Raw genomic sequence first — 367,500 nt, 5'->3', positions numbered from 1 at the left:
GACCATAAGCGCGCTGGAGTTCGCGCCCCATCAGCAGGTTGAACTTCTGATCGGTTCCGCCCAGCTCTACATCTGCACGCAGCGCGACTGAGTCATACCCTTGCACAAGCGGATAAAGAAACTCGTGGATCGCGATCGACTGGTTTGACTTGTATCGCTTATCGAAGTCGTCACGCTCCAGCATCCGCGCCACGGTGTACTGGGAAGACAGACGAATGAAGTCAGCAGGACTCAGCTGATCCATCCAGGTCGAGTTGAAAGCGACCTCGGTCTTCGCCGGATCCAGAATCTTGAAGACCTGAGCCTTATAGGTCTCGGCATAGTCCAGCACCTGCTCGCGAGTCAGGGGTGGGCGCGTGGCGCTCTTACCGCTCGGATCGCCAATCATGCCGGTGAAGTCTCCGATCAGGAAGATCACCTGATGCCCGAGATCCTGGAACTGGCGCAGCTTATTAATGAGCACTGTGTGCCCCAAGTGCAGATCAGGCGCAGTGGGATCGAAACCTGCCTTGATGCGAAGTGGCTGCCCACGTTTGAGCTTGGCGATCAGCTCGGCCTCCACCAGGAGTTCATCTGCGCCACGTTTGATCAGCGCTAGCTGCTCTTCAACCGACTTCATAACCGCCCCGTAATGCCTTATTTCAAAGGGAGACAACCATACAAGATCACCGCCCAAATTCAAGTTCTGACAATGCGGGATCGGCGAATCGCGACGACGCCGGATCACAGGCTTGCCTCAGGGCAGATTTGGTTATATTTTATACAGTTATTTCATCTTCATCATGTGCATTCATCTTTTCCATTTCATCTTTTCAAAGTCAAAATTACCTATGAAAGCCAATCCGCCTAAAGCGCCACCGCTTTATCCGAAGAGTCACCTGCTCGCAGCCAGCGGTATAGCGGCCCTGCTGAGCCTGGCTCTCCTCGTCTTCCCATCCAGCGACGTCGAAGCCAAACGAACCAACCTGACTCTGGAGCTGGACACGCCAGACGATCAGATCAAGCAAGAACAAGACGCTCAAGAACAGACTCAAGCCACAGAGGCGCCTGTAGATTCCCCATTTGCTCAAATCGAAGGGAATGCGGACGAGCCCGTGGAGACGGCGAAGGCCCCGAACGAAACAAAGATCGCAGCCAAGGACACAGTGGCGACAGCCAAGAGCGCTGCTCATCGCGAGGTGGTCGTGTCGAAGGGCGACACGCTGTCTACCCTGTTTGAAAAAGTCGGATTGCCGGCGTCGTCAGTCCATGAAGTCATCGCCAGCGGCAAACAGGCCAAGCTGTTCAGCCAACTGAAGAATGGCCAGGTTCTGCAATTCGAGCTATCCCCTGAAGGCAATCTAAAACAGCTGCACAGCAAGCTCAGCGAAACTGAAAGCATCAGCTTATCCCGCACTGACAAGGGTTACGCCTTCACGCGCGACGTGAGCAAACCCAATGTCCGCACCGCTTACGTCCACGGCATGATCAATAATTCGCTGTCGCAATCTGCCCAGCGCGCCGGGCTCAGCCATACCATGACCATGGAAATGGCAAATATCTTTGGTTATGACGTCGATTTCACTCAGGACATCCGCAAAGGTGACGAGTTTGACGTGATTTACGAGCAGAAGGTGATCAACGGCAAAACCGTAAGCACAGGCAATATCCTGTCGGCGCGCTTTGTAAACCGTGGCAAGACCTATACCGCGGTGCGTTACACCAACAAACAGGGCAATACCAATTACTACACTGCAGACGGCAACAGCATGCGCAAGGCGTTTATCCGTACGCCAGTGGAGTTCGCCCGCATCAGCTCGCTTTTCTCGTCGGGGCGCAAGCATCCGATTCTGAACAAGATTCGCGCACACCAAGGCATCGACTACGCTGCACCTCGTGGTACGCCGATAAAGGCGACAGGCGACGGCAAAGTCATCCTCGCCGGCCGTCGTGGCGGATACGGTAATACTGTCATCATCCAGCATGGCGAAACCTACCGGACGCTCTACGGCCACATGCAGGGCTTTGCCAAAGGTATTCAGTCCGGGTCCAGCGTCAAGCAAGGTCAGGTTATTGGCTATATTGGAACCACCGGCCTGTCCACTGGTCCTCATGTTCATTACGAGTTTCAGGTAAACGGCGTACACGTTGATCCATTGGGCCAGAAGCTGCCGATGGCTGACCCGATCGCCAAGTCCGAAAAACAGCGGTTCATGCAGGAGAGCCAACCCTTGATGGCTCGCATGGACCAGGAAAAGGCCACCATGCTGGCCTCGAGTAAGCGCTGACCCATGACTTTATATGTAGGTGTTATGTCCGGAAGCAGTCTGGACGGACTCGACTTCGCGCTGGTAGAACAGGATGACCGACCACGTCTGCTCGGCACCTACTACATCCCAATGCCTGATGATCTGCGAGCTGAACTACTGGGCCTCTGCTCCAGTGGGCCGGATGAGCTGGCACGCGCGGGTATCGCCGAGCAGAAGTGGGTTCGCCTCGCTGCGCAGGGTGTGTTGGCGTTGCTGGACCAGCAGAATGTATCGGCCGGTGAAGTCCGTGCCATTGGCAGCCACGGCCAGACGATTCGTCATGAGCCTGCGCGTGGGTTCACCATTCAGATCGGTAACCCTGCCCTGCTCGCCGAGCTGACAGGCATTACGGTGGTCAGTGATTTCCGCAAGCGCGACATTGCTGCCGGTGGCCAGGGCGCGCCTCTGGTTCCCGCGTTCCATGAAGCTTTGTTCGACGACAACAAGGACTACCGTGCTGTCCTGAACGTTGGAGGGTTCAGCAACCTCAGCCTGATCGAGATCGATAAACCTGTGTCCGGCTTCGACTCGGGCCCGGGCAACGTATTACTCGATGCCTGGATTCAGGCACAGCGCGGCGTCAGCTATGACCGGGACGGCGCATGGGGCGCAAGCGGAACCGTCGACCATGTGCTGCTGAAGTCCATGCTCAGCGATCAGTTCTTTCAAACCAAAGGCCCGAAGAGCACAGGTCGGGAAGTGTTCAATCTCGGCTGGGTTCATCATCACCTGTTTCAGATGCCAACCCTGCGACCGGAAGACGTACAGGCGACGCTGCTGGAAGTGACAGCGTTGAGCATTACCGAATCACTCCAGTCGGCACAGGCCCAGACCAAAGAACTGTTGGTATGCGGCGGAGGTGCCCATAACAAGGCGCTTATGGATCGATTGGCAGCCCTGTTGCCCAACACAAAGGTGTCGAGTACAGCCGAGTTTGGCGTCGACCCTGACTGGGTCGAAGCAATGGCTTTCGCTTGGCTGGCTCACTGCGCGCTCGAAAGCGTGCCCGCCAACCGTCCGAGCGTGACCGGCGCCAAGGGATTGCGTGTACTGGGCGCGATCTATCCGGCGTAAGCGTCGCCGCCACCACGAAAAACGCCGCGCAAATGCGCGGCGTTTTTTTATCACTGTAAGGTCAGATCGAGAAGGACGATCCGCAGCCGCAGGTAGTAGCAGCGTTGGGGTTCTTGATCACGAAGCGTGAGCCTTCAAGCCCTTCCTGGTAATCCACTTCCGCACCCGCCAGATACTGGAAACTCATGGGGTCAACCACCAGGCTGACGCCCTCACGCTCGACTATGGTGTCATCCTCGGCAACGTCTTCATCAAACGTAAAACCGTATTGGAAGCCAGAGCAACCGCCACCCGTCACGAAGACGCGCAGCTTCAGGCGGTCGTTGCCCTCTTCATCGACCAGAGTCTTCACCTTGTGCGCAGCACCGTGGGTGAATTCCAAAGCCACAGGGGTATAGGATTCGACGCTCATGCTGAAAATCTCCCGGCGTTAAGCCGTCGTAATGCGTAATGACGCGCATTATCCGCTTCTCCTAGAAAATCGGTCAACTATTCTCACGGCAGCCACACCCCTCAAACGATGAACTGCAAATGGCAACATGCTCGCCTGTTAAGGCAGCATGCCTGCGTGAGACAGACCCAAGCGCTCATCCAGCCCGAACATGATGTTCATGTTCTGCACCGCTTGGCCCGACGCGCCTTTAACCAGGTTGTCGATGACCGACAACACTACGACGAGATCGCCATCCTGCGGGCGATGAACTGCCATGCGGCATACATTCGCCCCGCGCACGCTACGTGTCTCAGGGTGGCTCCCTGCTGGCATCACATCGACGAACGGCTCATCGGCGTAGCGCTTCTCAAATAACGCCTGCAGATCAACCGATTTGTCGACTACGGTTGAATACAGCGTCGCGTGAATCCCACGGATCATCGGCGTCAGGTGAGGCACGAACGTCAACCCGACATCCCCGCCCGCCGCACGGCGAAGCCCTTGGGTGATTTCCGGGAGATGGCGATGCCCTTTTACGGCGTAAGCCTTGAAGCTCTCGCTGGTTTCGGAATAAAGCGAACCCACACTGGCGCCGCGGCCTGCACCGCTGACACCCGATTTGCAGTCGGCGATAAGCCGAAGCGGATCAGCAAGGCCCGCTTCCAGCAGTGGCAAGAAACCCAATTGCGTCGCAGTCGGATAGCAACCCGGCACTGCGATCAGGCGCGCGCCCTTAATTTGCTCACGATTGACTTCTGGCAATCCGTATGCCGCTTCGTCGAGCAACTCCGGCGCTCCGTGGGGCTGGTTGTACCACTTGGCCCATTCAACGGGATCCTGCAGACGGAAATCGGCAGACAGGTCGATGACTTTGGTGCCCGCCGCGAGCAATTCGCCAGCCAGCGAATGAGCAACACCGTGAGGCGTGGCAAAGAACACCACATCGCAGGCGCCGAGCACTTTCACGTCCGGCACACTGAAAGCCAGACCGTCGTAGTGACCGCGCAGGTTGGGGTACATATCAGCGACAGGCAGGCCTGCCTCTGAGCGTGAGGTGATCGCCACCACTTCTGCCTGTGGGTGCTGCGCAAGAAGACGTAGCAATTCGACGCCGGTGTAACCCGTACCGCCGACGATACCGACCTTGACCATAATCTGCCCTCAACGAAACCACTGGAAAGCCGGTGATCATATGGGTCGATAGCCTATGGGACAACCGCGAACGTGACGTACGGGCAGCGAAGCCACTACTATTTGGCACCGTGTCCCTGGAAATAAACCAAAATGCTCTATCTCTGGATCAAAGCGCTGCACATCGTCGCGATGGTGTGCTGGTTCGCCGCCCTGTTTTATCTGCCGCGACTGTTCGTCTATCACGCGATGAGCGACGACACCGTTAGCCGAGAGCGCTTCTGCACCATGGAGCGCAAGTTATATCGCGGCATCATGGTTCCCTCCATGATCGCCACCCTGGTGTTCGGTATCTGGCTGGTCGCGCTATCCCCAGGTTTTCTGCAGCAGGGCTGGCTGCATGCCAAGCTCACCCTGGTTGTGCTTTTAATTGGCTATCACCATGTGTGCGGCGCCCAGGTCAAACGCTTCGCGCGAGGAGAGCCGGGACGCAGCCACGTGTTTTATCGCTGGTTCAACGAAGTCCCCGTGTTGATCTTGCTGGCAGTGGTCATTCTGGTGGTGGTTAAACCGTTCTGAAGCCTGATGCTCGGCTCGTATGAACTCAAGACAAGGAAGCCAGCATGGCGGAGCACTTCAAAATCGTTTTCGAGGGCCTACTGCGGCCGGGCGTTGAGCTGGAAACAGCACGCTTGAATCTGGCCCAGCTGTTCAAGACCGACACAACCGGCGTGGACCGGCTGTTCACTGGCAAGCCTGTCACCATCAAGCGTGGCCTGACCAATGACGACGCGCAGCGTTATCTCGCGGCGCTAAACGATGCTGGAGTTGAAGGTCGTATCGAGCCTGAGCTACCCGTGACGCTGAGTCTGGCAGAGGTCGTCGACGACGTTGCTCCTGGCTCGGCTTTTGACCCTGCTGCATCGCCTTACGCCCCTCCACGCGCACCGGTTGGGCAAGACTTTCCGGCGGTGGGCGAACTGAAGGTGTTCTCCGTTCAGGGTCGAATAGGTCGCCTGCGCTACCTGGCTTGGAGCCTTGCGCTGGTGGCAGTCGGTTTATTGGTCGCCGCGCTATGCGTGGGTATCCTCAGCGTTTCGCTCGTAGCGGGCGGTTTGCTCGGAACCGTCGCGCTGGTCGCATTCGTGGTGGTCAGCATCCAGATCGGCGCCCAGCGCCTGCACGACGCCGGGTGGTCGGCCTGGTTACTGCTGCTGAATCTGGTACCGGTCGTGGGCAGCTTCTTCCCGCTGTTGATGATGGCGGTCCCGGGCAATACCGGTCCCAATCGGTACGGCCCGCCACCACCGCCCAACACGCCGCGCGTCAAAATCCTCGCCGTGCTGTGGCTGGTTGTCCTCGCGCTGGTGTTCGTCGCGGCGATGATGGGGGGGATCGAAACGGTTCAGGAGCAAGTAGAGGCGACCACCAGCGAATACGAAGAAGCGCTGCCCTACGACGATGACGCCACCGACCCGGAGCAACTGACGGTACCTGTTGACCCTGCTGATGCCATTGATAATGGTGACTCGCCAGGCGGCACCGACGACCAATAACTATCTGGCAGCCAGGACGCTGCCTCAATACGAGCTGCACACGACTGGAGAATTGCATGACCCGTTACGCCATGGTCACAGGTGCATCGAGCGGTATTGGCCTGGCGATGGCCGAAGCGCTTGCTCGTCGGGGTCGCAACCTTATTCTGGTCGCCAGGCACCGGGAGATGCTGGAAAGCATCGCGATCGAGTTCACCCAGCGCTTCGGCGTCGAGGTGCTGTTTCGCGCCTGTGATCTGGGCGAGCCGCTGCGCCTTTCAGGCTTTCTGCTTGAGCTTGAAGAAGGCGTGCGACACATCGATCTGCTGGTCAATTGCGCAGGCATTGGAAACAGCGGCCCGTTCCTCGCTCAAGAATGGGCGCAAGAGCAGGACCTGCTCGACCTTAACGTACTCGCCCTGACTCGCCTGTGTCACACCGTTGGCAATCTGATGGCGGTGCAAGGCGGCGGGCAGATCCTCAACGTTGCATCAGTCATGAGCTTTCAGCCCGGGCCGTGGATGAGCACCTATGCAGCGAGCAAAGCCTACGTACTGCATTTTTCGGAAGGTCTGCGCGAAGAACTGCACAAAACCGGCGTGAAGATTTCAGTGCTGTGCCCGGGTCCGACGCGCACTGCGTTTTTCCGTTCGGCACAACTGGACGCCGGCAAATTCGTGGATGATAAAACCATGACCGCCGAGGAAGTCGCTTTGTACACCGTACGAGCGCTAGAGAAGAATCGTGCGGTGATCATCCCCGGTTGGCGTAACAGATTGCTGACGCGCCTCCCGCGGTTCTTCAGCCGCTGGATGACCCGCAAACTATGGGCCATGACGCTTAAATCACGCACATCCCTCTGATGTCAGCCGCTGTGATAAACGACTGGGCGTGGCCTTGCACGCTCAGTACACTGCCTTCATCCCCTTAAAATGGAGCAAAACGGCTGTGGATACTTTGTTCACCAAGATCATCAATCGCGAGATTCCGGCGAAAATCATCTTCGAGGATGACCAAGTGCTGGCCTTTCACGACATCGCCCCGCAGGCGCCAGTGCATTTTCTGGTCATTCCCAAAAAACCGATTCGCACCCTCAACGACGTCACTGAAGAAGACAAGGGCCTGTTAGGCCATATCCTCTTTACGGCGCAGCGCTTGGCAAAAGAGCTTGGATGCGAGGACGGTTTCCGCGTGGTCATGAACACCAACGAAAAAGGCGGTCAGACGGTCTATCACATTCACATGCATGTTCTGGGTCAGCGCCAGATGAACTGGCCGCCGGGCTGAGTTCCCGTTTTTCCCATTCGTACAGGCCGAGTGCGTGCCAACCACTTGGCCGGCTGACGCAGGGCACGCCGGATTACACCGTTTGGGTTAAACTGGCCGCCTTGGATTTACCCGGAGGTGCCCATGGCTACCGAACGTCACTATTCCCCTATCGACCGCCTTCTTCTGCAAGCCGACGCTGCGATGAAGACACTACTGCCCGTCAGCGCTCACGCACACCGCCCCTCTCCTGCCGTTATCAAACCTGATGTAAAGATGAATGAGACAGACACTCGTCATGTGGCTGGTCTTATGCGAATCAACCACACGGGTGAGGTGTGCGCACAGGCGCTGTATCAGGGACAGGCGCTTACTGCGAAACTGCCGCAGGTGCGCAAGGCGATGGAGCATGCCGCCGAAGAAGAAATCGACCATCTGGTATGGTGCGAACAACGCATTCATCAGTTGGGCAGCCACACCAGCGTCCTGAACCCGCTGTTCTACGGCGCCTCATTCGGCATCGGCGCCGTGGCTGGCCTGATCAGTGACCGGATCAGCCTGGGTTTCGTGGCCGCAACCGAAGACCAAGTGTGCAAGCACCTCAATGAGCACTTGGAGCAATTGCCGCTCGAAGACGAGAAGTCCCGGGCGATTCTCAAACAGATGCGCGACGACGAAGAGCATCACGCAGAAAGCGCCATCAAGGCCGGTGGGTTTCGCTTCCCGGCGCCAGTCAAGTTTGGCATGAGTCTCATCGCCAAGGTGATGACGAAGACGGCTTATAGAATCTAAGCGCAGCTGAGCGGGGATGGAGGCATTTGCGACACATCATCCGAAAACACTCATATGAAAAAGGCGCCTGAATGGCGCCTTTTTTTGTGCCGGATACTCTTAGACAGGCATGTTACGGCCGTAGAAGATTTCGAGCATTTCGTGCTTCACCCGGCCAGTCACTTGCTCGCGCTGTTCAGCCGACAGGTTGCTGGTGGCATCGCCGAAGAGGTAGTTGTCCAGCTCAAATTGCTTGAGCAGCATTTTGGTGTGGAACAGGTTTTCCTGATACACGTTCACGTCAGTCATCTGGTAGCTGTCGCGGGTGTCATCGGAAAGATAGTTCTGGATCGAGTTGATCTCGTGGTCGATGAAGTGCTTCTTGCCTTCGACGTCACGGGTGAAACCGCGCACGCGATAATCAACGGTCACGATGTCCGACTCGAACTTGTGGATCAGGTAGTTGAGTGCTTTCAACGGGGAAATCACACCGCAGGTCGACACGTCGATGTCCACACGGAAAGTGGCGATACCGTCCACCGGGTGAATTTCGGGATAGGTGTGAACCGTGATGTGGCTTTTGTCCAGGTGCGCAAGGATGGTTTCCGGCAGCGGACCTGGTGATTCTTCGATCTGGCTGTCGGTAGGTGTCACCGGCTGCTCGGAGATCAGAATGGTCACACTGGCGCCTTGAGGATCGTAGTCCTGACGAGCGATGTTCAGGATGTTCGCGCCAATGATGTCGACGACATCAGTGAGAATCCGCGTCAGGCGTTCGGCGTCGTACACACTGTTGATGTACTCGACATAGGCCTGCTGGTCCTGCGGGGTCTCCGCATAGCAGATGTCATAGATGTTGAAGCTCAAGGTCTTGGTCAGGTTATTGAACCCGTGGAGCTTGAGTTTGCTTTTCACCGTTAAAACTCTCTATATGGGTGCGGCGCTGGCCGCGTGATCAAGCATGCCCGTCAACTGAGCCCGGCTCAGCTGCGTAGGACGGTTAACACCTCTTCGCGTTGGCGATTTTGGTTGTCTGGTCGGAGGCGAGCCGGCTATCCGGCAGTCGCGCCCTGAAAAAGGGGCGCATTATGCAGACGTCAGAAGTCGCATGCCATAGCCTGCACCGCTTTTGTGAAAATTGGGCGTTGCTCAGCCCAGTTCGATGATCTCGTAGTCATGGGTGATCTCAACACCGGCGTTGCCCAGCATGATCGACGCCGAGCAGTATTTTTCGGCCGACAATTCGATCGCACGCTTCACCTGGGTTTCCTTGAGACCACGCCCCTTGACCACGAAATGCAGGTGGATTTTGGTGAACACCTTGGGGTCTTCATTAGCCCGCTCGGCTTCCAGAAACGCCTCGCAGCTTTCGATGGGCTGGCGCGCTTTCTTGAGGATGCTGACCACGTCGTAGTTACTGCAACCGCCCAGACCAATCAACACCATTTCCATCGGGCGCACGCCGAGATTACGGCCTCCGCTTTCGGGCGGGCCATCCATAACAACGACGTGGCCGCTGCCGGATTCACCAAGGAACATTGCTTCACCCGCCCACTGAATACGCGCCTTCATTATCCGGACTCCAATGCCTGAAAAAAGGCGGACAGCTTAGCACAGGGCTCTGCCGGCGCCGGGTGTGGGCCGGAGGCCGCTCCGAACGGGAAAATGTAGGAAATCTCTGAAAAAAGACCTATTTGCCGGTCTGGGGCTGCATCAAATGGGAAATACTGCCGATACCTCAGGGAATGCCTCAGGGCGCAGTTTTTTACGGGATATACCGATGCTCGCCATGCCTCCTCCGAACAAGACGAAAGTCGCCGACAAATTGCTACCCCATGCCCAGCGTCGGCGCTGCCTGGCCAAGAGCAATATTCTCTGTGCGGGCGAGCAATCGGACTCGCTTTTTCTAATCATAAAAGGGTCGGTCACCATCCTCATCGAGGATAAGGAAGGCCGCGAGATGATCGTGGCTTACCTCAATAGCGGCGATTTTTTTGGCGAACTGGGACTGTTTGCGGAGACTGCTGTCGCCGCGCAGCGGAGCGCCTGGGTCCGCGCTAAAACAGAATGTGAAGTGGCGGAAATCAGTTACGTCAAATTCCGTGAGCTCAGCCAGCAGGATCCGGAACTGATGTATGCCATCGGCGGGCAGCTCGCCGAGCGGCTGCGTAATACCACACGCAAGGTGGGTGATCTGGCGTTCCTTGACGTCACCGGGCGGGTAGCCCGCAGCCTGCTGGAACTGTGTAAACAGCCTGATGCGATGACCCATCCTGACGGCATGCAGATCAAGATCACGCGTCAAGAGATCGGTCGGATCGTAGGGTGTTCGAGAGAGATGGTTGGCCGCGTGCTCAAGTCGCTCGAAGAACAGAACCTGGTGCATGTCCGCGGCAAAACAATGGTCGTATTTGGCACTCGATAGCGACGCGGCCAATTGTTAACCCTGCTATCGCGCACCGAGTTCCACATGATGCATACGCCAGAAGAGCATGAGCACGCTCAGATCCCGGCCAGCATCCGCCTGTAACGCTCGCTCAGTTGTTCGAGGAAATCAGGCGCGGCAAACAGTTCATGCAAGGCGATATGACTGTCTGCTTCGCAGCGCTGCTCCAGCTCGCAGGTTTCGTTGAACCGGTTGACGGCGTTGACCATCCCGACGCGCTCGTTATCCAGCAGCATCGCAGCGTGCGCAAGCACCACCGGCCGTTTGCCACCCTGAGTCTGGCGCCAGCGTTGAGCGGTCCCGACCATCTTGCGGCCGTTGAGATTGACGTTGAAGCGGCCATCGCAAAAAGCCCCGGCCACTTCGCCCAGCGAGACAGCCCCACCCAACCCACTTAGCACGTCGAGCATGGGCTGGCACAAACGCATGTAGGCATTTTCGATGCGGTCGCGATCAAGATCGGTGTCGGGCTGAACATAGACCAGTGCCACGTTCACGGTTGAGGGTGACTGCGGAACAGGCTCGCCGCCGCTTTCCCTGAGCAGGACCGGCCAGCCAATGTCCCCGAGGGTTTCGCTGGCCTCGCTAAACCCGGGGAGACGACTCAACCGGCGAGGCATGACCAATGCATGGTCAGAGGGGCGCCAAAAGAGCAGCCCATGGTCTGACTCGCCATCGCACACAGAAGCCAGCAGATCCTGCTCAGCCTTTAGGCCAGCCTCAACGCAGGTTTCCAAAAGCTGAAGGGTCATGCTGCCTCCTGATATGACGAGCGATGGTTGTTACGCCGTGGTGCTGCGGCTCAATCCAGCCCCCCGGATTTGATCGCGGCGCCTTTCTCCGGGAAGAACAAGCGCTGCAGCTCCACGCCCGGTTTTTCAGCGCGCATAAACGCTTCGCCCACGAGGAAGGAGTAGACATCATTGATTTCCATCAGCTCGACGTCAGCGCGGTTCAAAATACCGCTCTCGGTGATGACCAGACGATCACGCGGGATACGTGGCAGCAAATCGAGTGTGGTCTCCAGATTGACCTCGAACGTGTGCAAATTGCGGTTGTTAACCCCAACCAGCGGAGTGTCCAGCGTCTTGAGAGCTCGCTCCAGTTCATCGCCATCATGCACTTCGACCAGCACGTCCAGACCAACGTCCTTGGCGACCGAGGCCAGCTCGGCCATCTTCACGTCGTCCAACGCCGAAACGATCAACAGGATGCAATCGGCCCCCAATGCCCGCGCTTCGATGATCTGATAGGGATCAATCATGAAATCCTTGCGGATCACCGGCAATGAAGTCGCTGCGCGGGCCTGCTTCAAATAGTCATCGGCGCCTTGAAAGAAATCGATGTCAGTCAGCACGGACAGGCAGGTGGCGCCGCCCGCTTCATAACTCTTGGCGATCTCGGACGGATGAAAATTCTCACGAATGACACCCTTGCTCGGGGACGCCTTTTTTATCTCAGCGATGACCGCCGGCTGCTTGCGCTTGGCTTGTGCAATCAAGGCGCCGGCAAAACCCCGTGAAACGCCGGCTGCGGTGGCCAGCTTTTCCAAATCGGAAAGACTGACGCTGGCACGACGCGCAGCGACTTCCTCAGCCTTACGGGCCAGAATCTTTTCCAATACCGTCGGTACACTCATCCTTCATTCTCCTGCTTGAATACCGCGGTAAAGGCACCCAGCTCTTCCAGCTTTTCGCGGGCCAGGCCGGTGTGCAATGAGTCGTGAGCCAAAGCAACGCCCTCCTTCAACGACGACGCATGATCAGCCGCGTACAGCGCTGCGCCTGCGTTGAGCACAATCATCTCGGCGGCTTTCTGACCGTGTTCGGTTTTACGCCGACCCAGCGCGTCACGTATTAATTCCAGCGACTGCGCGGGGCTGTCGACCACCAGACCGAACAGGCTCTGGCTTTTCATGCCCAGGTCTTCCGGCTGCACCCAGTATTCGGTCACTTCGCCGTTCTTCAGTTCCGCAACAAACGTAGGTGCAGCGATGCTGAATTCGTCCAGGCCATCCTGGGAGTGGACCACCAGCACGTGCTTGCTGCCCATGCGCAGCAGCACTTCGGCCAATGGTCGGCAGAGTGCCTGACTGAACACGCCCACCACCTGGTGCTTGACGCCCGCAGGGTTGGTCAATGGCCCTAACATGTTGAACAGGGTCCGCAGGCCCAGCTCCTTGCGCGGCCCGGCAGCGTGTTTCATGGCGCCGTGATGAGTTTGCGCAAACATGAAGCCGATGCCGACGCTGTCGATGCAGCGCGCCACCTGCACAGGGGTCAAGCTGAGATAGACGCCAGCGGCTTCCAGCAAATCGGCGCTGCCACTTTTGCCGGAGACTGCCCGGTTGCCGTGCTTGGCCACCGTGCAACCCGCAGCCGCAATCACGAACGCTGCGGCGGTTGATACGTTGAAAATATTCGCTCCATCACCACCGGTGCCGACGATGTCGACCACGCCGTCCAGTGTTTTGAGCTGGACCTGATCCGCCAGCTCGCGCATCACCGACACCGCACCGACGATTTCGTCGATGCTCTCGCTCTTCATACGCATGCCCATCAGAAATGCGCCGATCTGCGCCTGGGTGCACTGGCCCGTCATGATCTCGCGCATGACATCGCGCATTTCATCGGTGCTCAGGTCCAGCTGATTCACAACTCGGCCGAGCGCCGTCTTGATATCCATTGCCATGTCGAATTGCCCTTAACCCTGACGGGTGCCGCCGGTCTGCTTGAGGAAGTTGGCGAACAGCTCGTGGCCCTGCTCGGAAAGAATCGACTCAGGGTGAAATTGAACACCTTCGACGTTTAACGTTTTGTGTCGCAGGCCCATGATTTCGTCGACAGAGCCGTCTTCTGCCTGGGTCCAGGCGGTCACTTCGAGGCAATCCGGGAGCGTCTCGCGCTTGACCACCAACGAGTGGTAGCGGGTAACGGTCAGCGGATGCTTCAAGCCTTCGAACACGCCCTGGTCTTCGTGAGCCAGGTCGCTGGTTTTGCCGTGCATGACCTGACGCGCCCGCACCACGTCGCCGCCGAACGCCTGGCCAATTGATTGATGGCCCAGACAGACGCCCAACACAGGGAGTTTGCCGGCGAAGTGTTTGATCACATCAATGGACACGCCCGCTTCGTTCGGCGTACACGGGCCGGGTGAAACGACGATGCGTTCGGGGTTAAGTGCTTCGATTTCGGCGACGGTCATTTCGTCGTTGCGAATCACTTTGACGTCGGCGCCCAGTTCACCCAGGTACTGCACGACGTTGTAAGTGAAGGAGTCGTAGTTATCGATCATCAGCAGCATGGTGCTTAACCTTTTGAATTACTGACTTCTAGCGTGGCCTTCCGTCTTCTGCCGCAGTTGCACGCAGAGAGCCGCAGGAAGAGGTCCGGCGAGGCACTGCAAAACTGAGGCATCAGGAGGCGTATCAATACAGATCCGGCAAGGCCGGCGGGGGAAATAGTCAGGCGCGCCAACGCCAACGGGCGTGGCCCTTGATAACGCGCATCAAGAAGCTGCTGACAATCGACACAGGAAAGGTCTCGTTCATACGTTGCCGCACAGTAGCGTACCGCCGCAGGGCGCGCAATATCGCAGTACCCGGATAGCCCGGGCCCGCGGCCGATTGGCAGAAGCCGAACGTCCGCAAGATGCAGATTGCAGCCTGAAGGGCGGTACAGAATATTCGCCGTGAATGCCACGGCATCGTGGGCGATTTGTGTCGCGGCTGCTACCTTCTCGTACAGCACTGAAAACAATAAGGGATGCCCCCATGCTCAAAGCAACACTGCGCTGGCCGTTCGCGGCTTGCCTGCTCTCCCTCGCGTGTTCCTCGGCCCTGGCCGCCTCCTCTCCCTATTCAACGATGATCGTGTTCGGTGACAGTCTGGCCGACGCCGGTCAGTTTCCCGATGCGGGCGGGCCACCGGGCTCAACCTTACGCTTCACCAACCGCACCGGCCCGACGTACGTGAACGGCAGCGGCGAAGCATTCAGCCTGAACTCATCGACCTTGCTGGGCGGAAAGCTGGGCGTGGCGCCCGGCGATTTGCAGGCATCGACGTCTCCTGTCCGCGCGGCGCAAGGGCTGGCGGATGGCAACAATTGGGCCGTGGGCGGCGACCGAACGGATCAGATCCTGGCTGCGATCACCACCCGATCTCAGGTTGCCAACACCGATGCTTCGACTGGCGTCACCACCGTGTTTCGGACGCGACCCGGGTATCTGGTTGAAAACAGTTCACGGGCCGATCCCAACGCCCTTTACTACCTGACCGGGGGCGGCAACGACTTTCTGCAGGGCCGGATTTTGAGCCCCGGACAGGCAATCAGCGCGGCGAACAACCTGGCCAACGGCGCGCAAGTCCTGTCCCAGGCCGGAGCGCGCTACATCATGGTCTGGCTGCTGCCTGACATTGGCCGTACCCCTGCCGTGTCCGGCACACCATTGCAGGTACCTTCCACGTTGCTGAGCGGGGTGTTCAACCAGCAGTTGGTCAACCGTCTTGGGCAAATCGATGCCGAAGTCATTCCGCTCAATGTGCCGGGGTTGATACGCGATGTCCTGACCGATCCGGCGCGCTATGGGCTGGCGGCCGATCAGAACCTGGTTGGCACCTGCTTCAACGGCAACAACTGCACCGCCAACAGCGTTTACGGGATTGGCGGCCTGACCCCTGATCCGACCAAACTGCTGTTCAACGATGGCGTTCACCCCACCGTCGCGGGTCAGCGCCTGATCGCCGACTACGGGTATTCGATTCTGTCCGCTCCGTGGGAAATCACACTGCTGCCGGAAATGGCCAACGGTACGTTGCGCGCGCAGCAGGACGAGCTGCGCAGCCAATGGCTGGCGGACTGGGGCAACTGGCAAAACGTCGGCGAGTGGCGGGCCGTAGTCGCCGGTGGCGGTCAGAAAATGGACTTCGACGCTCAAAGCCACTCAGCCAGCGCCGATGGCCATGGCTACAACCTTACCGTCGGCGGGAGCTACCGCTTTGCCGAAGACTGGAGAGCCGGGCTGGTCGCCGGCGCGTACCGACAGACACTTGAAGCCGGCGCGCGCGATTCGGACTACAAGCTCAACAGCTATATTGCGACCGCGTTCGTGCAGTATCAGGCGCAACACTGGTGGGCAGACCTGGCAGCCTCGGGCGGAAAACTCGACTACGACAACCTCAAGCGCAAATTCGCTTTGGGTACCAGCGAAGGCGCGGAGAAAGGCGACACCAACGGCGACCTGTGGGCGCTCAGTGGCCGAGTGGGCTTTGATCTCGCCGAGCCGAGCAGTCGCTGGCATTTCTCGCCGTTCATCAGCGCCGACTATTCCCACGTCAACGTCGATGGCTATTCGGAGAACAGTGCCCGCGCGACGGCGCTCAATTACGACGACCAGACGCGCAAGTCAAAGCGGCTGGGCGCGGGCCTGCAAGGCAAATTCGACGTCACGCCGCAGACCCAAGTGTTCGGCGAAGTGGCCCATGAGCGCGAGTTCGAGACCGACCAACAGGACGTGACCATCGCGCTGAACAGCGTGCCGGGCGTCGATTTCGACCTCAAGGGGTATGAACCGCAACGCAGCTTGAATCGCGCCAGCGTCGGCCTGAGCCAGAAGCTGGCGCCGGACCTGACCCTGCGTGCTGGCTACAACTGGCGCAAGAATGATGACGTCACGCAGCAAGGGGTGAACCTGGCGGTGAGTCTGGATTTTTGAAGCCAGCCGCCGCGGCGGGATGTGTCTTCGGCATAAAAAAAACGGCGCCCTGGGCGCCGTTTCTTTTGAAACAAAACCGTCAGGCTTCGGGCTTTTGCTCGGCCAGGGCGACGGCACGGAACATCGCGCGACGCTTGTTGAGGGTTTCTTCCCATTCCAGGGCCGGGACCGAGTCCGCGACGATGCCGCCACCTGCCTGCACATGCAGCTCACCGTCCTTGATAACGGCCGTGCGGATGGCAATCGCAGTGTCCATGTTGCCGTTCCAGGCCATATAGCCCACAGCCCCGCCGTACACGCCGCGCTTGACCGGCTCGAGTTCGTCGATGATTTCCATCGCGCGAATCTTCGGCGCGCCCGACAACGTCCCCGCCGGCAGGATGGCGCGCAATGCATCCATCGCCGTCAGCCCGCTTTTCAGTTGGCCAGTCACGTTGGAGACGATGTGCATGACGTTTGAATAACGCTCGATGACCATCTTCTCGGTCAGCTTCACTGAGCCAATTTCCGAGACGCGACCGGTGTCGTTGCGCCCCAGATCGATAAGCATCAAGTGCTCGGCGATCTCTTTATCGTCAGACAGCAGATCGACTTCCAGAGCGTAGTCTTCTTCCTCGGTAGCGCCCCGGGGTCGCGTCCCGGCGATCGGGCGCACGGTGATCAGATTGTCCTCAACGCGCACCAGCACTTCGGGCGAGCTGCCCACGACGTGGAAGTCGCCGAAGTTGAAGAAGTACATGTAAGGCGTCGGATTGAAGCAGCGTAGCGCGCGGTACAGATCGATCGGCGCGGCCTTGAAATCAATCGACATACGCTGCGACGGCACAACCTGCATGCAGTCGCCGGCCAGGATGTACTCCTTGATCGTGTCGACGGCTTTCTCGTAATCGGCCTGGGTAAAACTGGAGCGGAAAACCGGGTCGGATGCCTGCGGTCGGGTCAGGTCCAGGCCCCGGCGCGGCGTGATCGGCTGGCGCAGCTTTTCCATCAATGCTTCGAGTTGCGCCAAGCCTGCCTCATACGCTTGAGGCTGCGCCGGGTCGGCGAGGACGATGGCGTGCATCTTGCCCGCGAGGTTGTCGAACACCACGACTGCATCGGAGACCATCAGCAGGATGTCAGGGACGCCAAGCGGGTCTGGATTGGGACAGGCACCAAGCCGTTGTTCGACGTAACGCACGCAGTCATAACCGAAATAACCGACCAGGCCGCCGTTGAAGCGAGGCAATCCAACAATCGTCGGAACGTTATAGCGAGCTTTGAAAGTCTCGACGAAATCCAGCGGATCTTCGGCCTCCAGGCGCTCGATCTCGACACCGTCGTGGGTGACGCTGACTGTATGGCCATGCACGCGCAAGACGGTGCGGCACGGTAAACCGATGATGGAGTAACGCCCCCATTTTTCCCCGCCCTGCACGGATTCGAGCAAGTAGGAGTTGGGCTCGTCAGCGAGCTTCAGGTAGATCGACAGCGGGGTGTCGAAGTCGGCCAGGGTTTCGTAGGCAAGGGGGATGCGGTTGTAGCCTTCAGCAGCCAAACGCAGGAATTCGTCGCGGGTCATATCAGCCTCGTGGTCTGAGGGGAAAACGGTCGGTGTGCAAACGTGCCGGAAGGCCGGGATCAGGTCAGGCGCGCCAACGCCAACGGGCCAGGGCCTTCATGACTTTCATCCAGAGTTTGCGAGTGACCACCACGATGGATTCTCTAAAGGAGGGAGACTTGATGTCGGGCAACGTTATCTCAGCGCCCTGCTCCAGGCAACCGGCAGAACTGCCGGGAATCAGCATGCGCAAATCGCTGATGACCAGCGCCGGGGACTCTTCTTCAATGGGGCGTCCGTGGTTGTAGCCATAACTCAATGCCACACAGGCCACGCCCGCTGCCTTGGCCGCCAGAACGTCGTTGCGCGAGTCACCCACGAACAGCGACTGCGAGCCCGGTACGCCGGCCATTTTCATCACAAAGAACAGCGCTGCCGGGTCTGGCTTTTGCTGCGGCAGCGTATCGCCGCCCACGATCCAGCGAAAGAAGCGGCCGAGTTTGAGATCGTCCAGCAAAGGCGCAACGAAGCGCTCCGGCTTGTTGGTGATCAACGCCATTTCGACGCCCATCTTCTGCAGCCACTTCAGGGTTTCGCGCACGCCGGGGTAGACCTTGGTGAGCGCATGGCTGCCGCTGTAGGCTTCCATGAAAATGGCGAGGGCCGCTTCCGTCGATTCTTCATCCACGGCGGAGTGATCCATGCCGTTCGCCAAAGCGCGGCGTACCAACACGCGTACGCCGTTGCCGATCCAGTCGCGAACCCGCTCGATACCCGCCGGGGGGCGACCGAGCTGAAGAAGCGTTTTGTCCACAGCGGCCGCAAGATCAGGCACCGAATCGACGAGGGTGCCGTCCAGGTCAAACATGATCAACTTGGGCAAACGGCCCGGAAAGAGCTGCTCGAAGCCGCTCATCGGCGGGCCAACGCCAGTTCTTCATGCATTTTTGAAATGACTGCCTGGTAATCAGGCGCGTTGAAAATGGCCGAGCCCGCGACAAAGGTGTCGGCGCCAGCTGCTGCAATTTCCCGGATGTTGTTGACGTTGACGCCGCCGTCGATCTCGAGACGGATATCACGACCGGATGCGTCAATGAGCGCGCGGGCCTCGCGCAGCTTGTTGATCGTGCCGGGAATGAATTTCTGACCGCCAAAGCCAGGGTTGACGCTCATGAGCAGGATCATGTCGACCTTGTCCATGACGTACTCAAGCAGGTTCAGCGGGGTCGCCGGGTTGAACACCAGGCCCGCCTTGCAGCCGCCTTCGCGGATCAGTTGCAGGGAGCGGTCGATGTGCTGGGTCGCTTCCGGGTGGAAGGTGATGTAAGTGGCGCCGGCTTCGATGAAGTCACCGATGATGCGGTCCACCGGGCTGACCATCAGATGAACATCGATGGGCGCGGTGATGCCGTATTTGCGCAACGCGGCGCAGACCATCGGTCCGATCGTCAGGTTAGGGACGTAGTGGTTGTCCATGACGTCGAAGTGGACGATGTCGGCGCCAGCGGCCAGGACGTTGTCGACTTCCTGTCCCAGACGGGCGAAATCGGCGGACAGAATCGAAGGAGCAATAGCGAAGGGCTGCATGACGCACCTTTTTGAGCGAAATCACGGTGGCGCGCATTGTACTCCAAGAGTTGAAACATGCGTTGGGTCGCACGCGCTCAAGCAGAAAGGCTTGAATCAGACGACGTGAACGGCACAAGGCCCGGCACGACATATGTGCGCACCGGGCCGAGGCTTGAGTCAGCGATTCAATTTTTCAAAATCCAGAACCGACACGCCGGGCGATTGCTGAAACCCTCAAACGGTCTCGACCAGCAGACGAGGGCGCGAGCTCAGGGCATAGCGTGCCAGACCAAAGCTCAGCGCAGCGCCGATGATCAGCATGAAGAACGTACCCCACGCCGCTTTGGAGACTTGCTTGGCGGCGACATCCGCCGCTTCACGGGCCTGTTGCTCGGCCTGCGCTTTCAGCTCTGCAACTTTCACAGCTGCTTGCTGATACGCCTGCGCATAGTTATCGACGATCTGCTGCGCTTCGGCTTTGCTCTTGCCAGTGCGAGCGGCCACGATGTTGACCAGCGCATCTTTGTCGGCAGCGTTCAGGGCGGGTTCGCCCGCTTTCTGCACGCGATCAAACCATTGCTTCAACTGGTCGCCCGCCTGGGTTGGATCAGTGGAGGCCTGCTCTGCTGTCTGCTTGGCATCGGCACCCGCTACGTCAGCTTTCTGATCCAGCTTCGAAGGGTCCAACTCTGGCTTGCCGGACTGCTTCAGCGTGGTGTCCAGCTGCGATTTCAGGCTGTCCCAATCCAGGCTGATGCCGTTTTTATCCAGTTGTTGCTTGATGCTCTGACCCACGCCCGGTGCGGCAGCAGCGACGCCATCGGCCGCCATGGAAAGCCCCTTGCCTGCAATGTTGCCGGCAGTGCCTACCAGCGAGCCGGCCAGCGATGCGATGAGCCAGGTGGTGAGCAGCGTGCTGACTGTCCAGCTCAGCAAACCGTGCAGGCCGCCACGGTCCGGCGCTGTGCGACCCGACACCCAGGCACCGGCGGCAATCGCCACCAGGGTACTGATGAACAGCCAGGCGCCGGCGCCCTTGCCGAAGCCGCTCAACGGGTTGCCTTGGGCCATCGGGTCCAGCGCGCCAGCGCCGATCGCCGTGCCCAGCACGCTCAGCACCAGATAGGTGACCAGCGTGATCGCCGCACCGGCAAACACCGACCCCCAAGACACCCGAAATGGAGAAGCGCTGCCCAGTGCGGCAGATGTTGAGTAGGTTGTAGCCATAAGAATTTCCTCTGGTGCAGGGGTACACATGATCGTGCTACCGACATGCGGTGCATATGCACCACCTGCGTTGATAAGGGCGAGCCTGCGAGGGCGGGCTTGCCGCGTCTGATCGGACGTGAAATCAGTTTGATCAGCGCGTGGAAGTCTGTGATGGCGCATTTGCACCGCTTCGTCTGGTGCATTCGCACCGACCTTGGCGAGCGGCGCTGCACTAAGCTGCAGCACTAAGTTTTTGCCGGCCGGTCCGATAGCGTGGAGCGCCCGGCTGAGCGAAGCCCGATCGCATTGAGACGTCAGGAGAACACGCATGTCCGAGGCCATCCTCGCCAGAGAAACCAACCGCCGCCAATTGCAGCAGATCATTTCCGGCCTGTCGGACGGGGTGATGCTGGTAGAGGTCGACCAGACCATCATCTGGGCCAATGAAGCGGCGCTGCTGATGCACGGTGTCGAGGAGATCAGCGAGCTGGGGGCCAACGGCGAGGCCTATCGCGAGAAATTTTCCCTGCGTTATCGCAACAACCATCCGCTGGACGTTGATCAATATCCGATCAGTCGGGTCGCCGCCGGCGAAGTATTCAGCGATGTGCTCATCGAGGTCAGCAGGGTCGGTGAGGAAGAGGAGCGCAGCTGGGTGCATCGCGTTCGCAGCATGGTGCTGGAAGACAGCTCCGGCTCCCCGGAGTCATTGGTGCTGATACTCGCCGACGCGACAGAATGGGCCGGCGCCGAGCAGCGCTTTGAGAAGACCTTCAATGCCAACCCCGCTCCCGCCGTTATCTGCCGGCTGAGCGATCTGCGCTTCATCAAGGTCAATCAAGGCTTTCTGGAAATGACCGGGCATTCGAGGGAAAGCGTCATCGGCCGCTCCGTGTATGAGGTGGACGTGCTGGAAAATGCCGAGCGCAAGGACCTCGCCATCGAGCGCCTGAATCAGGGTGCAACCATCCCGCAGATGCAGGCCGAGCTGAAGCTGCCGGAGGGCGGCACCAAACTGGTCATCGTCGCCGGGCAACCGTTGGACATGAATGAAGAAGACTGCATGCTGTTTTCGTTCACCGACCTGGAACCCAGACGCAAAGCCGAGACTGCCTTGCGCCAGAGCGAAGAACGGTTTGCCAAGGCATTCAGACTGACACCGGTGCCAACGCTGGTATGTACAGCGGAGCGGCAACAGATCGTCGAAGCCAACGAAGCGTTCTTAAACACGTTGGGTTATACGCCCCAGGAACTGATTGGCCGGACCGTCGCAGAACTGGGCTTCATTGAGGATGGCGGGGCGATGGCCGAGCTGTTCAACGTTCTTGAAACCAATGGGCGTGTTGACGGGCTGGACCTGAAAGTCCGCAAGAAAGGCAGCGAGTCGATGGATTGCGTACTGGCCGCTGACACGGTGACGATTCAGGACAGCGCCTGCTACCTCTTCGTGCTGATGGACATCACCGAGCGCAAGCGTTCGGAGCTGGAGCTGGTCGAGGCCATCGAAACGGTGATGCAGGACGCCTCGTGGTTCAGTCAGACGCTGATCGAAAAGCTGGCCAATGCCAAACGGGTCAACACTCGACGTCTGCCCGGCGCTTCGTTCACCGACCTGACCGCTCGCGAGCGGGATGTACTGGGGCTTATCTGTGAAGGGCTGGCGGACAAGGAGATCGCGGCGCGGCTCAACCTGGCGCTCAACACGATTCGCAACCACGTCGCGACGGTGTACTCCAAGCTCGACGTGCACAGCCGGGCGGAAGCGATCGTCTGGGCCAGGGAGCGAAACCTGTTCGCCAGCCAGGGCAAAAGCAAGCGTTGAGTGATGCAAATGCGCCAGTGCGTCTGGTGCAAACTCACCTTCATCGGGCGACGCAACGGCTCTAGTCTGGAGTTGTAGCTGGCCCGTCGGGGCAGCATTAACGTCAAGACCGATGCCACCCTTGGAGGCAAATACATGAAATCCGAACAAGTGAAAGGCGCACTCGAACAAGCCGCCGGCAAAGCGCAAGACGTCTTCGGCAACTCGACCGGCGATGAGCGCACGCAGATGGAAGGCAAGGCGCGTCAGGCGGCCGGTGAGCTGCAGGAACGGTATGGCGATCTGCTGGACGAAGTGTCGACCTTTACCCAGCAACGGCCGCGCACCACATTGATGGTGCTTGCCGGCCTGACGCTGACTGTGGGCTGGTTGCTGGCCCGTCGTCGCGGTTGAGATTGATGGTCTGCGCGCCTGATCAATACGCAGCTCGGTAGATTTTCTCGATGTCGGCAGCGTTCAGCTTCCGCGGATTATTGCGCATCAGGCGCTCGATCTTGCTGGCTTCTTCCGCCATCGCAGGGATGGCGTCTTCGGGCACATTGAAACTGCGCAAGCCAGACGGGATCTCCACCGCGGCGCACAGATCGGCCATGGCTTTCACTGCCAGGTCGGCGGCGTCCCTGTCGCTCAGATGGGCGACGCGGGCGCCCATTGCGTCGGCGATATCGCGCATCCTTTCAACGCAGGCCAGCTTGTTCCACTCCATCACATAAGGCAGCAGCAATGCGTTGCTGACGCCATGCGCAATATTGAACCGTCCTCCCAGTGGATACGCCAGCGCATGAACAGCGCCGACTCCGGCATTGCCGAATGCCATACCGGCCATGAGGCTGGCGGTGGCCATGTCTTCTCGCGCCTGCAGGCTGGAGGGATTGGCGTAGGCCTTGGGCAGCGCCTTGACGATCAACTTGATGGCGCCCAGCGCGATGGCATCGGTGATGGGCGACGCGTTGACCGACAAGTACGCCTCGACGGCATGCACAAGCGCGTCTACCCCACTGGCCGCCGTAACGCTGCGCGGACAAGTCAGTGTCATCAAGGGGCTGACGAGCGCCACGTCCGGTAAAAGATAGTCGCTGACGATGCCCTTCTTGAGTTGAGCCTGCTTGTCCGAAAAGATCGCTACGTTGGTGACCTCCGACCCTGTACCGGCGGTGGTCGGTATGGCGATCAGCGGCGGCCCCTTGCGCTTGACCAGATCGACACCGAACAACTCGCCAAGACTGCCTTCATGGCCTGCGAATGCCGCGACCCCCTTGGCGATGTCAATGGCGCTACCGCCACCCACGCCGATCAGGCCATCATGGCCGCCCTCCCGATAGGCTCGCGTGCAGGCCTCGACGATGGCAATTTCAGGTTCCGGCTCGACCTGATCAAACACGCCATACCGACGGCCGCCCAATTGTGCCAGCGCCAGGTCGACCGTCCCGGACTGGACCAGTATCGCGTCTGTCACGATCAGCGGGTTCTGTACGTTGAGCCGCGTCAGCTCGGCGGATAACTGCTCAATGGCAGCCGCGCCGGTGATCAGCTTGTTGGCGATTTTGAAGGCAGAGATACTCATCGGGCTCGTCCTTTCTTCTGTGTCTGGAGACGTGGCACATACCGCGTGTGGCCAGCGTGCGATGAGTCAAACATAGACCGGATCGAGGGATGCGTCAGTTTTGTGGTGCGGCGGAGGAAGAATGCGCGGTTAACCCACCACTACGTACCGATCGAGAACCCACTGTAGGAGCCGGCTTGCTGGCGAACGCGGTACATGAGTGACGATAAAGTCGCCTGACCCGACGCGTTCGCCAGCAAGCCGGCTCCTACGAATGTTGCGTCACAATCTTTACCCGTGTTCCCAAGTCCACTGTCAGCGGTGATCAATCCACCGCCGTGCGCAGTTTCTCGCTGCGACCGCGCAGCCATTCAAGCACCAGCAACAGCACTACGGAGAAGCCGATAAGCAGCGTCGCCGCAGCGGCAATCGTCGGGCTGAGGTTTTCGCGGATGCCGCTGAACATTTGCCTTGGCAAGGTCGCCTGCCCTGGCCCTGCGAGGAACAGCGTGACCACAACTTCATCGAACGAGGTGGCAAAAGCAAACAGCGCTCCGGAGATTACCCCTGGCGCAATCAGCGGCAGGGTCACGCGACGAAACGCCGTGGTTGGCGAAGCACCCAGGCTGGCCGCCGCACGCACCAGGTTGTAATTGAAGCCCTGCAATGTGGCGGACACGGTAATGATCACGAAGGGCACACCCAAGACCGCGTGTACCAGTATCAGCGAGATATAACTGTTGCCCAGTCCCAGCGGCGCAAAAAACAGGTAGCTCGCCACGCCGACAATCACCACGGGCACCACCATTGGCGAAATCACCAGCGCCATCACCAGCGCCTTGCCGGGGAAGTTGCTGCGGGTCAGACCGATGGCCGCCAATGTACCGAACCCCATCGCCAGCACCGTGGCAGCGGGTGCGACGATCAAACTGTTTTTCAGCGCGCGCATCCACTCGGCCGAACCAAAAAAGTCCTGATACCAGTGCAGCGAAAAGCCCTGCAGCGGATAGACCAGAAAGCTGCCGGAGTTGAACGACAGCGGCACGATCACCAGCACCGGCAGCACCAGAAATAACAGAATCAATCCACACAGGATACGCAGCGTGTAATGCCAGATGCGCTCGATGGGCGAGGAATAAGGGCTCAACATGATCGTTCTCCTCAGCTCAGGCGCAGACGGCTGGCGCCCACCAGCCAGTTATAAATCAGGTATAGCACGACCGTCGCCAGCAGCAGCAAACCGCCCAGCGCCGTCGCCATGCCCCAGTTGATGCTGGTGTTGGTGTAGAACGCGACGAAGTAACTGACCATCTGATCGTTCGGACTGCCGAGCAGCGCCGGGGTGATGTAGTAACCGATGGCAAGGATGAACACCAACAGACAACCCGCGCCCACACCCGCGTAGGTCTGCGGGAAGTACACGCGCCAGAAACTGGCGAACGGGTTGCAGCCCAGCGAGATCGCCGCACGCATGTACGTCGGCGAGATGCCTTTCATCACGCTGTAGATGGGCAAGATCATGAAGGGCAGCATGATATGCACCATCGAGATGTAAACGCCGACCCGGTTAAACACCAGTTCCAGCGGCTTATCGATGATGCCCATCGCCATCAGCGCCCCGTTGATCAGACCGCTCGATTGCAGCAAGACGATCCAGGCGGCGACGCGCACCAGGATGGACGTCCAGAACGGCAGCAAGACCAAAATCATGAGCAAGTTGCTCTGCCGTGCGGGCAGGTTGGCCAGCAGGTAAGCCAGTGGATAGGCCAGCAGCAGGCAAATCACGGTGATCACCAGGCCCATCCAGAACGTACGAGCGAAAATGTCCAGGTATATGGCTTGGTCGGGTGTGGCCGGGGCCACTTCACCAAGGTCATCGATTCGATGGTCGACAGCGGCCAGTAGGTAATAAGGTGTAAAACTTGAGGTATTACGGCGGATAGCCTGCCAGTACGCAGGGTCGCCCCAGCGCTCATCGATGGCTTCCAGCGCTTCCTTGTAAGAGGTCGGCTCTTCCTTGAACGGCATGGCGCGGGCGGTTTTCGCCAGCAGGCTGCGGTAGCCCGCCAGTTCCTGATTCAGGCGTTTGGACAGATCGCCCAGCGTCTGATTCTTGCGTGCCTCGGCCAGATCCTGGCTGGCGGCTTTGTACACTGTCTCAGGTGGCAGCCCCTTTCCGTCCCACTTCGCCACTTCGACCACGGTCAGCGGCATGCCGCCCACCACTTCCGGGTTGCTGACGCTTTTGTAGAGCAACGCCGCAATTGGCACCAGAAACACCAGCAGCAGGAAGATCACCAAGGGCGCGATCAGTGCTTGAGCCTTCCAGCGATTGACGCGCTCGGCACGGGCCAGGCGTTGCTTCAGGGTCGGGCTGGCGCCTTCAGACAGGGGCACGGCGATGGCCATAGTGAACTCCGAAATCTTCTGACAAAGAGCGCGCCCCCTGCCCTGTTTTCAGACAGTTCAGACGACGCACCCGGATCTAACTCACAACGAAGCGCTTATCGGGCAGTGCTCTTATTTGGCGGCCCAAGAGTTGAAGCGCTGCTCCAGGGACTCACCAAAATCGGCCCAGAATTTCACGTCGATCTGCACCTGATCCTTGATGTTCTCGGGAGTGGTCGGCATGTTTTTCAGCGTGTCGGCGCTCAACAGCGGCACGGCCCCAGTGTTGGCCGGGCCGTAAGCGATATTTTCGGAGTAAATCTTTTGCTGCTCGGGCTTGAGCGAGTAGGCGATGAACCTCTTGGCTTCTTCGGCGTTTTTGGCGCCCTTCGGAATGGCCCATGCGTCGAAGTCATACACGCCGCCAGTCCAGACCACTTTGAGGTTGCTCTCTTTCTGCACGGCAGCGATGCGACCGTTATAGGCCGAGCTCATCACGACGTCGCCAGACTGCAGGTATTGCGGCGGCTGTGCGCCCGCTTCCCACCACTGGATGCTTGGCTTGAGCTTGTCGAGCATCTTGAAGGCGCGGTCCTGGCCTTCCTTGGTCGCCAGCACTTTGTAAACGTCTTTAGGCGCAACACCGTCGGCCATCAGCGCGAATTCCAGTGTGTATTTGGCGCCCTTGCGCAGGCCACGCTTGCCCGGGAATTTCTCGGTGTCCCAGAAATCAGCCCAGCCCGTTGGGGCAGATTTCAGCTTGTCGGCGTTGTAGGCCAGCACGGTGGACCACACGAAGAAGCCTACGCCGCACTCAGAGATTGCGCCTTTGACGTAGTTGTCCTTGTTGCCGAGATCGACCGACGCCAGCGACTCGAACATGTCTTCATCACAACCACGGGACAGTTCTGGCGACTCCACTTCCACCAGGTCCCACGTCACGCTCTTGGTGTCGACCATGGCTTTGACCTTGGCCATCTCACCGTTGTATTCGCCCGCAATGATCTTGCCGTTGCCGGCTTTTTCCCACGGCGCATAGAACGCTTTTTCCTGGGCCGCCTTGTTAGCGCCACCGAAGGAAATGACGGTCAGGTCCGCTGCCATGGCTTGCGCCGCGCACATCATCCCGACCGATAAGGCGGTGAGCTTCAATGTCTTGAGCATTATTTTTTCTCTCCACGAACTGTGATGGTTAAGCGTTGGGGGGCGATTGGCTCGCCTCTGGTTTCTTCGGGTGACTTTCTTCGGGTGGCTCTCTTCGGGTGACGCCTATGGCAGGTGAATCAATGCGTATCCAGCAACGGGTCCAGCGCGCGGGCATGCTCGACCTGCCATCCAAGGGGCACGACATCGCCAACGCTGAGCCCCGGATCGAGCTCCGCGATGGGCTGCTTCACGAAGAAGTCGGTTTTACCGGCCACTTCCAGACGCACCCGTACGTGGTCACCCAAGTAGATAAATTCGGCCACGCGCCCCGAAAACCGGTTAACGCAACTCTCGCTGCGGCCGTTGAGGTTCACGCGTTCGGGGCGGATCGACAGCGTCACCGGGCTTCCCGTAGCGCCGACGTTGATGGCCAGGGCTTCGACCTTTTCGCCGCGAGCCAGGCCCACCACGCAACGGTCACCGCTCTGGCTGAGCAAGGTGCCGTTGATACGATTGTTCTCGCCGATAAAGTTGGCAACGAAGGTGTTTTTCGGCTCTTCATAAAGAGTGCGCGGTGGGGCGATCTGCTGGATTTCGCCCTGATGGAACACCGCGACACGGTCTGACATGGTCAGCGCCTCGCCCTGATCGTGGGTGACGTAAACCACGGTTACGCCCAAGCGCTGGTGCAGATGCTTGATTTCCATCTGCATGTGTTCGCGCAGTTGTTTGTCCAGCGCACCGAGCGGCTCATCCATCAGCACCAGCTGAGGCTCAAACACCAGCGCGCGCGCCAGCGCCACACGTTGTTGCTGCCCTCCCGATAACTGGGCGGGATAACGATGGGCGAAGGTACCGAGCTGCACCATGTCGAGGGCACGTTTTACCTTTTCGGCAACGTCAGTCTTGCTCATGCCCCGCACCGACAACGGGAAGGCAAGGTTCTCTGCCACGGTCATGTGCGGGAACAAGGCGTAATTCTGAAACACCATGCCAATGTCGCGCTTGTGTGGAGGCACGTTGTTGATCGAACGGCCAGCCAGCTGGATCTCGCCAGCGGTGGGCGTCTCGAACCCGGCGAGCATCATAAGGCTGGTGGTCTTGCCGGAGCCGGACGGCCCGAGCAGGGTGAGGAATTCGCCTTTGCAGATATCCAGGTTGAGGTCTTTGACGATCAGGGCTTCGCCGTCGTAGCTCTTTTGCACACCACGAAAGCTGACCAGAACATCACTCGCCCCAGCGCCTGATTCGACGTTGCTCATTGCCCGCACCTTTGTTTGATCCACCGTAGGGATCAAGCCTAGATGAGGCTGCAGGCCGCGCAAATCGGGAGCCGGGAGAGAATGACCTAGGTGCGCTGGAAGGTTGGGGGTAGGGATTGCCCTACAGAGGTGGCGGGAATAGGTATGCTGCCTGAAAGTGATCCGGCGCCTGAAGTGGCCTCTTCGCGAGCAAGCTCACTCCTACAGGGGATTACGGTCAGTCTGTAGGGACGCACTTGTCGGCGAAGGGGTTATCGCAGGCGCCGGAGGAGGTCGTTTTCAGACCTCCGATCTCAAACCAGCTTGTGCTCCATCGCATACTTCACCAGCTCGGCCAGCGAAGTGATTTTCAGCTTCTGCATCAGACGCGCCTTGTGGGTGCTGATGGTTTTGCTGCTCAACGCCAGTTGTTGGGCGATGTCGTTGACATTGGCGCCTTGGGCCAGGCGTTCGAACACTGAAAACTCGCGCTCGGACAACAACGAATGCAAGGGCCGGTGGTCGGTGAGCCCGACCTCGAACACCATTCGGTCTGCCAGGTCCGGGTCGATGTATCGCCCTCCTGCGGCCACACGCCGGATCGCCGTCAGCAGCAAGGCCGGATCGCTGTCCTTGGTCGCGTATCCGGCGGCCCCGACCTTCAAGGCACGTGCAGCCATCTGCGCTTCATCGTGCATCGACAGCACCAGGATCGCAGGCGGGTTGTTCAACGCGCGAATCCTGGGAATCGCTTCGAGACCGTTGACGCCCGGCATCGAGATATCCAGAAGTACGACCTCGCAGGGTGTATGGCGTAAGGCGTCCAGCAGCTGCTCGCCATTGCTGGCCTCCCCGACCACTTGAAGGTCCTTCGCCAGGCCGATCAGCTGTTTGATCCCCTCGCGGACAATGGTGTGGTCTTCTGCAACCAATACGCGAATCAATGTACGTGCTCCTCAGCGACCGGTTCCAGCGGAATGTGGATGCGCAAGGTTGTGCCTTCTCCGGGCGAGGTGTCCAGATGCAATTGCCCGCCCATGATCAGCACCCGCTCGCGCATGCCCACCAGGCCGAATGAGACCGGACGCTCGGCGCGCTGATCGAAGCCCTTGCCGTCATCGGCGATGCTCATGCACAGCACGCCGTCGCTGAGCGTCAAATTCAGCTCGACCGTGTGCGCCTCTGCATGGCGCATGACGTTGGTCAGCGACTCCTGAAGAATGCGAAACAACCCGATGGCCGTTGCGTCTGGCAGGCTAGGCAGGTTGTCCGGCACCTGCACCAGACACGGGATCTGGGTACGCGCCTCGAAACGCCGCGCCTGCCATTCGATGGCCGAGGCGATGCCCGCATCAAGAATGGGGGGCCGCAGCGCGGTCGCTACGTCCCTTACCAACTGGAACAACTGCGCGATCAGGCGCTTCATGCTGTTCAACCGGTCGCGAAGGCCGGGGTCAAGATCGGCGTAGGCCAGTTCGCACATCGACGTTTCGAGCTTGAGCACGGTGAGCATCTGGCCCAGCTCGTCATGAACTTCACGGGCGATACGCGCCTTTTCCTCCTCGCGCACAGTCTCCAAATGCGCCGAGAGCTCGCGCAATTGCTCGGCCAGCACCTGCAAGCGTGCCTCGCTTTCCTGCAGCGCGGCCAGCGAACGGCGGCGTTCAGTGACGTCGGTGATGAACACCACCAGGTACTCGGCCTCACGAAAGCGCAAAAAGCTCAACGACACGTCGGCAGGGAGAATGCTGCCATCGGCGCGCACGCAATTGCTTTCAAAGTTCTGCGGCCCTTCGTCGCTGGAGCGCGCGGTTTTCCACAGGTTGAGCCAGCGGTCCATATTCAGGCCAGGCTCGAAATCGATCAGCGGCCGATCCACTACTCCACCCGATGCATAGCCCAACATGGCCTCAGCCGCCTGATTGGCATAACGCACATGGCTGTCCCAGTTGACCCAAAGAATGCCGACGGTGCTCTGATCGATGGAAAACTGCGCCAGGCGCAACGCCTCTTCGCCCGCCAGGCGTTTAGCGATGTCGTCGCGTGCAGCGAGCAGTTGTTGCTCGAGTTGCTGCTGTTGCTTGCGTTGCCAGAACACGATCGCGGCGCTGGCCATGAACAAGACCAACAGCAGCAACGCGATATTTTTCCACAGTCCTGGCGAGCCGCTTGCCTGAGGGTACTTCGGCTGCAGCCACTGCGTGTGCAATTGCTCAAGGTCCCGGGCGGGAATGGCACTTAACGCCTGGCTGATAATGTCGGCGAGCTGCGGCTCATCGCGCCGGGAGGCCACGCGTAGCAACTGCGGGAAACCGATGTCCCCGACCACGGCAAGCCCGGCAAACTCTGCCTCACGGGACAACCGACTGAGCTGCGCTTCATCAATGACGGCGTAGCGCGCCTGCTGGCTAAGCAGCAGCTGCAGCGCCTGACGCTCCAGCGGCACCCCCTGTAGATTGAGATGGGTGTAGTTGCTGCGCAGGTAATCAGCGGTGGGCCCGGGCATGCGCACGGCGACGCGGACCTGGGCATCGAGCTTTTCCAGATCGACGGTGCCGACACCGTCACGCTCGCCGACGATCAGTTGCGGCACTCGCATGTAAGGGTCGGAATACAGCCACATCCGCAGGCCGGCGGGTGTCTGCATCAGGCCCGGCGCAAAATCGATCTGCCCGTCGACGAGGGCTTTTTCGAGCTCGGCCTGATCGGCATAGCTGCGCCACAAAAGCTCGACCTGCAAGGTCTTTTCCATGAGGTTGATGAGGTCGACATTGGCGCCGGACAGCTGCTGGGCGCGACGGTCGAGCTGGGCATAGGGCGCCTGAAGCACAAGCCCGACGCGCAGGTGCCCCCTCTGTGTCAGCCAGTCCCGCTGAACGTTGCTTAACGGGTCCGCCTGGCTGCCCGACGAGGCGGCAAAGGTGGAAGTCGACAGCGCGATGAGCAGCAAACCCATCAAGAGCGCGCACGTATCGCCGATAACCCGAAGGCACATCGCATGGATTTTCAAACCATCGCTTCCATATTCCCCGAACCCCATGCCGATCATGCGCTGTGCCGGCCGCTCGTACAGGAGCACCGATTGCCTGGCCTGACAAATTGCCGTCAACCCATTAGTCTGCCGGAACAGTTTCCGGTCTTTGGAATATCCGATGCCCTACACCTTTCGCGCAATATTTCCTGCGCTGTGCCTGACGCTGATACTACCTTGCTCACAGCTCGTGATGGCCGCGGACCCAGCGCCGGACAAAGACGCAAAACCCGCCGACGCGCCGGTGGAACGGGCGGCTTTGCCGTCGCGCAGTGAGGAAGACACGCTGGCGCTGGAGCGTCAGGTGCCGCCAGTGGAGCAGCAGCAGTTGCAAGCCGGCGATGAGGCGTTTCTGGCGTTATGGAAACCGGCAAACATCGCAGAACCCAAAGGGGCGGTGATTATTGTTCCTGGTGCCGATGAATCAGCGGACTGGCCAAATGCAGTAGGCCCTCTGCGACGTAAGCTGCCGGACGTCGGGTGGTCCAGCCTCAGCCTGAGCATGCCGGACGCTCACAACGACGGGATTTTCGCGCGCGCAGCGGAGGCTCCGGCTACCCCGTCTACGGGTGACAAACCCAAAGATGCAGCCGTAAAAGCGCCCGACCCAGCGGCCGTCGCTGAGGCGGATGCCGCTGCAGCCGCTGAACAGGCCGCGGCTCAGGCAGACCAGGCAAAAGCCAATGCCGAGAAAATTTTCGCCCGGATCGACAGTGCCATTGCGTTCGCCCAACAGAACAAGGCCCGCAGCATTGTCCTCCTTGGCCACGGCAGCGGCGCGTACTGGGCGGCGCGCTACATGAGCGAGCGGCCCTCGCCAGCGGTTCAACGCCTGGTCATGATCACGGCCGTCGATACCGGCAAGGAAGCGCCACCGCTGGTGGACTTGCTGACAACGCTAAAAGTCCCGACGGCCGACTTCGTCAACAAGGACCGCTCCGTCCCGCGCCAGCAAGCCCAGGACCGACTGGACACCAGCAAGCGAAACAAAAATGCACGCTTCACCCAGGTGGCGTTGAGCGCCATTCCAGGCAACCCGGCGATGGAGCAAGATCAGCTGTTCCGCCGTGTTCGAGGCTGGCTGGAAGCTCAGTGACATCGATCCCGCGCTACGTGCCTCGGGTTTGGGCTGTAAAGGCGACAGGCCTGCGCGAGCAGGCCCACCCTCGAAGACTCGGTAATGACGGGGTCAACGAAACCCGCGTCGGTCCCTGATCAACGCATAAGCGTGGTGCAGCTCGCGGGTTTTTTCAGTGGCGTCACGCACCTGAATCTGGTTGGCGCCGCTGCCGGCGATTTTGTCAGGGTGGTGACGGCTGAGCAGTCGACGATAGGCACGTTTGATCTGCGCCGGGTCGGCGTCGGCCTTCACGCCCAGCAACCGCAACGCATCCTGAAATTCGCCGCCACTGCTGGCGGGCGCACCGCGGGACCGTTGTGCGTCTTCGGTCGATGACAATCCTTCGACCTTGTCTGCCCCCCAACCCAGCCACTGCCCCCATTGCACGATCAACCCACGTTCTGCACGCGATGCCTTTCCATCTGCCCATGCCATACGCCAGCAGGCTCGCAACAACCCTTCGGCGGCATGCGGCTGAGGCTTGAGACGCGTCAGGTGCACCCGCAAGTTGTCGCGCCCGTCCTTGCCTCGGTTGAAGGCCTGAATAGCCCGACGCTGAGCCGTCTCGCTGAGGTCCAGCCGGCGCATCTCCACGCGCGCCTGCTGGATATGGGCGTCCAATACACGGCCATCGCTCTTGGCCAAGCGACCCAGCAGTATGAAAATCAGCTCGTCATCGCGGGGCACAGTGCGGCCATTGGCACGCTCGCGCATCTCGGCCCAGCTTCGAAAATTCAGTCGACGATCAAGCGCCTGGCCCAGCAGAGCCCCCAGCATGGCGCCGGGAATGCTGGCGACCAGGTACCCAACGCCACCGCCGACGACCGTGAATGGCCACAGCATCTAGGATTTCACCGACAGCATCTGTTCGACTTCTGCCAGGCGTTCGTGGGTGCCGACATCCACCCACCGCCCGACAAAATGCTCACCGGTAACCAACCCCTTGGCCATGGCGTCGCGCAGCAAGGGCGCCAGCTTGAACGCGCCGTCAGCACAGCCCGCGAAGAGCTGCGGGTGCAGCACCGCGATCCCGCTGTAGGTCAGACGCGGTTGAGCGGCGGTGTCCTGCACCCGACCGTCGATCAGCGCGAAATCGCCATTGGGGTGATGCGGCGGGTTGTCCACCAGCACCAGATGGGCCAGCCCGCTGATTGGCTTGGTCAGGCGACTGAAATCGAAGTCGGTCCAGATATCGCCGTTGACCACCAGAAATGGCTCATCGCCCAACTGCGGTAACGCGCGGTAGATCCCGCCCCCTGTCTCCAGCGGTTCGCCTTCGGCGGAATAACAGACACTGAGCCCCCACTCACGGCCGTCGGCCACATGGGCTTCGATCTGCTGGCCCAACCACGCATGGTTGATGACAACGTCTGCGAAACCCGCCGAGCGGATGGCCCGCAGGTGATATTCAATTAATGGAACACCGCCGGCACGCACCAGCGGTTTGGGCGTGTGCAGAGTCAGCGGGCGCAGGCGCTCGCCTTTGCCTGCCGCCAGAATCATCGCTTTCATGCCGCCCTCTTCAAGACAATCTTCAATTACAGTCCCTTATACGACAGCATCTTTTTTTGCCTGCCCCAGACTGGTCAGCAGGTTACTCAGCTCGACCAGTTCAGGTCGTCGTGCCAACACCGCTTCTATATAAGAGAAGAAGCGCGGCACATCGGCGAGATAGCGTGGTTTGCCATCACGATGGCAAATGCGGGCGAATATACCGATCACCTTCAAGTGCCGCTGCACACCTATCAAATCACTCGCACGATGAAATTCATTGAAATCATCCTGCACCGGGATGCCCGCCGCAGCGGCCTGTTCCCAATACCGCTTAAGCCAGCCGGCTACACGATCTTCCGGCCAGCTCAGGAAAGCATCCTTGAACAGACAGGTGATGTCGTAGGTGACAGGACCATACACGGCGTCCTGGAAATCCAGCACGCCAGGGTTCGGTTCGCTGAGCATCAAATTGCGCGGCATGTAATCACGGTGTACCAAGACCTTAGGCTGGGCCAGCGCGCTGTCGATCAACAGGTCGCTGACCGCTTGCCAGCTGGCCTGCTGCGCCGGGTCGAACTCGACGCCCAGGTGACGCTTGACGTACCACTCCGGAAACAGCTCCAGCTCGCGCCGCAACAGCGCCACGTCATAGCTGGGCAACGGCGCGTCCATCGGCAGTTGCTGGTAGGCAAGCAGCGCATGGATGGCATCGTCGAACAACGCATCGGCGTTCTTCTCGTGGATGACGTCCAGATAGGTCTGACGACCCAAGTCATTCAACAAAAGGAAACCCTGATTCAGGTCTTCGGCATAAATTTTCGGAACATTAATGCCCGAGCTGCTCAATAAATGAGCGATCTCGACGAAGGGTTTGCAGTTTTCCTGGGGAGGCGGCGCGTCCATCACAATAAAAGTTCGGCCCTCACCCTCCCAACGAAAATAGCGTCGGAAGCTGGCGTCGCTACTGGCGGCAGTCAACGTGGCCGGGGGGATCGCCCCCCAGCCTTGCGCCTCAAATAAACTCGGCAGCTGCTCATCGAGCCAAACTTTCAGGTGTTGCAGGCGTACATCTTGATCTGGCATTGCAAGGGTCTCCGACGGCGCTAGCCGTCAAGCGGGTCATGCTTTATTATCCGACATCTTTTTCAGCCCATCGAGAGGCGTGCGGCCCCCCCGCGGGCAGATGGCGCGCAGGAAGCCCGGACTAATAAGATGGCATTGAAATCCCCCGCGTTTCGTAAAAAATTTCCGTTGCTCGTAACCGGCAGTCTGCTGGCGATGCAACCTCTGGCCGTCCCGTACGTGGTTGCCGCCGAACAGTATGACTGCTCGGTGTCTGCAACAGGTGCATGGGATTGCTCTCCGAAAACCAACGCAGCCCAGTTGCCTCCGCGCCCCGTGCACGACGCCAACAGTGTTTCGTCCAACAGCAGCACGGCAGGCGGCGCTCAAACGACCACCACCTCCGATGGCGAAGTCGTGCCCAAAACGATGCTGGTCACCGAGGCCAAAGGCCGTGGCCTGAAATCGCGCAGCGCCGATTACAGCCACCTCGACTGGGTTCCCCGCGAAAAGCTGACCGCAGCCCAATTGGCTGAGACCGGTCCTTACTGCTCGGGTGCGTACATCGAACCGATCCGTCCGGGCATGGACGACAAGACACCCAAGAGCGACGCACCGACTTTCATCGGCGCCAAGGCTTCGCGGTATCAGCAGGAAGAACAGGTCGCGACCCTGGCCGGTGACGTTGTCATGCGTCAGGGCAGCATGCAGGTCGAGGCTGACGAAGCCAGCCTGCATCAGGCCGAAAACCGTGGCGAGCTGAACGGCGATGTCCGTCTGCGCGACAACGGCGCACTGATTGTCGGCGACCACGCCGAAGTCCAGCTCGACACCGGCGAGGCGAAAGTCGACAACGCCGAGTACGTGCTGCACAAGAACAACGTGCGCGGTAATGCGCTGTACGCTCGTCGTGCCGAGAACGCGATCATCCGCTTGAAGGACGGCACGTACACCACATGCGAACCGAACAGCAACGCGTGGACGGTCAAGGGCAACAACATCACCCTGAACCCGGCCACCGGTTTCGGTACGGCCACCAACGCCACCCTGCGCGTCCACGACATTCCTGTCCTGTACACGCCTTACATCTATTTCCCGATCGACGATCGTCGCCAGTCAGGCTTCCTGCCGCCAACTTTCGGCACCAGCAGTGACACCGGCTTCTCGTTGCTCACTCCGTACTACTTCAACCTGGCGCCGAACTACGACGCCACGTTGTACCCGACCTACATGGCCAAGCGCGGCCTGTTGCTGGAAGGCGAGTTCCGTTACCTGACCAAAACCAGCGAAGGTCAGTTCGGTGCGGCCTACCTCAACGACGATGATGACGATCGCAAGCAGCAGTCGGATTACAAAGACACTCGCTGGCTGATCAACTGGCAGGACCGCAGTGGTCTGGATTCTCGCCTGACCAGCAAGATCGACTACACCAAGGTCAGTGATCCGTACTACTTCCGTGACCTGAAGAGTGGTCAGGAAGGGGTATCGAACCAAGATTTCTTGAACCAGCAAGGCGCTCTCTATTACCGCGGAGACAACTACACTGCGACGCTTAACGCTCAGCAGTATCAGCTGACCACCATTACTCAAATTACGCCGTATGCACGTCTTCCACAGCTGACGTTGACCGGTACTCTTCCTTACCATCCGGAAGGTTTTCAATTTGATTACGACACTGAGCTTGTTCGGTTTGATCGAGACTTGAGAACCGGAAACTTCGTTGACGAAGACGGCATCCCATCTCGGCGTCTCGATCAAAACGTCTCGGGGTTGGCTCGCGCCAACGGTGATCGCCTCAACATTGCGCCCTCTATTAGCCTGCCCCTGACAGCAAGCTACGGCTACGTGACGCCCAAGCTCAAGTATGTCTACACCCAGTACGATCTAGATTTAGATGCACAGGGCAAACGCACTCTACTGGCTGATGAGACCTATCACAGCAGCGAAAACCGAGCGGTCCCGATCTTCAACGTGGACAGCGGCCTGTACTTTGATCGCAACACCAACTGGTTCGGCAAGGATTATCGCCAGACCCTGGAGCCACGGCTGTATTACCTTTACGTGCCTGAGAAAGATCAGAACGACATTCCGATCTTCGACAGTGCGGAAACAACTTTCAACTACGCCTCCCTGTTCCGTGACAACCGTTTCGTCGGCTCCGACCGAATTGGCGACGAGAACAAGCTGTCGTTGGGCGTGACCAACCGCTGGATCGAAGAAAACGGCTTTGAACGTCAACGCTTCAGCATTGGCCAAGCCGTGTATTTCGCTGATCGCAAGGTGCAGCTGCCAGGCATCAGTTATGAAGACCGCAAGGACGCCCAGTCCGACGTGTCTCCGTACGCGCTCGAATATGAATACCGCTTTAACCGCGACTGGCGTGCATCGTCCGACTTCAACTGGGACCCGGACAGCCGCAGCACGCGCTCCGGCAGTGCGATGCTCCACTACCAGCCTGAAGACGAGCCTGGCAAGATCATCAACGCCGGGTACCGCTATCGTAATGACCAAGTTCGCTACGATCAAACTACTGGCCGATGGACAGTGGGCGGTGGCAACGCAGTGCTTCCGGACGGATCAGTCATCAAGGACTACTACAAAATCCAGCAACATGATTTTTCGGTTATTTGGCCTGTGGCACCTCAATGGAGCGCTATCGCACGCTGGCAGTTCGATTACAACCGTGATCGCACCCTTGAGGCCTTCGGCGGCTTCGAATACGACAACTGTTGCTGGAAGTTGCGCCTGATCAATCGCTATTGGGTTGACTACGACGAAACGACGCAAGAGGTTGCACAGAACGAAAAAGGCGACCGCGGCGTCTTCCTACAAATCGTGTTGAAGGGACTTGGCGGCGTAGTTGGCCAGAAAGTTGAAAGCTTCCTCGACAAAGGCATCCAAGGTTATCGTGAACGTGAAGACCAAGCTTTCTGATTGTCTGCGCCCGCTGATGCTGGGCGCGCTGCTCATGGGCACCGTGGCGCACGCTGAAGTGCGCACCATCGACAAGGTAGTTGCCATCGTCGACAACGACGTGGTCATGCAAAGCCAACTCGACCAGCGTACCCGTGAAGTTCAGCAAACCATTGCCAAGCGCGGCCAGGGCGTTCCGCCTGCAAGCGCGCTTGAATCTCAGGTTCTGGATCGTCTGATTCTGGAGAACCTGCAGATTCAGATCGGCGAACGCTCCGGCATTCGCATCAGCGATGAAGAGTTGAACCAGGCGGTTGCCACCATTGCTCAGCGCAACAATATGAGCGTTGAGCAGTTCAAGGCCGCTCTGACGCACGACGGGCTGTCCTACACCAGCGCGCGGGAGCAGATTCGCCGGGAAATGATCATCAGCCGTGTGCGTCAGCGCCGCGTCGCCGAGCGCATTCAGGTCTCGGAGCAGGAAGTTAAAAACTTCCTCGCTTCCGACATGGGCAAGGCTCAGTTCTCCGAAGAGTTTCACCTGGCCAACATCTTGATCCCGACGCCGGACAGTGCGACGTCGGATCAAATACAGGCTGCGGCAGCTAAAGCCAAAGACCTCTACGGCAAACTGCAACAGGGTGCGAACTTCGAGCAGATGGCGATTGCGTCGTCGGCCAGTGAAAGTGCTCTGGACGGTGGTGACATGGGCTGGCGGAAAGCTGCTCAGCTGCCGCCTCCGTTCGGCGACATGCTCTCGTCGATGCGTCCAGGTGAGGTCACTCCCCCTGCACGTACTCCAGGCGGCTTCATCATTCTCAAGCTGCTGGAAAAACGCGGCGGCGAAACTCAGACCCAGATGCGCGACGAGGTTCACGTCCGTCACATTCTGATCAAGCCAAGCGAAATCCGCAGTCCAGCCGAGACAAAGCTGCTGGCGCAACGTATCTACGATCGCATCCAGAATGGCGAAGACTTCGGCGAATTGGCGAAGAGCTTCTCTGAAGATCCGGGCTCGGCGCTCAACGGCGGCGACATGAACTGGGTAGACCCACGTTCGCTGGTGCCGGAGTTCCGCGACGTGATGAACGAAACCGCTCAGGGTGTTGTGTCCAAGCCGTTCGAAACTCAATTCGGCTGGCACGTCCTGGAAGTCCTTGGCCGTCGCTCGACGGACAGCACCAGTCAGGCTCGCGAGCAACAGGCGATGACCGTCCTGCGTAACCGCAAATACGACGAAGAGCTGCAAACCTGGCTGCGCCAGATCCGTGATGAAGCCTATGTCGAGATCAAGCTCCCCGGAGCTGACCAGGCTGCCAAGTGAAACCTCAGCGTTTCGCACTGACACCCGGCGAGCCCGCTGGCATTGGTCCTGACCTCTGCCTGCTGCTCGCCGCACAGCCTCAGCCCTACCCCCTGATTGCTATCACCAGCTGCGACCTGCTCACCGAGCGGGCCGCGCAGCTGGGTGTGGCTGTCAGCCTGCTTCCTGTGACCCCTGATGCCTGGCCTGACCTTCCTGCTCCCGCTGGAAGCCTGTACGTGTGGGACACTCCCACCCAAACGTCGGTCAAGGCAGGTCAGCTGGATAAAGCCAACGGTGCTTTCGTACTCGAAACGCTTACCCGGGCGGGCCGCGGCTGCATGGACGGACACTTCGCTGGCATGATTACCGCACCCGTGCACAAGGGCGTGATCAATGACAGCGGGATTGCCTTTTCTGGGCATACCGAATTCCTGGCCGAGCTCACGCACACCGAACAAGTCGTAATGATGCTGGCAACCGGTGATCTGCGGGTTGCACTGGTGACCACTCACCTGCCCCTGCGTGACGTGGCCGATGCGATCACCGTTGAACGGCTTGAACGCGTGACCCGCATTCTGCACGCCGACCTGGCCGGCAAATTCGGCATTGCTCGCCCGCGTATCCTGGTCTGCGGTCTGAATCCGCATGCCGGCGAGAGCGGCCACCTGGGCCGCGAAGAAATCGACATCATCGAACCCACTCTGGAGCGTCTGCGCAGCGAGGGCATGGATTTACGTGGTCCGCTGCCCGCCGATACGCTTTTCACCCCTAAATATCTGGAGCACTGCGACGCAGTGCTGGCGATGTACCACGACCAGGGCCTGCCCGTGCTGAAGTACAAAGGCTTCGGCGCCGCCGTCAATATCACGCTGGGCCTGCCGATCATTCGTACCTCCGTGGATCACGGCACTGCGCTGGATCTGGCAGGCACTGGCAAGATTGACACTGGCAGCCTCAGGGTCGCGCTGGAAACCGCCTACCAGATGGCCGAGACCCATTCATGAATGAGCAATACCAACACAAGGCGCGCAAGCGTTTTGGTCAGAATTTCCTGCATGACGCGGGCGTGATCGACAAGATCCTGCGCTCCATCCGCGCCAAGGCAGAAGACCGCATGCTGGAAATTGGCCCGGGACAAGGCGCCTTGACCGAGGGCCTGCTGGGTAGCGGCGCGCAACTGGACGTCGTTGAGCTGGACAAGGACCTGGTGCCCATCCTGATGCATCAGTTCGGCAGTCAGCCGAATTTCAGCCTGCATCAGGGCGACGCGCTCAAGTTCGACTTCACCAGTCTGAACGCGGCGCCCAACAGCCTGCGCGTCGTCGGCAACCTGCCCTACAACATCTCCACCCCACTGATCTTCCACCTGCTGCAAAACGCTCATCTGATCCGCGACATGCATTTCATGCTGCAGAAAGAAGTAGTCGAGCGTCTGGCGGCGGGTCCGGGTGGCGGTGATTGGGGTCGTCTTTCGATCATGGTGCAATACCACTGCCGGGTCGAGCATCTGTTCAATGTCGGGCCTGGTGCGTTCAACCCGCCACCGAAAGTCGACTCGGCCATCGTGCGACTGGTGCCGCATGAAACCCTGCCCCATCCGGCCAAGGATCACCGGGTGCTGGAGCGCATCGTCCGCGAAGCCTTCAACCAGCGCCGCAAGACCCTGCGCAATACGCTGAAAGCCTTGCTGACCAGCGAGGAAATCACCGAAGCCGGTGTCGACGGGAGCCTGCGTCCTGAACAGCTGGACCTGGCAGCCTTTGTGCGTCTGGCCGACAAACTCAGCGAAAAACCTGCCGAAGCCTGACCTTCCCTGGACATGTCCGGTCAAAGCCTCATCGTCGGTTACCCGTGACTTGTCCTAGACTGACTTACAACCGGGTTACCTCCGGCATTTCCGCTTCCGTTTCCAAGGCCTCTTGCATGTCTGATTCTCGTTACCAGGTCGACGTAAGCGTCGAGACCCGTTTCCTAGCAGAACAATCGCAGCCTGAGCAGAACCGCTTCGCTTTTGCCTACACCATCACCGTGCGCAACACCGGCACCGTGTCAGCCAAGCTGCTGTCGCGTCACTGGGTGATTACCGACGGTGACGGCCAGGTCGAAGAAATTCGCGGTGATGGCGTCGTAGGGCAGCAGCCAGTGATTGCGCCAGGCCAGAGCCACACCTACACCAGCGGCACTGTGATGACCACGAAAGTGGGCAACATGCAGGGCGCCTATCAGATGCTGGCGGATGACGGTCACCGCTTCGACGCCATCATTGCCCCCTTTCGTCTTGCCGTGCCCGGGGCGCTTCACTGATGGCGGTTTACGCCGTGGGCGACCTGCAAGGCTGCCTGGAGCCGTTGAAGTGCCTGCTTGAGCGTGTCGCGTTCGAACCTGGCAAAGACACCCTCTGGCTGGTGGGCGACCTGGTCAACCGTGGCCCGCAGTCGCTGGAAACGCTGCGCTATCTGTATGCGATGCGCGACTCGATCGTGTGCGTGCTTGGCAATCATGACCTGCATCTGCTCGCAGCAGGTCGCAACATCGAACGACTGAAAAAAGGCGACACCCTGGGCGAGATACTCGAAGCGCCGGACGCCGTTGTGTTGCTCGACTGGTTGCGCCAACAAAAACTGATGCATTACGACGCTGATCGGGACATTGCATTGGTGCACGCCGGCATCCCGCCGCAGTGGACCCTGAAAAAGGCGATGCGCTGCGCGGAAGAGGTCGAGGAAGCATTGCGCGATGACAATCGGTTCGAGCCTTTCCTTGATGGCATGTACGGCAACGAACCTGCCAAGTGGGACAAAGACCTGCAAGGCGTCACCCGGCTGCGCGTCATCACCAATTACTTCACGCGCATGCGCTTCTGCACCAGCGACGGCAAGCTCGATCTCAAGAGCAAGGAAGGGCTCGACAGTGCGCCAGCAGGCTACGCGCCGTGGTTTACGCACAAGGAGCGCAAAACCAAAGGGCTGAGTATCATTTTCGGTCACTGGGCGGCCCTTGAAGGTCGATGTGACGAGCCTGGCGTATACGCACTCGATACCGGTTGCGTCTGGGGTGGCGCAATGACGCTGATGAATGTCGACACTCGGGCATTGATCCGGTGCGAATGCGATGAGCGCGGTAATTCAAAGACGCCCGCCCCTGTTATATCAGCAACTGAGCCAACACCGCCGCAGTAACTTTTTCCTACGTTCTCGACCGTTCGAGGACCCAACGGCCCAGGAGCCCGAGCCATGACCGACTTCAAACGCATCTCACCCGAACAAGTCCATGCCCTGCGCGAGAATGGCGCTGTGCTGGTAGACGTGCGCGATGCGCAGACCTATGCCACCCATCACATCCCGGGGTCGCACCACCTCGATAATCATTCCATCGCCGACTTCATCCAGCAGGCTGATCTGGACAAACCGTTGGTCGTACTTTGCTACCACGGCAACTCCAGTCAGAGCGCAGCCGCCTATCTTGCAGGCCAGGGCTTCTCTGAGGTCTACAGCATGGACGGCGGGTTTGAGCTGTGGAAAAACCAATTTCCGTACGAAACCGCTCAAGGCTGAATCGTAAAAATATTTGCCAGGCGCTATCCCGCGTCCTACGCGGGCTCGCGCCCTGATCTGACGAACGGGTACTCCCTGTTCATGTGGATCGCTTCTTTCTGTGCCCGAATCCGAACTACTCTTAGCCTCAGGCCATCCGAATCAGGGGAGAGCCGGTACACCGGCGCGCGGGTCATCGGTCGCTACTTTTATGGTGTTTGGGGGGTAATGGGAGCCGAGTGATCGGCGTCCATCCAGCATCAACTGACGATCCGCCGCCGGCTCCACGTATCGAGCGAGGTGACGTCATGAGTATTTTTAGCCACTTCCAACAACGCTTTGAATCGACACGGCAGGAAGAGCTCTCGCTGCAGGAGTATCTTGAGCTCTGCAAAACCGATCGCAGTGCATACGCGTCCGCGGCAGAACGTTTGCTCATGGCCATCGGCGAGCCTGAATTGTTCGACACGTCGACCAACTCCAGGTTATCCAGGATCTTCTCCAACAAGGTGATTCGGCGCTATCCGGCGTTCGAGGACTTTCACGGCATGGAGGACTGCATCGAGCAAATCGTGTCGTACTTCCGTCATGCCGCGCAGGGCCTGGAAGAGAAAAAGCAGATCCTTTACCTGCTTGGCCCGGTGGGCGGCGGCAAATCGTCCCTGGCCGAAAAACTCAAACAGCTCGTTGAAAAAATACCTTTCTATGCCATCAAGGGCTCCCCGGTTTTCGAATCGCCCCTGGGCCTGTTCAAACCTGGCGAAGACGGGACGATCCTCGAAGAGGACTACGGCATCCCGCGCCGCTATCTGAATACCATCATGTCGCCCTGGGCGACCAAACGTCTGGCAGAGTTTGGCGGAGATATCAGCCAGTTCAAGGTGGTCAAGCTCTACCCTTCCATTCTCAACCAAATTGCCGTCGCCAAGACCGAGCCCGGTGACGAAAACAACCAGGACATATCGGCGCTTGTGGGTAAAGTTGATATCCGCAAGCTTGAAGAGTACCCACAGAACGACGCTGATGCTTACAGCTACTCGGGCGCACTGTGCCGGGCCAACCAAGGCTTGATGGAATTTGTGGAGATGTTCAAGGCGCCCATCAAGGTGCTTCATCCACTACTAACGGCCACTCAGGAAGGCAATTACAACAGTACCGAAGGGCTCGGCGCGATTCCGTTCACCGGCATATTGCTGGCCCACTCCAATGAGTCGGAATGGCACAGTTTCCGTAACAACAAGAACAACGAAGCGTTTATCGACCGGATTTACATCGTCAAAGTACCGTACTGCCTGCGCGTCAGTGACGAGATCAAGATCTACGATAAATTGCTATTCAACAGTTCGCTGGCCAAGGCGCACTGTGCTCCCGACACGCTGAAGATGCTGGCGCAATTTACGGTACTGTCACGTCTTAAGGAGCCGGACAACTCCAACATCTATTCGAAGATGAGGGTGTACGACGGCGAAAACCTCAAAGACACCGATCCTAAAGCCAAATCGATTCAGGAATACCGCGACAGCGCTGGCGTCGACGAGGGCATGAATGGTCTTTCGACCCGATTCGCGTTCAAGATCCTCTCGAAGGTATTCAACTTCGACCCTCACGAAATCGCTGCCAACCCGGTTCACTTGCTGTACGTTCTGGAGCAACAGATCGAACAGGAGCAATTCCAGGCGGAAACCCGCGAGCGCTATTTGCGATTCCTCAAAGAGTATCTGGCGCCGCGCTACATCGAGTTCATCGGCAAAGAAATACAGACTGCCTACCTCGAGTCTTACAGCGAGTACGGCCAGAACATCTTTGATCGCTACGTTTTGTACGCGGACTTCTGGATTCAGGATCAGGAATACCGCGATCCGGAAACGGGCGAGATCCTCAACCGCATCGCGCTGAATGAAGAATTGGAGAAAATCGAAAAACCGGCTGGCATCAGTAACCCGAAAGACTTCCGCAACGAGATCGTCAACTTCGTGCTGCGTGCCCGTGCGAATAACAATGGCAAAAATCCAACCTGGCTGAGCTACGAGAAGCTGCGGGTGGTGATCGAGAAGAAGATGTTCTCCAACACCGAGGACTTGCTGCCCGTCATCAGCTTCAACGCCAAGGCCAGCAAGGAGGACCAGCAAAAACACAACGATTTCGTCACACGAATGGTCGAGCGGGGCTATACCGACAAGCAGGTACGGCTACTTTCTGAATGGTACCTACGGGTCCGGAAATCGCAGTAAGGCAGCTGCAAGCGTCAAGCGACAAGCTGCAAGAAAAAAGCACGTCAAATCTGATATTCAGAGTACTGCTTCGACTTGCAGCTTGAAGCTCACAACTTGAAGCTCCCCGGAGGGGCCTATGAGCTATGTGATCGACCGACGTCTCAATGGCAAGAACAAGAGCACGGTAAATCGGCAGCGCTTTTTGCGTCGTTACCGTGATCACATCAAGAAAGCAGTCGAAGAAGCCGTTAGCCGGCGCTCAATCACCGACATGGAGCACGGTGAGCAGATCAGTATTCCGGGCCGGGATATAGACGAACCGGTTCTGCACCATGGCCGTGGCGGCAAGCAAACGGTTGTGCATCCGGGAAACAAGGAATTCACCACAGGAGAGCACATCGCACGCCCCCAAGGTGGCGGCGGTGGCAAAGGACCAGGCAAAGCGGGCAATTCCGGCGAAGGCATGGATGAGTTTGTGTTTCAGATCACTCAGGAAGAGTTTCTGGAGTTCATGTTCGAAGACCTGGAACTGCCTAATCTGGTCAAACGTAACCTCACGGGCACCGACACGTTCAAGACCGTTCGCGCAGGCATCAGCAACGAAGGCAATCCATCGCGCATCAACATCATTCGAACGCTACGCTCGGCACACGCCCGGCGTATCGCGTTGTCCGGCAGCAGCCGGGCGAAACTCCGACAAGTGCTGGCTGAGCTGGACCGTTTGAAGATTGAAGAGCCCGATAACTTCGGCGACATCCAGGAACTGGAAATCGAAGCTGAAAAACTTCAGGCGCGTATCCGTCGGGTGCCTTACCTCGACACTTTTGACCTCAAATACAATCTATTGGTCAAACAACCCAATCCCAGCTCCAAAGCGGTGATGTTCTGCCTGATGGATGTTTCCGGGTCCATGACCCAGGCAACCAAGGACATCGCCAAACGCTTCTTCATCCTGCTCTATCTATTCCTCAAGCGTAACTACGACAAAATCGAAGTGGTCTTCATCCGGCACCACACCAGCGCGCGGGAAGTCGATGAGGAAGAGTTTTTCTATTCGCGGGAAACCGGCGGCACTATCGTTTCAAGCGCCTTGAAACTCATGCAAGAGATCATGGCCGAGCGTTACCCCACCAACGAATGGAACATCTACGCGGCGCAGGCATCGGACGGCGATAACTGGAACGATGATTCGCCCATCTGCCGCGACATCCTGATCAAACAGATCATGCCTTTCGTGCAGTACTACACCTATGTCGAAATCACGCCGCGCGAACATCAGGCGCTGTGGTTTGAATACGAGCGCATCGGCGAAGCGTTTGCCGACACGTTCGCCCAGCAGCAGCTGGTCTCTGCCGGTGATATCTATCCGGTGTTCCGTGAACTCTTCCAGCGCAGGTTAGTGACATGACCGCTAGAGAGCAGAAGCGCCAACCCCTTTCCACGGGTTCAGAATGGACGTTCGAACTGATCCAGGCCTACGACCGGGAGATCAGTCGCATCGCTGAACGTTACGCGCTGGACACTTACCCCAACCAGATTGAAGTCATCACTGCCGAGCAGATGATGGACGCGTATGCATCCGTTGGCATGCCCTTGGGCTATCACCACTGGTCCTACGGCAAACACTTCCTCAGCACCGAAAAGTCCTATTCCCGGGGTCAGATGGGCCTGGCGTATGAGATCGTCATCAATTCAGATCCGTGTATCGCCTATCTGATGGAAGAGAATACGATCTGTATGCAGGCACTGGTCGTCGCGCACGCCTGCTACGGGCACAACAGCTTCTTCAAGGGCAACTACCTGTTCCGCACCTGGACCGACGCCAGCTCGATCATTGATTACCTTGTTTTTGCCAAGCAATACATCATGCAGTGCGAAGAACGCCATGGCATCGACGCTGTAGAGGACCTGCTGGACTCTTGCCACGCCCTGATGAATTACGGAGTTGACCGATACAAACGGCCCTACCCGATATCGGCGGAAGAAGAGCGCCGGCGCATGGCCGACAGAGAAGAACATCTGCAGAAACAGATCAACGATCTGTGGCGAACCATTCCAAAGAGCGCAAGCAAGAGCGACAAGGAAGACTACTCCCGCTTCCCGGCCGAGCCGCAGGAAAACATTCTCTACTTCATTGAAAAGCACGCGCCGTTACTGGAGCCATGGCAGCGCGAAGTGGTGCGCATCGTGCGCAAGATCGCGCAGTACTTTTATCCCCAACGTCAGACCCAGGTCATGAACGAAGGTTGGGCGACGTTCTGGCACTACACCCTGATAAACGATCTGTACGATGAAGGTCTGGTGACTGACGGCTTCATGCTCGAATTCCTGACATCCCACACCAGCGTGGTCTTTCAGCCGGGGTTCGACAGTCCCTACTACAGCGGCATCAATCCCTACACATTAGGCTTCGCCATGTATCAGGACATTCGGCGGATGTGCGAGCACCCAACCGAAGAGGACTATCACTGGTTCCCCGATCTCGCAGGCACCGACTGGCTCACGGCGGTGAAATTTGCGATGAGTAGCTTCAAGGACGAGAGCTTCATCCTGCAATACTTGTCACCCAAGGTTATCCGCGATCTGAAACTGTTCAGCATTCTGGACGATGACCAGAAGGACGATCTGCTGGTGCCCGCCATCCATGACGAACCCGGCTACAAGATCATTCGTGAAACCCTCGCTGCGCAATACAACCTCGGCAATCGCGAACCCAATGTGCAGATCTACAGCATCGACCGTCGCGGCGATCGCTCGCTGACCCTGCGCCATCAACAACACGACCGCAAACCCTTGGGAGATTCCACGGACGAGGTGTTGAAACATCTGCACCGGCTGTGGGGTTTCGACATCCACCTGGAGACGCTGCAAGGCGATCAGGTCATGAAAGTCCACCACGTGCCACCGAGAAGCGAACACGCTGACAGTGAATATCCCCGGCTGGATATGGCGGTCGTCCACTTATAACCCATGAGTGTTTCAGCCTCCGCGATCGCGACTTAAGGTTTATCCTGTCGCCCTCACGGAGGCTTTTTTATGCAGATTTATAAAGTTGGCGGCGCGGTTCGCGATCGCCTGCTTGGCAAGCCGGTCACCGATGTCGACTGGGTGGTAGTAGGCGCGTCGACCGAGGAAATGCTGGTCAAGGGCTATCGCCCAGTAGGGACGGATTTTCCGGTGTTCCTGCACCCGCTTACCGGCGAGGAATATGCCTTGGCGCGCACCGAGCGCAAGACGGGCAAAGGCTATGGCGGCTTCGTCTTTCACGCTGATCCCGACGTCACGCTAGAGCAGGATCTGATCCGCAGAGACCTGACCATCAATGCGATTGCGGAAGACAAGAATGGCCAATTGACTGACCCTTATCACGGGCAGCAGGATTTGGAAGCAAAGGTTTTGCGTCACGTTTCACCGGCGTTCGCCGAAGATCCCTTACGCGTTCTGCGCGTCGCTCGCTTCGCCGCGCGTTATGCCGCAGACGGTTTCACCATCGCGCCACAGACTCTGGAATTGATGCGCCAATTGAGCGAATCAGGCGAGCTTCAGGCGCTGACTCCCGAGCGCAGCTGGAAGGAAATCTCCCGGGCACTCATGGAAAACGAACCCCAGGTGTTCATCGAGGTGTTACAAGCGTGCGGTGCTCTGACCGTGCTGATGCCTGAGATCGACGCACTGTTCGGCGTGCCACAACCCGAAGCGCACCACCCGGAAATCGACACCGGCGCCCATGTCCTCAGCGTGTTACGTCAATGTGCCGTACACCATCAGCCGCTGAGCGTTCGTTGGGCGTGCTTGCTGCACGACGTAGGAAAAGGGCTCACGCCGCCAGAGGAATGGCCCTCCCACATCGGCCATGAACACACGGGACTCAAAGCGATCAAGGCAGTGAATCTGCGCTTCAAGGTGCCGAGGGACTGTCAGGAACTGGCGTTACTGGTTGGCGAATTTCATACCCATGGCCACCGGGCTCTGGAACTCAAGCCCTCGGCATTACTGGATCTGCTGCAGAGTTTTGACATCTACCGTCGCCCCCAACGGTTCGAGGAGTTCATTGCCGCCTGCGAAATGGACGCACGTGGGCGCAAGGGCTTTGAAGACCGCACCTATCCGCAGGCCGAATACCTGCGCGGCGCTGCCGCAGCGGCGCGCCAGGTTGCAGCCCAACCGCTGCTGGAGAAGGGTTATCAGGGTCTGCAGCTGGGTGAGGCGCTTAAGCGCGAGCGACTGGACACATTGAAGGTGTACAAGGCGTCCTATCAACATTAGGTGAGCGGGTCGCCTGATTGGCAACCCCTGCGCGTCTTGACTGCCCCGTTAAACGGAAGCGAGCAGCGCCGGCGGCGTCAGTGGCTCGCCCCGCCATTCAAAGGCAACCGGCCAAAGCTTCTGATCGATGTTCGCGTCAGCCCACAGCCGGGCGAACGACACACCGGCTTCGGGGTGCAGACGCTGCGGCGCGATCAGGGACAGCGGCCATAATACGAACGCGTTCTTGAGAATTTCGGCGCGCGGCAAGATCAAACCATCGAAGTTGCCGACCTGATCATCGAAGAGCAGCACGTCGATATCCAGCGGCAACCCCTTGCGATCAGGCGCATAACGACCGTTGTCGGCTTCGATGAATTTCAACCGGCGATCCAGCTCCATGAGGGGCAAATTCGTCAGCGCCGAGACCACCAGATTTATAAACGGCCCGCTCTTGATGCCCACAGGATGGCTTTCAAACACCGGAGAGCAGGTCATGTCGAGGAGGAAGTCTGCAAGCGCATCAAGTCCCGCGCCCAAGTTTCGCTCTCGGTCGATGTTGCTGCCCAGCCCCAGAAACACCCGTGTCAGCGGCATCCGCGCTCGATCTCCACGCCAACGCCCTTCGCCGCAGGTACGGCCCCTGGCTTGGTCAACTTGAGGCGCAGCCAGGGAATCCCGAATTCACTCATCAGCACGTGCGCCAGCCGCTCGGCAAAGGTCTCGACCAACTGGAACTGAGAGGCTTCGGCAAATGCCTGGATCCGCGCTGACACGCTCGCGTAGTCGAGCGCCTTGCTCAGGTCATCATCAGCCGCAGCAGGTCGATTGTCCCAGGCAAAGCTCAGGTCCAGACGCAGGCACTGGCGAATGCCACGCTCCCAGTCGTAGGCGCCGATGACGGTATCGACCTCCAGACCCTCAATGAAAACTATGTCCAAGCCTGTCTCTCCGCTGCACGACAAGGGCGCAATGCGCCGTTAGAATCAGGGCAAACTCGCCCGGAATGGTTAGCATGTTTTGGTTACTGGCGGTCCTCGCCTACCTGCTCGGTTCGCTGTCCTTTGCCATCCTGCTTAGCCGCATAACCGGTCGCCCGGACCCGCGCGCCAGTGGTTCGGGTAACGCCGGCGCCACCAACATGCTGCGCCTGGCGGGTAAAAAACTCGCCGTACTGACCCTGATCGGCGATGTTTGCAAGGGGATGATCCCGGTGCTGATCGCCAGTGGACTGGGCCTGGATCCACGCCTGCAGGCCTGGGTCGGACTGTGCGCAGTCCTGGGTCATCTATTCCCACTGTATTTTCGATTTCGTGGCGGCAAGGGCGTGGCCACAGCCGCCGGCATGTTACTCGCCCTGTATCCGCCAGCCGCCCTGCTCGCCGTTGGCGCCTGGCTGCTGACCTTTTACCTGACCCGCACCAGCTCACTGGCATCGCTGATTGCCACGCCTCTGACGCTGCCTCTTCTGGCATGGCAGGAACCCCACGCGTTGCTACCGATGAGTGTGTTGACCTTGCTCATCGTCTGGCGGCATCGGGGGAATCTACGCGACCTGTTTGCCGGGCGCGAACGGCATTTTTGATTGATCGCCCGTAAAAATCTGCAGGGTTGCGGTGCGGCTCGCTGTCAAAGCCCGGGAAGTTGCTCCATCGGCCAGCGCGCCTGCACCGAGATGCTTAGACCTTCCTTCTGCCCGGCCTGCAAACGCTGACACCCGGCAAACGCGATCATGGCGCCGTTGTCAGTACAAAACTCAGGTCGCGCGTAGTAGACGTTCCCGCCCACACCATCGAGCATCTGCTCCAGTGACTGGCGCAACGCTTTGTTCGCGCTCACACCACCGGCGATGACCAGCCGCTTGAGCCCGGTCTGCTTGAGCGCGCGTTTGCACTTGATGGTCAAAGTGTCCACCACCGCCTGCTGGAAGGCCAGCGAGATGTCGCAACGGGTTTGCTCGCTGTCGTCCCCAGCGCTCTGGCATTGCTGCCAGGTGTTGAGCGAGAACGTCTTAAGACCGCTGAAGCTGAAATCCAGCCCCGGGCGATCCGTCATCGGACGCGGAAAAAGGAACCGTCCTGCTATGCCGGATTGCGCCAGGCGCGAGATTTCAGGACCGCCAGGGTAATTCAGGCCCATCATCTTTGCCGTTTTGTCGAAGGCTTCGCCCGCGGCATCGTCCAGCGTCTCGCCGAGCAGCTCATACAAGCCGATGCCATCGACGCGAACGAGCTGGGTGTGACCACCCGATACCAACAAAGCGACGAACGGGAATTGAGGCGGATTCTCTTCCAGCATGGGTGCCAGCAAGTGCCCTTCCATGTGGTGGACGCCCAGTGCCGGGATGTCCCAGGCGAACGCCAATGCCTGGGCGCATGAAGCACCTACCAGCAGCGCGCCGACCAGGCCGGGACCGGCGGTATAAGCGATGGCATCGATCTCGGTCACGGCGCAGTCTGCCTCCGCCAACACCTGACGGATCAAGGGCAGCATGCGTTTTACGTGATCGCGGGAGGCGAGCTCAGGTACCACACCACCATAGAGGCGATGCAGGTCGATCTGGCTGAATAAGGCATCGGCAAGCAGCCCGCGATCGCTGTCGTACAGCGCAACGCCGGTCTCATCGCAGGAAGTTTCCATTCCCAGTACTAGCATGGGGTACGCCTTGTGGGGGCTGAATTCGAAGGCGCGCATAATAGTCGCCGCTCATGCCTGCGACCAGTGCTTTTCGATCAGAGGCTTTGCATTCCGCGAAGCAAGGGGTTAACATCCGCAACCCTTAAAAACCGACGTACTTAGTGCAAGCGTTGCAGTAAGCGTTGACCCCGGTAATGAATGAAGGTAGCTCTGGATGCCAGCCGTCAAAGTTAAAGAGAACGAACCCTTCGACGTAGCTCTGCGTCGTTTCAAGCGCTCCTGCGAAAAAGCCGGTGTTCTGGCTGAAGTTCGTAGCCGCGAATTTTACGAGAAGCCGACTTCTGAGCGTAAGCGTAAGGCAGCAGCTGCTGTTAAGCGTCACGCCAAGAAAGTTCAGCGCGAACAGCGCCGCGCCGTTCGTCTGTATTAATACAGACGTCTGACGCAAGCTTCTGCCTTGCCCGGCCCTCAAAGCCGGGCTGTCGGCAGTTGCAGGTTTAGCCTCAAGCAACACAGACAGAGGCTGTTGACGCCGCAGATGCGACCGAGACAAACCCCGTCGATTTCTTCCAGCCTGATTCAGGCCGCGTTGACCCGTCTACACTGACCAAGCAACCGTCGTTACGGTTTGGATTCGCCACGATTTTCTGGCGGGGCGCCTGATGATGAGAACGCCATGGCCGGACTGATTCCCCAAGGTTTTATTGATGACCTCCTGAACCGCACCGACATCGTCGACGTTGTCAGCTCACGCGTTCAATTAAAAAAAACCGGCAAGAACTTCAGTGCCTGCTGTCCTTTCCATAAAGAGAAGACACCTTCGTTCAGCGTCAGCCCGGACAAACAGTTCTATTACTGCTTCGGCTGTGGCGCGGGTGGCAACGCCCTCGGCTTCATCATGGATCACGACAACCTGGATTTTCCTCAGGCAGTCGAGGACCTGGCCAAAGCCGCCGGCATGGAAGTACCTCGCGAGCAGGGCGTCAAAGGCCAAAAGCCACGACAGCCGACAGACTCGCCGCTCTACCCTTTATTGACAGCCGCCGCCGAGTTTTACCGGGCAGCGCTTAAAAGCCATCCCACGCGCAAGTCTGCCGTGGAGTACCTCAAAGGCCGTGGCCTGTCAGGAGAAATAGCCCGCGACTTCGGGCTGGGTTATGCCCCTCCTGGCTGGGACAACCTCTACAAGCACCTAAGCAGCGATACCCTTCAGCAGAAGGCGATGATCGATGCCGGTTTGCTGATCGAAAATGCCGAAACCGGCAAACGCTACGACCGATTTCGCGACCGTGTGATGTTTCCTATTCGGGACAGTCGCGGCCGCGTCATCGCATTTGGCGGACGGGTGCTGGGTGACGACAAGCCCAAATACCTGAACTCTCCTGAAACCCCGGTGTTTCATAAAGGTCAGGAGTTGTACGGTTTATTCGAGGCTCGCAAATTTAATCGTAACCTGGACGAGATTATCGTCGTCGAAGGCTACATGGACGTCATCGCACTGGCCCAACAAGGCTTGCGCAATGCCGTGGCAACCCTGGGAACAGCCACCAGCGAAGAGCATCTGAAGCGGCTGTTTCGCGTAGTACCCAACGTTTTGTTTTGTTTCGACGGTGACCAGGCAGGCCGAAACGCTGCTTGGCGCGCTCTGGAAGCAACGCTACCAGGGCTGCAGGATGGCCGACGCGCAAGGTTTCTGTTTCTGCCTGAGGGTGAAGACCCTGACACGCTGGTGCGCGCCGAAGGCACCGATGCGTTCAGGGCGAGAATCAACCAGCACGCGCAACCGCTGGCTGATTACTTTTTTGAACAGCTGACGAAAGAAGCCGATCCGCGCTCACTGGAAGGCAAGGCGCACATGGTGACCTTGGCCGCGCCACTGATCGAAAAAGTGCCGGGAGCCAACCTGCGCGAGCTGATGCGCCGGCGCTTGAAAGAGATCACGGGCCTCGACACTGCCGCGGTCAATCAGCTGATGCAGTCCGCCCCCGCGGAAACACAGCCCAGCTACGATCCGGGCTTCGATTACGATGCGGTGCCTGATTACGACGATTACCAGCAACACGACTATCAAGCGCAGCAGGAGTGGACGCCAGGCGCGCCGGGCGGCCAGCAAAAGAAGTGGGATAAAAAGCCGTGGGACAAGGGCAAAAAATGGGACAAGGGCGGCAAGCGTCCCGATTTTGAACCCAGAGGACCACGGACACCTGCGACGGTCGAGCCGCCGGCATTGACGGCCCTTAGGACGTTACTCCATCACCCCGAGCTATCGGCACAAGTTGCCAATGCCAGTACGTTTGCCGATGAAGAGAATGTGTATTCGCAGCTTTTGGTAGCTTTGATCGACGCTACGCAGAAAAATCCGAAGCTGCGGTCGATGCAATTGATAGCCCGCTGGCACGGCACCGAACAAGGGAAGCTGCTGCGTCAGTTGGCAGAAAAGGAATGGCTGATCTCGGCCGATAACCTTGAACAACAGTTTTTCGACACTATAACTAGCTTGTCGGCCCGCCAACGCGAGCGACACCTGGAACAATTGATCAGGAAAGAAAGGCAGTCAGGCCTGAGCGCCGAAGAAAAAGTTCAGCTGCTCAGCCTGTTAAATCGCAATGTTACTGCACAAACCCCGACCTCAACTGGCGTGTGAGGTCCTGGCCGGGTATAATCCCCGGCTTGTTTTTTGCCCGCCAAGACCTTCAGTGGATAGGGTGTTATGTCCGGAAAAGCGCAACAGCAGTCTCGTATCAAAGAGTTGATCACCCTGGGTCGTGAGCAGAAGTATCTGACTTACGCAGAGGTCAACGACCACCTGCCCGAGGATATTTCAGATCCTGAGCAGGTGGAAGACATCATCCGCATGATCAACGACATGGGGATCCCCGTACACGAGAGTGCTCCGGATGCGGACGCCCTTATGTTGGCCGACGCCGACACCGACGAGGCAGCCGCTGAAGAAGCCGCTGCTGCGTTGGCTGCGGTAGAGACCGACATCGGTCGCACGACGGACCCTGTGCGCATGTATATGCGCGAAATGGGTACGGTCGAGCTTCTGACACGTGAAGGCGAAATTGAAATCGCCAAACGTATCGAAGAAGGCATCCGTGAAGTGATGGGCGCGATTGCGCACTTCCCTGGCACGGTTGAGCACATTCTCTCCGAGTACACACGCGTCACCACCGAAGGCGGTCGCCTCTCCGACGTTCTGAGCGGTTATATCGACCCGGACGACGGCATTGCGCCGCCAGCCGAAGTCCCGCCTCCTGTCGACCCTAAAGCCGAAAAGGTTGAAGGCGCTGACGACGACGAGGAAGACTCTGCCGACGACGAGGACGAGGTCGAAACCGGCCCGGACCCGGTCATTGCCGCGCAGCGCTTTGGCGCCGTCTCGGATCAGATGGCAATTGCTATCAAGGCGTTGAAAAAGCATGGTCGCGGCAGCAAGCAGGCGAATGCCGAATTGCTGGCGCTGGCCGAGCTGTTCATGCCTATCAAGCTGGTTCCGAAGCAGTTTGAAGGTCTGGTAGAACGTGTGCGGGGCGCTCTTGAGCGTCTCCGAGCACAGGAACGCGCCATCATGCAGCTGTGTGTTCGTGATGCCCGCATGCCGCGTGCCGACTTCCTTCGCCAGTTCCCGGGCAACGAAGTCGATCAGAGCTGGACCGACGCGCTGGCTAAAGGCAAAAGCAAATACGCAGAAGCGATTGGCCGCCTTCAGCCCGACATCCAGCGTTGCCAGCAGAAGCTGAGTGCACTGGAAGAAGAAACCGGGCTGACCATCCTTGAAATCAAGGACATCAACCGCCGCATGTCGATCGGTGAGGCCAAGGCCCGCCGCGCGAAGAAAGAAATGGTTGAAGCCAACCTGCGCCTGGTGATCTCGATTGCCAAGAAGTACACCAACCGTGGCCTGCAATTCCTCGATCTGATCCAGGAAGGCAACATCGGTCTGATGAAGGCGGTGGACAAGTTCGAATACCGCCGCGGTTACAAGTTCTCGACGTATGCCACCTGGTGGATCCGTCAGGCGATCACTCGCTCGATCGCCGACCAGGCGCGCACCATTCGTATCCCGGTGCACATGATCGAGACGATCAACAAGCTCAACCGTATCTCGCGGCAGATGTTGCAGGAGATGGGTCGCGAGCCGACGCCTGAAGAGCTGGGCGAACGCATGGAAATGCCTGAGGACAAGATCCGCAAGGTACTGAAGATCGCCAAAGAGCCGATCTCCATGGAGACCCCGATCGGCGACGACGAAGACTCGCATCTGGGCGACTTCATCGAAGACTCGACCATGCAGTCGCCGATCGATGTGGCCACGGTAGAGAGTTTGAAGGAAGCGACGCGCGAGGTGCTCTCGGGCCTTACTGCTCGCGAGGCAAAAGTTCTGCGTATGCGTTTCGGGATCGATATGAACACTGACCATACCCTTGAGGAAGTCGGTAAACAGTTCGATGTAACCCGTGAACGAATTCGTCAGATCGAAGCCAAGGCGCTCCGCAAGCTGCGTCACCCGACGCGAAGCGAACACTTGCGTTCGTTCCTCGACGAGTAAGCTGCACGTAAAAAAACCAAAACCCCCGGCATTGCTGGGGGTTTTGCGTTTCAAGGAATAAATTTCCGGCAAAGTGCCATCGTTGAACAGTCCGGCTACACTCGACGAATTGTTAACACTCAATCCTTGAGGCTGCCATGGTTTGGATGCCCACCATTGCTCTCCTGTGCTTTCTCATTCCGACTGCACTGCCCGCCCAGTCGCTGGCTCTCGCTGAAAACATCGGGCAAGGACCGAGTCAGGCCTCGCCCACCGGCATGTATGCCCAAAACGCACCTGCATCTGAGGCAACCGACGGCCCGCCTCCTCCGTTGATCGTCAACCGCTTTGTCGGCGTCGACACCGCGCGCCAAGCCGATCGGCTCATCAATCCGGATGACACGCTAGCCATATCGCCCGCAATCATCCAGACAAGCGAACACAGCAAGCTGTGGCAAGAGTTTCTGCTGATCGGGCTTCCTGGACTGCTGTTCCTCACAACTGTCTTGGCCATCGTGGTGCGAATCAACCGGCGCCTCAGCTCCGAAATCTCCAGGCGCATCGCGCTCGAGCAAGAGCTGCGAAGCAGTGAGTATCACTACCGCGGCATGATCGAGAGCCTTTCGGCTATCGCATGGGAGGCCAATACGCACGACTATTCCTATAACTATGTTTCGCCGCATGCGCAGGACCTGCTGGGCTACCCGCTGCATCAATGGCGCAGACCCGGGTTCTGGCAAAGCATTGTCCATCCGGATGACATTGCCGATGCTCAGGCCTATTGCGATCAGGAAGTAGCCAAAGGCAACGATCACAGCGTTGACTACCGCGTACTGACTGCGGACGGCAGAGTCGTCTGGATTCGAGACATCGTGAGCATGATCGGCTACGGCAGTGAGCCGGTGATGCGCGGGTTGATGATCGACATCAGCGAAGCCAAGCAGACCGAAGAAGCACTGCGCTTGTCGGAGGGCAAGTTTGCATCGGTGTTCGCGCAATGCCCCGACATGCTCGTCATTGCACGCCTTTGCGACGGCTGTCTTCTGGAAGCCAACCCGGCGTTCGTCGAGCAGATCGGCATGAGCCCTCAGGAGGTCGTTGGGCGCGTCCCCTCCGAGCTGAATATCTGGGGCATTCCGGACATTGGCCAGAGTCTGTTGCGACGGCTTCAAAAGGGCAGCATCCGTAATCTGGAAATGCCGTTCCGGCGCAGTGACGGCCGACTCTTCACCGGGCTGCTGTCTGCAGAACCCTTTGACCTGGATTCCACTCCCGCCGTGGTGTTGGTGGTGAGGGACATCACGCCGCTCAAGGAAGCCCAGCAGCAGCTGCAAATGTCTGAAGAAAAGTTCGCCAAGGCCTTCCACTCCTCGCCCGATGGGCTGCTTATCACACGGCAGAGTGACGGCCTGCTGGTGGAGGTGAACGATGGTTTCAGCCGGATCACCGGCTACCACAGCTCACTGTCGCTGGATCGGACTACCCTGGACCTGGGCATCTGGGTAGACCTCAAAGAGCGAGAGGAACTGGTTGAACAATTGAGCCGTGACGGCTTTGTGAAGGACTTCACCAGCCACATCCGTCGCAGGGATGGTCAGATCCGCCTGTGTGAAATCTCCGCGCGCCCGCTGCCGATCGCCGGTGAAGACTGCATGCTGACCATCGCGCGCGACATCACAGACCGCCAGCAGATGCAGGAAAAACTCCAACTGGCGGCGACCGTCTTCGAAAGCACCGCCGAAGGCGTACTGATCACCGACACCCGCCAGCGGATCAATGCGGTCAACCGGGCGTTCAGTGAAATCACCGGCTACAGCGAATTCGAAGCGCTCGGCGAGACGCCCCGGCTTCTGGCGTCCGGCATTCACGACAGCGCTTTCTACGCAGCGATGTGGCACCAGCTCACAGCAGAAGGTCACTGGCAGGGCGAAATCAGCAACAGGCGCAAGAATGGCGAGGTCTACCCGAGCTGGCTGACCATCAGCGCTGTGCGCAACCGCGACAAACTCATCACCCACTTCGTCGCAGTGTTCGCGGATATTTCCAGCTTGAAGCAGGCTCAGGCTCGGCTGGATTACCAGGCGCACCACGACCCGTTGACCGGCTTGCCCAACCGGACACTGTTTGAAAGCCGTTTGCACAGCGCGCTGCTTCATTCAAAGGAGGCCCAAAGCCTGGGCGCTGTCCTGTTTCTGGATCTGGACCGCTTCAAACACATCAACGACAGCCTCGGCCACCCCGTCGGCGATCTGCTGCTGAAGAGCATCGCGCTGCGCTTGAAGGAGAGCCTGCGCGACATCGACACGGTGGCACGACTGGGCGGCGACGAGTTCATCATTCTATTGCCTGGTCTGCAGCATGCGAGTGACGCACAAGCTGTCGCCACCAAACTGCTCAGCAGCTTCGCAGCGCCCTTTCAGGCGGGCGAACACGAGTTCTTCATGAGCACCAGCATTGGCAGTGCGTTGTTCCCTACAGACGGAGCAGATGTCGCGACGCTGATCAAAAATGCTGATGCGGCGATGTATCGATCCAAGGCCAAGGGTCGCAACCGGGTCGAGCACTACACCCGCGACCTGACCGCCCAAGCCAGCGAGCGAATTGCCTTGGAGCATGAGCTGCGTCGCGCCATCGAGCGTGACGAGTTCACCCTCTCCTATCAACCCAAACTCAGCCTGCTGACACAACGACTCGTCGGCGCCGAAGCGCTGTTGCGCTGGTTCCATCCCACCTTTGGCGACGTGCCGCCCGAGCGGTTTATTCCGCTGGCGGAAGAGAACGGGATGATCTTGCAGATTGGCGAGTGGGTGCTCGATAAAGCCTGCCAACAAATGCATGAATGGAATCAGCGGTACGACGTGTTCGGCCCGTTGTCGGTCAACCTGGCAGGGGCCCAGCTGCGCCAACCCAATCTGGTCAACCGCATTGAGCGCCTGCTGCTTCAATACCAGCTGCAACCTGGATGCCTGCAACTGGAGATCACTGAAAACTTCATCATGTCGCAGACCGAAGAAGCGCTTTCGGTCCTGCATCGACTGAAGAAACTTGGGGTTCAACTCGCGATCGACGACTTCGGCACGGGGTATTCTTCGCTGAGTTACCTTAAGCGTTTGCCACTGGACATCCTCAAGATCGATCAGTCGTTCGTACGCGGCCTGCCCGATGATCCCCACGACGCGGCCATCGTGCGCGCGATCATTGCGCTGGGCCGCAGCATGCAGCTCACCGTGATCGCGGAAGGCGTCGAAACCTTCGAGCAGCAGCAATTCCTGGCGGACGAAGGCTGCGAACAGATCCAGGGCTACCTCGTCAGCCTGCCCCTGCGCGCGGATGTATTCAGCGCGACGTTTCTTCGTATGAGCGTTTCAGACTTTTCGGATAGCACAGCGAGTAAACCGTCGTTATAATCCGCGGCCTACTGAGGGCCTATAGCTCAGTTGGTTAGAGCAGGGGACTCATAATCCCTTGGTCCACGGTTCGAGTCCGTGTGGGCCCACCAAATAAAAAGCCGCGCATTGCGCGGCTTTTTTTCGTTCTGGCTCAGCGCAATCCGTGAGTGGCTTGCGCACGCTACCGAGTCAGTCGATCACGACATGCGGCAGGAACCGGCTGCTGTCCTTGGTGATCAGGCTGTCGTCTTCGCGAATGCCGATCCCCGACGCTGTATCACCCACCACCCATGATCCGATCAGCGTGTAGCTGTCGCCGAAACGCGGCAGCGGGGCGAACGCTTGCAGGATGTAGGGTGCGTCGTTGTAGGGGCCATCTTCGAAAATGACCTGGTCGTTCGGCGTCCGAATCTCGATATTGGCGCCCTCCCGAGAGAAGTACGGCTTGCGAACCCAGCCTTTCGGCACCGCAGACTGCGGGTGCTTGTCGACGAAGGACGGGAGCAGATTGGGATGACCTTCGTTGTATTCCCACAGCAAAGGCAGGATGCCTTTATTGGAGACGATGGCCTTCCACGCAGGCTCGATGAATTGCGTATCGCATTGCGGGATGGCCTGACCATGCGGCTCATGGAACACATGTTCCCAGGCGTGCAGCTTGAAAATGCGCTCGATCCAACGGCCCTGGAGATCGACGAATCTGCCTTCGGCGTTGAGGCCAATGTCCTCAATGTCGATATGGCGCGTTTCGATGCCTGCATGCTCGGCCATTTTGCGCAGGAACTCGGTGGTGCCTTTGTCTTCTGTCGAACCTGACATCGATGAGAAGTAAAACGGCCCGCCGTCCCTGATCGCCAGAAACGCCCGGACCAGGTCTTCGGCCATCGAGTTGAATTGTGAAGCGTGCGCGGGCAGAACGCCGCGCTGGATCTGCTCTTCAAGCCAGATGAGCTGAAACGCGCCGGCCTCGTAAGCCGACGTGGGCGTGTCCATGTTCGCTTCCAGCAGCTTGGCGGGGTTCTCGCCGTCGTAGCTGAAGTCGAAACGGCCATAAAGATGTGGGTGGCCTTCCTTCCAGGAAGTGCGGACCAGATCGAAAAACGCCGGAGGGATGGCAAGTCGCGTCAACAGCTCCTCACTCTCGACGACCTTCTCCACGACATCCAGGCACATGGCATGCAGTTCTTGGGTGGGCGCTTCGATATCGCGGGTGATCTGCGCTTCCGTGAACTGGTAATAGGCCCGCTCATCCCAATAGCGTTCGCCGTCGATGGTATGGAAGTCGAACCCCTCACGCTCGGCGGTCTGCCGCCAGTCCGGCCGCTCCTCGATGCTGATCCTTTTCATGGGCAACGTCCTGTGTTATCCGCCGAAGCTTGAGCCACTGCTTTTGCCGCCCCAACCGCTGCGGGCGGTGGCCTGACTGCCGAAACCGCCACGGGACACGGACGATGAAACCGATGAATTACGGCCCAATGTGCTTTTGGAGTACGTACCGGTCGAGCTGCTTCGCGCCTGGCTGGAATTGCCGAAGGTTTTGCCGCGCTCGATCTGGCGAGACAACGTGGAAGTCTGGTAACCGCCGCGCGAGTCGCGTTCCTGGTAAATGGGTTGCGAGTAGTAACGACCACCGCCGCCGGTGAATCCGTTGACCATGTTGCTGACGAGCATTCCCATCAGGAAGCCGTTCACTCCGGAGCCGAAGCCACCGCCTCCGCCGCCCGATTGCTCGGCCTGGGACTTCGCGGCGTCGACCTGGGATTTGGGAAGCTCGCCAGAGAGCTCCAGCTGAAAGCCGCCCAGCTTGGGGGTGAACTTGCCATCGGTGTTCTGCTGGCAGTAATCAGGGACGAAATCCGCTTCACACGAAGCAGCGTCGTCATAGGTCGGGGCGATACGGCGGTGCTCCGCCAGCGCGCTCATGTAGGCGTCCGAGCAAATGTCTACCGGGACTTTCTGATCCACACAGGCCTGGACTGATGGATAGGTTTGCTGCGCAGAAACCTCCACGGTGTCGGACTTGCTGCATGCGCTCAGGGCCAGCGGCAGCGTGCCCGCCAGAACCAGTTTCAGGGAACTACGTCTCATCGATAACTCCTTTCGATCACAAGCGATCAGGTCGACGGCGTCATGCAGGCCGAATTGAGAAAACCGACACTGATCGAGACGCTGGCCGCGTAGATCGCCGCGGCCAGCTCGCCCCGGGTGATGCGCGCGGACAGATCCTTCAAGACCATGCTGGTGGCGGTGAAGGCCAGCAACTGGACGAAAGCGGCGATGACTGCCCAGATGACCACATCCAGAACGCTGATGCTGTAGGCGATCACGTTGCTAGCAGGCAAGGCGAAGCCGATCAGCGCGCCACCCAACGCCACTGCGGCGGCAACATTGCCCTCACGGATCTGGACGAACTCCTTGTGCGGGGTCAGACGTGTGTAAGCCATCTGAAACAACGCGAACAATACGGCGGCCACAATGATGTAGACCAGAAAGCTCAGCACCGACTGGAAGTTGAGGGACATGCGAAGCGCGTCGAGCATTGTTTACTTCCTTTTAAATGACAGTGAAATCTGTGGACTGCAGGGTCACGCCGACAGATGTAGTGAGGGTGACGATACCTTCCTCATCCTCCTCGACAGACAGCAGTAGAAACTCGCGACGGTCCACCAGGCCGGTGTCCCGCGCGTACAACATGCTCAGGTGCTTGATACGGTAGGTACCGTCCGGACTGACAACGTGCTCATCCATTGGCGTGAGCTCGGTCTGGCCCTCTTCGGTGCCCCACTGACGGCCGTACTCCCAGCCGTCGTGCTCGTACACGGGTAGGCCCACTTTGGAGGCAGGCCCCACCAGACGCTTGAGTTCCGCCTCGCTGTTGATCGTCACGGCGCTGCTGTAGCCAAACAGGATGATGTCCTGAACGTCTTCAGCCGAAGGCCCGTTCATCATGACCTGCATCCAGTAATCTTCGTCCTCGAAGTAGAAGCGTACCAGCCGCACGGATTGTCCAAGGTCAACCTGCCCAACCGACCAGACCACTTCCTCGTTGGGGACAATCAACTCTGAATGACCGTCGAGCATCAGCTTCAGAGAGTCGTCGAGGTCCAGCATTCGGCCAGTAGCCAACCCGAATGGATTAAGCAAATTGCTATTGGCAAGTGATTCGGAACCGGCGGGTGGATTGGGTGCCGCAAGGCCTAACGCGCGTTTGATCCAACTCATGATTCAACTCCTTGAAGTCGCGCCGAGGCGATATGGAAAAATGCTGCAACTCAGCTCGCAGGGCCTTTTTCGAGAAGCCGCCGCGAGTGCATCAGCCAAGCCGTCACGATACCGGCAAGCGCGCCACACAGGTGTGACTCAATCGATACGCCAGGCACTGGAACGAAACCGAAGACCAGCCCGCTGTAACCCAGCAGGGTCACCAGGGCAATCGCGAAACTCGCCAGGCTGCGCTGATACCACCCTCGAGCCAGTAGATACGCCCACAACCCGAAAATAAGACCACTGGCCCCCACGTGGATAACCGGTCGGCCGACAACCCAGACCATCAGGCCTCCCAGCACGACAACGAGCACCGCCACACGGATGTAACGTTGAAGCCCCTCGGTCGCCACCAGCCAACTCAGCACCACAAACGGCAGGAGATTGCTCAGCAAGTGACGTACCGAGCCATGCAGGAAAGGCGAGAAAAAGATGCCCTGCAGACCTGAAACGGTTCTCGGCACCAGGCCATGCGACAGCAGGCTGTTGGCGGTCAGCGAGTTAACCACCTGCACCACGATCATCACAGCGGCGAGTGAGAGTATCGTTCGTAGTCCATTTCCGATATTCATCTGCGCGCCCTGAAAATCGAAAAAAGGCAGCCGGTAAAAACCGACTGCCTTTGTTTAACGGTGCTTATTGACCCGCGTTACCGTTCTGGCTCTGCGCTTTCAAACGGGCGAGGACGTCGGCCGCGCCGCCTGTTTTTGCGCCGATGCCGGCATCCTGAAGACGACGCTCAAGGTCACCGCCATTGGCAGCCTCGGCGAGCTCATCCGCCGCTTCAAGCCTTGCGTCCTGCTCATCCTGACGCTGCTTGATGCGTGCCAGCGAACCCACTGCGGTCTCAAGCCGACCATTGGCGCCGCCGGTGGCCGCGGCGGCGTTGATTTGCGCTTTTTGTACGCTGTCTCGAGCCTTGGCCATATCGGTCTGCTGGCGCAGGCCCTTGATCTGGCTCTCAGCCTTAATGACTTGTGCGGTCAGTTTGGCCACATGGACGCCGAACTGGTCGGCTGCAAGTTTTTCCTGATCACGCAGGGCGGTCAGTTCGGCTACTTTTTCAGCACATTCGAGCGCGAGCGCTTCTTCGCCCTTGTTCATTGCTGCGAGCGCTTTCTGCTCCCAGTTGGCGATGTTCTTGTCGTGTTCTTCGACGCGCTGTAGCGAAAGCTTGTGCTTGGCTTTGATCTGAATCAGTTGATTGCGCGCCGCCAGCATGGAGGCGTCGGCGTCACGGATTTCCTGATCCAGGATTCGCAGCGCCTGGGCATCGACGATGGCTTCACCTACTTCGGAAGCTCCACCACGCAGGGCGGTTACCATTTTTTTCCAAAGGCTCATTGATGTGTCTCCCGGTTACTGTGAATCGGATTTGAGGAAATCTTCGTAGGCGTCGGCAGCGTGGATCACGTTTTCTGCCAGCGTGAGCACCTCGTGGACGATGACCGTCAGCGAAGAGGCGGCGCTCAGTGCGCCGAACATGTTGTAGAAGGTTTCGCCGTTTGGCAGGGTCTCGATGCCGATCGACGACAACGGAAAGAGCTCCCGGCTACGCAGTACGGCGTCATTGAAAGCGGCCGGGTCTTTGACTTCAGAGGCGTAAACCAGCACGGAATCGACCAGAATCTGGTCGCCTGCGATGGCGATGATGATCGGCAGGCCGCCAAACTGGTTCATCACCAGGCTCAGACTCGGCTCAGCGCCTTGAATGAGGGTCAGCTCGATGTCCTTGTCTTTAACCACGTCCAGCTCGGCGAACGCCGAATGAAGTGAGTTGATCGTCCAATTGGTATTCTCAGTCATGAATCCCTCCAGTTTGATCCGGTTACCCAAGTAGGGTTGGCGTAACACCTTTTCGATGTCTCTCAGTACTTCCGCGTTTTCAGGAAGCACATACAGTTCTCGCTTTACATACCCGGCCGCCGTCAGCCGAGCGCGCATCTCGCGCATGTAATCGGTTGAAGTTTTCCGAGCCATTGCAGCCTCTGCCAAACATCACATGTGATAGCGATGCACCCTACGCGCAATCATCACCCTGCGCAATCTCTCACATGTGATGTTTTTGTTAAGCCCTATCAGCCAGGTCGCCGCTGCTTTTGGCTGCTTGCCGGATATATTCATCATCCCGATGGTCTGTAACCCCATGAATACAATGTCCCTCCCCTCATGGCTTCGCCGCCTTCTGCGTCCACTGCTGGACCCCTATCGTCGTTACCGGCATGCCCGTTACATCCATGCCGGCCGTATCGTGGTCGGGCTGCTGGTGTCGATTCTCCTGACGACCGGCGTTCATCTGCCCCACGGGGAATGGGCCTCTGTGACGATGCTGATTGTCATTGGAGGGCTGCAGCATCACGGCAACATCGGCAAGAAGTCAGTGGAGCGCGCCTACGGGACATTGATTGGTGCAGCCCTGGGCCTTGCAGTGGTTGCGCAGGAAAGCTACTTGGGCATGCCGTTGCTGACCTACGTAATCATGTCGCTGATCTGCGGCTTCTTCGCCTATCACGCGATCGGCAAGGGCGGTTATACGGCGCTGCTGTCGGCGATCACTTTATTTATCGTGGCAGGCCACGGCGATAACCCGATCACCGACGGGCTGTGGCGCACCGTGGACATCTTGATCGGCATTGCGCTCGCACTGGCTTTCTCGTTCGCCCTGCCGTTGTATGCGGTGTATTCGTGGCGCTATAACCTGGCGAGTGGGCTGCGGGACTGTGCAGTGGCCTACGAGCGGATCGCCAGCGGCCAGTCAATTACCGCCGACGAGCATGTGAAATTGACCGCAAGAATGGGGGCGACGCTGCTCCAGCTGCGCTCGCTGATGCCGTCGGTTTCCAAGGAAGTGAAGATATCAATCGTCGAGCTGGATGCCATTCAAGGCCATTACCGCATGTGCCTGAGCCTGCTTGAAATCCTTTCGAACCTGCGTCCCGCGGATGTCGGCAGCACGGGCGTTACTGCAGAGCAGCGGCGCATTCGCCGCATGCTGATCGGCATGGCCCGCGCGCTGCAGACCGGGGCCACCGAGCGCTTGCAGCGCCCTACGGAAAGCCTGGCCCTCGGGCCTGATGTGCCCACCGCCTCGACGGAATTGCTGGGTTACCAGTTAATGACTCGTCAGTTCACGCACAACTTGGAAAGCCTGCAACAGTGCCTGGCGAAGACAGCACCGGCGTGGAAGATCTGACCACACCGGGGCCCAGGTGCTGCACAGTGAGGATCAGTACACCGGCGGCACAACCATCTCGCGCGGCACGGGTGCGCGCAGGTAGTTAGCATTGTACTCGCGCTCCGGCAGCACCACTTGCGGCGTTTCCGTATCGCCGCGCGGGATCTGTTCCAGCAGGTGATGAATACAGTTCAGGCGCGCCCGCTTCTTGTCATCGGCTTCGACAATCCACCAGGGCGCAACGTCAGTGTGGGAACGGGTGAGCATTTCTTCCTTGGCGCGCGTGTAGTCTTCCCAACGACGACGGGACTCAAGGTCCATCGGTGAGAGCTTCCATTGTTTCAACGGGTCATGGATGCGCATCAGAAAGCGCCGGTATTGCTCGTCATCGGTGATGGAGAACCAGTACTTGATCAGGATGATGCCGGAGCGCACCAGCATTTTTTCGAACTCGGGCACGGTGCGGAAAAACTCTTCGTACTCCTCGTCATTGCAGAAGCCCATGACCCGCTCGACGCCAGCCCGGTTGTACCAACTGCGGTCGAACAGCACCATTTCGCCCGCGGCAGGCAGGTGTCCGACGTAGCGCTGGAAGTACCACTGCGTGCGCTCTCGCTCACTCGGCGCGGTCAGTGCGGCGACCCGGCAAACCCGCGGGTTGAGCCGTTGAGTGATGCGCTTGATTGCACCACCCTTGCCTGCCGCATCACGACCTTCAAACAGCACGACCACTTTGAGCTTCTGGCTGACAACCCAGTCTTGCAGCTTGACCAGTTCACCCTGCAGCCGCAGCAGTTCACGGAAGTACAGGCGGCGATCAATCCCTTTGGGCACCTCCTCTCCCAGATCGGCCAGCAAGCCATCCAGGCGCGCGTCGTCGTATTCCATTTCCAGTTCCTCGTCGAAGCTGTCGAGGATATCGGCCTGGATGTAACGGGCGGTTTCGGAGAAATCCAGAGTCATGACGAGTCTCCCGAGTGCGTTCAAAAGGGTGGGGGGAGAATTTAGGCACGCCAGAGGTGACAGCTGAATGACAAAGCGGTGACAGCACAGAAATGTCCTACGACGAGACCACTCTTTTCGCGGGATCTTAATGACAGCCAGGGCAATACGCGGCCTGGAAGGGTCAGCCGCAGTGATCTCAGGGACGAGATTAAACGCTGACCGTTTCTACGGTGATTTGCGGGTGGGCCTCAAAGGGTGCCACAAGGCTTTCATCGGCTTGGGCGGCAGTGATCAACGTCCACTCGCGCTCAATCGGCGTCCAGTGCTGCTGTCGCGCACGACCAAGCTTGTCGGCGTCAGCCAGGACGAACACCTGAGCCGCGCGCTTGATGATGCATTCCTTCAGATAAGCCTGCTGGTCGCTGGCTTCGCACAAACCGAACTCGGCGACCACACCATCAGCGCCCAAAAATGCCTTATCGACGCTCAGCCGGCTGAGCGTCAATTCCGCAAGCGGGCCCAGTGTGCTCATGCTCGAACCTCTGAGATCGCCACCGATCAGAGTCAGTCGAATGCCCGGCGCATTCGCCAGCGTCATAACGGCCATGAGATTGTTGGTGACCACGTGGACGTTCTGCCGTGACGAAAGATGCAGTGCCAGCGCAGCACACGTCGTTCCGCCATCAAGAAGTACCGTGTCGCCGTCCTCGATGTGCAACGCTGCCGCCTGTGCAATCGCGTTTTTCTGGTCGCGCTGAGTCGATTTGCGCTCCTCAAGCGAGGCCTCGGGCTCGTGTACGCCGATCAACGCCGTAGCGCCGCCGTGCGTACGCACCAGATGCCGCTGCTTGGCCAACATGGTCAGATCGCGACGAACTGTCGCTTCCGACACACCGAGGGCAGCGCTCAGTTGCTCGACGTTGGTGTCACGGGCGCGCACCAGTTCCAGAATGGCGCGGTGACGGTCGTTGGCTTTCATGGGCGGCCTCGTTGCAGAAAGGCCGCTGATCTTACACGACCCGGCCCGCTCACCTCACCCTCGCCGGGTGGCCAGCTCGGCGCCCTGGCGCAATGCTTCAAGCATGCTGCGCTCGTCCGCGATGCCCTTGCCGGCAATGTCGAACGCAGTGCCGTGATCCACCGAAGTGCGGATGACTTCCAGGCCAACGGTGACGTTGACCCCCGCTTCAAGGCCGAGAACCTTGACCGGGCCATGGCCCTGATCGTGATACATCGCCACCACCAGATCGAAATCGCCACGCCCTGCCCGGAAGAACAGCGTGTCCGCAGGCAAAGGACCGGTGACGTCCAGGCCTTTGTCCTGCAGCACCTTGACGGCAGGAATGATCTTCTCTTCCTCCTCGCCATAGCCGAACAGGCCATTTTCGCCTGCATGGGGGTTGATGCCGCACACCCCGATACGAGGACGCTCTATACCCGCCTTGATCAGGGTCGCGTTGCCTCGCTCAATGGTGCGCTGGACCAGACCCGGTTCGATCTTGCGGATAGCATCAATGATGCCCATGTGCGTCGTCACATGAATAACGCGCAGCTGCGGCGCCACCAGCATCATCGAGACTTCATCGACATGGGTAAGGTGCGCCAGCATTTCGGTGTGACCCGGGTATTTATGGCCGCCAGCGTGCAGCGCTTCTTTATTCAGCGGCGCCGTGCAGATGGCGTCGATTTGCCTGGCTTCGGCCAGCTCGACAGCACGGGCGATGAACCGGTAGGCGCCGTCACCAGCGACCGCGGACAGCTGCCCGAACGGCAGATCGGCCGGGATCAGATTCAAATCGATGCAGTCAATCGTGCCCGGCTCGTATTGAGCTTCTGACGCTTCCTTGATGCGGCGAATCTTCGCCGTGCCGTTGACGATGGTGTTGGCCAACTCCAGACGCCCGGCATCGCCGATGACCAAGGGACGGCACTGTTGGTAGACGACGTCGTGGTTCAGGCTTTTGACGATGACTTCCGGGCCGACACCGCTGGCGTCGCCCATGGTGATGCCGATGATTGGCAGATAGTTGCTCATGATGATTTACCTAGTAGCGCAGGATTCGTGACAGTGCCTGCGCCGTACTGCGCAGGCTCGATTGCGTTATTCAGATGCAGCCAGGCCGCATACAGGGCGTGATCCGTGCCGAACGCGCCGGCCTTGGTCACCACGCCGGGACGTCGCCCCGCCAGCGCAGTGATGGGACGCCCGAAGGCAACGCCCGCCTCGACCTCACGCAGAAGCTGCAGGCTGCCAATCCCGACCGCGCAAAGCAGGGCTCGGGCGGTTTCGCCGCCGGTGGCAATGACGCCGCCCACCTGCGCAAAATTTGAACGAACCAGCGCTGCAAGCTCGGTCGAAAGATGGGCACCTTCTGCCGGATCGAAGGCGTCGTCGCGACCGATGCGCAGCAACAGGTCATCGCCCTGATTCAGGCACTGGCCGATGCGTGCTTCCCAGCTTTCCCAGTCGCCATGTTTCTTGCCTTGGCGCAGCACCGCTGGCGGCACCACGACCTCCTCGATGCCAGTGCGCTCTTTAAGCAGCGCACACTGACGCTCCGAAACCGCGGACAGGCTGCCGACCAGCACCAATGTGGGCGCGTATTTCTCGTGTTCGTCGGAACTCCGCTGACTGGCCCCGGAGATGAAGTCGGGCAATAAGGCGATCTCTCGTGCCAGTCCACCCGAGCCTACCCAGAACGTCGCTTCGTTGAGCTGAGTGCTTACGACCGAGAGGATTTTCAGGTCTTCCGTGGTGACCGCATCAACGATCAGCGCCTGCGCCTCACTGCGCGCGACCTCGGCCATGTGCCTGGAGAGCGCGGCCGCATCGCCGCGCAACATCGGCAACGTCAGCCTGGCGACCCGCAGCCCGGCCGCTTGCAGCATTGTGGTCATGTCCGCAGAGCGATCAGCGTGCTCAAGCCTCCACGTCTCGGTGGTTTCCAATGGTTGACCGTTGACCAGAACCTGGCCGCCGAGCGTCGTACGGCCTGTAGCCGGGAAGGCAGGAGCGACGATCGCCAGCCCCGCATGGGCCTGGAGCGCAGCCACCTCGTCAGCCCAGTTGCCACGCAGCGTCGAGTCGATCTTTTTGTACAGTTTTTGTCCGGGAGCAATCAGCGCCTGATAGGCCGCCAATGTCCGTTCCCCTGCCTGAGCACCTGTCAGACGTCGGGTGTCGGTGTCGATGGCGACCACGGGCGCAGCGCCAGTGTCATGAGTCGCATCAAGCGTGACAACGGTGTTATGCCCGGCGCTGGCGAAGGCAATCGCGCAATCCGCCGCACCTGAAAGGTCGTCGGCGATGATCAGCAGTGTCATCGAATAACCTCCCGCTGCGCCGTTGCCTCCGAGTGAGGTTTGGGATGGCGCGTGTTGTAGCGCTTGGCAATGGCTGCCGTAAGAATGGGCGACAAGACCGCCGTCACCACCACACAGGCGGCGACCAGCAGCGTCGCCGAGTTCGCTGCCTCGGTGTAAATCGGGTTGGCTGCCGCAACGAGAGCCGGGACCGCCGCCGCATTGCCCGCCGTGTTGGCCGCCGCCACCCCTGCTACCCCGGTGCCGCCGGAGACTCTGTCGGCGAAGTACAGCGGAATGCCGGTCAAGACGACGACCGCCAGCCCAAGGCCGATGCCCAATAATCCGGCCTGCCAGACCTTGTGCAAATCCAGACTGGCGCCCAGTGCCAGGGCGAAGAACGGAATCATCACCGGAACAGCCTTCGCCAGAAAGTCACGCATCTCACGGTCCAGATTACCCAGCAACATCCCCAGCAACAGTGGAAGGATCGCCCCGACCAGTGTCGGCCACGGAAAGGCTGCCAAGCCTGCGACACCCAGCGTCACCATGGTCAGAAAAGGGCCGGACTCCAGTGACATGACGGAGTACGCACCGACGTCTTCGGAGCGCCCGTATTGACCCATCAACGCTATGTACAACCCGCCGTTGGTGTCGTTCATTGCGGCTACCACGGCCAATGTCGACAGCCCGGCGAAGACGCCTGACGTGATGGGTTGCTCCCCCAGAAAATGGCCCATGATCACACCGATGACGATGGCCGTGCCGACCTTGGTAGCGAACAGCACCCCACCCTTTTTCAGCAGATACGGCGTGGCCTTGATGTCGATACTGGCGCCCATGCACACGTAAAACACCGCCAGTATGGGTAGCGAACCGGTGAACAGCGCGTTGGTAAACGAGCCAAAAAACTTGGGCATGTCGGGCAGAAACGTCGCCACGAGTGAGCCGATGAGCAGCGGCACGATCATCATTCCGCCCGGCACCCGCTCGATAGTACGTTTGATCGGAAATTGAGCCACAGGGAGCACTCCTTATTTTTATAGGGTGAGGCTTCGACAAGCCTGATTGAGCGAAACGATCAAATTCTTGATCACTTTGCTCAAATAAGCTTATTCCATCACCCCAAAATGCGCAAACCAATCAAGAACATGATTGATATGAGCAAAAAACGACCATTCAAGACAGTGCTTTAGGCGTTCTGCCTTTGCGCAGATACGGTCAAACGGCTTGAATATCGCCCCAACGCCAGAGGAATCTCCTAACATGCTCCGCTTGCCGAAGGAGACCCGCCTTGCCCGACACTCGCCCCCCAGCGCTTGATGACATCGACCGTAAACTGATCGCAGCACTGCAAATCAATGCTCGGGAACCCGTAGCCAACCTGGCGCGGCAATTGGGTATTGCGCGCACAACCGTGACCTCTCGGCTGGCGCGGCTGGAGAAAACCCGAGTGATTACCGGATACGGTGTGCGGCTGGGGCAGCGTCTTGCGGATGGCGGTCTGCAGGCTTACGTCGGGATTACCGTTCAGCCTCGTTCGGGAAAGGAAGTGCTGCGCCGGTTGAGCGCGCTCGCTCAGGTACAGCAACTGTGCGCCGTGAGCGGCGAGTTCGATTACGTCGCCTGGCTGCGCACTGAGTCGCCGGAGCAACTGGACCAAATGCTCGACCTGATCGGCAGCGTCGATGGCGTCGAAAAAACCACCACTTCGATCATCCTGAGCAGCAAGATTGATCGCGGACAGCCGTCATAGAAGTCGACTGACCAGACAATCTGACGCACCTCCTCGTCGGATTGTTATTAATTCCTGCATTACGACGACACTTTGCGTCTTATTAACGTCTCCGCTGTTATCTAGACTTGTCCCCTTTCGCGCCTCAGTCGAACAAGGTCAGTCATGAAGAACAATCGCCACCCCGCCGACGGAAAAAAACCGATCACGATTTTCGGCCCGGACTTTCCGTTCGCGTTCGACGACTGGATTGAACACCCGGCGGGCCTGGGCAGTATTCCGACGGAGAATCTGGGCAAAGAGGTCGCCATTGTCGGCGCAGGTATCGCAGGTCTGGTTGCCGCGTATGAGCTGATGAAGCTGGGCCTCAAGCCCGTCGTTTACGAGGCCTCGAAAATGGGCGGGCGTCTGCGCTCTCAGCAGTTCGAAGGCGCTGAAGGCATCATCGCCGAACTGGGGGGCATGCGCTTCCCGGTCTCCTCCACTGCCTTCTATCACTACGTCGACAAGCTCGGCCTGGAATCCAGACCCTTCCCCAACCCATTGACCGCTGCGTCCGGCAGCACAGTAATTGATCTGGAAGGCAGCACTCACTACGCACAGAAATTATCGGATCTGCCTGCGCTGTTTCAGGAAGTGGCTGACGCCTGGGCCGATGCGCTGGAAGAGGGCTCGCAGTTCGCCGACATTCAGCAAGCGATCCGTGATCGCGATGTGCCTCGGCTCAAGGCGCTGTGGAACACGCTGGTACCTCTTTGGGATGACCGCACGTTTTACGATTTCGTCGCCACATCGAAAGCCTTTGCCAAATTGTCGTTCTATCACCGCGAAGTCTTTGGACAGGTGGGCTTTGGTACCGGCGGCTGGGACTCGGACTTCCCCAACTCGATGCTGGAGATCTTCAGGGTCGTCATGACCAATTGCGACGATCATCAGCACCTGATTGTCGGTGGCGTCGGCCAGGTTCCGATGGGCATCTGGCGCCACGCTCCCGAGCGTTGCACGCACTGGCCCGAAGGCACCAGCTTGTCGACGTTGCACCGGGGCGCGCCGCGCACGGGCGTGAAAGGCATAAGCCGCGCCGCCAATGGTCAGTTTGCAGTGACTGACAATCTAGGTGATGTCCGCCATTACGACGCGGTTCTCGCCACCTGCCAGAGCTGGCTGCTGACCACGCAAATCGAGTGCGAGGAGTCGCTGTTCTCGCAGAAGATGTGGATGGCGCTGGACCGCACGCGCTATATGCAGTCGTCCAAGACCTTCGTCATGGTTGATCGTCCCTTCTGGAAGGACAAGGACCCGGAAACCGGTCGCGACCTGATGAGCATGACCCTGACCGATCGCCTGACCCGGGGCACCTACCTGTTCGATAACGGCACCTATTCCAACGGTGTCGAAAAGCCGGGGGTCATTTGCCTGTCGTACTCTTGGATGAGCGACGCGCTGAAGATGCTGCCTCACCCCGTCGAGAAGCGCGTCAGCCTGGCGCTCGGCGCGCTGAAAAAGATTTACCCGAAGGTCGATATCGCCGCGCGCATCATCGGAGACCCGATCACCGTGTCGTGGGAATCGGACCCGCACTTCCTCGGCGCTTTCAAAGGCGCGCTGCCCGGCCACTATCGCTACAACCAGCGGATGTACGCGCACTTCATGCAAAAGGACATGCCAGACGAGCAGCGCGGCATTTTCATTGCCGGTGACGACGTGTCGTGGACGCCCGCGTGGGTGGAAGGCGCTGTGCAGACTTCGCTTAACGCGGTGTGGGGCATCATGACTCACTTTGGTGGCAAGACCCACGCCGAAAACCCGGGGCCTGGCGATGTATTCCACGAGATCGGCCCCATCGTGCTGCCGGAATAAGGAGACCTTTATGCGTGTCGCCCTCTTTCAATGCGTGCCGCTGCCACTGGATGTCAGTGCCAACCTTCGCCGCCTCGAGAAACAAACGGTCGAGGCAGCGGCGCAGGGGGCTGCCTTGCTGGTGTGCCCGGAGATGTTTTTGACCGGGTACAACATCGGCGCACAGGCCGCACGGGATCTGGCCCAAGCCTGTGACGGCCCCGCCGCTGTGAGGATCGCCGAGATTGCGCGAGCGGCGGGAGTGGCGATCCTGTATGGCTACCCCGAGCTCAGCAGTGACGGGCAGGTGTATAACGCGGTGCAGTTGATCGACGCACACGGCGTTCGGCTCTGCAATTACCGTAAGACGCATCTCTATGGCGCGCTGGACAATGCGATGTTCAGTGCGGGTGACGAGCACTTTCCGGTGGTGGAATTCGAAGGCTGGAAGCTGGGATTTCTGATCTGCTACGACGTCGAGTTTCCCGAGAATACGCGTCGTCTGGCCCTGGCCGGCGTGGACCTGATTCTGGTGCCCACTGCGAACATGGCCCCTTACGATTTTGTTGCAGAGGTCACCGTGCGGGCTCGTGCCTTCGAGAACCAGTGCTATCTGGTTTACGCCAATTATTGCGGCAGCGAGGGCGAAATCCACTACTGCGGCTTGAGCAGCATCTGTGCCCCGGACGGCAGACAGATCGGTCTCGCAGGCCAGGATGAGGCGCTGGTGATTGCAGAGCTGGACCGTGAATCGATGGGCGAATCCAAAGCGATCAACACGTATTTCAAGGATCGTCGACCGGGCTTTTACAAGGGTTTGGGCAACAGCTGAGCGGCACGTAACTCATTCGCACGGCAGCCTGACTCCTGCCGTTAAAAGCTGCTGCTTGACCGTGTGCCGCGATCGCTGAGCCACGTCGGGTGACCGAGAGATACGCGCCGCGCCTGAGTATCCGCTAGCATGGCCAATCCATGATCACGCCATGCAAACACCCCATGCCCGATTCCATCGCCCAACGATCCGTGACCCTGCCGAACGGCTTGCGCGTGGTGCTCAGTTCAGTGCCACGGTTGAAGCGTTGCGCCGCCGCAGTGCGCGTGGCGGCGGGCAGTCACGACGTTTCGCCGCGCTGGCCGGGACTGGCGCATTTCCTTGAGCATTTGTTCTTTCTGGGCACCGAGCGATTCCCGGGAAATGAAAACCTGATGGCCTTCGTCCAGCGTCATGGTGGCCAGGTGAATGCCAGCACGCGCGAACGCACCACCGATTTTTTCTTCGAGCTGCCGCGAGCGGTGTTCCGTAACGGCCTGGACCGTTTGTGCGAGATGCTGGTGCGTCCGCGTATGACGATGGCTGACCAGTTGCGCGAGCGAGAGGTCTTGCACGCAGAATTCATCGCGTGGACACGCGACGATTCCGCCCGTGAGCGGCTCAGACTTTTGCAGTCTCTGTCCGCGGCGCATCCCCTGCGCGGCTTTCATGCTGGCAATCGCTACAGCCTGCCGGTTCCGCGCCAGACCTTTCAGCATGCGCTGCAGGATTTCTATCGCCGCTTTTATCAAGCCGGGCAAATCACGCTTAGCCTCGCCGGGCCTCAACCTCTGGATGAGCTTGAGGCGCTGGCGGCAGAGTTCGGCGCCTATTTCGCCAAGGGTGAGAAGGTAGAGCAGCACAAGCCGCCACCGTTGCTTGCCGGAACACCCCGCGCAATTTCCAAAGCCGACCTGCGGCAGATGCACCTGACGTTTGCCTGCGAGGACTTGCCGGGCGGGCATGAGCAAGCGGCTGGGTTTCTGTGTATGTGGATGAATGACGCGCAGGCGGGTGGTCTGGTGGCGGCTTTGCGTGGCCGAGGGTTGATTGAGTCGCTCAAGGCCGAGGCGATCTATGGGTTTGGCGACCAGGCACTGATCGACATAGAACTGGCTCTGAGCACGCCAGACGCTGCAACACACGTCTCGACGCTGGTCTTTGATTGGCTGACTTTTCTCAGGTCGCATTACCGTCATTTGCTCGATGAGCATGCGTTGCTGGAGCAGCGCCGTCTGGCCGTGAGTGACGCGCTGGCGCTGGCCCGGCATTTTAGCGCGGGACTGGATGCGCGCGGTCTTTCGACGGACGCTGTAGAGTCGCTGTTCGACCGGCTCACGCTTCAGACCCTAGTGCGCGCAGAGACCCTATCCTCCGCGCATGCCCCTTCGAATTTCGAGTGGCACCTGCCCGCCCCCAATCCCTTCCTCAAGCAGACAAGGTCCATCGCTGCGCCGAGTTCGCCCCTGACTGCGTTGACATTCAGCGACGCCCTGCCAGCGACTGGAGAAGCTGCGGTATACCTGCGCTGGACGCTGGCCACTTCGCAGCCATTGCTTGCACGAATGCTGGAAGATCGCCTAAAACCGCTGATCCTCCAGGCCGGGCATGCGGGTGTGACGCTGGCATTCGGCAGTTACGGCAACTACTGGCAAGTGAAAGCCTACGGTTTGGCAAAGCCCCTGCCCGCTGTGCTGGAAGCGGCGCTGCGCGTGCTTGGCGCGCCTGAGAGTCGTGATCGGGAACACCGTGGCGCGATGGACAGCGAACCTGCGGCCATTCCGATCCGTCAACTGCTGAAGTCGTTGCCTGATCATTATTTGAACAACCAGAACACCAGACAAGCGATAGGTCTCGAACGTGCCTGGTCTACGGCACGCTGGACCGGTTTAGCTACAGGTCTGGAAGGCTCGGCGCAAAGTGAGGTGTGCAGCGCCGCCCGCCTCATCCATGGCATTGCGGAGCTTCCGCCTGGCACGGCGCCACGCGACACAGGCACGCGGTGGATAACCGAAGCGTCGGATTCTTCCGAAAGTGCGCTGTTGATGTTCTATCCGACGCCGTCAGCTTCACTCGACGATGAAGCTGCATGGCGACTCTTCGCACAGCTGATGCAGGCCCCGTTCTACCAGCGTCTGCGTGTAGAACTGCAATTGGGCTACGCGGTTTTCAGCGGCTTCCGGCAAATTGCCGGCCATGGCGGGCTGCTGTTCGGCGTGCAGTCACCCAGCGCCAGCATCGGACAGATCGTGGCCCATATCGAGACGTTCATTGAGCGCCTGCCAACGCTGATTGCCGAGGCAGACGTACCGGCTCAGTTGAAAACGTTGCGCGCTCAACTTGATCTGGCTGAACTGGAGCACGCACAGGCGGCCGAAATACTCTGGCAGGCGCATTTGGCAGGTCATGGGCGAGGCTACTTCGAGGGCTTGCAACATTCTCTAAAACATCTTGATCACCACGCACTGCTGACAGCCGCTGATCGGCTGGCCCAGTCGGGCCGTATCCGGCTGTGTCTCTCAAACCGCTCTAACCCGCCATAGCCGCAGGCCACAGCAGGCGGATCATTGCCGGTTGCGCAAGGGTCTTTATCGGATATTTCATCATCGACCCTTCGATAATTTTAGTAACATAGCCCCCTAAGCATTTGAACGTCTCCTCGCGCAGGAGCACTAATGAATGTACTCACCCACCGCGGCACTAACCCAGAAGGAGTCAATTATGTGGACTAAACCTGCTTACACTGATCTGCGTATCGGCTTTGAAGTCACCATGTACTTCGCAAGCCGTTGATTGTTACGCGGTGAGAAGCCTCGGTTCGCCGGGGCTTTTTTATTAACGCGATTCTGAATTCAGGGCCGAACCGGCCCGTCGCTATGGGGCTTACATGCACATCCAGATCCTCGGTTCCGCTGCCGGCGGTGGTTTCCCCCAGTGGAACTGCAACTGCGCCAACTGCGCAGGCTTTCGTGACGGCAGTCTGCGAGCGCACGCGCGTACCCAGTCGTCCATCGCGCTGTCGGACGACGGTGTGAACTGGATCTTGTGCAACGCCTCTCCCGACATCCGCGCCCAGCTTCAGGGGTTCGCCCCGATGCAGCCCAATCGCGGCCTGCGCGATACCGGCATCAGCGCGATCATCCTGATGGACAGCCAGATCGACCACACTACCGGCTTGCTCAGCCTGCGCGAAGGCTGCCCGCATCAGGTCTGGTGCACGGACATGGTCCATGAAGACCTCAGCACCGGGTTTCCGCTGTTCAACATGCTCAAACACTGGAACGGCGGGCTGGACTGGAACCGTATCGAACTGGAAGGCAGCTTTATCATCCCGGCCTGCCCGAATCTGCGCTTTACGCCCTTCCCTCTGCGCAGCGCGGCACCACCCTACTCGCCACACCGATTCGATCCGCACCCGGGCGATAACATCGGTCTGATGGTTGAAGACCTGCGCACCGGCGGCAAGCTGTTCTATGCGCCGGGCCTGGGCAAAGTCGATGATGCCCTCATGCAGAAAATGAGCGGCGCCGACTGCCTGCTGGTCGACGGCACGATGTGGGACGACGACGAGATGCAGCGCCGTGGCGTCGGCACCCGCACCGGAACGGAAATGGGCCATCTGGCGCAAAACGGTCCCGGCGGTATGCTCGAAGTGCTGGAGCGGTTACCGCAGCAGCGCAAGGTGCTTATTCACATCAACAACACCAACCCGATTTTGGACGAAGACTCGCCAGAGCGTGCTGAACTGGCCAGGCGCAATGTTGAAGTGGCGTTCGATGGGATGAGCATCGAGCTCTAGAAACGCTAAACAACCCCACTGTGGGGCGAAGTTTGCTCATGAAGCTGCCAGGTCAGCCTGCCGATGCGGCACAGGTAGATGGCTTTAAGTGAGGAGGCTCACCCCACAGGATCTGCGGAAATTCTTGACGAGAACTGCCGACATGAGCGATGCAACGCCGCTGTCCCCCGCTGAATTCGAACAGGCCCTGCGCGCCAAGGGCGCGTACTACCACATCTATCACCCCTTTCATGTGGCGATGTACGAAGGGCGTGCGACCCGCGAGCAGATTCAGGGCTGGGTCGCAAACCGGTTCTACTATCAGGTCAACATTCCGCTGAAGGATGCGGCGATCCTTGCCAACTGTCCTGATCGGGAAATCCGTCGCGAATGGATTCAGCGTCTGCTCGATCATGACGGCGCCCCCGGTGAAGACGGTGGCATTGAAGCGTGGCTGCGTCTGGGCCAGGCCGTGGGCCTTGATCCTGACCAGCTGCGTTCGCAGGAACTCGTCCTGCCCGGGGTACGATTCGCCGTCGATGCCTATGTCAACTTCGCCCGCCGCGCCAATTGGCAGGAAGCGGCGAGCAGTTCGTTGACCGAGCTGTTTGCACCTCAAATTCATCAATCCCGTCTGGACAGCTGGCCGCAGCATTACCCATGGATCGATCCGGCCGGCTACGAGTACTTCCGCACTCGCCTGGGTCAGGCCCGCCGCGACGTGGAGCACGGTCTGGCGATCACGCTGCAGCACTACACCACGCGGGAAGGCCAGCAGCGCATGCTGGAAATCCTGCAGTTCAAGCTCGACATTTTGTGGAGCATGCTGGATGCCATGAGCATGGCGTACGAGCTGAACCGCCCGCCCTATCACAGCGTGACTGACCAACGCGTCTGGCACAAAGGAATCGCCCTATGAGCTTCAATCGTGAACAGGTGCCCAACTGGCGCCGCGGTTACCGTTACCAGTTCGAGCCGGCACAAAATGGCCACGTGCTGCTCTACCCTGAAGGCATGATCAAGCTCAATGAAAGCGCGAGTGAGATTGGTGGCCTGATCGATGGTCAGCGCAGCGTCGGCGCCATCATCGCGTTGCTCGACGAAAAATTTCCCGGCGTTCCCGAGCTCGGCACCGATGTCGAGCAATTCATGGAGGTCGCCCGTGCAGAACTCTGGATCGAATTTGCCTGAGTCATTGAACACCGCAGCCAGCCCGTACATTCCGCCCACGCCTCCGGTCGGGCTGCCGCTGTGGCTGCTCGCCGAGCTGACCTATCGTTGCCCGCTGCAGTGCCCGTATTGCTCCAATCCGCTGGATTTCGCCAAGCAGGGGCAGGAGCTCACCACTGAGCAGTGGTTCAAGGTCATGGCCGAAGCCCGGCAAATGGGCGCGGCGCAGATCGGCTTCTCAGGCGGCGAGCCGCTGGTGCGTCAGGATCTGGCCGAGCTGATCGCCGAGGCACGGCGGCTGGGCTTTTACACCAACTTGATCACCTCCGGCATTGGCCTTACCGAACAGAAGATCATCGATTTCAAGGAAGCAGGGCTGGACCACATCCAGATCAGCTTCCAGGCGAGCGACGAGCAAGTGAACAACATGCTCGCCGGCTCGAAGAAGGCCTTCGCGCAGAAGCTCGAGATGGCCCGTGCCGTGAAAAAGCATGGCTACCCGATGGTCCTCAACTTCGTGACCCACCGGCACAACATCGACAAGATCGACAAGATCATCGAGCTGTGTGTGGCGCTTGAGGCCGATTTTGTCGAGCTGGCGACTTGTCAGTTCTACGGCTGGGCTCACCTGAATCGCGTGGGCTTGCTGCCGACCAAAGACCAGCTCGTGCGTGCCGAGCGCATTACCAACGAGTACCGCGCCAAGCTTGCTGCTGAAAACCACCCGGTAAAGCTCATCTTCGTTACGCCCGATTACTACGAAGAGCGGCCAAAAGCGTGCATGAACGGCTGGGGCAATCTGTTCCTCACAGTGACACCGGACGGTACGGCCCTGCCCTGCCACGGCGCGCGGCAAATGCCGATTCAGTTTCCCAATGTGCGCGATCACACGATGCAGCACATCTGGTACGAGTCATTCGGCTTCAATCGTTTTCGCGGGTACGAGTGGATGCCCGAGCCATGCCGCTCGTGCGACGAGAAGGAAAAAGACTTCGGCGGCTGCCGGTGTCAGGCGTTCATGCTCACCGGCGATGCGAGCAACACAGACCCGGTGTGCAGCAAGTCGCCCCAGCACCACTTGATCACCCAGGCCCGCGATGAAGCCGAGTATGCTAGCCAGACCATCGAGCAACTGGCCTTCCGCAATGAACGAAACTCACGCCTCATCGCCAAGTCCTGACCTTCTCTCTGCCGCCCAGGCCGTGGCGGCAGGCACCGATTTCGCCGAACTCAGCGTCAGCCCTGCGGGCCTTTTCTGGAGTGAATTCCGCCCGCAGGATGCCGCGACGCGCATCTGGCGCTGGCACGAAGGCAAAGCTCAGTGCCTGACACCGGAAGGCTTCAGCGCCCGCAGTCGGGTCTATGAATACGGCGGTGGTTCGTTCTGCCTGACCGACTATGCCGTGGTGTTCGTCAACGAAGCGGACCAGCAAATTTACCTGCAAGCCTTCGACTCTCCTTCACCTCACGCGCTGACCCGGGGCGACAAGCTCTTCGGAGATGTCCGGTATGCGCGCGGGCAGATTCTGGCCGTCGAAGAGGATCACGACACCCATCGGCTGGTCGCGATCGATATCACCGATGGCCGCCGTCATGTGCTGGCCGAGGGCGCCGACTTCTATGCGTCACCGACGGTGAGCCCGGATGGCCAGCGTCTGGTGTGGATCGAATGGTGGCGACCGCATCAGCCCTGGACGTCGACGCGCCTGATGAGCGTCGAGCGTCAGGCCGATCTTGCGTGGGGTCGGCCACGCTGCCTCGCAGGCGGGCTAGGACTGGAATCGTTGCAGCAGCCCCGCTTTGATGAAGCTGGCCGCTTGTACTGCCTCACCGACCGCGCCGGGTTCTGGCAACCTTGGAGTGAAACCCTCGAGGGCTTTGAAGCGCTGCCCGCCGCCCCTGCCGATCATGCCTCGGCGCCTTGGCAACTGGGCGCCGCGACGTGGATGCCGCTAGAGGACGGTGCCTATCTCGCCGCCTGGTTCGAGGATGGGAAAGGTCTGCTGGGCGTGCGTTCGGCGTCGGGCTCGGTGGAGGATTTCACTGGCGATTACAGCCGCTTTAGAAGCCTCGCGGTGGATGCAGACCATATTTACTGCATCGCGGCGTCGCCCGTCAGTCCCTCTGCGGTGGTTGCCATCAGCCGCGCCGACAAGCGGGTCCGCATACTCGCCGGTGGCGTGAGCCCATTGCCGGTGGAGCGCATCAGCCAGCCGCAGACCTTGACGTATCCAAGCGGTTCGAGTGAAGCGCATGGGTATTTCTATCCGGCCATGACGGGCGAAGAAAAGCCGCCGCTGCTGGTGTTTATCCACGGAGGCCCCACCTCTGCCTGTTACCCCGCACTGGACCCGCGTATCCAGTTCTGGACGCAACGCGGCTTTGCCGTCGCAGACCTCAATTATCGCGGCAGCACAGGTTATGGCCGCGCGTATCGCCAGGCGTTGTTCCTGGAATGGGGCGTGGTCGATGTAGAAGATGCGTGCGCGGTGGTGGAGTACCTGGGCAATCAAGGCCTCGTCGATCCCCAGAACGCATTCATCCGCGGCGGCAGTGCCGGCGGATACACCACGCTGTGCGCGTTGGCATTCAAAGACGTGTTCCGCGCCGGCGCAAGCCTGTACGGCGTGAGCGATCCGCTGGCGCTGGCCGAGGCCACCCATAAGTTCGAGGCGGATTACCTGGACTGGCTGATCGGTGACCCCGACCTGGAGATGGTCCGCTATCGGGAGCGCACGCCACTGCTGCATGCCGCTCAGATCAAGGTTCCAGTGATCTTCTTTCAAGGAGAACTGGACGCCGTGGTGGTCCCCGCCCAGACCCGCGACATGCTTAACGCACTGCTGGAAAACGGCATACCGGCCGAAGGGCATTTCTATCCCGAAGAGCGCCACGGTTTCCGCAAGGCGGCCAACCTCGCCCACGCCCTGGAGGCGGAATGGGCGTTTTATCGCAAGGTAATTGATGGGTGATGCCTCAAGCGCTGGGCATGTCAGTAACTGACTCACGCTGCTAACACAGTTCTGTGGGAATGAGCTTGCTCACGAAGAAGGCACTGCAAACTCTGAGGATTAAGTGAGTGTACTGGCGTCTTCGCGAGCAAGCTCGCTCCCCAAGGTTGTGCGTTAACTGCCAAACCAGCGACATCGCACGTGTAAGTGCGCGAACCCGTGATTGACTCATCCATAGACGTGCAGCGCTACCGCGCCGACCAAGACGAGCCCTACCCCGCAGACCTGAATGGCGCAGAGCCGCTCTTTGAAGAACAGGAAGCCAAGCACGGCGGCGATACCGCCTGACAGGGTGCTGATGACGGTGACCACGGAAATCGATCCCACCATCGCGCCATACGAGAACGCAGAGAATCCACCCAAATTCAGCAGGCTTGCGGCCACGAGGGTTACCCCAGCGCGTGCAGACGGCAGCTTCATAGCGTCTTTCGTTCGCAAAATCATCGGCGACAAAACGGCGAGGCCGACCAGATACCCCAGCCAGAGCATCGTGACGGGGCCCAGTGCTGGCAACGCGTAACGGCCTTGCATCCAGAAACTCGACCCGTACAGGAAGGCGGCGCCCAGTGCGTAAACTATTGGTTGGCGGCTGTGCTTTTTCGGCCTGGAATCGTCACCTGACGTCATGCTCGACAAAACAACGCCCAGCACACACAAGGCGATCAACGACACCTGCGTCATCGAGATCTGCTCGCCACTCGCCCACGACAACAGCGTGGTGAATACGCCATACGACGTCACCAGGGGAGCCACAATTGAGGCTTTACCAAGCGCGAACGCTTTGGATAGCGCCAGCGCGCCGCTGACGGTGAAAACCGAGGCCAGCACACCCAAGAGCCACACGTGCGAAGGCGCAGCGAATGATTTGGAGATGAACGTCGGGTAGCACAGCAATATCGCGCACATGATCAGAAAGCCAAGCACCTGACCAATATAAACCGCTCGCTTGACCCCTACCGCGCGGGCATTGAGCCCTACCAGAAAATCTGTGCCGCCCCAGAACAGAGCGGCGAGCAATCCCAAAACAACGTCCATCCCTGAGCTTCCTGATCATAAAGTCCGACGCCGGACTCTATGTCAGCTGACCTGAGACAGGAAGCGCAGTGTTAGTGATTAGGGTTACTTGCGGCTGACGATGATGTAGATCGCGTGGATGATCCCGGGAATGTAGCCTAGCAGGGTCAGCAGAATGTTCAGCCAGAAGGCGCCAGCGAAACCGACTTGCAGGAACACGCCCAGGGGTGGCAGCAGAATAGCGATGATGATGCGGATGATGTCCATGGGTGGAGCTCCTGATTAATGGCCCGTTGGGGGCCGCACAGCTAATCGACCCTGGGCTGCTGCAGGGGTTCCGCCGCGCCAATCATCGAGCGGTTGCCGCACACAGGCGAATGAAACGAAGCGGCTGACACAGGAGCAGTTTTTCAGGACGCAGAAAAAAGAAAACCCCGCCTAAGCGAGGTTTTCCAGACTGTTTCCCATGACTTCCATTTCTTCCCGCCATCCTGGCAGGCAATCCCTTACGTGTCCCTGTTATCTGTTTGCGCATCCTGCGCGACGTCCATGTGAAGTAGATTAAACTTGGATCCACTGAGGCGCTAGAGCCGATTGCCATCACGTCATGTAAGCAAATGCTTACATGGGTTTCGACGCGTCAGAACTGTGACGCCTCCAGCAAGTAAAGGGACTCGCTACCCGCTTTGACAGAGGCCGATAGCGACTGGATACGCGGCAGCAAACGGGCGAAGTAGAAACGTGCGGTGCCGAGTTTACCGGCGTAAAAATCTTCCTGTCCTTCTTTCCCCCACGCTGCCTTTGCCATCATCGCCCACATGTAAGCGTAGGCCGTGTACCCGAAAGCATGCAGATACTCGACAGAGGCAGCGCCGATTTCGTTCGGGTTACTGCGCGCGCGGTCGAGTACCCAGTCGGTAAGCTCATCCAGAGTAGTCAGCGCAGCGGCAAGCGGCTTGATGAACTCAGCTTGCGAGGCGTCAGACGCAGCAATGAACTGACGGACTTCTTCGGAGAAAAGCCGGTAGTGAGCACCGCCGCTGGCAACGACTTTGCGACCCATGAGGTCGAGCGCCTGAATACCGTTGGTGCCCTCGTAAATCTGAGTGATGCGCACATCACGCACCAGCTGCTCCTGACCCCATTCGCGAATGTAGCCGTGCCCACCGAAAATCTGCTGGCCGTGCACGGTGGTATCGAGGCCCATATCGGTAAGAAAGGCTTTGGCCACAGGCGTCAGCAATGCCACCAACGCGTCGGCGCGCTGACGCACTTCAGCGTCTTCGCTGTACTTGGCTGTGTCCAGTTGCATCGCTACGTAGGTGGAGAAAGCGCGCCCACCCTCATTCAGCGCCTTCATGGTCAATAGCATGCGACGCACATCGGGATGGACAATGATCGGGTCAGCGATGGTCTCCCGGGACTGCGCGCCCGTCGGGGCCCTGCTCTGCAGGCGGTCGCGGGCGTATTCGATCGCGTTCTGATACGAACGCTCGCCAGAGGCCAGGCCCTGAATGCCGACGCCCAGACGCTCGTAGTTCATCATGGTGAACATCGCCGCCAGGCCCTTGTTCGGCTCGCCGATCAGGTAGCCTTCAGCCTGATCGAAGTTCATCACGCACGTTGCCGATGCCTGGATGCCCATTTTGTGCTCAATCGAGCCGCAGAACACCGTGTTGCGCGCGCCAAGGCTGCCGTCATCGTTCACCATGATTTTTGGCACGAGGAACAGCGAGATGCCTTTCGGCCCTGCCGGTGCGTCAGGTAGCTTGGCCAGAACCAGGTGAATGATGTTTTCAGTGAGGTCGTGCTCGCCGCCTGTGATGAAGATCTTCGTGCCGCTGATCTTGTAAGAACCGTCGGCCTGTGGCTGCGCCTTGGTACGGATGATGCCGAGGTCTGTGCCGGCGTGAGCCTCGGTCAGACACATCGAACCGGCCCAGACACCGGCGTACATGTTCGGCAGGTATTTGGCCTTCAACGCTTCACTGGCATGCGTGTTGATCGAGACGCAAGCGCCAGAGGTCAACATGGGGTACAACCCGAATGCCAGGCTTGCAGAGTTGACCATCTCTTCGACCTGAGCCGATACCGCCTTGGGCATGCCCATGCCGCCGAATTCCGGATTCCCGCCTACGCCGACCCATCCGCCTTCTGCGTAGGTCTTGTAGGCCTGGATGAAACCCGCAGGCGTGGTCACGACGGTGTCGTTCCAGTGACAGCCTTCTTCATCGGCTGCCCGGCTAAGCGGCGCAACGGATCTGCCAGTGACTTTGCCCGCCTCCTCGAGAATCGCCTCGACGGTCTCGGCGTCCACTGTCTCGGACAGTTCTGGAAGGGTGGCCCAAAGTCTGGAGACTTCGAACACTTCATTGAGGACGAAGCGCATATCGCGCAAAGGCGCTTTGTAGTCAGCCATGGCAAACCTCGTTTGAGCAGCAAAAACTCGTGGGATGAGCATCGCCACAATGATTTTGCAGCGCCGATGCGTCAGTGGAACGAGTGTACCTGAACACCATTTGCGACACATAGGGTCAACGCGTGACTATTTTATCTTATCTGGTCACAACCATAAGCGGCTCAGCCGCTAGGCTGCCCGTGAGCAAAGACCCAAGGGCTTTAAGACAAAAAGGGGAGTGTTTAGCTGGCGGCAGCCATCCGCACCGCGCCACGCTTGCTGGTCTGCGCATGGCTGATGACGCAGTTACGGCCAGCACCTTTGGCAGCGTACAGGGCTTGATCGGCTGCTTTTAAGACTTCATCCGGATTGCGGTGCTCAGGCTGACGCTCGGCCACGCCGATGCTGACAGTCACCGACACCGTTGATGCCTGAGAACCGGCCCGACGTTGGCGCCCTTGCTGGTCATCATTCGGGCGGCTGTCCTGATTGCGCAGGTGAATCTGATAACTGGCGATGGTCTCGCGAATCACCTCAAGGTGCGGCATGCACTCCTCAAGGGTCTTGCCTGCAAAAACGATGGCGAACTCTTCACCGCCGTAACGATAGGCGCGCCCGCCGCCGTTGGTGATCTTCGACAGCTTGCTGGCCACCAGACGCAGCACCTGGTCGCCGACGTCATGGCCATGGGTGTCGTTGAATTTCTTGAAATGATCAACGTCGCTCATCGCCAGCACGTAATTGCGGCCCAGTCGCTGCATCCGTTCGTTCAGAGCACGCCGACCCGGCAAGCCGGTCAGCTCATCACGAAAGGCCATTTGATAAGCCTCGTGCGCCACCGCTGCGGCAATCATCAGCATCACCTGACTGCACATGATGTTAAGGGTGAATGGCAGGATGAATGTCTTGGGCAAGGCCCAGAACAGCCCGAGCAACCCAACCAATTGGGCGGCGTGCAGGGGCCGAGGCTTGTAGATGTATTGGGTCAGCAAAACAGCAAAGGCAATCAAAAACGTCGCGTAGGACAGCTGAATCAGGCTCATCCATTCGCCATGCAGCGCCGGCCAGCGGATGTCGGCCAACCAGGCCAGTACCGCGCTTGGGAAACTCTGTTCCAGCCCCAGCGCGACGCTGCCCACCGCGAGCAAAACGGCTAGTCGCGCAACGAGGTCTTGAAACAAGTGGGTGCGCTCCTCCCAGGCTGCGAACAGTCCAAACATGACCGGCAGCAACAGACAGCACAGATGAAACACCACAGCAGCGTCCTCTCGGACTTTGCCGTTGTCGCGGTAGTAATCGGTCTGGGTGTCGAGCAGGAAATAAGCGATATACACCGTGATCATCAGGAACAGTTCACGCTGACGCTTGTACACGCCGCAATAGGCTCCACCCAGCAACAGTACGAGGGTAGGCAGCACGTTGAACAGTGAAGTGAAAAACACGTTGAGGTCTTTCACGTACGCAGCCGCCAGTCCGGCAACAAGCAGCCCCAGAGAAGGTAGAAAATGACTGAGCCGTGCGGCGGAGGGGCGCAGCAAAAGGACTATCTCCTCACCGTATGATAAGAGGGCCGGGTAAATGGCATTGTGCCTGTATCGGCCGCTTCACGCATAGGATGAGGAGAATTTACGCAGACACAAAAAAGCCGCTTATCCCGAAGGACAAGCGGCTTGAACAAACCGTCTGGAACTCAGTAGGCCAGACCGAAGTGTTCTTCGTTCATGTCCATGAGGTTGCTCGCGCCCGACAACATGGTCGCCACATGGGTACGAGTGCGCGGCAGGATACGCTGGAAGTAGAAGCGTGCCGTTTGCAGCTTGGCGGTGTAGAAAGCTTCTTCGCTGGTGCCCGCCGCCAGTTTCTCGGCTGCTACACGCGCCATGTCGGCCCAGAAGTACGCCAGGCAGGCATAACCGGAGTACATCAGGTAGTCCACCGAAGCGGCGCCGACTTCTTCACGGTCTTTCATGGCAGCCATGCCGACCTTCATGGTCAGTTCGCCCCACTCTTTGTTCAGCGCGGCAAGCGCCGTCACGAACTCACTGACCGCTTCGTTGCCTTCCTGCGACTGGCAGAACTTGTGAACGATCTTGGTGAAGCCCTTGAGCGCCTCACCCTGCGTCATCAGCACTTTACGGCCCAGCAGGTCGAGCGCCTGGATACCGGTGGTGCCTTCGTACAGCATGGCAATGCGGGCATCACGAACGTTCTGCTCCATGCCCCACTCGGCGATGAAGCCGTGGCCGCCGTAGACCTGAACGCCATGGTTGGCGGACTCGAAACCGACTTCGGTCATGAACGCCTTGGCGATCGGCGTCATGAACGCCAACAGGCCATCGGCTTGCTTCTTGGCTTCGGCATCGTCGGTGTACTTGGCGATGTCGACCTGTTTGGCGGTGAAGTACACCATTGCGCGAGTGCCTTCGGCGAAGGCCTTCATGGTCAGCAACATACGACGCACGTCAGGGTGAACGATGATCGGGTCAGCGGCTTTTTCGGGAGCCTTGGGACCGGTCAGCGAACGCATTTGCAGGCGCTCGCGGGCGTATTTCAGGCCACCCTGAAAACCGATCTCGGCATGCGCCAGACCCTGCAGCGCGGTACCCAGGCGGGCGGTGTTCATGAACGTGAACATGCAGTTCAGGCCCTTGTTCGCCGGGCCGATCAGATAGCCGGTGGCGCCGTCGAAGTTCATCACGCAGGTGGCGTTGCCGTGAATCCCCATCTTGTGTTCCAGCGAACCGCAATTAACTGCGTTGCGCTCGCCAACGCTGCCATCGGCAGCCGGCACGAACTTCGGCACGATGAACAGGGAAATCCCTTTAGTACCGGCAGGCGCATCAGGCAGGCGAGCCAGCACGATGTGGACGATGTTATCGGCCATGTCGTGTTCGCCTGCGGAAATGAAGATCTTGGTGCCGGACACTTTGTACGACCCGTCAGCCTGAGGCTCGGCCTTGGTGCGCAACATGCCCAGGTCAGTGCCGCAGTGCGGTTCTGTCAGGCACATGGTGCCGGTCCACTCGCCCGAGACCAGTTTGGTCAGGTAAGCGTCTTGCTGCTCAGGGGTGCCGTGTTCGGAGATGGTGTTCATCGCGCCATGGGACAACCCTGGGTACATGCCCCACGACCAGTTGGCTTCGCCGACCATCTCGCTGACCGCCAGGCCCAGCGATTCGGGCAGACCCTGACCGCCGTGGGCGACGTCGTGGGCCAGGCTCGGCCAGCCGCCTTCAACGAACTGCTTGTACGCTTCCTTGAAGCCGGTCGGGGTTTTCACGCCGGACTCGCTCCAGGTGCAGCCCTCAATGTCACCCACACGGTTCAACGGCGCCAGGACCTGCTCACAAAACTTGGCGCCTTCTTCGAGAATGGCGTCGACCATGTCAGGCGTTGCGTCCTGGCATGCCGGCAGACTCTGATAGTGCGCTTCGTAGCCGAGCAGCTCGTCACGGACGAAGCGAATATCACGCAAGGGGGCCTTGTAGTCAGGCATAGCGATAAACCTCTGCTGGTGAATCCTGGAATTGGATGACCGTGTGGTCACTGTAGGGCGCGGCCCCGGCGCCGACGATTGGGGTTACGCGGCGATCAAACAGGTGTTTGAAACATACGTTTACGCCTATACCTTGTCAAGCGGTGGCACTCACCTTTCATCACCTGCCAGGGCACAAACGCCGGACGTGCGAATACGTCGCCAGTTGGCGTGAACCGGCACATTCGTTAAAAAAGTCTAAGTACGAAACAGCGCTGCGCACGCTTCGGAGGCGCGCGTGAATGACGTGTTATTCAGGAGAAGGGGAACAGTCGCGACGTGCGCCGCAGCGCACGAACGGAGGGCGTCAGGCGAAGGTGTCGATCAGCGTGCCAAGCATTTCGTCGCTGGCTTTTTCGACTCTGGCGCCGGCCTGGACTTGAATCCGGCCTTGGGTCAGCTCAACTACGTTGGTGGCCATGTCGGAGCGTTGCGGACGATCGACAGAACGCAAGCGTTCGAGTTGAAAATCGGAGGATTGGCTGCGGCCCGCCACTTCTGTCGCTGGGCTGGCCAGCTGTGTCGCCGCCTGATCGACACGGTCCTGCCCAACCTGCATGGCGCTAAGGCCGGGGTACACCGTGTTGTTCAATGAGATTTGCATGAGCACCCTCCTCCGTTCATGGCGAACCATTTGATTAAAGCAGCAAGGCAGCCCGATTACTTGCCCAAGCGACTAGTGGCACTGCGCCTTGTGACAGGGCTCACACTCTGAAGGCGGCAAGCGCTCAATCCAGCAATTCGAGATGCAGATGCTCGGCGATCATTTCCGCAGTGGCCTTTTTCAGGTAGGGCACGCGGCCCAGGCACGGCGCTGGCAGTCGCTCTGCAAGCGTGGCGAGATTTTCCTCCAGCCGCGAGGTTTTAGGGTCGATGATATTAGCCACCCAGCCCGCCAATTGCAGGCCATCGTTAGCAATGGCTTCGGCTGACAGCAACGCGTGGCTGATACAGCCCAGCCGCACGCCCACCACTAAAATAACGGGCAGATTAAGTGCAATGGCGAGGTCAGAGAGGTTGGCTCGATCAGCCAGCGGAACACGCCAGCCGCCAGCGCCTTCGATGAGCGTGAAATCTGCCTTTTTCTCGAGGATGTGCTGCATCGGGGCCAGTAATGACTCGACTGTCAGCGCAACACCGGCCTCTCGCGCCGCCAGATGCGGGGCAATGGCGGGCTGGAACGCCACCGGGTTGACCTCGTTGTAGGTCAGTAGAATCGAACACTCTGCGCGCAAGGCAACGGCGTCCGAATTGCGCAACCCTTTGGCTTTGAAGTCGCAGCCGGAGGCGACAGGTTTGCCGGCCGCCGTGCTCAACCCTGACTGCCGCGCCGCGTATAGAAGCCCCGTGGCAATGGTGGTCTTGCCGACATCGGTATCGGTTCCCGTGATGAAATACGCAGCGCTCATCTTGGCGACCATCCGTTCAGATATTTCAAACTGTTGCCTGCTTAACTATAGCGCCCATGCGGCGGGCGCCCATTTTATTGATCAATCTTTAATCAGCGTCAGGTTTCGTCAGAACGGCATACACCACCTGATAAGTGGCTGGCAGGCCTTGCTCCTGGCGAAAGGCTTCGTATGCGTCCATCAGCGCCTTAATGCGGGCACGGCCGGTCAGGCCTCCCGGTCTGCCCGGGTTGATATTGTGCGCGCCGAGTGCCTTGAGCTCATGGGTCAGGCTGCGCACATCCGGGTAGTGCAACACATGCGGCCGCACCTCCAGCCTGCTGATGGCCAACCCGCTGGCAGCGCACAGACGCTGATAATCGTCGCGCTCGCGAAAGCGATTGACGTGAACCAGGCCGTCCACCGCCTGCCAGCTGTCGCGCAGCTCGAACAGCGTCCCTGCGCAAAGGCTGGCAAACACAAACACACCGCCCGGCTTCAGCACGCGCCCCGCCTCGCTCAGCACCGCAGCGAAATCCGGGCACCATTGCACCGCAAGGCTGGAGAACATCAGATCGACACTCGCGTCGCGCAGCGGCAGGTTCTCCGCGTCGCCGGCCACGTAATGCGCGGCCCCGCCCAGCGGCCGTGCATAGCGCAGCATGCCTTCAGCGAGATCCAGCGCGACGCCTTCGCTCTGCGGGAAATTCTGTGCCAGCACGCGGCTGAAACAGCCCGTGCCGCTGCCCAGGTCCAGCCAGCGGGAGGGCACCAGATCGGGCAGCCGTGATATCAGCGCGGTGCCGACGGCACGCTGCAGATCGGCCACGCTGTCATAGCTGGACGCAGCCCTGGAGAAGGAAGCCGCCACCTGACGCTTGTCCGGGAGCAGGTGCTGATCAGACGCTTGTTGCTGTTTGACGGCCTTGAGCACCGCGCAGTGGGAAAGATCAGTCATCACCGGACTCGTGTAAAAACGCATGAACTGCAGCGGCCACGCCGTGCGGATTTTCCAGAATAAAGGCATGGCTGGCCTGCTCGATCACACCGACTTCAATATCCGGTTGCAGGCTGAGCAGATCCGCCGACGCCTCCGCTGGCACCAGTGCATCAAGGCCGCCGAACAAGTGCAGTTGCGGACCGCGGAACGCCTGCAGCGCTTTGCGAGTGTCCATCTGCTCCAGCAGTTTCAAACCTTCGATCAAACCGGCGCTTGTGCCGTGCGGCGCGCAGGCTTTGAGCTGCCTCGACAGCGCGCGGGGTTCTTCGGCGCCCTGCACGCATAGCAGACTGAAGCGCTTGAGTGTTGCATCCAGATCGGATTTACAGCCGCCGATGAACGCATCGAAATCCGTTTGCGCCATTGCGTTGGGCCATTCGCTGCGCGCCACGAAGCAGACGTTGCTGGCGAATGTCGCCAGACCGCAGCAGCGCTCGCCCCGGCGCGCCGCCAACTCAGCGGCCAGCATGCCACCCAGGGACCAGCCACCGAGCCAGACATTGGCGGGCAACGTCGAATCAAGCTCATCGAGCCAGTCGTCGAGGTCATCGTTATCCATGTCCGGCAGCGGTTCGATCTCGACGTGCAGGTGTTCGTCCAACCCTCGCAGGGCTGCCGCCAACGGCTCCAGGGGAGAGACGCCCAGGCCCCAGCCCGGCAACAGGATCAAACGATCACGCATGGTTGTGCTCCGAGGGTTCATCCACGCCCAGCAGCGGGTAACACTGCTCCAGTGCCTGCAACAATAGCTGCACCTGCGCTTCGCTGTGGGCAGCGGACAGCGTGACGCGCAGACGAGCACTGCCTGCCGGCACCGTGGGTGGGCGAATGGCCGTGACCATAAGCCCGCGATCCCGGAGCATTTGCGACAACCGCAACGCGCGGCCGCTGTCACCGATCAAAATGGGCTGGATAGGCGTGAAGCTGTCCATCAACTGCAAACCGATGGCTTGCGCGCCCGCGCGGAACTGCCGGATCAGGGCGGTGAGGTGCTCACGTCGCCAGTGTTCAGTACGCAGCAGTTCGAGGCTTTTCAGCGTCGCGCAGGCCAGCGCCGGCGGTTGGCTGGTGGTGTAAATGTAGGGACGAGCAAACTGGATCAGGGTTTCGATCAGCTCTTCGCTGCCGGCAACGAACGCGCCCGCCGTGCCGAATGATTTACCCAGTGTGCCAATCAGCACCGGCACCTCGTCGATACCCAGACCGAAGTGCTCGACAATGCCCCCACCATTGGCACCCAGCGGGCCAAAACCGTGAGCATCGTCGACCATCAGCCATGCGCCTTTGGCCTTTGCAGCCTTTGCCAGAGCGGGGAGATCAGCGATGTCGCCGTCCATGCTGAACACGCCGTCGGTCGCCACCAGGGTGTCACCGACTGCTTTGTCCAACCGACTGGCGAGGCTGTCGCTGTCGTTGTGCAAGTAACGGGAAAACCGCGCGCCGCTGAGCAGCCCCGCGTCCAGCAGCGAGGCATGATTAAGGCGATCTTCGAGCACGGTGTCACCCTGCCCGACCAATGCGGTCACCGTGCCAAGATTGGCCATGTAACCATTGGAAAACAGCAGCGCGCGGGGCCGCCCGGTGAACTCGGCCAGCGCTTCTTCCAGCGCGTGATGGGGCGTGCTGTGGCCGATCACCAAATGCGAAGCGCCGCCACCGACGCCCCAGCGCTCAGCCCCTGCCTGCCAGGCGGCCACCACCTCGGGGTGATTCGCCAGGCCCATGTAATCGTTGTTGCAGAATGCCAGCAGCGGTTGGCCGTCAACGATCACTTCGGGGCCCTGCGGGCTCTGCAGCAACGGCCGCTGACGGTAAAGGTGCTCGGCACGACGGGCAGCGAGACGTGCGTTCAGATCAAAAGACATGCAGGCCTCGGGTCAAGCCATTGATGAAGAATCAAACAGCAGCGTCGTAAAACATCTCGCTGCTCTTTTGCTCGATCAAGGCCTGTTCGATGGCCGCTTGATGCACCTCGTCCGAATGCTCCTCGCGAGCCTCAGGCTGGATGCCTAGCCGGGAGAACAGCAGCATGTCCTTGTCGGATTGCGGGTTAGCGGTGGTCAGCAGTTTGTCGCCATAGAAAATCGAATTGGCGCCGGCGAAGAATGCCAGTGCCTGCATTTGATCATTCATGGCTTCGCGGCCTGCGGACAGGCGCACGTGGGACTGAGGCATCAGGATGCGGGCCACGGCGAGCATGCGGATGAAGTCGAACGGGTCGATGTCTTCGGCGTTTTCCAGCGGCGTGCCGGCCACTTTCACCAGCATGTTGATCGGTACCGACTCCGGGTGCTCCGGGAGGTTGGCGAGCTGAATCAGCAAATTGGCGCGGTCGTCCAGGGACTCACCCATGCCCAGAATGCCGCCAGAACAGATCTTCATCCCGGAATCACGCACATACGCCAGCGTCTGCAGGCGGTCGCTGTAGGTGCGCGTGGTTATGATGCTGGTGTAGAAATCAGGCGAGGTATCGAGGTTGTGGTTGTAGTAATCCAGACCTGCCGCAGCGAGGGCCTGCGTTTGGTCCTGGTCCAGCTTGCCGAGGGTCATGCAGGTTTCCAGGCCCAGCGCTTTAACGCCTTTGACCATTTCCAGCACGTAGGGCATGTCTTTGGCGGAGGGGTGCTTCCACGCCGCGCCCATGCAGAAGCGGGTGGAGCCGATGGCCTTGGCGCGGGCGGCCTCCTCCAGCACTTGCTGGACCTGCATCAGCTTCTCTTTTTCCAGACCGGTGTTGTAGTGGCCCGATTGCGGGCAGTACTTGCAGTCTTCCGGGCAGGCGCCGGTTTTGATCGACAGCAAGGTCGAGACTTGCACACGGTTGGCGTCGAAGTGAGCGCGGTGCACGGTTTGCGCCTGAAACAGCAGGTCATTGAATGGCTGTGTGAAGAGTGCCTTGACCTCGGCTAGATTCCAGTCGTGACGCAAATTGGCAGTAAGGCTGGCGCTCATGGGCGGCTCCCTTGATGTTTTTCTGGACGATGACCCGGGCGGCTTCGCCTGACGACAAAACCGGAAAAGCCCACAGGCGCAACACGGATGTTCGGCATATTTAAGGAAGCACCATGCGCTGTCAACCATATAACGGGCACGAGGTTTACATCTGGTTAAAAAGCGTACAAACCTGCTTGTTGTGCGACGAGACGACCGATTCCATACATCCCATCTGCATGGCCTGTGAACAGGAGCTGCCCTGGCTGATCGACCAATGCGACCGTTGCGCGCTGCCCATGCCAATGGCCGGCCTGACCTGCGGCGCATGTAACCGACACCCGCCTGCTTTCAACGAGGTGGTTGCCCCCTGGCTTTACGACTTCCCGGTCGACGCTTTAGTCACACGCTTCAAACACCAGGGCAAGTGGCCGCTGGGCCGTCTGCTCGCCGACCTTTTGAGCGAAACATTGCAGCACCGCTTTCTGGAAGGCCTGCGCCAGCCCGATTGCCTGATCCCGGTACCGCTCGCCAGGAAACGATTGCGCCAGCGCGGCTTCAATCAGGCGGCTATGTTGGCCAAATGGCTTGGGGCAAGGCTGGGGCTGGCGGTTGATGAGCGCGTGTTACGGCGCATCAAGGAAACGCCCTCGCAACAGGGGCTGGATGCGAAAGCCAGAAAACGCAATTTGTCGTCGGCCTTCGCCTTGACCGATGCAGCGCCGATCATCGGCAAGCACCTGGCGCTGATCGACGACGTACTCACCACCGGCTCTACCGCCCAGGCACTGGCCGAGTTGTTGATCAAGGCGGGCGCACGGTCGGTTGACGTGTATTGCCTGGCGAGAACGCCCAAGCCTGGGGACTAAGACCCGCCCATGATCTTGCAGCGACGCCGATCACATATAGGAGTGAACGTGGTTTCCAGAGGACTTGGGGTTATCAAGGCGAACACGAAAGGCATCGCCCGATCTCATCGGCCATGGCTTAAACTCCGGCGTCATCACTCTCAGCGCATCCGCCCCCTATGTCACTGCCGCCTTCTCTCACCCAGCACATGGTCCGTCGGCCGCACCGCATTGCGCTGTTGCAGCACATTGCCGAGCAGGGTTCGATCACTCGTGCGGCGAAAAGCGCCGGGCTGAGTTACAAGGCCACATGGGACGCCATCGATGAGCTGAACAATCTGGCGCAAAAGCCGTTGGTTGAGCGCAGCGTCGGCGGTCGTGGGGGCGGCGGTGCCAAGTTGTCGCTGGAGGGCGAGCGCGTACTGCGGCTTTATCAACGCCTGCAGGCGCTGCAAACCCAGTTGCTGGAAACCGTGGAGGAGTCAACCGACCTGGCGCTGATCAGCCGGTTGATGTTGCGCACCAGTGCGCGCAATCAGTTGCATGGGCAAGTCAGCCGGATCCGATCCCAGGGCCGCAACGACACGATCACCTTGCAACTCGCGGGCGGCGTTTCCATCGACGCGCAAATTACCCATGACAGCACCTTGCGGTTGGGGCTGGAGATTGGCACGGACGTGTTCGCCCTGATCAAGGCGGGCTGGCTTGAGGTGCTGGCGGCGGATCAGCCTGAAACAATCGGACACAATTGTCTCAGTGGAACGATAGAAGAAATTCTCGACGCCGAGAATGGCCCGAGTGAGGTCAGGATTATCCTTCCCAGTCATCAAATCCTCTGCGCGCTGGCTGCGAGGGAGCGGCTGCAAGCCTTGAAACTCAAAGTCGGCGGGGTTGTGAAGGTTCAGTTTGCGCCGTCCAACATTCTCGTCGGCACTCCGTTGTAGTCAGCGGCTGGATCAGTCGCGGCGACAGGCCCATCATCGGACCGACACAATACTGTCATCCGCACTGCATAGGGTTTTGCCCTAAACCGCAGGGAGCCCGTGATGACGCTATTAAAAGATAACCAAGCCACCGACCTCGAAAACATGGTCGGCCTCACCCGCCGCGGGTTCATCAGCGCCGGCGCCCTGTGCGGCGCTGCGATGTTTCTGGGCGGCAACCTGCTCAGCCGCAGCGTAATGGCCGCAAGCGTCAGCGCTGCCAACAGTGCGCTGCTCGGCTTCGACAGCATCCCTTCCTCCACCGCCGACGGCATCGCCCTGCCGCCGGGCTATCGCTCCTCGGTCCTGATCAGTTGGGGCCAGCCGCTGCACGCCAACGGCCCGGCGTTCGACCCCAGCGGCAATGGCACGGCGAAGATGCAGGAGTTGCAGTTCGGCGACAACAATGACGGCATGAGCCTCTTCACCTTCCCCGGCGACAAGCCAGAGACGGCCGGCCGCGCGCTGATGGCAATCAACAACGAGTACACCAATTACCGCTACCTGTTTGATCACGGTAAGGATCCGCAGTCCGCCGAAGACGTGCACAAGGCTCAGGCCAGCGAGGGCGTTTCGGTCATTGAGGTCAAGCGCGACGGGCAGCAATGGACCTTCGTACAAGGTTCAAAGTACAACCGGCGCATTCACGGCAACACGCCGATTCACCTCAGTGGCCCGGCCGCAGGGCACGAATGGCTGAAAACCGCCGCTGACAAAATGGGCAAGAACGTGCTCGGTACTTTCCAGAACTGCGCCAACGGCAAGACGCCGTGGGGCACGTACTTGACCTGCGAAGAGAACTTTACCGACTGCTTCGGCAGCAGCGATCCGGCCCAGACCTTTGATGCCGCGACCAAGCGTTATGGCGTCACAGCCGCCAGTAAAGAAGTGAACTGGCACCTGCACGATCCGCGCTTCGACGTCGCCAAAAACCCCAACGAACCCAATCGCCATGGCTGGGTGGTCGAGATCGATCCGTTCGACCCCAAATCCACACCGGTCAAACGCACTGCGCTGGGCCGCTTCAAGCACGAAAACGCCGCGCTGACCGAAACCAAAGACGGACGCGTCGTGGTGTACATGGGCGACGACGAGCGCGGCGAGTTCATCTATAAATTCATCAGCCGCGACAAGGTCGACCATCAGAATCCCAAGGCCAACCGCGACATCCTCGACCACGGCACGCTGTACGTTGCGCAGTTCGATGGCGGCGACAGCAACCCTGATCGCCCCAAAGGCCAGGGCAGATGGATTGAGCTGACCCATGGCAAAAACGGCATCGACGCCGCCAGCGGATTTGCCAGCCAGGCTGAAGTGTTGATCCATGCCCGATTGGCGGCGAGCCAAGTCAAGGCGACGCGCATGGACCGGCCTGAATGGATTGTCGTCAGCCCGAAGGACGGTCAGGTGTATTGCACGCTGACCAACAACATTAAGCGCGGTGATGAAGGGCAGCCCGTCGGAGGGCCGAATCCGCGCGCGAAAAATCAGTACGGGCAGATTCTGCGCTGGCAGGAAACAGGGTCAGACGCGGCGGCGATGGATTTTGCGTGGGACCTGTTCGTCGTCGCAGGCAACCCGGGCGTACATGCCGGAACACCGCAGGGCGGTTCGAGCAATATCAACGCGCAAAATATGTTCAACAGCCCCGACGGGCTGGGCTTCGATATGGCCGGGCGGCTGTGGATCCTGACCGATGGCGACTCCACCAACGCAGGTGATTTCGCGGGCATGGGCAACAACCAGATGCTGTGCGCGGACCCTGCCAGCGGCGAAATCAGACGGTTCATGGTGGGGCCAGTCGGCTGTGAGGTCACCGGCATCAGCTTAGCGCCCGATCAGAAAGCGCTGTTCGTAGGCATTCAACACCCCGGCGAAAATGGCGGCTCGACCTTCCCCGAACACCTGCCCAACGGCAAGCCGAGGTCTTCGGTGATGGTGATCACGCGGGAAGACGGCGGGGTCATCGGCGCCTAGCAGAGGGCTTGCGCATCCCGCAAAGGACTCTCTCGGCGGGATGGGCATTCCACTGAATCAACGGCAACGGGTGTAACGCGCTGTGTCAGGTGTAACACGCCTGAGTTACCATGACTGGCCCGACGCGGCAGCCTGCCGCGCGCAGGAGTTAGCATGGCCCACCCGTTCGCAACACTTACACCTGACCTGGTGCTGGACGCCGTCGAGAGCATCGGCTTCGTCACCGACGCCCGCATCCTCGCGCTGAACAGCTACGAGAACCGCGTTTACCAGGTCGGTATCGACGAACAGCAGCCGCTGATTGCCAAGTTTTACCGGCCTGATCGCTGGACCAACGAAGCCATCCTCGAAGAACACAGTTTTACCGCCGAACTCGCCGATGTCGAAATCCCGGTGGTGGCACCCATGGTGCATAACGGGCAAACCCTGTTCGAGCACGCCGGCTTTCGTTTCACCCTCTTTCCCCGTCGCGGCGGCCGTGCCCCAGAGCCCGGCAACCTCGATCAGCTCTACCGTCTCGGCCAGCTGCTGGGCCGCATCCATGCCGTCGGCGCCACCCGCCCGTTCGAGCATCGCGAAGCCCTTGGCGTGAATAACTTCGGCCACGCTTCGCTCAACTACCTGCTCGACAACAACGTCATCCCGCGCAGCCTGCTGCCTGCGTACGAGTCCGTCGCCAAAGACTTGCTCAAGCGCGTGGAAGACGTCTACGCCGCTACGCCGCACCAGAACATCCGTATGCACGGCGATTGCCATCCCGGCAACATGATGACCCGGGACGAAATCTTCCACATCGTCGATCTCGACGACTGCCGCATGGGCCCTGCGGTCCAGGACGTCTGGATGATGCTGGCGGGGGATCGTCAGGACTGCCTGAGTCAATTGTCGGAACTGATGGACGGCTACAACGAATTTCACGACTTCGACCCACGCGAGCTGGCGCTGATCGAACCGCTGCGCGCACTGCGCCTGTTGCATTACAGCGCATGGCTGGCGCGTCGCTGGGACGATCCCGCGTTTCCGCACAGCTTTTCCTGGTTTGGTACCGAGCGGTATTGGGGCGATCAAGTGCTGGCGCTGCGCGAACAGTTGTCTGCGCTGAACGAGGAACCGCTGAAGCTGTTTTAACACCGACGAACCCCTTGCAGGAGCGCGCTTGCCCGCGAATGAATCGCTCCCGGGCCTGCCATGCCATTGATCCAACGCGATCGCGGGCGAGCGCGCTCCTACAAAACCTCCACCACCGCCTCACAACAAAAACTTGCCGAAGGACCACCCATGCAAGCTGCCAACCCGCGCCGCGGGTACATTCTGGGCCTGAGCGCCTACATCATCTGGGGACTGTTTCCGATCTACTTCAAGGTGCTTGCCAGCGTTCCTTCGCTGGAAATCATCGTCAATCGTGCCATCTGGTCAGCGATTTTCGGCTCGCTGCTGTTACTGGTCTGGAAGCATCCCGGCTGGTGGCAGGAACTGCGCGACAACCCCGGGCGTCTGGCCATTCTCGCCTGCAGCGGCTCGCTGATCGCCGCCAACTGGCTGATCTACGTGTGGGCCGTCAACAACAACCACATGGTCGAAGCCAGCCTGGGTTATTTCATCAACCCACTGATCAACGTCATGCTTGGCATGGTGCTGCTGCGCGAAAGGCTGCGCCCACTGCAATGGGTGGCGGTGATGCTGGCGTTGATCGGCGTGCTGCAACAGGTCTGGCAAGTCGGCAGCCTGCCGTGGGTCTCACTGGCCCTGGCGTTTACGTTCGGTTTCTACGGCCTGATTCGCAAAAAGGCGCCCGTGGCCGCGTTGCCCGGGCTGGTGGTGGAGACCTGGATTCTGGTGCCACTGGCCGTGGGCTGGTTGCTGTTCAACCCGCTCGCCCACAGCGCGCAGCCCGAATTCTGGACCACCACCCAAGCGCTCTGGCTGGCGGCAGCGGGTCCGGTCACCCTCGTACCTCTGGTGTGCTTCAACGCTGCGGCGCGCCACCTGCCTTACGCGACGCTGGGTTTCCTGCAATACATCGCGCCAACGCTCGTGCTGGCATTGGCGGTCATCCTGTACGACGAACACATGCCATCGGCCACGCTCGTAACCTTCGCCTTCATCTGGTCCGGGTTGGTCATCTACAGCGTTGATGCCTGGCGCTCGCTGCGTAAACGCGCTCAAGGCTGATCAGACCTGCAGCAGGCGCGGCAGGGTGGCCTGCTGCAGGTATTGGCTGATCTGACCGACGCTTTACTCTTCGCCGGAGAGATGCAGTTCCACCATCAAGTCATCGGCCAGCGTTTCCAGGCGCTGCTGCAAGGTGTCCAGCGAGAGCTCTAACGGCAACCCCAGCACAGCATGGGCACGGAACAATGTCTCGCTGCTCATCGGCGCAGGCTCGACGCTGGTCACCAGTTGCTCAAGATTCACGCCCTGCTCGGTGAGCACCCGTGTGACGTCGCGAACGATCCCGGGGCGGTCGTTGCCCACCAATTCCATGGTGATTGGCTTCCACTCGGGGGAAGCCTCGGGCGCAACCTCGGCAAACAGCACACGGATGCCTCGCGCCGCCAGGGCCTCCAGGGCGCTGCGCAGTGGCTGATGCGCATCGGCCGGGGCGCTGACCCGCAGAATCCCGGCAAACTGGCCGGCCATATGGGACATACGGCTTTCCAGCCAATTGCCACCGTGTTCTGCAATACAGGCTGCCAGTTGCTCGACGACGCCTGGTTTGTCCGGCGCCGATACCGTGACGATAAGATGATCCACAAACGACTCCTTTATTGGCATGCACGGAGACCTGTCTGATTTAACGTTCAGGTCCGGTGACAGCGAGTATAGGCACGCTAGCCGTATCGCCGCTCCGAAAGCGCCTCCTGATTTATTGTGTACGATCTGCATAATTCTCTGGAACAATCTGTAAGTTCTTTGAGAACATCTTGATCGGCTGCTGGCCGGACCTTGCAGTCCGGCCACTGAGGGCAGCGTTCAGTCTGGATTTTCACGTCACAACTCATGATGTAGTATCGCGCCGCGTTCACTACATAAATGTCGGACCGATGCCTTGACTGACGTCCTGCCCGGTCGCCACCTGTATTAAACGCTTCATTTCAGGTGTCCGCCGCCCTGCCCAGCCGCCCAAGGGGCATGATCTGGAGGGGTACACAGCGACGTCGATGGCTTTAACAATAAGAGCGCTGGCGATTACAGCGCAGATAGCTGAGCAGAGTGAGGCAAGTAATGACTGAACACGTTCAAGTCGGTGGCCTTCAGGTCGCCAAAGTCCTGCTGGATTTCGTCAACAACGAAGCCATCCCCGGCACTGGTATCGACCCGGCTGCATTCTGGGCCGGCGCCGATGCGCTCATCCATGAGCTCGCGCCGAAGAACAAAGCCCTGCTCGCCAAACGAGATGATTTCCAGGCCCGCATTGATGCCTGGCATCAAGCCCACGCAGGCAACGCCCACGACGCAGCGGCCTACAAGGCGTTCCTGCTCGATATTGGCTATTTGCTGCCGGAAGCAGCGGACTTTCAGATCACCACGAAAAACGTCGATGAAGAAATCGCACGCATGGCCGGCCCGCAATTGGTGGTGCCGGTGATGAACGCGCGCTTTGCCCTGAACGCTTCGAACGCCCGCTGGGGCTCGCTGTACGACGCGCTGTATGGCACCGACGCGATCAGCGAAGCCGGCGGCGCGGAAAAAGGCAAAGGCTACAACCGAGCCCGTGGCGACAAGGTCATCGCGTTCGCCCGAGGGTTTCTGGATGAAGCCATCCCCTTGGCGGCGGGCTCCCATGTTGACTCGACCGCTTACAAGCTGGTTGAGGGCAAGCTGGTCGTTGGCCTCAAAGGCGGCAGCAATACCGGTTTGCGCGATGATGCGCAGCTCATCGGCTTCCAGGGGGACGCGTCGGCGCCGAGCGCACTACTGTTCAAGCACAACGGCCTGCACTTCGACATTCAGATCGATCCAGCGAGCCCGGTCGGCCAGACTGATCCTGCCGGCGTCAAAGACGTGCTCATGGAGGCTGCGCTGACGACCATCATGGATTGCGAAGACTCGATCGCCGCCGTCGACGCTGATGACAAAGTGGTCGTGTACCGCAACTGGCTGGGGCTGATGAAGGGTGATCTCGCCGAGAACGTTGCCAAGGCCGGCACTACGTTCACCCGCACCATGAACGCCGACCGCGTGTACAGCTCGCCCGCCGGGGAGCCGGTGACGCTGCATGGCCGCTCCCTGTTGTTCGTGCGCAATGTGGGTCATCTGATGACCATCGATGCGATTCTCGACAATCAGGGCAACGAAGTGCCGGAAGGCATTCTCGACGGCCTGCTGACCAGCCTTGCCGCCATTCACAACCTCAACGGCAATACGTCCCGCGCCAACAGCCGCACCGGCTCGGTTTACATCGTCAAACCGAAGATGCATGGCCCCGAGGAAGTCGCGTTCACCAACGAGTTGTTCGGGCGCATCGAAGACGTGCTGAGCCTGCCGCGCAACACGCTGAAGGTCGGCATCATGGACGAGGAGCGTCGCACCACCATCAACCTCAAGGCGTGCATCCAGGCGGCAAGCGAGCGGGTGGTGTTTATCAACACCGGCTTTCTCGACCGCACCGGCGACGAGATCCACACGTCAATGGAAGCCGGCCCGGTCGTGCGCAAGGCGCAGATGAAGGCCGAGAAGTGGATTGCTGCCTACGAGAATTCCAACGTCGACATCGGCCTGAAATGCGGGCTGCAAGGCCGTGCCCAGATCGGCAAGGGCATGTGGGCCATGCCTGATCTCATGGCCGCGATGCTCGAACAGAAAATCGCCCACCCGCTGGCTGGCGCCAACACCGCCTGGGTGCCATCGCCCACTGCCGCCGCGCTGCATGCCCTGCACTACCATAAGGTGGACGTGTTCGCACGCCAGGCCGAACTCGCCCAGCGCACCGCCGCATCGGTCGACGACATTCTGAGCATTCCGCTGGCGCCGAACACCGACTGGACGGCGGAGGAGATTCAGAACGAGCTGGATAACAACTCGCAGGGCATCCTCGGCTATGTGGTGCGCTGGATTGACCAGGGTGTCGGCTGCTCGAAGGTGCCGGACATCAACGATGTCGGTCTGATGGAGGACCGCGCCACGCTGCGCATCTCGAGCCAGCACATCGCTAACTGGCTGCGACATGGCGTGGTCAGCGAGCAGCAGGTGATGGAAAGTCTCAAGCGCATGGCGCCTGTGGTAGACCGTCAGAACGCCGGCGACGCGCTGTATCGCCCGCTCGCGCCGGACTTCGACAGCAACATTGCGTTTCAGGCAGCGGTCGAGCTGGTAATCGAAGGCACCCGCCAACCCAACGGCTACACCGAACCGGTCCTGCACCGCCGCCGTCGGGAATACAAGGCTAAAAACGGAGCCTAAAAAAGGCGCGTAAGTCGTGCCCATAGAACAGGCGGTGTTGCCACCAGGCACACCGCCTTTTCATTGCCTGCGCATTGTAGGAGCGCGCTTGCCCGCGAAAGCATTTCATAGGCGAAATCATCGTCGCTGAAACACCGCCATCGCGGGCAAGCGCGCTCCTACAGTTGATCGGGTTCTACAGTCGATCCGTTTGTACAGTCGATTGCGGTCGGATGAAGTCGACCCGGTTCTATAGCCTCTCAACACGGCGATGGACATACCCACAAAAGGCGGTGTTCCATCAGGCACACCGCCTTTCTCATTGCCTGCGCATTGTAGGAGCGCGCTTGCCCGCGAAAGCATTTCATAGGCGAAATCATCGTCGCTGAAACACCGCCATCGCGGGCAAGCGCGCTCCTACAGTTGATCGGGTTCCACAGTCGACCCGGCTCCATAGCCCCTCAACGCGGCGGGCGCCGTATCCACCAAAAAAGGCGGTGTTCCATCAGGCACACCGCCTTTCTCATTGCCTGCGCATTGTAGGAGCGCGCTTGCCCGCGAAAGCATTTCATAGGCGAAATCACCATCGCTGAAACACCGCAATCGCGGGCAAGCGCGCTCCTACAGTTGTTCGGGTTCCACAGTCGACCCGGCTCCATAGCCCCTCAACGCGGCGGGCGCCGTATCCACCAAAAAAGGCGGTGTTCCATCAGGCACACCGCCTTTTCATTGCCTGCGCATTGTAGGAGCGCGCTTGCCCGCGAAAGCATTTCATCAGGCGCAATTACCGGCGCTGAAACACCGCAATCGCGGGCAAGCGCGCTGCTGCAGTTGATCGGGAACGACGAGTTACGCCATCCCCAGTTCGCGTTTCACCAGCCGCAAGAGCTGCTTGGTGTTGATCGGCTTGAGCAGAAAGTCCACCACGCTCAGGTGCATGGCGTCGATCGCGTCACGTACGTTCGCATCGCCCGACACGATAATGATTGGCAGCTCCGCGCGGTCCGATTCACGCACTCGACGGATCAAGTCCAGGCCGTCGCACGGCGCCATTCGCAGATCCGTGATCAGCAGCGCAATGGAAGGTCGGGTCTGCAGCAAATGCATGGCGCTGGTACCGCCGGCGGCGGTGATGCAGCTGATGTCATTGAGACTGAGAATTTCGGCCAGAACTTCCCGAGCATCCTTGTCGTCGTCGACGATCAACACCCGTTGTGGCGATTGTGACGGAGGCGCGAGCATCACCTCATTGAGGGCTTCGCGCTCTTCATCACTTAAAATACTGTGATCGAACATACCCGTCTCATCTTCCTGTCGACTCCAATTCTGACAGCGCAAGCGATTGATACGCTGCACATCCTTTCGGCTTCATGCCGGGCCTTTGGGCCACGCGCGAATTGCATCGCTGCGGTTTTACACCTTCGTTCGATGCCAGCCAATGCCTTTGCAGTCACCTAAGACTTACGTCCAATGGGCACTGCCCGATAAGCGGTCGACCATGGAGCCTATAAAAACAAGCGGTATCGGTCATGAGCAAAGCGGACGCTTTTACCCAGGCAGGCAAAACAGCCGTTCTGCAGAACATTCACGGCACGATGCAGTTCCTGCAGAAATTCCCGCCGTTCAACCAGATGGAAAGCGCTCATCTGGCCTACCTTGTCGAGCAATGTCAGCTGCGTTTCTACGCTACAGACGAGAGCATCATCAAGCCTAGCGATGGGCCAGTAGAACATTTCTACATCGTCAAACAAGGGCGCGTAGTCGGCGAGCGTCCACATTCTGCAAAACGCGGCACAGAGACCACCTTTGAAATCACCACGGGCGAGTGCTTTCCGCTGGCCGCACTGCTCGGCGAACGTGCCACGCGCACCGAGCATCTGGCTGCCGAAGACACCTTCTGCCTGCAACTGAACAAGCACGCCTTCATCAAGCTGTTCGCGCTTTCCAGCGAGTTCCGCGACTTTGCCCTGCGCGGGGTCAGCAGCCTGCTCGATCAAGTGAATCAGCAAGTAAAGCAGAAGGCGGTGGAAACCCTCGGCACGCAGTATTCACTCAATACCCGCCTGGGCGAGTTGGCAATGCGTCACCCGGTGACGTGCTCGCCCGATACGCCATTGCGCGAAGCGGTCCGGCAGATGGACGAGCAGCAAGTGGGCAGCATTGTCATCGTGGATGAGGCCAAAGCGCCGCTGGGCATCTTCACCCTGCGCGACTTGCGTCAGGTCGTGGCGAACGTCGATGCCGACTTTGGCCAGCCCATCGAACGCAGCATGATCCCCTCTCCTTTTTACCTGAGCCCGGACGCCAGTGCGTTTGACGCCGCGATTGCGATGACCCAGCGCCACATCGCTCATGTTTGCCTGGTCAAGGACCAGCGCCTGTGCGGCGTGGTCTCGGAGCGCGATCTGTTCTCCCTGCAACGGGTCGACCTGGTGCATCTGGCGCGTACCATTCGCAGTGCGTCGCGCATAGACGCCCTGACCAACCTGCGCGGCGACATTGTCCAGCTCGTGGACCGCATGCTTGCCCACGGTGCTTCGTCCACGCAAATTACCCAGATCATCACTCTGCTCAACGACCATATGGTCTGCCGTGTCATCGAGCTGACGCTGGAAGAAAAAGGCGACCCCGGCGTGCCGTTCAGCTGGCTGTGCTTTGGCAGCGAAGGCCGACGCGAGCAGACCCTCTACACCGATCAGGACAACGGCATCCTGTTCGAAGCGCAGGACGCTGCCGAAGCTGCCGAGATTCGGGGTCGGCTGCTGCCCATCGCCGAGCGCATCAACCACAGCCTGGCCGCGTGCGGGTTCGCCCTGTGCAAGGGCGGGATCATGGCGAGCAATCCGCAGCTGTGCCTGTCGCGCGTCGAATGGGCGCGGCGGTTCGGCGCGTTCATACGCGAAGCCACGCCGGAGAACCTGCTGTCGTCCTCTATCTATTTCGATCTGCGCGCGGTCTGGGGCGATGAAAGCGGCGCAGACCAATTGCGTCACAGCATTCTTGCGCAGGTGGCGGACAATGCCTTGTTTCAGCGCCTGATGGCTGACAACGCATTGCGCCAGCGCCCGCCCGTCGGGCGTTTCAAGGATTTCGTGGTGGCGCGCAAAGGCACCGAAAAGGACACCCTGGATCTGAAAACCCAAGGGCTCACGCCGTTCGTTGACGGTGCGCGGTTACTCGCTTTAGCCAACGGCGTCGAGGCAAACAATACGCTTGAGCGATTGCGGCAACTGGTTGCCAGAGAGGTGATCGACCCGCTGGACGGGGCTGCATACGAAGAGGCCTACCACTTCATTCAGCAAACCCGCATGCAGCAACACCAGCAGCAGAGTCGGCAAAACCTGCCTTACTCCAATCGCATAGACCCGGATGTGCTCAACCATCTGGACCGGCGCATTTTGCGTGAGTCATTCCGCCAGGCGCAGCGGCTGCAGACCAGCCTCACTCTGCGCTACCAATTCTAAGCGACTGATGATGAATTTGTTCCGCTGGCTCAATCCCTCCAAACGCAACGTGGCGCCAGAACTGACGACTGAGCAGCAGCTGCGCCTGCGCGCCTTGTCCGGGCCCGGCGTACTGGATCAGCGAACGCTGCGCCAGCAACGCTGGGTGGTGGTTGATGTCGAGACCAGCGGCTTGAACCTGGACCGTGATGAGGTGCTGTCGATCGGCGCCGTGGTCATCGAAGACGGCGCCATCGACTTTAGCCAGCAGTTCGAACGCACACTGATGCGCACCGACCACAAGCTCAGCCCAAGCGTGCTGATTCATGGTCTGGGACCAAGCGCGATTGCGGCCGGCAGCGAACCCGTGGACGCCCTGCTCGATTTCATGACCTTTGTCGGCGACAGCCCGCTGCTGGCTTTTCACGCTGCGTTCGACGAGCACATGCTGGGCCGCGCATTAAAGGAAAGCCTGGGCCATCGCCTGCTGCATCCGTTTCTGGACGTCGCTCATATCGCTCCCTTTATCTGCCCGAACGCAAATTTGCGGCAGGCCGGGCTGGACGACTGGACGCGGTTCTTCGGCCTGCATGCTGAAGAGCGCCATCACGCCAGCGCCGATGCACTGGTGACCGCCGAGCTCGCGCTGATCCTCTTCAGCCACGCCAGGCGGGTGGGAATCGAAAGCCCCGCTCAACTGGAGCAGGGCCTGGCGAAGTGGCGACGACAGCAGCAAGTGCATTCGTTCTAGCAGCGTTGGCCGGGCGCCGACAGGACAGTTGCCTTGGGATGACAACCTGCGTGGTTGCTTCTTACATCAGCCGTTGAGCCTGTTCCTACAAGCGGCAATTGCCAGCATTCAGCCACTCTGACACAATCGCGAACAATTCTCGTTAGCCCCTCTGTTCTCTCCGGTGTGCTTGTGTCGTCACTTCAAAGCCCTCAGCAGCAGCTCGTCGGAACGCTCTATCGCGACCACCGCGGCTGGCTGCTGGGTTGGCTCAAACGCAACGTTGCCTGCCCTCATCGCGCCGAAGACCTCAGCCAGGACACGTTCATGCGCCTGCTGGGCCGCGCACAGCTGGCCGAACCGCGCGAGCCAAGGGCCTTCCTCGTCTCGATCGCCAAGGGCCTGTTGTTTGATCACTTCCGTCGCGCAGCCCTGGAACAGGCGTATCTGGACGAGCTGATGCTTATCCCCGAGAGCGAACAGCCTTCGGTGGAAGAGCAGCAACTGATTCTTGAAGACCTTAAAACCATCGACTGCCTGCTGGGCAAGCTTTCCAGCAAGGCGCGAGCGGCGTTCCTGTACAACCGCCTCGACGGCATGAGTCACGCAGAGATCGCGGCGAAGCTCGGTGTCTCGGTACCTCGCGTGCGCCAGTACCTCGCACAAGGGATGCGCCAGTGCTACATCGCCCTGTACGGCGAGCCGACATGAGCCGTATTTCCACCCGCCCTGTTTCTTCACACGTGCTGGACGCCGCCATCGCCTGGCAACTGTGTCTGGACTGCGGCCGGGGCAGCGAAGCCGAGCGCGAAGAGTTTGCCAAGTGGTACGCCGCCAGCGACGAACATGCCCGCGCGTGGCTGCAATTGGGCATGGTAGACCAGCGTTTCGCCGCCACCACCGGTCCGGCGCGCTCGGCGCTTTTGCGTTCCCGCGACGGCATGGGCTCACGTCTTCGCAAACTGGGTCGCGGGGTGGCGAGCGCTGCGTTGGGGTTGGGCCTGACGCTGTTTCTGGGGGATCGCCTATTGCCCGTCGATTACTGGCTGGCGGACCTGCGCACTGCCACCGGCGAGCAGCGCACCATTCGGCTGTCGGACAACACCCTGATTCGGCTCAACACCCACAGCGCGCTGGATGTGAAGTTCGATGACAAGCAGCGCAGGGTCGTACTGCAAGAAGGGGAAATCTTCGTGGAAACCGGCAGCCACGACGATCGGCGCCCGTTCATCGTCGAAACCGAAGACGGACAAATGCGCGCGCTGGGTACCCGCTTTCTGGTCAAACGTCAGGCCGACGGCACGCTGCTGAGCGTGTTGCAATCTGCTGTTGCCGCGCATCCTCAGGCCTCAAACCATGAAAAGGTATTGAACGAGGGCCAACAGATGCTGATTCATCGCAACAGCCTCGGGCCGATGGTTGCCCTCACGCCCGGCACCGGTGCCTGGATGCGCGGCATGCTGGTGGTCGACAACGCTCGATTGAGTGACGTGATTGCCGAGCTTGCCCGCTATCGCCAAGGCCATCTGGGCGTGGCAAAGGACGTTGCTGACCTGCGGATCACCGGCAGCTTCCCGCTGACCAATACCGACCTGGCACTGAAGGCACTGACGCCTACGCTGCCGGTGCAGATCGAAGCGCGAACGCAATGGTGGGTGACGGTGGTGGGCAGCGATAAAAAACCGTCCACTGCACTGTGAATCAAGGCGCGCCAGGAGCCGGGTTTTACAGAGCAACGAGCTGGTTAGCTGCCGAACGGGTCAGGCCCGCCAGCTACTTTGCGGATGACACACCGCATTCGCGGGCAAGCGCGCTCCTACACCGGTTCTTCGGGGCGCATCAGATACGGTCTTGAGGTCGCTGATAAATCGAGGCCGGATACGGTCTGTAGGAACCGGCTTGCTGACGAACGCGTTAATTCCGCTGGTTACTGCGTTGGATGACACACCGCCTTCGCGGGCAAGCGCGCTCCTACACCCTCAAGGCCGGATACGGTCTGTAGGAGCCGGCTTGCTGGCGAACGCGTTAGTTTCGCTGGTTACTGCGTTGGATGACACACCGCCTTCGCGGGCAAGCGCGCTCCTACACCCTCGAGGCCGGATACGGTCTGTAGGAGCCGGCTTGCTGGCGAACGCGTCGGCTCGCTCGACACAAACGCTGGGGCCCGTGAGTGCCCAAGTGATCATTGAAGCGGCAACACCGAATTATTTTCGCCCCGCCCTATCACTTTCCCAATCTCGTTCGGCACATAGGCATTGAGAACCATTCCCGTCGAGGTGCCGTTCATGTCCCGCACGCTTCAAACCCTTTTGCGACCGAGCCTGCTGGCGGTCGCCGTCGCCATTGCCGCACCGATGTTCAGCGCGCCGCTCATGGCTGCCTCGCCAGCGTCCAGCGTCCGTGCGTACAACCTGCCGGCCGCGCCGCTGGCCGCCACGCTGACGCAGATCGCAAGCCAGGCGGGCCTGGCGTTGTCGCTGGATCCCGCGCTCGCGGCGGGGCGGACCTCGGCGCCGGTGCAAGGACAGTTCGACGCGCCGGGGGCGATGGGGCAAGCACTGCGTGGCACCGGCCTGCAGCTGAACCTGACCACAGCGGGCACCTACACCCTCGTTGCAGCGCCCGAAGGGGCGATGGCCCTGCCGGCTACCAGTATTCAAGGCAGTCAGGAAAGTCTTGAAAGCGCATGGGGTCCGGTAGAAGGGTATGCGGCGAGTCGCACCGCAGCGGGCACCAAAACCGATACGGCACTGGTTGAAGCGCCTCGTTCGATCTCGGTCGCTACACGTCAGCAGATGCAGGATCGCGCAGTACAGAACCTCGACGATGCCGTTCGCTACATGCCAGGTGTGGTTGCCAGCAGTTACGGCAGCGATAGCCGTGCCGAATGGTTAAAGGTTCGCGGCTTCGAACCTACCCAGTTCCTGGACGGCTTACCGCTGCCAAAGGGTGCTTACGTCATGCCCAAAATGGAAACCTGGGACTTGGAGCGTGTAGCCCTTCTGCGCGGCCCGGCTTCGTCGGTTTATGGCCAGACGCCTCCAGGCGGCCTGCTCGACATGGTCAGCCGTCGCCCGGAGGCCGAGGCGAGCCACGAAGTTCAGGTTCAGGTTGGCACCTACAACCGCAAACAGATCAGCTTCGACAGCACCGGAAAAATCGACGACGCCGACAATTTTGAATACCGCGTCAGCGGGGTCGTGCGTGACAGCGGCACTTCGGTCGACCACATTGATGACAAGCGCTACAACATCGCACCCAGCCTGACATGGAACATCGACCCGGACACCAAGCTGACTCTCCTCAGTCAGTTCAACCGAGACGATACCGGCATCACCAGCCAGTTCCTGCCGATCCAGGGCACCAAATATCCATCGGCCGTGGGCCGTGTGAAATACCACGAGAACCTGGGTGATCCGGACTGGGAGTTCTACGACAAGACCTATTACGCGCTGGGCTACGCCTTCGAGCATCGTCTGAATGACGTCTGGCAGTTCAAGCAAAACGTGCGCTACACCAAAAGCGACTTGTCCTTCCAGGGGATCACGGCCGGTGGTTTCTTCGGCTCGGTGAGCGACGACGGCACTGTCGCTCGCGGCGCCAACGTTGTGAATGAAGACATCTCCCAGTTCGCGCTGGACAACAACCTGCAAGCCGACTTCGACACCGGGGCGGTCAAGCACACGCTGCTGCTGGGCCTCGACTACCAGCGCCTCAATCACAACTACAAATGGCAATACGGCAACGCGCCGACCAGCAACATCGCCAACCCGATTTACGGCCAGGATTTCAGCAACGTCAGCTACAGCGCGTTCCAGGACTACAACCAGAAAACCCAGGACGTTGGCTTATACATTCAGGACCAGCTGGCCCTGGATAACTGGCGCCTGACGCTGGGAGGCCGTCAGGATTTGCTCAAGACTGAATCGAAGTTCTACAACAGTGATCAGTCCGACGACCGCACGGACAGTGCATTTACTGGCAACGCGGCGCTGAGCTACGTCTTCGAGTCCGGCTTCACGCCCTACATCTCCTACGCCGAGTCGTTCCAGGCCGAGCAAGGCGGCGCCAATGGCGTCGCGTTTCAGCCGGGGACAGGCAAGCAATACGAAGTGGGTCTCAAGTACCAGCCGCCGGGCAGCAACATCATCTTCACGGCGGCCGCTTACGACCTGACACGTCGCGACATCGTGCTCAGCGACACCCTTGGCGTGCAGCGTCCACTGGGTGAGGCAAAGGTGCGCGGGTTCGAGCTGGAAGCGGTCGGCAACGTCACCGACAACCTGAAAGTGACCGCGTCCTACACGTATGCCAACAGCAAGATGACGAAAGTCACCGACCCGTTGGACAAGAACCGTCCGCTGCCACTCACCCCGGAAAACCAGGCCGCCATCTGGGGCGACTACACGTGGCATACCGGGCTGCTCGACGGCTTCGGGCTGGGCTTTGGCGCGCGCTACATCGGCGAGACCGACAACATTGCAATAGGAAGTTACGGTTTCGTCGCCGATTCCAACTACGGCCACAGCAACGCCTACACCGTGTACGACGCTGCAGTTCATTACGACCTCGGCCGTATGAACAACGCGTTCAAGGGCGTGAGCGTGTCGGTCAACGCCAACAACGTCTTCGACAAGGAATATATTTCCACTTGCGACGGGTTCTATTGCTACTACGGCGACCGTCGGACGGTGCTCGCGAGCGTAGACTACAAATGGTAATGCTTTAAACTCTCATTACCCAAAGCCAGGGCCGCCTTCAAAAAGCGGCCTTTGTTGTGTTCGCTCACCTTGGATTCCAACATGAAGAGCCAAACCATCCGCCGCTGGTCCTTTATCCACACATGGACCAGCCTGATTTGCACGGCATTCCTGCTGATGCTGGCGATCACCGGCTTGCCGCTGATCTTCAGTCACGAAATCGCCCACCTCACCGGCGACGCTCCGGAATTCAAGGAAATGCCCGCCGACACCCCGCATCTGGACCTGGAGCAACTGGTTCGGTCCGCCGAAGCCCATCGCCCCGGCGACGTGATGCAGTATTTCGGCTGGGACGACGATGACCCCAATGGGGTTTACGCGATCATGGGCAAAACCGCTGGCGGCGACCCCAATGAGTCGCACAGCTTCATGATCGACGCGCGCACGGGCGAGGCAATGGAAACGCCAAACGCCAATGGCGGGTTCATGATGATCATGTTGCGCCTGCACGTGGACATGTACGCAGGCCTGCCGGGCAAGTTGTTATTGGCGTTCATGGGCCTTCTGTTCGTGATGGCGATTGTCTCTGGCATCGTGCTGTATGCGCCCTTCATGCGGCGTCTGGACTTCGCCACCGTGCGTCCAAATAAATCGACGCGGGTGCGCTGGCTCGATCTGCACAACTTGATCGGCGTCGTCACGCTGACCTGGGCCATCGTCGTCGGCCTGACCGGCGTGCTTAACGCCTGCGCTGACCTCGTCATTGCACAATGGCGTACCGACGCGCTGATGACGATGATCGCGCCTTACAAGGACGCCGCGCCTCTGGCCGAGCGTGGCGCAGCGAGCCGCCTGATCGAAATCTCCAAAGCCACGGTGCCGGGTGCCGAGCCCGCGTTCATCGCCTTTCCCGGTTCGCGTTTTTCCAGTGAGCACCACTACGCCGTGTTCATGAAAGGCGACACCCACTTGACCTCGCACCTGCTCACCCCCGTGCTGATTGACGCGCAAGACCTGCATGTCACCGCGACCCTGAGCCGTCCGTGGTACATGGACGCGCTACTGCTGTCCCAGCCGCTGCACTTCGGCGACTACGGCGGCATGCCGATGAAAGTTCTCTGGGCTGCGCTGGATGTGTTGACGATCATCGTGCTCGGCAGTGGCTTGTACCTGTGGTGGGTCCGGCGTCGCGCCACCGTTGCTGCGGCAAAGAGCATCGCAGTCGAGGCGGAAGCGGCATGACCCGGCACAAGAAGCATTCGGCGTTCTGGAAGACCTTCGGCACGCCCGGCTGGATCGCCCTGCTGACGGCAGTCGGCCTTTTCGCCGCGCTACTGGGCGACGGTGCGTGGGATGTCCTCGCCTGGGTGAGCATGGCCATTCCGACCTGGTACAGCTGCAAGGGATTGATGGCGCGCAAGCGGATTTGATTCACCGCCCCACCCGCGTCTACATGATTTACGTCGAACCGTACCCAATGACCCGGTTTGCTTTGAGGATGGCAGGGGCGCGCATCTTCGGTGACACATCGCACCCTGCCTGACATCCCGCGTTATAAGACGAACAAGCCTGTAAGAAGCTTCCCTCAAAACACCAGCAAGCGTCCTACACGCTCCGACTCACAAGCTGGCCTGTCCCCACGAGTCACCCTCCCGATAATCGATATTCCGCCCTGGCAGGGCATCCACAATATCCATCGGGAACACCTAACATGGCGGTCGACGACTTTGAACGTACCCAACATGTCGGCCATTACCGTGTCGTGTTTACGCTTATTCACTTCACCGTGCAGCCGGACGATGCCGCATCGTTGAGAACGATCAACCTGCCGGAAATAGCTAGGGGTCATTTTGAGCTCATCCGGCTGATTGAGGAAACCTACAGGCGAATGCTTGCACAGGAGCGGCCTTGCCGGATGGTGCTCCCGGTGTCACAAGCAGTGAGCCGAAACTCAGCAGACCTGCTTAACGACCAGAGGGCTACGATAGGAACCCTGGTGGGCTCCATCGGAGGAAAACTTGCGGCACCGTTAGGGAGCATCACGGAAAAAATCGCTGGAGCAACATCCGCCTCGGCGGCCAAAAACAGGTTGCCGACCTTTCATTCAGGGGACGTCATCGTCGGTATTGACGCCCAGGTGTCAGGTGGCATCGGTCCTCAACGCTCGTCAGCATCCTTGATCCTGAAAGCGAACGGCGGCCGCTGATGGGAACAGGTCTGTCCCTGGCAATTATGTGTTTTGTAATCTGGGGTATACGTCGAATCACCGTCCCAAGACTCTATCAATTCCTGACTGGCCTGGCGCTGATAGTCTTCTACTTCAAGTACGTCATCTCATGGATTGTTGCCATGGAAGAAATGCGAGGTGCTTACTTCCTGGATTACGAAACGCTGTTATTTGGCATTTTCTATCTCGGCGTAGACCTGGTGATATACAGCTGGTGGCGGGATGAGGAGCCAAAGTAGCGAATCGGATGCCTCACCAATCCACCAGCTGTCCCACGTTCCTCGTAGCGCGGGACAACACCTTCCGCCAGTCAAGTCATCACATGACTTCCCGCAATTCACTAGTCCAGCAAGCCTGCGTTCTGCCCCCGAACTCACGAACCCATCGCCATTGGATCACCCAAAACCCAGCACCGCCGGTGACAATTCCGTTACATATAGAAATACAATGGCGATTTATGGGTATTCCCATTGACAACAAAACGTGCCTTTGACTAAATCCAGTCGTACGACGACGTATAACGATCGCCGCTAAATAAAAACAATACCCAGAGTGGACTCGATGAAAATCAAAGGCATCCGTTGGTGGATGGTCGCGCTGATAACCGGCGGCCTGATCGTCAACTATCTCGCACGCAACACCCTCTCCGTCGCCGCTCCTACCATGATGAGCGAGCTGAACATTTCCACCGAACAGTACTCGCACGTCGTCATCGCGTGGCAGATGGGTTATGCCTTCATGCAGCCGGTTGCCGGGTACGTGATCGATGCCATCGGGACCAAAATCGGCTTTGCATTGTTTGCCATCGCCTGGTCTGTGGCCTGCGCATCGGCGGCCATGGCTACCGGTTGGCAGAGTCTGGCGTTTCTGCGCAGCTTGCTGGGCATCACTGAAGCGGCAGGGTTTCCGGCGGCTATCAAGGCGACCACCGAGTGGTTCCCGGCCAAAGAGCGTTCGGTCGCTATTGGCTGGTTCAACATCGGCTCATCGATTGGGGCGTTGCTGGCCCCTCCTCTTGTGGTCTGGGCCATCCTGCACAGCGGCTGGCAGATCGCATTCATCATTGTTGGCGGGTTGGGGCTGCTGTGGAGCGCCGGTTGGCTGTTCTTCTACAAGCACCCGCGCAATCAGCGTCTGCTGGGCGATGAAGAGCGCGACTACATCCTTGCCGGTCAGGAATCGCACCTCAAGGACGCGCCGACCAAAAAAGCCAGCTGGAAGAAGATCGTAGGTACTCGCAATTTTTATGCGATCGCTTCGGCCCGCATGCTCTCCGAGCCGGCCTGGCAGACGTTCAATGCCTGGATTCCGCTTTACCTGATGACCGAACGCCACATGAACATCAAGGAAATCGCGATGTTTGCCTGGCTGCCCTTCCTCGCTGCCGACATCGGCTGCGTGCTGGGCGGATACCTGAGCCCGTTCTTCTACAAGCACTTCAATGTGTCGCTGCTGACGTCGCGCAAAATGGTGATGGTGCTGGGCTCGCTGTGCATGATCGGCCCTGGCTGCATCGGTCTGGTGGACAGCCCCTATGTCGCCATTGCGCTGCTGTGCGCCGGCGGCTTCGCGCATCAGACCCTGTCGGGCGCCTTGTATGCGATCACCTCGGACTCCTTCGGCAAGAACGAAGTAGGCACCGCGACCGGTCTGGGTGGCATGTTCGGGTTTTTGGGCGCGGCCTTGTTTACGCTGGTGCTGGGCATCATGGTCACCAAGGTGGGTTACAGCCCGCTGTTTGTGGCGCTTGCAGCGTTTGACCTGATCGCGGCCGTGATCATCTGGTTCGTGGCCAAGCCGCTGCTGACCGGCACGCCGACCGAGCAATCCGGCGACGCGCCAACAGCGTCGGCTGAGGTCGTTCCGGCCGCCTGACCATTGGATGTCGGGCCGGTGAAAGTCGGCCCGACATGACATCGGCATGTTGCACAGCGTACTGGCCCTGACTAGTCTGGAGGGCCAGGCCGATCAGAGGAATGTCCATGTCTGCGCCCAGCATGACTTTGTACTACAACGCCGCTTCGCCCTTCGCACGCAAAGTGCTGGTTCTGCTCCGCGAGACAAGCCAGGTAGACCGAATCACGCTCAAGGCCGTTGCGCTCACGCCTGTCAGCCCCGATGCCGAAGTTTGCGCCAACAACCCGAGCGGGAAGATTCCGGCGCTGCGTCTGGCTGACGACAACGTGATCCATGACAGCCGCGTGATCCTGGAATACCTCGATCAACAGCATGTCGGTAACCCGCTCATCCCCAAAGAAGGCTCGGCCCGCTGGCGCCGGCTGACGCTTGCATCACTGGCCGATGCGGTGACTGACGCCGCGCTGCTGATTCGGTATGAGACGTTTCTGCGCCCTGCGGAGAAGCACTGGACTGAATGGCTGGATGGGCAACGGGAGAAGATAGCTCGCTCCCTCGCCTATTTTGAGAATGAGGCCGTGACAGAGCTGAGCTCGCACTTTGACGTGGCGGCCATTAGCGTGGCCTGTGCTTTGGGTTACCTGGACTTCCGCCAACCCGACCTGGGCTGGCGCAGCACCTACCCGCGGCTGGCGAGCTGGTATTACGAGGTGAGCCAGCGGCCTTCCATGGTGGAGACTCAGCCTACCGTGTAGCAACGCTGGGCGGTGGCTTTCCCGAACGCGGAGGCCAGCCCGCACAGGCAGCGCTGATCCATCATGTTCGCCAGCAAGCCGGCTCCTACGGATTCATTGCAGCCGTGGCATACGGATGGCCGGTTCCTGCGGATTCATTGCAGCCGTGGCATCTGCGGAGGGCCGGCTCCTGCGGATTCATTGCGGCCGTGGCATCTACGGATGGCCGGCTCCTACGGATTCATTGCAGCCGCGGCATCTGCGCAGGACCGGCTCCTGCGGATTCATTGCAGCCGTGGCGTCTGCACACAACGAAGGATAATCGCAGGAGGGCGCTCGCTCATTCAGCGCTTATCAGCAGTCTGGCTTGTCTGCGGTGTAGCGGCGTGCCGGGTTCACCGCAGCGCCGAATTCGCGCAGGGCCTTGGCGCCAATCAACAACGGATAATTGAAGTGGCTGCGGTCGACGAGATTGACCTCGACCGTGCGCTTCACGTTGCCCAGACACAGCTCAAGATCAACGACCGGGCGTTTGGTGGGATCGGCGGGTTCTTCGTCATCGTCGCCTTCAGAACGGCCCTTGATCCGGCTGATGCGCGAAACCTTGTGCTCGTACACCTTGCCATCGGCGTCTTTGGTCGCCAGACGGAAGCGCACCCAGTCGTCGCCATCGCGCTTGAACAGTTCGATGTCTTTGGCCGACAGCGAAGCGGTCAACGCGCCGGTGTCCATTTTGGCCTTGAACGTCTCGCCGATTTCCGAGACCTCGATGTATTCGTAACGGCCGTACAGCGTCGGTTCGGCAGCCATGACAGGCAATGCCAACACAGACAGAAGCGCCAGAAGGGATTTCACGTCACAGATTCCTCTTAATGGATAGGCACGGGCGTATGCCCGGTTTAGACCGCAACTCTGCCGTTGGTTCGCGCCAGGGCAGCGGTACCGAATGCCTGTCGGTCAGTTGCAAGGCTAGCGTGCATGACGTGAAACATTCGTCAGTGTTGCCTGGGTTTTGCGCCGCCGGCCCAGCCTGCTTATCATTGCGCGCCACCCTGTCCACCGCGAGTGCCTTATGCGTCACCTGCTCACCGGAACCGCCGTCACGCTGCTGCTTTTGCTCAATACTTTGGTGCTGATCGGGCCGCTGACGGTGTTTGCGCTGCTCAAACTGGTGTTTCAGAGCGAGATGCGCGACCGCTGCTCGGCGGCAGTGATGTGGATCGCCGAAACGTGGTGTGAGATCAACAAACTGATTTTCCAGCGCTGCCTGCCTACCCAGTGGGAAATCCGCGGCGACGAGGGACTGCGCGGAGACACTTCTTATCTGGTCATCGGCAACCACCAATCGTGGGTCGACATTCCGGCGCTGGTGCAGGCGCTGAATCGCCGCACGCCCTTTTTCAAATTCTTTCTCAAAAAAGAGCTGGTCTGGGTGCCCTTCCTGGGACTGGCCTGGTGGGCGCTGGACTACCCCTTCATGAAGCGCTACAGCAAAGCGTTTCTGGCGAAGCATCCCGAGCTCAAGGGCAAGGATCTGGACATCACCCGGGAGGCGTGCGAGCTGTTCAAGCGCCAGCCGGTGACGGTGGTGAATTATCTGGAGGGCACCCGTTTTACCCCAGCCAAGAAGACCGGGCAGGCCTCGCCCTATCAGTACTTACTCAAGCCCAAGGCAGGCGGCGTTGCGTTTGTGCTGGCGGCGATGGGTGAGCAACTGGATGCGGTGCTTGATGTCACGGTTGTCTATCCGAGCGCACGTATTCCTGGATTTTGGGACTTGATCTCGGGGCAGGTCCCGCGCGTGATCGTCGATATCAAGACCCGTGAACTGGACCCTGAGCTGTGGCAGGGGGATTACGAAAATGATCCGATTTTCCGTATTTACGTGCAGGAATGGGTCAACCGGCTGTGGCTGGAGAAAGACGCACGGATCGCCGAGTTACGGCGCGAGCGCCTCACTGCAGACACAGAGCAAGCACGCGGCGACTAGATCACTTGGCACCCCAAACGCCACTCAGTGCCTGCAGCGCTGACCCGCCCGCGCCCTGCTGACCGAGGTATTGCAGGATCACCGGCACAAACTGACTCACCATGCTGCTGTTCATGCCCAGCGCGCTGAAGGCCTTGTTGACGTCACCCATGCTCTGCACGTTGCCAAGGGCGCTGTCGAGGGCGGAGTTGCTGCTGCCAGATTTACCCAATAACCCGCCCAAATTGCCAAGGCTGCCCAGCGCCGAGTTGCCGGCCAACTGGTCAAGGCCCGGTACCGACTTGCTCAACTGGGAATAGTCATTGCCGGCCAGTTTGTTCTTCGCCAGCCCCAACAATGCACCTGTACCGCCAACAGCCTGCTCAGGCGTCACGTTCAGCTGCGTGCCCAGCGTATTCAGCAGCCCGGCGGCCTCAGGGGCTGCGGTTGCCTTTTGTTGACCGCCGGTGGCGTTGGCCACCGCATTGGCCGCCTCATTCAGATTGAAAGCGAAGACGGGTGTTGCTGCCAATGCCATCAGGCTCGCCAGCGCGACACCGCGTACGTGTTTAAGTGAAACATTCATCGCAACAACCTCATGTGTCAGGAGACCGGCCATGGCCGGGTGAACACGCGTTGGACCGCCCCTCCAAGGGAAGTTCCACCTGGGCGGGTACCACCGGGCGCTCGGGCGCTGCGGTTTGTACCCGGTCGCAGCGAGCCGCGCCTGCAACCATTCGAGCCTTTCCTGGGCCCTCATGGCTGGCTGACGTAAAACAATCGCTGCGGCTCGAAGGTCCGCGCCAGGCGCTGATTGGCAGCTGTCGAGCCCGCCTGCAAGAGCCGATGGCGCATGAACGCCTTATCAAAATGCTCACCGTTGTGAAGCTTCTCGCGCAGGCTGATCAGCCGAGTGGCGCCTTGACGGTCATCGGTACGATAAAGCGGTTCGCTGAAGAGGCGCACGCTAGAAACCGGGTGGCCGTTCTCAGTCAGCAGATTAACCTGAGTAATGATCGCGAAACCGGAAAGCCACGGTGACCAGAGCCGGGAGACGTCCCCCGCAAAACATTCACCCCGAGTGAAGTCAGCCTCACAATCGGCAAGCTCACGATAGGTTGGCGCAATCCGCACGTGTTGCCGGTATGCGGCACGATAGGCGGCTTGGCATAGCGGCGGCGCAACCCCGGCCCACGCACACGCGTCAGGGTTTTCGTAAAACACTTCCGTCAATGCCCACCCCGGCGAAACGTGCTCGAGCTGAGCGCTGGAGAGGATCGTTGGCAGCATGATCAGCGGTGCGCCGACAAACAAATGGAGGGACGTTCTGAGCAACCGGATACGCATGCATGACCCACGGCCTGAAAAAACGGGCCGGACAAATAGCACGGGTAAGAGGCGGCTGAAACAAGCAGGAACCGATCTCAAAGGGTACTTGGGCAGTTTCAGAAACGCCCTACATCTGTCGGATCAGAGCCCTACGCCGGGCATAAAAAAGCGACCCGAAGGTCGCCTTTTGTCAGCATCAGAAGATCAAGCCGCGCTGAACAACTTGTGCGGGTCGATGACGAATTTCTTCGGCACGCCGGCATCGAACTCGCCGTAACCACGAGGCGCGTCGTCGAGGCTGATGACCTCCACGCCCACCACATCGGCGATGTTGATGCGGTCCCACATGATCGCCTGCATCAATTGGCGGTTGTACTTCATGACTGGCGTCTGGCCAGTGTGGAAGCTGTGGGATTTCGCCCAGCCCAGACCGAAACGAATGCTCAGCGCGCCGACTTTGGCAGCGGCATCGACCGCGCCCGGGTCTTCGGTCACGTAAAGCCCAGGGATGCCGATCTTGCCGGCCACACGAACCACGCCCATCAGCGAATTAAGTACTGTGGCCGGTGCCTCGGCCTTGGCGCCCGCATGGCCATGGCCGCGCGCTTCAAACCCCACCGCATCGACGGCGCAGTCCACTTCAGGCTCGCCCAACAGGTCGGCGATCTGCTCGTGCAGCGGCGTGTCCTTGGACAGGTCGGCAATCTCGAAACCTTGTGCCTTGGCATGGGCCAGGCGCACCGGATTAACGTCGCCGACGATGACCACTGCGGCGCCGAGCAAGCGTGCCGATGCAGCAGCGGCAAGGCCCACCGGACCGGCGCCAGCGATGTACACCGAGCTGCCCGGACCCACACCGGCAGTGACTGCACCGTGATACCCCGTCGGGAGGATGTCCGACAGGCAAGTCAGGTCGCGGATCTTCGACATCGCCTTGTCGCGATCCGGCAGCTTGAGCAGGTTGAAGTCGGCATAAGGCACCAGCACGTACTCGGCCTGGCCGCCGGTCCAGTCGCCCATGTCGACGTAACCGTAAGCACCGCCGGCACGGGCCGGGTTAACCGTCAGGCAGACGCCGGTGTGTTGCTCTTTGCACGAGCGGCAACGGCCGCAGGCAACGTTGAACGGCACGGACACCAGGTCGCCGATCTGCAGGTTTTCGACGTCACTGCCGCGCTCAATCACTTCACCGGTGATTTCGTGTCCTAGAACCAGGCCGACCTGAGCCGTCGTCCGGCCACGCACCATGTGCTGATCGGAACCACAAATGTTGGTGGAAACCACGCGCAAGATCACCCCGTGCTCGATCTTCTTGCCGCGCGGGTCCTGCATCTTCGGATAGTCGATCTTCTGTACTTCGACCTTGCCTGAGCCGAGATACACCACACCACGATTACCAGACATACATGTCACCTCTTTATTTGTTGTTGTAGAAGAGAGTGGATCGGGTTTCGAGCGGCAAGCTACAAGCCGCAAGAAGTGTGCACGCCGCCTTTTCTTGCGGCTTGAAGCTTGAAGCTTGCAACTACCCCCTACAGTACGACCGTCCTGTTGGCATTGAGAAACACGCGTCGCTCGATGTGATATCCCACAGCACGCGCCAGGGTCAGGCCTTCAATGTCGCGGCCCTTGGCGATCAGGTCTTCGGGATAGTGACTGTGGTCCACGGCTTCGACGCCCTGGGCGATGATCGGGCCTTCGTCCAGGTCGTTGTTGATGTAATGCGCTGTCGCGCCGACCAGTTTCACGCCCTTGTTGTAGGCCTGATGGTAAGGCTTGGCACCTTTGAAACCCGGGAGCAGCGAGTGGTGGATGTTGATTGCCTTGCCATCCAGCTTGCGGCACAACTCCGGCGACAGCACCTGCATGTAGCGGGCGAGCACCACCAACTCGGCGCCGGTGTCTTCAATGACCTTCATCACCCTGGCTTCCTGCGCCGGTTTGTCGTTGGGGTCCAGAGGGAAATGGTAGTAGGGAATGTCGTGCCAGCGCGCCAGCGGTTCGAGGTCCGGATGGTTGGAGACGACCGCGACGACGTCCATGGACAGCTGATTGATGCGCTGGCGGTAGAGCAGGTCATTGAGGCAGTGATCGGCCTTGGAGACCATGATCACCACTTTGGGGCGATAGTTGGGGGCAGTGAGTTCGAAGATCATGCCAAACGACTCGCCACGTTCGGCCAGGCCTGCACGAAATGACGCTTCGTCGAACCCGTCTGGCTGACGAAACTCGACCCGTATGAAGAAACGGCTGGACAGCCGGTCATCGAACGAATGGTGCTCGGTGACGTAGCAGCCCTGCTCGAACAGATAACGCGTCACCGCATCCACCGTGCCTAGCACGCTGGGGCAGTCGGCAGTCAAAATCCATGTGTCGGGGGCGCGGCTCATAGGTATTCCTTTGATCGTTCCCACGCTCTGCGTGGGAATGCAGTTCAGGACGCTCCGCGTCTCTCACCAAGTGACGCGGAGCGTCAGGGGTGGCGTTCCCACGCCGAGCGTGGGAACGATCAGTACTTAGCGAGCAAGCTCGCTCCCATAGGTCGTCGGCAATCCGGAGTCAGGCAGCGATGCTCAAACCGTATTCGGCGCTCGCGTCCTGCAGCCACATCCACCAGTAATCGGCGAAGCTGCGGCGGATAACGAGTTCCCAGGTGTCCTCGCCGGTTCGGCGAATCACCAGTTGCGATTTGGCAAACACGGTGCCGATGGCTTTGCCCACCGGGAAGTTGTTCGGGTGCACGTCGTAGCTGGTGGATTTCATCAGCACTTCACGAACGTTAGGCCCGGTCAGCTCAAGCAACGATTGACCGCCGCTGACGTTCACAACGGCGATGTGCAAACCGGCTAGCGCGTCACGCAGCTTCTGCTCCGCGGCAAGCTCTTCGCCGGTCGGTACGATCAGCAGCCACTCATCAGGGCCCAGCCATTGAATCGAGCTGTCGCCACTGGTTACCAGCGCGAGCGCACCCGGCAGCTCCATGCCCAATGCTTTGTGCACGCCCGCAGCGAACGCCGGATCATGACCATCGCCACGCAGGGTGAGGTGGCCGAGCAGTTTTTTCTCGCGCAGCACGACGCCCGGATTGCTGCGACCTTTGCCAATCAAGCTCTGAAGGTCAGCATGAAACAGCGGCGATTCGGCTTTGACATCGGTCGCTGGACGCTGCTGGTAAACGTTGGCTGTGGTCATAGAGCACCTGTGTTGAATTCTGTTGTTTCAGTCATCGCGGACCGCGTTCCGGGTCGGGCATGGAGCGCAGCCTGTAGGAGCCGGCTTGCTGGCGAACCGATCAGGCGGCGGGGGTGTTCAGCAATACCCCGCTCGCCCGTCCCGTCACTCCACGTTCTGCTGCTCGCCCTTCGGATCGAAAAACACCGACGACACGATTTCGGCCTCGATCACCGAGCCATCCGCCAACGGTGCGAACACCCGCTCACCCATGCGCTTGAGCCCGCCCTTCACCACACCCATGGCGAACGAATAACCCAGCGAGTTAGCTGCATAGCTGGATGTCACGTGCCCAACCATCTTCATCGGAATCGACTGCTTGGGGTCGAACACCAACTGCGCGCCTTCCGGCAGCCATTTATTCGGGTCAACCGGCTTGAGTCCGACCAGCTGCTTGCGATCTTCACGCACGCAGTCCTCACGGTTCATGCCGCGCTGGCCGATCCATGAAAACGGTTTGGTACGGCCGACGCACCAGCCCATGTTCAAGTCATCCGGGGTCATCGAGCCGTCAGTGTCCTGGCCGACGATGATGAAGCCCTTCTCGGCACGCAATACGTGCATGGTCTCGGTTCCGTAAGGCGTGAGGTTATACGCTTTGCCCGCTTCCGCGATTTTCTCGAGAACACCCATGGCGTAGTCAGCCTGGATGTTTACTTCGTAGGAAAGCTCACCGGTGAAGGAAATCCGGAACACGCGAGCCGGCACGCCAGCGACCAGGCCTTCTTTCCAGGTCATGAACGGAAACGCATCCCGGCCCAGATCGATGTCGGTCACTTCGCTGAGCAGCTTGCGGCTGTTGGGACCCGACAGCGTCAGGGTCGCGTAGTGATCGGTGACGGACGTGAAGTACACCTTCAGGTCCGGCCATTCGGTCTGCTGGTAAATCTCCAGCCACTGCAGCACCCGAGCAGCGCCGCCGGTTGTGGTGGTCATGATGAAATGGTTGTCGGCGATGCACGCGGTCACGCCATCGTCGAAGACCATGCCGTCTTCCTTGCACATCAGGCCGTAACGCGCTTTCCCCACGTCCAGCTTGGTCCAGGCGTTGGTGTAGATGCGGTTTAGAAACTCCCGCGCATCCGGACCTTGAATGTCGATCTTGCCCAGCGTCGAGGCATCCAGCAGGCCTACGCTATCGCGAACGGCTTTGCACTCGCGGCGCACGGCAGCGTGGATATCTTCGCCAGCTTTGGGGAAGTACCAAGGACGCTTCCACTGACCGACGTCTTCGAACTCAGCGCCGTTTTTCACGTGCCAGGCATGCAGCGCGGTGAAGCGCACCGGCTCGAAAATGTGCCCGCAATGCCGTCCGGCAATGGCGCCAAACGTGACCGGCGTGTAATTCGGGCGGAACATGGTGGTGCCCATTTCCGGTATTGAAACGTTCAGCGAGCGGGCTGCAATCGCCAGGCCGTTGACGTTGCCCAGCTTGCCCTGATCGGTACCAAAGCCCAGCGCGGTGTAGCGTTTGACGTGCTCGACCGATTCGAAACCTTCGCGCGTTGCCAACTCGATGGCTGCGGCGGTGACGTCATTCTGCAGGTCGACGAATTGCTTGGGCGCCCGCGCGGTGCCCTTCTCGTGCGGCACTTGAAACAACGCCAGCGTCGGTTCCTCAACGCGGCTCAGCGCCTTTGGCAACACGCCTTCAACGGGTTGGAAACCGGCCTCGCTGGCCGCACGAACGCCGCCCTCGAAACCGTCGGCCAACGAATCGCCCAGTGCATAGACGCCGTTTACACCCCCCACGCACACCCGTTTTTGCGGCGCCTCCCCCGGCACGAAACCGAGAATGTCTTCGCGCCATACCGGCTTACCACCCAAATGCGAGGCCAGGTGGACGATCGGGCTGTAACCGCCGGAGCTTGCGACAAGATCGCAATCCAGCCATTCGCCAGGACTGGCGACCTTGTGGGCTTTGACGTCGATGGCCGCCACGCGGGCGCCGCTGACGCGTTTGTTGCCCCGGGCTTCGACCACAGCGCTGCCGGTAAGAATACGGATGCCTTTGGCGCGGGCCTCCTCAACCAGCGCGCCACGCGGGTTATGACGCGCATCGGCGACAGCTACCACCTGAAGGCCGGCGTCGAGCCAGTCCAGCGCCACGCGGTAGGCGTAATCATTGTTGGTCGACAGGACCAGTTTCTTCCCGGGCGCCACGCCATAGCGGCGCACATAGGTGGAGACGGCCCCCGCCAGCATGTTGCCCGGCACGTCGTTGTTGCCATAAACCAAAGGACGCTCATGGGTGCCGGTCGCAAGGACCACACGCTTGGCGCGAACACGGTGCATGCGCTGACGCACTTGACCAATCGGGGCGCGGTCGCCCAGATGATCGGTCAGCCGCTCGTGAATGGTCAGGAAATTATGGTCGTGGTAACCGTTGACGGTCGCACGCGGCAGCAAGGTGACATTGGCCAGCCCTTCCAACTCGGCAACCACCGTCGCCACCCAATCCGCAGCTGGCTTGCCGTCCAGGCTTTCACGGCTGTCCAAAAGACTACCGCCGAACTCTTCCTGCTCATCCGCCACGATGACACGCGCACCACTGCGCCCTGCCGCCAGTGCCGCCGCGAGGCCAGCAGGGCCCGCGCCGACCACCAGGACGTCGCAGTGCTGATTGAAGTTGTCGTAGGTGTCTGGATCCAGCTCCGTCGGCGAGCGACCCAGGCCCGCTGCCTTGCGAATGTACTTCTCGTAGGTCATCCAGAACGACTGGGGGTACATGAAGGTTTTGTAGTAGAAACCCGGCGGCATCAGCTTGCCGCCGACCTTGCCGAGAATGCCCATCATGTCGGTGTTGACGCTCGGCCAGCCATTGGTGCTGGTGGCGACAAGGCCCGCGTACAACGCCTGTTGCGTGGCGCGCACGTTGGGGATCTGCGTGGCTTCGGTTGCGCCGATCTGCAGCACGGCATTCGGTTCTTCGGAACCTGCCGCGAAGATGCCCCGAGGGCGAGAGTATTTGAAGCTGCGGCCAATGATGTCGACGCCGTTGGCGAGCAAGGCCGCCGCCAGCGTGTCACCTTCGAAACCCTGGTAGCTCTGACCGTTGAAATTAAAATTCAGGGCCTTGCTGCGATCAATGCGGCCACCATTGGGCAGGCGATTGGACTGGCTCATGCCTGATCTCCCTTTCTGATCGCAGGCGATGGGTTAACGAACTGCGGCTGCACGCCGATTCGGTAGGTTTCGAGAATCTCGTAGGTCACGGTGTCTCGCGTGGTGTTGAAGTACTGCCGGCAGCCCGCCGCGTGAATCCACAACTCATGGTGCAGACCGCGTGGGTTGTCGCGAAAGAACATGTAGTCGCCCCACTCCTCGTCAGTGCAGGCAGCCGGGTCCAGCGGACGCGCGATGTGAGCCTGACCGGAGACGTGGAATTCCTCTTCGGAGCGCAGTTCGCCACAGTGAGGACAGAAGATATGCAGCATGGGAAAAGTCCTCTGTTAGTGGGCTACGGCCGCAGCGCCGTGTTCATCGATCAATGCGCCGTTGTGGAACCGGTCGATTGAGAAAGGTTTGGCCAGCGGGTGCATTTCGCCCTTGGCCAGGCTTGCCGCAAATACGTTGCCTGAGCCCGGCGTGGCCTTGAAGCCACCTGTGCCCCAGCCGCAGTTGAAGAACATGTTCGCCACAGGCGTTTTGGAGATGATCGGGCAGGCGTCCGGCGTGGTGTCGACGATGCCGCCCCATTGACGGTTCATGCGCACCCGCGACAGCACCGGAAACATTTCGACGATGGCCTGAATGGTGTGCTCAATCACGGGATAGGAACCGCGCTGACCGTAGCCGAGCCAGCTGTCGATACCCGCACCGATCACCAGGTCGCCTTTGTCCGACTGGCTGATATAGCCGTGTACGGCGTTGGACATGATCACGCTGTCGATAATCGGCTTGATCGGCTCGGACACCAGTGCTTGCAGCGGGTGGGATTCCACCGGCAGGCGGAAGCCGGCGAGCTTGGCCATGTGGCCGGAGTTGCCCGCAGTGACTACACCGACGCGCTTGGCGCCGATGAATCCCTTGTTGGTTTCAACGCCAATGCACACGCCGTTTTCCTTGCGGAAGCCGGTCACTTCGGTCTGCTGAATCAAATCCACGCCCAACGCATCGGCGGCGCGAGCAAAGCCCCAGGCCACGGCGTCGTGGCGCGCGACACCGCCGCGACGTTGCACGGTGGCGCCAATGATCGGGTAACGGGTGTTTTTCGAGCAGTCGAGGTATGGAATCTCGTCGGCCACCTGCTGGCTGTTAAGCAACTCGCCATCTACGCCGTTGAGGCGGTTGGCGCTGACGCGGCGCTCGGAGTCACGCATGTCCTGCAGGGTGTGGCACAGGTTGTAAACGCCGCGCTGGGAAAACATGACGTTGTAGTTGAGGTCCTGAGACAGGCCTTCCCATAACTTCATCGCGTGCTCGTAAAGATGCGCGGACTCGTCCCACAAGTAGTTGGAACGCACGATGGTTGTGTTACGTGCCGTATTGCCACCGCCCAACCAGCCTTTTTCGACCACGGCGACGTTGGTGATGCCGTGCTCTTTGGCCAGGTAATAGGCCGTCGCCAGGCCGTGGCCGCCGCCGCCCACAATGACCACGTCATAGACTTTTTTGGGGGTCGGCGTGCGCCACATGCGCTGCCAGTTTTCGTGATGGCTGAGGGAGTGTTTGAAGAGGCCGAAGCCCGAGTAATGCTGCATGGTGCGACTCCTGACTCAGCGGTAAACCGGGAAATCGGCGCACAGCGCGGCGACTTGGTCGGCAACGTTGGCCTCGACATCGGCGTCACCGAGGTTGTCGAGGATGTCGCAGATCCAGCCTGCCAGCGTGATGCATTGAGTAACTTTGAAGCCGCGGGTGGTCACCGCCGGAGTGCCGATGCGCAGCCCCGAGGTCACGAACGGCGATTGCGGATCGTTTGGTACGGCATTTTTGTTGACGGTAATGTGCGCGCGGCCCAGCGCTGCGTCCGCATCCTTGCCAGTCAGGCCCTGACGAATCAGGCTGACCAAAAACAGGTGGTTATCCGTCCCGCCCGAGACCACGTCGTAGCCGCGATCAATAAATACCTGCGCCATCGCCTGAGCGTTGTCGATGACCTGCTGTTGATAAGCTTTGAAACCGGGCTCCATGGCTTCTTTGAAGCACACCGCCTTGCCGGCGATCACGTGCATCAGCGGGCCACCCTGAGCGCCCGGGAACACGGCGGAATTAAGCTTCTTCTCGATCTCTTCGTTGGCCTTGGCCAGGATCAGGCCGCCACGTGGGCCACGCAGGGTTTTGTGAGTGGTGGTGGTCACTACGTCGGCGTATGGCAGCGGGTTGGGGTACAGGCCCGCGGCGACCAGACCGGCCACGTGGGCCATGTCGACGAACAGCAGCGCACCGACTTTGTCGGCGATCTGACGAAAGCGTGGGAAATCCAGAGTCTTGGAGTAGGCCGAAAACCCGGCGACGATCATCTTCGGTTTGTGCTCAACGGCCAGTCGCTCGACTTCGTCGTAGTCGATCAGCCCGGTGGCGACGTCGATGCCGTACTGCACGGCGTTGTACAGCTTGCCCGACGAAGACACCTTGGCGCCGTGGGTCAAGTGGCCGCCGTGGGCCAGGCTCATGCCGAGCAAGGTATCGCCTGCCTGCAGCAGCGCCAGATAAACCGCGCTGTTGGCCGATGACCCGGAGTGCGGTTGAACGTTGGCGTAATCTGCGCCGAACAGCAGCTTGGCGCGATCGATCGCCAGTTGTTCAACCTTGTCGACGTGCTCGCAGCCGCCGTAGTAACGCTTGCCGGGATAGCCCTCGGCATACTTGTTGGTCAGGCCGCTGCCTTGCGCCTGCATGACGCGCTTGCTGGTGTAGTTCTCGGAGGCGATCAGCTCGATATGGTCTTCCTGACGTTGCTCCTCGGCATTCATCGCCGCCAACAGTGCATCGTCATAACCTTGAATCTGGTCTTGCTTGCTGAACATCGCGGTTCTCCCAGCGGCGGCGCGGCGCCTGAATGATCGACAGAGCTTTGAACTGCCCTTTGAACCGATGTTAGGGCTGACGCAGACAGCCCAGATGCCTGCGCACGCCACGCAATGGTGCGTTTACGACATGGTTTGGCGGGGAGGGATAAATGAGCGGTTGCCGCTGCGCTTTGCAGGCATGGGTAGCGCGGTGTCAGGCTGTTTTAGCCGTCTGAATTGACGCCTTCGCGGGCAAGCGCGCTCCTACACGAAAGCGCAATGCACATGAAAATCCCCGGACGGGGCCGGGGATCTGGGTGACTCGATGTCGCGATCAGACAGCCTTGGCAGGCAACAGCCCATCCGCCCTGAACATCCCGCGAATGCCCCGCACGGCCTGACGAATCCGATCCTGATTCTCGATCAGCGCGAAGCGCACGTGGTCGTCGCCATACTCACCAAAACCGACACCCGGTGAAACGCAGACTTTGGCTTCGGCCAGCAGCTTTTTGGCGAACTCCAGCGAACCCAAATGCGCGTAAGCCTCGGGAATCTTGGCCCAGACGTACATCGACGCTTTCGGGTTTTCGACCATCCAGCCCAACTCATGCAGGCCTTTGACGAGCACATTGCGGCGCTGACGGTATTGCTCGGCGATGTCGAGCACGCATTGCTGGTCGCCTTCCAACGCTGCGATGGCCGCGACTTGCAGCGGCGTGAACGTGCCGTAGTCGTGATAGCTCTTGATGCGAGCCAGCGCGTTGACCAATTCGGGATTGCCGACCATGAAGCCGATGCGCCAGCCCGCCATGTTGTAGCTCTTGGACAGGGTGAAAAACTCCACCGCAATGTCCTTGGCGCCGGGCACCTGCATGATCGAAGGGGCTTTCCAGCCGTCATAGACGATGTCGGCGTAGGCCAGGTCGTGCACCACCAGGACGTCGTACTGTTTGGCGAGCGCTACGACGCGCTCAAAGAAGTCGAGTTCGACGCATTGGGCGGTCGGGTTGGACGGGAAACCGAGGATCATCATCTTGGGTTTCGGGATCGAGCCACGGATGGCCTTTTCCAGCTCGGCGAAGAAGTCCACGCCTGGCACCAATGGAACGGACCGCACCTGGGCGCCAGCGATGACAGCCCCGTAGATGTGAATCGGGTAGCTGGGGTTCGGCACCAGAACGGTGTCGCCCTGGTCCAGCGTGGCGAGCATCAGATGCGCTAGGCCCTCTTTGGAGCCGATGGTGACGATGGCCTCATCTTCGGGGTCGATGTCGACATCGTAGCGTTTCTTGTACCAACTGGAGATCGCCCGACGCAGACGCGGGATGCCACGCGAAGTCGAGTAGCCGTGAGTGTCTTCACGTTGGGCGACGGTGACCAGTTTCTCGACAATGTGAGGTGGCGTTGCCCCGTCGGGGTTGCCCATGCTCAAGTCGATGATGTCCTCACCACGGCGGCGAGCGGCCATCTTCAGCTCGGCGGTGATATTGAACACATAAGGGGGGAGTCGATCGATGCGCGCAAAGCGGCGCGGCGAACCTTGGTCTGCCATGGAAACCTCTCAAGACGTAAGCGCCCGGAACCGTCCGAGCGACGCTGGCCACTGCGGTGGCCTGAGGCGGAAGATACGGGCGGGGATGGCGGCTTGTCTAGAGCGATACTGCGAAATTGAGGGTGCACACACGGGCCTATTCCCGGCTAAAGCCGGTCCCACTGAATCACCGCGATTAAATAGTGGGACTGGCTTTAGCCGGGAAGGCGTCGGAGGTCACAACACAAAGCCCAGGGCGAACACGCTGCGTACATGTCCTCCAAATCACCGTCATTCGATGACCTGCCGCAGCCCGAACAACACCAAAAAATGCACCGGATAAATCAAGTAGGCCCACCGACGCATCGGCCACACACCGAACGCGGGGCGGCAGCGCAAAACGGCTAATCCAACAAGCGGGGCCAGTAAGCAAGCCACCAACGCTCCGATGGAAATCGGATCGCCCCACAGCATACCGTCGATAATCTTCGGCCATTCGTTGCTCAATAAACAGACGATTCCCGGCACAATCGCCAGCCATATCGAAGTGCGCAGCACGAGCACAAACGCCAGAGGCAGCAAAACCCCATACATGCCGAACATCAACTGCGGCCCAAACAGAACACCAATCGCCAAGGCAGCGATACCCAGCACTCTCGCCGGCCAGGCGCTGCTCAAGCCACCCTGCGCCACCAGCAAACCCAGCGCCAACGTTGGCAAGACATTGAGCGTGGTGACCTCTTCGGCCATATACAGCCGATAAGGAAGCTCCGCGATCACCGAAAACAGCGCCAGCCACGCCAGATATTTCCAGCGGATCGGCCGGGCAGCGCTTGTGCGGGTGCGCACGACATTTACCGCAATCGCCAGGCAAAACCACGGGAACGCCAGGCGGCCCGGGACGTATAACCAGTCAGCATCCCAGCCGACATAGCGCAGGTGATCCATCACCATGCTCAGCATTGCCAGCCACTTGAGCAGGTCCAGCGCGCGATCTCGCTCAGGTGCGGTTGCGGTTTTCAGTTCGGTCATGTGCCCTCGTTGTCTGGCTGAAATTTCTGACGCAAGAATGCATGACCAAACCGCTCAATCTTGGTTACAGTCGCAGCCTTCGATTACAGGGAAGCGGCCATGTCAGACCAAAGCCAGCAGTTTGCCAGCGACAACTATTCGGGAATTTGCCCGGAAGCGTGGGCGGCCATGGAGCAAGCCAACCACGGCCACCAGCGTGCCTACGGCGACGACCAGTGGACAGCGCGCGCGGCCGATCAATTCCGTCAGTTGTTCGAAACCGACTGCGAGGTGTTTTTTGCCTTCAACGGCACGGCGGCCAATTCCCTGGCACTCTCCTCGCTTTGCCAGAGCTACCACAGCGTCATCTGCTCCGAAACGGCCCACGTCGAAACGGACGAATGCGGCGCGCCGGAGTTCTTTTCCAACGGCTCCAAACTGCTCACCGCACGCAGCGAGAATGGCAAGCTGACCCCCGCTTCCATTCGCGAAGTCGCGCTCAAACGCGCTGACATTCACTATCCAAAACCCCGCGTGGTCACACTGACCCAAGCCACGGAAGTGGGGAGCGTCTATCAGCCGCAAGAGCTGAAAGCTATCAGCGACACCTGCAAAGAGCTGGGACTGAACCTGCACATGGACGGTGCCCGTTTCGCCAATGCGTGCGCATTTCTCGGCTGCTCGCCAGCCGAGCTGACCTGGAAAGCCGGCGTCGATGTGTTGTGCTTTGGCGGGACCAAAAACGGCATGGCGGTGGGTGAGGCGATTCTGTTTTTCAACCACAAGCTCGCCGAAGACTTTGACTACCGCTGCAAACAGGCCGGTCAACTCGCCTCGAAGATGCGATTCCTGTCTGCGCCGTGGGTAGGTTTGCTGGAAAACGACGCCTGGCTCAAGCACGCACGCCACGCCAACAGCTGCGCTCAACTGCTGGCTGAGCTGGTGAGGGGTATTCCCGGCGTGGAATTGATGTTCCCGGTGCAGGCCAACGGCGTTTTCCTGCAATTGTCCGAAGCGGCCATTGCCGCGCTAACGGCGAGAGGCTGGCGGTTTTACACCTTCATCGGCAGCGGCGGCGCTCGTTTCATGTGCTCGTGGGACACAGAAGAATCCCGCGTGCGGGAGCTGGCAGCGGATATCCGGTTGGTAATGGGGAGCTGAGTCTGTCTGGGGATTGCAGCCATTGTAGGAGCGCGCTTGCCCGCGAAAAATTGGACGACCACCGGGGATGTGGTGGTGGACTGAACCGGCTATTCGCGGGCAAGCGCGCTCCTACACGTTGGAACTTGGATTCGACAGCAGGGCCGCGTTCACTCCCACACAGACGGCGTTTGCTGCGCGACAGAGCGGCGTTTAGACGAGGCAAGTCGCCCTCGGATGATGCCTGTCGGCAGATCCTGCCTTAATCCTCACCTGGCGCCGGCGATGGAAATCAGCCCTGCGCAATCACCTTTTCAATCACCTCAACCGTCGCGCTGACCTTGTCTTCATAACGGCTCAGTGCCTGGGCGTGCTGCTGCTTGAGTTCGATCTGCCTGGAACACAGGTTCAACGCAGCCAGCACCAGAAGCCGATCGCCGATCAGCGTCGGGTAGCTGCGTTTGGTTTCGAACAACGCTGATTTGAGCATGGCGACCGCGTCCATCAAGGTCTGCTCCTGTCCGGCGGGCGCCTTGATCGTGTAGTCGTTACCAAGGATGGAAATAACCTTGGCGCCGTCCTGATCAGTGATCATGCGTCAACCGCACTGACGCTGGTAGCGCGGTCAACCAGCGCTTGAATACGCGCCGCCGTTGCGCCCTGCTTCTCTTCCTGCTCCATCAGACTCAACTGCAGACTGTCGTTGTCATCCCTGGCTTGCTTCAACGCATCGTTGAGCTGCGCGTTCGTGTTCTGCAGTTCCTGATTGTGCTGTACCAGGTCACTGACGAGCTTTTCCAACTGGCTTAGGGATGCTTCCAACATTTTGATATCTCAGGCAAATTTCAAAGGGCGCGTACGATAAAGAAAAGTCACTTTAGCTACCAGTGAAATCAGGGCAATTACGCCACTACACCGACCAACAAGCACTTCTACTGCTTCTATTCCGCAAAACGCATAACGGCCCTGATTGACTGCGTTTTTGCGATCTTGTTCCGGCTGTTCGTCAGATCAATGGCTGCGACATAAGCGCACAGCGAAGACAGGCGGCTTCAAGTCCCGATGGGGGCGTCCGATAACCCGTGCATCTCTGTCGCTTTTATCTTTCGCCTCGCATGGATCGCGGCCTTCCTGGAACCGTAATGTCCCTACGTAATTTGAATATCGCGCCCCGCGCCTTCTTGGGCTTTTCCGTCATTGGTCTGTTGATGCTGATTCTGGGCGTCTTCGCTTTGTCGCAGATGAACAAGATCAACAACGCCAATGAAGTCATGGCCACCAACAGCATGCCGAGCATCAAGGCGCTGGATAAGCTGACCGAAGGCAGCATTCGCCTGCGAGTGCTCTCCTATCGCCTGATGCTCAACCGCGAACCTGAAACGCTGCAGAAAACCACCGAGCTGCTGGCCATGCGCAACAAGCAGATCGACGACGCCCGTGCGATTTACGTCAAGCTGATCTCTGCGCCGGAAGAACAGTCTGCCTACGATCAGTACGTGCAGCTGCTCAATGACTACCGCCAGCTCGAAAGCCGCATGAAGTCGCTGAGCCAGGCCAACGACATGACCGAGCTGACCCGCTTGCTCAGCGCCGATCTGCAGATCAATTCGGACCAGATGAACGTGGCGCTCGGCAAGCTGGTGGAGATGAATACCCAGCAGCTCAATCAGGCCAGTGCAGATGCCAGCAAGCAGTACTCATCGGCATTCACCATGGTCGTCACGCTGCTGATCATTGCTACCGTGCTGACGCTGCTGTTCGCCTGGTTGCTGACCAAGAGCATCACCCAGCCCATCGATTCTGCGCTGAAGGCCGCCGAGGACATTGCCGAAGGCGACCTGACGCGCACCATCACAGTGGACGGTACCGACGAAGCGGGCCGTTTGCTGGCGGCCATGCTGAAGATGCAGTCCAAGCTGCGTGACACCCTGCAGCGCATTTCCGGTTCGGCGACTCAGCTGGCTTCTGCCGCCGAAGAGCTGAACGCCGTCACCGACGAAAGCGCGCGGGGCCTTTCCCAGCAGAACAACGAAATCGAACAGGCGGCCACCGCAGTCAACCAGATGACCAGCGCCGTGGAAGAAGTCGCGCGCAACGCGGTCAGCACTTCGGAAGCGTCGAAAAACGCCACCACGTCCGCCAGCGATGGCCGCGACCTGGTACAGGAAACCGTCAGCGCGATCGAGCGCATGAGTAACGATGTGCAAAGCACGTCCACGCTCATCGGCAACCTGGCAGACGAGTCCCGTGACATCGGCAAAGTGCTGGATGTCATTCGCGGCCTGGCCGACCAGACCAACCTGCTCGCCCTTAACGCCGCCATCGAAGCCGCCCGCGCGGGTGAGGCTGGCCGTGGTTTTGCCGTGGTCGCCGACGAAGTCCGTGCCCTCGCCCATCGCACTCAGCAGTCGACCAGCGAAATCGAACGCATGATCGGCAGCATCCAGGGCGGTACCGAGCAAGCCGTGAATTCCATGCGCAGCAGCACCGAACGCGCCGAATCCACGCTGAACATCGCCAAAGGCGCTGGCCTTGCGCTGGACACCATTAACAGCGCAGTCGTGGAAATCAACGAACGTAATCTGGTGATCGCCAGTGCTGCCGAAGAGCAGGCGCAGGTCGCGCGCGAAGTGGACCGTAATCTGGTGAACATCCGCGACCTCTCGACTCAATCGGCGACCGGTGCCAATCAGACCAGCGCTGCGAGTAACGAGCTGTCGCGCCTGGCCGTGGATCTGAACGGGATGGTTGCGCGCTTCAAGGTGTAAGCAACCCGTCGATCACAGTGTAGGAGCGCGCTTGCCCGCGAAAAAAACAACGCGGTCTCTCAGGTAGACCGCGTCATCGTTCATCGCGGGCAAGCGCGCTCCTACACAGCTCGATCAATACTCAATCCGCACATCTCCCTTTGGCACGCTGCAGCAGGCCAGGATGTAGCCTTCATCGACGTCGTCGTCAGTAATCCCGCCGTTGTGTTCCATCTCGACCTCCCCGCTCAGCTTCATCACCTTGCAGGTGCCGCAGATGCCCATACCGCATGCCTTGGGAATCATCAGGCCGAGCTTGGCGGCTGCAGCGTGGACGGTTTCGCCTGGCGCGACGCGAATACTCTTGCCGGTGTCGGTGAATTCCACCTGATGCAGGTCAGCGACATCCACATCGGGCGCATCAGCCGCCTGCTCGGCCTGTTCGACTGCGTCGGCGCGAGCCTCCGGAGGCGTCGCGCCAAATGACTCTTCATGGTACTGAGCCATGTTGAAGCCGTTGGCTTCAAGCAACCTTTTGACGGCGCTCATGTAAGGCGTCGGCCCGCAGCAGAACACCTCGCGCTCCATGAAATCCGGCGCCATCAGTTCAAGCATCTTCTGGTTCAGATAGCCCCGGTATCCTGCCCACGGCTCGCCCAACCCGTGCTTCTCACAGACGATGTGCAGCGAGAAGTTGTTGATGCGCGATGCCATCTGTTCCAGTTCGCGGTGGTAGATGATGTCTTTGGGCGAGCGCGAGCTGTGGACAAAGACCATGTCCACGTTGGCGTTGGTGTCGTAATACCAGCGCGCCATGGACATGACCGGCGTGATGCCGACGCCGCCGCTGAGGTAGAGGATTTTCGGATTCGGAAAGTCGATGGCATTGAACAGGCCCACCGGCCCGTGCACTGCCAGCTCCTGCCCTTCATGCAGCGTGTCGTGCAGCCAGTTTGAAACTTTGCCGCCAGGCACTCGCTTGATGGTGATCGAGAAACTGTACGGCACCGAGGGCGAACTGGAGATGGTGTACGAGCGCATGATCGGCACGCCGTCGATCTCCAGCTCCAGCGTCACAAACTGGCCGGGCTTGAAGAAGAACAGTATTGGCTGGTCAGCCATGAAGCAGAACGTGCGCACGTCCCAGGTTTCCTGGATCACTTTGACGACCCGCACCAGGTGCCGACCATTGGCCCACGTCTGGGTGTTGACCGGGCTCAGGAAACTCTGGGACATGCTCATTCTCCACGGCCGACGGTCGGCCTCTCATGGTGGCGATTCTGCGTAACGCAGGATCCGCCTATTTACCTATCAGCGACATTCACATACTTATGGCGACCAGCCCCGGTCTATAGGGGCTGCGCCGTCGGAAACGGATTCGGCCATGTCGCCCATGGACAAGATTCACGTCGCGCCCGGCTCCACACTCGCCATCAGTTCGTTACAGATTCTTTAGCTATCCGCGTACACATCAGTCACCACCGCCGTTTCGCGCGCATGGTCACACACCCAACGTATCAGCCACATTGGTAGGCTGCGCAACGCGCGGCCTGAGGACTTGAAAGATGGACGTCACCGCAACTCTGAGCTTGGGCGATCCGCTGGAACCTGCGCGCAAGGCGACTGCCGAGATGCTGCAAACACGCGAGCGCACTTACTCGCTGCCGCAGCCTTTCTACAGCGATGAGCGGCTGTTTGAAATCGACATGCAGGAAATCTTTCAGAAAGAGTGGCTGATCGCAGGCATGACCTGTGAGGTGCCGGCCAAAGGCAATTTCCTCACGCTTCAGATCGGCAAGAACCCGATTCTGGTGGTGCGGGCACCGGACGGTTCGATCAACGCCTTCCATAACGTCTGCCGCCACCGTGGCTCGCGCCTGTGTACGAAGGAGAAAGGCAAGGTCGCCAAGCTCGTGTGCCCTTATCACCAATGGACGTACGAGCTCGACGGTCGCCTGCTGTATGCGGGAACCGAGATGGGCGCGGACTTCGACATGAAGCAGTTCGGCCTCAAGCCGGTGCATTGCAAGGTGGCGGGCGGTTACATCTTCATCAGCATGGCGAGCAACCCTCCCGCCATTGACGCGTTCCTGCAGACGCTGAATCACTACATGGAACCCTACGACATGGAGAACACCAAGGTGGCGGTGCAAACCACCCTGGTCGAAAAAGCCAACTGGAAGCTCGTTCTGGAAAACAACCGCGAGTGCTACCACTGCAACGCTTCGCACCCCGAGTTACTGAATACTTTGCTGGAGTGGGACGACGTTACCGACCCACGTGCCGACCAGGCCTTCAAGGACCACGTCGCTGCCTCTGCCGCAGCCTGGGAAGCCGAGAAGATCCCGTTTGCCCACGCAAGTTTTGGCTTGCGTAACCGTATCGTGCGCATGCCGCTGCTCAAAGGCACCGTATCGATGACGATGGACGGCAAGCCCGGCAGCAAGAAACTGATGGGGCGCATTCAGAACCCGGATCTGGGCTCGATGCGTATCCTGCACTTGCCGCATTCGTGGAACCACTGCATGGGTGATCACGTGATCGTATTCACCGTGTGGCCCGTCAGTGCGCAGGAAACCCTGGTCACCACCAAGTGGCTGGTGCACAAGGACGCTGTCGAGGGTGTGGATTACGACGTCGCTCGCCTGCGCGAAGTCTGGGACGCCACCAATGATCAGGACCGTCGGCTGGCCGAAGAAAACCAGCGCGGCATCAACTCTGTCGCGTATCAGCCAGGGCCGTATTCAAAAACCTATGAATTCGGGGTGGTTAACTTCATCGACTGGTACAGCGCCAAGCTGCTGGAGAACATGGGCGCCGAACCTGCTTCGTATTTGAAAGGCGTGGCGGTTAATCACGAATAAGGTTTCACCTGGCTTAGGCAGCACATCACTGCGGGCAACCGCGCCCCATAGGCATACGACCTGTAGGAGCGCGCTTGCCCGCGATGCTTTTTGTCCTGTGTATAAATTAGGGAGCACTGATACCGAACCATCGTAGATCGCGTATCGCCCGATAAAGCGCGGGTAGCTGGTTAAGAAATGACCAGCCGGACCATCGGCCCGGTTTCAGTGGAGCTGCCAGGTACACGAACACGTTATCCACAGAACAACCAACAGCCTATGTGCGTAACTCTGCACGACCCTTGTGGAAAACTCGATACATGACTGTTCTTGAGCGTAAAGGCTTAACCGCGGACCATTGCCCGCACGATTGATCATATTTTGATCATATGTCTGAAAGCCTTTTGGAACGAGGCCTGTAGAGGATCACGAACATCTTATCCACATGTGCGCACACAGAGATTGTGGGTAAGAAAAATGCACGCGTGCTCAGCCCTGTGGAAAAACCTGCAGCGAATCAGGGAGATAGCTGATCAAATATTAGCCACGGCGCCAGAAGCACCGCAATTGAAGGGCTACAGCAATGGCTGAACAGTTTATCCACAGGCGGATCAACAGCGATTGTGGGTAATACACGAATCCAGCAACCGAATCGGACGCGTCTGACATTCATACCCTTTCGAGAGCGGTAGACTGCCGCCCATCATCGATTCGGAGTGATCAGAAATGACAGTACCGGTACGTTTCTCTGAGCGGGTTGTCCTTCGGGCCAACGCTCAGCTGATACAACAACGCGGGCGACCCACCAGCCTTCCAAGGGAGCTGCTGGGTATCGTGACCTACAGACCCAGAACGGTTGAAGAGATCAAAAGCGCATTTGCCTGCGCCTACGCAAAAATGCAACGGACCTGATGACCATGTCCAAAGCAGGCTACAACTATATCTATAAGGAGCTGGTGGCGGACGAGAGCGACATTCTGGGCAAGCTGGCCTACTCGAGCTACAAGCGGCAGAAAATCGAGTACATTCAGGCGTTTATTGCGAAGCATGGAGATGAGCCGAAGGATTCCGATTTATCGGCTTTCCATGACATCAGCAACAACGCTTCTCAGCTGGATGTTTACAGAAGCCAAGCGGCCCAGCTGGCTGTAAGTTTTCTGGAAACGTCACTTGCAAATGAAGCCAAAGAGCTTGAGGAGCTGTACCTGGCCAGAGCGAATAACGAAATTCGATCGTTCAGGCCCGGATTCTGGTCGGGCGTGTCTCAAAGCGTCATTGGTTCAGGCTGTTTTATCCTGCTGGTCGGATGCCTGGTGTTTTTCACCTGGAGCCTCAAACAAGGACCGCGACAGGTCATCGAACAAGTCTTCGACGTAGCGATCATTGATTCGCCATCGGCGGAGCAAGCGGTAGAAAGCCGGCCGCCAGACCAATCGCTTCCAGCTGAAAAAGGCGCCACTTAGGGCGCCTTTTCCAATGCTGAAAAGCATTCAACGCACCACGCCCTCCTCCACCAGCAGTTTCAAAATAGCCGCCGCCCCTTCTTGCGCACTGACGCCCTTGAGTACCTGGCCGCCGCCTCCGCTCGCCTTGGCCGTCGCGGCCTTCATACGGTCGGCACCGCTCTTGGCCTTGATCACCTTCAGGCGCTTGGGTCTGGGCTTGGCGGGGCTGAGTTGGGCGCTTGTGGATATCTCGTCAATGACGACTTCAATGTCCTCCACATCGAGCAGACCGCGTTGCGCCGGACCGAATGCGCTCTGACGCGGCTTGGGGGCGGCGTTATCCACAGTGGCGAGCAAAGGTAATCGCACTTTCAGTCGGCGGCGTTGACCACGGGGCAACGCCTGAAGCACCAGGGCGCTGCCATTGCTGATGCTTTCGACCTCGGCCAAACCGACAACCAACGGCCAGCCAAGTTTTTCGGCCAGCAGATAAGGGAGCATTCCAGAGCCCTCACCGGTTTCAGCCTGGCTGCCCGTCAGCACCAACTGTACCCCGGCCTCGCGGATGTAGTCCGCGAGCCCAGGCAATGCGTCGGCACCTGTTGGCTGCGAAAGCACATGAAGTTCGTCCAGGCCCATCCCCAAGTAACCGCGCAACGCTGGCTCATCGGCATCCCCTGCGTGCAACACATGCAAGTTATCCCCAGCCAGTTGCAAACCAAGCTCGACCGCGCGCGCATCCTGCTCGGCGCGTCTAGGTCGTCCGGAGGTGGGATGAGCGCCAACTGACACCAGGGTGATCACGTGCAACGCGCTTTTATCCACAGACCCATCGGTGTCAGGCCGCATCTCGTTTCGCCCCATTTCGGTAGTGCTCGACCGCTTCGATGAGCGCTTCGAGGATGGCAGAGCTCTCGCCGATGACCGACAAGTCAGCCCGCTTGATCATGTCGCAGGTCGGGTCAACATTGACGGCCACAACTTTGTCGCAGGTACCGATACCCTGCAGATGCTGGATCGCCCCGGAAATACCTACTGCCACGTAAACGCGCGCGGTTACCCACGTGCCAGAGGCGCCGACCTGCCGATCCCGAGTCATGAAGCCATCATCCACCGCCACCCGGGATGCGCCTTCGGTCGCCCCCAGCGCAACAGCGGTTCGATGAAACAGCGACCAGTCCTTGACTCCGTTGCCGCCTGAGAAAATGAACTCCGCTTCCGACATGGGGATAAGTGCGGGATCAACCGCCACAGCCCCCAAATCCTCAATACGCGTCAGGCTACGCGGAGCGGCTGTGGATAACTCGACCGGCAACGCTTCATGCCGCGTTTCGCTGACAGGCTCTGCACACTCGGCGGCTGCCAGGATCAGGCGCGACAGCGGACGCGACAAGTCTTCAGTGCCCGCGCCAGCACGCCCAATGCACGTATCGCCCGACACCTGCCACACACGGGTCGACGGGCGCTCGCCCAGACTGGCCGCAAACCGCCGACCCAGTTCGCCTCCGCCATTTCGGCTGTCGGGCAGCAGCCAGTGACGCGGGGCAAACTGGTTATCCACAGTACGCAACCCTTGAATACGTTGTTCCGGTGAGTAACCCGCGAACTCGTTGCCTTGCATAACCAACAGCCGATCAACGCCGGCGATGTCGAAGGCAATCTCCTTGTGCTCGCCAAACACCACCGCCAGCACCGCGCCCTCGCCGCCCGCCATCTTGTGAGCCAGACCCAGCATGTCACGGTCGTGACTGTTCAAGCGGCCGCCAACCATGTCAGGCACGACGGCAATGTAAAAGGACGGCTCGGTCACTCGATGCAGGGGTAGCTGCACGTCAACCGACACCGAACGTTTGGCCATGCCGCCCTGCTGGGCACCGCTTCGATCAATTCGCTTGATCCCGTTTGGGCCGATAAAGCCCGCGCCATGCACGTTCTTGCGCATTACGCCGTTAGGCCCCATCCAGCTGGCTTGTGTCGGTTGCATGGCGGCGTGCAGAGGATGCAGCCGGTTGCGTGCGATCCATTCGGCATGGGGGTCGCGGCGGATGATGTCGCTCATCAGTGCGCCTCCGCAGGTTCACGTCGAGCCGCTGCCGGTTTTGCAGGCGCGGGTTGATCAAGCAGTGCGTCAGCGACCAGTTCGGCGATGTCTTTGATCATCGGCCGAGGCTCGACCACGCCTTCAAGCATGGCGGTGCATTGTGGACAACCCACTGCGACCAATTCAGCGCCGGTTTCGCGGATGTCTTCCATGCGCATGTCGGGGATGCGCTGCCTGCCGGGGATGTCAGTGATCGGCGCACCGCCACCGCCACCGCAGCAACGTGAACGAAAGCCCGACCGGGCCATTTCCTTGACCTCAATGCCGAGCGCACGCAGTACGTCTCGCGGCGCCTGGTATTCACCGTTGTAACGTCCCAGATAGCACGGGTCGTGGTAAGTCACACTGGAGCCTTTGTGCTGGCCCAGGTTGAGCGCGCCGCCACCAATCAGTTCGGCCATGTAGGTGCTGTGGTGCTGCACCAGGTAGTGACCATCGAACGCACCGTATTCATTTTTCAGGACGTGAAAACTGTGCGGGTCGCAGGTGACGATGCGTTTGAAATCGTACTGCGCCAGCGTCTTGATGTTGCGCCGGGCGAGCATCTGGAATGTTGCTTCATCGCCCAGACGACGCGCGACATCACCGCTGTCGCGCTCTTCGAGACCCAGCACGGCAAAGTCGACCCTGGCGGCTTTGAGCACTTTGACGAAGGCGCGCAGGGTGCGCTGATTGCGCATATCGAAGGCGCCGTCACCCACCCAGAACAGCACGTCGACGGTTTTTCTGTCGCTCATCACGTCCAGGCTCAGGTCAGCTGCCCAGTTCATGCGCCCACCGGGTGCAAAGCCGCCGGGGTTGTCCGTGGCGATCAGGTTTTCCAGCACCTCGGCGCCTTTATTGGGAGTGGCGCCTTTTTCCAGCGTCAGATACCTGCGCATGTCGACGATGGCGTCCACGTGCTCGATCATCATCGGGCACTCTTCTACGCAGGCGCGGCAGGTGGTGCAGGACCACAAGGTTTCCGCATCGACCAGCCCGTTGACGATCGGTTGATGCGGGTTGCCGCCGTGCTCGCCAATGGGCTTGCCCTTGCCGTCCAGCGACGGGTATGGGCTACCGGCGAAAGAGGCGTCGGTGCCGCCCGCCAGACCCACCACCATGTCCTGAATCAGCTTCTTCGGGTTCAGCGGCTGACCCGCAGCAAACGCTGGACAGGCCGCTTCGCACTTGCCGCATTGCACGCAGGCGTCGAAACCGAGCAGCTGGTTCCAGGTGAAGTCCTTGGGTTTTTCCACGCCCAACGGTGCGGTCTTGTCAGTGAGATCCAGAGGCTTGAGCCCGGTCGAGCGACCGCCGCCGAAACGCTCGGGTCGACGGTGCCAGGCCAAATGCAGCGCGCCGGCAAAGGCATGCTTCATCGGCCCTCCCCACGTGATGCCAAGGAATAGCTCGCAAATGCCCCAGAGCACGCCAATGCCCAAGATGATTGCCAGCAGCCAGCCGCCAAAGTTGTCCGGAAGAATGCCCGCGACCGGCAAGGTAACAATGAAAAACGAGCCCGAGAACGCCAGCAAGCTTTTGGGCAGGCGCATCCACGGCCCTTTTGACAGGCGGCTTGGCGGCTGGCGGCGACGCAGATACATGAAGATTGCGCCCACAAACATCACAGCCGACATCAGCAAAAGCGCATAACCAAGGACACGGTTATGCAGGCCGAACCCGTGGACGAGAATCGCCAGTACGATCGACGCAACGGCGCCGCCTGCGGTGGCCACATGGGTGTTGGCGATGTACTTGTCGCGCGCGACAACGTGGTGCAGATCCACCATATAGCGCTTGGGCATCGCCAGCAGGCCGCCAAACAGGTCGACTTTCGCCGCACGCCCGTTGCGCCACATGGCCGCACGCCTGAAGGCGCCGAGGACGGCGAGCCCCAAGGCAGCGAAGATCAGGACAGGAAGAAGGGTGTTGAGCATGATGGCTCCTACAGGTGTACCGAATCTTTCTTTGTAGGAGCGCGCTTGCCCGCGATTCAGGCAGTGCGGTTTCTCAGGCAGACCGCGTCATCGTTCATCGCGGGCAAGCGCGCTCCTACAGAATCACCATCAAAAATCTTTGCACAGCCGCAACGCGTCATAGATCGCCGCGTGGGTATTGCGCTGCGCCACGCAGTCACCGATACGAAACAGCAGATACCCGTCTCCCGGCTGACTCAACGACGGCTGCGGCTGGATCGCAAAAAGGGCGTCGATGTCGATCTGGCCCTTGTTGCGCGAGCCTTCCTTCATCCCGTAATACAGCGCTTCATCCGGGCGCACGCCGTTCTCGATCACGACCTGGTCAACTACCCGCTCCTCTTTGGCACCGGTGTATTCGTTCTCCAGCACCGCGACCAGCTTGTCACCCTCGCGATAGACCTTTTCCAGCATCAGGTCGCCGGTCATGACCACTTCCTTGGGGTACATGCTGCGGTAGTAGGTCGGGAACGACGTACCGCCGATGGCGACCCCCGGCTTGATGTCGTCGGTGACGATCTCCACCTGGCTGCCCTTGTCGGCCAGGAAATCCGCCACCGACATGCCGGTGAATTCGCAGATGGTGTCGTACACCAGCACGTTCTTGCCCGGCGCAACTTTGCCGTCCAGCACGTCCCAACTGCTGACAATCAACCCTTCGGCCGCGCCCCAGTGCTCGTTCTGTTCCACGAATGGGTGGCCGCCCACTGCCAGCACCACGACGTCCGGACGCAAGTCCATGATGGTCGCGATGTCTGCCGCCGTGCCCAGTCGCAGATCAACCCTCAGTCGCGCCAACTCCAGTTGGTACCAGCGCGTAATGCCGGCAATCTGATCGCGCTGCGGTGCTTTCGACGCGGTGGTGATCTGTCCGCCAATGGCCTCTTTTTTCTCGAACAGCGTCACGTCATGGCCGCGCTCGGCAGAGACGCGCGCGGCTTCCATCCCCGCAGGTCCCGCACCCACGATCACCACCTTGCGTTTCACGCCCGTGGTTTTTTCGATGATGTGCGGCACACCCATGTATTCACGAGACGTGGCGGCGTTCTGGATGCACAGCACGTCCAGGCCCTGATATTGACGGTCGATGCAGTAGTTGGCACCGACGCACTGACGGATCTGATCGACCTGACCCATTTTGATCTTGGTGATCAGGTGCGGGTCGGCGATGTGCGCACGGGTCATGCCGACCATGTCGACGTAGCCGCCTTCGAGAATGCGCGTCGCCTGATTCGGGTCCTTGATGTTCTGCGCGTGCAAGACTGGCGCCTTGACCACTTCCTTGATGCCAGCCGCCAGGTGCAGAAACGGCTCCGGTGGATAACTCATGTTCGGGATAACGTTGGCAAGGGTGTTGTGCGTGTCGCAGCCCGAGCCCACCACCCCGATGAAGTCGATCATCCCGGTCTGGTCGTAGTACCTGGCGATTTCCTTCATGTCTTCGTGGCTGAGGCCGTCCGGGTGAAACTCGTCGCCGCACAGGCGCAGGCCCACGCAAAAGTCGGGGCCGACTTCCTTGCGCACCGCCTTGATCACTTCCAGCCCGAAACGCATGCGGTTCTCGAAACTGCCGCCCCATTCATCGGTGCGCTTGTTGACCCGCGGGCTCCAGAACTGGTCGATCATGTGCTGGTGCACCGCCGACAGCTCGACGCCGTCCAGCCCACCGGCCTTCGCGCGTGCCGCGGCGCTGGCGTAGTTACCGATCACCCGCCAGATTTCCTCCGGCTCAATGGTTTTGCAGGTCGCGCGGTGTACCGGCTCACGAATCCCCGACGGCGACATCAATGTCGGCCAGTGATCGCCGTCCCAGCGGGAGCGCCGACCCATGTGGGTAATCTGGATCATGATCTTGGCGCCGTGCTTGTGCATGGCGTCGGCGAGGTTCTGGAAGTGCGGGATGATCTTGTCGGTCGCCAGGTTGACGGACTTCCACCACCCTTGCGGACTGTCGATCGCGACGCTGGACGAGCCGCCGCAAATGGCCAGACCGATGCCGCCCTTGGCTTTCTCCTCGTAGTACTTCACGTAACGGTCTGTGGTCATGCCGCCGTCGGTGGCGTAGACCTCTGCGTGAGCGGTACTCAGTACGCGGTTGCGAATGGTGAGCTTGCCGATTTGAATCGGTTGAAACATCGCTTCGAAAGCCATGACGGAAACCTCGACTTACAACGGCTTGACGACAAACAGGCCGTCGTCGTGACCTTCTTCCGAACCGCTGTAGACCTGTTCGGCCACAGTACGAACGGCGCTGCCTTTGGCGGCAAGAATCTGGTCCATCGCACCGGCGAACCAGCCGGTGAACATGTAATCGACCTTGCGCCCCACCTTGCCGTACACGTACACAAAGCAGGAGTGCTCCAGCCTGATGCTGGCGGTGCCTTTGTCCAGGTCGATGTCTTGAATCTTGAACAGGCCCCACCCGCGCTGGGACAGGCGGTTCATGTAATGCTCAAACACCGCGACGCCTTCAATCCCGTGACACTCGGCTTCCTTCTCGCACCAGTGCCAGGCGGATTTATAGCCGGCTTTGTAGAGGATCTCGGCGTACGCCTCGGCGCCCAGCACTTCTTCGATGCCCATGTGGTTATTGACGAAGAAATGGCGCGGCACGTACAGCATCGGCAGGGCGTCGGAGGTCCAGACGCCGGTCTCGCTGTCGACTTCGATGGGCAATTGCGGGGCGATCTTGGCCATGGAAACTTAACTCCGGAAAATTCGGTTGGATGTCTTCTGCCCGCAGGCAGAAGAGAAATTCAGTGCGCGATAGGTGCGATGAGGCTTATTCGCCCCAGACATCGCCCAGGATGCGAACCCAGTTTTCGCCCATGATCTTGCGCACCACGCGTTCGGAATGGCCGCGCTTGAGCAGGGTTTCGGTGAGGTTCGGGAATTCGCCGACGGTGCGGATGCCCAGCGGGTTGATGATCTTGCCGAAGTTGGTCAGACGACGGGCGTAGCCCTTGTCATGGGTCAGGTATTCAAAAAACTCCTGACCGTGACCCTGAGTGAAGTCGGTGCCAATGCCGATGGCGTCTTCGCCAACAATGTTCATCACGTATTCAATGGCTTCGGCGTAATCGTCGATGGTCGAATCGATACCCTTGGCCAGGAACGGCGCGAACATGGTCACGCCGACAAACCCGCCGTGGTCGGCGATGAATTTCAGCTCGGCGTCGGATTTGTTGCGCGGGTGCTCTTTAAGGCCTGAAGGCAGGCAGTGAGAGTAGGTGACAGGCTTCTTCGATTCGAGGATGACTTCCTCGGAGGTCTTGGAGCCTACGTGGGAAAGGTCGCACATGACGCCGACGCGGTTCATTTCCGCGACGATTTCACGGCCGAAACCCGACAGCCCGCCGTCACGCTCGTAGCAGCCCGTGCCCACCAGATTCTGGGTGTTGTAGCACATCTGCACGATGCCCACGCCCAGCTGTTTGAAGATCTCGACGTAGCCGATCTGGTCCTCGTAAGCATGGGCATTCTGGAAGCCGAACAGGATGCCGGTCTTGCCCAGCTCCTTGGCCTTGCGGATGTCGGCGGTGTTACGCACCTGGATCACTAGGTCACTGTTCTCACGAATCAGCTTCTGGCTGGTGGCGATGCTGTTGACGGTCTGTTGGAAACCTTCCCACACCGACACCGTACAGTTGGCCATGGTCAGGCCGCCTTTGCGCATGTCCTCGAACAGCTCACGGTTCCATTTGGCAATGATCAGCCCGTCAATGACGATGCTGTCGGCGTGTAATTCGGCTGGGCTCATCAGGCGGTCCCCTGGGGTTCTTTAATGGCCGGAAGGTCTGCCGGCGCTTTGGGGTCAGCATATGCCTGAGGGTCGGAGGAGCCGGGTGCAAAAACGACAGGGGAATTGCCGAAAGCGTCAAGAAACGACAAAGGCGGAGCGTGGTCTTTTGATCACCTTATTTGATACCTGTTCTTTGCCCCGCGCTTGGGCGAGAATCCATTTCATCTCTGACTCGGAAAGTCCCAATGAAAACCATTTTTCTGGCTCTGGCTTTATTCGCGACAGGCGCACATGCAGCGGCAAACCCGGACGCTACCCCGTGTGACGGTGTGGACGAGGACAAGCAGACGCTTGAGTGCTCGGTCTACAGCCGCGACTCGGCGGAAAAGTTGTTGAAAGAGAATTTCCAGAACGTGCTGGCCCGGGTAGACGTTCAGTTCGGCGCCAACAAGGTGCAAGCGAAGGAATTCACCGACAAGCTGACCGTCGCCCAGGAAGCCTGGAAAAAATTGCGTGATGCCGACTGCGCCGTCGAGGTGTTCCCCGCCAAGCCAGGCACCAAGGAATTCAACATCGGCCAGAACGACTGCCTGGCCCGGACCAGCGACGAGCGTTCCGAGTATCTGGACAGCATCGCGCAGTCTGAATAAGCGTTGAATGCGCTACCCTGACGCCCTTCTCGAGCACAAGGTATGCACATGAACATCTGCGGCATAGAAATCAAAGGCAGCGAGGCCATCTTCGCTGTCGCCACTCGCGCATCCGGCGCGCTTGAACACCTTCCGTTACCGACCAAAAAGATCGCCCTCGAAGACGATGACGAGGCTCCCAACGTGAAGGCGTTCGCCGCCCAGGTTGCCGCTTTCGTGCGCGATAACGGCATCACTCATGTCGCGATCAAAAAGCGCAGCAAGAAAGGCGAGTTTGCCGGCGGCCCGACGACGTTCAAGATTGAGACCATCTTCCAGTTGCTGGAAGACTGCGACGTCGTGCTTCTGTCACCGCAAACTATCAATGCGCAAATGAAAAAGCACAACTTTGAACTGCCGACAGCGCTGAACAAGTATCAGCACGAGGCGTACAAGGCGGCGTGTTCGGCGCTGATGAAGACCAAGTAGAAAGGTCTGCACCCAATCGCTTGCTCGGTGGTGGACCGGGGTTAAAACCGACTGTAGGACCGGCTTTAGCCGGGAAGGCGTCAGGCGCCACCACCTTAAACTGAGGGTGCTCAACCGGACCTATTCCCGGCTGAAGCCGGTCCTACTGAACGAGCCGGAGCCTGAAGAAGAAGCCGGAAGCAGCACGCCGCGCCATTTATACCGAATTATAGTCGCGACCATAATTCACAATAATTGAGCATCAAACAGCCTTCACCTCACGCGTGCGCCCGCGGTCCTCCCTCGGGCACACCACAAACCTTGCCCGGTAGCTGCGAGTGAAATACGAGGGTGACTCAAACCCGCACGCGATACTGACCTCCAGCACGCTCATGTCGCTTTGCCGCAGCAACTGCCTGGCTTTTTCCAGTCGCAGCCCGAGGTAGAAGTTGCTTGGGGTATCGTTGAGGTGCAGGCGAAACAGCCGTTCCAGCTGGCGACGGGTTACCTGAATCCCTTCCGCCAGCGCCAAGGTGCTCAGCGGCGGCTCAGTGTGCTGCTCCATGACGCCGATCACCTGAACCAGTTTCTTGTTATTGATGCCATAACGCGTCGCGATCTGCATGCGCTGGTGGTCTTTGCGCTGACGAATGCGGCCGAGCACGAACTGCTCGGAGACCTTGATCGCCATGTCCGGCCCGTGCGCTTGCCCGATCAAGTCGAGCATCATGTCGATCGAAGCAGTGCCGCCCGCCGAGGTGATGCGGCGCCGGTCGATTTCGAACAGCTCTTGGGTGGCTTGCAGTCGGGGAAAGGTCTCTTTGAATGCGTCCAGCGCTTCCCAGTGCAGGGTGAGTCGATAGCCTTCCAGCAAACCCGCCTGGGCGAGGACAAAACTGCCGGTGTCGATCGCACCCAGAACCACCCCTTCCAGATCGATCCGACGCAGCCAGTGCTCCAGCGTCGGCGTGTAGGACTTGAGCGGATCAACGCTGCCCATAACCCATAACGTCGCGCCCCTCTTCAAAGGTTCCAGCGCCGCATCGGCGTTGACCGACATGCCGTTACTGGCGATTACCGGACCGCCGTCACTGCTCAGGATGTGCCAGCGAAACAGCTCTCCGCCGAACCGATTGGCCACGCGCAGTGGCTCCAGCGCCGAGACGAAGCCCATCATCGAGAAGCCGGGCATGAGCAGGAAGTAGAAGTCCTGAGACATTGTCGTGAGATTCCTTGAGAGCAACATGACATACACCGGTTCCACAACGCGGGCAACCGCACAGGTCGCTGCTGTGCAAGACCTTGTCGCCGCTGTGCGTTTTGGCGCGTCTGGCCCTGCGTAGCTTTGCACCTCAAAAGCGGGCCGCAATGCTCGCCTCACTGTCCGGCCTGCAAGGAACCCCCCAGCCATGAATCACGACGTCATCATCACGTGCGCACTGACCGGTGCCGGCGACACGACCGGCAAAAGCCATCTGGTCCCGATCACGCCCAAGCAGATCGCAGCAGCCGCGGTCGAGGCAGCGAAGGCCGGGGCAACGGTCGTGCATTGTCACGTGCGTGATCCAGCGACCGGCAAGTTCAGCCGTGACGTCGAGCTCTACCGCGAAACCATGGACCGCATCCGTGAGGCCGACATCGACATCATCGTCAACCTCACGGCAGGCATGGGCGGCGATCTGGAAATCGGTCCAGGCGAGCGCCCCACCGACTTCGGCCCCGGGACTGATCTGGTAGGGCCATGGACCCGGCTTGCGCACGTTGAAGCGCTGCTGCCGGAGATCTGCACGCTGGACTGCGGTACCCTCAATTTCGGCGACGGCGACACGATCTATGTCTCCACACCCGCACAGCTACGCGCCGGCGCCAGGCGAATCCAGGAGCTTGGGGTGAAAGCCGAGCTGGAGATTTTCGACACGGGCCATCTCTGGTTCGCCAAACAAATGATGAAAGAAGGCTTGCTGGACAACCCGCTGTTTCAGCTGTGCCTGGGCATTCCGTGGGGCGCACCCGCAGATACCACCACGATGAAGGCCATGGTCGATAACTTGCCAGCCGATGCGGTGTGGGCCGCTTTCGGCATTGGCCGCATGCAAATGCCGATGGCCGCCCAGGCAGTACTGCTGGGCGGCAACGTGCGGGTCGGCCTGGAGGACAACATCTGGCTTGATAAAGGTGTACTTGCCAGCAACGGCGCACTGGTTGAGCGCGCCAGCGAGATCCTCAGCCGCCTGGGTGCCCGGGTTCTGACTCCTGCCGAAGGCCGCCTGAAGATGGGCCTTAAAAAGCGTTTTTGATCCCCAGGCAAATCCCGCACGGGCGTCGACACTTTTCGAGTAACCGATATGACCTTCATCACTACCATCAAAACCTTCGCAGCCTTGGGCAGCGGTGTCATTGGCAGCGGTTGGGTGGCGCGCGCGCTGGCTCATGGCCTGGATGTCGTGGCCTGGGACCCGGCGCCGGGAGCAGAAGCGGCCCTGCGCAAACGCGTCGCCAACGCCTGGCCTGCGCTTGAGCAAAAGGGCCTGGCTGCAGGCGCATCGCAAGAACGGCTGCGTTTCGTTGACTCCATTGAGGAATGCGTTCGCGACGCCGACTTCATCCAGGAGAGCGCCCCGGAACGCCTTGAGTTGAAGCTCGACCTGCACAGCAAGATCAGCGCCGCCGCCAAGCCAGACGCGATCATTGGTTCCAGCACGTCCGGGCTGTTGCCGTCAGAGTTCTACGAAAGCGCCACTCACCCGGAACGCTGCGTGGTGGGGCACCCGTTCAACCCGGTTTACCTGCTGCCGCTGGTGGAAGTCGTCGGCGGCAAGAACACTGCACCCGAAGCGGTGCAGGCAGCGATCAAGGTCTATGAGTCTCTGGGCATGCGTCCGCTGCACGTGCGCAAAGAGGTCCCCGGCTTCATCGCAGACCGCTTGCTCGAAGCGCTGTGGCGCGAGGCGTTGCATCTGGTGAACGATGGTGTGGCGACCACCGGCGAAATCGATGACGCGATTCGCTTCGGAGCGGGCCTGCGGTGGTCGTTCATGGGCACGTTCCTGACGTACACGCTGGCGGGCGGCGACGCGGGCATGCGTCATTTCATGGCCCAGTTCGGTCCGGCGCTGCAATTACCCTGGACCTACCTGCCCGCACCGGAGCTGACTGCGAAGCTGATCGACGACGTGGTTGACGGCACCTCGGCTCAGTTGGGCAACCACAGCATCGCAGCGCTGGAACGCTATCGTGATGACTGTCTGCTGGCAGTGCTGGAAGCGGTGAAAACCACCAAGGCCAGGCATGGAATGGCATTTGAGGATTGACTGAAGCGTTGTATCGCCTCAACCGGCCTCATCGCGGGCAAGCGCGCTCCTACAAATGGTCGGGAAAATGCGAATTTTTCCGTTCACTTAAGACCTGTGGGAGTGAGCTTGCTCACGAATAGTTCCATTCAGCCCACCTGATCTCAGCTCGAGAAAACCCATGCCTGCGCTCATCACTTACCAAACCCCGGTTCTCGCCGATTGGGTCGACTACAACGGCCACCTGCGGGACGCTTTTTACTTGCTGATCTTCAGTTACGCCACCGACGGATTCATGGAGCGCATCGGCCTGGCCAGTGATGATCGCGATGCAAGCGGTCACTCGCTGTTCACGCTGGAGGCGCACATCAATTACTTGCACGAGGTAAAACTCGGCGAGGACGTGCAAGTGCGCACGCAAATCCTCGGACACGACCGCAAACGGGTGCAGCTGTATCACTCGCTGTTCAAAGCGGGATCCGATGAAGTGCTGGCGGCGAGTGAGCAAATGCTGCTGCACGTGGATCTGGCCGCAGGGCCGAAATCGGCGCCGTTTGGCGACCAGTCTCTGGAAGCGATGCGATTGCTGGTTCGGGCTCAGCATGACCAACAGGCACCGGCGTTCGTTGGACGGGTCATCGGGCTGCCCAAGTAAGCCTCGTCTGTAACGACCCGATTTTCAGCCAAAAAGAAGCCCGCATCGCTGCGGGCTTTTTCGTACAGCCAATTGATCAGAAAACGATCAATTAACTTTGGCGTTCAGTTCGCCTTTGGCATAACGCTCGAACATCTTCTCCAGAGAGATCGGCTTGATCTTGGAGGCGTTGCCAGCAGTGCCGAACGCTTCATAACGGGCGATGCACACATCGCGCATGGCCGAGACGGTTTTCGCCAGGTATTTACGCGGGTCGAACTCGCTCGGGTTTTTTGCCATGAACTCGCGAATGGCGCCGGTGGAGGCCAGACGCAGGTCGGTGTCGATGTTGACCTTGCGTACGCCGTGCTTGATGCCTTCAACGATCTCTTCGACCGGCACGCCGTAGGTTTCTTTGATGTCGCCGCCGAACTCGTTGATGATCTTCAGCCATTCCTGTGGGACGGAAGAAGAGCCGTGCATCACCAGGTGGGTGTTCGGAATGCGTTTGTGGATCTCTTTGATACGTTCGATTGCCAGGATGTCGCCAGTAGGCGGCTTGGTGAACTTGTAAGCGCCGTGGCTGGTACCGATGGCGATGGCCAAAGCATCGACCTGGGTTTTCTTGACGAAATCGGCCGCTTCTTCAGGATCGGTCAGCATCTGGCTGTGATCCAGCATGCCTTCTGCACCCACGCCGTCTTCTTCGCCAGCCATGCCGGTTTCCAGCGAGCCCAGAACACCCAGCTCACCCTCGACCGAGACACCGCAGGCGTGCGCCATTGCGACGGTTTCCTGAGTGACGCGAACGTTGTACTCGTAGTCTGCCGGGCTCTTGCCGTCTTCGCGCAGCGAGCCGTCCATCATCACCGAGCTGAAGCCCAGCTGGATGGAGCGCTGGCAAATGGCAGGACTGGTGCCGTGGTCCTGGTGCATGACCACCGGAATGTGCGGAAACTCTTCGATTGCCGCCAGGATCAAGTGGCGCAGGAACGGCGCGCCTGCGTATTTGCGCGCGCCGGCCGAGGCCTGAACGATCACCGGAGAATCGGTCTTGTCGGCCGCTTCCATAATGGCGCGCATTTGTTCCAGGTTGTTCACGTTGAATGCAGGTACGCCGTAGCCGAATTCGGCTGCGTGGTCCAACATCTGGCGCATGCTGATAAGTGCCATTGTCTGTCTCTCTCCCGGTGGGGTCGTTAATCGTGCGTGCCGTAATGGCGGCTATTCAAATTATAGGGGCGGATTTCTCGAATGCCGCCCGGTACTGCCTCGACTGAATTGCTCTGGCGTTTATTGCGCCTTGCAACCACGGCCGATCAAATCGTTGGTAGCGTCCCAATACACCAGGCCTTCGGTGCCTTTGTTGTCGAACGCCAGTACGCCGTTGCTGTAGAGCGCGCCGGAAGCTCCGGGAGCTGCCTGTAGCCGGAATACCTGCTCGCTCTGATTGAGGCGAACATCAACCTCTTTCTGCGCGGCGTCGACGTATTTCCAGTAAATCTCGGCCTTGCTGTCGCAGACCCAATGGGTCCAGGGCGTTGCCGGCTCTGGAGCCTTCATCATGCTGGCGCAACCGCTCAGCGCCGTCAGTGCGGCAAGGGCTATCAAGCCTTTCATTACGACTCCTGATCCCCTGCCTGATGGATGTTGATCACGGCAGGGGCAATTCTGTTCCTGTATTCCGGCACACCGTCATCTGACAATCAGTGACAGGGGACTGGCCCAACGGCTGGCATGAAGTCGTACTTTTCCCACACTTCAGGCCCGCCACGCTTGTACACGATCGGAACGGTCTCAGCCTGCCAGCCCGCCTGATAGCAGCTGACCTGAAGCAACCCCGGCGCCGTACCGGGCGTCGCTTCGGCTTCAGGCTTGCCCGCGCAGCCGACCAGCAAACCCGCCATGATCAATAGCGGTAACGGCTTGACCATTTCACTCCCCTTCACCTTGGCCGGTCAGGCCTTGGCGCGTTGTTCCAGCACTTCCACGGCAGGCAAGACCTTGCCCTCGACGAATTCGAGGAATGCGCCGCCGCCCGTAGAGATGTAGGAGATCTGGTCGCCTACACCGTATTTATCAATGGCCGCCAGCGTGTCGCCGCCACCCGCAATAGAGAACGCAGAGCTTTCAGCAATGGCCTTGGCCAGCGTCTTGGTGCCCTCACCGAATTGATCGAACTCGAAGACACCCACCGGGCCATTCCACAGAATGGTTTTGGAAGATTTCAGGAGTTCGGCGAATTGCGCAGCGGTCTGAGGACCGATGTCGAGGATCATGTCATCAGCAGCTACATCGGCGATCAGTTTGACAGTCGCCTCGGCATCGGCCGCGAACTGCTTGGCAACTACCACGTCCACCGGCAACGGCACGCTGACCTTGGCGGCGATGGCTTTGGCCGTTTCCAGCAGATCCGGCTCATACAAAGACTTTCCGACCGGGTGCCCTGCAGCCGCCAGGAACGTGTTGGCGATGCCGCCGCCGACAATCAGTTGGTTGCATTTTTCGCTGAGGCTGTTGAGCACGTCCAGCTTGGTAGAGACTTTCGAGCCGGCGACGATGGCGGCCATCGGCTGAGCCGGATTGCCAAGCGCCTTGCCCAGCGCGTCCAGTTCGGCTGCCAGCAGAGGGCCGGCAGCGGCGACTTTGGCGAACTTGGCAACGCCGTGGGTCGAACCTTCGGCACGGTGGGCTGTACCGAAAGCATCCATCACGAACACATCACACAGAGCGGCGTATTTCTGAGCCAGCTCGTCAGCGTTCTTTTTCTCGCCCTTGTTGAAGCGCACGTTCTCAAACAGCACGATCTCGCCCGGTTTGACGTCGACACCGTCCAGGTATTGCTCAACCAACGGCACTTCGCGGCCCAGCGCCTTGCTGAGGTACTCAGCGACAGGCTTGAGGCTGTTTTCAGCCGAAAACTCGCCTTCGGTTGGCCGACCCAGGTGTGAGCACACCATGACGGCGGCGCCCTTCTCCAGCGCCAGCTTGATGGTCGGCAGCGATGCAAGAATGCGTGCGTCGCTGGTGACCACACCGTCCTTGACCGGAACGTTGAGGTCTTCGCGGATCAGTACACGCTTACCTTGCAGATCGAGGTCGGTCATCTTCAACACGGTCATGAGGCGTTCCCTGTTTTTACTATTGTTTATGGATGGTGTGCAGGTAGTGATCAGCGACATCCAGCATGCGATTGGCAAAACCCCACTCGTTGTCGAACCAGGCCAGGACGCTTACCAGCCTTGGCCCGGAAACCCGAGTCTGACTGGCATCGATGATCGCCGAGTGAGGGTCGTGGTTGAAATCGCAACTGGCATGCGGCAATTCGGTATACGCCAGCAGCCCCTTGAGCGGGCCACGGGTGGCGGCCTCGCGCAGGATGCGGTTGATTTCCACGGCATCGGTATCACGTGCAACCTGCAGCGTGATGTCGAGGCACGAAACATTCACCGTCGGCACACGAACTGCTTTGGCCTGAATTCGGCCGGCAAGTTCCGGAAGCAACCGTTCGATACCGCGCGCCAGACCAGTGGACACCGGGATGATCGACTGAAAGGCCGAACGGGTGCGGCGCAGGTCTTCATGGTGATAAGCATCGATCACCGGCTGGTCGTTCATTGCCGAGTGAATGGTCGTAATGGTCACGTATTCGAGACCCAGCTCACGGTTCAGCAGATCGAGCAACGGAACACTGCAGTTGGTGGTGCACGATGCGGCGGAAACCAGCCGCTCTTCGCCCGTCAGCTCTGCCTGGTTGATGCCGTAAACGATCGTGGCGTCCACGTCGGCTTCGCTGGCCATGGGTTGAGAGAACAACACCCTGGGGGCACGCGCCGATAGAAAGCGCTCGCCTTCGATGCGCGTGTTGTAGACACCAGAGCACTCCAGAACCAGATCGACACCGAGCGAGCCCCAGTCGATGCCCTCCGGCGTGGCGCTGCGGAAGACTTTGATGACGTGATCGTTGATATGCAGAAAATCGCCTTCGACCCGCACTTCGCCGGGGAACCGGCCATGTGTGGAGTCAAAGCGCGTGAGATATTCGAGGCTGGCCATGTCGGCCAGATCGTTGATTGCCACCACTTCAAAACCGGCCTTCGCACCCCGTTCGCACAGCGCGCGCAGCACGCAGCGGCCGATACGACCGTAACCATTGAGGGCGACTTTATAAGGGCGTGGCTGAGGCATGGGGTTCTCGCAGGCATTCATCAGAACCTGCAGGAGCGCGCTTGCCCGCGATCGAAGTCTGTCAGCCCAATGTCGGCCGTCTGACAGAATGCATTCGCGGGCAGGCGCGCTCCTGCAAGGGAGGAGCGCGTTGCTGTTTTAGTCTTCCAGCAGCTCTTCAGCCGTGGAGAGGACGTTTTCCAGCGTGAAGCCGAACTCTTCGAACAGCAGGTTGGCAGGTGCCGACTCGCCGAAGGTGGTCATGCCGATAACGCGACCTTCCAGGCCCACGTATTTGTACCAGTAGTCGGCATGAGCGGCTTCGATCGCGATACGCGCGCTGACTTCCAGTGGCAGCACCGACTGCTTGTACTCCGCGCTCTGGGTTTCGAAAACGCTGGTGCATGGCATGGAAACCACGCGCACGTTCTTGCCGTCTGCGGTCAGCTTGTCGAATGCCTGAACAGCCAGACCGACTTCCGAGCCCGTGGCGATCAGGATCAGATCCGGTTCGCCATTGCAGTCGCGCAGCACGTAGCCACCGCGGTTGATGTTTTCCAGCTGCTCGGCATCACGCGCCTGATGTTGCAGGTTCTGGCGAGAGAAGATCAGCGCCGACGGACCATCGTCACGCTCAATGGCGTGTTTCCAGGCGATCGCAGACTCAACGGCATCAGCCGGGCGCCAGCAGTCAAGGTTCGGCGTGGTACGCAGGCTGGTCAGTTGCTCGATTGGCTGGTGAGTCGGGCCGTCTTCGCCCAGACCGATCGAGTCGTGGGTGAATACATAGATGATGCGTTTCTTCATCAGCGAGGACATGCGCACCGCGTTACGGGCGTATTCCATGAAGATGAGGAAAGTAGCGCCGTACGGGACGAAACCGCCGTGCAGAGCGATACCGTTCATGATTGCGCCCATGCCGAACTCGCGAACGCCATAGTGCAGGTAGTTGCCGGTGGCGTCTTCGCCGGTGATGCTGCGGCAACCTTTCCAGATGGTCAGGTTGGAACCTGCCAGGTCAGCGGAGCCGCCGAGGAATTCAGGCAGCAGCGGACCGAAGGCGCTCAAGGCGTTCTGGCTGGCTTTACGGCTGGCGATGGTTTCGCCCTTGGCATTCACTTCAGCCACGTACGCGGCGGACTTTTCAGCGAAGTCAGCCGGCAGTTCACCGCTCATGCGGCGAATCAACTCGTTGGCTTCGGTAGGGAAGGCAGCCGAGTAGGCAGCGAAACGCTGATCCCATTCGGCTTCAACAGCCAGGCCTTTTTCCTTGCCGTTCCACTCGCTGTAGATGTCGGCGGGAATCTCGAAAGGGCCGTGGGTCCACTTCAACGCAGCGCGAGTCAGGGCGATTTCCTCAGTACCCAGCGGGGCACCGTGGCAGTCTTCCTTGCCCTGCTTGTTCGGCGAGCCAAAACCGATGGTGGTCTTGCAGCAGATCAGCGTCGGCTTGTCGCTCTTGTGAGCGGTGTCGATGGCGGTTTTGATTTCGTCGGCGTCATGGCCGTCGACATTGCGGATGACCAACCAGCCGTAGGATTCGAAGCGCTTTGGCGTGTCGTCGGTGAACCAGCCCTCGACTTCGCCGTCGATGGAGATGCCGTTGTCGTCGTAGAACGCAACCAGCTTGTTCAGGCGCAGCGTACCCGCCAGCGAAGCCACCTCGTGGGAGATGCCTTCCATCATGCAGCCGTCACCCATGAACACGTAGGTGTGGTGGTCGACGATGTTGTGGCCTGGACGGTTGAATTGTGCAGCGAGGGTTTTCTCGGCGACTGCAAAGCCGACGGCGTTGGCGAAACCCTGACCCAGCGGGCCGGTGGTGGTTTCAACGCCAGGGGTGTAGCCGTACTCAGGGTGACCCGGGGTGCGGCTGTGCAGCTGACGGAAGTTTTTCAGGTCGTCGATGGACAGGTCGTAACCGGTCAGGTGCAGCAACGAATAGATCAGCATCGAGCCGTGGCCGTTGGACAGGATGAAACGGTCGCGGTCGGCGAACATCGGGTTGGCCGGGTTGTGCTTCAAATAATCGCGCCAAAGCACCTCAGCGATATCCGCCATGCCCATCGGGGCACCCGGGTGGCCGCTATTGGCCTTTTGCACGGCATCCATGCTGAGGGCACGAATGGCATTGGCTCGCTCACGACGGCTGGGCATCGCTGATCTCCTGGGGCAGATAAAAGTGGGACCGGAAAAAGGCGGCCATTTTCCCTCAGGCACCCTCCGGGGGCAATGACAGATCACGCGCCATCGGTTATTTCCTCGCGGACTGACGCGTTTTCGTACAACCCGCGTAAAGTGTGAGCTTAAACGGCAGAATCACGGCGCCGGACCGCCGCCACTGATCGAGCAATATCAAAACTTTTTGATATTGCCCTTGCGACCGGGCAGGTCGATAACTAGACTGCTTGCCTTATGAATCTACGCGTGCCTGCCATTAGCCATGATGAATGCGACGAGTTGGCTGCCTTGTGCAAAGCCGGCGGCGATCCGCTGCGGCTGAATGTCCTGCGCGCGCTGTCGAACGACTCCTTCGGCGTGCTGGAGCTGGCGCAGATTTTCGCCATCGGCCAGTCCGGCATGAGCCATCATTTGAAGGTGCTGGCACAGGCCGACCTGGTCGCGACGCGGCGTGAAGGCAATGCGATCTTTTACCGACGCGCCCTGCCCCACGCCGAGCATACCGGCGGCAAGCTGCATGCGGCGATGCTGGAAGAAGCCGACAACTTGCGTCTGCCTGACGATGTCCGGATGCGCATCGGACTGGTGCACCGTCAACGTGCGAATGCCAGTCAGGACTTTTTCGCGCGCACGGCAGAGAAATTTCGTGCCCAGCAGGACCTGATCGCAGGGCTGCCGCAATACCGCGACAGCCTGCTGTCGTTGCTCGACAAGTTGAGCTTTCCTGCTGGCGCAACCGCAATAGAAGTGGGCCCTGGCGATGGCGGTTTTCTGCCTGATCTGTCACGCCGTTTCCGGCATGTTACAGGTCTGGACAACAGCCCGGAGATGCTCGATCTGGCGCGCAAGATCTGCACGCAAAAAGCGCTTGGTAATGTTGAGCTGAAACTGGCCGATGCATTGGCCGATGCTGAAATTTCCGGCGATTGTGTGGTCTTGAATATGGTGCTGCACCATTTCGCCGCGCCCGCCGAGGCACTTAAACAATTGGCCAACCTGTTGCAACCGGGCGGTAGCCTGCTGGTGACAGAGTTGTGCAGCCATAACCAGAGCTGGGCGAAGGAAGCCTGTGGCGATCTCTGGTTGGGCTTCGAACAGGAAGATCTGGCCCGTTGGGCCATCGCTGCGGGGCTGGTCCCCGGGGAAAGCCTGTACATAGGCTTACGTAATGGTTTCCAGATTCAGGTCCGCCATTTTCAGCGACCGGCTGGCGACACTCACCATCGGTAATAATCAGGAAAACCGTCGAGATGAGCGAATACTCCCTTTTCACCTCCGAGTCCGTGTCCGAAGGACATCCGGATAAAATCGCCGACCAGATTTCCGATGCGGTGCTGGACGCCATCATTGCTCAGGACAAGCAGGCTCGCGTTGCCGTGGAAACCCTGGTCAAGACCGGTGTGGCCATCGTCGCCGGCGAAGTCACCACCAGCGCGTGGGTTGATCTGGAGCAGATCGTTCGTGACGTGATCTGCGAGATCGGCTACACCAGCTCCGACGTCGGCTTCGACGGCGCGACCTGCAGCGTGATGAACATCATTGGCAAGCAGTCTCCTGATATCAACCAGGGTGTTGACCGCGCGAAACCTGAAGATCAGGGCGCTGGCGACCAAGGCCTGATGTTCGGCTATGCCAGCAACGAAACCGCCGAGCTGATGCCTGCGCCAATCGCGTTCTCGCACCAACTGGTCCACCGTCAGGCCGAAGCCCGCAAGTCCGGCCTGCTGCCATGGCTGCGCCCGGATGCAAAATCCCAGGTCACTTGCCGCTATGAAAACGGCATCGTGGTGGGTATCGACGCTGTTGTTCTGTCGACTCAGCACAACCCTGAAGTCGCCTACAACGACCTGCGCGAAGGCGTGATGGAGCTGATCGTCAAGCACGTGCTGCCGGCCGAATTGCTGCACAAAGACACCCAGTTCCACATCAACCCGACCGGCCAGTTCATCATCGGCGGCCCGGTGGGCGACTGCGGCCTGACCGGTCGCAAGATCATCGTCGACAGCTACGGCGGCATGGCCCGTCACGGCGGCGGCGCGTTCTCCGGTAAAGACCCATCGAAGGTTGACCGCTCGGCAGCGTACGCTGGCCGTTACGTCGCCAAGAACATCGTTGCGGCCGGCCTGGCCGAGCGCTGCGAGATTCAGGTCTCCTACGCCATCGGCGTTGCCCAGCCTACGTCGATCTCGTTGAACACCTTCGGCACCGGCAAGATCAGCGACGACAAAATCGTCAAGCTGGTCCGCGAGCACTTTGACCTGCGCCCTTACGCGATCACCACCATGCTCGACCTGCTGCACCCGATGTATCAGGACACCGCAGCCTACGGCCACTTCGGCCGCACGCCGCAAACCAAGACCGTGGGCGACGACACCTTCACCACGTTCACTTGGGAAAAAACCGACCGTGCGGATGCATTGCGCGCTGCTGCCGGGTTGTAATACGCCTTAAGTTTGAGGCGTCTCCAAAAGCCCCTGACGACTTCGGTTGTCAGGGGCTTTTTGGTTTCTGGCTTCGGACTTGTCGTTATTTCCGCATGACGTTTTATGCCCTCGGCGAAACCATCAGCCCGTCCTATCAGAAGTCTGATCGCCAAGGCTCGCTAACGCACAGCCGCCTTGCGGCTATTTGGAAAACAACTCCTTGAGGTCTGCAAAGGCTTAAATAGAAACCGCAATAAATATAATCGCAAAAAGATCTAATCAGTAACTTGTTGAAAGTTATGATCTTGCACTTGACCCAAGCACTCTGCAGACGCGTATCCACCTATACTGGCCTAAGATTGAAATAGCTCACTTATTGGGATTGAGGTCCTAGCGTAGCAAGGGACCTTAGCCGCAACTTGCCAACTGCAAAGCAGTAACGCGCACCTTGCACTTAAAGCTATTAACGATCAGTCATGAGCCAGGGAAAGCACCGAGAATTTTTGCCTGAACAAGACAACTTAACTTAGGATATCAAAATCATGACAACAAGCACTCACAACGGCGCCGTTAACTTTCACAGCTACATCGAAAGCGGCGTCGATCCCCGGACGGGTACATTTTCCGCGAACATACTGCTAGGCACTCTTTTAGAACCTGATTTCGATGTACGACTATGCTACTCACCCTTGAATCAAAAAGACTTCGGGTTTGGACACGGATGGCGCATTCCCGTGACTATCTACAACACTGAAAGTAAACTACTCTCTCTTAGTGACGGAAGAATGTACGAAGTTGAAGAAAACGAAAGCGCGCTTACGCTAAAGGATAATACCGGAGACATCCATGCTGTGAAGGTGATGCAACCGGACGGGGTAAAGATCACTTACCGCGACACAGGGATAGTCGAGTGGTTATATAAGAAGAGCGATTGGTATGCCTGCACCGCGCGTACGTCTCCCAGTGGCGAGGCAATGTATTTCAAATGGCATGTGGAAGAATATGGCGAATTCCCAAAAATCATGCTGAGGGAAATCTTCAAATCCTCAACGACATTCGACACAGTTGATGATAACGAAATAGAAAAAAACGTGCTGCTTAGAATTAACCAAGATTCTATTGATTTCTTTTCTTCTGAAATACAAACCTCAGAGATATCGATTGCTTTATGGCCTTCAGAAGATGAGGAGCGTTATTTCGCACTTACGCTTACCGAAAATCAACTCACTCAGATGAACAACTTATCATTTGCGCCAGCACTGCGGTGGGAGTTTGACTACGACGCAAGTCTTTCACCCATAAGACTTCATAAGATTACATCACCACTGGGAAAAGTTGAAACCGTTGTCTATTCCAATACCTTAGATGTAAACGGACACAACCGCGTCGCGAAGCAAAACACATACGGTGCCGGCACGCCGAGTGAACATGATGCGGCCGAATCGCCGTCTTGGACAGATTGTTACGGCTACCACCTTGACCGACCGCATCTGATTTGTATAAAAAAGCGTGGCCCGCTAAACTTCAATGATTATAACGTGAATAACAGACTAGAATGCACGGCATTAATTTATGAGAAAAAACGCTTCCACGAAGTATCAAAAATTGAGTTTACTGAAACTGTGCACGCCCCGATAGATGAAGCCAAGCTTTTTTGTGGACGATTGGAAAATCATGCACCAGGAGTATTGAAGCGAACCGACACCATCTACTCCATTTCTTGCTATGCTCTGCCTGCATACGAAATTACTCGCATCATGAATGATACCTCGCATCATTCACCTATACTGACAAAAGAATATACTTGGGATAGTTATGGGCGATTAATCAGCAAATCCGACGACAGTGAATCGGCCTCCGACGAATACACCTACCTCAATGACAATGGCACCGAGAATGCATTGCTAGCGCTTCACGTACACATCGGCATGGATTCGACGACTACAGATAACTACACTTACAACATGCTATCTGCAGCGGCCTACGGGTTGAAGTCGATTCCAAGATTGCAATCAAATTTTCTGCAAGCCATGAGCAGGGTAACTACTGACACACCCTTTGTCGAATTATCAACATGTGAGTATTTTGATAAGCCTGGAACGTTTCTCCATGGAAAATTAAAGCAACAACAAACTTACCTGCTGGAAAAGGGTGCGGCAGTCAAAGACACCGCCCCCGTTCAGACAACGACTCATCGATACTCTTTGGAAGGCGGAAAGCAGACCATCGAATCCACAATCACCGGCTTTGATAAAGCTGTCGCGACAATCGCAATTGTCAAATCGATCTACACAGGCTTGACACTGAGAGAGAAAGACATTGATGGAAATGTCTCCGATTACAGCTGGGATCCATTGTCTAGGCTGACAAAAATTGTCAATAACCCAACTACGCCCTATAGATCGGAAGAAACATTTACACATGGCATTATCGACACCAAGAACAGCTACGCTAATGTCTTTGGAAGCGAACAGCCCTCAGCCTGCTTTAGAGGATATATCATTCAGCGAGACAGTACGGGGCGGAAAATACTGACTGGGCACGACCCGCACAACCACGAGGTTCAGACATGGGTATTCCATGAGACAGAATCCGGAATAGAGGAAATCCCCCAATGGGTCCTGACAGAGGAAAAAATATACGATTTAGCGCATAGAGTAATTAAGCATACACTGATTGAAACTGACGACCTGACCACACGACGCGCTGAGTATAAGACCGTCTATCTGACGCCTTATTCCTACTGGACCTATCACGAGCGGGCTCCCAAGAAATACGATGTTGTTCATACGCTTATTAGTGAATGCTACAACACTCGCATCACCACCTACATCGATTCAGATGTTCTGGTAATTCCTGAGAGCGAAACCACGATGATAACAAAGCTAGAACATTCCGACCTTACAGCGAATATCAAATCGAAAAAATTTCATGGAATCGATACTTGGGACTCAAGCGCAACTTACGCAATTCCAAACCTCAACTTTAAACCCGGAAAAAATAAATGCTGGTCCTGCTTAGAACAGCTTGACGCACGGGGCAATGTGATTGAAAAGCGCATTTATACTATGGACGTCGCAGCGGAGGATGGGCACAGCTTCTCCTCGAAATTAGTTCCAGTTATGTACTCATCTAAAACCTATGAATATAACCAGCAAAATACCGTAATCTCCTTCCAAGATGAATACAACAATCTGACGGCCTTTAAACGCGACATTCATAATCGGCCATCCCTCATTACTCGCCCAGACGCCAGCACGCTTGAATATGCCTATGCCAGGCACAGCGATAAATCATTGATCACCCAGCTCCGTGTGGCTTCGGCTGGTACAACAGTTTCCTTGGGCACACAGGTGTTCGACGGAATTGACCGACTCAAGGAATTCGAGAGCGGGGGACGTAAACAAACCTTTGAGTACTCTGCGGATGGGCAAGCGCCAACAAAGATAATAAAACCCGACGGTAAACATTTGCAGTACGATGTCATTAGGGAATTCGGTGGTGCCATCAGATCCATAAAAGCAGAGGGTATCGAACACAGCTTCGAGTACCTCTCGGATACGGGACTTCTCAGGGGATACAGTGATCAAAGCGGTTATAAGTCAGTCTTGGCGTATGACAGCCACAGAAACGTCATCAAGGAAGATATCATCCAGCTTACCGACCAACCTAATAGAACCCTGTCTAAAAAGTTTTCGCCCACCGGTAAATGCACAGCCTTCACCGATGCTGCAACCAGGCAGCAGATCGTGACATACACCAACGGAAAAATCGCCACCGCAGAAGACTCGGACAGCAAGATCAGTAACGAGTACGGTGCATTCGACAAAATCATCAAACAAACGGCGACTGATAAACCAACCAAAAAAACGCTTATCACGTATTTTGCGTATGACATACTGGGCAATGAAACCTCCCGTACGATCAAGACCTCAGGAAAGACAGACAATCTGGTTATCAGTCAGACACTGCGCAAAAACAACCAATTGGCAACTCGCACAGTGATGGAGGGTAAGAAAACGCTCAGAGACGAAACGTTCAGTTATAACAACGTAGATATGCTTACCGACTATACATGCGTAGGAGACGACCTGCCTCTGGATGGCTATGATAAGCCGATCTCCAGGCTTGAGCTTACTTATGACGCTTTCGCTAACGTGACGCAGTGCGCCACTCATTTTGGCGGTGCTAAGGACACTGCGACCTTTTTCTATGAAAATGCCGAAGACCCGTGCCAATTGACGCGGATATCGCACACTCACGGCGACTATCCGAAGCTGATTGCACTTAGCTACGACGCCAACGGGTGCATGACCAAAAATGAAAAAGGTCAGACACTAACTTACGATGCACTCAATCGCTTGGCCAGTTTGAAGGATGGTCAGGACACTTACCACTATCACTATGACCCGCAAGGCAAGCTCACCTCGCGGACCAAATTGAAGATCCGCAGCGAATGGTATTACCAGCCAGGTGGGGAATATCCGCTGCTCAGCAACCTGATCATAGGGGACACCCATACGCGGGTTACTCGTATGGCCGAGCAGGTTACGGCAATCGTGACAGGAGTCACTGTACAGCTCATTGGCATAGACAGAATGAACTCGCCCGTGATTGTGCTGGAGGGTGACGGTAGCAGCAACACTCAAAAGTACTCCCCTTCAGGTCATCCGAATTCTGCACTGGTTGTGGGGCAATCAGGTGAACTGTATGACGAAGTCGGTGGCTTCTACCATCTGGGCGAGCGGCAATACAGTCCGCGCCTACTTCGCTTCACAACCCCTGACAGCTGGAGCCCTTTCGGGGAGGCAGGGCCCAATTGTTATACCTATTTGGACCCGGTGAATTGCCGGGACCCCGAAGGCCACCTTTCAGGGTGGGCCTGGTTTGGTATTGCGATGGGTGTGCTGGCGATCGTGCTGGGCGTTGTCACATTGGGCGCGAGCATCGCCGCGATGGCCGCTTTCGGGGCGACGTATGCTGCTGCATTCGCCGCTATTGGGGCCATTTCGACCATTGCGTCCGGCGCTGTAGGGATCGCTGCTGCTGCGGTGTCGGAGAGCGACCCTGCGCTTTCCAACACCCTGGAGTGGGTATCATTTGGCCTGGCGGTTGTGGGCCTGGCGTTCGGCATGGGTGCAGGGTTTGCTCCCGGCGCATCGAGAATGGCGATGAGGGGCGTCAGGGCCGCTGCGCCGAAACTTGGTAGGGCAGCCCGCTATGCTGTGCAAGCCCGAGTTGTGGAAGGCTTGGAGATGAAGCCAATCAGCTCAGTCATTTCTCGCTCCGGCGTGGAGATGGAAATGAAGTTCATCGGAGGGTCCAAATACGCCTTTAGCACCGCTTCCAGCGTTACCAGTGGTCTCCAGAGCGCGATGAGCGGCGTGTTCATTGAGACGCTTGCTAGAATTGCAGCCCAGCCTGCGGTCCGGATGGTAGGCACAACGATGGGGATGATGTCACTTTTGGGGCTTGGCATCGGAGCGAAGCAGCATGGGCAGAGACAAATGGCACGTTGACCGGCGTTAACACAATCCCGCGAACCGATAGGTCAAACGTGATTAACCCAATGACCTGCCGGTTCGCGGCCTGTGCGCTTCATCAGAATCTGCGATCAAGCTGGCTTGAGACGAATCTTGCGGCAGTCAGTCGTGACCTCTAAGGCATGGCTCCAAGTGTTACCCCGTCATCTGCACCGGCTCAAGACAAACCCGGTAACCAACAATGGTTTAGAACCACCGCCTACAACCGCTAGCCTTCCTTGCTCACCCCAAGCAAGGACGCTCCGATGCTGTTTTTCCTCCGCCTGCTCGCCTGCGCCGTTTTCGCCTTTTACTCGGTTAGCGCCACCGCCCAATCCTGCCCCGACTGGCCGCCCGCAAAAGCCCGAAGCGAGATCCTTGCGCTGCAAAACCAACTCGCCCAATGGGACGACAGTTACCATCGCCAAGGTGTCTCGCTGGTGGCAGACGAGCTTTACGATCAGTCCGCTCAGCGCTACGCCGAACTGCGCAAATGCTTCGCCGAAGCCACCGTCGCGACTGCTCATCCGCTGCAAACGGCTCGTGGCCCGGTCGCACACCCTATTCCTCACACCGGCCTTACCAAACTGCCAAACGAGGCAGACGTTCAGTCTTGGCTAAAAGGCCGAAGCGACGTCTGGATCCAGCCCAAGGTAGACGGTGTGGCCGTCACGTTGGTCTATGCAGACGGCAAGCTGGTCAGCGTGATCAGCCGGGGCGATGGGGTTTCGGGGCAGGACTGGACCGGACATGCGCTGCAAATCGAGGCGATCCCTCGCCATCTGCCTTGGGAAAAGGATGTGGTGCTGCAAGGTGAGCTGTACTGGAAGCTGACAGACCATGTGCAGGCTGACGCAGGCAGTCTGAACGCTCGCAGCAAAGTGGCGGGCTTGCTGGCACGGCATGCCATTAGCGCCGAAGAAGGCGCGCAGGTAGGCCTGTTCGTGTGGGACTGGCCGGAAGGTCCTTCGGACATGAACGAGCGGCTGGCAGGGCTCAGGGCCTTAGGCTTCGAGGACAGTGTTCGTTTTAGCGAGCCATTGCAGGGCTTCGCTCAGGCAAAGAACTGGCGAGAGCATTGGTATCGAGCACCGCTGCCCTTCGCGACTGACGGCGTGGTCATCCGCCAGGGCGAGCGGCCTTCCGCCGAACATTGGCAGGCAAAAGCGCCCTACTGGATCGCCGCCTGGAAATACCCGTTCGCCAAGGCGTTGGCTGAGGTGCGCAAGGTTCAGTTCAACATCGGACGCAGCGGCAAAATCACTCCCGTGCTGCACATCGAGCCCGTGCGCCTGGATGACCGCAATATTGCGCGAATCAGCGTTGGCTCACTGAAGCGCTGGCAGGACATGGATATCAGGCCCGGTGACCAGGTGGCGCTCAGCCTCGCAGGCCTGACGATTCCGCGACTGGACGCCGTGGTGTCGCGTAGCGTTGAGCGGGTACCGCTAAATGTCCCGCAGCCCGGGCAATATCACTCACTCAGTTGCTGGCAGCCAGTCGATGGCTGCGAAAGTCAGTTTCTTGAGCGGCTGAAATGGCTGAGCGGCAAGAAGGGGTTAGCGCTTGGCGGTGTAGGACCGGGCACCTGGGACACGTTGATCAGGTCTGGGCACATCAACGGTTTATTGGACTGGATGAACCTCGACAGTGCACAGCTTGCTAACATTCCGGGGCTGGGAGAGCGCAGCAGCGCTAAACTGCTGGCAAGTTTTCAGGCCGCCCGTGAAAAGCCATTTGCTGTCTGGCTCAAAGCCATCGGATTGCCGCCCGCTACGGGTGTTGATCTGGGTGAGTCTTGGGCGCCGCTCGCCTCGCGAAGCATCGTGGAATGGCAGGCTGAACCCGGCATCGGTTCGGGACGTGCGAAGCAATTACACGCGTTCTTTCAAGACCCGCAGGTGCAAGCGTTAACCAGGCAATTGCGGGACAAAGGCATCAACGGTTTTTAGTGTTCAGGGCCGCATGATTGTGTAGAGCGTGCGGCCATGTGTATTCGAGGAGTATTCATGAAATTTCTGTCATCCCTTTTCGCAATCGCCGCGTGTGGGCTTCTGGCGGCGCCTGTATTCGCCGCGGAGCAAGCACCGCAATTGTCCGGCTGCGCCGCGAAGCGCCAAGACATCACCACGCAAATCGAAAACGCCAAGGCCGCCGGTAACGCCAGTCAGCAGGCCGGGCTGGAAAAAGCACTTAGTGAAATGAACGCCAATTGCACTGACGCTGACCTGCTCAAACAGCAGGAACAGAAAGTACTGGACGCCAAACGCGAAGTCAGCCGCCGCCAGGCCGACTTGAACAAGGCCATGAGCAAGGGCGATCCCGAGAAGATCGACAAACGCAAAGACAAGCTCGCCGAGTCCCGCAAAGAATTGCAGGACGAGCAAGAGAAGCTTGAGAAAGTGCAGCCCGACGAGGATGACGACTGAGGTTGTCTGCAGCCCTTTATCTTTTTCTGCCTGAGTGACCGGGCTCTCTCGCGGCTAGATCTGAGGTGTCAGCACTACGGTCGAGGGATCAGACTGAAACGCCAAACAGTGCGATGACCAGCCCGAGGCCAATCGCCCATGCCAGCGAGCGCAAGGCGGCAAGATCCGCCAGGTAGAAAATGATGTAGAGCAGCCGGCTCGTCACGAACAAGACGGCGAGTACGTCGATGGTCACAAGCTGCGCAACGCCCGCAACGTGGGCAATGATGACGCCGGCTGCGAATCCTGGAATCGCTTCGAAGCTGTTTTGCTGCGCGGCGTGGGCGCGACGGGGCAGGCCTTCAAGGTTGTCGAGGAAGTCGCGCGGGTTGTGATTCTGCCGGGCGCCAAACTGTCCGCTGCTGAATTTCGCAATCGAGGTGCAGAGCAGCGGCAACAGGATCACGACCAACACACACCAAAACGCTACGGTCATATCTGCATCCTTTCTTCAGGGTTTGAGCTTCATGAGAAGCATAGTGGCCAATTCAATGCACAGCTAAGAGCCGCAGCCAGCCGAAAGGTTCTTTCAGTCCTGCATGCCCTTTGTAGGACCGGCTTTAGCCGGAAAGGCGTTACCCATCACCCCGCAATTTCGCGGCGCACATGCGGGCCTCTTCCCGGCTAAAGCCAGTCCTACTAAACATCGCATTCAATCAGTTAAACGAGCGTAACTCCGCATCGATTGTTCGTCGTTACTGCCACGGCCAGTCCGATTGGCTAAGATGCCAGCCACGCAGCCGATCACGGCTGTATGTCGTTGCCCAGGAGCCTGCATGTCCAGCGAAGATGACGCCACCCTCAGTGGCGCAGCGCCGATGATTCCCGATCAGCGCCGGGAGTTGATGCTGCGTCAGTTGCGCAAGCATCAGGTGCTCAGCGTGCATCAGCTCATGGAAATGTTCGATTGCTCACACATGACGGTCCGCCGCGATATCGCGTTGCTTGAGCAAAGTGGACGCGCCTATTCAGTGACCGGAGGCGTGCGTATCGCCAGTCAGGTGCATAGCGAACCGAGCCATCAGTCCAAGGCGGTGGTGGAGCTTCCGCACAAGCAGGCAATGGCGAAACTGGCCGCCGGCCTGCTGCACCCCGAAATGACCGTCTACCTGGACGCCGGCACCAGTACGCTGGAAATCGTGCCCTATATCGCAGCGCTGGCGGGCATGACAGTGGTGACCAACGATTTTGGCGTGGTCAATGCCCTTGCCGACGCCACCCATGTGGATGTGATTCACACCGGCGGGCTGCTCGATCACCCAAACCGGTCCTGCGTGGGGGGCCTGGCAGCGGCAACGCTGCGGCAGCTGGCAACCGACGTTGCATTCATGTCCACCAGCTCATGGGATTTCCAGCGCGGCACCACGACACCTTCTGCTCTCAAGGTTGAGGTCAAACAGGCGGCGATGCAGGCAGCCTCGCGCAGCGTGCTGCTGACGACCAGTTCGAAATACGGCACGTTTGGCATGTACAAGGTCGCGGGCCTGGAGCAGTTCGACACGATCATCAGTGACGAGCACCTAGCCCAGGGTGCAGCGGACAGCATCCGGGCGCTGGGGGTCGAGCTGATGTTGGCATCGGTGGATCAGCCACGCTAATCGGCGCTGACCTCAATCTGATGACTCAATTTGTAGTAGCCGACCTGCTGGCGAATGCGTTGGGCCAGACGCCCCTCCCCTGAACAATAAACACGGTTCGCGAGCAAGCCGGCTCCTACAGACCCGTTCTGCTCATTCCAGATGGGCACGTTGTTAAGACCCCGGCAGTGCGCCGGGGTTTTTTTTGCCCAAAAAACCGAATGTTAAATTTTGTTAACCAAAAATAGCACTTCACATTATCCGATCACAGGTTCACTATCTTTAACAGATCAGAACAAACACCGTTCGAGTGCTGATGAACGTCGGCGCTCACCCGAGGAGAGATTCATGGATAACAAGAATGTCGGCGTCATTGGTTTGGGCGCGATGGGATTGGGTATCGCACGATCGCTGCTGCGCAGTGGCTTCAACGTTCACGCCTGTGACGTCCGCGCAGCCGTTACACAGCAATTCGCCGGCGAAGGTGGCGTTGCCTGTGAATCTCCCGCCGCAATGGCTGCGGCCTGCGACGTCATCATCACCGTCGTGGTTAACGCCGAGCAAACTGAAACCGTGCTGTTCGGTGACAACGGCGCAGTCGCCGCTCTACGCCCAGGCAGCCTCGTGATCGGTTGCGCCACGGTGGCACCCACCTTTGCCATCGAACTTGGTCAGCGTCTGACTGAGAAAGGCCTGCTCTACCTCGACGCCCCCATTTCTGGTGGTGCTGCCAAGGCAGCCGCGGGTGAGATGACCATGATGACGTCCGGCCCGGCTGACTCCTACACCAAGGCAGACGCGATCCTCAACGGCATGGCCGGCAAGGTTTACCGCCTGGGCGACGTTCACGGTCTGGGCTCAAAAGTCAAAATCATCAATCAGCTGCTGGCCGGCGTGCACATTGCGGCAAGTGCCGAAGCCATGGCGCTGGGCCTGCGTGAAGGCGTGGACGCCGACGCGCTTTACGAAGTCATCACCAACAGCGCCGGCAATTCGTGGATGTTCGAAAACCGCGTGCCGCACATCCTCAAAGCGGACTACACACCGTTGTCGGCCGTGGACATTTTCGTCAAGGACCTGGGCCTAGTGCTGGATACCGCGCGAGCCAGCAAATTCCCGCTGCCGCTGTCGTCCACTGCCCACCAGATGTTCATGCAAGCCTCCACCGCAGGCTTTGGTCGCGAAGATGACTCAGCCGTGATCAAAATTTTCCCGGGCATCGAACTGCCGACCGCCAAGCCTGAAAACAACTGAGATGACGCTGATGAGTATTACGACTCCGCGCCCTCTGCTGGGCTGCATCGCCGATGATTTCACCGGCGCGACCGATCTGGCCAACATGCTGGTACGCGGCGGCATGCGCACCGTGCAAAGCATCGGGATCCCGAGCGCCGACAGCCTGGCTGACCTCGATGCCGACGCCATCGTCATCGCGCTGAAATCACGCACAACCCCGGCCAACGAAGCCGTAGAGGAATCTCTGGCTGCGCTGCAGTGGCTGCGCGATCGCGGCTGCGAGCAGATATTTTTCAAATACTGCTCCACGTTCGACTCAACCGCCAAAGGCAACATCGGACAGGTCAGCGAAGCGCTGCTGAAAGCACTCGATAGCGACTTCACGTTGGCCTGCCCGGCGTTCCCGGAAAACGGGCGCACGATCTTTCGCGGCCACCTGTTCGTTCAGGACCAGCTGCTCAACGAATGCGGCATGCAAAACCACCCGCTAACGCCGATGACCGACGCCAATCTGGTGCGTGTGCTGCAATCGCAAACGGTGCAGAAAGTCGGCCTGTTGCGGTATGACAGCATCGCCAAGGGCGTCGATGGCGTGCGTGCGCGTATCAAGGCGTTGCGTGCTGAAGGGGTGGTCATGGCGATTGCCGACGCCTTGTCGGACGCTGACTTGTACACCCTTGGCGAAGCCTGCGCCGAGCTGCCACTGCTGACCGGTGGATCGGGTCTGGCGCTTGGCTTGCCCGGTAACTTCCGCAAGGCCGGAAAGTTGCGCGACATTGATGCCGCTCAGTTGCAGCAGGTTGAGGGCGGCGAAGCGGTTCTGGCTGGCAGCGCGTCGGTCGCCACCAATGGGCAAGTGGCCGCATGGCTTGAGGCCAATCGCCCTGCCCTGCGCATTGACCCTTTGGCGCTGGCTGATGGCAAGCCGGTGGTGGCAGACGCGTTGGCGTTTGCCCGTGACGCTGGGCAAACCGTTCTGATTTATGCCACCAGCAGCCCGGAAGAAGTCAAAGCGGTGCAGCAAAAACTTGGCGTAGAACGTGCCGGGGCGTTGGTCGAGGATGCGCTCGGACAAATAGCCCGCGGCTTGCTGGACGCTGGCGTCACGCGCTTTGTCGTCGCGGGTGGGGAAACCTCAGGTGCCGTGGTTCAGGCCCTGGGCGTGAGCCTGCTCAAGATCGGCGCGCAAATCGACCCCGGTGTCCCAGCAACCATCAGCAGCGGCGACAAGCCTCTCGCGCTGGCGCTGAAATCCGGAAACTTCGGTGGCCGCGACTTTTTCGACAAAGCCCTCAAGCAACTGGCGGGAGGTGCCCGATGAGCAACGTGACGAGCAGTTCAGTGAGCGCCGAGAACGATCAGCGTGAAGAAATCTGCCACATCGGCCGCTTGCTCTTCGGGCGCGGCTACACCGTCGGCAGCGCTGGCAACATCAGTGCCCGCCTTGATGATGGCTGGCTGATCACACCGACCGACGCTTGCCTGGGCCGACTCGATCCGGCGGCCATCGCCAAGGTCAATCTGGCCGGTGAGTGGGTGTCGGGAGACAAGCCGTCCAAGACCTTGGCCCTCCATCGCCAGGTCTACGACCGCAATCCCGGTGTAGGCGGCGTGGTGCATACCCATTCCACGCATCTGGTCGCCCTGACGTTGGCAGGTGTCTGGAAACCTGACGACATCCTTCCGCCCATCACACCTTACCAAGTGATGAAGGTCGGGCACATTCCGTTGATTGCGTATGAGCGCCCTGGCTCCCCGAACGTGGCCGCCCAGGTCGCGAAACTGGCCAACAGCGTGCGCGGCGTGATGCTTGAACGACTCGGCCCGGTGATATGGGAAAGCTCGGTTGCCAAGGCTTCCTATGCGCTGGAAGAACTGGAGGAGACGGCCCGCCTCTGGCTGATGAGCAACCCCAAACCCGCGCCGCTGGATGCAGCGGCGCTGGAAGAACTGCGCCAGACGTTCGGCGTGAACTGGTAACCCCAACGGCGTTTTGACCGAATACCGGATTCCCGGTATTCGGCGGACCGGCCTCGCCGGAAAACAATAACAACGGGACACAACATGACTCCTCTATTTCTGATGATGGTCGCCGGGGCCGGCATTGCGCTGCTGCTGCTATTGGTCCTGAAATACAAGTTCCAGCCGTTCGTGGCGCTGATGCTGGTCAGTATCATCGTGGCATTGGTGGCTGGCGTTAAGCCGGCCGACCTGGTCGCGACCATCGAAGGCGGCATGGGCAAAACCCTTGGCCACATTGCGATCATCATCGCGTTGGGCGCCATGATCGGCCGCATCATTGAGCTGTCTGGCGGCGCCGAAGCACTGGCCAAGACACTGATCAACCGCTTCGGCAATCGGCGCACGCCTTTGGCGCTCACCGTGGCGGGCTTCATGGTCGGCATTCCGGTGTTCTTCGAGGTGGGTGTGATCATCCTCATGCCGCTGGCCTACGGGGTTGCCCGTGCTGCACGCAAGCCGTTGTTGGTTTATGCGTTACCCATGTGCGCCGCGTTGCTGTCGGTACACGCCTTTCTGCCGCCGCACCCGGGAGCCGTTGCTGCGGCCGGTCAACTGGGTGCAGACCTTGGCCGCGTGCTGATGTTCGGGCTGCCGATGGTGGGGATTCTGTGCTTGATCGGCTACCTGATCGCCGGGCGCATGACCCGCAGGGTGTACCCGATGACCGACGATATCCGCAGCGAAGTGTACGGCCCGCACGTCACCAACGAAGACCTCGTGGCGTGGGCGAACAACGACTATTCGCGCGCCACTGAAACGACACACACCAAAGAGCTGGGCGCCGAAGAAAACGCCAGCAGTCTGGCCGCACGGTTGCCCAAAGCACCTGCACCGGGCGCAGGCATCATCATCGCGCTGATCCTGCTGCCGATCATCCTCATCCTGTTGGGCACGCTGGCGACCACGCTGTTGCCGGCCGACTCAACGTTGCGCAGCGTACTGACCGTTCTCGGCGCGCCACTGGTTGCGTTGCTCATCGACACGCTGTTGTGCGCCTGGCTGCTGGGCTCGCGGCGTGGCTGGAGTCGCAGCCAAGTGTCCGACGTCGTGGGCTCCGCGTTGCCGGGCGTAGCAATGGTTATCCTGATCGCCGGCGCCGGTGGCGTGTTTGGCAAAGTGCTGGTCGACACCGGAATCGGCGCGGTGGTCTCCGAAGCGCTGCGCAACACAGGGCTGCCGGTACTCGCTCTGGGCTTTCTGTTGACGCTGTTGTTGCGCGCCGTACAGGGCTCGACCACAGTGGCGCTGGTAACCACGGCCGGTATTCTCAGCCCGCTGATCGCGACCCTGAACCTGAGTGCCAACCACATGGCCCTGCTCTGCCTGGCCATGGGCGGTGGCGGTTTGGCGATGTCGCACATCAATGACGCCGGTTACTGGATGTTCACCAAACTGGCCGGCCTGAATGTCGCCGATGGCCTGCGCACCTGGACTTTTCTGGTGACTGTTCTGGGCACGCTGGGCTTTCTGATGACACTGCTGCTCTGGCCATTCGTTTAACGGGATTATTGGGAGATAACCATGCCTCGCTTCGCTGCCAACCTCAGCATGATGTATCCGCAACACGACTTCCTGGCGCGTTTCTCTGCTGCGGCGAGTGACGGTTTCAAGGGCGTGGAATACCTGTTTCCGTACGATTTCAAGGCTGAGGACATCAAGCTGCGCCTGGACGACTTCGGCCTGACCCAGGCGCTGTTCAATGCCCCGCCTGGCGACTTCAGCAAGGGTGAACGCGGCATCGCTTCGCTGGCCGGTCGCGAGCGCGAATTTCGCGACGGCTTCCAGAAAGCGCTGGACTATGCGGCGGTACTGGGCAACGACCGTATTCACGTGATGGCCGGGCTGCTGCCCAGTGAAGACCTGCGCCAGCAGCACCACGCCGTGTATCTGGAGAACCTGAGCTATGCCGCACAGCAAGCGGCCAAGGTCGGAATCACCGTATTGATCGAGCCGATCAATACGCGTGACATCCCGGGCTTCTTTCTCAACCGTCAGGACCAGGGCCAGGCCGTTCGCAAAGAAGTCGGCGCTGACAACCTGTTGGTGCAATTTGACTGCTATCACTGCCAGATCGTGGAAGGCGACGTGACCAGCAAACTGCGTCGCGACTTCGCCGGCGTCGGTCACATCCAGATCGCCGGCGTGCCAGACCGGCATGAGCCGAGCATCGGAGAAGTGAACTACCCGTGGCTGTTCGAAGAGATTGACCGCCTCGGCTACTCCGGCTGGGTAGGCTGCGAGTACCGGCCGAAGGGCGATACCAGTGAAGGATTGCAGTGGCTGCGGGATTGGCGCGCACTCCATCCGGAGTGAGCCTAGATTCAACCTGTAGGACCCGGCTTGCTGGCGAAGACATCGGCACAGTCAGCATCGTTGGCGCTGGACCGACACGTTCGCGGGCAAGCGCGCGCCTACAGACGGCTTTACCCCATCACTCGTTGATCAATTCTTCCTTGAACTGATCTTTCACGTAGGTGATTTCTGTCTTGCCGTGGGGTGCAGGCAAGCCGTCCTCGCCCAGATTAACGAAGACCATCTTCTCAACGGTGAGGATGCTCTTGCGGGTGATCTTGTTGCGCACTTGGCAGGTCAGCGTGATGGAAGTGCGACCAAACTCGGTCGCCGTGATGCCCAGCTCGATGATGTCTCCCTGGCGCGAGGCGCTAACGAAATTGATCTCCGAGATGTACTTGGTGACGACGCGCTGGTTGCCCAGCTGAACAATCGCGTAGATCGCCGCCTCTTCGTCGATCCAGCGCAGCAGGCTGCCGCCGAACAGCGTGCCGTTGGGGTTGAGGTCTTCAGGTTTTACCCATTTGCGCGTGTGAAAGTTCATGGGGGCTCCGGGGTGTCTGGGAGACGATGGTGGGTGTGCCCCAGCTTCAAGCTTCAAGCCTGAAGCTGCAAGTTAAAAGCAGGTCCGCTGTTGTATACCGCCTGCCGCTTGCAGCTTGCCACTTGCAGCTCAAAGAAAGATAATCCCCACCGCTTCAAAAAACGGTCATCACACCTTGTTACCGTTTTCCCGCCACCTGTCCGAGGGGCGCTGCAGCAGGTCAGACCTGTCAGGCTCGGATGGGGCGTTGTTTGATCAGGCTCTCGCCGATCAAGCTTTAAACGCACAACGGCGCCCATTCGCATACTACGAATGGAGAACTCTTGATGAGTGCTGTACTGACGCCCACCGAATTCAACGACTACAAAGTTGCCGACATTTCCCTGGCTGCCTGGGGCCGTCGCGAAACCATCATTGCCGAATCCGAAATGCCTGCCCTGATGGGCCTGCGTCGCAAGTACGCCGGCGAGCAACCGCTCAAGGGCGCGAAGATTCTTGGCTGCATCCACATGACCATTCAGACTGCCGTGCTGATCGAAACCCTCGTTGCACTGGGCGCCGAAGTTCGCTGGTCGTCCTGCAACATCTTCTCGACTCAGGATCAGGCCGCTGCCGCTATCGCTGCAGCCGGTATTCCGGTATTCGCCTGGAAAGGCGAGACCGAAGCCGAGTACGAGTGGTGCCTTGAGCAGACCATCCTCAAGGACGGTCAGCCATGGGACGCCAACATGATCCTCGACGACGGCGGCGACCTGACCGAGCTGCTGCACAAGAAGTACCCGGCCATCCTCGACCGCGTCCACGGCGTTACCGAAGAAACCACCACTGGCGTTCACCGCCTGCTGGACATGCTGGCCAAGGGCGAACTGAAGATTCCTGCGATCAACGTCAACGACTCGGTTACCAAGAGCAAGAACGACAATAAGTACGGTTGCCGTCACAGCCTGAACGACGCCATCAAGCGCGGCACTGACCACCTGTTGTCCGGCAAGCAAGCGCTGGTCATCGGCTACGGTGACGTGGGCAAGGGTTCGGCTCAGTCGCTGCGTCAGGAAGGCATGATCGTCAAGGTCACCGAAGTTGACCCGATCTGCGCCATGCAGGCATGCATGGACGGTTACGAGCTGGTTTCGCCGTTCATCAATGGCGAAAACGACGGCACCGAAGCTAGCATCGACAAGGCGCTGTTGGGCAAGATCGACCTGATCGTCACCACCACCGGTAACGTCAACGTCTGCGACGCGAACATGCTTAAAGCCCTGAAGAAGCGCGCTGTGGTCTGCAACATTGGTCACTTCGACAATGAAATCGACACCGCTTTCATGCGCAAAAACTGGGCATGGGAAGAAGTGAAGCCGCAAGTGCACAAGATTCACCGCACCGGCACTGGCGCGTTCGATCCACAGAACGACGACTACCTGATCCTGCTGGCCGAAGGCCGTCTGGTGAACCTGGGCAACGCCACGGGTCACCCAAGCCGCATCATGGACGGCTCGTTCGCCAACCAGGTGTTGGCGCAGATCTTCCTCTTCGGCCAGAAGTACGCCGACCTGAGCCCTGCCCAGAAAGCCGAGCGTCTGACCGTTGAAGTGCTGCCCAAGAAGCTGGACGAAGAAGTGGCTCTGGAAATGGTGCGTGGCTTTGGCGGCGTTGTGACCAAGCTGACCAAGACCCAGGCCGACTACATCGGCGTGACCGTTGAAGGTCCATTCAAGCCGCACGCTTATCGCTACTGATATGTCTGCGGAGCGTGCTCGGCATTCGGGCACGCTGCTCCCGCACGAACGGCCGTAACTTGTAGGAGCCGGCTTGCTGGCGAAAGCGTCAGGTCAGACACTTTGATGTCAGCCAAGCTGCCGTTTTCGCCAGCAAGCCGGCTCCTACAGGGTTCGCGTCAGGCTTTTGAGCTTCCAAGGTTATGACCATGTCCCAAGACCGTAGCTACAGCTTCGAATTCTTCCCGACGAAGACCGACGCTGGTCATGAAAAATTGCTGGCCACGGCGCGTACGCTGGCCAGTTACAACCCTGAATTCTTCTCCTGCACCTATGGTGCCGGCGGCTCCACCCGCGACCGCACGATCAACACCGTGCTGCAGCTGGAAAAAGAAGTACACGTTCCGGCGGCTCCGCACCTCTCCTGTGTCGGGGACAGCAAAGCCGATTTGCGCAGCTTGCTTACCCAGTATCGCGAGGCGGGCATCAAACGTATTGTGGCGCTGCGCGGTGACCTGCCTTCCGGCATGGGCATGGCCAGCGGTGAGCTGCGTTATGCCAATGACCTGGTGACCTTCATCCGTGAAGAAACCGGTGATCACTTTCATATCGAAGTCGCTGCCTACCCTGAAATGCACCCTCAGGCGCGCAACTTTGAAGACGATCTGAAAAACTTCGTGCGCAAGGCCAATGCTGGGGCCAACAGCGCCATCACCCAGTATTTCTTCAACGCCGACAGCTACTTTCACTTCGTCGAGCGCGTGCAGAAGCTGGGCGTAGAGATCCCGATCGTTCCAGGGATCATGCCGATTACCAACTACAGCAAACTGGCGCGTTTCTCTGACGCGTGCGGTGCGGAGATCCCGCGCTGGGTTCGCAAGCAGCTGGAAGCGTACGGCGATGACAGCGCGAGCATTCAGGCTTTTGGCGAACAGGTCATCACTGAAATGTGCGAGCGCCTGTTGCATGGCGGCGCGCCTGGCCTGCATTTCTACACGCTGAATCAGGCTGAACCGAGCCTGGCTGTCTGGAACAATCTGAAGCTCTCTGCCCAAACGGCATGAGCCAGATGTACTGAACGGTGATGCCGGGATGGACAGGTTTTGTCAGACCAAGCCTGTCCATCCGGTCCTTCAGCTGCGCAATCGTTTCCAGTTGAGAATCATTGCTTTTATTTAGTCAGCTCGCGTCGTACCCTCGCGCGCATGTCGCCTATTTTCCACATATCCGTCGCAGCCCTTCTGGCCTGCCTCAGCTTCAGCGCTGTGGGCGAGAAACTGCGAATCGTGACCGAGCCCTGGTCGCCCTACGTCATCGTGGACAAAAATCAGGCATCCGGACTGGATTACGACACCACCGCGATCGTATTCCAACGCCTGGGCATCGACGTTGAATGGCAGTTCCTGCCGTGGAAGCGCTGCTTGATGATGTTGCACGACGGGGAAGCCGACGGGGTTCTCGACATTTTCAAGGACGAGGAACAGACGGATTTGTTGTACCCGAGCGAGCCGCTTTCAAGCATCGACTGGGTATTGTTTCAAGCCAATGCCAGGCCGCACGCGGTCACGGGCGTGCAAGACCTGCAGGGGTTGACCGTCGGCGTGTCGCCTGGGTACAGATACAGTGCGGCTTTTGACAGCTCGACCTTGTTCATCCGAGAACCGGCGCCCAGCCATGAAGCAAATTTCGGCAAGCTGGTTCGTGGTCGCATCGACTTGATGGTGACTGACCGCTTGCTGGGTCAGCAGATGATCGAGCGACTCAAGCTGGGAGATCAGGTCAGCGAACTGCCCTTCACCATTAACCATCGAGGGCAGTATCTTGCCTTGCGTCGCAACGCCGGCATGGATCTACTGGCACAGCGGTTTAGCGCCGAGTTGAAGAGGTTCAAGCGCGAACCCGCTTACGCGAAGCTGGTGGCCAGGTACACGGGTGAGGCGCACGTCGGCCTTCCTGCAGACGCTGGCAAGGGAACCGATAAAACCGTTGAGCAGCAGGAAAGCAGCGCGTTGTGATTGCTCTGTTATACTCCGGCGTCCCCGCCAGGCTTTCGCCCGGATGCCCGGTCTCTCAGAAGACTTCTCGACACCGTCAGCAGCGCACTTTTAGCGCCCCTGCTTCGAGTTGAACTTACAGACCTCCACAGGACCGGACGCCGTTGCACTCTCCACGGACTGTGCAATTAACGCAGCAGGGCCAAGCGCAGTCACTGTACGTGCAGCACCTTCCAGCCTGCGCCTGGAAGATCATCCCTATTTGGGCCTCATGGGCCCCAACTTAAGACAGGATTACTCATGTCCTTTGCTTCCCTCGGTCTCTCCGAGGCTTTAGTCAGCGCCATCGAGGCTGCTGGCTACACCCAGCCTACTCCGGTGCAACAGCGGGCCATTCCCGCCGTGTTGCAAGGCCGCGATCTGATGGTCGCCGCTCAGACAGGTACTGGTAAAACCGGTGGTTTCGCCCTCCCGATTCTGGAGCGGTTGTTTCCCGACGGTCATCCGGACAAATCCCAGCGTCACGGCCCGCGCCAACCGCGTGTACTGGTCCTGACCCCAACGCGTGAACTGGCCGCTCAGGTTCACGACAGCTTCAAGCTCTACGCCAAGAACCTCAAATTCGTCAGCACCTGCATTTTCGGCGGTGTGGGCATGAACCCGCAGGTTCAAGCCATGGCACGCGGCGTTGACGTACTGGTTGCCTGCCCGGGTCGTTTGCTCGATCTGGCCGGCCAGGGCAGCGTCGACTTGTCCCACGTCGAAATCCTCGTGCTGGACGAAGCCGACCGCATGCTCGACATGGGCTTCGTTCACGACGTGAAGAAAGTCCTCGCTCGCCTGCCGTCCAAGCGCCAGAACCTGCTGTTCTCGGCGACGTTCTCATCCGACATCACAGCACTCGCCGGCAAGCTGCTGCATAACCCGGAACGCATCGAAGTCACGCCACCGAACACCACGGTCGAGCGTATCGAGCAACGTGTGTTCCGTCTGCCGGCCAACCACAAGCGCTCGCTGCTGGCGCACCTGATCACTCAGGGCGCGTGGGAACAAGTGCTGGTATTTACCCGCACCAAGCATGGCGCCAATCGCCTGGCTGAATACCTGGACAAACACGGCCTGAGCGCTGTGGCCATTCACGGTAACAAGAGCCAGAACGCGCGCACCAAGGCGCTGGCTGACTTCAAGGCCGGCACCGTTCGCATCATGGTCGCCACAGACATCGCCGCCCGCGGTCTGGACATCGATCAGTTGCCTCACGTGGTCAACTTCGAGCTGCCCAACGTCGACGAGGACTACGTTCACCGCATCGGTCGTACCGGTCGCGCTGGCCGTAGCGGCGAGGCGATCTCGCTGGTAGCGCCAGACGAAGAGAAGCTGCTGAAAAGCATCGAACGCATGACCAAGCAGAAGATTGCCGATGGCGATCTGATGGGCTTCGACATCACGGCCGTTGAAGCCGAGAAGCCGGAAGTTCGCGAGCGTCCGGATGTGCGTAACCCGCGCAATGCCCGTGGCCCGCGTGGCGATGGTCCGAACGGCGGCGGCGGTGGTGGCGGTCGCAAGGACAAAGGCAAAGACAAAGGCAAGGAGAAGCCGGCAGCTGCGGCCGCATCCGGCGAACGCCCGGCGCGTCCGGCACGTCCGCAAAAGCCTCGTCAGGGCACAGCGTCGAGCGAGTCCCGTCAGGCGCAGCCGGCAGCGTCCAATGCGAACCGCGCACCCGACGAGTTCCTGGATGACGAAGTGGACAACTTCGGCAACCGGGCCGACTACGTCAGCCCTTATCAGAACAAGAACCAGAGTCGCGGCCGCCGTCCGGGCGCTCCGGCCACGGGTGCAGCACCTGCACCTCGCGGTCAGGCGCCGGGCCGCAGCGCTCCGCGCAGTGGTTCGGGTACCGGCGCATCGGCCGGAACCGGTACTGCCGCAGGCGCTCCGGCAAAACGCAGCGGGCCTCGCAACGGTTCTGGCCGTGACGGCCAGGCTCGTCGCGACGAGCAGCCACGCGCTCGTCGTCCGGCGCGTGAGGATCAGCCTGCACGCCAGGAACCTGCGGTTCGCGGCCCTCGCGACGGTCAGCCGGCACCAAAGATCATGCACAAAGAGTCGAAGTCCGATCGCTTCCCTTCGGCTGAACAACTTGATCAGTTGCCGAGCCGCCCCCGCGGTGAAAAACCAGCCCTGCTGACCCGCAACCGCGAAGGTTAAGCAGCGACGGCAGTTTTGCAACCACTAAAAAGCCCCGACTGGTTCGGGGCTTTTTTGTGTCTGCCTGGAGGCCGCCTGCGCCAGTAGGACTGGCTTTAGCCGGGAAGACGTCAATCGTCTCACTGCACAATTGATGGCGGATGCACCGGCCTCTTCCCGGCTGAAGCCGGTCCCACTGATACAAAAACGCCGACCCAAGGGTCGGCGCTTTAATACCACAACTACTCGTCTTACTTGGCTTTGACGCCTTCGAAAACGATGTCCAGGTCCATGGTGTCGGACTGTGGGCCCAAGTCCATCATCTTGCCGAAATCAGAACGCTTGATAGACGTGGTGCCTTCGAAGCCGGCACGGTAGCCGCCCCACGGATCCTTGCCTTCACCCAGGAAGGTAGTCTTGACGGTGACCGGCTTGGTCACGCCGTGCAGGGTCAGGTCGCCAATCACGTCAGCCGTGGTTTTGCCGTCGGCGTTCTTGCCAACGTTGGTGATCTTGGTAGAAACGAACTTGGCGTCAGGATAGGTCGCGACGTCGAGGAAGTCTTTGCTGCTGATGTGCTTGTCGCGCTCGGCGTGGTTGGTGAAGACGCTGGCGGTTTTGACATCAATGTTGATCTTGCTGTCTTCAGGCTTGGCAGCGTCGAAGCTGAACGTACCGGTCCAGTCCTTGAAGGTGCCGTAGATGAAGCTGTAGCCCAGGTGGCTGATCTTGAAGTTTATGAAGGCGTGCTGGCCTTCCTTGTCGATGGTGTAATCAGCGGCCATTGCCTGACCGGCCGACAACAGGGCAGTACCAAGAGCCAGTGCAGCCAGTGTCTTTTTCAACATACGTCATCTTCCTTTCTAGTTGATTGGGTATCAGGCCTTGCGGCCAAGCATACGGACAAGCGTGGCATCACGATCAACGAAGTGATGCTTCAAAGCGGCCAGCCCATGAAGCCCGGCGAAAATCACCAGAGTCCAGGCCAGATACAAGTGCACAGTGCCCGCCACGTCCGCCTGGTCTGGCAGTCCGCTGATCAATGCGGGCACTTCGAACAATCCAAACACCGGAATCCCGACACCGTCTGCGGTGGAAATCAGGTAACCGGCAAACATCACCAAAAACAGGTCCAGGTACAGGAAAGCGTGCCCCAGTTTCGCGGCCGTTTTCACAAATCGGCTGTGGGCTGCAGGCGCTGCCGGCGGCGGGCTGACGAAGCGCCAGATCACCCGGATCAGCATGAACAGGAACAACGTGATACCGATGCTCTTGTGCAGGTCCGGGCCAGCTTTGCGCCACGTGTCGTAATAGCCGAGCCCAACCATCCACAACCCTAGCGCAAACATGCCAAACACGGTCAGCGCGACACCCCAGTGTAGAACGATGCTGACCCAGCCATAGCGGGAAGAAGAGTTGCGTAGCTGCATGCCAAATATCCTGTGAGGGCCGAGGCAAAGACTATCGCTTTACCTATCGAAAGAAAGCGCAAAATTTTGCTTTGGAATATCAGGAAATCCGATTGAAATCTCCTGACATATTTTCGTCCGGAAAAGATTAACCCAGCGTTACCCCCGTCCAGACGAAAAAAAGGCGCGGTATCAAGCCGCGCCTTTCTTAAACCCTCACCGATCAGTTTTTGCTGTCGGCTGCGGGTGCTGATGCTGCCGGTGTTGCCGCTTTGTCAGCCGGAGGCTTGGCTGGCGCTTTTTTCGCGGCATCGGTTTTTGCCGGGGCCTTGTGAGTGGCGGCCGGTTTGGCCGGAGCCTTTTTAACGGGCTCCTTCTTCGCCGGTTCTTTGTTGGCCGGTGCCTTCTTGGCAGGCTCCGTCACCGCAGGTTTGGCCGGTTCAACTACTGGTGCCGGCGGTGGAGTCACTGGCGCAGGGGCCGGTGCTGGAGCAGGTGCGACTTCCGGGGCTTTCTCCGCAGGTTTTGGCTCAGGCTTGGAGCCACCGAACAGGTTGGTAAAGAAGCCGCCGATGCCGCCGCTGCTTTCCTTAACGGGTTCAGGTGCTTTCGGCGGCGGTGCCTTGACCGGCTCGTAGGACTTGCCTTCGGAAAGGCCCTGCACCTGAGTGGCCGCGCGCTGACCAGAGCGCAATGCGCCTTCCAGTGTGCCCGGATACAAGGTGTCGGTGTGCTCGCCGGCAAAGGCTACACGCTGCAGCGGTCTTTCCCACAAACGCCAGTACTTGCTGATCTGGCCCGGGCCGAACGCCAGGTACGCGCCGCCACTTGATGGGTCGATGCTGGAGCGACGCAGCTCATAGCCGGTAAACGCGCCGCGTGCCTGTGGATAAAACGCCTGCATACGGATCAGCACTTGGTCAACGAGTTGCTTGTCACCGAACGCCTGCATGATGCGAGCGTTGTCGCCCGCCAGGTTGATCACTACGTTGGCACCGCCCTTGAGGGCTGGCTCGATCCACAACATGCCCAGACCGGTGTTGCTGTAGATTTCCCCGGACATGCGCGCCTTGCTGTCCCAGACCGGAGTCTTGAACTTGAGCATGATCTGGTCATGCCAGCCATAGTTGGTGCTCTTGATCGCGCCCAGACGCTGGGCGTCCAGTGCAGGCGTCATCTGGATCTTGCTCAGCGCGCGCAAAGGCACCGCCATCACCACGTACTCGGCCTCGTAACCCACCGAACCCACTTTGACGGTCACACCGTCTTTGTCCTGGTTGACGGCCGACACTGGCGAGTTGGTCTTGATGACTTTCAGTTGTTTGACGAACTCCTCGGCCAATACGGCACTGCCACCCGGCAGGCGTGCGGCACGACGGTCGCGGTCATCGACGTCGCGATTGACCCGCGATTGCTGTGCGAGATACAGCAGCGACAAGCGCGAAGGCTCGTCATAGCGCGTACGAATCTGCTGGTTGATCAGCTGGCGCGCGGTCGGAGGCAAACTCAGACGGTCCAGCCAGTTTGAGACAGTAATCTGGTCCAGCGCGAACAGCGTGCTGTTGGCCGCCGGGTTGTTCGGGTCGGTAATCGAGCGGGCCATGTCGTCCAGCGCCGCTTCGTAACGCTTGATGGCGTCGGCCGTTGCTGGCTGTTTGGTCGCAAGGTCCGCGCCGGTGAAGTATTCACCTTCGATCAGGTAACTGGGGGTACGCACGAATTCCGGCGCGGGCACCGCTTTGATCTTGAAGCGATTAATGTACTGATTGAGCAGCGGCTGAGCCTTGGCATTGCCGATCCACTCGCTGCCGGCCAACCCGGAACGGCCGCCGACGGCGGGTTTGGCTTCCAGCAGGGTCACTTGCCAGCCCTTGCTCTGCAGCTCGTAGGCTGCGGTAAGCCCCGCCAGACCACCGCCCACGACAATCGCCGTATGCGGTTTATCCACGGCAAGCGCTGACGCACTGACCATCCCAACCATCACCAGCGCACAGGCGCGCAGCCAACCAGAAAGCATTCAGCGAACTCCGGAGAAAAACGGGGGGAATTGTCGGATTTTATTGTCCGATTTTTCGAAGAGCGCGAAGGATACGCCAGCCGCGAAACACCCGCCAGCACTGTCGCTGGCCATGATTTACGCGTACACAATGACCGAAACAACGCGCCAAAGGTTGTCCCGCCAGCATGCATTGCATAGGCTTGCGCGATTGTTTGCCCTCGCGTCACGCGAGCCGCTATGTGGAGAAGAGTAATGGGCCTTAACGACCAGTGGATGCAACGCGACCTGAAGGTCCTTTGGCACCCCTGCACTCAGATGAAAGACCACGAGACATTGCCGCTGATACCGATCAAGCGCGGCGAAGGGGTCTGGCTGGAGGACTTTGAAGGCAAGCGTTACCTGGATGCGGTGAGCTCGTGGTGGGTCAACGTATTCGGCCATGCCAACCCGCGCATCAATCAGCGCATCAAGGACCAGGTGGATCAGCTGGAACATGTGATTCTGGCCGGTTTCAGCCATCAGCCGGTCATTGAGCTGTCGGAACGGCTGGTGGCGATGACGCCTGAAGGCCTGACCCGTTGCTTCTATGCCGACAACGGCTCTTCCTGCATCGAAGTCGCGCTGAAAATGAGCTTTCATTACTGGCTCAACCGGGGCAAACCGGACAAAAAACGCTTTGTCACCCTGACTAACAGCTACCACGGCGAGACCATGGCGGCGATGGCGGTAGGCGATGTGCCGCTGTTCACCGAGACTTACAAAGCGCTCCTGCTGGACACCATCAAGGTGCCGAGCCCGGACTGCTATCACCGGCCCGAAGGGGTGAGCTGGGAAGACCACACCCGCACGATGTTCGCAGTGATGGAGCAGACCCTGGCCGAGCATCACGACAGCGTCGCGGCGGTGATCATCGAGCCGCTGATCCAGGGCGCAGGCGGCATGCGCATGTATGACCCGATCTACCTCAAGCTGCTGCGCGAAGCCTGTGATCGGTATGGCGTGCACCTCATTCACGATGAGATCGCGGTCGGTTTCGGCCGGACCGGCACTATGTTTGCCTGTGAGCAAGCCGGCATTCGCCCGGATTTCCTTTGCCTGTCCAAAGCGTTGACGGGCGGCTACCTGCCGCTGGCGGCGTGCATCACAACCGATGACGTGTACGACGCCTTTTACGATGACTACCCGACCCTGCGCGCGTTCCTGCATTCCCACAGCTACACCGGCAACCCGCTGGCGTGCGCGGCAGCGTTGGCGACGCTCGACATCTTCGAGCAGGACAACGTCATCGAAAACAACAAGGTGCTCGCCCAGCGCATGAAGACTGCCACGGCGCATCTGGTCGATCACCCGAACGTCGCCGAAGTGCGGCAGACCGGTATGGCGATCGCCATCGAAATGGTGCAGGACAAGGCCAGCAAGACGTCGTACCCATGGCAGGAACGGCGGGGGCTCAAGGTGTTCGAGCACGCACTGACCCGAGGCGCATTGCTGCGTCCGTTGGGCAGCGTGGTGTATTTCCTGCCGCCGTACGTGATCACGCCGGAGCAGATCGACTTCCTGGCGCAGGTGGCGACCGAGGGCATCGACATCGCCACGCGCAGCAGCGTGAGCGTGGCAGTGCGAGAGAATTTTCATCCGGATTTTCGTGATCCGGGGTAGCCCTTTACGACCTGCCGTGACTTCCGCACCATGATGGCGATTACACTTTAGGAGCCGGCTTGCTGGCGAACGCGGTGTGTCATTCAACAGAAATGAACATGACCCAACGCGTTCGCCAGCAAGCCGGCTCCTACAAAGTGAGTTCGCGATACCTCTTCAAAGAGAAACAACCATGAGACTGTCCCGCTTTTTCGTTGATGCCACCCTCAGCATTGGGGAACACGAATTGCCTGAGGCCCAGGCCCATTACATCAGCCGCGTGTTGCGCATGTCTGAAGGTGATGCCGTGCAGCTGTTCGATGGCTCGGGCCTTGAGTTTCGCGCCACGCTGGTGGAGGTCGGGAAAAAACAGGTCCGTGTGCAGGTGACGGAAAGCTTTGCCGGACAACCGGAATCGCCGCTGCAGATCCAGCTCGGCCAAGGCCTTTCTCGGGGCGAGCGTATGGACTGGGCCATTCAGAAAGCCACCGAACTGGGCGTGACGCAGCTGACCCCGATCATCAGCGAGCGCTGCGAAGTGCGCCTCAAGGATGAGCGAGCAGAAAAGCGCCAGGCGCACTGGCAGCAGATCGCGATCAGCGCGTGCGAACAGTGCGGTCGCTCGGTGGTGCCGGTCATCAATGCGCCCGTGACGCTGGCCGATTGGCTCAAGCAAACCGACGCGGACCTCAAGCTGGTGCTACACCCGGTGGCTGCGCCACTGAGCAGCCATGAAAAGCCCGGCAGCCTGGCGTTCCTGATCGGCCCGGAAGGTGGGCTGAATGACGCAGAAGTGGCACAGGCGCAAGAAGCCGGTTTTCACGCCGCCCGCCTCGGCCCGCGCGTGCTGCGCACCGAAACCGCGCCGGTGGTTGCGCTGAGTATCGCGCAGCAGCTATGGGGCGATTTCCAGTAAGGGAAAACGTAGACCGAACGGTAGGAGCCGGCTTGCTGGCGAATGCGGCGTGTCATCCAATACAGGGTCCGACCACCTGCCGGGTTCGCCAGCAAGCCGGCTCCTACAGGTTTGTGTCGCGCGTAATTCCCGGCGCGGAATCACCGTTTTGGCACGCTCCGGAAATCTACTCCGGCAACTCCGTCGCCCGCCGCCGTGCCTTCGCAGGGTCAGGTCGGGCGCAGGGCAGAAACTCTCCGCGCCCCGCTTCACCCAGCGCATTGCCATCCCACACCCGTTCCCCCCTGGCAAAGGTCATTGCAGGCCACGCAGTCAGACGCATACCCTCATAAGGTGTGTAGTCAACATTGTGATGAAGCTTCTCGTTGGTCAGTTCTATATCCAGATTCTCATCCCAAATGACCAGATCCGCATCCGACCCAATGGCGATGCTGCCTTTGCGTGGGTACAAGCCATAGAGACGCGCTGCATTGGTGGCAGTCAACGCGACAAACGCCTGCGGACTGATCCGTCCTTTGCGCACGCCCTCTGACCAAAGCAGCGCCATGCGCGTCTCGATGCCCGGAATGCCATTGGCCACTTCGGAAAACGGTGCAGCGTCGCCATGCGCGCGCTTGCCGTCGGTACCGGCGTAGCGAAAAGGCGCGTGATCCGATGAGAACACTTCAAAGGAGCCATTCTGCAGGCCATCCCAGACCACTTGCTGGTTGCCGGCGTCTCTTGGCGGCGGGCTGCAGATGCACTTGGCGCCCTCGAAACTGTCGTCGCAGCCCAGCGAATCCGCCGTCAGAAACAGATACTGCGGACAGGTTTCACCATAGACCTTCAGCCCGTGGCTTTGCGCCCAGCGGATTTGCTCGATCGCCTCGCGCCCGGACACATGGACTATGAGAATCGGCACATCCACCAACTCGGCCAGTGCAATGGCGCGGTGTGTGGCCTCGCGCTCGACGAGCATGGGACGTGACGTGGCGTGATAACGCGGCGCACTGTGGCCAGCAGCCAGCAACCGCTCGGTCAGCCAGGCGATGCAGTCGCTGTTTTCAGCATGCAGCATCACCATGGCGCCTTCGGCTCTGGCCACCGACAGGGTTTCCAGAATCTCCCGGTCATTGAGCTTCAATGCGTCGTAGGTCATGTAGATCTTGAAGGACGTATAACCCTCGGCAATCAGCTCGGGAAGCTCTCGGCGCAGGACGTCCTCGGTAGGGTCGGTGACGATGAGGTGAAAGGCGTAATCGATCAGTGCCCGACCGTCCGCGCGCCGATGGTAATCCTCCACCGCCGCACGCAGGGTTTGGCCTTTCTGCTGGCAGGCAAAGGGAATCACCGTTGTGGTCCCGCCGCATGCCGCCGAGCGGGTGCCGCTTTCGAAGTCATCGGCCATGATTGACCCGTCACCTGTCGGCTGGTCCAGGTGAACATGGCTGTCGATGCCACCCGGGGTGACGGTCCGCCCCTGCGCATCGACCTCCTGCGCCGCACCTTGCAGGCCAAGGCCCAGCGCAACGATACGACCGTCGCGGATGCCGATGTCGCACAGGAAGCCGTCCGCAGCCGTGACCACGTTGGCATTGCGGATGATCAGATCGAAAGCCTGCATGTCGTTTACTCCGTCAGCCACGGGCGAGCCAGGCCTTGGCGATTTCTTCGCGCGTGGTAAACCAGACGCCTTCGCGTGCCTGCGCGTGCTCGATGAAATGCTTGATTGCGCGGACCCGGCCCGGACGGCCGACCATGCGCGGGTGCAGCCCGATGGACATCATTCGCAGGCCATCAGCAGACTCTTCGTACAGCACATCGAAGCTTTCCTTCATGTATTCGAGGAAATCGGATGCCTGGGACAAGCCCGGGGAGTTCCAGTAGCGGAAATCGTTGACGTCGCTGGTGTAGGGCACCACCAGATGCTGCTTGCCTTCGACGTCGACGAAGTACGGCACGTCATCGTTGTAGGCGTCAGAGTCGTAAAGGAAACCACCCTCCTCTGCCACCAGTCGGCGCGTATGAACACTGGCGCCATAACGGCAGTACCAGCCCACCGGCCGTTTCCCACAGGTGCGCTCGAATGACTCGATCGCGAGCCGAATGTGCTCGCGCTCCTCTGCCTCGGTCAGGCGAAATACCTCTTCCCAGCGGTAACCGTGGCTGCAGATCTCATGACCCAGTTCGACCGCCGCTCTGGCGACGTCCGGGTTCTGCTCGAAGGCCACCGCGCACGCATGAAAGGTGGCGGGGACATTGGCGTGTTGCAGGATGTCGAGGATGCGCCAGATGCCGACGCGTGCGCCGTATTCGTACATCGACTCCATCGCCAGATTGCGCACACCGTCAGGAAACTGATAGCTGCCCCATTCGGTCATGCTCTCCTGATCAGGATCACCCATGGCCAGCGAACGCTCGGAGCCTTCCTCGTAGTTGATGACAAAGTTGATGGCCAGCCGCGCACCGTTGGGCCAGGTGCCTTGGGGACGCTGCCGGCCGTAGCCGACCAGATCTCGAATGGGTAACGCCATAAAAGCCTACTCCTGCAAACGTTCGAACAGTCGGCAGACCGCCAAGCCAGAGGCTCAGCAGTCGATGGTTTTCAATGCATCGTGGTCGGGCCCGTCAAGGGTCTGGCCAGTTCGGAAAGCCAGGCCCATGGCCAGGGTTTGAGCAATGCAAAACGCTGCGGTGAGCGAGCGAAAGCCCAGCAGCTCGGCGTCGTTGACCTCGATCATCACCGACGCGGTCTGTCCGATGGGGCTGAGGATGCTGTCAGTAATCGCCACAATGGGCGTTCCTGCAGCCACCGCCTGCTCGCAGGCCTCGATGGTTTCCTGTGCGTACGGTGGAAAACTCACCGCCACCAGCACGTCGTCGCTGTGCAGCGCCCCCACTTGTTCCCGCAGGCTGCCGCCCAGACCGCTGATATGCACGGCACGACGACCGACACGGCTGAGCGCGTAGCTCAAATAAGAGGCCATAGGGAAGGAGCGACGCATGCCGATCACAAACGTGGTCCGGGCTTGTTCCAGCAGTTCGATGGCCTGCTCGATGGCTTGGACCTGCTCGCCCTCAGCCAGATGCTCAAGGGACACGATGTTGGCGCGGCTGAAGGCAGAGAGCATGGCACCCACATCCGTGGGGTCGTCCAGCAACTGCTCACCCCGATAATGCCGGATGCGTTCTTTGAAGCTGCCCTGCCCGGCCTGCTGCAACGGCTGCTTGAACAAGCGCTGCAGATCGCTGAACCCACCAAAGCCCAGCGCCTGCGCCAGCCGAATGAATGCCGAAGACGGGATCCCGGAGATCTTCGCCAGCGCGGCGACGGTATTCAGTGCCACGTCGTGCGGATGCTCGTTCAGGTAATGCGCCGCGTCACGTTGCCGTGCGGTCAGGCGTTCCTGATGTTCGACGATGGCTGAACGCAGCTCGGCCAGGGTTTGGGGTACAGGCATAGAAAGGCTCGATAAAAGTCAGGATGGACGCAGTTCTTTGATCGCCTGGGCCAGGTGCTCCACCAGACGATTCAATTCATCGACGGTGTTGTAGTGCGCGATCGACACACGAACCACGCCGCCATAAGGGGTCAGGCCCAGTTGTTCGATCAGGCGTCGGGCGTAGAAGTCACCAAAGCGAATACCCATGCGGTGGTTATCGACGCGGCGCACGATGGCTTCCGACTGAATCCCCTCGACCACGAAGCTGATGGTCGGCACGCGATCACCCTCCGTCACTCGGGACTTTCCGATGATCCGTACGCCGGGGGTCTCACGCAGAAACGCCAGCAGGGTTTCGGCCAACAGGTCTTCCTGCGCTTCAAAGGCATCGAACGCAGCCTGCATCAGTTGGCGTTCGCTGCCACTGGCGCCAAGGCGTTTGCCGATGTCGATCAGGTAATCGTTGATGCCGATACAGCCGTAGGAAAGCTCGTAATTGAGATTGCCCGGCTGAAGCTTGTAGGGGATGACCTCCTTGCCGATGAAAAAATGATTGAGGCTTGGCAGCTCCAGCAACGCCTCGCGCTTGCCCCACATCACCGCGAAATGCGGGCCGAATGTCTTGTAGAAACTGAACACGTAGTAGTCGGCGCCACTGGCTTGCACATCGACCAGCCGGTGCGGCGCGTAGGCCACGGCGTCGACGCACAACTGGCCGCCGACTGCGTGCACCCGACGCGCGACTTCGGCCACCGGGTTGACGCTGCCCAGGATGTTCGACGCGTGAGTCATGGCCACAAAGCGCGTCTTCTCGTTCAGCAGCGCATCCAGGTCGCCAAGCTCCAGCTCCAGGCTCTGCGCATCGACTGGCCAGACACGTAACGTCGCGCCGCGCTCTTCGCACAGACGCACCCACGGCCCGATATTGGCTTCGTGATCGCAGTTGGTGACGATGATTTCGTCGCCGGTCTGGATCGACGGAGCGATGGCGCGGCAGAGGATTTGCAGCAGGTGGGTGGTCGAGCCGCCCATCACGCACTCTTCCGGATACCGCGCGTTGATGAACTGCGCGACCGATTTGCGCGCCTCCATGACCCGCTCGCCAGCGGCTACCGACTCGCTGTAGGACGCGCCCAGTTGCACGGCGCTGTTGAGCAGGTAATCGGTGATGCGCTCGGCGACCGGCTTGAGCACCGCCGAGCCGCCGGCGTTGTCCAGGTAGGCATAGCCGCTGCTGAGGGCGGGAAACTGACTGCGTACGTAATCGATGTCCAAGGCATTCAAGGCATGAGCTCCTGAGTCTGATCAGTGGTGCAGGATGGCCTGCAAAAACGCACGGGTTCTCGGCTCTTGAGGGGCCGTGAAGAAATCATGCGGGTTGTTCTGTTCGATGATTCGGCCGTTTTCCATGAAGATCACCCGGTCGGCGACCTTGCGCGCGAAGCCCATCTCGTGGGTGACAACGACCATGGTGACGCCGGAGCGGGCAAGATTCTGCATGACGTCCAGTACTTCGCCGACCATCTCGGGGTCGAGCGCCGAGGTGGGTTCGTCGAAAAGGATGACTCGCGGTTCCATCGCCATGGTCCGGGCAATGGCGACGCGCTGCTGCTGACCGCCGGACAACTGGCTCGGGTATTTCGCCGCGTGGGCGCCCATGCCGACTTTCTCCAGCAGCAGGCGGGCGCGCTCGTTGGCGTCACGGCGCGACATGCCGCGCACCCGCACTGGCGCCAACGCAACATTGGCAAGCACGGTGAGGTGCGGGTATAGATTGAAATTCTGAAAGACCATGCCGACTTCGCAACGGATGCCCGCCAGTTTCGGCCCGGTTTCAACGCGCTGACTGCCCACGCGAATGTCGCCCTGCTGGTATTCCTCAAGCAGGTTGATGCAGCGAATCAACGTGGATTTGCCGGAGCCCGACGGCCCGAGAATCACAACCACTTCGCCTTGATCGACGGTCAGGTTGATGTCGGTAAGCGCCTGGAAGGGCCCGTAAAATTTAGCCACGCCTTCCATCTCGATGACAGTGCTCATGCGCTTTTCCTCCCGGCGCCGTTACGACGTTCGATCCAGCTCACCAGTTGCACCAAGGGCAGGAGCAGCAACAGGTACATGACCGCCGCGCCTACCAAGGGTGTCGGGTTGGCGGCCAGCGCCTGTGCCTGAGTGGCCTGTTTGAGCAGATCGGGCATTGCCACTACGGACGCCAGTGCGGTGTCTTTCATGACGTTGATGCAGTTGCTGGTCATGGGCGGCATGACGATGCGCATGGCCTGCGGCAGGATGATGTCGCGCATGGTGTTGAAGGAACTCATGCCCTGGGAGGCCGAGGCTTCAAATTGCCCGCGCGGAATCGCCTCGATGCCGGAGCGGAAAATCTCGGCTGAGTACGCGCAGGACACCAGCGACAGTGCGGCAGTGGCCGCTGCGAACGACGACAGGCGAATGCCCACGAACGGCAGCGCGTAATAGATCAGCACCAGCAGCACCAGCAGCGGAATAGAGCGCAACACGTCGATGTAGACCCGCGCCAGGAACCGCACCGGCGCATAGCCATACAACCTCAGCATTGCCAGCACCAGCCCGCCCACCAGGCCGAGAATGATGCTGACCACGCCGAGCATCACCGTCACGCCCAGACCGCGGAGCATCAGTGGCAGCGCATCGACAAACACGCTCCAGTTGAAGAACGTTTCTAACAACTCCATTGCGATTCCTTGGTGGCGAACGGCGGCGGGTGCGGGGTGGCTGAGCTGGCTGGGTGATCAGCTGTTACTTGAGGACGTCGACCACCTTGACGGTGCTGGACTGCGGATCAGCGTCGGCACCGAACCACTTCTTGTGCAGGTCGGCGATCACGCCTTCCTTCTTCATGGTGCTGATGATGTCGTTGACCTGACCGGCTGATGCCCAGCCCTTGGCGTGCATCAACGAGTACTTCTCACCGGTAGGAATTGTCGCGACGACTTTGTACTGAGGTTTGTCCTTGATGTAGTACAGGACTGCCGGAATGTCGCTGATATAACCGTCCATACGGCCGGACGCGAGATCAAGCATCGCGGGGGACAGCCCTTCGTAGCGCGAGACTTCCTTGAATTTGTATTCAGCCTGGTGAGTGTTCACCCACATGTCGCCGGTCGAGCCGGTGTCAACGCCGACGACCTTGCCGTCCATGTCTTTCAGCCCGGTGATGCCGGATTTCGCCAATACGGAAAGGGACTGGTCGCTGTCGTAATACGGCTGGGCGAAGCCGACGGATTCAAGGCGCTTGGGCGTGATGGTGATCGAGGAGATGGCGATGTCGGCGCGCTTGGACTGCACGGCACTGAACAGGCCGTTGAAAGGAATATTGATGAATTCCACTGTCTTGCCAGCGCGTTTGGCGACTTCCTTCACTACATCGACTTCAAAGCCGACAATGTCGCCCTTGGCGTCTTGAAACTCCCACGGCACGTTGCCCACATTGGCGCCGACGGTCCAGTCTGCGGCCCAGGTGGAAGCGGAAAAGGCGGTTGCCACGGCCATGCTCAAGAGTACTTTCACATTCATGTCTTGCTCCCCGATTGATCAGTCAGTTCAAGAAGGCCGCCTTACCACGAGAGGGGGCGTTTCGAGGATCAGACTAGGATGACGAATCAAATAATTCAACAAATAAAATAAATGAATTAAATGCTTCAATCGGGTGCGAGTGTTTCCCGCATTGGTGCATGTGGGAAAGCACGGAAGGTTGTGGGGTGAACAGAAAATGATCAGCCAGCTCTGTGATGCAACGCACCGAAGCGGAGCATGGTCAGCCCAGCCTTTCGGCAGTCGGCCTGGGTTAAATGGGCTAGCTGCGTCAGACCTGAATCCGTTGGAGCCGGCTTGCTGGCGAACCGGTTTCAACATCCACCATCACCGTGGCTGGGCTGCCGTACCGCTTTCTTCATCCACCATCACCGTGGCTGGGCTGACGCATTCGCCAGCGAGCCGGCTCCTACAGGTGATCTTGCGCCAAATGCACGATCGGCGTGATGCCACGATATTGGGCTCATGTCAGACGCATTACCTGCCCCATACCCCGACCCGTAGGAGCCGGCTTGCTGGCGAACCGCGCAGGGATTGCGCGCGCGCCGTTGGAGTCTGGCGCGCTCCCACACGTTCTCAGTCGAATCAAGACGCAATGGCTGGCGCGGAATCCGTAGCGGCGCCTTTGGCAGTCTGACCTTTGAGTCTCAGAGCACGTAGCGCGTGATCGCGACGAAATGCAGCAGGCTGCCTGCGATAACGAACAGGTGCCAGATGCCATGGAAATGCCGGACGCGGGTGTCGAACGCGAAAAAGATAATGCCCACGGTGTAGAACACGCCGCCCAACGCCAGCCACACAAACCCGGTCATGCCCAGCGCGGCCATCAGGGGTTTTACCGCAACCAGCACGATCCAGCCCATGACGGCGTAAATGACGATGGACATCACCCGGGCTTCGGAACGGGGTTTGATTTCCTGCAATATCCCAATGATCGCCAGTGCCCAGACGATGCCGAACAAGGTCCAGCCCCAGGGGCCATGCAGCGTCACGAGGCAAAATGGTGTGTAGCTGCCGGCGATGAGCAGATAGATCGAAAAATGATCAACCTTCTGCATGAGCACTTTGGCGCGGCCGCGCACGCTGTGGTAAACCGTCGAGGCGCTGTACAACAGCACCAGCGCCACGCCGTACACCGCAACGCTGATGATCTTCCAGATATCACCCGTCATCGTCGCGACGACGAGCATCCAGATCGCACCGATCGTCGCCAGAATCGCCCCGACCAGATGGGTCCAGGCGTTGAATTTTTCTCCGTAATACATCCGAGAACTGCCTCTCTGTATGGCCCAACACCCGCCTAGGGTCCTGCTTATGGCCTGAGATGACAACGCATTGTGTCGGCGATGAGCGAATTTAATGCAGTCACTCGCCCATCACTTCGGCACAATCGGGCGCTCGTAAAACAAGAACCGCCGCAGGCCAACACCATGCAGATCGACGAAGAGCTCACACTCAAAAAGCTGGAAATCTTTCTGGCGTTCATGCGAACCGGCAATCTGGCTCGGGCGGCGGCGGAGCTGCAGACAAGTACGGTCAGCGTGCACCGGGCAATTCATTCACTGGAAAGCGCCCTGCGTTGTCCGCTGTTCAAGCACGAGGGTCGCAACCTCACGCCCTTGGAAGGCGCTTATGTGCTGGAGGAAAGGGCGCAGAAACTGGTGCAGGACGTGCTCAGCACCATCGAGCAGACCCGGCAGGCGGCCGGTTTCTCAGCGGCGCGTTTCAAGCTCGGTGCGCTGTATTCACTGACGGTGAAAACCGTGCCGCAGTTGATCATGGGCCTGAAAATCCGGCGCAGCGAGCTCAACATCGATCTGATTCTGGGCTCCAACATCGACCTCTTCTACAAACTGAAAAACATGGAAGTGGACGCCGCGCTGGTGTCGCTCAACGAAAGCGTGAGCGACCCGGACTGTGATCAGCTGCCGTTGTTTTCCGATGACATCTTTCTTGCCACGCCGGCCGACTCACCGTTCGCCCAACAGAGCGAGGTGGACCTGAGCGACCTCCGCGAGATGACCTTCATCACGTTGACCCAAGGCTTCGCCACCCATCGTGACGGCGCGCAGGTGTTTCAGCAGGCGGGGTTCGAACCGAAGATAGCGATGCAGGTAAACGACATTTTCACGCTGCTGAGCATGGTCAGCTCTGGCGTGGGTTACGCCCTGTTGCCGGGGCGTATCGCCGCCGTGTATGAAAATCGCGTCCGCCTGGTGCCGCTGCAGCCGAGGTACCGGATGCAGCAGCATATCGGCCTGGTCTTCCTGAAGGCGCGAGAGCGAGACCCCAACCTGCTGGCGTTGCTCGCGGAGTGCCGGATGTACTCGAACCGGCTGGCCCAGGCCTGAGCCGCCTCCACCTGTAGAGGCGCGCTGGCCCGCGAGGAGGCCAGTGCAACCGACGCATTTCCCTCGTCCGGACTCAAGCATTCGCGGGCAAGCGCGCCTCTACAGGTTTTGCGGCGGACAATCGTCCGGGCTGGCCTTAAGGAATTGCGCTGAAAACATGCTGCACTTGGTCTCAGCCGAGAATGCCGCGCACGATGAAATACAACAACGACGGTCCGAGCAAGCAACCGAGCCCTGTGTGAAACGTCGCCGTCAGCGCGCCATACGGCACCAGTCGACGATCCGTCGCGGCCAGACCTGCCGTCACGCCGCTGACAGTCCCGGCCAGACCACCGAAAACCATCGCCGAGCGTGGGTTATCCAGCCCCATCCAGCGGGCCGCCATCGGGGTTCCGACCATCACCAGGATGGCCTTGATCAAACCTGTGGCGATGGACAGCGCCATCACGTCCGACGTAGCCCCCAACGCCGCGCCCGTCACCGGCCCGACGATGTAAGTCACCGCACCCGCGCCAATGGTGGTGATGCTGACGGCATCGCGGTAGCCAAACGCATAAGCCACGCAGCAACCGACGATAAACGGCAGCAACGTGCCGAGCAGCAGCGAGAACGCGCCAACCCAGCCGGCCTTTTTCGCTTCGGTCGCCTGCACTTCGAAGGCCGTGGCGACGATGGCGAAATCACGCAGCATCGACCCGCCCATCAACCCAATCCCGGAGAACAGCGCCAAGTCCGCCAGCCCTTTCTGCCCGCCGGTCATCGTGCCGCCCACCCACGCCAGGACAAGGCCAATGACGATCGCGATGGCCGAACCATGAATGCGCCCAAAAGTCAGTCGCTTTGACAGAACAACCGAAATCCACATCACCACACCGACCACCGCAAACGCGGTCACAAGGCCCTGGCTGATCAAGTCTTTCTGAATGAGCTCCCACATCTCAGCGGCCTCCTGCTGGCGAAACAGTTGGCGCGATCACCGGCAGCGGATGTGCGAGTTCGTCCTCTTTGGGCAATGGCTCGCCTTTATTGATGCGGCTAATGACCGCGATCGTGCAGCCACAAACCACCACCGACACCACCGCCGCGATGACCGCGATCGGCCCGCCTTTAAGCGCCGTGACAACGTTTTGCTGCGCAGCCATGGCCACGACGACCGGGATGTACATGGCACCCCAGAAGCCGACGCCCATTTCGCAGCCCTCGCTCATGCCGCCGCGCTTTTGCATGAACAGGCGCGCACAGATCAGCAGGATCATCGCGATCCCGACGCCGCCCACGTTGGATTTGACGCCCAGCAGAGCACCGAGCAAGTCACCAAGGATCACCCCGGCGAGGGTGCAGATTGCGAGTAACGCAACGCCGTAAATCACCATTGTTTTTATCCTCAAATTGCATCGTCGAAGTTGTTGTTTTTGTGTTCCTTCGAAAGCAGCTGTCGGTTTATGGGTGGCGGCGTTCCTCCTCTCGCGACAGTGCGCTGAGCGTGTCCAGACGGGCGCCCTGATAGGCAACGGCCGTGCCCTGTTCAAAAACGCGGCGCGCCAGGCCGGTGAGTACGATGCCCGGCGGCAGCTCGATTTGAAGCCGCGCGCCGCGCTCGTACGCGGTTTGCACCGTGCTGCGCCAGTCGACGACTCGGCACATGTTGAACGCCAGATCGTCGCGTACCTTGTCGGCGCTGAGCATCGGCCGCGCCGTGCTGCCGCTGAGGTACTTCAGTGTCGGTGCGCTCAGGGAAACGCTGGCAAACGCATCGGCAAGCGTGCGTGCAGGTTCTGCCAGCAACTCGCAATGGGACGGCACGCTGACCGCCAGTCGCTTGGCCGCTGCGGCGCCCTGCTCTTTCGCGAGCGCAGCGACAGCCGCCATGGCTTCGTCGCGCCCGGCAACCACAAACTGGTTATCAGCGTTGATGTTGGCCAGATAGACCGGGCTCTCATCGCTGTGAATTCGAGCGATCAGCGACTCGACCGCGGGTTGGTCGAGCCCGATCAGCGCAGTCATGCCGTAGCCCTGTGGATAAGCGCTTTGCATCAGCTCGCCCCGCAGCGCGACCAGCCGTACGGCATCGGAGAAACCCAGCGCCCCTGCGATGACCGCTGCGGGATAAGCGCCAATTGACAAACCCGCGACCATGTCAGGGGTGCTTCCATCGGCCAGCAACACCCGCGCGCACGCCACGCCGGCGATCAAAAGACACAACTGAACGGCGCGGGTAGATTGCAGGGCAGCAGCGGTGTCGAGGGTCAAGGCATCTTCATTCAACACAGCGCTCGCCTCTGCCAGGCACTGCGCAACCAAGGGATGATCCGGCAACCCGTGGAGCATGCCCGGCTGTTGCGCGCCCTGACCGGGAAACGCCCAGAAGCTGCTCATGCCGCGCACACCTGCGCCAGCCAAGGGTTATCCACAAGCCGTGCGCCGTCTTCGGTTTTGAGCAGCACCTGGCGTGACGGTCCTGCCCACTCGCGCAGCGCCACTGCACCCAACGGAGTCTGCAGCTGAAGGTCGATGCGGCACACCGCGCCAGCCAACTGCTCGACCAAACGCGCGGCGTGCTGCCGGTCCATAAAATTCGGGGTGCGCAGGATAAGATCGAGGTCGCTGCCTGCATGCAACACTGGGACGCCACTGGCCAGTTCAAAGCCGGCACTGCCCGCCACGCCCCATGGCAGGCCGAGCGCTTCCATCAGTGGACGGACTTGCTGCAAGGCGCGCAAGGCCGGCCAGTCGGCGTCAGGCGTCATGGTGTTCAACGCTTCAGGCCGCACGCGCCGTTGCACCTCGTCGAGTTTCATATGAGTGGCGTAGCGCTGATCCCGCGAGAGACCCCGCACGCCCACCGCCACCAAGCCTGCCGCGACACGGGCGCGGCGCACCACCACCGGATGACCCAGGCCAACGACCTCGAACGCCCAGGCTGGTGCGTCGACCGGCAACGCAGACGCCGGCAAGCCCCACAACAAATCGTGGGGCAGCAGCGACTCGACAGTGCTCATTACCACTGCGCCCGCAGCAGTTCGCGGACCTTGGCGGACGCCGCACGGTTCGGCGCACCCAGGCGTGAGCTCAGATCATTGGCGCCGGCCAGCGTGTCTTTGATCGCTGCAATCAGGCAGTCCTGAACGCGATTGAGATCCGACGCTGTGGGTTGTTCAATTTGCTCGACGGACAAGGTTTCCCACAGCAAACCGAGGCTGGCGTAGCTATCAATGTCGTAAGCCATTGGCGGCACGCTGGCAGCGAGTTTTTCCAGTTCTTCGACGCTGCGCAGAGTCACCCGCGCCGCTGACGCCTTGCCCATTGCATGAACCATCACGCCCGGATCGCGCAGGGCAATCAACCGATTGGCCTGATAGCCATGGGCGAGGAAAGCCCCGGACATTGCTTTGCCGACTAACAGACCGATCACCGGATGACCGGCCAGGCGCGCCCGAGCATAAGCGTCAACGGCGCCGGCCAGTGCTTGATGAATGCCCAGCGCTTCTTCCCTGCGGCCATAGGCCTGACTGGGTACGTCGATGATCGCGACGAGCGTGCGTTTGCTGCCACTGTCCCGATCCAGCTCGATGGCGCCGTCCACAGCCTGTGCCAGCCCCCATCCTTCGAGCAGGCCCACCTCGCCGCTCTGCGCGCGGGGAAAGCGGTTGGCAGCGTCGGCAACCGCTGCAACGAAACGTGCCGGACGATCACCGAGCGTTCCGTCGGCGGCTTTGACCGACGCCGGGAGTCCAGTGACTTCAGAGGCGTTGGCGGCCAGCGCATTGAACCAGTTCAAGCCACGAAGTGAATAAGTGCTCATGAGCGATCTCCCTGGTACACGCTGCGCACGGTCGCGGGTTCTATCTGGCGAGCAGTGTCCACTTGCGACAGACGTTCGAGAAACCAGGCGTATCGACTGCTGCGCTCCAACTCGGGTTTACCCTTGTGCAGCAAGGTCCGCACCTGTTGCTGAATGGCGCTGATGTCATCAGCGACAAAAGCATCCACCAGGCCGCTGGCGAAACGTTGCTCACCTCCGGTCAGGCTCCAGATAAACGGCCGGTCACGTGAGTCGTACTCTTCAATGCCGGCTTCCTGCTCGATGACCTGCGGGCCGTTCAAGCCCAGACGCGCTTCCTGAGTGACCACCAGATAGCTGCACAACCCCGCCGCGATCGACATCCCGCCGAAACAACCCACGCTGCCGGCCACGACGCAGATCACCGGTTGATAACGACGCAGATCAACAATGGCGGCGTGAATGTCGGCAATCGCGGCCAGACCGAGATTGGCTTCCTGCAAGCGGACGCCGCCGGTTTCCAGCAGCAGAATCGCGGAAGTTGGGACGCCATTGCGGTTGTCTTCGGCGGCCAGTTCGAGTGCGCCGGCCATTTTTGCGCCGCCAACCTCACCCATGCTGCCGCCTTGAAAACCGCCTTCAATAGCGCAGATCACTACCGATTTTCCATTAACCGTGCCTTTGGCGATGACCACCCCATCGTCGGCCTGTGGCACCACACCTTGCTTGGCCAGCCAAGGGGAGACCAGACGCTCGAAGGGGTCGATCAGCTCACGAAAACTGCCGGCATCCAGCAGTGCACGAGCGCGTTGCCGGGCGCCGAGTTCGACGAAACTGTGTTTCTTCAGCAGCTGTGCGCTGTCAGTCATGACCGACCTCCTCGAACCCTTGCTCCAGGCGCAGTCGGACCACCCCTGGTGTGGCGCCGAAGTCGTGAATGTCGATGCTCAGTGCGGGAGGCGTTTGCCCCTCGAACATGCGCTGAAACAGGTTTTCCCAGCGCGCCGAACTGCCGTTGACCGACGTCACCACCTGAATCGTCAGCTTGCCCGGCAGGCCCGGTTCAAGGAGCACCTCCAGATCGCCGGAGCCCACGCAACCCACCAGCGCACGGTTCAAAGGCGGCTGCCCGGCTGGAAATTCAAAAGACAGGGTTTCCATGATCAGATATTCCTCATCACATCGCCGAGCGCAGGCTCAAGGCTATCGATAAACAGGCAAGCGGCCAGCAAATCGGCCGCGCCACCGGGTGAGGCATTCAGGCTCAACAAGCGTTGATCGAGCTGGTTCAGCGCGCGTCGCCCGCCCAGGGTTGCGCTGCCGCCTGCGGCCAGCACCTGCTGCGCGCCGTTGTGCATGGCGTGCAGACCTTCTTCACCCGCCCGATGCAACACACAGGTGTCGGTCAGCGTGCTCATGATCGCCAGCAGGGCATCCAGTCGTGCGTTCTGTTCGCCATGCCCGGCGGCGCGACTGCGTGCGAGCTGCGGCAACCCGGCCTGGGTCACGGCAGGAAAGCCCATCTGCGCTTGCTCCCGCGCACCTTTCGCGCCGTACTTTTGCGTAACGGCTCGGCCATGACTGAGGGTGACGGGCTGATGACGATCGCTGATCGACGCCAGATGCGCTGCACGCTGGCACAGCCCGGCAGACGAAAGATCATCAGGATTCAGCGCCGCCGCGGTGACCAGCAAACCCAGCGCCCAGATTGCCCCGCGATGGGTGTTGACCCCGTGAGTGGTGCGCAGCATCGCTGCTTCGCCTTCGCGACCAAAGCGCCCAATGGTTTCACGCAGCTGCGGGTTGACGTCGCCAATGGAAGTGGCAGCATCGGCCATCTCCTTGAACGCAGGCCACAACGACAACGCTGAGGCGTGCATCAGGCCCAAATGAAGATCGGTGTGGGCGCCGCTGCTGCGGCGATCCACCAGCGCCGGTTTCGGTGAAAGATCGGCTTCATCAATCAGTGCGTCGACTGCCAGATCAGCCAGTCGGTCCGACAGCAACGCCGATCCGGCGGGGGCGCTGAGTGCGACATCGAATTTATGCGCGCGCATCACCAGCTCCTGAATTTTGGCGGAGGGCTGTAGAGGCCACCGGACCACTCCACCAGCTCGGCGACGCTCTTGGCTGCGAGCAGTTCACGACTGGCGTCGGTCCTGCGAATGCCCAGATCTTCGGGCAGTGCGATCAGGCCTTCGCGGCGCATGCGAGCGGTGTCTTTAGGGTTATGCCGCATGCCGATGGAGGTCACTCCCGCGACAGCAGCGATCATCGCCTGACGCTCCTCCAGGCTGCGCGCTTTGTACAGGTACGCGATGCCTTCTTCGGTCAGCAGATGGGTCACGTCGTCGCCGTAGATCATGATCGGCGCCAGCGGCATGCCGCTCTTTTTCGCGACTTCCACGGCGTCGAGGGTTTCGACGAAGGTCGGTTTGCCGCCTTCCTGGAAGGTCTCGACCATTTGCACGACAAGCTTTTTACCGCGCTCAAGATAGGCATCAGGTCCGTCGCCGCTTTGCTGGCGCATGTCCAGCCAGGCCGGGGTGGCATGACGTCGGCCGCGCGGGTCGTGGCCCATGTTTGGCGCACCACCGAAGCCGGCAAGTCGCCCGCGCGTGACGGTAGAGGAATGGCCATCGCCGTCGACTTGCAGCGTGGCACCGATGAACAGATCCACGGCGTACTGCCCGGCCAACTGGCACATCATCCGGTTGGAGCGCATCGAGCCGTCGTGTCCGGTGAAGAACACGTCTGGCCTCGCGGCAATGTAATTCTCCATGCCCAATTCAGTGCCGAAGCAGTGCACGCTTTCGACCCAGCCGCTTTCGATGGCAGGAATGAGTGTCGGATGCGGATTCAGCGTCCAGTTTCGGCAGATTTTGCCCTTGAGGCCCAGCGACTCGCCGTAGGTCGGCAGGATCAGCTCGATGGCCGCGGTATTGAAGCCGATGCCGTGATTGAGCGACTGAACGTTGTGTTTCTCGTAGATCCCGCGAATCGCCATCATCGCCATCAACACGTGCACCGGCTTGATGTGGCGCGGGTCGCGAGTGAACAACGGCTCAATGTAAAACGGCTTATCCGCCACGACCACGAAGTCCACCCACGACGCCGGGATGTCCACGCGTGGCAGGTCGCTCACGTCGTCCACCAACTGGTTGACCTGGACAATGACGATGCCATCGCTGAACGCAGCGGGTTCGATCAACGCGGGTGTGTCTTCGGTACTGGCGCCGGTGTAGATGTTGCCGGCTCGGTCGGCCATGAAGCCGGCCGAGAGCACCACGTTGGGAATGAGGTCGACCAGCAACCGGGAGTAAAGCTCGATGTAGGTATGAATCGCGCCGATTTCCAGCAGTCCGTCTTCCAGCAACTGACTGATGCGCAGGCTCTGCGTGCCGGCGAAAGAAAAGTCCAGCTTGCGGGCGATGCCGCGTTCGAACAGATCCAGATGCTCGGCACGGCCGACGCTGGGCATGATCATGTGCAGATCGTGGAGCTTGCCGGGATCTGCCTTGACCAGCGAGCGTGAGAGGAAATCAGCCTGCTTCTGGTTGTTGCCTTCAAGCACCACGCGATCACCCGGTGCGATCAACGCCTCAAGCGCGGCAACAATCTTGTCGGTGGGCAGTACAACGCCATCGGCGAAGGAACGCACCAGGTCGAGCCGTCGCAGCTTTTCAGTGCGACGACGCGACCAGCGCGGGTCAAGTTTGGTTGTTGTGGTCATGCTGACTCCACGAGTTCGCTGTCGTGGGTCAGATTAGGAGGGCTTCCGGTGAAGCATCAATCAAGCAGACGGGGCAATCGTTACGCTGAGAGTAACGATCACGCAGGCCAGTTGATTTGATAGCGCGTGCTGCGCCCTCCGCCCGGGAGTTTGAGTAGGCAGCTTTTTTCCACAAGGTCATGAAGATGCCGGGTGGCGGTGGCTTACTGACTTTGGCGACTGCCTGGTATTGAGCGGCGCTGATGCCACCGGTAAAACCCGCGTCGGGCTTCTCCGACAACAGGTCGCCATTCAATAACCGATTGAGCACCTTGGTCTGTTCGGGAGATAGCCCGTCATCCCGATGGGCTTGCCAGAATCCAGCCTTCGCCAGCACTCGCTCGATACGCTGTATGGCCAGCTCAAGCGTGTGGAGCAGGGTCTGTAAAAACCAGACGAGCCACTCGGTGATGTTCAGTTCGCCACGCTGGGTCCGTTCCAGAATTCGGTAGTAGTCCTGACGGCGGAAGAGGATGCTCGCGGACATGGCGTAAAAGCGTATGGCCTGATGTTCGCCTTGGGCCATGGCCAGATCCGTGATTACACGGGCCAGGCGTCCGTTGCCATCGTCGAAGGGGTGCAGCGTCACGAGCCACAAATGCGCGATGCCCGCGCGGATCAGCGGGTCGAGGGTGGGATCGGCGCGACTGCTGTTGAACCAGTAAAAAAAGCCATCAAGCTTTTGCTCCAGGCCTTCGCGAGCAGGGGCCTCGAAATGCACCACGGGCCGGTCGATACGACCCGACACGACCTGCATGGGCTCAGGCCGTCTAAGCATCCCGACCCGGATGGGGTAAGCCGTCAGGCCGCTCGGCTCAGGGAGCAACAACCGATGCCAGTGCATCAGCCGTTCAAACGTCAGCGGCGCGTCGTGTTGCTGGATGGCATCGAGCATCAGCTCCGCCAGACCTTCACTGCGCGCAGTCACGCGTTCATCGCAGTCGAGCCCGAGCCGCTTTGCCAGAGAAGAACGCACCGACCCCACGTTCAGCTGTTCACCTTCGATGGCCGATGAGGTAATGACGTTCTGCAGCAACGCATCCAGCTCGCGCTCGACATTCGCGTCAGTCCCTGACGCCCCAATCATCCCCAGCAATTGGCCCTGGGTGCGCGTACAGGCGCGCAAGAGAGGTGAAATGGCATCTACATCCCAGGAAAATGACGGCCATTTAGGGCGCTGCCAGATCCAGATTCTTGATTGTTTCACGGGACGCCTCGGAGGGGTGTGAGCCGATTAGCAATCCCATTCGGCTCACGGGATGAGCCGAATATGCGGGTTATTCGGCTCATCGTCCAGAAGGGATTGGGGAGCAAAGCGATATACATGTACCGCAATCAACCTGAGTCAACTGATTAAACTGCCTGCTTCACAAAACGGAGGTGCGAACCCCAATGTCGCAAGTACCTGAATTGCCTTTTTCGACCCAGACTCCTACCTTGGAAAGCGATATTTACGCTTTTCGAGCCCATGGAGATCACATGTCATCGACGGCCCTGTCATTCCAAGCCGATCAAGAAACGGTGCAAACACTGGATCAGTTGGCCAGCGCCACTGGGCGTGATCGGCAATACCACCTCCAGCAGGCGTTGAGCCGTTACCTGGAATCCGAGATGCGCCAGATAAGGGATATTTCTGACGGCATTGCGGATGCCGAAGCAGGAAATCTTACTGACATCGAATCTGTGCGAGCTGGATGGGTGAAGCGTGCTGACAATAGCCCTGACTGACAAGGCTCAGAGTGATCTAGAGGGCATACATGAATATTACGCGACGATATGCGGCTCGGTAGTCGCCAACCGAATCGTGATTGACGTGCTTGGTGAGTTGGAGTCATTGAGGACGTTTAGTGGGCTGGGCCGGCGATCGGAATTCCCGGGCGTCAGGGAGCTGGTGTTAGGTCGATACCCGTATGCGGCGCCGTATCGGGTAAAGGGGGATCAGGTGCAGGTCTTGAGGGTTCTGCATCACAGCATGGATCGATGACAGCGCGCCGCTCATGTGGGAGCGAGCTTGCTCGCGAATAGGCCGGGACGGCCGCCAAATCTTCAGCGGCTGAAATGCGGTCTTCGTGAGCAAGTAAAGCGCCACCCCGGCCACTCCCACGGGCGCTGTATCTGGCGCAAGCCGGTGTGACAGTTGAGCAAGGGAAAATCTCTTACAGATTCGGCGTCATCTGCACCAGCCCCGCATCCACCAACCACTCCTCCAGCGCCACAAGGTCCGGGATATTCGCAACGGTGTCGCCTACCTGCACCGCAGCCAGTTCCAGCTCGGTCAGCGGCACGTCGACGTAGCTGAGTTGGCTGTCGAGTTTGCAGGAGCGCGGAATGCCCTGTGTCAGCAAGGCAATGAATTTCAGGTCCGGCCGGCCGCCAAGGGCGTTGAGGACGACGATGCGTGCACGTCCGCCCACGCGGGCGCGGCTGCCACAGGCGGCTTCGAAGCTGAGCAGCGGCAAGCTGCGATGCCGCCAATTGATTGGTCCCAGGTACCACTTGGGTGCCGAGGGATCAGCAACGCTGTCCTGGTAGTCAATCAGTTCGGCGACCGCGACGTTGGGCAACAACAGATGCCGGTCGCTGAGCGGGATGAGTAACCCGGTCAGGCTGGTCAGGCGTGCGGTCTGCGTGTTGGTATCAGACATGCGCGTGGCTCCAGCGGGCAATGCTTTCAAGCAAAGCGGCTTCCTGATAAGGCTTGCTCATGTACTCGTTCACGCCCAGGGCCATGGCATGGTCACGGTGCTTCTGACCTGATCGCGAGGTAATCATGATGATCGGCAAATGCTTCAGCGCCTCATCGCTGCGCAGTTTAGTGACGACCTCGAAGCCGTCCATGCGCGGCATCTCGATGTCCAGCAGCATCACGTCAGGGGTGTGCTCCTGCAGGAGGGCCAGGGCATCAATTCCATCCTTGGCCGTCAACACGCTCATGCCGTTGCGCTCCAGCAAGCGCCCGGTCACCTTGCGTACCGTCACGGAGTCATCCACCACCATGACCAGCAGTGGCCGCGCCTGTTCGGGTTCGACGTAACGCACCGGCACCTGACCGGCAAACTGCAATGCAAGCAAATTGGCGTGGAAGCGGCGGATATGCGCAAACAGGTCGAGAATGAGCACCACGCGGCCATCACCCAGAATGGTCGCGCCCGCGATCCCCGGAATAGCGGAAAACTGCGGACCGAGGTTTTTGACTACGATTTCCCGCGAGCCGGCGAGCGCGTCTACCTGCACCGCAATCCATTGATCATGGACGTGAACGAGCAGAACCGGCAGTGGTTGGGTCTGGGCCTGACCACTCAGTTTCGGTGGCTGACCATTGTTAAGCAGCTCCCCCAGATAGCGCAGTTCGTAGGTTCGCCCGCTGTACTCGTAACGCGGCGGCGTGGATCGGTAGCAGGCTTCCAGCTCGCCGGGCATCACGCGCACGATGCCTTCGATACTGTTCAACGGCACGGCGTATTGCTCCTCGCCACACTGCACCATCAACGCACGGTTGACCGACACCGAGAACGGCAAGCGGATACGGAAACGCGCGCCCTCTCCCGCCGTTGAATCGATCACCATCGAACCACCCAGGTCTTTGACCTCGGCATGCACAACGTCCATACCGACGCCGCGGCCGGAAATCTGCGTGATGTTCTCGGCGGTGGAAAACCCTGCCCGCAGAATGAATTGAAGAATGTCGTGTTCGCTCAGCTCGGCGTCCGGACTGATCATGCCGCGCTTGATCGCCTTGCGCCGCACGGCCTCGAAGTCAACACCCGCGCCGTCGTCGCGCATCTCGATGACGATATCGCCACCTTCATGGGCCAGGCTCAGTGTGATATGCCCCCACTCGGGCTTACCGGCGGCCAGGCGCTCTTCGACACTTTCCAGGCCGTGATCAATGGCGTTGCGCAGCATATGCTCCAGCGGCGCGACCATGCGTTCGAGCACGTTGCGGTCCATCTCACCTTCAGCATTGACGACGTCAAACTTGACCTTTTTGTCCAACTCGCCTGACACCTGGCGGACGATTCGACGCAGCCGCGGCACCATGCGCTCGAAGGGCACCATGCGCGTGCGCATCAGGCTTTCCTGGAGGTCGGTGTTCACGCGCGCCTGTTGCAGCAACAGGGTCTCGGCCTCGTGGGCACGGGTGTCGAGGGTTTCCTTGAGGTCCATCAGGTCGGATGCGGATTCAAACAGCGCACGCGAAAGCTGTTGCAGTTGTGAATGGCGGTCCATTTCCAGCGGATCGAAAGTTTCGTAACCATGCCGGTCAACGTGATGATCGCGGCTGAGGATGCGGCCCTGGGTTTCGATGTCGAGCCGGCGCAGTTGGTCGCGCATCCGCTCGATGGTCGTCTCCATCTCGGCCAGCGTGGTCTGAGCGTCACTGACCTGCTGCTCGACGCGGCCTCGGAATATCGACGTCTCGCCCGCCAGGTTCGCCAGATCTTCCAGCTGCTCGGCCGGCACCTTGATCATCTCCGGACCGGTGCGCTCGCCTTCCGCCTCGGCCGGCATGCCCGACGGATCGGCCGCAGGGGCTTGCACCGGTGTCGGCGGCTGGGGTTTTTCGACGGTTTCACGGGCCGCACCGAATGAGGTGTAGTGACCGATGCTCTCGATCAACAGCGCCGGATTGGGCAGTGGCTCGTAGCCGCGAACGGCATCCACCATGTCGGCCAGCATGTCATGGCCGCTCTGCAGCAGGCCATTGAGCAGCGCGCTGTTTCTTAACGCTCCCGCCGAAAAGCCTTCGTACAAGGCTTCCAGCTCGTGGGCGAGATCGCCAATGGGGGCGATTTCCACCATGCGCGCGCCGCCCTTGAGCGTGTGCAAGTCGCGCAGCAGGTTTTGGACTTCCAGCATGTTCTGCGGGTCAGCCTGCCAGCGCACCAGCGCTGCGCTGCTGCTCTCGATAATGTCGTCGGCTTCTTCGAGAAAGATTTCCAGCAGCTGCGGATCACGCTCGTCCAGCGAGTGAATCATCGAACTGACATTGCGCGTGGCGCCGTCATTGGGAAGCAAGTAGCAATTGCGCTGGCGGAATTCGCGGATTTTTTCGATCAACGAGGCTGGGCTGCTCAACACCGAATGATGCTGCAACTGCTCAAGCATCAGCGACAGATGATCGTGACTGTGCACCAGCAGATCGGCCAGTTGGGGCGAGTAACCACAGCGCCGGTCAAGCAGCCCTTCGTAGAGCGATTCCAGCTCGTGGCCGAGGTCGCCCACCGGCCCGATTTCGGCCATGCGCGCGCCGCCTTTGAGGGTGTGCAGGTCACGCTGCAAGGATGATAAAGGCAAGGGGTTGTCTGGATCGTCGAGCCAGCGCTGCAGGGCAGGGCCGGCGATGTCGAGAATGTCCACCGCCTCTTCCAGAAAGATGTCGACGATCTCCTGATCAAAATCATCGCTGGCCGGCTGAACAGGCTGAGCGTTGTGCTCCGTGACCTCTTCCAGCTCAGTGATGCTGATCGCGCGCCCGCCTTCGCTTTTGATCAAACCCAGAGCGCCGGGGTCAAGCGCCTCGTCGAGTAACGCGCGCAGGGCCCTCACCCGCTCGGGACAAGACTGCACGTCCTGCCCGGCGGCGACCTGATCAAGCATGCTGATCAGCGCCTCATGGGCGCTCTCGGCTTCATCGAAAAACCGCTCGCTGACCACAAGGCTGCTTTCCTCGACTGCGCCATACAGGTCAAGCAGCGCTTCACAGAGCTCGTCGACCTGGGGCAGCCCGGCCATATGCGCGCCGTGCCCGAGCGTGGTCAGCTCGTCGAGCAGCGCGTTCAGTTCCTGACGCTGGCCAGGGTGCTGGCGCCAGTCTTTGAGCAACGTATCGGCATCCAGCAGGATGTCCATGCCTTCAGCCAGAAAGCTGGCGATGAGCTGCGGATCACGCCGCGTACGCAGGCCATTGCTGTCGGCACTCAACGCATCGGCCATGCCTTGATCGATCAGTTGGTGCGCCTGTTCAATCAGCGCGGCGGCGCCTTCGATCGGCATCAGCGGGTCGACAGTGAGCTGGGCCAGCCCTTTTATGAACAGGGGCTCGGCAGCACGCAACAGATCGATTTCAGGCTGGCCGACCGCAATCAGGTTGGCCTTGTACTCGCGCACCAATTGATCCAGCGGGCTGGCCAACTCGGCAATCGGCAGGACGCCCGCCATGTATGCGCTTCCTTTGAGCGTATGCAGCGCACGCAACAAGTCGTCGCTGAAGATCGGCGCAGCGGCATCCTGCGCCGCGTCCAGATAACGGCCTACGGTATTCAGATGAGTCCGGGCTTCCTGACGGAATATCTCAAGCAGCTGAGGATCGAACCCTGCTTCGTCATCGGGCCGGCGCGCTGACTCGATTTCGCCTGCCTGACCCTGCGCCAGGGCATGAGCCTGTGCCGCGAGCTGGTCAACATCGTCACGCTGACGTTGATTGTCTTCGGCAAAATCGCGAATCACCTCCGGCAGCAACGCCCGTACGTCCGCGAGCAGCTGTTGAACCCGTGCATCAGACTCGACGCTGCCCTCCAGCACCCGGTTCAGCAGGTTTTCGACCGACCATGCCAGTTCGCCGAGAATCAGTGCGCGGACCATCCGGCCGCTGCCCTTGAGTGTATGAAACGCACGGCGGATCTCGCTCAGCGCCGATAGATTGCCGGGGTCGGCGTGCCAGCGCGGGACATACTCGCCCAATGCTTCGAGCATCTCGTCAGTCTCTTCAAGGAAGACCTCCCGCAGCTCCTCGTCTATCGCCTGCTCGCCCTTGGGCGGCGGCAGCAAGCTCGTCGGCATATTTCGCGCCGGCGGGTTTACTGCGGACAACGGGCTGGCCAACACCTGCGCGATGGTCTGGCTCGGACTTACCAGCGCCTGGCGCTCGTGCAGCGCCTGAAGCTCTTGCTCACTGATGACTTCTTCGAGCACCGGCACCTCCAGCGCCTCGGGGGCCGGGGAGTAACCCAGCCTGGCGAGGCTTTCCTGGGCCAGATCCAGCACGTGCTCGCCGGGCGCTTCGGGGTCTTCGCCCATGCGCTCAAGGTAGTACTCGACACCAATGATCACGTCGGCCAGATGATCGAGATGCGAAGTCGCCGGTCTCGCATCGTCAACCAGCAAGTGCTCGATGATGTACTCGTTACAGCCCGCCAGCAGCCCGGAAGCCCGGGTCAGCGGGATCATCGCCAAGGCGCCACGCACTTGCACCAACTGCTCGGACAGCGGCTGCAGGCGGGCACGGTCCAGTTCACCGTCGACATAATCATCGATCACGTCCTTGGCCTGTTGCAGGACGATGCGCGCTTCCTTGATAACCAGCTGATGAATCTGGCTAAGGTCGGTAGTCGGCAGACGGCTTTCTTCAGGGCTGCTTTGGTTGACGGTTCCGGCCATGCCGGCGAGGGTCGACTCGACGTAAAGCAGCGCACCCGCGACGTCCAGCAACGTGGCGTCGTCGGGCGCGCGCTGCCCCTGGGCCATGCCCTGCACTACGCTCATTTGATCGATGATGACTTTGCGCGGCTGGCCAAATCCCAGCACCGCCAGGGTGTCGGCTATCTGCCGCAACGGAGGCAAGAGTGCTGTCAGCTCGCTGACATGCTGGCGATTTCCTCGCACGAACACATCGAGCCGCTCCTTGGTGCGCACCAGCTCATCGCACAAGGCGACGATGACAGAGCGCATGGCATCGCGATCGGGCCCGGCCATGCGTGCGCGCTCTTCAGCCACCATAGCGCTGTGGGGCAAGGCATCGCCCAGCGCGTATTGGTCCTTCAACGCTGTCATTTTTTGCGCTTCGCTGTCGGACTTGGCGATGTAAAACAGCAGGCTTTTCAGAAGCTCGTCGGGTGCCGGCTGGTTGATCCCTTCAATGCCTTGCTCCAGCAGACGCTTGAGCTCCTTGTCGGCATCCTTGAACAGACTGCGCAGCGCCGGGCTGTTGGCGAAGTTCCCTGCGGCCATGGTCTCGACCAGCGCCGAAGCAATGCGCCAGAGCGGCTCAAGCGGCGCGTCCTCGCATACCGTCTCAAGCCGGGCGAAAACCTTGCTCATGTAGCCCAACTGGGTCTGCACGTCCTGATCACGAAGCAACCCGACCAGCGCAGTTTGCAATGTCTGTCGCAGCTTGCGCAGCTTTGCAGGCAGCTCCGGGCTGTCACGCTCCGCCAATGCTTCAGCATCAAGGGGGGCAACGCTGAGCAATTGCGGTGAAAACAGGCTGGTTTCCGAGAGCAGGCTTTCGCCCCGGGCGCTGCGCAAATCGTTGAGCAGCGGCAGCACCACCAGCGGCAGATCCCGGCGGGCCGAATGCACACGCTCCAGATAGACCGGCAACTGGGTCATGGCCTGACCCAACAGTTTGATCGCTTCGTTTTCCTGGGCGACATGGCCCTGCTTGAGAGCCAGCGCCAGCTGTTCGATTTCCTCGGCAAACAGCGCAGCCCCGTAGAACTCAATCATCTGCAGGCTGCCATGAACCTGGTGAATGAGGTCCAGGCACGCGTCCATCGCCGCCATGTCATCAGGCCTGGCGGCGAACGTGTCCAGCGCCTCGCGCGCGCCGGTGAGGGTTTCGGCTATTTCGCCCTTGACCCACTCCAGGGCCACGTAATCGTGACGGTCAGCCATGGTGACTCCGATTGCCTGTGCCTTGATGCTGCATCGCTTGCATTAACCGGGTTATCAATTGGGTTATCAATGGGGCCATCGAAGCGACAATCAACGCCGCGAGGTCGGCAGCGTGAACCCGGATACGGAGCGCCGCATCTCGCTCGCCATCTTGGCCAGATTGCCCATGCTTCGGGCAGTGGCCGCAGTGCCGGACGTGGTCTGCGTGGTCGTCTGCTGGATCACCAGCATGGTCGATGATATTTGCTGACCCAATGCGGCCTGCTGCTGCGCTGCATTGGTGATGCTTTCGACCAACGCGGCGAGGATCCTGGAAACACCCTCGATCTCCTCCAGGGCGACACCGGCATCCTGCGCCAGTCGCGCACCCCGCACCACTTCGGCGGTGGTCTGCTCCATGGAAATCACGGCTTCGTTGGTGTCGTTCTGGATCGCGCGTACCAGCGTCTCGATCTGCTTGGTCGCCGAAGACGAGCGCTCGGCCAGCCGCTGCACTTCATCGGCCACCACCGCGAACCCGCGCCCGGCATCGCCCGCCATTGAGGCCTGAATCGCGGCGTTGAGGGCAAGGATATTGGTTTGATCGGCAATGTCATCGATCAGACTGACAATGTCGCCGATCTCTTGGGAGGACTCGCCCAGGCGCTTGATACGCTTTGACGTGTCCTGAATCTGCTCACGGATGTTGTCCATACCAGTGATCGTGTTATGCACCACCTCGTTGCCCTTATTGGCAATCGTCACGGAGCGCTCGGCGACCGCCACCGACTCGGAGGCATTGGCCGAGACTTGCTCGACGGACGTCGCCATCTCATTGATGGCATTGGAGGCCGCCGCAATCTGCAACGCTTGATGCTCCGATGCCGCCGCCAGCTGGGTGGCCGTGGTTTGCGTGTCTTTCACGGCCCCAAACACCTGCTCGGCGGTGAGGTTGATGGTCGAAACCAGCTCTCGCAGCTGATCAATGGAGTAGTTGATCGAGTCGGCAATGGCGCCGGTGAAGTCCTCGGTGACCGAAGCGGCAACAGTGAGATCGCCGTCCGCCAAGTCTTCGATTTCGTCAAGCAAGCGCATGATCGCGTTCTGATTACGCTCGTTCTTTTCGGCGGTTTCGCGCAACTGGCGATTGGTCTCGCGCACCATGACCAGACCAATGAGGATGATCGACGCCAACGCCAGCAGGCCGAGGATATAGCCACCGTAACTGTAGGCCGTGCGCCCGCCAGCCATGTGCTCGAAACTGTTGGCCAGCACCGAAGCTTCATCGAGAAGCGTCTGCGAGAGGCTGAAGATGCTGCCCGCTGCTTCACGGACTTCCAGCAGCTCAGGCGACGTTTCAAGGATTTCGTCGACGGAGCCCGACACGAACTGGAACAACTCGGAAATTTCGCCCAGCCGTGCGCGGGCATCGCGGTCCTCGACCTGATCGATTTTCAGCGCTGCGTTGCCTTCCAGCATGCCGTTGAGCACACGGCCGAACTGGCTGGCATCGCGGCCGAACGCATCGGCCGCCTGAACCGCCGTTTCGTCCCCGGACAAGACCGTGTTTACCGCGCCCAGTATCCGCTCGGCCAATAGCGACTGACGCTGGGCAAGCGCCACCTGGCTGGCGGGCGCACGGGTTTGCAGCAGAATATCAACGACCTTTTCGGACTCGACCTGCAACTGCGGGATGGTCTGCGCGAGTGTCGCCGCGACTTGGTGCAGCGAAAGCACCGTCTGCTCCCGCGCGAGAATGACGTCAGTGCTTTTGCGCAGGTTTTCCCAATCGGTCTGCACCGCTTTCAGTTCGTCGCCTACGGCAGCAGGTGCGGCAGGCAGGCCGGTGCTCTTGTCGCCCTTCTTTAAATACTGCCAGCGCGTGTCGAAGTCATTTCGCGCCTCACCCAGCAATTTGAACGCCGCCGCTTTGCCGGCTGCCGCTTCGGTGGCGTTTTTGGCGATGCGTTGCGACAGCACGCGCAACTCACCGGCATGGCCTATGTATTGTTTGTCGTAGTTGGACTGTGTGCTGAGGTACGCAAAATTGACGAACAACAGCATGATGAAAACGATCAGGCAGATGAACAGCACAACGATTTGTGATCGGCTGCGCGCGCCTTCCAGTGACTTGCCGCGATTACTCATTGCTCAGGGCTCCGCCTGATGTTCGATTTAGGGGGAGCCGCCGGGAACATGATGGTTGGAACATGCACCCTCCATTGTATGAGCCGGCTTGCTGGCGAACCCGCCGTGTCAGGCAACGCATCTGCAATTGACCCACCGCATTCGCCAGCAAGCCGGCTCCTACAGGGCTCGGGCAGGGGTAAGTGCCACGCGTGTATGCGAGCGCGCTCGGGCAGTGGTAAGTGCCACGCGTGTGAGCGGGCGTGCTCGTGCAGTCGTAAATGCCAAGCGTATGAGCGGGTCTGCGCGTGCGAGAGCTGCGGCTCGCTGGCTCAGTAGTTGCGCCCCGCATCAGAGCGCCACGTCCATAAAGTCAGGTGACTGCACCAGCGCTCTGGGGCTGAACACTTGCCAGGCTTGTTCGCGCACGAATCGGCCCTGAACATAAGGCGCGACGTCAGGCTCGCTGTCGTGACCCGTCTCAGGCATCAGGCTTCGCTCGCTGAAATGCTGCATGCCGAGCACTTCATCCACCAACAAGCCGACGAACGTGCCCTGAAAGTCGATGACCAGCACACGGCGTTGTTTGCGCGTGAGAGAGGCTTCGTGGCCAAAAAAGGCGCCCAAATCCATTACCGGCAGCAAGCGTCCACGCAGATTGGCAATGCCCCGGACCCAGGCTTTGGCGCCCGGCAATGCTGCACAACGCGGCTCGTGAAGAATTTCGTCGACTTCGCCCATGGGCGCTACGTAATAGCGCTCACCCATGCGAAAGCCGATGCCGCTCCAGCCTTGTTGCCGGGTTTCCTGCAACGGCAGGCCGGCAGCCAGTGAGCGGCAGCGCTGGTCGATATCAAGCAGCAACTGGAAGGCGGTTTGTGAACGGGACATGAGCGTTAGCCGGGGGTCAGCCCGCGAGCACCGCGTTCAGGGTTTTCATGAGCGTTTCTTCGTCCACCGGCTTGGTCAGGTAATCCCGCGCGCCCTGGCGCTTGCCCCAGACCTTGTCGGTTTCCTGATCTTTGGTGGTGATCATGATCACCGGGATCATGTTGGTATCAGCGTCTTTGGTCAGCTGACGGGTCGCCTGAAAGCCGTTCAGGCCAGGCATGACGATGTCCATCAACACCGCATCGGGCTTTTCCTGGCGGGCCAGCGCAACGCCGTCCGCACCGTTCTCCGCCTTGAGAACCTCGTGGCCGTGTTTCTCCAGCATGCCCGTCAGCTTGTACATTTCGGTCGGCGAATCATCGACGATCAGAATTCGAGCCATGGTGCTTCCCCATAGAAACAGCCGTCCCGCCAACTGGGGGCCGGCATCAAGATAGTTGTTGTTCTACTGCAACGAACCCGGGCACATGGGCCTTGATTGCACTGAGCAGCTCTTCCTTGCTAAACGGTTTGGTCAAAAACTGATCGGAACCGACGATGCGCCCTTTGGCTTTATCGAACAGTCCATCCCTCGAGGACAACATGATCACGGGCGTGGATTTGAAAGCCCGATTATTTTTGATCAACGCGCAGGTCTGATACCCGTCGAGCCTGGGCATCATGATGTCGACGAAAATGATTCTGGGATGATGGTCGGCAATCTTCGCCAGCGCGTCGAAACCGTCGATGGCGGTGATCACTTCACAGCCGACGTTTTTCAGCAATGTCTCGGCGGTACGACGAATCGTGCGGGAGTCGTCGATGACCATTACTTTCAATGGGGCTGAATGCTGTTCCATATCTGCTCTACCATCGCCGCGGCGAATCAGATGGGTTGCCTTCTGCCGGGCATCTGGTTTGGGATCGGGGTCATCGGACGTGCCAAGGCAGCGCTGGCGCAACGCCGGATGCCGAGCCTTTTTAGCACACTCTCCACGGTCAATCCATAAAGCCTTGCCCCTTGACCCGAAGCCGGCGCAGCGCCACCCTGACGCCTATTTTCGGCCTGTCGTGGCCATCACCGAGCAGAGGATATTACCCATGAGCATTCGCCTGGGAATCGTCATGGACCCCATCGAGCGCATCTCCTATAAAAAGGACAGCTCGCTGGCCATGCTCCTGGCGGCCCAAGCCCGCGGCTGGTCGTTGTTCTATATGGAACAGCACGATCTGTATCAGGACGCTGGCCAGGCCCGCGCCCGCATGAAACCGCTGAAAGTCTTCGCCGACCCTGCCCACTGGTTTGAACTTGAAGCTGAAGTCGACAGCAGCCTGGACGACCTCGACGTAATCCTGATGCGCAAGGATCCGCCGTTCGACATGGAGTTCGTGTACGCCACCTACTTGCTCGAGCAAGCCGAGCGCGCCGGCGTGCTGGTGGTCAACAAGCCGCAGAGCCTGCGTGACTGCAACGAGAAGCTGTTCGCGACGCTGTTCCCGCAGTGCACGCCGCCCACGCTGGTCAGTCGTCGCGCGGACATCCTGCGAGAGTTCGCGGCCAAGCACGGCGATGTCATTCTCAAACCTCTGGACGGCATGGGCGGCGCATCGATTTTCCGTCACCGCGTCGGCGACCCGAACCTTTCGGTCATCCTGGAAACCCTGACCAAGCACGGCCACGAGCAGATCATGGCGCAAGCGTATCTGCCGGCCATCAAAGACGGCGACAAGCGCATCCTGATGGTTGACGGCGAGCCTGTGCCCTATTGCCTGGCGCGCATTCCGGCCGCCGGTGAAACACGAGGCAACCTGGCCGCTGGCGGGCGAGGCGAGGCGCGCCCCTTGAGCGACCGCGATCGCTGGATCGCTGCCGAGATCGGCCCGACGCTGCGTGAAAAGGGCTTGTTGTTTGTGGGACTGGACGTCATCGGTGAGCACCTGACCGAAATCAACGTCACCAGCCCGACGTGCATCCGTGAAATCGACAACGCGTTCGGGACGGACATCGGCGGGATGTTGATGGACGTGATCGAGAAGAAGCTGCAGGCCCGCGCCTGAGCATCATCCGGCACCGGCGTAATGCTGTTGCCGGCCCTTATTCTGTAGGCGCGCGCTTGCCCGCGAACGCGGTCGGTCAGCTCTGTAGTCGATAGCTGACACACCGCAATCGCGGGCAAGCGCGCTCCTGCAAGCGGGTTGTGTCGTCGTGCAATAGAGCAGGATCGGCACTCCCACTAATCGGCCCGCCCACATCAAACGCCAAGCAAGCGACGACATTGCGTTATCATGCGCGGCCTGAATTTCTGCGTTAGGTGGGTCTGTAATGCTGGCACGTGTGCTGCCGGAGCGTGGATGAACGCTGCGGCCGACGATGATCTCCCCATGTCCCTGACCCGCACCGGCGTGCGCCCGGCCGATCGCCTCGGTTTTACTCTGATGATCGCCGCGCTCGTGCATCTGGCGGTCATCCTCGGCGTGGGTTTCACCTACGTCAAACCCGAGAAAATCAGCCAGACCCTCGAAATCACACTGGCGCCATTCAAGAGCGATACAAAGCCCAAGGATGCTGATTTTCTGGCCCAGCAAAACCAGGAAGGCAGCGGCTCCCTCGACAAGAAAGCGGTGCCCAAAATCACCGAAATCGCACCGTACCAAGACAACCAGATCAACAAAGTCACTCCACCGCCTGCTGCCAAACCAGTGGTGAAGCAGGAGGCGCCCAAGATCGCTGTGGCCACCAAAGCCCCTTCTACGCAAAAGACCGTCGCCAAGCGCGAAGAGGTCAAACCTGAAGAACAGAAGAAAGTCGCGCCGACCATCGACAGCACCCAGTTGAACAGCGAAATCGCCAGCCTTGAAGCCGAGCTCGCCGATGAACAGCAGGCCTACGCCAAGCGACCGAAAATCCACCGTCTGAGCGCCGCTTCGACCATGCGCGACAAGGGCGCCTGGTACAAGGAGGACTGGCGCAAGAAAATCGAGCGCATCGGCAACCTCAATTACCCTGATGAAGCCCGACGCAAACAGGTTTACGGCAGCTTGCGCATGATGGTGTCCATCAATCGGGACGGTTCGCTGTACGAAGTGCTGATTCTGGAATCATCCGGTCAACCGTTGCTGGATCAGGCAGCACAGAAAATTGTTCGGCTGGCAGCTCCTTTTGCGCCATTTACCGGTGACCTGGCAGACATCGACCGCCTCGAGATCATCCGCACGTGGAAGTTTGCGCGCGGGGACAAACTGTCGAGTAACTGATCCTGCACCTCAGTCCCGGGCGCCCTGCTCGCCGGGGCGATTTGCGTCAGCGCCGACGCAACAACAATATGAAACCTGACCTGCGTCGCGATTTATCCGCCCGCTTGTAGGTTCTGCCAGTTGTCACAACAGCACCGCGACGCCACACTAGGGCTCATGAAAAACGTCTCTGCGTCTTACCTCAAACACCAGTTTCTGATCGCCATGCCGCACATGCACGATGAGAACTTCGCTCAGACCTTGACCTACATCGTCGAGCACAATGCCAATGGCGCCATGGGGCTGGTCATCAATCGACCGCAAAGCCTGTCGCTGGCAGACATCCTTGAACAGCTTCGCCCCGAATTGCCGCCGCCCGAGCGGTGCAAGCACATCGCTGTGCACCTCGGTGGCCCGGTGCAAACCGATCGCGGCTTTGTTCTGCACCCTTCCGGTCAGGTGTTCCAGGCCACTGTGGACCTCGGGGGCATTTCGCTGTCGACCTCCCAGGACGTTCTGTTTTCCATCGCAGACGGGTACGGCCCTGATCAAAACCTGATCACCCTCGGCTATGCCGGTTGGGACGCGGGCCAGCTTGAAGCCGAATTTGCCGCCAATGCCTGGCTCAACTGCGCCTTTGATCCGGCGATTCTCTTTGAAGTCGAGAGTGAACAGCGTCTCGACGCTGCAGCGGCCAAATTGGGGATCAACCTCAACTTGCTCACCAGCCAGGCGGGACACGCCTGATGGCCGCACTGCGCCTCTTGCTGGGATTCGATTACGGCACTAAACAGATCGGCGTGGCCGTCGGCCAGGTCATCACCGGCCAGGCCCGCGAGCTGTGCACACTCAAAGCCCAGAACGGCGTCCCGGACTGGGACAAGGTTCAGGCGCTGATCACTGAATGGAAACCCGACGCCATCGTCGTCGGGCTACCGCTGAATATGGACGGTACGCCCAGCGAGATGAGCGCACGCGCCGAGAAGTTTTCGCGCAAGCTCAACGGCCGCTTCAACCTGCCGGTGTATACCCACGACGAACGATTGACCACATTCGAAGCGAAAGGCGAACGTGCCTCCCGCGGCGGCCAGAACGGCAGCTATCGGGATAACCCGGTGGACGCCATTGCCGCAGCGCTTCTGCTGCAAAGCTGGCTTGAAGCCAATACCGCGCTGTTCAATAGCTGATCGACCCAGACTGCAACACATTCGAGTTCTACCCCGCACGCTCGCGCAGCGCACGTCGGGGCACCTGAAGGAGCAACCATGAGCCTGCCAAATCCCGCCGAACTGATCCGCCAGATGGCGACTGATCTCACTGCGCACCTGAACAAACGCGGTATCCAGGAGCCTCGCTTCATTGGTATTCGTACGGGCGGCGTGTGGGTGGCGCAGGCGCTGCTTGAGACCCTGAACAGTCAATCGCCGCTGGGAACACTGGACGTCTCTTTTTACCGAGACGATTTCAGCCAGAACGGCCTGCACCCGCAAGTGCGCCCTTCAGAACTGCCTTTCGAAATTGAAGGCCAGCACCTGGTGCTGATCGATGACGTGCTCATGAGCGGACGCACCATTCGCGCCGCGCTCAACGAACTGTTCGACTATGGCCGTCCGGCCAGCGTAACGCTGGTGTCACTGCTGGATCTGGACGCCGCAGACCTGCCGATTCGGCCGAACGTGACCGGTGCGACCCTGTCACTGGCGCCGAACCAGCGGGTCAAGCTGTCCGGCCCGGCGCCGCTGACGCTTGAGCTGCAAGACCTCTCCACCGATTCCGCCGCCCTCTAAGAGTCCTTTGCGATGACGCCTCTCGACGCCAAGCGCCCGCTGCAACTGAATCATCAGGGCCAGCTGCAACACTTCCTATCGCTCGACGGTTTGCCCCGCGAGCTGCTCACTGAAATCCTCGACACCGCCGACTCGTTTCTTGAAGTCGGCGCGCGAGCGGTGAAAAAAGTCCCGTTGCTGCGTGGCAAAACCGTGTGCAACGTGTTCTTTGAAAACTCGACACGCACCCGCACCACGTTCGAGCTGGCTGCGCAAAGGCTGTCGGCGGACGTCATTACCCTGAACGTATCGACCTCCTCGACCAGCAAGGGCGAGACGCTGTTCGATACGCTGCGCAACCTTGAGGCCATGGCCGCCGACATGTTCGTCGTGCGTCATGGCGACTCCGGAGCCGCGCACTTCATCGCTGAACACGTCAGCCCCCAGGTCGCGATCATCAACGGTGGCGACGGCCGCCACGCTCACCCGACCCAGGGCATGCTGGACATGCTGACCATCCGCCGCCACAAGGGCAATTTCGAAAACCTTTCGGTGGCGATCGTGGGCGACATCCTGCACTCCCGAGTAGCGCGCTCCAACATGATTGCGCTCAAAGCGCTGGGCTGCCCCGACATCCGCGTGGTGGCGCCGAAAACCCTTCTGCCGGTCGGCGTCGAGCAATATGGGGTCAAGGTTTACACCGACTTGAACGAAGGCCTGAAGGACGTCGACGTGGTCATCATGCTGCGCCTGCAGCGCGAGCGCATGTCGGGCGGCCTGCTGCCGAGCGAGGGGGAGTTTTACCGGCTGTTCGGCCTGACCACCGCACGACTGGCCGGTGCCAAGCCCGACGCCATCGTGATGCACCCGGGTCCCATCAACCGGGGCGTGGAGATCGAATCGGCAGTGGCCGACGGGGCCCATTCGGTGATTCTCAACCAGGTGACTTATGGCATTGCGGTGCGCATGGCCGTCCTGTCCATGGCCATGAGTGGCCAAACCGCACAACGTCAGTTCGAGCAGGAGATCGCCCAGTGAAGTTCAGTATCCTCGGCGCGCGCGTCATCGACCCTGCCAGCGGTCTGGATCAAGTTATCGACGTCCATCTTGAAGCAGGCAAGGTGCTAGCCCTCGGCGCGGCACCTGCCGGATTCAGCCCGACGGAAACTATCGATGCCAGCGGATTGATCGCCGCGCCTGGCCTGGTCGATCTCAATGTGTCCCTGCGCGAGCCGGGGTACAGCCGCAAAGGCAATATCGCCAGCGAAACCCGCGCCGCAGCGGCAGGCGGTGTCACCAGCCTCTGCTGCCCGCCCCGTACCAAACCGGTGCTCGACACGTCTGCTGTGGCTGAGCTGATTCTGGACCGTGCCCGCGAGGCAGGCCACAGCAAGGTGTTCCCGATTGGGGCGCTGAGCAAGGGCCTGGAAGGCGAGCAATTGGCCGAGCTTATCGCCCTGCGCGATGCTGGCTGCGTAGCGTTCACCAATGGTCTGGTAAATTTTCGCAGCAACCGCACGCTGTGCCGTGCCCTTGAATACGCGGCAACATTCGACCTGACCGTGATTTTCAGTTCGCAGGATCACGACCTCGCCGAAGGCGGGTTGGCCCATGACGGTCCCACTGCTGCCTTCCTCGGTCTGCCAGGTATTCCGGAAACCGCCGAGACGGTGGCCTTGGCGCGAGACCTGTTGCTGGTTGAGCAAAGCGGTGTGCGCGCGCACTTCACTCAATTGACCAGCGCGCGCGGTGTGACGCTGATCGCTCAGGCTCAGGCACGCGGTCTGCCAGTGACAGCGGATGTCGCGCTGTATCAGCTGATCCTGACCGACGAGGCGCTGACAGGCTTCTCCAGCCTGTATCACGTGCAGCCGCCGCTGCGAACCCGCGCCGACCGCGACGCGCTGCGTGAAGCGGTGAAATCAGGCGTGGTACAAGCGATCTCCAGCCACCATCAGCCGCACGAGCGCGACGCGAAGCTGGCACCATTTGGCGCCACCGAGCCAGGCATCAGCAGCGTGGAGTTGTTGCTGCCACTGGCAATGACGCTGGTCGAAGACGGCCTGCTGGACCTGCCGACGCTGCTGGCGCGCCTCAGTGCAGGTCCCGCCGCTGCGCTGCGCCTGCCCGCCGGCACGCTGACTGCGGGTTCGCCTGCAGACCTGGTGCTGTTTGATCCGGCGGCTTCCACCGTCGCTGGGGAGAAATGGCTGTCCAGAGGCGAGAACTGCCCTTTCCTGGGCCATTGCTTGCCGAGCGCAGTGAGATACACATTTGTGGATGGCCGGGTCAGCTACAACGGTTAAGCGGGATTCAGCTTTTGCAGCGTCTGACCCGACGCATTCGCCAGCAAGCCGGCTCCTACAGTGAAAACGTGTGCATTCTGTAGGTCCGGCTCCAACAGCGAAAACGTGCATTCTGTAGGTCCGGCTCCAACAGCGAAAACGTGCATTCAGCAGGCCCGGTTCACAGTGAAAAATGTGTGCATTGAGTAGGCCGGGCTCGTAGCGTGAAAGCCCTCCCACCCAGCTGTTTCGCCGTCCGAGCCACATCGCTGCGGGATGACGGCCCAACGGGCCAGGCGGTTCAACGGGTCAGGCGGTCCACGAACTGGCGTCCAACATCCCTGAGGTTCCAGTCGTCGCCCGTTGAAGAAACCAAATCCGTAGGAGCCGGCTTGCTGGCGAAACGCGATGGATCAGACACAGCTAATGTGCATGCCCCCCGCGTTCGCCAGCAAGCCGGCTCCTACAGGTTCTTGCGTAGCGCACTACATGTAGGAGCGCGCTTGCCCGCGAAAAATCTACAACGCGTATAGGTGACGCTGACACCCCGCCCCGCCCCGCCCCGCATGCTGCGTGCTGCGTGCTGCGTGCTGCGTGCTGCGTACGATGCCGATCACATGTCCGGCACGCTCATTTACCGACGGCCGTTCTTCACCGATATCTGATCATTGAGAGTCCAGAAGTCGTACAGCACGCCAATCAGCGCCAAGCCGCCTGTCAGCAGGTAAATGATCCCGGTGATCCATTTGCCCTGATACATCCGGTGCACACCGAACACACCCAGAAAGGTCAGCAGGATCCAGGCAAGGCTGTAATCGGTCGAGCCGGCGTTGAATCGCAGGTCAGCCTCTCGATCCATCGCTGGAATCAGAAACAGGTCGATCAGCCAGCCAATGCCCAACAGGCCGAGCGTGAAAAACCAAATCGTCCCCGTGACCGGCTTGCCGTAATAGAAACGGTGAGCACCGGTAAATCCCACAATCCAGAGCAAATACCCCATCACCTTGCTGTGGGTATCGGGGCGTTGAACATCGTGTTGATAGGTGTTCATGAAGGACCTCATCTGCGGCAATAGAAAAAAATATGCGTAAGTTTTGTGACTTTGGTGATGCCGTCCGACGTATGGCTTGAACCTCCTTTCAATCCTGCAACCCCTTGTTCTGCAAGGTCATCAGCACGGTCAAATGACAGTTTGATGGGCGCAACTGACCTCAGGGACAGTAAATTGTTCGACAAGTGGCCTCGGGATTTCGCAAAAAGCTGTTATAAAGTTGCGCGCTGACCAACAAGAGCCCTGCCTAATGCGTCCATTTTTCAAGACATGGCTAACTATTTGCCTATTTATGCCACTGGCCGCCCACGCCACCAATCGTGAGCAAACGCTACCACCGAGCTTCACAGGTTTCACCGCCAGGTCCGAGTCGCCGGAATCCGTTTCACGGAATATCGCTGCCCAACGTGCTGCCATGGCTGCACTGGAACAGACGGCTACTCCACTCGCGACCTCCGGCAAACGAGCGAAAGTCGCTCAGGGAAAATCACGCGGCTCCCGCAAGATTTCGCAGAACACCGTCGCCCTGGCCAATCCGGCACAGATGGGTACCAAGCAGAGCAGCACGGTCGTCAATCGGGCTGTTAATGTCATCGGTACACCTTATCGTTGGGGCGGCACCAGCCCGACAAAAGGGTTCGACTGCAGCGGACTGGTTAAATATGCCTTCAACGACGTGAGCGAAGTCGATTTGCCGCGCACGTCCAACGCCATGGCCGAAGGTCACGGGCAAAAGGTCGACCGCAAGGATTTGAAGCCAGGCGATTTGTTGTTCTTCAACATCAAAAGCCGCCAGGTGAATCACGTTGCGATTTATCTGGGTAACGATCGATTCGTCCACGCACCACGCCGTGGCAAATCGGTGACCATCGATACGCTGAAGAAACCGTACTGGGACAGCCATTACGTGGTTGCCAAGCGCGTGCTGCCAAAACAGCCGCCGAGCCAGAAAGGCACCGTGCGCATCGCCCAGCGTTAAACCCGTTGCGGCTACTGCAGGAAAGCGCTTGCCCGCGATTGCAATCTGTCAGTTGAACCTGCTTGGCTGACCCACCGCAATCGCGAGCAAGCGCGCTCCTGCAAAGCTTTGCTCGTTGATCGTCGTGAGTTGCCCTTTAGAAGTTGTCGGGTGTCTTCGCCTTTTCCCGCGCGCTCTCGCGTGTGATCAGCCCCTTGCTGATCAAGTCCTTCAGGCACATGTCCAGTGTCTGCATCCCCAGCGCTCCCCCGGTTTGAATCGACGAGTACATCTGCGCCACCTTGTCCTCGCGGATCAGGTTTCGGATGGCCGACGTGCCGATCATGATCTCGTGGGCCGCAACCCGCCCTCCGCCGACCTTTTTCAATAGCGCCTGAGAGACGATGGCGTGAAGCGATTCGGAGAGCATCGAGCGGATCATCGACTTCTCCTGGGCCGGGAACACATCCACGATACGGTCGATGCTTTTGGCAGCGGACGTCGTGTGCAACGTGCCAAACACCAGGTGACCGGTTTCGGCCGCGGTGAGGGCCAGGCGAATGGTCTCCAGGTCCCGCAGCTCACCCACCAGAATGACATCCGGGTCTTCACGCAGCGCTGATCGCAATGCTTCGGCAAAGCCGTGGGTGTCCCGGTGAACTTCACGCTGGTTGATCAGGCTTTTCTTGGACTCGTGAACGAATTCGATTGGGTCTTCGATGGTGAGAATGTGGTGATGCTTGTTGCTGTTCAGGTAATCGACCATGGCGGCGAGGGTGGTGGACTTGCCCGAACCCGTCGGGCCCGTGACCAGAACCAGACCACGGGGCACATCGGTAATCTTGCGAAACACTTCGCCCATGCCCAGCTCTTCCATGCTCAGAACCTTCGACGGAATGGTCCGGAACACGGCACCTGCACCGCGATTCTGATTGAAAGCGTTGACCCTGAAGCGCGCAACACCCGGCACCTCGAAGGAAAAGTCTGTCTCCAGGTCTTCCTCAAAGTCCTTGCGCTGCTTGTCGTTCATGATGTCGTAGATCAGCGCCTGAACTTCTTTCTGGTCCAGTGCCGGCAGGTTAATCCGCCGCACATCACCATCGACCCGAATCATCGGTGGCAGGCCGGCAGAGAGATGCAAGTCCGACGCGCCTTGCTTGGCACTGAAGGCCAGCAGCTCGGTAATATCCATACAGCTCCTCATCACATAGAATGCCGCAGACCTTAGCCCTGCTGGCGCAAATCAATGTCCACGATAGCAGAGAACATTTCAACGCTCGGCGAGCGAATTCGCGACGCAGCGCAGGCCGTTCAGCGCGATCCGGCGTCCATTGGCCTGTTGGCGGTGAGCAAGACCAAGCCGGCGAGCGATCTGCGTGAAGCCTACGACGCAGGCCTGCGCGATTTTGGTGAAAACTACCTTCAGGAGGCCCTCGGCAAACAGGCCGAGCTGGCTGACCTGCCTCTGATCTGGCATTTCATCGGCCCCATCCAGTCCAATAAAACTCGCGCCATCGCCGAGAACTTTGATTGGGTGCATTCGGTGGATCGGCTGAAAATCGCACAACGACTGTCTGAACAGCGTCCGCCCGCACTACCGCCGCTGAACATCTGCATTCAGGTCAACGTCAGTGGCGAAGCCAGCAAATCCGGCTGCAGCCCTGAAGACCTGCCAGCACTCGCCCAAGCCATCAACGCGCTGCCCAACCTTACGTTGCGCGGCTTGATGGCCATTCCAGAACCCACCGATGACCGCGACGAACAGAATGCTTCGTTCGCCGCGGTCAGCACGTTGCAGGCGCAGCTCGGCCTGCCGCTGGACACGCTCTCCATGGGCATGAGCCACGACCTGGAGGCCGCGATCGCACAGGGCGCGACCTGGGTGCGGATCGGCACGGCCCTCTTTGGCGCCCGCAACTATGGGCAGCCCTAACCCTTGCCCCACAGGAAACCGTTCATGAGCAAAACCCGTATCGCGTTCATCGGCGCCGGCAACATGGCAGCCAGCCTGATTGGCGGCATGCGCGCCCAAGGCGTCGAGGCTGACCTGATTCGCGCCAGTGACCCCGGCGCAGAAACCCGCGAGCGCGTGGCGCTGGAGCATGGCATCAAGGTGGTCGCCGACAACGCAGAGGCGATTGAGGGCGCCGATGTGGTGCTGCTCGCGGTCAAGCCGCAAATGATGAAAACCGTGTGCGAAGCACTGAAGCCGGCACTCAAGCCTCATCAATTGATCGTCTCCATCGCTGCCGGTATCACCTGCGCCAGCATGCGTGCATGGCTGGGCGAGCAACCTTTGGTGCGCTGCATGCCGAACACGCCCGCGCTGCTGCGCCAGGGTGTCAGTGGGCTGTATGCCACAGCCGAGGTAACCCAGGCACAGCGCGAACAGGCCGAGACGTTGCTGTCCGCCGTCGGCATTGCGCTGTGGGTTGAACAGGAAGCCCATATCGATGCGGTGACAGCCGTGTCGGGCAGCGGCCCGGCGTATTTCTTTCTGCTCATTGAAGCCATGACAGCGGCAGGCGTGAAGCTTGGGCTGCCGGCGGAGGTGGCCAGCAAACTCACGCTGCAAACCGCCTTGGGCGCGGCCCTCATGGCCACTGGCAGCGACGTCGATGCTGCCGAACTGCGTCGTCGTGTGACCTCGCCTGCAGGCACCACCGAAGCAGCCATAAAATCATTTCAGGCTGACGGGTTTGAAGCCATCGTGGAGAAAGCGCTGGGCGCCGCCGCGCATCGCTCCGCCGAACTCGCCAAACAGCTGGGCAAATAAGGAGCCATTCATGCATGCACTCACCGGCGCTACGATCTTCGTCATCCAGACGCTCATCAGCCTGTACCTGACCATCGTCCTGTTGCGCTTTGTGCTGCAACTGGTCAAAGCCAACTTCTACAACCCGCTTTGCCAGTTTGCAGTGCGTGCGACCCAGCCGTTGCTCAAGCCGATCCGTCGGATCGTCCCGAGCGTCTTCGGCCTGGACACGTCCTCGCTGCTGCTGGCCATCATCATCCAGGCGCTGTTGATGGCCTTCGTGCTGATGATGACCTACGGCACCATTGGGGATGTCCCGCACTTGTTGATGTGGTCAATCATCGGCATCACGTCGCTGCTGCTGAAGATTTTCTGGGTGGCAATGATCATCATGGTCATCGTGTCGTGGATTGCACCCGGCAGCCACAACCCGGCGGCCGAGCTTGCCTATCAGATCAGCGAGCCGATTCTGGCGCCATTCCGCCGCATCATCCCGAACCTGGGAGGCCTGGATATCTCGCCGATCTTCGCGTTCCTGGCCATTCAGGTGCTGCAGTCTTACGTCATGCCTGAGCTGGCCGCCTATGCCGGCATGCCGCAGGAGCTGTGGCGGCTGATTTAAACGCTGCACCTTGCCCCTGTTGACGTCACCGTCAGGTTAATAGCCTGGCGTGGAACAGGTGTAGGAGCGCGCTTGCCCGCGAAAGCGTCGGAACATCCCACACGGTCATGTCCGATCTACCGCAATCGCGGGCAAGCGCGCCTCTATACAGAAGCGGTCCGGACCCGATCGCCAAGTAATGGCGGGACTTTGTTGCCGCACCCCACCGCGATCTTTAGACTTACGCCTCATTTCAGCGAGAGCAGGGTCGATGTCCACGGTCTTTCCCAAAGATTCTGTCGGTCTAGTCACGCCGCAAACGGCTCACTTCAGTGACCCGCTGGCCCTGGCCTGCGGACGTTCGCTGCCTGCCTACGACCTCGTTTACGAAACCTACGGTCAACTGAACGCCGCGAAAAGCAATGCGGTGCTGATCTGCCATGCGCTTTCGGGTCACCACCATGCCGCCGGCTACCACAGCGAAGAAGACCGCAAGCCAGGGTGGTGGGACAGTTGCATCGGCCCCGGCAAGCCCATCGACACGAACACGTTCTTCGTCGTGAGCCTGAATAATTTAGGCGGCTGTAATGGCTCCACCGGCCCCAGCAGCATCAACCCGGAAACCGGCAGGCCGTTCGGCGCAGACTTTCCGGTGCTGACCGTCGAAGACTGGGTCCACAGCCAGGCGCGTCTGGCCGACCGGCTGGGTGTCGATCAGTGGGCCGCCATTGTCGGCGGCAGCCTGGGCGGCATGCAGGCGCTGCAATGGACGATTACCTATCCCGAGCGCGTGCGTCATTGCCTGGCGATTGCGTCGGCGCCCAAGCTGTCGGCGCAGAACATCGCCTTTAACGAAGTCGCACGTCAGGCGATCCTCACCGATCCGGAATTCCACGGCGGCTCGTTTCAGGAACACGGGGTAATCCCCAAGCGCGGCCTGATGCTGGCCCGCATGGTCGGGCACATCACTTACCTCTCGGATGACTCGATGGGTGAGAAATTCGGCCGCGGCCTGAAGAATGAAAACCTCAACTACGACTTTCACAGCGTCGAGTTTCAAGTCGAGAGCTACCTGCGTTATCAAGGCGAGGAATTCTCGGGGCGTTTCGACGCCAATACCTACCTGCTGATGACAAAGGCGCTGGACTACTTCGACCCGGCAGCCAACTTCAACGACGATCTTGCCGCCACGTTCGCCAACGTCAGCGCGAGGTTCTGTGTGATGTCGTTTACCACCGATTGGCGCTTCTCCCCCGCCCGTTCACGCGAGCTGGTCGACGCGCTGATGGCTGCCAAAAAAGACGTCTGTTATCTGGAGATCGATGCGCCTCAGGGCCACGATGCGTTCCTGATGCCGATTCCGCGCTATTTGCAGGCGTTCTCCAGCTACATGAATCGAATTCCACTCTGAGGACACCATGAGAGCCGACCTGGAAATCATCCAAGACTGGATACCGGCAGGCAGCCGTGTGCTCGACCTCGGCTGTGGCGACGGCGAATTGCTCGCCTGGCTGCAGCAGCACAAGCAAGTCACCGGTTACGGGCTGGAAAACGACGCAGATAACATTGCGCGTTGCGTCGCGCGTGGCGTGAACGTCATCGAGCAGGATCTGGATAAAGGCCTGGGCAACTTCGCCAGCAACAGCTTCGACGTGGTGGTCATGACCCAGGCCCTGCAGGCCGTGCATTACCCCGACCGAATTCTTGACGAAATGCTGCGCGTGGGCCGCCAGTGCATTATCACGTTCCCGAACTTCGGCCACTGGCGTTGCCGCTGGTACCTGGCAAGCAAGGGACGCATGCCGGTTTCCGAATTTTTGCCTTACACGTGGTACAACACGCCCAACATCCACTTCTGCACCTTCGAGGATTTCGAAGAACTGTGTCGCGGTCGCTCGGCGAAGGTCATTGATCGTCTCGCGGTGGACCAACAGCATCGGCACGGTTGGGCCAGCAAGTTGTGGCCTAATCTGTTGGGAGAAATCGGCATTTACCGAGTCAGCAGCCCAGGTTTGCAGGACCATCAGATCGCCGTCTGAGTGCATGCCGCAAGAAGGCCCCAGCAAGAATGATCATCGCTCGTCCAGCGTCAACGGCCCCGCTCCAGAACTGACGGGCACCTGCGATGCCACGGGCTCAGCTTCAATCAGCAGATTCACGCAGCGACTTTCACGGACTTATCATGAACCTCACCCAGCTCGTACTGGCCAGCCATAACGCCGGCAAACTCAAAGAACTTCAGGCCATGCTCGGCGCCAACGTTCAGCTGCGCTCCATCGGTGAATTCAGCAGCGTTGAGCCCGAGGAAACCGGGCTGTCGTTCGTCGAGAACGCTATTCTCAAGGCGCGTAATGCTGCGCGCATTTCAGGTCTGCCGGCGCTGGCGGACGACTCGGGGCTGGCCGTGGATTACCTCGGCGGCGCGCCCGGCATCTATTCGGCGCGTTACGCCGATGGCCAGGGCGATGCGGCGAACAATGCCAAATTGCTGGACGCCCTCAAGGACGTTCCCGCTGACGAACGCAGCGCCCAGTTCGTGTGCGTTCTGGCACTGGTGCGTCACGCCGACGACCCGCTGCCGATTCTCTGCGAAGGCCTGTGGCATGGGCGCATCCTCACCGCCGCCAGCGGCGAGCACGGCTTCGGTTACGATCCGCTGTTCTGGGTGCCAGAGCGCGACTGCTCCAGCGCCGAACTCACTCCCGCCGACAAGAACCAGATCAGTCACCGCGCTCGCGCCATGGCCCTCCTGCTTCAGCGTCTGGGGTTGAGCGCGGATCAACAATGACTCAGGACGCCACCACCCGGCCGCTGATTCTCGGCGCGGCCGGTTTCTCCTCGGAGCAACCGCGTGCGCCACTTGCCGAGCTTGCGCCGCTGTCGCTGTACATCCACATTCCGTGGTGCGTACGCAAATGCCCGTATTGCGATTTCAATTCCCATACGGCAAGCCCGGTATTGCCCGAGCAGGAATACATTGACGCGCTGCTGGCCGATCTCGATCAGGATCTGCCCCACGTTTATGGACGAGAACTCAGCACGATTTTCTTCGGTGGCGGCACGCCCAGCCTGTTCAGCGCCAACGCGCTAGGTCGCCTGTTGCGTGGGGTGGAGCAACGCATCCGCTTTGCCCCGGACATCGAGATAACGCTGGAGGCCAACCCGGGCACCTTCGAGCAGGAGAAATTCAGCGCCTACCGAAGCCTGGGCATCAATCGGCTGTCCATCGGCATTCAGAGTTTCCAGGAAGCCAAACTCAAGGCGCTGGGGCGTATTCATAATGGCGATGAGGCTGTGCGCGCTGCGGGCATGGCGCGTCAGGCAGGGTTCGATAACTTCAATCTGGACCTGATGCATGGCCTGCCGGACCAGTCGCAAGACGATGCGCTGAGCGACCTGCGTCAGGCGATCGCCCTCGCACCCACGCACCTGTCCTGGTATCAGCTGACACTTGAGCCAAACACAGTGTTCTGGAATCAGCCGCCCGTGCTGCCGGAAGACGACATTCTTTGGGATATCCAAGAGGCCGGTCAGACACTGCTTCGGGAAAACGGCTACGCCCAGTACGAAGTGTCCGCTTATGCACAGGCGGGACGCGAAGCCCGGCACAACCTGAATTACTGGAGCTTTGGTGATTTCATCGGGATTGGCGCCGGCGCCCATGGCAAGCTCAGCCACCCGGATGGGCGCATCATTCGCACCTGGAAAACCCGGCTACCGAAGGACTACCTCAATCCTGCGAAGGCATTCCAGGCAGGGGAAAAACTGTTGCCTCTGGATGAAATGCCCTTCGAATTCCTGATGAACGCGTTGCGCCTGACAAAAGGCGTGGACGCTGCGTTATTTCAGCGCCGCACCGGTCTAAGCGTCGATTCGCTGGCCAGCGCCCGTCTTGAGGCGGAACAACGCGGCTTGCTGGAGACCGATTCGTCAAGGCTGGTGGCGACCGCTCGAGGCCAGTTATTCCTCAACGACCTGCTGCAGCACTTTCTCCTGTAACGCTCACACTAAGGACACTGAATGGATTTTGTACTCGAACTGCTGGCCACCGTCTCGCGCTGGAGTCGCAGCAATTTGTCGGAAATCGCCCTGGCGTTGGTGGGCTGCCTGCTGATTCTGTTCGGAACCGACATCAAGGGGTGGATCGAGGGCCGTATCGGCAGCTTCGCCGGCGCATTGCGCATTCCCATCATGGCGCTGCTATGCACCATCGGCAGTGGCGCTGCGTTGATCTATGCGACGCCGTGGGTAGTCCGCGGGCTGAGCCAGTTCAACAACTACAGCCTGGCGCCCGTCCTGGTGGTAGTGCTGGTGTTGATTGGGGTTGTGGCAGACCGCAAGTAGTAGATCGAGGCATGAACCGCACCTGCGAGTGAGGGCCTGGCGGCACAGGGGCGGCCCGCAATTACGCAAAAACGCCCTGCTCGCGATGCGAGAAGGGCGCTCTTCAAGAATCACACTTCGCTGTAGCCAAGTGCGATCAATCCATCAGCGAATGCTCTGGATGCTGCCTTTGTTGCCGGTCACTTTCACGTTCACCTTTTTGAAGATGAAGTAGTCGTTGACGGTCACTTCGTAACGCGGCGCAACGATCAAATCCGATCCGGACGACTTCACGGCTTTGAATGCTGCAGCCGCTTTGGTGGACGAGATAGGGTCCGGCAGAGGAAGGCCGATGCCGCCACCGCCGCTCGCGCCGCCATAGGTCACGCCGTCGGCAAACTGCGTGTCGCCACCGATGTTCAGCCAGCCAAACAGGACATTGGTAGAGGACTCGCCGCTGATGGCTTCACCGACCTTCACGTCAGCCTTCAGATCAGTCTTCACGTCGCCGGACAGCGAAGCGCTTGGCTGGCTGACGTTGTAGCTGACGCAGCCGCTGGTGGTCGCAATCAGCGTGGCGATCGCAGCCATTTGCCAAAACTTGTTCATCTTCATTCCTCGTCATCAATATTGATATATGCAACGGCGGGGACTATGAAGATCGATATTGAAATTGGATGTCGGACGATTCCGAAGACTTTGTAGCCTTGGTAGGAAGAACTGGAAAGGTGGGTCAGACAAGAGGAGTAGCAGCTGCATTTTGCTGCAAAAGATCAGGAGCAGCCGCAATTCGGGCTGCTCCTGATCAGAAAGTGATCAGGCAAGCTTCTCGAACTTCAGATCCCAGACCCCGTGACCGAGGCGCTCGCCACGTCGCTCGAACTTGGTGATCGGACGTTCCGCAGGACGCGGAACGCACTTGCCGTCTTCGGCCAGATTGCGATAACCCGGCGCGACATTCATCACTTCCAGCATGTACTCGGCATAGGGTTCCCAGTCGGTTGCCATGTGCAGCACGCCGCCCGGCTTGAGCTTGGTGCGCACCAGTTCGGCGAATTCGGCCTGGACGATCCGACGCTTGTGATGACGCGCCTTGTGCCACGGGTCCGGGAAGAACAGCATCAAGCGGTCGAGGCTGTTGTCCGCGACGCAACGGTTAAGCACTTCGATGGCATCGCAGTCGTAGACGCGCAGGTTGGTGAGACCCTGCGTGATAACGCCGTTGAGCAAGGCGCCGACGCCAGGACGATGCACTTCGACGCCGATGAAATCGTGCTCTGGCGAGGCGGCTGCCATCTCCAGCAAGGAGTGGCCCATGCCGAACCCGATCTCAAGGGTGCGCGGAGCCGAGCGTCCGAATACCTGATCGAAGTCCACAGGGGCGTCAGCCAGCGGCAGCACGAAAAGGGGCTTGCCCTGATCCAGACCGCGCTGCTGGCCTTCGGTCATGCGACCAGCGCGCATCACGAAGCTCTTGATACGCCGGTGATGGCTGTCATCGCCTGTGGCTTCGGCGTTTTCGTCATTCATCACTTCGTCGTCGGGAAGCGGGTCGGGCGTGTGCGAATCAGTCATCAACGGGCTCTTACTTGATCAGACCATCCAGCGGCGAGGATGCGCTGGCATAGAGTTTCTTGGGCATACGGCCGGCCAGATAAGCCATGCGGCCGGCCAGAATCGCGTGTTTCATGGCCTCGGCCATCAAAACCGGTTGTTGGGCGTGGGCGATGGCCGAGTTCATCAGCACCGCTTCGCAGCCCAGTTCCATGGCGATGGTGGCGTCGGAAGCAGTGCCGACGCCGGCATCCACCAGGACGGGGACTTTCGACTCCTCAAGGATGATCTGCAGGTTGTACGGATTGCAGATCCCCAGCCCGGTGCCAATCAGCCCTGCGAGCGGCATGACCGCGCAACAGCCGATTTCGGCGAGCTGGCGGGCAATGATCGGGTCGTCGCTGGTGTACACCATGACGTCGAAGCCGTCCTTGACCAGCGTCTCGGCTGCTTTGAGGGTTTCGATGACATTGGGGAACAGAGTCTTCTGGTCCGCGAGGACTTCAAGCTTGACCAGGTTGTGGCCGTCGAGCAGTTCACGGGCCAGGCGGCATGTGCGCACGGCTTCGATGGCGTCGTAGCACCCGGCGGTGTTCGGCAGAATGGTGTAACGGTCGGGTGGCAGTACGTCGAGCAGGTTCGGTTCGGCCGGGTTCTGGCCCAGATTGGTCCGGCGCACGGCAACGGTGACGATCTCGGCGCCCGAGGCCTCGATAGCGAGGCGAGTCTGTTCCATGTCTCTGTACTTGCCAGTGCCGACCAGCAGGCGCGACTGGAAAGTACGACCGGCCACGGTGAACGGCTTGTCGCTGCGAACATTGCTCATCGGGAATCCTCTTTACGGTTGAGGGGCTTGCAGTGTGTGCGTGTCAGGCCGTTGGCGGTTGCGATCTAGCCGCCGCCGATGGCGTGCACCACTTCGACCTGGTCGCCCTCGGTCAGCGTCGTGGAGACATGCTGGCTGCGCGGGACGATGTCCATATTGAGCTCGACGGCGACCCGGCGCCCGGTCAGATCCAGACGTGTCAGCAATGCCGAGACGGTCTCGCCGTCGGGCACCTCAAAGGATTCACCGTTCAACTGAATGCGCATGCGATTGGCAGCCATCATTTTAGGGGGGAGCATTCTAGCCCGATCAGCCGGTATGACCAAGGCAAAGCCACGCCATTCGTCTCAGGCGCGGCCGATGCCCAGGCTGTGATGCCTGGACGTTGCACGGGGGCTATCAGAGCGTGTCGAGGCCCAGCCGCCAGGCTGTCCAGCCGAGAATGGCCCAGCCGATCAGGAAAAACAGGCCGCCAAAAGGAGTGATGATTCCCAGCTTGCTCGCACCGGTCAGCGTCATGAGATAGAGGCTACCGGAAAACAGGATGATGCCCAGCGTGAACGCTATGCCTGCGTAGGTAACGAGACGGCCCTGAATCTGCATCGCCAGCAGCGCAACCCCGAATATCGCCAGTGCATGAATGAGCTGATAAAGCACGCCCGTGTGGAAGACTGCCAGATACTCGGGAGTCAGACGGTTTTTCAACCCATGGGCCGCGAAGGCGCCCAGGGCGACCCCGGTAAAGCCAAAGAACGCGGACAGCATCAGAAAGGTTCGTAACATGTACAACTCCAGGCAGGTTCGATGACGCGTGGTCTGTATAATGGCCCGCTCAACCGGTTCGGCAAAGCCCTCTCTATGCTGCAGTTATTACTTCGACGTGTCGCCAAAGGCCTGCTCTGGTTCGCAGCGACGAGTGTCGTGCTGGTTCTGATTTTTCGCTGGGTCCCTCCTCCGTTTACCGCACTGATGGTCGAGCGCAAAATTGAATCCTGGTTCAACGGCCAGCCGATCGACCTGCAGCGCGACTGGCAATCGTGGGACAACCTCTCCGACGATCTAAAGCTCGCCGTCATTGCCGGCGAAGACCAAAAGTTCGCCGAGCATTGGGGCTTCGATATTGACGCCATACAGGCAGCACTGGTTCACAACGAGCAGGGCGGCTCGCTGCGCGGGGCCAGCACGTTGAGCCAGCAGGTGTCCAAAAACCTCTTTTTATGGTCAGGCCGCAGCTACTTCCGAAAGGGCCTTGAAGCCTGGTTCACCGCGCTGATTGAAGTGTTCTGGTCCAAGCAGCGCATCCTTGAGGTGTACCTCAACAGTGTGGAATGGGACGACGGCGTTTTCGGCGCACAGGCCGCCGCGCAGCACCACTTTCACGTTAACGCCTCTCAGCTTTCGAACCAGCAAGCCAGCTATCTGGCCGCCGTTCTGCCCAATCCTCGTGAATGGAGCGCCAGCCACCCGAGCAGTTACGTGTCGCGCCGGGCGGGCTGGATCCGTCAGCAGATGCGCCAGTTGGGCGGGGATGAGTATTTGACGGGGCTGAACCACAGTCGCAGGTGGTAGCTGAAAATCCGGTCGGGTGCCGACTCGCTGTAAAAGCGCCTCGCCCGGGAACGCTTCATACGGCCCGTCACCTACTTAACTGACGCACCCCAATCCTTGTAGGAGCCGGCTTTCTGGCGAACACATCCGCTCAGGCATCCGCAGTGAATGCCAGATCAGGTTCGCCAGCAAGCCGGCTCCTACAGATAGCATCTGGTGCTGCCAGGTTTAGCGCCGCACCACAAACAAAAACGCCCCGATCATCTCGGGGCGTTTTGCGTTTCGTCGCAGCAATCAGGCAGCGATTGAGAGCTTCAGCTTGTTCATCGCACTCTTTTCGAGTTGGCGAATCCGCTCTGCGGATACGTTGTACTTCTCGGCGAGATCGTGCAGCGTCGCTTTTTCCTCGGCCAGCCAGCGCTGGTAAAGAATGTCGCGACTACGGTCGTCGAGCACGTTCAACGCTTCGTGCAGGTTAGCCGTCGAGCTATCGGTCCAGTCGGAATCTTCCAGCTGACGCGCCGGATCGTAACGATGGTCTTCCAGATAATTGGCTGGCGACTGGAACGCGCTGTCGTCGTCGGCTTCGGCCGCCGGGTCAAACGCCATGTCGTGGCCAGTCAAGCGGCTTTCCATCTCACGCACTTCGCGAGGTTCGACGCCAAGGCTTTCCGCGACGCGATGCACTTCCTCGTTGTTCAGCCACGCAAGGCGCTTTTTCTGGCTGCGCAGGTTGAAGAACAGCTTGCGCTGGGCCTTGGTGGTCGCGACCTTCACGATGCGCCAGTTGCGCAGAATGAACTCGTGAATTTCGGCCTTGATCCAGTGCACTGCAAAGGAGACCAGACGAACACCCATTTCAGGGTTGAAGCGTTTAACGGCCTTCATGAGGCCGACGTTACCTTCCTGGATCAGGTCAGCCTGAGCCAGTCCATAACCGGAATAACTGCGTGCGATATGCACGACAAATCGCAGGTGGGCGAGCACCATCTGCCGAGCCGCCCCTAAATCCTGCTCGTAATAGAGACTCTCGGCCAGTTCACGCTCCTGCTCAGGCGTCAGCAATGGAATGCTGTTTACCGTGTGCACATAGGCTTCCAGGTTTGCACCCGGAACCAAGGCATACGCAGGTTGCAAAGAAGTGGTCATACGAAAAAACCTCCGACACATGACTCGTGCAGTTCAGCACTGCGAAATTGACCGGGAACCGCTAGACAAGTTCCCTTAGCTGAAAAGTCAATAGGTGAAACAAAATTTACCCAGACACATGACAATTAAAACAACTCAACGTTAACGAGGTGCCAACTCTCTCAAATGGCGAGCGACCGCAATCCACGCACCGATATACCCCAAGAGCACTGCGCCTAGCAAGAGCGACAGACCATCGGATACCGGCACCCCGGCCAAGGCAAAATTACTGCCGTACAACCCGGCCAGCCTGACGACCGCTTCGTTAAGCCAGTCCAGCCCAAACGCCAATACGCCCCACGACAGCACGCCTGCGCCCAAGCCGTAAAGCGCACCCATATAAAGGAAAGGCCGGCGCACGTAGCTGTCTGTGCCGCCTACCAACTTGATGACCTCGATCTCGGTGCGACGGTTCTCAATGTGCAGACGAATGGTGTTGCCGATGACCAACAGCAGAGCCGCGACCAGCAACACGGTCAACCCAAACACAAAGCGATCGCCAAGCTTGAGGATGGCAGCCAGGCGTTCGACCCAGACCAGATCGAGCTGGGCCTGCTGGACCTTGGGCAACTCGGCCAGACGCGTACGTAATGCTTCCAGCGCAGCTTTGTCAACTTCGAGCGGGGTCACCAGCACGACGCCGGGCAACGGATTTTCAGGCAGCTCTTTAAGCGCCTCACCCAACCCTGACTGTTTCTGGAATTCGTTCAGCGCCTCGTCGCGGCTGATGTACTCGGCATCAGCCACGCCTGGCATTTCCTTGATCTGGCGGACCAGACCTTCGCCTTCACCGGGCGACGCTTCCAGCTGCAAATAAAGGGAAATCTGTGCCGCGCGCTGCCACGACCCGCCGAGACGTTCGACATTGCTCAGCAGCAACGACAAGCCCATGGGCAAGCTCAAGGCAATGGCCATGACCAGACAAGTGAAGAAGCTGCCGATGGGTTGCTTGCCCAAGCGTCGCAGGCTATCCAGCAGACTGGAGCGATGGGCTTCCACCCAAGCGTTGAACAACGCGCCGAAACTCGGGCCGTCGTCGTCATCGTGCTTCTTTTTCTTCTGCGGTGCGGGGTCCGAAGCCTTCGGTGCAACGCGCTCGGAAACCTTTGGGCTGCGAGTGGCACTCATACGCCAGCCTCCCCGTCGCCGATCAGGCGGCCACGTTGTAGCGTCAGCATGCGATGGCGCATCCGTGCGATCAGCGCCAGGTCGTGACTCGCGATCAGCACGCTGGTGCCCAATCGGTTGATATCTTCGAACACGCCCATGATCTCCGCCGCCAAACGTGGGTCGAGGTTGCCCGTTGGTTCGTCTGCCAGCAGCAAGGCCGGACGGTGAACGATGGCGCGCGCGATGCCGACGCGTTGTTGCTGGCCGGTGGACAAGTCGCCCGGGTACAGCTCGGCTTTGTCAGACAGGGCAACACGCTCAAGCGCCGAATCGACGCGCTTGACCACCTCGGTCTTGGACAAGCCAAGAATCTGCAGCGGCAACGCGACGTTGTTAAACACTGTGCGATCAAAGAGCAACTGGTGGTTCTGGAAGACGACACCAATCTGCCGGCGCAAAAACGGGATCTGCGCGGTGCTGATCTGACCCAGGTCCTGACCCGCCAGCAAGAGCTTGCCGGTGGTCGGGCGCTCCATGGCCAGCAGCAGGCGCAGCAAGGTGCTTTTGCCTGCGCCGGAGTGACCGGTCACAAACAGAAATTCGCCACGACGTACTCGAAAGCTCAGCTCGTGCAGCCCGACGTGTCCGTTCGGATAGCGTTTACCGACCTGTTCGAAACGAATCATGGGCGCTCCCGCTCGGCAAATAGGGCTTGAACGAAGGGTTCAGCTTCGAAGGTTCGCAAATCGTCGATGCCTTCACCCACGCCGATGTAGCGAATCGGCAGACCAAACTGCTTGGCCAGAGCGAAGATAACGCCGCCCTTGGCCGTACCGTCGAGCTTGGTCAGCGCAAGGCCGGTCAACTGGACAGTCTGGTTGAACTGCTTGGCCTGATTGATCGCGTTCTGGCCCGTACCGGCGTCCAGAACCAGAAGGACTTCATGGGGCGCGTCGGCGTCGAGCTTGCCGATCACACGCCGTACCTTTTTCAGCTCTTCCATCAGATTATCTTTGGTATGCAGACGACCTGCGGTGTCAGCGATCAGCACATCGATGCCTCGCGCTTTCGCGGCCTGCACGGCGTCGAAAATCACGGAAGCGGAGTCTGCACCGGTGTGCTGCGCGATGACCGGGATCTTGTTGCGCTCGCCCCACACTTGCAGCTGTTCAACGGCGGCGGCGCGGAAGGTGTCGCCTGCAGCCAGCATGACTTTCTTGCCTTCGAGCTGCAGTTTTTTCGCGAGTTTGCCGATGGTGGTGGTCTTGCCGGCACCATTCACACCGACGACCAGAATCACAAAGGGCCTGTGCGCTGAGTCGATGACCAGCGGCGCCTCGACCGGCTTCAGCATTTCAGTCAGCTCGTTTTGCAGCGATGCGTACAGCGCGTCGCTGTCGGTGAGCTGCTTGCGCGCGACCTTTTGGGTCAAGTTGCGCACGATCGCCGAGGTAGCCTCTACACCCACATCGGCAGTCAGTAGCCGGGTTTCCAGCTCATCGAGCATATCGTCGTCGATAGCTTTTTTGCCGAGGAACAGGCTCGCCATCCCTTCGCCAAGGCTGGCGCTGGTCTTGGACAAACCCTGCTTGAGCCGCGCGAAAAAGCCCGGCTGCTTGGGTTCAGCGGCTGCAGGCACTGCCGGCACCGGCGCTATCTGGGTTTCCTGGGCTGGAAACGCCGGTGCGACTACGGCTGCAGGCGTTACCGGCAAGGGCGGTATCACCGATCGCAAGTCGTTGCCGGAGACCGGGTCAGGCAATGCGACCGGCGTCGGTTCAATGGACGGGGGAACGTCAAAGGAGGTGGTGTCAACCACGGCAGGTTGCGCCGGCGCCGGACTCATCACACCAACGCCGGATTCCACGTTGGATTGGGTGTGTGCCGGGATTGCCGGTGTTACATGGGGCTCGCGCTCGTCGGTGAAGGCAACCGGCTCTTCGGCGACGGGCAGTTGAAGCCATGGCGCTTCAGTGGCCGCAGGTGCCTCACTTGCGGCAGGCACTGGTGAGGGCTGCGATACGGGCTGTGGCGCAGGTTGCGGCGCGCGCTCTACCGGGATGACCGGGGCGTCATGCTGCTCGACAACTGCCGAAACCTGCTCGGGCTCGGCTTGCGGCGCTGGCGCGGGGGCATTCTGAGGCGGCTCGGGCGTGGCTTCCTGCGGCTTTTTGCGCAGCCATCCGAACAGGCCTTTCTTCTCGCCAGCCGGGGCTGGGGTCTTCTTGTCGTCGTTGGAACCAAACATGGAGGACGGCTATCTCACGGTAACGACGCGCCAGAGCGGCGCCTCTGATAAATTCTGTATGCGAAACAGACTGCTTTTATGTCCGCTTGTTCATAGGTCGCATTGCTTCATGGCTCGTTCATTACAGAGCCGTTGTAACGACAGTCACGGCCACGTCCTACAGGGCCCGTTTACGGATCGGACGTCTTAACCGTAGTCGCGGAACAAACTGGCCGCTATCCTAACACCCCCGCGCCCGCTGACGCTAAGCAGGCCGTCTCCAAGGTTCAAATCACGAATGAATGCTCTTGCCCGCCGTGCCGCAGGCCTGCTGCTCGGCACAATCTGTTTGCCTTTAGCCGCCCTGGCTGCCGACCCACAACCCACCACCGAATTCACGCTGGATAACGGCCTGAAGGTGGTCGTGCGTGAAGATCACCGCGCCCCCGTTGTGGTGTCGCAGGTCTGGTACAAGGTCGGCTCCAGCTACGAGACGCCCGGCCAGACGGGGCTGTCCCATGCCCTGGAGCACATGATGTTCAAGGGCAGCTCCAAGGCCGGGCCGGGTGAAGCGTCGCTGATCCTGCGTGACCTGGGCGCTGAGGAGAACGCCTTCACCAGCGATGACTACACCGCGTACTACCAGGTTTTGGCACGTGACCGTCTGGCAGTAGCCTTTGAGCTGGAAGCCGACCGCATGGCCACCCTGCGCCTGCCGCCTGAGGAGTTCGCGCGGGAAATCGAGGTCATCAAAGAAGAGCGCCGCCTGCGCACCGACGACAAGCCAAACGCCAAAGCCTACGAGCGTTTCAAGGCCATCGCCTATCCTGCCAGCGGTTACCACACCCCGACCATCGGCTGGATGGCCGACCTTGACCGCATGAAGGTCGAAGAACTTCGCCACTGGTACGAATCCTGGTACGTGCCAAACAACGCCACGCTGGTAGTGGTCGGCGATGTCAAGCCCGACGAAGTGAAAGCGCTGGCCGAACGATTCTTCGGTCCTGTGCCGCGTCGCGCTGTGCCACCCTCCAAAAAGCCGCTGGAGCTCGCCGAGCCGGGCCTTCGCCAGATCACCGTGCATGTCGCCACGCAGATGCCGAGCCTCATGTACGGTTTCAACGTGCCGAGCCTGGCCACCGCCACTGACCCTCAATCGGTCAATGCCCTGCGTCTGATTTCCGCTTTGCTCGACGGCGGCTACAGCGCGCGCATCCCGACGCGGCTAGAGCGCGGCGAGGAGCTGGTCACCGGCGCCTCCTCCGATTACGACGCTTACACGCGCGGCGACAGCCTGTTCACCATCAGCGCCACACCCAATCAGCAAAAAAAGAAAACCCTGGCCGACGCAGAAGCCGGTATCTGGCGCCTGCTCGACGAATTGAAAAACAAACCGCCCACCAAAGAAGAACTTGAGCGCGTTCGGGCTCAGGTAATTGCCGCATTGGTGTACGAGCGCGATTCGATCACCAGCCAGGCGAGCACCATCGGCGAACTGGAAACGGTCGGTCTGTCCTGGAAGCTCATCGATCAGGAGCTGGCGGCGCTGCAAAGCGTGACCCCGGAAGACATCCAGAAAGCCGCACGTACCTATTTCACTCGCGAGCGCCTCGCCGTTGCGCATGTTTTGCCTGAGGAGAAAGCCCAATGACCCGGCGCAACGAGTTCAGCATTGCCCGAACGCGGGCTCGCACTCTGGTAATCGCGATTGCTTTCGGCCTGTCTGGCGCTGCGCACGTCATGGCAGACACGCCCGTCGAAGCACCGAAAGCCATCGACAAAGCCGCCAATACCCTTGAATCGCTCAAAGAGCTGGACAGCAAGGCGCCCGCCCGGCGCTCGCTGAATATTCAGTCGTGGAATACGGCCGAGGGCGCGCGGGTACTGTTTGTCGAGGCCCATGAGCTGCCGATGTTCGACATGCGTCTGTTGTTTGCCGCAGGCAGCAGCCAGGACGGCGCCACGCCGGGCATCGCTCTCGTCACCAACGCGATGCTCAACGAAGGGGTCAAAGGCAAAAATGTCAGCGCGATTGCTGAAGGTTTTGAAGGACTGGGCGCTGACTTTGGCAACGGCTCCTACCGCGACATGGCGATTGCCTCACTGCGCAGCCTGAGCGCGGCAGACAAACGCGAGCCGGCTTTGAAACTGTTCGCGGACGTCGTCGGCAAACCTACCTTTCCGGCGGACTCGCTCGCACGAATCAAAAACCAGTTATTGGCCAGCTTCGAATATCAAAAGCAAAACCCGGGCAAACTCGCGGGCGATGAGCTGTTCAAGCGGTTGTACGGCGATCATCCCTACGCACACCCGAGCATGGGGACTGCCAAGAGCATTGCGCCTCTGACGCTGGCTCAGCTGAAAGCCTTCCACGCCAAGGCTTACACCGCCGGCAATGCTGTCATTGCATTGGTGGGTGACCTGAACCGCACAGAAGCCGAAGCGGTCGCAGCCCAGGTGTCTGCCGCGCTGCCGAAAGGTCCGGCGCTGGCTAAAACCGTTGCGCCGACCGAACCCAAGGCTGGTGAAACGCATATCGAGTTTCCGTCCAAGCAGACGCACTTGATGCTGGCTGAACTGGGGATCACCCGAGCCGATCCCGATTACGCAGCGTTGTCGCTGGGCAACTCGATCCTCGGCGGTGGTGGCTTCGGCAGCCGCCTGATGACCGAAGTGCGGGAGAAGCGTGGCCTGACATACGGCGTATCGTCAGGCTTCACGCCGATGCAGGCGCAGGGTCCGTTCATGATCAGCCTGCAGACCCGCGCCGAACTGAGCGAAAACACCCTCAAGCTGGTCAAGGACATTACCCGTGACTTCCTTGCCAACGGCCCAACGCAAAAAGAACTGGACGACGCCAAGCGCGAACTGGCGGGCAGTTTTCCGTTGGCGACCGCAAGCAATGCGGCCATCGTCGGCCAACTGGGCGCCGTGGGTTTCTATAACTTGCCGCTGACCTACCTCGAAGATTTCATGACGCAGTCCCAGGACATCACGGTCGAACAGATCAAGACCGTAATGAACAAGCATCTGGACGCTGACAAGCTGGTGATCGTGACCGCAGGGCCGACTGTCCCGCAGAAGCCGCTGCCGCCCCCTACTGACAAACCTGCCGAGCAACCGCTTGGCGTTCCGGAGCACTGATGACCTCGACTTCCAAGCCGCCGCGTATTCACAAAGGGCACAAAATCCACACGGGCCTGGGCCAACTGCGAATCATCGGCGGCGAATGGCGCAGTCGGCGTCTGAGTTTCCCCGACGCGCCCGGTTTGCGCCCAACCCCGGATCGCGTGCGTGAAACCCTGTTCAACTGGCTGGCGCCGTACATCGAAGGCGCACGCGTCCTCGATCCGTTCGCCGGCAGCGGCGCGCTGTACCTTGAAGCCTTGTCGCGCGGCGCCAGCATGGGCCTGGCGCTGGACACCAACTCGATGGCGATCTCAAGTCTTCGCGAGCACCTCGGCACGCTGCGCTGCACGGTTGGCAAAACCGCGACCGGCGATGCCCTGCGCCATCTGGAAACGCAGCCCGCCGAGCAATTCGACGTGGTCTTTCTTGACCCTCCTTTCCACCAGGACCTGCTGATGCCAGCGTGTACGTTGCTGGAAGATCGCAATTGGCTGGCCGACAACGCGTGGATCTACACCGAAAGCGAAACCGCGCCCTCCAGCCTGGGAATGCCGGCCAACTGGCGGCTGCACCGCGAGAAGAAAGCCGGGCAGGTGCATTACGCGCTGTGGGAGCGAAGTGTTGCCGCAAGCTGATCCAGCCAGGTTTGTACCGGCTTTCGGGCTGGGCAATCCGCATTTGCAAACCCTGTGGGGACCGCTCTGGCGCAAGACCACCCACCTTGACCGCAGGCGCGAGCGTATGTGGCTGCAAGACGGGGATTTTCTGGACATGGACTGGCACGGTCCCCACGACGCCACTGTGCCGGTTGTACTGGTGTTGCACGGCCTGACCGGCTCATCCAACTCCCCGTATGTCGCCGGGCTGCAGCACGCCATGCAAAAGCAGGGTTGGGCAAGCGTGGCGCTTAACTGGCGCGGCTGCTCCGGGGAGCCGAACCTTCTACCTCGCAGTTATCACTCCGGCGCCAGCGAAGACCTCGCTGCCGTGATTGACCATTTACGTACGGCCAGACCGCTGGCACCGCTCTACGCCGTCGGTTACTCCCTGGGTGGCAATATCTTGCTAAAACACCTCGGAGAGACCGGGCTCGACAGCCATTTGCAAGGCGCCGTCGCGGTCTCTGTGCCATTTCGTCTGGACGAGTGCGCAGACCGGATCGGGCTGGGGTTCTCCAGGGTGTACCAGCGTCATTTCATGCGCGAAATGGTCGGGTACATCAAGGACAAGCAACGCCGCTTCCAGCACGAAGGGCTGAGCGACGGCCTGGCGGAGCTGGCAGCCCTGGGTTCGCTGAAAGACATGCGCACCTTCTGGGATTTTGACGGACGAGTGACCGCGCCGCTCAATGGGTTCCTGGATGCGCAGGACTACTACAAGCGCGCCTCCAGCCGCTACTTCCTCGGCGCTATCCGGACACCCACTCTGTTGATCCAGTCGCTGGATGATCCGTTTGTGTTCAAGCACAGCTTGCCGGAGCTTTCGGAGTTGTCCCACTGCACCGAGTTCGACCTGCAGAAAAAGGGCGGCCATGTTGGCTTCGTCGGCGGCACGATCAAAACGCCCACTTATTACCTGGAACAGCGCATCCCTGCATGGCTAAACGCTGCACACGGCGCGCAACCGGCGCCGCAGCTCTGAGTCATTGAGCCACTGCGAATAGTGTTGCCGAGCGCAGACCTGCACGATCGTTCAAGACACCCAAGCGCCACGCACTTAACATCGGGGCATAAGGAGAACAATCATGTCCCGACATCACCTGTTCATGCGCGGCGTACGTGACAGCGTACCCATGCTCGTTGGCATCGCGCCATTTGGCGTTATCTTCGGCACCCTGGCCGGCGTGGGCGGGTTGTCGCTGTGGCAAGCGGTCGGGATGTCGATGTTCGTCTACGCCGGATCGGCACAGTTCGTCGTCATCAGCCTGATGGGCGCCGGGGCCGGTGCAGTGGTGATTCTGCTGACGACGCTGGTGGTCAACCTGCGGCATGTGTTGTACAGCGCCACCTTGCAGCCCCATGTCCAGGCTTTACCACAGCGTTGGCGGTTGCTGCTGGCGTTCTGGCTGACCGATGAAACCTTCGCCATCGTGCAACGCCATTATCTGGTCCACGGCCGTACGCCATTGGCGCATTGGTACTGGTTGGGTGTGGCGAGCCCGCTGTATGCCTGCTGGGTGGGCAGCTCGTTGGTGGGCGTGCTATTCGGTCAAGCCTTCCCGAACATGGCGAGCTGGGGCCTTGAGTTCGCCATGCTCGCAACTTTCATCGGCATCGTGGTGCCCCTGCTGCGCAACCAACCTCAGATTGCCGCTGCTCTGGCTGCCGGCGTGGTTGCGCTGCTGACGTGGTCATGGCCGTACAAATTGGGGCTCATGGCCGCGGCATTCAGCGGTATCGCAGCGGGGGTATTCATGGAGAAACGAACAAAGCCGATGCTGGGTGACGCGGCGTCGAAAGAGGCACGCCCATGACGTACTGGTGGCTGATTCTGGGCATGGCGGCCATTACTTTTCTGATGCGCTACAGCCTGTTCGCCTGGCCAAACCTGCGCTTCCCTCCACTCGTGCGCCAAGGGCTGCACTACGTCCCCACTGCGGTGCTGACAGCCATCGTGATCCCCGGCATGTTGCTGCCGGATGGCGAGCACTGGCAGCTTTCCCTGACCAACGCTTATTTGCTGGCGGGGGTGGTCGCGATCGGGATCGCAGCGCTGAGCCGCAACCTTCTGGCCACCATCGGTGGCGGCTTGCTTGTGTTCTTTTTGCTGCGCTGGGCGATGGGGCAGACTTAGCCAGTGTTCGCCTGCCCGACCGCGAGCTCAGTCACCCGTGGCGATCTCGCGCTGCGGGTCATTGATCCACTCGCTCCAGGACCCCGCATAAAGCGCGCCCAGCGGGTACCCGGCGAGGCATAGCGCAAACAGGTTGTGGCACGCTGTCACGCCGGAACCGCAATAAGCGACCAGTTGCTCTGCCGACCGACTTTCAAGCAGTTCGGCGAACCGCTCCTTGAGTTGGTCTGCCGACAGAAAGCGGCCATCCGGCCCAAGGTTATCGGTGAAGGCCGCACATTGAGCGCCAGGAATATGCCCGGCTACCGGGTCAATCGGCTCCACCTCACCCCGAAAGCGCGCACGTGCACGGGCATCGATCAACGTCATGGCAGGGTCGCCCAGGCGGCCGTGTACCTCCTCCGCCGTCAACACCATTGAGTCATCCGGCGCGCCTTCGAATGTGCCCTGAAGATGCTGTGGCGGGTCGAGGCTGAGCGGCAAGCCCGCCGCATGCCAGGCCTTGAGTCCGCCGTCGAGTACGTACACGCCTTCGCGCTTGCCCAGCCATGCCAGCAGCCACCATGCCCGTGCGGCGTAAGCCCCCGGACCATCGTCGTACAGCACGATGTCGCTCTGATTGTTCACGCCCCAGAACCGCAAGCGCTCGATCAACGTCTGCGGGTCCGGCAGCGGGTGGCGACCGGTGATGCCTTTGCTGACTGCCCCGCTAAGGTCATTGAGCAGGTCAGCGAAAGACGATCCCTCAATGTGGCCCTCTGCGTAGCTGCGCTGGCCGTAGTCCAAATCATCCAGTGACGAACGACAATCCAGGATCACAAGCCCGGGTTGCGTCAGGCGTTCCGCCAACTGTTGAGGGCTGATAAGTTGCGCGATGGACATAACGGGCTCCTGCAGGCAGTAAAAGGTGCGATATGACAGTCGATTCCGAGACGGTGGCCGGGTTCAGCCGGGATTCTCCAGCGCCTTGGCCAATGGCACGTAAAACTCCGCGCACAGGGCATGCACGGCTTCCCGGGCCTGAGGCGTGACGTACGCCAGTTCCAGCATCAACACCTGGTAGACACCGCGACGATTGGCCTCCTCGTTCAGGTGAGTGGGGTTTTCCCGCGTCGTGCTCAAAAAACGCACCCATGACGTCAGGATAATCCACGCATTGAGCGTGAGAGATTCGATCTGGACCTTGTCCATGTCGAGAATACGGGCGTCGACAAAGCCGCTGTAAATCGACATCGCCTTGATCAGGCAGTGCTGGGAAAAGCGCCGGTAACGCACCGCCAGCTCTGCATCGGCTTCGAGCAAATGCTCAAGATCACGGTGTAGAAAACGGTAGCGCCACATGCTGTCCAGAATCGCCATGAGGTAATGACGCTTGTCTTCGACGTTTGGTAAACGGCCCTTGGGCGGGTGCAGAAAGCTGTCGACCAGTGTTGCGTATTCGGTGAACAACTCGGCGATGATCGCTTGCTTGTTGGGGAAGTGGTAATAAAGATTCCCGGAAGAAATCTCCATGTGCGCGGCAATGTGATTGGTGCTGACGCTGCGCTCGCCCTGCTGATTGAACAGCTCAAGGCTGCTGTGGACGATGCGTTCTCGGGTCTTGATGCGTACGGTTTTGATGCGCGGCGCCATGTTCAACTCGAACGTCGAAACGTAACAGGATTGTGCCGGATCTTAACGCAAGCGTCGGACCGGTTGCAGACTTCATCGCTCCACGGCAGTCGCGAGCCTGAATTTGACCACCGTCGCAACCCCCACGCCGAGCAAGCCAGCCGCCAGCGTATTGACCAATATCACCCCGCGCAGCCCGATGGGCGCCGTAAAAGCCCCGACCAGCAGCCCGGCCAGTGGCTGCGAAAGGTTGTTCAACAGCGTGATGACGCCAACCGTCTTGCCGAAGTCGCGGGCCGGGATGATCCGCTGGCGGATGCTGCGCATGTACACGTTGAACATTTTGTCGAAGCCCACGATCAGCAGGAACCCCACAACGTAAACCTCGGAACATGCGCTGGTGGCGGTGATAAACGCGCCCAGCAACAAGGCAATGTAGGACATCGAACCGAGTAGTTTCAGCGACAGGCTGACCCGGGCGAGGAGGTACAAAATAGCGATCGTCAACAACGCACCGGTCGCTTGCAGGCCTGCGTAGAAGTCCTTGGTTTCGCCGAATGAGCCAATCACCATCGCTGCCGAACTGGCCAGAGTGACACCCACGATCAGGTTGACCCCGACGGCCAGCACGATGATTTTCTTCAACTCCGCCAGCCGGAAGATGTGCCCAAAGGCAACTTTTAGTGGCTGCGTCCAGCGCCCCGGGTGCTGCTCAAAGCGTTGGAGGGTGACCTCGCTTTTGTATTGCCAGACTCGCATCGTCAGATCCGCTGCGACGAAAACCAGCGCAACACCTAGAACCACGCCCCACCAAGGGATCACTTCCAGCGCCAGCGCCGCCAACACGGGGCCGAGCACTAGCCCGGTCTGGTCGGCGATCTGGGAGTACGAGAGCGTCTTGCCATAGTGATAATCCGGGAAAATATGAGGCATCACCACCTCCCTGGCCATGATGCCCTGGGTAGTCAGAATGCCGCAGACCGCCGACAGCAGGATCAACCAGTAAATCCCGCCGAATGCTCCATACAGAGCCATCGCGACCAGGCAAATCACAGCCCTGTAGAGCTGGCTGATCTGCAGCAACCGAATGGGTGGGTACTTATCGCAAAGCACCCCGCATACAGGGAATGCAAGAAAGCGCGGCAGGGTTTCGGCAAAGAACGCCAGACCCGCCAGGGACGCGCTTTGCGTGGTCTGAAAAACGACCAGCGGCACCAGAAACAGCAGAACCTGATCCGCGAGACGGGAGAAAAAAAGGGATAGGAAAAACGCCAGATAATCCGTGCGCATTGAGACTCCGTGTCAGGTGCCGTGGGGCGGCGACGATGCTTGTCCGGACAGTCTGCCGCGCAGCTGTGCGCCAGCGCAAGGAGGCGAAATGCATCACAGCGCTTGCTCCCCGTCTTGGCCGTCTCAGCCCGCTGCGATACCATCCAGTCCCCAACGAACTCCGACCAGGACGACGCGATGAACCGAGTGTTGTACCCAGGCACCTTTGACCCGATCACCAAGGGTCACGGCGATCTGGTCGAGCGCGCCTCGCGCCTGTTCGATCAAGTAGTGATCGCCGTTGCCGCAAGCCCCAAGAAAAACCCACTGTTCCCGCTGGAGCAACGTGTGGCGCTCGCCCGCGAAGCGACCAAACACTTGCCCAATGTCGAGGTGGTCGGCTTTTCGACGCTGCTGGCGCACTTCGCCCAGGAGCAAAACGCCAACATTCTGCTGCGTGGCTTGAGGGCGGTTTCGGATTTCGAGTACGAATTCCAGCTGGCCAACATGAACAAGCAATTGGCCCCGGACGTCGAAAGTCTTTTTCTCACGCCGTCCGAACGCTACTCGTTCATTTCATCTACGCTGGTCAGGGAAATCGCAGCACTGGGCGGGGATATCACCAAGTTCGTACATCCTGCCGTGGCCCAGGCGCTGAGCGAACGCTTCAAAGGCTGAGGCCTTGCGTCGAGTCATGGTGCATACCGAGCGCTAATGCGGCACAATTCGCCGCATTCGTTTTGATATGCCCCGGTGTCGACCGAGGCAGGAGTATCCATGTCCCTGATCATCACCGACGATTGCATCAATTGCGACGTCTGCGAACCCGAGTGCCCGAACGAAGCGATTTCACAGGGCGAAGATATCTACGTGATCAACCCCAACCTGTGCACCGAGTGCGTAGGTCACTATGACGAACCACAGTGCCAGCAAGTCTGCCCTGTGGATTGCATCCCGCTGGATGAAAACCACGTGGAAAGCAAAGACCAGCTCATGGCCAAGTACAACTTGATTACCAGCAAGGCATAACCCGGACGCATTCCCTGTCGGCATACGTGCTTTCGCCGAAGACACTGGCCTAAACCGCCTGTTGATTGAGCGAGAGACGCATGATTTCAATGCTGGAACGGATACCTGCTTTGTCAGGCGCAGCGGTTTTGCTGTGCGTTTTTTCGGCTCACGCCAGCCCTGATCGTCCAGATCAGGCCGCCATCGCCAGCCCGCACCCTATCGCAACGGCCGCTGGCCAGGAAATCCTGGTCGACGGCGGCAATGCGTTCGATGCGGCTATCGCCATCAGCGCCACACTGGCTGTCGTCGAGCCTTATGGTTCAGGGCTCGGCGGTGGCGGGTTTTTCTTGCTGCGTCAATCGGGTGAGCCCGTCCAGTATCAATTTCTGGATGCTCGCGAAAAAGCCCCGCTCAAGTCCAAACCAAAGATGTTTCATCGCAAGGGGATCGTGCAGCCGGACCTTTCCCTGAATGGCCCTCTGGCGGCCGCTATTCCAGGCCTGCCCGCCGCGCTGGTCGAGCTTGCCGAACGCTACGGTCGCTTACCGCTTTCGATTTCACTGGCCCCGGCGATCCGTGTGGCTTATCGCGGCTTCAAGGTGGACAGCGTTTATCGAGAGCGCGCCAATTGGCGATTGTTTGCACTGCGCAATAACAAGGAAAGCGCGCGTCTGTTCCTGCGTAACAACGAGGTGCCGAATCTGGGCGAGGTCATCACCCAACCGGAGCTGGCGCAGACCCTTGAGCGCCTCGGTGATAAAGGCCGGGCAGGATTTTACAGCGGGTTGGTGGCTCAGGCGCTGGTCAGCGGGGTGCGACGCGCCGGCGGCATCTGGAACTACCACGACTTCGAAGAGTACGAGGTTGTCACTCGTGCGCCCCTGCGTTTTCAGATGGCCGATCAACGCGAACTGATCAGCGCACCTCCGCCCTCCGCCGGTGGAATTGCACTGGCGCAAAGCCTGTCCATGCTGCAGCAATTGCCGTGGCGTGAGTCGCAAAACATCCAGCGTGCTCACTATGTCATCGAGGCGCTGCGCCGCGCGTACCGTGACCGCGTGCTGCTGGGTGATCCGGACTTCGTGCCCAACCCGGTGGCTCAGGTCCTCGCCACCGATTATCTACTGCAATTGACCACCAGTATCGACCCGCACCGTGCCACGCCCAATAACATACTGCCGCCAGCGCCCCGCTGGCGTGAAGGCGAGAACACCAGCCATTTCGCCGTCCTTGATACGGAGGGCAATGCGGTGACCGCAACACTTTCGCTCAACCTGCCGTTTGGATCGGCCTTCACCGTGCCCGGCACGGGGGTCATTTTGAACGATGAAATGGACGATTTCGCCATTGATCCCAAAGGCCAGGGCGGCGCAGCGTTCACCAGTATTCACCCCAATGCCCTCGAGCCCGGCAAACGACCTCTGTCGAGCATGAGCCCAAGCTTCATCGAAAGTCCTCGCAGCCTTGCGGCATTCGGCACGCCCGGTGGCAGTCGTATTCCCAGCATGGTTTTGCTGTCGATGCTGAAATATCTCGACGATCAACCGATCAGCAGCTGGACCTCAACGCCGCGATATCACCATCAGTACACGCCGGATGTGGTGGAATACGAGCCGGGAACATTTACCGAGCAAGAGCTGATCGACCTGCGTGAGCGCGGCTATGCCCTCAAGGAAACAGCCCGGGATTTCGGCAATCAGCAGGTGCTGATGTGGCACAAAAACAACGCCCGGGTCGAAGCGGCCAGTGACCCTCGCGGCATCGGCGTCTCAACCACTTTCAAACCCGATGCTGCGCTGAAGATGATGCGCAGCTGCGCTGATCAGTCCTGTTTGCCGTAACCATCACCCGTGCAGCCAAGGCAGCGGACGAAAGCTGCTTTGCCCGGATCGACAACCAGCGCCTTGCCGGTGCGACCGATGTTGCCTCCAGCGGCAGTAAAGGGCAGTGCAACCACGAACAGACCGGCGCCGATCACGGTTGCAACGATCAGGATCGGACGAGCAATGAGAAGGTCACCGATCATTGCGTAAGCGGGTGGATTCTGGATTTCGTAGACAGGATCGCCACTGCCGGCCCCGTCGATCTGGGCCAGCGCGGGCGTCATTTGCAGGCCGAAAAGCAGCGCCAGCGTGGCAGCAAGAATGCGAAACGGGCTCATGGCGTGGTCCTTCAGGCTAAAGCGAAATGGTGCTGTTCACTATAAACAGGGCTTGGGCTTACGCAAGGGGGTGCGTGCCCCGATCACGGCACGCACTCCGTAGGAGGCCTCGTAAAAGCCGCGGTGAAACCGCTACGATCAGCCACAACCTCCGCAAAGGCCGGCGCTTACTTCTGGCACTTGGGGCAGTAAACACTGGCCCGCTGGCCCAACTTTGCCTCGCGTAGCGTGGTCCCGCATACTTTGCACGGCTGTCCGCCACGCCCATAGGCGAACAGCTCCTGCTGAAAGTATCCGGGCTGACCGTCACCGCCGATGAAATCGCGCAGCGTCGTGCCGCCACGTTCGATGGCCGCTGCCAGGATTCGCTTGATTTCGATCGCCAGCTTTATATAGCGCACCTTTGCGACGCTTCCGGCGGCGCGACGCGGATCAATGCCCGCGGCGAACAGCGCCTCGGTCGCATAGATATTGCCGACACCGACAACGATTGCGTTGTCCATGATGAATGGCTTGACCGCCATGGCCCGGCCACGCGACAGCTCGAACAGGCGCAGGCCGTCAAAGACTTCCGTCAGTGGTTCCGGGCCCAACCGCGCCAGCAGCTCGTGATTGAGCGGATCGAGACTCCACAGCATCGCACCGAACCGGCGAGGGTCGGTATAGCGCAGGGCCATGCCGGACTCCAGCTCGATGTCTACGTGCTCATGCTTGAGTGGCGGCAGGCCGGCATCGACCAGCCGCAAGTTGCCGGACATGCCCAGGTGAGCGATCAAGGTGCCCACTTCAGCCTGGATCAGCAGGTATTTGGCGCGCCTTTCGACAGCCACGATCTTTTGCCCTGACAGGCGCACGTCGAGGTCTTCAGGGATCGGCCAGCGCAGACGGCGATCACGCACGATCACTCGGCTCACGCGCTGGCCTACCAAATGGGGCGCAATGCCCCGACGGGTTGTTTCGACTTCAGGTAATTCAGGCATGCGGCAGCTCGATGTAGGGTCAGGCGCAGACGCGCGGCGTCAGTGTGCGCTCAGCTCGCGGATACTTTCCTTGAGGTATTCGAAGTCATAGTCGGACAAGCCGACGTAGTCCAGAATCAGATGCCCAATGCTGTCCCACTCATGGTCGACAGGATGGTTGCCGAGCACCTGATGGGACTGGCACACGTGTTCGGCCATCTTGAGAACCGCCAGCAGGTTCTTCAGTGGCGCGTTTCGACCCGAGTCGTCCTGAAAAATCGCCAGCGCATTATGGTGGTTGGCGATCGCGTTACTGACATGTTCCGGCAATCGCCAGGATTTGGCAGTGAAGTACCCGACGACGGCATGATTGGTATTGAGCAAACGGTTTTCGGTGTCGACCACGCGGCACTCGGCCGTTGCGTTGGCATAGGCTTCTTCCAGCACGCTCATGTAATCAGGAAAGCGCTTGATCATCAGCGGCACGCCGCAGTCATGAAACAGCCCCAACGCGTAGGACTCATCGACCGTCTGTGAACCGATGCGTTTGGCCAGCGTCAGGCTGGTCATCGCGACGTCCTGGGCCGTGTCCCAGAAGCGGTTGAGCACGACGATGGTTTCGTCGCTCATTTCGCCCTTGATTGACTGGGCGTTGATCAGGTTGATAACCGAGCGACTGCCAAGCAGGTTCACTGCGCGCTGGATGGAGGCGATCTTGTTGCTCAGGCCGTAATGGGGAGAGTTGACGAGTTTCAGCAGCGCGCCGGAGAGCCCGGGATCCTGGGAGATCAGTCGTGCGATTTCACCCAGGTCGGGGTCGGGCATGTACTGCTCCATCTGCAAATCCACCATGATTTGCGGCTGGGGCGGCACGCTGATGCCTTGTAACGCCTGCTGGATCTGCTCGGACGTAAGCTCTTGGGACATAAGTTCACACTCAGGGTCAGGGCACGATTCTAACCCCTTGCGCCCATGCTTCGACAACCGGGCAAGGATTCAGCGGATCCGACGGACAGCCAGACGGTCATCGAGCCGAGTGCGCCCGGCAGCAGCTTCACGCGCTATACTCCCGCTCTTTTTTCCGGAGCGACGTCATGTCCCTGCCTAGCTTGCGCCTCAAGCCCAACGCCGATCGCCGCCTGCGTGCCGGTCATTTGTGGGTCTACAGCAACGAAATCGACGTAGCTGCCACTCCACTCAACGGCTTCGCTCCGGGCACCCAAGCCATTTTGGAAACCGCCGGTGGCAAGCCTTTGGGCATCGTCGCCATGAGCCCGCAGAACCTGATTTGCGCACGCTTGCTGTCCCGCGACATCAAGTTGCCACTCGACAAGTCGTTGCTCGTTCATCGCCTGAACGTGTGCCTGTCGTTGCGCGAGCGTCTGTTCGACAAGCCGTTCTACCGCCTGGTTTACGGCGACTCGGACCTGCTGCCGGGTCTGGTTGTTGATCGTTTCGGCGACATTCTGGTCGTGCAACTGGCGTCAGCCACCATGGAACAGCACAAGGACGACGTGCTCGCCGCCCTGATTCAGGTGACCAAGCCGAGCGGCATCCTGCTCAAGAACGACTCCGCTGCACGGGACGCTGAAGGCCTGAACCGTTACGTTGAAACCGCGTTTGGCGTGGTGCCGGAATGGGTTGCGCTGGAAGAGAATGGCGTGAAGTTCGAAGCGCCGGTGATGGAGGGTCAGAAGACTGGCTGGTTCTACGATCACCGCATGAACCGTGCGCGTCTGGCGCCGTATGCCAAGGGCAAGCGGGTGCTGGACCTGTTCAGTTACATTGGCGGCTGGGGCATCCAGGCCGGTGCGTTCGGCGCCAGCGAAGTCTTCTGCGTCGATGCGTCAGCGTTTGCACTGGACGGTGTGGAGCGTAATGCGGCGCTCAACGGCTTCGCAGAGAAAGTCACCTGCATCGAAGGTGATGTCTTTGAAGCGCTCAAGGAACTGAAAGCAGCTGAAGAGCGGTTCGACGTGATCATCGCCGACCCGCCCGCGTTCATCAAACGCAAGAAGGACATGAAGAATGGCGAGGGCGCCTACCGCCGCTTGAACGAGCAAGCCATGCGCCTGCTCAGCAAAGACGGCATTCTGGTCAGCGCATCCTGCTCAATGCACCTGCCGGAAGACGACCTGCAGAACATCCTCCTCACCAGCGCCCGTCATCTGGACCGCAACATCCAGCTGCTCGAGCGCGGCGGCCAAGGCCCGGACCACCCGGTGCATCCTGCTATCCCTGAGACGCGCTACATCAAAAGCATCACCTGCCGGTTGCTGCCTAACAGTTGATGTATTGCCTGGCCTGACGCCTTCGCGGGCAAGCGCGCTCCTACACCGGACCGCGCAAGCCCGTCCGGGTTGTAGGCGATCTCGCTATTGCAACCGGCGTAATGCCGCGACGTCAGGCGCACCCGGGGGTTGCTTTGGCCTGTGTTGGTCCGCTGGACCCGTCGGCTGCGTCGACCTACATTGGCCAGTTGAACCCATTGGCCGCGTCGGCCACGTTGGGGCGTTGAACGGTTGAGCGTTGAGCGTTAAGCGTTGGCGTTGGCGTTGGCGTTGGCGTTGGCGTTGGGCGTTGGGCGTTGACGATGATATTGGCACGTCACGCGGTCCACTGTAGGAGCGCGCTTGCCCGCGAAAATTCTCGAAAGCCACCGCTGCCCCCAATCAGACCGAGAGCCGACCGCTGCCACTTCTCACCATTCCCTCCCGCCCTCACAGGTGTAGAATCAGCGCTATTCATCGCCAGTCATCCCCGGCGGGTTTATGAGCTCAGGCTGGGCGTACGGTGATCCCGTGTCGTTCGGTTTCTTCGCTGCATCCGGTCACTGCCTCTTGCACACGACGTCACTAGAAGCTCACTCCCTTCCTTACTAGCCGATTAGCCGGAGTGCTCCAATGCCTGATTACCGTTCGAAAACGTCCACCCACGGCCGCAATATGGCCGGCGCGCGCGCCTTGTGGCGTGCCACGGGCATGAAGGACGAAGATTTCAAAAAACCGATCATCGCCATCGCCAACTCGTTTACCCAGTTCGTGCCAGGCCACGTCCACCTCAAGGACCTCGGCCAACTGGTCGCGCGCGAGATCGAACGAGCTGGCGGCGTGGCCAAGGAATTCAACACCATTGCCGTGGATGACGGCATCGCCATGGGCCATGACGGCATGCTGTATTCGCTGCCCAGCCGCGAGATCATTGCCGACTCGGTCGAGTACATGGTCAATGCCCACTGTGCCGACGCCATTGTCTGTATCTCCAACTGCGACAAGATCACCCCCGGTATGTTGATGGCTGCGTTGCGCCTGAACATCCCGGTGATCTTCGTTTCCGGTGGCCCGATGGAAGCCGGCAAGACCAAGCTCGCCAGCCATGGTCTGGACCTGGTCGACGCCATGGTCATCGCTGCGGACTCCACCGCCTCGGACGAGAAAGTCGCCGAATACGAGCGCAGTGCATGCCCGACATGTGGCTCGTGCTCGGGGATGTTTACCGCCAACTCGATGAACTGCCTCACCGAAGCCCTGGGCCTTGCACTGCCAGGCAACGGTTCCACGCTGGCGACCCACTCTGACCGCGAGCAGCTGTTCCTGCAGGCCGGCCGCACCATCGTAGACCTGTGCAAAACCTACTACCGCGACAACGACGACTCGGTTCTGCCGCGCAATATCGCCAACTTCAAGGCGTTCGAAAACGCGATGACCCTCGACATCGCCATGGGCGGTTCGACCAACACCATCCTGCACTTGCTGGCTGCCGCCCAGGAAGCCGAGATCCCGTTCGACTTGCGCGACATCGACCGCCTGTCACGCCGCGTACCGCAACTGTGCAAAGTCGCGCCGAACATCCAGAAGTACCACATGGAAGACGTTCACCGCGCCGGCGGTATCTTCAGCATTCTGGGCTCGCTGGCCCGTGGCGGTTTGCTGCACACGGATTTGCCGACCGTGCACAGCAAGTCGATGGAAGAAGCCATCGCCAAGTGGGACATCACCCAGACGGACGACGAAGCGGTTCACCACTTCTTCAAGGCTGGCCCTGCAGGTATCCCGACGCAAACGGCCTTTAGTCAGTCGACCCGCTGGGAAACGCTGGACGACGATCGCGAGAACGGCTGCATCCGCAGTGTCGAGCATGCTTACTCACAGGAAGGCGGCCTGGCCGTGTTGTACGGCAACATCGCACTCGACGGCTGCGTGGTGAAAACCGCCGGCGTCGACGAGTCGATTCACGTGTTCGAAGGCAACGCCAAGATTTTCGAAAGTCAGGACAGCGCCGTGCGCGGCATTCTGGCTGACGAAGTGAAGGCCGGCGACATCGTGATCATTCGTTACGAAGGCCCGAAAGGCGGCCCGGGGATGCAGGAAATGCTGTACCCGACGTCTTACCTGAAGTCCAAAGGCCTGGGCAAAGCGTGCGCGCTGCTGACCGATGGGCGCTTCTCGGGCGGGACCTCTGGCCTTTCCATTGGCCACGCCTCTCCTGAAGCAGCGGCGGGCGGTGCAATCGGTCTGGTTCGTGACGGCGACAAGGTGCTGATCGACATTCCCAATCGCTCGATCAACCTGATGATCGACGACGCGGAAATGGCTGAACGTCGCGCCGAGCAGGAAAAGAAAGGCTGGAAGCCGGTTGAGTCACGCCCTCGCAAAGTGACCACCGCCCTCAAGGCCTATGCCCTGTTGGCCACCAGCGCCGACAAGGGAGCGGTGCGTGACAAGGCGATGCTCGACAAGCTGATGCCGTAAGCATCCTTGCGTAGCTGAAAACACCCCGCATGCCGGGGTGTTTTTTTGTCCCGATTTCGTCGGGCTGCGCACCAGATGAGCGTATTTATGAGCCGATGGCTACCGTGATCGCACTCAGCAGAAGGCAGAGACTGGCGACCAACGTCAAACGCAAACGCATGGGTAAATACCAGGCGGGCAACGTCGCGGCTTTCACCAGGCGCCGATCCTGCCAGTAGTGCGCGACGAAGCCCAAAATCAACAGCAGAAGCCCCAAAGGCGCCGGCAAGAGCAAAGCGGGCCAGGCGATCAGGGCCGGTATCACGCTCCAGATAAACCGCTCGCGACACTGATCCGCATGCAGGTCCTGAAGGGTCATGGCGAACCCCCAATGCAGTGCGCCCACAAAGCTCAGGATCACGGCGCCGTAAGCGACCAGCGCTTGCGTCAGGAAAGGCCGATATTGGGCTGAAAACAGGATCAGCAACAGCAGGCCAACGAACGGCAGCAGACCACCGTAGCCCAGCAGGGCGACGTACCTTGGCGGCGAAGACAGCGACGACGCTTTCATTTGAGTCCCTTTCAGTCATTTACGTGAAAGACTATGGCTCAAAAGCGCATTCCTGTTTAGCTTCTCTTCGCTCGGCCGGAAAAAGGGCCACATCCTGTAACCCACTGATCAAGGCCTGATCCATAGCCGCTGAGACCGCCCTCATGAATACGTTGATCTACTGGTTCCGTCAGGACCTCAGGCTTGCCGACAATCCTGCCTTCAGCCATGCATGTGAGCTTGCCACCACGCTCCTGCCGGTTTACTGCACACCCGTGGCAACTACAACGCCATGGGCATTCGAGCGTATCGGTGCCCACCGCCAGTATTTCGAGCAGACTGCGGTCAGCGCACTGGCCGGGCAGTTGAGCGCACGGGGCAGCGCGCTGATGCAGATCGAGGGCGAGTCCGTTGCAGGCATTGTCGCGCTCGCCCACGACTTGGGTATCGATACGATCATTTGCGAACACATCGCAGCGCCGGAAGAGGATGCACAGGTGCAAGCCCTCCGCGCGGCAGGACTGACCGTGGAAGATCACTGGCAGTCGACACTGTTTACGCTGGATGAACTCCCGATGGCGGTCGAGGAGCTGCCTGACGTATTCAGCAGCTTTCGACGTCTTGTGGAAAAAGCTCACGCCTCGCCGCGCACTGTCATACCGGCCCCGACCACTATTCCAGCGCTGCCCAATGGCGTGAGCATTGACTCGACCACGCTGCAACCGCCTGCGCCTCTGGACTCACGCTCGGCATTTCCTTATCAGAACCAGGCGTTTCACGGCGGCGAGCACGCGGCCATCGAGCACCTGCAGCAGTATTTCAGCCGGGGGCTGGCGAACAGCTACAAAGCCACGCGCAACACCTTGAGCGCTGTGGACGACTCCACCAAGTTTTCGCCCTGGCTTGCGCGTGGTTCGCTTTCAGCGCCGCAGATCGATCAGGCATTGAAGGCTTTCGAGGCCGAACACGGCGCCAACGACAGCACGTACTGGATCTATTTCGAGTTGTTGTGGCGTGATTACTTTCGCTTGCTGCACCTGAAATACGGTCGCCTGCTGTACCGCGCCAGCGGCCTGAAGGGCAGCAGCGAACCGGGCCACAACCCACAGGGGTTTGCGCGCTGGTGTCGGGGTGAGACCGGAGAGGCGTTGATTGACGCCGGTATGCGGGAATTAGCGGCGACCGGGTACCTGTCCAACCGAATGCGCCAGATCGTCGCCAGTTACCTGATTTTCGACCTGAAGGGCGACTGGCGCGCCGGGGCCGCGTGGTTCGAGGCGCAGCTGGTCGATTACGACGTCTACAGCAATCAGGGCAACTGGCTGTACATCGCTGGCTACGGAACCGACCCCAGGGGCGGTCGACGCTTCAATACCGCGAAACAGGCCGCCGAACATGATACCGACGGTGCGTATCGCACGTTATGGGCCTGACCCTGCGCGGCACGGCAACCCCCGTGCCGCGTGATGGGACGGCTTACTGAATCTCTTCCGGTTTGACGATCACCCAGTTTTTGTCTGCCGTTACCGGCAGGCCCTCTTTGGCCTGAGCCTCGGCGTTGGTTTTCATCATGCCGCTGAGCTGGGTCATGTACTTGTCCTTGCGATTGACCCACAGGTGAACGCCGCCCTTGCTGACGTCGACACTGTGAAAAAGCATATAGCCATCGCTGGAAGGTGTATCGCCGCCCACCAGAACCGGTTTTTTCCACTGATCGATATAGGTGAGAATCGCGGCCTGCTTGCCTGCCATCCAGGTCGCCGGCGTCCACAGGTAAGGCGTCAGCTCAAGCCCGAGGTTGGCTTTCTCATCGTATTTGCCCGCAGTGATCTGCTTGCGTGCAGTGGTCAGCTCACCCGTCTGACGGTTCTTCAGCAGCGTGGTCACACCGATGACGTTCTGCGGCTTCACGTTGTAGCCGTACTTGGGATCGGCGGCGACCATGCGCACCAGTTCCTCCGACGCCGCCGTCATCACATACACCTCGATGCCGTTCTCCATCAGCTTGTTGTACAGCTCGGCCTGGCCGGTGAAGACCTTGGGCGGCTGCACTTCGATGGTCTTGACCACGTCGCCTTCGTAATACGTGCTCGGCACCGGCTTGCCCGATGCCATCAACTCGTCGACATACCCTTTGAGCTCCTGGAGGGTAAAGCCGGAGAACACCTGCGCAACCCATGGGTAACAGACCATGTCGTCGATTTCACAGAGCCGGTAGTAGTAGCTGAACAGGCTTTCCTTATGGTCAGCGGTGTCCTTGAACGGGATGAGCTTGAGAGAGGGATCGAGCGAATCGCGGGTGATCAGCCCTTTGTTTTCCATGAACGGCAGCAGAGACTCTTCCAGGTCGTAGCGGTAGCTGGTGTTGTCCATGTCGAAAACGGCGAAGTTACCTTTGTTGGCATTGGCCGCAATCATCGCGTTGAGCTGCTTGGCCGCAGGCGCGGGCCAGTGGGTCAGCTCGGTGGCAGACACTTGAGTGGCACAGCACAGATAAATCGCAGCGGCCAGCAATGTTGGCGCAAGTTTCATAGTAGGTCCGCTCCCCGGTTGTTGGTTCGAAGAAGGACCGTAGCAAAAAGCCGTTACAAGTTTGATGCGTCAGCGACCGCGTCCGTTCCGAGGGCGTCACTGGAATCGCCATTCGCGCCAGATGACGTAAAAACGACGTTTTTGTGACAGGGCTGACCATTTGCACATCGGTAGGAGCCGGCTTGCTGGCGAACCCGCCGTTTCAGGCAACTTGATGGATGGCAGATTCCACGCATTCGCGGGCAAGCGCGCTCCTACAGTTGACCGCGTTCCTCTGTAGGAGTGAGCTTGCTTGCGATAGCGATCGCGATATCAGATTCGCTCCCAAACCTCGAAACTGTAGGCAGGCTTATCGGCGAGCGCAGGGTTCTCTGTGTTCGACACCAGCGTCCACTGCCCCTCGTCAAACTCCGGAAACCACGCATCGCCTTCGGGACTCAGCGCCACGCGGGTGAGGTACAGGCGGTCAGCGCGCTCGAGGGCTTGGCCATAAAGTTGTGCGCCGCCGATCAGCATCACTTCGCTGACCCCTTGCTGGCGCGCCCACTCCTCAGCGCGATGCACTGCCGCGTCCAGAGAGGTAAAGACTTCGGCGCCTTCAAGCTGCAAATCCTGCTGGCGTGTGACCACCAGATTCAACCGGCCCGGCAACGGACGGCCCAGGGAATCCCAGGTCTTGCGACCCATGATGATCGGCTTGCCGAGGGTGGTTGCTTTGAAATACTTGAAGTCCCCTGGCAAGTGCCAAGGCATGGAATTGTCGATGCCGATGACCCGGTTTTCAGCGAGTGCGGCGATCAGGCTCAGAGGGAGATGTTTTTTCATGCCGGCGAGGATATCAGACCACCCTGCCCCAGCACATTCGCTTGCCGCGCGGTCCAAGGACCAAACCCGCTCGCTGCCCGACGGCAGCCACACCGGTTATGCTGACCTACGATTTTACCGACGAGACGCCGCGTGACTGCACTGACTCCCCTTGACGAACTCTGGCTGACCGAAGCCGTACGCCTGCGCGAAGAACACGCGGGCGTGCTCGACGATGAAGAAGCCAACCGCCGTGCGCGTGCAAGCGGCGGCGACCTGCAAACCCGGATCAAACACCGTGCCCTGTGGCTTGCCGAACGTGACGGCATGCGCAAGGCACTGCATCACTGGAAACAAGGCGCGCGCCTGGCGTTGATCGGGCTGGCGGTGTTCGCGGTGTTCAGCGGCGCCGGACTGGCTTTCGCCGCATTGGGCGACGGACAGGCGCCCGTCAATGTGTTCTGGGCCTTAGGCAGTTTGCTCGGCCTCAATCTGATCTTGCTGATGAGCTGGATAAGCGGCGTGCTTTTCGCCGGCAAAAGCACGGCCGGCCTTGGTCGACTCTGGCTGTGGCTCAGCGAGAAGCTGGCGCGCGATGCACAGGCGGCACAACTGGCCCCCGCGCTGATTCTGCTGTTGCAGCGCAAGCGCCTGAATCGCTGGTTGTTGGGCACGTGCGTCAATGGTCTCTGGCTGCTGGCCTTGCTCAGCGCTTTGACGATCATGGTTTTACTGATGGCCACCCGGCGCTACGGCTTCGTCTGGGAAACCACCATTCTAGGCAGTGACACTTTTGTCAGCCTGACCCGAGGCCTGGGAGCGATTCCTTCGTTGCTGGGCTTCAGCGTGCCGACCGAGGCCATGATTCGCGCCAGCGGCGACAGTGCGCTGTCTATCGAAAACGCGCGTCAGGCATGGGCAGGATGGTTGGTCGGCGTGCTCATGGTTTTCGGCATCCTGCCGCGCCTGATCCTGACCGTGCTGTGCTATGTGCGTTGGCATGTCGGCTGCCGTGCATTGGCCCTTGATCTGAACCACCCCGGCTATGTCGAGTTACGCGAGCGTCTGATGCCAAGCAGCGAACGGCTGGGCATCAATGATGCTGCCCCGGCGCAGCTTCACGCGGTGCAGACCGGTCCGGCGGCAAGTCAGAGTCAAGGCGCGCTGCTGCTCGCCATCGAACTGGATAATCAACAGCCCTGGCCGCCCGCGCTTCCTGAAAACGTGACCGACGCTGGCGTTCTCGACTCGCGCGAATCGCGGCGCACGCTGCTCGACCAGCTGACACGCTTCCCGCCTGCCCGCCTTGTCATCGCGTGCGACCCGCGTCGCTCCCCGGACCGCGGCAGCCTGGCATTGATCGCAGAGTTGGCGCGTTGCGCGACAGCGACGCGCATCTGGCTACTGCCTGCGCCCGCGGGACAAATACTGGACGCCGACCGAGTGGATGACTGGCACAGTGGGTTGCAGCAGCTCGAACTGAACTGGACCGACAGCGCGCCATTGACCTGGCTGGAGAGCGGACATGACTGACAAGGACACTGTTCGCCCCCTGAAACTGGCCGTGGTCGGCCATACCAACGTCGGCAAGACTTCACTGCTGCGCACGCTGACACGCGATGTCGGCTTTGGTGAAGTCTCCCACCGCCCGAGCACCACGCGACACGTTGAAGGCGCACGCTTGTCGGTTGACGGCGAGGCACTGCTGGAGCTGTACGATACGCCAGGGCTTGAGGACGCCATCGCTCTGCTCGATTACCTTGAACGCCTGGACAGGCCCGGCGAACGGCTCGACGGTCCGGCGCGGCTTGGGCGCTTTCTTGAGGGGAGCGAAGCGCGCCAGCGTTTTGAGCAGGAAGCAAAAGTGCTTCGCCAGTTGCTCGCGTCGGACGCTGGGTTGTACGTCATCGACGCGCGCGAGCCGGTGTTGGCCAAGTATCGCGACGAACTGGCCGTACTCGCCAGCTGCGGCAAGCCTCTGCTGCCGGTGCTTAACTTCGTCACCAGCCCGCAACAGCGCGAACCGGACTGGCGGGAAGCCCTGGCTCGTCTGGGCCTGCACGCATTGGTGCGGTTCGACAGCGTTGCGCCACCGGAAGACGGCGAGCGCCGTTTGTATGAAAGCCTTGCTCTGTTGCTGGAAACCTCACGGGGGCGGCTTGAGCGTCTTATTGCCGTTCAGCAGGCCCAGCGTGAAGCCCGGCGGCTGAGCGCGGCAAGGCTGATCGCCGAGCTGTTGCTGGACTGCGCCGCCTGTCGCAGAAGCGTCACCACCGAGAATGGCCTGGTCGAGGCCGCCATTGCTGATCTGCGCAAAGCCGTGCGGCAGCGGGAGCAGCGTTGCGTCGAGTCGCTGCTCAAGCTTTACGGGTTTCGTCGTGAAGACGCCTCAGCCAGCGACCTGCCACTGCTGGATGGGCGCTGGGGCGACGACCTGTTCAACCCTGAAACCCTTAAGCTGCTCGGCGTTCGAGTGGGCGGCGGCATTGCTGCGGGGGCGGCGGCTGGCGCAGGCGTTGACCTGCTGGTCGGCGGCATCACCTTGGGCGCAGCGGCATTGGTCGGCGCAATTGCCGGCGGCGCCCTGCAAACGGCGCGCAGCTATGGCGGCCGGCTGATGGGCAAACTCAAGGGCCAACGCGAACTGACCGTTGACGACGCAGTGCTGAGATTACTGGCTCTGCGCCAGCGGCTGCTGCTGCAAGCGCTCGAAGTGCGTGGGCATGCCGCCATGGAGAGCATCAAGCTGACCGCTCCACAGGACAAGACCTGGCGCGAAGGCAAACTGCCGGAGGCGCTGCATAAAGCCAGGGCACACCCGCAATGGTCATCCTTGAACCCGGGCGCAAAGCTCAACCAGACGGAGCGTCAGGAGCAAATCGAGGCGCTGGCAAACACCGTGCTCATCTGAACAAACGTCATCACAGATCGCCCAAGTAACAGCCGACAGTCGCATCGCTTGTTTTTGCGGTAGGGGAAACGCGCGCGGACCGGTATGATCGCGCGCCCGATACACCCGGAAGCACAGACCCATGAAACCCACCTTGATCGCCGCTGCAGAACTCGACCGCATCGAGACCTGGCAGAAATACTCCAGCTACATGTGCGGAGGCTGCATCTCCAGTTGCTGCACGCTGCCGGTTGAAGTGAAGATCAAGGACCTGATCCGCATTGGCATCGTTGACGAGTTCGAGCAGGGGGACAATCCCAAGAACATCGCCAAGCGCCTGCAGAAGGAAGGGGTCGTCGAGCGCTTCAATCAGAAGTCCGGGATTTTTACCTTGCAGCGCATGAGCAACAACGACTGCCTGTATCTGGACCGTAAAAGCCGCCTGTGCACCATCTACGACAAGCGCCCTGACACTTGCCGCAACCACCCGAAAATCGGCCCACGCCCTGGTTACTGCGCGTACAAGCCGAAGGAAGTCGTGCGCGAGAGCACAGGTACTCTGAACTCAAACTCCGGCCGGGTGCCGTTGAAGTTCTAAGACCCCTGCAGAGTTCGCGTACGCCTTCCCGGCTGAAGCCGGTCCTACCAAAGGCGCGTGGACCTCAGTGGGACCGGCTTTAGCCGGGAAGGGGCCGGATTGAGGGACATCGCCCTCACAGCATCGACACCGGCCGAAGCAAAACTCAGACAAACAAAAACGCCCCCGGCCTTACGACCGGGGGCGTTTTCGTTCAGCCGGGGCTAGTTACGCCTTGGCTTTCTTGGCAGCGCGGGTACGCTCGCCTTCGTCCAGAATCTTCTTGCGAAGACGGATCGACTTAGGCGTCACTTCACACAGCTCGTCGTCCTGGATGAATTCCAGAGCCTGTTCCAGGGTGAAGCGAACAGGTGGAACCAGAGCGATGGTCTCGTCTTTACCCGAAGCACGCATGTTGTCGAGCTTCTTGCCTTTGGTTGGGTTCACGCCCATGTCGTTGTCGCGGCTGTTGAGGCCGACGATCTGACCGTTGTAGATCTCCTGACCGTGCTCGACGAACAGCTTGCCGCGCGCCTGCAGGGTTTCCAGGGAGTAGGTCAGTGCCTTGCCGGTTTCAACCGAAACCAGAACGCCGTTCTGACGGCCAGACATGTCACCGGACTTCATGGTGTCGTAACGATCGAAGATCGAAGTCAGGATGCCAGCACCGTTGGTCAGGGTCAGGAACTGGTTACGGAAACCGATCAGACCGCGAGCAGGGATGTTGTACTCCAAACGAACACGGCCTTTGCCATCCGGCACCATGTTGGTCAGGTCGCCCTTACGCAGGCCCATCTCTTCCATGACCTTGCCCTGGGATTCTTCAGGGGTGTCGATGGTTACGTTTTCAAACGGTTCCTGCTTCACGCCGTCAACCTGACGGATGATGACCTCAGGACGGCCGACGCCCATTTCGAAGCCTTCGCGACGCATGGTTTCGATCAGTACCGACAAGTGCAGCTCACCACGGCCCGAGACCTTGAACTTGTCAGCCGAGTCGCCTTCTTCAACGCGCAGAGCAACGTTGTACAGCAGCTCTTTGTCCAGACGCTCCTTGATGTTACGGGAGGTCACGAACTTGCCTTCTTTACCGCAGAATGGCGAATCGTTGACCTGGAAGGTCATCGAAACGGTTGGCTCGTCAACGGTCAGCGGCTTCATCGCTTCGACCGCGTCCGGGTGGCACAGGGTGTCGGAGATGAACAGCGAATCCATACCGCTGATGCAAACGATGTCGCCAGCGGCTGCTTCTTCGACGTCGATGCGGTGCAGACCGTGGTGACCCATCAGCTTCAGGATACGGCCGTTGCGCTTCTTGCCATCGGCACCGATCGCGACAACCGGGGTGTTCGGCTTGACGCGACCACGGGCGATACGACCAACACCAATGACGCCCAGGAAGCTGTTGTAGTCCAGTGCCGAGATTTGCATCTGGAACGGACCGTCACGGTCAACCTTTGGCGCAGGGACGTTGTCGACGATCGACTGATACAGCGGCGTCATGTCTTCAGCCATGTCGGTGTGATCCAGACCGGCAATGCCGTTCAGGGCCGAGGCGTAGACGACTTTGAAATCCAGCTGCTCTTCGGTAGCACCCAGGTTGTCGAACAGGTCGAAGATCTGGTCCAGAACCCAATCCGGACGAGCGCCTGGACGGTCAACCTTGTTGATGCAGACGATTGGACGCAGGCCGGCTTCAAAAGCCTTCTTGGTCACGAAGCGGGTTTGCGGCATAGGGCCGTCTTGAGCGTCAACCAGCAGCAGAACGGAGTCAACCATCGACATCACGCGCTCTACTTCACCACCGAAGTCGGCGTGGCCAGGGGTGTCAACGATGTTGATGTGGTAGCCATTCCAGTTGATCGCGGTGTTCTTCGCGAGAATGGTAATACCGCGTTCTTTCTCCTGGTCGTTGGAGTCCATCACGCGTTCGTCGTTGAGCTCGTTGCGCTCAAGGGTGCCGGACTGGCGCAGAAGCTTGTCGACGAGGGTAGTTTTACCGTGGTCAACGTGAGCAATGATGGCGATGTTGCGTAGATTTTCGATCACTTGTGTATCTCGATCAGAGGATTCGGTCAGCTGACTAGTGTAGGCAGCTATGAACGGTGGAGCCGGCGAAAGCCGTTACGGCTGACGACTGGTGTCGGGGGGCCGGTGACGCAAGCCACAGGCAAACAGCCCCGGGCACTTAGCTCGGTCGATAAACGCGCACATTGGCATGCCCCTCACTGAGCAGATGATGAGCATGCAGGCGACTCATGACGCCTTTGTCGCAATAGAGCAGGTACTGGCGCGTGTCATCCAGTTCCTTGAAACGGCTGTTCAATGCAAAGAACGGCAGCGTTTGTACTTCGATACCAGCCAGGTCCAGCGGGTGGTCGTCAGCGTCATCCGGGTGGCGGATGTCGATAACCACTTGCCCTGCCAGCGCCTGGCCGACTTCTTCAACCTGAACGTCCTGGCCCAGTTCTTCGATCACACGATCGATCGGCACCAGACGAGCGTTTTCAAGCGCACGCTCAAGCACAGCCATGTCGAACGCTTTTTCTTCGTGTTCAACCCGGTTGCGCTTGGCTGCAGTCTTGGGGTTAACCGAGATCACGCCGCAGTATTCGGGCATATGCCGGGCAAAATCGCCTGTGCCGATCTGGTCGGCCAGGTCAATAATGTCCTGCTTGTGACTGGCAATCAGCGGTCGCAAGACCAGCTTCTCCGTTACGCAGTCGATGACCGACAGATTGGGCAGCGTCTGGCTGGAAACCTGGGAGATCGCCTCACCCGTCACCAGTGCATCAATCTCCAGCCTGTCGGCAATGTTGGTCGCGGCGCGCAACATCATACGCTTCAATACTACGCCCATATGACTGTTATCGACTTTTCCGAGAATTTCTCCCAGAACTTCCTCGAACGGTACGCTGACGAACAGCACGCGCTGGGAGCTGCCGTACTTCTTCCAGATGAAGTGCGCGACTTCCATCACGCCCAGCTCGTGGGCGCGGCCGCCCAGATTGAAGAAGCAGAAATGGCTCATCAAGCCGCGGCGCATGATCTGATAAGCCGCGACGGTGGAGTCGAAACCGCCTGACATGAGGATCAGGGTCTGTTCAAGCGATCCCAGCGGATAACCGCCGATACCGTTGTGCTGGCTGTGGATCACGAACAGGCGCTGGTCACGGATTTCGATCCGGACTTCGACTTCCGGCGCCTTGAGCGAAATGCCTGCCGCGTTGCATTCCCGACGCAGCTTGCTGCCGACGTATTTCTCGACGTCCATGGAGCTGAAGTCGTGGTGACCAGCCCGCTTGCAGCGCACCCCGAATATTTTGCCGGGGATCGCGTCACCGAAGTGCAGCTTGCACTTATCGTAAATGTCCTCCATGTCGCCCAGCGGATGCTGGTCGACTTGCAGGAAATGCGTGATGCCGGGCATGCAGCTCAGACGCTCGGTCATCTCGCGCAAAACTTTGGCATCCTCGACCCTGGTTTCGACCTCAAGGTTGTCCCACACGCCATCCACCACCAACGCCGGGTCCAGATCTCGGAGCACCGTACGGATGTTCTTGGCCAGCTGTTTGATGAAACGCTTACGCACAGGCCGGCTTTTGATAGTGATTTCTGGGAAGACTTTGACGATTAATTTCATGAAAACAGCGCGCTAGGTCCCGGTCGAAAAAGGGGGGCGCGGATTATAGCGGAAATTGCTCAAGGTTTAACCAGTTATCGTATAGCCGGTCATCAGCGCACCAAAACGGAACTGTATACAATCTTTCAGCACCATAACGGTGCGTACTTTTTCATTTATGCGACGCTTAGCGCCCGATATGACGCCAATTTGAGCCTGAAACCCAACACAGGGCACTGGCATGCAAATTGCTCCCTTGTGAGGCAGGTTGCCTTGGTCGAGTATCGCGGCCGGCATCACCAAAATTAAGGGGCCAACCACTACCCAGGCCCTAATCCACCCCGGAGGACAGCATGTCGAAGTCGGTTCAACTCATCAAAGATCATGACGTTAAGTGGATTGATCTGCGCTTCACGGACACCAAAGGCACTCAGCACCACGTGACCATGCCGGCCCGCGATGCGCTGGAAGACGACTTCTTCGAAGTCGGCAAAATGTTCGACGGCTCCTCCATCTCGGGCTGGAAAGGCATCGAAGCCTCCGACATGATCCTGCTGCCGGACGACGAAACAGCCGTTCTCGATCCGTTCACCGAAGAGCCTACGCTGATTCTGGTTTGCGACATCATCGAACCTTCGACTATGCAGGGTTACGATCGCGACCCACGCGCCATCGCTCACCGCGCCGAGGAATACCTGAAGTCGACCGGTATCGGTGACACGGTATTCGCAGGCCCTGAGCCGGAATTCTTCATCTTCGACGAAGTGAAATTCAAATCCGACATCTCCGGCTCCATGTTCAAGATCTACTCCGAACAGGGTTCCTGGATGTCCGACGCGGACATCGAAGGCGGTAACAAGGGCCACCGTCCAGGCATCAAAGGCGGCTACTTCCCGGTTCCACCGTTCGACCACGACCACGAAATCCGCACCGCAATGTGCAACGCGCTGGAAGAAATGGGCCAGGTCGTCGAAGTTCACCACCACGAAGTGGCAACCGCTGGCCAGAACGAAATCGGCGTGAAATTCAACACGCTGGTCAAGAAGGCTGACGAAGTTCAAACCCTGAAGTACGTCGTGCACAACGTTGCAGACGCTTACGGCCGCACCGCTACCTTCATGCCGAAGCCTCTGTACGGCGATAACGGTTCGGGTATGCACGTTCACATGTCCATCTCCAAAGATGGCAAGAACACCTTTGCTGGCGAAGGCTATGCCGGCCTGTCCGATACCGCTCTGTACTTCATCGGCGGCATCATCAAGCACGGCAAGGCGCTGAACGGCTTCACCAACCCGGCGACCAACTCCTACAAGCGTCTGGTTCCAGGTTTCGAAGCGCCGGTCATGCTGGCCTACTCCGCACGTAACCGTTCTGCTTCGATCCGTATTCCTTACGTCAACAGCCCTAAAGGTCGTCGTATCGAAGCACGCTTCCCGGACCCGGCTGCCAACCCGTACCTGGCGTTCGCTGCACTGTTGATGGCTGGCCTGGACGGCATCCAGAACAAGATCCACCCTGGCGATGCTGCTGACAAAAACCTGTATGACCTGCCGCCAGAAGAGGCGAAAGAGATTCCACAAGTGTGCGGCAGCCTGAAAGAAGCCCTGGAAGAGCTGGATAAAGGTCGTGCGTTCCTGACCAAAGGCGGCGTGTTCAGCGACGATTTCATCGACGCTTACATCGCTCTGAAATCTGAAGAAGAGATCAAAGTGCGTACCTTCGTACACCCACTGGAATACGAGCTGTACTACAGCTGCTGATCCAGTCGCGCCGGCGAGAGCCGCGCGAACAAGAGGCCTCCTTCGGGAGGCCTTTTTGCAAAATGTGGAAAACTATTTCGGATCAGATAGCCGAACCTCGTCGGTACTCAAACGGGACGTTGATCCATCTTCGAAATAAGAGCCATGGCATTCATCACTGGATTCCGTCTCCACATGAACCATGTGGCTATCGAGGGGGGAGACAACCTCTACCAAACCTTACATTTTTGCGGAATCCCATTCGCACGCCTTTAACCGTGCCACAGTGGTGCCGCTGCTTTCATGCCTATCAATTTCCCCGTTCAAGTCCAGTTGAATATGAACCTCAAACCAGCCGGGCGTGATACTCACACAGTGCCTTCGTCCTCCTGTATTTTTCCACCAGTTGAACTCCATAAAATAATCATCGCCCGGGAACAAGTGTCCCACATCATACGCTACACCCCCAGGTTTCATCCCACCCTTATAAATCTCGTCCTGAACATTCCATATATACCTAATCTCTCCTTCACCTTCGGCAGGATACCTAACCGTAACCGATGGCCAAATAGCCTTAAAAATCAGATTGCCAAAAAATAAAATCAGCAACGCGTAAAAAAATAATCTGAATTTCTTTTTAGGTTTGCTCACATTTATGCACCTGTGCTCCATCCCCCCAAAAAGTTGGCTCAAAGGCCAAAACTTCATCCATAATCAAACCGGCCGTTAATCCACCTTCCCAATACTCTCCAGCCAGCTTAATTCCAATGCTGATGGAGACTCTATCAGCGACATCATCCCACGACCGCAACGAAGTCCGAGGGGTGGCTGTAGCATGAGGCCCCGGAAGCTCCCATTCGTTCCTAGGCTTGCTCCACACCTCTTTTACTTTCCTTAGAGTGTCTGAGGCTATCTGCTCAAGGCCGGCACCATCTAATAACGCACTTTCGGAAATCCCACCTATAGTCCCTACATACCCATAATGGATGTTCGACCATATATCGTAGTAATAGTCGTACTCACCGTGCTTATGCCAAAAACCTCCGAAATTTTTACGGATTATCGGCTTATGATCCCATGGCCGATTCTGCCCCACCCGCTCGGTCCACAATGCAAATGCCTCAGCTTTTTTCGCTAGCTCGATGGCATTGAAGTTAGGCACATGCCCCATCGTCAGATAAAACGGCTGTTCAAAGTATTTTTTGGTCTCTTCTACCGCATCATAACTATTCAACTTCCTCATCTTCAAAACCGAAGGATGGCGAATATTGCGATTCATCTCATCGGCAATGTAACCGGCAAGTTCATGCATACGATCAGGATGAGGACAGGTTGCCGTCACGAGCACTGGTGCGATCGGTAAGGCCGGAGGTTGCCGGGTTGCAAACGGCGACGTCGGCGACGTCGAGGATGATGATGTGAAAGGCACCTGCGGTGTGCGCGCCGTAGCAACTCCAGGTGAGCGCATTGAGGCCGTAGCGCTTTCATAGGTGGAGCTATCTATCGAGTTCAGCAGCCTGGACCTGCATGGACACCCACTGAAACTGTCGAGCGTGCCGGCAACTCGTCGTCCGTGATAGGTAAAATTATCAATACCGCCAGTAACTTCGTATGTGTTGCCGTCCTTGCCGCAGCTTACGGGGTCACCTTCACAGATGCGCTCGTGCCCGTTGACCGTAAAGATAGTTGAACCCGCCAGAATTTGTCCGCCGCACGAGGTTTTGTCACCTCGCACAAGATAATACCCTTTCATATCCACTTCTCCACTGGTGGCTTATACGTTCTTCCGATCTGGGGGCGCTGGGTTAAAAAGGGTCAGCTCGCCCACGGTAGATCTCGCATCTCTGCTGGCAACACGAGACGTGAATGCAGCCTGACCCGATTGATTGTCATCCTTAATGAACAGCCGAAGCGTCCAACTATCTGACCAACCCCGTCAGATAACGCTGATATGAAGCGAGGGTTTTTCTGGCAGATGCAGTTAGCATCCGAGTAGGTGAATGGAGGTCAAATTAGCGGATGGCGACTGGTTGGTCTGTAGGACGAATCTGATTTTTGGTTGACTGGGCAGGCGTCTTTCGGGATGCTTTTTTCCGAGTGCGCATTGTTCAGTCGCTATCAACATGTACCGCACCCATCAACGCCGCTCCCGGCAATCTTGCGTTAGGGCTCGGCGTTTTGATGCGCGGACACCCGTAACACCACGCTCTGCAAGCCGAAGTGTTAAACAGTGGGTACTCGATCGCTCGTGAGGACGTAAGCATGCTTAAAAAGCTCAAACTCGCTGTTCTGGCCTGCGGCTTGGTGTCCGCCGGCGTTCAGGCTGCTCCTGCGCAGCAGCCCCCGGTGCAACTTCAGCCGCTCGTTGCGGCCATGGAGAAAAGGCTGGAAATCGCCAATGACGTCGCGCGCAGCAAATGGCACAGCGGCAAGCCGGTGCAGGACAGTGAGCGCGAGCGTCAGGTGATCCAGAATGCGGAATCACGGGCGGGTGAATTCAAGCTGGGTGCCGACGATGTGCGGGAGTTCATGACCGCACAGATGGAAGCCAACAAGATGGTGCAATACGCGCGCATCAAGCAGTGGCGCGAAAGCGGCCACTCCCCCGAGGAGCCCGAATCCAGTCTCACCGATGGCATCCGGGGTCGGCTGGATACGCTGCTGCCGGTGTTGATGCACAGTTACTCGGCGTTTCAGCCTTACCGCAGCGATACCGGGTGCCCGGATTGGGTGCAGTCGGAAATTCAACGACAGGCCAACGATCCGGTCATCGTGACCGCGCTGCAGCGAGCAGCAGTCGACCTCTGCCGGACGACGCCAAACCAGTAAGCAGACGCGGAGCTCCGCTTCTCAACTGACACCGTCGCTCAGTATTCCTCTATGCTGATCCGGTGCCGCGCCATGCATTGAGCGCAGCACCATTGTTGGTTGTCCTGATCGCTGCCTGGAGTGTTCATGCGTCAATGTCTCGCCCTTATGCTGCTGGTATTCGCACTGCCTGCTGCCGCGCAGATCTACAAATACACGGATGCCTCCGGGAATACTGCGTACAGCAATCAGCCGCCTAACGGCACCAAAGCCGAAACAGTCGAGCTGCCGCCACTTAACAGCGTAGAGACTGTCGTCCCCGCGCCAGCCCCGCCCCTGCCAGCGGCCCAGAGCCAGAGCCAGAGCCAGAGCCAGCAAAGCGCTACGGCTTATCAAGTGCTTGCGCTGAAAGACCTGCCTGAGGAAGAAGCCCTTCGCGCCAACAACGGCTCGTTTACCGTGGGCGTGGCGATCGAACCGCGCTTGCAGCCCGGACACCTGCTGCAATTGGTCGTGGATGGCGCGCCCTACGGACAGCCGACCAATGTTCCGCGGCTGCAGGTCCTGGAGCTTGACCGGGGAGAACACAGTTTTGCGGTGCAGGTACTGGCAAACCAGCGCTCCATCCAGCAAAGCGAGACGGTGAATCTGACAGTGCAGCGGGTCCATGCCGGACGACCTTAAACGCTTTTGCCGGTCCGTCGTTGCCCTGTGCGCGTTGATCAGCCTGAGCCAGACGGCCGTCGCAGAGGTTTATACCTACGTTGATGCAAACGGCAATCGAGTGTTCACCGATCAGCCCCACCGCAACGCAAAGAAGGTCGACATTGCGCCGACCAACAGGGTTGAGCAGCCTGCGAATAAGGCGAATCGGGTCTCACGAGTCAAGGCGGCGCCGAGCCCGATCTTCCGCTATCAGCTTCTGCGCATACTGGCCCCCGAGCCCGATAGCACTGTCCGTGACATCCAGGGCAACCTGAATGTCACCGTCACCAATGAACCCGAGCTTCAACCCGGCCATGTCTACCGGTTGCTGCTCGATGGCCAACTCTACGCAGCGCCAACGCGCAGCCCGGTTTTTCCGCTCACCAATATTGATCGCGGCACCCATCAACTTTCGGTCGAGATCGTTGACCAGACAGGGCGAGTACTTGAGCGCACACCCAACCAGCCCTTTCATCTGGTTCGCATCTCGCTGTCGCAGAAACGCCTCGCCCAACCCTGCAAGAACGATGATTACGGCGTGCGACCTGAATGCCCCATCAAAGACAAACCAGAAGAAGAATCGAGCTTTTTTCCCTTTTTTCGATGATGTGGCCAAGCTAGCAAAGCCCCATAATGGTGCATAAGCTGAACGAACTTTCGTTTGATCAGCCCATTTTGGTTCGGGGCCAAGCCATTCATGCACTGTCGCCGCGCCTGCCGTTCAAAAAACGCCCGCATTTCCCCGGACAACGCTTCTTTTCGGAGCCTTGGTTTGGTTTTTGCATTTTGTAATCAATACGCGGACACATCATACGTTTCAGCGGCTTCATAACGCTGGCAAAAGACCAATCAGAGCCTGCACCGGCGGCGCCGCCGACGTGCATTGAGCCATAAGAGGTCACCGGGATTCATGACTATCAGCGATGCGTTGCATCGGTTGTTACTCGACAACCTGACCACTGCCACGATTCTGCTCAACTCGGACCTGCGTCTGGAGTACATGAATCCTGCTGCTGAAATGCTGCTGGCCATCAGTGGTCAGCGCAGCCACGGGCAATTCATCAGCGAGTTGTTCACTGAGTCGGCTGAAGCGCTCAGTTCGTTGCGCCAGGCAGTGGAGCAGGCTCATCCCTTCACAAAACGAGAGGCGATGCTGACGGCGCTGACCGGCCAGACGCTGACGGTCGACTACGCCGTCACGCCGATTCTCTCCCAGGCTGAAACCATGCTCCTGCTGGAGGTTCATCCCCGTGATCGTTTGCTGCGCATCACCAAGGAGGAGGCGCAACTGTCCAAGCAGGAAACCACCAAAATGCTGGTGCGCGGCCTGGCTCACGAAATAAAGAATCCCCTCGGCGGGATTCGCGGCGCCGCGCAGTTGCTTGCGCGGGAACTGCCGGAAGAAAGTCTCAAGGATTACACCAACGTCATCATTGAAGAGGCAGACCGGCTGCGCAATCTGGTCGATCGCATGCTGGGCTCCAACAAGCTGCCACTGCTGGCAATGACCAACGTCCATGAGGTCCTCGAGCGTGTATGCAGCCTGGTAGAAGCCGAGAGTCAGGGATGCATTACCATCGTGCGCGACTACGACCCGAGCATTCCGGACGTGTTGATCGACCGCGAACAGATGATTCAGGCGGTGCTTAACATCGTACGCAACGCGATGCAGGCCATCAGCAGCCAGAATGAGCTGCGCCTGGGCCGGATCAGTCTGCGCACCCGCGCCATGCGTCAGTTTACGATTGGCCATGTGCGCCATCGGCTGGTCAGCAAAATCGAGATCATCGACAACGGCCCCGGCATCCCGCCGGAGCTGCAGGAAACCATTTTTTATCCCATGGTCAGCGGCCGCCCGGATGGCACCGGGCTGGGCCTCGCCATTACCCAGAACATCATCAGTCAGCACCAGGGGCTGATCGAGTGTGATAGCCATCCTGGCCATACAACATTCTCGATCTTCCTGCCGCTGGAACAAGGAGCAGCGTCGACATGAGCCGTAGTGAAACTGTCTGGATCGTCGATGACGACCGTTCCATCCGCTGGGTGTTGGAGAAAGCCCTGCAGCAAGAGGGCATGACCACTCAGAGTTTCGACAGCGCCGATGGCGTGATGAGCCGACTGGCGCGCCAGCAGCCGGATGTGATCATTTCAGACATCCGCATGCCCGGCGCGAGCGGCCTGGACTTGCTCGCGCGTATCCGCGAACAGCATCCGCGTCTGCCAGTCATCATCATGACGGCGCACTCGGACCTGGACAGCGCAGTGGCGTCCTATCAGGGCGGCGCGTTCGAATATTTGCCCAAGCCGTTTGATGTCGACGAAGCCGTCTCACTGGTCAAACGCGCCAATCAGCACGCGCAGGAACAGCAAGGCCTTGATATCCCGCCAACGCTGACCCGCACGCCGGAAATCATCGGCGAAGCGCCGGCCATGCAGGAGGTGTTCCGCGCTATTGGCCGTTTGAGCCACTCCAACATCACCGTGTTGATCAATGGTGAATCAGGGACCGGTAAGGAGCTGGTTGCCCACGCCCTGCACCGCCACAGCCCGCGCTCCGCGTCTCCGTTCATCGCGCTGAACATGGCGGCGATTCCGAAGGACCTGATGGAGTCCGAGCTGTTCGGTCACGAAAAAGGTGCATTTACCGGTGCTGCAAACCTGCGTCGTGGCCGCTTCGAGCAAGCAGACGGCGGCACCCTGTTCCTTGATGAAATCGGTGACATGCCCGCCGATACCCAGACCCGGCTGCTTCGCGTGCTGGCCGACGGCGAGTTCTACCGGGTAGGCGGGCATATCCCCGTCAAAGTCGACGTGCGGATCATTGCCGCTACTCACCAGAACCTGGAAACACTGGTGCAGGCCGGCAAGTTTCGCGAGGACTTGTTCCACCGCTTGAACGTCATCCGCATTCATATCCCGCGCATGTCCGACAGACGCGAAGACATCCCGACGCTGGCACGACACTTCCTCAGCCGCGCTGCGCAGGAATTGGCGGTTGAGCCGAAGCTGCTGAAGTCGGAAACCGAGGAATACCTCAAGCACCTGCCTTGGCCCGGCAACGTGCGTCAGCTGGAAAACACCTGCCGCTGGATCACTGTGATGGCGTCGGGTCGCGAAGTGCACGTCAGCGACCTGCCTCCAGAACTGCTGAGCCTGCCGCAGGACGCGGCGCCGGTGACGAACTGGGAACAAGCGCTGCGACAGTGGGCCGATCAGGCGCTGGCCCGCGGGCAGTCGAGCCTGCTGGACAGCGCAGTGCCGACGTTCGAGCGGATCATGATCGAAACTGCCCTGAAACACACCGCTGGTCGCCGTCGCGACGCCGCCGTGCTACTGGGCTGGGGCCGCAACACCTTGACCCGCAAGATCAAGGAACTGGGGATGAAGATCGACGGGGGCGATGACGACGAGGGTGAAGAAGCCTGAACAGCCTCAGCTCCTCATACTGACCGGACCGGTTAGGCGCAATGTAGGGGCCGGCTTGCTGGCGAACACGACATGTCAGGCGATGCTTCCATCACTGAGCCGTATGTTCGCCAGCAAACCTTCCCCCACAGCACTTATTGTTACTCAGCCGAAGACGGCTTCTCCCACAGGTTGATCCCGCCTTCCACCGCGAACCGATCGATCTCAGCCAGTTCTTCCTGACTGAATTCCAGATTGTCGAGCGCGCCGACGTTCTCGATGATCTGCTCCGGGCGGCTTGCACCGATCAACGCGGACGTGACGCGCGGATCACGCAGCGTCCACGCCAGCGCCATCTGCGCCAGGCTCTGGCCACGGCGCTTGGCAATTTCGTTCAGGGCTCGCACGTGCTCGATGTTCTGCTCCGACAAATGCGCAGCCTGTAGCGAGCCGCCGCCTGGGCGGTTAACCCGCGCATCCTTTGGAATGCCGTTCAGGTATTTGTCCGAGAGCAGACCCTGTGCCAGGGCGGTAAACGCGATAACGCCTGAACCCAACTCGTCGGTAGTGTCCAGCAGGTCTTTTTCTACCCAGCGATTGAGCAGGTTGTAGGCCGGCTGATGGATCAGCAGCGGCACTTTCCACTCCTTCAACAGGGCTGCCATTTCCCGGGTCTTGGCGCCCGAATAGGAAGAGATCCCGATGTACAGCGCCTTGCCTTGCTGCACGGCGGTGGCCAGAGCACTCGCGGTTTCTTCCAGCGGGGTGTCCGGGTCAAAACGGTGGGAATAGAAAATATCCACGTATTCCAGACCCATGCGCTGCAAGCTCTGGTCGAGGCTGGCGAGCACATATTTGCGCGAACCTCCGCCCTGACCATACGGCCCCGGCCACATGTCCCAGCCTGCTTTGCTGGAGATGATCAACTCGTCGCGATACTGCTTGAAGTCTTCCTTCAAGAGACGCCCGAAGTTGATTTCGGCACTGCCGTAGGGCGGACCGTAATTGTTGGCGAGGTCGAAGTGGTTGATGCCCAGGTCGAACGCCGTGCGCAACATGGCGCGTTGAGTGTCGATCGGCGTGCTGTCGCCAAAGTTGTGCCACAACCCCATGGAAAGCGCTGGCAACACCAGGCCGCTTCGGCCCACGCGGCGATAGGGAATGCGTTCATAACGATTTTCGGCGGCGATGTAAGTCATCCAGTCCTCTCTTTCTTGTATGAGTGTCAGGGAACACAGCGAACCTGCGAGATTACTCGGATTTCCCGATGGCGCGGGGGTTCAAGATAAAGGACGGTTGCCCGGTCTGCGAACTCCCACGGCCAGGCATCGTGAGGTATTGGTGGCTGTGGTCAAACAACGAAATCCGTTGCGGGTTGTTTATGCGCTCGCCCGGGCATGTGAAGCTGGTCCCACTTCAACATTGGAGGCTCACCATGACGCAATCAGATAATCAAGTCGCTCGTCCTGTTGCCATCATCACCGGCGCCTCGCGTGGCATCGGTGCGCAAATCGCCCGGCGCCTGAGCGGCGACGGCTTTGCGGTAGTGATTAATTTCGCCAGCAGTGCGGGCGAGGCTGATGCGCTTGCAGCAGAGCTGAATGCTGCCGGCGGGCATGCCATCGCCATCAAAGCTGATATCGCCAGGAGCGACGAGGTCCGTTATCTCTTTGAGCAAACCGAAGCGCAGCTGGGAAACGTCGACGTGCTGGTCAATAACGCAGGCGTCATGAAGGCCCTGCCGCTGGCTGAGACGAGTGATGAGCAGTTCGATCTGGCATTCAACATCAACGCACGCGGCACCTTCAACACGCTGCGCGAGGCCGGTGCCCGGATGAAGGATGGCGGACGCATCATCAACTTTTCCACCACTGCGTTGGCGCTGAACTTGCCGGGGTACGCGATCTATAACGCGACAAAAGCGGCCGTCGAGGCCTTTACCCACGTGTTTGCCAAGGAGCTGCGTGGCCGCAATATCACGGTGAACGCCGTTGCACCGGGGCCCGTCGCCACGGAACTGTTCATGCACGGCAAAAGCGAAGAGCAAATCCAGCACTTCGCCAACATGCCCCCGTTGCAGCGCCTCGGGCAACCGGAAGACATTGCCAGTGTGGTGTCCTTTCTGGCCGGCCCCGATTCAGGCTGGGTGAATGGGCAAGTGCTGCGGGCCAACGGTGGCTTGGCGTAGGAGCGATGCTGTAGAAACGCACTTGCCCGCAAAACGAGTCTGGTCAGTAACACTGAGGTTTACTGACCAGACGCTTTCGCGGGCAAGCGTCGTTCTACTTGAAACGCGTTGGCTTAGCGCACCAAGTGCAGGAACTGCATGTGCCGTTCGTACTGGTCGAGGATGTCATTGATCACCTGTTCCTTGGTGTAGCCCACCAAGTCGTAGTCCTGACTGCCTTCGCTCAGATGCACTTCGGCGCGGTAGTAGCGGCGATTGTTCAGTTGCTTCGAGCCCATGCCGCCACGCGCGAAGGACGGCGTGAAGTAGCCGCGCATCGTCGCCTGGTACACAAACGGCCGCTCTTCACCGTGACCAATTTCCAGACCCACCGTGTGATTGGCCGGGTCAGGCTGTGTCACCACGGTCAGGCCCTTCTCGACGAACACCGCCGTGACCTCTTCAATCGCTGGTCGGACGGTTTGATCCAGGAAGCGATAGACCTCGTCGCGCGAAGGAAATGCCACTGCCTGAGTCAGCCGCTGACGCCAGCCGCCACGTCGGGATCCGGACACCGGAGCCAGTGAATACAGCTGGGCGATCTTGCGCTGGGATTCCATGTAGAACGCCTTGTGCAGCCCCCACATCATCAGCAGCAGGATCAGCGAAAAGGGCAACGAGGTCAGCACGACCGCAGACTTCAACGCATCAATGCTGCCCGAGAACAGCAAACCGCTGGTGATGAGTGCAGTCATCACGCCCCAGAACACCCGCAGCCATTTCGGGCCGTCTTCGTCGGGATTGCCCCCCTTGGCGGACAGCGTCGAGAGCACGACGGTGCCGGAGTCGGCAGAGGTGACGAAGAACACGAAACTGATAAACACCGTGACAGCAATTACAGTTCGGCTCCACGGGTACGTTTGCAGCATAAGGTACAGGGTCATCGAAGGGTCTTCGATGGCTGACTGGCCCAACGCAGCCATGCCGTGGTTGAGCACCAGATCAATCGCGCTGTTACCAAAGATCGACATCCACGCCAGGGTGAAGCCCAAGGGGATCAGCAGCACGCCGAAGACGAACTCACGGATGGTGCGGCCGCGTGAAATACGCGCGATGAAGAGGCCGACAAAAGGCGACCAGGCAATCCACCATGCCCAGTAAAAGACCGTCCAGCCGCCGAGCCAGTCGCTCGGGCCGTCATACGCATACACGTCAAAACTCTTGACCGGCAGGGCGCCGAGGTAATCACCAATGTTCTGCACCAGCGTGTTGAGCAGGTGTTGTGTTGGCCCTGCGAACAGCACAAACAGCAGCAGCGCGCAGGCCAGCAGCATGTTGATGTCAGACATCACACGCACGCCCTTGTCGACGCCGGCGATGGCCACCAGGATTGCCGCCCCCATCATGAGGGTAATCAGACCCACTTGAATCCAGTGGGTATGCGGCACGTTGAACAGGTAATCCAGCCCGGAATTTAGGTGCAGCACGCCGAAGCCCATGTCGGCGCCGAGCCCGAAGATGGTGGCGATGATGCCAAAACCGTCAACGGCGTAGCCGATTGGCCCGTTGATGCGCTTGCCAATCAAGGGGTACAGCGCCGAACGCAGCGCCAGCGGAAGATTGTGACGATAGGCGAAGTACGCCAGCGCCATGCCGACGAAGGCGAACACGCCCCAGCCGTGCAGGCCCCAATGCAGGAACAGCAGCTGCATGGCCTGGCGCGCCGATTGGGTGGTACCGCCCTCACCCTGCGGCGGCTGCAGCATGTGGGTCAGCGGCTCGGACACACAGAAGAAAAACAGCGTGATACTGATCCCCGCCGCGAACAGCATCCCTGCCCACGACAGGTAGCTGAATTCGGGCTCATCGTGGTCGGCGCCGAGCTTGATCTTGCCGTAACCAGACATCGCGGTGATTACCACGAAGAGCAAATACAACGTCATCGCCAGCATGTAGTACCAGCCAACCGTGTTGGCGGCCCAGTTCTGCGCAGCGAGTAGCCAGGCGCCCGAGGCTTCGGGGAAGCCGATCACGACCAGTCCGAAAATCAGGATAAAGCTGGCAGCGAAGTAAAAAACAGGGCCATTCATGCGAACGGACGTGCTGGTTGGTGCACTTGAATTACTCATGTGAACCCCGCCGCGCGGCGAGAGGAACGATCATGCAATGGGTATGCGGCAAAGGTAGGCCTCCTGAGATAAGCGGGCAGCGAACCACCGATTTAACTTGATTGAACGTTCAATTAAAACACGGATAGGTGCCGAGAGACTAATCCACGGTGGCGTGAAGCCCATCGAGGCGAGGGTAGGACGGATGACGAAAGCCTTTCGTTCCGTGGGCCAGGGAGGGATTTGATAGCGTTGAAAAACTATAGGAGCCGGCTCGCTGGCGAACCCGTCGCGTCAGGCAATTCTTCGCACCCGACACAGCACGTTTGCCAGCAAGCCGGCTCCCAAAAATCGAAACCCGCAAGGGTCAGTGACTGCGGCTCACCGCTTACTTGGGGCAGCCATCATCATGCTGCAGGCTCGCCTGATTGACGTTGCTGCCCGGTGGCACACCCCGCGTCAACCAGACGTTACCGCCAATGGTTGAGCCTTTGCCGATGGTAATGCGGCCCAGAATGGTGGCACCGGCGTAGATCACCACGTCGTCCTCCACAATCGGGTGGCGGGCATGGCCTTTGAGCAATTGCCCGTCCTCATCGGACGGGAAGCGTTTGGCGCCCAGGGTGACGGCCTGGTAGATGCGCACTCGCTCGCCGATGATCGCCGTTTCGCCAATCACCACGCCGGTCCCGTGATCGATAAAGAAACTCGGGCCGATCCGGGCGCCAGGATGGATGTCAATGCCAGTAGCGGAATGGGCCAGTTCGGCACTGATGCGCGCCAGCAGCGGTAATCCGTTGTGATACAGATGGTGGGCCAGACGATGGTGAATCACCGCCAGAATGCCTGGGTAGCACAGCAGGACCTCGTCAACGCTGCGCGCGGCAGGATCGCCGTGATAGGCCGCCAGCACGTCGGTGTCGAGGATGCGGCGAATGGTCGGCAGCGCGCTCGCAAAGTCCTGGATCAACCGCTCGGCATGCACATCGGCGCAGCTGGCGTCTTGACCTTGCTGCCGTGCGGCGTAACGCAACTCGAGCCGCGCCTGCGCCAGCAATGAGTTCAAGGCCACGTCGAGGGTATGCCCGACATAAAAGTCTTCGCTCTCTTCACGCAGGTCTACCGGGCCCAGCCGCATCGGGAACAGTGCACCGGACAGCGCGTCGAGGATGTCGCGCATCGCTTCGCGTGAAGGCAGCTCGCGGCCGCCCTTCTCTCCGCTGATTCGCCCGTTGCTGGTGCGCCAGTCATCACGTGCCGCGCGCAGCTCATCCACAATCCGCTGCAGTTGCCAGTGGCCGGTCACGCCTTCGGCGCAGGACTCCGGGGACAGGTCGGGAATAGTGCTCACGCAGGTTTCTCCTCAATTCAACGGCGAGTCAGGCTGGGTTGGCCGTAGTGGATTCACTCTACGACATCCGTTGGCAGCAAAAAAATAACTATTTTCGAAGGGCTTTTGTGTAAGGCATGGGCGCCGACAGGATGTTGCCCTGTAGGAAACGTCTGCCTATAGTCCTGCGACTTACTCGCAGACCTGTCGACGCCATCATGATCAAACAACAGCTTGCCCGTTTTAATCGTCTGGAACTGCTTGGCGGTCCGACGCCTCTGGAGAAGCTTGAACGCCTGTCAGCCTGGGCAGGTCGCGATGTTTACGTTAAGCGTGACGACATCACACCTCTGGCGTTGGGCGGCAACAAGCTGCGCAAGCTCGAATACCTCGCCGCCGATGCCCTGGCGCAAGGCTGCGATACGCTGATCACCGCCGGTGCGATTCAGTCCAATCACGTGCGCCAGACTGCTGCGTTGGCGGCAAGGCTCGGTTTGGGCTGTGTCGCGTTACTGGAGAACCCGATCGCGACAACCGACAGCAATTATCTGAGCAACGGCAACCGCCTGTTGCTGGACTTGTTCGACGCCAAAGTCGAATTGGTCGAGAACCTCGACAATGCAGATGAACAATTGCAGGCCCTGGCCAGTCGACTGCGCGTAAGTGGCAAGAAGCCCTACCTGGTGCCGATTGGCGGTTCGAATGCGCTCGGTGCGCTGGGATACGTACGCGCCGGTTTTGAGCTTGCGGAGCAGATCAGGCTAACCGACGTGTCTTTCGCAGCCGTGGTGCTGGCGTCCGGAAGCGCCGGCACCCACAGCGGGCTGGGATTGGCGCTGGCGGAAGAGCTGCCCGACCTGCCGGTGATCGGCGTCACGGTATCGCGACCGGAAGAGACCCAGGCCCCGAAAGTGCAGGGTTTGGCAGAGCAAACCGCGCAGCTGCTGGGTGAGTCACTTCCCGCCGCTTTCAACGTGCAGCTGTGGGATGAGTACTACGGCCCCCGTTACGGCGAACCCAATGCCGGCACCCTGGCTGCAATCCGGCTGGTGGCCAGTCAGGAAGGGCTGTTACTCGACCCGGTGTACACAGGCAAGGCCATGGCCGGGCTGCTGGACGGCATTGGACGACAGCGCTTTGAAGACGGGCCGATCATTTTTCTACACACCGGCGGCGCGCCCGCCTTGTTCGCTTACCCGGACGTGTTTTCCCAAGGCTGATCCTGAACTCAGGCGAACACCCATCACGGAAATGGCTGCATATTCGATAAAACGCTAAGAATGCAGTTTTTTATTATTTATGTTCATCGCGCTGGGGTTTTATGATCGCCGCCAGCCGGCGGGCAGGGCCTCGCAGGCGACTGAAAAAGCTGGATAAACGCGCAGTGTCAACGTAGCTTCGTCGGGACTGATATTGGCCTGACATTACAATTAAACAGGGGATTTTCATGAACATGTCTGCAATCCGCCGCACCTTCCTATTGTCTGCATTCAGCCTGGTGCTTGGCACAGGTCTGGTTACCCAGGCGGTCGCTGGCGATCAGTTGGCGACCATCAAAAAGAACGGAACGCTGAACGTCGGCCTGGAAGGCACTTATCCACCGTTCAGCTTCGTGGGTGAGGACGGCAAGCTGACTGGTTTTGAAGTCGAGTTCTCTGAAGCACTGGCGAAAGAGCTGGGGGTCAAGGTCAAGCTGCAAGCCACGCCGTGGGCTGGCATTCTGGCTGCACTGGACTCCAAGCGTCTGGATGTCGTGGTCAACCAAGTCACGATTTCTGACGAGCGCAAGAAGAAGTACGACTTCTCTGAACCCTACACCGTGTCTGGCATTCAAGCGCTGGTGCAGACCAAGGACGTCGGCACGATCAAGACGGCTGCCGATCTGAAAGGCAAAAAAGTCGGCGTCGGTCTGGGCACCAACTATGAAGAGTGGCTGAAGGCCAACGTGCCGGATGCGATCGTCAAGACCTATGACGATGATCCGACCAAGTATCAGGACCTGCGAGTAGGCCGTATCGATGCCATCCTCGTCGACCGCCTGGCAGCACTGGAACTGGTCGCCAAGACCAAAGACAAGCTGGCTGTATCCGGCGAACCGTTCTCTCGTCAGGAGTCTGGCATCGCGCTGCGCAAAGGTGAGCCCGAACTGCTGGATGCGATCAATAAAGCCATCGACAAGCTGCGCGCCGACGGCACCCTCGCCAAACTGTCGGACAAGTACTTCAAGGCTGACGTGACCAAATGATCCCGGAGAGCCTTCAGCTCGCGCTGGACTCCGCGCCCTTCCTGCTAAAGGGCGCGTACTACACAGTGGGCTTGAGCCTGGGGTCGATGTTTTTCGGATTGGTGCTGGGTTTCGGCCTGGCGCTGATGCGTCTGTCGAAGATCTGGGTTATCCGCGCCGTCGCCAGGGTTTATGTATCGTTCTTCCGTGGCACGCCGCTTCTCGTTCAGCTGTTCATGATCTATTACGGATTGCCGGACCTGGGGATCGAACTGGATGCGATCACCGCAGCGCTGATTGGCCTGTCGCTGAACATGGCGGCGTATGCCTGTGAAATCCTGCGGGCGGCAATCAGTTCGGTGGACAAAGGGCAATGGGAAGCTGCGGCAAGCATCGGGATGACACGCGCCCAGACCATGCGTCGCGCCATCCTTCCGCAAGCCGCGCGCACGGCCTTGCCGCCACTGGGCAACAGCTTCATCTCGCTGGTCAAGGACACCGCCATGGCCGCGACCATTCAGGTCCCGGAAGTGTTCCGCCAAGCGCAGCTGATTTCCTCGCGCACGCTGGAAATCTTCACCATGTACCTCACCGTTGCGGTGATCTATTGGGTGCTGTGCAGCATTCTGGCGCATTTTCAAAATCGCCTGGAAGCACGGGCCAACCGCCACGATGTGGAGTCCTGAGGCATGATCACGGTTGAAAAACTGACCAAGCAGTTCAAAGGCAACGAGGTACTTAAGGGCATTGACTTGAAGGTCGAGCCTGGCGAAGTAGTAGCGATCATCGGCCCCAGCGGTTCGGGCAAGACCACGTTGCTGCGTTGCCTCAATCTGCTGGAGGTGCCCACCAGCGGCAGCATCATCGTTGGCGATATCAAGGTCGATCTGAGCCGCTCGCTGAGCCAGCAACAGAGCCTGATCCGGCAGTTGCGTCAGCACGTCGGGTTTGTCTTCCAGAACTTCAATCTGTTCCCTCATCGCACCGCGCTGGAAAACGTCATCGAAGGCCCGACCGTGGTCAAAAAGATGCCACGCGAGCAAGCCGTCGAGCTGGGCCGCGCGCTGCTGGCCAAGGTCGGGCTGGCCGGCAAGGAAGACGCTTATCCGCGTCGTCTGTCCGGTGGCCAGCAACAGCGTGTGGCCATCGCCCGGGCACTGGCCATGGAGCCGGAGGTGATTCTGTTCGATGAGCCGACGTCCGCGCTAGACCCCGAGCTGGTGGGCGAGGTGCTCAATACCATCCACGCGCTGGCGCTGGAGAAACGCACGATGGTGATCGTGACGCACGAGATGAGTTTCGCGCGGGATGTCGCCGACCGAGTGATCTTCATCGACAAGGGCGTCATCGTTGAGCAGGGAGACGCGAAGGCGCTATTCGCCAACCCCAAGGAAGAACGTACCAGGCAGTTTCTTGAGCGCAGCAGGAACTAGTCCGACATCTAATGTGTTCAAAACGGCGCCAACAGGCGCCGTTTTCTTTGGCTTTAATATTTGGAAAAGCGTTCATCAGGCAAAGTTTCTGTTGTTTTCCTGCCGGCTCGCAGGGCCCACTTATCGGTTCTCCTTATATGAAGTGGCCACGGGTTGCGCATGGGTCCCGGGCGTTGAATGACTTTTTTCGGCCGACAAATAGCCCTATCCCTGTCCGACCTGCTTTGACCTCACAACGGGGTCGATGTGCATGGAGCGCGAGCAGAACCGTCGCCGCCTCCATGACTTCGGCAAACAGAAATTTCTACGTAGGAAAGTTCTGTATTTACCGCACACAGTATCTAAAAAGTTATTGCTCATTGACACAAACACTGCAACACAATTAGCTGAAAACGTCCTCGATTATTAAGCCAGCCAAAACATCAACTCCCCCTTTGCGACCATTTGTAATGTTTGCCATGCCTGTGTATCCCGGCGTGTACTAGTGCCAGTCGCTTTCGTGTAGTCAGTGCGACCCATTAATTACCTGTTACGCCTTAACCCAGGCTCACTTTCAAAGAGTACTTAAAGATGATCCATACCCCCGTCATTACCCCGTCATTCAAGTTGATAGCGCCGTATTTGCCGCAATCGAACAAGCACGGGATTGGCGCCTCGGCAGCCGCGGATCTGCGTGTGCATATCGATCCTTACCCAGAGATGGACAGCGGCGACTTGATTGAATTGTTCTGGGGAGGTTGTTATGCCGCGTCAAAGCTTTTATCGGAATCCGACATTGGTCATACATCTGTCCTACATGTACCGGAAAGTTTTCTTCGAAGTGGGAAGGTAAAAACTTACTACCGAGTTACAAAAATTGGCAGTACACCCATCAAATCTCCCGGCACCAAGCTGTGGGTCAAACTGGAGACTCCCGGCGGTCAATTGGTCAGTGGCGAAGTTGATGAAAATCAGGGCCTCGCCCCGGTGGCTTTCGAGGAAGCAGTCATCAGCAATGGCCTGACCGCGCGGCACTTCGATGAAGGCGTTCGAATCACCCTCGACATCTACCCGCACATGGATGCGCACGACGAAATCACGTTGCGCTGGGGCGATGTTCGGCTGGATCTGCCGGCGCTGACGCAGCAAGACGTCGACAAGCCTGTCGTTGTCCAGGTGCCGGCGGAGCTGGTACGGGAGGCAGGCGACGATCCGCACCTGGAGGTGAGTTATTGCGTCATCGATCGGGTCGGCAATAACTCGCGCTGGGCACCCGTGCGTTTAATCAAAGTCTCTCTCAACGACCCTTCGCAGGCAGAAGCTTGATCGGTATTGCAGAAGGCTTTCGCGGCGTGACCACGACGCGCCGCGACTCCCGTGATCCAACACCGTGAGGCAACTCACAACTCTGTAGACAAAAGGAAACCTCCCACACGATCCCCAACTGCGTCCTACAACACCAGGCCTTACCCCAAGAAGGCGGCCTGCTAGCCTCCGGTGAAATCCTTCATGAGGTGTTGGCCATGTCCTGCAGACGTATCGTCAAGTACATGATGCTGGGAGTGGCGTTCGGCTCATGCCTGACCTACACGCAAAGCACAGCTCTGGCAAACGAAGTCAACGTTTCGCCTTCTATGCTTATTCCTAAATGTTTGTTTATTTAATTTTTATACACGCTTAGGGTATATGCACCGGACCACCGGACCGTCGTCATTTTCTTCGCCGCCACAGCGGTATTGATTCGAGGTTCGAATGGTCAAGCACAACGATCCCGGTGCTCGCGCTCGTGAAGGTCACCACCATGACTGATCTGAACGCCCCTGCCCTCCAGCACACCCTGGACGTGGCGCCTCCCCTGCTTCCTGCAAAGATACTGCGCAACGACGCCGATGCCATCGCGGCTGCCCACGAACTGGCTGCTATCGTTCGGCCCACTGCCGCCGTGCGAGATCGTGAACGGCAGTTGCCATGGTCGGAAATCGAGCAATTTACCCGCTGTGGCCTGGGCAGTATGACGGTGCCGCGTGCGTATGGCGGCCCGCAAGTGTCATTCGTGACGGTGGCGGAAGTCTTCGCCATTCTTTCGGCGGCCGATCCCGCAGTAGGGCAAATTCCGCAGAATCACTTCGGCATCCTTTATTCGTTGATCGGCAGCGCCACTGAAGCGCAAAAAAAAACCCTGTTCACGAGCATTCTCAACGGTGCACGCATCGGCAACGGAGGGCCTGAGCGTGGCGCCAAAAACACCCTTGATGTGAGAACACGCCTGACCGCTGCGGGTGATCAGTTTCTACTCGATGGCCGCAAGTTTTACTCCACCGGCGCGCTGTTCGCGCACTGGGTTGCGGTCAAGGCCATCAATGACGAAGGCAAGCAAGTACTGGTGTTTGTGCCTCGCGGCACACCGGGTCTGCAGGTCATTGATGACTGGTCCGGTTTTGGTCAGCGCACCACCGCCAGCGGCAGCGTGCTGCTGAACAATGTGCGCGTGAGCGGTGAGCTGGTTGTGGATAACTGGAAGCTGGGCTTGGCGCCGAACATTCAGGGCGCCGTCTCGCAGCTGATTCAGGCGGCCATCGATGCGGGCATCGCCCGGGAAGCTATCGACGAAACCATTCGCTTTGTACGCGAGCGTTCGCGGCCTTGGATCGACGCCCATGTCGAGCGCGCCAGCGACGATCCTTATGTGATCGCCGACATCGGCAAATTGAAGCTCGAACTGCACGCCGCCGAAGCGTTGCTGCGCAAGGCCGGGCGCGTGCTGGATGAAGTTGCCGCCGCGCCCATCGACGAACAGTCCGCAGCGCGCGCGTCCATTGTGGTGGCTGAAGCCAAAGTGCTGACCACACACAGCGCTCTGCAGGCCAGCGAAAAGCTCTTCGAGCTGTCTGGCAGCCGGGCGACGCTGGCTGAATTCAACCTCGACCGTCATTGGCGCAACGCACGGGTTCACACCCTCCACGATCCAGTGCGCTGGAAAACCCACGCCGTCGGCGCCTGGCATCTGAACGGCACCCTGCCTGCCCGTCATTCCTGGATATAACCAGACAACTGGAAGCACACCTATGAGCCTTCAAACCTTGCCGCGTGAGACGCAGGCGAACGCCGTGACCGCGATCATTCGCGATGACACCGAAGCGCTGCGGGTCGCTCGCACGCTGGCCGTTGATTTCAAGCATCAGAGCGCCGCCCGAGATCGCGAGCGACGCCTGCCCCATCAGGAGCTGGAAGCATTTACCCGCTCCGGCCTGTGGGGTATCAGCGTGCCAAAAGCCTTTGGCGGCGCCGGCGTATCCAATGTCACTCTGGCCGAAGTCATCCGCCTCATCTCCGAGGCAGACGCCTCGCTGGGGCAGATTCCGCAAAACCACTTCTACGCGCTCGAAGTGCTGCGTGTGAACGGCAACCCGGCGCAGCAGGCACGCCTTTACGCGGAGGTCCTCGCCGGTCAGCGCTTTGGCAATGCCCTGGCGGAGCTGGGCACCAAAACCGCCCACGACCGTACCACCCGCCTGAGCCGCGACAGCAGCGGCAACGGCTGGCGCATCAGCGGCCGTAAGTTCTACGCCACCGGTGCCCTTTATGCCCAGCGCATACCCACCTCGGTGGTGGATGACCATGGCGTGCAGCAGTTGGCATTCGTGCCGGCGAACGCCGCCGGGCTGAGCGTGATCGACGACTGGAGCGGCTTCGGTCAGCGCACCACGGGCAGCGGCTCGGTGGTTTTCGATAACGTGTATGTCGAGGCCGATGACGTGGTGCCTTTCCAGACTGCGTTCGAGCGCCCTACCACTGTCGGCCCGCTGGCGCAGATTCTCCACGCGGCCATCGACACCGGCATCGCCCGCGCTGCCTTTGAAGACGCTTTGCATTTCGTGCGAACCCGCACGCGTCCCTGGATCGATTCAGGCATTGAAAAAGCAGTCGATGACCCGCTGACGCTGCACAGCTTTGGCAAACTGGGCATTCGTTTGCATGCCGCTGAAGCCTTGCTGGAACGCTCCGGGGAGTTTTTGGACAAAGCGCAAGCGGACACCACGCCGGAGAGCCTGGCGCAAGCCTCGATTGCGGTCGCAGAAGCACGGGCAATCAGCACCGAGATTTCACTCGAAGCCGGCAGCACGTTATTTGAGCTGGCCGGTGCTCAGGCAACGCTGGCCGAGCACGGTCTGGACCGTCACTGGCGTAATGCCCGCGTACATACGCTGCACGACCCCGTGCGCTGGAAGTACCACGCCATCGGCAATCACTACCTCAATGACGTCAACCCGCCGCGTCGGGGGACCATTTGATGGGCAAGAAGAAGATTTTGCTCAATGCGTTCAACATGAACTGCGTGGGCCACATCAATCACGGTTTCTGGACCCATCCCAGGGACACCTCGACCCAGTACAAAACCCTCGATTACTGGACGAATCTGGCGCAGCTGCTGGAGCGCGGGCTGTTTGACGGCTTGTTCATCGCCGACATTGTCGGGGTCTACGACATCTATCAGAACTCGGTAGATGTCACGCTGAAGGAGTCGATCCAGTTACCGGTCAATGACCCGCTGCTACTGGTGTCGGCCATGGCCGCCGTCACCAAAAACCTCGGCTTCGGACTGACCGCCAACCTTACGTACGAAGCGCCATACCTGTTCGCCCGGCGTATGTCGACGCTGGATCACCTGACCCGAGGGCGAGTGGGCTGGAACATCGTGACCGGGTATCTCGACAGCGCCGCACGCGCGATGGGCCTGACCGGGCAGATCGAACACGACCGTCGCTACGATCAGGCTGACGAGTACCTAGAGGTTTTGTACAAACTGTGGGAAGGCAGCTGGGAAGATGACGCGGTGATCGAAGACCGGCAGGCACGCATCTACGCGCAACCGGACAAGGTCCACTACGTGCGGCACAGCGGCGAGTTTTATCAGGTGGAGGGTTACCACTTGTGCGAGCCCTCGCCACAGCGAACGCCGGTGTTGTTTCAGGCCGGCAGTTCCGAGCGAGGTTTGCGGTTTGCCGGCAGCAACGCCGAGTGCGTGTTCATCAGTGCGCAGAATAAAACCGCGACGCGCGAGCAGGTCGACAAGGTCCGCGCCAGTGCCGTTGCTGCCGGGCGCAACCCCCATGACATCAAGGTATTCATGGGGCTCAACGTCATCGTCGGCGCCACCGAAGAGGCTGCAAGGGCCAAGCATGCCGAGTACCTGACCTACGCCAGTGCCGAAGCAGGACTCGCGCATTTCGCGGCGTCCACCGGCATCGACTTTGCCGAGTACGCGCTGGATGAGCCGATCCAGCACGTCAAAGGCAACGCCATTCAGTCAGCCACGAAAATCCTCAAGAGCAACGACTGGACCCGCCAGAAATTGCTCGATCAGCACGCCTTGGGTGGCCGTTACATCACGCTGATCGGCTCGCCCGAACAGGTCGCCGATGAGCTGGAATCCTGGATCGCCGAAACCGGCCTCGACGGCTTCAACCTGACCCGCATCGTCACCCCGGAAAGCTACGAGGACTTCATCGACCTGGTGATCCCGGAACTGCAACGGCGCGGTTCCTACAAGACCGCCTACGAGCACGGCACGTTGCGCGAGAAGTTGTTTGAAGAAGGCAACGCGCGACTGCCGGAACGGCATGCGGGCGCTGGCTTCAGAACACTCACCCCAGCGCAGGCCTGAGGGAGCTCGAACTCCGTGGGAGCGAGCTTGCTCGCGAATACAGCTTTACAGACACCCAAGCGTACAAACCAGACTACTGAACCGGATTACCCCCCATGACCAAGACCCTCCTCACCCTTGCGCTGTCCCTGGGGCTGTTTGCCGGCGTCACTCACGCTGCCGATCAGCCGCTCAAGGTTGGCACCACTGCCGCCTTTGCCATTCCGCTGGAAGCCGCTGTCGCCGAAGCTGACAAACAAGGCCTCAAGGTCGAGCTGGTGGAGTTCACCGACTGGATCGCGCCTAACGTCAGCCTCAACGCGGGCGACATTGACGTGAACTACTTCCAGCACATTCCGTTTCTGGAGAACGCCAAGGCAGCATCCGGCTTCGACCTGGTTCCGTACGCCCCGGGCATCATCAATAACGTGGGGCTGTATTCCAAGAAGTACAAAAGCTTCGATGAGTTGCCGACCGGCGCTACCGTGGCGATCGCCAACGACCCTATCAACAGCGGACGCGGCTTGCAGCTGCTGGCCAAGGCCGGGCTAATCAACCTTAAACCGGGGGTGGGTTACAAGGCCACCGAAGACGACATCACGGCCAACCCGAAGAAGATCAAGCTGATCCAGGTAGAAGCCGTGCAATTGGTCCGCGCGTATGACGATGCCGACTTGGTGCAAGGCTATCCGGCCTACATTCGGCTGTCGAAGACCTTCGACGCGGGCTCTGCGATCCTTTTTGACGGCCTCGACCACCCCGAGTATGTGATTCAGTTTGTCATCAGGCCGGACCACAAAGACGACCCGCGCCTGGCGAGGTTCATCGATATCTATCAACACTCGCCTGTGGTGCGCGCCTCGCTGGATAAGGTCAACGGCACGCTGTATCAGGTCGGCTGGAAGAACTGATCATGAGTGCAACCGCGCAACGCCTCCTATCTCCGCACGGCGCGATCGCGCACCCTGAACGGTTGGGCCAGCCCTCGGAGCTGCACCCCGAGAAGCAGCATGCACACGTGCGCTTCATCGATCTGGGCAAGACCTATGAGGGCCAGCAGGGGCCGGTGCCAGCGCTTCAGGGTATCAACCTGGACATCCGCCGCGGTGAGGTATTCGGCATCATCGGCCGCAGCGGTGCGGGCAAGTCTTCGCTGATCCGCACGATCAACCGCCTGGAAAAGCCCAGCAGCGGACGCGTGCTGATCGATCAGGTCGACATCGGCGCATTCAACGAGGACACCCTGGTGGACCTGCGCCGACGCATCGGCATGATCTTCCAGCATTTCAACCTGATGTCGGCCAAAACGGTGTGGCAGAACGTCGAGCTGCCGCTGAAGGTAGCAGGCGTGCCGAAGGATCAACGGCAGCGCAAAGTCGCGGAACTGCTGGAGTTGGTGGGGCTGCAAGGCAAGCACAAGGCCTATCCGGCGCAACTGTCCGGCGGCCAGAAGCAGCGGGTCGGCATCGCCCGGGCACTGGTGCATGATCCAGCCATTTTATTGTGCGACGAGGCCACCTCTGCGCTTGACCCGGAAACCACACAATCCATTCTTGGCCTGCTGCGCGAGATCAACCAGCGCCTGGGCCTGACGATTGTTCTGATTACCCATGAGATGGCGGTGATCCGCGAAATCTGTGATCGGGTGGTGGTGCTGGAAAAAGGTGAAGTCGTCGAGCAAGGCCCTGTATGGCAGGTGTTTGGCAATCCACAGCACGCGGTGAGCAGAACGCTGTTGGCACCTTTGCAGCATGCCCTGCCGGCAGACGTGCAGGCGCGCTTGCAGCAGCACCCTTCGGCAGATCATGCCAGCGTTGTTCTCGATTTGCAGTTCACAGGAAGCAACGGCACGGAGCCTGATCTTTCAGCGTTGTTCAACGCCCTCGGTGGGCGAGTGAGCCTGTTGCACGGCGGCGTCGAACGTATCCAGGGACGCGCGTTGGGTCATTTGTTGCTGGCGGTGAGTCATTCGCCGTTGTCGGCTGACGAATTGATCAGCCGGGCTCGTCAATATGCGCAGCAGGCGGAGGTATTGGGTTATGTGGCTTGATCGGCTCTGGCAGGGCGTTATCGACACCTTTTTGATGGTCGGCGTGTCATCGCTGATCGCGCTGATTCTCGGTATCCCGTTGGCGGTAATTCTGGTCACCAGTGGCAAGGGGGGCATTTTCGAAGCGCCCAACGTGAACCGGGTGCTGGGTGCATTCGTGAACATCTTCCGTTCGGTGCCGTTCCTGATTCTGATGGTCGCGTTGATCCCTTTCACGCGACTGATTGTCGGGACGACCTACGGTGTCTGGGCGGCGGTGGTACCGCTGACCATCGCGTCGACGCCGTTCTTCGCGCGTATTGCAGAAGTGAGCCTTCGCGAAGTGGATCACGGGCTGATCGAAGCAGCACAAGCCATGGGTTGCCGCCGCTGGCACATCGTCTGGCACGTGCTGCTGCCCGAAGCGCTGCCGGGCATCGTCGGCGGATTTACCATCACCCTCGTGACGATGATCAATTCGTCGGCCATGGCCGGTGCCATTGGGGCGGGAGGATTGGGGGATATTGCTTATCGGTATGGGTATCAGCGGTTCGACACACAAGTGATGCTGACCGTAATCGTACTGCTGGTGATATTGGTGGCAGTGATTCAGCTGGGAGGGGATCGGCTGGCGTTGCGGCTGAACAAGCGCTGATCAAAGCGCGCCATCCCTGCGGGACCGGGTTTAGCCGGGAAAGCGGCAGGCGTCACTGCAAAATTGATGGCGCTGCCACTGACCCCTTCCCGGCTGAAGCCGGTCCTACCAGGGGATGGCGTCCCAAACCCGCGTCCAATGCAAATCAACTGTAGGAGCAATCGGAGGTTACGACGGTCGCGAAAGCGGTGGGTCTGTGACCTGGATGTTGGCCGACACGACGCATTCGCGAGCAAGGTGGAGCGCCACCCCGTCACTCCTACAGGTTCGGGCCGATGTTTAAAGGCAATTCCCTTCGTGGCTGGAAGGCTGGCAGTATTGGTCTGGCGAACATGGACCTATGTGCATACGAGGCGAGAAATGCAAAGCAAAGCTGATCGGGCGCAACTCACTCAAGAGGTGATTGAGCTTTTTGTGTCGATCATTGGCTTTATCCCACGAAACAACATCACGCCTACCACGAATTTCGTGCGCGATTTTCACATCATCGACGACGATCTCACCTGTTTCATGATGCAGGTGAAGTGGCGATACAAACTGAAGCCGACACCTGAAGACTGGGCACGGATCGAAACTATCGACGAGGTGATCGATTTGATCCTTGCTGGCAATTGATCAAACCTTGAGCGGAGGTATATTGGCGGCCTTCTCTGATCAGACGACCGCCTCATGAAACTCGACCCAACCGACCTCGCCCAGATCACGGCCACCACCCTGGGCAACTACAACGACGTCGCTGAAGATTTTCGCGAAGGCACGCGCGATCACGACGTCAGCCAGAACATCAACGCGCTGCTGCGCAACATCACCGCGCCGGCGCCGTTTCAGATTCTGGATTTTGGCTGCGGGCCAGGGCGGGATCTGCGCACGTTTACGGCCTTGGGCCACATTGCTACCGGTCTGGACGGCTCCGAACGCTTCGCCGAGATGGCGCGCGCTGACAGCGGTTGCGAGGTCTTTCATCAGAACTTCCTTGAGCTGGCCCTCCCTGTCGCACGTTTCGACGGCATCTTCGCCAACGCCTCGCTGTTTCATGTGCCTCGCCAGGAGTTGCCGCGGGTGTTGGGCGAATTGCGTGCCGCGTTGAAACCCGGGGGCGTGCTGTTCAGCTCCAATCCGCGCGGCGGTAACGAGGAAGGCTGGAAAGGTGAGCGCTACGGTTCGTTCCATGATCTGCAATCATGGGGCGCCCTGGTGACCGAAGCCGGGTTCGCTGAGGTCGAGCACTATTACCGGCCTGAGGGACTGCCGAGGGATCAGCAACCGTGGCTGGCGAGTGTGTGGCGCAAGGCGTAAGGCTTTTCACGGGTTCCACATAACATGACTTCTGCAAGCCCTAGCCTGCCAGGCGAACCAGAATGTCTCCGGCCCGCCTCATCACTTATTGAGCAGGCGTGGGGTTTTCGTCCCGACGGCCAGGATCATCTTCTTCAACCTTGCTCTGCTTATCCCGCTCAGCCTTTTGACGCTCTTCCTCGCTGGGCTCCTTGATTTTGTACCAGGCGACATACAGCGCCGGCAGGAACAGCAACGTCAGCAAGGTCGCGATGATGATGCCGCCGATCATTGCGTACGCCATAGGCCCCCAGAACACTTCGCGGGCGATGGGGATCATGCCCAGGCTTGCGGCCGCGGCGGTCAACAGGATTGGCCGACGACGGTGTTCGGTGGCTTCTGCCACCGCATCCCAGGGCAGATAACCCGCCGACTCGTATTCGTCGATCTGGGTCACCAGGATCACCGAGTTGCGGATGATGATGCCGATCAGCGCAAGGATGCCAAGGATCGCCACGAAGCCCATTGGCGTTCCGGTTGGCACCAGCGCCAACACCACGCCAATCAACCCCAGCGGCGCCACACTGGCGACGATGAACATCTTTTGCACGCTGTGCAGCTGGATCATCAGGAACGTCGCCATGAGGAAGATCATCAATGGCACAACCTTGGCGATCGGACCCTGCGCCTTGCCGCTCTCTTCCACCGTACCGCCCGTGGCAATTTTGTAGCCCACGGGCAGACCGGCGGCGAACTTATCGATCTCCGGCTTGAGCTCCTTGACCAAGTCGGTCGGCTGCATCTCGTCGCGCACAGCGGCTTTAAGCGTGATCGTGGGTTTACGATCACGGCGCCACACCAGCGGCTGCTCCAATTCATAGCGCACGTTGGCGAAGGCCAGCAGCGGAATCGACGTGCCCTGCGGCGTAACGATTTGGAGATTCTGCAGGGTTTCGGGCGAACCGCGTTCTGAGTCCACCGCACGCCCCACGACGTTAATCAGGTAGATGTCATCGCGCACCTGGGTCACAGAGGAGCCGGTCACGATGCTGTTCATCAGTTGCGCAACGTCTTCGGATGACAGGCCTAGCTGCCGCGCTTTGTCCTGATTGATGTCGATGCGCAGGACTTTGCCCGGCTCGTTCCAGTCGTAGATCATTTCGCCAATGTGCTGGTTCTTGTCCAGCAGCGTGGCAAGTTCGATAGCGTGCTGACGCACTTCATCAATGTTGTCGCCGCTGACCCGGTACTGGATCGGGCGCCCTACCGGTGGTCCCATTTCCAGCGCCTGAACGTAGGTGCCGATACCGACGAAGTCATCACGCAGACGCTTCTTCAGGCGCTCGGTCAACGCGCCGCGCTCTTCCAGCCCCTTGCTGACAATGACCAGCTGCGCGTAGTACGGGTTTTCCAGCTGTTGATCGAGCGGCAGGTAGAACCGCACCGCGCCTTCGCCGATGTAGGTACTCCAGCTGACGATGTCGGGATCGTCCTTGAGGGTCGCCTCAAGCTTGTCCACCGCGCGGCGCGTCTCGTTGATCGAGGCGTTCTGCGGCAGGTTGAGGTCAACCAGAATCTCGGGGCGGTCGGATGACGGGAAGAACTGATTTTGCACGAACCGCATGCAAAACAGAGACGTCGCGAATAGCAGAATGGTGATGATAATCGTCAGCCAGCGGTGACGCATGGCCCAGAACATCGAGCCGTTAAACGCCCGCGCAATGCGGCCGGGCTTGGCGTTCTCATCATGCTTTTTCACGTTTTCGCTGAGGATGTGCACGCCAATCACCGGGGCGAACAGCACCGCAACCACCCACGACACCAGCATGGCAACGGCGATGACCGCGAACAGCGTGAAGGTGTACTCCCCCGCCGAACTCGCGTTGAGGCCAATCGGCACGAAACCCGCCACCGTCACCAGCGTGCCGGTCAGCATCGGGAATGCCGTCGAGGTGTAGGCGTAGGTCGCGGCCTGGGCTTTGGTGTCGCCCTTTTCAAGCCGCGACACCATCATCTCCACCGTAATCATTGCGTCATCGACCAGCAGGCCGAGAGCGATGATCAAGGCGCCCAGCGAAATACGCTGCATGGTGATGCCGCTGTACTCCATGAAAACGAAGACCATCGCCAGCACCAGCGGGATCGAGCAGGCAACCACCAGCCCGGCGCGCATCCCTAGGCTGATGAAGCTGACGATCAGCACGATCACAACCGCCTCGAACAGCGCACTGGTAAAACCGCCCACGGCCTTCTCGACCACCTGTGCCTGATCGGAAACGACATGCACGCCCACGCCGATAGGCAGATCCGCGGTCGCCGCGTTCATCCGTTCATGCAGCTGTTTGCCGAATTCCTGGACGTTGCCACCCTTCTTCATGGCAATGGCCAGGCCGATGGCAGGCTTTCCATCGAAACGGAACAACGGCTTGGGCGGGTCGACGTAACCCCGGGTGATTTCGGCGATGTCACTCAAGCGATAGAAGCGATCGTTGAGACGCAGGTTGACGTTGGCCAAGTCTTTTTCTGAGGCGAACTGACCGGAAGTGCGCACCGAGATACGCTCCGGACCGGCCTCGATCACCCCGGCCGGCGTGACGGCGTTTTGCGATTGCAGACTCTGCACGACCTGACGTTGATCAAGGCCCAGCGCCGCCAGCTTGCGGGTGGAGAAATTCAGGTACAGCACTTCGTCCTGCTCACCGATCATTTCGACCTTGCCCAGCCCGGGCACGTCGCGGATCTGCACACGGACCTCTTCCACGTAATCGCGCAGCTGACGCAGTGTCAGGCCGTCCGAGGTGAAGGCGTAAATCGAACCGTAAACGTCCCCGAACTCGTCGTTAAAGGCCGGCCCCTGCAGGCCTTGAGGGAATTGCCCGCGGATGTCGTCGATCTTCTTGCGCACCTGATACCAGATGTCCGGAATTGCACCGGCGCTGGTGGTGTCGCGCAGGTAAACGAAAACCGTGGATTCGCCCGGTCGGGTGTAGCTTTTTACGTAGTCGAGGGAGTCGAGCTCTTCAAGCTTCTTCTCGATGCGGTCGGTGACCTGCTCTAGGGTCTCGTCCACGGTGGCGCCCGGCCAGCGAGTCTGTATGACCATGGTCTTGATAGTGAACGAAGGGTCTTCCTCGCGTCCCAGGTTCATGTAGGAAAACACGCCCATCAGCAGGCCGACGAACATCAGGTACCACACGAAAGACTGATGCTTGATCGCCCAATCGGAGAGGTTGAACGTCCCTTTCATCGCGGGCTTTCCTTATCGACTTTGATTTTCTGCCCCGGCTTGAGGCTGTTGACGCCCGCAGTGACGACGCGATCACCGTTGTTAACGCCGTCGGCCAGTACCACTGACCCGTTGCTGCGACTGATCACATTGACCGGGCGCGGCGAGACCGTCTGATTTTGCATGTCGATGATCCAGATCTGGGTCTTGCCATCGACTTCCTGCACTGCCGTGGCAGGCACCTCGATACGCGGCTTGACTGTGGAGCTGAGCGTGACGCTGATCGCGGTGCCCAAACGGAACGCCGCTGGCGTATCCGCCAGGGTCAAACGCGCGCGGCGGGTGCGGGTCGAACTTTCGGCCTGGGGCTCCAGTTCGCGAATGGTTGCGGTCGTGTTGATCTGCGGCTCAAGCTGGCTGGCAACAGTGAACACCACATCGCTGGGCAGTTGATCGCCCAGTTGCGACGGCAGGTCGATCACCGCCTCCTTGATGTCCGGGCGCGCAAGCGTCACCACCTGCTCACCGGCACTCACCACCTGCCCGGCCTCGACCTTCCACTCGGTGACGACGGCATCGTGGTCCGCGCGCAGCTCGCTGTAGCTCAGCTGATCCTTGGCCTGCTGCACAGCGGCCTTGGCCTGATCGTAGGAAGACTGGGAGGTCTTGAGGTCAGTCACCGCCACGTCCAGCGCAGCCTGGGCGCCAACCCCCCTGTCGAACAATTCCTGCTGGCGCCGGGCGTTGGCCTGGGCGTTGATGAGCTGCGCTTCGACACGCGCAAGGTCGCCTTGGGTCGAGCGCACCTGGTTTTGCTGATCGGTGGGGTCAAGCACGGCGAGCATGTCGCCCTTTTTCACTTGCGCGCCGACATCGACGTTGCGCTGCGCAATACGACCCGACACGCGGAAACCGAGGGTGCTTTCATAGCGCGCGGCAATGTTGCCGGCAAAACGACCCAGGCTCTCTTGCGCCTGGGGCTTCACCTCAATGAACAAGACCGGTCGAATCGGCTCGGGGGCGGGTTCTTCCTTACTGCAGGCGGTCAACAGCAGGCTTGCCAGCACTACCCCCGACAAACGCTTCATTGCGACGCTCCCGTTGGCTTCTGCGAGAGATCGGCATAAACGTCGGCGAGCTCCACTTGCATGTCCGGGTGCAGCAGCTGATTACCGGCAACGACCACTTTTTCACCATTTTTCAAACCATCGACGATGATGACTTTGCCTGTGAGATAACGCCCCACGGTCACGCCGCGCAGGCTGACTTTGTTGTCGGCGTTGACGACCCACACCGCAGGTTTGCCAAGCTGATCGCCCAGGCCTTTGGTCAGCGCCGACCATGGCAGCTCGACGCTGGTTTTGGCCGGAACGCTCAGGGCCGCGCTGACCACAGAGCCGAGGTCCATGCCTGGCGGCAGCGAAGTGAGGGCTATCTTGACTTGCAGCGTACCGGTCTGTGCCGACACGGCGGGGGTGACTTCGCGCACCTTGCCGGTGGCCTTGACGTTGGGATTGTCCAGCAGCGTGACGTCCACCGGCTGATCGGTGGGCGGGTTGACGAACAGTGATTCATAGACATTGAACACGGCGTCGCGCTCGCCATCCCGGGCGAGGCCGAAGATCGGCGCGGTCGCCTGTACGACTTGGCCAACCTCTGCCTGGCGCGCAGTAATGATGCCCGGCGCATCAGCGATCAAAGACGTGTAACTCAACTGCTCGCGGGCATTGGCCAGTTGCGCCTGGGCGGCTTTGAGCGAGCTCTGGCTGCCGCGCAGCTGGGCCTGCGCGGAATCGTATTCACTGCGGCTGGTGTAGCCCTTGGGCAAGAGCTTCTCCTGACGCACGAATGCGGCGGAGGTTTGCTTGACCCGCGCCTGCTCTGCGGCAACGGCCGCGACGGCTGAGTCGACGTTGGTCTGCAGGTCCTTGGGGTCGAGCTTGGCCAGTACTTGCCTGGCCGACACCCGATCGCCGACATCCACCATCCGTTGGATGATTTTCCCGCCCACGCGGAATGAAAGCTGCGTTTGCACCCGCGCCTGGATGTCGCCGGTCAGCGCAACATCGGCTGCGAAATCGGCGGTCTTTACCTCTTGCGCCTGCACACGGGCACGCACAGGCTCCTGCGGCTTTTCCTTGCCACAGCCGGCAAGAACAGTCAGGCACAGGCCGATAAAGAAAACGGTCGGTCGACCACGAAAAACAGGGGGTTGGGCGGGCATGCAAGCTCCTTGTGCCAATGCCGTGACGACACCGCGCCGCTGGACGCCGTTGCGATGTGCTCATGCGACTGTGAGCTTACATCAGGGTTCCTTGTGAGGTCAGAACTCTGCCTGAGCAATCTACGCCAGAGCGCGCTGGCACGCGATGAGAGGGTGGTGTTGGACAAAGCGCAGCGCTGCCAGATGGACCGGTCCAGCAGCACTGCCTGAAGCACTGAAGTGCCTCACCCATAAAACCCTTGCCTGTACACCAACTGTGTCGTTCTACCGACCAACAGCGTTACTACGCCCTTATGAACATTGGCTTGATCTCCCTTAACGATTAATCAGGGTCGATAATGACGCAGGAAACCTTCCCTGTTAAACCGTTATCGTATTTCGACCTCACAGGCACCATGCCAGGAATACCGGGGTTGTTATTGCCGTCAAAAAGTCCGTATATATAAGCATGACTCAGTGGCTGAGTCGTAATCCTGTATATATAAAAATCATCACCTTCCAAATCACCCGCATCGCAGTGTTTATCGTAAAAAGCAACCGTTCCCTTGATCCCGTTTGAGATTGAAAAGTACTGTACCTTATCGTTATCACACCCAGAGCTGCCCCCAAAGTCGACCCTCGTTTCACCGCTCGTGCTCACGGTAATGGTGCAGACTTCGGAGATCGGCGGGTCGAACACCCCACTCTGTTTGTAAAACAACCCCACTTGAAATGCCGCGTTTGACTCCGCTTTTGTCTTATATTCTGGTGGGAGCTTATTCATCGAACTTTCCGCCAGCGCGTATAAAGTAGTTGTCAACGCCACTACCGTCAACGCCGATAAAGTGACCCGCTTTGTTTTGCTCATGATAGGAATTCCTTTCCTTTGGCCGTCAGCGACCTGAACGTTGTTTTAACGCTTACTGGATTAACCGCATTCACAGTAAAACCTAGAAGGTGTTAATAAACAATGAAAAAGAGACTGTGATAAAGATTGATTTGAAATGAGCATCGTCAATATTATCGCAAAGCAGCGTGGGTCAAATCAGTCAGCAGGAACGCACTCTGATTTGCGACGAATATGAGTTTGTTAAATCAAATGGCTGACACATCGCATTCGCCGGGAACCGGCAGCGGAATCTGTATACTCGGTGGATCAGGGAGAAATCAGTAGGGGCTTCCTGCCGCTTCGCGCCAGATCGCGGGGCAAGCCACACTCCTACAGCTAATAGGCCAGACCGCTCCTGACGTATATCCGTTTGGCCCCAGCACCCAGCTTCTAGGTAGACGCAAATCTCCTGTAGGAGCAATCGGAGGTTACGACGGTCGCGAAGGGGGTGTCACTGACACACTGCCTCCTGTATCGGGCTGACTGAGGCTGGGCGTTGAGCATTGCGGATCAACTCCCCGCGCCACCGTGGGCTTCTTCAAAGAAGAAATCCTTCCAGCTGTCGGCCTTGTTCTTCAGCACGCCGAGTTCATGCAATTTTTCGGCGTAGATAAACGTACGCTGAGGCACAACGGTGAAGTCGATTTCAGGATCGGAGACGATCTTCTCCACCAGCGGCAACGGCAGCTTGGACTTCTCTACCTCAATGTAGGTCTTGGCCGCGGCAGGCTTGTCGGCCTTGATGATTTTCTCGGCCTCGGCCAGCGCGTCGTAAAACGCCTTGTAGGTCTTGGGGTTCTCGTCGTGGAATTTCTGAGTGGTGTACAGCACGTTGAACGTCGCCTGGCCCCCGAGCACGTCATACGAGCTCAGCACTTTATGCACGTTGGGGTTTTCCAGCTCCTGATACTGAAACGGCGGGCTGGAGAAGTGCGCGCTGATTTCAGAGCCGCCGGCGATCAGCGCCGAGGTCGCATCCGGGTGCGGCAGGCTGACCGAGATGTTGTCGAACTTCTTGAAGTTGTCGTTCCCGAACAGTTTCGCGGTCTCGATCTGCAACGTGCGCGACTGGAAACCCACCCCGGCTGCGGGAACTGCAATGCGGTCCTTATCGGTGAAGTCGTTGAGGGTCTTCACGTCAGGTTTGTTGCTGAGCAGGTAGTTGGGCATCGAGCCCAGCGAGGCGATGGCCTTGACGTTCTGCTTGCCCTTGGTCCTGTCCCAGATCGTCAGCATGGGCGGCACGCCCGCAGACACCACATCCAGCGCGCCAGCCAACAGCGCTTCGTTCATGGCCGTGGCGCCGGAAATGCTGTTCCAGTCGACCTTGATGTCCAGGCCCTGCTCTTTGCCATGCTTCTCGATCAGCTTTTGCTGCTGAACAACGTCCAGAATCAGATAGCCGATACCGAACTGCTGGGCGATGCTGATCTTGCCCTCGGCCTGGGCACCGCCACTCAACAAGGCGCCAGCGAGGCCCAGGGCAGCTGCGATGGCGGTGAGTTTCGGGCGTTTGAAGGGTCCAGCGGTCAGTGACAAATCCATACATTCCTCGCGATAAAGGCAAAAGCGTCGAAGGCCTCGTAGCCACTAGCTGTCACGAGGCGCCATTTTGTTCGGTGACTCGGATCAGCGCTGCATGCCCCATCGCTTGACGGTCAGGCGTTCCACATTGCTGAACAGCAGATTTTCCACGAGCAGCCCGATGATGATCACCGCCGCCAGGCCCGCGAAGACCTTGTCGGTGTACAGCTCATTGCGGTTCTGAAAGATGTACCAGCCCAGGCCGCCCTTGCCGGAAGAGGCGCCAAACACCAGCTCGGCGGCGATCAGAGTCCGCCAGGCGAATGCCCAGCCGATTTTCAGGCCTGCGAGAATCGAAGGCAGTGCGGCAGGGATGAGGATGTACCAGACAAACCGCAGGCCCTTGAGACCGTAATTGCGCCCGGCCATGCGCTGGGTTTCAGAGACGCCAAGAAACCCCGCATACGTATTGAGCGCCAGCGCCCAGAGCACCGAGTGCACCAGCACGAAGATCAGGCTGTTTTCGCCCAGGCCAAACCACAACAGGGACAAAGGCAGCAACGCGATGGCGGGCAGGGGGTTGAACATGGCCGTTAGCGTGCCGAGCAAGTCGCGGCCCAACTGCGTGGAGACGGCCAGTGTGGTGAGGCCAAACGCCAGGACAATGCCGATCAGGTAACCCTTGACCAACACCGTCAGGGATATCCAGACCTTGGCGGGCAACTCGCCGGTGGCGATGCCATCGATGAACGCCTGGGCGGTTTGCAGGAAACTCGGCAGCAGCAAATCGTTGCCCTGAATGCGCGCGGCGATTTCCCAGATGATCGCCAGCGCAACGAGGATCACGGCCTTGCGCACCCAGCTGACTTGCCATATGCGGTGAGCGAGGGGGATGTCCCGGGCCAGGTCTTCCTGGGTGAAAGGCTCCAGCGCGACTTCGTATTCTTCCCGGATGGGGGGTGAAAGGCTCATGGGTATGTCTCTTAAGTCGACGCTCCCTGTAGGAGCCGGCTTGCTGGCGAACGCGTCGGGTCCGACACCTTTTCGATGAATGACGGATGGGTTCGCCAGCAAGCCGGCTCCTACAGAGATATGTCCAATTCGTGCGGCCGGCAGTGGATGCCGTCGGCAGCGCTGTTAATAGGCAATGCGAACGTCTTGAAACCGAAGATCAGGCTCGACCGCCGGCGCTTCGCCTTCGTCGAACAACAGCCGGTGGATTCGCTGCGCAGACGCCTGAAACTCGACGCCCCCGAGGCTTTTCAAGTTGTATTGATGGCTGTTGATCTCGGCACGCACACGCCCGGGGTGTGGCGACAGCAACAGAATCCGGTTACCCACCACCAGTGCTTCCTCAATGGAGTGCGTCACGAACAGCAGCGTAAAGCGCACCTCTTCCCACAACTCCAGAAGCTCTTCCTGCATCTTGCGGCGGGTCAATGCATCAAGCGCGGCAAACGGTTCGTCCATCAACAGAATTTTGGGCTGCATCGCCAGCGCTCTGGCGATCGCCACGCGCGCCTTCATGCCACCCGACAAAGTATGCGGATAGGCATCGGCGAAGGCACTCAAGCCGACTTTCACCAGGTAATGCCGTGCACGCTCCTCGGCCTCACGACGCTTGAGCGTGCGCGAGGCCAGCAGTGGAAACATGACGTTCTGAATCACCGTCTTCCATGGCGGCAGTTGATCAAACTCCTGAAACACCACGATTCGGTCCGGCCCCGGCTCCTTCACCCGTTGGCCGGCCAGACGAATCTGACCTTCACTGGGCTGGATGAACCCGGCCACGGCCTTGAGCAGCGTAGATTTGCCGCAACCTGAAGGGCCGAGCAGGACAAATCGATCGGCCGGATCGATTTCAAAGCTGACTTGATGAGTGGCCCGCACCACGCGTTCCGGCGTGCGGTATTCAAGGCTGACGCCCTGTACTTGCAACAGCGCTTCAGCGGTAGGCTGATTGGCCTGTTGCGCGTTCAAGTGATCGCTAGCCGTGTGGCTTTGCAGAGCAGCGTTCATGCAGCGGAGCTCCTTGGCAGGGCAGCCGGAATTATCAGGTGAACCCGGGCGATGATCCCGGCGCGGTGCGTATCAGAAAGGCGCATCGCCCTGGATAGTGGTGCGGTGCAGACGACGGCGCAGGTGATCGGGCGTGCCGCCGGCGAGATGGATCAGGGAGCGGTTGTCCCAGAACACCATGTCGTTTTCCTGCCACTTGTGGCGGTAGACGCCTTCCGGGCGAACGCTGTGGGCATACAGCTCGGTGAGAATGGCCTGGCTCTCGTCTTCTGGCAGGCCGACGATATGAGTGGTGAACCCCTCACTGACGAACAACGCCTTGCGGCCGTTCTCCGGGTGAGTGCGCACGATCGGATGGCTGACCACGGCGACCTGCGCCAGTTGCTCGGCGCTGAGCGTGGGACGCCAGTTTTCGGCGTTGCGGCCATGGCTATAGCGAGCCGTGTAACTGTGCACGGCATTGCGCCCTTCAACCGCTTTGCGCAGATGCTCGGGCAGCGTGTCCCATGCCAGATGCATGTCGGCGAACAAGGTGTCGCCGCCCTCGCTTGGCAGCTCCTGGGCGTAGAGCATGGACCCAAGGCTTGGCAGCTCTTTGTAGGACAAGTCCGAATGCCAATACTTACCGGCATCGCCCAGCCCGACAGGCTGACCGTTTTCCACGATATTGGAGACGATCAGAATCTCTGGATGATTGGCGAGCAAGAACTGCTTCAGCACGTGGATCTGCAGCACGCCGAACCGGCGACTGAAATCGATCTGCTGCTGCGGGGTGATGCGCTGATCACGGAAAACCACCACGTGGTAATCCAGGTGCGCTTGGTGGACGCGGGCAAAATCGGCGTCGTCGAGCGGGCGGGACAGATCCAGACCGACGATTTCCGCGCCCACCTTTTCGGCGAATGGACGCACATCGAACTGCTGGCCGGGAGCTTGCGCGGACGAAGCGTGGGAGGCTGCTGGCATGAGAACTCCGACTCCATAAAAGCCTGACCACGAAGGCGTAGCCAGAAAGCATCTGTAAGGAGGGAGAACTTTAAAGCTATAAGAAGCGAAGTTTAAATATCGTTACAGCATATGCATAGCGCCGAAAGACCTAGGCACCCGCGTCCGCCCTCAGCCGTTCTGCGTGCAGCGGCTTGCGCCAGGCGGCTTGCCGAATCCGTAAGCCGAAACGAAAAACGCGCTGGCCCGCCGAGCCCTGGTGCCGATGACTGTTGGTCAGGGCAGGAGGGAAACGGCAAGCCAGCGCGTTTCAAGTCTGAGCGCGTGGCAAGCAAGCGTTCAGAGGATTATCAGAACGCCGGCAGTACCGCGCCGTCGTACTTCTTGTTGATGAAGTCTTTGACCTGCTGGCTGGTCAGCGCTTTGGACAGCTTCTCGATTGCGTCGGTGTGAGCGTTATCGGTGCGAGTCACCAGATAGTTCACGTACGGCGAGTCGGAGCCTTCGAGAATCAGCGCATCCTTTTTAGGGCTGAGCTTGGCTTCCAGCGCGTAGTTGGTGTTGATCAGATCCAGGTCAACCTGATCCAGCGCGCGCGGCAGCAAGGCCGACTCAAGCTCGCGGAACTTCAGTTTTTTCGGATTGGTAGCAATGTCCTTTGGTGTCGACAAGGCATTGGTCGGGTCTTTCAGGGTGATCAGGCCGTTTTTCTGCAGCAACAGCAGGGCGCGACCGGCATTGCTGCCTTCGTTAGGGATGGCAACGGTGGCGCCTTCAGGAATCTGGTCGATGGATTTCCACTTTTTCGAGTAGCCGCCGAACGGTTCGACGTGTACGCCCACGCCGGTCACCAAGGTTGCACCCTTGCCCTTGTTGAAGCCATCCAGGTAAGGCTTGGTCTGGAAGTAGTTGGCGTCAAGACGCTTCTCGTTCAGTTGCACGTTGGGCTGCACGTAGTCAGTGAAGACCTTGATCTGCAGGTCAACGCCTTCTTTGGCCAGTTCCGGCTTGATCAGCTCAAGGATTTCAGCGTGCGGAACAGCGGTGGCGCCCACCACAAGCTTTTCGGCAGCCTGGGCTGCGCTGATGCCGAGGGAGAGAGCAGCTGCCAGTGCGGTGAACAAAAACGTCTTCTTCATGCGATGTCCTTAGAGAAATCGGGTCGCCTCGTGGGCAACTTTGTTTTCGGTCTGCCGCAGGATCGACCCCGGGCAGGGTGGCGGCTGATGCGGACAGTACCGAGATTATTTATTCCGAGACAATACTTTTTAGTCGGATGGTTATGCTTTTTTGATCTCAATAGGCGTTTTGCCACTTCACAACGGTGGGCAGGGACAAGCGCTAGCGGGCCGGCAGATTCAAATGCTCCGGCAGGATTTCCACACCGCTGCTGACCAGTAACGCAAAGTGGATGACGTTCTCCAGCTCACGCGTGTTACCTGGCCAGTAATGCGCTTCGAGCACGCGCTGTGCGTCTTCGCTGATCAGGGGCACCTGAAAATCGAAACGCTGGCTGTAGATGCCCAGGAAATACTCGGCCAGGGGCAGGATATTGCCGGGCTGTTCGCGAAGTGCCGGCAGGTCGAGGCGGCCTTCATTCAAGTAGCGGTACAACCGCTCATGGAATTTACCGGCGGCGACTGCCAGACGCAGATCGATGCTGGTCGCCGCGACCAGCCTGACGTCGACCGGGCTCGGCTGCGTGGCGCCCACGCGGGTCACTTCATGGTTTTCCAGCGCTGCCAGCAATTTGTTCTGGATTGTCATGGGCAGATCGGCGATTTCATCCAGGTACAACGTGCCGCCGGTGGCCGAGCCAAACCAGCCGGCCCGACTGCTCGCCGAGCCGCTGTGCGCACCCGCGGCATAGCCGAAGAGCTCCGCCTCTGCGTAGGTCGAGCTGATCGCACCGCAGTTGACCGACACGAACAAACCGGAGCGATCACTGCCGCGATGAATATGACGCGCCAGCAATTCCTTGCCGGTGCCGGACTCGCCGCGAATCAACACGGGTAAGTCCAAGGGCGCCAAAAGCTCCATCTCTTCGCGCAACTGCCGCGACCTTGGGTCAATGAACACCAATGCCTTGGCGCGGATGCTCAAAGGGCTTTTTTCAGCGTCAGGGAAGGTCAGCAAGGGATTGTTCGAGATGTCGGAAAGGCTCATGGCAGGCTCCCGCCCCGGCCATTGGATGACCCGAGCGTTTAAAAAAAGGCCGCAGCGCCTCTCGGTTCACTGCGGCGAAAATGATCGTGAGAAAAGCCGGCTCATGCGCAATTGCAGGTGCGCGTGCTGTGCTCATGCGCGGCGGCGGGTGAGTTGCTCGATTCGTCCTTGCAGTCGGTACAGGTAAGCGAATCCCTGCTCCCAACGCTGGTGGCCGGACTTCACATTGATGTGGCCAGCGCCGCTGAGAATGCCGATCTCGGCGCCCCAGTTGCGGGCCATTTCCATAGCGCGCAATGCGCTGACGGCAGAGTCATTGTCGGAGCTGACCACTTGCGTCGGAAACGGCAGCAAGTGCTCTGGGATTGGCGAAAAATTGCGGATGGCAGGCGGGCAATTCGGCCGTTCGACGTCAGCGGGAGCGACCAGCAATGCCCCACGCACCTGGCGAAGGCTGTCCAGCGGTGCCAACTGCGCCCAATGCGCGACGGCCACGCATCCCAGGCTGTGAGCGATGAGAATCACCGGTGTGCTCTCGGAAGCAATGGCGCGTTGGAGCTCTCCGATCCAGTCCTCTCGGCGAGGCTTGAGCCAGTCGGCCTGCTCAACCCGTACGCTGTTGGGCAAGCTGTTCTGCCAGTGAGTTTGCCAATGGTCATCGGCAGATCCTTGCCAGCCTGGCACGATCAGGTAACGGATCGATTCGTTCTGCATGGCCTTCGCCTCCTGCATGTTGCGTTCATGGGGCGAGTATAGGGATGGGATATATATTCGAAAAAGAATAAGACGCTATTTATTAATAGCTTGAAAATATATGAATGCCCATGACTCGGCAAAAAAGAGGGCCACCCCCTGCCTTAAAGGGGTGACCCTGATAATCACGCTGTCTGCCCCCGGCTCGCCAGGGATGAGCAGAGCTTACGGCGCAGTTGTTACAGAATTTTTATCCGCCGACGTTTTCCTGCGAGCAGTGCGACAAGCCGGTTTCGCGGGCAAGCCGGCTATAGGGTGGCCGGGAATGGTCTCACCATCAGGCGCAGAACCTGTAGGAGCGCGCTTGCCCGCGAAGACGTCGGTACGAACCACACACTTATGCCAGATTCACGCCTTTTCGCGGGCAAGCGCGCTCCTACAGGTGCTCAGCGTCTGGCTTGGGAAGAGTGATGCCGCCGGCAAATCTGCGCAGCTGCTGCGCTCACCACATCAATACAGCCGGACACCATCTGCAGGAGCGCGCTTGCCCGCGAAGACGACGGTACGACCGACACATCTATGCCGGTTTGACGCCTTTTCGCGGGCAAGCGCGCTCCTACATTTGCTCAGCGCCTGGCTTGGGAAGAGTGCTGCCGCCCGCAAATCTGCGCAGCTGCCGCGCTCACCGCGTCAATACAGCCGGACACCATCTGTAGGAGCGCGCTTGCCCGCGAAGACGTCGGTACGACCGACACATCTATGCCGGTTTGACGCCTTTTCGCGGGCAAGCGCGCTCCTCAGGTGCTCAGCGCCTGGCTTGGGAAGAGTGCTGCCGCCCGCAAATCTGCGCAGCTGCCGCGCTCACCGCGTCAATACAGCCGGACACCATCTGTGGAGCGCGCTTGCCCGCGAAGACGTCGGTACGAACGACACATTTACGCCGGATTCACGCCTTTTCGCGGGCAAGCGCGCTCCTACAGGTGCTCAGCGCCTGGTTTGGATGGAACGTCGCGGTTTCCCGCGCGCGCTACATCTGCGCAGCCGCCAAGAGGCCATGTGCGGCAGGCGTCGATGAGGCGAGGTCAACTGCGCACGGGGTCCGGCATGGCTGCTCTTTCCTGCCGCCGTTCAAATCGGTTGGCCCGGCCGAATGTGCCAAAATCATTGAAGCGCACACCCATCTCGGCCATTACTTTGTGCGCAACAGGCGCCGTCATCTGGCGAATGTAAAACGGCTCTTTTACTACGAAGTGATGAATGCCGTGGGTGCTGCCAAAGTTGAAACAGAACGCCTGCATGGGCCACATCCACCATGGATTGAGCACCTGGGTCTGCTGCATCACATTGCCCGGCTCGAGGTCACCGTAGTAATGCATGTTTGAACTGACGAAATGCAGGCAGAACGTGCGCAACACGTTCGGCCCAACGAGCACCACGACCGCGACATCGATGACCTGCATCACCGCCAGCGTGTTCGCCGACCAATCAATCGAGCTGCCCGATAACGCAGCAATTCCGTTCGCGGCATGAAACCCCAGAAACACGTACCACGCGCCCCAGTTGAGCAGCGCCAGCGGCGCGTAGACCCGCAGAGTCCGCCTGAGAATGCTGAATTTATGCGCGAATGTTTTCGCTCGCAGCATGCGGATCACCGAGGACATGACGTTATCACCAACCATCAGCAATCGCGCCAGCCCCCACGGCTCACCGTTGGTGATGGCCCGCTCCTCCAGGTCGGCTTCGGTGCCGGAGACTTTGTGATGGTTGAGGTGCAGGTGCCGACGGATCCAGGGGTTGATGGTGCTCGGCCGTGCCATCCAGACCAGCGCCAGCATGAGGTTATGCGGCACGCGGCGTTTGCGGAAATACATGCTGTGGATCAGGTCATGTTCCAGTTCGTGGGTCAGCGACGCGAAGAACGCATTGAGCAGCACACAGACCCACCACGCCATATGACCCTGAAGATAGAGCGTTGCGCTGCCGACCATGCCCGCCAATGCGAACAGCAGAATGCCGGCGCCGATAGCGTCCTGGTGCTGCAGCACCGGGTAGCGCTCGCGCAGTGAGGCACCATGGGCTGAAACCACCGCACGAATGTGCGCCGATCGTTGTTGTGCATTCAGTCCGGCAGCACTTGCAGAAGTGTCGTGCATGCTTCCATTCTCCGGTTTCAGGGTAAAAAGCGTGACGCCACTGTGCCGCTTCGGGCAGATCCCCGCCTGACCTGGAACGCCAATCTGTAGACCGGAAGCGCCAACGTGTATGTCTGAGCCGAGCATCCTCGCCAGTTGGACCCGCGCCCTGCGCAAGCAGCTCGACGCCCTCGGCCTCGATAGCCTCGCGCTGAGCCGCGCTGCGGGCCTGGATCCGCAATTGATGGATGATCCCAACGCTCGCTACCCGGTAACCGTCACGACACGTTTCTGGGAACTGGCTGTGCAGGCCAGTGGCGATCCGGCGCTGGGCCTGAGGGTGTCACGTTTCGTCAGCCCGACGACCTTTCATGCGCTCGGTTACGCGCTGGTCGCCAGCGGCTCGTTGCGGGAAGTGTTCGAGCGCATTGTGCGTTATCACCCGGTGGTGAGCGATGCGCTGGTCATGAGCTTCGAGCGGGTCGAGGATCGGTACGAGTTCCGCTTCCGCGTACCCGATGGCAGTCCTATGCCGGCCAATGAAGCCATGGACGCCTTCGCTGCGATCTACGTTCGCACATGCCGCAACCGGCTGGGACGTCATTACGCGCCGCTGGCTGTGCATCTGATGCGCCCGCAGCCTGAAGACCCGCAGCCCTGGCATGACGTGTTTCGCGCCCCGCTGTTCTTCGCCGCGACGGAGAACCTGTTGAGTTTTGCCTGTGATGACTTTGACAGCCATCTTGACGACGCCAACCCGGAGCTGGCCCGGCACAACGAGACCGTTCTCAACCGTACCCTGGAGCAACTCAGCGCGTTGACCTGGGAGCGAAAAGTGCGGGACGCCATCGAGCGTCAACTGCCGGACGGCGAACCCTCCGCCGAGCGCATCGCTCACGCGCTGCACTTGAGTTTGCGCAGCCTGCAGCGTCACTTGGCCGATGAAGGTTGCCGCTACGATTTGCTGCTCAATCAGTGCCGACAGAATCTGGCGCTGCAGCACATGCGTGACCCCGCCAGTTCACTCACCGAAGTCGCGTACCTGCTCGGATTCGCCGACACCAGCAGTTTCAGTCGCGCGTTCAAGCGGTGGACTGGCATGACGCCCAGCCAGTATCGCGAAGGCCTGAACCGCTGAGCGACGGATGTGCTTCATGCCTCCGCGCCAGTCAAGCGATGAAGTGCTGCGTCGCGGAGCCAGTCGGTGTCGAGTATGTCGATGCGATCGTGATCGCGACGGACGATCTGGCGCTCCTCGAAATACGTCAACACTCGCTCCACAACCTCACTGGTCAGACCGAGGCAACGGGTGGAGGCCATATCGCCCCGCATGACGCTGCGCAGAGAGCCATCCACGCCGCCGTAGGCTTCGGCGAGCATCAGCAGCCTAAACGCCACGCGTTCCTGGGTAGGCAACAGGGTGATGTCCTGGACAGCGGGCACTTCGATGCCGAGTTTGCTGCCCAGCAGTATCCGGAAATGGCGCCACAGCGTCGGATGCTCGGCCAGCAATTGCTTGAGCGGAGCGTCCGCCATGTGCAGCACGATCACTGCGTCCTGGGCGATTACGTCGTGCGTGGCGGGGAGGTCATCAAATAACGAGGCTTCGCCGAACCAGTAAGGCCGATAATCTTCTGCGTGGGGTGAGCGAGCCAGCTGTGGCCTGCCGGGATTGATCCGCAGCGAACCGGTGAGCAACGCGTATAGCCCCGGTGCTGGCTCACCGCGCAGGAAAATTGATTTGCCGGGCGTCACCCGCCGCTGCCGCATGCCGGTCAGCAAGCTATCCTGCAAAAGCGCAGGAAGATCACGGAACCAGCGGTCGTTGATCAGCCATGAGTGCCATTGGGCTCCATTCGTCATGTGAATCTCCTTTTGATGGCCAGCCTTTTGTTGCAGGCTGAGTCGCTCAGCGTTTCAGCTCGAAAAAACCAGCGGCATGATCCCTGTATCCATAGAGGAATAACAATGAAAAACCTCGTCGATCATCTCAGCCAGTACGCGGCGTACCACCGCGACACCCGCAACATCGTCACCCATTTTGTGGGTATTCCCTTGATCGTGATCGCAGTCGCCGTGCTGCTCTCTCGCCCCGGTTGGACCAGTTGGGCGCTGGGCGGGCTTTGGGTGTCTCCCGCGCTGCTGGTGAGCCTGGCGGCGACTTTTTTCTACCTGCGTCTGGACGTATTTTTTGGTGTGCTGATGGGGGCTTTGCTAGCACTATGCCTCTGGCTCGGCGCTAATCTGGCGCAGCAGACCCTCTTGATCTGGCTCAGCGCCGGGGTCGGGTTGTTCGTGCTCGGTTGGGTGATCCAGTTTGTGGGCCATTATTACGAAGGCCGCAAGCCGGCGTTCGTCGACGACATCACAGGCCTGATCATCGGCCCGTTGTTTGTCGTCGCAGAAGCGGCTTTTTTGCTGGGGATGAGAAAGAAGCTGCAGCACGCCATCGAAGCGCGAGTCGGCAAAACGCACCGGCGGGACATGAAAAAGGCTGCGATCTGAAGCAGCCCGACTCGTAAAAGGTATCGCTCAGTCTCTGGCGAACGACAGGCCTGTAGGAGCGCGCTTGCCCGCGAAGACGGCATTCCAGCCGCCGAATATGTATCGGCTGCTCCAGCCCTCTCGGGCAACAGCACACCTGTAGGAGCGCGCTTGCCCGCGAAGACGGTATTCCAGCCGCCGAAGATGTATCGGCTGCTCCAGCCCTCTCGGGCAACAGCACACCTGTAGGAGCGCGCTTGCCCGCGAAGACGGCATTCCAGCCGCTGAAGATGTATCGGCTGTACCGGCCTCTTCGCGGGCAAGCGCGCTCCTACAGTGCTCGAAGCAAGCGGCAGCGTTTGGCGTCGTAGTCATGCAGCGCCAGGCGGCGTTTGGTGTCAACGCCCCCAGCGTCAGGCAGCAGCGTTGGCGTCAAAGTCAGCAGCGTCAAGCGGAGCAGGCCAGGCTTAAATGCCCTCCACCTTTTGCCAGACCTTTGGCTTGAAGAACAGCGTCTCGCCCCGGGCCAGCCCGGTCAGGCTGTCGTGGTCCTTGACCACTTCGGCCTCGATCAGCTCCGGCTGACCTTCCACCTTCAGCGTGACGCGGGTGGTCGCACCCAAAGGCCGGATGTCGCGGACTTCGGCTGCGTGATGCCCTTCCACCTCGTGCCGTGACAGCGAGACCTCATGCGGCCTAAACAGCACATGGTTGTCTTCACCCAGGTGCAGACGGTTCGAATCGCCGAGGAAGTGATACACAAAATCGCTGGCCGGGTTCTCGTAAACGTCTCCCGGTGAGCCAATTTGTTCGATGACCCCCTTGTTCATCACCACGATGCGGTCAGCGACCTCCATCGCCTCTTCCTGATCGTGAGTGACGAAGACCGAGGTCAGGTTGATGTCTTCGTGCAACCGCGCCAGCCAGCGACGCAGCTCCTTGCGCACCTTGGCGTCCAGCGCACCAAATGGCTCGTCCAGCAGCAACACCTTGGGCTCTACCGCCAACGCGCGCGCCAGGGCAATCCGCTGGCGCTGACCGCCCGACAATTGCTCCGGGTAGCGATCGGATAGCCAGTCCAGTTGCACCATGTTCAGCAGCTCATGGACTTTGACTGCAATCTGGCTCTCGCTCGGACGGAGGCTTTTCGGCTTCATGCGCAGGCCAAAAGCGACGTTGTCGAACACCGTCATGTGCCGGAACAGTGCGTAGTGCTGAAACACGAAACCCACGTTGCGATCGCGGACGTCGTGCCCCGAGACATCTTCACCATGGAACACGATGCTGCCCTGGTCCGGCGTTTCCAGCCCGGCGATGATGCGCAGCAGGGTAGTCTTGCCGCAGCCGGACGGGCCCAGCAGCGCAACGAGCTCGCCACTCTGGATGTCCAGACTGATGCCGTCGAGGGCCTTGAAGGCGTTGAAATTCTTGCTGACGTTACGGACTTCGATCGACATGAATTATTCCTCCGCCGCGTTTTTGCGCAGACGGCTAATGCGCGCTTCGCTCCACTGCTTGAGCAGCAGGATGAACAGCGCAAGGATCAATAACAGGCTCGCCACGGCAAATGCAGCCACGTGGTTGTACTCGTTGTAGAGAATCTCGACATGCAGCGGCAGGGTGTTGGTCACGCCGCGAATGTGGCCGGACACCACCGATACCGCGCCGAACTCACCCATGGCCCGCGCAGTACATAGCACCACGCCATAGATCAGGCCCCATTTGATGTTGGGGACGGTCACGTGCCAGAACATTTGCCAGCCATTGGCGCCCAGCAGGCGCGCCGCCTCTTCTTCCTGCGTGCCCTGCTCCTGCATCAGCGGGATCAGCTCGCGGGCCACGAACGGCACCGTCACGAAGATGGTCGCCAGCACGATGCCCGGCAGGGCGAAGACGATCTGAATGTCGTGGTCCTGCAGCCAGGGGCCGAACACACCACGGGCGCCGAACATCAACACGTAGATCAAACCGGCAATCACCGGGGAAACCGAAAACGGCAGGTCAATCAAGGTGACCAGAATGGCTTTGCCACGGAATGAGTATTTGCTCACACACCAGGCCGCCGCGACGCCGAAGACCACGTTAAGCGGGACGGAAATCAGCACCGCGAACACGGTGAGCTTGAGTGCCGACAACGCATCGGGCTCAAGGATGGCCGAGAAGAATCCGCCGAGGCCGTTACTCAAGCCCTGGCCGATGACCACTACTAACGGAAGCAACAGAAACAACGCGAAGACCAGCCAGCCAAGGCCGATCAGAATGCGCCGCGAAACCGCGCTGCCACGACGGGCAGCATTGGCGGAGGACGCAGCAATGAGCGATGAACCAGACATACGTGCGCCTCCTCAGTTAGGGGTTTCGATGCGTCGTTGCAGCAGATTGATCAGCAGCAACAGTACGAACGACACCAACAGCATCATCACGCCAATCGCTGTGGCGCCGGTGTAGTCGTACTGATCGAGCTTGACCATGATCAGCAACGGCAGGATTTCCGTCTTCATCGGCATGTTGCCGGCGATGAAGATCACCGAGCCGTACTCACCTACACCGCGAGCAAAGGCCAGCGCGAAGCCGGTCAGCCAGGCAGGCAACAAGGCCGGTACGAGAATGTGACGGAACACCTGAATAGGTCTGGCACCGAGGCAGGCGGCGGCTTCTTCGACTTCGCGGGGGATGTCCGCCAGCACCGGCTGGACCGTGCGCACCACGAAAGGCAGGGTGACAAAGGTCAGGGCCAGCGTGATGCCGAAGGGGGTATAGGCGATTTTGATGCCCATGTCAGCGGCGAACTGGCCGATGAAACCGTTCGGTGTGTACAGCGCAGTCAGTGCGATACCGGCGACGGCGGTGGGCAAGGCAAATGGCAGATCGATCATTGCGTCGATGATCTTTCGCCCGGGGAAGGTGTAACGCACCAGCACCCAGGCGAGCAAGGTACCGATGATGCCGTTGATGACGGCGGCACAAAACGCCGTGCCGAAGCTCAGTTGAAGGGCGGCAAGCACGCGAGGCGCCGTGACGATATTCCAGAACTGGACCGCACTGAGTTGTGAGGCGTGGATGAACATGACCGCAAGCGGTATCAGCACAATCAGGCTGAGGTACACCAATGTGTAACCCAGCGTCAGCCCGAAGCCGGGTATGACGGGGGATATGCGTCGAGACATAAAAGTCCTTGGTTAACACACGTTACCCGGAGCAAGTCCGGGTCCATTTATTGCGCTGGCGCTGCGCGGAAATCTATCAGAAACAGCACCCGATGCCAGTGATCCACCTGTAGGAACGCGCTTGCCCGCGATTAGCCATCTGCGTGCGCCAAATGCACCGACTGACACCGCGCCTTCGCGGGCAAGCGCGCTCGTACCGGGTTCAGCGATTACTGCGCAATGTAGATCTGGTCGAACACGCCGCCGTCGTCGAAGAACTTGGGCTGAGCGGATTTCCAGCCGCCGAAGTCCTTATCGATGGTCAGCAGGTTCAGCTCGGGAAACTGTTTCTGGTACTTGGCAGCGATTTCCTTGTCACGCGGCCGGTAGAAGTTTTTCGCCGCGATCTCCTGGCCTTCCTTGCTGTACAGGTGCTTGAGGTATTCGGTGGCGATCTCGGTATTGCCGTGCTTCTCGGCGTTTTTCTCGACCACGGCCACGGGGGGTTCGGCGAGGATCGACAGGGAGGGCACCACGATGTCGAACTTGTCCGCGCCGCCGTCTTCTTTCAACGCCAGGAACGCTTCGTTCTCCCAGGCCAGCAACACGTCACCCTGGCCATTGTTGACGAAGGTGATGGTCGACCCGCGCGCACCGGTGTCCAGCACCGGAACGTGCTTGAACAGCTTGCCGATGTAATCCTTGGCCTTGGCTTCATCGCCGCCATTGGACTTCAGGCCATAGCCGTAAGCGGCCAGAAAATTCCAGCGAGCGCCGCCAGAGGTTTTCGGGTTAGGGGTAATGACCGACACACCGTCCTTGATCAGGTCGCCCCAGTCATGGATGCCTTTGGGGTTGCCCTTGCGCACCAGGAACACGATGGTCGAGGTGTAGGGAGTGCTGGCGTCCGGCAGTTTGGTTTGCCAGTCCGCAGGAAGGGTCTTGCCCAACTTGGCGATTTCGTCGATGTCGCCTGCAAGCGCCAACGTCACGACGTCGGCCGGCGAACCGTCGATCACCGAGCGACCCTGCTTGCCCGAGCCACCGTGGGACTGGTTGATTTTGACAGTGTCGCCCGGGTGGGATTTTTTCCAGAAGATGATGAATTCGGCGTTGTAGTCCTGGTACAGCTCGCGCGTCGGGTCGTACGACACGTTGAGCAGCGTGAAGTCCTTGGCGACGGCTGAACCGGCAAATACTGCACTGGCCAGAGCGGCCAGCGCATAACGACGAATGGACATGAATCAAGCTCCTGAACAAAGGTGTTGTTGGCTTTTTTTAGTTTTGGGTCGCGGTGGTCATCGGGCAGGCCGCCCGTCGTCAGCTCTGCTTGTTGCCAGGGTTCTGCAGACGGAATTTTTCCTTGCGCTCGATCTGCACCACCTGTGCGTTGTGCACGGTGATCTCGACCGCACCAAAACGCAGGTCCCGCAACGCGCTTTGAATTTCACGCAAAATGCTTGCTTCGTCCTGGCCGTCAACGCTACGCAGGGATGCGCTCATGCTCGTGCTCCTTGAAAGATGTGCCCGCAGCGTGGGCGGCCGCTGCTTGTGGCGTAAGCGCAATCTTAGAGACGCAGAGATATTCTTAAAAAGACTATTTAAGAATGCAGATATAACCAAAAGGTATTTGAGTTTGGTGTGCGCAGGCAACCATGGATCTCTAGGCGCTGGCTTGCTGGCGAACCGGATCTATCAGCCGTCGTCGATGTGCCTGAACCAACGCATTCGCCAGCAAGCCGGCTCCTACAGTTTTGCGTTCACCCCAACCCCAGTGTGACGCCGACAGGTTGGGGTTCGCGCCAGCCCCGGCATGACGCCGGTGGTTTGGGGTTCGCGCCAGCCCCGTGTGACGCCGATCTCCTGTAGGAGCGCGCTTGCCCGCGATGCAGACGCTGCGGTTTATCAGAATCACCGCACTATCGTTTTCCGGGAATGGCCCCCCCCGCAGAAGCTTCGCGTGGCGGCTGTTGCCTCACCCAGATACAAACATCGGCGCATGCTGCCAGTTGATTCGCCCGGCAGGCATCGGCCGCCCGAACCAGTAGCCCTGACCCAGTTCACAGTCGTGATCGAGGAGAAACTGTGCCTGATTGGCTTGCTCGATACCTTCTGCCAGGACGCGCATGCCCATCGCCCGCGCCAGGGCGATAATCGCGTTCACGATCGCAATATCGTCCTCGTCATACGGGAGGCCGGCGACAAAGCCCTGATCGATCTTCAGCTTCTGCACGGGCATGCGCTTGAGCCGCAGCAAGGATGAATACCCCGTCCCGAAATCATCAATGGAAAGCTTCAGCCCTAACCCACGTAGCCGGTGCATCTGTTCGATGGCTTGATCCGGGTCGTCCATGATCGCGCTCTCGGTGACTTCCAGTTCCAGAAACTCGGGCGCCAGGCCCGTTTGCTCCAATACCTTGGCCACCCGCCGATCAAGGTCACCGCGGCCAAACAACCGACTGGAAACGTTGACCGCGACGAACGAGATGTCCACACCTTGCGCCAGCCACTCCCCCATCTGCCGACAGGCTTCGGTCAACACCCAGTTGTCGATGTCAGCAATCAGCCCGCTCTGCTCGGCGATGGGAATGAACTCACCAGGCGCCACCATGCCACGCAATGGATGCTGCCAACGCACCAGGGCTTCAACCCCCTCGATGCAGCGGCTTTGAAGGCTGTGGATCGGCTGGTAAAACACCCGCAGCTCGTTTTGCTCCACTGCCTGACGCAGCTCGGCCGCCAATTCGACGCGAAGCTGGGCGTGAGCGGTCAACTCGGCCGTGTACATCGCGTAGCTTTCCCGGCCCTGATGCTTGGCCTGTGACAGCGCGGCATCCGCATTACGCAGCAATTGTTCAGCGGTCAGCGCGTCGTGAGGAAAGATACTGATGCCAACGCTGGCCGTCAGAAAAAGCGATTGCCCGCTGACCTGAAACGGCTCACGTAGAGCCTCAAGAATGCCTTGCGCCAGTTCCGCAGACTGGGCGACCTGCTGGGCATTTTCGAGCAGAATCGCGAACTCGTCCCCTCCAAGGCGGGCCAGCGTCACCCCCTTCTCCAAGTGGCAGGCAAGGCGTTCGGCAGCCGCTTTCAGCACTTCGTCACCGGCGTTGTGACCGAGGCTTTCATTGATGTGCTTGAAGTGGTCAAGGTCCACGAGCAGCAGCGCCAGGCTGCGTTTACTGCGACGTGCGTAGGTATGCGCCTGCTCGGTACGGTCGGTGAACAGCAACCGGTTGGGCAAGCCGGTCAGCGCATCATAATGAGCCAGGTGAGCCAGCTCGCGCTCTGAATGCTTGATCGACGAGATGTCGGAAAACACCGCAACGAATTGAGTGATTTCTCCGCGCTCGTCGCGGATCGGACGAATGCTTTGCCATTGCGGATAGATCTCTCCGCTCTTGCGCCGATTCCATATCTCGCCGCTCCACTGCCCGGCGCTGATGATGGTTTTGAACATCCGTTCATAAAACTCGGGCCCGTGGCGTCCTGATTTGAACGTGCTCGGGCGCAGGCCCAGTACCTCGTCCTGCTGGTAGCCCGTGATCTCGCTGAAGGCGCGATTGACGTGCACGATCACACCCGAGGCGTCGGTGACGAGCACGCCTTCCAGCGTCGTGTCGAACACCGCAGCCGCCAGACGCAGGCGCTGCATATCCTCATCTCTGCGCGCCAGCTCGGTGATGCCCATGAACCCCAACAGCCGCGAGCGGGCCAGAAAGATCAGGACCGCACTGAGGGCCAGCCAGACATAGCCCCCGACTTGTTGCGCCCGCGCCAGCACGGTCGGGTCCTCGATCAGTCGCGGCAGTAGGTAGTCCCTGGTCGCCAACCACACAATCGACACAAGCCCGTACAACGTTGCGGTGCGTAGCGCATCCCGGGTAATGCTCGACATAAATAGAAACGACCTTGCGAAAGTCAGAAATTATAGAACAAGAAACATCTTGCGACGCTTATGTAAAAGAGCGGCTGGTTTTATCTGTGGGCTAAGTGATAATGCGCGCTTCTGTCTCAGGGTCTGCTCAGGCGGATCCGTACATCGCACGCGTTACAACCGAGGGCAACTCAGCCTATGTGGAACAACGGTCTGCTCGACCTTTCCGTCTGGCAATTGGTCGCAGTCACCCTGGCGATGACTCATGTCACCATCGTCGGCGTCACGGTCTATCTTCATCGTTACTCAGCTCACCGCTCCCTGGAACTCAACGCCGGGCTCAAGCACTTCTTCCGTTTCTGGCTGTGGCTCACCACCGCACAGAACACCCGCGAGTGGACCGCCATTCACCGCAAGCATCACGCGAAATGCGAAACCGTCGATGACCCTCATAGCCCGGTCATCAAAGGCCTGTCAACCGTGCTGCGCAAGGGCGCGGAGTTGTACCGCGCCGAAGCGGAGAACCCCGAAACGCTGCGTATTTACGGCAAAAACTGCCCTGAAGACTGGATCGAGCGCAACCTGTATTCGCGTTATCCCCTGCTGGGTGTGGCGATCATGGGCGTGATTGACCTGGCGCTCTTCGGCGTGATCGGCATCACCGTCTGGGCCATTCAGATGATGTGGATTCCAGTGTGGGCCGCGGGCGTGGTCAATGGCCTCGGTCATGCGGTGGGCTATCGCAACTTCGAGTGCCGCGACGCGGCGACCAATCTGGTGCCGTGGGGCATTCTGATCGGCGGCGAAGAGCTTCATAACAACCATCACACCTACCCCAACTCTGCCAAGCTCTCGGTCAAGCGCTGGGAGTTCGACATGGGCTGGGCGTGGATCAAAGTGTTCAGCTGGCTGCGACTGGCTAAGGTGCAGCGTGTCGCACCGATCGCCCACCGCGTGGAAGGCAAGGGTCACCTGGATATGGACACGGCCATGGCCATTCTGAACAACCGGTTCCAGATCATGGCTCAGTACCGCAAGCTGGTGATCGCACCGCTGGTGGCTCAGGAACTGGCGAAAGCGGATGCCTCGGTGCGCCATCAGTTCCACCGCGCCAAACGGTTGCTCTCCCGCGAGCCCAGCCTGCTGGAAGACAAGCATCAAGCGCGGATCCAGACCATGCTCGAGCACAGTCATGCCTTGAAGGTCATCTACGAAAAGCGTTTGGCGCTGCAGCAGATCTGGGCGAAGACCAGCAGCAACGGTCATGACATGCTGGCGGCCATCAAGGAATGGGTCCACGAGGCGGAAGCCAGCGGGATTCAATCGCTGCGAGACTTCGCCGATCAGCTGAAAACGTACTCCCTGCGGCCTCAGCACGCTTGATGCCGTTGATCGGCGCCCATTCGTCTGAATGGGCCCGATCGGAACTTAGTGCCATTACTCCTATCTCATTAGCACCTTCGCACTATGCTGTGTGACATGTTGTGGCGTGCGCCGCACCTTATCTTGAGATGCAGTGCTCATGGACAACCAGAATCCCCGCGTTGAGACCCCCGCCGCAGCAGAGACCCTTCTGGCGCTGATGCACGCCCAGGCCGAAGTGGCACGTCTGAGCGAGCGAGAGCAGCTGTTCAGCTCCCTGCTGGTCAGCGTGAACGCCGTGTTGTGGGCGTTTGACTGGCAGACGCAGCGCATGATTTACGTCAGCCCCGCCTACGAACGCATTTTCGGCCGCTCGGCCGGCCTGTTGCTCGCCGATTACAACGAGTGGCGCGACAGCATCTACCCCGACGATCTCGACTACGCCGAGCGCAGCCTTACCGAAGTGCTCGAGAAGGGCTCAATCGAAGACCGTGAGTACCGCATCATCCGCGCAGACGGTCAGGTGCGTTGGCTCAGCGACAAGTGCTTCGTCAGCCATCAGGCCGAGCACAGCCAGCGTTTGATCGTGGTCGGCATTGCCGAGGACATCACCGAGAAGAAGCATCTCGAAGACGAGCTGCAGCGTCTGGCTACCACCGACGTGCTGACCCAGAGCAGCAACCGTCGGCATTTCTTCGAATGCGCCCAGCGCGAGTTCGAACAAGCCCGACTGCAGGGCACGCCAATGGCATTTCTGCTCTTGGACGTGGATGACTTCAAACTGGTCAACGACACCTACGGTCACCAGGAAGGCGATCTGGTGCTGCAGCGGATTGCCGAATGCGGACGCAAGACACTGCGCCGCGGGGATTTGTTCGGGCGTATCGGTGGCGAAGAGTTTGCTGCGGTGTTTCCGGGCTGTGCGCCAGAGATGGCCCAGCAGATCGCCGAGCGGTTGCAGCGGGAAATCCAGCGCCTGAGCTTTCAGTGCAACGACAAGACTTTCGGGATCACCGCAAGCCAGGGGCTGACCAACCTCGGTGAGCAGGATCAAAGCCTGGAAGCACTCTATGCGCGCTCGGATGCCGCGATGTATCAGGCCAAACGGCAGGGCAAGAACCAGATCGTACTGGTCTGAAGCTGGTCTCTCAGCTCAGCTTCGCCGATTCTTTCAAGCCACTGTCCTGCGCCGCATCCCTTCCAGATCCGACTCGCTGATCTTCAACAGCCGCGCCGATTTGCTTTTCGCCAGTGCTTCCAGCGGGTCTTCGAGCCCAAGCAAGCCCATCTGCCCGGCGACATTCATTGCCAATACCTCACGTGTGAAAACGCCGGTGTTGTACTGATACACCGCTGCGATCAGCTCACGCAGCTCCAGCGGCAGCCGCCAGCGCGTCCGCAGCGCCGATCCGAACGAGGCCGAATACTGCGCCAGCGCTCGGCGAATGGTTGCTTCATCCAGTGTGCCGCCCGCATGCAGCCAGTCCTGCAGACAGCGCACCACCGTCAGATCGCCCAATCCTCTCAGCAAACCCGCGCAATAGCAGCGCTCGTGGTCCAGCTCCAGTTTGCGGGCCAACGTACGGGCGCACTCAGCGGTGCGTTGCGACACCTCCCAGATTTCGGTGGCGTGCAACAGCAGGGTGGCGTCAGTAAGGACGGCACCACGCTTCAGCGCGATCCCCTGAATCAAGTTAACGCTTTGAGGGGCACCGAGCACGGCGAGCGCCCTGCCCAGATTCTGCACAGGCTTGCCTTGGTGTTGCGTCGCGCTGCTCGCGGCTGCGATCAACAGCGCAGTGATATGTGGGTCCTTGGCCAAAGCCTGCTCCAGCAGCTTGAGATCAACGCCCGACGCCCCGCGACTGCCTGCCACCGCCGCAGCGACGTCCACGAACAGCGGCCCGCCGTCGGCCATTTCCCGGCGCTTATCAAGAAAGGCATCAAGGCCAACGCCCGCTTCAAGCGCGGGGACGGCGCAGGCGACCTGCGCGCCATCCTGCAGCAGCAAGGTCTCCAGCCGCTGGCGCAGACTTTCCATGTTCAAGGGTTTGGTCAGGTAGGCAGTGGGCGCCAACTGCACAGCCTCCCGGACGCTGGCGCTGTCGTTGCGACTGCTCAGCAGAATGAACCGAACCGGCGGCTGGCGGCGCAATTGCCGCAGTGTTCGAAGCAGGCTCAAACCATCGATACCGGGCAGCTCGCGTGACGCGATCACCAGGTCAGGGATGTACCCGCGCATGATTTCGACAGCCTCCCTGCCGTTCGCACAGATATCCAATTGCGCGTCGCAACGCACGTTCAGGACCAATTCGTTGAGCATCTCACGCGCCCAAGGGTCCGATTCAGCGATCAATACGCGGGGTACGGTGAGTGCCTCTACCACGGTCATCATGACTCTCCGGCAACTGTCCACTTACCTTAGTCAAAGACTGAGGACTGAGACAGGCAGAAAGAAAGTTTTATGGATCCAGAAACGAAAAAACCTGCCGAAGCAGGTTTTCTCAGACGAAACGGTTACGTTTTGATCAAACGTCCCGCGGGCTCATCGGTACAGCGTCAGGCGATTTCAGCGAAACATTCTTCGATGATCTTCAGGCCTTTGTCCAGCTGCTCGTCCGGCGAGGTCAGCGGGACCAGCACGCGCAACACGTTGCCGTAGGTGCCGCAGGACAGCAGGATCAGCCCCTTGTCACGCGCCTTGGCAATCACTTGCGCGACCGCTGCAGCGTTTGGCTTGTGGGTATCGCCATTCTCGAAGCATTCGACGGCGATCATTGCGCCCAGCGCACGAACTTCACCGATGACCGGGTACTTGGCCTGGATGGCGCGCAAGCCCGTAACCAGACGCTCGCCAACGGCTTTGCAGCGGTCGAGCAGGTGCTCTTCCTCAAACACTTCCATTACCGCCAGTGCAGCAGCGCAAGCGATCGGGCTACCGGCATAGGTGCCGCCCAGACCGCCAGGCGCGATGGCGTCCATGTATTCAGCCTTGCCACACACGCCTGCGAGCGGGAAACCACCGGCGATGGATTTGGCGAACGTGGTCAGGTCAGCCGAAACGCCCATTTGCTCCATGGCGAAGAAGGTGCCCGTACGGCCAGCACCGGTTTGCACTTCATCGGCGATCAGCAGGATGCCGTGCTTGTCGCACAGCTCACGCAGACGCGCCATGAACGCTTTGGGTGCGACGTAGAAACCGCCCTCGCCCTGCACCGGCTCGATGATGATCGCGGCGATGTCTTTAGGCTCGGCGTCGTTCTTGAAGATGCGCTCGATGCTGGCGATCGAGTCATCCACGCTCACACCGTGCAGCTCGTTCGGGTAGATGGCGCGGAAGATACCGCCTGGCATCAGGCCCATGCCGGCCGAGTACGGCACGACTTTACCGGTCAGACCAAGGGTCATCATGGTGCGACCGTGGTAGGCGCCAGTGAAGGCAATCACACCGGCGCGACCGGTGGCGGCACGGGCAATCTTCACGGCGTTTTCAACCGCTTCGGAGCCAGTGGTTACCAGAAAGGTTTTCTTGTCGAAGTCACCCGGCACCTTGGCGTTGATCTTCTCGCACAGCTCAACGTAAGGCTCGTAAGCCAGCACCTGGAAGCAAGTGTGCGTCAGCTTGGTGAGTTGCTCCTGGACCGCTGCGACGATTTTCGGGTGCAGGTGACCGGTGTTCAGTACCGCAATCCCGCCGGCGAAGTCGATGAACTCGTTGCCTTCAACGTCGGTGACGGTAGCGTTCTTCGCGGAGTCGGCGAAGATCGGGTGGATTTGACCAACGCCGCGGGGGATAGCAGCTTCGCGGCGTTTCATCAGGGATGCGTTGGTTTTGCTCATCATTTCCTCATTCGCCGCTCATCGGGCGGCGCGGTTCAAGGATCAAGCGGCGGGGGTCAACAACGACAGCATACGATGATCGACTGTCGCGGCCTCCCGGCCACCAAATAGGTTGGTGCCACTCAAACCTGCGGCACGGCGCTCTCGCGTACCGCAGGCTGTCGAACATTCACTTAACTCTGTCGTGCAGCGACTTCAGACGCTGAGGCAAAGGTATTTGATTTCCAGATAATCTTCGATGCCGTATTTGGAGCCTTCACGGCCCAGACCCGACGCCTTGACGCCACCGAACGGTGCCACTTCGTTGGAAATCAGGCCGGTGTTGATGCCCACCATGCCGTATTCCAGCGCTTCCGCCACGCGGAAGACGCGGCTCAGGTTCTGGGCGTAGAAATACGACGCCAACCCAAACTCGGTGTCGTTGGCCATGGCGATCACTTCGTCTTCGTCTTTGAAGCGGAACAGAGGCGCCAGCGGGCCAAATGTCTCTTCCTTCGCCACGGCTGCGTTTTTCGGCACGTTGACCAGAATAGTCGGTTCGAAGAAGTTACCTTCCAGGCTGTTGCCACCGCTCAGCACCTTCGCGCCTTTGCTCAGCGCGTCGGCGATGTGCTCCTTGACCTTGGCCACCGCCTTTTCATCAATCAACGGGCCGGTGGTGGTGCCTTCGGTCAGACCATCACCGACTTTAAGCTTGGCAACGGCGACCTGCAGCTTCTCGGCGAAGGCGTCGTATACCGCGTCCTGCACGTAGATGCGGTTGGCACACACGCACGTCTGGCCGTTGTTGCGGTACTTGGAGATGATCGCGCCTTCAACGGCCTTGTCCAGATCGGCGTCGTCGAACACGATAAAGGGCGCATTGCCGCCCAGCTCCAGCGAGACTTTCTTAATGTCGTGGGCGCATTCGGCCATCAACTGGCGACCGATCTCGGTCGAGCCGGTGAACGACAGCTTGCGCACGATCGGGTTGCTGGTCAGCTCGCTGCCGATGTCACCGGCGCTGCCGGTCACCACGCTGAACACGCCAGCCGGAATGCCAGCACGCTCGGCCAGCTCAGCCAGCGCCAATGCCGAGTAAGGCGTTTGCGAAGCGGGCTTGAGCACCATGGTGCAGCCTGCCGCCAGCGCTGGGCCGGCTTTACGGGTGATCATCGCCGCAGGGAAATTCCACGGCGTGATGGCCGCGGTCACGCCGATCGGCTGCTTGAGCACGATCAGACGCTTGTCAGGCTGGTGGCCCGGAATGACGTCGCCGTAGACGCGCTTGGCTTCTTCGGAAAACCACTCAATAAAGGATGCGGCGTAGGCGATTTCACCTTTGGCCTCAGCCAGTGGCTTGCCCTGCTCCAGGGTCATCAACCGGCCGAGGTCATCCTGGTTTTCAATCATCAGCTCGAACCAGCGACGCAGCTTGGCGCCACGCTCTTTGGCGGTCAGTGCACGCCAGGCGGGTAATGCCTTGTTGGCCGCTTCGATGGCGCGGCGGGTTTCAGCGGCGCCCATCTTGGGCACGGTGCCAAGGATCTCGTTGGTCGACGGGTTGTTGACCTTGATGGTCTGACCGCCGTCGGCATCCGCCCACGCGCCATTGATGTACGCCTGTTGGCGGAACAACTTCGAGTCTTTGAGCTGCATGTCGGCCTCCTGAACAGCACCGCGCACGGCGGAGCGAACGATTATGAGTGCGGGCGTCTCGAGCGAGATCGCCGCCGGGGAATCTGCCGCCGAGCCCTTGGGGTTTGCAATAAAAGCAGGCTGGGCGTTTGAAATCTCAAACGAATCCTAGGGACTACAGGGTTAAAGGACAATAGTGCGTTCGAAAAAAAGAACGCCTGGGGTTCGGGCGGTGTGGAAATCGGACAAGCGTAGCTGCGCAAGGGCGTAAATGTTCGTGAGCGAAGGAGCTGGTTATCGGAGGAGGTCCGCCGATTTGCGATCATTGGATCGCCAGCATGGACGCACGCAGGCCAGATGAGTATTATGGCGCCCGCGTTGCACCTGTAGCTCAGCTGGATAGAGTACTGCCCTCCGAAGGCAGGGGTCATGGGTTCGAATCCCGTCAGGTGCACCATCATTTTTTTCGCCTCGCTAAATGCGATCCGAAAGCCGCTACAACAAAAAACCCGCCCAATGTGCGGGTTTTTTGTTGTTTACTTTTCGAGCGCTGTTCAAGACTCCAGGCTCAGCCCTTATGCCAGCAACGACCTGCGCTAAGCGGGAAGTACAGCCGAAACCAAGGGGCCATTCTCAGTCCTGCGTTAAGAGACCTGGCTCTTCCCGGCTAAAGCCAGTCCCACTAAACGTATCCCGTCTGAATCGAAGATAGCGGTGACGCTCACCACCCTCTCGCTCACTCCTCCACCTCCCCCGCCCCGATCAGTACATACGCCTGATCCAGCCAAGCCGAATGCTCTTTGCCATCACTTCCCGTGAATTGCGCTCGTACCCAGCCGCCCGTTCCAATGCCTTTCACGCTCACCAGGGTGTCAGGCGCAAGCGATGCGAGTTTGTCGGTACAGGCTGGATGAGGCGCCTGGTAGACCCACGCTTTGTTGCCGATGATTTTGCCCTGCAGCGCCGGGTCGAAGTTCTCAAGCTCACGTCTGGCGGACTGCTTTACTGCCTCGCAATTGACAGGCGGCGCCACCGCTCCGCTGACAAGCTCAACCTGCTGCAGCAGGACCTGGGTGTGGTGATAGCCGGACACAGCGCCAAACAAGGTGCCTTTGAGCACAACGGGCTGATCCAGGTACGGCCGCAAGGTGTCGAAGTCGGGAGCGCCAAGCACCAGTTGCACTAACGTCTGGCCGTCTTCGACGCTGACATCTGCCCCGTTTTCACTGCCGTCCATGCACAAAGGTTCGGCCAGTGAGAGATAGAAACCCACTTGGGGCTCATCGCCCGTAACGACGTCTTCAAAACTCGGCGGGCCGGGGAATACCTGACGCGTCAGCGTGCCACTCAGCGTCGTTTCAGCGGGCTCGTATTGATGGCACGGCGTGGCGTGGGCCAGCGCGACTGGCACCACGCAAATGAGCAATACCCACAAAGGGCGTAGACGGGGGAAGAGATCCATGTGGGCGTTATCCGAAAACCGATAAGGGCGATGGGCATTAGGTTAGATAAATGTGAGTGAGTTCGTCAGGTGCTTTAGCGCCTTGTCATGCCAGCCACACCAAACTTCCACCTTCGCGGTGCCATTCAAAGGCCATCTTTATGGCTAAAGCTGCGCGAGCAGGCGCCGATACTTTCTGCCTGGACCTCACTTTTTCCCCGGACAGCTTCACAGCAGTCCCGCATGGAGCATCTTCGGCATGATCGTCGGAATAGATCTCGGCACCACCAACAGTCTGGTGGCCGTCTGGCGCGATGGCGCGACGCAATTGGTCAGCAATGCATTGGGTGATCTGTTGACCCCCAGTGTTGTCGGGCTGGACGATGAAGGTCACGTACTGGTGGGCAAAGCTGCGCGTGAACGTCTTCAGACCCATCCGGGCAAGACGACGGCATTGTTCAAGCGGCACATGGGCAGTGCGCATGAAGTGAAGCTGGGCGCGCGTAAATACCGTCCGGAAGAACTCTCGGCGCTGGTGCTGAAAAGCCTGAAAGCCGACGTTGAGCGTGCGTTCGGCGAACCGGTGACGGAAGCGGTGATCAGCGTGCCGGCGTATTTCAGCGACGCGCAACGCAAGGCCACCAAAGTGGCTGGCGAGTTGGCGGGGCTCAAGGTCGAGAAGTTGATCAACGAGCCAACGGCCGCCGCGCTGGCCTACGGGCTTCATCAAAAGGAAGGCGAGACTTCATTTCTGGTCTTCGACCTGGGTGGCGGCACCTTCGACGTGTCGATTCTTGAGCTGTTCGACGGTGTGATGGAAGTACGCGCCAGCGCGGGGGATAACTTCCTCGGCGGCGAAGATTTCGACAACGTGCTGCTTGAGCACTTTGTGGCGTTACACAAACAGGAACCCCAATTCCCCCCAGCGGCAACGGTGATGCAAACGCTTCGTCGCGAGGCGGAGCGCGTGCGCAAAGCGCTGGGGCAGCAAGCGAGTGCGGATTTCGTGCTGCGGCATGCCGACCACGAATGGCGTAAACCGGTGACTCAGGACAAGCTGGTCGAGCTGTATGCACCGCTGCTCGAACGTCTGCGCGCGCCGATCGAGCGCGCACTGAGGGATGCGCGCATTCGTGTCGCGGACCTCGATGAAATCCTCCTGGTGGGCGGCACCACGCGCATGCCGCTGATTCGCAAACTGACCGCCAGCCTGTTTGGCCGCTTCCCTTCCCTCACGCTCAACCCCGACGAAGTGGTAGCGCAGGGCGCGGCGATCCAGGCCGGCCTCAAAGCCCGGGACTCGGCGCTTGAAGAAGTGGTGCTGACCGATGTCTGCCCGTACACCCTCGGGATCGAAACCACGCAGCGCATTGGCGAGCATTTCGAAAGCGGTCACTACCTGCCGATCATCGAACGCAACACGGTCGTGCCGGTAAGTCGGGTGAGGACGGTCAACACCCTCAGCGACCACCAACAATCCGTCATCGTGAGAATCTTTCAGGGCGAAAGCCGCAAGGTGAAGGACAACGTGGCGTTGGGCGAACTCGACATCAAGGTGCCGCGCCGTCCGGCTGGAGAGGTCGAACTGGAGGTGCGATTTACTTACGACAATAACGGCATTCTGGAAGCCGACGTGCGCATCCCGATGACAGGTGAAGCACACACGCTGGTGATCGAAAACAACCCTGGCGTGCTGACGCCTGTCGAGATTAAGGAGCGGCTGAAGGCGCTTGAGTCGTTGAAGACTCATCCCCGCGAACAGCAAGTCAACACGCACATGACTGCGAAGCTTGAGCGGCTTTATCAGGAGTACCTGGGCGAGGCCCGGGAGCTGGTCGGTGCCTGGGCCAGTCAGTTTCAGCACGTGCTCGACACGCAGGATGAGCGGCAGATCAGCGAAGTGCGGAATAAGCTCACCGAGCAACTTGAACGCTTCGAGCGAGGGGACTGGTAAGCGCCATGAACCCTTGGACTTTGCTGGGCCTAAACGACGACGCCGATGAGCGCGCCGTCAAACGTCAATATGCAAAACTGCTGAAGGTCACCCGGCCGGATGACGATCCGGAAGCTTTTCAGCGCCTGCGGGAAGCCTACGAAAGGGTGCTCGACTGGGCTCGGAATCGTGCTGACGAAGATGACCCATATCCGCCTACGGTCGCCGAAGGACCGGCAATGGAGCGTTCGCTCAAGACGGCGATGCCTGCGCACAGCCCCAGCGATATCGTTCAGCCGGCACAGGACGCTGATACCTTTGCGCGGCAGGCTGCACGTCAGCTGGTTGAGCAGACCACCGCGCAAAACCTCACGCATCAACATCGACTTGCCGTGGAACAGGGCTGCGACTTGCTCTTCCAGCGACGCTTGCTGGACCGATGTCTGGAGGTCGATTCGTCTGACTGCGATCTGCTCAAAGCCGCTATCCAGGAGCTGCAATGGCTGACGCCGTGGCAGTCGTTGCGAATCAGCGCGGACCGGGAAATCCAGCTGACTCAACGATTGCTGGACAACGAAGGCGTGTCCCTTGAACTCGCGCTGACTGAAAGCAAAGAGCGTCAATTTCTCGCGGCCCTTCAGGAACTGACTCAGCAACCCTGGCTGGCCTCCCTTGAACGCCGCGATCAGTTGCAGCGCTGGGTGATGTTTTTCCTTCACAACCATAAAGGCTGGTCAGCTGCGTTGTTCGACAGAGTCTGCGAGCTGTTTGGATGGGATGACCGCAAGGGGGTGTTTCCCGAACCTGAGTTCATCTGGCGGCACTTGGTGGAGCGATGCGAAAAGTACGCCTATATCGAACATTGGCAGCGCTTGCTGGCAGGCGGCAAGACTGACAGCGTTGAAGAGAAGGCGGCGCGGCTAGTGCTCCAGCCGGGTCGCAAAGTCGATCGACTGCGACTGGCGCGGTACTGCAACGCGGATGTCTGGATCGCCTGCGAGCGTCTGTGCTCGACGATCAACCATCGCTATCCCGAAATGCTCGAGGCGTTTCCCGAGGCGGATCTGCAGAGTTGGCGGACCTTACGAGTCGAGCCGATGAATGCGGCTGTCTGGACATGGATCGGCTGGATGCTTTTTACCGCTCTGTTCATGATCCCGAACGAAATGATGAAAGGCCCGCTCGACGGCGTAAAGGCAGCGGTGATGCTGCTGATGTATCCATTATTCATGACCGGGTTGTGCCTGTTCGCCATGCGCGTCTGGCGCCCGGTTTGTCTGGCCATAGAAGAGGCCGATGAATGGATCAGCGATCTGTTGCTTCCGGAGTGGCTGCACTGGCCCGCTTCACAAGCGTTGCTGGTCCGACATGGGGTGCCGTTGGTGCTGATTGGAGTGATCCTTCATTCCCAGGGGCCAGCCGCGCAGCTGTGCTATTCGCTGCTGATGGTGGCGTGGGTATTTCTATCGCCGTACCGCCACCCGCAGGTCTACGCCCCAATCCGGGAGGCGGTAAAAACATTCCTCCACGTCAATGCGCGCAAAATCTTTTTGTCGATCGTTGTCATCGCGGCCTTCGCAATCTACGCCAGCCTTAACCCGCCAATCACAAAGCCGGCGCCTGCCCATCACTCCGAACAAACAGCGCAAGCGCTGCCCGGCCAGCTCGATTGCAGCAGCGAGCAGGCCATGGAGTTGATGGACAAGGAATGCAGAAACGCAGTGCTGCCGGAGCGCTGCGCGGATTACTCGCGGGAGCAGAAGATCAGCCAGTGCTGGCGTCTTCGAACCCGATTGCAACGTGAGCTGGGCATTCAGGCGACTCAAGGTCAATAGCACAGCCAGCAGGCGCTCGAGCGAGTGAAGCGCCTGCCAGATGCTCTGGCACGCGGATTTCGACGCTGGCTGATTTGGGTGGATATGGGCCAGCCGGGGAACAATGCGCAGCGAGGGGGTTCACACCTCATGCCTTTGAACCGTCTTGCTGGTGACCTTTTTTATGGAACAGTTACTCCCGCAGGCCTGGCTGAACGCCCTGCCGTTGCCGTGGCTCAACACCCTCGTGGCTGCCGCCGTGGCCATAGGCATCGCGCTGTTGGGCCGCTGGATCGCGCTGATTTTGCTGCGACGGGTGGCCAAATCATTCGTTTTCGCCCAACAGCTCCTTCACCGCGCCGAGCCGCCCACCTTGTGGCTGATCCCGTTGCTGGCACTGCAAACGGTATGGACCTCCGCGCCGGACGATCTGCCGTTGATCAACGGCGTCAGGCACCTGAACGGCATGCTGGTGGTGGCCGGGTTTACCTGGCTGGCGCTGAGCTCGGTGAAGGCCATTGGCGAAGCGGTCGCGATCCGAAACCCGCTGGACATCGAAGACAACCTGCAGGCGCGCCGGATCCAGACCCAGGTGCGGGTGCTGGTGCGTTGCCTGAACGTACTGGTGTTGCTGTTCGGTACAGGCCTGATCCTGATGAGCTTTCCACCCGTACGCCAGATCGGCACGAGCCTGCTGGCATCGGCTGGGCTCGCTGGCCTGGCGGCCGGTTTCGCCGCCAAACCGGTGCTGGGCAATTTGATCGCAGGCCTGCAGATCGCCATATCACAGCCCATTCGCCTGGATGACGTGGTGATTGTCGAAGGTGAGTGGGGGCGCATCGAAGAGATCAGCGGCACCTACGTGGTGCTGAAGATCTGGGATGAGCGGCGGATGGTGATTCCGCTGCAGTACTTCATCGAGAAGCCATTCCAGAACTGGACGCGAAGCACGTCTAGCCTGATTGGCTCGGTATTTCTGTGGGTGGATTACGCGTTGCCACTGGAGGAACTGCGAGAAGAAGCGGAGCGCATCTGTAAGGAAATTCCCCACCTGTGGGATGGCCGAGTCTGCGTGCTGCAGGTCACCGACACCACCGCAAAGGCGATGCAGTTGCGGGTGCTGTTGAGTTCGGCGGATTCTTCCCGCAGCTGGGACGCGCGGTGCCACATGCGCGAACGCCTGATCAGTTTCGTCGCCCGCCAATACCCGGAGTGCCTGCCGCAATTGCGCGCCGAGATGTCCTCACGCACCGTCCAGCCAGAACGCGAAGGCCACGAAGCCCCGACCGAAATCGCGCGTCAGCCGCCAGTGTGAAGACCGGTTACCCGGCGACTTGAGCAGTCGCCGGGCCTGCAATCACTGCCCGCCGTTGAACATCACGAATTTGCCCATCATGGCCGCTGCAAATTGCTGCGCCGACATCTTCACGCCGTTGAAATTAACCACGTCATTGGCGTATTGCAGGCTGGACACGATGTTGTCGCCCTCGACCTTGCCCAGCTGCAACATGACCGCCATACCGCCGACCGACTCTGCGGCGGCGTCGGCTTGTTGCGCGATGGCTGCGGGGTCGGTGAGGCCCGCGGATTTGGCGCGCAGAGCAGCCAAGTCTTTAATCATCGGTTTAGAGAGCACCAGCTTGGCGTTCAGTTGCGTTAGCAACTGCTTGAGCAACTCAGCTCCCGGCTGATCCAGCGCCGACGGGTTACCCAGGTCCATCGACAGGTTGAACTGGCTCTCGCCGCTCGCCGTTTTCAGCGACAGCTTTTCCAGCTCGATATGCGGTTTTGCCGCCAGCAATTTACTGACTTCGGCCTGCACCAATGCCTGATCGGCAGGGCTCAAATGCGGCGTGTAAGTCTCGCCAACGGCAGCGGCGGCCTGGGCCTGTGGCTGGACTTTTTCCTGATAGAGCTTCATCAGCGCCTGGGTCGAGGCGATGTCGAAGTTACCGAACTTCCAGAGCATCTGCATGGCGCCGATGTTGTTGCCGTCGAAGCTGACGTTGCCGATGTCATACGTCACCTGAGCATTCAGGTTGCCTTCCACTTCCTGAAGCAGACTGGTGTTGACGAAATCCTTGAGCTGAACGGCCGGCTGGCCGGCTGCCTGGAACTCGGCGGAGGCGATCTTTGCGTCGGTATGCCCCAGGTAGAAACCTGACTGGCCTTTAGTGCCGCCGGTGTTGAAGGTGAAGTCTTTGAGCGTGAGATGCACCGGGCCCTCTTCGGACGTCGCAGTGACGTCGACGCTGCCCAGCACACCATTGGCTTCAAGCTTCTGTCCGTCGCCTGAGCCGGAAGCGTTCAGGGTGAAGCCCGAAAACTTGAACGCACCGGTCTGATCATTGAACTCAAACGGCAGTAGATCCACGCGGCCCAGTGCAGCTCGGTCGTAGCCCATGCTGAAATGGCCGGTCAGCGGCGGCTGGCCGTTGGTCATGGCAAACCACTTTTCCGAGAAAGCGTTCTTCTCGATTTGCATGTTGCTGGCCGCCATCACGGGCACCAGTTGCAACGACTTCACGCGGCTCCACGGCAATGGCCCGTGCTCGATGTTGTCGACAAACAGCAACTCCACCGGCTTGCCGTCATTGAATTTGGGGTCCTGGACGTTCAGTTTGTAGTGCGCAGTGCTGGTGAAAAAGTGCCGGTCCAGCGACAGCAGTTCAACGCTCGCCTTGCCTTCATGCCCGACGAACGCGGCTTGAAGTTGCTGATTGCCTTGCTGGATGGCATCACCCAGCGCGCCTTCCAGCCGTTTACCGGTGTACCAGGCGCCTGCAGTGACCAGGACGCCGGCAACCACAATGACGCCTATGGCGATGTTGACTGATTTTTTCATGTGTCGACTCGAAGATGTCCGTTCTTGAAGAGAGGTCTTGCCTTCCTTGACCCCTGAGGGTTTCGGCGCCACACGAAGCGGCCGAGCAGCACATGCGCTGTCGAGAGCCCGGCGAGATTAGCACTTGGCGAGTGCGTTTTGCAGCCGTTGCGCCTAGCCATGGCAATCGCCTAAGCGTTAGGCTGGACGCCAATTTGCTAACGGGATCGATGAAATGAGCGAAGCGCAAAAGCCCAAGGGACCGGTCAAGGCGGTGATCTTCGACATGGACGGCCTGCTGCTGGACACCGAAGGCATTTACACCGAGGTGACCGACACGATCGCCAAGTGGCACGGCAAGACGTTCGACTGGGCTGTTAAACAGCACTCCATTGGCCGCGGTTCGCAGGATTTTGCCGAGTACGTGATCCGTGCCCTTGAGCTGCCGATGTCACCCGAGGAGTTCCTCACCGTCCGCCAACCGATGCTTGATGAGCGTTTTCCGGATGCCAAACCGATGCGTGGCGCCGAGGCCTTGGTGCGTCATCTGGCCAGGCACAACATTCCGATTGCGGTGGGCACCAGTTCCTCCCTGCATTACTTCCATGTGAAGACGAGCAATCACCGCACCTGGTTTGAGCTGTTTAAAGACGTTGTGACGGCAGACCATGCCGAGGTCACGGCCGCCAAGCCTGCGCCGGATATCTTCCTGGCGGCTGCACGCAGCCTGGGAGTGGACCCGAAGGATTGTCTGGTGTTTGAGGACTCCCCTTTCGGGGTGACCGCTGCCAAGACCGCAGGCATGTACGCGGTGGCTGTGCCGGATCCCCACATGCCGGTCGAGCAGTATGCACACGCCGATCTGGTGCTGGGCTCGCTGACCGAGTTTCCCCTGGAAGATTGGGGTTTGCCGGGATTCGCTCGCTGATCAAATACGTGCAATGAAATTGCCAGCGCTCGGCTAACGACTATAGAATGCGATCAATTCTTAATTACATCCGGCAACACTTCCGGACGGTCGCAAATGGTCTCTATGTCGTCAGCCGATCGAGCGCTCAATCAGCATGTCCAGAGTCTGTACTGTGAACACCACGGCTGGCTGCACCGCTGGCTGGATCGCAAGTTGGGCAACACCAGCGATGCCGCCGACCTGGCGCACGACACCTTTGTTCGGCTGCTGACACGCCAATCGGCCACAAGCTTTGGCGCCGAACCGCGCGCGCTGCTGACGCATATCGCCAAGGGGCTGGTGATTGATCGGTGGCGCCGACAGGATGTAGAACGCGCTTACCTCGATACCATCGCGCACCTGCCTGAGCCTGAGGTGCCCTCCCCTGAAATCCGCTGGCTGATCCTCGAAGCGCTTTACCGCATCGATGCGATGTTGAGCGCAATGCCTGACAAGGCACGCAGGGCGTTTCTGATGTCGCAGCTCGACGGCATGACGTATTCACAGATCGCCGAGGCGCTGGATGTGTCGCTGATCACCGTCAAGCGATACATGCGCGACGCCTTTCTGGCTTGCCTGAGCGTGGCGTGATGACTCAACCCATCGACCCTGAAATCCTCGGCGAGGCAGCGGACTGGCTGGTGCAGCTGCAGTCGGGTACCGCCACCGACGAAGACCGCCGCGCGATTCAGGTGTGGCGCGACCGGAGCGCGCAGCATGCGCAAGCGTGGCAACGCGCCGAGGCGATCATCGGGGATTTCCGCTCCGTACCCGGCTCCATCGCCAGCGATACGATCCGACGCATCGGCCGCAATACTGGCATCAGTCGACGTCAGGCGCTCAATCGTATCGGCTTGCTGTTGCTGGCCGGGCCTGCGGTCTGGCTGGCGCAGCGTGAACTGCCCTGGCAGCAATGGATGGCCGAACAGCGCACCGCGATTGGTGAGCAGAAAACCCTGACGCTTCCCGACGGCACTCACCTGCTGATCAACACGAACAGTTCGCTGAACATCGCGTTCAACACAAATGAGCGCCGGATCAACCTCATCAGCGGCGAAGTGCTGATCACTACGGCGAGGGATCCCTCACCCACACACCGTCCTTTCACCGTCCACACGCGCGATGGCATTGCCCGGGCGCTGGGCACCCGGTTTAGCGTACGGGTCGATGCTCCGCTAACAAGGTTGGCGGTTCTTGAGGGAGCTGTAGAGATTCGCGCGGCCGAGCAGTCGGCGCCGGTGATTGTGAGGGCGGGCGAGCAGAGCGGGTTCAGCTCGACCCTTATCGGGCCCGTTGAGGCGCTGGATCCAGCTAGCCTGACATGGGAAAACGGAATGATGGTCGCCAAACAGATGCGTCTGGCGGATCTACTGGCTGAGCTGGGCCGCTATCGGCCGGGCGTGTTGCGCTGCCATTCTTCGGTGGCAGACCTGAAGGTCTCGGGTGCCTTTTCTCTGCGTGACACTGACGCCAGCTTGCGCCTGTTGCAGGACACACTACCTGTCAGCATCAGCAGCCTCACGCGGTATTGGGTGGCGGTCGAGCCTGTCAGCTGAAGGTCCTCGGAGCGCTACCAAAAAAATTGATACTTTTTTCAACGTCGTTCGGTAAGCAGAAGAACCCTTACATTCCTCTGCGTCGACAGGACTGCCGAATGCCCCTCAGCCCGCACCCGCTTTCACGAAGAATCGGCTCCAATATCAAAGCGATGAGCCTGGCTGTGGCCCTGACGGGCATGCTGCCCAGTCACATGCTGCTCGCGGCCGATCTCACTCAGCCCAGCGGCATGCGCAGCTATGCCATAGGGCCGGGTGCTTTATCAGACGCGCTTGCGCAGTTTGCCGCCATGGCGGGCGTGCAATTGTCGTTCGATTCCGGCTTGCTTGACGGTCGCAACAGCAGTGGTCTGCACGGCGAATACTCGATCTCGGCAGGGTTCGCCGAACTGCTCAAGGGCAGCGGTTACACCGTGGCGAGCGCTGGTTCCAACGGGTACACAGTGGTGGCCCAACCGAATGCCGGCGGTGCCATGGAGTTGGGCGCGACCATGATCGAAGGTGACCAGGTCGTCCAAGGCGATGCCTACGCAGGTGGCCAGGTCGCACGGTCAGCCAGGCTCGGCGTGCTAGGCACTCAGGAAATCAAGGACGTCCCATTTAGCGTGGTCAGCTACACCGCGAAGACGATTGCCGATCAGCAGGCGAGAACGCTGGGCGACGTGCTGCTCAATGACGCCTCGGTGCGTCAGTCAGCCGGCTTTGGTAACTTTTCCCAAGTGTTCACCATTCGCGGCCTGCCGCTGCAAACTGACGACATCGCCTTTAACGGCATGTACGGCGTGTTGCCACGGCAAATCATCACCACTGAAGCGGTGGAGCGGGTTGAGCTGTTCAAAGGGCCTAACGCATTCGTCAACGGCGTTTCGCCACAAGGCAGCGGCATTGGCGGCAGCGTCAACATCGTACCCAAACGCGCAAAAGACGTGAGTACGCGCAGCATCAGCCTGGACTACACCAGCGACAGCCAGGCCGGCGGCCATCTCGATCTGGGCGAGCGCTTCGGCGAAGACAACCGGTTCGGCGCCCGCATCAATCTCGCTGAGCATGGCGGCGACACGGCGATTGACGACGAAACCAAACGTTCGCAACTGATTGCCGTGGCGCTGGACTACCGCGGCGATCGGCTGCGTCTGTCGACCGATTTCGGCTATCAGAAAGAACGCATCAATCAGGGTCGCTCCGTGGTGTATCCCAACGGTACCTCGGTGCCCCATGTGCCGTCAGCCAAGGACAATTACGCTCAGGACTGGACGTGGTCGCAACTCGAAGACACCTACGGGATGCTCAATGGCGAGTATGACTTGAACGACAACTGGACGGCTTATGCCGGCATGGGTGCGAAGCATACGCGGGAGAACGGCGTTTATTCCTCGCTGTACGTCAGCAACCAGACCGGCGCCGCACGTACCGGCTTCTTGTACTCGCCACACGACGAGGACAATAAAAGTGCTATTGCAGGCTTGAACGGGCACTTCACGACCGGGCCGATCACGCACCAGATGAACTTCGGCCTCTCGGGTATCTGGGGTGAGCAACGCTCGTCGTACGAGGCAATTCTGGTTGCCAACCGCCAGCCCAATAATCTTTACAACCCCGTGCAAGTTCCTCGACCGTCCACGACCTACTTCGGCAGCGATATTTATGATCCGCGAATCGTCGGGAAAAACCGGGTCAAGAGTGCAGCCATGTCCGACACCTTGGGGTTTGTCGATGACCGCGTGCTGCTGACCCTGGGCGTGCGACGTCAGACCATCGAAGTCGATGCCTGGAACACGGCATCTGGCGTGCGCAACGCCAACTACGATGAATCCATCACCACGCCGGTCTACGGTTTGGTGATCAAACCATGGGAACACGTTTCGTTTTATGCGAACCGAATCGAGGGGCTGGCCCAAGGCCCGACCGCGCCCTCGGGCGGCGTTACAAACATCGGTGAGGTGTTTCCCCCGCGGCGCAGCAAGCAAACCGAAGCCGGGGTAAAGCTGGATTGGGACAGCTACGGCGCGACGTTCGGCGTCTACAGAATCGAGCAGCCCAACAGCGCCACGACATTCAGGCCCGGCAGTACGTTGGGCACGTTCAGCGTCGACGGCGAGCAGATCAACAAAGGCGTCGAGCTGAATCTGTTTGGCGAGCCTGTCGAGGGCTTGCGCTTGCTGGCAGGTGCGACATGGATGGACACGGAGCTGAAGAAAACCTCCAACGGCCTGACCGATGGCAATCGCGCCGCCGGCGTGCCGCGATTCCAGTACAACCTGGGCGCCGACTGGGATATTCCGGGCCTGAAAGGCGCGGCGCTGAGCGGCCGAATGCTAAGAACCGGCGGCGAGTACATCAACGCCGAAAACACCCTGAGCATCCCGGCATGGACCCGCTTTGACCTGGGCGCACGCTACGGTTTCAAGGCCGACGACAAATACATCACGCTGCGCGCCAATGTCGAAAACGTCGCTAACAAAGCCTATTGGGCATCGGCTTCGACCGCCAATAACTACCTGACGCAGGGCGAGCCCAGAACGCTCAAGGTGTCGGCGACGGTGGATTTCTAGGCAAAATCCTCATCCTGATCAGTAGGAAAGCGCTGGAACAACGTCAGCTGCTTACGCTCAAATCCACCCCCAGCGCCCTCGCGAAGGCCTTGACCAGCGGGCTTCGTGGGGCGTTGTGCCTGAGGATCAAATTAACGGGCGTGCGCAGAACGATCAGGTCGGGACGCAGTGCCCGAAGCTGACCGTCGCGCACCAAATTGCGCGTGTAATGCTCGGGAAGGAACCCGATGAAGCGCCCGGTGAGGATCATCATCGCGACCGCTTCGACTTGAGAAGCCGAGGCGCATTGGCTGTCGTAATTGATGAAGCTCGCCTTGTCCCGGTGAATAGCGTAGCGATGATTAACAATCTCGAATGCACGCAGGCTGTCGATGCTCAGGGCGCTGTCCGCGACCTCAAACAGCGGATGCCCCATTGCGCAATAGGCGTAAGAAGTCTCTTCATACAGTTCGAAATAATCAAACTCCTCGCGTCGCTGATACACCGGCACAATGCCTAGACTCATCCGCCCTTCTACCATTCCCCGTTCCACTTCATCCAGCTGAGAGGCTTGAAGGCGCAATCTGACTTTGGGCGCTTCATCGTGCATTGCTCTAAGCGCGGCAATGAGCGGCGAACTTTGATCGGACAAGGTGTTATCGATCACGCCAATGCTGAGGTCGCCAATCAACTCGTTCTGCGCCGAACTAATCCGATCGCGAAAACTGTCGACCGACGCAAAAAGTTCGATGGCCGCCTGGTAGACGAGCTTGCCTTCTTCAGTCAGGTGAAACCCCTCACGACCGCGCGTGCAGAGGCGCATGCCGATCCGGATTTCAAGGTCCGAAATCTGTTTGCTGATGGCAGCGAGTCCGACATTCAGCTCATTCTGGGCGGCACTGAAACCGCCCGCCTCGACCACGGCCTGAAATACCCGCAGCAGCTTGAAGTCCATTCCGCTAAGGGTCAGCGGCGGGCGAATTCCCGGTTTCGGCGGCACGTTTCCAGAACTGGAAAGTGGAGTTTCCATAATGCTTATTGACCTCACCTATTGAATTCAACAGGCTCTGACTCACAACAAAACATGCCCGATCAACAATAATGAACACAGAAAAAGCTGATTGGCAACCTTGCGCATCGCGCACAATTCCTCGACCAAATGTCCATGAAAATATAAATAAGCTGACACTTTGATCAGATCTTTCAGTGCGGAGTTACTGCCGATTGAGGGCCTTTGGATACCGCGCTGAAGACGCCGTCATCGCAAAAATGATTGGGGACGCGTGGCACATTCAGGCAGGCCTGGTCTGCATAAGGCTTTGGAGAAACACATGAATCAGAATCAGGCAGAGCAGCTGCAAGCCGAGCGCAGGAAAAGCGAGAACACATTTGACATTACCCAATACGAACATGTGCCCCGCCGCTATTACGGACGCATATTCTTTGCAACGCTGATCATCGTTGCCCTCGCAGGGCTCGCGCGCGCCTTTGCCAATGGGCAGATCGAATGGAGCTACATCGGCCAGTTTCTGACGTCCGAAGCCATTCTATGGGGGCTGCTCAATACCATCGTCATGTCGATTCTGGCGATGATCCTTGGGGTGATCATCGGCGTGATCACCGCAATCATGCGCATGTCCGCCAACCCGATTTTGCGGTACGTAGCGATTACCTATACCTGGCTGTTCCGCGGCACGCCGCTGATTTTGCAATTGCTGTTGTGGTTCAACCTGGCGCTCATTTTCCCTGTCATCGGGATTCCCGGCGTCATGGAAATCGATACCGTTAGCCTCATGACGCCCTTTGTTGCCGCGCTGCTGGGCCTGAGCATCAACCAGGGCGCCTATACCGCCGAGGTGGTGCGCGCAGGCTTGCTGTCTGTAGATACCGGGCAATACGAAGCTGCCAAGTCCATCGGCATGCCGCGTTTGCAGGCGCTGCGTCGAGTGATTTTGCCTCAGGCCATGCGCGTGATTATTCCGCCCGTGGGCAACGAATTCATCAGCATGGTGAAAATGACCAGTCTGGCCAGCGTGATCCAGTACTCCGAATTGCTGCATAACGCGCAGAACATCTACTACGCCAACGCTCGCGTCATGGAGCTGTTGATCGTCGCCGGGATCTGGTACCTGGCGGTGGTCACCGTCCTGTCGTTTGGCCAAAGCCGACTGGAGCTGCGCTTTGCTCGCGGCGCCGGCAAGCGTTCGTAAGTCAGGCCCAGGAGACTCACCATGAGAAGCATCGTCAAAGCCGTCGGCCTGAACAAATACTACGACCAGTTCCACGCCCTCAAAGACGTCAGCATTGAGGTCGAACAGGGTGAGGTTCTGTGCATCATTGGGCCTTCGGGCTCGGGCAAAAGCACGTTGTTGCGCTGCGTCAATCAGCTCGAAAAGATCGACAAGGGCGGCTTGTGGGTGGACGGCGAACTGGTGGGTTACCGCATCGTCGGCAACAAGCTGCATGAGCTCACGGATGCTCAGATCGCCCGGCAGCGTCTTAGTACGGGCATGGTTTTTCAGCGCTTCAATCTTTTCCCGCACATGACCGCGCTGCAAAATGTGATTGAGGGCCCAATCCAGGTCCTGAAGCGTTCCCCCAAGGAAGCCACCGAGGAGGCCACCGAATTGCTCGCTCGTGTCGGTCTGGCCGATAAACGCCATGCGTATCCGGTCGAGCTTTCGGGCGGTCAGCAGCAGAGAGTAGCGATCGCGCGCGCATTGGCGATGCGGCCCAAGCTGATGCTGTTCGATGAGCCCACCTCCGCCCTGGACCCAGAGCTGGTGGGTGAAGTGTTGTCAGTCATGCGTGACCTGGCGCACAGCGGCATGACCATGATTGTGGTCACCCATGAGCTGGGGTTTGCTCGCGAAGTTTCCAACCGGATGGTGTTCATGGACGGCGGCCAGATTGTGGAGGCCGGCACCCCGGAAGACATTCTAATAAGCCCACAAAATCCAAGAACCCAAAGCTTCATTTCTGCCGTTCGCACTTAAACCAGAACAAACGAGAACGACCATGAAAAAGATCTTCATCCCCAGTTTGCTTGTCGGCATGTTGGCGTCTGCGTCGGTGTTTGCCGCGCCCCCTGCCAGCCTCAAGGACAAAGGTGAAATCACCGCCGCCATCGTGCCCAACTATCCGCCCATGGATTTCAAAGACACCAGCACCAACACCTTGACCGGGCTCGACGTGGACTTGGGCAACGCCTTGGCCGAGCGCCTCGGTGTGAAAATCAAATGGCAGGAAACAGCGTTCGAGCAGATGGTCAGCGGTCTGGTGACCAAACGTTTCGATATCATTCTGTCGGGCATGACTGACACCGCCGAGCGGCAGAAGACGGTGACATTCATTGATTACTTCGCCAGCGGCCCACAGCTCTACACGCTGACTAAAAATGCTGACTTGAGTGAGCCTGCCGATCTGTGCGGCAAGAAAGTCGGCACCAGCCGCCGTACCACCTGGCCTGCGGAAATTTCAGCGTGGAGCAAGGAAAACTGCGAAGCGAAGGGTAAGCCGGCGATCATCGTCAGCGGCTCGGAAGGCTCTGCTGACGCCCGGGCACAACTGCGCCAGGGTCGCCTTGATGCAGCCATGCAGGGCAGCGAAACTCTCCCCTATCTGATGGCACAGGAGAAGGACACCTATAAGCCGCTTGGCGAAGCCATCTCCAAACAATTCACCGGCCTGGGCGTCAGCAAGAACAATCCCGAGCTCGCGACGGCCATTGCCGAGGCGATCCAGACCATGGTTGACGATGGCACCTACGGCAAAATCCTCAAGAAATGGGACCTTGAACAAGGCGCCGTGACCAAAGTGGGGATGAATCAAGGCCGGTAAGCGGTTCATGGCAAGTCACGGACGAAGCTTCAGCATGGCTTCTGCAGGAGCGCCATCGCACTCGCTCCTGCAGAGAAGCGCTGACATAAAGGAACCCCAGAGTGACCACTTATTCCCTCGTGATCCGTCGCCTGATGATCTGCTCGCTGACCATCGTCATGAGCCGGGCAATGACCAGTCCGTTGCTGACGCTGTTTTTGAGCAGCCGGCTGGAGCTCAACCAGCAAGACGTCGGGTTGTTGATGGGCATCGCGGTCTTCATCGCCACACTGCTGGGGTTGTACGGCGGCTACATCATCGACCGGCTGGAGAAGCGCAAGCTGCTGATCCTGGCGATGCTCTCAAGCGCTGTCGGATTTTCGCTGCTGACGTTTGCTCACAATGTTTACCTGACGACCCTGACGCTGGTGATCACCGAAACCGCTTCGGCGCTCTTTCTGATCGGCTCCAAAGCCATCATCAGCGAGAACCTGCCTGTCGGGCAGCGTGCAAAGGTGTTTTCGCTGCGCTACACCCTGACCAACATTGGCTACGCAACGGGGCCGATGCTGGGCGTGGTGATTGCCGGGCACCTGCCGGTGGCGCCTTTTTTCATCGCCAGCGCCATTGCGTTCTGTAGTCTGTTTCTGATGGTCGGCATTCCGCGCACTGCTGCCGATCCGCACCACGTTCCGCGCAGCTTCTTCGACACGCTGGTCACGCTGAAGAACGATCGCACGCTGATTCTGTTCACGGGTGGCAGCTTGCTCAGCACCGTCGTGCACGGGCGGTATACGTTGTACCTGTCCCAATTTCTTTTGGTAACGCATACCCCTGAACAGGCGCTGAGAATCCTTTCTGCGGTGCTGGCCTGTAACGCAGTGACCGTGATCCTGATGCAATATCAGATCGGTCGATTCCTCAAGCGCGAGCAGCTCCCGTACTGGATCTGCCTGGGAACGGCATTGTTCGCGATCGGGCTGATCGGCTTCGGCTTCGCCACAACAACCTTGGCCTGGTGTGCTGCAATGTTCGTCTTCACGCTGGGCGAGATGATCATCTATCCCGCCGAATACCTGTTCGTCGACACCATTGCGCCCGAGCGCTTGCGTGGCAGCTATCTGGGTGCGCAGAACCTGGCGGCATTCGGCGGTGCATTGAGCCCGGTAATCTGCGGGTATCTACTGATCAACAGCCCCGCGCCGACGATGTTCTATGTCCTCGCGTGCCTCACGGCGGTCGGCGGCACTCTGTGCTTTCTGGCGGGGCGCCACGCCAGGCTCAGCCACGCTGATGTCGCCCTTTGACCGTAATCGGCCTCGCCCGCAGCTCAGTTGATTTGTCACTTTTCAAACCCCGCCCAAACAGGTGAGTATGTCCGGCCTAGAGCCGCCGGTCTGAACGGTCTTTATGAGCCCCCTTGCAAGGCTGTCGCAGACTGTCCTGATTTCCACTTCTCCGACGAAAAGGATATCGAGTAATGAAATACCGCACCCTTGGCCAATCCGGCCTCCAGGTATCAACCCTGACACTGGGCTCGATGATGTTCGGCGTACAGACGAGCACTGAAGAATCCCTGCGCATCATCGACAAGGCCTGGGATGAAGGCGTCAACTTCATCGACACTGCCAACGTCTATAACGCCGGACGGTCGGAAGAGATCGTGGGCGAAGCCATCGCCAAGCGCCGCAGCGAATGGGTCCTCGCCACCAAAGTCGGCAGCAGCTCGGGCAACACTGCCCCAAATTCCAGCGGACTCAACCGCAAGCACATTTTCAACGAGATCGAATCCAGCCTGCGTCGGCTCGACACCGACTACATCGATATCCATTACCTGCATAAAGAAGATCACAACACGCCGCTTGAAGTGACCGTGTCTGCCATCGGCGACTTGATACGCGAGGGCAAGATCCGCTATTGGGGCGTCTCCAATTTCCGCGGGTGGCGTATCGCTGAGGTGGTCAGCGTCGCTCAGCGTCTGGGTGTGGACAAGCCGGTGATCAGTCAGCCGCTGTACAACATCGTCAATCGCCAGGCCGAGCTGGAGCAGATCACTGCTGCGAAGTTCTACGGCTTGGGTGTCGTCCCCTACAGCCCGCTGGCCCGCGGCGTGCTCAGCGGCAAGTATGCCCCCGATGTGACACCGGACAGCAGCACCCGCGCCGGGCGTCAGGACAAACGCATCCTTGAAACCGAGTGGCGCAGTGAGTCGTTGCACATCGCCCAGAAATTACAGGCGTACACCCAGGCCAAAGGCGTCGGCCTGGTGGAATTCGCAATCGCATGGGTGCTGAATAACCAGGCAGTGACGTCAGCGATTGTCGGCCCTCGCACCGAGGAGCAATGGGACAGCTACACCAAAGCGCTCAGCGTAAGCATTACCGCGGAAGACGAGGCGTTCGTTGACTCGCTCGTGACCCCGGGACATGCATCCACGCCAGGCTTCAACGATGTGCAGCATTTTGTGACTGGCCGCTATATCTGAGGCCGTCCTGTCGCGGTGCCAGCCCTGAATCCACCTTGTATCAAGGTCAATATGCGCTGGCGCCGCTTAAAGACTCGCCCGATTGATGGCACCACCCGAGCGGCCAATCCCTTGTAGAATGCCGCCCCGGAGCGACTCCGCCAACTTGTATCAAAGTTTGACAAGCTTGGTGGCGGTCTCTAGTGTTTCATTGGATCCAATAACTGGTCGGCCTGAGAAGATCAAGCATGCGCAGGACTGAGAAAGAGCAATTTCTGCGGGAAACGCTGGGTGATGAGCAGCCGCCTGCGCACCAGGCGCGCGCAATCATCGAAGAAAAACTGCGCAGCGCCATTCTTGATGGTCGTCTTCCGGCGGGCATTGCCCTGCGTCAACAAGAGCTGGCGACGCTTTTCGGTGTCAGCCGCATGCCCGTTCGCGAAGCGCTGCGGCAACTGGAAGCGCAGTCACTGTTGCGCGTCGAAACCCATAAAGGCGCGGTCGTCGCTCCGTTGATCAACGAGGACGCTACAGACGCCTATGCGCTACGCATCCTGTTGGAGTCCGAAGCCTTACGCCAGTCGATCCCGCTGCTAACGCCCGACGACATCAACACCGCGCGCGGCTACATCGAAAAGCTCGAGGTTGAGACTGATTACACCGTTATGGGCACGCTCAACCGCCTTTTCCACATGACGCTGTATTCAAAGGCGCATAACACGCGCCTGCTCAAGCTGGTCGAGGACGGTTTGAATGAGGAAGAGCGCTTTTTGCGTTTCAACCTTGAGCACATGAATCTGGGCAAGGTGTCCCAGAATGACCATCTTGAGCTGCTGGAGATGGCTGCCGCCGGCAATGTGGAAGCGACGATAGAGGCGCTGGCTCATCACTTGAATCGCGGTGTTGAAGCCATCAACGCTTACCTGACCGCTCGCAAGGCAGAAGACGCAAAACCGGCACCTGGATTAAAGAAACGCGCCCTCGCTCACTGAGGGGTCATGACTGTCTTTAACCTTACTTGCTGCCCCTGGGGCACCGCTCGTAAAGCACAAGGGATCAATCCACGCCGTTCATCACGGCGTATGCGCCGAAGGACCCGGCTCCACGGTTATGACGCCTTGAACAAGGCACGGGGAAGCTGAGTGCACGCTGAAAAAAACAAATGGCTGATGGTGGTCAACTCTGGGCAACCGGTCAGAACTCGCCTGATCTGCTTTCCTCACGTAGGAGGCGATCCGGAGCATTTTCGCGACTGGGCGGAAAGCCTCGCCGATCACATTGAATTGGTTACCCTGCGCCTGCCAGGGCACGGCAGCCGGCTCAAGGAAACGCCCTACGATCAGTGGGCGCCCCTGCTGCATGACACCTTCCTCGCGTTAAAGCCTTTCCTTACCGAACCCCATGCGTTTTACGGCCACAGCTTTGGCGGAAGAGTTGCGTACGAAATGGCCAGGCTTGCCCAGCACCATTATCCGAGCCTGACGCGTCACCTCTTCATCTCCGGCTGCCGAAGCCCTGACAGCCAACAGCCCTGGCCCTACCTTCACACGCTGCCGCAGGATGATTTTATTCAAGCGCTGATCAGGCTGAGTGTGCTCCCGAACACTTTCTTGCAGGACAAACAACGGCTGAAACAGCTGGAGCCTGTCGTGCGTAGCGATGTGAAGCTTTCCGAAATCTGGTCACACTGCGCAGACGAAGGTCTGGACATCCCACTGACCGGCCTCTACGGCAGCGATGATCCGGTTGCCACTGCCGCCAGCATGATGAGATGGCGAGAGTTCACGCGCCGGGAATTCGAACTGATTGAGGTGCGCGGTACCCACGATTTTCTCAGGTCGCAGCGCGACCGCTTGCTGCATATCATCAATACCCACCTCGGCCTGCTGGGCAGCTGACAACAGCGCCGCCCCTGCGCCTGCATCGCCTTGCGCCATTCCTCCTGTTTATTCCCCTTCTAAGACTAAAAGCCCGCCCGCGCGCCCTCCGGGTCGCCACTGATGCGCCTATGGTGAATCTTCACAGTCGCTGACGCGTTGACGCGCCGCGTTCAGGCAAACTCGAACGACGAATCGGTCTGCAGCTGATTCCAGGAAGGCGGTTCTCATGGAGCGTTAAAAGGAGCAATGCCCTGAGCGGAGACATTGAGTCAGCGACTTAATGTCGCTCACCCCAAAACCCCTAAAACTGTATTAGCCCGTTAAAGCGCAACGCTGGACGAGGCACTCGTTCATTAACTTCAATTCTGGCTCCAATTAGCTGGAAGGGTTGCGCTCGAACTAATAAAACTTTAATGACAAGTTTTATCGTCTTCGCTTGCGCGCAGTTTATCCAAACTTAAAATAGTTTAAAAAGTATTTGCGAAACCATTTGAAACTGTTCTAACGTTTTCTGGCCGGTATCACTTATTGGGCAAATGCACCGCAAATGCTTACCGGCACCAGCATGTGATATCCCGACATGCTGTTCGGACCTGCACACTCAAATGCTTAATCAATGAGCGTCACAGCACTTCGCTGCCATTCATTAATGGGCGGGTTATTGCCGGGCTGTGTAACTGGATATTCACCCGTAAGTTCTCGTAATGACGAAGACGTGTCTGCGACGCATGAACCTAATCAAGGAAGTTAAATGACGACTCTCGAATTGCAATTAGCGGCCAAAAAAGAAGAACTCAGCGCACACCCTGTTTTCTGCGAAATCGATTCATTGCGCGCACTTCAGCGATTTATGGAAGTGCATGTGTTTGCCGTCTGGGACTTCATGTCACTGACCAAGCGTTTACAACAGGAACTTACGTGCATCAGGCTCCCCTGGCTACCGCCACGGGACCCGAAGGCTGCACGGCTGATCAATGAAATCGTGTTGGGTGAGGAATCAGATGATCGGCCGGGACAGGACCGTGGGCACTACAGCCACTTCGAACTGTACCTGGACGCCATGCGGGAGATCGGCGCAAGCACGGCGCGCATCGAGCGCTTCGTTGAGTTGCAGCGCGACGGCATCCACTACCAGACAGCGCTCGACAGCGCTGGAGCAAGCAGAGCGGCCGCTCACTTCGTCCGTGACACCCTAGATGTCGCACTCAACGCGCCGGCGCATTGCGTGGCCGCTGCGTTTCTGCACGGTCGAGAAAGCGTTATCCCTCAGATGTTTCAGCGGATTCTCGATGACTGGGGCATCACTGCCGACAAGGCCCCAACCTTTCGCTACTACCTTGAGCGCCACATCGAAGTGGACTCAGAAGACCACGGTCCCGCTGCAGAGTCTTTGCTGACCAGATTGGTTGCTGGCAACGAACAACATCAACGCGAAGTCTACGCCGCCGCCATTGCAGCAGTGGAAAGCCGCATAGCGCTGTGGGACGCCCTGCGACTGACCATGCGCGAGCCTGCGCGGGAAGTCAGTGCATGAACTGGCTCTGCCTCTTTAGCCGAATCAATCTTCACACAAGGACGCAATCATGAAAGCCGAAGACTATCTGTCCTTCGTCGATGCCTGGGAAGGCCGGGCGACGATCCGTACCCGCCCGCGCCGCATGGTCGAAAACGACGAAAAACTGATTTATCCGCTCAGCCGCCAGCCGCTGGTGCTTAGCGAGACCTTCACCCGCGAATGTGCTCATTTACGCGATTTCGCTCTGGTGCAGAGCCTGTACAAGTTCATCAACGACGTCGTGATTTTCGAAACTGAAATCGTCGATAAAACCGCGCGAAGCATCGCCAAAGACAATTTTGCGATCCGTTTCCCCTTCGCCTGCCGCTATGACGCCATGACGGTGGTCGTCGATGAGGATTACCACGCGCTGGTCGCGATGGACTTCATGCAGCAAACCATCGCACTGACCGGTATCCAGCCGATTCAATTACCTCAGGAGATTGAGCTTAGCCGGGCTATTCCCGCAGCTTTGGCGCTGGCACCCGATCATCTGCGCAGCGCCGTCGAGCTCATCTGCGTGGCGATCGCCGAGAATACCGTCACCAACGACGTCGCGGCCTTCGCGCGAGACGACACAGTAAAGCAGTCCATCAAGGGGCTTATGGCGGACCACTTGCTTGACGAGGGCCGGCATTCGGGGTTTTGGGCGCGTTTGGTGAAGATCTACTGGCACACAGCGGCGGCTAGCGACCAGCAACTGATCGCGCAGATTCTGCCGGTGTTCATCGCTCAGTACCTTACCAACGACATCCAGAAGTCCTTTGACTTTGTCTTGATCGACAGCCTGCCGGTTGACGAGTCCGTTAAGCAATCGCTGAGGGCTGAAACGCATGCGATGTGCTTCCCGATCAATCGCCACCATCCGCTGGTGGGCAACGTCATGCGCTTCTTCACCAACAGCTCGATGCTAAACAGCCTCTGCGTACAAGAAGCTCTTGCCGAATATCTGCCGGCAGGAGGTCTTCAATGAAACGCCTGGAGATTGTGCTTGTTGGTCATAGCCAGGCAATCAGTGAAGTGGGAACCGAGCTGGAGACCCATGGGCATCTGATTCATACGCTGCGGGATGCGGAGGCCGTCAAGCGAAGTGTCTTGAAAGGCGCGATGCTTCTTATTGAGGACGGCACGCTGGACCTGAGCCTCGCCCCGGCAGGCGCTTATGGGCTATCAGCTCATCTCGGCCTGCGCTTGGGACTCACATCGGAGGGCGACCTGGTGCTGCCGCAGCTGGAGGTCCTGTGTTGGTTCGGGCCGGCCACCACACGACGCTTGGTCGCGCGCAGGGCCGTTGCCGCTGTGCACTCCGGCAATGGCCGCGTTTTGCGTGATGCTGCAGTTGCAACGCTGGTGGACGCGGTTGCGATGCTGGTCAGCCAGCTCTCTCGTGATTCCGAGGATTTGACACAAGCCCAACACGTCGGCGCATCAGGCAGCGAGCACGAGGAAAGTCTGCTGCGACTGGATCGACTTGCCTTTGAGCATTGCTTCAACTTCACGACTGCACCGGGTCTGTTGAGCATTGCAGAGCAGCCACTGATCGCTCGGCTGGACCATAGCTTTGTGAGGTTCGCCGATCGCACTGCGCTGAATATCGACGGCAAAGGCATCAGCTATGACGCACTGCGCACCCACAGCGTCGCTATCCAGCTGCAATTTCCAACCCTGATTCAGCTCGCAGCGGGTAAGCCGGTAGTCATCGGTATCTGCATGCCGAAATCTGCTGCTCTTTTCGCCGGCATCCTCGCCATTCTCGGCAGTGGCGCGGTGTATCTGCCGCTGGATCCCAGCCAACCGTTGCAACGTCAGCAGTACATCCTTGAAAACGCAGGGGCCACATTGCTACTGCACGATGGCAGTCATCCGCTTGCCGGTGTTGTGCTGCCGGGGCTGGACATCAGCAGTATTGTCATCGAGCCGACCAGCCAGTCATTGATGCTTCATTGTCCAGACATCAATACGGCCTGCATGGCGCTTTATACCTCGGGCACAACAGGGCACCCAAAGGGAGTGATGCTCAGCCAACGTAACCTCAGCCACTTCACCGCCTGGTACGCGCATTACGTCGAGCTCTCTGAGCACAGTCGGGTGCTGCAGTTCTCGACGCTGAGCTTTGACTCGTCGGTCATCGATATATTTCCCACGCTGCTCAGCGGAGCCGAGCTGGTGGTGGCGAATGAGGACCAGCGTCGCGATCCGCTCCTGCTGTCCGAACTGCTGGGAGAGAACCTCAGCCATGCGTTTCTGCCGCCGGCCTTGTTAAGCATCCTGCCAATGGATAGGCCAATAAGGCTCAAACACCTATGTACCGGGGGCGACGTCTGCGAGCCTTTTGTCATTGACCGCCTGGCAGCGCAATGTCACTTCCATAATCTGTACGGCCCTACTGAAGCAACGGTGTTGATAACCGCTGGCCAGTTTCAACCCGGCGGGAGCAATCGTTGTCTGGGTCGCCCTATCGCTAACAGTGAGGTGTTGATCCTCGACGAAAATATGCAGCCTGTTGCGGACCAGATGCCCGGAGAAATATACATCGTCGGGCCTGGGGTATGTCTGGGTTATGTCAACAACTCTTCGCTTACGGACGAGCGTTACGCGCATGTCGCGCTTGGAGATGGCAAGAGCACGCGCGCTTATCGAACTGGCGATATCGGCAAATGGACAACGGAGGGCATCGAGCTCTCCGGGCGACTGGATAATCAAGTCAAGATCCGCGGTTTCAGGGTTGAGCCTGAGGAGATCGAGCACTGCCTCCGCGACAGTCAGCTCTACCGCCAAGTCGCAGTGGTGATCGATGAGCAGCGGCGCATCCTGGCCTTTGCTGCTCAGCCGCAGGAGGCGGAGCCTGACACTGCGCGGCGACTGCTCAAGGCTCACGTTGACGCCAGGTTGCCCGATTACATGCGGCCAACGGCGTACATGGAGCTGAGCAGCATGCCGTTTGCAAGCAACGGGAAGGTCGATCGCAAGGCCCTTCTGCAATTGCCCGTGACGTTATTGGAACCCGCTCATCGGCGTCTGCCTGAAACAGAGAATGAGCGTTTACTTCTTGAGCTTTGGGCGAACCTGCTGGAGCTTGCCCCTGGTGATATCTCTACAGACGAGAGCTTCTTCAATCTGGGTGGCCACTCCATTCTGTTGTCGCAGATGCTCCTCGGGATTCGAGAGCGGTTCGGCCGCACCGTTCCCATCAACCGTTTCATCGAGGCCCCGACCTTAACCAATCTGGCTTCGTTGCTGGACAGCGAAGGTACAGCCTCATGGAGCGTCAGCGCTCAGGCGTTCAACGATGCTGCCGTGACGCTCGAACTCCCAGCGCTGCCTGTTGACCGACTGGGCGATGTGCATAAAGTCATCGTCACTGGCGCTAACGGTTTCCTTGGTGTGCACATCGTGGAAGCTTTGTTGAATTGGGGGGCAACTGAGGTGGCGTGCCTGGTGCGTGAAGGAGGCGGATTCACGGCACAGGATCGCTTCGTCCAGGCGCTACATGAAAACCGACTTGAGCATCTGGATTTGGCGCGGGTTCGCGTCTACGCCGCCGACATCACTCAGCCACAACTGGGGTTGACCAGTCAGGTCTATGAGCGCCTGGATAAAGACTTTGGTGCATTGATACATAACGCTGCCAACGTCAATCACGTTCAGGACTACGAGACTCTCGCCAAAGACAATGTGGCGCCGATTTTTGAATGCCTGAACTTGTGCGAAGGGCGTAGCAAAAAAATCTTCAATTTCGTCTCGACGCTCTCTGCCTGCAGCGCCGTCGGGATAGACGGTAGCGTCCTGGAAGCACCAGCCGCCAAGACTCCGCCGATCTACATCAAGAATGGTTACAACCTCTCCAAGTGGGTCGCCGAGAGCATCCTGCAGCAAGCCTGTGAGCGGGGCGCGTGGGTGAATATCTATCGCCCCGGCAACATCGCATTCAACAGCTCCACCGGCGTCTGCCAGCCACACAAAAACCGCCTGATGCTAATGCTAAAAGGGTCGATCCAGCTGGGTCAGGTCCCGGGCTTTGCCATGAACTTCGACCTGATGCCGGTGGATTTTCTCGCCCGCTTCATAGGATTTCATGCCAGTCGCTACCAACCGGCGCACGCCGTTTTCAACCTCCACAATCCCGAGCCGTTGAGCTGGAGCAACTACGTCAGCGCATTTCGAGACGCTGGTAGGTGTTTCGAGACGGTGAGTGTCAGCGAATGGCAAGCCCAGTTGAGCAGGGTGGACAGTGATAACGCCTTATTTGGCGTACTGGGCTTCTATCTCGACGGGTTTGAGGAGGACATCGGCGATATCTCGATGATTGCGCACCAAAACGCCCTGGCAGGCATTCAGCGGATGGGTGAGTCCTACCCACTCAAAACACCAGCGCTGCTGCGTAAGGGCTGCGAGTACCTGAAGGAAATCGACTTCATTTGATGTGCTTGTGCCTGAAACCTGATGCAAGAACCCCTTAAACTACGGAGAACACCATGAATGCTATCAGTAAGACCAACCAGCTCAGCCCTGACACGTTGATCACCAATCCAGTAGGTGAACGGGTCATATCAACAGTATCGGTCGACGCACCCGCGAGTGACGTATGGCAGGTTGTAGGCGACTTCGGAGGCTTTGCCCAATTCATTCCTGCACTCGCCAGCATTGAGGTGGTAGGTAATGGCCCAGGCTCGGTACGTTACAAGAAATTCAAGGAAGGTGGCCACGTCGTTGTGGAGCAACTTAACTCACGCAATGATCACAACATGACGATGACTTGGACGACTCTCCACAACAGTCTGGGGATCGGCAAGCTTTGGGCATCAATGGCAGTCGAGCCTCAAGACCGCGGAGGTTGTAACGCAACCTGGACCATCATGGCTGAACCGGCTAATGGGAGCCCGATGAGCGCTGACGAGTTCAAGAGCTTCTTGCAGGGTTTTGCCGATGATGCAATGGCCAACGTAGCATCGCTATTTCGACAGCACGCATGAGGGTGTGAATGCCGGCCATTTACACATCTGTGGTTAGGCTAAACGACAAAACCCCATCTGCGTGAGCAGATGGGGTTTTGGAATTTGATCTTGACGATGACCTACTCTCACATGGGGAAACCCCACACTACCATCGGCGATGCACCGTTTCACTGCTGAGTTCGGGATGGGATCAGGTGGTTCCAGCACTCTATGGTCGTCAAGAAATTCTGTTGCCGACTCGTTACGAACATCAGTAACGCACCAGCGAAAATGTATGACCTTCACTTAAAACAAAACCCCATCTGCGTAAGCAGATGGGGTTCTGGAATTTAATCTTGACGATGACCTACTCTCACATGGGGAAACCCCACACTACCATCGGCGATGCATCGTTTCACTGCTGAGTTCGGGATGGGATCAGGTGGTTCCAACGCTCTATGGTCGTCAAGAAATTCGGGTACCGACTCGTCCTCTCGAACGCTTCGGCAAATCGGGTATGTGATCAGGTGTCTGTCTGTGTGGTCGCAAACTTTCGTCTTCATGCGTCTTCACACACCGCAATCTGCTGTCTGTCTGCAGATTGCTTGGGTGTTATATGGTCAAGCCTCACGGGCAATTAGTATTGGTTAGCTCAACGCCTCACAGCGCTTACACACCCAACCTATCAACGTCGTAGTCTTCGACGGCCCTTCAGGGAACTCAAGGTTCCAGTGAGATCTCATCTTGAGGCAAGTTTCCCGCTTAGATGCTTTCAGCGGTTATCTTTTCCGAACATAGCTACCCGGCAATGCCACTGGCGTGACAACCGGAACACCAGAGGTTCGTCCACTCCGGTCCTCTCGTACTAGGAGCAGCCCCTCTCAAATCTCAAACGTCCACGGCAGATAGGGACCGAACTGTCTCACGACGTTCTAAACCCAGCTCGCGTACCACTTTAAATGGCGAACAGCCATACCCTTGGGACCGGCTTCAGCCCCAGGATGTGATGAGCCGACATCGAGGTGCCAAACACCGCCGTCGATATGAACTCTTGGGCGGTATCAGCCTGTTATCCCCGGAGTACCTTTTATCCGTTGAGCGATGGCCCTTCCATACAGAACCACCGGATCACTAAGACCTACTTTCGTACCTGCTCGACGTGTCTGTCTCGCAGTCAAGCGCGCTTTTGCCTTTATACTCTACGACCGATTTCCGACCGGTCTGAGCGCACCTTCGTACTCCTCCGTTACTCTTTAGGAGGAGACCGCCCCAGTCAAACTACCCACCATACACTGTCCTCGATCCGGATAACGGACCTGAGTTAGAACCTCAAAGTTGCCAGGGTGGTATTTCAAGGTTGGCTCCACGCAGACTGGCGTCCACGCTTCAAAGCCTCCCACCTATCCTACACAAGCAAATTCAAAGTCCAGTGCAAAGCTATAGTAAAGGTTCACGGGGTCTTTCCGTCTAGCCGCGGATACACTGCATCTTCACAGCGATTTCAATTTCACTGAGTCTCGGGTGGAGACAGCGCCGCCATCGTTACGCCATTCGTGCAGGTCGGAACTTACCCGACAAGGAATTTCGCTACCTTAGGACCGTTATAGTTACGGCCGCCGTTTACCGGGGCTTCGATCAAGAGCTTCGCGTTAGCTAACCCCATCAATTAACCTTCCGGCACCGGGCAGGCGTCACACCCTATACGTCCACTTTCGTGTTTGCAGAGTGCTGTGTTTTTAATAAACAGTCGCAGCGGCCTGGTATCTTCGACCGGCATGAGCTTACGGAGCAAGTCCTTCACCCTCACCGGCGCACCTTCTCCCGAAGTTACGGTGCCATTTTGCCTAGTTCCTTCACCCGAGTTCTCTCAAGCGCCTTGGTATTCTCTACCCAACCACCTGTGTCGGTTTGGGGTACGGTTCCTGGTTACCTGAAGCTTAGAAGCTTTTCTTGGAAGCATGGCATCAACCACTTCGTGTTCTAAAAGAACACTCGTCATCAGCTCTCGGCCTTGAAACCCCGGATTTACCTAAGATTTCAGCCTACCACCTTAAACCTGGACAACCAACGCCAGGCTGGCCTAGCCTTCTCCGTCCCTCCATCGCAATAACCAGAAGTACAGGAATATTAACCTGTTTTCCATCGACTACGCTTTTCAGCCTCGCCTTAGGGACCGACTAACCCTGCGTCGATTAACGTTGCGCAGGAAACCTTGGTCTTTCGGCGTGGGTGTTTTTCACACCCATTGTCGTTACTCATGTCAGCATTCGCACTTCTGATACCTCCAGCAAGCTTCTCAACTCACCTTCACAGGCTTACAGAACGCTCCTCTACCGCATCACTTGCGTGATACCCGTAGCTTCGGTGCATGGTTTGAGCCCCGTTACATCTTCCGCGCAGGCCGACTCGACTAGTGAGCTATTACGCTTTCTTTAAAGGGTGGCTGCTTCTAAGCCAACCTCCTAGCTGTCTAAGCCTTCCCACATCGTTTCCCACTTAACCATGACTTTGGGACCTTAGCTGACGGTCTGGGTTGTTTCCCTTTTCACGACGGACGTTAGCACCCGCCGTGTGTCTCCCATGCTCGGCACTTGTAGGTATTCGGAGTTTGCATCGGTTTGGTAAGTCGGGATGACCCCCTAGCCGAAACAGTGCTCTACCCCCTACAGTGATACATGAGGCGCTACCTAAATAGCTTTCGAGGAGAACCAGCTATCTCCGAGCTTGATTAGCCTTTCACTCCGATCCACAGGTCATCCGCTAACTTTTCAACGGTAGTCGGTTCGGTCCTCCAGTCAGTGTTACCTAACCTTCAACCTGCCCATGGATAGATCGCCCGGTTTCGGGTCTATTCCCAGCGACTAGACGCCCTATTAAGACTCGCTTTCGCTACGCCTCCCCTATTCGGTTAAGCTCGCCACTGAAAATAAGTCGCTGACCCATTATACAAAAGGTACGCAGTCACCCAACAAAGTGGGCTCCCACTGCTTGTACGCATACGGTTTCAGGATCTATTTCACTCCGCTCTCCGCGGTTCTTTTCGCCTTTCCCTCACGGTACTGGTTCACTATCGGTCAGTCAGTAGTATTTAGCCTTGGAGGATGGTCCCCCCATGTTCAGACAAGGTTTCTCGTGCCCCGTCCTACTCGATTTCATTGACAAGAGATTTTCGCGTACAGGGCTATCACCCACTATGGCCGCACTTTCCAGAGCGTTCCGCTAATCTCAAATCAACTTAAGGGCTGGTCCCCGTTCGCGTCGCCACTACTAAGGGAATCTCGGTTGATTTCTTTTCCTCAGGGTACTTAGATGTTTCAGTTCCCCTGGTTCGCTCCATACACCTATGTATTCAGTGTAAGGTAACTGTCTTATGACAGCTGGGTTCCCCCATTCAGACATCTCCGGATCACAGTCTGTTTGCCGACTCCCCGAAGCTTTTCGCAGGCTACCACGTCTTTCATCGCCTCTGACTGCCAAGGCATCCACCGTATGCGCTTCTTCACTTGACCATATAACCCCAAGCAATCTGGTTATACTGTGAAGACGACATTCGCCGAAAGTTTGCATTTCACAAACTTTACCTTAGCCTGGACACGCACCAGTGGAAAGAGGTGCCCCAGTCTATATTTCAATCACATACCCAAATTTTTAAAGAACGATCTAATCAAAAGACTAGAAATCAAACACTCCATCATCCATCGGATGGAGCGCTCATTTCTAAGCTTTCAGCAGTCAGAAGCAGTTATGGTGGAGCCAAACGGGATCGAACCGTTGACCTCCTGCGTGCAAGGCAGGCGCTCTCCCAGCTGAGCTATGGCCCCATAACAAAATTGGTGGGGTCTGGGCAGATTCGAACTGCCGACCTCCACCCTTATCAGGGGTGCGCTCTAACCAACTGAGCTACAGACCCAATTTCGAGCTTGTAACTGTTAGCGTGAGCTATCAGCTTGGAGCTTAAAGCTGCTTCTATCGTCTTCTTCAATGAATCAAGCAATTCGTGTGGGAACTTGCGAAGAAGCTGAGTCTTCGATTAAGGAGGTGATCCAGCCGCAGGTTCCCCTACGGCTACCTTGTTACGACTTCACCCCAGTCATGAATCACACCGTGGTAACCGTCCTCCCGAAGGTTAGACTAGCTACTTCTGGTGCAACCCACTCCCATGGGTGTGACGGGCGGTGTGTACAAGGCCCGGGAACGTATTCACCGCGACATTCTGATTCGCGATTACTAGCGATTCCGACTTCACGCAGTCGAGTTGCAGACTGCGATCCGGACTACGATCGGTTTTCTGGGATTAGCTCCACCTCGCGGCTTGGCAACCCTCTTGTACCGACCATTGTAGCACGTGTGTAGCCCAGGCCGTAAGGGCCATGATGACTTGACGTCATCCCCACCTTCCTCCGGTTTGTCACCCGGCAGTCTCCTTAGAGTGCCCACCTTAACGTGCTGGTAACTAAGGACAAGGGTTGCGCTCGTTACGGGACTTAACCCAACATCTCACGACACGAGCTGACGACAGCCATGCAGCACCTGTCTCAATGTTCCCGAAGGCACCAATCCATCTCTGGAAAGTTCATTGGATGTCAAGGCCTGGTAAGGTTCTTCGCGTTGCTTCGAATTAAACCACAATGCTCCACCGCTTGTGCGGGCCCCCCGTCAATTCATTTGAGTTTTAACCTTGCGGCCGTACTCCCCAGGCGGTCAACTTAATGCGTTAGCTGCGCCCACTAAAAGCTCAAGGCTTCCCAACGGCTAGTTGACATCGTTTACGGCGTGGACTACCAGGGTATCTAATCCTGTTTGCTCCCCACGCTTTCGCACCTCAGTGTCAGTATGAGCCCAGGTGGTCGCCTTCGCCACTGGTGTTCCCTTCCTATATCTACGCATTTCACCGCTACACAGGAAATTCCACCACCCTCTGCCCTACTCTAGCTTGCCAGTTTTGGATGCAGTTCCCAGGTTGAGCCCGGGGATTTCACATTCAACTTAACAAACCACCCTACGCGCGCTTTACGCCCAGTAATTCCGATTAACGCTTGCACCCTCTGTATTACCGCGGCTGCTGGCACAGAGTTAGCCGGTGCTTATTCTGTCGGTAACGTCAAAACAGCGAAGTATTAATTAGCTGCCCTTCCTCCCAACTTAAAGTGCTTTACAATCCGAAGACCTTCTTCACACACGCGGCATGGCTGGATCAGGCTTTCGCCCATTGTCCAATATTCCCCACTGCTGCCTCCCGTAGGAGTCTGGACCGTGTCTCAGTTCCAGTGTGACTGATCATCCTCTCAGACCAGTTACGGATCGTCGCCTTGGTGAGCCATTACCTCACCAACTAGCTAATCCGACCTAGGCTCATCTGATAGCGCAAGGCCCGAAGGTCCCCTGCTTTCTCCCGTAGGACGTATGCGGTATTAGCGTCCCTTTCGAGACGTTGTCCCCCACTACCAGGCAGATTCCTAGGCATTACTCACCCGTCCGCCGCTGAATCAGGGAGCAAGCTCCCTTCATCCGCTCGACTTGCATGTGTTAGGCCTGCCGCCAGCGTTCAATCTGAGCCATGATCAAACTCTTCAGTTCAATACTGCAATTAGGTTTTGAGAAAACCTTATAAACTTGGCTCAGCAATCGTTGGTTAAACCATGATTTCTCGTGGAGTAACTTGCGATGCTGATAATCTTGCGACTTCAGTCTTACAGCACAAGCACCCACACGAATTGCTTGATTCAGTTGTTAAAGAGCGGGTGGTTAAGATCTTTCGTCTCAACCGAGGCGCGCATTCTACAGCGTCTCTTGTATCTGTCAAGCGGTTATTTTAAGAAGTTTTCAAAGTTTCCTTATCAACTTCAACCACTTGCGCTTCGTTCGACTTGGCGTCTCACGTCAGCGGGAGGCGAATTCTACAGCGTTACAACCTGCTGTCAACTGCCTTTTTCACCGCTGTCGATTCAAGCATCTGAACCGAAGCATTCCTCGCTGCTTACTTCGTCCAACCCTTTGATTACCAAGGAGTTTTCCGTTTCGTCTGCGCCGGAAGTGGGGCGAATTATAGACAGATCCAGAGGAGCGTCAACACCTAATTTGAACTTTTTGTGAAAAAGGTAAAACTTCAGGAGAATCAGCAATTTCCTTCTGTTTATATAGGCTCCCGGACAGCCTCCTGTTAAAGGACGCCAGCCTCACGTAGAGCATTCACTTCGGAACTGGACAATCCCAACACGCCGGCAAGCACTTCCAACGTATGCTCCCCCAGCAACGGCGGCGCATAGCGGTATTCAACGGGGGTGGCGGACAGGCGAATCGGACTTGCAACCTGAGGCACCGTACCACCCAATGAGTGAGGCAACTCAACTTGCAGGCCGCGCGACAGAACCTGCGGGTCAGCAAACACTTCGGCAACATCATTGATAGGCCCGCAAGGCACGCCCGCTCGCTCCAACGCCGTTACCCATTCTGCGGTGGTCTTGAATACTGTGGCCTGTCGGATGAGTGGAATCAGCTCCGCACGATGGGCAACACGAGCCTTGTTACTCGCGAAG

General features: G+C 59.4%; 315 protein-coding genes, 4 tRNA genes, 4 rRNA genes, 6 pseudogenes and 1 riboswitch (1 of these 330 only partly in view). Of the genes and pseudogenes, 162 read left to right on the top strand and 167 right to left on the bottom strand.

The window, feature by feature from the left end:
• A protein-coding gene (tyrS, locus tag LT42_RS24430; protein ID WP_037019224.1) for a tyrosine--tRNA ligase crosses the window boundary here: on the bottom strand, window positions 1-619 show its 5' portion. The gene continues 581 nt to the left of window position 1, outside the view; 619 of the gene's 1,200 nt are visible here — the first part of the coding sequence; it begins with the start codon at window positions 617-619; the stop codon falls past the left edge of the window.
• 211 nt (window positions 620-830) lie between these two features.
• Here tyrS and LT42_RS24425 point away from each other — a divergent pair, with 211 nt between their 5' ends.
• Together LT42_RS24425 and LT42_RS24420 are read left to right on the top strand one after the other, a co-directional pair.
• Entirely contained in the window at window positions 831-2,267 is a 1,437-nt protein-coding gene (locus LT42_RS24425) for a peptidoglycan DD-metalloendopeptidase family protein (RefSeq protein WP_037019221.1), read from the top strand.
• 3 nt (window positions 2,268-2,270) lie between these two features.
• Window positions 2,271-3,362: an anhydro-N-acetylmuramic acid kinase gene (locus tag LT42_RS24420; protein ID WP_037019219.1), complete on the top strand. Its 1,092-nt coding sequence runs from the start codon at window positions 2,271-2,273 to the stop codon at window positions 3,360-3,362.
• A gap of 61 nt (window positions 3,363-3,423) precedes the next feature.
• On the opposite strand, the gene erpA is transcribed toward LT42_RS24420, so the two are convergent.
• Together erpA and argC are read right to left on the bottom strand one after the other, a co-directional pair.
• Window positions 3,424-3,774 (bottom strand): iron-sulfur cluster insertion protein ErpA, encoded by a 351-nt coding sequence (erpA, locus tag LT42_RS24415; protein WP_037019217.1) that lies wholly within the window; start codon window positions 3,772-3,774, stop codon window positions 3,424-3,426.
• Window positions 3,775-3,912: 138 nt separating this feature from the next.
• Window positions 3,913-4,947, bottom strand: coding sequence for an N-acetyl-gamma-glutamyl-phosphate reductase (argC, locus tag LT42_RS24410; RefSeq protein ID WP_037019215.1), 1,035 nt, complete (start codon window positions 4,945-4,947; stop codon window positions 3,913-3,915).
• 132 nt (window positions 4,948-5,079) lie between these two features.
• On the opposite strand from argC, the gene hemJ reads away from it, so the two are divergent.
• The 5 genes from hemJ (at window position 5,080) to coq7 (ending at window position 8,519) form a co-directional block, all read left to right on the top strand.
• On the top strand, window positions 5,080-5,505 hold the full coding sequence (gene hemJ / locus LT42_RS24405) for a protoporphyrinogen oxidase HemJ (protein ID WP_037019213.1): 426 nt from the start codon (window positions 5,080-5,082) through the stop codon (window positions 5,503-5,505).
• Window positions 5,506-5,549: 44 nt separating this feature from the next.
• Window positions 5,550-6,482, top strand: a complete 933-nt coding sequence (locus LT42_RS24400; protein ID WP_037019211.1) for a DUF805 domain-containing protein — start codon at window positions 5,550-5,552, stop codon at window positions 6,480-6,482.
• A 56-nt stretch (window positions 6,483-6,538) separates the two neighbouring features.
• The gene (locus LT42_RS24395) at window positions 6,539-7,324 is read left to right on the top strand and encodes an SDR family NAD(P)-dependent oxidoreductase (protein ID WP_037019209.1); all 786 of its coding nucleotides are present in this window, start codon (window positions 6,539-6,541) and stop codon (window positions 7,322-7,324) included.
• Window positions 7,325-7,409: 85 nt separating this feature from the next.
• Window positions 7,410-7,748 carry a histidine triad nucleotide-binding protein gene (locus tag LT42_RS24390; RefSeq protein ID WP_037019207.1) on the top strand — a complete coding sequence of 113 codons (339 nt, stop codon included), beginning with the start codon at window positions 7,410-7,412 and terminating at the stop codon, window positions 7,746-7,748.
• 123 nt (window positions 7,749-7,871) lie between these two features.
• Window positions 7,872-8,519 carry a 2-polyprenyl-3-methyl-6-methoxy-1,4-benzoquinone monooxygenase gene (coq7, locus tag LT42_RS24385; RefSeq protein ID WP_037019205.1) on the top strand — a complete coding sequence of 216 codons (648 nt, stop codon included), beginning with the start codon at window positions 7,872-7,874 and terminating at the stop codon, window positions 8,517-8,519.
• Window positions 8,520-8,618: 99 nt separating this feature from the next.
• Here coq7 and speD read toward each other — a convergent pair whose 3' ends face one another.
• Both speD and LT42_RS24375 read right to left on the bottom strand, forming a co-directional pair.
• Window positions 8,619-9,413 carry an adenosylmethionine decarboxylase gene (speD, locus tag LT42_RS24380; RefSeq protein ID WP_037019204.1) on the bottom strand — a complete coding sequence of 265 codons (795 nt, stop codon included), beginning with the start codon at window positions 9,411-9,413 and terminating at the stop codon, window positions 8,619-8,621.
• Window positions 9,414-9,647: 234 nt separating this feature from the next.
• Window positions 9,648-10,070 (bottom strand): OsmC family protein, encoded by a 423-nt coding sequence (locus LT42_RS24375; protein WP_037019202.1) that lies wholly within the window; start codon window positions 10,068-10,070, stop codon window positions 9,648-9,650.
• A gap of 208 nt (window positions 10,071-10,278) precedes the next feature.
• Between LT42_RS24375 and crp the strand changes: the two genes are divergently transcribed.
• The gene (gene crp / locus LT42_RS24370) at window positions 10,279-10,923 is read left to right on the top strand and encodes a cAMP-activated global transcriptional regulator CRP (protein ID WP_037019200.1); all 645 of its coding nucleotides are present in this window, start codon (window positions 10,279-10,281) and stop codon (window positions 10,921-10,923) included.
• Between the two features lie 77 nt (window positions 10,924-11,000).
• On the opposite strand, the gene LT42_RS24365 is transcribed toward crp, so the two are convergent.
• The 4 genes from LT42_RS24365 to LT42_RS24350 are packed head-to-tail and all read right to left on the bottom strand — an operon-like array spanning window position 11,001 to window position 14,247.
• Window positions 11,001-11,696 carry a lipoate--protein ligase family protein gene (locus LT42_RS24365; RefSeq protein WP_037019199.1) on the bottom strand — a complete coding sequence of 232 codons (696 nt, stop codon included), beginning with the start codon at window positions 11,694-11,696 and terminating at the stop codon, window positions 11,001-11,003.
• A 50-nt stretch (window positions 11,697-11,746) separates the two neighbouring features.
• Window positions 11,747-12,583, bottom strand: coding sequence for an indole-3-glycerol phosphate synthase TrpC (gene trpC / locus LT42_RS24360; protein ID WP_037019196.1), 837 nt, complete (start codon window positions 12,581-12,583; stop codon window positions 11,747-11,749).
• A complete protein-coding gene (trpD, locus tag LT42_RS24355) occupies window positions 12,580-13,629 on the bottom strand; it encodes an anthranilate phosphoribosyltransferase (protein ID WP_037019310.1) in 1,050 nt (349 codons plus the stop codon). Before trpD ends, trpC begins: the two co-directional genes overlap by 4 nt.
• Before the next feature lie 18 nt (window positions 13,630-13,647).
• Entirely contained in the window at window positions 13,648-14,247 is a 600-nt protein-coding gene (locus tag LT42_RS24350) for an aminodeoxychorismate/anthranilate synthase component II (protein ID WP_037019194.1), read from the bottom strand.
• 469 nt (window positions 14,248-14,716) lie between these two features.
• On the opposite strand from LT42_RS24350, the gene estP reads away from it, so the two are divergent.
• Complete coding sequence (estP, locus tag LT42_RS24345) at window positions 14,717-16,657, top strand: esterase EstP (RefSeq protein ID WP_037019186.1); 1,941 nt, start codon at window positions 14,717-14,719, stop codon at window positions 16,655-16,657.
• Between the two features lie 79 nt (window positions 16,658-16,736).
• On the opposite strand, the gene trpE is transcribed toward estP, so the two are convergent.
• The 4 genes from trpE to LT42_RS24325 form a co-directional block, all read right to left on the bottom strand.
• Window positions 16,737-18,218: an anthranilate synthase component I gene (trpE, locus tag LT42_RS24340; protein ID WP_037019184.1), complete on the bottom strand. Its 1,482-nt coding sequence runs from the start codon at window positions 18,216-18,218 to the stop codon at window positions 16,737-16,739.
• Between the two features lie 64 nt (window positions 18,219-18,282).
• On the bottom strand, window positions 18,283-19,113 hold the full coding sequence (locus LT42_RS24335) for a phosphoglycolate phosphatase (protein WP_037019182.1): 831 nt from the start codon (window positions 19,111-19,113) through the stop codon (window positions 18,283-18,285).
• Window positions 19,110-19,784 (bottom strand): ribulose-phosphate 3-epimerase, encoded by a 675-nt coding sequence (rpe, locus tag LT42_RS24330; RefSeq protein WP_037019180.1) that lies wholly within the window; start codon window positions 19,782-19,784, stop codon window positions 19,110-19,112. Before rpe ends, LT42_RS24335 begins: the two co-directional genes overlap by 4 nt.
• Before the next feature lie 216 nt (window positions 19,785-20,000).
• The gene (locus LT42_RS24325) at window positions 20,001-20,993 is read right to left on the bottom strand and encodes a hypothetical protein (RefSeq protein ID WP_037019178.1); all 993 of its coding nucleotides are present in this window, start codon (window positions 20,991-20,993) and stop codon (window positions 20,001-20,003) included.
• Window positions 20,994-21,303: 310 nt separating this feature from the next.
• On the opposite strand from LT42_RS24325, the gene LT42_RS24315 reads away from it, so the two are divergent.
• Both LT42_RS24315 and LT42_RS24310 read left to right on the top strand, forming a co-directional pair.
• Entirely contained in the window at window positions 21,304-22,797 is a 1,494-nt protein-coding gene (locus LT42_RS24315; protein WP_037019174.1) for a helix-turn-helix transcriptional regulator, read from the top strand.
• A 135-nt stretch (window positions 22,798-22,932) separates the two neighbouring features.
• Window positions 22,933-23,190 (top strand): CsbD family protein, encoded by a 258-nt coding sequence (locus LT42_RS24310; RefSeq protein WP_037019172.1) that lies wholly within the window; start codon window positions 22,933-22,935, stop codon window positions 23,188-23,190.
• Between the two features lie 22 nt (window positions 23,191-23,212).
• Here the strand turns inward: LT42_RS24310 and LT42_RS24305 are convergent, their stop codons facing one another.
• The 7 genes from LT42_RS24305 to LT42_RS24275 form a co-directional block, all read right to left on the bottom strand.
• The gene (locus LT42_RS24305; RefSeq protein ID WP_037019171.1) at window positions 23,213-24,361 is read right to left on the bottom strand and encodes an iron-containing alcohol dehydrogenase; all 1,149 of its coding nucleotides are present in this window, start codon (window positions 24,359-24,361) and stop codon (window positions 23,213-23,215) included.
• A 304-nt stretch (window positions 24,362-24,665) separates the two neighbouring features.
• A complete protein-coding gene (locus LT42_RS24300; RefSeq protein ID WP_037019169.1) occupies window positions 24,666-25,490 on the bottom strand; it encodes an ABC transporter permease in 825 nt (274 codons plus the stop codon).
• 11 nt (window positions 25,491-25,501) lie between these two features.
• Window positions 25,502-26,749 (bottom strand): ABC transporter permease, encoded by a 1,248-nt coding sequence (locus tag LT42_RS24295; protein ID WP_037019167.1) that lies wholly within the window; start codon window positions 26,747-26,749, stop codon window positions 25,502-25,504.
• Between the two features lie 111 nt (window positions 26,750-26,860).
• Entirely contained in the window at window positions 26,861-27,892 is a 1,032-nt protein-coding gene (locus LT42_RS24290) for a polyamine ABC transporter substrate-binding protein (protein ID WP_037019165.1), read from the bottom strand.
• A gap of 119 nt (window positions 27,893-28,011) precedes the next feature.
• On the bottom strand, window positions 28,012-29,136 hold the full coding sequence (locus LT42_RS24285) for an ABC transporter ATP-binding protein (RefSeq protein ID WP_037019164.1): 1,125 nt from the start codon (window positions 29,134-29,136) through the stop codon (window positions 28,012-28,014).
• Between the two features lie 293 nt (window positions 29,137-29,429).
• Window positions 29,430-30,059, bottom strand: coding sequence for a response regulator (locus LT42_RS24280; protein WP_037019163.1), 630 nt, complete (start codon window positions 30,057-30,059; stop codon window positions 29,430-29,432).
• The gene (locus tag LT42_RS24275; protein WP_052075397.1) at window positions 30,056-32,110 is read right to left on the bottom strand and encodes a PAS domain-containing sensor histidine kinase; all 2,055 of its coding nucleotides are present in this window, start codon (window positions 32,108-32,110) and stop codon (window positions 30,056-30,058) included. The genes LT42_RS24280 and LT42_RS24275 overlap by 4 nt, the downstream gene beginning before the upstream one ends.
• Window positions 32,111-32,267: 157 nt before the next feature.
• Here LT42_RS24275 and LT42_RS24270 point away from each other — a divergent pair, with 157 nt between their 5' ends.
• Window positions 32,268-33,242, top strand: a complete 975-nt coding sequence (locus LT42_RS24270; RefSeq protein WP_037019162.1) for an alpha/beta hydrolase family protein — start codon at window positions 32,268-32,270, stop codon at window positions 33,240-33,242.
• Window positions 33,243-33,335: 93 nt separating this feature from the next.
• Here the strand turns inward: LT42_RS24270 and LT42_RS24265 are convergent, their stop codons facing one another.
• From LT42_RS24265 to LT42_RS24255, 3 genes are read right to left on the bottom strand one after another with little or no spacing between them, the layout of a single operon-like run.
• The gene (locus tag LT42_RS24265; RefSeq protein ID WP_037019161.1) at window positions 33,336-34,109 is read right to left on the bottom strand and encodes a DnaJ domain-containing protein; all 774 of its coding nucleotides are present in this window, start codon (window positions 34,107-34,109) and stop codon (window positions 33,336-33,338) included.
• Window positions 34,110-34,778, bottom strand: a complete 669-nt coding sequence (gene murU, locus LT42_RS24260) for an N-acetylmuramate alpha-1-phosphate uridylyltransferase MurU (protein ID WP_037019160.1) — start codon at window positions 34,776-34,778, stop codon at window positions 34,110-34,112.
• 36 nt (window positions 34,779-34,814) lie between these two features.
• Window positions 34,815-35,843, bottom strand: coding sequence for an aminoglycoside phosphotransferase family protein (locus tag LT42_RS24255; RefSeq protein ID WP_037019159.1), 1,029 nt, complete (start codon window positions 35,841-35,843; stop codon window positions 34,815-34,817).
• A gap of 129 nt (window positions 35,844-35,972) precedes the next feature.
• Between LT42_RS24255 and LT42_RS24250 the strand changes: the two genes are divergently transcribed.
• The 11 genes from LT42_RS24250 (at window position 35,973) to LT42_RS24200 (ending at window position 50,053) form a co-directional block, all read left to right on the top strand.
• Complete coding sequence (locus LT42_RS24250; protein ID WP_037019158.1) at window positions 35,973-38,756, top strand: LPS-assembly protein LptD; 2,784 nt, start codon at window positions 35,973-35,975, stop codon at window positions 38,754-38,756.
• Complete coding sequence (locus tag LT42_RS24245; protein WP_037019306.1) at window positions 38,737-40,059, top strand: peptidylprolyl isomerase; 1,323 nt, start codon at window positions 38,737-38,739, stop codon at window positions 40,057-40,059. The genes LT42_RS24250 and LT42_RS24245 overlap by 20 nt, the downstream gene beginning before the upstream one ends.
• Window positions 40,056-41,045, top strand: coding sequence for a 4-hydroxythreonine-4-phosphate dehydrogenase PdxA (gene pdxA, locus LT42_RS24240; RefSeq protein WP_037019157.1), 990 nt, complete (start codon window positions 40,056-40,058; stop codon window positions 41,043-41,045). The genes LT42_RS24245 and pdxA (LT42_RS24240) overlap by 4 nt, the downstream gene beginning before the upstream one ends.
• Window positions 41,042-41,848 (top strand): 16S rRNA (adenine(1518)-N(6)/adenine(1519)-N(6))-dimethyltransferase RsmA, encoded by an 807-nt coding sequence (gene rsmA / locus LT42_RS24235; RefSeq protein ID WP_037019154.1) that lies wholly within the window; start codon window positions 41,042-41,044, stop codon window positions 41,846-41,848. Before pdxA (LT42_RS24240) ends, rsmA begins: the two co-directional genes overlap by 4 nt.
• 116 nt (window positions 41,849-41,964) lie before the next feature.
• Window positions 41,965-42,345 (top strand): Co2+/Mg2+ efflux protein ApaG, encoded by a 381-nt coding sequence (gene apaG, locus LT42_RS24230; RefSeq protein WP_037019153.1) that lies wholly within the window; start codon window positions 41,965-41,967, stop codon window positions 42,343-42,345.
• Window positions 42,345-43,220, top strand: coding sequence for a symmetrical bis(5'-nucleosyl)-tetraphosphatase (locus LT42_RS24225; RefSeq protein ID WP_037019151.1), 876 nt, complete (start codon window positions 42,345-42,347; stop codon window positions 43,218-43,220). Before apaG ends, LT42_RS24225 begins: the two co-directional genes overlap by 1 nt.
• A gap of 54 nt (window positions 43,221-43,274) precedes the next feature.
• Entirely contained in the window at window positions 43,275-43,595 is a 321-nt protein-coding gene (glpE, locus tag LT42_RS24220) for a thiosulfate sulfurtransferase GlpE (RefSeq protein WP_037019149.1), read from the top strand.
• A gap of 287 nt (window positions 43,596-43,882) precedes the next feature.
• Window positions 43,883-45,805, top strand: coding sequence for a PrkA family serine protein kinase (locus LT42_RS24215; RefSeq protein ID WP_037019147.1), 1,923 nt, complete (start codon window positions 43,883-43,885; stop codon window positions 45,803-45,805).
• 118 nt (window positions 45,806-45,923) lie between these two features.
• On the top strand, window positions 45,924-47,195 hold the full coding sequence (locus LT42_RS24210) for a YeaH/YhbH family protein (protein WP_037019145.1): 1,272 nt from the start codon (window positions 45,924-45,926) through the stop codon (window positions 47,193-47,195).
• Window positions 47,192-48,754 (top strand): SpoVR family protein, encoded by a 1,563-nt coding sequence (locus tag LT42_RS24205; protein WP_037019143.1) that lies wholly within the window; start codon window positions 47,192-47,194, stop codon window positions 48,752-48,754. The genes LT42_RS24210 and LT42_RS24205 overlap by 4 nt, the downstream gene beginning before the upstream one ends.
• A gap of 69 nt (window positions 48,755-48,823) precedes the next feature.
• A complete protein-coding gene (locus LT42_RS24200) occupies window positions 48,824-50,053 on the top strand; it encodes a multifunctional CCA addition/repair protein (RefSeq protein ID WP_037019141.1) in 1,230 nt (409 codons plus the stop codon).
• Between the two features lie 48 nt (window positions 50,054-50,101).
• Here the strand turns inward: LT42_RS24200 and folK are convergent, their stop codons facing one another.
• Both folK and folB read right to left on the bottom strand, forming a co-directional pair.
• Window positions 50,102-50,629, bottom strand: a complete 528-nt coding sequence (gene folK, locus LT42_RS24195) for a 2-amino-4-hydroxy-6-hydroxymethyldihydropteridine diphosphokinase (RefSeq protein ID WP_037019134.1) — start codon at window positions 50,627-50,629, stop codon at window positions 50,102-50,104.
• Complete coding sequence (gene folB, locus LT42_RS24190; RefSeq protein WP_037019132.1) at window positions 50,620-50,973, bottom strand: dihydroneopterin aldolase; 354 nt, start codon at window positions 50,971-50,973, stop codon at window positions 50,620-50,622. Before folB ends, folK begins: the two co-directional genes overlap by 10 nt.
• 74 nt (window positions 50,974-51,047) lie before the next feature.
• Between folB and plsY the strand changes: the two genes are divergently transcribed.
• Window positions 51,048-51,617, top strand: coding sequence for a glycerol-3-phosphate 1-O-acyltransferase PlsY (gene plsY, locus LT42_RS24185; protein WP_037019130.1), 570 nt, complete (start codon window positions 51,048-51,050; stop codon window positions 51,615-51,617).
• 44 nt (window positions 51,618-51,661) lie between these two features.
• Here the strand turns inward: plsY and tsaD are convergent, their stop codons facing one another.
• Complete coding sequence (tsaD, locus tag LT42_RS24180; protein ID WP_037019304.1) at window positions 51,662-52,687, bottom strand: tRNA (adenosine(37)-N6)-threonylcarbamoyltransferase complex transferase subunit TsaD; 1,026 nt, start codon at window positions 52,685-52,687, stop codon at window positions 51,662-51,664.
• A 196-nt stretch (window positions 52,688-52,883) separates the two neighbouring features.
• On the opposite strand from tsaD, the gene rpsU reads away from it, so the two are divergent.
• From rpsU to LT42_RS24155, 5 genes and pseudogenes are all read left to right on the top strand, one after another.
• Window positions 52,884-53,099, top strand: coding sequence for a 30S ribosomal protein S21 (rpsU, locus tag LT42_RS24175; RefSeq protein WP_002551877.1), 216 nt, complete (start codon window positions 52,884-52,886; stop codon window positions 53,097-53,099).
• A 246-nt stretch (window positions 53,100-53,345) separates the two neighbouring features.
• On the top strand, window positions 53,346-55,313 hold the full coding sequence (gene dnaG, locus LT42_RS24170; RefSeq protein WP_037019128.1) for a DNA primase: 1,968 nt from the start codon (window positions 53,346-53,348) through the stop codon (window positions 55,311-55,313).
• A 66-nt stretch (window positions 55,314-55,379) separates the two neighbouring features.
• Window positions 55,380-57,221 (top strand): RNA polymerase sigma factor RpoD, encoded by a 1,842-nt coding sequence (gene rpoD / locus LT42_RS24165; RefSeq protein WP_037019126.1) that lies wholly within the window; start codon window positions 55,380-55,382, stop codon window positions 57,219-57,221.
• Between the two features lie 443 nt (window positions 57,222-57,664).
• Window positions 57,665-60,607 (top strand): annotated as a pseudogene (locus LT42_RS24160) (sensor domain-containing protein); the annotation flags it as partial.
• Between the two features lie 15 nt (window positions 60,608-60,622).
• A tRNA-Ile gene (locus LT42_RS24155) sits at window positions 60,623-60,699 on the top strand.
• 79 nt (window positions 60,700-60,778) lie between these two features.
• On the opposite strand, the gene LT42_RS24150 is transcribed toward LT42_RS24155, so the two are convergent.
• From LT42_RS24150 to LT42_RS24120, 7 genes are all read right to left on the bottom strand, one after another.
• Window positions 60,779-61,936 carry a glutathionylspermidine synthase family protein gene (locus tag LT42_RS24150; protein WP_037019124.1) on the bottom strand — a complete coding sequence of 386 codons (1,158 nt, stop codon included), beginning with the start codon at window positions 61,934-61,936 and terminating at the stop codon, window positions 60,779-60,781.
• A gap of 15 nt (window positions 61,937-61,951) precedes the next feature.
• The gene (locus LT42_RS24145) at window positions 61,952-62,677 is read right to left on the bottom strand and encodes a DUF1190 domain-containing protein (protein ID WP_037019122.1); all 726 of its coding nucleotides are present in this window, start codon (window positions 62,675-62,677) and stop codon (window positions 61,952-61,954) included.
• A 26-nt stretch (window positions 62,678-62,703) separates the two neighbouring features.
• Window positions 62,704-63,129, bottom strand: coding sequence for a DUF350 domain-containing protein (locus LT42_RS24140; RefSeq protein ID WP_037019121.1), 426 nt, complete (start codon window positions 63,127-63,129; stop codon window positions 62,704-62,706).
• Between the two features lie 13 nt (window positions 63,130-63,142).
• Window positions 63,143-63,811, bottom strand: a complete 669-nt coding sequence (locus tag LT42_RS24135) for a DUF2491 family protein (RefSeq protein ID WP_037019119.1) — start codon at window positions 63,809-63,811, stop codon at window positions 63,143-63,145.
• 50 nt (window positions 63,812-63,861) lie between these two features.
• A complete protein-coding gene (locus LT42_RS24130; RefSeq protein WP_037019117.1) occupies window positions 63,862-64,425 on the bottom strand; it encodes a rhomboid family intramembrane serine protease in 564 nt (187 codons plus the stop codon).
• Window positions 64,426-64,489: 64 nt separating this feature from the next.
• Window positions 64,490-65,197: a PspA/IM30 family protein gene (locus tag LT42_RS24125; protein ID WP_037019115.1), complete on the bottom strand. Its 708-nt coding sequence runs from the start codon at window positions 65,195-65,197 to the stop codon at window positions 64,490-64,492.
• Between the two features lie 15 nt (window positions 65,198-65,212).
• On the bottom strand, window positions 65,213-65,833 hold the full coding sequence (locus tag LT42_RS24120) for a YjfI family protein (RefSeq protein ID WP_052075393.1): 621 nt from the start codon (window positions 65,831-65,833) through the stop codon (window positions 65,213-65,215).
• Between the two features lie 175 nt (window positions 65,834-66,008).
• On the opposite strand from LT42_RS24120, the gene LT42_RS24115 reads away from it, so the two are divergent.
• Window positions 66,009-67,046, top strand: coding sequence for an FUSC family protein (locus LT42_RS24115; protein WP_081955455.1), 1,038 nt, complete (start codon window positions 66,009-66,011; stop codon window positions 67,044-67,046).
• Window positions 67,047-67,079: 33 nt separating this feature from the next.
• On the opposite strand, the gene ppk2 is transcribed toward LT42_RS24115, so the two are convergent.
• From ppk2 to LT42_RS24090, 5 genes are all read right to left on the bottom strand, one after another.
• A complete protein-coding gene (gene ppk2 / locus LT42_RS24110) occupies window positions 67,080-67,991 on the bottom strand; it encodes a polyphosphate kinase 2 (RefSeq protein WP_037019111.1) in 912 nt (303 codons plus the stop codon).
• Between the two features lie 190 nt (window positions 67,992-68,181).
• Window positions 68,182-68,952, bottom strand: coding sequence for a DeoR/GlpR family DNA-binding transcription regulator (locus LT42_RS24105; protein WP_037019110.1), 771 nt, complete (start codon window positions 68,950-68,952; stop codon window positions 68,182-68,184).
• 54 nt (window positions 68,953-69,006) lie between these two features.
• On the bottom strand, window positions 69,007-70,008 hold the full coding sequence (gene pdxA / locus LT42_RS24100) for a 4-hydroxythreonine-4-phosphate dehydrogenase PdxA (RefSeq protein WP_037019108.1): 1,002 nt from the start codon (window positions 70,006-70,008) through the stop codon (window positions 69,007-69,009).
• Window positions 70,005-71,297 (bottom strand): four-carbon acid sugar kinase family protein, encoded by a 1,293-nt coding sequence (locus LT42_RS24095; protein WP_037019106.1) that lies wholly within the window; start codon window positions 71,295-71,297, stop codon window positions 70,005-70,007. Before LT42_RS24095 ends, pdxA (LT42_RS24100) begins: the two co-directional genes overlap by 4 nt.
• Window positions 71,294-72,298 carry a 2-keto-3-deoxygluconate permease gene (locus tag LT42_RS24090; protein WP_052075392.1) on the bottom strand — a complete coding sequence of 335 codons (1,005 nt, stop codon included), beginning with the start codon at window positions 72,296-72,298 and terminating at the stop codon, window positions 71,294-71,296. The genes LT42_RS24095 and LT42_RS24090 overlap by 4 nt, the downstream gene beginning before the upstream one ends.
• A gap of 272 nt (window positions 72,299-72,570) precedes the next feature.
• On the opposite strand from LT42_RS24090, the gene LT42_RS24085 reads away from it, so the two are divergent.
• The 10 genes from LT42_RS24085 to LT42_RS24040 all read left to right on the top strand — a co-directional run bounded on the left by LT42_RS24085 (window position 72,571) and on the right by LT42_RS24040 (window position 83,581).
• Window positions 72,571-73,032 carry an Lrp/AsnC family transcriptional regulator gene (locus LT42_RS24085; RefSeq protein WP_037019104.1) on the top strand — a complete coding sequence of 154 codons (462 nt, stop codon included), beginning with the start codon at window positions 72,571-72,573 and terminating at the stop codon, window positions 73,030-73,032.
• Between the two features lie 144 nt (window positions 73,033-73,176).
• Entirely contained in the window at window positions 73,177-74,871 is a 1,695-nt protein-coding gene (locus LT42_RS24080; RefSeq protein ID WP_037019102.1) for a flavin monoamine oxidase family protein, read from the top strand.
• 10 nt (window positions 74,872-74,881) lie between these two features.
• Entirely contained in the window at window positions 74,882-75,682 is an 801-nt protein-coding gene (locus tag LT42_RS24075; RefSeq protein ID WP_037019099.1) for a carbon-nitrogen hydrolase family protein, read from the top strand.
• Between the two features lie 164 nt (window positions 75,683-75,846).
• On the top strand, window positions 75,847-78,204 hold the full coding sequence (gene pqqF, locus LT42_RS24070; RefSeq protein ID WP_037019097.1) for a pyrroloquinoline quinone biosynthesis protein PqqF: 2,358 nt from the start codon (window positions 75,847-75,849) through the stop codon (window positions 78,202-78,204).
• Between the two features lie 178 nt (window positions 78,205-78,382).
• Window positions 78,383-78,454, top strand: a complete 72-nt coding sequence (gene pqqA, locus LT42_RS24065; RefSeq protein ID WP_008365141.1) for a pyrroloquinoline quinone precursor peptide PqqA — start codon at window positions 78,383-78,385, stop codon at window positions 78,452-78,454.
• A 94-nt stretch (window positions 78,455-78,548) separates the two neighbouring features.
• Window positions 78,549-79,460: a pyrroloquinoline quinone biosynthesis protein PqqB gene (pqqB, locus tag LT42_RS24060; RefSeq protein ID WP_037019096.1), complete on the top strand. Its 912-nt coding sequence runs from the start codon at window positions 78,549-78,551 to the stop codon at window positions 79,458-79,460.
• 142 nt (window positions 79,461-79,602) lie between these two features.
• A complete protein-coding gene (gene pqqC / locus LT42_RS24055; RefSeq protein WP_037019094.1) occupies window positions 79,603-80,358 on the top strand; it encodes a pyrroloquinoline-quinone synthase PqqC in 756 nt (251 codons plus the stop codon).
• A complete protein-coding gene (gene pqqD / locus LT42_RS24050) occupies window positions 80,355-80,630 on the top strand; it encodes a pyrroloquinoline quinone biosynthesis peptide chaperone PqqD (RefSeq protein ID WP_037019092.1) in 276 nt (91 codons plus the stop codon). Before pqqC ends, pqqD begins: the two co-directional genes overlap by 4 nt.
• Window positions 80,602-81,789, top strand: coding sequence for a pyrroloquinoline quinone biosynthesis protein PqqE (pqqE, locus tag LT42_RS24045; RefSeq protein WP_162835425.1), 1,188 nt, complete (start codon window positions 80,602-80,604; stop codon window positions 81,787-81,789). The genes pqqD and pqqE overlap by 29 nt, the downstream gene beginning before the upstream one ends.
• On the top strand, window positions 81,755-83,581 hold the full coding sequence (locus tag LT42_RS24040) for a S9 family peptidase (RefSeq protein WP_037019090.1): 1,827 nt from the start codon (window positions 81,755-81,757) through the stop codon (window positions 83,579-83,581). Before pqqE ends, LT42_RS24040 begins: the two co-directional genes overlap by 35 nt.
• 207 nt (window positions 83,582-83,788) lie before the next feature.
• Here the strand turns inward: LT42_RS24040 and LT42_RS24035 are convergent, their stop codons facing one another.
• The 11 genes from LT42_RS24035 to bioB form a co-directional block, all read right to left on the bottom strand.
• Window positions 83,789-84,655: a DMT family transporter gene (locus LT42_RS24035; RefSeq protein ID WP_208855927.1), complete on the bottom strand. Its 867-nt coding sequence runs from the start codon at window positions 84,653-84,655 to the stop codon at window positions 83,789-83,791.
• An 84-nt stretch (window positions 84,656-84,739) separates the two neighbouring features.
• The gene (locus tag LT42_RS25025; RefSeq protein WP_037019089.1) at window positions 84,740-84,901 is read right to left on the bottom strand and encodes a YqaE/Pmp3 family membrane protein; all 162 of its coding nucleotides are present in this window, start codon (window positions 84,899-84,901) and stop codon (window positions 84,740-84,742) included.
• 373 nt (window positions 84,902-85,274) lie between these two features.
• Window positions 85,275-87,053, bottom strand: a complete 1,779-nt coding sequence (locus LT42_RS24025) for an acyl-CoA dehydrogenase C-terminal domain-containing protein (RefSeq protein WP_037019083.1) — start codon at window positions 87,051-87,053, stop codon at window positions 85,275-85,277.
• A gap of 221 nt (window positions 87,054-87,274) precedes the next feature.
• Window positions 87,275-88,570 carry a GGDEF domain-containing protein gene (locus LT42_RS24020; RefSeq protein WP_037019081.1) on the bottom strand — a complete coding sequence of 432 codons (1,296 nt, stop codon included), beginning with the start codon at window positions 88,568-88,570 and terminating at the stop codon, window positions 87,275-87,277.
• A 152-nt stretch (window positions 88,571-88,722) separates the two neighbouring features.
• On the bottom strand, window positions 88,723-90,528 hold the full coding sequence (locus tag LT42_RS24015; RefSeq protein WP_037019079.1) for a phenylacyl-CoA dehydrogenase: 1,806 nt from the start codon (window positions 90,526-90,528) through the stop codon (window positions 88,723-88,725).
• A 346-nt stretch (window positions 90,529-90,874) separates the two neighbouring features.
• Window positions 90,875-91,171: a hypothetical protein gene (locus LT42_RS24010; RefSeq protein WP_037019078.1), complete on the bottom strand. Its 297-nt coding sequence runs from the start codon at window positions 91,169-91,171 to the stop codon at window positions 90,875-90,877.
• A gap of 124 nt (window positions 91,172-91,295) precedes the next feature.
• Complete coding sequence (gene bioD, locus LT42_RS24005; protein WP_037019293.1) at window positions 91,296-91,976, bottom strand: dethiobiotin synthase; 681 nt, start codon at window positions 91,974-91,976, stop codon at window positions 91,296-91,298.
• An 88-nt stretch (window positions 91,977-92,064) separates the two neighbouring features.
• Window positions 92,065-92,913, bottom strand: a complete 849-nt coding sequence (bioC, locus tag LT42_RS24000) for a malonyl-ACP O-methyltransferase BioC (protein ID WP_081955453.1) — start codon at window positions 92,911-92,913, stop codon at window positions 92,065-92,067.
• On the bottom strand, window positions 92,906-93,637 hold the full coding sequence (locus LT42_RS23995; protein WP_037019076.1) for an alpha/beta fold hydrolase: 732 nt from the start codon (window positions 93,635-93,637) through the stop codon (window positions 92,906-92,908). Before LT42_RS23995 ends, bioC begins: the two co-directional genes overlap by 8 nt.
• On the bottom strand, window positions 93,630-94,820 hold the full coding sequence (gene bioF / locus LT42_RS23990; RefSeq protein WP_037019074.1) for an 8-amino-7-oxononanoate synthase: 1,191 nt from the start codon (window positions 94,818-94,820) through the stop codon (window positions 93,630-93,632). The genes LT42_RS23995 and bioF overlap by 8 nt, the downstream gene beginning before the upstream one ends.
• A gap of 31 nt (window positions 94,821-94,851) precedes the next feature.
• The gene (gene bioB, locus LT42_RS23985) at window positions 94,852-95,907 is read right to left on the bottom strand and encodes a biotin synthase BioB (protein ID WP_037019073.1); all 1,056 of its coding nucleotides are present in this window, start codon (window positions 95,905-95,907) and stop codon (window positions 94,852-94,854) included.
• Between the two features lie 113 nt (window positions 95,908-96,020).
• Between bioB and LT42_RS23980 the strand changes: the two genes are divergently transcribed.
• The 5 genes from LT42_RS23980 (at window position 96,021) to rarD (ending at window position 101,866) form a co-directional block, all read left to right on the top strand.
• Entirely contained in the window at window positions 96,021-96,755 is a 735-nt protein-coding gene (locus LT42_RS23980) for a ComF family protein (protein WP_037019072.1), read from the top strand.
• 158 nt (window positions 96,756-96,913) lie between these two features.
• Window positions 96,914-97,678 carry a TOBE domain-containing protein gene (locus LT42_RS23975; protein ID WP_037019071.1) on the top strand — a complete coding sequence of 255 codons (765 nt, stop codon included), beginning with the start codon at window positions 96,914-96,916 and terminating at the stop codon, window positions 97,676-97,678.
• Window positions 97,679-97,780: 102 nt separating this feature from the next.
• On the top strand, window positions 97,781-99,694 hold the full coding sequence (locus LT42_RS23970) for a PhoX family protein (protein WP_037019070.1): 1,914 nt from the start codon (window positions 97,781-97,783) through the stop codon (window positions 99,692-99,694).
• A 153-nt stretch (window positions 99,695-99,847) separates the two neighbouring features.
• A complete protein-coding gene (locus tag LT42_RS23965) occupies window positions 99,848-100,822 on the top strand; it encodes a serine/threonine protein kinase (RefSeq protein ID WP_037019068.1) in 975 nt (324 codons plus the stop codon).
• A 150-nt stretch (window positions 100,823-100,972) separates the two neighbouring features.
• Complete coding sequence (rarD, locus tag LT42_RS23960; RefSeq protein WP_037019066.1) at window positions 100,973-101,866, top strand: EamA family transporter RarD; 894 nt, start codon at window positions 100,973-100,975, stop codon at window positions 101,864-101,866.
• A 63-nt stretch (window positions 101,867-101,929) separates the two neighbouring features.
• Here the strand turns inward: rarD and LT42_RS23955 are convergent, their stop codons facing one another.
• The gene (locus LT42_RS23955; protein WP_037019064.1) at window positions 101,930-102,448 is read right to left on the bottom strand and encodes a glycine cleavage system transcriptional repressor; all 519 of its coding nucleotides are present in this window, start codon (window positions 102,446-102,448) and stop codon (window positions 101,930-101,932) included.
• A gap of 471 nt (window positions 102,449-102,919) precedes the next feature.
• Between LT42_RS23955 and LT42_RS23950 the strand changes: the two genes are divergently transcribed.
• The gene (locus LT42_RS23950) at window positions 102,920-105,097 is read left to right on the top strand and encodes a malate synthase G (RefSeq protein ID WP_037019062.1); all 2,178 of its coding nucleotides are present in this window, start codon (window positions 102,920-102,922) and stop codon (window positions 105,095-105,097) included.
• A gap of 828 nt (window positions 105,098-105,925) precedes the next feature.
• Here the strand turns inward: LT42_RS23950 and LT42_RS23945 are convergent.
• Complete coding sequence (locus LT42_RS23945; RefSeq protein ID WP_037019052.1) at window positions 105,926-106,372, bottom strand: response regulator; 447 nt, start codon at window positions 106,370-106,372, stop codon at window positions 105,926-105,928.
• A 233-nt stretch (window positions 106,373-106,605) separates the two neighbouring features.
• Between LT42_RS23945 and LT42_RS23940 the strand changes: the two genes are divergently transcribed.
• The 10 genes from LT42_RS23940 to LT42_RS23890 all read left to right on the top strand — a co-directional run bounded on the left by LT42_RS23940 (window position 106,606) and on the right by LT42_RS23890 (window position 118,788).
• Window positions 106,606-108,540: a putative nucleotidyltransferase substrate binding domain-containing protein gene (locus tag LT42_RS23940; RefSeq protein ID WP_037019050.1), complete on the top strand. Its 1,935-nt coding sequence runs from the start codon at window positions 106,606-106,608 to the stop codon at window positions 108,538-108,540.
• A 10-nt stretch (window positions 108,541-108,550) separates the two neighbouring features.
• Entirely contained in the window at window positions 108,551-109,270 is a 720-nt protein-coding gene (locus LT42_RS23935; protein WP_037019048.1) for a 3'-5' exonuclease, read from the top strand.
• Window positions 109,271-109,441: 171 nt separating this feature from the next.
• Complete coding sequence (locus LT42_RS23930; RefSeq protein WP_037019047.1) at window positions 109,442-109,960, top strand: RNA polymerase sigma factor; 519 nt, start codon at window positions 109,442-109,444, stop codon at window positions 109,958-109,960.
• Complete coding sequence (locus tag LT42_RS23925) at window positions 109,957-110,949, top strand: FecR domain-containing protein (RefSeq protein WP_037019045.1); 993 nt, start codon at window positions 109,957-109,959, stop codon at window positions 110,947-110,949. The genes LT42_RS23930 and LT42_RS23925 overlap by 4 nt, the downstream gene beginning before the upstream one ends.
• Window positions 110,950-111,534: 585 nt before the next feature.
• Window positions 111,535-113,970: a TonB-dependent siderophore receptor gene (locus tag LT42_RS23920; protein WP_037019042.1), complete on the top strand. Its 2,436-nt coding sequence runs from the start codon at window positions 111,535-111,537 to the stop codon at window positions 113,968-113,970.
• An 81-nt stretch (window positions 113,971-114,051) separates the two neighbouring features.
• Window positions 114,052-115,191, top strand: coding sequence for a PepSY-associated TM helix domain-containing protein (locus tag LT42_RS23915; RefSeq protein ID WP_037019040.1), 1,140 nt, complete (start codon window positions 114,052-114,054; stop codon window positions 115,189-115,191).
• Window positions 115,188-115,379, top strand: a complete 192-nt coding sequence (locus LT42_RS23910) for a hypothetical protein (protein ID WP_037019038.1) — start codon at window positions 115,188-115,190, stop codon at window positions 115,377-115,379. Before LT42_RS23915 ends, LT42_RS23910 begins: the two co-directional genes overlap by 4 nt.
• A gap of 281 nt (window positions 115,380-115,660) precedes the next feature.
• Window positions 115,661-116,155 carry a hypothetical protein gene (locus tag LT42_RS23905; RefSeq protein WP_037019035.1) on the top strand — a complete coding sequence of 165 codons (495 nt, stop codon included), beginning with the start codon at window positions 115,661-115,663 and terminating at the stop codon, window positions 116,153-116,155.
• A 582-nt stretch (window positions 116,156-116,737) separates the two neighbouring features.
• On the top strand, window positions 116,738-118,051 hold the full coding sequence (locus LT42_RS23895) for an MFS transporter (RefSeq protein ID WP_037019031.1): 1,314 nt from the start codon (window positions 116,738-116,740) through the stop codon (window positions 118,049-118,051).
• 107 nt (window positions 118,052-118,158) lie between these two features.
• Complete coding sequence (locus tag LT42_RS23890) at window positions 118,159-118,788, top strand: glutathione S-transferase family protein (protein WP_037019028.1); 630 nt, start codon at window positions 118,159-118,161, stop codon at window positions 118,786-118,788.
• A 333-nt stretch (window positions 118,789-119,121) separates the two neighbouring features.
• On the opposite strand, the gene rloA2 is transcribed toward LT42_RS23890, so the two are convergent.
• The gene (gene rloA2, locus LT42_RS23885; protein WP_037019026.1) at window positions 119,122-119,622 is read right to left on the bottom strand and encodes a retropepsin-like aspartic peptidase RloA2; all 501 of its coding nucleotides are present in this window, start codon (window positions 119,620-119,622) and stop codon (window positions 119,122-119,124) included.
• A gap of 217 nt (window positions 119,623-119,839) precedes the next feature.
• Here rloA2 and LT42_RS23880 point away from each other — a divergent pair, with 217 nt between their 5' ends.
• Window positions 119,840-120,757, top strand: coding sequence for an acyltransferase (locus LT42_RS23880; protein WP_037019024.1), 918 nt, complete (start codon window positions 119,840-119,842; stop codon window positions 120,755-120,757).
• A 1-nt stretch (window position 120,758) separates the two neighbouring features.
• Here LT42_RS23880 and LT42_RS23875 read toward each other — a convergent pair whose 3' ends face one another.
• The 11 genes from LT42_RS23875 to LT42_RS23825 all read right to left on the bottom strand — a co-directional run bounded on the left by LT42_RS23875 (window position 120,759) and on the right by LT42_RS23825 (window position 133,813).
• Window positions 120,759-121,322, bottom strand: coding sequence for a DUF2780 domain-containing protein (locus tag LT42_RS23875; protein WP_037019022.1), 564 nt, complete (start codon window positions 121,320-121,322; stop codon window positions 120,759-120,761).
• Between the two features lie 170 nt (window positions 121,323-121,492).
• A complete protein-coding gene (locus tag LT42_RS23870) occupies window positions 121,493-122,083 on the bottom strand; it encodes a DUF1190 domain-containing protein (RefSeq protein WP_081955452.1) in 591 nt (196 codons plus the stop codon).
• 186 nt (window positions 122,084-122,269) lie between these two features.
• Complete coding sequence (gene fdhA, locus LT42_RS23865; protein ID WP_037019018.1) at window positions 122,270-123,469, bottom strand: formaldehyde dehydrogenase, glutathione-independent; 1,200 nt, start codon at window positions 123,467-123,469, stop codon at window positions 122,270-122,272.
• A gap of 128 nt (window positions 123,470-123,597) precedes the next feature.
• A complete protein-coding gene (gene purU / locus LT42_RS23860) occupies window positions 123,598-124,455 on the bottom strand; it encodes a formyltetrahydrofolate deformylase (RefSeq protein WP_037019016.1) in 858 nt (285 codons plus the stop codon).
• A 169-nt stretch (window positions 124,456-124,624) separates the two neighbouring features.
• Window positions 124,625-125,257 (bottom strand): sarcosine oxidase subunit gamma, encoded by a 633-nt coding sequence (locus LT42_RS23855; protein ID WP_037019014.1) that lies wholly within the window; start codon window positions 125,255-125,257, stop codon window positions 124,625-124,627.
• Window positions 125,258-125,401: 144 nt separating this feature from the next.
• Window positions 125,402-128,422, bottom strand: a complete 3,021-nt coding sequence (locus tag LT42_RS23850) for a sarcosine oxidase subunit alpha (protein ID WP_037019012.1) — start codon at window positions 128,420-128,422, stop codon at window positions 125,402-125,404.
• Window positions 128,419-128,733 carry a sarcosine oxidase subunit delta gene (locus LT42_RS23845; RefSeq protein WP_037019009.1) on the bottom strand — a complete coding sequence of 105 codons (315 nt, stop codon included), beginning with the start codon at window positions 128,731-128,733 and terminating at the stop codon, window positions 128,419-128,421. The genes LT42_RS23850 and LT42_RS23845 overlap by 4 nt, the downstream gene beginning before the upstream one ends.
• Window positions 128,734-128,748: 15 nt before the next feature.
• Complete coding sequence (locus LT42_RS23840; RefSeq protein ID WP_037019006.1) at window positions 128,749-129,999, bottom strand: sarcosine oxidase subunit beta family protein; 1,251 nt, start codon at window positions 129,997-129,999, stop codon at window positions 128,749-128,751.
• A 15-nt stretch (window positions 130,000-130,014) separates the two neighbouring features.
• Entirely contained in the window at window positions 130,015-131,268 is a 1,254-nt protein-coding gene (gene glyA / locus LT42_RS23835) for a serine hydroxymethyltransferase (RefSeq protein WP_037019004.1), read from the bottom strand.
• Between the two features lie 316 nt (window positions 131,269-131,584).
• Window positions 131,585-132,802 carry an alanine transaminase gene (alaC, locus tag LT42_RS23830; protein ID WP_037019002.1) on the bottom strand — a complete coding sequence of 406 codons (1,218 nt, stop codon included), beginning with the start codon at window positions 132,800-132,802 and terminating at the stop codon, window positions 131,585-131,587.
• Window positions 132,803-133,072: 270 nt separating this feature from the next.
• Window positions 133,073-133,813 carry a TraX family protein gene (locus LT42_RS23825; protein WP_037019001.1) on the bottom strand — a complete coding sequence of 247 codons (741 nt, stop codon included), beginning with the start codon at window positions 133,811-133,813 and terminating at the stop codon, window positions 133,073-133,075.
• A 99-nt stretch (window positions 133,814-133,912) separates the two neighbouring features.
• Here LT42_RS23825 and LT42_RS23820 point away from each other — a divergent pair, with 99 nt between their 5' ends.
• Window positions 133,913-134,953, top strand: a complete 1,041-nt coding sequence (locus tag LT42_RS23820) for a threonine aldolase family protein (protein WP_037018999.1) — start codon at window positions 133,913-133,915, stop codon at window positions 134,951-134,953.
• Between the two features lie 271 nt (window positions 134,954-135,224).
• On the opposite strand, the gene LT42_RS23815 is transcribed toward LT42_RS23820, so the two are convergent.
• Window positions 135,225-135,527, bottom strand: coding sequence for a cell division protein ZapA (locus LT42_RS23815; protein ID WP_037018997.1), 303 nt, complete (start codon window positions 135,525-135,527; stop codon window positions 135,225-135,227).
• Window positions 135,524-135,757 (bottom strand): hypothetical protein, encoded by a 234-nt coding sequence (locus LT42_RS23810; RefSeq protein WP_037018996.1) that lies wholly within the window; start codon window positions 135,755-135,757, stop codon window positions 135,524-135,526. The genes LT42_RS23815 and LT42_RS23810 overlap by 4 nt, the downstream gene beginning before the upstream one ends.
• 290 nt (window positions 135,758-136,047) lie before the next feature.
• Here LT42_RS23810 and LT42_RS26630 point away from each other — a divergent pair.
• Window positions 136,048-136,845, top strand: a pseudogene (locus LT42_RS26630) (MCP four helix bundle domain-containing protein); the annotation flags it as partial.
• A complete protein-coding gene (locus LT42_RS26625; RefSeq protein ID WP_414705595.1) occupies window positions 136,828-137,700 on the top strand; it encodes a methyl-accepting chemotaxis protein in 873 nt (290 codons plus the stop codon). The pseudogene LT42_RS26630 and the gene LT42_RS26625, both read left to right, overlap by 18 nt.
• A 114-nt stretch (window positions 137,701-137,814) precedes the next feature.
• Here LT42_RS26625 and gbcB read toward each other — a convergent pair whose 3' ends face one another.
• Complete coding sequence (gene gbcB, locus LT42_RS23800; RefSeq protein ID WP_037018991.1) at window positions 137,815-138,915, bottom strand: glycine-betaine demethylase subunit GbcB; 1,101 nt, start codon at window positions 138,913-138,915, stop codon at window positions 137,815-137,817.
• Between the two features lie 329 nt (window positions 138,916-139,244).
• Here gbcB and gbcA point away from each other — a divergent pair, with 329 nt between their 5' ends.
• Both gbcA and LT42_RS23790 read left to right on the top strand, forming a co-directional pair.
• Window positions 139,245-140,543, top strand: a complete 1,299-nt coding sequence (gbcA, locus tag LT42_RS23795; protein ID WP_037018989.1) for a glycine-betaine demethylase subunit GbcA — start codon at window positions 139,245-139,247, stop codon at window positions 140,541-140,543.
• An 896-nt stretch (window positions 140,544-141,439) separates the two neighbouring features.
• Complete coding sequence (locus LT42_RS23790; protein ID WP_052075396.1) at window positions 141,440-141,985, top strand: hypothetical protein; 546 nt, start codon at window positions 141,440-141,442, stop codon at window positions 141,983-141,985.
• A 27-nt stretch (window positions 141,986-142,012) separates the two neighbouring features.
• Here LT42_RS23790 and etfB read toward each other — a convergent pair whose 3' ends face one another.
• The 6 genes from etfB to LT42_RS23760 all read right to left on the bottom strand — a co-directional run bounded on the left by etfB (window position 142,013) and on the right by LT42_RS23760 (window position 149,786).
• Window positions 142,013-142,816 (bottom strand): electron transfer flavoprotein subunit beta, encoded by an 804-nt coding sequence (gene etfB / locus LT42_RS23785; protein ID WP_052075389.1) that lies wholly within the window; start codon window positions 142,814-142,816, stop codon window positions 142,013-142,015.
• The gene (gene etfA / locus LT42_RS23780) at window positions 142,806-144,026 is read right to left on the bottom strand and encodes an electron transfer flavoprotein subunit alpha (RefSeq protein ID WP_037018987.1); all 1,221 of its coding nucleotides are present in this window, start codon (window positions 144,024-144,026) and stop codon (window positions 142,806-142,808) included. The genes etfB and etfA overlap by 11 nt, the downstream gene beginning before the upstream one ends.
• The gene (gene dgcB, locus LT42_RS23775) at window positions 144,026-145,987 is read right to left on the bottom strand and encodes a dimethylglycine demethylation protein DgcB (protein ID WP_037018985.1); all 1,962 of its coding nucleotides are present in this window, start codon (window positions 145,985-145,987) and stop codon (window positions 144,026-144,028) included. The genes etfA and dgcB overlap by 1 nt, the downstream gene beginning before the upstream one ends.
• Window positions 145,988-146,116: 129 nt before the next feature.
• Window positions 146,117-148,177, bottom strand: a complete 2,061-nt coding sequence (gene dgcA / locus LT42_RS23770; protein WP_037018983.1) for a dimethylglycine demethylation protein DgcA — start codon at window positions 148,175-148,177, stop codon at window positions 146,117-146,119.
• Window positions 148,178-148,192: 15 nt separating this feature from the next.
• Window positions 148,193-148,723: a DUF5943 domain-containing protein gene (locus LT42_RS23765; RefSeq protein WP_037018981.1), complete on the bottom strand. Its 531-nt coding sequence runs from the start codon at window positions 148,721-148,723 to the stop codon at window positions 148,193-148,195.
• Between the two features lie 85 nt (window positions 148,724-148,808).
• Window positions 148,809-149,786, bottom strand: a complete 978-nt coding sequence (locus LT42_RS23760) for a dipeptidase (RefSeq protein WP_037018979.1) — start codon at window positions 149,784-149,786, stop codon at window positions 148,809-148,811.
• 227 nt (window positions 149,787-150,013) lie between these two features.
• Here LT42_RS23760 and LT42_RS23755 point away from each other — a divergent pair, with 227 nt between their 5' ends.
• Together LT42_RS23755 and LT42_RS23750 are read left to right on the top strand one after the other, a co-directional pair.
• Window positions 150,014-150,418, top strand: a complete 405-nt coding sequence (locus LT42_RS23755) for a lysozyme inhibitor LprI family protein (RefSeq protein ID WP_037018977.1) — start codon at window positions 150,014-150,016, stop codon at window positions 150,416-150,418.
• Window positions 150,419-150,466: 48 nt separating this feature from the next.
• Complete coding sequence (locus LT42_RS23750) at window positions 150,467-150,886, top strand: DUF3010 family protein (protein WP_037019285.1); 420 nt, start codon at window positions 150,467-150,469, stop codon at window positions 150,884-150,886.
• A gap of 241 nt (window positions 150,887-151,127) precedes the next feature.
• Here LT42_RS23750 and LT42_RS23745 read toward each other — a convergent pair whose 3' ends face one another.
• Window positions 151,128-152,084 (bottom strand): GlxA family transcriptional regulator, encoded by a 957-nt coding sequence (locus LT42_RS23745; protein WP_037018975.1) that lies wholly within the window; start codon window positions 152,082-152,084, stop codon window positions 151,128-151,130.
• 190 nt (window positions 152,085-152,274) lie between these two features.
• Here LT42_RS23745 and cdhC point away from each other — a divergent pair, with 190 nt between their 5' ends.
• From cdhC to LT42_RS23730, 3 genes are all read left to right on the top strand, one after another.
• A complete protein-coding gene (gene cdhC, locus LT42_RS23740) occupies window positions 152,275-153,162 on the top strand; it encodes a 3-dehydrocarnitine:acetyl-CoA trimethylamine transferase CdhC (protein ID WP_037018973.1) in 888 nt (295 codons plus the stop codon).
• Between the two features lie 48 nt (window positions 153,163-153,210).
• Window positions 153,211-154,176 (top strand): L-carnitine dehydrogenase, encoded by a 966-nt coding sequence (locus LT42_RS23735; protein WP_037018971.1) that lies wholly within the window; start codon window positions 153,211-153,213, stop codon window positions 154,174-154,176.
• A 160-nt stretch (window positions 154,177-154,336) separates the two neighbouring features.
• Complete coding sequence (locus LT42_RS23730) at window positions 154,337-154,810, top strand: thioesterase family protein (RefSeq protein ID WP_037018969.1); 474 nt, start codon at window positions 154,337-154,339, stop codon at window positions 154,808-154,810.
• An 87-nt stretch (window positions 154,811-154,897) separates the two neighbouring features.
• On the opposite strand, the gene fba is transcribed toward LT42_RS23730, so the two are convergent.
• From fba to tkt, 6 genes are all read right to left on the bottom strand, one after another.
• Entirely contained in the window at window positions 154,898-155,962 is a 1,065-nt protein-coding gene (gene fba, locus LT42_RS23725) for a class II fructose-bisphosphate aldolase (RefSeq protein WP_037018967.1), read from the bottom strand.
• Window positions 155,963-156,082: 120 nt separating this feature from the next.
• A complete protein-coding gene (locus LT42_RS23720; RefSeq protein WP_037018966.1) occupies window positions 156,083-156,409 on the bottom strand; it encodes an MliC family protein in 327 nt (108 codons plus the stop codon).
• 86 nt (window positions 156,410-156,495) lie between these two features.
• A complete protein-coding gene (locus tag LT42_RS23715; RefSeq protein WP_037018965.1) occupies window positions 156,496-156,723 on the bottom strand; it encodes a hypothetical protein in 228 nt (75 codons plus the stop codon).
• Window positions 156,724-156,747: 24 nt separating this feature from the next.
• Window positions 156,748-157,911, bottom strand: coding sequence for a phosphoglycerate kinase (locus LT42_RS23710; RefSeq protein WP_037018964.1), 1,164 nt, complete (start codon window positions 157,909-157,911; stop codon window positions 156,748-156,750).
• Window positions 157,912-157,930: 19 nt separating this feature from the next.
• Entirely contained in the window at window positions 157,931-158,977 is a 1,047-nt protein-coding gene (gene epd / locus LT42_RS23705; RefSeq protein ID WP_037019283.1) for an erythrose-4-phosphate dehydrogenase, read from the bottom strand.
• 138 nt (window positions 158,978-159,115) lie between these two features.
• Window positions 159,116-161,113, bottom strand: coding sequence for a transketolase (gene tkt / locus LT42_RS23700; RefSeq protein WP_037018962.1), 1,998 nt, complete (start codon window positions 161,111-161,113; stop codon window positions 159,116-159,118).
• A gap of 258 nt (window positions 161,114-161,371) precedes the next feature.
• Here tkt and LT42_RS23695 point away from each other — a divergent pair, with 258 nt between their 5' ends.
• The 5 genes from LT42_RS23695 to LT42_RS23675 all read left to right on the top strand — a co-directional run bounded on the left by LT42_RS23695 (window position 161,372) and on the right by LT42_RS23675 (window position 171,511).
• Window positions 161,372-162,367, top strand: coding sequence for an ArsR/SmtB family transcription factor (locus LT42_RS23695; RefSeq protein ID WP_037018960.1), 996 nt, complete (start codon window positions 161,372-161,374; stop codon window positions 162,365-162,367).
• A 20-nt stretch (window positions 162,368-162,387) separates the two neighbouring features.
• Window positions 162,388-163,578, top strand: coding sequence for a methionine adenosyltransferase (gene metK, locus LT42_RS23690; RefSeq protein ID WP_037018958.1), 1,191 nt, complete (start codon window positions 162,388-162,390; stop codon window positions 163,576-163,578).
• Window positions 163,579-164,102: 524 nt separating this feature from the next.
• The gene (locus LT42_RS23685; protein WP_037018956.1) at window positions 164,103-169,079 is read left to right on the top strand and encodes an RHS repeat domain-containing protein; all 4,977 of its coding nucleotides are present in this window, start codon (window positions 164,103-164,105) and stop codon (window positions 169,077-169,079) included.
• A gap of 269 nt (window positions 169,080-169,348) precedes the next feature.
• Window positions 169,349-171,034: an NAD-dependent DNA ligase LigB gene (gene ligB, locus LT42_RS23680; protein WP_037018954.1), complete on the top strand. Its 1,686-nt coding sequence runs from the start codon at window positions 169,349-169,351 to the stop codon at window positions 171,032-171,034.
• Between the two features lie 57 nt (window positions 171,035-171,091).
• A complete protein-coding gene (locus LT42_RS23675) occupies window positions 171,092-171,511 on the top strand; it encodes a DUF1090 domain-containing protein (protein WP_037018952.1) in 420 nt (139 codons plus the stop codon).
• A gap of 88 nt (window positions 171,512-171,599) precedes the next feature.
• Here the strand turns inward: LT42_RS23675 and LT42_RS23670 are convergent, their stop codons facing one another.
• Complete coding sequence (locus LT42_RS23670) at window positions 171,600-171,986, bottom strand: MAPEG family protein (protein ID WP_037018950.1); 387 nt, start codon at window positions 171,984-171,986, stop codon at window positions 171,600-171,602.
• Window positions 171,987-172,326: 340 nt separating this feature from the next.
• Between LT42_RS23670 and LT42_RS23665 the strand changes: the two genes are divergently transcribed.
• The 6 genes from LT42_RS23665 to otnI all read left to right on the top strand — a co-directional run bounded on the left by LT42_RS23665 (window position 172,327) and on the right by otnI (window position 178,698).
• Complete coding sequence (locus tag LT42_RS23665) at window positions 172,327-173,148, top strand: DeoR/GlpR family DNA-binding transcription regulator (RefSeq protein ID WP_037018947.1); 822 nt, start codon at window positions 172,327-172,329, stop codon at window positions 173,146-173,148.
• Between the two features lie 210 nt (window positions 173,149-173,358).
• Complete coding sequence (ltnD, locus tag LT42_RS23660; RefSeq protein ID WP_276209565.1) at window positions 173,359-174,381, top strand: L-threonate dehydrogenase; 1,023 nt, start codon at window positions 173,359-173,361, stop codon at window positions 174,379-174,381.
• A gap of 10 nt (window positions 174,382-174,391) precedes the next feature.
• Window positions 174,392-175,684, top strand: coding sequence for a 3-oxo-tetronate kinase (gene otnK / locus LT42_RS23655; RefSeq protein ID WP_037019281.1), 1,293 nt, complete (start codon window positions 174,392-174,394; stop codon window positions 175,682-175,684).
• A 20-nt stretch (window positions 175,685-175,704) separates the two neighbouring features.
• The gene (otnC, locus tag LT42_RS23650; RefSeq protein WP_037019279.1) at window positions 175,705-176,343 is read left to right on the top strand and encodes a 3-oxo-tetronate 4-phosphate decarboxylase; all 639 of its coding nucleotides are present in this window, start codon (window positions 175,705-175,707) and stop codon (window positions 176,341-176,343) included.
• A gap of 84 nt (window positions 176,344-176,427) precedes the next feature.
• A complete protein-coding gene (locus LT42_RS23645) occupies window positions 176,428-177,885 on the top strand; it encodes a GntT/GntP/DsdX family permease (protein WP_037018942.1) in 1,458 nt (485 codons plus the stop codon).
• Window positions 177,886-177,906: 21 nt separating this feature from the next.
• On the top strand, window positions 177,907-178,698 hold the full coding sequence (gene otnI / locus LT42_RS23640) for a 2-oxo-tetronate isomerase (protein ID WP_037018939.1): 792 nt from the start codon (window positions 177,907-177,909) through the stop codon (window positions 178,696-178,698).
• 118 nt (window positions 178,699-178,816) lie between these two features.
• Here otnI and LT42_RS23635 read toward each other — a convergent pair whose 3' ends face one another.
• Window positions 178,817-179,221: an acyl-CoA thioesterase gene (locus LT42_RS23635; protein WP_037018937.1), complete on the bottom strand. Its 405-nt coding sequence runs from the start codon at window positions 179,219-179,221 to the stop codon at window positions 178,817-178,819.
• Window positions 179,222-179,417: 196 nt separating this feature from the next.
• A riboswitch (S-adenosyl-L-homocysteine riboswitch) is annotated at window positions 179,418-179,525 on the top strand.
• 22 nt (window positions 179,526-179,547) lie between these two features.
• On the opposite strand from LT42_RS23635, the gene ahcY reads away from it, so the two are divergent.
• From ahcY to LT42_RS23615, 4 genes are all read left to right on the top strand, one after another.
• On the top strand, window positions 179,548-180,957 hold the full coding sequence (ahcY, locus tag LT42_RS23630) for an adenosylhomocysteinase (RefSeq protein WP_037018935.1): 1,410 nt from the start codon (window positions 179,548-179,550) through the stop codon (window positions 180,955-180,957).
• 188 nt (window positions 180,958-181,145) lie between these two features.
• Window positions 181,146-182,000 (top strand): methylenetetrahydrofolate reductase [NAD(P)H], encoded by an 855-nt coding sequence (gene metF, locus LT42_RS23625; protein ID WP_037019277.1) that lies wholly within the window; start codon window positions 181,146-181,148, stop codon window positions 181,998-182,000.
• Between the two features lie 141 nt (window positions 182,001-182,141).
• Complete coding sequence (locus LT42_RS23620) at window positions 182,142-182,951, top strand: substrate-binding periplasmic protein (protein WP_037018933.1); 810 nt, start codon at window positions 182,142-182,144, stop codon at window positions 182,949-182,951.
• Window positions 182,952-183,230: 279 nt separating this feature from the next.
• On the top strand, window positions 183,231-185,141 hold the full coding sequence (locus LT42_RS23615) for an RNA helicase RhlE2 (RefSeq protein ID WP_037018931.1): 1,911 nt from the start codon (window positions 183,231-183,233) through the stop codon (window positions 185,139-185,141).
• A gap of 230 nt (window positions 185,142-185,371) precedes the next feature.
• On the opposite strand, the gene LT42_RS23610 is transcribed toward LT42_RS23615, so the two are convergent.
• The 3 genes from LT42_RS23610 to LT42_RS23600 all read right to left on the bottom strand — a co-directional run bounded on the left by LT42_RS23610 (window position 185,372) and on the right by LT42_RS23600 (window position 188,546).
• On the bottom strand, window positions 185,372-185,968 hold the full coding sequence (locus tag LT42_RS23610) for a YceI family protein (RefSeq protein WP_037018930.1): 597 nt from the start codon (window positions 185,966-185,968) through the stop codon (window positions 185,372-185,374).
• Between the two features lie 30 nt (window positions 185,969-185,998).
• Window positions 185,999-186,550 carry a cytochrome b gene (locus LT42_RS23605; protein WP_037018928.1) on the bottom strand — a complete coding sequence of 184 codons (552 nt, stop codon included), beginning with the start codon at window positions 186,548-186,550 and terminating at the stop codon, window positions 185,999-186,001.
• 202 nt (window positions 186,551-186,752) lie between these two features.
• Window positions 186,753-188,546 carry a flavin monoamine oxidase family protein gene (locus LT42_RS23600; protein ID WP_037018926.1) on the bottom strand — a complete coding sequence of 598 codons (1,794 nt, stop codon included), beginning with the start codon at window positions 188,544-188,546 and terminating at the stop codon, window positions 186,753-186,755.
• Between the two features lie 234 nt (window positions 188,547-188,780).
• Between LT42_RS23600 and LT42_RS23595 the strand changes: the two genes are divergently transcribed.
• The gene (locus tag LT42_RS23595; RefSeq protein WP_037018924.1) at window positions 188,781-190,187 is read left to right on the top strand and encodes an adenosylmethionine--8-amino-7-oxononanoate transaminase; all 1,407 of its coding nucleotides are present in this window, start codon (window positions 188,781-188,783) and stop codon (window positions 190,185-190,187) included.
• Window positions 190,188-190,359: 172 nt separating this feature from the next.
• Window positions 190,360-191,082: a 16S rRNA (uracil(1498)-N(3))-methyltransferase gene (locus LT42_RS23590; protein ID WP_037018922.1), complete on the top strand. Its 723-nt coding sequence runs from the start codon at window positions 190,360-190,362 to the stop codon at window positions 191,080-191,082.
• Between the two features lie 166 nt (window positions 191,083-191,248).
• On the opposite strand, the gene hydA is transcribed toward LT42_RS23590, so the two are convergent.
• From hydA to trhA, 8 genes are all read right to left on the bottom strand, one after another.
• Window positions 191,249-192,685, bottom strand: a complete 1,437-nt coding sequence (gene hydA, locus LT42_RS23585; protein ID WP_037018920.1) for a dihydropyrimidinase — start codon at window positions 192,683-192,685, stop codon at window positions 191,249-191,251.
• Window positions 192,686-192,698: 13 nt separating this feature from the next.
• A complete protein-coding gene (locus tag LT42_RS23580; protein WP_037018918.1) occupies window positions 192,699-193,595 on the bottom strand; it encodes an allantoinase PuuE in 897 nt (298 codons plus the stop codon).
• Window positions 193,596-193,649: 54 nt separating this feature from the next.
• Window positions 193,650-194,522 (bottom strand): MurR/RpiR family transcriptional regulator, encoded by an 873-nt coding sequence (locus LT42_RS23575; RefSeq protein ID WP_037018916.1) that lies wholly within the window; start codon window positions 194,520-194,522, stop codon window positions 193,650-193,652.
• An 18-nt stretch (window positions 194,523-194,540) separates the two neighbouring features.
• Window positions 194,541-195,788, bottom strand: coding sequence for a cysteine desulfurase-like protein (locus LT42_RS23570; RefSeq protein WP_037018915.1), 1,248 nt, complete (start codon window positions 195,786-195,788; stop codon window positions 194,541-194,543).
• 21 nt (window positions 195,789-195,809) lie between these two features.
• Window positions 195,810-196,544, bottom strand: coding sequence for an amino acid ABC transporter ATP-binding protein (locus tag LT42_RS23565; RefSeq protein ID WP_037018914.1), 735 nt, complete (start codon window positions 196,542-196,544; stop codon window positions 195,810-195,812).
• Window positions 196,541-197,218 carry an amino acid ABC transporter permease gene (locus tag LT42_RS23560; RefSeq protein WP_037018913.1) on the bottom strand — a complete coding sequence of 226 codons (678 nt, stop codon included), beginning with the start codon at window positions 197,216-197,218 and terminating at the stop codon, window positions 196,541-196,543. Before LT42_RS23560 ends, LT42_RS23565 begins: the two co-directional genes overlap by 4 nt.
• Before the next feature lie 64 nt (window positions 197,219-197,282).
• Entirely contained in the window at window positions 197,283-198,059 is a 777-nt protein-coding gene (locus LT42_RS23555) for a transporter substrate-binding domain-containing protein (RefSeq protein ID WP_037018911.1), read from the bottom strand.
• Between the two features lie 665 nt (window positions 198,060-198,724).
• On the bottom strand, window positions 198,725-199,342 hold the full coding sequence (gene trhA, locus LT42_RS23550) for a PAQR family membrane homeostasis protein TrhA (protein WP_037018909.1): 618 nt from the start codon (window positions 199,340-199,342) through the stop codon (window positions 198,725-198,727).
• Window positions 199,343-199,507: 165 nt separating this feature from the next.
• On the opposite strand from trhA, the gene LT42_RS23545 reads away from it, so the two are divergent.
• Window positions 199,508-200,428: a LysR family transcriptional regulator gene (locus tag LT42_RS23545; RefSeq protein ID WP_037018907.1), complete on the top strand. Its 921-nt coding sequence runs from the start codon at window positions 199,508-199,510 to the stop codon at window positions 200,426-200,428.
• A gap of 172 nt (window positions 200,429-200,600) precedes the next feature.
• On the opposite strand, the gene madM is transcribed toward LT42_RS23545, so the two are convergent.
• From madM to LT42_RS23495, 10 genes and pseudogenes are all read right to left on the bottom strand, one after another.
• Window positions 200,601-201,365: a malonate transporter subunit MadM gene (madM, locus tag LT42_RS23540; RefSeq protein ID WP_037018905.1), complete on the bottom strand. Its 765-nt coding sequence runs from the start codon at window positions 201,363-201,365 to the stop codon at window positions 200,601-200,603.
• A 1-nt stretch (window position 201,366) separates the two neighbouring features.
• On the bottom strand, window positions 201,367-201,801 hold the full coding sequence (gene madL / locus LT42_RS23535; RefSeq protein ID WP_037018903.1) for a malonate transporter subunit MadL: 435 nt from the start codon (window positions 201,799-201,801) through the stop codon (window positions 201,367-201,369).
• 67 nt (window positions 201,802-201,868) lie between these two features.
• Entirely contained in the window at window positions 201,869-202,804 is a 936-nt protein-coding gene (mdcH, locus tag LT42_RS23530; RefSeq protein ID WP_037018901.1) for a malonate decarboxylase subunit epsilon, read from the bottom strand.
• Window positions 202,801-203,433 carry a malonate decarboxylase holo-ACP synthase gene (locus LT42_RS23525; RefSeq protein WP_037018899.1) on the bottom strand — a complete coding sequence of 211 codons (633 nt, stop codon included), beginning with the start codon at window positions 203,431-203,433 and terminating at the stop codon, window positions 202,801-202,803. Before LT42_RS23525 ends, mdcH begins: the two co-directional genes overlap by 4 nt.
• Window positions 203,427-204,230: a biotin-independent malonate decarboxylase subunit gamma gene (mdcE, locus tag LT42_RS23520; RefSeq protein WP_037018895.1), complete on the bottom strand. Its 804-nt coding sequence runs from the start codon at window positions 204,228-204,230 to the stop codon at window positions 203,427-203,429. The genes LT42_RS23525 and mdcE overlap by 7 nt, the downstream gene beginning before the upstream one ends.
• A complete protein-coding gene (locus tag LT42_RS23515; RefSeq protein WP_037018893.1) occupies window positions 204,227-205,078 on the bottom strand; it encodes a biotin-independent malonate decarboxylase subunit beta in 852 nt (283 codons plus the stop codon). Before LT42_RS23515 ends, mdcE begins: the two co-directional genes overlap by 4 nt.
• The gene (locus tag LT42_RS23510) at window positions 205,071-205,370 is read right to left on the bottom strand and encodes a malonate decarboxylase subunit delta (RefSeq protein WP_037018891.1); all 300 of its coding nucleotides are present in this window, start codon (window positions 205,368-205,370) and stop codon (window positions 205,071-205,073) included. The genes LT42_RS23515 and LT42_RS23510 overlap by 8 nt, the downstream gene beginning before the upstream one ends.
• Before the next feature lie 2 nt (window positions 205,371-205,372).
• Window positions 205,373-206,266, bottom strand: a complete 894-nt coding sequence (locus tag LT42_RS23505; RefSeq protein ID WP_052075388.1) for a triphosphoribosyl-dephospho-CoA synthase — start codon at window positions 206,264-206,266, stop codon at window positions 205,373-205,375.
• Entirely contained in the window at window positions 206,266-207,942 is a 1,677-nt protein-coding gene (mdcA, locus tag LT42_RS23500) for a malonate decarboxylase subunit alpha (protein WP_037018889.1), read from the bottom strand. Before mdcA ends, LT42_RS23505 begins: the two co-directional genes overlap by 1 nt.
• 98 nt (window positions 207,943-208,040) lie before the next feature.
• Window positions 208,041-209,173: pseudogene (locus LT42_RS23495) on the bottom strand (Fic family protein).
• A gap of 200 nt (window positions 209,174-209,373) precedes the next feature.
• Between LT42_RS23495 and LT42_RS23490 the strand changes: the two are divergent.
• Both LT42_RS23490 and LT42_RS23485 read left to right on the top strand, forming a co-directional pair.
• A complete protein-coding gene (locus LT42_RS23490; RefSeq protein ID WP_420806918.1) occupies window positions 209,374-209,709 on the top strand; it encodes a CopG family ribbon-helix-helix protein in 336 nt (111 codons plus the stop codon).
• Entirely contained in the window at window positions 209,687-209,965 is a 279-nt protein-coding gene (locus tag LT42_RS23485) for a type II toxin-antitoxin system RelE/ParE family toxin (RefSeq protein ID WP_037018885.1), read from the top strand. The genes LT42_RS23490 and LT42_RS23485 overlap by 23 nt, the downstream gene beginning before the upstream one ends.
• A gap of 172 nt (window positions 209,966-210,137) precedes the next feature.
• Here LT42_RS23485 and LT42_RS23480 read toward each other — a convergent pair whose 3' ends face one another.
• From LT42_RS23480 to pilG, 6 genes are all read right to left on the bottom strand, one after another.
• The gene (locus tag LT42_RS23480; protein WP_037018883.1) at window positions 210,138-210,626 is read right to left on the bottom strand and encodes a chemotaxis protein CheW; all 489 of its coding nucleotides are present in this window, start codon (window positions 210,624-210,626) and stop codon (window positions 210,138-210,140) included.
• A complete protein-coding gene (locus LT42_RS23475) occupies window positions 210,619-216,597 on the bottom strand; it encodes an Hpt domain-containing protein (protein WP_037018881.1) in 5,979 nt (1,992 codons plus the stop codon). The genes LT42_RS23480 and LT42_RS23475 overlap by 8 nt, the downstream gene beginning before the upstream one ends.
• A gap of 90 nt (window positions 216,598-216,687) precedes the next feature.
• Window positions 216,688-218,724 carry a methyl-accepting chemotaxis protein gene (locus LT42_RS23470; protein WP_037018879.1) on the bottom strand — a complete coding sequence of 679 codons (2,037 nt, stop codon included), beginning with the start codon at window positions 218,722-218,724 and terminating at the stop codon, window positions 216,688-216,690.
• Between the two features lie 330 nt (window positions 218,725-219,054).
• Window positions 219,055-219,594, bottom strand: a complete 540-nt coding sequence (locus LT42_RS23465; protein WP_037018877.1) for a chemotaxis protein CheW — start codon at window positions 219,592-219,594, stop codon at window positions 219,055-219,057.
• 16 nt (window positions 219,595-219,610) lie between these two features.
• Entirely contained in the window at window positions 219,611-219,976 is a 366-nt protein-coding gene (pilH, locus tag LT42_RS23460; protein ID WP_002551739.1) for a twitching motility response regulator PilH, read from the bottom strand.
• 46 nt (window positions 219,977-220,022) lie between these two features.
• On the bottom strand, window positions 220,023-220,433 hold the full coding sequence (gene pilG / locus LT42_RS23455) for a twitching motility response regulator PilG (protein WP_037018874.1): 411 nt from the start codon (window positions 220,431-220,433) through the stop codon (window positions 220,023-220,025).
• A 241-nt stretch (window positions 220,434-220,674) separates the two neighbouring features.
• On the opposite strand from pilG, the gene gshB reads away from it, so the two are divergent.
• From gshB to LT42_RS23420, 7 genes are all read left to right on the top strand, one after another.
• The gene (gene gshB, locus LT42_RS23450; RefSeq protein WP_037018872.1) at window positions 220,675-221,631 is read left to right on the top strand and encodes a glutathione synthase; all 957 of its coding nucleotides are present in this window, start codon (window positions 220,675-220,677) and stop codon (window positions 221,629-221,631) included.
• Window positions 221,632-221,925: 294 nt separating this feature from the next.
• Window positions 221,926-222,828 (top strand): energy transducer TonB, encoded by a 903-nt coding sequence (locus LT42_RS23445; RefSeq protein WP_037018870.1) that lies wholly within the window; start codon window positions 221,926-221,928, stop codon window positions 222,826-222,828.
• Window positions 222,829-222,984: 156 nt separating this feature from the next.
• Complete coding sequence (locus LT42_RS23440) at window positions 222,985-223,554, top strand: YqgE/AlgH family protein (RefSeq protein WP_037018868.1); 570 nt, start codon at window positions 222,985-222,987, stop codon at window positions 223,552-223,554.
• Window positions 223,554-223,994: a Holliday junction resolvase RuvX gene (gene ruvX, locus LT42_RS23435; RefSeq protein WP_037018866.1), complete on the top strand. Its 441-nt coding sequence runs from the start codon at window positions 223,554-223,556 to the stop codon at window positions 223,992-223,994. The genes LT42_RS23440 and ruvX overlap by 1 nt, the downstream gene beginning before the upstream one ends.
• A gap of 78 nt (window positions 223,995-224,072) precedes the next feature.
• On the top strand, window positions 224,073-224,594 hold the full coding sequence (gene pyrR / locus LT42_RS23430) for a bifunctional pyr operon transcriptional regulator/uracil phosphoribosyltransferase PyrR (RefSeq protein WP_037018864.1): 522 nt from the start codon (window positions 224,073-224,075) through the stop codon (window positions 224,592-224,594).
• Window positions 224,595-224,606: 12 nt separating this feature from the next.
• Complete coding sequence (locus LT42_RS23425) at window positions 224,607-225,611, top strand: aspartate carbamoyltransferase catalytic subunit (RefSeq protein ID WP_037018862.1); 1,005 nt, start codon at window positions 224,607-224,609, stop codon at window positions 225,609-225,611.
• The gene (locus LT42_RS23420) at window positions 225,608-226,879 is read left to right on the top strand and encodes a dihydroorotase (RefSeq protein WP_037018860.1); all 1,272 of its coding nucleotides are present in this window, start codon (window positions 225,608-225,610) and stop codon (window positions 226,877-226,879) included. The genes LT42_RS23425 and LT42_RS23420 overlap by 4 nt, the downstream gene beginning before the upstream one ends.
• 613 nt (window positions 226,880-227,492) lie before the next feature.
• On the opposite strand, the gene LT42_RS23415 is transcribed toward LT42_RS23420, so the two are convergent.
• Window positions 227,493-227,909: an NINE protein gene (locus LT42_RS23415; RefSeq protein WP_037018858.1), complete on the bottom strand. Its 417-nt coding sequence runs from the start codon at window positions 227,907-227,909 to the stop codon at window positions 227,493-227,495.
• Between the two features lie 250 nt (window positions 227,910-228,159).
• Between LT42_RS23415 and LT42_RS23410 the strand changes: the two genes are divergently transcribed.
• Complete coding sequence (locus tag LT42_RS23410; protein WP_037018856.1) at window positions 228,160-228,888, top strand: C40 family peptidase; 729 nt, start codon at window positions 228,160-228,162, stop codon at window positions 228,886-228,888.
• A gap of 136 nt (window positions 228,889-229,024) precedes the next feature.
• On the opposite strand, the gene LT42_RS23405 is transcribed toward LT42_RS23410, so the two are convergent.
• Window positions 229,025-230,059 (bottom strand): type IV pilus twitching motility protein PilT, encoded by a 1,035-nt coding sequence (locus LT42_RS23405; protein WP_037018854.1) that lies wholly within the window; start codon window positions 230,057-230,059, stop codon window positions 229,025-229,027.
• 54 nt (window positions 230,060-230,113) lie between these two features.
• Between LT42_RS23405 and LT42_RS23400 the strand changes: the two genes are divergently transcribed.
• From LT42_RS23400 to LT42_RS23365, 8 genes are all read left to right on the top strand, one after another.
• Window positions 230,114-230,800 carry a YggS family pyridoxal phosphate-dependent enzyme gene (locus tag LT42_RS23400; protein WP_037018852.1) on the top strand — a complete coding sequence of 229 codons (687 nt, stop codon included), beginning with the start codon at window positions 230,114-230,116 and terminating at the stop codon, window positions 230,798-230,800.
• Window positions 230,801-230,824: 24 nt separating this feature from the next.
• On the top strand, window positions 230,825-231,643 hold the full coding sequence (gene proC, locus LT42_RS23395; RefSeq protein WP_037018850.1) for a pyrroline-5-carboxylate reductase: 819 nt from the start codon (window positions 230,825-230,827) through the stop codon (window positions 231,641-231,643).
• Between the two features lie 10 nt (window positions 231,644-231,653).
• Entirely contained in the window at window positions 231,654-232,244 is a 591-nt protein-coding gene (locus tag LT42_RS23390; protein ID WP_037018848.1) for a YggT family protein, read from the top strand.
• Between the two features lie 250 nt (window positions 232,245-232,494).
• Window positions 232,495-233,634, top strand: a complete 1,140-nt coding sequence (gene metX, locus LT42_RS23385) for a homoserine O-succinyltransferase MetX (protein WP_037018846.1) — start codon at window positions 232,495-232,497, stop codon at window positions 233,632-233,634.
• Window positions 233,635-233,641: 7 nt separating this feature from the next.
• Window positions 233,642-234,262 (top strand): methionine biosynthesis protein MetW, encoded by a 621-nt coding sequence (gene metW, locus LT42_RS23380; RefSeq protein ID WP_037018844.1) that lies wholly within the window; start codon window positions 233,642-233,644, stop codon window positions 234,260-234,262.
• 140 nt (window positions 234,263-234,402) lie between these two features.
• The gene (rdgB, locus tag LT42_RS23375) at window positions 234,403-235,011 is read left to right on the top strand and encodes an RdgB/HAM1 family non-canonical purine NTP pyrophosphatase (protein ID WP_037019273.1); all 609 of its coding nucleotides are present in this window, start codon (window positions 234,403-234,405) and stop codon (window positions 235,009-235,011) included.
• Complete coding sequence (hemW, locus tag LT42_RS23370) at window positions 235,008-236,222, top strand: radical SAM family heme chaperone HemW (protein WP_037018842.1); 1,215 nt, start codon at window positions 235,008-235,010, stop codon at window positions 236,220-236,222. The genes rdgB and hemW overlap by 4 nt, the downstream gene beginning before the upstream one ends.
• A gap of 21 nt (window positions 236,223-236,243) precedes the next feature.
• Complete coding sequence (locus tag LT42_RS23365; RefSeq protein ID WP_037018839.1) at window positions 236,244-236,567, top strand: DUF3392 domain-containing protein; 324 nt, start codon at window positions 236,244-236,246, stop codon at window positions 236,565-236,567.
• A gap of 144 nt (window positions 236,568-236,711) precedes the next feature.
• Here LT42_RS23365 and LT42_RS23360 read toward each other — a convergent pair whose 3' ends face one another.
• The 5 genes from LT42_RS23360 to LT42_RS23340 form a co-directional block, all read right to left on the bottom strand.
• Window positions 236,712-237,155 (bottom strand): hypothetical protein, encoded by a 444-nt coding sequence (locus LT42_RS23360; RefSeq protein WP_037019270.1) that lies wholly within the window; start codon window positions 237,153-237,155, stop codon window positions 236,712-236,714.
• Between the two features lie 207 nt (window positions 237,156-237,362).
• Window positions 237,363-238,076, bottom strand: a complete 714-nt coding sequence (gene trmB, locus LT42_RS23355; protein ID WP_037019267.1) for a tRNA (guanosine(46)-N7)-methyltransferase TrmB — start codon at window positions 238,074-238,076, stop codon at window positions 237,363-237,365.
• A gap of 55 nt (window positions 238,077-238,131) precedes the next feature.
• Window positions 238,132-238,926 (bottom strand): thiazole synthase, encoded by a 795-nt coding sequence (locus LT42_RS23350; RefSeq protein ID WP_037018837.1) that lies wholly within the window; start codon window positions 238,924-238,926, stop codon window positions 238,132-238,134.
• A 65-nt stretch (window positions 238,927-238,991) separates the two neighbouring features.
• Window positions 238,992-239,207 carry a sulfur carrier protein ThiS gene (gene thiS / locus LT42_RS23345; RefSeq protein ID WP_338050502.1) on the bottom strand — a complete coding sequence of 72 codons (216 nt, stop codon included), beginning with the start codon at window positions 239,205-239,207 and terminating at the stop codon, window positions 238,992-238,994.
• A gap of 118 nt (window positions 239,208-239,325) precedes the next feature.
• Window positions 239,326-239,709 (bottom strand): DUF423 domain-containing protein, encoded by a 384-nt coding sequence (locus LT42_RS23340; RefSeq protein ID WP_037018835.1) that lies wholly within the window; start codon window positions 239,707-239,709, stop codon window positions 239,326-239,328.
• Between the two features lie 75 nt (window positions 239,710-239,784).
• Between LT42_RS23340 and mtgA the strand changes: the two genes are divergently transcribed.
• Complete coding sequence (mtgA, locus tag LT42_RS23335; protein WP_037019261.1) at window positions 239,785-240,495, top strand: monofunctional biosynthetic peptidoglycan transglycosylase; 711 nt, start codon at window positions 239,785-239,787, stop codon at window positions 240,493-240,495.
• A 273-nt stretch (window positions 240,496-240,768) separates the two neighbouring features.
• On the opposite strand, the gene rpoH is transcribed toward mtgA, so the two are convergent.
• The 4 genes and pseudogenes from rpoH to ftsY all read right to left on the bottom strand — a co-directional run.
• Entirely contained in the window at window positions 240,769-241,623 is an 855-nt protein-coding gene (rpoH, locus tag LT42_RS23330; RefSeq protein WP_037018833.1) for an RNA polymerase sigma factor RpoH, read from the bottom strand.
• A 141-nt stretch (window positions 241,624-241,764) separates the two neighbouring features.
• On the bottom strand, window positions 241,765-242,790 hold the full coding sequence (gene ftsX, locus LT42_RS23325; protein ID WP_037018831.1) for a permease-like cell division protein FtsX: 1,026 nt from the start codon (window positions 242,788-242,790) through the stop codon (window positions 241,765-241,767).
• On the bottom strand, window positions 242,787-243,458 hold the full coding sequence (gene ftsE, locus LT42_RS23320) for a cell division ATP-binding protein FtsE (RefSeq protein ID WP_037018829.1): 672 nt from the start codon (window positions 243,456-243,458) through the stop codon (window positions 242,787-242,789). Before ftsE ends, ftsX begins: the two co-directional genes overlap by 4 nt.
• Window positions 243,455-244,744 (bottom strand): annotated as a pseudogene (gene ftsY, locus LT42_RS23315) (signal recognition particle-docking protein FtsY); the annotation flags it as partial. The pseudogene ftsY and the gene ftsE, both read right to left, overlap by 4 nt.
• A 553-nt stretch (window positions 244,745-245,297) precedes the next feature.
• Here ftsY and LT42_RS23310 point away from each other — a divergent pair.
• The 6 genes and pseudogenes from LT42_RS23310 to LT42_RS23285 all read left to right on the top strand — a co-directional run bounded on the left by LT42_RS23310 (window position 245,298) and on the right by LT42_RS23285 (window position 250,921).
• Window positions 245,298-246,650 carry a M16 family metallopeptidase gene (locus LT42_RS23310; RefSeq protein ID WP_037018825.1) on the top strand — a complete coding sequence of 451 codons (1,353 nt, stop codon included), beginning with the start codon at window positions 245,298-245,300 and terminating at the stop codon, window positions 246,648-246,650.
• Between the two features lie 116 nt (window positions 246,651-246,766).
• Window positions 246,767-248,143, top strand: a pseudogene (locus LT42_RS23305) (M16 family metallopeptidase); the annotation flags it as partial.
• Entirely contained in the window at window positions 248,143-248,763 is a 621-nt protein-coding gene (gene rsmD, locus LT42_RS23300) for a 16S rRNA (guanine(966)-N(2))-methyltransferase RsmD (protein ID WP_037018821.1), read from the top strand. The pseudogene LT42_RS23305 and the gene rsmD, both read left to right, overlap by 1 nt.
• Window positions 248,750-249,769, top strand: a complete 1,020-nt coding sequence (locus LT42_RS23295; protein ID WP_037018819.1) for a hydrolase — start codon at window positions 248,750-248,752, stop codon at window positions 249,767-249,769. Before rsmD ends, LT42_RS23295 begins: the two co-directional genes overlap by 14 nt.
• Window positions 249,770-249,872: 103 nt before the next feature.
• Window positions 249,873-250,601 (top strand): AzlC family ABC transporter permease, encoded by a 729-nt coding sequence (locus tag LT42_RS23290; RefSeq protein WP_037018817.1) that lies wholly within the window; start codon window positions 249,873-249,875, stop codon window positions 250,599-250,601.
• Window positions 250,598-250,921, top strand: coding sequence for an AzlD domain-containing protein (locus LT42_RS23285; protein WP_037018814.1), 324 nt, complete (start codon window positions 250,598-250,600; stop codon window positions 250,919-250,921). The genes LT42_RS23290 and LT42_RS23285 overlap by 4 nt, the downstream gene beginning before the upstream one ends.
• A gap of 27 nt (window positions 250,922-250,948) precedes the next feature.
• Here LT42_RS23285 and LT42_RS23280 read toward each other — a convergent pair whose 3' ends face one another.
• The 3 genes from LT42_RS23280 to LT42_RS23270 all read right to left on the bottom strand — a co-directional run bounded on the left by LT42_RS23280 (window position 250,949) and on the right by LT42_RS23270 (window position 253,822).
• Window positions 250,949-251,803, bottom strand: a complete 855-nt coding sequence (locus tag LT42_RS23280) for a sulfurtransferase (RefSeq protein WP_037018811.1) — start codon at window positions 251,801-251,803, stop codon at window positions 250,949-250,951.
• 63 nt (window positions 251,804-251,866) lie between these two features.
• Entirely contained in the window at window positions 251,867-252,553 is a 687-nt protein-coding gene (locus LT42_RS23275; protein ID WP_037018809.1) for a TetR/AcrR family transcriptional regulator, read from the bottom strand.
• 72 nt (window positions 252,554-252,625) lie between these two features.
• Window positions 252,626-253,822 (bottom strand): MFS transporter, encoded by a 1,197-nt coding sequence (locus LT42_RS23270; RefSeq protein ID WP_037018807.1) that lies wholly within the window; start codon window positions 253,820-253,822, stop codon window positions 252,626-252,628.
• A 177-nt stretch (window positions 253,823-253,999) separates the two neighbouring features.
• Between LT42_RS23270 and coaD the strand changes: the two genes are divergently transcribed.
• The 3 genes from coaD (at window position 254,000) to ggt (ending at window position 256,653) form a co-directional block, all read left to right on the top strand.
• Entirely contained in the window at window positions 254,000-254,479 is a 480-nt protein-coding gene (gene coaD, locus LT42_RS23265; RefSeq protein WP_037018805.1) for a pantetheine-phosphate adenylyltransferase, read from the top strand.
• A gap of 99 nt (window positions 254,480-254,578) precedes the next feature.
• The gene (locus LT42_RS23260; RefSeq protein ID WP_037018802.1) at window positions 254,579-254,830 is read left to right on the top strand and encodes a YfhL family 4Fe-4S dicluster ferredoxin; all 252 of its coding nucleotides are present in this window, start codon (window positions 254,579-254,581) and stop codon (window positions 254,828-254,830) included.
• 80 nt (window positions 254,831-254,910) lie between these two features.
• On the top strand, window positions 254,911-256,653 hold the full coding sequence (gene ggt, locus LT42_RS23255; protein ID WP_052075387.1) for a gamma-glutamyltransferase: 1,743 nt from the start codon (window positions 254,911-254,913) through the stop codon (window positions 256,651-256,653).
• Here the strand turns inward: ggt and LT42_RS23250 are convergent.
• The 3 genes from LT42_RS23250 to LT42_RS23240 form a co-directional block, all read right to left on the bottom strand.
• Entirely contained in the window at window positions 256,635-256,973 is a 339-nt protein-coding gene (locus LT42_RS23250) for a hypothetical protein (RefSeq protein ID WP_037018799.1), read from the bottom strand. The two genes, ggt and LT42_RS23250, sit on opposite strands and share 19 nt — an antisense overlap.
• Before the next feature lie 167 nt (window positions 256,974-257,140).
• Window positions 257,141-257,953, bottom strand: a complete 813-nt coding sequence (gene mutM / locus LT42_RS23245) for a bifunctional DNA-formamidopyrimidine glycosylase/DNA-(apurinic or apyrimidinic site) lyase (RefSeq protein ID WP_037018797.1) — start codon at window positions 257,951-257,953, stop codon at window positions 257,141-257,143.
• A 39-nt stretch (window positions 257,954-257,992) separates the two neighbouring features.
• Window positions 257,993-258,805 carry an HDOD domain-containing protein gene (locus tag LT42_RS23240; protein WP_162835426.1) on the bottom strand — a complete coding sequence of 271 codons (813 nt, stop codon included), beginning with the start codon at window positions 258,803-258,805 and terminating at the stop codon, window positions 257,993-257,995.
• Between the two features lie 221 nt (window positions 258,806-259,026).
• On the opposite strand from LT42_RS23240, the gene LT42_RS23235 reads away from it, so the two are divergent.
• Together LT42_RS23235 and ilvD are read left to right on the top strand one after the other, a co-directional pair.
• Window positions 259,027-260,223 carry a class I SAM-dependent rRNA methyltransferase gene (locus tag LT42_RS23235; protein WP_037018792.1) on the top strand — a complete coding sequence of 399 codons (1,197 nt, stop codon included), beginning with the start codon at window positions 259,027-259,029 and terminating at the stop codon, window positions 260,221-260,223.
• A gap of 612 nt (window positions 260,224-260,835) precedes the next feature.
• Complete coding sequence (ilvD, locus tag LT42_RS23230) at window positions 260,836-262,683, top strand: dihydroxy-acid dehydratase (RefSeq protein ID WP_037018789.1); 1,848 nt, start codon at window positions 260,836-260,838, stop codon at window positions 262,681-262,683.
• 85 nt (window positions 262,684-262,768) lie between these two features.
• Here ilvD and LT42_RS23225 read toward each other — a convergent pair whose 3' ends face one another.
• Window positions 262,769-263,233 carry a DUF3429 domain-containing protein gene (locus LT42_RS23225; RefSeq protein WP_037018787.1) on the bottom strand — a complete coding sequence of 155 codons (465 nt, stop codon included), beginning with the start codon at window positions 263,231-263,233 and terminating at the stop codon, window positions 262,769-262,771.
• 143 nt (window positions 263,234-263,376) lie between these two features.
• Between LT42_RS23225 and LT42_RS23220 the strand changes: the two genes are divergently transcribed.
• Entirely contained in the window at window positions 263,377-264,645 is a 1,269-nt protein-coding gene (locus tag LT42_RS23220) for a DASH family cryptochrome (RefSeq protein ID WP_037018784.1), read from the top strand.
• A 43-nt stretch (window positions 264,646-264,688) separates the two neighbouring features.
• Here the strand turns inward: LT42_RS23220 and LT42_RS23215 are convergent, their stop codons facing one another.
• Window positions 264,689-265,744 (bottom strand): HAD family hydrolase, encoded by a 1,056-nt coding sequence (locus LT42_RS23215; RefSeq protein WP_037018781.1) that lies wholly within the window; start codon window positions 265,742-265,744, stop codon window positions 264,689-264,691.
• A 312-nt stretch (window positions 265,745-266,056) separates the two neighbouring features.
• Window positions 266,057-266,569, bottom strand: coding sequence for a dihydrofolate reductase (locus tag LT42_RS23210; protein WP_037018778.1), 513 nt, complete (start codon window positions 266,567-266,569; stop codon window positions 266,057-266,059).
• Window positions 266,570-266,701: 132 nt separating this feature from the next.
• On the opposite strand from LT42_RS23210, the gene LT42_RS23205 reads away from it, so the two are divergent.
• The 3 genes from LT42_RS23205 to LT42_RS23195 all read left to right on the top strand — a co-directional run bounded on the left by LT42_RS23205 (window position 266,702) and on the right by LT42_RS23195 (window position 270,036).
• Complete coding sequence (locus LT42_RS23205; protein ID WP_037018776.1) at window positions 266,702-268,081, top strand: DUF2868 domain-containing protein; 1,380 nt, start codon at window positions 266,702-266,704, stop codon at window positions 268,079-268,081.
• Complete coding sequence (locus tag LT42_RS23200) at window positions 268,074-269,459, top strand: GTPase/DUF3482 domain-containing protein (RefSeq protein WP_037018773.1); 1,386 nt, start codon at window positions 268,074-268,076, stop codon at window positions 269,457-269,459. The genes LT42_RS23205 and LT42_RS23200 overlap by 8 nt, the downstream gene beginning before the upstream one ends.
• Window positions 269,460-269,580: 121 nt before the next feature.
• A complete protein-coding gene (locus LT42_RS23195; protein WP_037018771.1) occupies window positions 269,581-270,036 on the top strand; it encodes a YkgJ family cysteine cluster protein in 456 nt (151 codons plus the stop codon).
• A gap of 207 nt (window positions 270,037-270,243) precedes the next feature.
• Here LT42_RS23195 and typA read toward each other — a convergent pair whose 3' ends face one another.
• Together typA and thiI are read right to left on the bottom strand one after the other, a co-directional pair.
• Window positions 270,244-272,064 carry a translational GTPase TypA gene (gene typA, locus LT42_RS23190; RefSeq protein ID WP_037018768.1) on the bottom strand — a complete coding sequence of 607 codons (1,821 nt, stop codon included), beginning with the start codon at window positions 272,062-272,064 and terminating at the stop codon, window positions 270,244-270,246.
• 139 nt (window positions 272,065-272,203) lie between these two features.
• Window positions 272,204-273,658 carry a tRNA uracil 4-sulfurtransferase ThiI gene (gene thiI, locus LT42_RS23185; RefSeq protein WP_037018765.1) on the bottom strand — a complete coding sequence of 485 codons (1,455 nt, stop codon included), beginning with the start codon at window positions 273,656-273,658 and terminating at the stop codon, window positions 272,204-272,206.
• Between the two features lie 332 nt (window positions 273,659-273,990).
• Here thiI and glnA point away from each other — a divergent pair, with 332 nt between their 5' ends.
• Window positions 273,991-275,397: a glutamate--ammonia ligase gene (gene glnA / locus LT42_RS23180; RefSeq protein ID WP_037018763.1), complete on the top strand. Its 1,407-nt coding sequence runs from the start codon at window positions 273,991-273,993 to the stop codon at window positions 275,395-275,397.
• Between the two features lie 219 nt (window positions 275,398-275,616).
• Here glnA and LT42_RS23175 read toward each other — a convergent pair whose 3' ends face one another.
• Window positions 275,617-276,027: a hypothetical protein gene (locus LT42_RS23175; protein ID WP_276209564.1), complete on the bottom strand. Its 411-nt coding sequence runs from the start codon at window positions 276,025-276,027 to the stop codon at window positions 275,617-275,619.
• On the bottom strand, window positions 276,014-277,129 hold the full coding sequence (locus LT42_RS25495; RefSeq protein WP_081955451.1) for a polymorphic toxin type 44 domain-containing protein: 1,116 nt from the start codon (window positions 277,127-277,129) through the stop codon (window positions 276,014-276,016). The genes LT42_RS23175 and LT42_RS25495 overlap by 14 nt, the downstream gene beginning before the upstream one ends.
• Window positions 277,130-277,638: 509 nt before the next feature.
• On the opposite strand from LT42_RS25495, the gene LT42_RS23165 reads away from it, so the two are divergent.
• The 5 genes from LT42_RS23165 (at window position 277,639) to ntrC (ending at window position 282,318) form a co-directional block, all read left to right on the top strand.
• The gene (locus LT42_RS23165; RefSeq protein ID WP_037018760.1) at window positions 277,639-278,205 is read left to right on the top strand and encodes a chorismate mutase; all 567 of its coding nucleotides are present in this window, start codon (window positions 277,639-277,641) and stop codon (window positions 278,203-278,205) included.
• Between the two features lie 126 nt (window positions 278,206-278,331).
• Window positions 278,332-278,868 (top strand): DUF4124 domain-containing protein, encoded by a 537-nt coding sequence (locus LT42_RS23160; RefSeq protein WP_052075385.1) that lies wholly within the window; start codon window positions 278,332-278,334, stop codon window positions 278,866-278,868.
• Entirely contained in the window at window positions 278,852-279,496 is a 645-nt protein-coding gene (locus tag LT42_RS23155; protein WP_052075384.1) for a DUF4124 domain-containing protein, read from the top strand. Before LT42_RS23160 ends, LT42_RS23155 begins: the two co-directional genes overlap by 17 nt.
• Before the next feature lie 303 nt (window positions 279,497-279,799).
• Window positions 279,800-280,885: a nitrogen regulation protein NR(II) gene (glnL, locus tag LT42_RS23150; RefSeq protein ID WP_037018753.1), complete on the top strand. Its 1,086-nt coding sequence runs from the start codon at window positions 279,800-279,802 to the stop codon at window positions 280,883-280,885.
• Entirely contained in the window at window positions 280,882-282,318 is a 1,437-nt protein-coding gene (gene ntrC, locus LT42_RS23145; RefSeq protein WP_037018751.1) for a nitrogen regulation protein NR(I), read from the top strand. Before glnL ends, ntrC begins: the two co-directional genes overlap by 4 nt.
• A gap of 140 nt (window positions 282,319-282,458) precedes the next feature.
• Here ntrC and mgrA read toward each other — a convergent pair whose 3' ends face one another.
• Window positions 282,459-283,496 (bottom strand): L-glyceraldehyde 3-phosphate reductase, encoded by a 1,038-nt coding sequence (gene mgrA, locus LT42_RS23140; RefSeq protein ID WP_037018749.1) that lies wholly within the window; start codon window positions 283,494-283,496, stop codon window positions 282,459-282,461.
• 236 nt (window positions 283,497-283,732) lie between these two features.
• Between mgrA and LT42_RS23135 the strand changes: the two genes are divergently transcribed.
• Window positions 283,733-284,485 carry an SDR family oxidoreductase gene (locus LT42_RS23135; protein ID WP_037018746.1) on the top strand — a complete coding sequence of 251 codons (753 nt, stop codon included), beginning with the start codon at window positions 283,733-283,735 and terminating at the stop codon, window positions 284,483-284,485.
• Between the two features lie 113 nt (window positions 284,486-284,598).
• Here LT42_RS23135 and betT read toward each other — a convergent pair whose 3' ends face one another.
• Window positions 284,599-286,593 (bottom strand): choline transporter BetT, encoded by a 1,995-nt coding sequence (gene betT / locus LT42_RS23130; protein WP_037018743.1) that lies wholly within the window; start codon window positions 286,591-286,593, stop codon window positions 284,599-284,601.
• Window positions 286,594-286,960: 367 nt separating this feature from the next.
• The gene (epsC, locus tag LT42_RS23125) at window positions 286,961-287,905 is read right to left on the bottom strand and encodes a serine O-acetyltransferase EpsC (protein ID WP_037019249.1); all 945 of its coding nucleotides are present in this window, start codon (window positions 287,903-287,905) and stop codon (window positions 286,961-286,963) included.
• Window positions 287,906-288,120: 215 nt separating this feature from the next.
• Here epsC and LT42_RS23120 point away from each other — a divergent pair, with 215 nt between their 5' ends.
• The 13 genes from LT42_RS23120 to LT42_RS23060 all read left to right on the top strand — a co-directional run bounded on the left by LT42_RS23120 (window position 288,121) and on the right by LT42_RS23060 (window position 301,162).
• On the top strand, window positions 288,121-289,122 hold the full coding sequence (locus LT42_RS23120) for a D-cysteine desulfhydrase (RefSeq protein WP_037018741.1): 1,002 nt from the start codon (window positions 288,121-288,123) through the stop codon (window positions 289,120-289,122).
• A 227-nt stretch (window positions 289,123-289,349) separates the two neighbouring features.
• Window positions 289,350-290,147 (top strand): cystine ABC transporter substrate-binding protein, encoded by a 798-nt coding sequence (gene tcyJ, locus LT42_RS23115; protein WP_037018739.1) that lies wholly within the window; start codon window positions 289,350-289,352, stop codon window positions 290,145-290,147.
• On the top strand, window positions 290,144-290,812 hold the full coding sequence (gene tcyL, locus LT42_RS23110) for a cystine ABC transporter permease (RefSeq protein WP_037018737.1): 669 nt from the start codon (window positions 290,144-290,146) through the stop codon (window positions 290,810-290,812). Before tcyJ ends, tcyL begins: the two co-directional genes overlap by 4 nt.
• Window positions 290,813-290,815: 3 nt before the next feature.
• Window positions 290,816-291,559 carry an L-cystine ABC transporter ATP-binding protein TcyN gene (tcyN, locus tag LT42_RS23105; RefSeq protein ID WP_037018735.1) on the top strand — a complete coding sequence of 248 codons (744 nt, stop codon included), beginning with the start codon at window positions 290,816-290,818 and terminating at the stop codon, window positions 291,557-291,559.
• Between the two features lie 570 nt (window positions 291,560-292,129).
• Window positions 292,130-292,864, top strand: coding sequence for a hypothetical protein (locus tag LT42_RS23100; protein WP_037018733.1), 735 nt, complete (start codon window positions 292,130-292,132; stop codon window positions 292,862-292,864).
• A 475-nt stretch (window positions 292,865-293,339) separates the two neighbouring features.
• A complete protein-coding gene (locus tag LT42_RS23095) occupies window positions 293,340-294,581 on the top strand; it encodes an SfnB family sulfur acquisition oxidoreductase (protein ID WP_037019246.1) in 1,242 nt (413 codons plus the stop codon).
• Window positions 294,582-294,618: 37 nt separating this feature from the next.
• A complete protein-coding gene (locus tag LT42_RS23090) occupies window positions 294,619-295,830 on the top strand; it encodes an SfnB family sulfur acquisition oxidoreductase (RefSeq protein ID WP_420806919.1) in 1,212 nt (403 codons plus the stop codon).
• Window positions 295,830-297,203 (top strand): LLM class flavin-dependent oxidoreductase, encoded by a 1,374-nt coding sequence (locus LT42_RS23085; RefSeq protein WP_037018728.1) that lies wholly within the window; start codon window positions 295,830-295,832, stop codon window positions 297,201-297,203. The genes LT42_RS23090 and LT42_RS23085 overlap by 1 nt, the downstream gene beginning before the upstream one ends.
• A 95-nt stretch (window positions 297,204-297,298) precedes the next feature.
• Window positions 297,299-298,093, top strand: a complete 795-nt coding sequence (locus LT42_RS23080) for a MetQ/NlpA family ABC transporter substrate-binding protein (RefSeq protein WP_037018726.1) — start codon at window positions 297,299-297,301, stop codon at window positions 298,091-298,093.
• 2 nt (window positions 298,094-298,095) lie between these two features.
• A complete protein-coding gene (locus LT42_RS23075) occupies window positions 298,096-299,232 on the top strand; it encodes a methionine ABC transporter ATP-binding protein (protein ID WP_037018724.1) in 1,137 nt (378 codons plus the stop codon).
• Window positions 299,222-299,866, top strand: coding sequence for a methionine ABC transporter permease (locus LT42_RS23070; RefSeq protein WP_037018721.1), 645 nt, complete (start codon window positions 299,222-299,224; stop codon window positions 299,864-299,866). Before LT42_RS23075 ends, LT42_RS23070 begins: the two co-directional genes overlap by 11 nt.
• Before the next feature lie 360 nt (window positions 299,867-300,226).
• On the top strand, window positions 300,227-300,481 hold the full coding sequence (locus LT42_RS23065) for a hypothetical protein (protein ID WP_037018719.1): 255 nt from the start codon (window positions 300,227-300,229) through the stop codon (window positions 300,479-300,481).
• A gap of 54 nt (window positions 300,482-300,535) precedes the next feature.
• Window positions 300,536-301,162: a class I SAM-dependent methyltransferase gene (locus LT42_RS23060; protein ID WP_037018717.1), complete on the top strand. Its 627-nt coding sequence runs from the start codon at window positions 300,536-300,538 to the stop codon at window positions 301,160-301,162.
• Window positions 301,163-301,247: 85 nt separating this feature from the next.
• On the opposite strand, the gene LT42_RS23055 is transcribed toward LT42_RS23060, so the two are convergent.
• From LT42_RS23055 to LT42_RS23000, 12 genes and pseudogenes are all read right to left on the bottom strand, one after another.
• Window positions 301,248-304,388 carry an efflux RND transporter permease subunit gene (locus LT42_RS23055; protein WP_052075383.1) on the bottom strand — a complete coding sequence of 1,047 codons (3,141 nt, stop codon included), beginning with the start codon at window positions 304,386-304,388 and terminating at the stop codon, window positions 301,248-301,250.
• A complete protein-coding gene (locus LT42_RS23050; protein WP_037018715.1) occupies window positions 304,385-305,455 on the bottom strand; it encodes an efflux RND transporter periplasmic adaptor subunit in 1,071 nt (356 codons plus the stop codon). Before LT42_RS23050 ends, LT42_RS23055 begins: the two co-directional genes overlap by 4 nt.
• Window positions 305,452-306,591: an efflux RND transporter periplasmic adaptor subunit gene (locus tag LT42_RS23045; protein ID WP_052075382.1), complete on the bottom strand. Its 1,140-nt coding sequence runs from the start codon at window positions 306,589-306,591 to the stop codon at window positions 305,452-305,454. Before LT42_RS23045 ends, LT42_RS23050 begins: the two co-directional genes overlap by 4 nt.
• Window positions 306,592-306,913: 322 nt before the next feature.
• Window positions 306,914-307,438: a hypothetical protein gene (locus tag LT42_RS23040; protein ID WP_037018711.1), complete on the bottom strand. Its 525-nt coding sequence runs from the start codon at window positions 307,436-307,438 to the stop codon at window positions 306,914-306,916.
• Between the two features lie 531 nt (window positions 307,439-307,969).
• Window positions 307,970-309,004 (bottom strand): ABC transporter substrate-binding protein, encoded by a 1,035-nt coding sequence (locus LT42_RS23035; protein ID WP_037018709.1) that lies wholly within the window; start codon window positions 309,002-309,004, stop codon window positions 307,970-307,972.
• A gap of 84 nt (window positions 309,005-309,088) precedes the next feature.
• The gene (locus tag LT42_RS23030; RefSeq protein WP_037018706.1) at window positions 309,089-309,955 is read right to left on the bottom strand and encodes an ABC transporter permease; all 867 of its coding nucleotides are present in this window, start codon (window positions 309,953-309,955) and stop codon (window positions 309,089-309,091) included.
• Window positions 309,956-310,120: 165 nt separating this feature from the next.
• A complete protein-coding gene (locus tag LT42_RS23025) occupies window positions 310,121-311,002 on the bottom strand; it encodes an ABC transporter ATP-binding protein (protein ID WP_037018704.1) in 882 nt (293 codons plus the stop codon).
• A gap of 72 nt (window positions 311,003-311,074) precedes the next feature.
• On the bottom strand, window positions 311,075-311,968 hold the full coding sequence (locus LT42_RS23020; RefSeq protein ID WP_037018702.1) for a TauD/TfdA dioxygenase family protein: 894 nt from the start codon (window positions 311,966-311,968) through the stop codon (window positions 311,075-311,077).
• 329 nt (window positions 311,969-312,297) lie between these two features.
• A complete protein-coding gene (locus tag LT42_RS23015) occupies window positions 312,298-313,086 on the bottom strand; it encodes a MetQ/NlpA family ABC transporter substrate-binding protein (RefSeq protein WP_037018700.1) in 789 nt (262 codons plus the stop codon).
• Between the two features lie 211 nt (window positions 313,087-313,297).
• Window positions 313,298-314,113 (bottom strand): annotated as a pseudogene (locus LT42_RS23010) (sigma 54-interacting transcriptional regulator); the annotation flags it as partial.
• Window positions 314,114-314,245: 132 nt separating this feature from the next.
• The gene (locus LT42_RS23005; protein ID WP_037019237.1) at window positions 314,246-314,827 is read right to left on the bottom strand and encodes an alpha/beta hydrolase; all 582 of its coding nucleotides are present in this window, start codon (window positions 314,825-314,827) and stop codon (window positions 314,246-314,248) included.
• A gap of 1,061 nt (window positions 314,828-315,888) precedes the next feature.
• The gene (locus LT42_RS23000; RefSeq protein ID WP_037018697.1) at window positions 315,889-316,959 is read right to left on the bottom strand and encodes a fatty acid desaturase; all 1,071 of its coding nucleotides are present in this window, start codon (window positions 316,957-316,959) and stop codon (window positions 315,889-315,891) included.
• A gap of 109 nt (window positions 316,960-317,068) precedes the next feature.
• Here LT42_RS23000 and LT42_RS22995 point away from each other — a divergent pair, with 109 nt between their 5' ends.
• A complete protein-coding gene (locus LT42_RS22995; protein ID WP_037018695.1) occupies window positions 317,069-318,076 on the top strand; it encodes an AraC family transcriptional regulator in 1,008 nt (335 codons plus the stop codon).
• Between the two features lie 14 nt (window positions 318,077-318,090).
• On the opposite strand, the gene LT42_RS22990 is transcribed toward LT42_RS22995, so the two are convergent.
• Complete coding sequence (locus LT42_RS22990) at window positions 318,091-318,801, bottom strand: Crp/Fnr family transcriptional regulator (RefSeq protein WP_037018692.1); 711 nt, start codon at window positions 318,799-318,801, stop codon at window positions 318,091-318,093.
• 105 nt (window positions 318,802-318,906) lie between these two features.
• On the opposite strand from LT42_RS22990, the gene LT42_RS22985 reads away from it, so the two are divergent.
• On the top strand, window positions 318,907-319,443 hold the full coding sequence (locus tag LT42_RS22985) for an Mpo1 family 2-hydroxy fatty acid dioxygenase (RefSeq protein WP_037018690.1): 537 nt from the start codon (window positions 318,907-318,909) through the stop codon (window positions 319,441-319,443).
• A gap of 446 nt (window positions 319,444-319,889) precedes the next feature.
• On the opposite strand, the gene LT42_RS22980 is transcribed toward LT42_RS22985, so the two are convergent.
• The 6 genes from LT42_RS22980 to dibA form a co-directional block, all read right to left on the bottom strand.
• Window positions 319,890-320,879, bottom strand: a complete 990-nt coding sequence (locus LT42_RS22980) for a sulfate/molybdate ABC transporter ATP-binding protein (RefSeq protein WP_037018687.1) — start codon at window positions 320,877-320,879, stop codon at window positions 319,890-319,892.
• A gap of 3 nt (window positions 320,880-320,882) precedes the next feature.
• On the bottom strand, window positions 320,883-321,755 hold the full coding sequence (gene cysW / locus LT42_RS22975; RefSeq protein ID WP_037018684.1) for a sulfate ABC transporter permease subunit CysW: 873 nt from the start codon (window positions 321,753-321,755) through the stop codon (window positions 320,883-320,885).
• Window positions 321,756-321,767: 12 nt separating this feature from the next.
• Window positions 321,768-322,589: a sulfate ABC transporter permease subunit CysT gene (gene cysT / locus LT42_RS22970; protein WP_037018681.1), complete on the bottom strand. Its 822-nt coding sequence runs from the start codon at window positions 322,587-322,589 to the stop codon at window positions 321,768-321,770.
• A gap of 209 nt (window positions 322,590-322,798) precedes the next feature.
• On the bottom strand, window positions 322,799-323,809 hold the full coding sequence (locus LT42_RS22965; RefSeq protein ID WP_037018678.1) for a sulfate ABC transporter substrate-binding protein: 1,011 nt from the start codon (window positions 323,807-323,809) through the stop codon (window positions 322,799-322,801).
• 79 nt (window positions 323,810-323,888) lie between these two features.
• Window positions 323,889-324,071, bottom strand: coding sequence for a sulfur starvation response protein OscA (gene oscA, locus LT42_RS22960; protein WP_037018675.1), 183 nt, complete (start codon window positions 324,069-324,071; stop codon window positions 323,889-323,891).
• Between the two features lie 472 nt (window positions 324,072-324,543).
• Window positions 324,544-326,466: a phosphodiesterase DibA gene (dibA, locus tag LT42_RS22955; protein ID WP_037018674.1), complete on the bottom strand. Its 1,923-nt coding sequence runs from the start codon at window positions 326,464-326,466 to the stop codon at window positions 324,544-324,546.
• A 177-nt stretch (window positions 326,467-326,643) separates the two neighbouring features.
• Here dibA and desA point away from each other — a divergent pair, with 177 nt between their 5' ends.
• Window positions 326,644-327,828, top strand: coding sequence for a delta-9 fatty acid desaturase DesA (desA, locus tag LT42_RS22950; protein WP_037018672.1), 1,185 nt, complete (start codon window positions 326,644-326,646; stop codon window positions 327,826-327,828).
• A 139-nt stretch (window positions 327,829-327,967) separates the two neighbouring features.
• Window positions 327,968-328,945: a GGDEF domain-containing protein gene (locus LT42_RS22945; protein WP_052075381.1), complete on the top strand. Its 978-nt coding sequence runs from the start codon at window positions 327,968-327,970 to the stop codon at window positions 328,943-328,945.
• Window positions 328,946-328,978: 33 nt separating this feature from the next.
• Here LT42_RS22945 and LT42_RS22940 read toward each other — a convergent pair whose 3' ends face one another.
• The 3 genes from LT42_RS22940 to gabD all read right to left on the bottom strand — a co-directional run bounded on the left by LT42_RS22940 (window position 328,979) and on the right by gabD (window position 333,285).
• Window positions 328,979-330,202, bottom strand: a complete 1,224-nt coding sequence (locus LT42_RS22940; RefSeq protein WP_081955449.1) for an HDOD domain-containing protein — start codon at window positions 330,200-330,202, stop codon at window positions 328,979-328,981.
• A 164-nt stretch (window positions 330,203-330,366) separates the two neighbouring features.
• Window positions 330,367-331,647 carry a 4-aminobutyrate--2-oxoglutarate transaminase gene (gene gabT / locus LT42_RS22935; protein WP_037018669.1) on the bottom strand — a complete coding sequence of 427 codons (1,281 nt, stop codon included), beginning with the start codon at window positions 331,645-331,647 and terminating at the stop codon, window positions 330,367-330,369.
• A gap of 195 nt (window positions 331,648-331,842) precedes the next feature.
• Entirely contained in the window at window positions 331,843-333,285 is a 1,443-nt protein-coding gene (gene gabD / locus LT42_RS22930) for an NADP-dependent succinate-semialdehyde dehydrogenase (protein ID WP_037018667.1), read from the bottom strand.
• A 359-nt stretch (window positions 333,286-333,644) separates the two neighbouring features.
• On the opposite strand from gabD, the gene LT42_RS22925 reads away from it, so the two are divergent.
• Window positions 333,645-333,721, top strand: a tRNA-Arg gene (locus LT42_RS22925).
• 279 nt (window positions 333,722-334,000) lie between these two features.
• Here LT42_RS22925 and LT42_RS22920 read toward each other — a convergent pair.
• A complete protein-coding gene (locus LT42_RS22920) occupies window positions 334,001-334,726 on the bottom strand; it encodes a DUF4431 domain-containing protein (protein WP_081955448.1) in 726 nt (241 codons plus the stop codon).
• A gap of 238 nt (window positions 334,727-334,964) precedes the next feature.
• On the opposite strand from LT42_RS22920, the gene LT42_RS22915 reads away from it, so the two are divergent.
• The 3 genes from LT42_RS22915 (at window position 334,965) to LT42_RS22905 (ending at window position 339,767) form a co-directional block, all read left to right on the top strand.
• Window positions 334,965-336,659, top strand: a complete 1,695-nt coding sequence (locus tag LT42_RS22915) for a molecular chaperone HscC (RefSeq protein ID WP_037018662.1) — start codon at window positions 334,965-334,967, stop codon at window positions 336,657-336,659.
• A 5-nt stretch (window positions 336,660-336,664) separates the two neighbouring features.
• Window positions 336,665-338,473 (top strand): J domain-containing protein, encoded by a 1,809-nt coding sequence (locus LT42_RS22910; protein ID WP_052075379.1) that lies wholly within the window; start codon window positions 336,665-336,667, stop codon window positions 338,471-338,473.
• 163 nt (window positions 338,474-338,636) lie between these two features.
• Window positions 338,637-339,767 carry a mechanosensitive ion channel family protein gene (locus LT42_RS22905; RefSeq protein WP_037018659.1) on the top strand — a complete coding sequence of 377 codons (1,131 nt, stop codon included), beginning with the start codon at window positions 338,637-338,639 and terminating at the stop codon, window positions 339,765-339,767.
• Window positions 339,768-339,809: 42 nt separating this feature from the next.
• Here LT42_RS22905 and LT42_RS22900 read toward each other — a convergent pair whose 3' ends face one another.
• The gene (locus LT42_RS22900; protein WP_037018657.1) at window positions 339,810-341,297 is read right to left on the bottom strand and encodes a YdgA family protein; all 1,488 of its coding nucleotides are present in this window, start codon (window positions 341,295-341,297) and stop codon (window positions 339,810-339,812) included.
• 214 nt (window positions 341,298-341,511) lie between these two features.
• Here LT42_RS22900 and LT42_RS22895 point away from each other — a divergent pair, with 214 nt between their 5' ends.
• The 4 genes from LT42_RS22895 (at window position 341,512) to LT42_RS22880 (ending at window position 346,333) form a co-directional block, all read left to right on the top strand.
• Window positions 341,512-342,204: an HAD-IA family hydrolase gene (locus tag LT42_RS22895; RefSeq protein WP_037018656.1), complete on the top strand. Its 693-nt coding sequence runs from the start codon at window positions 341,512-341,514 to the stop codon at window positions 342,202-342,204.
• Between the two features lie 105 nt (window positions 342,205-342,309).
• Window positions 342,310-342,816: a sigma-70 family RNA polymerase sigma factor gene (locus LT42_RS22890; RefSeq protein ID WP_037019228.1), complete on the top strand. Its 507-nt coding sequence runs from the start codon at window positions 342,310-342,312 to the stop codon at window positions 342,814-342,816.
• Entirely contained in the window at window positions 342,816-343,781 is a 966-nt protein-coding gene (locus tag LT42_RS22885; RefSeq protein WP_037018652.1) for a FecR domain-containing protein, read from the top strand. Before LT42_RS22890 ends, LT42_RS22885 begins: the two co-directional genes overlap by 1 nt.
• 98 nt (window positions 343,782-343,879) lie before the next feature.
• Window positions 343,880-346,333 (top strand): TonB-dependent receptor, encoded by a 2,454-nt coding sequence (locus LT42_RS22880; RefSeq protein WP_052075378.1) that lies wholly within the window; start codon window positions 343,880-343,882, stop codon window positions 346,331-346,333.
• 43 nt (window positions 346,334-346,376) lie between these two features.
• Here LT42_RS22880 and LT42_RS22875 read toward each other — a convergent pair whose 3' ends face one another.
• Window positions 346,377-347,342, bottom strand: a complete 966-nt coding sequence (locus LT42_RS22875) for a LysR family transcriptional regulator (protein WP_037018649.1) — start codon at window positions 347,340-347,342, stop codon at window positions 346,377-346,379.
• Between the two features lie 301 nt (window positions 347,343-347,643).
• On the opposite strand from LT42_RS22875, the gene LT42_RS22870 reads away from it, so the two are divergent.
• The 11 genes from LT42_RS22870 (at window position 347,644) to LT42_RS22820 (ending at window position 361,003) form a co-directional block, all read left to right on the top strand.
• The gene (locus LT42_RS22870) at window positions 347,644-348,522 is read left to right on the top strand and encodes an amino acid ABC transporter permease (protein WP_037018647.1); all 879 of its coding nucleotides are present in this window, start codon (window positions 347,644-347,646) and stop codon (window positions 348,520-348,522) included.
• A 21-nt stretch (window positions 348,523-348,543) separates the two neighbouring features.
• The gene (locus tag LT42_RS22865; protein WP_037018644.1) at window positions 348,544-349,308 is read left to right on the top strand and encodes an amino acid ABC transporter ATP-binding protein; all 765 of its coding nucleotides are present in this window, start codon (window positions 348,544-348,546) and stop codon (window positions 349,306-349,308) included.
• 22 nt (window positions 349,309-349,330) lie between these two features.
• Window positions 349,331-350,152: an ABC transporter substrate-binding protein gene (locus LT42_RS22860; protein ID WP_037018641.1), complete on the top strand. Its 822-nt coding sequence runs from the start codon at window positions 349,331-349,333 to the stop codon at window positions 350,150-350,152.
• 101 nt (window positions 350,153-350,253) lie between these two features.
• Complete coding sequence (locus LT42_RS22855; protein WP_037018639.1) at window positions 350,254-351,438, top strand: MFS transporter; 1,185 nt, start codon at window positions 350,254-350,256, stop codon at window positions 351,436-351,438.
• 173 nt (window positions 351,439-351,611) lie between these two features.
• Window positions 351,612-352,616, top strand: a complete 1,005-nt coding sequence (locus LT42_RS22850; protein ID WP_037018636.1) for an aldo/keto reductase — start codon at window positions 351,612-351,614, stop codon at window positions 352,614-352,616.
• A gap of 227 nt (window positions 352,617-352,843) precedes the next feature.
• A complete protein-coding gene (locus tag LT42_RS22845) occupies window positions 352,844-353,587 on the top strand; it encodes a GntR family transcriptional regulator (RefSeq protein ID WP_037018634.1) in 744 nt (247 codons plus the stop codon).
• 150 nt (window positions 353,588-353,737) lie between these two features.
• Window positions 353,738-354,493 (top strand): thioesterase II family protein, encoded by a 756-nt coding sequence (locus LT42_RS22840; RefSeq protein WP_037018631.1) that lies wholly within the window; start codon window positions 353,738-353,740, stop codon window positions 354,491-354,493.
• Window positions 354,494-355,226: 733 nt separating this feature from the next.
• Window positions 355,227-356,009 (top strand): DUF3050 domain-containing protein, encoded by a 783-nt coding sequence (locus LT42_RS22835; protein ID WP_037018627.1) that lies wholly within the window; start codon window positions 355,227-355,229, stop codon window positions 356,007-356,009.
• A gap of 49 nt (window positions 356,010-356,058) precedes the next feature.
• Window positions 356,059-357,003 carry a diiron oxygenase gene (locus tag LT42_RS22830; protein ID WP_037018625.1) on the top strand — a complete coding sequence of 315 codons (945 nt, stop codon included), beginning with the start codon at window positions 356,059-356,061 and terminating at the stop codon, window positions 357,001-357,003.
• Window positions 357,000-360,452, top strand: coding sequence for a non-ribosomal peptide synthetase (locus LT42_RS22825; RefSeq protein WP_037018623.1), 3,453 nt, complete (start codon window positions 357,000-357,002; stop codon window positions 360,450-360,452). Before LT42_RS22830 ends, LT42_RS22825 begins: the two co-directional genes overlap by 4 nt.
• A 53-nt stretch (window positions 360,453-360,505) precedes the next feature.
• Window positions 360,506-361,003: an SRPBCC family protein gene (locus tag LT42_RS22820; protein WP_037018621.1), complete on the top strand. Its 498-nt coding sequence runs from the start codon at window positions 360,506-360,508 to the stop codon at window positions 361,001-361,003.
• Between the two features lie 88 nt (window positions 361,004-361,091).
• Here the strand turns inward: LT42_RS22820 and rrf (LT42_RS22815) are convergent.
• The 7 genes from rrf (LT42_RS22815) to LT42_RS22785 all read right to left on the bottom strand — a co-directional run.
• Window positions 361,092-361,207, bottom strand: a 5S ribosomal RNA gene (gene rrf / locus LT42_RS22815).
• A gap of 111 nt (window positions 361,208-361,318) precedes the next feature.
• A 5S ribosomal RNA gene (gene rrf / locus LT42_RS22810) occupies window positions 361,319-361,434 on the bottom strand.
• A 146-nt stretch (window positions 361,435-361,580) separates the two neighbouring features.
• A 23S ribosomal RNA gene (locus tag LT42_RS22805) occupies window positions 361,581-364,473 on the bottom strand.
• Window positions 364,474-364,709: 236 nt separating this feature from the next.
• Window positions 364,710-364,785: transfer RNA gene (locus LT42_RS22800), tRNA-Ala, on the bottom strand.
• Window positions 364,786-364,799: 14 nt separating this feature from the next.
• Window positions 364,800-364,874 (bottom strand) — tRNA-Ile (locus LT42_RS22795).
• A gap of 121 nt (window positions 364,875-364,995) precedes the next feature.
• Window positions 364,996-366,541, bottom strand: a 16S ribosomal RNA gene (locus tag LT42_RS22790).
• The 16S, 23S and 5S rRNA genes sit together here with 2 tRNA genes alongside, the layout of an rRNA operon.
• 583 nt (window positions 366,542-367,124) lie before the next feature.
• Window positions 367,125-367,500: CoA transferase (locus tag LT42_RS22785; RefSeq protein ID WP_037018619.1), on the bottom strand; the 376-nt coding region annotated here is incomplete at its 5' end.

It is taken from the genome of Pseudomonas lutea (assembly GCF_000759445.1).
GTDB classification, from domain to species: Bacteria; Pseudomonadota; Gammaproteobacteria; order Pseudomonadales; family Pseudomonadaceae; genus Aquipseudomonas; species Aquipseudomonas lutea.
This window is presented reverse-complemented; position numbering and strand designations above follow the sequence as displayed.

Bases quoted from the DNA above. Each gene is read 5' to 3' on its own strand.
- LT42_RS24425 (WP_037019221.1), top strand. From the start codon at position 831: ATGAAAGCCAATCCGCCTAAAGCGCCACCGCTTTATCCGAAGAGTCAC.
- LT42_RS24420 (WP_037019219.1), top strand. From the start codon at position 2,271: ATGACTTTATATGTAGGTGTTATGTCCGGAAGCAGTCTGGACGGACTC.
- erpA (WP_037019217.1), bottom strand. From the start codon at position 3,774: ATGAGCGTCGAATCCTATACCCCTGTGGCTTTGGAATTCACCCACGGT.
- argC (WP_037019215.1), bottom strand. From the start codon at position 4,947: ATGGTCAAGGTCGGTATCGTCGGCGGTACGGGTTACACCGGCGTCGAA.
- hemJ (WP_037019213.1), top strand. From the start codon at position 5,080: ATGCTCTATCTCTGGATCAAAGCGCTGCACATCGTCGCGATGGTGTGC.
- LT42_RS24400 (WP_037019211.1), top strand. From the start codon at position 5,550: ATGGCGGAGCACTTCAAAATCGTTTTCGAGGGCCTACTGCGGCCGGGC.
- LT42_RS24395 (WP_037019209.1), top strand. From the start codon at position 6,539: ATGACCCGTTACGCCATGGTCACAGGTGCATCGAGCGGTATTGGCCTG.
- coq7 (WP_037019205.1), top strand. From the start codon at position 7,872: ATGGCTACCGAACGTCACTATTCCCCTATCGACCGCCTTCTTCTGCAA.
- LT42_RS24375 (WP_037019202.1), bottom strand. From the start codon at position 10,070: ATGAAGGCGCGTATTCAGTGGGCGGGTGAAGCAATGTTCCTTGGTGAA.
- crp (WP_037019200.1), top strand. From the start codon at position 10,279: ATGCTCGCCATGCCTCCTCCGAACAAGACGAAAGTCGCCGACAAATTG.
- LT42_RS24365 (WP_037019199.1), bottom strand. From the start codon at position 11,696: ATGACCCTTCAGCTTTTGGAAACCTGCGTTGAGGCTGGCCTAAAGGCT.
- trpC (WP_037019196.1), bottom strand. From the start codon at position 12,583: ATGAGTGTACCGACGGTATTGGAAAAGATTCTGGCCCGTAAGGCTGAG.
- trpD (WP_037019310.1), bottom strand. From the start codon at position 13,629: ATGGATATCAAGACGGCGCTCGGCCGAGTTGTGAATCAGCTGGACCTG.
- LT42_RS24350 (WP_037019194.1), bottom strand. From the start codon at position 14,247: ATGCTGCTGATGATCGATAACTACGACTCCTTCACTTACAACGTCGTG.
- estP (WP_037019186.1), top strand. From the start codon at position 14,717: ATGCTCAAAGCAACACTGCGCTGGCCGTTCGCGGCTTGCCTGCTCTCC.
- trpE (WP_037019184.1), bottom strand. From the start codon at position 18,218: ATGACCCGCGACGAATTCCTGCGTTTGGCTGCTGAAGGCTACAACCGC.
- LT42_RS24335 (WP_037019182.1), bottom strand. From the start codon at position 19,113: ATGAGCGGCTTCGAGCAGCTCTTTCCGGGCCGTTTGCCCAAGTTGATC.
- rpe (WP_037019180.1), bottom strand. From the start codon at position 19,784: ATGCAGCCCTTCGCTATTGCTCCTTCGATTCTGTCCGCCGATTTCGCC.
- LT42_RS24325 (WP_037019178.1), bottom strand. From the start codon at position 20,993: ATGGCTACAACCTACTCAACATCTGCCGCACTGGGCAGCGCTTCTCCA.
- LT42_RS24315 (WP_037019174.1), top strand. From the start codon at position 21,304: ATGTCCGAGGCCATCCTCGCCAGAGAAACCAACCGCCGCCAATTGCAG.
- LT42_RS24310 (WP_037019172.1), top strand. From the start codon at position 22,933: ATGAAATCCGAACAAGTGAAAGGCGCACTCGAACAAGCCGCCGGCAAA.
- LT42_RS24305 (WP_037019171.1), bottom strand. From the start codon at position 24,361: ATGAGTATCTCTGCCTTCAAAATCGCCAACAAGCTGATCACCGGCGCG.
- LT42_RS24300 (WP_037019169.1), bottom strand. From the start codon at position 25,490: ATGTTGAGCCCTTATTCCTCGCCCATCGAGCGCATCTGGCATTACACG.
- LT42_RS24295 (WP_037019167.1), bottom strand. From the start codon at position 26,749: ATGGCCATCGCCGTGCCCCTGTCTGAAGGCGCCAGCCCGACCCTGAAG.
- LT42_RS24290 (WP_037019165.1), bottom strand. From the start codon at position 27,892: ATGCTCAAGACATTGAAGCTCACCGCCTTATCGGTCGGGATGATGTGC.
- LT42_RS24285 (WP_037019164.1), bottom strand. From the start codon at position 29,136: ATGAGCAACGTCGAATCAGGCGCTGGGGCGAGTGATGTTCTGGTCAGC.
- LT42_RS24275 (WP_052075397.1), bottom strand. From the start codon at position 32,110: ATGTGCCTTCGGGTTATCGGCGATACGTGCGCGCTCTTGATGGGTTTG.
- LT42_RS24270 (WP_037019162.1), top strand. From the start codon at position 32,268: ATGCCCTACACCTTTCGCGCAATATTTCCTGCGCTGTGCCTGACGCTG.
- LT42_RS24265 (WP_037019161.1), bottom strand. From the start codon at position 34,109: ATGCTGTGGCCATTCACGGTCGTCGGCGGTGGCGTTGGGTACCTGGTC.
- murU (WP_037019160.1), bottom strand. From the start codon at position 34,778: ATGAAAGCGATGATTCTGGCGGCAGGCAAAGGCGAGCGCCTGCGCCCG.
- LT42_RS24255 (WP_037019159.1), bottom strand. From the start codon at position 35,843: ATGCCAGATCAAGATGTACGCCTGCAACACCTGAAAGTTTGGCTCGAT.
- LT42_RS24250 (WP_037019158.1), top strand. From the start codon at position 35,973: ATGGCATTGAAATCCCCCGCGTTTCGTAAAAAATTTCCGTTGCTCGTA.
- rsmA (WP_037019154.1), top strand. From the start codon at position 41,042: ATGAATGAGCAATACCAACACAAGGCGCGCAAGCGTTTTGGTCAGAAT.
- apaG (WP_037019153.1), top strand. From the start codon at position 41,965: ATGTCTGATTCTCGTTACCAGGTCGACGTAAGCGTCGAGACCCGTTTC.
- LT42_RS24225 (WP_037019151.1), top strand. From the start codon at position 42,345: ATGGCGGTTTACGCCGTGGGCGACCTGCAAGGCTGCCTGGAGCCGTTG.
- glpE (WP_037019149.1), top strand. From the start codon at position 43,275: ATGACCGACTTCAAACGCATCTCACCCGAACAAGTCCATGCCCTGCGC.
- LT42_RS24215 (WP_037019147.1), top strand. From the start codon at position 43,883: ATGAGTATTTTTAGCCACTTCCAACAACGCTTTGAATCGACACGGCAG.
- LT42_RS24210 (WP_037019145.1), top strand. From the start codon at position 45,924: ATGAGCTATGTGATCGACCGACGTCTCAATGGCAAGAACAAGAGCACG.
- LT42_RS24205 (WP_037019143.1), top strand. From the start codon at position 47,192: ATGACCGCTAGAGAGCAGAAGCGCCAACCCCTTTCCACGGGTTCAGAA.
- LT42_RS24200 (WP_037019141.1), top strand. From the start codon at position 48,824: ATGCAGATTTATAAAGTTGGCGGCGCGGTTCGCGATCGCCTGCTTGGC.
- folK (WP_037019134.1), bottom strand. From the start codon at position 50,629: ATGCCGCTGACACGGGTGTTTCTGGGGCTGGGCAGCAACATCGACCGA.
- plsY (WP_037019130.1), top strand. From the start codon at position 51,048: ATGTTTTGGTTACTGGCGGTCCTCGCCTACCTGCTCGGTTCGCTGTCC.
- tsaD (WP_037019304.1), bottom strand. From the start codon at position 52,687: ATGCTAGTACTGGGAATGGAAACTTCCTGCGATGAGACCGGCGTTGCG.
- rpsU (WP_002551877.1), top strand. From the start codon at position 52,884: ATGCCAGCCGTCAAAGTTAAAGAGAACGAACCCTTCGACGTAGCTCTG.
- dnaG (WP_037019128.1), top strand. From the start codon at position 53,346: ATGGCCGGACTGATTCCCCAAGGTTTTATTGATGACCTCCTGAACCGC.
- rpoD (WP_037019126.1), top strand. From the start codon at position 55,380: ATGTCCGGAAAAGCGCAACAGCAGTCTCGTATCAAAGAGTTGATCACC.
- LT42_RS24150 (WP_037019124.1), bottom strand. From the start codon at position 61,936: ATGAAAAGGATCAGCATCGAGGAGCGGCCGGACTGGCGGCAGACCGCC.
- LT42_RS24145 (WP_037019122.1), bottom strand. From the start codon at position 62,677: ATGAGACGTAGTTCCCTGAAACTGGTTCTGGCGGGCACGCTGCCGCTG.
- LT42_RS24140 (WP_037019121.1), bottom strand. From the start codon at position 63,129: ATGCTCGACGCGCTTCGCATGTCCCTCAACTTCCAGTCGGTGCTGAGC.
- LT42_RS24135 (WP_037019119.1), bottom strand. From the start codon at position 63,811: ATGAGTTGGATCAAACGCGCGTTAGGCCTTGCGGCACCCAATCCACCC.
- LT42_RS24130 (WP_037019117.1), bottom strand. From the start codon at position 64,425: ATGAATATCGGAAATGGACTACGAACGATACTCTCACTCGCCGCTGTG.
- LT42_RS24125 (WP_037019115.1), bottom strand. From the start codon at position 65,197: ATGAGCCTTTGGAAAAAAATGGTAACCGCCCTGCGTGGTGGAGCTTCC.
- LT42_RS24120 (WP_052075393.1), bottom strand. From the start codon at position 65,833: ATGGCTCGGAAAACTTCAACCGATTACATGCGCGAGATGCGCGCTCGG.
- LT42_RS24115 (WP_081955455.1), top strand. From the start codon at position 66,009: ATGTCCCTCCCCTCATGGCTTCGCCGCCTTCTGCGTCCACTGCTGGAC.
- ppk2 (WP_037019111.1), bottom strand. From the start codon at position 67,991: ATGACTCTGGATTTCTCCGAAACCGCCCGTTACATCCAGGCCGATATC.
- LT42_RS24105 (WP_037019110.1), bottom strand. From the start codon at position 68,952: ATGAAAGCCAACGACCGTCACCGCGCCATTCTGGAACTGGTGCGCGCC.
- pdxA (WP_037019108.1), bottom strand. From the start codon at position 70,008: ATGAGCAACTATCTGCCAATCATCGGCATCACCATGGGCGACGCCAGC.
- LT42_RS24095 (WP_037019106.1), bottom strand. From the start codon at position 71,297: ATGACACTGCTGATCATCGCCGACGACCTTTCAGGTGCGGCGGATTGC.
- LT42_RS24080 (WP_037019102.1), top strand. From the start codon at position 73,177: ATGAAGAACAATCGCCACCCCGCCGACGGAAAAAAACCGATCACGATT.
- LT42_RS24075 (WP_037019099.1), top strand. From the start codon at position 74,882: ATGCGTGTCGCCCTCTTTCAATGCGTGCCGCTGCCACTGGATGTCAGT.
- pqqF (WP_037019097.1), top strand. From the start codon at position 75,847: ATGCCCGATTCCATCGCCCAACGATCCGTGACCCTGCCGAACGGCTTG.
- pqqB (WP_037019096.1), top strand. From the start codon at position 78,549: ATGCACATCCAGATCCTCGGTTCCGCTGCCGGCGGTGGTTTCCCCCAG.
- pqqC (WP_037019094.1), top strand. From the start codon at position 79,603: ATGAGCGATGCAACGCCGCTGTCCCCCGCTGAATTCGAACAGGCCCTG.
- pqqD (WP_037019092.1), top strand. From the start codon at position 80,355: ATGAGCTTCAATCGTGAACAGGTGCCCAACTGGCGCCGCGGTTACCGT.
- LT42_RS24040 (WP_037019090.1), top strand. From the start codon at position 81,755: ATGAACGAAACTCACGCCTCATCGCCAAGTCCTGACCTTCTCTCTGCC.
- LT42_RS24035 (WP_208855927.1), bottom strand. From the start codon at position 84,655: ATGGACGTTGTTTTGGGATTGCTCGCCGCTCTGTTCTGGGGCGGCACA.
- LT42_RS25025 (WP_037019089.1), bottom strand. From the start codon at position 84,901: ATGGACATCATCCGCATCATCATCGCTATTCTGCTGCCACCCCTGGGC.
- LT42_RS24025 (WP_037019083.1), bottom strand. From the start codon at position 87,053: ATGGCTGACTACAAAGCGCCTTTGCGCGATATGCGCTTCGTCCTCAAT.
- LT42_RS24015 (WP_037019079.1), bottom strand. From the start codon at position 90,528: ATGCCTGACTACAAGGCCCCCTTGCGTGATATTCGCTTCGTCCGTGAC.
- LT42_RS24010 (WP_037019078.1), bottom strand. From the start codon at position 91,171: ATGCAAATCTCATTGAACAACACGGTGTACCCCGGCCTTAGCGCCATG.
- bioD (WP_037019293.1), bottom strand. From the start codon at position 91,976: ATGAGCGCTGCGTATTTCATCACGGGAACCGATACCGATGTCGGCAAG.
- bioC (WP_081955453.1), bottom strand. From the start codon at position 92,913: ATGACTGATCTTTCCCACTGCGCGGTGCTCAAGGCCGTCAAACAGCAA.
- LT42_RS23995 (WP_037019076.1), bottom strand. From the start codon at position 93,637: ATGCGTGATCGTTTGATCCTGTTGCCGGGCTGGGGCCTGGGCGTCTCT.
- bioF (WP_037019074.1), bottom strand. From the start codon at position 94,820: ATGTCTTTTGATCTGAACGCACGTCTCGCTGCCCGTCGTGCCGAGCAC.
- bioB (WP_037019073.1), bottom strand. From the start codon at position 95,907: ATGAGCGCCAGCCTTACTGCCAATTTGCGTCACGACTGGAATCTAGCC.
- LT42_RS23980 (WP_037019072.1), top strand. From the start codon at position 96,021: ATGCGCTGTCAACCATATAACGGGCACGAGGTTTACATCTGGTTAAAA.
- LT42_RS23975 (WP_037019071.1), top strand. From the start codon at position 96,914: ATGTCACTGCCGCCTTCTCTCACCCAGCACATGGTCCGTCGGCCGCAC.
- LT42_RS23970 (WP_037019070.1), top strand. From the start codon at position 97,781: ATGACGCTATTAAAAGATAACCAAGCCACCGACCTCGAAAACATGGTC.
- LT42_RS23965 (WP_037019068.1), top strand. From the start codon at position 99,848: ATGGCCCACCCGTTCGCAACACTTACACCTGACCTGGTGCTGGACGCC.
- rarD (WP_037019066.1), top strand. From the start codon at position 100,973: ATGCAAGCTGCCAACCCGCGCCGCGGGTACATTCTGGGCCTGAGCGCC.
- LT42_RS23950 (WP_037019062.1), top strand. From the start codon at position 102,920: ATGACTGAACACGTTCAAGTCGGTGGCCTTCAGGTCGCCAAAGTCCTG.
- LT42_RS23945 (WP_037019052.1), bottom strand. From the start codon at position 106,372: ATGTTCGATCACAGTATTTTAAGTGATGAAGAGCGCGAAGCCCTCAAT.
- LT42_RS23940 (WP_037019050.1), top strand. From the start codon at position 106,606: ATGAGCAAAGCGGACGCTTTTACCCAGGCAGGCAAAACAGCCGTTCTG.
- LT42_RS23935 (WP_037019048.1), top strand. From the start codon at position 108,551: ATGAATTTGTTCCGCTGGCTCAATCCCTCCAAACGCAACGTGGCGCCA.
- LT42_RS23925 (WP_037019045.1), top strand. From the start codon at position 109,957: ATGAGCCGTATTTCCACCCGCCCTGTTTCTTCACACGTGCTGGACGCC.
- LT42_RS23920 (WP_037019042.1), top strand. From the start codon at position 111,535: ATGTCCCGCACGCTTCAAACCCTTTTGCGACCGAGCCTGCTGGCGGTC.
- LT42_RS23915 (WP_037019040.1), top strand. From the start codon at position 114,052: ATGAAGAGCCAAACCATCCGCCGCTGGTCCTTTATCCACACATGGACC.
- LT42_RS23910 (WP_037019038.1), top strand. From the start codon at position 115,188: ATGACCCGGCACAAGAAGCATTCGGCGTTCTGGAAGACCTTCGGCACG.
- LT42_RS23905 (WP_037019035.1), top strand. From the start codon at position 115,661: ATGGCGGTCGACGACTTTGAACGTACCCAACATGTCGGCCATTACCGT.
- LT42_RS23895 (WP_037019031.1), top strand. From the start codon at position 116,738: ATGAAAATCAAAGGCATCCGTTGGTGGATGGTCGCGCTGATAACCGGC.
- LT42_RS23890 (WP_037019028.1), top strand. From the start codon at position 118,159: ATGTCTGCGCCCAGCATGACTTTGTACTACAACGCCGCTTCGCCCTTC.
- LT42_RS23880 (WP_037019024.1), top strand. From the start codon at position 119,840: ATGCGTCACCTGCTCACCGGAACCGCCGTCACGCTGCTGCTTTTGCTC.
- LT42_RS23875 (WP_037019022.1), bottom strand. From the start codon at position 121,322: ATGAATGTTTCACTTAAACACGTACGCGGTGTCGCGCTGGCGAGCCTG.
- LT42_RS23870 (WP_081955452.1), bottom strand. From the start codon at position 122,083: ATGCGTATCCGGTTGCTCAGAACGTCCCTCCATTTGTTTGTCGGCGCA.
- fdhA (WP_037019018.1), bottom strand. From the start codon at position 123,469: ATGTCTGGTAATCGTGGTGTGGTGTATCTCGGCTCAGGCAAGGTCGAA.
- purU (WP_037019016.1), bottom strand. From the start codon at position 124,455: ATGAGCCGCGCCCCCGACACATGGATTTTGACTGCCGACTGCCCCAGC.
- LT42_RS23855 (WP_037019014.1), bottom strand. From the start codon at position 125,257: ATGACCACAGCCAACGTTTACCAGCAGCGTCCAGCGACCGATGTCAAA.
- LT42_RS23850 (WP_037019012.1), bottom strand. From the start codon at position 128,422: ATGAGCCAGTCCAATCGCCTGCCCAATGGTGGCCGCATTGATCGCAGC.
- LT42_RS23845 (WP_037019009.1), bottom strand. From the start codon at position 128,733: ATGCTGCATATCTTCTGTCCTCACTGTGGCGAACTGCGCTCCGAAGAG.
- LT42_RS23840 (WP_037019006.1), bottom strand. From the start codon at position 129,999: ATGCAGCATTACTCGGGCTTCGGCCTCTTCAAACACTCCCTCAGCCAT.
- glyA (WP_037019004.1), bottom strand. From the start codon at position 131,268: ATGTTCAGCAAGCAAGACCAGATTCAAGGTTATGACGATGCACTGTTG.
- alaC (WP_037019002.1), bottom strand. From the start codon at position 132,802: ATGGCAGACCAAGGTTCGCCGCGCCGCTTTGCGCGCATCGATCGACTC.
- LT42_RS23825 (WP_037019001.1), bottom strand. From the start codon at position 133,813: ATGACCGAACTGAAAACCGCAACCGCACCTGAGCGAGATCGCGCGCTG.
- LT42_RS23820 (WP_037018999.1), top strand. From the start codon at position 133,913: ATGTCAGACCAAAGCCAGCAGTTTGCCAGCGACAACTATTCGGGAATT.
- LT42_RS23815 (WP_037018997.1), bottom strand. From the start codon at position 135,527: ATGATCACTGATCAGGACGGCGCCAAGGTTATTTCCATCCTTGGTAAC.
- LT42_RS23810 (WP_037018996.1), bottom strand. From the start codon at position 135,757: ATGTTGGAAGCATCCCTAAGCCAGTTGGAAAAGCTCGTCAGTGACCTG.
- LT42_RS26625 (WP_414705595.1), top strand. From the start codon at position 136,828: ATGCTGAAGATGCAGTCCAAGCTGCGTGACACCCTGCAGCGCATTTCC.
- gbcB (WP_037018991.1), bottom strand. From the start codon at position 138,915: ATGTCCCAGAGTTTCCTGAGCCCGGTCAACACCCAGACGTGGGCCAAT.
- gbcA (WP_037018989.1), top strand. From the start codon at position 139,245: ATGGACGTCACCGCAACTCTGAGCTTGGGCGATCCGCTGGAACCTGCG.
- LT42_RS23790 (WP_052075396.1), top strand. From the start codon at position 141,440: ATGTCCAAAGCAGGCTACAACTATATCTATAAGGAGCTGGTGGCGGAC.
- etfB (WP_052075389.1), bottom strand. From the start codon at position 142,816: ATGCGGCCTGACACCGATGGGTCTGTGGATAAAAGCGCGTTGCACGTG.
- etfA (WP_037018987.1), bottom strand. From the start codon at position 144,026: ATGAGCGACATCATCCGCCGCGACCCCCATGCCGAATGGATCGCACGC.
- dgcB (WP_037018985.1), bottom strand. From the start codon at position 145,987: ATGCTCAACACCCTTCTTCCTGTCCTGATCTTCGCTGCCTTGGGGCTC.
- dgcA (WP_037018983.1), bottom strand. From the start codon at position 148,177: ATGGCTTTCGAAGCGATGTTTCAACCGATTCAAATCGGCAAGCTCACC.
- LT42_RS23765 (WP_037018981.1), bottom strand. From the start codon at position 148,723: ATGGCCAAGATCGCCCCGCAATTGCCCATCGAAGTCGACAGCGAGACC.
- LT42_RS23760 (WP_037018979.1), bottom strand. From the start codon at position 149,786: ATGAGCCCAGCCGAATTACACGCCGACAGCATCGTCATTGACGGGCTG.
- LT42_RS23755 (WP_037018977.1), top strand. From the start codon at position 150,014: ATGAAAACCATTTTTCTGGCTCTGGCTTTATTCGCGACAGGCGCACAT.
- LT42_RS23750 (WP_037019285.1), top strand. From the start codon at position 150,467: ATGAACATCTGCGGCATAGAAATCAAAGGCAGCGAGGCCATCTTCGCT.
- LT42_RS23745 (WP_037018975.1), bottom strand. From the start codon at position 152,084: ATGTCTCAGGACTTCTACTTCCTGCTCATGCCCGGCTTCTCGATGATG.
- cdhC (WP_037018973.1), top strand. From the start codon at position 152,275: ATGAATCACGACGTCATCATCACGTGCGCACTGACCGGTGCCGGCGAC.
- LT42_RS23735 (WP_037018971.1), top strand. From the start codon at position 153,211: ATGACCTTCATCACTACCATCAAAACCTTCGCAGCCTTGGGCAGCGGT.
- LT42_RS23730 (WP_037018969.1), top strand. From the start codon at position 154,337: ATGCCTGCGCTCATCACTTACCAAACCCCGGTTCTCGCCGATTGGGTC.
- fba (WP_037018967.1), bottom strand. From the start codon at position 155,962: ATGGCACTTATCAGCATGCGCCAGATGTTGGACCACGCAGCCGAATTC.
- LT42_RS23720 (WP_037018966.1), bottom strand. From the start codon at position 156,409: ATGAAAGGCTTGATAGCCCTTGCCGCACTGACGGCGCTGAGCGGTTGC.
- LT42_RS23715 (WP_037018965.1), bottom strand. From the start codon at position 156,723: ATGGTCAAGCCGTTACCGCTATTGATCATGGCGGGTTTGCTGGTCGGC.
- LT42_RS23710 (WP_037018964.1), bottom strand. From the start codon at position 157,911: ATGACCGTGTTGAAGATGACCGACCTCGATCTGCAAGGTAAGCGTGTA.
- epd (WP_037019283.1), bottom strand. From the start codon at position 158,977: ATGCCTCAGCCACGCCCTTATAAAGTCGCCCTCAATGGTTACGGTCGT.
- tkt (WP_037018962.1), bottom strand. From the start codon at position 161,113: ATGCCCAGCCGTCGTGAGCGAGCCAATGCCATTCGTGCCCTCAGCATG.
- LT42_RS23695 (WP_037018960.1), top strand. From the start codon at position 161,372: ATGAATCTACGCGTGCCTGCCATTAGCCATGATGAATGCGACGAGTTG.
- metK (WP_037018958.1), top strand. From the start codon at position 162,388: ATGAGCGAATACTCCCTTTTCACCTCCGAGTCCGTGTCCGAAGGACAT.
- LT42_RS23685 (WP_037018956.1), top strand. From the start codon at position 164,103: ATGACAACAAGCACTCACAACGGCGCCGTTAACTTTCACAGCTACATC.
- ligB (WP_037018954.1), top strand. From the start codon at position 169,349: ATGCTGTTTTTCCTCCGCCTGCTCGCCTGCGCCGTTTTCGCCTTTTAC.
- LT42_RS23675 (WP_037018952.1), top strand. From the start codon at position 171,092: ATGAAATTTCTGTCATCCCTTTTCGCAATCGCCGCGTGTGGGCTTCTG.
- LT42_RS23670 (WP_037018950.1), bottom strand. From the start codon at position 171,986: ATGACCGTAGCGTTTTGGTGTGTGTTGGTCGTGATCCTGTTGCCGCTG.
- LT42_RS23665 (WP_037018947.1), top strand. From the start codon at position 172,327: ATGTCCAGCGAAGATGACGCCACCCTCAGTGGCGCAGCGCCGATGATT.
- otnK (WP_037019281.1), top strand. From the start codon at position 174,392: ATGAGTATTACGACTCCGCGCCCTCTGCTGGGCTGCATCGCCGATGAT.
- LT42_RS23645 (WP_037018942.1), top strand. From the start codon at position 176,428: ATGACTCCTCTATTTCTGATGATGGTCGCCGGGGCCGGCATTGCGCTG.
- otnI (WP_037018939.1), top strand. From the start codon at position 177,907: ATGCCTCGCTTCGCTGCCAACCTCAGCATGATGTATCCGCAACACGAC.
- LT42_RS23635 (WP_037018937.1), bottom strand. From the start codon at position 179,221: ATGAACTTTCACACGCGCAAATGGGTAAAACCTGAAGACCTCAACCCC.
- ahcY (WP_037018935.1), top strand. From the start codon at position 179,548: ATGAGTGCTGTACTGACGCCCACCGAATTCAACGACTACAAAGTTGCC.
- metF (WP_037019277.1), top strand. From the start codon at position 181,146: ATGTCCCAAGACCGTAGCTACAGCTTCGAATTCTTCCCGACGAAGACC.
- LT42_RS23620 (WP_037018933.1), top strand. From the start codon at position 182,142: ATGTCGCCTATTTTCCACATATCCGTCGCAGCCCTTCTGGCCTGCCTC.
- LT42_RS23615 (WP_037018931.1), top strand. From the start codon at position 183,231: ATGTCCTTTGCTTCCCTCGGTCTCTCCGAGGCTTTAGTCAGCGCCATC.
- LT42_RS23610 (WP_037018930.1), bottom strand. From the start codon at position 185,968: ATGTTGAAAAAGACACTGGCTGCACTGGCTCTTGGTACTGCCCTGTTG.
- LT42_RS23605 (WP_037018928.1), bottom strand. From the start codon at position 186,550: ATGCAGCTACGCAACTCTTCTTCCCGCTATGGCTGGGTCAGCATCGTT.
- LT42_RS23600 (WP_037018926.1), bottom strand. From the start codon at position 188,546: ATGCTTTCTGGTTGGCTGCGCGCCTGTGCGCTGGTGATGGTTGGGATG.
- LT42_RS23595 (WP_037018924.1), top strand. From the start codon at position 188,781: ATGGGCCTTAACGACCAGTGGATGCAACGCGACCTGAAGGTCCTTTGG.
- LT42_RS23590 (WP_037018922.1), top strand. From the start codon at position 190,360: ATGAGACTGTCCCGCTTTTTCGTTGATGCCACCCTCAGCATTGGGGAA.
- hydA (WP_037018920.1), bottom strand. From the start codon at position 192,685: ATGCAGGCTTTCGATCTGATCATCCGCAATGCCAACGTGGTCACGGCT.
- LT42_RS23580 (WP_037018918.1), bottom strand. From the start codon at position 193,595: ATGGCGTTACCCATTCGAGATCTGGTCGGCTACGGCCGGCAGCGTCCC.
- LT42_RS23575 (WP_037018916.1), bottom strand. From the start codon at position 194,522: ATGCCTGTACCCCAAACCCTGGCCGAGCTGCGTTCAGCCATCGTCGAA.
- LT42_RS23565 (WP_037018914.1), bottom strand. From the start codon at position 196,544: ATGAGCACTGTCATCGAGATGGAAGGCGTGGCTAAATTTTACGGGCCC.
- LT42_RS23560 (WP_037018913.1), bottom strand. From the start codon at position 197,218: ATGGAGTTGTTAGAAACGTTCTTCAACTGGAGCGTGTTTGTCGATGCG.
- LT42_RS23555 (WP_037018911.1), bottom strand. From the start codon at position 198,059: ATGAATGTGAAAGTACTCTTGAGCATGGCCGTGGCAACCGCCTTTTCC.
- trhA (WP_037018909.1), bottom strand. From the start codon at position 199,342: ATGTATTACGGAGAAAAATTCAACGCCTGGACCCATCTGGTCGGGGCG.
- LT42_RS23545 (WP_037018907.1), top strand. From the start codon at position 199,508: ATGCAGATCGACGAAGAGCTCACACTCAAAAAGCTGGAAATCTTTCTG.
- madM (WP_037018905.1), bottom strand. From the start codon at position 201,365: ATGTGGGAGCTCATTCAGAAAGACTTGATCAGCCAGGGCCTTGTGACC.
- madL (WP_037018903.1), bottom strand. From the start codon at position 201,801: ATGGTGATTTACGGCGTTGCGTTACTCGCAATCTGCACCCTCGCCGGG.
- mdcH (WP_037018901.1), bottom strand. From the start codon at position 202,804: ATGAGCAGCTTCTGGGCGTTTCCCGGTCAGGGCGCGCAACAGCCGGGC.
- mdcE (WP_037018895.1), bottom strand. From the start codon at position 204,230: ATGAGCACTTATTCACTTCGTGGCTTGAACTGGTTCAATGCGCTGGCC.
- LT42_RS23515 (WP_037018893.1), bottom strand. From the start codon at position 205,078: ATGACTGACAGCGCACAGCTGCTGAAGAAACACAGTTTCGTCGAACTC.
- LT42_RS23510 (WP_037018891.1), bottom strand. From the start codon at position 205,370: ATGGAAACCCTGTCTTTTGAATTTCCAGCCGGGCAGCCGCCTTTGAAC.
- LT42_RS23505 (WP_052075388.1), bottom strand. From the start codon at position 206,266: ATGCGCGCGCATAAATTCGATGTCGCACTCAGCGCCCCCGCCGGATCG.
- mdcA (WP_037018889.1), bottom strand. From the start codon at position 207,942: ATGACCACAACAACCAAACTTGACCCGCGCTGGTCGCGTCGTCGCACT.
- LT42_RS23490 (WP_420806918.1), top strand. From the start codon at position 209,374: ATGTCGCAAGTACCTGAATTGCCTTTTTCGACCCAGACTCCTACCTTG.
- LT42_RS23480 (WP_037018883.1), bottom strand. From the start codon at position 210,626: ATGTCTGATACCAACACGCAGACCGCACGCCTGACCAGCCTGACCGGG.
- LT42_RS23475 (WP_037018881.1), bottom strand. From the start codon at position 216,597: ATGGCTGACCGTCACGATTACGTGGCCCTGGAGTGGGTCAAGGGCGAA.
- LT42_RS23470 (WP_037018879.1), bottom strand. From the start codon at position 218,724: ATGAGTAATCGCGGCAAGTCACTGGAAGGCGCGCGCAGCCGATCACAA.
- LT42_RS23465 (WP_037018877.1), bottom strand. From the start codon at position 219,594: ATGTCCCGTTCACAAACCGCCTTCCAGTTGCTGCTTGATATCGACCAG.
- pilH (WP_002551739.1), bottom strand. From the start codon at position 219,976: ATGGCTCGAATTCTGATCGTCGATGATTCGCCGACCGAAATGTACAAG.
- pilG (WP_037018874.1), bottom strand. From the start codon at position 220,433: ATGGAACAGCATTCAGCCCCATTGAAAGTAATGGTCATCGACGACTCC.
- gshB (WP_037018872.1), top strand. From the start codon at position 220,675: ATGAGCATTCGCCTGGGAATCGTCATGGACCCCATCGAGCGCATCTCC.
- LT42_RS23445 (WP_037018870.1), top strand. From the start codon at position 221,926: ATGAACGCTGCGGCCGACGATGATCTCCCCATGTCCCTGACCCGCACC.
- LT42_RS23440 (WP_037018868.1), top strand. From the start codon at position 222,985: ATGAAAAACGTCTCTGCGTCTTACCTCAAACACCAGTTTCTGATCGCC.
- ruvX (WP_037018866.1), top strand. From the start codon at position 223,554: ATGGCCGCACTGCGCCTCTTGCTGGGATTCGATTACGGCACTAAACAG.
- pyrR (WP_037018864.1), top strand. From the start codon at position 224,073: ATGAGCCTGCCAAATCCCGCCGAACTGATCCGCCAGATGGCGACTGAT.
- LT42_RS23425 (WP_037018862.1), top strand. From the start codon at position 224,607: ATGACGCCTCTCGACGCCAAGCGCCCGCTGCAACTGAATCATCAGGGC.
- LT42_RS23415 (WP_037018858.1), bottom strand. From the start codon at position 227,909: ATGAACACCTATCAACACGATGTTCAACGCCCCGATACCCACAGCAAG.
- LT42_RS23410 (WP_037018856.1), top strand. From the start codon at position 228,160: ATGCGTCCATTTTTCAAGACATGGCTAACTATTTGCCTATTTATGCCA.
- LT42_RS23405 (WP_037018854.1), bottom strand. From the start codon at position 230,059: ATGGATATTACCGAGCTGCTGGCCTTCAGTGCCAAGCAAGGCGCGTCG.
- LT42_RS23400 (WP_037018852.1), top strand. From the start codon at position 230,114: ATGTCCACGATAGCAGAGAACATTTCAACGCTCGGCGAGCGAATTCGC.
- proC (WP_037018850.1), top strand. From the start codon at position 230,825: ATGAGCAAAACCCGTATCGCGTTCATCGGCGCCGGCAACATGGCAGCC.
- LT42_RS23390 (WP_037018848.1), top strand. From the start codon at position 231,654: ATGCATGCACTCACCGGCGCTACGATCTTCGTCATCCAGACGCTCATC.
- metX (WP_037018846.1), top strand. From the start codon at position 232,495: ATGTCCACGGTCTTTCCCAAAGATTCTGTCGGTCTAGTCACGCCGCAA.
- metW (WP_037018844.1), top strand. From the start codon at position 233,642: ATGAGAGCCGACCTGGAAATCATCCAAGACTGGATACCGGCAGGCAGC.
- hemW (WP_037018842.1), top strand. From the start codon at position 235,008: ATGACTCAGGACGCCACCACCCGGCCGCTGATTCTCGGCGCGGCCGGT.
- LT42_RS23365 (WP_037018839.1), top strand. From the start codon at position 236,244: ATGGATTTTGTACTCGAACTGCTGGCCACCGTCTCGCGCTGGAGTCGC.
- LT42_RS23360 (WP_037019270.1), bottom strand. From the start codon at position 237,155: ATGAACAAGTTTTGGCAAATGGCTGCGATCGCCACGCTGATTGCGACC.
- trmB (WP_037019267.1), bottom strand. From the start codon at position 238,076: ATGAATGACGAAAACGCCGAAGCCACAGGCGATGACAGCCATCACCGG.
- LT42_RS23350 (WP_037018837.1), bottom strand. From the start codon at position 238,926: ATGAGCAATGTTCGCAGCGACAAGCCGTTCACCGTGGCCGGTCGTACT.
- thiS (WP_338050502.1), bottom strand. From the start codon at position 239,207: ATGGCTGCCAATCGCATGCGCATTCAGTTGAACGGTGAATCCTTTGAG.
- LT42_RS23340 (WP_037018835.1), bottom strand. From the start codon at position 239,709: ATGTTACGAACCTTTCTGATGCTGTCCGCGTTCTTTGGCTTTACCGGG.
- mtgA (WP_037019261.1), top strand. From the start codon at position 239,785: ATGCTGCAGTTATTACTTCGACGTGTCGCCAAAGGCCTGCTCTGGTTC.
- rpoH (WP_037018833.1), bottom strand. From the start codon at position 241,623: ATGACCACTTCTTTGCAACCTGCGTATGCCTTGGTTCCGGGTGCAAAC.
- ftsX (WP_037018831.1), bottom strand. From the start codon at position 242,790: ATGAGTGCCACTCGCAGCCCAAAGGTTTCCGAGCGCGTTGCACCGAAG.
- ftsE (WP_037018829.1), bottom strand. From the start codon at position 243,458: ATGATTCGTTTCGAACAGGTCGGTAAACGCTATCCGAACGGACACGTC.
- LT42_RS23310 (WP_037018825.1), top strand. From the start codon at position 245,298: ATGAATGCTCTTGCCCGCCGTGCCGCAGGCCTGCTGCTCGGCACAATC.
- rsmD (WP_037018821.1), top strand. From the start codon at position 248,143: ATGACCTCGACTTCCAAGCCGCCGCGTATTCACAAAGGGCACAAAATC.
- LT42_RS23290 (WP_037018817.1), top strand. From the start codon at position 249,873: ATGTCCCGACATCACCTGTTCATGCGCGGCGTACGTGACAGCGTACCC.
- LT42_RS23285 (WP_037018814.1), top strand. From the start codon at position 250,598: ATGACGTACTGGTGGCTGATTCTGGGCATGGCGGCCATTACTTTTCTG.
- LT42_RS23280 (WP_037018811.1), bottom strand. From the start codon at position 251,803: ATGTCCATCGCGCAACTTATCAGCCCTCAACAGTTGGCGGAACGCCTG.
- LT42_RS23275 (WP_037018809.1), bottom strand. From the start codon at position 252,553: ATGGCGCCGCGCATCAAAACCGTACGCATCAAGACCCGAGAACGCATC.
- LT42_RS23270 (WP_037018807.1), bottom strand. From the start codon at position 253,822: ATGCGCACGGATTATCTGGCGTTTTTCCTATCCCTTTTTTTCTCCCGT.
- coaD (WP_037018805.1), top strand. From the start codon at position 254,000: ATGAACCGAGTGTTGTACCCAGGCACCTTTGACCCGATCACCAAGGGT.
- LT42_RS23260 (WP_037018802.1), top strand. From the start codon at position 254,579: ATGTCCCTGATCATCACCGACGATTGCATCAATTGCGACGTCTGCGAA.
- ggt (WP_052075387.1), top strand. From the start codon at position 254,911: ATGATTTCAATGCTGGAACGGATACCTGCTTTGTCAGGCGCAGCGGTT.
- LT42_RS23250 (WP_037018799.1), bottom strand. From the start codon at position 256,973: ATGAGCCCGTTTCGCATTCTTGCTGCCACGCTGGCGCTGCTTTTCGGC.
- mutM (WP_037018797.1), bottom strand. From the start codon at position 257,953: ATGCCTGAATTACCTGAAGTCGAAACAACCCGTCGGGGCATTGCGCCC.
- LT42_RS23235 (WP_037018792.1), top strand. From the start codon at position 259,027: ATGTCCCTGCCTAGCTTGCGCCTCAAGCCCAACGCCGATCGCCGCCTG.
- ilvD (WP_037018789.1), top strand. From the start codon at position 260,836: ATGCCTGATTACCGTTCGAAAACGTCCACCCACGGCCGCAATATGGCC.
- LT42_RS23225 (WP_037018787.1), bottom strand. From the start codon at position 263,233: ATGAAAGCGTCGTCGCTGTCTTCGCCGCCAAGGTACGTCGCCCTGCTG.
- LT42_RS23220 (WP_037018784.1), top strand. From the start codon at position 263,377: ATGAATACGTTGATCTACTGGTTCCGTCAGGACCTCAGGCTTGCCGAC.
- LT42_RS23215 (WP_037018781.1), bottom strand. From the start codon at position 265,744: ATGAAACTTGCGCCAACATTGCTGGCCGCTGCGATTTATCTGTGCTGT.
- LT42_RS23210 (WP_037018778.1), bottom strand. From the start codon at position 266,569: ATGAAAAAACATCTCCCTCTGAGCCTGATCGCCGCACTCGCTGAAAAC.
- LT42_RS23200 (WP_037018773.1), top strand. From the start codon at position 268,074: ATGACTGACAAGGACACTGTTCGCCCCCTGAAACTGGCCGTGGTCGGC.
- LT42_RS23195 (WP_037018771.1), top strand. From the start codon at position 269,581: ATGAAACCCACCTTGATCGCCGCTGCAGAACTCGACCGCATCGAGACC.
- thiI (WP_037018765.1), bottom strand. From the start codon at position 273,658: ATGAAATTAATCGTCAAAGTCTTCCCAGAAATCACTATCAAAAGCCGG.
- glnA (WP_037018763.1), top strand. From the start codon at position 273,991: ATGTCGAAGTCGGTTCAACTCATCAAAGATCATGACGTTAAGTGGATT.
- LT42_RS25495 (WP_081955451.1), bottom strand. From the start codon at position 277,129: ATGAAAGGGTATTATCTTGTGCGAGGTGACAAAACCTCGTGCGGCGGA.
- LT42_RS23165 (WP_037018760.1), top strand. From the start codon at position 277,639: ATGCTTAAAAAGCTCAAACTCGCTGTTCTGGCCTGCGGCTTGGTGTCC.
- LT42_RS23160 (WP_052075385.1), top strand. From the start codon at position 278,332: ATGCGTCAATGTCTCGCCCTTATGCTGCTGGTATTCGCACTGCCTGCT.
- LT42_RS23155 (WP_052075384.1), top strand. From the start codon at position 278,852: ATGCCGGACGACCTTAAACGCTTTTGCCGGTCCGTCGTTGCCCTGTGC.
- glnL (WP_037018753.1), top strand. From the start codon at position 279,800: ATGACTATCAGCGATGCGTTGCATCGGTTGTTACTCGACAACCTGACC.
- ntrC (WP_037018751.1), top strand. From the start codon at position 280,882: ATGAGCCGTAGTGAAACTGTCTGGATCGTCGATGACGACCGTTCCATC.
- mgrA (WP_037018749.1), bottom strand. From the start codon at position 283,496: ATGACTTACATCGCCGCCGAAAATCGTTATGAACGCATTCCCTATCGC.
- LT42_RS23135 (WP_037018746.1), top strand. From the start codon at position 283,733: ATGACGCAATCAGATAATCAAGTCGCTCGTCCTGTTGCCATCATCACC.
- betT (WP_037018743.1), bottom strand. From the start codon at position 286,593: ATGAGTAATTCAAGTGCACCAACCAGCACGTCCGTTCGCATGAATGGC.
- LT42_RS23120 (WP_037018741.1), top strand. From the start codon at position 288,121: ATGATCAAACAACAGCTTGCCCGTTTTAATCGTCTGGAACTGCTTGGC.
- tcyJ (WP_037018739.1), top strand. From the start codon at position 289,350: ATGAACATGTCTGCAATCCGCCGCACCTTCCTATTGTCTGCATTCAGC.
- tcyL (WP_037018737.1), top strand. From the start codon at position 290,144: ATGATCCCGGAGAGCCTTCAGCTCGCGCTGGACTCCGCGCCCTTCCTG.
- tcyN (WP_037018735.1), top strand. From the start codon at position 290,816: ATGATCACGGTTGAAAAACTGACCAAGCAGTTCAAAGGCAACGAGGTA.
- LT42_RS23100 (WP_037018733.1), top strand. From the start codon at position 292,130: ATGATCCATACCCCCGTCATTACCCCGTCATTCAAGTTGATAGCGCCG.
- LT42_RS23095 (WP_037019246.1), top strand. From the start codon at position 293,340: ATGACTGATCTGAACGCCCCTGCCCTCCAGCACACCCTGGACGTGGCG.
- LT42_RS23085 (WP_037018728.1), top strand. From the start codon at position 295,830: ATGGGCAAGAAGAAGATTTTGCTCAATGCGTTCAACATGAACTGCGTG.
- LT42_RS23080 (WP_037018726.1), top strand. From the start codon at position 297,299: ATGACCAAGACCCTCCTCACCCTTGCGCTGTCCCTGGGGCTGTTTGCC.
- LT42_RS23075 (WP_037018724.1), top strand. From the start codon at position 298,096: ATGAGTGCAACCGCGCAACGCCTCCTATCTCCGCACGGCGCGATCGCG.
- LT42_RS23070 (WP_037018721.1), top strand. From the start codon at position 299,222: ATGTGGCTTGATCGGCTCTGGCAGGGCGTTATCGACACCTTTTTGATG.
- LT42_RS23065 (WP_037018719.1), top strand. From the start codon at position 300,227: ATGCAAAGCAAAGCTGATCGGGCGCAACTCACTCAAGAGGTGATTGAG.
- LT42_RS23060 (WP_037018717.1), top strand. From the start codon at position 300,536: ATGAAACTCGACCCAACCGACCTCGCCCAGATCACGGCCACCACCCTG.
- LT42_RS23055 (WP_052075383.1), bottom strand. From the start codon at position 304,388: ATGAAAGGGACGTTCAACCTCTCCGATTGGGCGATCAAGCATCAGTCT.
- LT42_RS23050 (WP_037018715.1), bottom strand. From the start codon at position 305,455: ATGAAGCGTTTGTCGGGGGTAGTGCTGGCAAGCCTGCTGTTGACCGCC.
- LT42_RS23045 (WP_052075382.1), bottom strand. From the start codon at position 306,591: ATGCCCGCCCAACCCCCTGTTTTTCGTGGTCGACCGACCGTTTTCTTT.
- LT42_RS23040 (WP_037018711.1), bottom strand. From the start codon at position 307,438: ATGAGCAAAACAAAGCGGGTCACTTTATCGGCGTTGACGGTAGTGGCG.
- LT42_RS23035 (WP_037018709.1), bottom strand. From the start codon at position 309,004: ATGGATTTGTCACTGACCGCTGGACCCTTCAAACGCCCGAAACTCACC.
- LT42_RS23030 (WP_037018706.1), bottom strand. From the start codon at position 309,955: ATGAGCCTTTCACCCCCCATCCGGGAAGAATACGAAGTCGCGCTGGAG.
- LT42_RS23025 (WP_037018704.1), bottom strand. From the start codon at position 311,002: ATGAACGCTGCTCTGCAAAGCCACACGGCTAGCGATCACTTGAACGCG.
- LT42_RS23020 (WP_037018702.1), bottom strand. From the start codon at position 311,968: ATGCCAGCAGCCTCCCACGCTTCGTCCGCGCAAGCTCCCGGCCAGCAG.
- LT42_RS23015 (WP_037018700.1), bottom strand. From the start codon at position 313,086: ATGAAGAAGACGTTTTTGTTCACCGCACTGGCAGCTGCTCTCTCCCTC.
- LT42_RS23005 (WP_037019237.1), bottom strand. From the start codon at position 314,827: ATGCAGAACGAATCGATCCGTTACCTGATCGTGCCAGGCTGGCAAGGA.
- LT42_RS23000 (WP_037018697.1), bottom strand. From the start codon at position 316,959: ATGCACGACACTTCTGCAAGTGCTGCCGGACTGAATGCACAACAACGA.
- LT42_RS22995 (WP_037018695.1), top strand. From the start codon at position 317,069: ATGTCTGAGCCGAGCATCCTCGCCAGTTGGACCCGCGCCCTGCGCAAG.
- LT42_RS22990 (WP_037018692.1), bottom strand. From the start codon at position 318,801: ATGACGAATGGAGCCCAATGGCACTCATGGCTGATCAACGACCGCTGG.
- LT42_RS22985 (WP_037018690.1), top strand. From the start codon at position 318,907: ATGAAAAACCTCGTCGATCATCTCAGCCAGTACGCGGCGTACCACCGC.
- LT42_RS22980 (WP_037018687.1), bottom strand. From the start codon at position 320,879: ATGTCGATCGAAGTCCGTAACGTCAGCAAGAATTTCAACGCCTTCAAG.
- cysW (WP_037018684.1), bottom strand. From the start codon at position 321,755: ATGTCTGGTTCATCGCTCATTGCTGCGTCCTCCGCCAATGCTGCCCGT.
- cysT (WP_037018681.1), bottom strand. From the start codon at position 322,589: ATGTCTCGACGCATATCCCCCGTCATACCCGGCTTCGGGCTGACGCTG.
- LT42_RS22965 (WP_037018678.1), bottom strand. From the start codon at position 323,809: ATGTCCATTCGTCGTTATGCGCTGGCCGCTCTGGCCAGTGCAGTATTT.
- oscA (WP_037018675.1), bottom strand. From the start codon at position 324,071: ATGAGCGCATCCCTGCGTAGCGTTGACGGCCAGGACGAAGCAAGCATT.
- dibA (WP_037018674.1), bottom strand. From the start codon at position 326,466: ATGTCGAGCATTACCCGGGATGCGCTACGCACCGCAACGTTGTACGGG.
- desA (WP_037018672.1), top strand. From the start codon at position 326,644: ATGTGGAACAACGGTCTGCTCGACCTTTCCGTCTGGCAATTGGTCGCA.
- LT42_RS22945 (WP_052075381.1), top strand. From the start codon at position 327,968: ATGGACAACCAGAATCCCCGCGTTGAGACCCCCGCCGCAGCAGAGACC.
- LT42_RS22940 (WP_081955449.1), bottom strand. From the start codon at position 330,202: ATGATGACCGTGGTAGAGGCACTCACCGTACCCCGCGTATTGATCGCT.
- gabT (WP_037018669.1), bottom strand. From the start codon at position 331,647: ATGAGCAAAACCAACGCATCCCTGATGAAACGCCGCGAAGCTGCTATC.
- gabD (WP_037018667.1), bottom strand. From the start codon at position 333,285: ATGCAGCTCAAAGACTCGAAGTTGTTCCGCCAACAGGCGTACATCAAT.
- LT42_RS22920 (WP_081955448.1), bottom strand. From the start codon at position 334,726: ATGGATCTCTTCCCCCGTCTACGCCCTTTGTGGGTATTGCTCATTTGC.
- LT42_RS22915 (WP_037018662.1), top strand. From the start codon at position 334,965: ATGATCGTCGGAATAGATCTCGGCACCACCAACAGTCTGGTGGCCGTC.
- LT42_RS22910 (WP_052075379.1), top strand. From the start codon at position 336,665: ATGAACCCTTGGACTTTGCTGGGCCTAAACGACGACGCCGATGAGCGC.
- LT42_RS22905 (WP_037018659.1), top strand. From the start codon at position 338,637: ATGGAACAGTTACTCCCGCAGGCCTGGCTGAACGCCCTGCCGTTGCCG.
- LT42_RS22900 (WP_037018657.1), bottom strand. From the start codon at position 341,297: ATGAAAAAATCAGTCAACATCGCCATAGGCGTCATTGTGGTTGCCGGC.
- LT42_RS22895 (WP_037018656.1), top strand. From the start codon at position 341,512: ATGAGCGAAGCGCAAAAGCCCAAGGGACCGGTCAAGGCGGTGATCTTC.
- LT42_RS22890 (WP_037019228.1), top strand. From the start codon at position 342,310: ATGTCGTCAGCCGATCGAGCGCTCAATCAGCATGTCCAGAGTCTGTAC.
- LT42_RS22885 (WP_037018652.1), top strand. From the start codon at position 342,816: ATGACTCAACCCATCGACCCTGAAATCCTCGGCGAGGCAGCGGACTGG.
- LT42_RS22880 (WP_052075378.1), top strand. From the start codon at position 343,880: ATGCCCCTCAGCCCGCACCCGCTTTCACGAAGAATCGGCTCCAATATC.
- LT42_RS22875 (WP_037018649.1), bottom strand. From the start codon at position 347,342: ATGGAAACTCCACTTTCCAGTTCTGGAAACGTGCCGCCGAAACCGGGA.
- LT42_RS22870 (WP_037018647.1), top strand. From the start codon at position 347,644: ATGAATCAGAATCAGGCAGAGCAGCTGCAAGCCGAGCGCAGGAAAAGC.
- LT42_RS22865 (WP_037018644.1), top strand. From the start codon at position 348,544: ATGAGAAGCATCGTCAAAGCCGTCGGCCTGAACAAATACTACGACCAG.
- LT42_RS22860 (WP_037018641.1), top strand. From the start codon at position 349,331: ATGAAAAAGATCTTCATCCCCAGTTTGCTTGTCGGCATGTTGGCGTCT.
- LT42_RS22850 (WP_037018636.1), top strand. From the start codon at position 351,612: ATGAAATACCGCACCCTTGGCCAATCCGGCCTCCAGGTATCAACCCTG.
- LT42_RS22845 (WP_037018634.1), top strand. From the start codon at position 352,844: ATGCGCAGGACTGAGAAAGAGCAATTTCTGCGGGAAACGCTGGGTGAT.
- LT42_RS22835 (WP_037018627.1), top strand. From the start codon at position 355,227: ATGACGACTCTCGAATTGCAATTAGCGGCCAAAAAAGAAGAACTCAGC.
- LT42_RS22830 (WP_037018625.1), top strand. From the start codon at position 356,059: ATGAAAGCCGAAGACTATCTGTCCTTCGTCGATGCCTGGGAAGGCCGG.
- LT42_RS22825 (WP_037018623.1), top strand. From the start codon at position 357,000: ATGAAACGCCTGGAGATTGTGCTTGTTGGTCATAGCCAGGCAATCAGT.
- LT42_RS22820 (WP_037018621.1), top strand. From the start codon at position 360,506: ATGAATGCTATCAGTAAGACCAACCAGCTCAGCCCTGACACGTTGATC.